General features: G+C 56.6%; 431 protein-coding genes, 9 tRNA genes, 2 other RNA genes, 3 pseudogenes and 1 riboswitch (2 of these 446 running past the window's edge). Of the genes and pseudogenes, 187 read left to right on the top strand and 258 right to left on the bottom strand.

What is annotated here, in order from left to right; translation table 11 throughout:
* From FOY96_RS04655 to FOY96_RS04630, 6 genes are all read right to left on the bottom strand, one after another.
* A protein-coding gene (locus FOY96_RS04655) for an amidohydrolase family protein (RefSeq protein WP_143346572.1) crosses the window boundary here: on the bottom strand, window positions 1–250 show its 5' portion. It extends 1130 nt beyond the left edge of the window; only the first 250 of its 1380 coding nucleotides appear in the window; its start codon is at window positions 248–250; its stop codon lies beyond the left edge, outside the window.
* 1 nt (window position 251) lies between these two features.
* The gene (locus FOY96_RS04650; RefSeq protein WP_047059377.1) at window positions 252–1208 is read right to left on the bottom strand and encodes a carbamate kinase family protein; all 957 of its coding nucleotides are present in this window, start codon (window positions 1206–1208) and stop codon (window positions 252–254) included.
* Window positions 1205–2785, bottom strand: a complete 1581-nt coding sequence (locus FOY96_RS04645) for a xanthine permease (protein WP_094935690.1) — start codon at window positions 2783–2785, stop codon at window positions 1205–1207. Before FOY96_RS04645 ends, FOY96_RS04650 begins: the two co-directional genes overlap by 4 nt.
* A gap of 11 nt (window positions 2786–2796) precedes the next feature.
* On the bottom strand, window positions 2797–4212 hold the full coding sequence (locus FOY96_RS04640; protein ID WP_172620504.1) for a YlbE family protein: 1416 nt from the start codon (window positions 4210–4212) through the stop codon (window positions 2797–2799).
* Window positions 4212–5753, bottom strand: coding sequence for an acyl-CoA synthetase FdrA (fdrA, locus tag FOY96_RS04635; protein ID WP_143346571.1), 1542 nt, complete (start codon window positions 5751–5753; stop codon window positions 4212–4214). Before fdrA ends, FOY96_RS04640 begins: the two co-directional genes overlap by 1 nt.
* 107 nt (window positions 5754–5860) lie before the next feature.
* Entirely contained in the window at window positions 5861–6466 is a 606-nt protein-coding gene (locus FOY96_RS04630) for an ankyrin repeat domain-containing protein (RefSeq protein WP_143346570.1), read from the bottom strand.
* 320 nt (window positions 6467–6786) lie between these two features.
* Here FOY96_RS04630 and FOY96_RS04625 point away from each other — a divergent pair, with 320 nt between their 5' ends.
* Complete coding sequence (locus FOY96_RS04625; protein ID WP_033146353.1) at window positions 6787–7716, top strand: LysR substrate-binding domain-containing protein; 930 nt, start codon at window positions 6787–6789, stop codon at window positions 7714–7716.
* Here FOY96_RS04625 and FOY96_RS04620 read toward each other — a convergent pair.
* Window positions 7713–7871, bottom strand: a complete 159-nt coding sequence (locus FOY96_RS04620; protein ID WP_023308917.1) for a YqaE/Pmp3 family membrane protein — start codon at window positions 7869–7871, stop codon at window positions 7713–7715. The two genes, FOY96_RS04625 and FOY96_RS04620, sit on opposite strands and share 4 nt — an antisense overlap.
* Window positions 7872–8050: 179 nt before the next feature.
* On the opposite strand from FOY96_RS04620, the gene FOY96_RS04615 reads away from it, so the two are divergent.
* The 3 genes from FOY96_RS04615 (at window position 8051) to FOY96_RS04605 (ending at window position 9140) form a co-directional block, all read left to right on the top strand.
* Window positions 8051–8350 (top strand): ArsR/SmtB family transcription factor, encoded by a 300-nt coding sequence (locus FOY96_RS04615; protein WP_029742056.1) that lies wholly within the window; start codon window positions 8051–8053, stop codon window positions 8348–8350.
* Window positions 8351–8359: 9 nt separating this feature from the next.
* Window positions 8360–8881 (top strand): rhodanese family protein, encoded by a 522-nt coding sequence (locus FOY96_RS04610; RefSeq protein WP_143346569.1) that lies wholly within the window; start codon window positions 8360–8362, stop codon window positions 8879–8881.
* 79 nt (window positions 8882–8960) lie between these two features.
* Window positions 8961–9140 (top strand): YodC family protein, encoded by a 180-nt coding sequence (locus FOY96_RS04605; RefSeq protein WP_023308920.1) that lies wholly within the window; start codon window positions 8961–8963, stop codon window positions 9138–9140.
* A gap of 38 nt (window positions 9141–9178) precedes the next feature.
* On the opposite strand, the gene stpA is transcribed toward FOY96_RS04605, so the two are convergent.
* Window positions 9179–9583 carry a DNA-binding protein StpA gene (gene stpA / locus FOY96_RS04600; protein ID WP_033146355.1) on the bottom strand — a complete coding sequence of 135 codons (405 nt, stop codon included), beginning with the start codon at window positions 9581–9583 and terminating at the stop codon, window positions 9179–9181.
* Window positions 9584–10079: 496 nt separating this feature from the next.
* Here stpA and alaE point away from each other — a divergent pair, with 496 nt between their 5' ends.
* Entirely contained in the window at window positions 10080–10529 is a 450-nt protein-coding gene (gene alaE / locus FOY96_RS04595; RefSeq protein ID WP_143346568.1) for an L-alanine exporter AlaE, read from the top strand.
* 32 nt (window positions 10530–10561) lie between these two features.
* Here the strand turns inward: alaE and FOY96_RS04590 are convergent, their stop codons facing one another.
* Window positions 10562–10906 carry a DUF2002 family protein gene (locus FOY96_RS04590; RefSeq protein ID WP_023308923.1) on the bottom strand — a complete coding sequence of 115 codons (345 nt, stop codon included), beginning with the start codon at window positions 10904–10906 and terminating at the stop codon, window positions 10562–10564.
* A gap of 160 nt (window positions 10907–11066) precedes the next feature.
* Between FOY96_RS04590 and FOY96_RS04585 the strand changes: the two genes are divergently transcribed.
* From FOY96_RS04585 to leuA, 13 genes are all read left to right on the top strand, one after another.
* On the top strand, window positions 11067–11393 hold the full coding sequence (locus FOY96_RS04585) for an ElaB/YgaM/YqjD family protein (protein ID WP_143346567.1): 327 nt from the start codon (window positions 11067–11069) through the stop codon (window positions 11391–11393).
* A gap of 242 nt (window positions 11394–11635) precedes the next feature.
* The gene (gene nrdH / locus FOY96_RS04580; RefSeq protein WP_045889183.1) at window positions 11636–11875 is read left to right on the top strand and encodes a glutaredoxin-like protein NrdH; all 240 of its coding nucleotides are present in this window, start codon (window positions 11636–11638) and stop codon (window positions 11873–11875) included.
* On the top strand, window positions 11872–12282 hold the full coding sequence (gene nrdI / locus FOY96_RS04575) for a class Ib ribonucleoside-diphosphate reductase assembly flavoprotein NrdI (RefSeq protein WP_021241965.1): 411 nt from the start codon (window positions 11872–11874) through the stop codon (window positions 12280–12282). The genes nrdH and nrdI overlap by 4 nt, the downstream gene beginning before the upstream one ends.
* A complete protein-coding gene (nrdE, locus tag FOY96_RS04570) occupies window positions 12255–14399 on the top strand; it encodes a class 1b ribonucleoside-diphosphate reductase subunit alpha (RefSeq protein ID WP_143346566.1) in 2145 nt (714 codons plus the stop codon). The genes nrdI and nrdE overlap by 28 nt, the downstream gene beginning before the upstream one ends.
* A 9-nt stretch (window positions 14400–14408) precedes the next feature.
* On the top strand, window positions 14409–15368 hold the full coding sequence (nrdF, locus tag FOY96_RS04565) for a class 1b ribonucleoside-diphosphate reductase subunit beta (RefSeq protein WP_048979798.1): 960 nt from the start codon (window positions 14409–14411) through the stop codon (window positions 15366–15368).
* Between the two features lie 331 nt (window positions 15369–15699).
* On the top strand, window positions 15700–16911 hold the full coding sequence (gene proV / locus FOY96_RS04560; RefSeq protein ID WP_039263415.1) for a glycine betaine/L-proline ABC transporter ATP-binding protein ProV: 1212 nt from the start codon (window positions 15700–15702) through the stop codon (window positions 16909–16911).
* Complete coding sequence (gene proW / locus FOY96_RS04555; RefSeq protein WP_094935687.1) at window positions 16895–17965, top strand: glycine betaine/L-proline ABC transporter permease ProW; 1071 nt, start codon at window positions 16895–16897, stop codon at window positions 17963–17965. Before proV ends, proW begins: the two co-directional genes overlap by 17 nt.
* 9 nt (window positions 17966–17974) lie before the next feature.
* Window positions 17975–18970, top strand: coding sequence for a glycine betaine/L-proline ABC transporter substrate-binding protein ProX (gene proX, locus FOY96_RS04550; protein ID WP_094935686.1), 996 nt, complete (start codon window positions 17975–17977; stop codon window positions 18968–18970).
* A 214-nt stretch (window positions 18971–19184) separates the two neighbouring features.
* A complete protein-coding gene (locus FOY96_RS04545) occupies window positions 19185–20369 on the top strand; it encodes an MFS transporter (RefSeq protein WP_045889178.1) in 1185 nt (394 codons plus the stop codon).
* A gap of 313 nt (window positions 20370–20682) precedes the next feature.
* Complete coding sequence (gene mprA, locus FOY96_RS04540) at window positions 20683–21213, top strand: transcriptional repressor MprA (protein WP_023333174.1); 531 nt, start codon at window positions 20683–20685, stop codon at window positions 21211–21213.
* A 126-nt stretch (window positions 21214–21339) separates the two neighbouring features.
* Window positions 21340–22512 carry a multidrug efflux MFS transporter periplasmic adaptor subunit EmrA gene (emrA, locus tag FOY96_RS04535; protein ID WP_023308934.1) on the top strand — a complete coding sequence of 391 codons (1173 nt, stop codon included), beginning with the start codon at window positions 21340–21342 and terminating at the stop codon, window positions 22510–22512.
* Window positions 22513–22528: 16 nt separating this feature from the next.
* Window positions 22529–24076 (top strand): multidrug efflux MFS transporter permease subunit EmrB, encoded by a 1548-nt coding sequence (gene emrB / locus FOY96_RS04530; RefSeq protein WP_032660391.1) that lies wholly within the window; start codon window positions 22529–22531, stop codon window positions 24074–24076.
* 182 nt (window positions 24077–24258) lie between these two features.
* Complete coding sequence (gene leuA / locus FOY96_RS04525; RefSeq protein ID WP_143346565.1) at window positions 24259–25914, top strand: 2-isopropylmalate synthase; 1656 nt, start codon at window positions 24259–24261, stop codon at window positions 25912–25914.
* Here leuA and FOY96_RS04520 read toward each other — a convergent pair.
* From FOY96_RS04520 to mltB, 19 genes are all read right to left on the bottom strand, one after another.
* A complete protein-coding gene (locus tag FOY96_RS04520; RefSeq protein WP_143346564.1) occupies window positions 25901–26665 on the bottom strand; it encodes an AraC family transcriptional regulator in 765 nt (254 codons plus the stop codon). The genes leuA and FOY96_RS04520 overlap by 14 nt on opposite strands.
* 54 nt (window positions 26666–26719) lie before the next feature.
* Entirely contained in the window at window positions 26720–27235 is a 516-nt protein-coding gene (gene luxS / locus FOY96_RS04515) for an S-ribosylhomocysteine lyase (protein WP_014884972.1), read from the bottom strand.
* A gap of 153 nt (window positions 27236–27388) precedes the next feature.
* Entirely contained in the window at window positions 27389–28933 is a 1545-nt protein-coding gene (gene gshA / locus FOY96_RS04510) for a glutamate--cysteine ligase (protein WP_039263405.1), read from the bottom strand.
* Between the two features lie 83 nt (window positions 28934–29016).
* On the bottom strand, window positions 29017–29445 hold the full coding sequence (locus FOY96_RS04505; RefSeq protein WP_008499541.1) for a YqaA family protein: 429 nt from the start codon (window positions 29443–29445) through the stop codon (window positions 29017–29019).
* Window positions 29442–30008, bottom strand: coding sequence for a fructose-1-phosphate/6-phosphogluconate phosphatase (yqaB, locus tag FOY96_RS04500; RefSeq protein WP_032648006.1), 567 nt, complete (start codon window positions 30006–30008; stop codon window positions 29442–29444). The genes FOY96_RS04505 and yqaB overlap by 4 nt, the downstream gene beginning before the upstream one ends.
* A gap of 257 nt (window positions 30009–30265) precedes the next feature.
* Window positions 30266–30342 (bottom strand) — tRNA-Arg (locus tag FOY96_RS04495).
* A gap of 161 nt (window positions 30343–30503) precedes the next feature.
* A tRNA-Arg gene (locus FOY96_RS04490) sits at window positions 30504–30580 on the bottom strand.
* Between the two features lie 29 nt (window positions 30581–30609).
* Window positions 30610–30686 (bottom strand) — tRNA-Arg (locus tag FOY96_RS04485).
* A 64-nt stretch (window positions 30687–30750) separates the two neighbouring features.
* Window positions 30751–30827, bottom strand: a tRNA-Arg gene (locus FOY96_RS04480).
* A 4-nt stretch (window positions 30828–30831) separates the two neighbouring features.
* Window positions 30832–30924, bottom strand: a tRNA-Ser gene (locus tag FOY96_RS04475).
* Between the two features lie 342 nt (window positions 30925–31266).
* The gene (gene csrA / locus FOY96_RS04470; protein WP_000906486.1) at window positions 31267–31452 is read right to left on the bottom strand and encodes a carbon storage regulator CsrA; all 186 of its coding nucleotides are present in this window, start codon (window positions 31450–31452) and stop codon (window positions 31267–31269) included.
* A gap of 241 nt (window positions 31453–31693) precedes the next feature.
* Window positions 31694–34321 (bottom strand): alanine--tRNA ligase, encoded by a 2628-nt coding sequence (alaS, locus tag FOY96_RS04465; protein WP_045888112.1) that lies wholly within the window; start codon window positions 34319–34321, stop codon window positions 31694–31696.
* 131 nt (window positions 34322–34452) lie between these two features.
* Complete coding sequence (recX, locus tag FOY96_RS04460) at window positions 34453–34953, bottom strand: recombination regulator RecX (RefSeq protein WP_033146366.1); 501 nt, start codon at window positions 34951–34953, stop codon at window positions 34453–34455.
* A 68-nt stretch (window positions 34954–35021) separates the two neighbouring features.
* Window positions 35022–36080 carry a recombinase RecA gene (gene recA / locus FOY96_RS04455; protein ID WP_023308943.1) on the bottom strand — a complete coding sequence of 353 codons (1059 nt, stop codon included), beginning with the start codon at window positions 36078–36080 and terminating at the stop codon, window positions 35022–35024.
* Between the two features lie 89 nt (window positions 36081–36169).
* A complete protein-coding gene (pncC, locus tag FOY96_RS04450) occupies window positions 36170–36667 on the bottom strand; it encodes a nicotinamide-nucleotide amidase (protein WP_023308944.1) in 498 nt (165 codons plus the stop codon).
* 129 nt (window positions 36668–36796) lie between these two features.
* Window positions 36797–37675: a metal ABC transporter substrate-binding protein gene (locus FOY96_RS04445; protein WP_143346563.1), complete on the bottom strand. Its 879-nt coding sequence runs from the start codon at window positions 37673–37675 to the stop codon at window positions 36797–36799.
* A gap of 14 nt (window positions 37676–37689) precedes the next feature.
* Window positions 37690–38550, bottom strand: a complete 861-nt coding sequence (locus tag FOY96_RS04440; RefSeq protein WP_039263400.1) for a metal ABC transporter permease — start codon at window positions 38548–38550, stop codon at window positions 37690–37692.
* Entirely contained in the window at window positions 38547–39200 is a 654-nt protein-coding gene (locus FOY96_RS04435; protein ID WP_069303223.1) for a metal ABC transporter ATP-binding protein, read from the bottom strand. Before FOY96_RS04435 ends, FOY96_RS04440 begins: the two co-directional genes overlap by 4 nt.
* A 269-nt stretch (window positions 39201–39469) precedes the next feature.
* Entirely contained in the window at window positions 39470–40570 is a 1101-nt protein-coding gene (gene mltB, locus FOY96_RS04430; protein ID WP_172620503.1) for a lytic murein transglycosylase B, read from the bottom strand.
* Between the two features lie 252 nt (window positions 40571–40822).
* Between mltB and srlA the strand changes: the two genes are divergently transcribed.
* From srlA to gutQ, 7 genes are all read left to right on the top strand, one after another.
* Entirely contained in the window at window positions 40823–41386 is a 564-nt protein-coding gene (gene srlA / locus FOY96_RS04425; RefSeq protein WP_023333189.1) for a PTS glucitol/sorbitol transporter subunit IIC, read from the top strand.
* The gene (gene srlE / locus FOY96_RS04420; protein WP_023308950.1) at window positions 41383–42342 is read left to right on the top strand and encodes a PTS glucitol/sorbitol transporter subunit IIB; all 960 of its coding nucleotides are present in this window, start codon (window positions 41383–41385) and stop codon (window positions 42340–42342) included. The genes srlA and srlE overlap by 4 nt, the downstream gene beginning before the upstream one ends.
* Before the next feature lie 12 nt (window positions 42343–42354).
* A complete protein-coding gene (srlB, locus tag FOY96_RS04415) occupies window positions 42355–42717 on the top strand; it encodes a PTS glucitol/sorbitol transporter subunit IIA (protein WP_023308951.1) in 363 nt (120 codons plus the stop codon).
* A gap of 14 nt (window positions 42718–42731) precedes the next feature.
* Window positions 42732–43511, top strand: a complete 780-nt coding sequence (srlD, locus tag FOY96_RS04410) for a sorbitol-6-phosphate dehydrogenase (protein WP_023294411.1) — start codon at window positions 42732–42734, stop codon at window positions 43509–43511.
* 67 nt (window positions 43512–43578) lie between these two features.
* Window positions 43579–43938, top strand: coding sequence for a transcriptional regulator GutM (gene gutM, locus FOY96_RS04405; RefSeq protein WP_023308952.1), 360 nt, complete (start codon window positions 43579–43581; stop codon window positions 43936–43938).
* Window positions 43939–44001: 63 nt separating this feature from the next.
* The gene (gene srlR, locus FOY96_RS04400) at window positions 44002–44775 is read left to right on the top strand and encodes a glucitol operon DNA-binding transcriptional repressor SrlR (RefSeq protein ID WP_032640855.1); all 774 of its coding nucleotides are present in this window, start codon (window positions 44002–44004) and stop codon (window positions 44773–44775) included.
* On the top strand, window positions 44768–45733 hold the full coding sequence (gene gutQ, locus FOY96_RS04395; RefSeq protein WP_033146372.1) for an arabinose-5-phosphate isomerase GutQ: 966 nt from the start codon (window positions 44768–44770) through the stop codon (window positions 45731–45733). The genes srlR and gutQ overlap by 8 nt, the downstream gene beginning before the upstream one ends.
* Here gutQ and norR read toward each other — a convergent pair.
* Window positions 45730–47244, bottom strand: coding sequence for a nitric oxide reductase transcriptional regulator NorR (norR, locus tag FOY96_RS04390; protein ID WP_143346561.1), 1515 nt, complete (start codon window positions 47242–47244; stop codon window positions 45730–45732). The genes gutQ and norR overlap by 4 nt on opposite strands.
* Before the next feature lie 186 nt (window positions 47245–47430).
* On the opposite strand from norR, the gene norV reads away from it, so the two are divergent.
* Together norV and norW are read left to right on the top strand one after the other, a co-directional pair.
* Window positions 47431–48876, top strand: coding sequence for an anaerobic nitric oxide reductase flavorubredoxin (norV, locus tag FOY96_RS04385; protein WP_143346560.1), 1446 nt, complete (start codon window positions 47431–47433; stop codon window positions 48874–48876).
* Window positions 48873–50006 (top strand): NADH:flavorubredoxin reductase NorW, encoded by a 1134-nt coding sequence (gene norW, locus FOY96_RS04380; protein ID WP_143346559.1) that lies wholly within the window; start codon window positions 48873–48875, stop codon window positions 50004–50006. Before norV ends, norW begins: the two co-directional genes overlap by 4 nt.
* 450 nt (window positions 50007–50456) lie before the next feature.
* Here the strand turns inward: norW and FOY96_RS04375 are convergent, their stop codons facing one another.
* The 4 genes from FOY96_RS04375 to FOY96_RS04360 form a co-directional block, all read right to left on the bottom strand.
* Window positions 50457–51479, bottom strand: a complete 1023-nt coding sequence (locus FOY96_RS04375) for a HoxN/HupN/NixA family nickel/cobalt transporter (protein ID WP_048975979.1) — start codon at window positions 51477–51479, stop codon at window positions 50457–50459.
* 1 nt (window position 51480) lies between these two features.
* Entirely contained in the window at window positions 51481–53697 is a 2217-nt protein-coding gene (gene hypF / locus FOY96_RS04370) for a carbamoyltransferase HypF (protein ID WP_143346558.1), read from the bottom strand.
* Between the two features lie 5 nt (window positions 53698–53702).
* Entirely contained in the window at window positions 53703–54248 is a 546-nt protein-coding gene (gene hydN / locus FOY96_RS04365; protein ID WP_048979280.1) for an electron transport protein HydN, read from the bottom strand.
* A gap of 134 nt (window positions 54249–54382) precedes the next feature.
* Window positions 54383–55396 carry a LacI family DNA-binding transcriptional regulator gene (locus FOY96_RS04360; RefSeq protein ID WP_045888102.1) on the bottom strand — a complete coding sequence of 338 codons (1014 nt, stop codon included), beginning with the start codon at window positions 55394–55396 and terminating at the stop codon, window positions 54383–54385.
* 214 nt (window positions 55397–55610) lie between these two features.
* Here FOY96_RS04360 and ascF point away from each other — a divergent pair, with 214 nt between their 5' ends.
* Entirely contained in the window at window positions 55611–57062 is a 1452-nt protein-coding gene (gene ascF / locus FOY96_RS04355; protein WP_063408792.1) for a PTS cellobiose/arbutin/salicin transporter subunit IIBC, read from the top strand.
* Window positions 57063–57080: 18 nt separating this feature from the next.
* Window positions 57081–58505: a 6-phospho-beta-glucosidase gene (locus FOY96_RS04350; RefSeq protein WP_032660341.1), complete on the top strand. Its 1425-nt coding sequence runs from the start codon at window positions 57081–57083 to the stop codon at window positions 58503–58505.
* A 104-nt stretch (window positions 58506–58609) separates the two neighbouring features.
* On the opposite strand, the gene hycI is transcribed toward FOY96_RS04350, so the two are convergent.
* From hycI to hycA, 9 genes are all read right to left on the bottom strand, one after another.
* Window positions 58610–59095, bottom strand: a complete 486-nt coding sequence (gene hycI, locus FOY96_RS04345) for a hydrogenase maturation peptidase HycI (protein WP_048975984.1) — start codon at window positions 59093–59095, stop codon at window positions 58610–58612.
* Entirely contained in the window at window positions 59088–59498 is a 411-nt protein-coding gene (locus FOY96_RS04340; RefSeq protein WP_039263385.1) for a formate hydrogenlyase maturation HycH family protein, read from the bottom strand. Before FOY96_RS04340 ends, hycI begins: the two co-directional genes overlap by 8 nt.
* Complete coding sequence (locus tag FOY96_RS04335) at window positions 59495–60262, bottom strand: NADH-quinone oxidoreductase subunit B family protein (RefSeq protein ID WP_033146382.1); 768 nt, start codon at window positions 60260–60262, stop codon at window positions 59495–59497. Before FOY96_RS04335 ends, FOY96_RS04340 begins: the two co-directional genes overlap by 4 nt.
* Entirely contained in the window at window positions 60262–60804 is a 543-nt protein-coding gene (locus FOY96_RS04330) for a formate hydrogenlyase complex iron-sulfur subunit (RefSeq protein ID WP_047059951.1), read from the bottom strand. Before FOY96_RS04330 ends, FOY96_RS04335 begins: the two co-directional genes overlap by 1 nt.
* Window positions 60805–60813: 9 nt before the next feature.
* Complete coding sequence (gene hycE / locus FOY96_RS04325) at window positions 60814–62523, bottom strand: formate hydrogenlyase subunit HycE (RefSeq protein ID WP_047059952.1); 1710 nt, start codon at window positions 62521–62523, stop codon at window positions 60814–60816.
* 15 nt (window positions 62524–62538) lie between these two features.
* Window positions 62539–63462, bottom strand: a complete 924-nt coding sequence (locus FOY96_RS04320; RefSeq protein WP_087823280.1) for a respiratory chain complex I subunit 1 family protein — start codon at window positions 63460–63462, stop codon at window positions 62539–62541.
* 1 nt (window position 63463) lies between these two features.
* The gene (hycC, locus tag FOY96_RS04315) at window positions 63464–65278 is read right to left on the bottom strand and encodes a formate hydrogenlyase subunit 3 (RefSeq protein ID WP_143346557.1); all 1815 of its coding nucleotides are present in this window, start codon (window positions 65276–65278) and stop codon (window positions 63464–63466) included.
* Window positions 65275–65883, bottom strand: coding sequence for a 4Fe-4S dicluster domain-containing protein (locus FOY96_RS04310; RefSeq protein ID WP_023308971.1), 609 nt, complete (start codon window positions 65881–65883; stop codon window positions 65275–65277). The genes hycC and FOY96_RS04310 overlap by 4 nt, the downstream gene beginning before the upstream one ends.
* A gap of 70 nt (window positions 65884–65953) precedes the next feature.
* Entirely contained in the window at window positions 65954–66418 is a 465-nt protein-coding gene (gene hycA / locus FOY96_RS04305; RefSeq protein WP_045404197.1) for a formate hydrogenlyase regulator HycA, read from the bottom strand.
* 211 nt (window positions 66419–66629) lie between these two features.
* Between hycA and hypA the strand changes: the two genes are divergently transcribed.
* The 10 genes from hypA to FOY96_RS04255 all read left to right on the top strand — a co-directional run bounded on the left by hypA (window position 66630) and on the right by FOY96_RS04255 (window position 76564).
* The gene (hypA, locus tag FOY96_RS04300; protein ID WP_039263379.1) at window positions 66630–66980 is read left to right on the top strand and encodes a hydrogenase maturation nickel metallochaperone HypA; all 351 of its coding nucleotides are present in this window, start codon (window positions 66630–66632) and stop codon (window positions 66978–66980) included.
* Window positions 66981–66983: 3 nt separating this feature from the next.
* Window positions 66984–67847, top strand: coding sequence for a hydrogenase nickel incorporation protein HypB (gene hypB / locus FOY96_RS04295; protein WP_143346556.1), 864 nt, complete (start codon window positions 66984–66986; stop codon window positions 67845–67847).
* Entirely contained in the window at window positions 67838–68110 is a 273-nt protein-coding gene (locus FOY96_RS04290) for a HypC/HybG/HupF family hydrogenase formation chaperone (protein ID WP_023308975.1), read from the top strand. The genes hypB and FOY96_RS04290 overlap by 10 nt, the downstream gene beginning before the upstream one ends.
* A 2-nt stretch (window positions 68111–68112) precedes the next feature.
* Window positions 68113–69234 carry a hydrogenase formation protein HypD gene (hypD, locus tag FOY96_RS04285; protein ID WP_143346555.1) on the top strand — a complete coding sequence of 374 codons (1122 nt, stop codon included), beginning with the start codon at window positions 68113–68115 and terminating at the stop codon, window positions 69232–69234.
* Window positions 69231–70241 (top strand): hydrogenase expression/formation protein HypE, encoded by a 1011-nt coding sequence (gene hypE / locus FOY96_RS04280; protein ID WP_143346554.1) that lies wholly within the window; start codon window positions 69231–69233, stop codon window positions 70239–70241. The genes hypD and hypE overlap by 4 nt, the downstream gene beginning before the upstream one ends.
* Before the next feature lie 63 nt (window positions 70242–70304).
* On the top strand, window positions 70305–72377 hold the full coding sequence (gene flhA, locus FOY96_RS04275; protein WP_029739538.1) for a formate hydrogenlyase transcriptional activator FlhA: 2073 nt from the start codon (window positions 70305–70307) through the stop codon (window positions 72375–72377).
* A 153-nt stretch (window positions 72378–72530) separates the two neighbouring features.
* The gene (gene eitA, locus FOY96_RS04270; protein WP_094934803.1) at window positions 72531–73529 is read left to right on the top strand and encodes a siderophore ABC transporter substrate-binding protein EitA; all 999 of its coding nucleotides are present in this window, start codon (window positions 72531–72533) and stop codon (window positions 73527–73529) included.
* Complete coding sequence (locus FOY96_RS04265) at window positions 73529–74566, top strand: FecCD family ABC transporter permease (RefSeq protein WP_048979267.1); 1038 nt, start codon at window positions 73529–73531, stop codon at window positions 74564–74566. The genes eitA and FOY96_RS04265 overlap by 1 nt, the downstream gene beginning before the upstream one ends.
* Entirely contained in the window at window positions 74566–75327 is a 762-nt protein-coding gene (eitC, locus tag FOY96_RS04260; protein WP_143346553.1) for a siderophore ABC transporter ATP-binding protein EitC, read from the top strand. Before FOY96_RS04265 ends, eitC begins: the two co-directional genes overlap by 1 nt.
* A 16-nt stretch (window positions 75328–75343) precedes the next feature.
* Window positions 75344–76564: an MDR family MFS transporter gene (locus tag FOY96_RS04255; RefSeq protein WP_143346552.1), complete on the top strand. Its 1221-nt coding sequence runs from the start codon at window positions 75344–75346 to the stop codon at window positions 76562–76564.
* Window positions 76565–76569: 5 nt separating this feature from the next.
* On the opposite strand, the gene FOY96_RS04250 is transcribed toward FOY96_RS04255, so the two are convergent.
* The gene (locus tag FOY96_RS04250) at window positions 76570–76914 is read right to left on the bottom strand and encodes a nitrous oxide-stimulated promoter family protein (protein ID WP_029739543.1); all 345 of its coding nucleotides are present in this window, start codon (window positions 76912–76914) and stop codon (window positions 76570–76572) included.
* 175 nt (window positions 76915–77089) lie between these two features.
* Here FOY96_RS04250 and FOY96_RS04245 point away from each other — a divergent pair, with 175 nt between their 5' ends.
* Both FOY96_RS04245 and mutS read left to right on the top strand, forming a co-directional pair.
* Window positions 77090–77320 carry a SymE family type I addiction module toxin gene (locus FOY96_RS04245; protein ID WP_023333217.1) on the top strand — a complete coding sequence of 77 codons (231 nt, stop codon included), beginning with the start codon at window positions 77090–77092 and terminating at the stop codon, window positions 77318–77320.
* 113 nt (window positions 77321–77433) lie between these two features.
* Window positions 77434–79995: a DNA mismatch repair protein MutS gene (gene mutS / locus FOY96_RS04240; RefSeq protein WP_039263367.1), complete on the top strand. Its 2562-nt coding sequence runs from the start codon at window positions 77434–77436 to the stop codon at window positions 79993–79995.
* 94 nt (window positions 79996–80089) lie between these two features.
* Here mutS and FOY96_RS04235 read toward each other — a convergent pair whose 3' ends face one another.
* The 3 genes from FOY96_RS04235 to FOY96_RS04225 are packed head-to-tail and all read right to left on the bottom strand — an operon-like array spanning window position 80090 to window position 82341.
* Entirely contained in the window at window positions 80090–80311 is a 222-nt protein-coding gene (locus FOY96_RS04235; RefSeq protein ID WP_003862116.1) for a non-oxidative hydroxyarylic acid decarboxylases subunit D, read from the bottom strand.
* Window positions 80312–80321: 10 nt separating this feature from the next.
* Window positions 80322–81749, bottom strand: coding sequence for a non-oxidative hydroxyarylic acid decarboxylases subunit C (locus FOY96_RS04230; RefSeq protein WP_048976002.1), 1428 nt, complete (start codon window positions 81747–81749; stop codon window positions 80322–80324).
* Window positions 81739–82341 (bottom strand): non-oxidative hydroxyarylic acid decarboxylases subunit B, encoded by a 603-nt coding sequence (locus FOY96_RS04225; RefSeq protein ID WP_008499595.1) that lies wholly within the window; start codon window positions 82339–82341, stop codon window positions 81739–81741. Before FOY96_RS04225 ends, FOY96_RS04230 begins: the two co-directional genes overlap by 11 nt.
* 171 nt (window positions 82342–82512) lie before the next feature.
* On the opposite strand from FOY96_RS04225, the gene FOY96_RS04220 reads away from it, so the two are divergent.
* On the top strand, window positions 82513–82920 hold the full coding sequence (locus FOY96_RS04220; RefSeq protein ID WP_033146401.1) for a MarR family winged helix-turn-helix transcriptional regulator: 408 nt from the start codon (window positions 82513–82515) through the stop codon (window positions 82918–82920).
* On the opposite strand, the gene FOY96_RS04215 is transcribed toward FOY96_RS04220, so the two are convergent.
* On the bottom strand, window positions 82917–83804 hold the full coding sequence (locus FOY96_RS04215; protein ID WP_143347753.1) for a LysR family transcriptional regulator: 888 nt from the start codon (window positions 83802–83804) through the stop codon (window positions 82917–82919). The two genes, FOY96_RS04220 and FOY96_RS04215, sit on opposite strands and share 4 nt — an antisense overlap.
* Window positions 83805–83912: 108 nt before the next feature.
* On the opposite strand from FOY96_RS04215, the gene FOY96_RS04210 reads away from it, so the two are divergent.
* Both FOY96_RS04210 and FOY96_RS04205 read left to right on the top strand, forming a co-directional pair.
* Window positions 83913–85115, top strand: a complete 1203-nt coding sequence (locus FOY96_RS04210) for an MFS transporter (protein ID WP_143346550.1) — start codon at window positions 83913–83915, stop codon at window positions 85113–85115.
* The gene (locus tag FOY96_RS04205; RefSeq protein ID WP_094934811.1) at window positions 85112–85489 is read left to right on the top strand and encodes a DUF4440 domain-containing protein; all 378 of its coding nucleotides are present in this window, start codon (window positions 85112–85114) and stop codon (window positions 85487–85489) included. The genes FOY96_RS04210 and FOY96_RS04205 overlap by 4 nt, the downstream gene beginning before the upstream one ends.
* 52 nt (window positions 85490–85541) lie before the next feature.
* On the opposite strand, the gene rpoS is transcribed toward FOY96_RS04205, so the two are convergent.
* The 13 genes from rpoS to cysG form a co-directional block, all read right to left on the bottom strand.
* The gene (gene rpoS, locus FOY96_RS04200; RefSeq protein ID WP_008499600.1) at window positions 85542–86534 is read right to left on the bottom strand and encodes an RNA polymerase sigma factor RpoS; all 993 of its coding nucleotides are present in this window, start codon (window positions 86532–86534) and stop codon (window positions 85542–85544) included.
* Between the two features lie 59 nt (window positions 86535–86593).
* A complete protein-coding gene (gene nlpD, locus FOY96_RS04195) occupies window positions 86594–87718 on the bottom strand; it encodes a murein hydrolase activator NlpD (RefSeq protein WP_033146405.1) in 1125 nt (374 codons plus the stop codon).
* Between the two features lie 116 nt (window positions 87719–87834).
* Entirely contained in the window at window positions 87835–88461 is a 627-nt protein-coding gene (locus FOY96_RS04190) for a protein-L-isoaspartate(D-aspartate) O-methyltransferase (RefSeq protein WP_023333224.1), read from the bottom strand.
* On the bottom strand, window positions 88455–89216 hold the full coding sequence (gene surE / locus FOY96_RS04185; protein WP_023308990.1) for a 5'/3'-nucleotidase SurE: 762 nt from the start codon (window positions 89214–89216) through the stop codon (window positions 88455–88457). Before surE ends, FOY96_RS04190 begins: the two co-directional genes overlap by 7 nt.
* On the bottom strand, window positions 89197–90246 hold the full coding sequence (gene truD / locus FOY96_RS04180) for a tRNA pseudouridine(13) synthase TruD (protein WP_143346549.1): 1050 nt from the start codon (window positions 90244–90246) through the stop codon (window positions 89197–89199). The genes surE and truD overlap by 20 nt, the downstream gene beginning before the upstream one ends.
* On the bottom strand, window positions 90243–90722 hold the full coding sequence (gene ispF, locus FOY96_RS04175; RefSeq protein WP_143346548.1) for a 2-C-methyl-D-erythritol 2,4-cyclodiphosphate synthase: 480 nt from the start codon (window positions 90720–90722) through the stop codon (window positions 90243–90245). The genes truD and ispF overlap by 4 nt, the downstream gene beginning before the upstream one ends.
* Window positions 90722–91432: a 2-C-methyl-D-erythritol 4-phosphate cytidylyltransferase gene (gene ispD, locus FOY96_RS04170; protein WP_143346547.1), complete on the bottom strand. Its 711-nt coding sequence runs from the start codon at window positions 91430–91432 to the stop codon at window positions 90722–90724. The genes ispF and ispD overlap by 1 nt, the downstream gene beginning before the upstream one ends.
* Before the next feature lie 19 nt (window positions 91433–91451).
* Window positions 91452–91763, bottom strand: coding sequence for a cell division protein FtsB (gene ftsB, locus FOY96_RS04165; RefSeq protein ID WP_008499609.1), 312 nt, complete (start codon window positions 91761–91763; stop codon window positions 91452–91454).
* 166 nt (window positions 91764–91929) lie between these two features.
* Complete coding sequence (locus FOY96_RS04160) at window positions 91930–92256, bottom strand: DUF3561 family protein (protein ID WP_008499610.1); 327 nt, start codon at window positions 92254–92256, stop codon at window positions 91930–91932.
* 58 nt (window positions 92257–92314) lie between these two features.
* A complete protein-coding gene (gene cysC, locus FOY96_RS04155) occupies window positions 92315–92920 on the bottom strand; it encodes an adenylyl-sulfate kinase (protein ID WP_143346546.1) in 606 nt (201 codons plus the stop codon).
* Complete coding sequence (cysN, locus tag FOY96_RS04150) at window positions 92920–94344, bottom strand: sulfate adenylyltransferase subunit CysN (protein ID WP_143346545.1); 1425 nt, start codon at window positions 94342–94344, stop codon at window positions 92920–92922. Before cysN ends, cysC begins: the two co-directional genes overlap by 1 nt.
* Window positions 94345–94353: 9 nt before the next feature.
* The gene (cysD, locus tag FOY96_RS04145) at window positions 94354–95262 is read right to left on the bottom strand and encodes a sulfate adenylyltransferase subunit CysD (RefSeq protein WP_010434549.1); all 909 of its coding nucleotides are present in this window, start codon (window positions 95260–95262) and stop codon (window positions 94354–94356) included.
* A gap of 9 nt (window positions 95263–95271) precedes the next feature.
* Entirely contained in the window at window positions 95272–96630 is a 1359-nt protein-coding gene (gene cysG / locus FOY96_RS04140) for a siroheme synthase CysG (RefSeq protein WP_143346544.1), read from the bottom strand.
* Between the two features lie 237 nt (window positions 96631–96867).
* On the opposite strand from cysG, the gene FOY96_RS04135 reads away from it, so the two are divergent.
* Window positions 96868–97911 (top strand): aminopeptidase, encoded by a 1044-nt coding sequence (locus tag FOY96_RS04135; protein WP_143346543.1) that lies wholly within the window; start codon window positions 96868–96870, stop codon window positions 97909–97911.
* A 71-nt stretch (window positions 97912–97982) separates the two neighbouring features.
* On the opposite strand, the gene cysH is transcribed toward FOY96_RS04135, so the two are convergent.
* From cysH to cysJ, 3 genes are read right to left on the bottom strand one after another with little or no spacing between them, the layout of a single operon-like run.
* Window positions 97983–98717 (bottom strand): phosphoadenosine phosphosulfate reductase, encoded by a 735-nt coding sequence (gene cysH, locus FOY96_RS04130; protein ID WP_069303249.1) that lies wholly within the window; start codon window positions 98715–98717, stop codon window positions 97983–97985.
* A gap of 15 nt (window positions 98718–98732) precedes the next feature.
* Entirely contained in the window at window positions 98733–100445 is a 1713-nt protein-coding gene (gene cysI, locus FOY96_RS04125) for an assimilatory sulfite reductase (NADPH) hemoprotein subunit (protein ID WP_023309000.1), read from the bottom strand.
* Window positions 100445–102250: an NADPH-dependent assimilatory sulfite reductase flavoprotein subunit gene (cysJ, locus tag FOY96_RS04120; RefSeq protein ID WP_143346542.1), complete on the bottom strand. Its 1806-nt coding sequence runs from the start codon at window positions 102248–102250 to the stop codon at window positions 100445–100447. Before cysJ ends, cysI begins: the two co-directional genes overlap by 1 nt.
* Window positions 102251–102556: 306 nt before the next feature.
* On the opposite strand from cysJ, the gene queD reads away from it, so the two are divergent.
* Complete coding sequence (gene queD, locus FOY96_RS04115; protein WP_023309002.1) at window positions 102557–102919, top strand: 6-carboxytetrahydropterin synthase QueD; 363 nt, start codon at window positions 102557–102559, stop codon at window positions 102917–102919.
* A 28-nt stretch (window positions 102920–102947) separates the two neighbouring features.
* Here queD and queE read toward each other — a convergent pair whose 3' ends face one another.
* From queE to FOY96_RS04100, 3 genes are read right to left on the bottom strand one after another with little or no spacing between them, the layout of a single operon-like run.
* Window positions 102948–103619 (bottom strand): 7-carboxy-7-deazaguanine synthase QueE, encoded by a 672-nt coding sequence (queE, locus tag FOY96_RS04110; protein WP_023333236.1) that lies wholly within the window; start codon window positions 103617–103619, stop codon window positions 102948–102950.
* Window positions 103620–103673: 54 nt separating this feature from the next.
* Window positions 103674–104381, bottom strand: a complete 708-nt coding sequence (locus FOY96_RS04105; protein WP_094934817.1) for an N-acetylmannosamine-6-phosphate 2-epimerase — start codon at window positions 104379–104381, stop codon at window positions 103674–103676.
* Window positions 104381–105940 (bottom strand): PTS transporter subunit EIIC, encoded by a 1560-nt coding sequence (locus FOY96_RS04100; protein WP_143346541.1) that lies wholly within the window; start codon window positions 105938–105940, stop codon window positions 104381–104383. Before FOY96_RS04100 ends, FOY96_RS04105 begins: the two co-directional genes overlap by 1 nt.
* Before the next feature lie 165 nt (window positions 105941–106105).
* Between FOY96_RS04100 and FOY96_RS04095 the strand changes: the two genes are divergently transcribed.
* The gene (locus FOY96_RS04095; protein WP_029741550.1) at window positions 106106–106930 is read left to right on the top strand and encodes a MurR/RpiR family transcriptional regulator; all 825 of its coding nucleotides are present in this window, start codon (window positions 106106–106108) and stop codon (window positions 106928–106930) included.
* Window positions 106931–107288: 358 nt separating this feature from the next.
* Complete coding sequence (locus FOY96_RS04090; protein ID WP_143346540.1) at window positions 107289–108398, top strand: SDR family oxidoreductase; 1110 nt, start codon at window positions 107289–107291, stop codon at window positions 108396–108398.
* 53 nt (window positions 108399–108451) lie between these two features.
* Here FOY96_RS04090 and eno read toward each other — a convergent pair whose 3' ends face one another.
* From eno to rlmD, 5 genes are all read right to left on the bottom strand, one after another.
* A complete protein-coding gene (eno, locus tag FOY96_RS04085; RefSeq protein WP_023309012.1) occupies window positions 108452–109750 on the bottom strand; it encodes a phosphopyruvate hydratase in 1299 nt (432 codons plus the stop codon).
* Window positions 109751–109832: 82 nt separating this feature from the next.
* Window positions 109833–111470, bottom strand: a complete 1638-nt coding sequence (pyrG, locus tag FOY96_RS04080; protein ID WP_023309013.1) for a glutamine hydrolyzing CTP synthase — start codon at window positions 111468–111470, stop codon at window positions 109833–109835.
* Between the two features lie 223 nt (window positions 111471–111693).
* Window positions 111694–112485 carry a nucleoside triphosphate pyrophosphohydrolase gene (gene mazG, locus FOY96_RS04075; RefSeq protein ID WP_045888079.1) on the bottom strand — a complete coding sequence of 264 codons (792 nt, stop codon included), beginning with the start codon at window positions 112483–112485 and terminating at the stop codon, window positions 111694–111696.
* Between the two features lie 67 nt (window positions 112486–112552).
* Window positions 112553–114784, bottom strand: a complete 2232-nt coding sequence (gene relA / locus FOY96_RS04070) for a GTP diphosphokinase (protein ID WP_029741552.1) — start codon at window positions 114782–114784, stop codon at window positions 112553–112555.
* Between the two features lie 51 nt (window positions 114785–114835).
* A complete protein-coding gene (gene rlmD / locus FOY96_RS04065; protein ID WP_143346539.1) occupies window positions 114836–116134 on the bottom strand; it encodes a 23S rRNA (uracil(1939)-C(5))-methyltransferase RlmD in 1299 nt (432 codons plus the stop codon).
* A 57-nt stretch (window positions 116135–116191) separates the two neighbouring features.
* Between rlmD and barA the strand changes: the two genes are divergently transcribed.
* Entirely contained in the window at window positions 116192–118951 is a 2760-nt protein-coding gene (gene barA, locus FOY96_RS04060; protein ID WP_143346538.1) for a two-component sensor histidine kinase BarA, read from the top strand.
* A gap of 95 nt (window positions 118952–119046) precedes the next feature.
* Here the strand turns inward: barA and FOY96_RS04055 are convergent, their stop codons facing one another.
* From FOY96_RS04055 to syd, 8 genes are all read right to left on the bottom strand, one after another.
* Window positions 119047–120186, bottom strand: a complete 1140-nt coding sequence (locus FOY96_RS04055) for a glycerate kinase (RefSeq protein ID WP_033146424.1) — start codon at window positions 120184–120186, stop codon at window positions 119047–119049.
* 77 nt (window positions 120187–120263) lie between these two features.
* A complete protein-coding gene (gene gudD / locus FOY96_RS04050; protein WP_143346537.1) occupies window positions 120264–121601 on the bottom strand; it encodes a glucarate dehydratase in 1338 nt (445 codons plus the stop codon).
* 15 nt (window positions 121602–121616) lie between these two features.
* Window positions 121617–122957, bottom strand: a complete 1341-nt coding sequence (locus FOY96_RS04045) for an enolase C-terminal domain-like protein (protein ID WP_143347752.1) — start codon at window positions 122955–122957, stop codon at window positions 121617–121619.
* Window positions 122957–124312, bottom strand: a complete 1356-nt coding sequence (gene gudP / locus FOY96_RS04040) for a galactarate/glucarate/glycerate transporter GudP (RefSeq protein WP_033146426.1) — start codon at window positions 124310–124312, stop codon at window positions 122957–122959. The genes FOY96_RS04045 and gudP overlap by 1 nt, the downstream gene beginning before the upstream one ends.
* A 295-nt stretch (window positions 124313–124607) precedes the next feature.
* Entirely contained in the window at window positions 124608–125057 is a 450-nt protein-coding gene (locus tag FOY96_RS04030; protein ID WP_029741558.1) for a flavodoxin, read from the bottom strand.
* Window positions 125058–125081: 24 nt separating this feature from the next.
* A complete protein-coding gene (truC, locus tag FOY96_RS04025) occupies window positions 125082–125858 on the bottom strand; it encodes a tRNA pseudouridine(65) synthase TruC (RefSeq protein ID WP_033146427.1) in 777 nt (258 codons plus the stop codon).
* The gene (locus tag FOY96_RS04020) at window positions 125855–126184 is read right to left on the bottom strand and encodes a YqcC family protein (protein WP_023309024.1); all 330 of its coding nucleotides are present in this window, start codon (window positions 126182–126184) and stop codon (window positions 125855–125857) included. The genes truC and FOY96_RS04020 overlap by 4 nt, the downstream gene beginning before the upstream one ends.
* A gap of 630 nt (window positions 126185–126814) precedes the next feature.
* A complete protein-coding gene (syd, locus tag FOY96_RS04015; RefSeq protein ID WP_048976038.1) occupies window positions 126815–127360 on the bottom strand; it encodes a SecY-interacting protein in 546 nt (181 codons plus the stop codon).
* 69 nt (window positions 127361–127429) lie between these two features.
* Here syd and queF point away from each other — a divergent pair, with 69 nt between their 5' ends.
* The 5 genes from queF (at window position 127430) to xni (ending at window position 133864) form a co-directional block, all read left to right on the top strand.
* Entirely contained in the window at window positions 127430–128272 is an 843-nt protein-coding gene (gene queF / locus FOY96_RS04010; RefSeq protein ID WP_143346536.1) for an NADPH-dependent 7-cyano-7-deazaguanine reductase QueF, read from the top strand.
* A gap of 116 nt (window positions 128273–128388) precedes the next feature.
* Window positions 128389–129753, top strand: a complete 1365-nt coding sequence (ppnN, locus tag FOY96_RS04005) for a nucleotide 5'-monophosphate nucleosidase PpnN (protein WP_047060004.1) — start codon at window positions 128389–128391, stop codon at window positions 129751–129753.
* 514 nt (window positions 129754–130267) lie between these two features.
* The gene (locus FOY96_RS04000; RefSeq protein ID WP_024909280.1) at window positions 130268–131563 is read left to right on the top strand and encodes an HAAAP family serine/threonine permease; all 1296 of its coding nucleotides are present in this window, start codon (window positions 130268–130270) and stop codon (window positions 131561–131563) included.
* 65 nt (window positions 131564–131628) lie between these two features.
* Window positions 131629–132996, top strand: coding sequence for an L-serine ammonia-lyase (locus tag FOY96_RS03995; protein WP_143346535.1), 1368 nt, complete (start codon window positions 131629–131631; stop codon window positions 132994–132996).
* 112 nt (window positions 132997–133108) lie between these two features.
* Complete coding sequence (xni, locus tag FOY96_RS03990) at window positions 133109–133864, top strand: flap endonuclease Xni (RefSeq protein WP_048979245.1); 756 nt, start codon at window positions 133109–133111, stop codon at window positions 133862–133864.
* Window positions 133865–133918: 54 nt separating this feature from the next.
* On the opposite strand, the gene rlmM is transcribed toward xni, so the two are convergent.
* The 4 genes from rlmM to FOY96_RS03970 form a co-directional block, all read right to left on the bottom strand.
* Window positions 133919–135019 (bottom strand): 23S rRNA (cytidine(2498)-2'-O)-methyltransferase RlmM, encoded by a 1101-nt coding sequence (gene rlmM / locus FOY96_RS03985; protein WP_023309030.1) that lies wholly within the window; start codon window positions 135017–135019, stop codon window positions 133919–133921.
* Window positions 135012–135407, bottom strand: coding sequence for a DUF423 domain-containing protein (locus tag FOY96_RS03980; RefSeq protein ID WP_023309031.1), 396 nt, complete (start codon window positions 135405–135407; stop codon window positions 135012–135014). Before FOY96_RS03980 ends, rlmM begins: the two co-directional genes overlap by 8 nt.
* A gap of 39 nt (window positions 135408–135446) precedes the next feature.
* Window positions 135447–136364 (bottom strand): glycine cleavage system transcriptional regulator GcvA, encoded by a 918-nt coding sequence (gene gcvA, locus FOY96_RS03975; protein WP_023309032.1) that lies wholly within the window; start codon window positions 136362–136364, stop codon window positions 135447–135449.
* A gap of 349 nt (window positions 136365–136713) precedes the next feature.
* Window positions 136714–136941, bottom strand: coding sequence for a YgdI/YgdR family lipoprotein (locus tag FOY96_RS03970; protein ID WP_008499648.1), 228 nt, complete (start codon window positions 136939–136941; stop codon window positions 136714–136716).
* Between the two features lie 192 nt (window positions 136942–137133).
* Between FOY96_RS03970 and csdA the strand changes: the two genes are divergently transcribed.
* Complete coding sequence (gene csdA, locus FOY96_RS03965; protein WP_039263338.1) at window positions 137134–138339, top strand: cysteine desulfurase CsdA; 1206 nt, start codon at window positions 137134–137136, stop codon at window positions 138337–138339.
* Window positions 138339–138785 (top strand): cysteine desulfurase sulfur acceptor subunit CsdE, encoded by a 447-nt coding sequence (gene csdE / locus FOY96_RS03960; RefSeq protein WP_047060010.1) that lies wholly within the window; start codon window positions 138339–138341, stop codon window positions 138783–138785. Before csdA ends, csdE begins: the two co-directional genes overlap by 1 nt.
* Here the strand turns inward: csdE and tcdA are convergent.
* Together tcdA and mltA are read right to left on the bottom strand one after the other, a co-directional pair.
* Window positions 138776–139582, bottom strand: coding sequence for a tRNA cyclic N6-threonylcarbamoyladenosine(37) synthase TcdA (tcdA, locus tag FOY96_RS03955; protein ID WP_143346534.1), 807 nt, complete (start codon window positions 139580–139582; stop codon window positions 138776–138778). The genes csdE and tcdA overlap by 10 nt on opposite strands.
* Before the next feature lie 75 nt (window positions 139583–139657).
* The gene (gene mltA / locus FOY96_RS03950) at window positions 139658–140755 is read right to left on the bottom strand and encodes a murein transglycosylase A (protein WP_143346533.1); all 1098 of its coding nucleotides are present in this window, start codon (window positions 140753–140755) and stop codon (window positions 139658–139660) included.
* Between the two features lie 208 nt (window positions 140756–140963).
* Between mltA and FOY96_RS03945 the strand changes: the two genes are divergently transcribed.
* A tRNA-Met gene (locus tag FOY96_RS03945) sits at window positions 140964–141040 on the top strand.
* Window positions 141041–141128: 88 nt separating this feature from the next.
* Here FOY96_RS03945 and amiC read toward each other — a convergent pair.
* On the bottom strand, window positions 141129–142382 hold the full coding sequence (gene amiC / locus FOY96_RS03940; protein ID WP_029740496.1) for an N-acetylmuramoyl-L-alanine amidase AmiC: 1254 nt from the start codon (window positions 142380–142382) through the stop codon (window positions 141129–141131).
* Window positions 142383–142609: 227 nt separating this feature from the next.
* Here amiC and argA point away from each other — a divergent pair, with 227 nt between their 5' ends.
* Window positions 142610–143941, top strand: coding sequence for an amino-acid N-acetyltransferase (gene argA / locus FOY96_RS03935; protein ID WP_039263334.1), 1332 nt, complete (start codon window positions 142610–142612; stop codon window positions 143939–143941).
* A 54-nt stretch (window positions 143942–143995) separates the two neighbouring features.
* Here the strand turns inward: argA and recD are convergent, their stop codons facing one another.
* The 12 genes from recD to rppH form a co-directional block, all read right to left on the bottom strand.
* Window positions 143996–145816, bottom strand: a complete 1821-nt coding sequence (gene recD / locus FOY96_RS03930) for an exodeoxyribonuclease V subunit alpha (RefSeq protein ID WP_143346532.1) — start codon at window positions 145814–145816, stop codon at window positions 143996–143998.
* Entirely contained in the window at window positions 145813–149355 is a 3543-nt protein-coding gene (recB, locus tag FOY96_RS03925) for an exodeoxyribonuclease V subunit beta (RefSeq protein ID WP_143346531.1), read from the bottom strand. Before recB ends, recD begins: the two co-directional genes overlap by 4 nt.
* Window positions 149352–152219, bottom strand: coding sequence for a pitrilysin (gene ptrA / locus FOY96_RS03920; protein WP_143346530.1), 2868 nt, complete (start codon window positions 152217–152219; stop codon window positions 149352–149354). The genes recB and ptrA overlap by 4 nt, the downstream gene beginning before the upstream one ends.
* Window positions 152220–152359: 140 nt before the next feature.
* Window positions 152360–155734: an exodeoxyribonuclease V subunit gamma gene (gene recC / locus FOY96_RS03915; protein ID WP_143346529.1), complete on the bottom strand. Its 3375-nt coding sequence runs from the start codon at window positions 155732–155734 to the stop codon at window positions 152360–152362.
* Between the two features lie 12 nt (window positions 155735–155746).
* Window positions 155747–156070: a prepilin-type N-terminal cleavage/methylation domain-containing protein gene (locus FOY96_RS03910; protein ID WP_023309042.1), complete on the bottom strand. Its 324-nt coding sequence runs from the start codon at window positions 156068–156070 to the stop codon at window positions 155747–155749.
* Complete coding sequence (locus FOY96_RS03905; protein WP_143346528.1) at window positions 156055–156456, bottom strand: DUF2509 family protein; 402 nt, start codon at window positions 156454–156456, stop codon at window positions 156055–156057. The genes FOY96_RS03910 and FOY96_RS03905 overlap by 16 nt, the downstream gene beginning before the upstream one ends.
* Window positions 156453–157013 (bottom strand): prepilin peptidase-dependent protein, encoded by a 561-nt coding sequence (locus FOY96_RS03900; RefSeq protein ID WP_143346527.1) that lies wholly within the window; start codon window positions 157011–157013, stop codon window positions 156453–156455. Before FOY96_RS03900 ends, FOY96_RS03905 begins: the two co-directional genes overlap by 4 nt.
* Window positions 157004–157468 carry a prepilin peptidase-dependent protein gene (locus FOY96_RS03895; protein WP_033146582.1) on the bottom strand — a complete coding sequence of 155 codons (465 nt, stop codon included), beginning with the start codon at window positions 157466–157468 and terminating at the stop codon, window positions 157004–157006. Before FOY96_RS03895 ends, FOY96_RS03900 begins: the two co-directional genes overlap by 10 nt.
* Window positions 157469–157652: 184 nt before the next feature.
* Window positions 157653–158447, bottom strand: a complete 795-nt coding sequence (thyA, locus tag FOY96_RS03890) for a thymidylate synthase (RefSeq protein WP_014885081.1) — start codon at window positions 158445–158447, stop codon at window positions 157653–157655.
* Window positions 158448–158453: 6 nt separating this feature from the next.
* Complete coding sequence (gene lgt / locus FOY96_RS03885) at window positions 158454–159329, bottom strand: prolipoprotein diacylglyceryl transferase (RefSeq protein WP_023309046.1); 876 nt, start codon at window positions 159327–159329, stop codon at window positions 158454–158456.
* A 193-nt stretch (window positions 159330–159522) separates the two neighbouring features.
* Window positions 159523–161769, bottom strand: a complete 2247-nt coding sequence (gene ptsP, locus FOY96_RS03880; protein ID WP_023309047.1) for a phosphoenolpyruvate--protein phosphotransferase — start codon at window positions 161767–161769, stop codon at window positions 159523–159525.
* 12 nt (window positions 161770–161781) lie between these two features.
* Window positions 161782–162312 carry an RNA pyrophosphohydrolase gene (rppH, locus tag FOY96_RS03875; protein WP_013098553.1) on the bottom strand — a complete coding sequence of 177 codons (531 nt, stop codon included), beginning with the start codon at window positions 162310–162312 and terminating at the stop codon, window positions 161782–161784.
* A gap of 683 nt (window positions 162313–162995) precedes the next feature.
* On the opposite strand from rppH, the gene mutH reads away from it, so the two are divergent.
* The 3 genes from mutH (at window position 162996) to FOY96_RS03860 (ending at window position 165207) form a co-directional block, all read left to right on the top strand.
* On the top strand, window positions 162996–163688 hold the full coding sequence (mutH, locus tag FOY96_RS03870) for a DNA mismatch repair endonuclease MutH (protein ID WP_033146444.1): 693 nt from the start codon (window positions 162996–162998) through the stop codon (window positions 163686–163688).
* A gap of 128 nt (window positions 163689–163816) precedes the next feature.
* Window positions 163817–164035: a YgdI/YgdR family lipoprotein gene (locus tag FOY96_RS03865; protein ID WP_008499668.1), complete on the top strand. Its 219-nt coding sequence runs from the start codon at window positions 163817–163819 to the stop codon at window positions 164033–164035.
* A 131-nt stretch (window positions 164036–164166) separates the two neighbouring features.
* The gene (locus FOY96_RS03860) at window positions 164167–165207 is read left to right on the top strand and encodes an NADP(H)-dependent aldo-keto reductase (protein ID WP_023309049.1); all 1041 of its coding nucleotides are present in this window, start codon (window positions 164167–164169) and stop codon (window positions 165205–165207) included.
* A 93-nt stretch (window positions 165208–165300) separates the two neighbouring features.
* Here the strand turns inward: FOY96_RS03860 and lplT are convergent, their stop codons facing one another.
* Together lplT and aas are read right to left on the bottom strand one after the other, a co-directional pair.
* Window positions 165301–166494: a lysophospholipid transporter LplT gene (gene lplT, locus FOY96_RS03855; protein ID WP_143346526.1), complete on the bottom strand. Its 1194-nt coding sequence runs from the start codon at window positions 166492–166494 to the stop codon at window positions 165301–165303.
* On the bottom strand, window positions 166487–168646 hold the full coding sequence (gene aas / locus FOY96_RS03850) for a bifunctional acyl-ACP--phospholipid O-acyltransferase/long-chain-fatty-acid--ACP ligase (protein WP_143346525.1): 2160 nt from the start codon (window positions 168644–168646) through the stop codon (window positions 166487–166489). Before aas ends, lplT begins: the two co-directional genes overlap by 8 nt.
* 623 nt (window positions 168647–169269) lie before the next feature.
* Here aas and galR point away from each other — a divergent pair.
* A complete protein-coding gene (gene galR, locus FOY96_RS03845; protein WP_023309052.1) occupies window positions 169270–170286 on the top strand; it encodes an HTH-type transcriptional regulator GalR in 1017 nt (338 codons plus the stop codon).
* Here the strand turns inward: galR and FOY96_RS03840 are convergent.
* Entirely contained in the window at window positions 170247–170723 is a 477-nt protein-coding gene (locus FOY96_RS03840) for a GNAT family N-acetyltransferase (RefSeq protein WP_039263473.1), read from the bottom strand. The genes galR and FOY96_RS03840 overlap by 40 nt on opposite strands.
* 229 nt (window positions 170724–170952) lie before the next feature.
* Here FOY96_RS03840 and FOY96_RS03835 point away from each other — a divergent pair, with 229 nt between their 5' ends.
* Entirely contained in the window at window positions 170953–171990 is a 1038-nt protein-coding gene (locus tag FOY96_RS03835; protein WP_033146449.1) for a LacI family DNA-binding transcriptional regulator, read from the top strand.
* On the opposite strand, the gene lysA is transcribed toward FOY96_RS03835, so the two are convergent.
* Window positions 171960–173222 (bottom strand): diaminopimelate decarboxylase, encoded by a 1263-nt coding sequence (gene lysA, locus FOY96_RS03830; protein WP_039263321.1) that lies wholly within the window; start codon window positions 173220–173222, stop codon window positions 171960–171962. The two genes, FOY96_RS03835 and lysA, sit on opposite strands and share 31 nt — an antisense overlap.
* Before the next feature lie 121 nt (window positions 173223–173343).
* On the opposite strand from lysA, the gene FOY96_RS03825 reads away from it, so the two are divergent.
* Complete coding sequence (locus FOY96_RS03825; RefSeq protein ID WP_033146451.1) at window positions 173344–174270, top strand: LysR family transcriptional regulator; 927 nt, start codon at window positions 173344–173346, stop codon at window positions 174268–174270.
* Here FOY96_RS03825 and FOY96_RS03820 read toward each other — a convergent pair.
* The 7 genes from FOY96_RS03820 to FOY96_RS03790 form a co-directional block, all read right to left on the bottom strand.
* On the bottom strand, window positions 174265–174957 hold the full coding sequence (locus FOY96_RS03820; RefSeq protein WP_096150338.1) for an aspartate/glutamate racemase: 693 nt from the start codon (window positions 174955–174957) through the stop codon (window positions 174265–174267). The two genes, FOY96_RS03825 and FOY96_RS03820, sit on opposite strands and share 6 nt — an antisense overlap.
* A gap of 88 nt (window positions 174958–175045) precedes the next feature.
* Complete coding sequence (gene wzz(fepE), locus FOY96_RS03815; RefSeq protein ID WP_045888663.1) at window positions 175046–176170, bottom strand: LPS O-antigen length regulator Wzz(fepE); 1125 nt, start codon at window positions 176168–176170, stop codon at window positions 175046–175048.
* 218 nt (window positions 176171–176388) lie between these two features.
* Entirely contained in the window at window positions 176389–177804 is a 1416-nt protein-coding gene (gene araE / locus FOY96_RS03810; protein WP_032660200.1) for an arabinose-proton symporter AraE, read from the bottom strand.
* A 313-nt stretch (window positions 177805–178117) separates the two neighbouring features.
* Window positions 178118–178879, bottom strand: coding sequence for a 2-dehydro-3-deoxy-D-gluconate 5-dehydrogenase KduD (gene kduD / locus FOY96_RS03805; RefSeq protein WP_064673498.1), 762 nt, complete (start codon window positions 178877–178879; stop codon window positions 178118–178120).
* Between the two features lie 63 nt (window positions 178880–178942).
* A complete protein-coding gene (kduI, locus tag FOY96_RS03800; protein WP_039263316.1) occupies window positions 178943–179779 on the bottom strand; it encodes a 5-dehydro-4-deoxy-D-glucuronate isomerase in 837 nt (278 codons plus the stop codon).
* Between the two features lie 235 nt (window positions 179780–180014).
* The gene (locus FOY96_RS03795) at window positions 180015–181193 is read right to left on the bottom strand and encodes an acetyl-CoA C-acetyltransferase (RefSeq protein WP_038417283.1); all 1179 of its coding nucleotides are present in this window, start codon (window positions 181191–181193) and stop codon (window positions 180015–180017) included.
* 93 nt (window positions 181194–181286) lie between these two features.
* Window positions 181287–182153 (bottom strand): LysR family transcriptional regulator, encoded by an 867-nt coding sequence (locus tag FOY96_RS03790; protein WP_143346524.1) that lies wholly within the window; start codon window positions 182151–182153, stop codon window positions 181287–181289.
* Between the two features lie 105 nt (window positions 182154–182258).
* Between FOY96_RS03790 and FOY96_RS03785 the strand changes: the two genes are divergently transcribed.
* Both FOY96_RS03785 and FOY96_RS03780 read left to right on the top strand, forming a co-directional pair.
* Window positions 182259–182720, top strand: a complete 462-nt coding sequence (locus tag FOY96_RS03785) for a multidrug/biocide efflux PACE transporter (RefSeq protein ID WP_143347751.1) — start codon at window positions 182259–182261, stop codon at window positions 182718–182720.
* A 119-nt stretch (window positions 182721–182839) separates the two neighbouring features.
* Window positions 182840–184069 (top strand): amino acid permease, encoded by a 1230-nt coding sequence (locus FOY96_RS03780; protein WP_143346523.1) that lies wholly within the window; start codon window positions 182840–182842, stop codon window positions 184067–184069.
* 37 nt (window positions 184070–184106) lie between these two features.
* Here FOY96_RS03780 and FOY96_RS03775 read toward each other — a convergent pair whose 3' ends face one another.
* Complete coding sequence (locus FOY96_RS03775) at window positions 184107–184577, bottom strand: Lrp/AsnC family transcriptional regulator (protein WP_023309067.1); 471 nt, start codon at window positions 184575–184577, stop codon at window positions 184107–184109.
* Window positions 184578–184692: 115 nt separating this feature from the next.
* On the opposite strand from FOY96_RS03775, the gene FOY96_RS03770 reads away from it, so the two are divergent.
* Entirely contained in the window at window positions 184693–185304 is a 612-nt protein-coding gene (locus tag FOY96_RS03770) for a LysE family translocator (RefSeq protein WP_143346522.1), read from the top strand.
* Window positions 185305–185331: 27 nt separating this feature from the next.
* Here the strand turns inward: FOY96_RS03770 and FOY96_RS03765 are convergent, their stop codons facing one another.
* Complete coding sequence (locus FOY96_RS03765; protein WP_008499687.1) at window positions 185332–185604, bottom strand: GNAT family N-acetyltransferase; 273 nt, start codon at window positions 185602–185604, stop codon at window positions 185332–185334.
* A 10-nt stretch (window positions 185605–185614) separates the two neighbouring features.
* Window positions 185615–185845: a 4Fe-4S mono-cluster protein YjdI gene (gene yjdI, locus FOY96_RS03760; protein ID WP_008499689.1), complete on the bottom strand. Its 231-nt coding sequence runs from the start codon at window positions 185843–185845 to the stop codon at window positions 185615–185617.
* 176 nt (window positions 185846–186021) lie between these two features.
* Here yjdI and FOY96_RS03755 point away from each other — a divergent pair, with 176 nt between their 5' ends.
* The 5 genes from FOY96_RS03755 (at window position 186022) to FOY96_RS03735 (ending at window position 192511) form a co-directional block, all read left to right on the top strand.
* Window positions 186022–187662, top strand: a complete 1641-nt coding sequence (locus tag FOY96_RS03755; protein ID WP_048979853.1) for an ATP-binding protein — start codon at window positions 186022–186024, stop codon at window positions 187660–187662.
* A complete protein-coding gene (locus FOY96_RS03750) occupies window positions 187646–188341 on the top strand; it encodes a response regulator (RefSeq protein WP_143346521.1) in 696 nt (231 codons plus the stop codon). Before FOY96_RS03755 ends, FOY96_RS03750 begins: the two co-directional genes overlap by 17 nt.
* Window positions 188342–188509: 168 nt before the next feature.
* Window positions 188510–189598, top strand: coding sequence for an ABC transporter substrate-binding protein (locus FOY96_RS03745; RefSeq protein ID WP_023309072.1), 1089 nt, complete (start codon window positions 188510–188512; stop codon window positions 189596–189598).
* Window positions 189599–189678: 80 nt separating this feature from the next.
* The gene (locus FOY96_RS03740) at window positions 189679–191448 is read left to right on the top strand and encodes an ABC transporter permease (protein ID WP_023309073.1); all 1770 of its coding nucleotides are present in this window, start codon (window positions 189679–189681) and stop codon (window positions 191446–191448) included.
* Window positions 191441–192511 carry an ABC transporter ATP-binding protein gene (locus FOY96_RS03735; RefSeq protein WP_143346520.1) on the top strand — a complete coding sequence of 357 codons (1071 nt, stop codon included), beginning with the start codon at window positions 191441–191443 and terminating at the stop codon, window positions 192509–192511. The genes FOY96_RS03740 and FOY96_RS03735 overlap by 8 nt, the downstream gene beginning before the upstream one ends.
* 427 nt (window positions 192512–192938) lie before the next feature.
* Here FOY96_RS03735 and FOY96_RS03730 read toward each other — a convergent pair whose 3' ends face one another.
* Window positions 192939–193187: a hypothetical protein gene (locus tag FOY96_RS03730; protein ID WP_058841043.1), complete on the bottom strand. Its 249-nt coding sequence runs from the start codon at window positions 193185–193187 to the stop codon at window positions 192939–192941.
* A gap of 2 nt (window positions 193188–193189) precedes the next feature.
* Window positions 193190–193813 carry a VENN motif pre-toxin domain-containing protein gene (locus tag FOY96_RS23070; RefSeq protein ID WP_269473772.1) on the bottom strand — a complete coding sequence of 208 codons (624 nt, stop codon included), beginning with the start codon at window positions 193811–193813 and terminating at the stop codon, window positions 193190–193192.
* On the opposite strand from FOY96_RS23070, the gene FOY96_RS22945 reads away from it, so the two are divergent.
* The gene (locus FOY96_RS22945) at window positions 193802–194002 is read left to right on the top strand and encodes a hypothetical protein (protein WP_039263302.1); all 201 of its coding nucleotides are present in this window, start codon (window positions 193802–193804) and stop codon (window positions 194000–194002) included. The genes FOY96_RS23070 and FOY96_RS22945 overlap by 12 nt on opposite strands.
* A 32-nt stretch (window positions 194003–194034) precedes the next feature.
* On the opposite strand, the gene FOY96_RS03715 is transcribed toward FOY96_RS22945, so the two are convergent.
* The 6 genes from FOY96_RS03715 to actS form a co-directional block, all read right to left on the bottom strand.
* Entirely contained in the window at window positions 194035–194304 is a 270-nt protein-coding gene (locus FOY96_RS03715; protein WP_346364533.1) for a contact-dependent growth inhibition system immunity protein, read from the bottom strand.
* 304 nt (window positions 194305–194608) lie between these two features.
* Window positions 194609–194860 (bottom strand): MafI family immunity protein, encoded by a 252-nt coding sequence (locus tag FOY96_RS03710; protein ID WP_039263471.1) that lies wholly within the window; start codon window positions 194858–194860, stop codon window positions 194609–194611.
* A gap of 10 nt (window positions 194861–194870) precedes the next feature.
* On the bottom strand, window positions 194871–207851 hold the full coding sequence (locus FOY96_RS03705) for a hemagglutinin repeat-containing protein (protein WP_143346519.1): 12981 nt from the start codon (window positions 207849–207851) through the stop codon (window positions 194871–194873).
* A 14-nt stretch (window positions 207852–207865) separates the two neighbouring features.
* Entirely contained in the window at window positions 207866–209530 is a 1665-nt protein-coding gene (locus tag FOY96_RS03700; protein WP_143346518.1) for a ShlB/FhaC/HecB family hemolysin secretion/activation protein, read from the bottom strand.
* A 424-nt stretch (window positions 209531–209954) separates the two neighbouring features.
* Window positions 209955–210028, bottom strand: a tRNA-Gly gene (locus FOY96_RS03695).
* Window positions 210029–210108: 80 nt separating this feature from the next.
* Window positions 210109–210852 (bottom strand): amidase activator ActS, encoded by a 744-nt coding sequence (actS, locus tag FOY96_RS03690; protein ID WP_039262983.1) that lies wholly within the window; start codon window positions 210850–210852, stop codon window positions 210109–210111.
* A 163-nt stretch (window positions 210853–211015) separates the two neighbouring features.
* On the opposite strand from actS, the gene idi reads away from it, so the two are divergent.
* A complete protein-coding gene (gene idi / locus FOY96_RS03685; RefSeq protein ID WP_033146588.1) occupies window positions 211016–211558 on the top strand; it encodes an isopentenyl-diphosphate Delta-isomerase in 543 nt (180 codons plus the stop codon).
* A gap of 38 nt (window positions 211559–211596) precedes the next feature.
* On the opposite strand, the gene lysS is transcribed toward idi, so the two are convergent.
* From lysS to xerD, 5 genes are all read right to left on the bottom strand, one after another.
* Window positions 211597–213114, bottom strand: a complete 1518-nt coding sequence (lysS, locus tag FOY96_RS03680) for a lysine--tRNA ligase (protein ID WP_013098608.1) — start codon at window positions 213112–213114, stop codon at window positions 211597–211599.
* A 9-nt stretch (window positions 213115–213123) separates the two neighbouring features.
* Window positions 213124–214222, bottom strand: a protein-coding gene (gene prfB, locus FOY96_RS03675) for a peptide chain release factor 2 (RefSeq protein ID WP_096151315.1) whose coding sequence is annotated in 2 segments (ribosomal slippage) — window positions 213124–214146 and window positions 214148–214222 — 1098 coding nt in all. Because the reading frame shifts where the segments join, the coding sequence is not laid out codon by codon here.
* A gap of 90 nt (window positions 214223–214312) precedes the next feature.
* On the bottom strand, window positions 214313–216046 hold the full coding sequence (gene recJ / locus FOY96_RS03670) for a single-stranded-DNA-specific exonuclease RecJ (RefSeq protein WP_143346517.1): 1734 nt from the start codon (window positions 216044–216046) through the stop codon (window positions 214313–214315).
* 5 nt (window positions 216047–216051) lie between these two features.
* Window positions 216052–216765 carry a bifunctional protein-disulfide isomerase/oxidoreductase DsbC gene (gene dsbC, locus FOY96_RS03665; protein WP_047060452.1) on the bottom strand — a complete coding sequence of 238 codons (714 nt, stop codon included), beginning with the start codon at window positions 216763–216765 and terminating at the stop codon, window positions 216052–216054.
* Window positions 216766–216793: 28 nt separating this feature from the next.
* On the bottom strand, window positions 216794–217690 hold the full coding sequence (gene xerD / locus FOY96_RS03660; protein ID WP_023309098.1) for a site-specific tyrosine recombinase XerD: 897 nt from the start codon (window positions 217688–217690) through the stop codon (window positions 216794–216796).
* 101 nt (window positions 217691–217791) lie between these two features.
* Between xerD and fldB the strand changes: the two genes are divergently transcribed.
* Window positions 217792–218313, top strand: a complete 522-nt coding sequence (gene fldB, locus FOY96_RS03655; protein WP_023309099.1) for a flavodoxin FldB — start codon at window positions 217792–217794, stop codon at window positions 218311–218313.
* A 6-nt stretch (window positions 218314–218319) separates the two neighbouring features.
* Here the strand turns inward: fldB and FOY96_RS03650 are convergent, their stop codons facing one another.
* Together FOY96_RS03650 and sdhE are read right to left on the bottom strand one after the other, a co-directional pair.
* Window positions 218320–218730 (bottom strand): protein YgfX, encoded by a 411-nt coding sequence (locus tag FOY96_RS03650; RefSeq protein WP_021242050.1) that lies wholly within the window; start codon window positions 218728–218730, stop codon window positions 218320–218322.
* A complete protein-coding gene (sdhE, locus tag FOY96_RS03645) occupies window positions 218711–218977 on the bottom strand; it encodes an FAD assembly factor SdhE (RefSeq protein ID WP_010435322.1) in 267 nt (88 codons plus the stop codon). The genes FOY96_RS03650 and sdhE overlap by 20 nt, the downstream gene beginning before the upstream one ends.
* A gap of 294 nt (window positions 218978–219271) precedes the next feature.
* Here sdhE and ygfZ point away from each other — a divergent pair, with 294 nt between their 5' ends.
* A complete protein-coding gene (ygfZ, locus tag FOY96_RS03640) occupies window positions 219272–220252 on the top strand; it encodes a tRNA-modifying protein YgfZ (protein WP_143346516.1) in 981 nt (326 codons plus the stop codon).
* 59 nt (window positions 220253–220311) lie between these two features.
* Here ygfZ and trhA read toward each other — a convergent pair whose 3' ends face one another.
* Together trhA and yqfB are read right to left on the bottom strand one after the other, a co-directional pair.
* Complete coding sequence (gene trhA / locus FOY96_RS03635) at window positions 220312–220971, bottom strand: PAQR family membrane homeostasis protein TrhA (RefSeq protein WP_023309101.1); 660 nt, start codon at window positions 220969–220971, stop codon at window positions 220312–220314.
* A gap of 165 nt (window positions 220972–221136) precedes the next feature.
* On the bottom strand, window positions 221137–221448 hold the full coding sequence (yqfB, locus tag FOY96_RS03630; RefSeq protein WP_033146592.1) for a N(4)-acetylcytidine aminohydrolase: 312 nt from the start codon (window positions 221446–221448) through the stop codon (window positions 221137–221139).
* Window positions 221449–221499: 51 nt separating this feature from the next.
* Between yqfB and FOY96_RS03625 the strand changes: the two genes are divergently transcribed.
* On the top strand, window positions 221500–222231 hold the full coding sequence (locus tag FOY96_RS03625; protein ID WP_032660101.1) for a MurR/RpiR family transcriptional regulator: 732 nt from the start codon (window positions 221500–221502) through the stop codon (window positions 222229–222231).
* 116 nt (window positions 222232–222347) lie between these two features.
* On the top strand, window positions 222348–223781 hold the full coding sequence (bglA, locus tag FOY96_RS03620) for a 6-phospho-beta-glucosidase BglA (RefSeq protein ID WP_033146593.1): 1434 nt from the start codon (window positions 222348–222350) through the stop codon (window positions 223779–223781).
* A 67-nt stretch (window positions 223782–223848) separates the two neighbouring features.
* Here bglA and FOY96_RS03615 read toward each other — a convergent pair whose 3' ends face one another.
* The 8 genes from FOY96_RS03615 to FOY96_RS03580 form a co-directional block, all read right to left on the bottom strand.
* Window positions 223849–224592, bottom strand: coding sequence for an SDR family oxidoreductase (locus FOY96_RS03615; protein ID WP_032660097.1), 744 nt, complete (start codon window positions 224590–224592; stop codon window positions 223849–223851).
* Between the two features lie 70 nt (window positions 224593–224662).
* Complete coding sequence (gene gcvP / locus FOY96_RS03610) at window positions 224663–227536, bottom strand: aminomethyl-transferring glycine dehydrogenase (RefSeq protein ID WP_143346515.1); 2874 nt, start codon at window positions 227534–227536, stop codon at window positions 224663–224665.
* 124 nt (window positions 227537–227660) lie between these two features.
* On the bottom strand, window positions 227661–228050 hold the full coding sequence (gene gcvH / locus FOY96_RS03605) for a glycine cleavage system protein GcvH (protein WP_008499718.1): 390 nt from the start codon (window positions 228048–228050) through the stop codon (window positions 227661–227663).
* Between the two features lie 23 nt (window positions 228051–228073).
* A complete protein-coding gene (gcvT, locus tag FOY96_RS03600; protein WP_045888319.1) occupies window positions 228074–229168 on the bottom strand; it encodes a glycine cleavage system aminomethyltransferase GcvT in 1095 nt (364 codons plus the stop codon).
* A gap of 397 nt (window positions 229169–229565) precedes the next feature.
* Window positions 229566–230768 (bottom strand): FAD-dependent 2-octaprenylphenol hydroxylase, encoded by a 1203-nt coding sequence (gene ubiI, locus FOY96_RS03595; RefSeq protein WP_143346514.1) that lies wholly within the window; start codon window positions 230766–230768, stop codon window positions 229566–229568.
* A gap of 12 nt (window positions 230769–230780) precedes the next feature.
* A complete protein-coding gene (gene ubiH / locus FOY96_RS03590) occupies window positions 230781–231959 on the bottom strand; it encodes a 2-octaprenyl-6-methoxyphenyl hydroxylase (RefSeq protein WP_143346513.1) in 1179 nt (392 codons plus the stop codon).
* Entirely contained in the window at window positions 231956–233269 is a 1314-nt protein-coding gene (gene pepP, locus FOY96_RS03585) for a Xaa-Pro aminopeptidase (RefSeq protein ID WP_143347749.1), read from the bottom strand. The genes ubiH and pepP overlap by 4 nt, the downstream gene beginning before the upstream one ends.
* Window positions 233270–233300: 31 nt before the next feature.
* The gene (locus tag FOY96_RS03580; RefSeq protein ID WP_029739212.1) at window positions 233301–233879 is read right to left on the bottom strand and encodes a YecA/YgfB family protein; all 579 of its coding nucleotides are present in this window, start codon (window positions 233877–233879) and stop codon (window positions 233301–233303) included.
* 167 nt (window positions 233880–234046) lie between these two features.
* On the opposite strand from FOY96_RS03580, the gene zapA reads away from it, so the two are divergent.
* The 3 genes from zapA (at window position 234047) to FOY96_RS03565 (ending at window position 235222) form a co-directional block, all read left to right on the top strand.
* Window positions 234047–234376, top strand: a complete 330-nt coding sequence (gene zapA, locus FOY96_RS03575; protein ID WP_006811891.1) for a cell division protein ZapA — start codon at window positions 234047–234049, stop codon at window positions 234374–234376.
* A 41-nt stretch (window positions 234377–234417) separates the two neighbouring features.
* A non-coding RNA gene (gene ssrS / locus FOY96_RS03570) (6S RNA) lies at window positions 234418–234601 on the top strand.
* Window positions 234602–234625: 24 nt separating this feature from the next.
* The gene (locus FOY96_RS03565; protein ID WP_143346512.1) at window positions 234626–235222 is read left to right on the top strand and encodes a 5-formyltetrahydrofolate cyclo-ligase; all 597 of its coding nucleotides are present in this window, start codon (window positions 234626–234628) and stop codon (window positions 235220–235222) included.
* 107 nt (window positions 235223–235329) lie between these two features.
* On the opposite strand, the gene serA is transcribed toward FOY96_RS03565, so the two are convergent.
* Entirely contained in the window at window positions 235330–236562 is a 1233-nt protein-coding gene (gene serA, locus FOY96_RS03560; RefSeq protein WP_023333318.1) for a phosphoglycerate dehydrogenase, read from the bottom strand.
* Window positions 236563–236827: 265 nt separating this feature from the next.
* On the bottom strand, window positions 236828–237487 hold the full coding sequence (gene rpiA / locus FOY96_RS03555) for a ribose-5-phosphate isomerase RpiA (RefSeq protein ID WP_014885151.1): 660 nt from the start codon (window positions 237485–237487) through the stop codon (window positions 236828–236830).
* 127 nt (window positions 237488–237614) lie between these two features.
* On the opposite strand from rpiA, the gene argP reads away from it, so the two are divergent.
* Window positions 237615–238508 carry a DNA-binding transcriptional regulator ArgP gene (gene argP, locus FOY96_RS03550; protein WP_143346511.1) on the top strand — a complete coding sequence of 298 codons (894 nt, stop codon included), beginning with the start codon at window positions 237615–237617 and terminating at the stop codon, window positions 238506–238508.
* A 48-nt stretch (window positions 238509–238556) separates the two neighbouring features.
* Here the strand turns inward: argP and FOY96_RS03545 are convergent, their stop codons facing one another.
* The 7 genes from FOY96_RS03545 to tkt form a co-directional block, all read right to left on the bottom strand.
* Window positions 238557–239297: an oxidative stress defense protein gene (locus FOY96_RS03545; RefSeq protein ID WP_023309114.1), complete on the bottom strand. Its 741-nt coding sequence runs from the start codon at window positions 239295–239297 to the stop codon at window positions 238557–238559.
* A gap of 91 nt (window positions 239298–239388) precedes the next feature.
* Window positions 239389–240024, bottom strand: a complete 636-nt coding sequence (gene argO / locus FOY96_RS03540; RefSeq protein WP_021242063.1) for an arginine exporter ArgO — start codon at window positions 240022–240024, stop codon at window positions 239389–239391.
* 143 nt (window positions 240025–240167) lie between these two features.
* Window positions 240168–241022 carry a small-conductance mechanosensitive channel MscS gene (gene mscS / locus FOY96_RS03535; RefSeq protein ID WP_033146600.1) on the bottom strand — a complete coding sequence of 285 codons (855 nt, stop codon included), beginning with the start codon at window positions 241020–241022 and terminating at the stop codon, window positions 240168–240170.
* 186 nt (window positions 241023–241208) lie between these two features.
* Complete coding sequence (fbaA, locus tag FOY96_RS03530; protein WP_029739216.1) at window positions 241209–242288, bottom strand: class II fructose-bisphosphate aldolase; 1080 nt, start codon at window positions 242286–242288, stop codon at window positions 241209–241211.
* 92 nt (window positions 242289–242380) lie between these two features.
* On the bottom strand, window positions 242381–243544 hold the full coding sequence (gene pgk / locus FOY96_RS03525) for a phosphoglycerate kinase (protein ID WP_023333323.1): 1164 nt from the start codon (window positions 243542–243544) through the stop codon (window positions 242381–242383).
* A gap of 49 nt (window positions 243545–243593) precedes the next feature.
* Window positions 243594–244613 carry an erythrose-4-phosphate dehydrogenase gene (gene epd / locus FOY96_RS03520; protein WP_032660071.1) on the bottom strand — a complete coding sequence of 340 codons (1020 nt, stop codon included), beginning with the start codon at window positions 244611–244613 and terminating at the stop codon, window positions 243594–243596.
* A 340-nt stretch (window positions 244614–244953) separates the two neighbouring features.
* On the bottom strand, window positions 244954–246945 hold the full coding sequence (tkt, locus tag FOY96_RS03515) for a transketolase (RefSeq protein WP_045355615.1): 1992 nt from the start codon (window positions 246943–246945) through the stop codon (window positions 244954–244956).
* A gap of 272 nt (window positions 246946–247217) precedes the next feature.
* Between tkt and loiP the strand changes: the two genes are divergently transcribed.
* A complete protein-coding gene (gene loiP / locus FOY96_RS03505) occupies window positions 247218–247976 on the top strand; it encodes a metalloprotease LoiP (RefSeq protein WP_021242066.1) in 759 nt (252 codons plus the stop codon).
* Window positions 247977–248186: 210 nt separating this feature from the next.
* A complete protein-coding gene (locus FOY96_RS03500; RefSeq protein ID WP_143346510.1) occupies window positions 248187–249455 on the top strand; it encodes an OprD family outer membrane porin in 1269 nt (422 codons plus the stop codon).
* Window positions 249456–249507: 52 nt separating this feature from the next.
* Here the strand turns inward: FOY96_RS03500 and speB are convergent, their stop codons facing one another.
* From speB to FOY96_RS23340, 4 genes are all read right to left on the bottom strand, one after another.
* Window positions 249508–250428: an agmatinase gene (speB, locus tag FOY96_RS03495; RefSeq protein ID WP_014071686.1), complete on the bottom strand. Its 921-nt coding sequence runs from the start codon at window positions 250426–250428 to the stop codon at window positions 249508–249510.
* A 208-nt stretch (window positions 250429–250636) separates the two neighbouring features.
* Window positions 250637–252613, bottom strand: a complete 1977-nt coding sequence (speA, locus tag FOY96_RS03490; protein WP_023309121.1) for a biosynthetic arginine decarboxylase — start codon at window positions 252611–252613, stop codon at window positions 250637–250639.
* A gap of 8 nt (window positions 252614–252621) precedes the next feature.
* Entirely contained in the window at window positions 252622–252753 is a 132-nt protein-coding gene (yqgB, locus tag FOY96_RS03485; RefSeq protein ID WP_127341063.1) for an acid stress response protein YqgB, read from the bottom strand.
* A gap of 94 nt (window positions 252754–252847) precedes the next feature.
* A complete protein-coding gene (locus FOY96_RS23340) occupies window positions 252848–252991 on the bottom strand; it encodes a hypothetical protein (protein ID WP_419095317.1) in 144 nt (47 codons plus the stop codon).
* Window positions 252992–253416: 425 nt separating this feature from the next.
* Here FOY96_RS23340 and metK point away from each other — a divergent pair, with 425 nt between their 5' ends.
* The 8 genes from metK (at window position 253417) to ruvX (ending at window position 260500) form a co-directional block, all read left to right on the top strand.
* Window positions 253417–254571 carry a methionine adenosyltransferase gene (gene metK, locus FOY96_RS03480; RefSeq protein ID WP_010435443.1) on the top strand — a complete coding sequence of 385 codons (1155 nt, stop codon included), beginning with the start codon at window positions 253417–253419 and terminating at the stop codon, window positions 254569–254571.
* 359 nt (window positions 254572–254930) lie between these two features.
* Entirely contained in the window at window positions 254931–256328 is a 1398-nt protein-coding gene (gene galP / locus FOY96_RS03475) for a galactose/proton symporter (RefSeq protein ID WP_023309123.1), read from the top strand.
* Between the two features lie 58 nt (window positions 256329–256386).
* Window positions 256387–256884, top strand: a complete 498-nt coding sequence (locus FOY96_RS03470) for a SprT family zinc-dependent metalloprotease (protein WP_143346509.1) — start codon at window positions 256387–256389, stop codon at window positions 256882–256884.
* Between the two features lie 94 nt (window positions 256885–256978).
* On the top strand, window positions 256979–257686 hold the full coding sequence (gene endA, locus FOY96_RS03465) for a deoxyribonuclease I (RefSeq protein WP_023333343.1): 708 nt from the start codon (window positions 256979–256981) through the stop codon (window positions 257684–257686).
* 51 nt (window positions 257687–257737) lie between these two features.
* Window positions 257738–258469, top strand: coding sequence for a 16S rRNA (uracil(1498)-N(3))-methyltransferase (gene rsmE, locus FOY96_RS03460; RefSeq protein ID WP_023309126.1), 732 nt, complete (start codon window positions 257738–257740; stop codon window positions 258467–258469).
* 19 nt (window positions 258470–258488) lie between these two features.
* Complete coding sequence (gene gshB / locus FOY96_RS03455) at window positions 258489–259436, top strand: glutathione synthase (protein ID WP_029739222.1); 948 nt, start codon at window positions 258489–258491, stop codon at window positions 259434–259436.
* 87 nt (window positions 259437–259523) lie between these two features.
* Window positions 259524–260084 carry a YqgE/AlgH family protein gene (locus FOY96_RS03450; protein WP_008499752.1) on the top strand — a complete coding sequence of 187 codons (561 nt, stop codon included), beginning with the start codon at window positions 259524–259526 and terminating at the stop codon, window positions 260082–260084.
* Window positions 260084–260500, top strand: a complete 417-nt coding sequence (gene ruvX, locus FOY96_RS03445) for a Holliday junction resolvase RuvX (protein ID WP_029739223.1) — start codon at window positions 260084–260086, stop codon at window positions 260498–260500. The genes FOY96_RS03450 and ruvX overlap by 1 nt, the downstream gene beginning before the upstream one ends.
* 10 nt (window positions 260501–260510) lie before the next feature.
* Here ruvX and FOY96_RS03440 read toward each other — a convergent pair whose 3' ends face one another.
* Window positions 260511–261491, bottom strand: coding sequence for a type IV pilus twitching motility protein PilT (locus FOY96_RS03440; protein ID WP_143346508.1), 981 nt, complete (start codon window positions 261489–261491; stop codon window positions 260511–260513).
* Window positions 261492–261508: 17 nt separating this feature from the next.
* Here FOY96_RS03440 and FOY96_RS03435 point away from each other — a divergent pair, with 17 nt between their 5' ends.
* The 6 genes from FOY96_RS03435 to FOY96_RS03410 all read left to right on the top strand — a co-directional run bounded on the left by FOY96_RS03435 (window position 261509) and on the right by FOY96_RS03410 (window position 265249).
* On the top strand, window positions 261509–262210 hold the full coding sequence (locus FOY96_RS03435; RefSeq protein ID WP_143346507.1) for a YggS family pyridoxal phosphate-dependent enzyme: 702 nt from the start codon (window positions 261509–261511) through the stop codon (window positions 262208–262210).
* Between the two features lie 21 nt (window positions 262211–262231).
* Complete coding sequence (locus FOY96_RS03430; RefSeq protein WP_045888331.1) at window positions 262232–262798, top strand: YggT family protein; 567 nt, start codon at window positions 262232–262234, stop codon at window positions 262796–262798.
* On the top strand, window positions 262795–263091 hold the full coding sequence (gene yggU, locus FOY96_RS03425) for a DUF167 family protein YggU (protein ID WP_023309131.1): 297 nt from the start codon (window positions 262795–262797) through the stop codon (window positions 263089–263091). Before FOY96_RS03430 ends, yggU begins: the two co-directional genes overlap by 4 nt.
* A 3-nt stretch (window positions 263092–263094) precedes the next feature.
* Window positions 263095–263688: an XTP/dITP diphosphatase gene (locus FOY96_RS03420; RefSeq protein WP_045403921.1), complete on the top strand. Its 594-nt coding sequence runs from the start codon at window positions 263095–263097 to the stop codon at window positions 263686–263688.
* Window positions 263681–264817 (top strand): radical SAM family heme chaperone HemW, encoded by a 1137-nt coding sequence (gene hemW, locus FOY96_RS03415; protein ID WP_143346506.1) that lies wholly within the window; start codon window positions 263681–263683, stop codon window positions 264815–264817. Before FOY96_RS03420 ends, hemW begins: the two co-directional genes overlap by 8 nt.
* Window positions 264818–264886: 69 nt before the next feature.
* Window positions 264887–265249 (top strand): endonuclease domain-containing protein, encoded by a 363-nt coding sequence (locus tag FOY96_RS03410; protein WP_071993605.1) that lies wholly within the window; start codon window positions 264887–264889, stop codon window positions 265247–265249.
* Window positions 265250–265310: 61 nt separating this feature from the next.
* Here FOY96_RS03410 and FOY96_RS03405 read toward each other — a convergent pair whose 3' ends face one another.
* Genes FOY96_RS03405 through trmB form a run of 3 tightly spaced genes read right to left on the bottom strand, consistent with a single transcriptional unit; the run spans window position 265311 to window position 267129 of the window.
* Complete coding sequence (locus FOY96_RS03405) at window positions 265311–266027, bottom strand: YggN family protein (RefSeq protein WP_143346505.1); 717 nt, start codon at window positions 266025–266027, stop codon at window positions 265311–265313.
* 56 nt (window positions 266028–266083) lie between these two features.
* Window positions 266084–266410: a YggL family protein gene (locus FOY96_RS03400; RefSeq protein ID WP_014885198.1), complete on the bottom strand. Its 327-nt coding sequence runs from the start codon at window positions 266408–266410 to the stop codon at window positions 266084–266086.
* On the bottom strand, window positions 266410–267129 hold the full coding sequence (gene trmB / locus FOY96_RS03395; protein WP_033146613.1) for a tRNA (guanosine(46)-N7)-methyltransferase TrmB: 720 nt from the start codon (window positions 267127–267129) through the stop codon (window positions 266410–266412). Before trmB ends, FOY96_RS03400 begins: the two co-directional genes overlap by 1 nt.
* A gap of 144 nt (window positions 267130–267273) precedes the next feature.
* Here trmB and mutY point away from each other — a divergent pair, with 144 nt between their 5' ends.
* The 4 genes from mutY to FOY96_RS03375 all read left to right on the top strand — a co-directional run bounded on the left by mutY (window position 267274) and on the right by FOY96_RS03375 (window position 271287).
* Window positions 267274–268326 carry an A/G-specific adenine glycosylase gene (gene mutY, locus FOY96_RS03390; protein WP_172620502.1) on the top strand — a complete coding sequence of 351 codons (1053 nt, stop codon included), beginning with the start codon at window positions 267274–267276 and terminating at the stop codon, window positions 268324–268326.
* A 26-nt stretch (window positions 268327–268352) separates the two neighbouring features.
* Window positions 268353–268625, top strand: coding sequence for an oxidative damage protection protein (locus FOY96_RS03385; protein WP_023309138.1), 273 nt, complete (start codon window positions 268353–268355; stop codon window positions 268623–268625).
* A 56-nt stretch (window positions 268626–268681) separates the two neighbouring features.
* Complete coding sequence (gene mltC / locus FOY96_RS03380) at window positions 268682–269758, top strand: membrane-bound lytic murein transglycosylase MltC (protein WP_033146615.1); 1077 nt, start codon at window positions 268682–268684, stop codon at window positions 269756–269758.
* Window positions 269759–270030: 272 nt separating this feature from the next.
* The gene (locus FOY96_RS03375; protein ID WP_029740744.1) at window positions 270031–271287 is read left to right on the top strand and encodes a nucleoside permease; all 1257 of its coding nucleotides are present in this window, start codon (window positions 270031–270033) and stop codon (window positions 271285–271287) included.
* A gap of 79 nt (window positions 271288–271366) precedes the next feature.
* Here FOY96_RS03375 and citG read toward each other — a convergent pair whose 3' ends face one another.
* The 8 genes from citG to FOY96_RS03335 are packed head-to-tail and all read right to left on the bottom strand — an operon-like array spanning window position 271367 to window position 278675.
* Window positions 271367–272170 (bottom strand): triphosphoribosyl-dephospho-CoA synthase CitG, encoded by an 804-nt coding sequence (gene citG / locus FOY96_RS03370; protein WP_143346503.1) that lies wholly within the window; start codon window positions 272168–272170, stop codon window positions 271367–271369.
* Entirely contained in the window at window positions 272148–272687 is a 540-nt protein-coding gene (gene citX, locus FOY96_RS03365) for a citrate lyase holo-[acyl-carrier protein] synthase (RefSeq protein WP_087823215.1), read from the bottom strand. Before citX ends, citG begins: the two co-directional genes overlap by 23 nt.
* 2 nt (window positions 272688–272689) lie before the next feature.
* The gene (gene citF / locus FOY96_RS03360) at window positions 272690–274207 is read right to left on the bottom strand and encodes a citrate lyase subunit alpha (RefSeq protein WP_126785797.1); all 1518 of its coding nucleotides are present in this window, start codon (window positions 274205–274207) and stop codon (window positions 272690–272692) included.
* A gap of 10 nt (window positions 274208–274217) precedes the next feature.
* Window positions 274218–275093, bottom strand: a complete 876-nt coding sequence (citE, locus tag FOY96_RS03355) for a citrate (pro-3S)-lyase subunit beta (protein ID WP_032640621.1) — start codon at window positions 275091–275093, stop codon at window positions 274218–274220.
* Window positions 275090–275383, bottom strand: coding sequence for a citrate lyase acyl carrier protein (gene citD / locus FOY96_RS03350; RefSeq protein WP_008499773.1), 294 nt, complete (start codon window positions 275381–275383; stop codon window positions 275090–275092). Before citD ends, citE begins: the two co-directional genes overlap by 4 nt.
* Before the next feature lie 16 nt (window positions 275384–275399).
* Window positions 275400–276422: a [citrate (pro-3S)-lyase] ligase gene (gene citC, locus FOY96_RS03345; RefSeq protein ID WP_143346502.1), complete on the bottom strand. Its 1023-nt coding sequence runs from the start codon at window positions 276420–276422 to the stop codon at window positions 275400–275402.
* A 10-nt stretch (window positions 276423–276432) separates the two neighbouring features.
* Window positions 276433–277296, bottom strand: a complete 864-nt coding sequence (locus FOY96_RS03340; protein WP_021242089.1) for a fumarylacetoacetate hydrolase family protein — start codon at window positions 277294–277296, stop codon at window positions 276433–276435.
* 17 nt (window positions 277297–277313) lie between these two features.
* Entirely contained in the window at window positions 277314–278675 is a 1362-nt protein-coding gene (locus tag FOY96_RS03335; RefSeq protein WP_029740738.1) for a 2-hydroxycarboxylate transporter family protein, read from the bottom strand.
* A gap of 345 nt (window positions 278676–279020) precedes the next feature.
* On the opposite strand from FOY96_RS03335, the gene FOY96_RS03330 reads away from it, so the two are divergent.
* Window positions 279021–280646, top strand: coding sequence for an ATP-binding protein (locus FOY96_RS03330; RefSeq protein WP_172620501.1), 1626 nt, complete (start codon window positions 279021–279023; stop codon window positions 280644–280646).
* Entirely contained in the window at window positions 280636–281328 is a 693-nt protein-coding gene (locus FOY96_RS03325) for a response regulator (protein ID WP_023309148.1), read from the top strand. Before FOY96_RS03330 ends, FOY96_RS03325 begins: the two co-directional genes overlap by 11 nt.
* Before the next feature lie 108 nt (window positions 281329–281436).
* Here the strand turns inward: FOY96_RS03325 and FOY96_RS03320 are convergent, their stop codons facing one another.
* A complete protein-coding gene (locus FOY96_RS03320) occupies window positions 281437–283572 on the bottom strand; it encodes an ornithine decarboxylase (protein ID WP_143346501.1) in 2136 nt (711 codons plus the stop codon).
* A 181-nt stretch (window positions 283573–283753) separates the two neighbouring features.
* Between FOY96_RS03320 and FOY96_RS03315 the strand changes: the two genes are divergently transcribed.
* From FOY96_RS03315 to FOY96_RS23335, 5 genes and pseudogenes are all read left to right on the top strand, one after another.
* The gene (locus FOY96_RS03315; protein ID WP_143346500.1) at window positions 283754–284470 is read left to right on the top strand and encodes a DUF554 domain-containing protein; all 717 of its coding nucleotides are present in this window, start codon (window positions 283754–283756) and stop codon (window positions 284468–284470) included.
* Between the two features lie 95 nt (window positions 284471–284565).
* Window positions 284566–284641, top strand: a tRNA-Phe gene (locus FOY96_RS03310).
* Between the two features lie 793 nt (window positions 284642–285434).
* Window positions 285435–287324 carry a DUF262 domain-containing protein gene (locus FOY96_RS03305; protein WP_112778082.1) on the top strand — a complete coding sequence of 630 codons (1890 nt, stop codon included), beginning with the start codon at window positions 285435–285437 and terminating at the stop codon, window positions 287322–287324.
* Window positions 287325–287442: 118 nt separating this feature from the next.
* Window positions 287443–288999, top strand: coding sequence for an RNA-directed DNA polymerase (locus FOY96_RS03300; protein ID WP_143346499.1), 1557 nt, complete (start codon window positions 287443–287445; stop codon window positions 288997–288999).
* Between the two features lie 1111 nt (window positions 289000–290110).
* Window positions 290111–290670, top strand: a pseudogene (locus FOY96_RS23335) (Arm DNA-binding domain-containing protein); the annotation flags it as partial.
* Here FOY96_RS23335 and FOY96_RS03290 read toward each other — a convergent pair.
* Entirely contained in the window at window positions 290590–290874 is a 285-nt protein-coding gene (locus FOY96_RS03290; protein WP_233441313.1) for a DeoR family transcriptional regulator, read from the bottom strand. The pseudogene FOY96_RS23335 and the gene FOY96_RS03290 sit on opposite strands and share 81 nt — an antisense overlap.
* Before the next feature lie 450 nt (window positions 290875–291324).
* Here FOY96_RS03290 and FOY96_RS03285 point away from each other — a divergent pair, with 450 nt between their 5' ends.
* The 4 genes from FOY96_RS03285 to FOY96_RS03270 all read left to right on the top strand — a co-directional run bounded on the left by FOY96_RS03285 (window position 291325) and on the right by FOY96_RS03270 (window position 296791).
* Window positions 291325–294297 (top strand): hypothetical protein, encoded by a 2973-nt coding sequence (locus FOY96_RS03285; RefSeq protein ID WP_126327630.1) that lies wholly within the window; start codon window positions 291325–291327, stop codon window positions 294295–294297.
* Window positions 294281–294730 carry a DNA-binding transcriptional response regulator gene (locus tag FOY96_RS03280; protein ID WP_126327631.1) on the top strand — a complete coding sequence of 150 codons (450 nt, stop codon included), beginning with the start codon at window positions 294281–294283 and terminating at the stop codon, window positions 294728–294730. The genes FOY96_RS03285 and FOY96_RS03280 overlap by 17 nt, the downstream gene beginning before the upstream one ends.
* On the top strand, window positions 294730–295899 hold the full coding sequence (locus FOY96_RS03275) for a phosphorylase family protein (RefSeq protein ID WP_126327632.1): 1170 nt from the start codon (window positions 294730–294732) through the stop codon (window positions 295897–295899). The genes FOY96_RS03280 and FOY96_RS03275 overlap by 1 nt, the downstream gene beginning before the upstream one ends.
* 202 nt (window positions 295900–296101) lie before the next feature.
* Window positions 296102–296791: a hypothetical protein gene (locus tag FOY96_RS03270; protein ID WP_112778362.1), complete on the top strand. Its 690-nt coding sequence runs from the start codon at window positions 296102–296104 to the stop codon at window positions 296789–296791.
* A 247-nt stretch (window positions 296792–297038) separates the two neighbouring features.
* On the opposite strand, the gene FOY96_RS03265 is transcribed toward FOY96_RS03270, so the two are convergent.
* Both FOY96_RS03265 and FOY96_RS03255 read right to left on the bottom strand, forming a co-directional pair.
* Window positions 297039–297461 (bottom strand): hypothetical protein, encoded by a 423-nt coding sequence (locus FOY96_RS03265; RefSeq protein WP_232926345.1) that lies wholly within the window; start codon window positions 297459–297461, stop codon window positions 297039–297041.
* A gap of 613 nt (window positions 297462–298074) precedes the next feature.
* Complete coding sequence (locus FOY96_RS03255) at window positions 298075–298602, bottom strand: helix-turn-helix domain-containing protein (protein ID WP_045403948.1); 528 nt, start codon at window positions 298600–298602, stop codon at window positions 298075–298077.
* Window positions 298603–299274: 672 nt separating this feature from the next.
* Here FOY96_RS03255 and pgaA point away from each other — a divergent pair.
* Genes pgaA through pgaD form a run of 4 tightly spaced genes read left to right on the top strand, consistent with a single transcriptional unit; the run spans window position 299275 to window position 305414 of the window.
* Complete coding sequence (pgaA, locus tag FOY96_RS03250; RefSeq protein ID WP_143346498.1) at window positions 299275–301713, top strand: poly-beta-1,6 N-acetyl-D-glucosamine export porin PgaA; 2439 nt, start codon at window positions 299275–299277, stop codon at window positions 301711–301713.
* A gap of 8 nt (window positions 301714–301721) precedes the next feature.
* Window positions 301722–303659: a poly-beta-1,6-N-acetyl-D-glucosamine N-deacetylase PgaB gene (pgaB, locus tag FOY96_RS03245; protein WP_143346497.1), complete on the top strand. Its 1938-nt coding sequence runs from the start codon at window positions 301722–301724 to the stop codon at window positions 303657–303659.
* Window positions 303652–304980 carry a poly-beta-1,6-N-acetyl-D-glucosamine synthase gene (gene pgaC / locus FOY96_RS03240; protein ID WP_059347680.1) on the top strand — a complete coding sequence of 443 codons (1329 nt, stop codon included), beginning with the start codon at window positions 303652–303654 and terminating at the stop codon, window positions 304978–304980. Before pgaB ends, pgaC begins: the two co-directional genes overlap by 8 nt.
* Window positions 304980–305414, top strand: a complete 435-nt coding sequence (gene pgaD / locus FOY96_RS03235; RefSeq protein WP_033146634.1) for a poly-beta-1,6-N-acetyl-D-glucosamine biosynthesis protein PgaD — start codon at window positions 304980–304982, stop codon at window positions 305412–305414. Before pgaC ends, pgaD begins: the two co-directional genes overlap by 1 nt.
* A 52-nt stretch (window positions 305415–305466) precedes the next feature.
* Here the strand turns inward: pgaD and gss are convergent, their stop codons facing one another.
* From gss to FOY96_RS03205, 6 genes are all read right to left on the bottom strand, one after another.
* Complete coding sequence (gene gss / locus FOY96_RS03230) at window positions 305467–307329, bottom strand: bifunctional glutathionylspermidine amidase/synthase (RefSeq protein WP_143346496.1); 1863 nt, start codon at window positions 307327–307329, stop codon at window positions 305467–305469.
* A gap of 111 nt (window positions 307330–307440) precedes the next feature.
* Window positions 307441–308418: an ABC transporter ATP-binding protein gene (locus FOY96_RS03225; protein ID WP_143346495.1), complete on the bottom strand. Its 978-nt coding sequence runs from the start codon at window positions 308416–308418 to the stop codon at window positions 307441–307443.
* Window positions 308415–309392 (bottom strand): ABC transporter ATP-binding protein, encoded by a 978-nt coding sequence (locus tag FOY96_RS03220; RefSeq protein ID WP_143346494.1) that lies wholly within the window; start codon window positions 309390–309392, stop codon window positions 308415–308417. Before FOY96_RS03220 ends, FOY96_RS03225 begins: the two co-directional genes overlap by 4 nt.
* Window positions 309385–310230 (bottom strand): ABC transporter permease, encoded by an 846-nt coding sequence (locus FOY96_RS03215; RefSeq protein WP_143346493.1) that lies wholly within the window; start codon window positions 310228–310230, stop codon window positions 309385–309387. Before FOY96_RS03215 ends, FOY96_RS03220 begins: the two co-directional genes overlap by 8 nt.
* Window positions 310231–310235: 5 nt before the next feature.
* Window positions 310236–311189 (bottom strand): ABC transporter permease, encoded by a 954-nt coding sequence (locus tag FOY96_RS03210; RefSeq protein ID WP_010435561.1) that lies wholly within the window; start codon window positions 311187–311189, stop codon window positions 310236–310238.
* 45 nt (window positions 311190–311234) lie between these two features.
* Window positions 311235–312824, bottom strand: a complete 1590-nt coding sequence (locus FOY96_RS03205) for an ABC transporter substrate-binding protein (RefSeq protein ID WP_143346492.1) — start codon at window positions 312822–312824, stop codon at window positions 311235–311237.
* 245 nt (window positions 312825–313069) lie between these two features.
* Here FOY96_RS03205 and yghU point away from each other — a divergent pair, with 245 nt between their 5' ends.
* Window positions 313070–313936, top strand: a complete 867-nt coding sequence (gene yghU, locus FOY96_RS03200; RefSeq protein WP_023309162.1) for a glutathione-dependent disulfide-bond oxidoreductase — start codon at window positions 313070–313072, stop codon at window positions 313934–313936.
* A gap of 152 nt (window positions 313937–314088) precedes the next feature.
* Complete coding sequence (locus FOY96_RS03195; RefSeq protein WP_029740720.1) at window positions 314089–314421, top strand: hypothetical protein; 333 nt, start codon at window positions 314089–314091, stop codon at window positions 314419–314421.
* Between the two features lie 109 nt (window positions 314422–314530).
* Here the strand turns inward: FOY96_RS03195 and FOY96_RS03190 are convergent, their stop codons facing one another.
* The 4 genes from FOY96_RS03190 to FOY96_RS03175 form a co-directional block, all read right to left on the bottom strand.
* On the bottom strand, window positions 314531–314785 hold the full coding sequence (locus FOY96_RS03190) for a hypothetical protein (protein ID WP_023309166.1): 255 nt from the start codon (window positions 314783–314785) through the stop codon (window positions 314531–314533).
* A gap of 126 nt (window positions 314786–314911) precedes the next feature.
* Entirely contained in the window at window positions 314912–316459 is a 1548-nt protein-coding gene (locus FOY96_RS03185; protein WP_045888191.1) for a methyl-accepting chemotaxis protein, read from the bottom strand.
* Window positions 316460–316804: 345 nt separating this feature from the next.
* The gene (locus FOY96_RS03180; RefSeq protein WP_023309169.1) at window positions 316805–317293 is read right to left on the bottom strand and encodes a TIGR00645 family protein; all 489 of its coding nucleotides are present in this window, start codon (window positions 317291–317293) and stop codon (window positions 316805–316807) included.
* Window positions 317294–317374: 81 nt separating this feature from the next.
* Entirely contained in the window at window positions 317375–317878 is a 504-nt protein-coding gene (locus tag FOY96_RS03175) for an ESA_00282 family adhesion-associated protein (RefSeq protein WP_023309170.1), read from the bottom strand.
* A gap of 103 nt (window positions 317879–317981) precedes the next feature.
* On the opposite strand from FOY96_RS03175, the gene FOY96_RS03170 reads away from it, so the two are divergent.
* A complete protein-coding gene (locus FOY96_RS03170) occupies window positions 317982–318386 on the top strand; it encodes a hypothetical protein (RefSeq protein ID WP_039262936.1) in 405 nt (134 codons plus the stop codon).
* A gap of 1 nt (window position 318387) precedes the next feature.
* Window positions 318388–318837, top strand: coding sequence for a cytoplasmic protein (locus tag FOY96_RS03165; RefSeq protein ID WP_143346491.1), 450 nt, complete (start codon window positions 318388–318390; stop codon window positions 318835–318837).
* A 42-nt stretch (window positions 318838–318879) separates the two neighbouring features.
* Here FOY96_RS03165 and exbD read toward each other — a convergent pair whose 3' ends face one another.
* Together exbD and exbB are read right to left on the bottom strand one after the other, a co-directional pair.
* The gene (gene exbD, locus FOY96_RS03160) at window positions 318880–319305 is read right to left on the bottom strand and encodes a TonB system transport protein ExbD (protein ID WP_023309173.1); all 426 of its coding nucleotides are present in this window, start codon (window positions 319303–319305) and stop codon (window positions 318880–318882) included.
* Between the two features lie 4 nt (window positions 319306–319309).
* Entirely contained in the window at window positions 319310–320041 is a 732-nt protein-coding gene (gene exbB, locus FOY96_RS03155) for a tol-pal system-associated acyl-CoA thioesterase (protein WP_143346490.1), read from the bottom strand.
* A 251-nt stretch (window positions 320042–320292) separates the two neighbouring features.
* Here exbB and metC point away from each other — a divergent pair, with 251 nt between their 5' ends.
* Both metC and yghB read left to right on the top strand, forming a co-directional pair.
* Window positions 320293–321480 (top strand): cystathionine beta-lyase, encoded by a 1188-nt coding sequence (gene metC, locus FOY96_RS03150; RefSeq protein WP_045403978.1) that lies wholly within the window; start codon window positions 320293–320295, stop codon window positions 321478–321480.
* 143 nt (window positions 321481–321623) lie between these two features.
* Window positions 321624–322283: a DedA family general envelope maintenance protein YghB gene (gene yghB, locus FOY96_RS03145; RefSeq protein ID WP_029740714.1), complete on the top strand. Its 660-nt coding sequence runs from the start codon at window positions 321624–321626 to the stop codon at window positions 322281–322283.
* 33 nt (window positions 322284–322316) lie between these two features.
* On the opposite strand, the gene FOY96_RS03140 is transcribed toward yghB, so the two are convergent.
* Window positions 322317–323216 carry an AraC family transcriptional regulator gene (locus FOY96_RS03140; protein WP_033146645.1) on the bottom strand — a complete coding sequence of 300 codons (900 nt, stop codon included), beginning with the start codon at window positions 323214–323216 and terminating at the stop codon, window positions 322317–322319.
* A 195-nt stretch (window positions 323217–323411) separates the two neighbouring features.
* On the opposite strand from FOY96_RS03140, the gene yqhD reads away from it, so the two are divergent.
* Window positions 323412–324575 (top strand): alcohol dehydrogenase, encoded by a 1164-nt coding sequence (gene yqhD, locus FOY96_RS03135; RefSeq protein ID WP_143346489.1) that lies wholly within the window; start codon window positions 323412–323414, stop codon window positions 324573–324575.
* Between the two features lie 105 nt (window positions 324576–324680).
* The gene (dkgA, locus tag FOY96_RS03130; protein ID WP_143346488.1) at window positions 324681–325508 is read left to right on the top strand and encodes a 2,5-didehydrogluconate reductase DkgA; all 828 of its coding nucleotides are present in this window, start codon (window positions 324681–324683) and stop codon (window positions 325506–325508) included.
* Between the two features lie 83 nt (window positions 325509–325591).
* On the opposite strand, the gene FOY96_RS03125 is transcribed toward dkgA, so the two are convergent.
* Complete coding sequence (locus FOY96_RS03125) at window positions 325592–327763, bottom strand: YgiQ family radical SAM protein (protein WP_143346487.1); 2172 nt, start codon at window positions 327761–327763, stop codon at window positions 325592–325594.
* A gap of 199 nt (window positions 327764–327962) precedes the next feature.
* On the opposite strand from FOY96_RS03125, the gene FOY96_RS03120 reads away from it, so the two are divergent.
* Window positions 327963–329438 (top strand): TrkH family potassium uptake protein, encoded by a 1476-nt coding sequence (locus tag FOY96_RS03120; RefSeq protein WP_045888194.1) that lies wholly within the window; start codon window positions 327963–327965, stop codon window positions 329436–329438.
* Window positions 329439–329468: 30 nt separating this feature from the next.
* Here FOY96_RS03120 and ftsP read toward each other — a convergent pair whose 3' ends face one another.
* From ftsP to FOY96_RS03100, 4 genes are all read right to left on the bottom strand, one after another.
* On the bottom strand, window positions 329469–330881 hold the full coding sequence (gene ftsP / locus FOY96_RS03115) for a cell division protein FtsP (protein ID WP_048979112.1): 1413 nt from the start codon (window positions 330879–330881) through the stop codon (window positions 329469–329471).
* Between the two features lie 58 nt (window positions 330882–330939).
* Window positions 330940–331677 (bottom strand): 1-acylglycerol-3-phosphate O-acyltransferase, encoded by a 738-nt coding sequence (gene plsC / locus FOY96_RS03110; RefSeq protein ID WP_023333413.1) that lies wholly within the window; start codon window positions 331675–331677, stop codon window positions 330940–330942.
* Window positions 331678–331840: 163 nt separating this feature from the next.
* A complete protein-coding gene (gene parC / locus FOY96_RS03105; RefSeq protein WP_029740706.1) occupies window positions 331841–334099 on the bottom strand; it encodes a DNA topoisomerase IV subunit A in 2259 nt (752 codons plus the stop codon).
* A gap of 118 nt (window positions 334100–334217) precedes the next feature.
* Window positions 334218–334619, bottom strand: a complete 402-nt coding sequence (locus tag FOY96_RS03100) for a YgiW/YdeI family stress tolerance OB fold protein (RefSeq protein WP_143346486.1) — start codon at window positions 334617–334619, stop codon at window positions 334218–334220.
* A 139-nt stretch (window positions 334620–334758) separates the two neighbouring features.
* Between FOY96_RS03100 and qseB the strand changes: the two genes are divergently transcribed.
* From qseB to FOY96_RS03080, 4 genes are all read left to right on the top strand, one after another.
* A complete protein-coding gene (gene qseB, locus FOY96_RS03095; RefSeq protein ID WP_094935313.1) occupies window positions 334759–335418 on the top strand; it encodes a quorum sensing response regulator transcription factor QseB in 660 nt (219 codons plus the stop codon).
* A complete protein-coding gene (qseC, locus tag FOY96_RS03090; protein ID WP_094935312.1) occupies window positions 335415–336752 on the top strand; it encodes a quorum sensing histidine kinase QseC in 1338 nt (445 codons plus the stop codon). The genes qseB and qseC overlap by 4 nt, the downstream gene beginning before the upstream one ends.
* Window positions 336753–336857: 105 nt before the next feature.
* Window positions 336858–337439, top strand: coding sequence for an NAD(P)H-dependent oxidoreductase (locus tag FOY96_RS03085; protein WP_039262999.1), 582 nt, complete (start codon window positions 336858–336860; stop codon window positions 337437–337439).
* A gap of 31 nt (window positions 337440–337470) precedes the next feature.
* Window positions 337471–337785 carry a putative quinol monooxygenase gene (locus FOY96_RS03080; protein ID WP_008502984.1) on the top strand — a complete coding sequence of 105 codons (315 nt, stop codon included), beginning with the start codon at window positions 337471–337473 and terminating at the stop codon, window positions 337783–337785.
* Window positions 337786–337868: 83 nt separating this feature from the next.
* On the opposite strand, the gene FOY96_RS03075 is transcribed toward FOY96_RS03080, so the two are convergent.
* The 5 genes from FOY96_RS03075 to FOY96_RS03055 are packed head-to-tail and all read right to left on the bottom strand — an operon-like array spanning window position 337869 to window position 342542.
* Window positions 337869–338756: a MurR/RpiR family transcriptional regulator gene (locus FOY96_RS03075; protein ID WP_033146656.1), complete on the bottom strand. Its 888-nt coding sequence runs from the start codon at window positions 338754–338756 to the stop codon at window positions 337869–337871.
* On the bottom strand, window positions 338753–339703 hold the full coding sequence (locus tag FOY96_RS03070; RefSeq protein WP_143346485.1) for an iron-siderophore ABC transporter substrate-binding protein: 951 nt from the start codon (window positions 339701–339703) through the stop codon (window positions 338753–338755). Before FOY96_RS03070 ends, FOY96_RS03075 begins: the two co-directional genes overlap by 4 nt.
* Before the next feature lie 9 nt (window positions 339704–339712).
* Complete coding sequence (locus tag FOY96_RS03065; RefSeq protein ID WP_143346484.1) at window positions 339713–340753, bottom strand: FecCD family ABC transporter permease; 1041 nt, start codon at window positions 340751–340753, stop codon at window positions 339713–339715.
* Complete coding sequence (locus tag FOY96_RS03060; RefSeq protein ID WP_033146659.1) at window positions 340750–341733, bottom strand: FecCD family ABC transporter permease; 984 nt, start codon at window positions 341731–341733, stop codon at window positions 340750–340752. Before FOY96_RS03060 ends, FOY96_RS03065 begins: the two co-directional genes overlap by 4 nt.
* The gene (locus FOY96_RS03055; protein WP_143346483.1) at window positions 341730–342542 is read right to left on the bottom strand and encodes an ABC transporter ATP-binding protein; all 813 of its coding nucleotides are present in this window, start codon (window positions 342540–342542) and stop codon (window positions 341730–341732) included. The genes FOY96_RS03060 and FOY96_RS03055 overlap by 4 nt, the downstream gene beginning before the upstream one ends.
* A gap of 386 nt (window positions 342543–342928) precedes the next feature.
* Here FOY96_RS03055 and FOY96_RS03050 point away from each other — a divergent pair, with 386 nt between their 5' ends.
* Window positions 342929–345070, top strand: coding sequence for a TonB-dependent siderophore receptor (locus tag FOY96_RS03050; RefSeq protein WP_143346482.1), 2142 nt, complete (start codon window positions 342929–342931; stop codon window positions 345068–345070).
* Window positions 345071–345153: 83 nt separating this feature from the next.
* On the opposite strand, the gene parE is transcribed toward FOY96_RS03050, so the two are convergent.
* Genes parE through nudF form a run of 5 tightly spaced genes read right to left on the bottom strand, consistent with a single transcriptional unit; the run spans window position 345154 to window position 349562 of the window.
* Window positions 345154–347046, bottom strand: coding sequence for a DNA topoisomerase IV subunit B (gene parE, locus FOY96_RS03045; protein WP_029740698.1), 1893 nt, complete (start codon window positions 347044–347046; stop codon window positions 345154–345156).
* A gap of 28 nt (window positions 347047–347074) precedes the next feature.
* Window positions 347075–347656 carry an esterase YqiA gene (gene yqiA, locus FOY96_RS03040; RefSeq protein ID WP_008502976.1) on the bottom strand — a complete coding sequence of 194 codons (582 nt, stop codon included), beginning with the start codon at window positions 347654–347656 and terminating at the stop codon, window positions 347075–347077.
* Window positions 347656–348483: a 3',5'-cyclic-AMP phosphodiesterase gene (cpdA, locus tag FOY96_RS03035; RefSeq protein ID WP_024906493.1), complete on the bottom strand. Its 828-nt coding sequence runs from the start codon at window positions 348481–348483 to the stop codon at window positions 347656–347658. Before cpdA ends, yqiA begins: the two co-directional genes overlap by 1 nt.
* 27 nt (window positions 348484–348510) lie before the next feature.
* A complete protein-coding gene (locus tag FOY96_RS03030) occupies window positions 348511–348933 on the bottom strand; it encodes a DUF1249 family protein (protein ID WP_003862516.1) in 423 nt (140 codons plus the stop codon).
* Window positions 348930–349562, bottom strand: a complete 633-nt coding sequence (gene nudF, locus FOY96_RS03025) for an ADP-ribose diphosphatase (protein ID WP_023333429.1) — start codon at window positions 349560–349562, stop codon at window positions 348930–348932. The genes FOY96_RS03030 and nudF overlap by 4 nt, the downstream gene beginning before the upstream one ends.
* A 204-nt stretch (window positions 349563–349766) precedes the next feature.
* Between nudF and tolC the strand changes: the two genes are divergently transcribed.
* The 3 genes from tolC (at window position 349767) to FOY96_RS03010 (ending at window position 353269) form a co-directional block, all read left to right on the top strand.
* Window positions 349767–351245 (top strand): outer membrane channel protein TolC, encoded by a 1479-nt coding sequence (gene tolC / locus FOY96_RS03020; protein WP_033146662.1) that lies wholly within the window; start codon window positions 349767–349769, stop codon window positions 351243–351245.
* Between the two features lie 192 nt (window positions 351246–351437).
* Entirely contained in the window at window positions 351438–352106 is a 669-nt protein-coding gene (locus FOY96_RS03015) for a DUF1190 family protein (protein WP_029740695.1), read from the top strand.
* A 2-nt stretch (window positions 352107–352108) separates the two neighbouring features.
* Complete coding sequence (locus tag FOY96_RS03010; protein ID WP_069303316.1) at window positions 352109–353269, top strand: glutathionylspermidine synthase family protein; 1161 nt, start codon at window positions 352109–352111, stop codon at window positions 353267–353269.
* Window positions 353270–353361: 92 nt separating this feature from the next.
* On the opposite strand, the gene ygiD is transcribed toward FOY96_RS03010, so the two are convergent.
* Window positions 353362–354135 (bottom strand): 4,5-DOPA-extradiol-dioxygenase, encoded by a 774-nt coding sequence (gene ygiD / locus FOY96_RS03005; RefSeq protein ID WP_143346481.1) that lies wholly within the window; start codon window positions 354133–354135, stop codon window positions 353362–353364.
* 211 nt (window positions 354136–354346) lie between these two features.
* Here ygiD and zupT point away from each other — a divergent pair, with 211 nt between their 5' ends.
* Window positions 354347–355120 carry a zinc transporter ZupT gene (zupT, locus tag FOY96_RS03000; RefSeq protein WP_033146665.1) on the top strand — a complete coding sequence of 258 codons (774 nt, stop codon included), beginning with the start codon at window positions 354347–354349 and terminating at the stop codon, window positions 355118–355120.
* 32 nt (window positions 355121–355152) lie between these two features.
* Here zupT and ribB read toward each other — a convergent pair whose 3' ends face one another.
* Window positions 355153–355806: a 3,4-dihydroxy-2-butanone-4-phosphate synthase gene (ribB, locus tag FOY96_RS02995; protein ID WP_010435670.1), complete on the bottom strand. Its 654-nt coding sequence runs from the start codon at window positions 355804–355806 to the stop codon at window positions 355153–355155.
* 106 nt (window positions 355807–355912) lie between these two features.
* Window positions 355913–356063: riboswitch (FMN riboswitch) on the bottom strand.
* A gap of 119 nt (window positions 356064–356182) precedes the next feature.
* On the opposite strand from ribB, the gene ubiK reads away from it, so the two are divergent.
* Window positions 356183–356479, top strand: coding sequence for a ubiquinone biosynthesis accessory factor UbiK (gene ubiK, locus FOY96_RS02990; RefSeq protein ID WP_028014454.1), 297 nt, complete (start codon window positions 356183–356185; stop codon window positions 356477–356479).
* A gap of 78 nt (window positions 356480–356557) precedes the next feature.
* Here ubiK and hldE read toward each other — a convergent pair whose 3' ends face one another.
* From hldE to FOY96_RS02975, 3 genes are read right to left on the bottom strand one after another with little or no spacing between them, the layout of a single operon-like run.
* Window positions 356558–357988: a bifunctional D-glycero-beta-D-manno-heptose-7-phosphate kinase/D-glycero-beta-D-manno-heptose 1-phosphate adenylyltransferase HldE gene (gene hldE, locus FOY96_RS02985; protein ID WP_048979123.1), complete on the bottom strand. Its 1431-nt coding sequence runs from the start codon at window positions 357986–357988 to the stop codon at window positions 356558–356560.
* Between the two features lie 40 nt (window positions 357989–358028).
* Entirely contained in the window at window positions 358029–360884 is a 2856-nt protein-coding gene (glnE, locus tag FOY96_RS02980) for a bifunctional [glutamate--ammonia ligase]-adenylyl-L-tyrosine phosphorylase/[glutamate--ammonia-ligase] adenylyltransferase (protein WP_143346480.1), read from the bottom strand.
* A 21-nt stretch (window positions 360885–360905) separates the two neighbouring features.
* Complete coding sequence (locus tag FOY96_RS02975; protein WP_045888205.1) at window positions 360906–362207, bottom strand: CYTH domain-containing protein; 1302 nt, start codon at window positions 362205–362207, stop codon at window positions 360906–360908.
* Between the two features lie 229 nt (window positions 362208–362436).
* Here FOY96_RS02975 and FOY96_RS02970 point away from each other — a divergent pair, with 229 nt between their 5' ends.
* Entirely contained in the window at window positions 362437–363057 is a 621-nt protein-coding gene (locus FOY96_RS02970; RefSeq protein ID WP_024906484.1) for a TIGR04211 family SH3 domain-containing protein, read from the top strand.
* A 60-nt stretch (window positions 363058–363117) separates the two neighbouring features.
* Window positions 363118–364359, top strand: a complete 1242-nt coding sequence (locus FOY96_RS02965; protein ID WP_143346479.1) for a multifunctional CCA addition/repair protein — start codon at window positions 363118–363120, stop codon at window positions 364357–364359.
* Between the two features lie 10 nt (window positions 364360–364369).
* Here FOY96_RS02965 and bacA read toward each other — a convergent pair whose 3' ends face one another.
* Window positions 364370–365191, bottom strand: coding sequence for an undecaprenyl-diphosphate phosphatase (gene bacA / locus FOY96_RS02960; protein ID WP_023333446.1), 822 nt, complete (start codon window positions 365189–365191; stop codon window positions 364370–364372).
* A gap of 106 nt (window positions 365192–365297) precedes the next feature.
* Window positions 365298–365666, bottom strand: coding sequence for a bifunctional dihydroneopterin aldolase/7,8-dihydroneopterin epimerase (gene folB / locus FOY96_RS02955; protein ID WP_045888206.1), 369 nt, complete (start codon window positions 365664–365666; stop codon window positions 365298–365300).
* A gap of 107 nt (window positions 365667–365773) precedes the next feature.
* Between folB and plsY the strand changes: the two genes are divergently transcribed.
* Both plsY and FOY96_RS02945 read left to right on the top strand, forming a co-directional pair.
* Window positions 365774–366394, top strand: coding sequence for a glycerol-3-phosphate 1-O-acyltransferase PlsY (gene plsY, locus FOY96_RS02950; protein WP_023309216.1), 621 nt, complete (start codon window positions 365774–365776; stop codon window positions 366392–366394).
* An 84-nt stretch (window positions 366395–366478) separates the two neighbouring features.
* On the top strand, window positions 366479–367945 hold the full coding sequence (locus FOY96_RS02945; protein ID WP_143346478.1) for an MFS transporter: 1467 nt from the start codon (window positions 366479–366481) through the stop codon (window positions 367943–367945).
* 40 nt (window positions 367946–367985) lie between these two features.
* Here the strand turns inward: FOY96_RS02945 and FOY96_RS02940 are convergent, their stop codons facing one another.
* Window positions 367986–368408, bottom strand: a complete 423-nt coding sequence (locus FOY96_RS02940; RefSeq protein WP_045356087.1) for a MarR family winged helix-turn-helix transcriptional regulator — start codon at window positions 368406–368408, stop codon at window positions 367986–367988.
* A gap of 147 nt (window positions 368409–368555) precedes the next feature.
* Here FOY96_RS02940 and FOY96_RS02935 point away from each other — a divergent pair, with 147 nt between their 5' ends.
* The 9 genes from FOY96_RS02935 to ureG all read left to right on the top strand — a co-directional run bounded on the left by FOY96_RS02935 (window position 368556) and on the right by ureG (window position 375199).
* Entirely contained in the window at window positions 368556–369569 is a 1014-nt protein-coding gene (locus FOY96_RS02935; RefSeq protein ID WP_143346477.1) for an alpha/beta hydrolase, read from the top strand.
* A gap of 144 nt (window positions 369570–369713) precedes the next feature.
* Complete coding sequence (locus tag FOY96_RS02930; protein WP_143346476.1) at window positions 369714–370541, top strand: urease accessory protein UreD; 828 nt, start codon at window positions 369714–369716, stop codon at window positions 370539–370541.
* 10 nt (window positions 370542–370551) lie between these two features.
* Window positions 370552–370854: an urease subunit gamma gene (locus FOY96_RS02925; protein WP_006811999.1), complete on the top strand. Its 303-nt coding sequence runs from the start codon at window positions 370552–370554 to the stop codon at window positions 370852–370854.
* Window positions 370855–370864: 10 nt separating this feature from the next.
* A complete protein-coding gene (locus tag FOY96_RS02920; protein WP_143346475.1) occupies window positions 370865–371179 on the top strand; it encodes an urease subunit beta in 315 nt (104 codons plus the stop codon).
* Window positions 371172–372875: an urease subunit alpha gene (gene ureC, locus FOY96_RS02915; RefSeq protein WP_143346474.1), complete on the top strand. Its 1704-nt coding sequence runs from the start codon at window positions 371172–371174 to the stop codon at window positions 372873–372875. The genes FOY96_RS02920 and ureC overlap by 8 nt, the downstream gene beginning before the upstream one ends.
* Window positions 372876–372884: 9 nt before the next feature.
* Entirely contained in the window at window positions 372885–373349 is a 465-nt protein-coding gene (gene ureE / locus FOY96_RS02910; RefSeq protein WP_032640519.1) for an urease accessory protein UreE, read from the top strand.
* Between the two features lie 9 nt (window positions 373350–373358).
* On the top strand, window positions 373359–373898 hold the full coding sequence (locus tag FOY96_RS02905) for a HupE/UreJ family protein (protein WP_143346473.1): 540 nt from the start codon (window positions 373359–373361) through the stop codon (window positions 373896–373898).
* Window positions 373898–374572: an urease accessory protein UreF gene (locus FOY96_RS02900; RefSeq protein WP_143346472.1), complete on the top strand. Its 675-nt coding sequence runs from the start codon at window positions 373898–373900 to the stop codon at window positions 374570–374572. Before FOY96_RS02905 ends, FOY96_RS02900 begins: the two co-directional genes overlap by 1 nt.
* A 9-nt stretch (window positions 374573–374581) precedes the next feature.
* Window positions 374582–375199 (top strand): urease accessory protein UreG, encoded by a 618-nt coding sequence (ureG, locus tag FOY96_RS02895; protein ID WP_014071813.1) that lies wholly within the window; start codon window positions 374582–374584, stop codon window positions 375197–375199.
* 44 nt (window positions 375200–375243) lie between these two features.
* Here ureG and tsaD read toward each other — a convergent pair whose 3' ends face one another.
* On the bottom strand, window positions 375244–376257 hold the full coding sequence (gene tsaD / locus FOY96_RS02890; RefSeq protein ID WP_029741753.1) for a tRNA (adenosine(37)-N6)-threonylcarbamoyltransferase complex transferase subunit TsaD: 1014 nt from the start codon (window positions 376255–376257) through the stop codon (window positions 375244–375246).
* A gap of 236 nt (window positions 376258–376493) precedes the next feature.
* On the opposite strand from tsaD, the gene rpsU reads away from it, so the two are divergent.
* The 3 genes from rpsU to rpoD all read left to right on the top strand — a co-directional run bounded on the left by rpsU (window position 376494) and on the right by rpoD (window position 380571).
* Window positions 376494–376709: a 30S ribosomal protein S21 gene (rpsU, locus tag FOY96_RS02885; protein ID WP_001144069.1), complete on the top strand. Its 216-nt coding sequence runs from the start codon at window positions 376494–376496 to the stop codon at window positions 376707–376709.
* Between the two features lie 115 nt (window positions 376710–376824).
* Window positions 376825–378570, top strand: coding sequence for a DNA primase (gene dnaG / locus FOY96_RS02880; RefSeq protein WP_023333458.1), 1746 nt, complete (start codon window positions 376825–376827; stop codon window positions 378568–378570).
* A gap of 153 nt (window positions 378571–378723) precedes the next feature.
* Window positions 378724–380571 (top strand): RNA polymerase sigma factor RpoD, encoded by a 1848-nt coding sequence (gene rpoD / locus FOY96_RS02875; RefSeq protein WP_023309228.1) that lies wholly within the window; start codon window positions 378724–378726, stop codon window positions 380569–380571.
* A 100-nt stretch (window positions 380572–380671) separates the two neighbouring features.
* On the opposite strand, the gene mug is transcribed toward rpoD, so the two are convergent.
* On the bottom strand, window positions 380672–381178 hold the full coding sequence (gene mug, locus FOY96_RS02870) for a G/U mismatch-specific DNA glycosylase (RefSeq protein WP_023309229.1): 507 nt from the start codon (window positions 381176–381178) through the stop codon (window positions 380672–380674).
* A 125-nt stretch (window positions 381179–381303) separates the two neighbouring features.
* Here mug and FOY96_RS02865 point away from each other — a divergent pair.
* Window positions 381304–381379 (top strand) — tRNA-Ile (locus FOY96_RS02865).
* Between the two features lie 143 nt (window positions 381380–381522).
* Window positions 381523–381894 carry a hypothetical protein gene (locus tag FOY96_RS02860; RefSeq protein ID WP_143346471.1) on the top strand — a complete coding sequence of 124 codons (372 nt, stop codon included), beginning with the start codon at window positions 381523–381525 and terminating at the stop codon, window positions 381892–381894.
* A 558-nt stretch (window positions 381895–382452) separates the two neighbouring features.
* Here FOY96_RS02860 and FOY96_RS02855 read toward each other — a convergent pair.
* The 4 genes and pseudogenes from FOY96_RS02855 to FOY96_RS02840 all read right to left on the bottom strand — a co-directional run bounded on the left by FOY96_RS02855 (window position 382453) and on the right by FOY96_RS02840 (window position 385083).
* Window positions 382453–384127: pseudogene (locus FOY96_RS02855) on the bottom strand (hypothetical protein).
* A gap of 2 nt (window positions 384128–384129) precedes the next feature.
* Window positions 384130–384303, bottom strand: a pseudogene (locus FOY96_RS02850) (baseplate complex protein); the annotation flags it as partial.
* 24 nt (window positions 384304–384327) lie between these two features.
* Complete coding sequence (locus FOY96_RS02845; protein WP_143346469.1) at window positions 384328–384831, bottom strand: phage regulatory CII family protein; 504 nt, start codon at window positions 384829–384831, stop codon at window positions 384328–384330.
* A gap of 30 nt (window positions 384832–384861) precedes the next feature.
* Entirely contained in the window at window positions 384862–385083 is a 222-nt protein-coding gene (locus tag FOY96_RS02840; RefSeq protein WP_143346468.1) for a regulator, read from the bottom strand.
* Between the two features lie 143 nt (window positions 385084–385226).
* Here FOY96_RS02840 and FOY96_RS02835 point away from each other — a divergent pair, with 143 nt between their 5' ends.
* From FOY96_RS02835 to FOY96_RS02820, 4 genes are read left to right on the top strand one after another with little or no spacing between them, the layout of a single operon-like run.
* Window positions 385227–385808: a phage repressor protein CI gene (locus FOY96_RS02835; RefSeq protein WP_143346467.1), complete on the top strand. Its 582-nt coding sequence runs from the start codon at window positions 385227–385229 to the stop codon at window positions 385806–385808.
* Window positions 385809–385824: 16 nt separating this feature from the next.
* The gene (locus tag FOY96_RS02830) at window positions 385825–386391 is read left to right on the top strand and encodes a PH domain-containing protein (protein ID WP_143346466.1); all 567 of its coding nucleotides are present in this window, start codon (window positions 385825–385827) and stop codon (window positions 386389–386391) included.
* A gap of 3 nt (window positions 386392–386394) precedes the next feature.
* The gene (locus FOY96_RS02825) at window positions 386395–387432 is read left to right on the top strand and encodes a phage integrase (RefSeq protein WP_143346465.1); all 1038 of its coding nucleotides are present in this window, start codon (window positions 386395–386397) and stop codon (window positions 387430–387432) included.
* On the top strand, window positions 387429–389228 hold the full coding sequence (locus tag FOY96_RS02820) for a P-loop NTPase family protein (protein WP_143346464.1): 1800 nt from the start codon (window positions 387429–387431) through the stop codon (window positions 389226–389228). Before FOY96_RS02825 ends, FOY96_RS02820 begins: the two co-directional genes overlap by 4 nt.
* Before the next feature lie 218 nt (window positions 389229–389446).
* Here the strand turns inward: FOY96_RS02820 and FOY96_RS02815 are convergent, their stop codons facing one another.
* The 9 genes from FOY96_RS02815 to FOY96_RS02775 form a co-directional block, all read right to left on the bottom strand.
* On the bottom strand, window positions 389447–389647 hold the full coding sequence (locus tag FOY96_RS02815; RefSeq protein WP_143346463.1) for an ogr/Delta-like zinc finger family protein: 201 nt from the start codon (window positions 389645–389647) through the stop codon (window positions 389447–389449).
* 67 nt (window positions 389648–389714) lie between these two features.
* Complete coding sequence (locus FOY96_RS02810; RefSeq protein ID WP_047646373.1) at window positions 389715–390869, bottom strand: phage late control D family protein; 1155 nt, start codon at window positions 390867–390869, stop codon at window positions 389715–389717.
* Entirely contained in the window at window positions 390866–391330 is a 465-nt protein-coding gene (locus tag FOY96_RS02805) for a phage tail protein (RefSeq protein ID WP_029741758.1), read from the bottom strand. Before FOY96_RS02805 ends, FOY96_RS02810 begins: the two co-directional genes overlap by 4 nt.
* A gap of 11 nt (window positions 391331–391341) precedes the next feature.
* Complete coding sequence (locus FOY96_RS02800; protein ID WP_143346462.1) at window positions 391342–393621, bottom strand: phage tail tape measure protein; 2280 nt, start codon at window positions 393619–393621, stop codon at window positions 391342–391344.
* Window positions 393614–393733, bottom strand: a complete 120-nt coding sequence (locus FOY96_RS02795; RefSeq protein WP_023616176.1) for a GpE family phage tail protein — start codon at window positions 393731–393733, stop codon at window positions 393614–393616. The genes FOY96_RS02800 and FOY96_RS02795 overlap by 8 nt, the downstream gene beginning before the upstream one ends.
* A gap of 32 nt (window positions 393734–393765) precedes the next feature.
* Entirely contained in the window at window positions 393766–394074 is a 309-nt protein-coding gene (locus FOY96_RS02790) for a phage tail assembly protein (RefSeq protein WP_143346461.1), read from the bottom strand.
* A gap of 56 nt (window positions 394075–394130) precedes the next feature.
* Window positions 394131–394649, bottom strand: coding sequence for a phage major tail tube protein (locus FOY96_RS02785; protein WP_023309235.1), 519 nt, complete (start codon window positions 394647–394649; stop codon window positions 394131–394133).
* Between the two features lie 11 nt (window positions 394650–394660).
* Entirely contained in the window at window positions 394661–395848 is a 1188-nt protein-coding gene (locus tag FOY96_RS02780; RefSeq protein ID WP_047060339.1) for a phage tail sheath protein, read from the bottom strand.
* Window positions 395849–395906: 58 nt separating this feature from the next.
* On the bottom strand, window positions 395907–396500 hold the full coding sequence (locus FOY96_RS02775) for a recombinase family protein (protein WP_033146684.1): 594 nt from the start codon (window positions 396498–396500) through the stop codon (window positions 395907–395909).
* A 155-nt stretch (window positions 396501–396655) separates the two neighbouring features.
* Here FOY96_RS02775 and FOY96_RS02770 point away from each other — a divergent pair, with 155 nt between their 5' ends.
* Window positions 396656–396913 carry a hypothetical protein gene (locus FOY96_RS02770; protein ID WP_223998064.1) on the top strand — a complete coding sequence of 86 codons (258 nt, stop codon included), beginning with the start codon at window positions 396656–396658 and terminating at the stop codon, window positions 396911–396913.
* On the top strand, window positions 396900–397094 hold the full coding sequence (locus FOY96_RS02765; RefSeq protein ID WP_033146686.1) for a hypothetical protein: 195 nt from the start codon (window positions 396900–396902) through the stop codon (window positions 397092–397094). Before FOY96_RS02770 ends, FOY96_RS02765 begins: the two co-directional genes overlap by 14 nt.
* 86 nt (window positions 397095–397180) lie before the next feature.
* Here the strand turns inward: FOY96_RS02765 and FOY96_RS02760 are convergent, their stop codons facing one another.
* The 17 genes from FOY96_RS02760 to FOY96_RS02680 all read right to left on the bottom strand — a co-directional run bounded on the left by FOY96_RS02760 (window position 397181) and on the right by FOY96_RS02680 (window position 407147).
* A complete protein-coding gene (locus FOY96_RS02760) occupies window positions 397181–397780 on the bottom strand; it encodes a tail fiber assembly protein (RefSeq protein WP_033146685.1) in 600 nt (199 codons plus the stop codon).
* Window positions 397780–398865, bottom strand: coding sequence for a phage tail protein (locus FOY96_RS02755; RefSeq protein ID WP_143346460.1), 1086 nt, complete (start codon window positions 398863–398865; stop codon window positions 397780–397782). Before FOY96_RS02755 ends, FOY96_RS02760 begins: the two co-directional genes overlap by 1 nt.
* On the bottom strand, window positions 398862–399470 hold the full coding sequence (locus tag FOY96_RS02750) for a phage tail protein I (RefSeq protein WP_047060334.1): 609 nt from the start codon (window positions 399468–399470) through the stop codon (window positions 398862–398864). Before FOY96_RS02750 ends, FOY96_RS02755 begins: the two co-directional genes overlap by 4 nt.
* Entirely contained in the window at window positions 399463–400371 is a 909-nt protein-coding gene (locus FOY96_RS02745) for a baseplate assembly protein (protein ID WP_033146687.1), read from the bottom strand. The genes FOY96_RS02750 and FOY96_RS02745 overlap by 8 nt, the downstream gene beginning before the upstream one ends.
* Before the next feature lie 5 nt (window positions 400372–400376).
* Window positions 400377–400727 (bottom strand): GPW/gp25 family protein, encoded by a 351-nt coding sequence (locus FOY96_RS02740; protein WP_033146688.1) that lies wholly within the window; start codon window positions 400725–400727, stop codon window positions 400377–400379.
* The gene (locus FOY96_RS02735; protein WP_094934442.1) at window positions 400724–401365 is read right to left on the bottom strand and encodes a phage baseplate assembly protein V; all 642 of its coding nucleotides are present in this window, start codon (window positions 401363–401365) and stop codon (window positions 400724–400726) included. The genes FOY96_RS02740 and FOY96_RS02735 overlap by 4 nt, the downstream gene beginning before the upstream one ends.
* A gap of 112 nt (window positions 401366–401477) precedes the next feature.
* Window positions 401478–401945, bottom strand: coding sequence for a phage tail protein (locus FOY96_RS02730; RefSeq protein ID WP_143346459.1), 468 nt, complete (start codon window positions 401943–401945; stop codon window positions 401478–401480).
* Window positions 401908–402153, bottom strand: coding sequence for an Rz1-like lysis system protein LysC (gene lysC, locus FOY96_RS23050; RefSeq protein WP_231926973.1), 246 nt, complete (start codon window positions 402151–402153; stop codon window positions 401908–401910). Before lysC ends, FOY96_RS02730 begins: the two co-directional genes overlap by 38 nt.
* The gene (gene lysB / locus FOY96_RS02720; RefSeq protein ID WP_071891638.1) at window positions 402041–402454 is read right to left on the bottom strand and encodes an Rz-like lysis system protein LysB; all 414 of its coding nucleotides are present in this window, start codon (window positions 402452–402454) and stop codon (window positions 402041–402043) included. Before lysB ends, lysC begins: the two co-directional genes overlap by 113 nt.
* An 8-nt stretch (window positions 402455–402462) precedes the next feature.
* Complete coding sequence (locus FOY96_RS02715; RefSeq protein ID WP_047060325.1) at window positions 402463–402972, bottom strand: lysozyme; 510 nt, start codon at window positions 402970–402972, stop codon at window positions 402463–402465.
* Complete coding sequence (locus FOY96_RS02710) at window positions 402956–403177, bottom strand: phage holin family protein (protein ID WP_029741404.1); 222 nt, start codon at window positions 403175–403177, stop codon at window positions 402956–402958. The genes FOY96_RS02715 and FOY96_RS02710 overlap by 17 nt, the downstream gene beginning before the upstream one ends.
* A complete protein-coding gene (locus FOY96_RS02705; protein ID WP_047174529.1) occupies window positions 403168–403371 on the bottom strand; it encodes a tail protein X in 204 nt (67 codons plus the stop codon). Before FOY96_RS02705 ends, FOY96_RS02710 begins: the two co-directional genes overlap by 10 nt.
* A 179-nt stretch (window positions 403372–403550) precedes the next feature.
* Window positions 403551–403991: a DinI-like family protein gene (locus tag FOY96_RS02700; RefSeq protein ID WP_048981242.1), complete on the bottom strand. Its 441-nt coding sequence runs from the start codon at window positions 403989–403991 to the stop codon at window positions 403551–403553.
* Window positions 403992–404100: 109 nt separating this feature from the next.
* The gene (locus FOY96_RS02695) at window positions 404101–406290 is read right to left on the bottom strand and encodes a replication endonuclease (RefSeq protein ID WP_143346458.1); all 2190 of its coding nucleotides are present in this window, start codon (window positions 406288–406290) and stop codon (window positions 404101–404103) included.
* 1 nt (window position 406291) lies between these two features.
* Window positions 406292–406513 (bottom strand): TraR/DksA family transcriptional regulator, encoded by a 222-nt coding sequence (locus FOY96_RS02690; RefSeq protein WP_087823171.1) that lies wholly within the window; start codon window positions 406511–406513, stop codon window positions 406292–406294.
* On the bottom strand, window positions 406513–406740 hold the full coding sequence (locus FOY96_RS02685; RefSeq protein WP_143346457.1) for a DUF2732 family protein: 228 nt from the start codon (window positions 406738–406740) through the stop codon (window positions 406513–406515). The genes FOY96_RS02690 and FOY96_RS02685 overlap by 1 nt, the downstream gene beginning before the upstream one ends.
* 68 nt (window positions 406741–406808) lie before the next feature.
* Window positions 406809–407147: a DUF5347 domain-containing protein gene (locus tag FOY96_RS02680; protein ID WP_033146696.1), complete on the bottom strand. Its 339-nt coding sequence runs from the start codon at window positions 407145–407147 to the stop codon at window positions 406809–406811.
* 227 nt (window positions 407148–407374) lie between these two features.
* On the opposite strand from FOY96_RS02680, the gene FOY96_RS02675 reads away from it, so the two are divergent.
* Both FOY96_RS02675 and FOY96_RS02670 read left to right on the top strand, forming a co-directional pair.
* Window positions 407375–407950 (top strand): phage repressor protein CI, encoded by a 576-nt coding sequence (locus FOY96_RS02675; RefSeq protein WP_047060318.1) that lies wholly within the window; start codon window positions 407375–407377, stop codon window positions 407948–407950.
* Window positions 407951–408232: 282 nt separating this feature from the next.
* Complete coding sequence (locus FOY96_RS02670; protein WP_143346456.1) at window positions 408233–409402, top strand: coiled-coil domain-containing protein; 1170 nt, start codon at window positions 408233–408235, stop codon at window positions 409400–409402.
* Here FOY96_RS02670 and FOY96_RS02665 read toward each other — a convergent pair whose 3' ends face one another.
* Window positions 409403–410167, bottom strand: a complete 765-nt coding sequence (locus tag FOY96_RS02665; protein ID WP_143346455.1) for a siderophore-interacting protein — start codon at window positions 410165–410167, stop codon at window positions 409403–409405.
* A 147-nt stretch (window positions 410168–410314) separates the two neighbouring features.
* Between FOY96_RS02665 and FOY96_RS02660 the strand changes: the two genes are divergently transcribed.
* The gene (locus FOY96_RS02660) at window positions 410315–410809 is read left to right on the top strand and encodes a PadR family transcriptional regulator (RefSeq protein ID WP_143346454.1); all 495 of its coding nucleotides are present in this window, start codon (window positions 410315–410317) and stop codon (window positions 410807–410809) included.
* Here the strand turns inward: FOY96_RS02660 and FOY96_RS02655 are convergent.
* Window positions 410806–412365: a methyl-accepting chemotaxis protein gene (locus FOY96_RS02655; protein ID WP_143346453.1), complete on the bottom strand. Its 1560-nt coding sequence runs from the start codon at window positions 412363–412365 to the stop codon at window positions 410806–410808. The genes FOY96_RS02660 and FOY96_RS02655 overlap by 4 nt on opposite strands.
* A gap of 337 nt (window positions 412366–412702) precedes the next feature.
* Window positions 412703–414223, bottom strand: coding sequence for a methyl-accepting chemotaxis protein (locus FOY96_RS02650; RefSeq protein WP_143346452.1), 1521 nt, complete (start codon window positions 414221–414223; stop codon window positions 412703–412705).
* 435 nt (window positions 414224–414658) lie between these two features.
* On the opposite strand from FOY96_RS02650, the gene ygjG reads away from it, so the two are divergent.
* Window positions 414659–416038, top strand: coding sequence for a putrescine aminotransferase (gene ygjG, locus FOY96_RS02645; RefSeq protein ID WP_172620500.1), 1380 nt, complete (start codon window positions 414659–414661; stop codon window positions 416036–416038).
* A gap of 83 nt (window positions 416039–416121) precedes the next feature.
* On the opposite strand, the gene FOY96_RS02640 is transcribed toward ygjG, so the two are convergent.
* Window positions 416122–416724, bottom strand: a complete 603-nt coding sequence (locus FOY96_RS02640; RefSeq protein WP_143346450.1) for a helix-turn-helix domain-containing protein — start codon at window positions 416722–416724, stop codon at window positions 416122–416124.
* Between the two features lie 42 nt (window positions 416725–416766).
* Here FOY96_RS02640 and FOY96_RS02635 point away from each other — a divergent pair, with 42 nt between their 5' ends.
* Together FOY96_RS02635 and FOY96_RS02630 are read left to right on the top strand one after the other, a co-directional pair.
* Window positions 416767–417453 carry a B3/B4 domain-containing protein gene (locus FOY96_RS02635; protein WP_094934448.1) on the top strand — a complete coding sequence of 229 codons (687 nt, stop codon included), beginning with the start codon at window positions 416767–416769 and terminating at the stop codon, window positions 417451–417453.
* A gap of 12 nt (window positions 417454–417465) precedes the next feature.
* On the top strand, window positions 417466–418314 hold the full coding sequence (locus FOY96_RS02630) for a dihydrodipicolinate synthase family protein (RefSeq protein WP_033146705.1): 849 nt from the start codon (window positions 417466–417468) through the stop codon (window positions 418312–418314).
* Between the two features lie 55 nt (window positions 418315–418369).
* Here the strand turns inward: FOY96_RS02630 and lsrG are convergent, their stop codons facing one another.
* From lsrG to lsrA, 6 genes are read right to left on the bottom strand one after another with little or no spacing between them, the layout of a single operon-like run.
* Window positions 418370–418663, bottom strand: coding sequence for a (4S)-4-hydroxy-5-phosphonooxypentane-2,3-dione isomerase (gene lsrG, locus FOY96_RS02625; RefSeq protein ID WP_008503162.1), 294 nt, complete (start codon window positions 418661–418663; stop codon window positions 418370–418372).
* Window positions 418660–419547 (bottom strand): 3-hydroxy-5-phosphonooxypentane-2,4-dione thiolase, encoded by an 888-nt coding sequence (gene lsrF / locus FOY96_RS02620; RefSeq protein WP_143346449.1) that lies wholly within the window; start codon window positions 419545–419547, stop codon window positions 418660–418662. The genes lsrG and lsrF overlap by 4 nt, the downstream gene beginning before the upstream one ends.
* Window positions 419548–419558: 11 nt before the next feature.
* A complete protein-coding gene (gene lsrB, locus FOY96_RS02615) occupies window positions 419559–420560 on the bottom strand; it encodes an autoinducer 2 ABC transporter substrate-binding protein LsrB (RefSeq protein ID WP_033146708.1) in 1002 nt (333 codons plus the stop codon).
* Between the two features lies 1 nt (window position 420561).
* Window positions 420562–421539, bottom strand: a complete 978-nt coding sequence (gene lsrD / locus FOY96_RS02610) for an autoinducer 2 ABC transporter permease LsrD (RefSeq protein WP_143346448.1) — start codon at window positions 421537–421539, stop codon at window positions 420562–420564.
* The gene (gene lsrC / locus FOY96_RS02605; protein ID WP_143346447.1) at window positions 421540–422571 is read right to left on the bottom strand and encodes an autoinducer 2 ABC transporter permease LsrC; all 1032 of its coding nucleotides are present in this window, start codon (window positions 422569–422571) and stop codon (window positions 421540–421542) included.
* Window positions 422568–424055, bottom strand: coding sequence for an autoinducer 2 ABC transporter ATP-binding protein LsrA (lsrA, locus tag FOY96_RS02600; protein ID WP_143347748.1), 1488 nt, complete (start codon window positions 424053–424055; stop codon window positions 422568–422570). Before lsrA ends, lsrC begins: the two co-directional genes overlap by 4 nt.
* A gap of 215 nt (window positions 424056–424270) precedes the next feature.
* Between lsrA and lsrR the strand changes: the two genes are divergently transcribed.
* The 3 genes from lsrR to FOY96_RS02585 all read left to right on the top strand — a co-directional run bounded on the left by lsrR (window position 424271) and on the right by FOY96_RS02585 (window position 429034).
* Window positions 424271–425242 (top strand): transcriptional regulator LsrR, encoded by a 972-nt coding sequence (lsrR, locus tag FOY96_RS02595; protein WP_039260477.1) that lies wholly within the window; start codon window positions 424271–424273, stop codon window positions 425240–425242.
* Window positions 425243–425274: 32 nt separating this feature from the next.
* Complete coding sequence (gene lsrK / locus FOY96_RS02590; protein ID WP_143346446.1) at window positions 425275–426873, top strand: autoinducer-2 kinase; 1599 nt, start codon at window positions 425275–425277, stop codon at window positions 426871–426873.
* A gap of 139 nt (window positions 426874–427012) precedes the next feature.
* Window positions 427013–429034 carry an NADPH-dependent 2,4-dienoyl-CoA reductase gene (locus FOY96_RS02585; protein WP_064673351.1) on the top strand — a complete coding sequence of 674 codons (2022 nt, stop codon included), beginning with the start codon at window positions 427013–427015 and terminating at the stop codon, window positions 429032–429034.
* A 120-nt stretch (window positions 429035–429154) separates the two neighbouring features.
* Here FOY96_RS02585 and rlmG read toward each other — a convergent pair whose 3' ends face one another.
* A complete protein-coding gene (rlmG, locus tag FOY96_RS02580) occupies window positions 429155–430291 on the bottom strand; it encodes a 23S rRNA (guanine(1835)-N(2))-methyltransferase RlmG (protein ID WP_023333530.1) in 1137 nt (378 codons plus the stop codon).
* An 83-nt stretch (window positions 430292–430374) separates the two neighbouring features.
* Here rlmG and FOY96_RS02575 point away from each other — a divergent pair, with 83 nt between their 5' ends.
* The 4 genes from FOY96_RS02575 (at window position 430375) to sstT (ending at window position 434628) form a co-directional block, all read left to right on the top strand.
* A complete protein-coding gene (locus tag FOY96_RS02575) occupies window positions 430375–430878 on the top strand; it encodes a YgjP-like metallopeptidase domain-containing protein (RefSeq protein WP_023333531.1) in 504 nt (167 codons plus the stop codon).
* Between the two features lie 70 nt (window positions 430879–430948).
* Window positions 430949–431947, top strand: a complete 999-nt coding sequence (locus tag FOY96_RS02570; protein WP_143346445.1) for a Gfo/Idh/MocA family protein — start codon at window positions 430949–430951, stop codon at window positions 431945–431947.
* Window positions 431948–432198: 251 nt separating this feature from the next.
* Window positions 432199–433167 carry a TerC family protein gene (locus FOY96_RS02565; RefSeq protein WP_143346444.1) on the top strand — a complete coding sequence of 323 codons (969 nt, stop codon included), beginning with the start codon at window positions 432199–432201 and terminating at the stop codon, window positions 433165–433167.
* 219 nt (window positions 433168–433386) lie between these two features.
* On the top strand, window positions 433387–434628 hold the full coding sequence (gene sstT, locus FOY96_RS02560; RefSeq protein ID WP_087823155.1) for a serine/threonine transporter SstT: 1242 nt from the start codon (window positions 433387–433389) through the stop codon (window positions 434626–434628).
* Window positions 434629–434720: 92 nt separating this feature from the next.
* On the opposite strand, the gene FOY96_RS02555 is transcribed toward sstT, so the two are convergent.
* Together FOY96_RS02555 and uxaC are read right to left on the bottom strand one after the other, a co-directional pair.
* Entirely contained in the window at window positions 434721–436208 is a 1488-nt protein-coding gene (locus FOY96_RS02555) for a UxaA family hydrolase (protein ID WP_143346443.1), read from the bottom strand.
* A gap of 17 nt (window positions 436209–436225) precedes the next feature.
* On the bottom strand, window positions 436226–437638 hold the full coding sequence (gene uxaC / locus FOY96_RS02550) for a glucuronate isomerase (protein WP_143346442.1): 1413 nt from the start codon (window positions 437636–437638) through the stop codon (window positions 436226–436228).
* A gap of 475 nt (window positions 437639–438113) precedes the next feature.
* Here uxaC and FOY96_RS02545 point away from each other — a divergent pair, with 475 nt between their 5' ends.
* The 11 genes from FOY96_RS02545 to FOY96_RS02495 all read left to right on the top strand — a co-directional run bounded on the left by FOY96_RS02545 (window position 438114) and on the right by FOY96_RS02495 (window position 445414).
* Complete coding sequence (locus FOY96_RS02545) at window positions 438114–439412, top strand: MFS transporter (protein ID WP_023309287.1); 1299 nt, start codon at window positions 438114–438116, stop codon at window positions 439410–439412.
* 115 nt (window positions 439413–439527) lie between these two features.
* Window positions 439528–440304 (top strand): transcriptional regulator ExuR, encoded by a 777-nt coding sequence (exuR, locus tag FOY96_RS02540; RefSeq protein ID WP_023309288.1) that lies wholly within the window; start codon window positions 439528–439530, stop codon window positions 440302–440304.
* Window positions 440305–440648: 344 nt separating this feature from the next.
* A complete protein-coding gene (yqjA, locus tag FOY96_RS02535) occupies window positions 440649–441311 on the top strand; it encodes a DedA family general envelope maintenance protein YqjA (RefSeq protein ID WP_024906405.1) in 663 nt (220 codons plus the stop codon).
* A gap of 2 nt (window positions 441312–441313) precedes the next feature.
* Window positions 441314–441697 carry an EnvZ/OmpR regulon moderator MzrA gene (gene mzrA / locus FOY96_RS02530; protein ID WP_039260467.1) on the top strand — a complete coding sequence of 128 codons (384 nt, stop codon included), beginning with the start codon at window positions 441314–441316 and terminating at the stop codon, window positions 441695–441697.
* A 142-nt stretch (window positions 441698–441839) separates the two neighbouring features.
* A complete protein-coding gene (locus FOY96_RS02525) occupies window positions 441840–442208 on the top strand; it encodes a DUF1090 domain-containing protein (RefSeq protein ID WP_023309291.1) in 369 nt (122 codons plus the stop codon).
* Between the two features lie 31 nt (window positions 442209–442239).
* Entirely contained in the window at window positions 442240–442545 is a 306-nt protein-coding gene (locus FOY96_RS02520; protein WP_008503141.1) for an ElaB/YgaM/YqjD family protein, read from the top strand.
* A 1-nt stretch (window position 442546) separates the two neighbouring features.
* Window positions 442547–442939 carry a phage holin family protein gene (locus tag FOY96_RS02515; protein ID WP_023333540.1) on the top strand — a complete coding sequence of 131 codons (393 nt, stop codon included), beginning with the start codon at window positions 442547–442549 and terminating at the stop codon, window positions 442937–442939.
* A 2-nt stretch (window positions 442940–442941) separates the two neighbouring features.
* A complete protein-coding gene (locus tag FOY96_RS02510; RefSeq protein ID WP_033146723.1) occupies window positions 442942–443238 on the top strand; it encodes a YqjK-like family protein in 297 nt (98 codons plus the stop codon).
* A gap of 253 nt (window positions 443239–443491) precedes the next feature.
* Window positions 443492–443884, top strand: a complete 393-nt coding sequence (locus tag FOY96_RS02505; protein ID WP_023309292.1) for a DoxX family protein — start codon at window positions 443492–443494, stop codon at window positions 443882–443884.
* 71 nt (window positions 443885–443955) lie between these two features.
* Complete coding sequence (locus tag FOY96_RS02500) at window positions 443956–444942, top strand: glutathione S-transferase family protein (RefSeq protein WP_048981210.1); 987 nt, start codon at window positions 443956–443958, stop codon at window positions 444940–444942.
* A 106-nt stretch (window positions 444943–445048) separates the two neighbouring features.
* A complete protein-coding gene (locus FOY96_RS02495; protein ID WP_029739660.1) occupies window positions 445049–445414 on the top strand; it encodes a DUF805 domain-containing protein in 366 nt (121 codons plus the stop codon).
* 46 nt (window positions 445415–445460) lie between these two features.
* On the opposite strand, the gene FOY96_RS02490 is transcribed toward FOY96_RS02495, so the two are convergent.
* Window positions 445461–446363 carry a LysR family transcriptional regulator gene (locus tag FOY96_RS02490; protein WP_029739659.1) on the bottom strand — a complete coding sequence of 301 codons (903 nt, stop codon included), beginning with the start codon at window positions 446361–446363 and terminating at the stop codon, window positions 445461–445463.
* Between the two features lie 104 nt (window positions 446364–446467).
* Between FOY96_RS02490 and FOY96_RS02485 the strand changes: the two genes are divergently transcribed.
* Complete coding sequence (locus FOY96_RS02485) at window positions 446468–447169, top strand: pirin family protein (RefSeq protein WP_023309295.1); 702 nt, start codon at window positions 446468–446470, stop codon at window positions 447167–447169.
* 90 nt (window positions 447170–447259) lie between these two features.
* Here the strand turns inward: FOY96_RS02485 and FOY96_RS02480 are convergent, their stop codons facing one another.
* From FOY96_RS02480 to garL, 9 genes are all read right to left on the bottom strand, one after another.
* Window positions 447260–447670, bottom strand: coding sequence for a Spy/CpxP family protein refolding chaperone (locus FOY96_RS02480; RefSeq protein ID WP_033146727.1), 411 nt, complete (start codon window positions 447668–447670; stop codon window positions 447260–447262).
* 151 nt (window positions 447671–447821) lie between these two features.
* Window positions 447822–450116 carry a formate C-acetyltransferase gene (pflB, locus tag FOY96_RS02475; protein ID WP_143346441.1) on the bottom strand — a complete coding sequence of 765 codons (2295 nt, stop codon included), beginning with the start codon at window positions 450114–450116 and terminating at the stop codon, window positions 447822–447824.
* A 15-nt stretch (window positions 450117–450131) separates the two neighbouring features.
* The gene (gene tdcD / locus FOY96_RS02470; protein WP_094934487.1) at window positions 450132–451340 is read right to left on the bottom strand and encodes a propionate kinase; all 1209 of its coding nucleotides are present in this window, start codon (window positions 451338–451340) and stop codon (window positions 450132–450134) included.
* A gap of 30 nt (window positions 451341–451370) precedes the next feature.
* The gene (gene tdcC, locus FOY96_RS02465) at window positions 451371–452702 is read right to left on the bottom strand and encodes a threonine/serine transporter TdcC (RefSeq protein WP_094934458.1); all 1332 of its coding nucleotides are present in this window, start codon (window positions 452700–452702) and stop codon (window positions 451371–451373) included.
* Between the two features lie 9 nt (window positions 452703–452711).
* Window positions 452712–453701 (bottom strand): bifunctional threonine ammonia-lyase/L-serine ammonia-lyase TdcB, encoded by a 990-nt coding sequence (tdcB, locus tag FOY96_RS02460; protein WP_033147079.1) that lies wholly within the window; start codon window positions 453699–453701, stop codon window positions 452712–452714.
* 100 nt (window positions 453702–453801) lie between these two features.
* Entirely contained in the window at window positions 453802–454722 is a 921-nt protein-coding gene (gene tdcA / locus FOY96_RS02455) for a transcriptional regulator TdcA (RefSeq protein WP_143346440.1), read from the bottom strand.
* 676 nt (window positions 454723–455398) lie between these two features.
* Window positions 455399–455775: RNase P RNA component class A (gene rnpB / locus FOY96_RS02450), an RNA gene on the bottom strand.
* A gap of 59 nt (window positions 455776–455834) precedes the next feature.
* Entirely contained in the window at window positions 455835–456725 is an 891-nt protein-coding gene (gene garR, locus FOY96_RS02445; RefSeq protein WP_094934459.1) for a 2-hydroxy-3-oxopropionate reductase, read from the bottom strand.
* Window positions 456726–456746: 21 nt separating this feature from the next.
* Window positions 456747–457517: a 2-dehydro-3-deoxyglucarate aldolase gene (gene garL / locus FOY96_RS02440; RefSeq protein WP_143347747.1), complete on the bottom strand. Its 771-nt coding sequence runs from the start codon at window positions 457515–457517 to the stop codon at window positions 456747–456749.
* A gap of 373 nt (window positions 457518–457890) precedes the next feature.
* Here garL and garD point away from each other — a divergent pair, with 373 nt between their 5' ends.
* Window positions 457891–459462, top strand: coding sequence for a galactarate dehydratase (garD, locus tag FOY96_RS02435; RefSeq protein ID WP_045888054.1), 1572 nt, complete (start codon window positions 457891–457893; stop codon window positions 459460–459462).
* 153 nt (window positions 459463–459615) lie between these two features.
* Here the strand turns inward: garD and rsmI are convergent, their stop codons facing one another.
* Window positions 459616–460479, bottom strand: coding sequence for a 16S rRNA (cytidine(1402)-2'-O)-methyltransferase (gene rsmI, locus FOY96_RS02430; RefSeq protein WP_023309315.1), 864 nt, complete (start codon window positions 460477–460479; stop codon window positions 459616–459618).
* Window positions 460480–460540: 61 nt separating this feature from the next.
* Here rsmI and FOY96_RS02420 point away from each other — a divergent pair, with 61 nt between their 5' ends.
* On the top strand, window positions 460541–461373 hold the 5' end (the start) of the coding sequence (locus tag FOY96_RS02420; RefSeq protein ID WP_143346439.1) for a penicillin-binding protein activator. Its footprint extends 1330 nt past the window's final position; 833 of the gene's 2163 nt are visible here — the first part of the coding sequence; its start codon is at window positions 460541–460543; its stop codon lies off the right edge, out of view.

Below are 461373 nucleotides of genomic sequence, written 5' to 3'. Positions count from 1 at the left end.
TTTCCAGCGTTTTCAGCTCGGTGCGGGTGCTCGTCGCCACACCGCCGTCGACGTTGAACCCGGCCTCCAGCAGCACGTTGTCCAGATAGTAATGTTTCGCGGTGATGCTCATCGGTTTGCCCGTCTCGCAGGTTGGCTTCGCGGAGTCAGCAGCATACGCGACGGATCCGGTGGCGCCAAACAGCGCGCAGGCGGTGACCATTTTGCCGCTCTGGCTAATAAACTCGCGGCGGCTTTTGTTTTCACTCATCTTATCTTCCTTCATTAACAATATGGGTGCCGGTTTCCCCGCGCAGCGCCGCGGGCAGGCTGTCCGGCGAGGTGATAATCACGCGCCTGCCGCCGTGGTGTAAAAATTCCAGCGAGGCGACGATTTTGGGGAGCATGCTGCCCGCCGGGAAGTGGCCCTCTTCCCTGTAGCGCGTCATCTGCGCCACGCTGACGGTGTCCAGCGCCTGCTGGTTCGGCTTGCCGAAGTTGATGCACACCTTCTCCACGCCGGTGGTGATCGCCAGCACATCGGCGCCGATCTCGCGTGCCAGCAGCGCGGTGGAGAGATCTTTATCAATCACCGCATCGACGCTCTGGTAGTCGCCCTGCTCGCTGCGAATCACGGGGATCCCCCCGCCGCCCGCGCCGATCACCACAAAGCCTTTTTGCGTCAGCGTTTTGATGGCGTCGGCCTCAACGATGCGCAGCGGCTGCGGTGAAGCCACCACGCGACGGTAGCCACGGCCTGAATCCTCGACAAAATGCCAGTCCGGGTGTGCCTGCTGCAGCTCGTCGCGCTGCGCCTCGGTGAAGAACGCACCGATAGGTTTCGTCGGGTGCGTAAAGCCCGGATCGTTTTTATCCACCTCCACCTGCGTGACGACCGTGACCGCTTTTTGCTCCCCGCGCGCGGCCAGGCGGTTGTTGAGCGCCTGCTGGATCAGGTAGCCAATCCCGCCCTGGGTGTCCGCCACGCAGTTTGCCAGCGGGGTTAGCGGCAGCCCTTCCCGCTCGTGGGCGATTTCGGCGCGGCGCAGATCCAGCCCCACCTGGGGGCCGTTGCCGTGGGTGAGCACGATGTCATAGTCGGATGCCAGCATTTCCAGCACCGACTCTGCCACCGCTTTCACCGCCTGCGCCTGGTGTTCAATCGACTGGCTGGCGTTGTCTTTGATAATGCTGTTGCCGCCGATGGCGACGACCATAAGCTCTTTCATTTTGTGTCCTTTAGAAGGTGCGTTCTGGTGCCCTCACCCCGGCCCTCTCCCACAGGGAGAGGGGGAGTAACAGAGAAATCCAGCACATGCTTCACCACAAACATGCCGCCCATCATCAGATACGCGGTGACGAACATCAGCGAACTGCCCTCGGCAAAGCCCACCACCGGGGCATGGATCACGCCAAACAGCGCCAGCAGCGCCCCGACGGCGGCCGCAACGGCTCCGCGCAGCGGCTTGTTGATGATGGCGAAAATGGCGATACAGCCCCACAGCATGCTGGCGAGCGGCGCGCCGTTGCCGAGATGCACCAGGCCTTCGTAGTAAATTCCTTTGCTGTGCAGCACGTCGGTGCCGATCTTCGCCGCGCTGGTGCCCGCCGCCCCCATCACGCTGTTCATCATCGTCAGCGCCCAGTTGGCGATCCACGGGAACAGGCAGATGAAGATCACCGGCACCTCCACTTTGGGCGTTTCCCTTACCACCTGGTTGGCGGTAACAACACCGATAAACACCAGAATCGGCACGATGGCGGTCATCGGAATAATGGCGAGCATAAACGCCCCCAGCCCGAACAGCGGCACGATGAACATAGTCACGCCGGAGGCCAGCGTATAGCCGATGCTCGCGCCCATCGCTTTCCAGCCAGGGTGGCCAACGTAGACCGTCACCGGGAACGGGTTCCCCATCAGGCAGCCGAGCATCGACGCCAGACCGTTCGCCAGCATCACCTTACGCGTCGGGTACGCATCTCCCGCCGCGTGGGCGCTTTCGATGTTCTCCAGGTCAAAGATGTAGTTCGCCAGCCCCAGCGGTACGGCAGAGGCCAGATACGGCAGCGCGTGCGGCAGGCCCTGCATGAAGCTGTCCACGTGCACTTCCGGCGGGTTAAAGCCGAAGGATGACATGGACGCTTTAATCGCTTCCGGGCTTTGCAGGCCGGAGATCCACGCCAGTGCCGTACCGGCAACCAACAGCAGCAGACCGGTCGGGATACGGGCGAAAATCGGCTTTTTACCGAACCAGTTGATGAAGATCAGCAGCAGCACGATGAACGACACGGTCGGCGCTTCGAACGCCTGCAGCATCGGGTTCATCGCCAGCAGCAGCAGGCCCAAACCGGAGAGGCACGACAGCAGCACGGTACGCGGGATCATCTTGCGGATGGTTTCCCCCAGGAACGAACCGCCCGCGAGGATCATCGCCTCCACGAAGCACCACACGAGGCCAATCTGGATCGCGAAGTCCGCATCGCCGGTCTGCTGATACACCGGCATCAGCACCAGGAAAGTCACGGTAAAAATCGACGGCGCGCTCGGGCCGGACGGCAGCGCGGTCACATCCGTACGCCCGGTGGCGCGCGCCATCTGCATGCCGAACCAGGCGTAGCAAATACTCGCGACCAGCACCGCCAGCCCGAAGGCCGGCGCGATGCGTCCATAAACAATCTCCTTCGGGATGCCGACGACAAAAATGAGCAGCCCCATCATGGTCAGCAAATTGGTCAGGTTATTGGTCATCAACCCGAAATACGCCGCCCAGTCACCTCTTTTCCACTCCAGCTTCATGTTTTTCATGGATGCATGCCTTATAAAAAGTAGCGATCGCGGAAGGTCAACAGCGCCTTTTCAAAACAGCTAAACGGCGGGTGAACGATGCCCGCCCCAATCATGCCGATGCCCGCCTCTTTATGAGCAATGGCGGTGTTAATCACCGGCAGAATGCCGCTGCCCGCGACTTTGGTGATGTCGATAGCGGTCGGAATGCCCATAAACGAGAGCAGCGGAATGGTGACGTTCGGGTTTTCGCCGAGGGTGATTTCGCGCATCTGGCGGGAAAAGTCGATGGCTTCCTCCACCGTGCCGCCCACCAGCGCAACGATTGCCGGGGCCGTCGCCATCGCAAAGCCGCCAATGCCGTAGGTTTCGGTGATGGCGCTGTCGCCGATGTCCAGCCCGGAGTCTTCCGGCTTATAGCCCGCGAACATCGGGCCAATTACCTGCTGCGCCGGGCCGGTGAACCACTGCCCCGGCAGGCCGGAAACGCGCAGGCCGAACTCGTATCCGTTACGCGCCATGGTGGTGACGACGGTGCTGTACTCAATGCCGTGAGCGGCGTCCAGCGCGGCCTTACACATCGCCATCCACGTCGGGCCGGAGAAGTAGTCGCTGCTGGCGACGAACTCGAACACCTCGCGCTGCTGCTCCACCGGGTAGCCCGCCTGAATCAGCCCCGGCGTCAGCGCCTGGATCAGCAGCGTGGTGCCCGCGTTGTTGCGGTTGTGGCACTCGTCGCCCATGTGCAGCGCCTGGGCCAGCATCAGGCGCAGGTCGATTTCGCCGACGATCTTCATCGCGTCGCGCAGCATCGGGCCGAGCACGTCGCGCATCCAGTTCAGGCGGTCGATCACGCTCTGGTCGTTGGCGCCCATGCGCAGGATCTTCGCCATCTGCTCGCTGAGGTTGGTGAACGCGCGGTTGCCGTAGGTTTTGTTCTCCACGATGTGCATAAACATCGACGCGGAGGTGACGCCCGCCATCGAGCCCACGCAGTCGTGCTCGTGGCACGGCGAGAAGGTAATTTCTCCGGAGGCAGCGAGCCTTGCCGCATCGTCCAGATCTTTCGCCAGCCCTTCAAACACCAGCGCCCCGGTGACCGCCCCCTTCATCGCCCCGCACATGTTCTCCCAGGCGACAGGCGGACCGGCGTGCAGAATGGTGGTGCGGGTCATGCCCGGCACAACGTTAATGGCCTGGTCATAGCCCACCAGCACCGGATGAGACTGAATAATGCGCTCAAGGGCGATTTGGTTAGCGGCGGCGATTTTCTCCGCCAGCGGTTTTTCCGCCAGCCGATCGAGCGCTTCAACGACCTGCATATTGCCCCGCCCCGGCGGCGTCCAGTCGAGCTGGGTGACGGGAACGTGCTGTTTTTTGAGATCGTCGCTGAACATCGCAATGCCGACGTTAATCACGTTCAGCGGCTGGTTGAATAAGGTCGTCATTATGCTTTCTCCCCTTTGCAGACAAATTCGCGTGCCAGTAATCCGGTGTTGGTGCTGCTGCTGGCCCAGATGACGCCTGCGTCGGTCAGCAGCTGGCACTGCTGCGCCAGCGACTGCGGATCCTGGTCGGTGCCGAGCACGTAGCCGAGAATTTCCAGCGGACGGTTATCGGCCTTCGCGATGGCCTGCGCCTCTTTAATGGCGTCGATCATTACGCCGACCGGATCCTCGTGCGCGCCGAAGCCCAGCACGAAGTCCATCACAATTACCCCGACTTCCGGGTCGCGGGCTTCCTGCAGCAGGCGGCTGATGCGGTTGGTCGGGTCGATCATCGGGTGCGGCTTGCCGTTGGTGAAATCGTCGTCGCCAAAGTCGAGGAAGGTATGGGCTTTACTGACGCTTATGTCGCTCAGGCGCTTAGCCGGATCCGGCTGGATGTTGCTGTAGACGTCGTCGAATTTCGCAAGCGCCGCGAACATCGCCTCGTCGCACAGGGTGCCGCCGCAGAACAGGCCGCGAATGTACTTCTGCTGCCGGGTCAGGCGGGCGCGCACCTCTTCAATCAATGGCCAGTTGAGCGGATGCAGATCGAGGGACTCTTTCTTGATGCCGGTGAGCAGGACCGCCTTCAGGGCCGCCTCTTTGGTGCCGCGCGCAAACTGCAGGCCGTCTTCATCGGCGGGCGGTTCGCTGCGGCCGAGGAAACAAACAACCACGGGCTTGCGGCAGGCGCGCGCGCGGGCCAGCACTTTTTCCGCTACGGCTGGCGCTGGCGGCTTGGAGATCAGCGCGATAACCAGGGTGTCCTCGTCGGCTTCCAGCATGTCGATGGCGTCGAGCATCATCAGGCCGCCAATTTTCTCGCTGAGATCGCGCCCGCCGGTGCCGATCAGCTGCGACACGCCGCCGCCGAATTCGTGAATGCGCACGCTCAGCTCCTGGCTGCCGGTGCCGGATGCGCCTACGATGCCAATCGGTCCGCGGCGCACCGCGTTGGCGAAGCACAATCCCGCGCCGTTGATGATGGCGGTGCCGCAGTCCGGCCCCATCATCAGCAGCCCTTTCTTATGCGCCAGCTGCTTCAGCGCCAGCTCGTCGTCGAGCGACACGTTATCGGAAAACAGCATCACGTTAAGATCGTTTTCCAGCGCCTGGCGCGCTTCGCGGGCGGCGAAGGTGCCGTTGACGGAAATCACCGCGAGGTTGCTCTCCGGCCGATGGGTTTTGGCGCTGGCAATCGTGGCGTAGCGCGCTTCATGGGCGCCGCCGCTCTCTTTACGTGTGAACAGCGCTTCGATGGCCGCCAGCGTTTCATCATTCGCCGCGTCGCCTTTAATTACGATCATCAGGTCGCCGTTTTTGGCTTCCGCTAATTCCGGCGTTAATAGCCCGAGGTTTTTTAATACGCCTTTGTTCATTTCCGTCGCCATCGCGACAAACGCCTGCTCGACGCCCGGTAATTTATTGGCTTTGGTGGAAACGGACATTAATGAGACGGAGTCAAAATAGGTGTTCTTTTTTATGACGATTTTTGTGGGCATTATTTTCTCCTGAACGCGGATAAAAGGGGGCCGCCGTCGTGCAAAATGCACGTCGGTAAAAATGCTTTTTAAATTAACGGCCAGCCGGACGCGGCTGACCGAATGCGTTATGCGCCCGCCGCCAGCAGCAGGTCAGCTATTGCATCGAAGCCTTTTTCCCGCGCCAGCTCGAGCGGAGTTTTACCGTATTTATCGGTCATGTGCGGGTTCGCGCCGTGATCCAGCAGCAGCTTCACGATCTCCTGCTGCTTTGCGCCGCCGTCGTTGAGCACGATCGCTTCCAGCAGCGGCGTCCAGCCAACAAAGTTGGTGTGGTTGACGTTGATATCCGTTTTCTCCAGCAGCTCGCGCACGATCTCCACGTGCCCTTTTTCGCTGGCAGGGGTAATGCCCACGCCGCCAAAGCGCGTCAGGCGATCGAGATCCGGATTTGCAGGAAGGACAAGGCGCAGCAGGGTGATATCGTTGGTCAGGCAGCTAATCAGGAAAGGGTTAAAGCAGGTCTGATCCTGTTTATCAATATCCGCCCCGGCGGCAATTAATAACGCCACGCAGTCATAATGTTTTTTCAGGCTGGCAATAATAATGGCGGTTCTTTTCTGTCGATTGGTGGCGTTAATATCCACGCCTTTCTCCAGACAGGCTTTTAGCGCATCGCTATTGCCCTCTTCTGCCGCCAGCAGAAATTCAGTAACGAGTTCGTTCGCAGACATATTCAGACTCCCGATGTTTTTATTTCTGTTGACCTGAGAATAGCAACAGCCTGGTCATAAAAGAATCCGCTTAAAAATGATTCATCGACAGTCAATTCATTGTTGAGGTAAATTCAATAAACTGGTTAAAACGTGCGTCTGTGCAATCTTTTTCTTATGTTTCTCCGCTTTTTAGCGCTTCTGGCTGCATTATGCTTATGCCTGACGAAGCCTTACTGCGTGCGGCTTTCGACAAAGAGTCAGAACTGTGATCGGCTTCAAATGCGTTGTAACGACGCTGTTAAAATATGTTCAAAACTGATGGCTGAAGAGAGTGAGATATGAATTCCATCTTTACCGAGGAAAACCTGCTGGCCTTTACTACCGCCGCACGCTTCGGCAGCTTCAGCAAAGCCGCCGCCGAACTGGGCGTGACGACATCTGCCATCAGCTACACCATCAAGCGCATGGAGACCGGGCTGGACGTGGTGCTGTTCGTCCGCAGCACGCGCAGCATCGAGCTGACCGAGTCCGGGTTTTACTTTTACCGTAAGGCCACCGACCTGCTGAACGACTTTCACGCCATCAAGCGCGGGATTGATACCATTTCTCAGGGCATTGAGGCGCGGGTGCGCATCTGTATCAACCAGCTTTTGTATACCCCACGCCACACGGCGCGGCTGCTGCAGGTGCTGAAAAAGCAGTTTCCCACCTGTCAGATCACCGTGACCACCGAGGTCTACAACGGCGTCTGGGACTCCATCATCAACAACCAGGCCAACATCGCGATTGGCGCGCCGGACACGCTGCTGGACGGCGGCGGGATTGATTACACCGAGATCGGCGCCATTCGCTGGGTGTTTGCCATCGCGCCGGAACACCCGCTGGCATTCACCCCGGAACCAATAGCGGAAAGCCAGCTGCGCCTGTATCCCAACATCATGGTGGAAGATACCGCGCACACCATTAACAAAAAGGTTGGCTGGCTGCTGCACGGGCAGGAGGCGATTCTGGTCCCGGACTTTAACACCAAATGTCAGTGTCAGATCCTGGGCGAAGGGATTGGCTTTTTGCCGGAATACATGGTCCGCGAGGCGGTAGACGCGGGGCTGCTGGTCACCCGACGGATTAACAACCCGCGTCAGGACTCGCGCATGCTGCTCGCCACGCAGCATGCCGCAACCGGCCAGGTCACGCGGTGGATCAAGCAGCAGTTTGGTCCGGCGGGGGTGCTGACCGATATCTATAGCGATTTACTGTGGCGCGCCTAGCTTTTGCTCTGTACCCAAAACGCGTGAATGAGGCCGGGGAAGTAGCCCAGCAGCGTCAGAAGAATGTTGATAATAAACGCCCAGCCAAATCCTTTACCCAACAGCACGCCCAGCGGCGGTATGAGGATCGTAAAAACAATACGCCAAAATCCCATATAAACACTCCGTTCAATCTAATCCATTGAAAATAATCAAGAGAACGCTGTAAGCATAGCCAGTTTATTCGTCTGTACCAGTTCCGGGCCTCGCGTTTACCCTCTTTTACGCTTTTGACGCTGGTTTAATGCATCGGATTAGTTTAGCATTCACTTAATTAAGAAAACCCTAAACTATTATGACCGAACTAGAACAGCTTCAGGCCAGCGCCGGGCAGGCCGCCACACTTTTAAAAGCGATGAGCAACCCGCGTCGGCTGCTGATCCTCTGCACCCTGTGCGGAGCGCCCGGCACCAGCGCGGGGGAGCTTGCGCGAGCCACGGGGCTAAGTCCTTCCGCCACGTCGCAGCATCTGGCGCGCATGCGTGAGGAAGGGCTTATCGACAGCACCCGCGACGCGCAGCGCATTCTCTATTCCATTAAAAACGATGCGGTACATCAGCTTATCAGCACCCTGAAAACCCTTTATTGTCCGTAAGGAGCCGCCATGTCACTTCCTCTTATTTCACCGCGCCAGGCCAATGCCCGGGTCGCTGAAGGCGCAAAACTGATTGATATTCGTGATGCCGACGAGTACGCCCGCGAGCATATTCCCGCCGCGCGGTCCGTGCCGCTGGATACCTTACCCGGCGCACTTAACGCGCAGGCGGGCGATACGGTGATTTTTCACTGCCAGTCCGGCACCCGGACGTCGGGGAATGCCGACCGCCTTGCTCAGGCCGCCGCGCCCGCAGAGGCATTTGTGGTCGAAGGGGGCATTCAGGGCTGGAAGCTGGCGGGGCTGCCAACCGTTGAAGACAAATCCCAGCCGCTGCCGCTGATGCGTCAGGTGCAAATTGCCGCCGGGCTGTTGATACTCTGCGGCGTGGTGCTGGGCTATAGCGTCTCCAGCGGCTTTTTCCTGCTCAGCGGTTTTGTCGGAGCCGGGCTGCTGTTCGCCGGTGTGACGGGCTTTTGCGGTATGGCGCGACTGCTCAAGGTGATGCCATGGAATCGGCGTACCTCATAAGCAGTAATCGGTGAATTACGCTGTACCCGGCGTCATGCGTGGGCTAAGGTGAAGATCGCTAAAACGATGAGGAGGTAATATGTTTTCTGTCGGTGATTATGTGCAACCGCGTAAAGGCGGCCCGAAACTGAAAGTGCTCGAAGTGAACGGTGACAGCATTGTGGCGGTCCAGGCCAGCAATGAGCAAGGCGAGAAATATACGCTGAAAGCCGCCGACGTGGCGCCTTATACCGAAGAAGGCGATTTCGGCGTCTGCTGAACAGTCAGCCGGGCGGCGTGTTCCGCCCGGCTCATCCGTTAGATCAGAAAATCATCCAGTGATTTACCGTCTGCCAGCGCGCTGGCGATAGGCTTCGGCGTGCGGCCCTGGCCGGTCCACGTTTTCTCTTCGCCGTTCTGGTCAATAAAGCGATATTTTGCTTCACGCGGCTTACGCTTTTTCGCTGGTTTACCCGCCTGCGCCAGTTCAGAACCCAGCAGGTCAGTCGGGGAAATACCATCGGCTTTCATCCGCTCCAGCAGGGCATTAATTTTTTCCTGCTGCTCAGCACGCTGCTGCTCTAATTCCGTCAGCTCGCTGCGTTTCTCTTCAGTAACGACCCTGACCTTTTCCAGCATTTCCTCAAGAACGTCCAGGGATAATTCACGCGCCATAGCGCGCAGGGTTCGGATATTATTAAGATTCTGTAACGTCAAAGACATATTATTTGAAAACCTTTTCTTTGGGGGATAAATAGATAAATCGCCGACAGAATAATTCATTTGAGTTGAAATATCTACCCAAGGGTCCGTACGGACATCAGCGTTAATATATTTAGAACTCACTGTTAATAATAGCGCAAGGCGCTGACAGGACACCGGTGAATCCAATCACCACATTAATATAAATAGCCAACTTTAATCCAAACCGCAGCATACTCCACCGCTATCAGGTGGGGATTCCTGCTTCTCGCCACCCACAAAAACAAGCTGTTGATTTTAATATGAAAAATATCAAACGAGACAGATTATAACGATCGGAACAAAAAACGAACAACTTTAGAGAATTTTGTGGACAAAAGGCGATTAAATAAAAATTAATCACTAGTTGTTAGTTCAAACACAGAGATATACGCTATACACGTCAAACAAACCAACCTAAAGCACTAACCGCTGAAGGAAAATCGTTTCTTTTGTGTTCTTCTCAAGGAGTTCAGACATGTTCTCGCCGCAATCTCGCCTGCGCCACGCGGTGGCGGATACCTTCGCGATGGTTGTTTACTGTTCCGTCGTGAACATGCTGATCGAAATATTCCTCTCCGGAATGTCCTTCGAGCAGTCGCTTTCTTCTCGTCTGGTGGCGATCCCGGTCAATACTATTATTGCATGGCCTTATGGTTTATACCGCGATGCGGTAATGCGCTTCGCGCGTCGTATCAGTCCTGCAGGCTGGGTGAAAAACCTGGCGGACGTTCTGGCGTATGTGACGTTCCAGTCGCCGGTTTACGTAGCCATTCTCCTGACAGTCGGTGCAGACTGGCACCAGATCGCTGCGGCGGTGAGTTCGAATATTGTTATTTCGATGTTGATGGGAGCCGTTTACGGCTATTTCCTCGACTACTGTCGCCGCCTGTTTAAGGTCAGCCAGTACAGCCAGGCAAAAGCGTGATGTGAAGCGACTGGCGCACGCCAGTCGCGGATTTACTGTACGTCGCCAAACAGTCCCTTCAAAAATCGCTCCAGCGCCATACGCGAACTGAAACCGTGCGGAATACCATAATGCTCATGCCGTTCACCGCCTAAATAGAGCGGAAATTGCTGATAATGATCGCAGGTTTTAATATCCGAGGCAGGCTCAGCAAATGACAGACTTCTGTCTTTCAGCGTCGGGTGAATAATGAGAGCGGTACGTCCCATTCTTGCTTCGCGATTAACATAAACATAATTCTCGCCGCGGCGATATCCATACGCTTTTGGCGTCACCTCATCCATGGTGAATCCCTCTTTTTCAAGAACGCGTGCCACCTCGTCAGGTCGTAAATACATATCTTTTCCTCGTTATCTTTTCCTGCCCGGCAACCTTACAGTATTCAGCAATAGCAGGGCTTTCAGAATAGTCCATAAACTGCCGGATAACGCGTGAGGCGCTTCAGATATTAAATTTCTGAACTAAACTGAACGGGAACACAAAATTACGGAGGATCGTATGTTTAACAGACCGAACCGAAACGATATTAACGACGACGCTCAGGATATTCGTAATGATGTCAGCCAATTAGCGGACACGCTGGAAGAGGTGCTGAAGTCCTGGGGAAGTGACGCGAAGGACGAAGCGGATGCCGCAAAGCGTAAGGCTCAGTCTCTGCTCCGTGAAACCCGCGCCCGTATGAACGGACGTTCACGCGCCACGCAGGCTGCCTGCGACATGGCAAGCTGTGCTACGATCTTCGTGCGTGAAAAACCGCTATGTACTCTGGGAACCGTCGCGGCGGTCGGCATCTTCGTCGGTGCCCTGCTCAGCCTGCGTAAATAATCCCGCGTATTCTGCCCCGGTAGCCTCAGGCGCCGGGGCATTTTTATGCCCGTTAGCCTGAAAAACCCGTACAGCCTGCCCTGCCCCGCTGTGCTCATCACAGGGGCGATATCAATCTAAATTTCCCATATCTTGTATGGTTGAAACTTAAGACATCTACATCTAGTATTCCTTTAGCAAGATACACACAACCCGACGCGATGATTCGCGCCGTACCCTCATTTTAAATGGAAATACGAATCATGAGCATTATTATTTACACTCGTAACGATTGTGTTCAGTGCCACGCGACCAAACGGGCAATGGAAAGCCGTGGCGTGGCGTTTGAAATGGTGAATGTTGACCAGGTCCCCGAGGCCGCAGATACCCTGCGCAAGCAGGGTTTTCGTCAGCTTCCGGTGGTGGTCGCCGGGGAAACAAGCTGGTCTGGCTTCCGCCCGGACATGATTAACCGCCTGAGCGCTCAGGCCGCCCGGGCATGAGTGGGCTGGTTTTCTTCTCCAGCAGCTCGGAAAACACGCTCCGCTTTATTGAGCGCGTCGGGCTGCCTGCGGTGCGCATTCCGCTGAACGAGCGGGAGCGGATCCGGGTAGAGGAACCTTACATTCTGGTGGTGCCCAGCTATGGCGGCGGCGGTACGGCAGGAGCCGTGCCTCGCCAGGTGATCCGCTTTCTGAACGATCCTCATAACCGCGGGCTAATCCGCGGAGTGATCGCGGCGGGGAATCGCAATTTCGGCGATGCCTTTGGCCGCGCCGGGGATGTCATTTCTCAAAAATGCGGCGTGCCGTATCTCTATCGTTTTGAGCTGATGGGGACACAGCAGGACGTCGAAAACGTGCGTAAAGGAGTGAACGAATTTTGGCAACGACAACCGCAGAACGGGTGATTCAGGCGACACCGGATTACCACGCATTAAACGCCATGCTTAACCTCTACGATCGGGAGGGGCGCATTCAGTTCGATAAAGATCGTGAGGCGGTGGACGCCTTTTTTGCCACCCACGTGCGGCCCAACAGCGTGACGTTTGCAAGCCAGAATGAACGTCTCGACTATCTGGTTAACGAGGGCTACTACGACGCGCGCATGCTCACCCGCTACGACCGCGCCTTTGTGGTGAAGCTGTTTGAGCGCGCCCACGCCAGCGGCTTTCGTTTCCAGACCTTCCTCGGCGCGTGGAAGTATTACACCAGCTACACCCTGAAAACCTTTGACGGTAAACGCTACTTAGAGAGCTTTGAAGATCGCGTGGCGATGGTGGCGCTGACCCTGGCGCAGGGTGATGAAGCGCTGGCGGAACAGCTCGCCGACGAGATCCTTTCCGGACGCTTCCAGCCCGCCACGCCGACCTTCCTCAACTGCGGCAAAGCCCAGCGCGGCGAGCTGGTCTCCTGCTTCCTGCTGCGTATCGAAGACAATATGGAGTCGATTGGCCGCGCGGTGAACTCGGCGCTGCAGCTTTCCAAACGCGGCGGCGGCGTGGCGTTTCTGCTCTCGAACCTGCGTGAAGCGGGCGCGCCGATCAAGCGCATCGAAAACCAGTCCTCCGGCGTGATCCCGGTGATGAAGATGCTGGAAGATGCCTTCTCCTATGCCAACCAGCTTGGCGCGCGTCAGGGCGCGGGCGCGGTTTACCTGCACGCGCACCACCCGGACATTCTGCGTTTTCTCGATACCAAGCGCGAAAACGCCGACGAAAAAATTCGCATCAAAACCCTGTCGCTCGGCGTGGTGATCCCGGATATCACCTTTAAGCTGGCCAAAGAGAATGCCGAGATGGCGCTCTTCTCGCCGTACGACATCGAGCGTATTTACGGCAAAGCGTTTGGCGACGTGGCCATCAGCGAACTTTATGACGAACTGGTGGCCGACGATCGCATTCGCAAAAAAACCATCAACGCCCGCGATTTCTTCCAGCGGCTGGCGGAGATCCAGTTTGAGTCCGGCTATCCGTACATCATGTTTGAGGATACGGTGAACCGCGCGAACCCGATTGCCGGGCGTATCAACATGAGCAACCTGTGCTCGGAGATTTTGCAGGTCAACAGCGCGTCAGCCTACGACGAGAACCTGGACTACGCGGACATCGGCAAGGATATCTCCTGCAACCTCGGGTCGCTGAATATTGCCCACACCATGGATTCCCCCGACTTTGGCCGCACGGTGGATACCGCCATCCGCGGGCTGACGGCGGTATCGGACATGAGCCACATCCGCAGCGTGCCGTCTGTAGAAGCAGGCAACGCCGCGTCGCACGCCATTGGTCTGGGGCAGATGAACTTGCACGGCTATCTGGCGCGGGAAGGCATCGCCTACGGCAGTCCGGAAGGGCTGGATTTCACCAACCTCTATTTCTACACCATTACCTGGCACGCGCTGCACACCTCGATGATGCTGGCGCGCGAGCGCAACCAGCGGTTCGCGGGCTTTGAGCAGTCCCGCTACGCCAGCGGGGAATATTTCAGCCAGTACCTCGAAGGCGACTGGCAGCCGAAAACCGAAAAAGTACGCGAACTGTTTGCCCGAGCGGGGATTACCCTGCCGACGCGAGAGATGTGGCAGCAGCTGCGAGACGAGGTGATGCGCTACGGCATTTATAACCAGAACCTGCAGGCCGTCCCGCCGACCGGATCGATTTCGTACATCAACCACGCCACGTCGAGCATTCACCCGATCGTATCGAAAATTGAAATTCGAAAGGAAGGCAAAACCGGGCGCGTTTACTACCCTGCCCCGTTTATGACCAATGAGAACCTGGCGCTGTATCAGGACGCGTATGAGATCGGCCCGGAGAAAATCATCGATACCTACGCGGAGGCGACAAAACATGTGGATCAGGGGCTGTCGCTGACGCTGTTCTTCCCGGACACCGCCACCACGCGGGATATCAACAGAGCGCAAATCTACGCCTGGAAGAAAGGCATCAAAACGCTCTACTACATTCGCCTGCGCCAGCTTGCGCTGGAAGGCACCGAAATCGAAGGCTGCGTGTCCTGCGCGCTGTAAGGAGAAAGGATGAAACTGTCACGCGTGAGTGCCGTTAACTGGAACAAAATCCAGGACGATAAAGACCTGGAGGTATGGAACCGCCTGACCAGCAACTTCTGGCTGCCGGAAAAGGTTCCGCTCTCCAACGATATTCCGGCCTGGCAAACGCTCGGCCACGCCGAACAGCAGCTGACGATCCGCGTCTTTACTGGCCTGACGCTGCTGGACACCATTCAGAATACCGTCGGTGCACCGGCTCTGATGAGCGACGCGCTGACGCCGCACGAAGAGGCGGTGATGTCGAACATCAGCTTTATGGAGGCGGTGCATGCCCGCTCCTACAGCTCTATTTTCTCGACCCTGTGCCAGACCAAAGACGTGGACGCGGCCTACGCCTGGAGTGAAGAGAGCGAGTCACTACAGAGAAAGGCGGAGCTGGTTCTGGAATATTACCGCGCCGACGAGCCGCTGAAGAAGAAGATCGCCAGCGTGTTCCTGGAATCTTTTCTCTTCTATTCCGGCTTCTGGCTGCCCATGTACTGGTCGAGCCGGGGCAAGCTCACCAACACCGCCGATTTGATTCGGCTCATCATTCGCGATGAAGCGGTGCACGGGTATTACATTGGCTATAAGTATCAGAAAGGGCTGGAGAAAATCAGCGAGGCGAAGCGCGAGGAGCTTAAAGGCTTTGCGCTCGATTTGCTGATGGATCTGTACGACAACGAGCTGAGCTATACGGAGGAACTCTACGCCGGCACCGGCTGGGAGGACGACGTGAAGGCCTTCCTCTGCTACAACGCCAACAAGGCGCTGATGAACCTGGGCTACGACGCGCTTTTCCCGCCGGAGATGGCGGAGGTGAACCCGGCGATTCTGGCCGCGCTGTCGCCCAATGCCGACGAAAACCACGATTTCTTCTCGGGATCTGGCTCATCGTATGTGATGGGCAAAGCGGTGGAAACCGAGGATGAAGACTGGGATTTTTAATGAACGCTAACGTTCGTTAATTTAATATAATCCCAACAATTCCCTCTCCAATATTTAAAAAACAACTACACTGTAATTTCCACGTCATATTCGCCTGAATGATTCCGGTTCAGGCGAAATTTCCCGATGCAGCAGCAAAAAATTGAGAAAAATTCAAACCGCCCTCAGCCCTTTATTCATGGGAAATTCAGCCGTTTCGCTTACTTCAAAATTCCGCCCTTAGCCCGACTCAGGGTTGCCTCAGATTCTCAGTATGTTAGGGTTATGCCCGTTAACAATTTACCATGGTAATCATATCGGCATAAACAAATAACAGGACACTCTCTATTGCATGGCAATTAAATTAGAAGTGAAAAATCTTTATAAAGTATTTGGCGAGCACCCGCAGCGCGCATTCAAATATATTGAGAAAGGCCTTACGAAAGAGCAAATTCTGGAAAAAACCGGGCTATCGCTTGGCGTTAAAGACGCCAGTCTGGCCATTGAAGAAGGCGAGATTTTTGTCATCATGGGATTATCCGGTTCGGGTAAATCCACTATGGTTCGCCTTCTCAATCGCCTGATTGAACCCACCCGCGGGCAGGTGCTGATTGACGGCGTGGATATCGCCAGAATATCAGACGCAGAGCTTCGCGAGGTGCGCAGAAAGAAGATCGCAATGGTGTTCCAGTCATTCGCGCTGATGCCGCACATGACTGTGCTGGATAATACCGCTTTCGGCATGGAATTAGCCGGCACGCCGGCTCAGGAACGTCAGGAAAAAGCCCTTGATGCGCTGCGTCAGGTCGGGCTGGAAAATTATGCGCATGCGTACCCGGATGAACTTTCCGGCGGTATGCGTCAGCGCGTGGGATTAGCCCGTGCATTAGCCATTAATCCAGACATATTATTAATGGATGAAGCCTTCTCCGCCCTCGATCCGTTAATTCGCACCGAGATGCAGGATGAGCTGGTAAAATTACAGGCTAAACATCAGCGAACGATTGTCTTTATTTCCCACGATCTGGATGAAGCCATGCGTATTGGCGACCGCATTGCCATTATGCAAAACGGTGAAGTGGTGCAGGTCGGCACGCCGGATGAAATTCTCAATAATCCGGCGAACGATTATGTCCGCACCTTCTTCCGCGGCGTGGATATTAGCCAGGTCTTTAGCGCCAAAGATATTGCCCGCCGAACGCCAAACGGCATTATCCGTAAAACGCCAGGCTTCGGCCCGCGCTCGGCGCTGAAGCTGCTGCAGGATGAAGACCGTGAATACGGCTATCTGGTTGAACGCGGCAATAAATTTGTTGGCATTGTCTCCATCGACTCCCTGAAAACGGCTCTCACTGAGAACCAGGGAATCGATACGGCGTTAATTGACGCTCCGCTTGCCGTGGACGCCGAAACGCCGCTCAGCGAGTTGCTTTCTCACGTGGGCCAGGCGCCGTGCGCCGTGCCGGTCGTGGGTGAGGAACAACAGTACGTCGGCATCATCTCAAAAAGGATGCTGCTGCAGGCTTTAGATCGCGAGGGGGCAAACAATGACCGATCAATCTAACCCGTGGGGCGCCACTGAGGCAGCGGACAGCGCTGCACAATCCACCGACGCGTGGGGTTCCACGCCCGCTCCTGCCGATGGCGGCGGCGCGGCAGACTGGCTCAACAGCGCACCCGTGCCTGCGCCAGAACACTTCAACATCATGGATCCGTTCCATAAAACGCTGATCCCGCTGGACAGCTGGGTTACGGAAGGGATCGACTGGGTGGTCACCCACTTCCGTCCGGTCTTCCAGGGGATCCGCGTCCCGGTGGATTACATCCTGAACGGCTTCCAGCAGCTGATGCTGGGCATGCCGGCGCCGGTGGCGATTATCCTGTTCTCCCTGATCGCCTGGCAGTTCGGTAGCGCGGGCATGGGGCTCGCCACGCTGATCTCTCTGATCGCTATCGGCGCGATTGGCGCGTGGTCGCAGGCGATGATCACCCTGGCGCTGGTGCTGACCGCCCTGCTCTTTTGCATTGTCATCGGCCTGCCGATGGGGATCTGGCTGGCGCGCAGCCCGCGAGCGGCGAAGATAATTCGTCCCCTGCTGGATGCGATGCAGACCACCCCGGCGTTCGTCTATCTGGTGCCTATCGTGATGCTGTTCGGCATCGGCAACGTGCCGGGGGTGGTAGTGACCATTATCTTCGCCCTGCCGCCGATTATTCGTCTGACCATTCTGGGGATTAACCAGGTACCTGCGGACCTGATCGAAGCGTCACGCTCGTTCGGCGCCAGTCCGCGCCAGATGCTGTTTAAGGTTCAGCTTCCGCTGGCTATGCCGACCATCATGGCGGGCGTTAACCAGACGCTGATGCTGGCCCTGTCGATGGTAGTCATTGCCTCGATGATCGCCGTTGGCGGACTGGGTCAGATGGTGCTGCGCGGCATTGGCCGTCTCGATATGGGGCTGGCCACCGTCGGCGGCGTCGGCATTGTGATCCTCGCCATTATCCTTGACCGCCTGACCCAGGCCGTCGGTCGTGATTCACGCAGTCGCGGCAACCGTCGCTGGTATACGACCGGTCCTGTCGGGTTACTCACCCGCCCTTTCACGAAATCAAAATAAGGAACAACGATGCGACATAACGTACTTCTTGCCACAGCGTTTGCCACCCTTGTCTCCACCAGCGCGTTTGCGGCTGACCTGCCTGGCAAAGGCATTACCGTACAGCCGGTGCAGAGCACCATTTCGGAAGAGAGCTTCCAGACCCTGATCGTCAGCCGCGCGCTGGAGAAGCTGGGCTACACGGTTAACACGCCGAGCGAAGTAGATTACAACGTGGGCTACACCTCGATTGCCTCCGGTGACGCCACCTTTACCGCCGTCAACTGGCAGCCGCTGCACGACGACATGTATGCCGCCGCCGGCGGTGACAAGAAGTTCTATCGCGAAGGGACCTTCGTGACGGGTGCGGCGCAGGGGTATCTGATTGACAAGAAAACTGCGGACCAGTACCACATCACCAATATTGAACAGCTGAAAGATCCGAAGATCGCCAAACTGTTCGACACCAACGGTGACGGCAAGGCCGACATGATGGGCTGCTCGCCGGGGTGGGGCTGTGAAGCGGTGATTAACCACCAGAACAAAGCGTTCGATCTGGCGAAAACGGTCGACGTGAGCCACGGCAACTATTCAGCGATGATGGCCGACACCATTGCCCGCTTCAAAGAGGGTAAACCGGTGATCTACTACACCTGGACGCCGTACTGGGTGAGCGACGTGCTGAAGCCGGGCAAAGACGTGGTGTGGCTGCAGGTGCCGTTCTCCTCCCTGCCGGGCGAGCAGAAAGATATCGACACCAAGCTGCCGAACGGCATGAACTACGGCTTCCCGGTGAACACCATGCATATCGTGGCTAACAAAGCCTGGGCGGAGAAAAACCCGGCGGCGGCGAAGCTGTTCTCGGTGATGAAGCTGCCGCTGGCGGACATCAATGCCCAGAACGCAATGATGCATGCGGGCAAATCGTCTGAAGCGGATGTGAAAGGCCACGTTGACGGCTGGATCAAAGCCCACCAGCAGCAGTTTGACGGCTGGGTGAAAGAGGCGCTTGAAGCGCAGAAGTAAAAACAAAACCCTACCCCTCACCCTAACCCTCTCCCAGAGGGAGAGGGCACGATGACCTCCCTCTCCCCTTGGGAGAGGGCCGGGGTGAGGGGATCAAACCGCACAATCCCCCTAAACCGCACAATACATCACCCAACAATCCCCCAACTTTCACAATCATTAGCTATTATGGTTTCCGGAAAAATAATCACTCAACTAACGATTCCTGAAACTAATGACAAAAACAACTCAAGGGCTTAGCCCCGCACTCATCCTTTTAATGTCCGTGGCAACGGGTCTGGCGGTCGCCAGCAACTATTACGCGCAGCCTCTTCTCGACACCATCGCCCGCGCGTTCAATCTCTCCGCCAGCTCCGCAGGCTTTATCGTCACCGCTGCACAGCTGGGCTATGCCGCCGGGCTGCTGTTCCTGGTGCCGCTCGGCGATATGTTTGAACGCCGAATGCTGATCGTCTCCATGACCCTGCTGGCCGCCGGTGGGATGCTGATCACCGCCAGCAGCCAGTCGCTGACGATGATGATCGTCGGTACCGCGCTAACGGGGCTGTTCTCCGTGGTGGCGCAAATCCTGGTCCCGCTCGCCGCGACCCTCGCCTCCCCGGAAAAACGCGGCAAGGTGGTGGGCACCATCATGAGCGGCCTGCTGCTGGGGATTTTGCTGGCGCGTACCGTTGCAGGGCTGCTGGCAAGCCTCGGCGGCTGGCGCACCGTATACTGGGTGGCGAGCGTGCTGATGGTCGTCATGGCGCTGGCGCTGTGGCGCGGGCTGCCAAAAGTGAAGCAGGAAAACCACCTGAACTATCCTCAGCTGCTGGCCTCCGTTTTCAGCCTGTTTACGCAGGACAAGCTTCTGCGTACCCGCGCCCTGCTGGGCTGTTTCACCTTCGCTAACTTCAGCATTCTCTGGACGTCAATGGCGTTTCTGCTGGCCGCGCCGCCGTTCAATTATTCCGAAGGGGTGATTGGCCTGTTCGGCCTGGCCGGTGCCGCAGGCGCGCTGGGGGCACGCCCCGCTGGCGGGCTGGCCGACAAGGGCAAATCCCACCTGACCACCTCCGCAGGGCTGGTTTTACTTCTGCTCTCCTGGGCGGCGATCTGGTACGGACACATCTCGGTGCTGGCGCTGATCGTCGGTATCCTGGTGCTCGATCTCACCGTTCAGGGCGTTCACATCACCAATCAGACCGTCATCTATCGCGTGAAGCCAGAGGCGCGTAACCGCCTTACGGCCGGATACATGACCAGCTACTTCATCGGCGGCGCGGCGGGTTCACTCATTTCAGCGTCGGCGTGGCAGCATGCGGGCTGGTCGGGGGTATGCGCGATCGGGGCCATCGTCGCCACTCTCAACCTGCTAGTATGGTGGCGCGGTTATCACCGTCAGGATGCAATTAACTAACATTTACATTGAGTTGGCCTCTTAGGGTGTTAAGAGGCCCTTCACTCTGTTAATGTAAACGTAATCATTTATCCCAGAAATTTTAATGTGGGTGACATATTTACAATCGGCATGAATAGTTCAGACCCCCGTCCTCACATCCTCTCTTCAGCGGGTTCACACCCAACGCTTTCTGTGCTCACCGGGTCACGGACTTACCCGGCGCTTTCTGATGGTGACATAAGTTTGGCGGATATAACCGCACAAATAATTCATTTACATTATTTGTCACTATCGTTACTATATCGGCTGTAATTAATGAGGTTATGCCCAAATGGATAGTTCGTTTACGCCCATTGAACAAATGCTTAAATTCCGCGCCAGTCGCCATGAGGACTTCCCGTATCAGGAAATCCTGCTGACTCGCCTGTGCATGCACATGCAGGGTAAGCTACTGGAAAACCGTAATAAAATGCTGAAAGCTCAAGGGATTAACGAGACGTTGTTTATGGCGTTGATTACGCTGGAGTCTCAGGAAAATCACAGCATTCAGCCTTCCGAACTGAGCTGCGCGCTGGGCTCCTCCCGTACCAATGCGACCCGAATTGCCGATGAACTCGAAAAGCGCGGCTGGATTGAGCGCCGTGAAAGCGACAACGATCGCCGCTGCCTGCATCTGCAACTGACCGATAAAGGTCACCAGTTCCTGCGCGAGGTGCTGCCACCTCAGCACAATTGCCTGCACAAACTCTGGTCTGTCCTCAGCACCGCCGAGCGCGACCAGCTTGAGCACATCACTCGCAAGCTGCTCACCCGTCTGGACCAGATGGATGAAGACGGCGCCGTTCTTGAGGCGCTGCGCTAACGCGACGACACGCTCACCATTCCAGATTCATAAGAAAACCGACAGGCCAGCACGTCACAGTGCTGGCCTTTCTGACAACAGGTCGGCTCAGCCGATGTGAAAATAAGAAGATCGTGGAGAACAACAATGAGCGCAAATGCGGAGAGCACTACCCCGCAGCAACCGGCCAACAAGAAAGGCAAACGTAAGAGCGCCCTTCTTCTGTTGACCTTGCTCTTTATCATTATTGCCGTGGCATATGGGATCTATTGGTTTTTAGTACTGCGTCATGCTGAAGAGACTGACGACGCGTACGTGGCAGGGAACCAGGTACAAATTATGGCGCAGGTGTCGGGCAGCGTGACGAAAGTCTGGGCTGACAATACCGACTTTGTGCAAAAAGGCGATGTGTTGGTGACCCTCGATCCAACCGACGCCCAGCAGGCGTTTGAAAAAGCACAGACCGCGCTGGCCTCCAGCGTCCGTCAGACCCGCCAGCTGATGATCAACAGCAAACAGCTGCAGGCCAACATCGACGTGCAGAAAACGGCGCTGGCGCAGGCGCAGAGCGACCTGAACCGCCGCGTACCGCTCGGCACGGCTAACCTGATTGGCCGTGAAGAGCTGCAGCACGCCCGCGATGCCGTTGCCAGCGCTCAGGCACAGCTGGATGTGGCCATTCAGCAGTACAACGCCAACCAGGCGATGGTGCTGGGCACCAGCCTGGAAAACCAGCCTGCCGTACAGCAGGCGGCGACCGAAGTGCGCAACGCGTGGCTTGCCCTGCAGCGTACCAAAATCGTCAGCCCGATGACCGGCTATGTCTCCCGTCGTTCCGTCCAGCCAGGGGCGCAGATTAGCCCAACCACGCCGCTGATGGCGGTCGTGCCGGCAGACAATCTGTGGGTAGACGCCAACTTTAAAGAGACGCAGCTTGCCCATATGCGTATCGGCCAGAGCGCGACGGTTGTCAGCGACATCTATGGCGATGACGTGAAGTACACCGGTAAAGTGGTCGGCCTGGACATGGGGACCGGCAGCGCCTTCTCCCTGCTGCCTGCGCAAAACGCCACCGGTAACTGGATCAAAGTGGTTCAGCGTCTGCCCGTGCGTATTGAGCTGGATGCCAAACAGCTGGCGGATCACCCGCTGCGTATCGGCCTCTCTACGCTGGTAACGGTCGACACCGCCAACCGCGACGGTCAGATCCTGGCAAGCCAGGTGCGCAGCAGCCCGGCTTATGAAAGTAACGCCCGTGAAATTAGCCTCGATCCGGTCAACAAGCTGATCGATGACATCGTGAAGGCAAACGCCGGTTAATCCGAAGGTGAGCGTTATGCAACAGCAAAAGCCGCAAAAACCGCTGGAAGGCGCGCAGCTGGTCATTATGACCATCGCGCTGTCGCTGGCGACATTCATGCAGGTGCTGGACTCCACCATCGCAAACGTAGCGATCCCGACCATCGCCGGTAACCTTGGCTCGTCGCTGAGCCAGGGGACCTGGGTCATTACCTCGTTTGGGGTGGCAAACGCCATCTCCATTCCGATTACCGGCTGGCTGGCAAAGCGCGTCGGTGAAGTGAAGCTGTTCCTCTGGTCAACGGTATTGTTCGTTCTTGCCTCCTGGGCGTGCGGCATGTCCAGCAGCCTGACGATGCTGATTTTCTTCCGCGTCATTCAGGGGATTGTCGCCGGGCCGCTGATCCCGCTGTCGCAGAGCTTACTGCTGAACAACTACCCGCCAGCCAAACGCTCGATTGCGCTGGCGCTGTGGTCAATGACCGTGATTGTCGCGCCGATTTGCGGGCCTATCTTAGGCGGCTATATCAGCGACAACTATCACTGGGGCTGGATCTTCTTCATCAACGTACCGATTGGCGCCCTCGTGGTAATGCTGACGCTCCAGTCGCTGCGCGGCAGAGAAACCCGTACGGAACAGCGGCGTATCGACGCCATTGGTCTGGCACTGCTGGTTGTCGGCATCGGTAGCCTGCAGGTCATGCTCGACCAGGGCAAAGAGCTGGACTGGTTCAACTCCAGGGAGATCATCATCCTGACGATTGTCGCGGTGGTGTCGCTGAGCTTCCTGATTGTCTGGGAGCTGACGGACGATAACCCGATAGTCGACCTGTCGCTGTTTAAGTCGCGAAACTTCACCATAGGCTGTCTGTGTATCAGCCTCGCCTACATGCTCTACTTCGGCGCGATTGTACTGCTGCCGCAGCTGTTGCAGGAGGTATACGGCTACACCGCAACCTGGGCAGGTTTAGCCTCGGCGCCGGTTGGATTGATTCCGGTTCTGCTGTCGCCGATTATTGGCCGCTTCGCCCACAAGCTCGACATGCGCCGGCTGGTGACGTTCAGCTTTATCATGTACGCCGTGTGCTTCTACTGGCGCGCGTATACGTTCGAACCGGGAATGGACTTTGGCGCGTCCGCGTGGCCGCAGTTTATTCAGGGCTTTGCCGTGGCGTGCTTCTTTATGCCACTGACCACCATCACGCTTTCCGGTTTACCGCCTGAGCGCATGGCGGCCGCATCGAGCCTGTCGAACTTTACGCGAACGCTGGCGGGCTCGATAGGTACGTCGATCACCACCACCCTGTGGACGAACCGTGAATCGATGCACCATGCCCAGCTGACCGAAGCGGTGAACCCGTTCAACCCGAACTCTCAGCAGATGTACAACCAGCTGCAGGGAATGGGTATGACGGAACAGCAGGCGTCCGGCTGGATCGCCCAGCAGATCACCAATCAGGGTCTGATTATCTCCGCCAACGAGATTTTCTGGATATCGGCGGGGATCTTTATCGTCCTGCTGGGACTGGTGTGGTTTGCTAAACCACCGTTTGGCGCCGGTAGCGGCGGCGGTGGCGCGCACTAGTCCTGTGACAGTTGCCCGGTGGCGCTTCGCTTACCGGGCCTACGAACGTAGGCCGGATAAGGCGTAGCCGCCATCCGGCAAAAAACCGCACCGTGTCCAGAACGCGACAGCGATTGACAGTTTCGATAAAGCAGCGCTCCTGAAATCAATTCACGATAGTGAAAAGACAACAGGAGCGCATCATGCTGAACACACCCGCCGACAAGTACCAACCCTATCCAACCCTTTTTCTGCCCGACCGCCGCTGGCCGGAGCAACGCATTACCCGCGCGCCGCGTTGGCTCTCCACCGACCTGCGCGACGGCAACCAGGCCCTTGCCGAGCCGATGGACAGCACCCGCAAGCTGCAGTTCTGGGACCTGCTGCTGGGCTGCGGATTCAAAGAAATTGAGGTGGCTTTCCCATCCGCCTCGCAGACCGACTTCAACTTCGTTCGCCAGCTGATTGAAGAGAACCGCATCCCGGATGACGTCACGATTCAGGTATTAACCCAGGCGCGGGAAGATCTCATCCATCGCACTTTCGAATCCCTGCGCGGTGCGAAACAGGCCACCGTCCATCTGTATAACGCCACCGCCCCGCTGTTCCGCCACCTGGTGTTCGGCATGGAAAAAGCGCAAATCGTTGAGCTGGCGACGCGATCCACGCGGCTAATTCGTCAGCTGTGTGAAGAGAACCCGGACACCCGCTGGCAGTATGAGTATTCCCCGGAGACCTTCTGCTTTACCGAGCCGGAGTTTGCGCTGGAGATTTGTGAAGCCGTGGCGGAGATCTGGCAGCCGTGCGACGAACGGCCCATGGTGATCAACTTACCGGCCACCGTCGAAGTGAGCACGCCGAACGTCTATGCCGACCAGATCGAGTATTTCTGTCGCCACTTCAGCCGCCGCCGGGATGTCTGCATCAGCGTGCATCCGCATAACGACCGCGGTACCGGCGTCGCCAGCGCCGAGCTGGCCGTGATGGCGGGGGCAGACCGCGTGGAGGGCTGTCTGTTTGGTAACGGCGAGCGCACGGGCAACGTCTGCCTGGTGACGCTGGCGATGAACCTCTACATCCAGGGCATCAGCCCGAATCTCGACTTTAGCGATATGAACCGGATCGTGGAAGTGGTGGAAGTCTGCAACCAGCTGCCGGTGCATCCGCGCCACCCGTGGGCCGGACGGCTGGCCTATACCGCTTTCTCCGGCTCGCACCAGGACGCGATCAAAAAAGGTTTTGATGCCCGCAGGCCTGGCGAGCGCTGGGAGATGCCGTATCTGCCGGTCGATCCGCAGGATATCGGCTGCACCTACGAAGCGGTGATCCGCGTGAACAGCCAGTCAGGGAAAAGCGGCAGCGCATGGCTCATCGAACAGAATCATGGTCTGAAATTACCCCGCGCCCTGCAGCAGGATTTCAGCCAGCACGTGCAGCAGGAAACCGATCGCCACGGGAAAGAGATGACGCAAAACGCGCTGTGGCAGCTGTTCCGCACCCGCTACGGCCTGGTAGCCACGCCGCAGTTTGCGCTGCAATCCTACCGCAGCGACAGCCAGCAGGACGGCCAGCTGCGTTTGACGGCAAGCATCGCTACGCAGGGGGGAACGCGTCAGCTGGAAGGTCAGGGTAACGGTCTGCTCTCCGCCGCCGCTCACGGCTTGAGCCGCTGGGTCAACGTCCCGTTCGTGATTAAGGATTATCACGAGCATACGTTAGGCGAACGCAGCGACAGCCGCTCGGTGGCCTACATCCGCTGCCTGTTCCAGGACGGCAGCAGCCGCTGGGGCGTGGGCATCGACAGCGACGTGGCGCGCGCGTCGCTTCAGGCGCTCTTAAACGCCGTCAGTCGTTCTTAAAGTAATCGCTGGGAGAGATGCCCATCACCCGGCGGAACATCGCCGTAAAGGCGCTGTGGCTGCCGTAACCCAGATCCAGCGCCACGCGCAGCACTGGCTGGCCCTGCGCCAGCCGCACTAAGGCTTCCAGCAGGCGCGCCCTTCTCAACCACTCGCCGTAGCTTAATCCCGTCTGCTGCTGAAAATGGCGGTTCAGGGTGCGCTCGCTCATGTTCATCATGCTCGCGGCCTGCGCGCTGCTCCAGCTCTCCCCCGCGTTTTGCCGGATTTGCAAACACAGGTGACGTAACACCTCGCTTTCCGGCTCCGGCAGATGAAACGGCAGCACAGGCATGGTGCGGATTTCATCGAGAATGAGTTCATAGACGCGTTCATCCCGGCTGCCGGGCGAGTACGATTCAGGTAAAGCAAGAGAGACGAGGATCAGCTCGCGCAACAGCGGCGCGATCTGCACGATCTGACAGGTGGCCGGGAGATCGGCCCGCGCCAGCGGATCGATAAACAGCGTTCGCGCCGCCACGTTGCCGGTGATGCGAAGCGAGTGGCGGGTCCCCGCCGGTAGCCAGACGCCGCGACCGGGAGGAACAACCCAACAGCCCGATTCCGTATCGACCCGAACCACGCCGCTCAGGGTGTGCAACAGCTGCGCGCAGTCGTGCTCATGCCACGGCTCGCTGTCACCATGAACGTAATCATGGGCAAACGGAACGAGGGGACGATGGGTAAAGGAGAACGTTGAGGTTGTGGTCATGGGGTTAAACCACCCTCACCCTACCCTCTCCCGGAGGGAGAGGGGAAAGGTGCACTAGATGTGCAGTTCCTGCAGTTTTTCTTTTGGCAGGGCCAGCTCTTCGTTGCTGTTCACGCGAACATCACGCTCGATGATGTGGCGCGCGATGTCCTGCGCTTCTTCCAGAGAGTGCATCTGGTAAGTACCGCACTGGTAAACGTTCAGCTCAGGGATCTGGTTCTGCTCTTTCACCTTCAGCACGTCTTCCATCGCCGCTTTCCACGCATCAGCGACGCGTTTCTCTTCCGGCTGGCCAATCAGGCTCATGTAGAAACCGGTACGGCAGCCCATCGGAGAGATGTCGATGATCTCAACGCCGTTGCCGTTCAGATGGTCACGCATGAAACCGGCGAACAGGTGTTCCAGGGTATGAATGCCTTTCTCTGGCATCACTTCTTTATTTGGCACGCAGAAACGCAGATCGAAGACGGTGATCGTGTCGCCGTGCGGGGTGTGCATGGTCTTCGCCACGCGTACTGCAGGTGCTTCCATACGGGTATGGTCGACAGTAAAGCTATCTAATAACGGCATACGTCACCTCCGATAGTGATTTTTTTTAAAATAAACTGAACTCTTCTACAGAATGCACGTCTGAGTATATGAAAGACGCGCATTTGTTATCATCATCCCTGAATTCAGAGATGTATATTTTGGCCACAGCGATGTGGCCTTTTTCTTTTCTGCTTAAGACTGCTTCGCCAGAAACGCCTCAAACGACTCGGTATCCGCCGCTTCAACCTCTTTCTGACGCACCACGGACGCATCGCGTTCCGCGACAAAATCCGCTTCGCTCAGCACTTCTAACGGCTCCTGCATCAGCATCTCGCGGTACTCCGCTGAGAGTGAACGCCCGGTGCCGCCAATGCCCTGATCGATCATAGAACGCAGAATACGCGCTGAGAACGTCAGTTCCGGATTATCAAAACATTCCATCAGCTGGTCGCAGATCTGTTGATACGCGTCGCCGCCGTCGATGCTGTCCATTGTGCGTGCAACACGCTTCAGGTCGCGGAACAGATCTTTGCCGACTTTGGTCAGCGGGAACTGTGCCGTTTCGCAGCCGATACCCAGCGTCAGGCCCGGCTTACGCCCTTCCAGAATCACGCGATTCCAGTTTGTACGGGTACAGAGCAGTTCGTCTGAACTCATTTCCGGCGCATCCGCCAGCACGCACCAGACCATAAACAGATCCAGGAAGCGAATCTGCTGCTCATCAACGCCAATCGGTGAGAACGGGTTGATATCCAGCGAACGCACTTCAATGTATTCGATCCCGCCGCGCTGCAGCGCATCCGACGGGGTTTCACCGCTGCGTGTCACGCGCTTAGGACGAATAGGCGCATACAGCTCGTTTTCAATCTGCAGCACATTGCTGTTGATTTGCAGGCGCTTGCCGTCTTTTTCGAGGCCGATTTTCTCGTACTCTTCCGACGGGGTTTTGATCGCCCGCTTCAATCCTGCCACATATTCGTGCAATTCGTTAAACGTAATACCGAGATTGCTTTGCGATTTATTGGTATAACCGAGATCGCTCAGGCGCAGAGAGGTGGCATACGGGAGATAGTACATTCCGCACTCGGTCTTCTCGAACGGCAGCGTGGTCGGTTTCCCCTGCAGGAACGAAGAACAGATCGCCGGGGAGGCACCAAACAGATACGGGATCACCCAGCCGAAACGGTAATAGTTGCGGATCAGGCGGAAGTAGCCTTCAGAGATCGCGTCTTTATCCGTTTCACCGCATTTCGCCTGCCAGAACGCCATTGGCAGCGAGAAGTTGTAATGCACGCCCGAGATCGTCTGCATCAACGCGCCGTAGCGGTTTTTCAGCCCTTCGCGATAGAGCGTTTTCAGCCGGCCGATATTTGACGTGCCGTACTGCGCCAGCTCAATCTCCTGGCCCTGCTCGATATAGCACGGCATGCTGAGGGGCCACATACGTTCGTCGCCCATGTTGCGCGCGGTGTAGCGATGGATATCGCGCATGATCGTCAGCATATGATCAATATCACCCTCTACTGGCGTGATGAACTCCAGCAGTGCCTCAGCGAAATCGGTTGTGATCCATTTATGTGTCAGCGCCGAGCCTAACGCCTTCGGGTGACCCGTCGTCGCTAAGCTACCGTCCGCGTTAACGCGCAGCGTTTCACGCTCAAGACCACGCTGAATACCCTTCAATGCCTGAGGGTGGTTTTCCAGCCAGGCCAGCGCCTGAGATACGTCCGGGATCAAATTGACCTCCCGCCTGTCAAAGTAATGTTACTCAGCATAATTGTAATGGTTGACGATTGAAGGTCGCGTATTCATTCCACCAATTAGTGCCACCACGTCATACCCTGTAGTGTTGCCCACGCCACGAGAACATAGCGCAACGCCTTGCCAAGGCACAAAAAAAAGAGCACCGGTCCCCAGGAGATGCGCATCCATCCCGCCAGCAGACACAGTAAATCGCCTATTACAGGCATCCAGCTTAATAACAGCGTGGCAGCGCCATAGCGTTTTAGCCAGCCGACTGCCTTTTCCTGCCAGCGCGATTTTTCGCGCAGCGGAAAGAAACGCCCAAGAATAACGTTAGTCAGCCCTCCAAGGCTATTACCCATTGTTGCTATTAATACAAGCAGCCAGGGCTGACTCACGCCGGACAACAGCATCGCCACCAGCACCACTTCCGAATTTCCCGGTAACAGCGTGGCGCTTAAAAAACTGCTGGCGAATAATGAGGCAAGTGACAGCGCGTCACTCACAGTAAGCGCACATCCACCGCATCCATTCCGGCATCACGCGCGGCCTGAATGCCGAAATCGGCGTCTTCAAACACGACACATTTTGCCGCCGGGACGCCCATTAATTCTGCGCAAAGCAGGAAGGTGTCCGGTGCGGGCTTGTGATGTTTAACATGATCGGCGGCGACCACGGCAGAAAAATAGTGGCGCAGGCCAAGATGGTTGAGCAAAGCTTCTGCAATCGCGCTTTCGCTCCCGGTTCCTACCGACATCGGGCGGCGCCCGTGCCACTCTTTTACCACATCAATCAGCGGCAGAGGGCGTACGGTATCTAAAAGCATGGCTTTTACCGCATCGGTTTTTTCGCGCGCGAGCAGGTGCGGGTCGAGATCGGCCTGATTCAGTTCAATCACGGCCTGCGCAATACGCCAGGTGGGGGATCCGTTGAGGGCAATCATCGCCTGAAGATCGAAACGCATGCCGTAGCGGCCCAGGACGTCAGTCCAGGCTTGACGATGCGTGGGTTCGGTATCCAGGAGAGTGCCGTCCATATCGAAGATCAAACCGTCATACTGTGCGTACATCGTGCTCTCGCTAAACGATTAACAAAGCATTACTTTATCGTAAATGGTGATTTTTGTCGCTGACTGAGAAGCCATAACTACGAGAGTGATTAAGAAATAAACATCGAAGGGAATAACAGAAGAGATGGTGCATCCGGGAGGATTACTCGGCTGCGCCTCGCCCTGCGGGCCGTTGCTGAAGCAACGTTATCCTCCCTGGTGCTTGCGATTAACTCGCAGACCTTGAAACAACAGCGTGGCTATTATCTCGGAGAATATGGTGCATCCGGGAGGATTCGAACCTCCGACCGCTCGGTTCGTAGCCGAGTACTCTATCCAGCTGAGCTACGGATGCATCAGGGAAATGCTTTTAGAAACAGTAAATGGTGCATCCGGGAGGATTACTCGGCTGCGCCTCGCCCTACGGGCCGTTGCTGAAGCAACGTTATCCTCCCTGGTGCTCGCGATTAACTCGCAGACCTTGAAACAACAGCGTGGCTATTATCTCGGAGAATATGGTGCATCCGGGAGGATTCGAACCTCCGACCGCTCGGTTCGTAGCCGAGTACTCTATCCAGCTGAGCTACGGATGCATCAGGGTACTGCTTTCAGAAATAGTAAATGGTGCATCCGGGAGGATTCGAACCTCCGACCGCTCGGTTCGTAGCCGAGTACTCTATCCAGCTGAGCTACGGATGCATCGGGATTTACTACTGTACTGCTCGATATTCATATCACTTCTAAAGCAATATGAAGTAATAGATGGTGCATCCGGGAGGATTCGAACCTCCGACCGCTCGGTTCGTAGCCGAGTACTCTATCCAGCTGAGCTACGGATGCAAAATGGCGGTGAGGCGGGGATTCGAACCCCGGATGCAGCTTTTGACCGCATACTCCCTTAGCAGGGGAGCGCCTTCAGCCTCTCGGCCACCTCACCACACAACGCCTCTTTCGAGTGCTTCGAGTTACTCGTTAAGAGCTTCTCGTCGCTGCGTGGCGCATATATTACTTTCTGGGACTTATAAGTCAAACAATTTTCCAAAAGCTTTTATCGTTTGCACAAATCACACGCAATTCGCATGTAAAAGCCGCAAAGAGGGTGTTTTATAAGCGGATTTTGCAGGCATCTTCACAGAAAACCTTTGCAGAAATAGCGGCGTAAGGGCGAGTTTAGGGTAACGGAGTGGTTAAAAAGAGAGCGTTTGAAATTAAACGGTAACGTTGAGCAGGAAAAATGACAGGAGGGTTGCGTCTCGCCCGACAGCGAGACGCGACAATATCAGTAACTGGACTGCTGGGATTTTTCAGCCTGGATACGCTGGTAGATCTCTTCACGGTGGACAGATACTTCTTTAGGAGCGTTAACACCAATACGTACCTGGTTACCCTTTACCCCTAAAACTGTCACGGTGACCTCATCCCCAATCATGAGGGTCTCACCAACTCGACGAGTCAGAATCAGCATTCTTTGCTCCTTGAAAGATTAAAAGAGTCGGGTCTCTTGTATCCCGGCATTATCCATCATATAACGCCAAAAAGTAAGCGATGACAAACACGTAAAGTGTAAGCAGTCACGGCATCACATTCTGTTAAACGTAAGTTTAGCCGATATACACAAACTCAACCTGACTTTATCGTTATCGATAGCACAGTGAACAAGACGCCATAACGTTACCGCTATGGCGTCTGCTTGTGCTTTGTAGTTATTACAGTTTCGCGCTTACCCAGCTTTCAACGCTGGCCAAAGCTTGCGGAAGTGCCGCTGCATCCGTACCACCGGCTTGCGCCATGTCCGGACGACCGCCACCCTTGCCGCCCACCTGCTGAGCGACCATACCAATCAGTTCCCCTGCTTTTACGCGGTCGGTCACATCCTTAGAGACGCCCGCAATCAGAGAAACCTTACCTTCTGCCACTGTCGCCAGCACGATAACGGTAGAACCAAGCTGGTTCTTGAGATCGTCGACCATAGTACGCAGCATCTTAGGCTCAACGCCCGCCAGATCGCTGACCAGCAGTTTGACGCCCTTAATGTCTACAGCCTTGCTGGAGAGGTTTGCACTCTCCTGCGCCGCAGCCTGCTCTTTCAGCTGCTGCAGCTCTTTTTCCAGCTGACGCGTGCGATCCAGCGCAACGCGCACTTTTTCGCCCAGGTTCTGGCTATCGCCTTTCAGCAGCTGCGCGATGTCGTGCAGCTGATCGCTCTGCGCATGCAGGCTGGCAATCGCACCTTCACCGGTCACCGCTTCAATACGACGCACGCCCGCCGCCGTACCCGACTCGGAAACAATGCGGAACAGGCCGATGTCACCGGTGCGCGATGCGTGCGTACCGCCGCACAGCTCGGTAGAGAAGTCGCCCATGCTCAGCACGCGAACGCGGTCGTCATATTTCTCACCAAACAGCGCCATCGCACCTTTTTTCTTGGCGTCCTCGAGCTCCATGATGTGGGTCTCGATTGGCAGGTTACGACGGATCTGCGCGTTCACCAGATCTTCCACCGCGCGGATCTCAGACGGTTTCATCGCTTCAAAATGCGAGAAGTCGAAACGCAGCACTTTGTCGTTAACCAGAGAACCTTTCTGTGCAACGTGGGTACCGAGTACGTCGCGCAGGGCAGCGTGCATCAGGTGGGTTGCAGAGTGGTTCAGACGAATGCGCGCGCGGCGAGCTTCATCCACGTTAGCCTGTACGCCCTCGCCCACTTTCAGAGAACCGGAAACCAGTTTGCCCTGGTGACCAATCGCCTGACCGTATTTCTGGGTGTCGCTGACGCTAAAGCTAAAGCCGTTGCCTTTCAGTTCGCCCTTATCGCCAACCTGACCGCCGGACTCCGCGTAGAATGGCGTTTTGTCCAGAATGACAACCGCATCCTGGCCCGCGCTGATGCTGTCCACGGCTTTACCGTCAACAAACAGGGCTGTCACTTTGCCGGTCAGTTCCAGCGCGTCATAACCTTTGAATTCAGACGCGCTATCAACGCGAATCATCGCGTTGTAGTCCGCACCGAAACCGCTGGACTCACGCGCACGACGACGCTGCTCTTCCATCGCGGCTTCGAAGCCCGCTTCGTCAACTTTGATGTTGCGCTCGCGGCAAACGTCCGCCGTCAGGTCAACCGGGAAGCCGTAGGTGTCGTACAGGCGGAAAGCGGTTTCGCCATCCAGCGTGTCGCCCTTAAGTTTCGCCAGCTCTTCGTCCAGCAGCGCCAGGCCGCGCTCAAGTGTACGCGCAAACTGCTCTTCTTCGGTTTTCAGAACCTGCTCTACCTGCGCCTGCTGGCGTTTCAGCTCATCACCGGCAGCACCCATCACGCCAATCAGTGGCCCAACGAGTTTATAGAAGAAGGTGTCCTTCGCGCCCAGCATGTTGCCGTGACGGATGGCACGACGAATGATACGACGCAGCACGTAGCCACGGTTTTCATTCGACGGGATAACGCCGTCGGCAATCAGGAACGCACAGGAACGAATGTGGTCCGCGATAACGCGCAACGATTTGTTGTTCAGATCGGTCGCGCCGGTAACGTTCGCAACGGCTTTGATCAGGGTGCTGAACAGATCAATTTCGTAGTTGGAGTTAACATGCTGCAGAACCGCGGCAATACGCTCCAGACCCATACCGGTATCGACGGAAGGCTTCGGCAGCGGCTCCATCGTACCGTCGGCCTGACGGTTGAACTGCATGAACACGATGTTCCAGATCTCAATGTAGCGATCGCCGTCTTCTTCCGGGCTGCCCGGAGGCCCGCCCCAGATGTGGTCGCCGTGATCGTAGAAGATCTCGGTGCACGGACCGCAAGGGCCGGTATCACCCATCTGCCAGAAGTTGTCAGACGCGTATGGCGCGCCTTTGTTATCACCGATGCGAATAATACGCTCGCGCGGGATCCCGACTTCTTTTTCCCAGATTTCGTAGGCTTCGTCATCGGTTTCATAGACGGTAACCCACAGACGCTCTTTCGGCAGGTTGAACCAGTTTTCACCGGTCAGCAGTTCCCACGCATATTGAATAGCATCGTGTTTGAAGTAGTCGCCGAAGCTGAAGTTACCCAGCATTTCGAAGAACGTATGGTGACGCGCGGTGTAACCGACGTTTTCCAGGTCGTTGTGTTTACCGCCCGCACGCACGCAACGCTGTGAGGTTGTGGCGCGGGAATAATTACGCTTGTCGAGACCAAGGAACACATCCTTGAACTGGTTCATCCCGGCGTTGGTAAACAGCAGAGTCGGATCGTTGTTCGGTACCAGGGAGCTGCTGGCAACAACCTGGTGTCCCTTACTATGGAAAAAATCGAGAAACGCCTGACGGATCTCAGCGGTGCTCTTGCTCATAATTATCCTGAAATCAAGCTAACGAAATGTCGTAGCCAGCCTGTATCGGTAAACCGTTGGACAGACCAGCTACTGGAAAAAGTGGGAATAAGATAAGTTTTCTTTAGTGGGAAGTAAAATCCCGCATGCGTTCAATCGGCAAAATTACGCCAGATATCCTGAATATCTTCCATCAGAAAGCCGCGGTAGAGCAAAAAGCGCTGGATTTTAACTTTTTCTGAAAACTCACGCGGCAGCGGTTCGCCGTATTTACGAATCGCCTGTTCTCTGGCCAGCTCGCACCAGTCAGTATCGCATTCGCGCATCGCTTTTTCGATGGACTCCCTGGCCACCCCTTTCTGGTTCAGTTCCTGCCGGATGCGCGCGGGCCCATATCCTTTACGGCCGCGGCTGGCGAGAAACCGTGAGGCAAAACGCTCGTCATCAAGATAACGATGCTCATAGCACCAGGCAATCACGCGGTCATAATCTTCCGCGGTGGCATCAATCTCTTCCGGCCCGTTTTTACTCATCACCGGAGCCGACAGTTTGCGCCGCAGCTCCTGTTCACTGTGGTCACGAACGGCCAGGATGCGCACCGCGCGGTCCAGTAAGCGTGCATACGCGGGTCGACGTGTTGTCGGTTCACTCATAAAAAACCTGCTGATTCAGAAATGCAAAAAGGGCCGCATCAGCAGCCCTTCATTTTTAAACGAAACAATTAAAAGTCTTCGTTAGTTTCTTCAGCATCCGCGGCATCGACCACGAAATCAGGTTTGGAGTCCTGGTTGTTCAGCAGAAGCTCACGCACCTTCTTCTCAATCTCTTTCGCCGCAGCCGGGTTCTCTTTCAGCCAGGAGATCGCGTTCGCTTTACCCTGACCAATCTTGTCACCGTTGTAGCTGTACCAGGCGCCCGCTTTTTCAATCAGCTTCTCTTTCACGCCCAGGTCAACCAGCTCGCCGAGGAAGTTGATCCCTTCGCCGTAGAGGATCTGGAACTCAGCCTGTTTGAACGGCGCAGCAATTTTGTTCTTCACAACCTTCACGCGGGTTTCGCTACCGACTACGTTTTCGCCCTCTTTCACCGCGCCGATACGACGGATATCCAGACGGACAGAGGCGTAGAATTTCAGTGCGTTACCACCGGTAGTGGTTTCCGGGTTACCGAACATCACACCAATTTTCATACGAATCTGGTTGATGAAGATCAGCAGCGTGTTGGACTGCTTCAGGTTACCCGCCAGCTTACGCATCGCCTGGCTCATCATACGTGCCGCGAGGCCCATATGAGAGTCACCGATTTCACCTTCGATTTCGGCTTTTGGCGTCAGTGCGGCAACGGAGTCGACCACGATAACGTCAACGGCACCAGAACGCGCCAGCGCGTCACAAATTTCCAGCGCCTGCTCACCGGTGTCCGGCTGAGAACACAGCAGGTTGTCGATATCCACGCCCAGCTTGCGGGCATAAACAGGGTCCAGCGCGTGCTCGGCATCGATAAACGCACAGGTTTTACCTTCGCGCTGTGCCGCGGCAATCACCTGCAGCGTCAGGGTGGTTTTACCGGAGGACTCTGGCCCGTAGATTTCTACGATACGGCCCATAGGCAGACCGCCAGCGCCCAGCGCGATATCCAGAGAAAGCGAACCGGTGGAGATGGTTTCCACATCCATGGAACGGTCTTCACCCAGGCGCATGATGGAGCCTTTACCGAATTGCTTTTCGATCTGGCCCAGTGCTGCCGCCAACGCTTTCTGTTTGTTTTCGTCGATAGCCATTATTACTCCTGTCATGCCGGGAGAAGCGACTGTGCTTCACCGTGGATTTCTGTTCTGTTGGTGCAATTATACTGTATGGTCATACAGTATCAAGTGTTTTGTAGAAATTGTTGCCAGAGCGTTTTTAACGCATAAACGGTTGCCTGACGACGCACGCTTTCGCGATCGCCGCTGAAGCATTCCCGGCGGGTGATCCCTTCCCCTTTGGAGGTGGCGAACCCAAACCAGACGGTGCCGACAGGCTTCACGTCGCTGCCGCCGTCCGGGCCCGCAATGCCGCTAATGGAAATCGCGTAGTCTGCCCGCGCCTCTTTGAGCGCGCCAATGGCCATCTCGATCACCACCGGTTCGCTGACCGCGCCATGCTGTTCAAGCGTGGATTCACGCACGCCAATCATCTGAGCTTTAGCTTCGTTACTGTAGGTCACAAAACCGCGTTCAAACCAGGCGGAACTGCCGGCAATATCGGTAATCGCTTTCGCCACCCAGCCGCCGGTGCAGGATTCGGCGGTGGTGATTGTCGCGCCACGCTGCTTCAGCGCAAGGCCAACGATCTCGCTAAGCTGCATCAATTCATGGTCAGTCATTCTCGCTCCAGGCATCAGAAAAACGTGCTGCACAAGATAGCACTTTCTCATCAGATGTGGGGATGGACTTCAGGTTTTACGAGGGGGCTTCAGAAAAAAGCCGGTACGGACGCACCGGCGGTGGAAAGGTTATTTCATGCTGTCAGCGAGAGTGTTCACATTGTGGCGAAACGCCTTAACGTAGGTGTCTGCCACCCCACCTTTTGCCGACAGCGCTTCGGGGTAAAGCTCACCCCCGGGCTGTGCGCCCGTCGCCGACGCAATCTGTTTCACCAGACGCGGATCGAGCTGATTCTCCATGAACCAGGTTTTCACGCCGTCGGCTTTAATCTGATTGATAATCTCGGCGACCTGCGCCGCGCTGGCTTCGCTCTCAGACGACAGCCCCTGCGGCGCCATAAACGTCACGCCGTAAGCGCGGCTGAAATAGCCGAACGCGTCATGGCTGGTCAGCACTTTACGCTTCGCCGGCGGGATCTGGCTAAAGCGCGTTTTGGCCCAGTTATCCAGCTGGCTGAGCTGCGCGACATACGTTTTGCCAGAGGCTTCCAGCGCGGCTTTGTCCTCAGGATCGGCTTTCACCAGCCCGTTCAGAATATTTTGCGCATAGAGCGCCCCGTTCGCCGCGCTGTTCCACGCGTGCGGATCGGTCACAGTCTTTCCATCTTCCTCAAGCGTGTGGGTTTTGACCCCAGTTGAGGCGACAACCAGTTGCCCTTTGAACCCGGAGGCTTTCACCAGACGATCAAGCCAGCCTTCCAGCCCCAGGCCGTTCACCACCACCACATCAGCCTTGCTCAGGGCCGCGCTGTCTTTCGGCGACGGTTCGAAGGTATGCGGATCGCCGTCCGGCCCGACCAGCGTCGTCACGTTCACATGGTCGCCGCCCACCTCCTGCGTGATATCCCCCAGTATCGAAAAGCTGGTCACCACATTCAGCGTTTTCGCCATCACGCCGTGCGACATCATCCCCAGCGCGAGCGCCACTATAAATCCTGTACGTTTCATCGTTTCCCCTTGCGTTAAAAATACGCCCGCAGGCTGCCAGCGAGCCTGCTTCGCGTACCCAGTAAAATGGAAATAAAGAACAGCGCGCTGGCGGTGAGCACGATGGACGGCCCGGCCGGCAGACTCATCGCCCAGGAGAGGCTCAGCCCCAGCCATGCGCAGAAGATACCGCTGATACCCGCCATCAGGAGTAAGGCAGGTAACGTGCGCACCCAGCAGCGGGCTGCCACGGCCGGAAGCATCATCAGCCCGACGGCCATCAGCGTGCCGAGCACCTGAAAACCGGCCACCAGGTTAAGCACCAGCAGCGCCAGAAACAGTCCGTGCAGCAGGCCAGGCAGCCAGCGGGCGTTCACCTGCAGCCAGGCGGTATCAAACGCTTCTGTCACCAGCCCGCGATAAAAGAGCGCCAGCGTGATAAGGGTGAACATGCAAACGCCCGTGACGAACAGCGCGGCGTCGTTGTCCACGGCGAGGATGGAACCAAACAGCAGATGCAGCAGATCGACATTCGACCCGCGAAGCGACACCAGCGTGACCCCCAGCGCCAGCGAGCCGAGATAAAACCCGGCAAAGCTGGCATCTTCTTTCAGCGGCGTGCGTCGACTGACCAGACCGGCCAGCAGCGCCACGGTAATTCCCGCGATAAAACCGCCAATACTCATCGCCAGCAGCGACATACCGCTGAGCAAATACCCCACGGCGACACCCGGCAAAATGGCGTGAGAAAGGGCGTCGCCCATCAGGCTCATCCGACGCAGCTGAAGAAACACGCCGAGCGCGGTGGTGCTGACCGAGAGCGCCAGGCAAACCACCAGCGCGCGACGCATAAAGCCGTACTCAATGAACGGCTGAAAAAAGAGATGCCAGATCATGCCACCCTCACCCGCTCGGTTTTCCACTGGGGAACGTCAGCATCCAGCCGCAGCGTCTGCGGGAAATGGCGCGACACGCGCTCGCTGTCGTGCAGTACCGCGAGCAGCGTTTGCCCCTTCATATACATCTCCAGCATCAGATCCATCAGCACGTTGCAGGTGGCTTCATCGACTCCGGTAAAGGGTTCATCCAGCATCACCAGCGGCGCCTGCTGCACCAGGACGCGGGCAAACAGCATGCGCTGAAACTGACCGCCGGAGAGTTCATCGATGGTGGATAACGCCATGGACTCAAGCCCGACGCGCTCAAGCGCGCTGGCAATGCGCAGCCGCGTTTCGCGACGAAACCCGGAAAAAAGCGACATGCCCGGCCAGCAGCCCATGCTTACCACGTCCTGTACGGTCAGCGGAAACTGCGCCTCCAGCGCGTGACGCTGTGCCAGCCAGCCGATTACCGGCCGCTTACCCTGCCAGCGGAAGCCGCCGCTGACGGGAGGAATAAATCCCGCCAGCGTTTTCAGCAGCGTGGATTTCCCGCAGCCGTTAGCGCCGATAATGGCGGTCATGCTGCCGCGCTCAATCGTGCCCGAGAGGGGCCGCGTAACGGGCTGGCGTTCATATCCCGCGACCAGTTCATTCATCACAATCATGGCAATGCCACCGCCCAGCGCACGGCCAGCCCGATAAAGGCAACAAGCACCAGCGCCAGCAAAAGCCGAGCCAGAGCAGACAGAGAAAAAAGGGACGTTGACATTCTGACACCACATTAAATGTTATAACATAACAATAATGAAAGGCGGTGAAGATGTAAATGGCGGGTTTGAAAAGGGAGTGTGGCGAAATGTTTCTGCAGGAAATAGGTGCGCGCGGGTGCCCTCACCCCAGCCCTCTCCCACAGGGAGAGGGGGAATAAGATGACTTACTGACTAAACGGAGACGCTGCCGGCACGCGGGCCTGCGATACCGCCAGCCCCAGCTGCCATACGGCCATCGCATAGTGAGTGCTGTGGTTATAACGGGTGATGGTGTAGAAGTTCGGCATGCCGTACCAGTACTGATAGCCCGTCCCGACATCCAGACGCAACAGACTTACCTGATCGACATTGCCCAACGGCTGGGTCGGTGTTAAGCCCGCCGCCGTCAGCTGCGCAACGCTGTATTTGGTTTTGAAGCCGTTTTCCAGCCCCGGTGCCTGACCGTTCGCCTGCACCGCCACCTGGCCGCCCGGCGTCCAGCCGTGCGCTTTGAAGTAGTTCGCCACGCTGCCGATGGCATCTACCGGATCCCACAGGTTGATATGACCATCCCCGTTAAAGTCGACGGCATATTGCTTATAGGAGGACGGCATAAACTGGCCGTAGCCCATCGCGCCGGCAAACGACCCTTTCAGATCGAGCGGATCGTCCTGCTCGCTGCGCGCCATCAGCAGGAAGGTTTCCAGCTCGGAAGAGAAATACTCCGCGCGGCGCGGATAGTTAAAGGAGAGCGTCGCCAGCGCATCCAGGATGCGGGTTTTCCCCAACACGCGGCCCCAGCGGGTTTCCACGCCGATAATCCCGACGATGATTTCCGGCGGTACGCCGTAGACCTGCCACGCGCGGTTGAGCGCATCTTCATACTGATTCCAGAACACCACGCCGTTTTGCACGTTGTCCGGGGTAATAAACTGTTTGCGGTAGCGCAGCCACGCGCCGTTCGGCCCGCTCGGCACCTGGGCGGTTGGAGCCTGCCTGTCCATCAGGCGCAGCACGTAGTCCAGTCGCCTGGCCTGAGACAAAATTTCGTGCAGCTGCTGTCTGTCAAAGCCGTGCTTGCTCACCATTTTATCGATGAACTGCTCGGCCGCCGGGTTATTCGCGAAGTCGCCGCCCATCTGCATCATATTGTGCTGCGGCTCCAGCAGGAATCCTCCGGAAGGCGCGCCCGCCGTTTGCTGAACAGCTTCGGTCTTAGGTTTGCTACTACAGGCAGACAGCAGAATAAGCGCAGGCAACAGCGCTGCATAACGACGCTTGAACATGAGACATCCATTTAACGGGTTCGATAAGAACCCAGTATGGTAAAGCATCCGCAACACCTCAAGGAAGCGGTACGCGCCTCCCCCACGCAATTCCGCCCTTTTTTCCACCGAAAATCATTGACCCCATCAATAAACTTTCAAAATAATCCATTTTTCTTTCATTGTGAGATCTAACTAACACTTTAAAACCTTTCAAAGTGATTATTATTAGCCCCGCAACACAAAAACAAAAAAGCCTCACAGGAGAGAAGAATGATAGAAACCATCACCCACGGCGCCGAGTGGTTCATCGGGCTGTTTCAGAAAGGCGGAGAAGTGTTCACCGGCATGGTGACCGGGATCCTGCCCCTGCTGATCAGCCTGCTGGTGATCATGAACGCGCTGATTAACTTTATCGGCCAGCAGCGTATTGAACGCTTCGCCCAGCGCTGTGCCGGTAATCCGCTGTCCCGCTACCTGGTACTGCCGTTCATCGGCACCTTCGTGTTCTGCAACCCGATGACCTTAAGCCTCGGCCGCTTCATGCCGGAAAAGTACAAGCCGAGCTACTACGCCGCCGCCTCCTACAGCTGCCATTCCATGAACGGCCTGTTCCCGCACATTAACCCCGGCGAGCTGTTCGTCTATCTCGGGATCGCCAGCGGTCTCACCACCCTTGGCCTGCCGCTCGGCCCGCTGGCGGTGAGCTACCTGCTGGTTGGCCTGGTCACCAACTTCTTCCGCGGCTGGGTGACCGACCTCACCACCGCCATTTTTGAGAAAAAAATGGGCATCCAGCTTGAACAGAAAGTCCATCTTTCAGGAGCCACAGCATGAACCGGATCCGCATTGAGAAAGGCACGGGCGGCTGGGGCGGCCCGCTGGAGTTCGACGCCACCGAAGGCAAAAAGATCGTCTACATCACCGCAGGCACGCGCCCGGCGATCGTCGACAGGCTGCGCGAGCTGACCGGCTGGGAAGCGGTCGACGGCTTCAAGGAGGGCGAGCCGCCGGAAGCGGAAATCGGCGTGGCGGTGATCGACTGCGGCGGCACGCTGCGCTGCGGTATCTATCCGAAGCGCCGCATTCCGACAGTGAATATTCACTCCACCGGAAAATCCGGCCCGCTGGCGCAGTACATCCTTGAGGACATTTATGTCTCAGGCGTGAAGGAGGACAACATCACTCTGGTGAATGGCACTGCCGCGCCGCAAAAAGCGGCCCCGCGCGAGTACGACACCAGCAAGAAAATCACCGAGCAGAGCGACGGCCTGCTGGCGAAGGTCGGGATGGGCATGGGGTCCGCCGTAGCGGTGCTGTTCCAGTCAGGGCGCGACACCATCGACACGGTGCTGAAAACCATCCTGCCGTTTATGGCATTCGTTTCGGCGCTGATCGGCATCATCATGGCGTCCGGCCTGGGCGACTGGATTGCCCACGGCCTCGCCCCGCTCGCCAGCCACCCGCTCGGGCTGGTGACGCTGGCGCTGATCTGCTCCTTCCCGCTGCTGTCGCCGTTCCTCGGCCCGGGCGCGGTGATTGCCCAGGTCATCGGCGTGCTGATTGGCGTGCAGATTGGTCTGGGGAACATTCCCCCGCACCTCGCCCTGCCCGCCCTGTTCGCCATTAACGCCCAGGCGGCGTGCGATTTCATCCCCGTAGGGCTGTCGCTGGCGGAAGCACGCCAGGACACCGTGCGCGTGGGCGTGCCGTCCGTGCTGGTGAGCCGCTTCCTGACGGGCGCGCCGACGGTGCTGATTGCCTGGTTTGTCTCCGGCTTTATTTATCAATAAGAGGTTCCTGCGATGACCGTGATTTACCAGACCACCATTACCCGCATCGGCCAGAGCGCGGCTGACGCGCTGAGCGACCAGATGCTGATCACCTTCCGCGAAGGCGCCCCGGCGGATATCGAAGAGTTTTGCTTTATCCACTGTCACGGCGAGCTGAAGGGCGAGCTGAAGGCCGGGAGCCAGCTGGAGCTGGGCGAGGCGCGCTATGCCGTCACCGCCGTCGGCGACGTCGCCGAGCAAAACCTGCGCGAGCTGGGCCACATCACCCTGCGTTTCGACGGCCAGCCGCAGGCCGAATATCCCGGCACGGTTCACGTGGCGGGCCCGGTTCCGCAGGCTGTCACCCCAGGCTGCACGTTAAAATTTGTTGCGTAATTAAGGAGAAACACATGAGTCAGGTTGCCGTTGTCATTGGTGGAGGACAAACCTTAGGCGAGTTCCTCTGCCGTGGGCTTGCCGCAGAGGGCTACCGCGTGGCGGTAGTGGACATTCAGAGTGAAAAAGCCGCCCGCGTGGCGGACACCATTAACACCGAGTTTGGTGAAGGGATGGCGTACGGGTTTGGCGCCGACGCCACCAGCGAACAGAGCGTGATGGCGCTGGCCCGCGGCGTGGACGAGATTTTTGGGCGTACCGACCTGCTGGTCTACAGCGCGGGGATTGCGAAAGCGGCCTTTATTAGCGATTTCGAACTGGGGGATTTTGACCGTTCGCTACAGGTGAATCTGGTGGGCTATTTCCTCTGCGCCCGCGAGTTTTCCCGTCTGATGATCCGCGACGGCATTCAGGGGCGCATCATTCAGATCAACTCCAAATCGGGGAAAGTGGGCAGCAAGCATAACTCCGGCTACAGCGCGGCGAAGTTTGGCGGCGTGGGGCTGACGCAGTCTCTGGCGCTGGATCTGGCCGAGTACGGCATTACCGTGCACTCGCTGATGCTGGGCAACCTGCTGAAATCGCCGATGTTCCAGTCCCTGCTGCCGCAGTACGCCACCAAGCTCGGCATCAAGGCTGAGGAAGTTGAGCAGTACTACATCGATAAAGTGCCGCTGAAGCGCGGGTGCGATTATCAGGACGTGCTGAACATGCTGCTGTTTTACGCCAGCCCGAAAGCCTCGTACTGCACCGGGCAGTCGATTAACGTCACCGGCGGGCAGGTGATGTTCTGATCGAGCGGCCTGATGCCCTCACCCTAACCCTCTCCCACCGGGAGAGGGAACAAAACAAGGAGCCGATATGGTCACCGCACTCATCACCGTCGCCGCCCTCGCCTGGATTTGCCAGATGGCGTTTGGCGGCTGGCAGATCCACCAGTTTAACCGCGCGTTTGACGCGCTGTGTCAGAAAGGTCGCGTCGGGGTCGGGCGTTCCGGCGGACGCTTCAAACCGCGCGTGGTCGTCGCCGTTGCGCTGGATGAAAACAATCACGTCTGCGATTCCCTCATCATGCGCGGCATGACCGTCTTCGCCCGTCCGGCGAAAATCCAGGCAATCAACGGCATTTCGCTGCAGGAATTACGGCCTGATGTGATCTTTCCCCATGATCCACTCTGTCAGAATGCACTATCATTAGCGCTTAATCTGAAACATGGATAATTTCGTTGTGAAAGCTATAGACTTGCGAAATTATCATTTCGCAACCTAAGGAACGAAGCGCCTATGAAACCTCGTCAGCGGCAGGCGGCTATTCTCGAACATCTGCAAAAGCAGGGAAAATGTTCGGTAGAGGATCTGGCCCACTACTTTGACACCACCGGCACGACAATACGCAAGGACCTGGTATTGCTCGAAAACTCTGGCGCCGTCATTCGAACCTACGGCGGCGTGGTGCTCAATAAGGACGAAGCGGACCCGCCTATCGACCACAAAACGCTGATCAATACCCATCAGAAAGCGCTGATTGCCGAAGCCGCCGTCAAATTTATCCACGATGGCGATTCCATCATTCTGGATGCAGGCAGCACCGTCCTGCAGATGATCCCGCTGCTCAGCCGCTTTAACAACATCACGGTGATGACCAACAGCCTGCACATCGTCAACGCCCTGTCGGAGTTCGACAGCGAGCAGACCATCCTGATGCCCGGCGGCACCTTCCGCAAAAAATCGGCGTCGTTTCACGGTCAGCTGGCGGAGAATGCCTTCGACCACTTCAGCTTTGATAAACTGTTTATGGGCACCGACGGCATCGACCTGAACGCAGGCGTTACAACGTTCAACGAGGTGTTCAGCGTCAGTAAAGCGATGTGCAACGCCGCGCGGGAAGTGATTTTGATGGCCGACTCGTCGAAGTTTGGCCGCAAAAGCCCCAACATTGTCTGTAGCCTTGAAAGCGTTGATAAGCTGATTACCGACGCGGGTATCGACCCGGCGTTCAAGAAAGCGCTGGAAGAGAAAGGAATCGACGTGATCGTAACCGGAGAGAGAGATGAGTGATTTTCTGTTAGAAACGGGCCGCCAGACGCTGATGCTGGAACTGCAGGAAGCCAGCCGCCTGCCCGAACGTCTGGGCGAGGATTTCGTCCGCGCGGCCAACACCATTATCCACTGCGAAGGCAAAGTGATCGTGGCGGGCATCGGTAAATCCGGCCATATCGGCAAAAAGATTGCCGCAACGCTCGCCAGCACCGGTACCCCGGCGTTCTTCGTGCATCCGGCAGAGGCGCTGCACGGCGATCTGGGGATGATTGAAAGCCGCGACGTGATGCTGTTTATCTCCTACTCCGGTTCGGCCAAAGAGCTGGATCTGATTATTCCGCGCCTGCAGGAAAAATCGGTCGCCCTGCTGGCGATGACCGGAAAATCCCGCTCGCCGCTGGCGCTGGCCGCCAAGGCGACGCTGGATATTTCCGTTGAGCGTGAAGCCTGTCCGATGCACCTCGCCCCGACCTCCAGCACCGTTAACACCCTGATGATGGGCGACGCGCTGGCAATGGCGGTAATGCAGGCGCGCGGCTTTAACGAAGAAGATTTCGCCCGTTCGCATCCGGCGGGCGCGCTCGGCGCACGCCTGCTCAACAAGGTTCACCACCTGATGCGCACCGACGATGCCATTCCGCAGGTCAAGCTCGATACCAGCGTCATGGACGCGATGCTGGAGCTCAGCCGCACCGGCCTTGGGCTGGTTGCGGTGTGCGATGACGGCGGGAGCGTTAAGGGCGTGTTCACCGACGGCGACCTGCGCCGCTGGCTGGTGGGCGGCGGCAGGCTGGAAACCAAAGTGTCGGACGCCATGACCAAAGGCGGGCTGACGCTGAACGCCGAGAGCCGCGCCATTGAAGCCAAAGAGGTGCTGATGAAGCGCAAAATTACCGCCGCACCGGTGGTGGATGACGCCGGCAGGCTGTGCGGCGCCATCAACCTGCAGGATTTCTATCAGGCCGGGATTATCTAACCCTTCAGTCCCAGACGCTTCGCCAGCCTGTGCAGGTTGGCGACGTCCATCTCCAGCGCCCGCGCGCACGCCGCCCAGCTGCGGTTATTCTGCTCCAGCGCGCGGGTAATCATCTGACGCTGAAATGTCTCCGTGGCTTCACGCAGATTTTCATTCGCTATCTCGGGTACTGCCTGGGCGACAGCCGGTGCGGTTTCATCCTGCAGCGCAAAATGCCGCGCGTGGAGCACCACTTCATCACCCGAACGCGTCGACCGCGCCAGCACCACCGCGCGGTGGATCGCATGCTCCAGCTCGCGCACGTTGCCCGGCCAGCCGTAGCTCAGCAGATGCGCCCTCGCTCCCGGGCTCAGCACCACGCGGGAAAGCCCCAACCTGAGACGGCACTGCTCGCAGAAAAAGCCCGCCAGCAGCACCACGTCGTCACCGCGCTCGCGCAGCGGCGGCACGGTAAGCGGGAACACGCTCAGGCGATGGAACAGGTCGGCGCGGAACTGCCCTGCCAGCACCGCTTCACGCAGGTCACGGTTCGTTGCCGCCAGCACGCGAACGTCCACTCTGTGGCTGCGGTCATCCCCCACGCGCTGGATGTCGCCGTACTGCAGCACGCGCAGCAGCTTGGCCTGCAGCGACAGGGAGAGCTCGCCGATTTCATCCAGAAACAGCGTGCCGTTATCGGCCATTTCGAACTTGCCGCTGCGGTTGCTGATGGCTCCGGTAAACGCCCCTTTTACGTGACCAAACAGCTCGCTTTCCGCCACGCTTTCCGGCAGCGCGGCGCAGTTGAGGTACACCAGCGGGTTCACCGCGCGCGGCGACGCTTCGTGAATGGACTTCGCCACCAGCTCCTTGCCGGTGCCGGTTTCCCCGAAGATCAGCACGTTCAAATCTGAGGCGGCGACAATCTCAATCTCTTTTTTGAGCTGCGCCATGCCCGGAGAGAGGCCGATCATCTCCGTGTGCGTCACCTGCTCAAACGCCGCCGGGCTGCCGGGAAGAATGTTCTGGCTCTCCAGCTGTTCAATCAGCAGGGCATTGTTCAGCGCCCCGGCGGCCAGGGCGGCAATCAGGCGCAGCTCTTCGTCGCTAAAGGTGTCGAACTGGTCCGGCGACAGGCCGTCGAGGGTCAGTGCGCCAATCAGATTTTGTCCGGCAAACAGCGGCAGGCCGATACAGGCGTGCACCTTCAGGCTCTCCTGTCCGGGAATAAGCCCGTCGTACGGGTCGGGCAAGTCGCTGTCCGCCGGGAAGCGCACCACGTCACCCGCGCGGGCGATGGTTTCCAGACGCGGATGGCCCTCAAGGGTAAAACGCCGTCCAAGCACGTCCTTCGCCAGCCCGTCGATAGCCAGCGGAATAAACTGCCGTCCTTCGTAGCGCAGCAGCGCGGACGCATCGCACTCAAGCACGTGGCGCAGCGTGGAGATCAGCCGTTGAAAGCGGTCCTGATGGCCGATACCGGTCTGCAGCTCAATGGCGATCTTCGCCAGCACGTCTACGGAAAAGCTCATAGTGACCTCGCTGTCATTTTGACAATTCATATTGTCATATTGACACTGATTTTGATAGTCATAATGACTACCCACTACGGATCATAAAAATATTAATTAAGTTAAATCAATAAATTAAAAACTGGCACGCAACTTGATATAGGCAAACCATCTTATTTGAAAATGCTGTATTACGTAGAGGTTGCTATGTCTATTCTGGTTAAAAATAACATTCATTGGGTGGGTCAACGTGACTGGGAAGTGCGCGATTTCCACGGGACGGAATACAAAACGCTGCGCGGCAGCAGCTACAACAGCTATCTCATCCGCGAAGAAAAAAACGTGCTGATCGATACCGTCGATCACAAGTTCAGCCGCGAGTTCGTGCAGAACCTGCGCAGTGAAATCGACCTGGACGCCATCGACTACATCATCATCAACCACGCGGAAGAGGACCACGCCGGCGCGCTGACCGAGCTGATGTCCTACATTCCGAACACGCCGATCTACTGCACCACCAACGCCATCGACTCGATCAACGGCCACCACCACCATCCGGAGTGGAACTTCCGCACCGTAAAAACCGGCGACGCGCTGGATATCGGCAACGGCAAGCAGCTGATCTTCGTAGAAACCCCGATGCTGCACTGGCCGGACAGCATGATGACCTACATGACCGGCGACGCGGTGCTGTTCAGCAACGACGCCTTCGGCCAGCACTACTGCGACGAGCGCCTGTTCAACGACGAAGTGGACCAGACCGAGCTGTTCGAGCAGTGCCAGCGCTACTACGCCAACATCCTGACGCCGTTCAGCCGCCTGGTGACGCCGAAAATCACCGAGATCCTCGGCTTTAACCTGCCGGTGGATATGATTGCCACCTCCCACGGCGTGGTGTGGCGTGAAAATCCCACCCAGATTGTGGAGCTGTACCTGAAATGGGCGGCGGACTATCAGGAAGACCGCATCACTATTTTCTACGACACCATGTCCAACAACACCCGCATGATGGCGGACGCCATTGCCCAGGGCATCAACGAAGTGGACCCCAACGTGGCGGTGAAAATCTTCAACGTGGCGCGCAGCGATAAGAACGAGGTATTGACCAACGTCTTTCGCTCTAAGGGCGTGCTGGTGGGTACCTCCACCATGAACAACGTGATGATGCCGAAAATTGCCGGTCTGGTAGAAGAGATGACCGGCCTGCGTTTTCGCAACAAGCGCGCCAGCGCCTTTGGCTCCCACGGCTGGAGCGGCGGCGCGGTAGACCGTCTCTCCACCCGTTTACAGGATGCGGGCTTTGAAATGTCCCTCAGCCTGAAGGCGAAATGGCGCCCGGATATCGACGCCCTGGAGGTCTGCCGCCAGCACGGCCGCGACATTGCCCGCCAGTGGGCGCTCGCACCGCTTCCGCAAGCTGCCGAACCGACCGCACAGCAGGAAACCTGCGCCTGCGCCGCCGCGGCAGCCGCCGATCCCGGACCGCGCATGCAGTGCAGCGTCTGCCAGTGGATTTACGATCCTGAACTGGGCGAGCCGCTGCAGGACGTTGCTCCGGGCACGCCGTGGAGTGACGTGCCGGAAAACTTCCTCTGCCCGGAATGTTCACTCGGTAAAGACGTCTTTGACGAACTGGGTACGGAGGCAAAATGAACAACGGTATCGTCATCATCGGCTCGGGCTTTGCCGCCCGCCAGCTGGTGAAAAACATCCGCAAGCAGGACGCCAGCGTGCCGCTGACGGTGATCGCCGCCGACAGCATGGACGAGTATAACAAGCCCGATCTGAGCCACGTCATTAGCCAGAATCAGCGCGCCGAGGACCTCACCCGCCAGACGGCGGGTGAGTTCGCGGAACAGTTTAACCTGCGTCTGTTTCCCTACACCTGGGTCACCGACATCGACGCCGCCGCCCACGTGGTAAAAGCAAAAGAGAAAACCTGGCAGTACGACAGGCTGGTGCTGGCCACGGGTGCCTCTGCGTTTGTGCCGCCGATTGAGGGCCGCGAGCTGACGATCACCCTCAACAGCCAGCAGGAGTACCAGGCCAGCGAAACGGCGCTTCGCGACGCGCAGCGGGTAATGATTGTTGGTGGCGGGCTGATAGGCACCGAGCTGGCGATGGATTTCTGCCGGGCGGGTAAATCCGTGACTCTGGTCGACCATGCGGCGAGCATTCTGTCGTCGCTGATGCCGGCAGAAGTAAGCAGTCGCTTACAGCATCGCCTGACCGACATGGGGGTGCATGTGCTGTTGAAATCGCAGCTGCACAGCCTGAGCAAAACCGAAGGCGGCATTCGTGCCACGCTCGACCGCAGCCGCAGCGTTGAGGTGGATGTGGTAATCGCTGCAACGGGCCTGCGCCCGGAAACCGCGCTGGCGCATCTCGCAGGCGCCGAAATACAGCGTGGCGTGAAGGTAAATAGCTACCTGCAAACCACGCAACCTGATATTTACGCGTTAGGTGACTGCGCTGAAATTAACGGTCATGTGCTGCCATTTTTACAGCCAATTCAATTAAGTGCGATGTATCTGGCGAAAAACCTGCTCGGCGGCAGCGCGCCGCTGAAATTACCCGCCATGCTGATTAAAGTCAAAACGCCGGAATTACCGCTGCATCTTGCCGGTGAAACGCAGCGTCAGGATCTGAACTGGCAAATTACCCTCGAACCGCAGGGAATGGTCGCGCGCGGCGCCGATAACGAGGGTCAGATTCGCGCTTTTGTGGTTAGTGAAGACCGGATGAAGGAGGCTTTCGCTCTGCTGAAACTGTTACCTGCTTAACCCTCGTTTTGCCGGGTAGCGCTTCGTTTACCCGGCCAACAGCAAGTCTACGCTGTCTTAATCTTTGGATTTTATTATTCACCGCCCCGATATTCCGGGGCTTTTTTTTACGTATTCTATTCATCAAATAAATGCAAAGTAGATATATCATCGCTATCAATCCCTTATTTATTATTTTCGTAAATACTTTAATCTGAAACAGATTAAAAACATCATCCAGCTTTATTATTGTCAGCCGACTCAGTCTGAAAAGACATCATCAGCAGGAGGCGAATCATGGCGAATTTTTATAAATAACTCAATTATCTTTCTCGTTATTTCACACAAGCGAAGAATGCGGAATATATTTATTCCGCAAAAGTTCTACATTTTCAGCATCTTTTTTATCGGTATGCCGCTATGCGCCAGCCATTGAGGAAGTCGCGGAGGTTGCGCCGTGCAGGAGCCGGTTCAGGAACGTACCACCAGCGCGTCATAGCCGCGCCAGCGGTAGTTGACCATGGAGATCAGCCAGCAGGCGACAAACAGCCCCACCACCACAAACCCGGCGTTGCCCAGATTGTCGTTTACCGTGCCAATCAGATCCCACACGCCGCCGCTGAGGGCAAATTTGTCCATCAGCAGACCCAGCGCTTCCAGCCCGCCGATAAACAGCGCCACCACCACGGAGGTGCCGGTGATGGTCATGTTGTAGTAGAGCTTGCGCTGCGGCTTGTTGAACGCCCAGCCGTAGGCGCCGACCATCAGCAGGTTATCGAGGGTATCCACCAGCGCCATGCCGCTGGCGAAGAGCGCCGGGAAGACCATGATTGACCACACCGACATCCCGCTTGACGCGCTGGCGGCAGAGATCCCCAGCACGCCAATCTCGGTGGCCGTGTCAAAACCGAGGCCAAACAGGAAACCGACCAGATACATCTGCCAGCTTTTATTCACCAGGCGGAAGGTTTTGCCAAACAGCCAGTTCATGACGCCGCCCTGGGCAGGGAGCGTAATATCGCCCTGCACGGGCCTGCCCTGTTTCAGCGCCTGAAAACTGCGCCAGACGCCGCGCAGGATCACCATGTTCACCAGCGCCATCGCCAGCAGGAAGGTGGCGGAAACCGCGGTGCCGATCAGGCTGCCGGTTTCGTGGAACCACTCCATGTTTTTCTGAAACGCCGTCGCGGTCGCGGCGATAGCAATAGAGGCCAGCACCACGATGGTGGAGTGCCCCAGCGAGAACCACGCCCCCACGCCGGAAGGACGTTTGCCCTGCTGCATCATCTTACGCGTCACGGTATCAATCGCCGCGATGTGGTCAGCGTCCACCGCGTGACGCAGCCCGTAGCACCATGCCAGCAGGCTGGCGGCCATCAGCGCCGTGCTGCCGCTAAAAGCGTGCCATGCCCATCCCCAGGCCAGCAGGTTTGCCATTACCAGAGCCAGCAGCAGAAGCGCGGCGCGAGGTTCATTGCGTAAGAGTCGTAACATTTTAAGTCCTTTGTGAACATGACCGGGCAGCGGCAACCACCGCCTGCCCGAAGGAGATCGCTCCGTCACCTGCGGGCAGGCGCGAAGGAAAAAGAAGCGTAAAGTCAGAAAGATAATGACGCAGGCGTGCGCGCAGCAGACGGTTGTGCAGCACGCCGCCGCTGAGACAGATTGTTGACAGCGACAGGCGTCGGGCATGGCGCGCGGCGAGTTCCGCCAGCCCTTTTGCCAGCGCGTCGTGAAACGCCCACGCGCGCCCGCAGGATTCCGCCTGCCAGCTCAGCCACTGCTGCCAGAACTGCGCGAGGTTATCCACGTCCAGCGTCACCGGATGGTCGACGCCCGCGCACTGCGAGGCCAGCGCTTCCAGCCGGCAGGCCGCTTCACCTTCCCAGGATTGGGTTTCAATACCCAGCGCGCAGGCGACCGCATCAAACAGACGACCACAGGACGAGGCCTGCGGCGCGTTGATGCAGCGCCGGATCGCCGTTGCCAGCAGCGGCCAGTTTTCACGCTGAACCGCGCGCGTTTCCGGGTACTGCTGCCAGTCAGGGACAAACGCCAGGCAGTGGGCGAGTAAATTACGCCACGGCTGCCGCGCCGCCAGATCGCCCCCCGGCAGCGCAACGGCAGGCAGCCCGCCCAGACGCTCGCACGCGAGATAGTTCACCCGCAGGCACTCCCCGCCCCACAGCGCGCCGTTCTCGCCCATGCCGATCCCGTCCAGCGTCAGGGCAATCGCGTCTCCGCCGTCGAGCGGCCAGCCGTTCTCCGCCAGGCACGCCGCCGCATGGGCGTGATGGTGCAGTACGGTTTCGACCGGCAGCCCCTGCGCCTGCGCCCACCGTTGTGTGTGATAACCCGGATGGGCGTCACACACCACGCGATCCGGCTGAAAGGCGTAAATTTTCTGCATCAGCGATAGCGCGCCGCGCCACTGCGCTTCGACACCCTCGTCACCGAGATCGCCAAAATGCTGGCTCAGCACCGCCTGGCTGCCACGCACCAGGCAGAAGGTGTTTTTCATCTCCGCGCCGGTGCATAGCATGGCGGGGATATTCTCAAAACCCGCAGGCAGCGCGACGGCATCGGGCACAAAACCGCGCGCGCGGCGAAGCATCGCGCCGTCGCGATCCATCACCGAATCATCCATCCGCTGCAGGATATCGCGGTTGTGCAGCAGGAAGCCGTCCGCGACGTCGCCGAGCTCATCCAGCGCCTGCTGGTTGGTCATGGCAGGCGGTCTGCCGCTGAGGTTGGCGGAAGTCATCACCAGCGGGCGCTGGCAGTCCATCATCAGCAGGTGTTGCAGCGGATTAGCGGGAAGCATGATGCCAATACAATCGAGCCCGGGTGCAATCCCTTCGGGAAATCCGGGAAGCGAGGCTTTTGGGGTCAGCACAATCGGCGCTGCGGAGGAGCGTAACAGCGTCTGGATCGCCTCCGGCACGCCGTCCGCATTCGGGATCATCACCGCCAGCGGCTTCGCGGGACGCTGCTTGCGTGACCGGAGCGTCGCGACCGCCTGCGGATTACGCGCGTCGCAGACGAGATGAAAACCGCCCAGCCCTTTGACCGCGACTATGCCGCCGCTTTTCAGCATCGCCACCGCCGCGCTCAGCGCAGCCTCACGGGAAGCGGTGATGTCGCCCGCACGCCATTCCAGCGCTGGCCCGCAGTCCGGGCAGGCTACCGGCTGGGCGTGAAAACGTCGATCGGCTGGGTTACGGTATTCCGTCTCACACGGCAGGCAGAGGGGAAATGCGGCCATTGACGTGGCCGGACGGTCATAGGGCATCGCGCGGATAATGGTAAACCGCGGCCCGCAGTGCGTGCAGTTGATGAACGGATAGCGATAGCGGCGCTCGGCAGGGTCGCGCATTTCAGCCAGGCACGCCGGACAGGTCGCGGCGTCGGGGACAATCTGCGTGTCCATCGTCCCGCCCGCGCTGTGGCGGATGGTAAAGTCCTTCGGCACCTGCGCCCACGTAAACGGATGCGTTTCAACGTGGTCAATGCGTGCCAGCGGTGGGCAGTCCTGATGCAGCCTCGCGGTAAAGGCCCCCCCATTACCCGCGAGGCGCACCAGCACGCCCTCTCCATCATTGCAGACGTCGCCGGTCAACTGAAGCGCCTGCGCCAGCTGCCAAACGAAGGGACGAAACCCCACGCCCTGCACCTTGCCCCGCACGCGCAGCTGTACGCCGTTACTGCACATACGGTTCAGAACAGCAGCGATGACGACGTGTCGAATGCCGCACGACGGCGCTTTTCGGCGCTCATCTGCTCAAGCTTCTCGCGATCCACGCAGACCAGCGCATGCGTCGGGCAGGCTTCCATGCAGGCCGGACCGGCGTCGCGGTGATAGCAAAGATCGCATTTGTTGGCTTCGGCTTTCTCCGCACGTACGCTCAGACCCATGCCGCTGTTGCGTACCACCGGACGAACAACCACCTCCATCGCGCCGTACGGGCAGGCGACCACGCAGGTTTTGCAGCCAATGCAGCGCTCCTGCATGACGTGCACAAAGCCTTTCTCGCGTTTAATCGCCCCGTTCGGGCAAACGTTCGCGCACGGTGCGTCTTCGCACTGGCGACAGATGGCGGCGGTGGAAATATTCACGCCTTTGATGACGTGGATGCGCGGCAGGAAGGTGTCAGGGGTGAGCGACGCGCAGTCCTGCTCCTCCTGATGGGAAACCACGCACGCCACTTCACAGGTACGGCAACCAATACACTTACTGGCATCGGCCATAATAAAACGGTTCATCTGCTTCTCCAGCATTACAGTTATGCGCGGAGATATTCATAAACCGTGCCAATAATTAACCTGTTGATTTTAGATGAATTTAAAAATCACAATGGTGCTGTCATCGTCACTTATGACGATGACAGCTGTCGACATCAGCGGTGCGGGCCGTCAATAACGGAGTCGCGCAGGACAAGCTCGCCGGAGAAGGTCTGCTGATACTTAAACTCACCGCCGTCGAGCATGAAGATCAGGCGGCTGATGGTCTCTTTGATCATCTCCGTCACCGGAATACGCACGCTGGAGAGCGACGGCACGATGTAGGGCGCGATGGCCACGTCGTCGAAACCGATCACCGACACCGCGTCCGGTGCGGCCACGCCGCTGTCGTGGAGCTGCTTCATGGCGCCAATCGCCATGTCGTCATTACTCGCCACCAGCGCCGTAAACCGTTCACCGCGCGCAAGCAGTTCGGCAACCGCCGCCGCGCCGCTGGCGGGGTTCCACTTCCCCTGCGCAATAAGGCCTTCGCGCAGCGGAATACCGTGCTGCGCCAGCGCGTCCTTGTAGCCGGAGAGACGCTCAACCCCGGTGGGGGAATCCAGCGAGCCGGTGATAAACGCGATCTCCCGGTGCCCTTTCGCAATCAGCTGCGACACCGCCTCCTGGCTGGAGGCTTTATGATCTGACCAGACGCAGTGGCTGCTGTTTTTCCGCAGGCGGCGGTTGAGCACCATAATCGGCTGCTCGCACTTCTCGACGATCTCATCCATCTCTTCCACGCTCAGGAAGCGCGGATAGATAATCACCGCGTCGCAGCGCATATCGAGCAGGTACTGGATCGCCTCGCGCTCTTCATCCGCGCTGTGCTTGCCGTCCGCGAGGATCAGCTGCCGCCCCTTTTCTTCCGTCATGCGCGCGGCGTGAAACAGCAGTTCGCTAAAGTAGACGCCGTGATAGAGGGTGTTCGTCACCACCAGCCCCAGCGTCTGGGTACGTTTGGTTGCCAGGTTTCGCGCCAGCAAATTCGGGCGATAGCCGCTCTCTTCAATGGCCTGAAACACCCGGTCTTTGGTCTCCTGGCTGACGTAGCCATTTCCCGACAGCACCCGGGACACCGTGGCTTTCGAAACGCCTGCCCGCTTCGCCACTTCAAGCATCGTGGTCATAGTGTTATTCCGTCTGAATCTGATGGAGCGCAGTGTACTGCACTGCAAAAAAATTGTCGCAGCGGTGAAATCACGCTTTCGATACCTCATTGCGATCTTCATCACGAAACGAAAAAATGGTCAAAAAGCGATCTTGTTTCATTCACAGAAACTCATGATGATTATGTGGAACCGGTTTCCTACATGTCTCACAACAATAACAGGATCACATCCGATGGCCAAAAATTACGCTGCGCTGGCGAACGACGTTATCAGCGCGCTGGGCGGCAAAGAGAACATCGTCGCCGTCACCCACTGCATGACGCGTCTGCGTTTCGTACTGAAAGACGAAAGCCTGACCGACGCTGCGCGACTGAAAAGCATCAGCGGCGTGCTCGGCGTGGTACGCAACGACAACCAGTGCCAGGTCATTATTGGCAACACGGTTTCACAGGCGTACCGCGAAGTGGTGAGCCTGCTGCCCACGGACCTGCAGCCCGCAGTGCCGGAAGGTCCGCAGAAGATGACCTTACGCCGCGTTGGCGCCGGGATCCTCGACGCGCTGATCGGCACCATGTCTCCGCTGATCCCGGCGATCATCGGCGGCTCGATGGTCAAGCTGCTGGCGATGATCCTCGAGATGACCGGCGTGCTGCCAAAAGGCGCGCCGACGCTCACTATTCTGACCGTCATCGGCGACGGCGCCTTCTTCTTCCTGCCGCTGATGGTGGCGGCCTCGGCGGCGGTGAAATTCAAAACCAACATGTCGCTGGCCATCGCCATTGCCGGCGTGCTGGTGCACCCGAGCTTTATCGAGCTGATGGCGAAAGCCGCGCAGGGCGAGCACGTTGAGTTCGCCTTTATTCCGGTGACGGCGGTGAAATACACCTACACCGTCATCCCGGCGCTGGTGATGACCTGGTGCCTGTCGTATATCGAACGCTGGGTGGATCGCATTACCCCGGCGGTGACGAAAAACTTCCTCAAGCCGATGCTGATCGTGCTGATTGCCGCCCCGCTCGCCATCGTGCTGATTGGCCCGCTGGGGATCTGGATCGGTAGCGCCATCTCCGCGCTGGTCTACACCATTCACGGCTACCTGGGCTGGCTCTCCGTCGCCATCATGGGCGCGCTCTGGCCGCTGCTGGTGATGACCGGGATGCACCGCGTGTTTACGCCGACCATCATTCAGACCATTGCCGAAACGGGCAAGGAAGGGATGGTGATGCCGTCGGAAATCGGCGCCAACCTGTCGCTCGGCGGCTCGTCGCTGGCGGTGGCGTGGAAAACCAAAAACCCGGAGCTGCGCCAGACGGCGCTGGCGGCAGCGGCCTCCGCCATTATGGCGGGGATCTCTGAACCGGCCCTGTACGGCGTGGCGGTGCGTCTGAAACGTCCGCTGATTGCGAGCCTGATCAGCGGATTTATCTGCGGGGCGGTCGCCGGCATGGCCGGTCTTGCCAGCCACTCGATGGCGGCACCGGGGCTGTTCACCAGCGTGCAGTTCTTTGACCCGGCGAACCCGATGACCATCGTCTGGGTGTTCGGCGTGATGGGGCTGGCAGTGGTGCTGTCGTTTGTTCTGACCCTGCTTTTAGGGTTTGAGGATATCCCGGTCGAAGATGAGGCTGAAAAAGCGCGCGCCCTGCAGACCGCACCGGTACAGAACAACGCAGCAAAAGCATAAATTGAAAGCGAGGTAAGAATGTCTGTTTTTCCACAAGGATTTTTATGGGGCGGCGCGCTTGCCGCCAACCAGAGTGAAGGTGCTTACCGTGAAGGCGGCAAAGGACTGACGACGGTCGATATGATCCCCCACGGCGCGAATCGCCTGGCGGTGAAGCTCGGTAAGGAAAAGCGTTTTTCGCTGCGTGACGACGAGTTCTACCCGAGCCACGAAGCGATTGATTTTTACCATCGCTATAAAGAAGACATTGCCCTGATGGCGGAGATGGGCTTTACGGTGTTCCGCACCTCCATTGCCTGGAGCCGCCTCTACCCGAACGGCGACGAACCGCTGCCGAACAAAGAGGGCATTGCCTTCTATCGCGCGGTGTTCGAGGAGTGCAAAAAGTACAACATCGAGCCGCTGGTGACGCTCTGCCACTTCGACGTGCCGATGCACCTGGTGACGGAATACGGCTCCTGGCGCAACCGTAAGATGGTCGATTTCTTTGCCCGCTACGCCCGCACCTGCTTTGAAGAATTTAACGGGCTGGTGAAATACTGGCTGACCTTCAACGAAATCAACATCATGCTGCACAGCCCGTTCTCCGGCGCGGGGCTGGTGTTTGAGGAAGGTGAAAACGAAGACCAGGTGAAATACCAGGCCGCGCACCACGAGCTGGTGGCAAGCGCGCTGGCGACCAAAATCGCCCATGAGGTGAACCCGGAAAACCAGGTGGGCTGCATGCTGGCGGGCGGCAATTTCTACCCCTACTCCTGCAAGCCGGAAGACGTGTGGATGGCGCTGGAGAAAGACCGCGAGAACCTGTTCTTTATCGACGTGCAGGCGCGCGGCAGCTATCCGGCCTACTCCGCCCGCGTGTTCCGCGAAAAAGGCGTGGTGATTGTGAAAGATCCCGGCGACGACGAGCTGTTAAAAAACACCGTCGACTTTGTCTCGTTCAGCTATTACGCCTCGCGCTGCGCGTCGGCGGATATGAACGCGGGCAACACCAGCGCGGCGAACATCGTGAAGTCCCTGCGTAACCCGCATATTCAGGTGAGCGAATGGGGCTGGGGCATCGACCCGCTCGGCCTGCGCATCACCATGAACATGATGTACGACCGCTACCAGAAGCCGCTGTTCCTGGTGGAAAACGGCCTCGGGGCGAAGGACGTTATTGATGAAAACGGCGAGATCAACGACGACTACCGCATCAGCTACCTGCGCGAGCACATCCGCGCGATGGGCGACGCGATTGAGGACGGCGTGCCGCTGATGGGCTACACCACCTGGGGCTGCATCGACCTGGTGGCCGCCTCAACGGGCGAGATGAGCAAGCGCTACGGGTTTGTTTACGTTGACCGGGACGACGCCGGAAACGGCACGCTGGACAGAAAACGCAAGAAATCGTTCTGGTGGTATAAGAAGGTGATCGCGAGTAACGGGGGGGATCTGGAGTAGCCTGTTGCCCTCACCCTAACCCTCTCCCCATAGGGGAGAGGGAACCGTTTGGTGTGGTTTTCCCCCTCTTTACTCCGGGAATAAAGGACTGCTTGGCGCGGTTTTCACCCTCTCCCCTCTGGGGAGAGGGCCGGGGTGAGGGGTTCAAACCCTCCATCCCCAACCCACTCCGCAAGCCGTGAATAGACCCGTTCCACCGCCTCCTTCACCGGCGGCGTCATCGGGTAATAAAACCCAACGATGTCCGGCTGAATCCCCAAAAACAGCACCTCGCCCACGTCGTCTTTAATCTGATCGACCAGGTAGTTCAGCGGCATATTGTGGGTGGTCATCATAAACATCTCGGCGATGTCGTCCGGGTCAATCAGGCGGATCTCACCGGGGTTGAGCCCCATATCGGTGGCATCGACGATTAACAGCCTCTCCGGGCGCAGCTCGCGGATGGCGACCACGTCGTTTTCCGGCGCGCTGCCGCCGTCAATTACCACCCAATTGCCCTGCGGATTCGCGGCGCACATCTCTGCCAGCAGCGGGCCCGCGCCATCGTCGCCCATCATGCTGTTGCCGACACACAGTAAAACGTCAGTCACGTAATCTCCTCACCATCAGGTAGATGGCGCTCTCCTGATGAATATCGTGCAGCATGCTAAGCAGCGTTTTGCTCCACGCCTGCTGCTCGGGGGTTTGCCTGGCGAGCGCCGCGTCAAAGGCGTTGGCGAGCATCGCAATGTGGTTGGCGTCGATGACGATCTCGCCGTACTTCGGCACGCCCTCCATCTTGCGCCGCGCCGTGCTGCCCTCCTCCAGCGTGGCGATCCACGCCAGGTACTCGGGCCACGGGCAGCTCAGCGCCGCCTCCAGGCAGTCAATCACCCCGAGGTGATGCCCAATCGCCAGGCTGTAATAGACCACCTGCTGCGCCGCATCCGGCGTGGCATCGTTCTCATCAATAAACTTACGGCTCAGCTGGCTGAACACCACCGTTTCACTCATCGGATACGCGCCTCATCCACGATGCTGTTCAGGTTTGCCACGATCTCATTGAGACGCGGATCGTTTTCCGCCTCCAGCCAGCGCGCCACCTGATGGTCGCCCTGGCTCAGCAGGCGCAGATAATCATCGGCAATCTGGCGCCCGTAGCGATAGCCCGCCAGCCTGCGCGCCGTGCGGTCAATCTTCACCCGCAGCGGCTGAACCATGTCCGGGTGCAGGATGGCCGCCGGCCGGTTGTCCAGCTCGCCCGGCTCGCGCGCGTGGATTTTCTGCTCCAGCAGGCCAAGCGCCATCGCGAAGCCGTACAGCGTCGCGGCGGGCGTTGGCGGACAGCCCGGAATGTAGACGTCCACCGGCACGATTTTGTCGGTCCCGCCCCAGACGCAGTAGAGGTCGTGGAAGATGCCGCCGCTGTTGCCGCAGGCCCCGTAGGAGATGCAGATTTTCGGGTCCGGCGCGGACTGCCAGGCGCGCAGCGCCGGCGAGCGCATGGCGCGGGTGACGGCCCCGGTAAACAGCAGGATGTCCGCATGACGCGGGGACGGCACCACTTTGATGCCGAAGCGCTCGGCGTCAAACAGCGGCGACAGCGTAGCGAAGATCTCAATCTCGCAGCCGTTGCAGCCGCCGCAGTCCACGCGGTAGACGTAGGCCGAGCGTTTGATTTTTTTCAGCAGCGACGCCTTCATGCTGGCGATGGACTCCTCCACCGTCATCGGCACCGGAATGCCGTTAGCGTCGCGCGGGCCGAGTAAATTTTCCATCAGCTGGCCTCTCTCATATGGCGGGTGATATCAATGCGGTCGGACGGCAGGAGACACTTCTGACGCTTGCACTCCGGGCAGGTTTCAAAGCTTTCGCGGTGATGCTCCGCGCGGGCGTCACCGTTGTGCTGCAGCAGCGCGATGGCGTAGTCGATCTCTTTTTGCACGGCGAACGGGCGCCTGCAGACGCGGCAGCTGCACAGGTCAAAGCGCGACTGCTGGAGGAAGTCCTCCTTCTTCCACACCGCCAGCTCGTACTCCTGCGACAGGCGAATGGCGACCGTCGGGCAGACCTCCTCGCAGCGGCCGCAGAAGATGCAGCGCCCGAGGTTAAACTGCCAGGCCAGCTCGCCGGTTTTGAGATCCGTTTCGACCGTTAAGGCGTTCGACGGACAGGCATTCACGCAGGCCGCGCAGCCGATACACTGCTGCGGGTTGTGCTCCGGCTTGCCGCGAAAATTTTTATCCACCGGCATCGGCTCCAGCGGATAGCGGCTGGTCTGCGTGCCCGTTTTGATTACTTTTTTGATAAAGGTAAACATGGCGAGTCCTTATTTCAGCGGCGAGTTTTTACGCTCGATGCTGTAGCGCTCAAGCTCTTTGTACGGCACCACCTGGCTTTTCTTCTTGCGCACGTCGACCACGGTCATGCGGTCGGTGCAGGAGTAGCACGGGTCGAGGCTGCCGATGATCAGCGGCGCGTCGGATACGGTGTTACCGCGCAGCATATAGCGCAGGGTTGGCCAGTTGGCGTAGGTGGCCGCGCGGCAGCGCCAGCGGTAGAGCTTCTGGTTGTCGCCGGTCATGCTCCAGTGGATGTCGTCCCCGCGCGGCGCTTCGGCAAAGCCGAGGGCAAAACGGTTCGGAATGTAGGTGAAGCCTTCCACCATCAGCGGGCCGCCCGGCAGGTTATCGAGGCCGTAGTCGATCATGTTCAGGGCGGTGAATACCTCGTTGATGCGCACCTTGAGGCGCGAGATGACGTCGCAGCCCTGCTCGCTGTGCACGGTCATCGGCAGCAGGCCGTAGCCGACGAACGGGTGATCGGCACGCGTGTCGCGGGCGTGGCCGCTGGCGCGCACCATCGGGCCGACGTTGCTGAAGTCGCGGGCGATTTCCGGGTCAAGGCGGCCGATGCCGACGGTGCGCTGCTCGATGTTTGGCGTGCTGAGCAGCATGTCCACCAGCTCCTGCACGTCGCGGCGCATCTGCTGCGCCAGCTGGCGGGTCTGGATCATGTCGTCTTTCAGCAGGTCGCGGCGGATCCCGCCGATCAGGTTCAGGCCATAGGTTTTACGCGCCCCGGTGAGGATCTCCGCCATCTTCATTGACGCTTCACGCACGCGGAAGAACTGCATAAACCCGGAGTCAAAGCCGACGAAGTGGCAGGCCAGGCCGAGGTTCAGCAGGTGCGAGTGCAGACGCTCCACCTCCAGCAGAATGGCGCGGATCATCTGCGCGCGCTCCGGCACCACGATCCCCATGCCGTTCTCCACCGAGGTGGTGTAGGCGGTGCTGTGGGCGAAGCCGCAGATGCCGCACACGCGGTCAGAGAGGAACGTTACTTCGTTGTAGCCCATGCGGGTTTCCGCCAGCTTTTCCATGCCGCGGTGGACGTAGAACAGGCGGTAGTCGGCGTCGATGATGTTTTCGCCGTCGACAAACAGGCGGAAGTGGCCCGGTTCGTCGGAGGTGACGTGCAGCGGACCGATCGGCACCACGTTGTTCTTCTTGCTGCCCAGCTCGTTGATAAACTCGTAGGTTTCGCTGTCGGTGGTCGGCGCCGGGCGCTGGCGGTAGTCCATGCTGTCTTTGCGCAGCGGATAGAGTTCGTCCGGCCAGTCGTCCGGCAGCACCAGGCGGCGCTCGTCCGGCAGGCCGACCGGCACCAGGCCGTACATGTCGCGCACTTCGCGCTCGCCCCAGACGGCGGCGGGCACGCGCGGCGTGACGGACGGGTATTCCGGCTTAGCCGGGTCGACTTCCACGCGCACGGTGAGCCAGCACTTTTCGCCCTGCTCCATCGACATCACGTAATACACCGCATAGTTGCCGCACAGCTGGCGCTCGTCGTTGCCGAACAGCACCGACAGCCAGCCGCCCTGCTGGTAGTACAGAAACTCGACCACTTCCGGCAGATAGTTCACCTTGATGGTGACGGTTACCTGGTCTTTGGTTTGCCAGGACTCCTCCAGCACCACGCCGGGGAAAGCCTGATGCAACGCGGCGAGATACTGCTGACCTTTCTTTTCTTCAGACATAAATACTCTCTTTAATCACGCCACCAGCAAGGAGACGAACGCTAAAAATGCAAAACCAAAACCGGCCCAGGTGATGCGCGACGTTTCCACAAAACGCAGGCGCGCCATGCTGTTTTCAAACAGGGCAATCACCAGCACGCCGACCAGCAGCTTGAGGGCGGCAACCACGACGGCCAGCACCAGACCGCCTGCGGAGAAGTGCGTCATCTGCCCCCACGGGAAGAAGACGCCGACAAACATCTGCAGCACCACCAGCTGTTTGAGGCTGATGCCCCACTTCAGCACCGCGAATCCATAGCCGCTGTATTCGGTAAGCGGCCCCTCCTGCAGCTCCTGCTCGGCTTCCGCGAGGTCGAACGGCAGTTTGCCCATCTCAATAAACGTGGCGAACGCGCAGGCGCACAGCGCCAGCACCAGCGGGAGCGAGCGCGCCACCGGCCAGTGGTAAACGGTGTGGGTGATAAAGCTGATGTGGGTGGAACCCGCCACCTGCGCAGCGACCCACAGCCCCAGCAGCAGGATCGGCTCCACCAGCACGCCGAGCATTGCCTCGCGGCTGGCACCGATGCCGGTAAACGGGCTCCCGGTGTCCAGGCCCGCAATCGCAAAGAAGAAGCGGGCGATGGAAAAGAGGTAGATAAGCGTGATCAGATCGCCAAGCACGGGCAGCGGCGACGCCACCGTCACCACCGGCAGCGCGGTGGCGATGGTCAGCATCACGCCCACCATCACAAACGGCGTCAGGCGGAAGACCCAGCCTGCGGCGTCCGGCGCGACGCTCTGACGGGAGAGCAGTTTAAAGAGATCGCGGTACTCCTGGAGCACACCGGGCCCGCGACGGTTGTGCATCCGGGCGCGCGCCACGCGCGTGATGCCCGACAGCAGCGGCGCAGCGGCGAACAGCACCAGCGCCTGAAGAATTGCCAGTAACAGACTCATGTCAGGCTCCTCGTGAAATCACAATGACCACCAGCACCGCCAGCTCGATGACCGCCAGACGGCGGAACAGCGCGGGTGCGGCGGCGCTCTGCCAGCCGGGTACCCAGCCTACCGGGCTCAGCCAGTGGCGCAGCTTCAGCACGGCGGCGAAGTTCTCCTTCACCGGCATGGCGAAACCGTGGGCGGTGATGACCATCGACTGTTCGTGTTCGTAGCCGCAGGCCCACGCCGCACCGCGCGAGCGGGAGGCGAGCCGGTCGCGTTTGAAGAACAGCATCAGGACGAGCGGCAGCAGCGGTGCGCCAATCAGCAGCAGCGCGATCATGGGCTGAGAGACGGTGGTATTCGCCACGGTCAGCGGCAGAGGAATGGCGTTGCCCAGCAGCGGCAGCAGCCACGGCGCGGCGACGCCGCCCGCGATGCAGCACAGCGCCAGCGCGACCACGCTGATGCCCATCAACAAGGGTGCGCAGCAGGCGTTTTCCGCTTCGCGGGTGCGCGCCGCGCCGAGGAAGGTCACGCCGTAGACTTTCGCCATGCACATCACCGCCAGCGCCCCGGTAATCGCCAGACCGACCGCCAGCAGCGGGCCGAGCAGGCGTGCGATAAATGCGTCGCTCTGGCCGAGCGCGAAGAAGGACTGATAGATCACCCACTCCCCGGCAAAGCCGTTCAGCGGCGGCAGCGCGGCCATTGCCATCAGCCCGACCAGCATCGCCAGTGAAATCACCGGCATCTTTTTGCCAATCCCGCCCAGCTTTTCGATATCCCGATGACCGGTGCGGAACCAGACGCTGCCCGCGCCGAGGAACAGGGTGCTTTTAAACAGGCTGTGGTTGACGAGGTGATAAAGACCGCCGATAAACCCGGCGGCAATCAGCGCCGGATGATTGAGCGCCAGCCCGGTCACTCCCGCGCCAATGCCGAGCAGGATAATGCCGATATTTTCCAGCGTATGGTACGCCAGCAGGCGCTGGATATTGTGCTCCATCAGCGCGTACAGGCCGCCGACGAACGCGGTAATCATTCCGGCGACCAGCAGCACGACGCCCCACCACAGCGGCGGTTGTCCGCCGGTCAGCGTAATCGCCAGAATCCCGAACAGACCCACTTTCATCACCACCGCAGAAAACAGCGCGGCGGCGGGCGCGGAGGCATTCGCATGCGCCTGCGGCACCCAGCCGTGCAGCGGGATAATCCCGGCGAGCAGGCCAAAGCCGAGCACGCCCAGCAGCCAGACGTCATTCCCCAGCGGATGCCCGTTGAGCGCAGAGAAATCCAGCGTGCCGAAGCGGTGCCACACCAGCCAGCAGGCCAGCGCCAGCAGCAGCGTCCCGAGGCGTCCCAGCGCAAACCACAGCTTGCCGGAGGCGCTGCAGCCGGTCAGGAACACGCCGCACAGCGCCATGATTTCCGCCATCACCACCAGCGCGCCGAGGTTGCTGGCGATAACGGTGCAGACCGCCGCCGCCATCAGCAGGTTAACCAGCAGGCCGTTAGCCCTGGCGTGCGGATGGCGGTGCCAGTCGATATTGAACAGGCTGATAAACAGCCCGCACAGGCCAAACGTCACCAGCCAGATGGCGTTCAGCGGCGTGATCGCAACCGTGTGGCGAATCAGCGGCATCACGGCCTCTGAGGACTGGCCGCCGAGCAGGACATCGCCGCCTGCCGCCAGCGTCATCAGGCTAGCGACCGCCCCGCCGAGCCCGGCGATCGCGCCGCTCAGGGTTTTATGGAATGAGAAGATCAGCGCCAGAACAGCGGCGGCAGCAAAACAGGCTACCGCGCTGGTAATCATCATCGCCGCGTTCATTTCGCCCCCTCGTTAAGCGCCTGTAGCAGAGAAAGGTCGCCAAAATCACTGTTGATGGTCAGCTCGCGTTTACGCTTGCTGGTACGGGCGATGTCGCGAATGTTAACCAGAATCAACGCCTTAGTCGGGCAGGTGCGCACGCAGGCCGGGCCCTGTTCATCGAAGCTGCACAGGTCGCATTTCACCGCAACGGCACGGATGCCGGGCACCCAGTCCAGCAGCGTACTTACGCGTGCCGGAGCCGGTGGCGCGGGCGGGGCTTTTGGCGAGTTGGCGTTTGCCGGAATATGCAGCGGACGGCTGCCGGAAAATTCAATCGCGCCGAACGGGCAGGCAATGCCGCACAGCTTGCAGCTTACGCACAGGCTTTCGTTCAGCTGGACAGCGCCATCCACGCGGGTGATGGCATTCACAGGGCAGACGCCCGCGCAGGGGGCATCTTCACAGTGGTGGCAGAGCTGCGGGGCAGACTCTTTTTCATTACGCATGACGTGCAGGCGCGGCATGGACTGCAGCCCATGCAGGCGATGCGTTTCCGAGCACGCCGCCTCACAGGTTCGACAGCCAATACAGACCGTCGAGTCAGCAATTACAAAACGGTTCACCGGGTTATCCTCTGGTGATAGTCATTTTTGACGAAAAACTGTCTTGTCGACACTTCTCGACACGCAGGAGTCAGGCCACGTTCGCTGAGGTATTTCCATCCATCAGCTGCTTCAGGTTGACCGGAAGATCGTGTTCAACGGCGGCGTACAGGCCGTTATAGACCGGCGCGATTTTTTCCAGATAGTGCTCCAGCACCTGCTGGCGATCGCGGTTGCTGACGTGGCCGTCCACCATGCCATCGGCCATCAGCTGCGCCTTCGCAATACACTGTTTTTCGCCGTCTTTTGTCTCGAGGTGGTACTCAATGGTGTGGCTGTTGAAGTTATCCGCCAGGGTAACGTTGATGATGAAATGGCCGAACAGGACGAAGCGCATGTCGCCCTGCGCCGCGCAGCTCATCGCGTGGTGAAGACGCGCTTTCGAGAGGGTTATGCCCTGAACCAGAGAGTTGCAGTAGAGGTGCCACTGGTCCTGCAGCTGCTGATGACGCTGCGCGATGTAATCCGCTTTTTCGCTGATTTCCCAAATAGTCATAGAAGGTATCCGGTTAATGGAGATAGCGGCTGTTAAGCAGATTCCATGCCAGTTTTTATCTTGATGATTTTAAATAGATTTAATTACAAAACCGCTGTCAACGCCGCGGTGTCGACGTGTCATTTCGACAGCGTTGACATCGTCACGCCTTAACAAAAATCAAGCTGGCACCGTTATTGCATTCAATGGCGCAATTCATTGAGGAGGCGTCATGCACGAAATCACCCTCTGCCAGCGGGCTCTGGAACTTATCGAACAGCAGGCAGTGCAAAACCACGCGAAGCGCATCACCGGCGTCTGGCTGAAGGTCGGGGCGTTTTCCTGCGTCGAGCCCAGCGCCCTGCATTTCTGTTTTGAGCTGGTTTGTCGCGGCACGCTGGCGGAAGGCTGCGAGCTCCATATTGAAGAGCAGCAGGCGGAGTGCTGGTGCGAGCAGTGCCAGCAGTACGTCACCCTGCTGTCATCAAAGGTTCAGCGCTGTCCGCAGTGTCAGAGCACCGGTCTTCGCATCGTGGCGGACGACGGCATGCAGATCCAACGCCTCGAAATCGAGAAGGAGTAAATTATGTGTAGCACCTGCGGTTGCGCCGAAGGCAACCTGTATATAGAAGGGGATGAACACCGTCCCCATTCCGCGTTTCGCTCCGCGCCCTTTTCGCCTGCCCCGCGGCCAGCTGCGGCTTTAACCGGTATCACCTTCGCCCCGCAGCGCTCCGCTGCGGGCGATCTGCACTACGGCCACGGCGAAGCGGGTACCCACGCGCCGGGCATCAGCCAGCGCCAGATGCTGGAGGTGGAAATCAACGTGCTGGACAAAAATAACCAGATCGCCGCCCGCAACCGCGCGCGCTTTGCCGCCCGCAAACAGCTGGTGCTGAACCTGGTCTCCAGCCCCGGCTCCGGCAAAACCACGCTGTTAACGGAAACGCTCAAACGCCTGAACGGGCACGTCTCCTGCGCGGTGATTGAAGGCGACCAGCAAACCGTTAACGACGCGGCGCGCATTCGTGAAACCGGCACCCCGGCGATTCAGGTCAATACCGGCAAAGGCTGCCACCTGGATGCGCAGATGATTGCCGACGCCGCCCCGCGCCTGCCGCTGGCGGATAACGGCATTCTGTTTATTGAAAACGTCGGCAACCTGGTCTGCCCGGCAAGCTTCGATCTGGGCGAACGCCACAAGGTGGCGGTGCTTTCGGTGACCGAAGGCGAAGACAAGCCGCTGAAGTACCCGCATATGTTTGCCGCCGCCTCCATCATGCTGCTGAACAAAGTCGACCTGCTGCCGTACCTGAACTTCGACGTGGATAAGTGCCTGTCCTGCGCCCGGGAAGTGAATCCCGAGATTGAGATCCTGCTGGTCTCCGCCACGCGCGGCGACGGCATGGACGCCTGGCTGAACTGGCTGGAGAGTGAACGATGTGCATAGGCGTACCGGGACAAATCCATTCCATTGACGGGAACCAGGCCAAAGTGGAGGTCTGCGGCATCCTGCGCGACGTGGACCTGACGCTGGTGGGCAGCAGCGATGAAACGGGCGCATCGCGTCTCGGCCAGTGGGTGCTCGTCCACGTGGGGTTTGCCATGAGCGTGATTAACGAAGCGGAAGCCCGCGACACGCTGGATGCCCTGCAAAACATGTTCGACGTGGAGCCTGACGTGGGCGCGCTGCTGTACGGCGAGGAGCGTTAGCCATGCGTTACGTTGATGAATATCGCGCGCCCGAGCAGGTGCTGCAGCTTATCGGGCACCTGAAAACGCGCGCGGCGCTGCTGGACTACACCAAAGAGAGACCGCTGCGGATCATGGAGGTGTGCGGCGGACACACGCACGCCATCTTCAAATTTGGCCTCGACCAGCTGCTGCCGGAGAATATCGAGTTTATCCACGGCCCCGGCTGCCCGGTGTGCGTGCTGCCGATGGGGCGCATCGACAGCTGTATTGAAATTGCCAGCCAGCCCGACGTCATTTTCTGCACCTTTGGCGACGCGATGCGCGTGCCGGGGAAAAACGGCTCGCTGCTGCAGGCGAAAGCACGCGGGGCCGACATCCGGATCGTCTATTCGCCGATGGATGCCCTGACGCTGGCGGAGGACAACCCCGCGCGCAAGGTGGTGTTTTTTGGCCTGGGGTTTGAAACCACCATGCCCGCCACCGCCATCACGCTGCAGCAGGCGAAAGCGCGCGGCTTCGGGAATTTTTTCTTCTTCTGCCAGCACATTACGCTCATTCCCACGCTGCGCAGCCTGCTGGAAGAGCCGGGAAACGGCATTGACGCCTTTCTGGCACCGGGGCATGTCAGCATGGTAATTGGCACAGACGCCTACGGTTTTATCGCTGAACAGTACAATCGTCCGTTAGTGGTCGCTGGTTTCGAACCACTTGATCTACTGCAAGGTGTCACCATGCTGGTTGAGCAGAAAATAGCGGCCCTGAGTGCAGTGGAAAACCAGTACCGCCGCGTGGTGCCGGATGCGGGAAATGAACGGGCGCAGCAGGCGATAGCCGACGTGTTCAGCGTTGAGGGCGACAGCGAGTGGCGTGGTCTGGGGCTGATTGCCGAATCCGGCGTTCGCCTGACGTCAGCCTATCGCTCGTTCGACGCCGAAGCGCATTTCCGCCCGCAGCCGCAGCAGGTTTGCGACGATCCCCGGGCCCGCTGCGGCGACGTGCTCACCGGTAAATGCAAACCGCATCAATGCCGGTTATTTGGCGATACCTGTAACCCGCAAACGGCGTTTGGCGCGCTGATGGTCTCCTCCGAAGGGGCGTGTGCCGCGTGGTATCAGTATCGCAACCAGGAGAGTGAAGCATGAATACGGTTGAAATGGCGCACGGCAGCGGCGGACAGGCGATGCAGCAGCTGATTAACCGGCTGTTTATGGAAGCCTTCAACAACCCCTGGCTCGCCGAACAGGAAGACCAGGCGCGCATTGACCTTGCAACCCTCACCGCGCAGGGCGACAGGCTGGCGTTCTCCACCGACAGCTACGTGATCGATCCGCTGTTCTTCCCCGGCGGCGATATCGGCAAGCTCGCCGTCTGCGGCACGGCCAACGACGTGGCGGTCAGCGGCGCCATTCCGCGCTACCTCTCCTGCGGATTTATCCTCGAAGAGGGGTTACCGATGGAGACGCTCACGACAGTGGTCAACAGCATGGCGCACACCGCGCGCGAGGCGGGGATAGCTATCGTCACCGGCGATACCAAAGTGGTGCAGCGCGGCGCGGCCGACAAGCTGTTTATCAACACCGCCGGCATGGGGGCGATCCCCGCCGGTATTCACTGGGCGGCACAGCATCTTAGCGTGGGCGACGTGCTGATCGTGACCGGAACGCTGGGCTGCCACGGGGCGACCATCCTTAACTTGCGCGAAGGTCTGGGGCTGGACGGGGAACTGCGCAGCGACTGCGCGGTGCTCACCCCGCTGATCCAGACGCTGCGGGGTATTCCCGGCGTGAAAGCCCTGCGGGACGCGACGCGAGGCGGCGTGAACGCCGTGGTCCACGAATTTGCAGCAAGCTGCGGGTACGGGATTGAACTCACCGAGCGTAGCCTGCCCGTTAAGCCTGCCGTTCGCGGCCTTTGCGAACTGCTGGGCCTTGACCCGCTCAACTTCGCCAACGAAGGCAAACTGGTGATTGGCGTTGAACGCGCGTCAGCGGAAGCCGTTCTTGAACAGCTGCGGGCTCATCCGTCAGGAAAAAAGGCGGCGATGATTGGTGAAGTGGTTGAGCGCAAAGGGGTGCGCCTGGCCGGGCTGTATGGCGTGAAGCGGACGCTGGATCTGCCGCATGCGGAACCCTTACCCCGTATTTGCTAGAACCGCGCCAAAAGCGGTCAGCACTGAATGTCTCTTTTTTGCCAGTTTCTATTGGAAAGCAATATGCCGTATACACCGATGAGCGATCTTGGACAGCAGGGCCTGTTTGACATCACGCGCACACTTTTACAGCAGCCCGATCTCGGTGCGCTGAGCGATGCCCTGACGCGGCTGGTCAGGCAATCGGCGCTGGCGGACAGCGCCGCGATTGTGCTCTGGCATAGCGGAACGCAGCGCGCGAGCTACTACTCGACGCGTGATAATGGCAAAACGTTTGAATACGAAGACGAAACGTATCTGGCGCACGGCCCGGTGCGCCGCATACTCTCCCGGCCTGAAGTGCTGCACTGCAACTTTGCGGAATTCCGTCAGGCGTGGCCGAAGCTGGCGGAAAGCGACCTCTATCAGCCTTTCGGGCATTACTGCATGCTGCCGCTGGCGGCAGAGGGCCAGATTTTTGGCGGCTGCGAGTTTATCCGCACGACCGACCAGCCCTGGAGCGAGGCGGAATACGAGCGCCTGCATACCTTCACCCAGATTGTGGCCGTCGTCGCGGAGCAGATCCAAAGCCGCGTCACCAATAACGTCGATTACGACCTGCTGAGCCGCGAGCGCGACAACTTCCGCATTCTGGTCGCCATCACCAACGCCGTGCTCTCCCGCCTGGACATGGACGAGCTGGTCAGCGAAGTTTCGAAAGAGATCCACCACTATTTCAAAATCGACGCCATCAGCATTGCGCTGCGCGGCCATCGCAAGGGCAAGCTGAACATCTACTCCACGCACTATCTCGATGAAGCCAACCCGGCGCACGAGCAGAGCGAGGTTGACGAAGCGGGCACCCTTTCCGAGCGGGTCTTCAAGAGCAAAGAGATCCTCCTGCTCAACCTGAACGAGCAGGACCCGGTCGCGCCGTACGAGCGGATGCTGTTTAACACCTGGGGCAATAAAATTCAGACCCTGTGCCTGCTGCCGCTGATGTCCGGCAACACCATGCTGGGCGTGCTAAAGCTGGCGCAGTGCGAGGAGGGCGTGTTTACCACCGCTAACCTGAAGCTGCTGCGCCAGATTGCCGAGCGTATTTCCATCGCGCTGGATAACGCCCTCGCCTATCAGGAAATTCATCGCCTGAAAGAGCGGCTGGTGGATGAGAACCTGGCCCTGACCGAACAGCTCAACAACGTGGACAGCGAGTTTGGTGAAATCATCGGGCGCAGCGACGCCATGTACAGCGTGCTTAAGCAGGTTGAGATGGTGGCGCAAAGCGACAGCACGGTGCTGATTCTGGGCGAAACCGGCACGGGCAAAGAGCTGATAGCCCGCGCCATCCACAACCTGAGCAACCGCAACAGCCGACGGATGGTGAAGATGAACTGCGCCGCGATGCCTGCGGGACTGCTGGAAAGCGATCTGTTCGGCCACGAGCGCGGAGCATTCACCGGGGCCAGCAGCCAGCGGCTGGGCCGTTTTGAGCTGGCGGACAAAAGCTCGCTGTTCCTCGACGAAGTGGGCGATATGCCGCTTGAGCTACAGCCGAAACTGCTGCGCGTCCTGCAGGAGCAGGAGTTTGAGCGCCTGGGCAGCAACAAGCTTATTCAGACCGACGTGCGGCTGATTGCCGCCACCAACCGTGACCTGAAAAAAATGGTCGCCGACCGCGAGTTTCGCAGCGATCTTTACTATCGTCTGAACGTCTTCCCGATCTTCCTGCCGCCGCTGCGCGAGCGCCCGGAAGATATCCCCCTGCTGGTCAAAGCCTTTACCGCGAAGATCGCTCGCCGGATGGGGCGAAACATCGACAGTATTCCTGCCGAGACGTTGCGCACCCTTTCATCGATGGAATGGCCCGGCAACGTGCGCGAGCTGGAAAACGTCATCGAACGCGCGGTGCTGCTGACGCGCGGTAACGTGCTGCAACTCTCCCTGCCTGAGGTTACGCTTCCTGACGTAACCGCGCCCGCCGCCGAGACAGCGAAAGAGGGAGAAGATGAATATCAGCTCATTATGCGCGTGCTGAAAGAGACCAACGGCGTGGTCGCCGGGCCAAAAGGTGCCGCCCAGCGACTGGGGTTAAAACGCACCACCCTGCTGTCACGCATGAAGCGTCTCGGGATTGATAAAGAGAGCCTCATTTAAGACCTTATTCCGGCGGTGTTTTTCCGACACCGCCTTTTGTTCCCCTGCGTAATTGTCCCTCATTGACACAAAATCGTTTCCTCTGTATAAAATTCCGCCTTAATAATGAGTTTCATTTGCATCAATAATAATTTTAATGAAGGGTAGCGTTTCATGAAAAAGGTCATCTGCGCGTTAGGCCTGGCGATTGCGTCGGTCGGTTCTGCTCTGGCAACCACCTATCCCCTGACGATTGAAAACTGTGGCTACAAAGAGACGTTCACCAAAGCGCCGGAACGCGTCGTGGCCCTGGGCCAGAACACCGTCGAAATTTTGCTCCTGCTGGGCCTGGAAGATAAGGTGAAGGCCAGCGCCTTCTGGCCGACCAAAGTGCTGCCGCAGCTGGCGGAACAGAACGCAAAAATCAACACCCTGACGGTCGAAATCCCGACCCTTGAATCCGTTCTTGCGCAAAATCCTGACTTTGTCCCCGCGCAGTCCCCGCTGCTACTGGGGCCTGAAAGTAAGGTCGCAAAACGCGAAGACCTGATGACCCTGGGAGTGAACAGCTACGTGTCGCCGGGCATGTGCGCGACCAAAAAAGCCACAGGCGATATGTACGGCAGCCGCCAGAAGCTGTGGGATATGACGTATCTCTATAAAGAGATTGAGGATTTCGCCAAAATCTTTAACGTTGAAGACCGCGGTCAGGCCGTTATTGCCGATTTCAAAAAACGCGAGGCCGACCTGCGTAAGGAATTCGGCAAGAGTAAAAAAGACCTTTCGTTTGTCTTCTGGTTCTCCAGTTCGTCCCCTTCTGCTGACGCCTACGTCGGCGGTAAAAATAGCCCCTCCGGGTTTATCGCCAGCCTGATGGGCGGCCATAACGCCATTACGTCCGAAACCGAATGGCCAACCGTGGGTTGGGAAAGCATTATTGCCGCCAATCCGGATGTCATTGTGGTATCCAGCCTGGACCGCAACCGCTGGGCGCTGGATAACGCGGAAGAAAAAATCAAATTCCTGAAGAGCGATCCGGCGGTCAGCCAGCTGGACGCGGTGAAAAAAGGCCATATCGTGGTGATGGACGGCCAGGCGATGAACCCGACGATCCGCACGATTTACGGGGCTGAGCAGGTCGGCGAACAGCTCAGAAAGCTGGGGCTGAACTGATGACAACCGCCGTTCTTCAGGCCCGGCAGAGCCTGGTTCTGACGACCTCGGGTTTGCTCGCCCTGGTACTGTTATTTCTGACGATCGCGCTGAGCGTCAGCGTCGGCGAGCTGTCCATCCCGCTGGATAAGGTGTTTTACGCCATCAGCAATAAAATGGGGCTCACCGAGGTTCCGCTCACCCGCATCTATGAGAGCGTGATCTGGGACTTTCGCCTGAGCCGCGCGCTGGTGGCGGCCTGCTGCGGCGCGGGGCTGGCCATCTGCGGTGCCGTATTGCAGAGCCTGCTGAAGAACGCCCTGGCGGAACCTTACGTGCTCGGCGTGTCGGCAGGTGCCTCAACCGGGGCGGTGTCGGTCGTCGTATTGGGGATTGGCACCGGTGCGGTGTCGCTCTCTGCGGGCGCGTTTGCCGGGGCGTTCGCCGCCTTTGCGTTTGTCGCGTTTCTGACGAACGGCGCGCGCGGGGGAAATGAACGTACCATTCTGGCTGGCGTTGCCGCCTCACAGCTGTTCAACGCCATTACGGCCTACACCATCAGCACCTCCGCCAGCGCCCAGCAGGCGCGCGACGTGATGTTCTGGCTGCTGGGCAGCTTCAGCGGCGTACGCTGGCCTGAATTCCAGCTGGCGCTGGTGGTGGTGCTGACTGGATTAGCCGTTTGCCTCTACTATTCCCGGGCGCTGGATGCCTTCACGTTCGGTGATGACGCTGCGGCCTCTTTAGGTATTGCCGTCCCGTGGGTACGCCTGACGCTCTTTACCACTACCGCGCTGATTACCGCGACGATTGTCAGCATGGCGGGCTCAATCGGCTTTGTCGGGCTGGTGGTCCCGCACGTGATGCGTTTCCTGTTCGGGCCGCTGCACCGCACGCTGCTGATTGCCAGCGCGCTGGCAGGGGCGATCCTGATGGTGCTGGCTGATATCGCCTCGCGCATGCTGATTGCGCCGCAAAGCCTGCCCGTCGGCGTGGTCACCGCGCTGGTTGGCGTGCCTTTCTTTGCCGTGATTATCTACCGTTCAAGGAATAAGTGATGAGTATCTGCGCTGAAAATATTACCTGGAAGGTCGGCAAAAAGGTCATCGTTAACGACGTCTCGCTGAAGGTTTCCCGGGGCGAAACGGTAGGGCTGCTTGGCCCTAACGGCTGCGGTAAATCGTCTCTTTTACGGATCCTCGCCGGGCTTCGTCGCCCGGATGCTGGCTGTGTGACGCTGGACGGCCAGGACATCTCCCGCATCGCCAAAAAGCAGCTGGCGCGCCGGGTCGCCTTCGTCGAGCAGCACGGCATGACGGACGCCAACATGCGCGTGCGGGACGTGGTGAAACTCGGGCGTATTCCGCACCACTCCGCTTTTTCCAACTGGAGCAACCACGATGACGAAACCGTCACTGCCGCCCTGCAGCGCGTGGATATGCTGGATAAAAGCGACCAGGGCTGGCTGAGCCTCTCCGGCGGAGAGCGCCAGCGGGTGCATATTGCCCGCGCCCTGGCTCAGACCCCAACGGAAATCCTGCTGGACGAGCCGACCAACCACCTCGACATTCATCATCAGATACAGCTGATGCAGTTGATCAGCGAATTACCGGTCACCAGCATTGTCGCTATCCACGATCTCAACCACGCCTCGATGTTCTGCGACTCGCTGATTGTGATGCAGAAAGGGCAAATTGTGGCGACGGGGACACCGCAGGACATCTTATCCGAGTCTTTGCTGTGGGATGTCTTCCGGGTCAAAACCAAAATTGAGATCTCGCCGTTCCATGGCAAAAAGCACATCCACTTTATCGTTTAGGGGCGAGTGAACGACGATGCCCCTTCGCCCTGCCGCCGCGCTCTGGCCGCCCGTCTTACTGGGTAGCCAGTTTGTTTTCAACATTGGCTTTTACGCCGTCGTTCCCTTCCTGGCGATATTCCTGCGCGACGACATGCTGCTCTCCGGCGGACTGATCGGGCTGATCCTGGGCCTGCGTACCTTCTCGCAACAGGGGATGTTTATCGTTGGCGGTGCGCTCTCGGACCGGTTTGGCGCGAAAGTGATTATCCTGAGCGGCTGTATTGTTCGTGTTTCAGGCTATCTGCTGCTGGCCTTCGGGGAATCCCTGTGGCCGATTATTCTGGGCGCGTGTCTGACGGGCGTTGGCGGCGCGTTATTTTCTCCCTCAATTGAGGCACTGCTGGCAAAAGCGGGCACTCAAAGCGAGACAAAAGGCAAACGCAGCCGCGCGGAGTGGTTTGCGCTCTTTGCCGTCTGCGGAGAGCTCGGCGCGGTACTGGGCCCGGTTGCTGGCGCCCTGCTCACCGGCCTCGGCTTTCGTCAGGTGGCGCTGGCGGGAGCTGGCGTCTTTATCATTGCGCTAGTGGTGCTCTTCTTTTGTCTGCCTGCTGCTGGCCACCGTTCACAGACGCTGAAAATACAGCCCTGGTGGACAACGTTCCGCCAGCCGCGCTTTGTCGCCTTTATCATTGCCTACAGCTCGTGGCTGTTAAGCTATAACCAGCTTTATCTGGCGCTGCCGGTGGAAATCCAGCGTTCTGGCGGTAACGAGAAAGATCTCGGCCCGCTTTTTATGCTGGCCTCCGTTCTGATCATCACCTTACAGCTGCCGCTGGCGCGCTTCGCCCGTCGCGTGGGCGCGGTGAGAATTCTGCCGGTGGGATTTTTGCTGCTGTCAGCCGCATTTGCGAGCGTGGCGACGTTCGCCCCGATGACGCCGCCGGAAGGCTGGCTGCGCTTACTGCCTTCTGTCTGTTTTGTGACGCTGTTGACGCTGGGGCAAATGCTGCTGGTGCCCTCGGCTAAAGATCTGATCCCTCGGTTTGCGGAGGAATCCACGCTTGGCGCGCACTACGGCGCACTCGCCACCGCCGGAGGCATAGCGGTACTGGCAGGAAACCTGGTGTTTGGCAGCCTGCTGGACCGCGCGCTGGTGCCCTCAACGCAGGCGATGTATCCCTGGCTGCTGCTGGCCCTCTTCCCGCTCTGCAGCGCGCTGGCCCTGAAGGTGATTTGCCGCCCGCTGAGACGCTGAACCGATCACTTTTTCGGACGGTATTTCTCCGGCAGTTCCGGCACGGGACGACGGTCATCCATCAGATGGCGAACGGTAAGAATAGGATGACGCCATAACATACGCGGGCCTGCCCAGCGCATAACCTGCTTCATCTCTTCACGTCTGGCAGGCTGGTAGCAGTGTACGGGACACTGCTTGCAGGCCGGCTTTTCCTCACCGAAAACGCATTTATCCAGGCGCTTATCGGCATACGCGTTGAGCGCCTGATAGTGCCCTTCCTCCTGAGATGCCTGCGGGCACTGCTTTTCATACAGCGCGATCATTTTCGCGATGGTCTCTTTTTCTCGTGAGATGCGTTTACCGGACATAGCGGAATACCGAATAATAAAGTGCATCAATAATACACCTTTCAACGCTGGATTTCAGCGGTTGCATTTCGTTTCCTGAAGGCTGATTCCAGTTTTAGCCCTGCACCGGCGAACAATCACTGGTATTTTATACAGGCATCAGAAATGACCTTTGTCCATGTTGTCTGGAGACCCTATGCAAGAGCTCACGATCGGCAAACCCTATCGCCATTTGAAAGTGGGATATTTTAGAAAGCGCCATGAAGACCGCAATACAAAGATACCGAAGCGCTACAGCGTACATGCGGCGCTGAGCTTAAAAGGTGACTGGCTTGAAAAGGCGGGGTTTACGACCCATTCCCGAGTCAGGGTGGGCGTGGAGCATGGAAAAATTGTCATCGAATTAATGGCGGAAGATGCCTCGTAAAGCCACGACATTTTTCTGCGCCGGACCTTTTTTTCATGCGACAATAGAAGGAACAAACGGCCATTGAGCCCATCAAAACGGTTTATTTTCAAAGAAATGGACATCATAACTCCATGAGCACAATCGACAATTTCGACGCACATACGCCGATGATGCAGCAGTATCTGAAGCTGAAAGCACAGCATCCGGAAATCCTGCTGTTTTACCGTATGGGCGATTTTTACGAGCTATTTTATGACGATGCTAAGCGTGCATCGCAGCTGCTCGACATCTCGCTGACCAAACGTGGCGCATCGGCAGGCGAGCCCATTCCTATGGCAGGTATCCCGCACCACGCGGTAGAAAACTACCTGGCGAAGCTGGTGAATCAGGGCGAGTCCGTTGCCATCTGCGAACAGATCGGCGATCCGGCGACCTCAAAAGGCCCGGTGGAACGCAAAGTCGTGCGCATCGTCACGCCTGGCACCATCAGTGATGAAGCCCTGTTGCAGGAGCGCCAGGATAACCTGCTGGCAGCGCTGTGGCAGGACGGTAAAGGCTTTGGCTACGCGACGCTGGATATTAGCTCCGGACGTTTTCGCCTGAGTGAACCGGCTGACCGTGAAACGATGGCCGCCGAACTGCAGCGCACCAACCCGGCAGAATTGCTCTATGCCGAAGATTTCGCCGAAATGGCGCTGATTGAAGGTCGTCGCGGGTTGCGTCGTCGTCCGCTGTGGGAATTCGAAATTGATACCGCGCGCCAGCAGCTGAATCTGCAGTTTGGCACCCGCGATCTGATTGGCTTTGGCGTTGAAAACGCACCGCGCGGGCTGTGTGCGGCCGGTTGTCTCCTGCAGTACGTGAAAGATACCCAGCGCACCGCCCTGCCGCATATCCGCTCTATCACCATGGAGCGCCAGCAGGACAGCATCATCATGGATGCCGCCACGCGCCGTAACCTGGAGATCACGCAGAACCTGGCGGGTGGCGTAGAAAATACGCTCGCGTCGGTCCTCGACAGTACGGTAACGCCAATGGGCAGCCGCATGCTGAAACGCTGGCTGCATATGCCGATCCGCGATACCGAGACGCTGGTTTGCCGTCAGCAGACGATTGCCGCGCTGCAGGATCGCTATACCGAGCTGCAGCCGGTTCTGCGCCAGGTGGGCGATCTGGAGCGTATCCTTGCGCGTCTGGCACTGCGAACAGCACGACCACGCGATCTCGCGCGGATGCGTCATGCTTTCCAGCAGCTGCCGGAACTGCGCGCGCAGCTGAGTGACGTTGACAGCGCGCCGGTACAGAAACTCCGCGAAACCATGGGCGAATTTACCGAGCTTCGCGAACTGCTTGAGCGCGCCATTATTGATGCGCCTCCGGTTCTGGTGCGTGATGGCGGCGTGATTGCCCCAGGCTACAACGAGGAGCTGGACGAATGGCGCGCGCTGGCCGACGGTGCGACGGACTACCTCGATAAGCTGGAAATCCGCGAGCGCGAACGTCTTGGGCTCGACACCCTGAAAGTGGGGTATAACGCGGTACACGGTTACTACATTCAGATTAGCCGCGGTCAGAGCCACCTGGCGCCGATTCACTACGTGCGTCGCCAGACGTTGAAAAACGCCGAACGCTACATCATTCCTGAACTGAAAGAGTACGAAGACAAAGTCCTCACCTCGAAAGGCAAGGCGCTGGCCCTGGAAAAACAGCTGTATGAAGAGCTGTTCGACATGCTGATGCCGCACCTGGGCGACCTGCAGCAGAGCGCCAGCGCGCTGGCGGAGCTGGATGTGCTGGTGAATCTGGCAGAACGCGCTGAAACGCTGAACTACACCTGCCCAACCTTTACCGACAAGCCCGGCATTCGCATAACCGAAGGCCGTCACCCGGTGGTAGAACAGGTGCTGAACGAACCGTTCATCGCCAACCCGCTGAGCCTGTCACCGCAGAGAAGAATGTTGATCATTACCGGTCCGAACATGGGCGGTAAGAGTACCTATATGCGTCAGACGGCGCTGATTGCGCTGCTCGCGTATATCGGCAGCTACGTCCCGGCGCAAAACGTGGAGATTGGCCCCATCGACCGCATCTTTACCCGCGTTGGGGCAGCGGACGATCTGGCGAGCGGTCGTTCAACCTTCATGGTCGAGATGACCGAAACGGCAAACATTCTGCATAACGCGACGGAGCACAGCCTGGTGCTGATGGACGAGGTCGGGCGCGGAACGTCAACCTATGACGGTCTGTCGCTGGCATGGGCCTGTGCGGAAAGCCTTGCGAATAAAATCAAGGCCATGACGCTGTTTGCCACCCACTATTTCGAACTGACGCAGCTGCCGGAGAAAATGGAAGGAGTTGCGAACGTTCATCTGGATGCGCTGGAGCACGGCGATACCATTGCCTTCATGCACACGGTGCAGGATGGCGCGGCGAGCAAGAGCTATGGCCTGGCCGTCGCGGCGCTGGCTGGTGTGCCGAAAGAGGTGATCAAGCGCGCGCGTCAGAAACTGCGTGAACTGGAAAGCCTGTCACCGAATGCGGCAGCGACGCAGATTGATGGTACGCAGATGTCGCTGTTGGTGCCTGCGGAAGAGACGTCGCCTGCGGTGGAAGCGCTGGAAAACCTCGACCCGGATTCACTGACGCCGCGTCAGGCGCTGGAGTGGATTTACAGGTTGAAGAGTCTGGTTTAGTTTTCTGCGGTCTGTTTTGTCGGGTGGCGGCTTCGCCTTACCCGACCTACAAAACCGTAGGCCCGGTAAGCGCAGCGCCACCGGGCTTTTTTTTTTACAGCAGCGGCGGGATCGTCGGCACCTGTGGTGCCTCGTCAATATCCTTCTGCGTCATACGGAACGCTTCCGGGTAATGCTCGCGGCTGGTACGGCGCAGCGGTTCGGTATCGCGCCAGGTATACAAACAATGCTGGCACTGGTAAACGGTCCAGACCCCTTTTACCGGCGACGTCGCCATCACTTCAATATGCTCATCGGCACAACGTGGACAAATCATCTTTTCCTCCTTATTGACGTGCTGCCAGCATCGCGGTCAGTTTTTCAGCCCAGGCTTTGGTTTCAGGCAGATCCTGTACCGGCTGGCTGTAGTGGCCCCGGGTGTCCGGCGCGACAGGCGTGGTGGCATCGATAATCAGTTTGTCGGTAATGCCAGCCGGGCTGGAGCCAGGATCGAGTTCAAGGACCGACATGTTCGGCAGTTGCACCAGATCGCCTGCCGGGTTCACTTTCGACGACAGCGCCCACATCACCTGCGGGAGGTTGAACGGATCGACATCCTCATCCACCATAATTACCATCTTCACGTAGCCCAGACCGTGCGGCGTGGTCATGGCGCGTAAACCCACCGCGCGGGCAAAACCGCCGTAGCGTTTTTTGGTGGAGATAATCGCCAGCAGACCATGGGTGTACATCGCGTTCACCGCCTGCACTTCCGGGAATTCCGCTTTCAGCTGCTGGTAGAGCGGCACGCAGGTGGCCGGTCCCATCAGATAGTCAATCTCGGTCCACGGCATGCCGAGGTAAAGGGATTCGAAAATCGGCCTGGTGCGGTAAGAGACTTTGTCGATACGGACCACCGTCATGTTACGGCCACCGGAATAGTGCCCGGTAAACTCGCCGAATGGCCCCTCGATTTCACGCTTGCGGCCTTCAATCACCCCTTCCAGGATCACTTCAGAACCCCACGGCACATCGAAGCCGGTCAGCGGCGCGGTGGCAATCGGGTATGGGCTTTCACGCAGCGCGCCGGCCATTTCATACTCGGACTGATCGTATTTCAGCGGCGTGGCGCCCATCAGGGTGATGATCGGGTCGTTGCCCAGCGTAATCGCAATTGGCAGGTCTTCACCGCGCTCTTCCGCCTTGTGCAGATGCAGGGCGATATCGTGCATCGGAACAGGCTGCAGGCCCAGCTTGCGCTTGCCCTTCACTTCCATGCGGTAGATCCCGACGTTCTGCTTGCCGAAGTTGTCCGGGTCGAGCGGATCGCGCGAGACAACGCAAGCTTTATCGAGATAAAAACCGCCGTCACCGTCGTTCAGGCGAAACAGCGGCAGGATATCGAACAGGTTAATATCTTCACCGTCCACCGTATTCTGCGCCCAGGCCGGGTTGGCGCGGCGCTCCGGCGTGACGGGAAATTTATCCCAGCGGCGGATAAATTCGTCGATCTGTTTTTTTACCGGGGTGTTCGCAGGGAGCCCCATCGAAATGGCGTGGTTCTGCCAGGAGCCGATGGTGTTCATCACCACGCGGGCATCGGTAAAGCCACGAATGTTGTCGAACCACAGCGCGGGCGCGCCGTCGCCAATGCGGCCGGTCGCGTTGGCTGCCGCCGCCAGATCGGGCTCGGCGTTAACCTCTTCCTCAATTTTCAGCAGCTGCCCTTGCTCATCGAGCGCCTGCAGGAAGCTTCTCAAATCATCAAATGCCATCTTTATTCTCCTGTGAAAAATGTTTCGCCTCCCGCAGCCCGTTCCAGCGGCGCGCCTTTTTATGCTCCAGCCCGAACTGATCGAGCACGCGGGTCACGATGTGCTGGGTAATGTCATCTGCGGTTTGCGGGTGGTTGTAATAGGCAGGCATGGGCGGCACCATCGCCACGCCCATGCGGGAAAGTGCAAGCATGTTCTCAAGATGAATGGTGCTGAGCGGCGTTTCACGCGGAACCAGCACCAGCTTGCGCCCCTCTTTCAGCACCACGTCAGCCGCGCGTCCCACCAGCCCTTCGGCGTAGCCCGCGCGGATCCCCGCGAGCGTTTTCATGCTGCAGGGAATGACGATCATGCCGTCGGTGCGAAACGAGCCGGAGGAGATGGTAGCGGCCTGGTCAGCCGGACTGTGGACAACGTCAGCCAGGGCAGCAACGTCCTGCGCGGTGTAGGGCGTTTCCAGCTCAATGGTGGTTTTTGCCCACTTAGACATGACCAGATGCGTCTCCACCTCCGGCATTTCCCGCAGCGCCTGCAGCAGCGCCACGCCCAGCGGTGCACCCGTTGCCCCCGTCATTCCCACTATCAATCTCATTCATCACCTCAATATTTTGTTCGTGTACGAACATTATAAATAAGCTACTCCAGGATCGTTTACCTGACAAGATCGTTCGCATACGATCACACGAATGGCTAAAAGATGCCGCGTTAAAATTGAGAGCAATAGCGGCTATCATAGGGGGAGATTTTTTCCGTCGGAGTGTTCATGGAACTAAGACAAGAGGCGTTCCACCTGTTACGTCAGCTTTTTCAACAGCATACCGCGCAGTGGCAACATGCCTTACCGGAACTGACCAAGCCACAGTATGCGGTGATGCGCTCTATTGCCGAGCATCCGGGTATTGAACAGGTGGCGTTGACCGAAGTGGCGGTCAGCACGAAAGCAACCCTGGCGGAGATGCTCAGCCGCATGGAGGCGCGCGGGCTGGTCAAACGCGAGCACGATCCGGCCGACAAGCGCCGCCGGTTTGTCTTCCTGACCCCAGAAGGTGAAGCCCTGCTTGCAGGCTGTAAACCGCTTGGCAACGAGGTGGATGAGGCGTTTTTAGGACGTCTTAACAAGGCCGAGCGGGAGCAGTTCTCTGCGCTCATCAAAAAGATGATGCACGATTAATTCACGCTGGTGCGCATAAAATCGATAAACGTGCGCACCTTCGCCGTCACGTGCCGGGCATCGGGATAAACCGCATAGATGCCCTGCTGCGCAAAGGTATATCCCGGTAAAACCGGGACCAGTTTTCCCGCATCAAGCGCATCGCGCGCCAGCCATTCCGGCAGTAACGCCACGCCTCCGCCAGCAAGTGCAAAGGCCATAAGAGCCTGCGCGCTGTCGGCAAACAGGCGCGGCGCTTTTTTTATCTCCAGCGTTTCAGGCGCACCGCTGGCATCCTTCACCTGCCAGCGCAGCGGCGAGGCCAGGCGCTCGTGAATAATCCAGTCGGCGTTGGCAAGGTGCGCAAGCGTTTCGATCTGATGGTTAACGAGCCACACGGGCGTCGCGACGGGGAGAATGGAGAAGTGCGAAATCAGCGCGGCGTGGTTGCGCGAATCGGCAAGCGTTCCCAGCCGGATAGCTACGTCAAAGCGCTCCGAGATAAGGTCGGCGTGCAGGGAGGACGAAACGTGCCGCACGCGAAGATCCGGGTGCTGCTGGCTAAACCTGGCCAGCAGCGGCACCACTACCTGTGAGCCATACTCGGGCGTAGTCGTGATCCGCAGTTCGCCAGTAAGCCCCGCATGATTCGCGCGGACATCATCCTGCAGCCGTTCTGCATCCTTCAGTAGCGCCACGCTGCGTTGATGAAAGAGCGCGCCCGCCTCGGTTAACGTCAGGCGGCGGGTGGAGCGCAGCAGCAGCGTAACGCCCAGCTCATCTTCAAGCTGGCGAATATTGAAGCTGACCACGGCTTTTGTCAGCCCCATTGCCTCGGCTGCGGCAGTGAAACTGCCGGTATCGGCCACCGCGACAAACATCTGCGCCCGCTGCAGGTTAATCATCATCACGCCTTTTACTGTCAAAATATTTTTGACAGTATATCGCGCTTTGTCAGGTTTATCCGTTCTTCCCGGATCGATACGATACGCCACCTCACCGGAGGATCCACCATGACGTATCGCAGCAAAGTCGCCGTTGTTTACCTGCTGGGCTTTTTTCTTGATTTGATCAACATGTTCATTGCCAGCGTCGCCTTCCCGGCGATGGCTCACGCCTTTAACACCACGCCTTCAGCCCTTGCCTGGGTCAGTAACGGGTACATTGCCGGCCTGACGCTGGTGATCCCGTTCAGCAGCGTGCTCACGCGCCGCATCGGGCCAAAGCGAGTCATCTTGCTCTCGCTTTTTCTGTTCAGCGCTGCCTCCGCTGCGGCGGGCTTGTCTGCAACGCTTGAAAGTCTGATCGCCTGGCGAGTACTCCAGGGCGTGGGAGGGGGCTTACTGATCCCCGTCGGACAGGCGCTGACCTGGCAACAGTTTAAGCCTCACGAGCGGGCCCGACTCTCCTCGGCGGTGATGCTGGTCGCGTTGCTTGCCCCGGCCTGCTCTCCTGCTATCGGAGGACTGCTGGTGCAGACGCTCAGCTGGCGATGGATATTTTTCGCCACGCTACCGGTCGCTGTCGTGACCTTTGTTTTGGCCTGCCTGTGGCTTAAACACGAAATGCCCGCGATGAAAGCGGCCAGACTGCTAAACCTGTCGTTGCTCGCGGACCCGCTTTTGCGTTTTTCCATGCTCGTTTATATCTGCGTACCCGGCATGTTTATTGGGGTGAACGTCACGGGCATGTTTTATCTTCAGCACGTGGCGAACATGAGCCCAGCCGCAACGGGGATGCTCATGCTGCCGTGGTCCGTGGCATCGTTTATCGCCATCACGGCAACGGGACGCTATTTTAACCGTATCGGCCCCCGACCGCTGATCGTCATCGGCTGCCTGCTGCAGGCGACGGGTATTCTGCTTTTGATTAACGTCAGTTCGGCTACGCTGCTGCCTGCCATTGCGTTTACCTTAATGGGCGCGGGGGGAAGCCTGTGCAGCAGTACGGCTCAGAGCAGCGCTTTTCTGACGACGCGCCGGGAAGAGATGCCGGATGCCAGCGCGCTGTGGAATCTTAATCGGCAGCTGAGCTTTTTTGCCGGTGCCCTGCTGCTGGCGCAGGCGCTGAGCCTGGCGCAGACCTGGCTGACACCGCTCGCCGCATGGCACGGAATGTTTATTTTTGCCGCAGGCATGACCTTGCTGCCTGTACCGTACGTTTTTCGTCTCAACAATACGCAGGTGCTCACCCAGCTGCGACAGGAGAATTCATGACGCCTTTCGAACACGACATTATCGACCTCCACATTGCGCTTGAAGACTGGTTAGGCAAAGGTGAAGGTGATTCCGACGCCCTGCTCGCCCGCTTCAGCCCGGATTTTCTGATGATCCCGCCGGGCGGCGTTCAGATCGACTATATCGGTCTTGCCAGTTTTCTGGAAAACCAGCGCGGAAGCCGTCCAGGACTGAAGATCGTCATTGACGAATTGTCCACGATCCAGCGCTGGGATCGTGGCGCGGTGCTCCACTACCGGGAGACGCAAACCCGGCCGGACCTGCCCGCCAACGTGCGCTGGTCAACCGCGGTGCTCAATCAGGAAGGCGATCGGATAGTGTGGCGTCTGCTGCACGAAACGGCTAAGCCGTAACGCAAAAGAAAAAGGCCCGTCTCACGACGGGCCTTTTTTGACGAAAGGTTGCTTATTCGCGGAACAGCGCTTCGATATTCAGACCTTGCCCCTGCAGGATTTCACGCAGGCGGCGCAGACCTTCAACCTGAATCTGACGAACACGTTCACGGGTCAGGCCAATTTCGCGGCCGACGTCTTCCAGTGTCGCAGCTTCATACCCCAGTAAACCGAAACGACGTGCCAGCACTTCACGCTGTTTGGCGTTCAGCTCGAACAGCCATTTGACGATGCTCTGCTTCATGTCATCGTCCTGCGTGGTGTCTTCCGGACCGTTGTCTTTTTCATCGGCCAGGATGTCCAGCAGCGCTTTTTCGGAGTCGCCACCCAGCGGGGTGTCAACGGAGGTAATGCGCTCGTTGAGACGCAGCATACGGCTTACGTCATCAACCGGTTTATCGAGTTGTTCGGCAATTTCTTCTGCGCTTGGCTCGTGGTCCAGTTTATGGGACAACTCGCGCGCGGTGCGCAGATAAACGTTCAACTCTTTGACGATGTGAATCGGCAGGCGGATCGTACGGGTCTGGTTCATAATAGCCCGTTCGATGGTCTGACGAATCCACCAGGTCGCGTAGGTTGAGAAACGGAACCCGCGTTCCGGGTCAAACTTCTCAACTGCGCGGATGAGACCTAAATTGCCCTCTTCAATCAGATCCAGCAGAGCCAGACCACGATTGCCATAACGGCGGGCAATTTTCACGACCAGTCGCAGGTTACTTTCAATCATGCGACGACGCGAGGCGACATCACCACGCAAAGCACGACGTGCGAAATAGACTTCTTCTTCGGCCGTTAACAGTGGGGAGTAACCAATCTCCCCAAGGTAAAGCTGAGTCGCGTCCAGTACACGCTGTGTGGCGCCCTGCGATAACAGCTCTTCTTCAGCCAAATCGTTATCACTGGGTTCCTCTTCTACTAAGGCTTTTTCGTCAAAAGCCTCTACTCCGTTCTCATCAAATTCCGCGTCTTCATTTAAATCATGAACTTTCAGCGTATTCTGACTCATAAGGTGGCTCCTACCCGTGATCCCTGAACGAGACACCCTGGCTGGCATGCCCCGTCAAATTATCGCTGCGGCAAATACTGCAGCGGGTTTACGGATTTCCCCTTGTAACGAATTTCAAAATGCAAGCGTGTAGAACTGGTTCCGGTGCTACCCATGGTAGCGATTTTTTGCCCCGCCTTAACTTCTTGTTGTTCCCGGACCAGCATTGTGTCGTTATGGGCGTAGGCACTCAGGTAATCATCGTTATGTTTGATGATAATAAGATTACCGTAACCGCGCAGAGCGTTACCGGCATACACAACGCGCCCGTCTGCGGTCGCGATGATCGCCTGTCCTTTACTCCCTGCGATATCGATCCCTTTATTTCCCCCCTCGGAGGAAGAGAAGTTCTCGATAACCTTGCCGTCAGTTGGCCAGCGCCATGCAGATATTGGCGAACTGGAGGTCATACTGCTGGCAGTCGGTTCAGTAGAGCTAACCACAGGTGCCGTTACCGGTGCTGTGACAACAGTCGCAGTCCCTTTATTATTCGGCAACATTTTGTTAGCAGTCTGATCACCTGAATCCTCAGAATACGTAATTACAGGTTGTGAAGCAACCACCGTGGTGGATTTTTGTGCAGGCTTAACGCTGTTATTTTGAGCCGTCACATCGGCCGCTGAAACGGTGTTGCCAGGCGTAAGCGGCGTGCCCGTCGCGTTGCCAACCTGGAGCGTTTGCCCCACTTCCAGACCATATGGGGCCTGGACGTTATTGCGCTGCGCGAGGTCACGGAAATCGTTCCCGGTAATCCACGCAATGTAGAACAGCGTATCCCCGCGTTTCACGGTATAGGTGCTGCCACCGGTATAGCTGCCTTTCGGAATGTTCCCATACTGACGGTTATAGACTATGCGGCCATTCTGGGTCTGAACAGGCTGTTCCACTGGCTGAATCTGCGTCGGCTGCGTCATTGGACGCTGAACCGGCTGGATTGGCGGATTTTGTTGCGCCGTAGAGGTACCCATTTTAGGCGGAGGAGTGATCAACATTCCGCCGGACGTGTTACCCGAGCCGCTGTTTCCGCCGACAGAACTGACGGGCGCAGGCGCGTTATTAGAACTTGTACAGCCTGCCAGCCAGAGCGAAACCAGTGATAATGCCGCAACACGGCTGATGGTGAATTTAGGGCTTCCCGCGCTCATTTATCCCCCAGGAATGTGTTAACTACCAGTGACTTAAAATTTACCGTGATGGCACGAATCTTTCGCGCCACACCATACGCTGAATTTGCCTTAATAACCCTGGATAATTCCGAGTCTCAGGCCAACTCCCCCTTGACCAGAGGCACAAAGCGCACGGCTTCCACGGTGTCGATAATAAACTCGCCGCCGCGCCGACGAACGCGCTTCAAAAGCTGCTGCTCGTCCCCGACGGGCAGAACAAGAATGCCCCCCTCATCCAGCTGCGACAACAGGGCCGCAGGAATTTCAGGCGGGGCCGCCGTCACGATGATCGCGTCAAACGGCGCGCGCGCCTTCCAACCCTGCCATCCATCACCGTGTCGTGTCGAAACATTATGTAAATCAAGTTGTTTCAGGCGACGACGCGCCTGCCACTGTAAACCTTTAATCCGCTCAACGGAGCATACATGATGAACCAGATGCGCCAGGATCGCGGTCTGATACCCCGACCCGGTGCCAATCTCCAGCACGCGGGAGTCAGGCGTCAGCTCCAGCAGCTCCGTCATGCGCGCCACCATGTAAGGCTGCGAAATCGTCTGGCCCTGTCCGATGGGCAGCGCCACGTTTTCCCACGCTTTGTGTTCAAACGCCTCGTCTACAAATTTCTCACGCGGAACCTGAGCAAGCGCTTCAAGCACGTGCTCGTCGCGGATCCCCTGCGCGCGGAGTTGTTCCAGAAGAGTTTGTACACGTTTGTTTACCATTGCGCGTTCACTCCTGCGCGATCCAGCCAGCCCGACACCACATCATGCGCGCTATACGCGGTTAAATCTACGTGCAGCGGGGTAACCGAAACATAGCCTTCATCCACGGCGGCAAAGTCGGTATCCGGACCCGCATCGCACTTATCGCCGGGAGGGCCAATCCAGTAAAGCGTGTTGCCGCGAGGATCCTGCTGCGGGATCACCTGATCGGCAGGATGTCGGCTTCCGCAACGGGTGACGCGAATGCCTTTAATTTCATCGAGAGGAAGATCCGGCACGTTGATGTTGAGGATGCGCCCGGTACGCAACGGCTCGCGGCCGAGCGCCCGCAGGATCGAACAGGTCACCGCGGCGGCGGTGTCGTAGTGCGTGTGGCCGTTCAACGAGACCGCCAGCGCCGGGAACCCCAGATGGCGCCCTTCCATTGCGGCCGCCACGGTACCGGAGTAAATCACGTCATCGCCGAGGTTAGGACCGGCGTTAATGCCGGAAACAACGATATCCGGACGCGGCCGCATCAGCGCGTTCACGCCCAGAAAAACGCAGTCGGTTGGCGTGCCCATCTGCACGGCAATATCGCCATTTTCAAAGGTAAAGGTGCGAAGCGACGACTCCAGCGTCAGGGAGTTAGACGCTCCACTGCGGTTACGATCGGGCGCCACGACCTGCACGTCCGCGAATTCGCGGAGGTGTTTCGCCAGGGTCTGAATGCCTGGCGCGTGGATACCGTCATCGTTACTCAGCAATATTCGCATAATCACCCGAGGTGTTGATAAGTTCCCTGACAACACTGGTGGCAAAGCTACCTGCCGGTAGCCAGAAGCGTAACTCGACGGTCACGTCATCCCACCAGTTCCAGCTTAACTGCTGCGGGTAGAGCAGCATCGCGCGGCGTGCCGCCTCGACTTTTTCCCGCACCAGCAAGGATTGCAATTCTGGCGCATCCGCTACGGCTAACTGCTCGGCAGCCAGCGCGTCGCCCTGCGTTCCCCAGTCGCCCGTACCGGGCAGCGCGGCGGTAATCATCAGCGCTTTTGCGTCCACGCGCGACTGCACATCGGCCATTTCTTCGGCCGTTGCCACAAACCAGCTTCCGCGTCCCGCTAATTGTAGCGCATCGCCAACAACAACTTGATTCGCGTCCGGTTTTTTCAGCCTTTCGCTCACAATCTGATTAAACAACGCGCTGCGGGCCGCCGACAACCAAAAACTGCGTTTATTCCTGTCGCGCACCGGGGCATCGCTTTGCGCCCAGCGCAGCGCACCATGCAGGTTGCTGCCGCCAATGCCAAAGCGCTGCGCGCCAAAGTAGTTCGGCACACCGCGTTCACTGATCGCGTTCAGACGTTTTTCAACATCTTCGCGGTGAGACACTTCACGCAGCACCAGCGTAAAGTCGTTCCCCTTCAACGCCCCCAGACGCAGTTTGCGCTTGTGGCGGGCGAATTCCAGTACCTTACAGCCTTCAAGCTCAAATTTGCTTAAATCAGGCATCGTATTGCCGGGAACGCGCGCGCAGAGCCACTGTTCCGTGACGGCGTGTTTATCTTTCTGTCCGGCAAAGCTCACTTCGCGGGCATGGATTTTGAGGAATTTTGCCAGCGCGTCGGCCACAAAGCGGGTATTGCAGCCATTTTTCAGAATACGCACCAGGATATGTTCGCCTTCGCCATCCGGCTCAAAACCCAGATCCTCCACCACGAGGAAATCTTCCGGGCTGGCTTTCAGCACCCCGTTCCCCTGCGGTTTACCGTGCAGGTATGTCAGGTTGTCGAAGTCTGTCATTTGCTCGCCTTCAGCAGCAGCGCCACGGCTTCACAGGCAATTCCTTCTCCACGCCCGGTAAAGCCCAGCTTCTCGGTCGTCGTCGCTTTAACGTTCACGTCGTCCATATGGCAGCCCAGATCTTCTGCAATAAACACGCGCATCTGCGGAATATGCGGCAGCATTTTCGGGGCCTGGGTAATAATCGTCACGTCGACGTTGCCGAGGGTGTAGCCTTTCGCCTGAATGCGGCGCCACGCTTCGCGCAGCAGTTCGCGGCTGTCCGCGCCTTTAAATGCCGGGTCGGTGTCCGGGAACAGCTTGCCGATATCGCCCAGCGCGGCAGCGCCCAACAGCGCGTCGGTCAGCGCATGCAGTGCCACGTCGCCATCAGAATGCGCCAGCAGTCCTTTTTCATAAGGAATGCGCACGCCGCCAATGATAATTGGGCCTTCTCCGCCAAAGGCGTGTACATCAAAACCGTGTCCAATTCGCATTATGCCTTCTCCTGATGGGTCGAACGGGTAAGATAAAATTCCGCAAGCTTTAAATCTTCCGGACGCGTCACTTTAATATTATCAGCGCGTCCTTCAACAAGCTCAGGGTGGAAACCGCAATACTCCAGCGCGGAGGCTTCGTCCGTGATGGTCGCGCCTTCTTTAAGCGCACGCGTTAAGCAGTCGTGGAGTAATTCGCGGGGGAAAAATTGTGGCGTCAGCGCGTGCCATAAATCGACGCGATCGACGGTGTGGGCGATAGCCTGTTTGCCCGGCTCGGCGCGCTTCATAGTGTCGCGCACCGGTGCGGCCAGAATCCCGCCAACCTTGCTTGTTTCGCTCAGCGCCAGCAGGCGCGCAAGATCGTCCTGATGCAGGCACGGACGCGCCGCGTCATGTACCAGCACCCACGGCGCGTTTCCGGCGGCCTGAATGCCCGCCAGCACGGAATCGGCGCGTTCGGCGCCACCGTCAACGACGGTAATGTGTGGATGATTTGCCAGCGGCAGCTGCGCGAAGCGCGCATCGCCAGGGCTGATAGCGATGATCACACGCGTCACCCGCGGGTGCGCCAGCAGCGCCGCCACGGCGTGCTCGAGGATCGTTTTATCGCCAATAGAGAGGTACTGCTTGGGACATTCTGTCTGCATGCGCCGGCCAAAACCTGCGGCCGGCACCACGGCGCATACGTCCGAAAAAGTTACTGCCATGTCGTAATCCTGGGCCTGATTATCGATTGTTTTGTGCTGAGCCCTGATTGCGTTTAGACGCATCCGGAACCAGACGATAAAAGGTTTCGCCCGGCTTAGTCATACTGAGTTCATTGCGTGCGCGTTCCTCAATCGCCTCTTGCCCGCCATTGAGGTCATCAATTTCAGCAAAGAGTTGATCGTTTCGCGCCTTAAGTTTGGCGTTTGTTGCCTGCTGAGCCGCGACGTCATCGCTCACCCGGCTATAGTCGTGCAGTCCGTTCTTACCGAACCACAGCGAATATTGCAGCCAGATTAGCAAAGCCAGCAACAGCAGCGTTAGTTTACCCATCCTGCCCCCTGAAAAACGGCATCATCATCCCAAGACTTCCCCAGAGCACTACGCCGGGGTAACAGAGATGCCGCAACATCGCGGGCAAATGTACCACATTTTTTCCGCAGAATCGTCCTGCTCAATATCGTTACACAGTTGGTTACGGTTTGAATTATGGCTGAAGTTAGCCCATGAGCCACAAAAATAACAGACCAAACATGAGAACCACCGTCACAATCGTGACCACGGTGCTGTACAGGAGCTTACCGTTGAGCAGCGAGTGCAGCGCAATGCCGACGACAACCGCCACGGGCATCAACGCCAGAAAGAAAGGCCAGGTGTAGAGAAAGAAGAACAGCGTGTTGCCGCCGTAGATGAGAAACGGAATGCCAAGCGCCAGCAGCCATGAGACGAAGCCAATGATGGCCCCAGGAAATGACCAGGTCGTTTCGTCGTCGGTCGCTAGCGGCTCCGACCCGGTGGTGGTGATGTAATGTTCACTGTTGCGCATAGCTAATCCTGTGACCGTGACTGATCGTTCGGGAAGACAGCTCCCGAACGATACCGCCTCAGGATCTGATAATATCGTCCCGTCTGAGCAGGTCTAATAATTGGCTTACTAAATTTGTTACCAATTGTTGACCTTCCAGGTGAATTTCAGGCGATTCAGGCGCTTCGTATACCGCGTCAATTCCGGTGAAGTTGCGCAGTTCTCCGGCACGCGCTTTCTTGTACAGCCCTTTCGGGTCGCGCGCTTCGCAAATCTCCAGCGGCGTATCGACAAACACCTCGATAAAGCGATCCTGGCCCACGCGTTCGCGCACGATCTGGCGCTCGGCGCGGTGCGGAGAGATAAACGCGGTCAGCACCACCAGCCCGGCGTCAGCCATCAGGCTGGCGACTTCGCCCACCCGGCGGATGTTCTCTTTGCGGTCATCGTCGCTAAACCCTAAATCGCTGCACAGGCCGTGACGCACGTTGTCGCCATCCAGCAGGTACGTGCTTACGCCCTGCTGATGCAACGCCTCTTCCAGCGCGCCGGCCACCGTCGATTTACCCGAGCCGGACAGCCCGGTAAACCACAGCACAACCCCACGGTGACCGTGGAGCTGTTCGCGCTGGGCGACGGTGACCGGATGAGGATGCCAGACGACGTTCTCATCATGGGCGGCCATTACTTGCCTCCCAGCAGATCGCTTGCGCCCCAGTGCGGGAAGTGTTTACGCACCAGCGCGTTCAGTTCCAGCTCGAAGGCGCTGAATTCAGACGTCGCGGCAGCCTGTTTAATCGGTTCGCGAACCATACCGGCCCCGACGGTAACGTTGGTCAGCCTGTCGATAAAGATAAGACCTCCCGTGACCGGATTCTGCTGATACGGATCCAGCACCAGCGGTTCGTCGAAGGTCAGATCGACCAGACCAATGCCGTTCAGCGGCAGCTCGGTGACGTCACGCTGGGTCAGGTTGTTGATATCCACCTGGAACTGAATACCGTCCACGCGGGCGCGGGTTTTCTTGCCGGCAATTTTGATGTCATAGCTCTGGCCAGCGGTCAGCGGCTGTTCGGCCATCCAGACCACGTCCACGGAAGCCCCCTGCACTGCCGCCAGCGTTTCCTGCGCGTCGACCAGCAGGTCGCCCCGGCTGATGTCAATTTCGTCTTTCAGCACCAGCGTTACGGCTTCACCGGCACCCGCTTCCTGCAGGTCACCGTCGAAGGTGACAATGCGGGCGATAGTCGATTCCACGCCGGATGGCAGCACCTTGACGCGCTGACCTACCTTCACGGAACCTGACGCGAGGGTACCTGAGAAGCCGCGGAAATCGAGGTTTGGACGGTTCACGTACTGCACCGGGAAGCGCATCGGCTGGGTATCGACCACGCGCTGAATTTCAACGGTTTCCAGCACTTCCAGCAGCGTCGGACCGCTGTACCACGGCATGTTCGCGCTCTGGGAGGCGACGTTATCCCCTTCCAGCGCCGAAAGCGGCACAAAGCGAATATCCAGGTTGCCCGGCAGCTGTTCGGCAAAGGTCAGATAGCTCTGGCGGATCTCCTCGAACTTCTCTTCGCTGAAGTTGACCAGATCCATCTTGTTGACCGCCACCACCAGGTGTTTGATCCCCAGCAGCGTCGAGATAAAGCTGTGACGACGGGTCTGATCCAGCACGCCTTTTCGCGCGTCCATCAGCAGGATCGCCAGGTCGCAGGTGGACGCGCCGGTCGCCATGTTGCGGGTGTACTGCTCGTGCCCCGGGGTGTCGGCGATAATAAATTTGCGCTTCTCGGTAGAGAAGTAGCGGTAGGCCACATCGATGGTGATGCCCTGCTCGCGCTCGGCCTGCAGGCCGTCCACCAGCAGCGCCAGGTCGAGTTTTTCACCCTGGGTGCCGTGACGCTTACTGTCGTTATGCAGGGAAGAGAGCTGATCTTCGTAAATCTGGCGCGTATCGTGCAGCAGGCGGCCAATCAGGGTACTTTTCCCGTCATCCACGCTGCCGCAGGTCAGAAAACGCAGCAGGCTTTTGTGTTGTTGCGCGTGCAGATACGCTTCCACGCCGCCTTCGTTGGCAATTTGTTGAGCAATAGTGGTGTTCATGGCGGCTCCTTAGAAATAACCCTGACGTTTCTTCAGCTCCATGGAGCCTGCCTGGTCGCGGTCAATCACGCGCCCCTGTCGCTCGCTGGTGGTGGACACCAGCATCTCTTCGATGATCTCCGGCAGCGTCTGCGCGCTGGATTCCACCGCCCCGGTCAGCGGCCAGCAGCCGAGAGTACGGAAGCGCACCATCTGTTGTTTGATCACTTCGCCCGGCTGCAGGTCGATGCGATCGTCGTCGATCATCATCAGCATGCCGTCGCGCTCCAGCACCGGGCGCTCGGCGGCCAGATACAGCGGAACGATTTCAATGTTTTCCAGATAGATGTACTGCCAGATATCCAGCTCGGTCCAGTTGGAGAGCGGGAAGACGCGAATGCTTTCGCCTTTGTTGATCTGACCGTTGTAGTTGTGCCACAGCTCCGGACGCTGGTTTTTCGGATCCCAGCGGTGGAAGCGGTCGCGGAAGGAGTAGATACGTTCTTTGGCGCGGGATTTCTCCTCGTCACGGCGCGCGCCGCCGAAGGCCGCGTCAAAACCGTATTTGTTCAGCGCCTGCTTCAGCCCTTCGGTTTTCATGATATCGGTGTGCTTGGCGCTGCCGTGCACGAACGGGTTAATGCCCATCGCCACCCCTTCCGGGTTTTTATGCACCAGCAGCTCGCAGCCGTAGGCTTTCGCGGTACGGTCGCGGAACTCGTACATTTCGCGGAATTTCCAGCCGGTATCCACGTGCAGCAGCGGGAACGGCAGCGTGCCCGGATAAAACGCTTTACGCGCCAGATGCAGCATGACGCTGGAATCTTTACCGATGGAGTACATCATCACCGGGTTAGAAAACTCGGCGGCCACTTCGCGGATAATATGGATACTCTCCGCTTCGAGCTGCCGCAGGTGTGTAAGACGTTTTTGGTCCATAACCGTTCCTTAAGCCAAATTTACGACAGAAGAACCAAAGCCTTCTGTATCGGTTGTGTGTTGGAACCAGGCGAGCGTGCTGTGCAGCTGCACCACTTCACCCACCACGATCAGGGCGGGCATCGGGGCGTCTTTCGCCAGGGTTGCAAGATGTTCCAGCGTGCCCGTCGCAACGTGCTGATCGACGCGCGTGCCGCGAGAAATGACGGCAACGGGCGTCGTCGCCTCGCGACCGTGCTGAATAAGCTGTTCGCTGATGTCCGCCGCCTTCATCGTGCCCATGTATATCGCCAGCGTCTGGCGGCTCTGGGCGAGATGCGACCAGTCGAACGGCGTGCTGTCGGCCTTGTAGTGGCCGGTCACAAAGGTCACGCTCTGGGCGTAATCGCGGTGGGTCAACGGGATACCGGCGTAGGCCGTTACCGCAGAGGCCGCCGTGATGCCGGGCACCACCTGGAACGGTATGCCCGCTTCGGCTGCCGCCTGCAGCTCTTCGCCGCCGCGACCAAAAATGAACGGATCGCCCCCTTTCAGGCGCACCACGGTTTTACCCGCTTTGGCGGCGTCAACCAGCATCTGGTTGGTGTCGTGCTGCGGCACCGAGTGCTCGCCAGCCCGTTTGCCGACGCAGATTTGCTCCGCGTCGCGACGGATCAGCTCGCGCACGCCGTCGGTGACCAGATGGTCGTAGAACACCACGTCCGCGTCCTGCAGCACCTGCAGGCCGCGCAGCGTCAGAAGCCCGGCATCGCCCGGCCCAGCCCCCACCAGAATGATCTCCCCGCCCGTGCTGCCGGGGTTATCCAGTTCGTCCTCGAGAATTTTCTGCGCTGCCGTCTCATTACCGGCATGCATCAGGCTGGCAAAGCGGCCGCGAAACACGCGCTCCCAGAAGCGACGGCGTTCCGTTACGCTGGTCAGGCGCATTTTCAGGTGGTTGCGCCAGTAGCTGGCTTTTTCCGCCATGCGCCCGAGGCTGGTCGGCAGCAGCGCTTCGATTTTTTCACGCAGCACGCGCGCCAGCACCGGTGCGGTACCGCCGGAGGAGATCGCCACCAGCAGCGGAGAACGGTCAACGATCGACGGGAAGATGAACGAACATAACGGCTGGTCGTCCACCACGTTCACCAGGCGGTAACGGGCCTGAGCGGCGTCGGAAATCCGCCGGTTCAGGTCGCGATCTTCGGTCGCCGCAATCACCAGCACGACGCTGTCGATTTGTGATTCGTCAAAATCCGCTTCTGCCACTACCCGCACCTGCGCCCCTGCGCGTTGCAGAAACGCGATTTTGCGATCGGCAATTTCACCCGTGCCAACAACCAGCACCGGCTTCTCTTTTATCGCGGCAAATAAGGGCAGATAGTCCACAAGCAACAACTCACTAACAACGAGGAATAAAGGGACTATAGGGGGCGGCTTAGACCGAATGAAATTACGAATTGGAATGAGTAGTTACTCAATGGAATAACGCCGTGAAAAAGCTAATACCAAAAAGTGCTTAACACGCGAAATTTCGGGCATTTAAGACCAATTCAAATTGTGTATGGACGATCACAGTTTCATACTAGGCGGGTTATTATTTTGCTCAGTTTTTAAGGACTCACTATGTTTTCCGCAACGCGCCACCGTATTGCTGCCCTGGCGCTCGGCGTTTGCTTTATTCTTCCTGCCCAGGCAAAAAACCAAGCTTATGGTGAAATCGCCACTATGCAGGCGCGGCATATTGCCACCGTCTTCCCTGGCCGCATGACCGGCTCGCCTGCAGAGATGCTCTCTGCGGACTATCTTCGCCAGCAGTTTGCCGGGATGGGCTACCAGAGCGATATCCGCGCGTTTCACAGCCGCTACGTTTATACCTCCAGAAATAAAACGAAAAACTGGCATAACGTGACCGGCAGTACGGTTATCGCGGCGCATGAAGGTCGCGCGGCTGAACAGATTATTATCATGGCGCACCTTGATACCTACGCTCCGATGAGCGATGCCGATACGGATAACAACCTCGGCGGGCTGACGCTGCAGGGCATGGACGACAACGCGGCGGGCCTGGGCGTGATGCTCGAACTGGCCGAGCGGATGAAAGATATTCCAACCCAGTATGGTATTCGTTTCGTTGCCACCAGCGGTGAAGAAGAGGGCAAACTCGGCGCTGAGAATCTCCTTAAACGCATGAGCGCTGAGGAGAAGAAAAATACGCTGCTGGTGATCAACCTCGATAACCTGATCGTCGGCGATAAGCTTTATTTCAACAGCGGGCAGAGTACGCCGGGACCCGTGCGGAAACTGACGCGCGACCGGGCGCTGGCGATTGCCCGCAGCCATGGCGTTTTTGCCACGACCAATCCGGGCGGGAATCCTGCTTTCCCACACGGAACAGGCTGCTGCAACGACGGGGAAGTCTTCGATAAGGCGGGCATTCCGGTGCTGTACGTGGAAGCGACAAACTGGGCATTGGGCAAGAAAGATGGCTATCAGCAACGCGCTAAATCGAAAGCCTTCCCGGACGGGACAAGCTGGCACAACGTGATGCTGGATAATCAGCAGCACATTGACAGCGCGCTGCCGCAGCGGATTGAGCACCGCAGTCGTGATGTGGTGAAGATCATGCTGCCGCTGGTGAAGGAGCTGGCGAAAGCGGGGAAAGCCTGAGGTCGTTAAGCATAGCGCGGCCTGATGCCCTCACCCCAACCCTCTCCCACAGGGAGAGGGGGGATAAGGAATCATCCTTCGTGCAGCCCGCACTCGCGCTTCAGCCCAAAGAATCGTGTCTCTTCTTCCGCCATTCCCGGTTCCCATTTGCGCGTGGTGTGGATGTCGCCCACTGACAGATAGCCCTGGTCCCACAGCGGATGGTACTTCAGCCCGTGTTTTTGCAGATACTGATACACCGTCCGGTTATCCCAGTCGATAATCGGCAGCACTTTAAATACCCCGCGCTGGACCGCCAGCACCGGTAAGGTTGCACGGCTGCCGGACTGCTCGCGGCGTAGCCCCGCAAACCACGTCTGCGCATTGAGCTCTTTCAGCGCCCGGTTCATCGGCTCGACTTTGTTGATCTCATTGTATTTCTCAATGCCCTCAACGCCCTGCTCCCACAGCTTACCGTAGCGCGCCTCCTGCCAGGCCGCGCTTTCCGTCGCGCGGTACACTTTGAGGTTCAGCTTGAGCTTGTCCGTCAGCTCGTCAATAAACTGGTAGGTTTCAGGAAACAGGTAGCCGGTATCGGTGAGGATCACCGGAATGTCCGGACGGATCTGATTCACCAGATGCAGGCTGACCGCCGCCTGAATACCAAAGCTCGACGAGAGCACATAGTCTCCCGGCAGGTTTTCCAGCGCCCACGCCACGCGCCCTTCGGCGTCCAGCTTTTCAAGGTGGGCATTGGTTTCTGCCAGCGCCAGAATGCGTTCGACTTTAGGCAGATCGTTAAGGGCGTTTAGATCGAGTACGGACATAATTACCTCTCGTGGTTACTCCCAGAAATCCCTTGCGGGATCGAGCACCGGGCGAATGATGCCCGCACGCACAGTAAAGTCGCCGAAGCCTTCACCCGCTTCGCGCTCTTTCGCCCAGCGCCCGACAAGCTCGTCGATGGAATCAAGGATTTCCGGCTCGGTAATGTTCTCGCGGAACATACGCGGAATGCGCGTGCCGATACGGTTACCGCCCAGGTGCAAGTTGTAACGACCCGGCGCTTTCCCCACCAGACCCAGCTCGGCCAGCATCGCGCGGCCGCAGCCGTTCGGGCAGCCGGTGACGCGCATAACAATATGCTCGTCCGGAATACCGTGTTTTTCCAGAATCGCCTCCACTTTGTCAGTGAATGACGGCAGGAAACGTTCCGCTTCGGCCATCGCCAGCGGACAGGTCGGGAACGACACGCAGGCCATGGAGTTTTCACGCTGCGGCTTAACCGCATCCATTAACCCGTGATCGCGCGCCAGCTTCTCGATCTTCGCCTTCTGGCTTTCCGGCACGCCGGCAATAATGAGATTCTGGTTAGCGGTAATGCGGAATTCGCCTTTATGGATCTTAGCAATTTCCAGCAGACCGGTTTTCAGCGGACGGCCCGGATAGTCCAGAATACGGCCGTTTTCGATAAACAGCGTCAGGTGCCATTTATTATCGATACCTTTCACCCAGCCAATGCGATCGCCGCGACCGGTGAATTCGTAAGGGCGGATCGGCTCAAATTTGATGCCCGCACGACGCTCCACTTCCTCTTTGAACGTCTCAACGCCCACGCGCTCCAGGGTGTATTTGGTTTTCGCGTTTTTACGGTCGGTACGGTTGCCCCAGTCGCGCTGCGTGGTCACTACCGCTTCCGCCACGGCCAGCGTGTGCTCCAGCGGCAGGAAGCCGAACTCGCTCGCGGTGCGGGCGTAGGTTTTCTTATTACCGTGCTCAATGGACAGGCCGCCGCCCACCAGCAGGTTAAAGCCAATCAGCTTGCCGTTTTCGGCAATCGCCACGAAGTTCATGTCGTTGGCGTGCAGATCGATATCGTTCTGCGGTGGGATCACGACCGTGGTTTTAAACTTACGCGGCAGATAGGTCTGGCCAAGGATCGGTTCTTCGTCCGTGGTCGCGACTTTTTCCTGATCGAGCCAAATCTCCGCATAGGCGCGGGTGCGCGGCAGCAGGTGCTCAGAGATCTTCTTCGCCCACTCATAGGCTTCGGCGTGCAGCTCGGACTCATACGGGTTCGACGTGCAGAGCACGTTACGGTTCATGTCGTTGGCGGTCGCCAGCGCGTCCAGCCCGACCGAGTGCAGCATCTGATGCACCGGCTTGACGTTCTTCTTCAGAATGCCGTGGAACTGGAATGTCTGACGGTTGGTCAGGCGGATGCTGCCATAAATCGTGTTTTCACCGGCAAACTTGTCGATGGCCTGCCACTGTTTGGTGGTGATCACCCCGCCCGGCAGACGGCAGCGCAGCAGCATCGCATGACGCGGCTCCAGCTTCTGTTCGGCACGCTCGGCGCGGATGTCGCGATCGTCCTGCTGATACATGCCGTGGAAGCGGATCAGCAGGAAGTTGTCGCCTTTGAAGCCGCCGGTGAGACCGTCATTCAGATCTTCAGCAATGGTGCCGCGCAGATAGTTGCTTTCCAGCTTCATGCGCTCGGCGTCTGTCAGTTTACCTTCGACCACCAGTGGCCCTGGATGTTTTTCGCTCATTAGTAGACATCTCGCTGATAACGGCGCTCAACGCGCAGCTCACTTAAAAATTCATCCGCCGTTTCGGCATCCATACCGCCGAATTCGGCAATCACTTCCAGCAGTGCCTGCTCAACGTCTTTCGCCATGCGATTGGCGTCGCCGCAGACATAAATGTGGGCACCGTCATTGATCCAGCGCCACAGCTCTGCGCCCTGTTCGCGCAGTTTATCTTGTACGTATACTTTTTCTTTCTGGTCGCGGGACCAGGCCAGATCGATGCGGGTCAGTACGCCTTCTTTCACATAGCGCTGCCACTCAACCTGGTAGAGGAAATCCTCGGTAAAGTGCGGGTTGCCGAAGAACAGCCAGTTTTTACCCGGCGCTTCATCTGCCGCGCGCTGCTGCATGAAGGCGCGGAACGGCGCAATGCCGGTGCCTGGGCCAATCATGATGACCGGCGTTTCCGGGTTCGCCGGCAGGCGGAAGTTGTCGTTGTGCTCGATAAAGACGCGCACTTCGCCCTCTTCTTCCACGCGATCCGCCAGGAAGCTTGATGCCCCACCCGCACGGGCGCGGCCTTCGATGTCGTAGCGCACCACGCCGACGGTAATATGCACTTCACTCTCCACTTCGGCCTGCGAAGAGGCGATGGAGTACAGGCGCGGCGTCAGCGGTCGCAGCAGGCCGATCAGCGCATCGGCATCCAGCTGAGCCGGAGAGAAACGCACCATATCGACAATTGGCGTCGTCGCGGCGTAATGCTGCAGCTTCGCTTTGTCGCCCACCAGCGGCAGCAGGGATTCGCTGCGCGTTAAGGTGGCATAATTTTCGACGATATTCGGGGTATTCACCGTCAGTTCGAAATGCCACTGCAGCGCCTCTGCAAGCGGCTGGGTTTTGCCGTCAACGGTGACGGGCTCGTCACCCTTCAGCCACAGCAGCTCAACCAGCTCTTTCACCAGAGCCGGATCGTTCTGATACCAGATACCCAGCGCGTCGCCCGGCTGATAGCGCAGGCCAGAGTCGCCGAGATCGATCTCGATATGGCGCACGTCTTTTTCCGAATCGCGGCCGGTGATTTTCTGGTTCACCGACAGGCTCGCCGTCAGCGGCGCCTCTTTGGTGTACGGGCTGGTGTGGATGTCGTTGACGGCACCCGTCGCGGTGAACGCGGCCTGCCCCGACGTCTCTTTCGGCACGCGCGCTTTCAGCACCTCAACGATGCGCGCACGCCATTCGGCGGCGGCGGTCTGGTATTCAACATCCGCGTCAACGCGGTCCAGCAGGCGCTCCGCGCCCAGCTCCGCCAGCCTGCTGTCGAAGTCTTTACCGGACTGGCAGAAGAATTCATACGAGGTATCGCCAAGGCCAAATACGGCAAACGCCGTGGCATCCAGCTTCGGCGCTTTTTTCGAGAACAGGAACTTATGCAGGGCCACCGCTTCTTCAGCAGGTTCACCTTCACCCTGCGTAGAGGCGACCACCACCAGCAGTTTTTCTGACGCGATTTGCTTAAATTTATAATCCCCGGCGTTGACCAGGTTCACGTTCAGTTTGGCGGCCAGCAGGTCGTCACGCAGCGCTTCGGCCACGCGGCGCGCATTGCCCGTCTGCGAGGCGGAAATCAGGGTAATGGCCGGAATTTCAACGGCCGTTACCGGTGCACCCGCCATAGCGCCAGGCTGCTGATTGAGCATTCCCCAGAAATAACCGGAGACCCAGGCAAGCTGAGTGGGAGAAAAATCAGAGGTGGCAGCCTGAAGGCGCGCCAGTTGCTCCGGGTTCAGGGGAAGCAAATTTGAAGGTGGGGCCTGTGTTGTCATGCGTCGTTATGTTCCAGTAGCCAAGCGGACTTTAAGCGAATAAATCCAAACTGAAGATAAGGTTAACGGCGAGGATAATAACAATTAAAGAAGGGATGGAAATAATAAATAACCAAATGGACTAACCTGTTTTAGTTGTCATACTTAGCGATAAAACCGATTAATTAACCCTCTGAAAATTATCGATAAAAGCATCAAAAAACGCCTGTTAACGAGACGCCAGGCTTCAGAGCCGTTTTAGTTAATGCTAAAAATTGTGCTTTCCGGTACTATGCGGCGGTTTTTTCCGCATTACTGAGAGCGATCATGTCCACCACACTGTTTAAAGATTTCACCTTCGAAGCCGCCCACCACCTTCCGCATGTCCCTGAAGGGCATAAATGCGGCCGTCTGCACGGGCATTCGTTCATGGTGCGTCTTGAGATCACCGGTGAAGTTGATCCGCATACCGGTTGGATCATGGATTTTGCCGAACTGAAGGCGGCGTTTAAGCCGACCTACGATCGTCTGGATCATTACTACCTGAATGATATCCCGGGCCTTGAAAACCCGACCAGCGAAGTGCTGGCGAAATGGATTTGGGATCAGATGAAGCCGCTGGTGCCGCTGCTGAGCGCGGTGATGATCAAAGAGACCTGTACCGCCGGCTGTATCTATCGCGGGGAGTAAAAAAAGCCCGGCTAAACCGGGCTTTTTTTTAGGCAATATTCAGGTACTTGTGCGTCTGCATCGACAGGCGCCAGTTGCGCGCAATACAGGTTTCAATGCACAGGCGCGTCGCGTCGTCTTTCTGGCTGATCGGCTGTAGCGCAATGACGCGCTGCTTTTCATCCGTCAGCGTTGCCAGCAGTTCATCCAGCGCTTCGATATCACGCACGCGCCCAACCGGGTGCTTAATCTCATCCGCGCGTTCCAGCGCCTGAGACAGCACGTCATACCCGCCGCGCATATTCACTTTTGGCGATACCGTCACCCAGGTGGTGTGTGAACAGCGCACTTCATGGGTGCCGCTGGTTTCAATCTGGCAGCTGTAGCCGTTCTTTTCGAGCAGTTCGGTCAGCGGCGTCAGATCGTGGATACAGGGTTCACCGCCGGTGATCACCACGTGGCGCGCCGTCCAGCCCTGACGACCAATAATGGCCAGCAGATCTTCTGAACTGCCCGCGCCCCACTTATCGCTCTCTTTGGTTTTCGCCAGAATGCTAAACAGCGACACTTCCCGATCTGCGAGCTTATCCCACGTATGTTTGGTATCACACCAGGCACAGCCAACCGGGCATCCCTGTAAACGAATGAAAATAGCGGGAACGCCGGTAAAGTAACCCTCGCCTTGCAGGGTCTGGAACATCTCGTTAATCGGGTACTGCATAGTCATCTCAGTAAAGGGGATAAACGATAAGTATCGCAGATCCCCGCCGGATGGTCATGCTCCATCGGTGCTTTGCGCGCCAATCGCCGCCATAAAACGCTCGGTAATTTGCTGTGGACGGGTGATGGCGCCGCCGACGACGACCGTATGCGCGCCCAGCGCCAGGCATCTGGCCGCGCGTTCAGGCGTATCCACGTTGCCTTCGGCAACCACGGGAACCGTCACGGCAGCCAGCGCGGCCTTCAGGAACGCGCAGTCGTTCTCCGGAAGCGAATGGCCCGCCGTTTCCGCCGTATAGCCGTAAAGCGTGGTGCCGACGCAGTCAAAGCCAAGCGCCTGCGCCGTCACTGCTTCGCCCACGGTGGAAATATCGGCCATCAGCAGTACTGAGGGGTAGCGCGAGCGGATGCGCGTGACCAGCGTTTCCAGGGATTCTCCACCGGGGCGCTCCCGCGCCGTCGCATCAAGCGCAATGATTTCCGGAGAGACGGTCATCAGCTCATCCACCTCTTTCATCGTGGCGGTGATAAACACCTCGCTTTCCGGGTAATCCCGTTTGATGATGCCGATAACAGGCAAAGAGACCTGCTGCTTAATGGCCTCGATATCCACCACGCTGTTGGCACGAATGGCAGCGGCTCCGCCCTGTGCCGCCGCCAGCGCCATGCGCGACATAATAAACGGGCTATGCAGCGGTTCATTTTCCAGCGCCTGACAGGAGACGACCAGTTTTCCCTTCAGGTTATCCAGTACAGTTTTCATTACGATAAGATCTCTTCCACTTCGTCTTTGATAATCGTGACGTGCGGGCCATAAATGACCTGAACCCCGTTACCGCGCACGATAACGCCGCGCGCGCCGGTGGCTTTCAGCGCCGCATCATTCACTTTGCTGCCGTCCTTCACCGTGACGCGAAGCCGCGTGGCGCAGCAGTCCACCTCTTCCAGATTCTCTTTTCCGCCTAATCCCGCGATCACCGCAACGGCGCGCTCGCTCTGCGAGAAGGTCACCTCATTGGCCATCGCCTCCTTTTCCCGACCCGGCGTGGCAAAATCAAAGCGGTTAATCAGATAGCGGAAGGTGAAGTAGTAAAGGAAGAACCACGGCACGCCGACCAGCGGAACGAACATCCAGTTGGTTTTGGCCTCTCCCTGCAAAATGCCGAACAGCACGAAGTCAATAAAACCGCCGGAGAAGGTTTGCCCGATGGTGATATGCAGCATGTGCGCGAGCATGAACGCCAACCCGTCAAACAGCGCATGAATGACGTAAAGCACCGGCGCAATGAACAGGAAGGAAAACTCGATAGGCTCGGTAATTCCGGTCAGGAACGAGGTTAATGCCGCAGAGAGCAGCAGCCCGGCAACGCGCTTTTTATTCTCCGGTTTTGCCGTGTGGTACATCGCCAGACACGCGCCGAGCAGGCCAAACATCATCGTAATAAAGCGCCCGGACATGAAGCGGGACGTGCCCTCATAGAAATGCTGCGTGTTCGGGTCGGCCAGCTGGGCGAAGAAGATCCGCTGTGTGCCCTCAACGAGGTGACCGTTGACAATCTCGCTGCCCCCGAGCGCGGTGGTCCAGAACGGCAGATAGAAGATGTGGTGCAAACCAAACGGGCCCAGCATGCGTAAAATGAAGCCGTACAGCAGGGTGCCCAGATAGCCGGTGGCATCCACCAGCCCGCCGAGACCAAAAATCAGCTTCTGGAAATGCGGCCAGACCACCGTCATGAGCGCGCCGACGAGTATCGCCGCCAGCGAGCTGATGATGGGAACAAAGCGCGACCCGCCAAAGAACCCGAGGAACTGCGGAAGCGCAATTTTATTAAACCGATGATGGAGCGTGCAGGTCACCAGACCAATCACCACGCCGCCAAACACGCCGGTTTCCAGCGTCTGGATCCCCAGCGTCATGCCCTGCCCAACTGCGCCCGGGTTCTCGTGCGCCAGTTTGCCGGTGAGGATCAGCAGCGCGTTGATGGTGGCATTCATTACCAGAAACGCGAGTAGCGCCGCCAGCCCAGCCGTGCCCTTATCGCTTTTTGCCAACCCGACGGCTACCCCAACCGCAAACAGCACCGAAAGGTTCGCAAACACGATTGAACCGGCGCTGCTCATGATAGTGAAAATGGCCTGCAGCCAGCCCACATCTAAAAACGGATAAGCCGCCAGCGTATTGGGATTCGATAACGCGCCGCCTATCCCCAGCAGCAGGCCCGCCGCGGGCAGCACGGCGATAGGCAACATAAAGGATTTACCAAAGCGCTGCGCTTTTTCAAACCATCCCCCCGAAGAAGCACCACTGAACATTTGCATCATTTTTTCATCTCCCCGTTAAACGATGAAAATTTTTACCATATAAATATTACCCAGTGAAAATTATCATCAAAAACCAGGAAGCCGATCATACTTTTTCAAAATGACTGGCATCTTTCCCCTCCTTTCCGCCACACTAGTCGCAGCGAAACACATTAAGGACGTGGCATGTCGGACCATGAAAATCTGCTGCTGAAGCTCCGCCAGGAGGCTTCCGGGTACAGCCCAACGCAACAAAAACTCGGTGAGTTTGTCCTCAGCGATCCTGCCCGGGTGCTCTACCTGACGATCACTGAACTGGCGCGCGAGAGCCACACCAGCGAAGCCAGCGTCACGCGCCTTTGCCGGACGCTGGGCTGCAAGGGCTATAACGAATTTAAAATGGCGCTTGCGCTGGATATTCAGCAGGGCCAGCCCGCGCGTCAGGCGGGGGATGAGATTGATAACGTCGTGGATGAGTCGGTGCAGGCTTTGCAGGATACCGCCAGACTCCTCGACCGCACGTTGCTTGAAAAAGCGGCGCTGGCGCTGCATCAGGCGCAATCCGTGCAGATTTATGGCGTCGCGGCCAGCGCGATCCTCGGGGAGTATCTGCATTACAAGCTGCTGCGGCTGGGAAAACCCGCACAGCTGTTTAGCGATATGCACCGCGCGGCCATGAATGCGACAACGCTTTCGAAAGATACGCTGGTTGTGGCCATCTCCAGTTCGGGTTCAACGCGGGATTTACTCCACGTGGTGAAGCTTGCCCGCAAGCGCGGCGTTAAGGTTCTGGCGCTCAGCAATACGCCCCGCAGCCCGCTGGCCTCTCTGAGCGACATGCAGCTGGTTGCCGCCAAACCAGAAGGCCCTCTAAGTGCAGGCGCGCTCAATGCTAAGGTTGGAGTGATGCTGCTGGTCGAGCTGTTGACCACGTCCATGATTGCGCTGGATGGTCATTACGGCGACGTTAGCCAGCAAACAGCCAGCGCCACGCTTCCCCTTTTGCTCTGAAAATCATTCGCAGGCTAAATAAATCGGCCTGCGACTTATGTTGTCTGATTTGAGTTAATGGGTATTTAAAACATTTATTCGATAAATGTTTGGTGTAACAAATTATTATACTTATTACATTTTGAATTACGTTCACCATTCGGCGCAGACCCCATAAAAACAATTAAATTCAATGAGTTAAAATTTAAATTTTAATAGAGTGAATTTTTACCCTTGCGATACTGTCCAATATATCCACCTGATTTCCTTTCCTTAAAATAAGCTTAAGACGCCATTGATTTCGGCGTTTTATTATTTAAATGCCGTTTACTTTTGCACGCCTACAATCCGCCTCATCAATCATAATGAGACGGTATTAATGAAGATGTTATTGATTACAGGCGTGACCGGATTTCTGGGCGGTGCAGTTCTTGAAAAAATCCTGACCAGCGATCAACCCGCAAAACTCCTTTTGCTTGCGCGCGCCAGCGATCCGCAGAGCGGGCTGGAGCGCGTGCTGGAGAACATGCGCAAGTTCAACGTTCCCGAGGACAAACTGGCCTCCTTGAAGGTGGATAATATTCTGATTGGCGACCTCAGCCAGCCGGATGCCTTCCTGAACGATCCCCGTCTGGATCGGGTCACGCACGTGGTTAACTGTGCGGCCGTGGCCTCATTTGGTAATAACCCGCTGATCTGGAAGGTCAACGTTGAAGGTACGCTCGCGCTGGCGCGCCGTATGGAGCAGGTCACGGGCCTGCAGCGTTTCCTCCACGTCGGCACCGCAATGTCATGTACGCCGGAGCAGGATTCACTGGTCGCCGAAAGCGCTGAATTCAGAGAGAATGCTGAACACCTGGTGGAATACACGTTTTCGAAGTCAACCATCGAACAGCTGATGCGCCAGGAGTGCCCTAACCTCCCGCTGCTCATCGCCCGTCCGTCCATCGTTGTCGGCCATACCCGTCACGGCTGCACGCCGTCGAGCAGCATTTTCTGGGTCTTTAGCATGGGCCTGATGCTGCAGAAGTTTATGTGCTCAATGGAAGACCGGATTGACGTTGTTCCGGTGGATTATTGCGCCGACGCGATGTTAATGCTGCTCAACAGCAACGCTCGTCCGGGAGAAGTGGTACACATTTCTGCGGGAGAAGAGAACAGCGTTCGCTTTGCGGATATCGATCAGGCAATGGCGCAGGCGCTGGAGAAAGCCCCCGTCGGGGATAAATATGCGCAGGTCAGCTACGAAACGCTGGTCAGAATGCGCCGCGAGCTAAAACATATTTTTGGGCCGTGCAACGAACGTCTGATGCTGAAAGCCATGCGTTTATACGGTGCGTTTGCCACGCTTAACGTGCGCTTCAGCAACGATAAGCTGCTGAGCATGGGAATGCCGAAGCCGCCCCGGTTTACGGATTACATCGCCCGCTGCGTGCAAACCACCCAGGGGCTGACCATTCCGGAGCAAATGGCGGTCGATTTTAAATAGTCAAAAAAAATGCCAGTCATTCGACTGGCATTTTCATTTTAAGGCTTAAGCAATTATGCCTGGCCTTTGATCTCTTTCAGACCGTTGTATGGTGCTTTTTCGCCCAGCGCTTCTTCGATACGAATCAGCTGGTTGTATTTAGCAACACGGTCAGAACGGCTCATAGAACCGGTTTTGATCTGGCCTGCAGCGGTACCTACAGCCAGGTCGGCAATGGTAGCGTCTTCAGTTTCGCCAGAACGGTGAGAGATAACAGCGGTGTAGCCAGCGTCTTTCGCCATTTTGATCGCAGCCAGAGTTTCGGTCAGAGAACCGATCTGGTTGAATTTGATCAGGATGGAGTTAACGATGCCTTTCTCGATGCCTTCTTTCAGGATCTTGGTGTTGGTTACGAACAGGTCGTCACCAACCAGCTGGATTTTGTCGCCCAGTACTTTAGTCTGGTATGCGAAGCCAGCCCAGTCAGACTCGTCCAGACCGTCTTCGATAGACACGATTGGGTACTGTTTGGTCAGGTCTTCCAGGAAGTGAGTGAACTCTTCGGAGGTGAACGCTTTGTTGCCTTCGCCAGCCAGAACGTATTTACCGTCTTTGTAGAATTCAGATGCTGCACAGTCCATCGCCAGGGTGATGTCTTTGCCCAGCTCGTAGCCAGCAGCTTTAACTGCTTCTGCGATAACGGCCAGCGCTTCTGCGTTAGAACCCAGGTTTGGCGCATAGCCACCTTCGTCACCAACAGCAGTGTTCATACCTTTAGCTTTCAGAACTTTAGCCAGGTTGTGGAACACTTCAGAACCCATACGTACCGCTTCTTTCAGGGATTTCGCGCCAACTGGCTGAATCATGAATTCCTGAATATCAACGTTGTTGTCTGCGTGCTCACCACCGTTGATGATGTTCATCATTGGTACAGGCATGGAGTATTTGCCTGGGGTGCCGTTCAGTTCAGCGATGTGCTCGAACAGTGGCATACCTTTCGCAGCAGCAGCCGCTTTGGCGTTCGCCAGAGAAACTGCCAGGATTGCGTTCGCACCGAAGTTAGATTTGTTTTCAGTACCGTCCAGATCGATCATGATCTTGTCGATGCCAGCCTGGTCTTTGGCGTCTTTGCCAAGGATTGCCTGAGCAATCGGACCGTTTACAGCGCCAACCGCTTTCAGTACGCCTTTGCCCAGGAAGCGGGATTTGTCGCCATCGCGCAGTTCCAGCGCTTCGCGAGAACCAGTAGAAGCACCTGATGGAGCAGCAGCCATACCAACGAAACCACCTTCCAGGTGAACTTCGGCTTCAACGGTCGGGTTACCACGGGAGTCGATGATTTCACGACCGATGACTTTAACGATTTTGGACATTAGATTTTCCTCAGTACAAGTTAAACTAAAACTCCAGACAAACAACGCGTACCAAAGGTACGCGTTGCCGTTCTAACTTTTTTTACTTCGCCTGACGCTTCTGGTAGTCGCTGGCGGCCTTCACGAAGCCTGCAAACAGCGGATGCCCGTCACGTGGCGTTGAAGTAAATTCCGGGTGGAACTGGCAGGCGACAAACCACGGATGGTTTGGCACTTCAATGATCTCGACTAACTGATCATCCCCGGAGCGGCCCGCAACACGCAGGCCCGCGGCTTCAATAGGTTTCAACAACATGTTGTTGACTTCATAGCGGTGACGATGGCGCTCGGTGATGACCGGCTCGCCGTACAGCTTGCGAACCACGCTATCGTCAGACAGCTGGCAGGCCTGTGCGCCAAGACGCATGGTGCCACCCAGATCGCTCTTCTCGGTACGGACTTCGACGTTACCTTCTTCGTCACGCCATTCAGTTATAAGCGCCACAACAGGGTACTTACAGTCTGGCACAAATTCCGTAGAGTTCGCGTTTTCCATTCCCGCTACGTTGCGCGCAAATTCGATCAGCGCAACCTGCATACCCAGACAGATGCCGAGGTATGGAATATTGTTTTCACGCGCATAGCGCGCGGTGGCGATCTTGCCTTCTACACCACGGTAGCCGAAGCCGCCAGGAATGAGGATAGCATCCAGATCTTTCAGGATTTCAACGCCACGCGTTTCAACATCCTGCGAATCAATCAGCTTGATGTTCACGGAAACACGGTTCTTCAGACCACCGTGTTTCAGCGCTTCGATCACTGACTTATAGGCATCCGGCAGTTCAATGTACTTGCCGACCATACCGATAGTCACTTCGCCTGCCGGGTTGGCTTCTTCATAAATAACCTGTTCCCATTCAGACAGGTTCGCTTCCGGACAGTTCAAGCTGAATCGTTTACAAATATAATCGTCCAGGCCCTGAGATTTCAACAGGCCCGGGATTTTATAAATGGAATCGACATCTTTCATTGAAATAACGGCTTTTTCAGGCACGTTACAGAACAATGCAATTTTCGCACGTTCGTTCGCCGGAACCGCACGATCGGAGCGGCAAACCAGGATATCTGGCTGAATACCAATGGAGAGCAGCTCTTTCACAGAGTGCTGAGTCGGCTTGGTTTTCACTTCACCTGCGGCGGCCATGTACGGCACCAGGGTCAGGTGCATGAACAGCGCGTGCTCACGGCCGATATCTACCGCCAGCTGACGAATCGCTTCCAGGAATGGCAGGGATTCGATATCACCCACGGTACCGCCGATTTCAACCAGCACCACGTCGTGGCCTTCGCCACCCGCAACAATGCGTTCTTTGATTGCGTTAGTGATGTGCGGGATAACCTGAACGGTTGCACCCAGATAGTCACCACGGCGCTCTTTACGCAGAACGTCGGAGTAGATGCGGCCAGTCGTGAAGTTATTACGACGGGTCATTTTGGTGCGGATGAAACGCTCGTAGTGGCCAAGATCCAGATCGGTTTCAGCGCCGTCTTCAGTAACGAACACTTCCCCGTGTTGGATTGGGCTCATGGTGCCCGGATCGACGTTGATGTACGGATCCAGTTTCATCATGGTCACATTGAGGCCACGGGCTTCAAGAATGGCTGCGAGGGAGGCTGCGGCAATGCCTTTACCCAGAGAGGATACGACCCCGCCGGTCACAAAAATATAGTTCGTTGTCATGCTGAACCTGAGAAGTTAGGGTGAAACGATGGAATAACCAGGACGGGAAAGTAGTATACCCGAACACGGCGAGCGCCACAAACTTTCATTCTCCGTCTCCATTCCAGGCCATGACAAACATAAGGAGTGAGAAAATAGCCCCTTTTGGGTAAATGTTTTTGACGCAAATCAAGCGCTTGTCATTTAAAAAATCACACAAATTGCGCTTGATCGCAAAATCTCGTTAGAGATCAGATTCCTGGCGCTTTACTTCCTGCCAGACTTCTTCCATTGCCTCGAGGTCAATTCCGCTCATTTCCAGGCCTCGCGAGGCGACAATCCGCTCAACTTCGCGAAAGCGTCGTTCGAATTTTATATTGGCTTTTTGCAGGGCGGTTTCCGCTTTTACACCCAGATGGCGAGAAAGGTTGACGGTCGCAAACAGCAGGTCGCCCATCTCTTCCTCAAGCTTTGCTTCATCCACCACCGCCTGCTGCGCTTCGTGCATGACTTCGTCAATCTCTTCGTGCACTTTATCCAGCACCGGGCCGAGGGAGGTCCAGTCAAAACCGACGGCGGAGCAGCGTTTCTGGATTTTATGCGCGCGCATCAGCGCGGGCAGGCTCAGCGGAATATCATCCAGCGCCGAGTGCTGGGATTTTTCCGCCCGCTCGGCGCTTTTGATCTGCTCCCAGCGGGCCAGCACCTCAGCGCTGTTCTCTGCGGTGGCATCGCCGAAGATATGGGGATGACGGCGCTCAAGCTTGTCGCTGATGGCAGCGCAGATATCGTCAAAGTTAAAGCGCCCCTCTTCCTGCGCCATTTGCGCATAGAACACCACCTGGAACAGCAGATCGCCCAGCTCGCCGCGCAGGTCGTCAAAATCTTCGCGGGAAATGGCGTCCAGCACCTCGTAGGTCTCTTCGAGGGTATAAGGCGCGATGGTGGCGAAAGTCTGCTCTTTGTCCCACGGACAGCCGTTTTCCGGGTCGCGCAGGCGTTTCATGATGCCGAGCAGGCGGTCAATTTGAGTCATAGTGTTTTCCATTAAAAAAACAAGCCGGGTGGCGGCAAAGCCTTACCCGGCCTACAGAAGAGTGTGTTTAACCGCCGTGCAGACGACGCGCGTCAATCACATCCGGCACCTGGTTCAGTTTGCCAAGCACGCGGCCCAGCACCTGCAGGTTGTAGATTTCGATGGTCATATCGATGGTGGCAAGCTGCTCGCGGGTATCGCTGCGGCTGGCGACGCCCAGCACGTTGACCTTCTCGTTGGCGAGAATGGTCGTGATGTCGCGCAGCAGGCCGCTGCGGTCGTTGGCAGTGACGCGCACCACCAGCGAGTAGCCGGCAGAATAGCTCTCACCCCAGACCGCTTCCACGATGCGCTCCGGCGCATGCGACTGCAGCTCGGCAAGCTGGTCGCAGTCGGAACGGTGAATCGAAATCCCGCGTCCCTGAGTGATAAAGCCGACGATATCGTCGCCCGGAATTGGCTGACAGCAGCGGGCAATGTGGTGCATCAGGTTGCCCACGCCCTCGACTACCACGCGGCCGTTGTCTTTGCTGCGCTGCTGCGGCGCGTAGGTTTTCTGCTGCAGCTGCTTCAGCGCCGCCGCGTCCTGCTCTGCCGCGCTTGGCTTATTGAACTGCGCCTGCAGGAAGTTCACCATCTGATTCAGACGAATATCACCGCCGCCAATGGCCGCTAGCAGCTCGTCAAGCTCGTTGAAGTTGTAGCGCGGCAGCAGGAATTTCTCCGCCTCTTTCAGGCTTATCCCGATATGCTCCAGCTCGTCGTCAAGGATCTGGCGGCCGGCAAGGATGTTCTTGTCACGATCCTGTTTACGGAACCAGGCGTGAATTTTCGAGCGCCCGCGGCTGGTGGTGACGTAGCCCAGGTTCGGGTTAAGCCAGTCACGGCTCGGGTTGGGCTGCTTCTGGGTAATGATTTCAATCTGGTCCCCCATCTGCAGTTGATAGGTGAACGGTACGATACGTCCGCCAATTTTCGCCCCGATGCAGCGGTGCCCCACATCGCTGTGGATGTGGTAGGCAAAATCGAGCGGCGTAGAGCCCGCAGGCAGGTCGACAACGTCCCCTTTTGGGGTAAAGACGTACACCCGATCGTCAAAGACCTGGCTGCGCACTTCGTCGAGCATCTCGCCGGAGTCGGCCATCTCTTCCTGCCACGCAATCAGCTTGCGCAGCCAGGCAATGCGGTCTTCGTGGCCAGAACGCGCTCCGCCGGACGTGCCTTCTTTGTATTTCCAGTGCGCGGCCACGCCCAGCTCGGCGTCTTCGTGCATCTGTTTGGTGCGGATCTGAATCTCGACCGTTTTGCCGCCAGGGCCAAGCACAACGGTATGGATAGACTGATAGCCGTTCGGTTTGGGGTTGGCGACATAGTCATCGAACTCATCGGGCAGATGACGGAAGTGAGTGTGTACTATCCCCAGCGCGGCGTAGCAGTCCTGCAGACGCTCCGCCACGATACGCACGGCGCGCACGTCAAACAGCTCGTCAAACGCGAGGTGTTTCTTCTGCATTTTGCGCCAGATGCTGTAGATATGCTTAGGCCGGCCGTAGACTTCGGCGCGCACGTTCTCTTCTTTCATCGCCTGGCGCAGGCCGCCGACAAATTCCTCGATATAGTGCTCGCGGTCGATACGGCGTTCATGAAGGAGTTTGGCAATACGTTTATATTCCGCCGGGTGCAGATAGCGGAAGCAGTAATCTTCCAGCTCCCATTTCAGCTGACCAATGCCTAAGCGGTTCGCCAGCGGCGCGTAGATATTTGTACACTCTTTGGCCGCCAGCACGCGCTCGTCTTCCGGCGCATCCTTCACCTCACGCAGATGGGCAATCCGCTCGGCAAGCTTGATGACCACGCAGCGGAAATCATCCACCATGGCCAGCAGCATCCGGCGAACGTTATCGACCTGCTCAGAGGAGACGGAATCGGTGTGCGCGGCTTTGAGCTGGCGAATGGCCGCCATATCGCGCACGCCGTGGATCAGCTCGACGACGGATTTCCCGACGCTGTCGCGCAGCACGTCTTCGCTGACCACGTCCGCATCCGCGAGGGGGAAGAGAAGCGCGGCCTGCAGCGTTTCAATATCCATGTTCAGCATGGATAAGATTTCCACCATCTCCACGCCGCGCCACAGGAGAAGATCGGCGTCGGGATGCCCCTGCGTGGTGCGCAGACAATAGGCCCAGGTTTCGGTTAAGCGTTCACACGACTGCTGGCTGGAAATTCCCAGACTTGCGATCCATTTTTGTGGGTCAAATTCCCCAGCTTTATTGAGATGTGCACTTCTTACCGCAACCATTGTCCTCTCCTTTAGGGACCTGGGCCTGTCGAAGTCGACAAGCCAAACAAATTAGATGTGCTCGAACAACACCATCGATTCCAGATGACCAGTGTGCGGGAACATGTCCAGCATTGCCAGACGCTGAATCTGGTAACCCGCGCGGATTAATGCCTCACTGTCCCGGGCAAGCGTTGCCGGGTTACAGGAAACATAGACCACACGCTTTGGCGCGAGTTTAATAATATGTGCCATCACACCCGGGGCACCGGCACGCGCCGGGTCGAGCAAAATTTTATCAAAGCCCTGTTTTGCCCACGGCTGTTGGGTGACATCTTCCTCAAGATTTTGATGAAAGAATGTCACATTTTGCAAGCCGTTCTGCAGTGCGTTCTCCTGCCCTTTAGCCACCAGCGCCTCAACGCCTTCCACGCCGACGACGCTGGCCGCTTTTCGCGCCAGCGGCAGCGTGAAGTTGCCCATTCCGCAGAACAGATCGAGCACCCGATCGCTTTTCTGAACATCCAGCCACGTCAGCGCTTTCTCAACCATCTGCTGGTTTACGCCGTCATTCACCTGAATGAAATCCCGCGGGCTGAACGTTAAGCGTAGCCCGTTTGACGCATACCAGGGCGCCTCACCGGTAACCTGCTCAAGTATCTCGCTTTGTGGTGCAAGGAAAAGCGCCAGGTCGTGGGAATGCGAAAAGTGTTCCAGTTTTTCGCGATCTTTTTTCGACAGCGGCGCGGTATGGCGCAGCACCATCAGCGGTCCATTGTTGGCCATGACCAGTTCGACATGCCCGAGGTGGCGAACGCCGTCCAGCCCGGAGAGACAGGTGCGCACATCCGGAAGCAATGCCTCAAGATGGGGCACCAAAATGGGGCACTGCTGCACATCGACGATCTCACTGGAACCGGCCTTGCGAAACCCCATCTCCAGCCGCGCCGTTTTTGGCTGATAGCTGAGGCTCAGGCGCGCGCGTCGCCGATAGCCCCAGGGCGCATCGGCGAGAATTTCGTTAACGTCATGTTTAAGCTGACGCGCCAGCGCGCGGCTTTTGCTTTTTTGCTGTAATTCTGTGCTCGCATGCTGTTGCTGGCAGCCCCCGCAAACGCCAAAATGTGGGCAGCGGGGCTTCACGCGCTCCGGGCTATCGTTGAGGCGACGCTTAACCTGTCCGCGCGCGAACTGGCGTTTATCTTCCGTCAGCGTAATTTCTGCTCGTTCTGTCGGCAGTAAACCTGTTATAAACAGAGTCTTACCGTTGTGACGTGCCACTCCCTGACCAAACGGATCGAGGTCCGTGGCTTCAACAGTAATGATTTGACGCGTCGTCACGCGTCGCTTTGCAGAGTAGAATTGCGCCATCGCCGAGATTTTTCTCACATAAACATAATTATCTTAATTGTCCCATAACGGAACGCCATGACCAACTACAGCCTGCGCGCGCGCATGATGATTTTGATCCTCGCCCCCACCGTTCTCATCGGTTTGCTGCTGAGTATCTTCTTTGTTGTGCACCGCTATAACGATTTGCAGCGACAGCTTGAGGATGCAGGCGCCAGCATTATCGAACCGCTTGCCGTTTCCAGCGAGTACGGCATGAACCTGCAAAACCGCGAATCCATTGGCCAGTTAATCAGCGTGCTCCACCGCCGTCACTCGGACATCGTACGCGCCATTTCCGTTTACGACGAACATAACCGCCTGTTTGTCACCTCGAATTTTCATCTCGATCCGGCGGCCCTGAAGATCCCGGACGGTACGCCGTTCCCGCGCCACCTCACCGTCTTGCGGCGCGGCGATATCATGATCCTGCGCACGCCGATCGTGTCGGAAAGCTATTCGCCCGATGAGTCTGCGCAATCCGATGCCAAATCCAGCAACAATATGCTGGGATACGTGGCGCTGGAGCTGGATCTCAAGTCGGTCCGGCTACAGCAGTACAAAGAAATTTTCATCTCTGGCGTGATGATGCTGTTCTGCATTGGCATTGCGCTGATCTTCGGCTGGCGCCTGATGCGCGACGTGACGGGCCCCATCCGCAACATGGTTAATACGGTTGACCGCATCCGCCGGGGACAGCTCGACAGCCGGGTGGAAGGGTTTATGCTGGGCGAGCTGGACATGCTGAAGAACGGCATCAACTCAATGGCCATGTCGCTGGCGGCGTATCACGAAGAGATGCAGCACAACGTTGACCAGGCCACGTCCGACCTGCGCGAAACGTTGGAGCAGATGGAGATCCAGAACGTTGAGCTGGATCTGGCGAAAAAGCGCGCCCAGGAAGCGGCACGTATTAAGTCGGAATTCCTGGCCAATATGTCGCACGAGCTGCGTACGCCGCTCAATGGCGTGATCGGCTTTACCCGCCTGACGCTGAAAAGCGAGCTTAACCCGACTCAGCGCGATCACCTGCACACCATTGAACGTTCGGCTAACAACCTGCTGGCGATCATCAACGACGTGCTGGACTTCTCCAAGCTGGAAGCGGGCAAGCTGATCCTGGAAAGCATTCCGTTCCCGCTGCGCAGTACGCTCGATGAGGTGGTGACGCTGCTCGCGCACTCGTCGCACGACAAGGGCCTTGAGCTGACGCTCAACATTAAAAACGACGTGCCGGATAACGTCATTGGCGATCCGCTGCGCCTGCAGCAGGTCATTACCAACCTTGTCGGGAATGCGATTAAATTCACCGAAAGCGGTAACATCGACATTCTGGTAGAAAAACGCTCCATCAGCAGCAATAAGGTGCAGATTGAAGTCCAGATCCGCGATACCGGCATCGGTATTCCTGAGCGGGATCAGTCGCGTCTGTTCCAGGCGTTCCGTCAGGCGGACGCCAGTATCTCCCGCCGTCATGGCGGTACCGGCCTGGGGCTGGTGATCACGCAGCGCCTGGTGAACGAGATGGGCGGCGATATCTCTTTCCACAGCCAGCCGAACCGCGGTTCAACCTTCTGGTTCCACATTAATCTGGACCTCAATCCGAACGTTTTGACCGATGGCCCGGTGACGGACTGTCTGAAAGGCAAGCGCCTGGCCTACATCGAACCTAACGCGGCGGCAGCGCAGTGTGCGCTCGATATTTTAAGCACCACGCCGCTGGAGGTGGTCTACAGCCCAACCTTCTCAGCGCTTGCCGTTGAGCATTACGATATTCTGCTGATGGGGATCCCGGTCACCTTCACCGGCGAACTGACCATGCAGCAGGAGCGGCTGGCGAAAGCCGCGTCAATGACCGACTATCTGCTGCTGGCGCTACCCTGCCACGCCCAGATTAATGCGGAGGAGTTGAAAAACGACGGAGCCGCCGCGTGTCTGCTGAAGCCGCTCACCTCGACCCGCCTCCTGCCCGCGCTCACGGAGTATTGCCGTCTTAGCCAGCATGCTCTCCCTCTGATTGACGACGAGCAAAAATTGCCGATGAGCGTGATGGCGGTGGATGATAATCAGGCCAACCTGAAGCTGATTGGCGCATTGCTTGAAGACCAGGTTCAGCACGTTGAGCTGTGTACCAGCGGCGCGCAGGCGGTTGAACAGGCGAAGCAGATGCAGTTCGATTTAATCCTGATGGATATTCAGATGCCGGGCATGGATGGCATTCGGGCCTGCGAGCTGATCCACCAGCTGCCGCACCAGCAGCAAACCCCGGTTATTGCGGTCACCGCGCACGCGATGGCCGGTCAGAAAGAGAAGCTGCTGAGCGCCGGAATGAATGACTATCTGGCGAAGCCCATCGATGAAGAGAAACTTCATAACCTGCTGTTACGCTATAAGCCGGGTCACATTGGCGGGACGTACACGGTTTCCAGCGAGCCGGTTGAAATCAGCGTCAACCAGAACGCAACCTTTGACTGGCAGCTCGCGCTGCGCCAGGCGGCCGGTAAACCCGATTTGGCCCGCGAAATGCTGCAAATGCTGGTCGCGTTTCTGCCGGAAATTCGCAATAAGGTGGAAGAGCAGCTGGTGGGTGAAAACCCGGAAGCACTGCTGGAAGCGATCCACAAGCTGCACGGCAGCTGCGGGTACAGCGGCGTGCCGCGGCTGAAAAACCTTTGCCAGCTGCTGGAGCAGCAGCTGCGCGCCGGCACGCCGGAATCGGAGCTTGAACCGGAGTTTCTGGAGCTGCTGGATGAGATGGATAACGTAACGCGGGAAGCGATGAAGGTGTTAGGGAACTAAGGTAAAAGCCCGGTGGCGCTAAGCTTACCGGGCCTACAATTGCGGGTGCGGCCTGATGCCCTCACCCCGCCCCTCTCCCACAGGGAGAGGGAGAACTACATTCCCTGCCCCACTTTCAGCACCGCCGCGATATTCCTGGCGGCCATCCTGACGTTCTCGCTGGCATTTTCCAGCGCATCCTCCAGCGAGCAGATGGTGTAGATCACGCTAAACACCGCATCAATGCCGTGATCGTGTACCACGCCAACGTCCGCCGTCAGGCTGCCTGCAATGCCGATGACGGGTTTGTTAAAGCGTTTCGCCACTTTCGCCACGCCCACCGGGACTTTGCCGTGGATCGTCTGGCTGTCGATGCGGCCTTCTCCCGTGATCACCAGATCCGCATCGGCCACCTGGTCGGCCAGGTGTAGCGCATCGGTCACTATCTCAATGCCCTGGCGCAGCTCCGCGCCGCAAAAGGCGTACAGCGCGGCCCCCATGCCACCCGCCGCGCCGCCGCCAGCAAGGTTTAGCACGTCGATATCCAGATCCCGGGCAATGACTCTCGCATACTGCGCCAGCGCGTTGTCCAGGGTAACGATCATCTCGGGTGTGGCTCCCTTTTGCGGGCCAAATACGGCTGACGCGCCATCCTTTCCGGTGAGCGGATTCGTCACATCACAGGCGACCTCTATCCGGCACTCCGCCAGACGTCTGTCCAGCCCGCTCAGGTCGATACGCGCAAGTTTTCCCAGCTCGCCCCCGCCCTGCCCAAGGGGCTGCCCGCTGTCGTCCAGCAGCTTTGCCCCCAACGCCTGCACCATCCCTGCTCCGCCGTCATTGGTGGCGCTGCCGCCAATGCCGATGATGATATGCTTAACGCCCGCGTCCAGCGCGTGACGAATAAGTTCGCCCGTGCCCCACGAGGTGGTTTTCAGGGGATTACGCTGCGAAGGAACGACCAGCTCCAGGCCGCTTGCCGCCGCCATTTCAATAAAGGCACTCTGCTCGTCACCGGATAAGCCATAAAACCCTTCCACGCGCTCACCCAGCGGGCCGGTCACCGGAACATGCACAATGCGTCCCTGTGTTGCCGCGATCATCGCCTCAACCGTCCCTTCGCCACCGTCCGCGACCGGCAGCTTGACGTAAACCGCCTCGGGAAAGATCTCGCGAAAACCACGTTCTATCGCTGTCGCAACCTCAAGCGCACTCAAACTTTCCTTATACGAGTCCGGTGCGATAACAATTTTCATAAGCCATCCTTACGCATAGTCGTTACGTTAAGCATACACCACGTAAAAGACCGCTTGTGGGAGCGGTCCCAATGCGTTTATCGTACCATGCACGGGCGTTTATTGTCGAATGTCCAGTCGGGGATCAGATACTGCATCGCCATGGCGTCGTCACGGGCGCCCAGACCGTGTTTTTGATACAGCTCATGGGCTTTCATGACCTGGTCCATATCCAGCTCAACCCCCAGCCCCGGCGTGGAAGGCACCTGCACCATGCCACCTTTGATCTCAAACGGCTGCTTAGTCAGACGCTGATTACCTTCCTGCCAGATCCAGTGCGTGTCGATAGCGGTAATCGTGCCCGGCGCGGCGGCGGCAACGTGCGTGAACATCGCCAGCGACACGTCGAAGTGGTTGTTGGAGTGCGAGCCCCAGGTCAGGCCAAACTCGTGACACATTTGCGCCACGCGCACCGACCCCTGCATCGTCCAGAAGTGCGGGTCCGCCAGCGGAATGTCGACAGACTGCAATGACAGGGTGTGTCCCATCTGACGCCAGTCGGTGGCAATCATATTGGTCGCGGTCGGCAGCCCCGTTGCGCGGCGAAATTCCGCCATGACTTCACGTCCTGAGAAGCCTTGCTCAGCCCCACACGGATCTTCCGCATACGCCAGAACGCCTTTCAGCTGCTTGCCAATTTTGATCGCTTCATTAAGCGACCACGCGCCGTTCGGATCCAGCGTCACGCGCGCCTGCGGGAAACGTTTTGCCAGCGCGGTGACGGCTTCCGCCTCTTCCTCACCGGCAAGCACGCCGCCCTTCAGTTTGAAATCATTAAAGCCATATTTTTCGTACGCGGCTTCCGCCAGGCGCACCACCGCATCCGGGGTCATCGCCTCGTCGTGGCGAAGTCGGTACCAGTCGCATTGTTCATCCGGCTGGCTCTGATAAGGCAATGGCGTCAGCCTGCGGTTGCCGACAAAGAACAGATAGCCCAGCATTTCCACTTCGCTGCGCTGCTGCCCCTCGCCCAACAGCGACGCAACGTTAACGCCCAGATGCTGACCCAGCAGATCCAGCATCGCGGATTCAATCCCGGTCACCACGTGAATGGTGGTGCGCAGATCGAAAGTCTGCAGGCCACGCCCTCCGGCATCGCGATCGGCAAAGGTGTTACGCACGGTGTTGAGGACATTTTTATACTCACCCAGCGTTTTGCCCACCACCAGTGGAATGGCATCTTCCAGCGTCTGGCGGATCTTCTCCCCGCCCGGAATTTCGCCCACGCCCGTATGCCCGGAATTGTCTTTGATAATGACAATATTGCGGGTGAAGAATGGCGCATGCGCGCCGCTCAGGTTCATCAGCATGCTGTCATGGCCCGCAACCGGAACGATCTGCATGGCGGTAACTACAGGGGTAGAAAAAGTACTCATCGTTCAATCCTTTTATCAGTGACGTCCGAAAACAGGGCGCTTACGGTCAAATGTCCAGCCGGGGATCAGGTACTGCATCGGGCCCGCGTCGTTACGCGCGCCGCCCGGTAGCTTTTTATACGCCTCATGGGCTTTATGGATCTGATCCCAGTCAATCTCCACGCCCAGGCCCGGCGCATCCGGTACGGCAATCTTGCCGTTGATGATTTCCAGCGGATTTTTCGTCAGGCGGGCTTCCCCTTCCTGCCAAATCCAGTGGGTATCGATGGCGGTCGGGTTACCCGGCGCCGCAGCGCCAACGTGGGTAAACATCGCCAGCGAAATATCAAAGTGGTTGTTCGAGTGACAGCCCCAGGTCAGCCCCCAGTCATCGCACAGCTGCGCCACGCGCACTGCACCTGAAAGCGTCCAGAAGTGAGGGTCCGCCAGCGGAATGTCGACGGCGTTCAGCATCACCGCATGACCCATTTCACGCCAGTTGGTGGCGATCATATTGGTCGCGACAGGCAGCCCGGTAGCGCGACGAAACTCGGCCATGACTTCACGGCCCGAGAAGCCCTGCTCGGCGCCACAGGGGTCTTCCGCATAGGTCAGGACATCCTCCAGCCCTTTGCACAGGCTAATCGCTTCCTCCAGCAGCCAGGCGCCGTTGGGATCGACGGTGATCCGCGCATCAGCAAAGCGTTTTTTCAGCGCCCGGGCCGTATCAATCTCCTGCTCGCCGGGCAGCACGCCACCCTTCAGCTTGAAATCCTTAAAGCCGTAGCGATCCTGCGCCGCCTCGGCCAGACGCACTACCGCGTCGCTGGAGAACGCTTCCTGGTGGCGCAGGCGATACCAGTCGTGATCGCCCGTGGATCGAGCCAGATAGGGGAGATCGGTCTTATTGCGATCGCCAACGTAGAACAGATAGCCCAGCACGGTGACCGCATCACGCTGTTTGCCGGGTCCCAGCAGCTCGCAAACCGGAACATTGAGCGCCTTACCCAGTAAATCGAGCAGGGCGGCTTCCAGCGCGGCGACCGCGTTGACCCGCAGTTCGAACGTCCAGGCCCCTTTACCGAACGTATCAAAGTCTGCCGACTGATTGCCCTTATGCACCCGCTGAACCACCTTGTTCAGACGGGCGACCTCCTGGCCCACCACCTGCGGAATGGCATCGACCAGCGTCTGGTAAATCACCTCTCCGCCCGGGGCTTCGCCCACGCCGGTATTCCCTGAGCTGTCTTTCAGCACGACGATATTACGGGTAAACCAGGCGTTATGCGCCCCGCCGATATTGAGCAGCATGCTGTCCTGCCCGGCCACCGGAATAACCTTCATCTCCGTAACGATTGGGCTCGATTGCGTTGTCATCATCCACGCTCCGCAACAGGTTTAAGTTCGACGCGTTTGATATCCCCAACCAGCACCAGGTAACTCAGCACCGCCACCAGCGCATGCACACCTACGTAGATTAGCGCACCGTTGAAAGAGCCGGTGGTGCCGACGATGTAGCCGATAGCGATGGGCGTAACAATCCCGGAGATATTGCCGAACATGTTGAACAGGCCGCCGCTCAGGCCGCTGATCTCTTTCGGCGCCGTATCCGCCATCACCGCCCAGCCCAGCGCGCCAATGCCTTTGCCGAAGAAGGCCATCGCCATAAAGCCGATAATCATCCATTCGGCGCTGACGTAGTTACAGAACACCATGGTCATGGAGAGCAGCATGCCGAGCACAATCGGGGTTTTACGCGCGATGTTCAGTGACCCCGTGCGGCGCATCAGCCAGTCGGAAATCACTCCGCCGAGCACGCCGCCGACGAAGCCGCAGATTGCCGGGACCGACGCGACAAATCCCGCTTTCAGAATCGACATGCCGCGTGCCTGCACCAGGTATACCGGGAACCAGGTGATGAAGAAGTAGGTTAAGGCGTTAATACAGTACTGGCCCAGATAGATACCGATCATCATGCGCGAGCCGACGAGCTGCTTGATCTGCGCCCATTTCTGGCTGAACGGAACTTTTGCTTTTGCGGATTTCTGATCCATATTGATCAGCGCGCCGCCTTCCGCGATGTACTCCAGCTCTTTTTTGTTCACGCCAGGATGCTGATTGGGTTCGTGGATCACTTTCAGCCAGACGAAGCTGATGACGATCCCAAGCCCGCCCATGAAGAAGAAGACGTGCGACCAGCCCACCTCATGCGTCAGCCAGCCCATGATTGGCGCGAAGATCACCGTCGCGAAGTACTGTGCGGAGTTGAAAATCGCCACCGCCGTTCCCCTCTCCTGCGCCGGGAACCAGGCAGCGACAATGCGGCTGTTCCCCGGGAAGGAAGGTGCTTCCGCTAAGCCTACCAGGAAGCGCAGCGTGAAGAGCGCCACGATAATGCCGAAGCCGCTGAAGATATCGACGAAACCCTGCAACAGGGTAAACATCGACCAGATAAAGATGGACCAGAAATAGACGCGTTTAGATCCAAAACGGTCCAGCAGCCAGCCGCCAGGAATTTGCCCGATGACGTAGGCCCATGAGAATGCGGAGAAAACGTAACCCATGCCCACCGGATCAAGGCCGATATCTTTTGCCATTTCCGAACCGGCAATCGACAGCGTGGCGCGGTCACCATAGTTAAAGGATGTGACGATAAACAGCATCACCACTATCCAGTAGCGGGCATTAGTGCGCTTTTCAGCGCTGCTCGCTGCGTGGCTTAATGTACTCATTGTTGCACTCCTGAAACATAGCTTTCGCCTGGTTCATTCTGTACAGCACCGGTAGGGTAATCAGAATGAGATTGGTGTTTTGTCGTTTTGGTACGGCCTGACGCCGTTTTATAGTGACCGGAAAAGTATATGAAGGAGTGCCTCATCACCTCACCGTGCAGAAACACAGTATTAAAGGGTGTATGAGAGGTTGTTTATGGCATAAGCCCAGGGGAATGGAAGGTGGTTCACGGATTTGGCGTTTGGAGCGGGGTGTATCGCCGGGTGGCGGCTATGCCTTACCCGGCCTGGATAACTATTTAAGGAGAGTTGCCCAGTGCTCCACCCACGGGTTCGATTCGCTTTCGGGCTCAGGATGCTCCCCGGCATCAATCAGCAGCATCTCGCCGACGCGCTGGGCGCTCTGCTCCTGCAGGAGCGCATCGAACTGCTTGCCGCCGCCGCAGAAGTTGGCGTAAGAGCTGTCGCCCAGAGCAATGATGCCGTAGTGCACGTCCGGCTGATAGCCAAGCTGGTCTTTAATGCCCTGAAACAGCGGCACGATGCTGTCCGGCAGATCGCCCTGCCCGGTGGTGGAGGTCACCACCAGAATGTATTTATCTTTATACTTTTCCCAGTCTGCCAGTTCCGGGTCTTCATAGACCGTAGCTTTATGGCCCTGGCTGGCGAGTATTGCCTCAGCCTCTTCCGCTACCAGCAGCGAGTTGCCGTACATTGTGCCGACAAAAATGCCTACTTCAGCCATGATATTTTCCCATAATGAATGCGTTTACCGTTCATCCTGAACGTTGCCCGATACAAACTCAACCCTTTCATTTTCGGGGAGTTGTCCCAGCCAGCCAAACTGTGACAGCGCCTGCATCCAGACGTCGTCCAGCCCCGCACGGATAGTCAGCGGTTCGCCGGTAAACGGGTGCGTCAGGCTCAGCTCGCTGGCGTGCAGCATCAGACGATGGCAGCCAAAGTGTTCGGCTGCACTGCGGTTCTGGCGCAAATCACCGTGTTTGCTGTCGCCAATAATCGGATGGCGCAGGTGCGCAAGATGGCGTCGCAGCTGGTGCTTACGCCCGGTTTTAGGCAAAAGCTCAACCAGGCTGTAGCGTGTGGTCGGGAATTTGCTGGTTGCAACCGGCATTTCGGTCGTCGCCATGCCGCGATAGTCCGTTACTGCGGGCTGCGAACCTTTGTCATCGCGGGCAAATTTATCGGCGATTTTGTCCAGCTCCTCCACCAGCGGATAATCCAGCGTGGCGGCTTCAGTCAGCCAGCCGCGCACGATCGCGTGGTAGCGCTTTTGCATCTGATGCTGTTCAAACTGCTGTGACAGCAGACGCCCCGCCTCGCTGGAAAGCCCCATCAGCAGCACGCCGGAGGTCGGCCTGTCGAGGCGATGGGCGGTAAAAACATGCTGACCAATCTGGTCGCGAACGGTCTGCATCACCACCACTTTCTCATCGCGATCGAGCCAGCTGCGGTGTACCAGCCAGCCTGACGGTTTATTCACCGCCACCAGCCACTCGTCCTGATAGAGGATCTCAAGCGTCATGCATCTTCACCGGCAAACAGGGCATCCAGTTTTTCCAGTTCGACCAGCATCACGTCGCGCGCCGGGTGCGTCGCCTCGAGCGCCATTTCATAGTAGGGAGAGACCGCAAACGCCTGCGGAAGCGGGTGACCGCCCTCAAGCAGGGCGTGCATGCGCGGAATTAACACCCACTGCAGCCATTCAAACGGGGCCAGCGTATCCAGGCAGAAGGGCTGAGTGCTCGCGAACGCTTCTGGCTGCGGCGCGGTCTCCTGCCACAGCTGATGTTGGCGCAAAAGGGCTTCGATGGCGTGCAACTGAGCACGAACGCTATCGTGTTGCGTCATAGTAACCTCAACTGAAAAAGTGAACGGCGCGCAGCATAGCATTGCGGAAGGCAGAAATAAAAAAAGGGAGCACTGTAAAAACAGTGCTCCCGGTTCGTTTCGCAGCATTCCAGCTACAATTCGTGCTCCCTGCTCATCCGTGACAACTTTTCCTGACGCCCGAAGGCCTGGTCATCCGTAAGCCGATGCATCCTGCACACATCTTCCTGACGTGTTTGTCTCATCCTGAAACGTCCTGGCCTTCCTGACCCACCGACCATCCTGACCGGCTCTCGTTCTCCTTCCTGGAGGTGTCCCTTACGCATCCTGCGTTATCCACTTCGCTTCATCCTGAAGCCTTCCTGAAGCGCCATCCTGACGAGTCCTGTGTAAGAAACGCCATCATCCTGATGTTCGTTTCTCGTGTCGGCGTCCTGTCGACAGAAATAGAATCCGCTATTCCGCTTCGTCTTACAACCCACCCTTTCTGGGTTGTAAGCCGTAAGAAATCCCTAAAAACAATACGATGAACAAGTAATTCGTTGAAAAATAGAGTGATATTAATCTGAATTAAATGAGGTAATACTGAATCTTCAGCGATCTCTCACAAACGTTGTAAGAGATCTCTCACACGGGCTATAGCATCATGGATTACAGAAGTGGCTCAAGTCGGGTAAGGAAATCCGCAAGAGAGGGGGCGAGAGTCTCGCGATTGCGGGTGCCGATAGTCTCTTTAACCACTTCACCTGACAGATTACAGACGGAGATAACGTCCAGTTCGCTGTCCAGCGTGGCAATAAAGAGCGTCGGAGAAAGCTTCAGGCGTTTTTGCGTGACCAGGTGACCAATCAGGTTTTCCTGAACACGCTGCAGATCGTCTTCGCTCCAGGTCTGCAACAGCGTCAGCGTGATATCAGCAAAGCGCGCAGGCATATCCCCTGCGAACTGCGTGGTATAAAACGCATGAACTGCTGGTTGTACCACAATGTCCATTGCCCGCTCAACCGCATTTACATTTTGCTCGCCGTCGAAAGGTTTTGGCTGCCAGATAACGTAATCGTCGACTGAAGAGATAATGCACGGCGAAGGTACGCCATACAAATCAGCACTTTGCGGCCATGTCTGGTCCTTTTCATGCCATGCGTCGCAATAGCGGGTCGTGAAGGCAGTGAGGGCATTTGCAGTTTCGATGTCCACCGATTTCTCTCTTCTTGTCAGACAGGATAAACTCAGGCCATAAGTGTACCTGTAAAGTGGCTATGAAACATGTCTTACGAAAATCATCAGGCGTTAACCGGCTTAACGCTGGGGAAATCGACCGATTACCGCGATACCTACGATGCAAGCCTGCTGCAGGGCGTGCCGCGCAGCCTGAACCGCGATCCTCTGGGCCTGCATGCGGATGCCTTGCCGTTTGTCGGCGGTGACATCTGGACGCTGTACGAACTCTCGTGGCTTAACGCGCGCGGTCTGCCGCAGGTGGCGGTGGGCCACGTTGAGCTGGATTACGCCAGCGTTAATCTCGTGGAATCCAAAAGCTTTAAGCTCTATCTCAACAGTTTTAACCAGACAAAATTCAGCAGCTGGGACGACGTTCAGCACAGCCTGGAACGTGATTTAAGCGCCTGCGCGCAGGGAAAGGTGAGCGTTTCACTGTATCGCCTGCACGAACTGGAAGGGCAGCCGGTCGCCCACTTCAACGGGACCTGCATCGACGATCAGGATATCGAGGTGGAGAATTATGAATTCAGCGCCGATTACCTCGAAAACGCGGCGAGCGGAAAGGTGGTCGAAGAGACGCTGGTCAGCCACCTGCTGAAATCCAACTGCCTGATCACCCACCAGCCGGACTGGGGTTCGGTGCAGATCCAGTACCGAGGCCCGAAAATTGACCGGGAAAAGTTGCTGCGCTACCTGGTGTCGTTCCGCCATCACAACGAATTTCACGAGCAGTGCGTGGAGCGTATCTTTAGCGATATTCAGCGTTTTTGCCAGCCAGAAAAACTGAGCGTTTACGCGCGCTACACCCGCCGTGGCGGTCTGGACATCAACCCGTGGCGCACCAACACCGATTTTGTGCCAGCAACGGGGCGGCTGGTGCGTCAGTAATATAAATATTTTCACAATATGCGCGGTATCTTCCGCGCTTTAGGTTGTGAAACGTCACGCGCCAGGGCTATTGTAATCAACAGGGAAAGACGATAATCGTCCCGTAAGGAGCTCACTTGATTACACATATTAGCCCGCTTGGCTCAATGGATATGTTGTCGCAGCTGGAAGTGGACATGCTTAAGCGCACGGCCAGCAGCGATCTTTATCAACTGTTTCGTAACTGTTCACTTGCCGTACTGAACTCCGGAAGCCTGACAGATAACAGTAAAGAACTGCTGTCCCGCTTCGAAAGCTTTGATATCAACGTGCTGCGCCGCGAGCGTGGCGTGAAGCTTGAAGTCATCAACCCGCCGGAAGAGGCTTTTGTCGACGGCCGTATCATTCGTTCACTTCAGGCTAACCTGTTTGCCGTGCTGCGTGACATCCTGTTTGTTAACGGGCAGATCCACAACGCAGGCCGTTTCCAGCATCTCGACCTGGAAAGCTCAGTCCATATCACCAACCTGGTGTTCTCCATTTTGCGTAACGCCCGTGCCCTGCACGTTGGCGAAGCGCCGAACATGGTCGTCTGCTGGGGCGGCCACTCCATTAACGAAACCGAATACCTTTATGCGCGTCGGGTGGGCACACAGCTTGGCCTGCGCGAGCTGAATATCTGTACCGGCTGCGGTCCGGGTGCGATGGAAGCGCCAATGAAAGGTGCCGCAGTGGGACACGCGCAACAGCGTTACAAAGAGGGACGGTTTATCGGCATGACCGAGCCGTCAATCATAGCCGCTGAGCCGCCTAACCCGCTGGTTAACGAGCTGATTATCATGCCGGATATCGAGAAACGTCTTGAAGCGTTTGTCCGTATCGCCCACGGCATTATCATCTTCCCGGGCGGCGTGGGGACAGCGGAAGAGCTGCTCTATCTGCTGGGTATTCTGATGAATCCGGCCAACAAAGATCAGGTTCTGCCGCTGATCCTGACCGGTCCAAAAGAGAGCGCCGACTACTTCCGCGTGCTGGACGAGTTTATCGTACACACGCTGGGCGAATCCGCGCGTCGTCACTATCGCATCATCATTGACGATGCCGCGGAAGTGGCGCGCCAGATGAAAAAAGCGATGCCGTTGGTAAAAGAAAACCGTCGCGATACCGGCGATGCGTACAGCTTTAACTGGTCAATCCGTATCGCGCCGGATCTGCAGATCCCGTTCGAGCCAACGCACGAAAATATGGCGAACCTGAAACTCTATCCGGACCAGCCGGTGGAAGTCCTGGCTGCCGATCTGCGTCGTGCCTTCTCCGGGATTGTGGCGGGCAACGTCAAAGAGATGGGCATCCGCGCTATTGAACAGTACGGTCCGTACAAGATCCACGGCGACCCGGAGATGATGCGTCGCATGGACGACATGCTGCAGGGCTTTGTCGCTCAGCACCGCATGAAGCTGCCGGGCTCAGCCTATATTCCTTGCTACGAAATCTGCACATAACGCTCAACAGCATCTCATCAAAGCCGGGTCGCCCTGTTGCGCGTCCCGGCTTTTTTTATTACGAGGTAATTCATACGCATCACTTATGTCTTTTACAAACTATGCGCAAACGCAAACGATTACCTTGTTTTTTCAACCGTAAATTATCAGCCTTAATCCAAATTACCTGCAAGAAAATACTAAAAACCCATTTCTTTACAGCTAAAGACACCTATATCACGGGCCAGTCTTTCAGCTCACATGTCGTTGGTGGTAGCCTTCGCGCCCGTAAATTCTCTTTGACGTTTTTTTAACAGATAAATGGTCTAAAGATGCCCACATCATAAGTGGATTATTGCATTTGGGATCAGGATCACTGATAGATTCATAACTAGAATGTATCTTTCCGCCCGCCAATAGTTACGGGCGAAAATTATTAAAAAACCGTCACTGAACGAATTTCATATTACCGTCAGGCACTTTTTCATCGGATTTGACTAAAAACCTGACAATTTGCTTCCTCCAGGAGATACAGATGGAAACCACTCAAACCAGCACCGTTGCTTCGATTGAATCCCGAAGTGGTTGGCGCAAAACGGATACCATGTGGATGCTTGGCCTTTACGGCACAGCAATCGGCGCTGGTGTACTGTTCCTTCCTATCAACGCAGGCGTCGGCGGTCTGATCCCGCTGATCATCATGGCTATCATTGCTTTCCCGATGACCTTCTTCGCACACCGCGGTCTGACCCGCTTCGTGCTGTCCGGTAAAAACCCGGGCGAGGACATCACTGAAGTTGTTGAAGAGCATTTCGGCGTTGGCGCAGGTAAACTGATTACCCTGCTCTACTTCTTCGCGATTTACCCTATCCTGCTGGTCTACAGCGTGGCGATCACCAACACCGTTGAAAGCTTCATGATGCACCAGCTGCACATGACGCCGCCGCCGCGTGCGATTCTGTCGCTGATCCTGATCGTGGGCATGATGACCATCGTTCGCTTCGGTGAGCAGATGATTGTGAAAGCAATGAGCGTACTGGTCTTCCCGTTCGTTATTGCTCTGATGGTACTGGCTTGCTACCTGATCCCACAGTGGAACGGTGCAGCGCTGGAAACCCTGTCCCTGAGCAGTGCATCGGCAACCGGTAACGGCCTGCTGATGACCCTCTGGCTGGCAATTCCGGTAATGGTGTTCTCCTTCAACCACTCCCCAATCATCTCTTCTTTCGCTGTGGCGAAACGTGAAGAGTACGGTAATGGCGCAGAGAAGAAGTGCTCCAGCATCCTGGCACGCGCTCACATTATGATGGTACTGACCGTAATGTTCTTCGTCTTCAGCTGCGTACTGAGCCTCTCCCCGGCGGATCTGGCGGCAGCGAAAGAGCAGAACATCTCTATTCTGTCTTATCTGGCGAACCACTTTAACGCACCGGTCATTGCGTGGATGGCACCAATCATCGCGATTATCGCCATCACCAAATCCTTCCTGGGCCACTACCTCGGCGCGCGTGAAGGCTTCAACGGTATGGTGATTAAATCTCTGCGCGGTAAAGGCAAGAGCATTGAAATCAACAAGCTGAACAAAATCACTGCGCTGTTCATGCTGCTCACCACCTGGGCGGTAGCGACCCTGAACCCAAGCATCCTGGGCATGATTGAAACCCTGGGCGGCCCGGTCATCGCGATGATTCTGTTCCTGATGCCGATGTACGCGATTCAGAAAGTCCCTGCTATGCGCAAGTACAGCGGTCATGTGAGCAACGTGTTTGTGGTTATCATGGGTCTTATCGCAATCTCTGCGATCTTCTACTCCCTGTACACCATGTTCTGATTATCACCCGCGCCGTCTTCGGACGGCGCACTCCTCCCTCTCTGACTGAAAGCAATGGACGCATCATGATTAGCGTATTCGATATCTTCAAAATCGGTATTGGTCCTTCCAGCTCTCACACCGTCGGACCAATGAAAGCCGGTAAGCAGTTCACGGATGACTTGATTGCACGCGGCATCTTGCATGACATTACCCGCGTGGTTGTCGATGTATACGGCTCGCTTTCCCTGACCGGGAAAGGCCACCATACCGATATCGCCATTATCATGGGCCTGGCGGGAAACCTGCCGGATACCGTTGATATTGATGCGATCCCTGGCTTCATCCAGGATGTGAACACCCACGGTCGCCTGCTGCTGGCGAACGGTGAGCATGAGGTTGAATTCCCGGTTGACCACTGCATGAATTTCCATGCGGACAACCTGTCGCTGCACGAAAACGGCATGCGCATTACCGCGCTGGCCGGCGACAAAGCGGTATACAGCCAGACGTATTACTCTATCGGCGGCGGCTTTATCGCCGACGAAGACCACTTTGGTCAAACCAATACCTCTTCTGTCGAAGTGCCGTATCCGTACAAAACGGCGGCGGATCTTCAGCGTCACTGTCAGGAGACGGGCCTTTCCCTCTCCGGCCTGATGATGAAAAACGAGCTGGCACTTCACAGTAAAGAAGAGCTCGGACAGCACTTCACTAACGTCTGGGAAGTGATGCGCGGCGGTATTGAGCGCGGGATCACCACCGAGGGCGTTCTGCCGGGCAAGCTTCGCGTGCCGCGTCGCGCTGCTGCGCTGCGCCGTATGCTGGTGAGCACCGACAAAACGACAACGGACCCGATGGCCGTTGTAGACTGGATCAACATGTTCGCCCTGGCGGTAAACGAAGAGAACGCTGCCGGGGGCCGCGTGGTCACCGCGCCGACTAACGGCGCCTGCGGTATCGTTCCGGCGGTGCTGGCGTACTACGACAAGTTTATCCGTGAAGTGAACGCGAACTCGCTGGCGCGCTACCTGCTGGTCGCCAGTGCGATTGGTTCGCTGTATAAGATGAACGCGTCTATTTCCGGTGCGGAAGTGGGCTGTCAGGGTGAGGTCGGCGTGGCGTGCTCCATGGCGGCGGCGGGTCTGGCCGAACTGCTGGGTGCAAGCCCGACACAGGTGTGCATTGCTGCGGAAATCGGCATGGAACATAACCTTGGGCTGACCTGTGACCCGGTTGCCGGACAGGTACAGGTACCGTGCATCGAACGTAACGCGATTGCCTCCGTGAAGGCGGTGAACGCGGCACGTATGGCGCTGCGCCGCACCAGCGAGCCGCGCGTCTGTCTCGATAAGGTTATCGAAACCATGTACGAAACCGGTAAAGATATGAACGCCAAATACCGCGAAACCTCTCGTGGCGGCCTGGCGATGAAGATCGTGACCTGCGATTAAGCCCCTCAGGAAGCCTCGTTTTGCGAGGCTTCTTCCTGTTTTCCCCACCATTCATAGTTTCACGCTGCTGACAGTGTTACCCTTCACGCATGAGATAGAAGGGAGATTATCTGTGGCCGTTCATTTACTTATCGTCGATGCTCTTAACCTGATCCGCCGTATCCATGCGGTACAGGGGACGCCTTGTAAAGACACCTGCCTGCACGCGCTGGAGCAGCTTATCCGCCACAGTGAGCCCACCCACGCGGTCGCGGTATTTGATGACGAAGCCCGCAACACGGGCTGGCGTCACCAGCGTCTGCCCGACTACAAAGCCGGACGCGCCCCGATGCCGGACGATCTTCACGCTGAATTGCCCATGCTGCGCGCTGCATTTGAACAGCGTGGCGTTCCATGCTGGGGTGCACAGGGAAATGAAGCCGACGATCTCGCGGCCACTCTGGCCGTAAAGGTGGCAAGCGCCGGGCATCAGGCCACTATCGTTTCAACTGACAAAGGCTACTGCCAGCTGCTCTCGCCGACTATCCGCATTCGCGACTATTTTCAAAAACGCTGGCTGGACGCGCCGTTTATTGCCAGCGAGTTCGGCGTCTCGCCTGAGCAACTGCCGGATTACTGGGGGCTGGCAGGCATCAGCAGCTCTAAGGTTCCGGGTGTCGCCGGTATTGGGCCGAAGAGCGCCGCGCAGCTGCTGAAGGATTTTCAGAGTCTGGAAGGGATTTACGCCCGTCTGGATGAGGTGCCAGAAAAGTGGCGCAAGAAGCTGGAGGCGCATAAAGAGATGGCGTTTATCTGCCGGGAAATCGCAACGCTACAGACGGATTTACAGCTGGACGGGAATTTACAGCAGTTGAGATTAGAGCGTTAACGCTTTTCTGTAGGCCCGGTAAGCGTAGCGCCACCGGGCAAAACAAAGCACGTACTATCGCTCGTCGCGACGTCCGCCAACCGCAGCCCACCAGCGACGAATATGCACCGTCACCTCTTCACGGTCGTGATACAGCTGACGCGCCTGGATCTCCACGTTAATACCGTGCTCGTCCATCTGCTCCTGAATGTAGGCCAGGTTCTGCGATACTTCCTCATAGCGCTTTTTCATCGGCAGCTTGAGGTTGAAAATGGTCTCACGACACCAGCCGTTCACCAGCCAGGAGGCCATCAGCGCGGCGACTTTTGCCGGCTTCTCAACCATATCGCACACCATCCACGAGATGTTGTTACGGTTCGGGCGATAGCGGAAACCGTCTTCCCGCAGCCAGGTAACCTGCCCGGTGTCCATCAGGCTTTGCGCCATTGGACCGTTATCAACGGACGATACCCACATATTGCGTTTCACCAGTTGATAGGTCCAGCCGCCCGGGCACGCGCCAAGGTCGACGGCGTACATGCCGTTTGCCAGACGTTCATCCCACTCATCCGCCGGGATAAAGACGTGGAACGCCTCTTCCAGCTTGAGCGTGGAACGGCTTGGCGCATCGGACGGGAAGCGCAAACGCGGAATGCCCATAAAGAAGGGAGAGTTGTTGGTGGTGTACGAATAGCCTGTATAGCAGCAGCCTGGTGCGATAAAGAAGATATGCACCACCGGACGCTTCGGCGTTTCGTAGTTCGTCAGCACGCCTGCATCACGCAGCGCCGCACGCAGCGGCACGGTGAACTTACGGCAGAACTTCATCAGCTCTTTACTTTCGTTGGTATCCGCCACTTCAACGCGCAGATCGCCGCCCTTCTCCACCACGCCCTGCAGCATGCCGACAATTGGCGTGATGCGGTCTTCCGGCGGAAGATCCTTCAGCAGCTCACCCGCGACAAACATCTGGCGAGCAAAGATCAGCGAGCTGAACGGCAGCTCGCGCGCCAGCTTGTCTGCGTCTTCAGGCTGATAGCACTCGAATACCACATAGCCCGCGTTTTCTTTTACGCGGGCAAAGCCGAAGACTTCGCGCTTCGCCGCTTTATCGGTAATTTCCGCGGCGCACTCTTTCTCAAACCCCGGGCGACAATATAAAACAACCTTATTCATGAACAACGCCCTTGCGTTTCAGACGGATAGCTCCGATAAACATTAATACCCAACCCGCCAGGAAGCTGAAGCCGCCGACAGGTGTAACGAACGCCCACAGGCGCAAATGTGAGAGCGCAAGGCAGTACAGGCTACCGCTGAACAACACGGTACCCAGCGCCATAAACACGCTGCTCCAGTAAAACCAGATACTGATACGACGCTGCATCGCCACCGCCAGCCCAAAAATAGCCAGCGTGTGGAACGCCTGATATTCAAGGCCGGTCTGGATCCAGCCCATCTCTACTGCGCCTAAAGACTTGCTTAATACATGTGCGCCAAAGGCGCCCAGTGCAACAAAAATAAAGCCACTCACCGCGGCAAAAATCAGCATGAATCGGCTGGTCATGTTTAAGTCCTGAGTTGATGCGTGCCCGGCACACAAACGTTATTGCTCATACCTGAAGCGGAATTTTTCTTGCTCGGTTGCCGCTTTCGCCAGTATCCACTGCCGGAAGGCGGCTATTTTACCCAGTTCTGCCTGACTGTCATGACAAACCAGATAAAACGCATTCTTGCTGACCAGTACATCATTAAAAGGGCAAACCAGGCGGCCTGCCTCAATTTCGGACTGCGCCATGACGTTGTTCGCCAACGCCACGCCCTGCCCGTGAATGGCAGCCTGTAACACCATCGCACTGTGGCTAAAAATGGGTCCCTGCTGCACGTTAATATGTGTAAGACCTAATTGACGGGTATAAGTTTGCCAGTCGCGGCGAGAGGCATCATGCAAAAGCGTATGCTGAGCCAGATCGGCGGGTGACTTCAGCGCCTTCTCACCTGTTAACAGCAGAGGAGAACAGACCGGCAGGAGATATTCTGCGTATAATTTTTCTACGCGCAAGCCCGGCCAGTTACCGCGACCATAAAAAATGGCGACATCCACGTCATCGGCCAGCTTGTCCTCCTGACGATCTACCGCCTGGATTCGAACGTCGATCCCCGGATAAGCTGAGTTAAAGCTTGAGAGTCTGGGCACCAGCCAATGAATGGCAAAACTGGGCAATAAACTGACGGTCAGAGCACCTTTTGCACTGCGAGCCTGCAGCTTACGCGTGGCTTCCGTGAGCTGGGAAAAAATCTCTTTAATATCCTGAAAATAGCTCTGCCCCTCTTCGGTCAACAGCAACGAACGGTTGCGTCGACGAAACAGCTTAAGGCCCAGAAAATCCTCCAGAGACTTGATTTGGTGACTTACTGCGGCCTGTGTCACAAAAAGCTCATCTGCTGCGCGGGTAAAGCTCAGATGACGTGCTGCTGCATCAAAAACTCGTAATGCATTAAGAGGTGGCAATCGCTTTGACATGGTTATCTGGCTTAGATGTTAACGGAATTTAACAAACAGGAAACAACGTTTAACCTATTAGTTTTTTTTATCTGAGCCATTATAATTTGTCCGTTGAGGAACTACCAGCAAATACCTATAGTGGCGGCACTTCCTGAGCCGGAACGAAGAGCTTTTTTCGGAATGCGTGTTCTGAAGGGCTTTTGGCTTACGGTTGTGATGTTGTGTTGTTGTGTTTGCAATTGGTCTGCGATTCAGACCACGGTAGCAACGCTACCAATTTTTCACTTCCTGTACATTTACCCTGTCTGTCCATAGTGATTAATGTAGCACCGCCAATTTGCGGTGCTTTTTTTTCGCCTGCGATCTGTTAATGCTCGATCTCTTTCATCTCTTTCACGTCCGTGCGGTTGATCTGCTGCTTGTTCCCGTTAGCATCTTTGTACGAAATCATCCCGGTATCATTATCGGTAGTCGGTTTCCCTTCCGAAACGATAGAACGACCATCGTTGGTGTGCATCACGTAGTTGTTACCGGAACAGGCGCTCAGGGCAAAAGTAAACGCACAGGCAGAAATGATTGCAGCTGTCTTATTCATGATTATTCTCCTTTAGCAATTAATGCTATTCAAACCTCGATTTATAACAGGCTAAAACATCCGCCTAACACTATTTAGCATAACCTGCTTTTTTGAGGCCGTAATGATAAGCAGACAATTCTGATAGATATCAACCTCCTTGCCCTGCCGCTGAAATTGCGCGACGATCGCTATATTGAAATGAGGAATCCCATGAACGCTTTCAGTCCTGCGCAGTTCCGCGCACAGTTTCCGGCCCTGGCCGATGCCGGTATTTACCTGGATAGCGCCGCCACCGCCCTTAAGCCACAGGCGGTGATTGAGGCCACGCAGCAGTTCTACAGCCTGAGTGCCGGGAACGTGCATCGCAGCCAGTTTGCCGAAGCGCAGCGATTAACCGCGCGCTACGAAGCCGCACGCGATCAGGTCGCTCGCCTGATCAATGCCGAAAGCGGGAAAAACATCGTCTGGACGCGCGGCACGACCGAAGCCATCAATATGGTGGCCCAGTGCTACGCGCGCCCGCTGCTTCAGCCGGGCGATGAGATCGTCGTCAGCGAGGCGGAACATCACGCCAACCTGGTGCCATGGCTGATGGTGGCAGAGCAAACGGGCGCACGCGTGGTGAAGCTTCCACTGGGTGCAGACCTTCTGCCCGATGTGGCCCGTCTCCCCGAGCTGATTACATCCCGCAGCCGCATTCTGGCGCTCGGACAGATGTCGAACGTCACGGGAGGTTGCCCGGACCTGGCTCAGGCTATTCGCATAGCCCATGCCAGCGGGATGGTGGTGATGGTCGACGGCGCTCAGGGCGTGGTGCACTTCCCCGCTGATGTGCAGGCGCTTGATATCGATTTCTATGCCTTCTCAGGACATAAGCTCTACGGGCCAACCGGTATTGGGGCGTTGTACGGCAAGCCTGAACTGCTGGCAAAAATGACGCCGTGGCTCGGTGGCGGCAAAATGATCACCGAAGTGTCGTTCGATGGCTTCAAAACTCAGGATGTTCCCTATCGTCTGGAAGCGGGTACGCCGAACGTGGCGGGTGTGATTGGCTTAAGCGCGGCGCTGGAGTGGCTGGCAGAAACAGACATCGTTCAGGCTGAAAGCTGGAGCCGGGGGCTGGCGACGCTGGCAGAGGAAGAGCTCAAAAAGCGCCCGGGTTTCCGCTCGTTCCGCGTTCAGGACTCAAGCCTGCTGGCCTTTGATTTTGCGGGCGTTCACCATAGCGACATGGTGACGCTGCTGGCCGGGTACGGCATTGCCCTGCGTGCCGGACAGCACTGCGCCCAGCCGCTGCTGGCGGCGCTTGGCGTTAACGGTACGCTGCGCGCCTCGTTTGCGCCGTACAATACCCAAAGCGATGTCGACGCGCTGGTTGCCGCCGTTGACCGCGCCCTTGAAATACTGGTGGATTAATGACTAGCGCTGCTTTAGCCGGACATCCGTTTGGCACGGTCATCACAGAAGAGACCTTAAGACAGACCTTCGCCCCGCTCCAGCAGTGGGAAGATAAATATCGACAGCTAATCCTGCTGGGTAAACAGCTCCCGGCCCTTTCAGACGATCTTAAAGCGCAGGCGAAAGAGATCGCAGGCTGTGAAAACCGCGTCTGGCTGGGGGTTAGCGTCTCCGGCGAGAAGCTGCACTTCTTCGGCGACAGCGAAGGCCGCATCGTCCGGGGCCTGCTGGCCGTATTGCTGACCGCTGTGGAAGGGAAAAGCGCGGCGGAATTGCTGGCACATTCGCCGCTGGCGTTATTTGATGAGCTGGGGCTGCGCGCGCAGCTCAGCGCCTCGCGCGGTCAGGGGTTGATCGCGCTCAGCGACGCGGTACTGGATGCCGCACGTCAGGCTCAGGCCTGACGTTCCGCCTTCGCCATCATTTTCTTGAGGGCGTGAGACACAGCCACAAAGCCGAAGGAGGCGGTCACCATGGTGGCCGCACCAAAACCTGAGGCGCAATCCATTCTCTTTGGCCCTTCCGCCGTGCTTTTCATCGCGCAGACTGAGCCATCCGCCTGCGGGTAGACCAGCGCTTCGGTCGAGAACACGCAGTCGACGCCGAGCTTACCTTTGCTGTTCTTCATCACGTTAAAATCGCTCTTCAGGCGCTCGCGCAGCTTGGCCGCCAGCGGATCCTGAATGGTTTTCGCCAGGTCGGCCACCTGGATCTGCGTCGGATCGATTTGCCCACCCGCACCGCCCGTCGTGACCAGCGGCACCTTGTAGCGACGGCAGTATACGATCAGCGCCGCTTTTGGCCGCACGCTGTCGATGGCGTCAATCACATAGCTATAGCCTTTGCTCATGTACTCCGCGACGTTATCTGCCGTCACAAAGTCGTCGATCACCGTGACCCGACATTCCGGGTTTATCAGGCGAATACGTTCCGCCATGACCTCAGACTTCGCCAGGCCGACGTTATCGCGCAGGGCGTGGATTTGACGGTTGGTGTTGGTGACGCAAACGTCATCCATGTCAATCAGCGTGATTGCGCCAATACCGGTTCTCGCCAGCGCTTCTGCCGCCCACGACCCCACACCACCAATGCCCACGACGCAGACGTGCGCATCCGCAAACAGCTGCAGGGCTTTTTCACCATATAAACGTGCCGTCCCGCCAAAACGCTGGCGCCAGGCGTCGCTGATTACCACAGACATAAAACCTCAAATGTAAAAAGGGTGAGGTTTTCCTCACCCTGAACAGTAATCCGTATTGTGCTCAGAATACCACAATCAGCCGCTGAATACGTTTCCAGCACCCGGCGCCGCCTTCAGTACCCACACGCGTCCGTAGTGGTTATACCAGCCCGCGCGATGGCCTGCGTCAGGGCCAATACCCTGATAGATGTCGAAGTGCTGGCCTTTAATTGCCCCGCCAACGTCCAGCGCCACCATCAGACGCAGCTCATACTGACCGTTGAACTTGCCGTTATTGTCCAGCAGAGGAACCTCAGCCAGCAGCGTGGTGCCTGCAGGAATAATCGAACGATCCGATGCTACCGACGCGCGGCCAATCAGGGGAACTGCACTCGCCCCTTTCACCGGCGCGAAGTTTTGCGGTTTGAAGAAGACGAACGACGGGTTCTGCTCCAGCAGCTCGCGCACCTCGGCTTCGCTGTGTTTCTCGCCCCACTCGCGGATCGCCTGCATCGACATATTTTCTTTCTTCACTTCGCCGCGGTCGATCAGCACCTTACCGATACTGCGATAGGCGTGACCGTTTTTACCGGAATAGCTGAAGAAGTTGAGCGGCGACCCGTCGCCAAAATCAATGTAGCCGCTGCCCTGAACGTCCATGATGAAGTTATCCATCAGGGAGTTGCTGTAGGCCAGAACGTAGTTTTCGCTCAGCGCACCGGCGTAGATCTCAGCGCGAGACGGCAGACGACCGCGTTTTGGCGGCATACGGTAGATAGGATACTGGAACTCGCCCTGACGCGAGTGTCGTGCCTGGATAACCGGAGTGTAGTAACCGGTAAACTGGACGTTGCCGTAGTTATCGGCCCCTTCCATCTGCCAGGCGTCGATACCAAACTGGCGCATGTTGCGCGTATCGCCGCCTGCTTTAAGCCAGTCCTGGACCGCGTTATACACGCTACTCTGGGCGCCATACAGACGCGGCGACGCGTTGCGGATCTGGTAGACCTGCTCGGAGAAATCACCGGCATTAATCGGTGCGCCGACGGCATCAGGCTGATTAACTAAAGAGAAAGGCTGGGATAACTTCCCGTCTTTATACTGTTGACCGCGATCGGTCGGTTTGGAAGAACAGGCCGCAAGAATCGCTACCATTGCGCCCGCCATCAGATACTTCGCCCAACGTCCTTTCATTATATCTCGTCTTTAAGTTGCCCATTTCCGCGTGATGAAGATAACAAACCGCCAGGGCTAATGAAATGCGATCGCATGCCCTTTGGCAAATTTTGCGCAAAAAATAGTCCGAACAGAGCCATGTCGTTCAATTTGCATACAAAATCATGATTTATGTGAAAAAGGGGTTGCATCACAAACCTATCCGAGTATAGTGCGCATCCACGGACGCGGGGTGGAGCAGCCTGGTAGCTCGTCGGGCTCATAACCCGAAGGTCGTCGGTTCAAATCCGGCCCCCGCAACCAACACTTCTGAAAACAATAAACACCCTCAAGGGTGTTTTTTTGTATCTGTCGTTTGTGAATTTGCCGGGCGTTTACCCGGCTGAAAGCATTATCCGCGTCGCGCCAGCGTCGCCCCGTCAGAGAAATACGCCCGTATCCCCGCCAGAATCGACTCCGCAACCTCCTGCTGGAATTTTGCCGTCTTGAGCTTACGCTCCTCTTCGACGTTACTGATAAACGCGGTTTCGACCAGGATGGACGGGATATCCGGTGCCTTGAGTACCGCAAACCCGGCCTGTTCAACGCTGTTTTTATGCAGCTTATTGATGTTGCCCAGCTTGCCCAGCACCGCTTTACCAAACTTCAGGCTGTCGTTAATGGTCAGCGACTGCACCATATCGAACATAGTATGGTCGACGTAGCGGTCGCCGCTTTTGCTCACGCCACCAATCAGGTCAGAGGCGTTCTGGCTGTCAGCCAGGAATCTTGCTGCGGTACTGGTCGCGCCTTTGGTTGAGAGCGCGAACACCGACGAGCCGCTTGGCTGGCGGCTGGTAAAGGCATCCGCATGGATCGACACGAACAAATCGGCGCGCTGCTTCTGCGCTTTCGCCACCCGGACCTTCAGCGGAATAAAGATATCTTCATTGCGCGTCATATAGGCGCGCATATTGCCTTCTTTATCAATCAATGCCTTCAGGCGGCGGGCAATTTGCAGCACCACGTCTTTTTCACGCGTGCGGTATTTCCCCACGGCGCCGGAGTCTTCGCCGCCGTGGCCGGGATCGAGCATAATCACAATCGGACGATCCCGGCCTGCTTTTCCGGGCTGCGGGCCACTTTGCGCAGGCGGCACCTGACGCTGCAAGTCGCCCTTGTTGTAATCCTCCAGCAGCGCAAGCAGCGGATCCTGAATGTCCGTCGCATTGGCCGGGTAGAGATCCATCACCAGACGCTCTTTAAAGGTCGCGACGGGCGCCAGGGCGAACAGCTGCGGCTTAACGTTCTGTTTAAGCTCAAACACCATGCGCACGGTTTGCGGATCAAACTGCCCGACGCGAGCCGATTTAATAAACGGATCGTCGCCGCGGATCTGCGCCGCCATCCCTTTCAGCACGGAGTTGAGGTTAACGCCTTCGAGATCCACCACCACGCGTTCCGGGTTGCTGAGGGCAAATTGCTTATATTTCAGCACGCGATTGGATTCAACCGTCACGCGCGTATAGGTCGACGACGGCCAGACGCGCACCGCCACCACCTGACTCGTGGCGGCAAGACCGACCTGACTGACGCTAAGCAACCACATTGCCCCGGCCCCTTTTAACAAACGGCGGCGGCTTATTGCTGAATTGGATCCCGACATGCTTCTCCCGAGCAAGAACACTGACTGATATACAAAATGTCCAAATTGACCGAAAACTTTAACGAATGACGCATAAACTGTCATCTATAAAAGGGTAAACAATCATACGCTAACGCACGGATTACTTACCAATTTCTGTGGGTCGCGGAAAATTTGCACTTGCACACGCGGCCACGATCGAATAAAAATACAGAAATTACGAATAAACATTCATTAAGGGTTGTGCCATGGTGAAGGAACGTAGAACCGAACTGGTCCAGGGATTCCGCCATTCTGTTCCCTATATCAACGCCCATCGGGGAAAAACGTTTGTCATCATGCTTGGCGGCGAAGCCATTGAGCATGAAAATTTTTCCAGCATCGTCAATGATATTGGCCTGCTGCACAGCCTCGGGATCCGCCTGGTCGTGGTGTATGGCGCGCGTCCGCAGATCGACGCCAACCTGGCCGCTCACCACCACGAGCCGATTTACCATAAACATACCCGCGTCACCGATGCCAAAACCCTGGAGCTGGTGAAACAGGCGGCGGGTCTGCTGCAGCTGGATATTACCGCGCGTCTCTCTATGAGCCTCAACAATACGCCGCTGCAGGGCGCGCATATCAACGTCGTGAGCGGTAACTTTATCATTGCCCAGCCGCTCGGCGTGGACGATGGCGTGGATTACTGCCACAGCGGCCGTATCCGTCGTATTGATGAAGAAGCTATTCACCGCCAGCTGGACAGCGGTGCCATCGTGCTGATGGGCCCGGTCGCCGTTTCCGTGACCGGCGAAAGCTTTAACCTGACGTCCGAAGAGATCGCCACGCAGCTGGCGATCAAGCTGAAGGCGGAAAAAATGATTGGGTTCTGCTCCTCCCAGGGCGTCGTGGACGGTGAAGGAACAATCGTACCGGAACTCTTCCCGAATGAAGCCCAGGCCCGCGTGGAAGCGCTGGAAGCCGAAGGCGATTACCACTCCGGCACCGTCCGCTTCCTGCGTGGCGCCGTGAAGGCCTGCCGCAGCGGCGTGCGCCGCAGCCACCTGATCAGCTATCAGGAAGACGGGGCTCTGCTGCAGGAGCTGTTCTCCCGCGACGGTATTGGTACGCAGATTGTGATGGAGAGTGCGGAGCAGATCCGCCGCGCCACCATCAATGACATCGGCGGCATTCTGGAGCTGATCCGCCCGCTGGAACAGCAGGGCATTCTGGTACGTCGCTCACGCGAACAGCTGGAGATGGAGATCGATAAATTCACCATTATTCAGCGCGATAACCTGACCATTGCCTGCGCCGCACTCTATCCGTTCCCGGAAGAGAAGATCGGTGAAATGGCCTGCGTGGCGGTGCATCCTGATTACCGTAGCTCTTCACGCGGCGAAATGCTGCTTGAACGCGTGGCGGCACAGGCGCGCCAGATGGGGCTGAGCAAGCTGTTCGTCCTGACGACGCGCAGCATTCACTGGTTCCAGGAGCGCGGATTCACGCCGGTGGATATCGATTCTCTGCCGGAAACGAAGAAAGAGATGTACAACTATCAGCGTCGTTCAAAGGTGCTGATGGCTGACCTTGGATAATACAACGCTTGCCGGGTCGCGCTGCGCGTACCCGGCCTGCATGTCTGGCGTTGTTCAGAGTGACTCAAATATCGCGCCCAGTCCGCTTCGGCGTTCCGTTCGGGTGGCGATCGCCTGCACCAGCACCCGTTCATCGGCATACAGCGACAGACGCTGACGCGCGCGCGTAATGGCGGTATAGATCAGCTCGCGGGTAACGACGGGTGAAAGCTGCGTGGGCAGGATCAGCGCCGCATGGTTAAACTCGGAGCCCTGGGATTTATGCACCGTCATCGCCCAGGCGGTTTCATGCTCGGGCAAACGGCTGGGCTGGAAGGACTTCACGCTCCCGTCCGGCATCTGGAACCAGACGCGCAGGCCCTGACCGCAGTCGAGCGCAATCCCGATATCCCCGTTAAACAACCCCAGCGCGCTGTCGTTGCGGGAGATCATCACCGGTCGCCCTTCATACCAGCGCGAGTGCGGGGTACGGTTAATTTTGCGTTTTTGCGCCAGCAGCTGTTCCAGCCTGTCGTTCAGACCCCGGACGCCAAAGGGGCCTTCCCTCAGCGCACAGAGCAGCTGGTATTCGCCAAACGCGGCAATGACCTGCTCCGGCGTACTTTGCTGTTGTACGCCCGTCAGAAAGTGCTGATACCCCTGCAGGGCGTCGTCCAGCATCGCCTGATACTCTTCCCCACTTTGCAGCGATTTTTTCTCAATATCCGTAAAGGTACCGTCAAATACCGCTGTGGTGGTGCGCCGGTCGCCCCGGTTCACCGCCGCCGCAAGCTGGCCGATGCCAGAGTCGCTGCCGAAACGGTAGCTTTTTTGCAGCAGACACAGGCTGTCGCGCAGCGCCCCTGCAAGCGAATGGTTTTCAGACGTGAGCGAACATCCGGTGAGACGGGCCAGCTCCTGCGCGCGTTCCGCGGTATATCCCAGGCTGGCATAGGTGCAGATATCCCCCAATACGGCTCCCGCCTCTACGGAGGCAAGCTGATCGCGATCGCCGAGGAAAATGACGCGCGCGTGCGGCGGTAGCGCATCGATCAAACGCGACATCATCGTCAGGTCAATCATCGACGCTTCATCCACGACCAGCACGTCAAGGTGCAGTGGGTTACCGGCATGATAGCGCAGACGCTGGCTACCCGGCTGTGCGCCAAGCAAACGGTGCAGCGTGCTCGCTTCATTGGGGAAAAGCGCAAGCTGATCCCCGGTTAGCGGCAGTTTTTGCAGCGCGCCGCCTAACGACTCCGTCAGACGTGCCGCCGCTTTACCGGTGGGGGCGGCCAGGCGAATACGGCACTTTTTCTCACCCGATAGCTGAATCAGCGCGGCAAGCAGTTTTGCCACAGTGGTCGTTTTCCCGGTGCCCGGGCCGCCAGAAATCACCGAGATTCGTCGGGTTAAGGCCACGGCTGCCGCCACTTTCTGCCAGTTTGTCTCGTCGTCAGAGGTAAACAGCGTATCCAGCGTTTGCCGGAGCTGCGCTTCATCGCAGGGAAGCGGGGCGTTGGTCTCGCTGAAGAAGCGCGCTACCGTCAGTTCGTTACGCCACAGCCGGTTAAGATACAAACGCTCGCCGACAAGGATCATCGGCGTCCCGGTATCGGCTCCGCTTACGGCAGGCGAGCCGAGTAATATCTCCTGCCAGTCCACTTCGTCACCCAGCTGCGCGAAACACGCCTGTAAAGCCGGAGGCATTTTCTCATCCACAGCCAGACGCGACAGCGGCAGACATACGTGGCCTTCCCCCGCGTCTTTACTCAGAATGGCCGCGGCCAGCATGACGGCAGGCTCCTCGCCTGCCACCATCATGGCGAACTGCACATCCAGGTGACGCAGTAACCGTTGTTCAACCGCGTCCAGCAGTAGCGCCTGCATCGTCATGCTACCTCCTCCATGCTTGCAGCAAACAGGTTATCCATTTTTTCAATCAGTTCCGCAGCCGGACGCGTGCAAAAGACGCCGGAACGCGGGTCGTTAGCATCCACTCCGCGCAGGAACAGGTAAATGACGCCGCCAAAATGATCTTCGTAGCGGTAATCGGCCATGCGATGGCGCAGGTAACGGTGCAGCGCAAGGGTGTAAAGCTGGTACTGCAGATCGTAGCGATGCATTTGCATTGCCGATGCCATCGCGTCCTGGGTGTAGGCTTCGCTGCTTTCACCCAGCCAGTTCGATTTGTAATCCAGCAGGTAGTAGCGCCCTTCGTGGCGGAAAACCAGGTCGATAAAGCCTTTGAGCATCCCCTGCACCTGGCGGAAGTTCAGCGGCGGGCACCCGGCGGATAACGGATCGTACTCGCGGATCAGCGCATCAAGCGCCTCGGCCCTGAGCGGGCTGGCGATGGGGAGATAAAACTCCATCTCCACCTGCTTATCTTTGGCAGTCAACTGGTTCAGCGAGATCCCCTGCGTCGTGAGCGGCGCGTGCAGTACCGCGCGGATCCAGTCGGTGAGAACCGGCTGCCACTGCGCGTCGTAGCCGCCACTCTGTAACATTTTCAGCACCCACTCTTCGGAAACCGGCTGGGTAAAATCCAGCTCTTCAAACAGGCTGTGCAAAAACGTGCCCGGCGAGGCGCCGCGCGGGAACTGGTGCGGCGTGAGCAACGGCTCAGCGGGTACGCTACCGGCTCCTGCGGCATCCACGTCCAGTTTTGGCATCAGATCCTGCGCAATACTCTGCCCGTGCTGCTGCAAACCGGAGTAGCTGGTGACGCGCCAGTCGTCGGCAATGGTACGCACAACCTGGCGGGCATGGAGCTCTGACTCACGCAGCTCCGGCATCTGCCAGCGGCTGTTGTCGGGCTGCGACGGAATATGCAGGGCAACATGCTCCGTGCAAAGCGATTCGATGCACTGGCGCAGGCCCGCCGCGTCTTTGGGTTCGCCGTGCTGAATAAGCCGCCCCAGCGCGCTCAGATGAAAATCACTCTCCCCGCTCTTTTCGCCACGGCGACGGAACAGAGGCGCAACGCCCAGGCTGCAGTGCCAGACCGAACGGGTCAGCGCCACGTAAAGCAGGCGCAGGTCTTCCGCCAGACGCTCGGCTTCGGCCAGCTCAACGCTGGACTCCGCGTTGCTGAGATCGAGCACCGCCTCAAAAGACTCGCGATCGTGGTAAAAGGCCTGATCCTGCACGCGATAATTGGCGATAAACGGCAGCCAGACCAGCGGATATTCCAGGCCTTTCGACTTGTGAATGGTGACGATCTGCACCAGATGTTTATCACTCTCTAGTCGCATCTGCTGGCTGGACGAATTACTGTTCGGATCGGCAATCTGCTGCGCCAGCCAGCGTACCAGGGCGTGTTCGCTCTCCAGCTGCGTACCGGCTTCCTGCAGCAGTTCGCTGATATGTAAAATATCGGTCAAACGGCGCTCGCCGCCTGCTGTCGCCAGCATATTCTCCGCAATGTGGCGCTGCGCCATGAGCTCACGTACCATCGCCATGACTCCACGCTTCTGCCATTTTTCGCGGTAGCGAACAAACTCTTCTACCACGGCATCCCACGCGGCTTCGTCATTGTTCAGCGAATCAATATCCCGCGCGTTCAGCCCGAGCATCGCGCTCGCTAATGCGCTACGCAGCGTGCTTTCCCGCTCCGGAGCCAGCACGGCCTGCAGCAGCCATAGCATCTCCTGCGCTTCCAGCGTTTCAAAGACGCTGTCGCGGTTTGAGAGATAGACGGAGGGGATATTCAGTAACGTCAGGGCATCGCGGATGAGTGCGGCTTCCTGACGGCTCCGAACCAGCACCGTGATATCGGATGCCTTTACCGGGGTTGGTTTATCCCCCTTCCACAACAGCGCTTTACCGTGCGCGCCCGCACTGAGCCAGTCGCGGATTTGCGCGGCACAGTGCTGGGCCATCGCATTTTGATAGTCGGCAACGCCGTAGCCTTCCCCATCCAGCAGCCAGAAGTTCATGGCAGGCTGCGTCTCGCCGTTGAACTCGAAGCGCAACGAGGCATTTTTCTCGGCAAATTTTACCGGCTGAAACGGGATCTCCCGGAACATAAATGCCGTATCCATGCGGCTGAAGAGCGCGTTGACGCTTTCCACCATGCCGGGAGAGGAGCGCCAGTTGGTGTCGAGCGTATAGTGCGCGTCAACCTCGCTGCGGGCTTTCATGTAGGTGAAAATATCCGCACCGCGGAAGGCGTAGATGGCCTGTTTCGGATCGCCGATTAACAACAGCGCGGTACCGGGCTGCTGGCGCCAGATACGGCGGAAAATGCGGTATTGCTGAGGGTCGGTATCCTGAAATTCGTCAATCATCGCCACCGGGAACCGGGTGCGGATCGCGGCGGCAAGCGCTTCGCCATTTTCACTGCACAGCGCAGCATCGAGGCGGCTCAGCATATCGTCAAACCCCAGTTCACCCCGGCGGCGTTTCTCACGCGCGACGGCGTCGCGAATTTCCGTCATGGCGCGGGTAATCATCAGATCGTTGAGCGTTAAGGGCTCAGCCAGCAGGGTTTCAATCGCCACAAACAGAGGATGCTCAGGCACAATGCCGTCGGCTTTGGTCCGCTCAGCCAGGAAACGTTGGGAGAATTTCTCCAGCGCATCCGGGAGCTGGTAGCCTCGCGTCTCTTCCTGCGCCCAGGCGCTGATCTTGTCGATCCATTTCCCCTGATTGCCGCGGTTAAACTTGCGTCGATCAATCCCGGAATTTTCGATGATTGCGTCAATCTCGCCAACGGACTCAATCCATTTTTGCTTGATATCGGCAATTCTCGCGATGATTTTTTCATGGCGTGAGGCCAGGGTTTCATCTGCAGGCGGCGGGGATTTGATGACCGGTGCTTCCCCCTGCAGATAACGATCGATAGCGCGCAGCAGCGCCTCCGGGCCCTTCCACAGCGCATGTACCGCTTCGGCGATATCGCGCTGTAACGGGTAGCAGTGGCGACGCCAGAAATCCGCGCAGGCCTGATAGCGAAGCACGGATTCATCTTCAATGAGCTGCTGTTCAAACAGCATCCCGGATTCAAACGCATTCAGGCTCAGCATACGCTGGCAAAAACCGTGAATGGTGAAGACGGACGCTTCATCCATCTGCCGTTCAGCGAGCAATAGCCACTGGGCTGCCTGTTGCTTATCGGCAATTTCTTCCAGAAGGCTCGCGTAGAGAGGGTTATCCGTGCTCTGACGCAGACAGGCGATGCGCAGCTCGTGGATATTGCTGCGAATACGGCCCCGCAGCTCAGCGGTGGCAGCCTCGGTGAAGGTCACCACCAGCAGTTCCTCCACGCTCAAAGGACGTGGAAAAGCGGCGTTGCCGCCAAGCCCCAGCAGCAGACGCAGGTACAGAGCGGCAATGGTGAAGGTTTTTCCCGTTCCCGCTGAGGCTTCAATCAATCGTTCACCCTGCAGAGGTAAACGTAAGGGATCAAGGGACTCAGCGGTATCGGTCATTCTTTCTTACTCCAGGGCATAGATTGCTGCAGCGCGCTGACGCTCTTCCAGACTTTCCAGCCTTTCGGGTTCACGTATTCCGTTTTCCCGTTCTGGCTACCGGAAACCTGAGACAGGATAGTGATTCCCTGCGGCTTAATGACCGCCTGATGGAAGAAGTCTGCAACCTTCTGCGGCGTCAGCTGTTTTATCTCGGCCACTACTTTATCACGCGAATCAAATTTCAGATTACCGCGATCGAAATCTTTGCTCAGCTGCGAAGCTTCTTCACCCAGCGTCTGCGGCGGCTGCATCACCTGTGCGATGACGGCCTGCTGGATCTGCGCAAACTCTTCCGGCTTCATGGCGCGCAGTTTCGCTTCCACCTGCGGGAAGAAGGCCTGGTAACGCTTCCAGAGATACGCCGGCTGTTTATCGCTGCTTTGCAGCAGGAAACCCAGCCCCCACTGTCGGCCTACGTTCATGGAGAAGGCAAACACCGCGTAGCCAAGCTGCTCCTCTGTGCGTAACTGGTTGTAGAACCACGGCTGAATAATTTGCCCCAGAACGGCACTCTGCGCCGAGCTGGCGAATTCATCGTAGCCCGTTGGCACAAATACCGCGGCCAGCGCGGAATCCGTGCTGTTACCCGCCTTTTCAAAAATCACATTCTGTTTTTTCTCAACCAGCACGTCCTGGTTGCGGCACCACTCGTCGCCTTTCGAACCGAGCTGAGTGCGTACATTCTCTGCCAGGGTTTTGGCCTGATCCTCACTCATGTTGCCGACGATCAGGAACTCCGGACGCGTGTTGGTTTTCAGCGCGTCACGGTAAGCCAGCACGTCTTTTAAGGTGATCGAAGGCAACAGCGCGCGGCGGTCCTCTCGCTGGAAATAAGGAACTTGCGACAGCATTTGCGCCGGCATAAGCGCCATATCGTAAGCTTTGCCCTTCTCCGCAGAATCCATCATCTGCGCATACCACGATTTAGCCTGTTCAAGCTGCTCTTCCGTCGGCGTATAGCTGAAATAGCCCTCCAGCAGTGCCTGGAACAGCTGAGGCAAACGCTGGGTATAGCCGTTTGCATTGAGCATCAAACCGTTGTTGGCGTTGGTGGAGAAGCTGATCCCGCCCACGGCCGCCTGGTTGCTGAGCTGATCGAGCGCAATCCCGGCGAGATAGTCATTGAGCGCGAACATCACCTGATTTTTAGCGCTGTTCATCGCTTTCGGGTTACGCAGCACCACGCTGACATCGGCCTTTGGCTCGCTTGCGAAATAGCGGCTAGGGGTATACACCACGCGCAGCGTCGGCTCATCAACGATGAGCGCCGGGTGCGGGTAATCTTGAGTCGTTTTGGTCAGCGAGAAGTCATCCGGAATATAGGGGTTCAGCTCCGGCAGCTTCAACACAATCTCCCCGGCCTTCTTCTGCCAGTCGGCAAAGGTCTGCGCGCTGATTTTGTCCACCTGATAAGGAGCATCGACAAAATACGCCGTCTTGTTATGCGGTTCGTTCGGGCTGATGTACCAGATGCGGGCATTCTCCGGCGTCATCATCGCCAGGCGGGCTTTTACCGCATCGGCATCATAGCGGTCGGCAATATTGACCGCATCGAGGGTGTGCTCTACCGGCACGCGGATCATGGTATCCGCCAGCCACTCAACGTAATCCATATCGCGGGTAATGGACGGGTAACGGAAATCGAGATCCAGCACGTGCGCGAGCTCATCAAAGTAGCGCTTATCGACGCCTTTCTCACGCAGTAATGTAAGGTAGCTGAAGATCGCCGCCACCACTTCGTCACGGTTTGCCAGGCCTTTGTCGGTCAGGGTGGCGGAGATCGCCAGCACGCCGCTATTGCCGTTCACAACCGGATCGGAGTCGGCGCGAATACCTTCCACCAGCCCCTGTTTTTGCAGCCAGTCAGAAAGCGTACCCGGACTACGGTTACCTATCAGGTAGGTCACCAGTTCATCGGTTTTACTGCGAAACTGTGCGGTGTTGTTATCGATGCGGAATTCCACGCGCAGCACTTTGCGCGGCAGCGCAGGCACGTAGTGGATCACAATGCCCTTTTGCGCGTCCGTGACCACCGGTACATCTATCTGCGGCAGGTCGATATTTTTATTCGGCACCCGGCCAAACGTTTTAGCCGCCATGCCTGCCAGTTCTGGCAACGGTTTATTGCTGTAGATGACCGCTTTCATCAGGTTGGCGGAGTAGTATTTATCGCGAAACGCGTGCAGGGCATCAAGCACCGGGCTGTTCGGTTTGTCGCTTAACGTCTCAAGGTTACCGCCGGAGAAGCGCGAACCCGGGTGCGCAGGGTTGATGGTTTCGGCGCTGACCTGGGCCATGCGCATACCGTCTCGCGTGCGGGCAAGGGTCAACTCAGCATTGACGGCATTGCGTTCACGGTCGGCATATTTTTTATCCAGCAGGGGGGCGGCGATGGAATCAGCAAGGCGATCGACCGCGCCTTCCAGCGCATCATTTTCGACTTCAAGATAAAAGGCCGTGCGGTACGGTGCCGTACTGGCATTGTGGCTGCCGCCATGCATTTTCAAAAATTCGGACAGGCTATCCGGCTGCGGGTATTTTTTTGACCCCATCAGCGTCATATGTTCCAGATAATGTGCAAGCCCAGGATGCGCGTCAGGATCTTCCAGCGATCCAACCGGCACCACTAATGCCGAGAGGGACTTCACCGCCTGCGGATCGGAAACCAGCAGCACAGTCATGCCGTTATCAAGACGAATAGCCTGATATTGACGGGTATCTTTTTCGCTTTTACGAATAGTTTCCTGAACGGGTTGCCAACCGGAGTCTGCCTGAGTGACAGGTACCCAGAGGGCGAAAAACAAAACAAACGCTTTAAACAAGGTGCTACCTCTTTATCACGGCTACATCATTAATACATTGCGTGCTGGACACGCCAACATCTCTTTATTGGGTACATCAGTCCGTGATAAGAAGTGCATCATAATTGAACACCCCACACTGCGCAATTTTTATACAGCGCTCAGGACTGATTAAATTTAAACAACGGCAGCAGGTAGCGCTGCGCCTCTTCCGTGATGGCCTCAAAGTACTCTGGCTCAAGCGTTCGCCATAAGCGCTGATACCAGACATCTTCACCTTCGCCCCGCACCATCATGTTTCCTTCGTAGGCCTGCATAAATTTACTGCGCGCTTTCTGCAGTGACGCCTCATCCGTTAACATCGCATCATTCTGTGCGTCATAACAGGCTTTTATCCAGGCCCCGCCACTTTCCGGCAACAGCAGGAGCGGTTTGTTCATTCCCTGACGGTAGCCCTCAATGTACAAAGACAGATACCGTAACGCCTGCTCAGACTCCATCGGCGGGAAGCGCCATTCGCCCTCTTTGCGCACGAAAATCCGACTTTCACCTTTATGACCATCCGCACTGTAGACAAGATGTTCCAGCCAGAGTTGCAAACCCTGTGAAACGCTCAGCATAGAAGGCCGCCAGCGCAGCAGCCCGTCCGGCTGAACCTGGGTTAACCAGCCCGTAAGCTGTACGCCATTGCAGTTGAGATCGATTTCAATACTTTTCCCTGGCTGTCGGCACGCTCTTACGCGCTCTGCCAGGGCGGTCATCTCCTGACACTGCGCCTCCCAGACAATTTCCCCGAATGCCCCATAGGGCAGCTGTCCTGCAGCACGGTAGCGGCGGTAAAGTTTGTCCGCATCTTCCTCTTCAACCAGCGCATTCAACAGCTGCAGGTTTAACTGGTAGCGCTCCAGCCCTTCCAGCGTAAAGGGCTCTGCATCAGGAATTTCACTCTCTTCAGAACGGAAGTTGACCTGCAATCGCTGCTGGAAGAAGGCGCGCACCGGATGTGCCCAAAACCGCTGAAGCTGTTCGAAGGTCAGGGTATCGACAGGGCGCGGGTCAAGCTCCTGAATGAAATCGGTATGTGCACTCCCCTCCTTTTTCGCCGCCGGTAGCCACTCCTGGGCATAGCTCTGGCGCTCGCTGGGCGTGTAGTTCACCGGGTCAAACGGCATGCGGCTGTGGAAACAGGTGATATGGGCTTTCACCCTCTTCTCGCTTTCATCGCAGTTGCGATCTTCATCCCCCGGCAGATAGTGACTCTGGCCTATATAGTCCACCAGCTCCTGCACCAGTACGGAGGGAAAACGCTCGCTGTTGTCCTGAATGGAACGGCCGATATAGCTGATATAGAGCTTACTCTGGGCGGAAATGAGCGCCTCAAGGAAGAGGTAGCGGTCATCATCGCGGCGGCTACGGTCACCCCGCTTGGGATCTGCGCTCATCAAATCGAACCCCAGCGGCGCCAGCGCGCGCGGATAAACGCCGTCGTTCATGCCAAGCAGACAGACCACTTTAAACGGGATAGAACGCATTGGCATCAGGGTGCAGATATTGATGGGGCCTGCCAGGAAACGCTGGCTGATTCGCTCCTGGTCAAGCCGCTGCGTTAGCTCATCCCTCAACAGCGACAGTGGGATTGCATCCTGATAATGGGAATTCACGCCTTCATCGACGATCGCCTGCCACTGCGTTTCAATCAGTGCCATTGCCGCTTCGGTGTCACTGTCTGGCAGGAAGAAATCATTAAGCAATGCCCTGCAAACCGGGAGCCACGCTTCAAGCGGACGCGGCTGCATCAGCTCGTGTCGCCAGCGGTTAAGCTGCATCAGGAGTGATGCTAAATGCCCCACCAGTTCAGCAATTAACCCGCTGGACTCATCGTAAGGCAGCACCTCATTCCACTCGCCCTGGCTGCTCTCCATGGCGTAGCCCAGCAGCATACGCGTCAGGCCAAAACGCCACGTGTGCTGCCCGGTTGGAGGAAGTTCGAACTCCTGAACGTTATCGTCATCGATCCCCCAGCGTACGCCAGATTCATTCACCCACTGGCGAAGGTAGCGCAGCCCCTCTTCATTGATGTTGAAGCGTGCAGCCAGCACGGGAACATCCAGTAACGCCAGGACATCTTCGGAGATAAAGCGGCTATCCGGCAGTGAAAGCAGAGTGATAAAGGCCTGCAGTGCCGGATGCGACTGACGGGCACGACGGTCAGAGATAGCGTAAGGCAGATATCGCTCGCCCGTCGCACTGCCAAAAACGGCCTGAATGAAGGGACTGTAGCTGTCGATATCCGCCACCATCACCACGATATCGCGCGGGGTGAGTTCGGGATCGTCCTGCAGCATCGCCAGCAACTGGTCGTGAAGCACTTCGACCTCACGCTGAGGGCTATGGCAAACATGGATCGTGATGCTGCGATCGTCAGCATCCAGCTTACGCTTGCTCTCGCTGCGTTCGAATTCTTTCGCCGTCACGCCCATCACGGCACGGTTTTCCAGATCGAGGATATCCAGCTGAATATGATGCAGCAGGCTATCCGGGGTAATATCGACAAAGGCATCCACATCGCCTTCGCCTGATGAGGTGATGTCTGAAAGCATGTGAATATAGTCACGCCCCAGCTTCCCCCACGAGGCAAGCAGTGGATTGGGCAGGTTCTGGATACCGTCTTCATCAAAAAGCTGCCCGGCAGTCGAGCCGTCTTTAAACAGCGGGACGGAACGTTCTTCAAAAAGGCGCTTTCGTTGGCGAGTCACCAGCCGCGCAAGCCAACGTTCGTCGAGGATATCCCCCCAATACTGTCGGCAAGGGTTGGTGAACAAAATATGAATATCAATATGTTTACCCAGCGCGTTCAACGCCTTCAGATAAACAGGCGGTAATGCGGATATCCCGCAGATAAAAACGCGTGACGGCAGTCGGGCCGGGCGCTCCGACGCATTATCGAGTATGGAGATAAACCGATCGTACAGGTTGGCACGGTGCCACTTAGGCTGCCCAAGTTTCTCCGTATGCTCTACCAGCGCTTTCCACAGCGGTGCCTGCCATATTTGCGCCTCCGGTAGCCCTTCAACCAACTCGCCCGCTTCCCAACGAATTAACCAGTCAGAACGGTAAACAAGGTATTGGTCGTAGAGATCGGCGGTGCGCGACGCCAGCTGGAACAGCTTGCGCTTATCGGTATCATCATTGAGGTAGTGGCGCAGCATGGCGAATTCATCGTGCTGCAGCATTTCCGGCAGCAGCGCCATGAGCTTCCAGCTCATGCCTTGCTTGTTGAAGGCGCTCTGCTCCGGAATGTCCGGCAACACGCGCACAAACATCTCCCAGATAAAGCTCGCGGGCAGCGGGAAATCAATATTTGCGGCTATGCCAAATTTACGGGAAAGCGACATTTGCAGCCACTGTGCCATACCGGTGCTCTGCACCAGCACCATTTCAGGCTCAAAAGGATCGTCAAGCCGCTCGCGCTCAACGATAAATTCCATCAGCGCTTCCAGCACATCCAGACGATTTGAGTGGTAGACCCTTAACATAGACGCTCCCGACTACTGGCTAACCGGGCAATGCAGGCGCGTTATCTCACCGCGCCGCCCCAGAGGAGAAATAAGTGTGACCGTGATGCTGACACATCCTGCGTGCGTTGTCTGCCCCCGACTGGCCTGCCAGCCAGCCGGGAGAACATTTGTTGAGAGCTGAGACTGATTCCAGGCATGATGCCAGAGCTGTCGATACTGGTTAAACAGGGTAAACCGAGCCGCCAGCGCCCGATGATAACCGGACAAAGCCGTCACGACGATCACCAGCAGCATCATCGCCAGCAGTACCTCAACCATGCTAAACCCTTTTTCTCTGTTCACGGCAGCTGGCATAACGCGCTCTCCTTAAGGGGACAAAAATCACTCCAGCCGTGAGGCGAAAAGCGAACGTTCCCGTCGACAATCTCTCCTGAGCGCCAGAGCAGCAGGTCGCTGTCTCCGGCAATCAGCAGCACACGCGCCCCACTCAGCTGGCGCAAACACGCTCGCCACGCAGGAGTCTTCTTGCACTGAACCTGTGGCTCTGACGACCAGCTCTGAACCCGTCCCCACTCAAGCGCGGACTGCACCGCCGCCTGCTGCTGAAGCGAACGGCTCTCACCTCCGACGAGCGCGCTAAAGGTTGTGAGCTGCTGATTGAGACCGGTGAGGATCAGGGTACCGAGCACCAGTAAAAGCAGAACCATCGCCAGCGAAGACATGCCGCGTTGACGATTCACAGGTTGTACCCCGTGACCGTATACAACGCCTGCCAGGGCTCCCCCTTCTCGCCTTTATGAATCGCCGCCAGATCGATATTCACCTCTGGCGCAAAACCGGCATGTTCCACTGTCCTCACCACAAAATGCGCGATAGTAAGCCTGTCCGGGTCCGTGAGCTTTTCCCATCCTTTTCCTTCACATGAGGTCGCTCCACGCTGGGTTTCAAGCGCACCAGACTCCAGTCGAAAACCGGTGCTGTCATTTTCTGATGCGCTGTTATCCCAGCTGCCGTTACTGTTGGCATCCCACCGCACAATGACGCAACTTCCTTGCCTGGCTGTCACCAGCGCCTGTCCCTGACAGTTTCCCGCGCAGTACCCCGCACGCTGGAGCTGTTTGCCCAGGGCGAACAGGTGGTGCCAGACCTCTTCCTCCAGTTGTCTCTGGCCAGATTGCGCTAAGACCGCCCGCTGCAAGCCGGGTAAAAAACGCGATGCGCTTATCAGCAGGAGGCTGCTAATCGCCGTGGCAATCAGAACTTCAGTCAGTGAGAAACCTCGCTGCTTCATCGACATGAACCTCCCGCAGAGACCTTACACATCCTGATGCGTCCTCCATTTGAGACAATAATCAGCCATTCTCCTGCACGGCTTTGAACGCGTATCCGCCCTGCCCATGCCGTATCCTTTAATCCATAGAACGCCAGCGACGGCGTTACCTCGCCGATCGCGACCTCAGGCCAGAGTGGTATCAGCACAAAGGGATTGCCCTTCTCACAGCCTTGCGCGGCAGAGCTCAGCAGACAATCCATGCCTCCCACCCGCTGATGGGTAATTTGATGGTCGCGGTTGTAGCGGTTGGCATGATTGCGCAGAAACAGCAGGTAATCTCGTACCTGACTGGCGGTTTGCCACAGCCGCTGCTGCCGCTGCCAGCTGTCCCAGCCGTAAAGACCTGAGGCGCTGAGGATAACGACAAGCGAAATCGCGACCAGCGTTTCGATAAGCGTAAAACCGTTCTCTTTTTTCATATCGGGAGTGTGGCGAAGCGCGGTGAACATGACGAGCGACGGATCCTCGTTTTACGAGGCGTTATCCGGAGAATCAGGAGTGTTGCAGCGCGTTGCACGCTTTCTGGATAGCGCTTCGGGAAACGGGATAAAGGCGAAAAAAAACCGGCGCTAAAGAGCACCGGTTGTGTCACGCTTTATCGCATCAGATAGCGACGGGCGCTTTGATGCCCGGATGCGGGTCATAGCCCTCAATCTCGAAATCATCAAAGCGATAGTCGAAGATTGATGCCGGTTTGCGTTTGATAATCAGCTTCGGCAGCGCACGCGGTTCACGGGTCAGCTGGAGATGCGTCTGTTCCATATGGTTGCTGTAAAGATGGGTGTCCCCACCGGTCCAGACAAAATCACCCACTTCCAGGTCGCACTGCTGCGCCATCATGTGGACCAACAGCGCATAGCTGGCAATGTTAAACGGCAGGCCGAGGAACACGTCACAGGAGCGCTGGTAGAGCTGGCAGGAGAGCTTGCCGTCAGCGACATAGAACTGGAAGAACGCGTGGCAAGGTGCCAGCGCCATTTTATCCAGCTCGCCGACGTTCCAGGCGGAAACGATGATTCGGCGCGAGTCCGGATCGTTTTTCAGCTGGTTCATCACGGTGGTGATCTGGTCAATATGGCGGCCATCAGGCGTTGGCCAGGCGCGCCACTGCTTGCCGTAAACCGGGCCCAGGTTGCCATTTTCATCTGCCCATTCGTCCCAGATTGAGACGTTATTTTCGTGCAGATACGCAACGTTGGTATCGCCTTGCAGGAACCAGAGCAGTTCATGAATGATCGAGCGCAGATGGCAGCGCTTTGTCGTCACCAGTGGGAAGCCTTCTTGCAGGTTGAAGCGCATCTGGTGGCCAAAAATGGAGAGCGTACCGGTGCCGGTGCGGTCGTTTTTCGGCGTGCCCTCGTCGAGCACTTTTTTCATCAATTCAAGATACTGTTTCATGGTTCCTCAGGAAATTTGTTGCTGTGGACGACGACGATACGCCCAAATCATCATAATGGCACCCGCGACAATCATCGGAATGGAGAGGATCTGCCCCATGCTGATGTACTGTACCCATTCGCCGGTAAACTGTGCGTCTGGCTGACGGAAGAACTCGACGATAATACGGAATGCGCCGTAGCCAATCAGGAACAGGCCGGAGACAGCACCCATCGGGCGCGGTTTGCGGATAAATAGGTTGAGGATGATAAACAGCACCACGCCTTCCAGCGCCAGCTCATAAAGCTGAGACATATGGCGCGGCAGAACGCCGTAGGTATCGAAAATGGACTGCCACTCCGGGTGTGATGGCAGCAACGCGATATCTTCTGCGCGAGAGCCCGGGAAGAGCATCGTGTACGGCACGCTCGGGTCGACGCGGCCCCACAGCTCACCGTTGATAAAGTTACCCAGACGGCCAGCGCCCAGCCCAAACGGGATCAGCGGTGCGATAAAATCTGAAACCTGGAAGAAGTTGCGTTTGGTGCGTTTGGCAAAAATCACCATCACCAGGATCACCCCAATCAGGCCGCCGTGGAAGGACATGCCGCCGTCCCACACGCGGAACAGATAGAGCGGATCGTTCAGGAATACCGGGAAGTTATAGAACAGCACATACCCAATACGGCCACCGAGGAACACGCCGAGGAAGCCCGCATAGAGCAGGTTTTCAACTTCGTTTTTCGTCCAGCCGCTGCCCGGACGACTGGCGCGACGGCCAGCGAGCCACATGGCAAAAATGAAGCCCACCAGGTACATCAGACCGTACCAGTGAAGCGAAACAGGTCCTACTGAGAAAATGACCGGATCAAATTCCGGAAAATGCAGATAACCACTGTTCATCTGTCACCACAAGATGTTGTTATTCCGCTGAAAGTGGACAGCGGTAGAAATGCGATTCTGCCGTAAGCAGAGGCTCCAAAGTTGCGAATCATAGCACAAGGCGGGCGCGGAGGATGCGCCAGAGATGTAAAAGATGTGTATAGGGTTTTATGCGCGCTGGAGCCCTCCCCCACAGGGAGAGGGCGAAAGATGATTAGCGGCCGCCGCGGATCAGGCCGCCCATACCGCGTCGTTCCATAAACGCCGCGACCTGATGACGAACCTCAGCGGCCAGCTGCGCGTCAAGGCTGCGTTCAGCCAGCTCGCGGGCATCATTGATGTCGATATGTCGCAGCAGGTACTTCACGCGAGCAACAGCGCGACCGTTCATCGACAGATGGCGGTATCCCAGACCAATCAGGATCGCAACGCACATTGAATCCCCGGCCATTTCACCGCACAGGCGTAAATCAATGCCGTACTGTTCCGCTTCACGGGCAATCATCGCTAACGCGCGAATGATCGCAGGATGCAGGCTGTCGTAGATACTGGCGACGCGGGTGTTGTTACGGTCGACGGCCAGAATATATTGCGTCAGGTCGTTCGTGCCGACAGAGATAAAATCAACACGGTTTGCCAGCTGCGGCAGCATAAAGACCATAGACGGCACTTCAAGCATCACCCCGATCCGCGGTTTCGGGATCGCATAGCCGATCATCTCTTCCACTTCACGGCCTGCACGTTCGATCAGTCGCCGGGACTCGTCGATCTCATCAATGCTGGTGACCATCGGGAGTAAGATGCTGAGATTGCCCGTCGCCGCGTTGGCGCGCAGCATCGCACGCACCTGGATCAGGAAGATCTCCGGCTGATCGAGCGTAATGCGGATCCCACGCCAGCCCAGGCACGGGTTTTCTTCGCTGATCGGCATATAGGGCAGCTGTTTATCCGCGCCGACATCCAGGGTTCGCAGGGTGACAGGTTTGTCGTTAAACATCTGCAGCATCCCCTGATACTGCGCCACCTGCTCCTCTTCGGAGGGGAAACCGCTCTGCAGCATGAACGGGATTTCAGTACGGTACAGGCCAATACCGTCGATGCGGCTGCCAAGCTTTTCTTCATGCTCAGGGCTTAAACCGGCGTTGAGCATGACTTTGATCCGCTCACCGCTCTTAAGCTGTGCGGGCAGGTTAACGTCATCTTCCGCCAGCTTGCTTAATTCATTCTCTTCGCTGATAAGACGCTGGTATTCCTGGAGCAGAACCGGCTCAGGATCGACCAGCAGCTCACCGCGATAGCCGTCCACTACCAGCGTACGGCGGTGCAGTACCGACGGCTGGATATCCGCGCCCATAACGGTTGGAATACCCAGCGCGCGCACCATAATGGCGGCATGCGAGTTGGCTGCGCCATCGCGCACCACCACACCGGCCAGCCTGTCCTGAGGCAGTTCAGCCAGCGTCGTTGCCGAGAGCTCATCGGCGACCAGAACAAACCGTTTTGGCCAGGCATTCGGCCCCTGAATGGTGTCATCGAGATGGAACAGCAGACGCTGTCCCAGGGCGCGGAGATCGCCAGCCCGTTCTTTCAGGTAACCGTCGGTCAGTGCCGCAAATTGGTCGGCAAATTTTTCGATGACCTTCTTAACCGCCCACTCTGCGACCGAGCCTTTATCCACTTCCGCAAACAGCTCACGACGCAGACGCGCGTCGGAGAGCAGGTGCGAATAGAGGTCGAAGATGGCCGCCGTCTCTTTCTGTGCGCCTGCGGCAAAGCGCTTGCTGTAACGACGAAATTCATTCGCCGCCTCTTCCAGCGCGGCGGTAAGACGCTCTCGCTCAAGCGCTTCATCAAGCGTTGAGGCTTCGTAAACCTGCTCCATCAGCGGCAGCGTGGCGTCCATCCAGCCTTCCGCAATCGCTACGCCTGGTGATGCCGGAAGGGCACGAATGCGCGTATGGCGATACTGACCAAAGAGCGCGGCAAGCTGGGACTGGGAGAGGATCGCCGCCATCTGAGTGGCCAGCGTGACGAGGAAAGACTCTTCGCTTTCATCGTACTGACGTAGCTCGCGCTGCTGGACAACCAGCACGCCGAGCAGCTGGCGACGCTGGATAATCGGCACGCCAAGAAAAGCGCGGAAGCGCTCTTCTTTTACGGAAGGGATGTATTTAAAGCTGGGGTGTTTTTGCGCGTCAGCAAGGTTGATGGGTTCAGCCAGCCGCCCAACCAGGCCCACGATACCTTCATCAAATGCGAGCGTGACGGTGCGTCCACGTGGTTTTTTTAAACCACGGGTCGCCATCAGGTAATAGCAGCGCCGATCGTGGTCGGCCAGATACACCGAACAGACCTCGGTCTCCATCGCAAGACAGATGTCAGTGACCAGAATATTCAGCGCCTCGTTCAGACGCGGAGCACTGGCCACCTTCTCGACTATTTCTCGCAAGCGGGTGAGCATGATTTGCGTAGCTTAACCTCTTTTACGTCGCCAGGCAGGTGCGCTCTGCGGCTTAGGCGGGATCTCCTGAAGCTGCATTACCACACTTGCAAACTCTTTCATCACCCTACGGTAAACATCGCGTTTAAATGACACGACCTGACGAACAGGATACCAATAGCTCACCCAGCGCCAGCCATCGAACTCCGGCGTACTGCTGGTTTGCATATTGATGTCTGAATCGTTGCCCACCAACTGCAACAGAAACCACTTCTGTTTCTGGCCGATACAAACCGGCTTTGTGTCCCAACGCACCAAACGTTTCGGTAACTTGTAACGCAACCAGTTGCGGGTCGAAGCCAGGATGCGAACATCTTTTCGGCTTAAACCGACCTCTTCAAAAAGCTCCCGGTACATCGCTTGTTCTGGGGACTCTCCCGGATTGATCCCGCCTTGAGGGAACTGCCAGGAGTGCTGACCATATCGCCGGGCCCACATTACCTGGCCCTGACGATTACAAATTACTATTCCTACGTTCGGGCGGTAGCCATCGTCATCAATCACCGGACTACCCCAAACTAAACCTTATATATGAATGATTGTTTCACACTACAGGGAGGCGGTAAACCACTCTCTTACAGGGCTGCAACCTAATAACATTTGAATAACTCACAAATAAGTGCTGAGTTATAAACAGATGAGCGGTGGTGAAGGGAATTTTATTCACCTTTTCTGTGGATATAGTTGTGAAGAAGTGTCTGATTACCGATGAACAACCTCAAACGATGCAGTCTCCCCTTTTTCACCTTAATTAGATAATGCAATTATTTTCAAATAGTTAAATGTATTTCCATGAGCACAAAACAGAATATCGTGACGATCGTCACATCAGGGATCGTCGTGCTGATGAAAGATCGAACAGCGTCGGTTTTATCCACAGATTGTGCCAATAAGTTAGTCACAATTTGTTTGAAAATTCGATTTTCATCGCACGTCAAGGCTGTAAATTGAAACAGTAGTCAGGGTTATGCCCAGTTATCCCATTTTTCTGTGGATAACATGGTGTAAGATCCTGTTCATTGTCAGTGACAAGATTTGAACAACCGGTTTTCTGAGTCTGGCAAAACGATTTCAAACCAATAAAAAAACATATAAATCATAGACATGGAATATTGGTACAGAAATAGTTAAACTCTATCCACAGGGGACAATTTCTTAGTTTATTTTTTAATCAAAAGGTTACCTTCATGCATCCGCTTACACCCTTGCTCTCACCGCCATCCAGCGAAGGTCAGTTGCTACAGCAGGCACGGCGTCTTGCAGGCTTTTCGCTTGGCGAGCTGGCGGCAATGGCAGGGCTTCAGATCCCGAAGGATCTGAAACGGGATAAAGGCTGGATCGGCATGCTGCTTGAGCTGTGGCTGGGTGCCAGCGCAGGAAGCAAACCCGAGCAGGATTTTGCAGCGCTTGGCGTGGAGTTAAAAACCATCCCTATAGACAGCCAGGGCAAGCCCCTTGAGACCACCTTCGTCTGCGTTGCGCCATTAACCGGCAACACCGGCGTAACGTGGGAAACCAGCCACGTTCGCCACAAGCTGAAGCGCGTGTTGTGGGTACCGGTCGAAGGTGAACGTCAGATCCCCCTGGCTGACCGTCGCGTTGGCGCGCCGCTGCTCTGGAGCCCGAACGACGATGAGGAGCAACAGCTGCGTCTGGACTGGGAGGAGCTGATGGACATGATTGTGCTTGGGCAGGTAGAGCGCATCACCGCCCGACACGGAGAAGTTTTACAATTGCGCCCGAAAGCGGCCAACAGCAAAGCGCTTACCGAGGCAATCGGCGCGAAAGGTGAGCCGATACTGACGTTACCGCGCGGTTTTTATCTCAAAAAGAATTTCACCGGCGCACTCCTTGCCCGTCATTTCCTGTTAAAAACATAGTTTTTTACTTATTTTGCGAGCTCTCAAACATAATCGACTGCTTTTTAAGATTTTACCGCTTCCTCAAGTCGCCATATCGGGTTAATACTAGATTATGATTTGATACGCGCCAGATGAGGACGATAACGATGAAAAAATGGGCAGTGTTAGTTTCAGCAGTCGGTTTAGCGTTTGCCGTATCGGGCTGTAGCAGCGATTACGTCATGGCGACAAAAGATGGTCGAATGATCCTGACCGACGGTAAACCCGAAGTCGACGATGATACCGGTCTGGTCAGCTACCGTGACCAGGAAGGCAATAAAATGCAGATCAATCGCGACGAAGTATCGCAAATTATCGAGCGATAAACAGATAAAGGTCAGTCGCTTGCTGGCCTTTTTGATTTTTTTCTTCCCCTTTTGCTTCCCCTCTGCCATGTTTATATTCCTTTGTCGGGCACGCCCTGACGCGGTCTATAAGTCTACTGAGGAAGCCGGCTATGCATTATCACCGTATCCCCCACAGCGCTCTGGAAATAAGCCAACTGGGGTTGGGCACGATGACATTTGGTGAACAAAACAGCGAAGCCGATGCCCATGCACAACTCGATTACGCCGTTAGTCAGGGGATTAACCTGATTGATGTTGCAGAGATGTACCCTGTTCCGCCACGTCCGGAAACGCAGGGACTTACCGAAACCTACGTCGGTAACTGGCTGGCAAAACGCGGCAACCGTGAAAAGCTGGTGATTGCCTCAAAAGTCAGTGGCCCCGCGCGCAACAACGATACCGGGATCCGCCCGAATCAGATCCTCGATCGCAAAAATATCCGCGCCGCACTGGACGCCAGCCTGAAGCGCCTGCAAACCGACTATCTCGACCTGTATCAGGTGCACTGGCCGCAGCGTCCAACCAACTGCTTTGGTAAGCTCGGCTACAGCTGGAATGAGAGCGCCCCCGCCGTAACGCTGCTGGAAACGCTGGAAGCGCTGACCGAGTGCCAGCGCGCGGGAAAAATCCGCTACATTGGCGTCTCTAACGAAACGGCCTTTGGCGTAATGCGCTATCTGCACCTGGCAGATAAACACGATCTGCCGCGTATCGTCACCATCCAGAACCCGTACAGCCTGCTTAACCGTAGCTATGAGGTTGGTTTGGCCGAAGTGACGCAATATGAAGAAGTGGAACTGCTCGCCTATTCCTGTCTCGGCTTTGGCACGCTGACGGGGAAATACCTGAACGGCGCGAAACCGGCCGGGGCGAGAAATACCCTCTTTAGCCGCTTTACCCGCTACAGCGGCGAGCAGACGCAGAAAGCCGTTGCAGCCTATGTGGATATCGCAAAGCGTCACGGTCTTGACCCTGCACAGATGGCGCTGGCCTTCGTGCGTCGTCAGCCGTTTGTTGCCAGCACCCTGCTGGGCGCAACCACGATGGAACAGCTGAAAACCAATATTGAGAGTTTCCATCTGAACCTGAGTGAAGAGGTGTTAGCGGAGATTGAAGCAGTGCATCAGGTTTATACGTATCCTGCGCCGTAATAAAAGCAAAACGGCAACGCACGTTGCCGTTTTTAGGGTTTGCTCCCTCTCCCTGTGGGAGAGGGCCGGGGTGAGGGCATCAGGCCGCACTTATCAGCGCCGACGTAGCCAGACCCACAATCCCGCAATCGCCAGCGCAAACAGCCCACCAAACCCGACGCCAATCCCCACCACCGGCACACCCACTTTTACCGCCAGCGAGTAGAGCCCCAGCATTAACAGCATCGCCAGGTTTTCACCCAGGTTTTGTACCGCGATGGCATTCCCCGCCCCGACGGTCTGTTTGCCACGTTCCTGCAGTAACGCGTTCAGCGGCACCACGAAGAAACCGCCCAGAAAACCAATAAGGATGAGGAGGACATACGCAGGCAATAATGCATGTTGCAGCGAGAAAATCAGCACCACAACGCCAATCAGGATCCCTGCGGGCATGCAGCGTGCAACCGTCTCGAGCGTCACCAGCTTCGCCGCCGCACCGGCCCCCACCACAATGCCGATGGCCACCATCGCATTCAGATAGGTCGGCGTCGCGTTGTCGGTAATCCCCAGAGCTACCGGCACCCACAGCACCAGCAGGAAGCGCAGCGTGACGCCCGCGCCCCAGAACATGCTGGTTCCCATCAGGGAAAAACGCGTTTCTCCGTTACGCCACAGCACGCGACAGGCGGTAAAGAAACTGCCGGTCATTGGTTTAAAGCGCCAGGATTGCCCCGGGCGAGCCACCGGCAGTTTGGGAATAAACAGGTTCGCCACAACCGCCCCGCCATACACCACCGCGCAGATGCCCAGTGCCGCCAGGACATGCCAGTCGGCCAGTACGCCGCCCGCGACGGATCCGAGCAGGATTGCGGCAATGGTTGACGACTCCATCAGGCCGTTGGCTTTCACCAGCTTATCGCCCGTGGTCAGCTCTCCGAGAATGCCATACTTCGCCGGAGAGTAGGCGGCAGCGCCGATGCCCACCAGCGTGTAGCCAATAAACGGGTTGAAGCCAAAGCAAATGCTGGCGGCACCCAGCAGCTTGAGGCCGTTGGCAAACATCATCACCCGGCCTTTCGGGAAACTGTCCGCCACCTGCCCGACGAACGGAGCAAAGATAATGTAAGCGCCCACAAACACCATCTGCAGGATCGGCTGGCTCCAGTCGGGGTAAAACTCGGCCTTCAGCAGCGCCAGCGTGGCAAACAGCAGCGCGTTATCACCGAACGCAGAGAGAAACTGTGCGGCGATAACGGCCATCATGCCTTTCGATCTGAGCGATGTGTTAGTGTGTACTGACTCACGCATTTTGCTGTTCCGCCTCTTCAACCATGCCTTTCAGGGTCACGAAATCGGGCTTCCCGCTACCCAGCACCGGGAGCTGCTTCAGGTAGCGAATATCGCGCGGCACTGCCAGTTCAGGAATACCGTGTTCACGCGCATAGCTCAGTAACCTGTCGCGCTTAAGCTCAGCGTCGGTTGTAAACAGCACCAGCGCCTCGCCTTTGCTGGCATCGCTCTTCACTACCGTCGCATGCATCTTATCCGCGGACACGGCCGTCGCCAGTTGCTCAACCATTTCCAGCGAGACCATTTCACCGGCGATTTTGGCGAAGCGCTTCGCGCGTCCCTGAATCTGTACAAAGCCTTGTTCATCAAAACGGACAATATCACCGGTGTCGTACCAGCCGGTTTCAACCTCGCCGTTGACGTTTTCAGCCGTCGGCACCTCAAGCACGCCTGGGTTTTCCACGCGCAGATAACCGTTCATCACGTTTGGCCCTTTCAGCTGCAGACGGCCACCGTCTTCAATGCCCGGCACGGCCAGCAGACGCGCGTCCATCCCCGGCAGAATTCGGCCCACCGTACCCGGCTTCGCCGCCATCGGTACGTTAATCGAGACCACAGGAGCACACTCGGTAACGCCATAGCCTTCGAGAATGCGCAGGCCAAACTTGTCCTGCCAGATCTGACGCGTGCTCTCCTGCAGTTTTTCCGCACCGGCCACCACATACCGCACGCGATAGAAATCGTACGGATTAGCAAAACGCGCATAGTTGCCGAGGAACGTTGATGTGCCGAACAGGACGGTGCAGTTACGGTCATACACCAGCTCCGGCACAATCCGGTAATGCAGCGGGCTTGGATAAAGGAACACTTCTGCGCCGGTCAGCAGCGGCGTAAACAGCCCCACCGTCAGGCCAAAGGAGTGGAACAGCGGCAGCGCCGACATAAAACGGTCATTCGCGGTAAAGTCGGCAATGCTTTTGATCTGCTCAACGTTCGCCAGAATGCTCTTGTGGCTGTGGACGACGCCTTTCGGGTTGCCCTCCGAACCCGACGTGAAGAGGATAATCGCGTCATCTTCCGGCTGCTGTTTGACCTGCGCCAGACGCGGCATCAGCAGGTGAGCAAAAATCCACAGCTTGTCGCCGGTGGTGACGTCCGCTTTCAAATCTTCCAGGAAGACCCAGCGCACCTGGGTGAGCTGCTCGGGAAGATGCCAGAGCTTGCCTTTGTCCAGGAACTGACGGGAAGTAAAGACGGTATTAATCTGGGCAGCGGTGATGGCGCTGGTCAGTCCTTTCAACCCCGCCGTGTAGTTCATCATTGCCGGGATGCGCCCCCGGGAAACCGCACCAAAAATCACCGCCGCGCTGATGCCCGCGTTAGGCAGCATCAGGCCAATCTTTTCGCCCTTTTTGCTGTACTTCTCAAGAATGCGGCCCACAAACAGGGTCTTGGTCAGCAGCTTGCGATAAGTATCCGGGGTAAAGTTGATATCTTCGATGCAGTTTTTCTTCGCGCCATAGCGGTGCTGCGCGGAAAGCAGAGACTCGTACAGCGTTTCGCGCGGGCGCACGGCCATGCGCGCTTCCATCATAATCTGATGCAGCATTTCCCCGGCGATTTTACGGCGATCGCGAGCACGCGGCGCTTCCGGCATCGGTAACGACGTGGGCGGCAGAATATGCAGCGTGATTTTTGGGAACAGACGCTGCTTCACCAGCCCCTTCAGGCGGCTGAAATGGGTCAACTCTGCGCCTTCAATGCGCAGCGGCACCACGGTCGCTTTTGATTTCGCGGCAACAAACCCCGCCCCGTCGTAGATTTTCATCAGCGAACCGGTCACTGAAATACGCCCTTCCGGGAAAATAACCACCGGACGCCCCTGCTCAACCAGACGCACCAGATGCTTAATCATCATCGGCTTTGTCGGGTCGAGCGGCACAAAATCAATCAGCGGCGTGAGCCAGCGCATGTACCACTGCTGGCTGATAGAGGTATAGACCGCAAACACCGGGCGCACGGGTAAAAATAGCGCCAGCAGAATGCCGTCTATAAAGGAAACATGATTTGGTGTGATAAGAACGCGTTCACCGCGAAGCGCCTGGGCATCGCCAGTGACGCGGATGCGAAAAAGAATACGGAACAGTGTACGGAAGAACCCAAATAGCATCTCAACTCCCTTTGCCGGCCAGTGTGGAGGGTTGATAGTAAATGGTGGCAGATTACACGAGAAGTGATACGGGAGCGACAGCAAAAGTGGAGGCGAAAAAAAACCTGCGCATCCGCGCAGGTTGGTGCAAGAGATGAGTACGAAACCGTACTAAGAATTCTCACCAATCAATACCTCTGGGATCTTGATTGTGGCCGTTCGTCCTGCGCTTCGCCAGCAGGAAAACGCAAGGGAATGAGCCGAAGTGCAACCAGGTGTGAATATTCTCTGTTGCTGTTACAGATTGAACTATCAGGCAAAAAAAACCTGCGTAAAAACGCAGGTTGGTGTAAAGCGTGTTAATCAACCGGAGTTGATTCCACCTATCAATACCTCTGGGACTTTGACTGTATCAACCTCTTTGACCACCTCGCCATTGGCCAATCGCAACAGCCTGACGCAAAGTGTAACCAAAGGTTCAGATTGACATTCTTCAGACACGACTGCGCGTGTAACGATTACACTACCAGGGTTGTCCTGCGTCACGTTTGTGGAGCGCGGAAATCCGCTCCCCTTGAATGCGCACCGCTTTTCCGCAACACTATTTGGTGTGTAAACGCTTACCCCCAATAAGAAGGTAATGAATGGCGACAATAAAGGATGTGGCCCGTCTGGCAGGTGTGTCTGTGGCAACCGTCTCTCGCGTGATTAACGACTCCCCAAAAGCCAGTGACGCATCGCGCCAGGCGGTACAAACCGCCATGGAATCCCTGAATTATCATCCCAATGCTAATGCCCGCGCGCTCGCCCAGCAGTCCACCGAAACCATTGGGCTGGTAGTGGGTGATGTTTCCGACCCCTTTTTCGGCGCCATGGTGAAAGCGGTTGAACAGGTCTCTTATCAGACAGGCAATTTTTTGCTGATCGGCAACGGCTATCATAATGAGCAAAAAGAACGCCAGGCCATCGAGCAGCTGATCCGCCACCGCTGCGCGGCGCTGGTGGTTCACGCCAAAATGATCCCGGATGCCGAACTGATTCACCTGATGAAGCAGATGCCTGGAATGGTGATCATTAACCGCATTATTCCCGGGTTTGAAAAACGCTGTGTGGCCCTCGACGACCGCTACGGTGCCTGGCTTGCGACCCGTCATCTGATTCAACAGGGCCATACCCGGATTGGCTATCTCTGTTCCAATCACCCGATTTCTGATGCGGAAGACCGCCTGCAGGGCTACTACGACGCTCTGCGCGAAAACGGCCTGCCGTGTAATGACCGTCTGGTGGCCTACGGTGAACCGGATGAGAGCGGCGGTGAACAGGCCATGACCGAGCTGCTCGGTCGCGGACGAAATTTCACGGCGGTTGCCAGCTATAACGACTCGATGGCCGCAGGGGCAATGGGGGTGCTGAATGACAACGGGATTGAGGTACCGGCAGAAATTTCGCTGATTGGCTTCGATGACGTGCTGGTCTCTCGTTACGTGCGCCCGCGTCTGACCACCGTACGCTACCCGATAATCACCATGGCAACGCAGGCCGCCGAGCTGGCGCTAGCGCTGGCTGAACAGCGCCAGCCGCCGGATATTACGCATCTGTTTAGCCCGACGCTGGTTCGCCGTCACTCCGTTGCGTCACCTGCGGAAGCGCAGAGCGAATAGCGATAGAGGTGAACCCGCGTGTTGGGGTATTCCAGCCCATCACCGATATACTGCCAGCCGTAACGTTCGTAGAAATCGCGGCAGGCAGACCAGAGGTGCAGTTCTTCATATCCCGCCTGCGCGGCCCGGGTAATAACGTGCTGCTGTAGCTTTCCTGCCAGCCCCTTGCCTCGCGCCGCGTCGTCAACGTAGAGCGCCGCCAGCCACGGAAAGAGATCCTGACGGGTGATCAAATCGCAGCGCCAGAGCCCTACCGTACCAACAAGCTGTTCGTCTTCTACGGCGATAAAGGTCAGCGGTAATGCTCCCGGCGTCTGGCTGTGCTCAATAATGCTGTGGAAAAATTCCCGAGAAAGCCCTTCGCCAAAGGCCTGCCAGAGCCAGTCGGTGACCTGCTCCGCATAGTGCGGTGCCTGGTAAAGCGGGAGGATGGCTATGTTTTTCACGTTTCACCTGCGTTTTCTCATGTATTTGCTGGCCTGTCGCCCCAGCTCGGTTCGGCGATTATTTTACCAGAGTCAGACTATTTAGTTTTACTTCACGCAGGCCAGACGAATCGTGACCAAAAAGCGTGATCGTGGCAGAAGTTTTGCGCTTCCCGCATCGCTTATACGCCGTGAGGTCTGTGTTAAACTGCAAATCATTACGTGGAAGCAGGAATGTAGAATGGCAACAATGCTGGATGTCTCACTGCGTGCGGGCGTGTCGAAGGCTACCGTCTCGCGCGTGCTGAACGGCACAGGTCAGGTTAAAGAGAGTACGCGTCAGCAGGTCTTTGCTGCGATGGAAGAGCTGGGATATCGCCCGAACTTCCTCGCGCGTTCGCTGGCTAACCAGACCAGCAACAGCATTGGCCTGGTCGTCTCGACCTTCGACGGCTTTTACTTTGGTCGTCTTCTCCAGCAGGCGTCGCGGCAGACGGAAACTCACGGGAAACAGCTGATCGTCACCGACGGTCACGACGCGCCGGAACAGGAAGAACAGGCGGTGCAGATGCTGGCCGATCGCCAGTGCGATGCCATCGTGCTTTACACGCGCTACATGAGCGAAAAAGCGATCGTCAAACTGATGAACACCGTAAAAACGCCGCTGGTGGTCATTAACCGTGAAGTAAGCCAGGCGCCGGATCGCTGCGTGTTTTTCGAACAGCAGGATGCCGCATTTAAGGCCGTGGATTACCTGATCGCCCAGGGCCATCGGGAGATCGCCTGTATCACCGTTCCGATCCACACCCCCACGGGTAAAGCGCGGCTGATGGGCTACCGTAAGGCGCTGGAAAAGCACGGCATTCGTCTGGACGAGCGTCGGATAAAGTACGGCGATGCGGGAATGACGCGGGGATACGAGCTGTGCAAAGAGTTGATTGCCGACGGTGTGCCGTTTAGCGCCCTGTTTGCCTGTAACGACGATATGGCCCTGGGGGCGTCCAAAGCGTTACACCAGGCGGGGCTTAAAATTCCGCAGGATATTTCACTGTTCGGCTTTGACGATGCCCCAAGCGCGAAATGGCTGGAGCCCGCGCTCTCATCGGTTTATCTGCCCATCGACAATATGATTGTCACGGCCATCGATCAGGCGATCCGGCTGGCAAAAAACCAGCCGGTCGATGCTATCCCGCCGTTTACCGGCACGCTGGTGTTACGCGATTCGGTCACAACGGGGCCGTACTTTCATCAGATGAGTTCTAAAGCCAGCAGTTCCTGAATGGTCTGGCGACGACGGATCAGCCGTGCCTTGCCGTTATCAAACAGCACTTCCGGCAGCAGCGGGCGGCTGTTGTAGTTAGATGACATCGACGCCCCGTAGGCACCGGTATCATGCAGCACAAGATAATCACCCGGTTTGACCTCTGGCAGCGCGCGAGTCTCCACTTTGCCGCCTTCCTGCTGGGTAAACACGTCACCCGATTCGCACAGCGGGCCCGCAACGACCGTCTCAACGCGCGGCGCCTGCGTTAAATCACGGCCGTCGGCAGCCAGGGCGGTAATGTGGTGATAGCTGCCGTACATGGACGGACGCATCAGATCGTTAAAGCCTGCATCAATCAAGACGAAGTGGCGAGACCCCATCTCTTTGACGCTGCGCACCTGCGAAACCAGCACGCCGGCTTCCGCCACCAGGAAACGACCCGGCTCAATTTCCAGCTTCACCGCGTGACCAAGATGCGCGGCGATTTGGTCGCGCGCGGCGCTCCACAGACCGTAATAGTGATCGGTATCGATCGCCTCTTCGCCTTCGCGATAGGGAATGGAGAGGCCGCCACCGGCTGAGATCGCCTCCAGATCCTGACCGAAGTCGACAACCTGGTGCACCATCGCACCGCACACCTGCTCCAGGTGGCCGTAATCGACGCCAGAGCCAATGTGCATATGAATCCCCACCAGCTTCAGGCCATAGCGCTGTAATACCTCCAGCGCGGCAGGCATATCGGCATACCAGATCCCGTGCTTGCTGTTTTCACCGCCGGTATTGGTTTTTTGGCTGTGACCATGACCAAAGCCTGGATTCACGCGCAGCCAGACGCGATGGCCGGGAGAAACCTGGCCCAGCTGCTCCAGCATATCTACAGAACCGGCATTCACCGGGATCTGCAGTTCGTGGACGCGCGCAAGCGTCGCATCGTCGATCACATCGGCGGTGAAGACGATCGCGTCGCCGTCGGCTTTCGGATCGAATCCGGCCGCCAGCGCGCGCTCGATTTCGCCAAGCGAGACGGAGTCGACCTTCACGCCCTGCTCACGCATCAGGCGCAGAATATGAATATTGGAGCACGCCTTCTGGGCAAAACGCACCACGTCAAACTGATGCAGGGCGGCGATCTTCTCGCGAACGATCTGCGCGTCGTAGACCCACACCGGGCAGCCAAACTCGGCAGGCAGGCGCAGCAGGTTGTCGGCGTTCAAATCGGTCTCAGTCTGGTTCAGCGGGCGTGGCATGGTCTTCTCCGGGTAAATGCGTTTTGAAGATTACGCCACAGCGCGAAGAGAATAAAAAATATCGTTTTATCGCGAGTCTATGCAAAAATGATATGGACAGTTATCTGCTTTCAGGTGCCCTATGCCCGCCGTCAATTTACGCCACATCGAGATTTTTCACGCCGTGATGACCACCGGCAATCTCACCGAAGCCGCACAGATGCTGCATACCTCACAGCCGACGGTGAGCCGCGAGCTGGCGCGCTTCGAGAAAGTGCTGGGGCTGAAGCTGTTCGAGCGTACCCGGGGCAGGCTTCACCCGACGGTGCAGGGGTTGCGCCTGTTCGAGGAAGTCCAGCGCTCCTGGTACGGACTGGACAGAATAGTGAGTGCAGCGGAAAGCCTGCGCGAGTTTCGCCAGGGCGAGCTGTCGATCGTCTGTCTGCCCGTCTTTTCGCAATCCTTTTTGCCGATGCTGCTGCAGCCCTTTCTGGCCCGATACCCGGAGGTCAGCCTCACTATCGTGCCTCAGGAATCCCCTCTGCTTGAAGAGTGGCTTTCGGCCCAGCGTCATGATTTAGGCTTAACCGAAACCCTCTCCACGCCAGCGGGAACGGCACGCACGGAGCTGATCTCGTTAGATGAAGTGTGCGTTCTGCCCGCCGGACATCGGCTTGCCGGTAAGGCGGTGCTCACACCGGAGGATTTCCACGGGGAAAACTACATTAGCCTTTCGCAGACAGACAGTTACAGACAGCTGCTGGATACGCTGTTTGCCGAGCATCAGGTCAAACGGCGAATGGTGGTGGAAACGCACAGCGCGGCTTCGATTTGCGCGATGGTGCGTGCGGGCGTCGGCGTCGCGGTGGTGAATCCGCTCACGGCGCTGGATTATGCCGGAAGCGGGATCGTCATCCGCCGCTTTAGCGTGTCCGTCCCGTTCACCGTGAGCCTGATCCGCCCGCTGCACCGTCCGGCTTCCGCGCTGGTGGACGCTTTCACCGAACACTTAATGGAGCACGCGCGTCAGGTGGCGCTTCGTTTACCTGACCTGCAAAACCCCTTATGACAGCATAAACGCCACGGCATCTGCCGCGTGAATGGCGGTGGTATCAAATACCGGGACGGGGCTTCGATCGGCCGGCACCAGCAGGCCGATCTCGGTGCAGCCGAAGATCACCCCTTCTGCCCCCTGCTGCGCCAGCTTTTCAATCACGCTGACGTAATACGCCCGGGAAGATTCGCTGAAGGTGCCAAGGCAGAGCTCGTCAAAGATAATCTGATTGATGCGCGCCCGATCGTCTTCATCCGGGATAAGGCTCTCGATCCCAAATTCACTGTGCAAACGCCCGCGATAAAAATCCTGTTCCATGGTGTAGCGTGTGCCCAAAAGCGCTACGCGGCGCATACCGGATGCGGCAATCGCACGACCGGTCGCGTCCGCGATATGCAGAAACGGCAGCGAGCAGCGGTCCTCAATATGCGACGCCACTTTGTGCATGGTATTGGTACAAAGCACGATACCCTCGGCGCCGGCACGCTCCAGTCCCAGCGCCGCCTGGGCCAGGATCTCTCCGGCTTTATCCCACTCCCCGCTCGACTGGCAGGCTTCAATTTCATGGAAATCAACGCTGTGCAGCAGCAGGCTTGCGGAGTGCAGACCACCCAGACGCTGCTTTACCCCTTCATTAATCAGGCGGTAATAAGGGATTGTCGATTCCCAGCTCATTCCACCTAACAGGCCGATCGTTTTCATCATCCCTCCTTTTCTTTGTTTCTTTTTTAACACAACCGAAGTACATAAAAAAAGGCGCTGTATTCAGCGCCTTTTTAAACTGCAGAGCTTATTTCGCTACCGGCTCTGGCGGCGAAGTACGGGTGAGCATCGCCTCGCGAAGTAAAACGCTACCGCAGGCAAACATCCCCCCCAGAAGCGCCGCCAGAACAACAATCAGAGCCTTGCCCGGGCCATCCTTTTTCACCGGCATGGAGGGAGAAAGCTGGTACCTGAATGGCTCAAGTTTAACATCGGCGAAGGAGAGCTTTTTCAGCTGTGCGAGGTAGTATTCCCTGTTCTGGAAATCCGCATTCAGCTCGGTCACGTCCTTCAAATTTTTTTCAATCTGCAGCTTTTGCGCGATACCGTCAGCACCGAGCGCAACGGAGTAATCCGGGTCATCTTTTACGGCCTGCCCGTTGCTGTAAACCGGCCTCTTGATGCCTGCGGCATTTGCCACTTCCAGCGAATAATTCAGTCGCTGCAGGTTGGTATTGTGAATATTGGTCAGACGAACTCGATCCAGTTCCAGCTGCTGCTCAACGACGTTCGTTTTTAGGGCGATCAGGTTGCGGATATTCTGCACCGTCTCTTTTTCTACAATAGCCGCGATATAATCAATGTACCCCGCCAGGACGGCTTGCGCATCGTCAGCTGTCGGCGCAGTAAAGCTCAATGTCCAGGAAACATAAGGCGTTTTATCCGCCTCTTTTCCCTGAGCGTTATTCACCGCTTTCATTCGATCTGAAATGTTGACTATCGCGCGATGCAGCTCAAGCGGATCCACCGTGGTGCCTTGCAGCTTCGATGTTACGTAAGGAGAGGTTGTCATATACTCTTCGAGCAATGACTGAGACTGGAACTTTTTAATAAACAGGTCAAAAATTTGCGGACGGGTGATCTTCACGTCCACATCAAGCACCTGTAACGCCACCATCATCTGGCGCAGTGGGTTCCACTGCAGCTGTTCTGCCGGGGTGATCACCGCTTTACTGGTCCATTTCTGCGGCAGTAAAAATGAAACGGCCAGCCCCACCAGCGCGAAAGTAAAGATAATGGCGGCGATACGTTTTTTCGCCGCCAGAAGGACCTCAAACAATCCCAGAAGATCTATCTCTTTTGCGCTTACAGCCGGGGCGGCAAAACGGGGAAAGTCGAGGTCCGTGCTTTTTCTTAAATCCATTTCTGACATAGTGATTCTTCTTTTTCCGGCTGCAACGCGTCTTTGCTCAATTGATAGCGGTGGCCCGACAATTCAACAATCTAAGAAAAATCCTAATGCCAGTTCCCTCTCTGTGTCTACTCCCTACCAGAGTTAGTAGTGATCTTAGTCACATTATTATTGTGGCTAAGCCACCTTTTTCTTTTCCAGTTACGGCATAGAGTGAAGCCTTCTAACATGCAAAACAATCACACGCCGATGTTCCGCAGTTTCTCTCCTGCCATCAGCTTGCGCTCGATATGTTCCAGCGTCACGCCTTTGGTTTCCGGGATCAGCCAGAACGTAACGCCAATAAACGCTACGTTCAGCACCGTGTAGAGCCAGAACGTTCCCGCTGCGCCAATCGCGTCCAGCAGCGTCAGGAACGTCGCACCGATGATCATGTTCGACACCCAGTTGGTGGTAGTGGAACAGGTGATGCCAAAGTCACGGCATTTGAGCGGCTGAATTTCGGAGCACAGGATCCACACCACCGGCGCGGCGCTCATCGCGTAACCTGCGATACACATCATGGTCATACCGACAGAAAGCCAGGAAAGCCCGCTTGAGGCCGTGCCGTTATCAAACTGCATCAGGCAGTAGCCCAGAATCAGCGTGCCGAGCGCCATCACGCTGAAGCCAATTTTCAGCGCCGGCTTACGCCCGGCTTTGTCCACGGTGAATACCGCAATAAAGGTGGCGAACATGAAGGTCAGCCCGACCACCAGAGTCGCAATCATCTGCTGTTCCGTAGTGGTAAACCCGGCCATTTTGAAAATGCGCGGCGCGTAATACATGATGATGTTCATGCCGGTGAACTGCTGCATTGCCTGCAGCAACATGCCGAGGAAGACCGCGCGGCGCACGTTGCGGTTGATCTTAAACAGCGCCCAGCCGCCCTGCTTTAGCTTCAGGCTTTCGCGGATTTCGTTCAGCTCTTCGCGCGCTTTTTCCGAGGTATCGCGCAGCATGCGCAGAACCTCTTCCGCCTCCACGTGACGCCCTTTTTGCGCCAGCCAGCGCGGGCTGTTTGGCAGGAAAATCACCAGGACGATCAGCACCAGCGCCGGTAAGGCCAGCACGCCCAACATCGCGCGCCAGTTGCCGCTGTAGCTGAAGTAGGTGTCAGACAGGAACGCCAGCACAATACCCAGCGTGACCATCAGTTGATACATGCTGATCATCTTGCCGCGCACGTTTTCGCTCGCCATTTCGGAGAGATAAAGCGGCGCGGTGTAGGAGGCAATCCCCACCGCCACGCCCAGCAGCACGCGGGAGAGCAGGAGGATTTCAACATTAGCGGCAAACGCCGAGCCAATGGAGCCGGCAACGAACAGAATAGCCCCGACCATCAGGCTGTATTTGCGCCCCAGGCGGAACGACAGCCAGCCGTTGAACAGCGCGCCGATGGCCGCGCCGAGCATCATGCTGCTCACCACCCACTCCTGCAGGCGACTGCTGAGGGTAAAGTGATCGGTAATAAACGGTAATGCGCCGGCAATGACGCCGATATCCAGTCCAAATAACAGGCCCGCCACGGCGGCGGCAATGGAGACAAACTGGTTCATGCGGCGAGTATCACGCAGCGCAGCGGGCATTAGGGTAGAGTCATTTATCGATGTCATATTTTTCCTGCCTCAACAGCAAAATTCGTTAACTGAAATTACGAGAAAGCGAGGAAAAGTGTCAGGCAGGAAATCGCGAAGTTATGGATTATTCCGCTACGGCATACGGTTCTGTGATGGACATTACAATTTCAACTGGTGGCGAATAATCACGTATTTTTACTAATCAGTTAATATTTAAGCAATAAAAGTGTGATTGCCGTCATTTGCGATTTTTTAGTATGGATTTTTCATCTTTATCGATATGGACTAAGCCAATTATTGCGCAAAAAAAACCTCCGCCCACAGGCAGAGGTTCTTAATACAGGTGGAATTAACGCGCCAGCCAGCCGCCGTCTACAGCCACGGTGTAACCGTTGATGTAATCCGATGCGGAGGAGGCCAGGAAGACAATCGGCCCCATCAGATCGCTCGGCAGACCCCAGCGTCCCGCAGGGATACGCTCCAGGATCGCCGCGCTGCGCTCTTCGTCAGCACGCAGCTGCTGCGTGTTGTTGGTCGCCATGTAGCCCGGCGCAATCGCATTCACGTTGATGTTATGTTTCGCCCATTCGTTTGCCAGCAGGCGGGTCACGCCCATTACGGCGCTTTTGGACGCGGTGTAAGACGGCACGCGGATGCCGCCCTGGAACGAGAGCATAGAGGCAATGTTAATGATCTTGCCGCCTTTCCCCTGGGCAATAAAATGCTTCGCCGCCGCCTGGGACATGAAAAATACGCTCTTGATGTTCAAATCCATCACGTCATCCCAGTCGCGCTCGCTGAAGCCGATCGCGTCTTCGCGGCGGATCAGCCCGGCGTTGTTCACCAGAATGTCGATATGACCGAATTCAGCCACCGCGCGGTCCAGCAGTTCAGGAATGGCATCGATTTTACGCAGGTCAGCGGTCAGGCTCAGGAAACGGCGGCCCAGGGCCGTCACGCGTTCGATGGTCTCAGTCGGTTCAACGATATTAATTCCGACGATATCGCAGCCCGCTTCCGCCAGGCCTAACGCCATTCCCTGACCCAGCCCGGTGTCACACCCGGAAACCACAGCCACTTTCCCCTGCAGAGAGAATGCATCCAGAATCATGTTTATTCCTTACTCTTTCAGAGCCTGTCACTCACAGGCAGGTTTATGCTTCACCGCCCGCGACTAGCGCAGATCGCTGACCGCAACGTGGTCCATATCATCAAAGACCTGGTTTTCACCCACCATTCCCCAGATAAAGGTGTAGGCTTTCGTCCCTACGCCGGAGTGAATGGACCAGCTCGGTGAAATCACCGCCTGCTCGTTGTGCATCACGATATGGCGCGTTTCCTGCGGCTGTCCCATCATGTGGAACACGCAGGCGTCCTCATCCATGTTGAAGTAGAAGTAGACTTCCATGCGGCGCTCGTGGGTATGGCACGGCATGGTGTTCCACAGGTTGCCCGGTGCCAGCTCGGTCAATCCCATGCTGAGCTGGCAGGTCTCCAGCACGTCCGGCACGAAGTATTTATTGATGGTGCGGCGGTTGCTGGTGAGGTTATCGCCCAGCGTCACGGGAGCGACGTCTGCGGTGGTCACTTTTTTGGTTGGGTAGGTGGAGTGAGCCGGCGCGCAGTTGTAGTAAAACTTCGCGGGCCTGCTGCCGTCGATGCTGGCAAAGACCACGTCTTTCGCCCCTTTACCCACGTACAGCGCCTCGCGATGGCCAATCTCATAGCATTTTCCGTCTACGGTGATGGTCCCCGGCCCGCCGATGTTAATCACCCCCAGCTCGCGACGCTCGAGGAAGTAGCTCACGCCCAGCTGTTTACCGACCTCACCGCCCACGGAGACGCTTTTCGTGACCGGCAGAATCCCGCCCACAATGATGCGGTCGATATGGCTGTAAACCATGGTGTACCTGTCGGCCTCGAATACCTGCTCGACTAAAAATGCATTGCGCAGCCCCTGAGTATCCAGCGTTTTGGCGTGCGCACTGTGGATGCTTTCTCTGACGTCCACGGTAACCTCCAGATGTGGTCATGCCCGAAGGCGGAAATAAACGAAACAGTGTTCCGTTTTTCATAATGAGCACATACTATCGGCATAAAGCGGGCTTTTCAATTATATTTAAAACAACGTTTCATTTTTATTTTTGTTTATAGCGAAAATGATGTTCGGATCACAATTAAGCCGCCGGGAGAAAAAGGACGCGAAAAAAAACCTCCCGGAGGAGGTCATTTTTAATGAAAAGAGGTTAGCGTTCGATAGCCAGCGCCACCCCTTGCCCGCCGCCTATACAGAGTGTGGCAATCCCTTTGCGGGCATTGCGCTTTTTCATTTCGTGGACCAGCGAAACCAGGATCCGGCAGCCGGACGCACCGATAGGATGGCCCAGCGCGATCGCGCCACCGTTAACGTTGACCCGCAGAGGATCCCACTCCAGCATTTTTCCGACGGAGATCGCCTGCGCGGCATAGGCTTCGTTCACTTCGATCAGATCCACATCTGAAAGCTGCCACCCCGCGCGCTCCAGACAGCGGCGGGTCGCGTAGACCGGAGCGATCCCCATTAACGCAGGATCAACCCCTACGCTGGCGAACGCCTTAATGCGGGCCAGGACGGGAAGATCGAGTTCAAGGGCTTTGCTTTCGCTCATCATCATAACGGCGGCAGCGCCGTCGTTAATGGAAGAGGCATTTCCCGCCGTCACCGAGCCCTGCATTTCAAACGCGGGATTCAGCCTCGCCAGGCCTTCTGCGCTGGCGTCAGTGCGCGGCTGTTCATCGGTATCCACGAGGATACGCTCGCCGCTCTGACGCTGCGTGCTGACCGGAACAATCTCGTCGCGAAAGCGACCGGAATCAATCGCCGCACGCGCTTTTTGCTGCGAGCTTAGCGCATAGGCATCCTGCACCTCACGGCTGATGCCGTACTCGCGCGCCAGGTTTTCCGCCGTCACGCCCATATGATAGTCATTGAACGCATCCCAAAGCCCGTCATGCACCAGGCTGTCGAGCAGCTGACTGTTGCCAAGCTGTGCGCCGGTCCGGCTGTCGGTCAACACGTGCGGCGCGCGGCTCATATTCTCCTGCCCGCCCGCGATGATCACGTCCGCTTCACCACACTGAATGGCTTGCGTCGCGAGATGCAGCGCTTTTAATCCTGAACCACAGACGTCGTTGATGGTGATGGCCGAAACGGTATTGGGCAGCCCGCCCTTCAGCGCCGCCTGACGCGCAGGGTTTTGCCCGGCACCGGCCGTGAGGACCTGTCCCAGGATCACCTCATCAACTTCATGTGCTGCGATCCCGCTGCGTTCCACCAGCGCTTTTACCACCACGCTGCCCAGGTCAACCGCCGAGTGACGCGCGAGCGCTCCCTGAAAACAGCCGATAGCTGTACGCAACGCACCCACTATTACGACATCTTTCATCACGACCTCTGTGTTAAATGACATGACGATAGTAGAGGATTGTTACTGGCAATTATCTTAATTGTTTAAAAATAGTGAGTTTAATCACAAGGATCAGCGCGCATCCTGCAGATACTGCCGCAGCCAGCTGCCGGCAACGCCGGGAGGGGATCGTTTATTCCACAGCAGATCGATGCCGATCGCCCGCGGCCAGCCGGGAACATTGAGCTGTACCAGGGATTTCGCGGCGGCAAATTCATCCACCAGCGCGCACGGCAGCACGCACCAGCCAAATCCCTGTACCGCCATACTCAAGAGTAACAGGTAATTCGGGGCTGACCAGACGGGCCCGCGCGCGATCTCAGCCTCGCGCTCAAGATAGGTGCTGAGCCGCAGCTCCCGCCAGCCGTGCAGCTCGTCATGCTGAACGTCATGTTGTCCGGCCAGCGGATGCGTGGTCGCGACGTAGATCGCCATACGAGTCTGCATCGGCAACCGGGTGACGCCAATATCCGTAGGGTAACTGTCGCGCGCTTCCGTCAGGCCAATCTGCGCTCGCTCCTTTTGCAGCAGATCGATCACGTCCTCTTCCTCGCCAATCAGACATTCGAATTCCGTATGGGGAAAACGCGCGTCAAACTGTTTCATCATATCTTCCAGCACGTCCGGGTTGAGGGTATCGGAAAGGACAAACGTCAGACGCGCCTCCGTTTGCGCCGTTAGCGACACCGCCAGCTCGTCCAGCCGCGTGCTGGCGGCCAGGATAGCCTGCACGTAGCCCAGCACCTGTTCTCCCTGGACCGTTAACACCGGCTGGCGCGCCGAGCGGTCAAACAGCTCGAAACCGAGATCGGCTTCAAGATTGGCAATCGACGTGCTGATCGTCGACTGACTTTTACGCAGCCTTCGCGCGGCAGCGGAAAAAGAGCCCGCCGCAACGGTCTCGACAAACGCCTTAAGGGCTTCGGGTGAATAGCGCATAACCTATCTACTTTAGCGATGGATACCATCTTTAATATATCAGCTTTAGCGATAAAAATAGGCTGCATCAACGCCCATACCGGCGAATTAATGAGGTCTATGACTATGCAACATCAGGATGCACTCCAACGTAAACTGCCGGAGCGGATCTTTCATGCTGTCTGTTTCGAAGGGATTGCGACGGCGATCCTCGCCCCTACGGCGGCGTGGCTGATGCAGCGTTCCGTGGTGGAGATGGGTGGGTTGACCATTATTCTGGCCACCACTGCCATGCTGTGGAACATTATCTATAACTTCGGCTTCGACCGTTTCTGGCCCGTTCAGCGCGTCAAACGTACCGCAAAAGTGCGTGCGCTGCATGCGCTGGGGTTCGAATGCGGGTTTATTGTGATTGGCGTATCGATTGTCGCCGCCGTGCTGGGCGTTACCCTGCTTCAGGCATTCACGCTGGAAATAGGTTTCTTCCTGTTCTTCCTGCCGTACACCATGTTATATAACTGGGCATACGATAGCCTGCGCGAGAAATTTCTTAAGCGTCGCCAGCAACGGCGCGCCCTGGCAGGCTAAACCGCCTCTGGCCGGACGCCCGTTCCGGCCAAACTCCGTCGAAGCAACTGCGCTCTTCAGGCATAACTATGGTAAATTGCACGCCATTCCGATGGTTTGATAGTTGATACGTTGCTCTAATGTCGAAAATTTGGTCAAAAGATGAGACTCTCTGGAGTTTCGCTCTCTATGGCACGGCCGTGGGCGCAGGAACGCTGTTCTTGCCCATTCAGCTGGGCTCCGCAGGCGCTATCGTCCTGTTTATTACCGCCCTCGTGGCCTATCCCTTAACCTACTGGCCGCACCGGGCGCTGGCGCAATTTATCCTGTCGTCGAAAACAAAAGGCAACGAAGGGATCACCGGCGCCGTCTCGCACTATTACGGCAGGAAGATAGGCAACCTGATCACCACGCTCTATTTCATCGCCTTCTTTGTGGTGGTACAGATTTATGCGGTGGCCATCACCAACTCGCTCACGGAGCAGCTGGCGAAACACCTGACGGTGGATACCGCCGTTCGCGTGCTGGTCAGCCTGGGGGTGGTGCTGGTTCTGAATCTGATCTTCCTGATGGGGCGCCATATCACGATAAAAGTGATGGGCTTCCTGGTGTTTCCGCTGATTGCCTATTTCCTGTTTGTCTCGCTCTATCTGACCGGAAGCTGGCAACCCTCGCTGCTGACCAGCCAGATGGCGTTCGATCGTCATACGCTGCATCAGGTATGGATTTCGATTCCGGTGATGGTGTTTGCTTTCAGCCATACCCCGATTATCTCAACGTTTGCCGTTGACCGTCGCGAGAAGTTCGCCGACGGCGCCATGGATAAATGTAAGAAAATCATGAAGGTGGCGTACCTGATCATCTGCCTGAGCGTGCTGTTTTTTGTCTTCAGCTGCCTGCTCTCAATTCCGCCGTCGTACATTGTGGCCGCCAAAGAGCAAGGGGTAACGATCCTGTCCGCGCTGTCGATGATGCCTTCTTCTCCGGCGTGGCTGGGCATTTCCGGGATTATCGTGGCGATTATTGCGATGTCGAAATCGTTCCTCGGCACCTATTTTGGGGTGATTGAAGGGGCGACGGAGATCGTGAAGTCGTCGCTCAATCAGGTGGGCGTGAAAAAGAGCCGCGCCTTTAACCGCGCGATTTCCATTATGGGGGTGTCGTTAATCACCTTTGCCGTCTGCTGCATTAACCCGAACGCCATTTCGATGATTTACGCCATCAGCGGCCCGCTTATCGCCATGATCCTGTTTATCATGCCGACGCTGTCGACGTATCTGATCCCGTCACTGAAACAGTACCGCTCCATTGGCAACCTGCTGACGCTGATCGTCGGCGTTCTGTGCGTGTCGGTGATGTTTGTCAGCTAAACGCCCTGCATGCCCGGCGTTCTGCCGGGCATGCCTCTCAGTCTCGCCCTGCTGATTCCAGCGGAAAAGGTCTGTCCTGCACGACCGTTTTCATCACAAGCGTAGAGCGAAGGTGCTGCACGCCGGGCATGGCGGAGAGCTTCTCGTCGTAGAGTTTCTGGAAAGCGGACAGGTCGCGGGTCACGACGTGCATCAGATAATCGGGATCGCCAAACAGACGCTGTGCCAGCACGATCTGCGGAATTTCCTCCACCGCCGCTTCAAACGCGCTAACCGCCTTTCTGTCACCCTCCTTCAGCGTCGCAAACACTATAGCCAGGAAGTTGAATCCCATTTTGGCGGGGTCGAGGCTGGCACGATATCCCGTTATCGCCCCGCTTTGCTCCAGCGCCCGCACGCGACGATGGCACGGCGAGAGGCTCAGATTCACTCTTTCCGCCAGCTCGGTCAGGGATAAACGGCCATCAGACTGTAGCTCAGCAAGAATTTTTCGATCGATGCTATCCATGTGGAAGATTTTCTCATTTTCACGGTGTTATGAGCATAACATTGAAAGCCTATTTCGCAGGGTTAGCGATATTCTTTTTCTCAACGTTTGACGCACTGCGGGAGTTTTCAGGACGATGGAAATGAGTATTGTGGCCGGCTTTTGGGTGGTTTCTTTTCTGCTCATCATGACGCCGGGCGCCGACTGGGCCTACGCCATTAGCGCCGGGATTAACGGGCGACGCGTGGTACCGGCGGTGATGGGGTTAATGTCCGGGCATTTGATAGCTACGCTGATTGTGGTGGCTGGCGTGGGCGTAGTGATTGCTCAGCATCCGCTGGCGTTAACCGGGCTGACCGTCGCGGGGGCCGTGTATCTCCTCTGGCTTGGCATCGGACTGTTGCGTCACCCGGCCGCACCGGAAAAGGCCACCCACCATGCGGGAAACTGGAGACAGTGGGCGATGAAAGGACTCTGCATTAGCGGCCTTAACCCGAAAGTGTTTTTACTTTTCCTGGCGCTGCTTCCGCAGTTTACCGACCCGACCGGAAGCTGGTCGATAGCGATGCAGATGTCCGCGCTTGGCGTGATGCACCTTATCACCTGTACGCTGGTCTATCTGCTGGTGGGGTATGGTTCGAAAGCGGTCCTGGCGACCCGGCCACAGGCGGCGCGTAGGGTGAGCATGGCGTCAGGAGGGATAATGGTGCTGATCGCGATGATATTGCTGTTTGAGCAGGTAAGATAAAATAACACCGGCCATCGCCGGTGTTAATTACGCCCGAATATCGTCATATTCCCGCGTTTTATCAAACTCATGCTTCGCGAACGGGCACAGCGGGATAATTTTACGGTTCTCACCGCGCATCTTCTCCACCACTTTCGCCACCAGCTGTTTACCGACGCCCTGCCCTTTCAGGCTCTCATCCACGTCGGTGTGCTCGATAATGCTCAGGTGCTCGCCGGTCGGTACAAAGACGATCTCCGCGACCTGGTTGCCGTTCGCATCATTGACGTAAAACTTGTTATGGCCTTCCAGAATATCCATGGTTCCTCGCTTATTTTTGGCGATACTTCAGCGCACCGCTCGGGCAGGTATCAATCACGCGTACAACCGTTTCAACGTCCACTTCATCGGGAATGATCCACGGCTTACGTTTCAGATTAAACAGCTTTGCGCTCCCACGCACGCAGTTACCTGAGTGTTTGCAGATCCCGGTATTGAAGTAAACGTCAATTTTCTCGCCGGTATAGGCCCGGTAACCCGCATCCAGTAGTTCTTTATCCATGACATTGCCTCTGTAATTATTATCGTGCTGAATGAAGCATAGCCTTACGGGATCCTGATGGCTATAACGCCGAAAACGAAAAGCCAGGTCACAACTCTTTTCTCGCCAGATTGCGTCCGCTATTGGCCCATGTCAGGCTCGGCAAATGTCACTTTTACATAACTTCCGCAGGTTGAATGAAACGCAGACTCTCTTTTCAGGTAAAGCTGTTTTTAGCGCTGGTGTGCTTCTCCTGCCTGCTGTTAGTTCTGCTGGGAACAATCCTGTTCCATTTTATTGACCGACAGCTCCATCACGATCTCGGCCAGCGCGCCCGGGTTCAGGCCAGCCAGATCGCGCTGATGCCGGGTCTGGCGGCAATGGTAGCGGCCAGAGATATTCCGGGCATAGCCCGGTTAATTCAGCCGCTGCGCGCCGAAAGCGATGCCAGCTACATTGTGATTGGCGATACCGAGGAGCAGCACCTTTATCATTCGGAATCCCCGGAGCGTATTAATTTACCGATGATCGGCGGGGATAATGCCGAGGTGTTAAAGGGCAAAACCATTATTTCCGTGCGTCAGGGCGGAATTGGCGTGTCGCTACGCAGCAAAGCGCCTATCTTCAACGCGCAGCATCAGGTGATTGGTATTGTCTCGGTCGGCTATCTGACGTCGTATATTGCCAATATTAACGCCCGCATTCTCTGGCAGTCCGGGCTATACGGCGCTGCGCTTCTGCTGCTGCTGTTTATTTTCTCCTGGCTGTTTACCCGCAATTTAAAAAAACAGATGTTCCGGCTGGAGCCGAAAGATATCGCTCAGCTGGTTTTGCAGCAGCGCGCGCTATTAGAAGCCATGTACGAAGGGGTATTTGCCGTTAATGGCGAGAAGCAGCTGATTTTAATTAACCGCGCGGCACGCGAAATGCTGGATATTCGGCAAAGTGAGAATGAACTTATCGGGAAACCGCTGGAAGACATTCTGCAGACGGCGCCGGGGTTTTTATCCCAGCGCTACGCCTCGGTGAGCGCTGGCAGCCACGACCAGATTGCGGTGCTGAACCAGCGCGAGGTGATCGTCAACCGGGTAGCCATTGAGGTCGAACCGGGCGTTGAAAGCGGTTGGGTATACAGCTTTCGCGACAAAAATGACATCAACACGCTCAGCAGCCAGCTCAGTCAGATCAAACGCTATGCGGATAACCTGCGCATTATGCGCCACGAACAGCTGAACTGGACCGCCACGCTGGTCGGGCTACTGCAGATGAAACATTATGACGAGGCGATCCGTTACATTCAGGTGCAGTCAGAAGGCGCGCAGCGCGTGCTGGACTTTGTCTCAGCCCATTTTGTCTCCCCGGCGCTGTGCGGGCTGCTGCTCGGAAAATACGTCAGCGCGCGCGAAAAAGGCATCGAGCTGCTGTTTGACCCCGCCTGCCAGCTCACCCGGATGCCTGCCGCGCTGAGTGAAACGGAGCTGATGTCCATTATTGGTAATCTGCTGGATAACGCCGTGGAGGCGACACTCAACGCCCCGGTCCACGCGCCGGTAGAACTCTATATTTCTGACCGTAACCAGGAGCTGCTGATCGAGGTGGCTGACCGGGGCTGCGGGGTGGACGATGCGTTGAAGCCGCACATTTTCCGCCAGGGATTCAGCAGCAAGCCGGACAGCGAAAACGACATTGTGGGTACCGAGCACGGTATTGGCCTGTTTCTGGTGGCAGGATATATCGACAAGGCCGGCGGCAGCATTGAGATTGCCGACAACACGCCGCAGGGCACTATTTTTTCTGTGTTTATTCCGAATGGGCGACAGCATGACCCGACCACTTGACGTTGTGATAGTTGAAGATGAGCCGCACCTGGCGGAGCTGCATCGCGAGTATATCGAGCAGAATTTCCATCTGCGCGTGGTGGGCATCGCCGCGTCGATTGAGCAGGCATGCAGCCTGATTCGTCAGCACCAGCCGCGACTTATCCTGCTGGACAACTATCTCCCGGACGGTAAAGGCGTGGAGTTAATTGATAATCCGCTACTGAAAAGCTACGAATGCTCGGTGATTTTCATCACCGCCGCCAGCGATATGCAGACCTGCAGCCACGCCATGCGTAGCGGCGCGTTTGACTACCTGATTAAGCCCGTCTTTTTCCAGCGCCTGCACGCCTCGCTGGAGCGGTTTATGCGTTTCATCCACACCGTGCAGCAGGTGAAGGTGGTCGACCAGCATGCGCTGGATCGCCTGTTTAATCTTCCCGCCGCGGAAGCCTCCATTACGCCGTCGACGAAGGGCATTGAACCCCAGACGCTGGAACGGATTAAAAACCTGTTCGCCGAGCATCCCGACAACGCGATGTCGGTTGAAGAGGTGGTGGAAAACGTGGGGATCAGCAAAACCACGGGGCGTCGCTACCTTGAATACTGCGTGGAGAGCGGGTTAATCAGCGTCGAAATGCTGTATGGCAATATTGGTCATCCGCGAAGGTTATACCGCAAAGCGCCCGATAAACCGTAATCCAGAACCGTTCACAGGCTAACGTTCGCGGATTTTATGGTGTTAATTGCTGAAACGACGGCGACAATCACACTTCGGAATCATTGCCCGCTTCACCCTCTTGTCGGTGGAGCCCGATACGCTATGTTGACAATTAGTTCCTCAAATGTAACTAAAAGGTTAACTATAATGTCGAACACGTTCCGAATTTCTCTGCTTACCGCTACTGTACTGTTCTCTGCTTCTGCACTCTCTGCCCTGCCGCAGGGCTATCCTGCTGAATATCAAAAAGTTGTTGATGCCGCAACGAAAGAGGGCAAGGTTGTTATTTACTCCACCACCGACATCAAGGCCGCCGGACCGCTGATCCAGGGCTTCGAAAAAACCTACCCGGGCATTAAAGTCGAATACAACGACATGAACAGCACCGAGCTGTACAACCGCTTCATCAGCGAACAGGCCTCCGGTGGCGTGAGCGGCGACGTGGTCTGGAGCTCCTCTATGGACACCGGCCTGAAGCTCGCCACCGACTACGCCATGGAGTATAAATCACCGGAGCAAAGCCAGCTGCCGAAATGGGCGGTCTGGAAGGATAAGGCTTATGGCACTACCTATGAGCCGGTGGTCTTTATCTACAACAAGCGCCTGATCCCGGCTGGCGACGTGCCGGATTCTCACGCCGCGCTGGCGAAGCTGATTGCCAGCCAGACGGACAAATTCAAGGGCAAAGTCACCACCTACGACATCGAAAAATCGGGTCTGGGCTTTATGCTCTCGGTTCAGGATCACAACGCCGATCCTAATTACTTCAAAACCCTGGCCGACGTCGCCAAAGGTGGCTTATCGGTGCAGTCGTCTACCGGCACCATGATGGAGCGGGTCTCCTCCGGTGAAAACCTGATCGGCTTCAACATCCTCGGGTCCTACGCGGAAGCGCGCGCGAAGAACGATCCTTCGCTCGGCATTTCCTATCCAAAAGATTACACCCTGGTGCTGTCGCGCGTGTCGTTCATCAGCCAGCAATCGCAAAACAGCAACGCCGCGAAGCTGTGGCTGGACTATGTGCTGTCTGAACAAGGGCAAAACATTCTGGCCAATCAGGCGGATATTCCCTCCATTCGTAACGATATCGAAGGGAAAAACGATATCGACGGCCTGACCAAAATCCTCGGCAACGCGCTGAAGCCAATTCCGGTTGATGAAACGCTGCTGGAATACCTGCAGCCGAAAAAACGCCTGGAGTACATCAAAGAGTGGCGTACCGCCGCCGGTAAATAAGCGTCTGAGCGCGGCGCAGGTCGCCGCGCTCCCTTATCGACTGAGTTCGTTTTTCTGGGCCGCAACACCAGGGATACCCCATGAATACATTACGCAGAAAGTGGCAAAGCCTGCCGCGAGGCATCGTCGTGCTGATAACCGCCCTGGTTATCTATACGCCGCTGTCGTTTATCGTGATACAGAGCTTCCTGTCCGCCCCGTTCTTTTCGCCGTCAAAAGAGTGGAGCTTTGAATCATTTGAGTTTATTTTCACCGACCCTGATTTTTATAAGGCCCTGAAAAGCGGCTTTATTCTTGCTTTCGGGCTGGTCTTTATCTCCATTCCGCTGGGCGGCGTGCTGGCGTTTCTGATGGTGCGTACCGACCTGCCCGGCCGCCGGCTGATTGAGCCGCTGATCCTGGTCCCGATCTTCGTTTCACCGATGGTGCTGGGTTTTGGCTACGTGGTGGCCGCCGGTCCGGTGGGCTTTCTCTCCCAGTGGGCTCAGGCGCTGATTGGCTTTGTGCCGTGGAATATCTACGACATGTCGAGCATTGTGGTCATCGCCGGCCTGACGCACGTCCCGCACGCCTATCTGTATATCTCGTCTGCGCTGCGCAGCGTGGGCTCCGATGTGGAAGAAGCCGCACGCACCGCGGGCGCGTCGCCCTGGCAGGTGATGACCTCCGTCAGCCTGCCGATGGTGCGCCCGTCCATTCTGTACGCCACCGTGCTGCTGTTCTTCCTCGGGCTGGAAGTGTTCGGCCTGATGCTGGTCCTCGGCGACCCGGAAGGCAACATGGTGCTGGCGACCTATCTCTATAAGCTGACGAACAAGATGGGCACCCCATCCTATAACCTGATGGCGGCGGTTGCCGTGGTGCTGATCTGCATCACCATCCCGCTGGTGATGCTCCAGCGTCGCCTGATGCGCACCGCCAACCGCTTCGTCACCATGAAGGGGAAAGCCTCGCAGGCACGCGCGCTGCCGCTGGGTAAATGGCGCTGGGTGGCTGGCGGAGTGATTGCCTTCTGGCTCACCGTCACCATCGGCGTTCCGCTGCTCGGCGTGGTATTGCGCGCGTTTATCTCCAACTGGGGCGTGGGCGTTTCGCTGTGGGACGAGCTTTCTCTGAACACCTTCCGCACCATCTGGGCGCAGCCCAACCTGCTGCGCGCCATCGTCAACTCCATGGCGATTGGCGTGATTGGCGGCGCGCTGGCCGTGGTGTGCTACCTGTTTGTCGGCATTGCCATGCACCGCAAGCCGGACAACACCACGCGTTTTCTGGACTACAGCGTGCTAGTGCCGCGCGCCGTGCCTGGCCTGCTGGCGGGTCTGGCGTTCCTGTGGGTGTTCCTGTTCCTGCCGATGTGGCTGGATAACTCGCTGAAATCCGGCTGGCTTTCCGGGTTCGCCTGGACCGACTGGATGCGTGAAAACGTCATCGTCTGGCTGCGTTCGCTGCGCAGCACCATTTTCAGCGTCTGGCTGGCCTATACCGTGGTGTGGATGGCTTACGGGCTGAGGCTGATCTCTTCCACGCTGCTGCAGGTGGGGCCGGAGCTTGAGGAAGCGGCGCGCAGCACCGGGGCGACGCGCGGGCAGATCACCCGCCACGTCACCATCCCGCTCTCCCGCTACGGTCTTATCGGTTCGTGGCTGCTGATGTTCCTGATCTTTGAGCGCGAATATTCAACGGGTGTGTACCTGCTTTCACCCGGCACGGAGACCATCGGCTCGATGCTGGTTTCCCTCTGGGCCGCGGGTGCCATCGATATCGTGGCGGCGCTCTCTTTCATTAACATCCTGCTGGTCGTGGTAGGTCTGGGCATTGCCCTTCGTTTCGGAGTGAAAATACATGATTGAATTAGCGGTTGACGATCTGCACTTAACCTACGGCGACAATCCTGTTTTAAAAGGTGTCTCCATGAACCTGAAGCGCGGCGAAGTGGTCTCTCTATTAGGCCCCTCCGGCAGCGGTAAAACCACCCTGCTGCGCGCCGTCGCGGGTCTGGAAAAACCGACCCAGGGGTCGATTGTCATTGGCAATAATAAAGTTTACGACGGCACGCCGCGCAGCGAGGTCCCGGCGGAAGAGCGTAACCTTGGGCTGGTGTTCCAGTCCTATGCCCTGTGGCCGCACAAGACCGTGTTTGAGAACGTGGCCTATCCGCTCAAGCTGCGCAAAGTCCCGGCCAAAGAGATCCAGCAGCGCGTGCAGGACGTGATGGACCAGCTTGGTCTGGGCCATCTTGGCAAACGTCACCCGCACCAGCTCTCCGGCGGGCAGCAGCAGCGCGTGGCGATTGGCCGGGCGCTGGTGTACAACCCGCCGGTAATTTTGCTGGACGAGCCGCTTTCCAACCTCGACGCCAAGCTGCGCGAAGAGGCCCGCGTGTTCCTGCGCGAGCTGATTATCAAGCTCGGCTTATCGGCTCTGATGGTGACGCACGACCAGAATGAAGCAATGTCCATTTCCGACCGCATCCTGCTGCTTAACAACGGCAAAATTGAGCAACAGGGCACGCCGCAGGAGATGTACGGCTCGCCGAAAACGCTGTTTACCGCCGAGTTTATGGGCAGCAACAACCGCCTGCACGGCAAAGTCACCGAAGTGCGCGACGGCAAAGCGCGTATCGAAGGAAAAGGTTGGGTGCTGTGGGGCCAGGCCGGTGAAGGGGTGCAGAGCGGTGAAGAAGCGACGGCTGTGATCCGCGTCGAGCGCGTGGCGGTGGTCGAGGGACCAGGGGAAAATCAGCTTGAGCTGCCGCTGCTCACCAGCATGTATCTCGGCGACCGCTGGGAGTACCTGTTCCGCACGGTGGGAGATGATTTTGTGATCCGCGCGTATGGGCATGAGGTTCGGGATCCGCAGCACTGCCATCTTTCGTTGCCTGAGAAGCATGTTTGGGTGTTCCCGAAAGGGTGAATGGGAGAGAAAAGGCTGCGGGATGCAGCCTTTTTTGCTTTGACAATCCTGCGTAGAGCCAATGCTGCCAGCGCATCCATACCTTCCACTGCGAGCTAATTCCCGTCCAGAGCCTGATTTGCCATCTCCCCCAATAGCTGACCAGGCTTCAGTTTTCATCAGGTTTTTTATGGTATTTGCAACACCCTGATGCTTACCTTCCAGGGCGTTTAGAGCTTTATTGCAGTAACTGTCACCTATCGCCAGGCTGTCAGAGCCAATGCCCCATCAGCAGCATAGTCTGCGGAGCCTATTGAAAAATCTCCGGTATCAGAAAGGGTATCGATGATAGCGTTAGTCGTTGCAGGTAATGGACCTTCATCCACCTTGTCTCTTTTTCCTGACCGATAAAAGTAAGATCCCGGATTGGCGGCCGGGAGCTCTAATATCATGATTCCAATAATCGCAACCAATCATTAAAATCATCAATACCATACAAGTAATCTCGATCTGAGGAAGGAAGATCGACAGCACCTAAGCTTTGAATCACTTTCCAGGCAACTTGATCGGTGATTCTAATATCATCCGCATCAATAATTGAAAAAGCCCATTGAGCAACGTAGGTTCTGTCTACCACACCCACTTTCAACTTATTAATTACGCTAGAAATTTCGTAACGCGTTGGAAGTTCGTTCATATTTATCTCCTTCCTTGATAATTCCCATCAGCATCATAAATATGGTGGTTCTTATCATTAGTAACGGGTTTCGGAGCCACACTACGAATATTGCCAGCATGATCAAGTGTTTCAAACCAAGTTCGGGTTTGACCTGTTTTTGGATCCCACTCTCTTACCAGTAGAGCTCCAGCCATTTCTCCAGTTGTTCTGGAAGGCGTCATATCACCATAAAAGCGATAATTTCCATTCTCCAGTTCCTTAACCCCAGCTTGCCCATATTTCTCAGCCTGTCGATAGTATTCTTTTAGCTTCGCTCCTTCCAGGGAACTAACTGCACGCCCCCCATCTTTTGCTATTCCACCGCCACCTTTCAGCAACTCTCCGTCTGCATCCTCAATTCCAATTTTCAGCATTGGATTAATATCGAAGATATTTGGTTTGTCCTTACTCAGCGAGTTATTCTCAACCTCCACCTTCGCCGTTTCTGACGCCATCGCCGCCATGGAGACACTGCCATCCGTCACCGCAGCACCTGCCAGCCCACCCGCGATACTCACGAGGCTACTGACCAGCCGTTTCTCCTCTGCTGTCAGGTCACTGGATTTTTTATCTCCATACAGCGCGCTAACCAGATGGTCCGTCATCGCCGAGGCCGTAATGGCTCCAATGGCACCAGCCTTCAGGCCATCCGCAGTGCTCCCGCCACTCAGCTGCGTCAGCGCCGCCGCCACAATACCGTGCAGCGCGGCACGGGCTGTCAGGTCTTTCTGCTCCTTGACAAGGGTCGCCAGCTTCGCGCCCAGCGCCGCATTGCGGGTAAACTTAACGGCTGATTAAGCGATCCAGGCACAGTGGCCGGGATTCGTTATATGATTATTTGATTTATTCTTAATATATCTTTTCTTAACTTATTGTTAACGCTTGAATGTGCTAGCTGGTTTATGAGCTTCCTTATTTGGATAAGAGTACTTTTCTGATCTTTTAGATCTTCTCCTTTTATCGTTGATAAGGCAGCAATTAGTTCGCCATCGTAATATTCACCCGCCAACGGATTTTCAGTCAGAACTTCCAACACTTTCGGTATCAACTGATCAATACATAATTTTTGTCGAATAGCGCGACAAAGATCTTCCACTTTTAATCGCCTTGATGGGTGGTAAACAATTCTCGGCTCTAGAACTGGGATCACTAGAAGAATTTACCTAAAGTAGAATCGCCTGTCTAATCGGAAATTAACGTCTAAATTCTTACAGGAAACGTAGATCCTGCTCAGTAAATTATCCATACTTTTGCATTTGACTTCTTAGCGCGTCTGTATCGCTGCATAAAGTTAGTTACATCCGCTTTCTTGCGGCACGAAATCTTTCCTTTGCGCATTTCTAACTCTTTTTAAAAATGCTCCTGACGTTGGTGTTGGGAGCATTTGTACGTTTTAGCGGTTATTTTTCTGGATTTATATATGTATACCTACTATCAATTTCCAGACCAAGATCAGTAGCTATTTTAAGCACTTGCGTGTACTCATCTTTACTGATCACAACATCATGATCAGCAATATGATCACATAGCGTTTCGAATGCTAATACATTCTCTGAAAACCCAAGATAACCAAGGGCAAAGTCAACTAACGAAGGTTCCAGACGATCTTTTAATCCTTCACCAAATTCTCTAATTTCGTCATTAATATCCATTTCACCCACACTATTTTTTAATAGGCTTTAAAGTTGCAGGAGTCGGATTACTATCCGGGAACGCTGTTACAATTTTCCCACTAGCGGGCTCGTATACCACACGAACTCTGACACCATCTCGTTCTTCCCAAGCAACCCACCTTGCCGGCCTTCCTGCGTTTGTATACGCCCCACCAGTTCCGGTCTGAGCAAACCATTGAGTATCGGGGGAGGTAGCAATGTCTCCCACAGTATGGACAACCTTATCTGCTGACCAACTTTGAGGAAAGACTGTTTTTCCTGGATTTCCAGGATATAGATGTCCCCCTTGCGTAGGGCTATCCCCATATAAAATATGTTGTTTCGCTTCTGGTGAAAGGATATCAACGTATTTCTGGTTTGAAGGTGATAGTCCAAGATCTGAACTTTTCGCAATAGACAAAAAGGCTTTAGCAGCTACGTACTGCACCAGCTTGGCTTCACTCGTAGGTACACCACTCGCCAGGATTTCTGCTGCCCGTTGTGGCGTCATTTCTCCGTCAGCCGTCAATGCACTGACCGGGACCCCAAAAAACTCTGCCCATGCTGTCAGCAATCCTTTAACGGCATCCTGCCCTTCAGGTATTTGACCCTGCGAGTTTTTAACCAGCGCCGCCGTAAGTTCATCCGGCGAAGCGCCATTCTGGATCATACTGGCCGCAAGTGACTGTTGAGATAAGCCAATATCATTCAGTCCCTTAGGCAGACTCAGAGAGTTATTCTCAACCTCCACCTTCGCCGTTTCCGACGCCATCGCCGCCATGGAGACGCTACCATCCGTCACCGCAGCGCCTGCCAGCCCACCCGCGATACTCACGAGGCTACTGACCAGCCGTTTCTCCTCTGCCGTCAGGTCACTGGATTTTTTATCTCCATACAGCGCACTGACCAGATGGTCGGTCATCGCCGAGGCCGTGATGGCCCCTATAGCACCGGCCTTCAGGCCATCCGTACTGCTCCCGCCACTCAGCTGCGTCAGCGCCGCCGCCACAATACCGTGCAGCGCGGCACGGGCTGTCGGGTCTTTCTGCTCCTTGACCAGGGTCGCCAGCAGAGGGGCCGCCCCCGCTGCCGCGCCTGCCTTCAGGTTACCGCCAAGCGCACCTGCCAGTAATCCTGCCGCTGCGCTGCCCTTCGTCCAGAAGGCACTCCCCGGGCCGTACTCGGTATTCTGATATCCGGGCTGCGTCTTCAGGAACGCTTCCTGCTCCTGCGGCGTATCGCCCTGCAGTTTTCCTTCAGATGCTAGCTTCGCGCCCAGCGCCGCATTGGATTCCCGCGCTTTCTGCTCCGCATACTTGCCGTAAGCATCCAGCGCAGAGGTGGCCAGCGCCGCGCCTTCGCTCTGGACCGCCAGGTTATCCCTGACCTTCTGCACATCACCGTTCACGTCCACGCCGTGGTGGGCGTCAGCCGTATCACGGCTCAGGTCAGCAATATCCTGTTTCTGTCCCGCCGGGTTGCGAATGACAATGCTACCGCCACTCACCGCTGATGAGGTCGTGCCGGTGTGGCTCTCTTCTGCCTGGCCCGTACCGATGGCCGGTGCCAGGTTGCGGTTTTCACCGTTTCCGCTGCCGCCCGCGCTGCCGGAAAGCGCCACCGTATAGCCGTTGCCGCTGGTCTGGCTCTCGTTGTGGAGATTACTGAAACCCAGCGTACCCGTGTCGAGGCTATTTTTATCTGCAGACGCCGTGGATACAATCACCGCGCCGTCAAGCTGGGTATGATTTCCGGTGGTGACAGCAAAGCCGCCCTTGCCTGCGAATATCCCGCTCTGTTCAGCGACGCTCTTACCATTCTGGGTGATATTCTCACCCGATGCACTGACGCTACCGGAAGACGCACCATAACACAGCGGCGGTATGCACAGGCTGAGGGACGCGCCTGACGAAGACTGCTTGCTGTCATAACTGGCCGTATCCTGCACGCTGCTGATGGTGAGATCGCGCCCGGTGTTGACCACCACACGGTTACCTTCCAGCTCCGCACCTTTCAGGGTGGTGTCGCGTCCGCTGTTCACCGTAAGCTGTTCATCAGCATGGACAACGCTGTTCGTATTGCGCTGCGACTGGCTGTTTTCCTTGCCCTTATGCTGTGACGCTCCCAGTTCCACCGAGATGCCGTTTTGCGCACCAATCAGGCTCACACCGACACCGACGCTGAACTGGCTGCCGCTGTTTTTACTCTCAGAGTGGGTTGTGTTCTGGGAGGCAGACAGCAGAATATCCCGCCCCGCATCCAGCGCCACGTGTTTACCCGCGATCTGTACCCCCATACCGGCAATGTCATTTCCGGCACGAACAGAGACATTCTCGCCGGCATTAATGGTGGTGCCCTGCGTGTCGGTACTGTGGTAACGACTGTCCTGAGATGACGTCCCCGCCGTTAAAGACACTTTAGCCTTGATGAGCGACGAGTCCGACATAGCGCCCTGCGCCGCGGTTGCCGCCGACTGGCCTGTTCTGATGGCGGTCAGCCGTGGATCATCGCCGTTTTCTGCGCTGCGGGCAGCCGTCTCAGCGGCTTTAGCAGCCTCAACAGCCCAGCCCCCAGCAGATGCCGTCACACCATACTGGGCGCTGCTGCTGTGGTTTTCACCGTCACGGGTATCCCGGCTCACCCCCATGAGGACATTTTCGCCACTGAGTGAGACCGATTTACCAGCACGGATATCCGTACCTGACAGGGAGAGATCGTTACCGGCCTGCGCGACAACGCTACCGTTTTTGCTGCTTAGCTGGCTGCGCAATCCGTTTTCGAGGCTGCTATCTTCCCGACTGCTGTTTTTTTCATGGCGGTAGCCTGCCGTGGCGCTGTAACCATCGCCTCCCAGAGTCCCCAGCAATTTGCTGCTGCCGCTGCTCTCACTGCGCGATGTATCGCGTCCGGCAGAAACGGAGATACCTCCATTTGTGGCTGACAGCAGAAGATCGTCCGTGGCGGTCATCAGGCTGCCGCTGATATTCACGCTGCCGTCACGACTGTTAACGTAAATATCTGAGCCCTGAATGACCGACGCGTTTTGTGTGGTCCGGGTGCCGCTACTGTTGCTCTCCGCCTTGCTCATCCCACCCGGCAGGAGTTGATTGCCGTGGGAACCCCCACCCGAGATGGCGCGAACAGCACTTCCGGCGCTCAGGTCGCTCGAAAGATTCCAGCCGCTATTTTTAGTGCTGCTGCCGTATTTCTCGCTGTCTGTGGAGGTGGTGATATCAACGTCGCGTTTCGCATCGAGGATCACCGTTTCACCGGCCTTAGCCTGGCTCCCGGCAATCAGGATATTGCCGCTGTTGCTGCCTCCCTGTTTACCGGTGGCAGTCATCTGGATATTGCCTGCGGCGGCAAGATGGCTGCCGCTGTTAAACTCGCCCTCGTAGTGCGACTCAGAGGAAGACCGGGTGCTTCCTGCGGAAATGGCCATCATCTGGCCTGGTCCGTCAAGCGCGAGCGCACCGCCTTCCGCCCCCAGCCCCTTCACTTTATCGACGGTGCTGTTGCCACTGTTGCCCTTACCGCGCACGATATCGCGCACGTTACGCACAGTGTCTTCAAATGGCGCTTTCACACTGACGGTGACGCCAGACGATTTGGACTCCTGCTTCATGGACTCAGTGGTCGTATCCCGTCCAGGAAGGATGGCGATGCTGTCGCCAGTGATATCGATATGGCCGGTTTTGCGGGAGGAATCATCCTTCGCTCTTCCGGCAACCACATCTGCCGCGCTCAACTGGACGTCATTTCCGGCGCTGATGATGACATTACCGCCAGCAGTGCCCACCGTGCTGCGGGCATCGCTCTGCGTTGTATTTGCCCCCTGTCGGGTGCTTTTTGAAGACTGCGACCCGATGGTGATACCCAATCCCGACCCGCTGGAGAAAACGCCGGATTTCTTCGTCTTCTTCATGTCGTAGTACGTGTCGGTGTTGGTTGCTGCCTCCACGGTCAGATCATTTCCAGCCTTCAGGGCCACATCGCGCTCAGCGGCAACTGATGAGCCCTGCACCGTCAGGTTGTTACCAGCCCGGAGAGCAACGTTGTCGCCGGAAAGCTGCGTACCTTTCTCACGCGTATGCGTCTCTTCGTGGATGGTGTGAGTGGTTTTCTTGCTGAGGAACCCACCGGACGTCTTTTTCTCCTCCCGGTACGTATAGTCACTTTCCGTCGCAGTGGAAAGGGTGATATCCCGCCCGGCGGCCACGGCTGTATTGCCTGCGGCATAGACATCTGCAGCCTGTGCCGTTACATCCCGTCCGGCGATAACAGTCACATTCCCGCCCGCAGTGATGTCGGTTCCCGACTGGCGAACCGACTCGTTAATCACTTTTTTACGGCCTGATTTATAACTGTCGCCCTGCGTGGTCTCTTCCGCAGCCAGATTCACGTCGCGACCCGCCTGCAGCCCGACGCTTTTCTCCGCCGCCAGCGCGGCGGCCCGGGCGTTGATATCCTGCCCGGCCTTCAGGACCAGGTTATCGCCTGCGGAAATCGTGGTGCGGTCGAGCCCGGTGCTGTGGGATTCGCTTTTTCCTTTCCGGCTGCTTTCGCTTGTTTGCTCCGCGTTCAGGTTCAGGTCGTTGCCCGCACTCAGCCCCGCGCTGCCGCCCGCCTTCAGGTCGCTGGCGGTCACGTCAAGGTTGTGCCCGGCATTCACCAGCAGGTTGCCGCCCGCACTGACGTTACTTCCCTGATACGTGACGGAGGAACGGCTGGTTTTCTCCCGGCTGGAGCTGAATGCGTCGTTGATCTGATTAGCGTTGACGGCAATATCGCCCCACGCGTTCAGCAGCATATCGCCGCCGGAGGCCAGGTTCGCCCCGGTGACGGTGATGTTTTTACCCGCCTCAAGCGACAGGCCATCCTGCGCGGTAATGGACGCCGTGTTGCCCAGCAGGGTGTCCTTCAGGCCGATGTTGCCGTACTTCCCGCCGGCGTTGATATCAATCTGCTCAACCTGCGTCAGGTTGTTGATGCTGCCGTCCAGGCTCTCCAGCGCGACCGTTTTGCCGCTGATGGTGGAGCTGATGTTATTGATATCACCGATGGCGCTCAGGTTCAGGTCGCCGCCCGCTTTCATCAGGCCGTTGCTGAGGTTGCTGATGCTGTTCTGGCTGTCGAGCGTCAGGCTGTTTTTCGCCAGCAGCGTGCTGCCGCCGTTGGTGATGCTGCCGCCCTTCAGGGTGACGTTGTTGCCCGCGATCACGCTGCCGTTGTTGACGGTGACGTCCTTCGGCGACAGGTAGAGTTTCGGCACCATCACCGTTTCGCCGTTGACGGTGGCTTTCTCCCACCACAGAAGGCTGTGGTCGAGCGCGGCAATCTGATCGGCGGTCAGCGAGACGCCAAACTGCAGGCCCAGCGACTGCTGCGCCGCCGCGGCGTTGTCCATCAGATAGCGCATCTGATCCAGATCGGAGCCGATGCCGTTCAGGTAGCGGTTACCGGTCTGGTTGAGCACCACGTTGGAGACATAGCGGGTATCGAACGCCGCATCGCCGAGGAAGCGGTAATCGTAGTCCGGGTTCAGGTTGAGGCGGCCGAGCATATAGGACGAGCCGAGGAACTGCTTCTCGTCGGTAAACGCCAGCCGCGTCTCCTGCGGCGCCGTGGACGACGGTTTGATCCCGAGCATCGCGTTCAGATCGGCAAACAGGGCGGGATCAAGCTGTCCGAGACCATTCAGTTTCGGGTTGATGCCGATCAGGTACGGGCTTTTCGGGTTGTCGGAGAAGACAAAATAGCCGTTGTTGCCCGACGGCAGCGGGTAAGCGCTGGTGTCGACGCGCTGGCCCTGATAATGCCCGACGGCGCCACCCTGAGCGGTTCTGAGATCGGCGGTGGTGACCCCGGCGTTTGCCAGTGCGCCCAGCTGGCCGAGGTTCGCGTTGCCTTTCTGCCTGGTGCCAATGTTGCTGAGAGGCGTGCCGGACGCGCCGCCGTTTTCCAGCGAGCCGCCGCCGTTAAGCTGCTGCAGCGCCCCCTGGAGCCGATCGTTCCACTGCGGCGAGTTAACCGCCACGGTGCCGGTCGTGTTCAGCCCCTGTTTTTGCACGCCGCTGCCGACACTCTGGTTGCTGAGGGTGTTCAGCGACGGCGCAGGTATCGAATGACTTATTCCACCGCCATTCGAGGTCGTCGCCGTATTGCTGATATTACTGGTAAAATTCGCCGTGACCTGACCGCCAGCCTGAATCACCGCGCGGAGGGCTTGTTCGGTGGTATGGGTTTCGTACTGAGGCGCGCCATCCAGCGTATAAGTCACACGACGGTTGTTATCGTTGCCGGAGGCAGGGCTTCCTTTCAGGCTGGATACCTTGCCTGTTTTCCCACTATAACGATAGACCTTATATTCATCCTCTGAATAACCAAACCAGGACTGGTTATTCAGGCTGTTGCCGGAAAGGTTCATCCCATTCCCGGCCAGTAAATAACCGGCACGGTTATTCAGCGTAGCGGCATTGATAGTCAGATCGTGGTTAGCGGCGATGCGCGCAACGCCACCTGTTGCGGTCACATCGACCACGGTCGATCCGACCAGATAACGTTGTACTGCTCCACTTGGCATCGGCGCGACAATTGAGAAGATATTACCGCCACCCGCACCACTGTAAATTGTATAAATATACCCCCACTCATCAGGGGGTAGGTCTGTGACTTTTACACGAATGGAGGTCGCGCCGCTTGCCGCAGGGCTGCCCGTCGCGGCCTGATAGCTTCGTGTTTCACTGATCCCCTCGCGCTCATTCAACAGGCTTCCTGTCCTGATGGTAATATCCCCATTCTGCGTCTCAATATTCCCCGACGTGTTCACCACCTGGCTGTTCGCATTCCCCGCCGCATCCCGCTGCATCCACAGGTTATTTCCCGCCATGATGTCGCCGCGCCGGTTAGTGATGCTGTCGGCAAACAGCGCCAGGTTATTCGCCGCGTACAGCAGCGCGGTGTTGACGATGGTGCCCGGTGCGCTCAGGGTCAGCGAGCCGCGCGTGCCGGTGAAGCCGTCGACGGTAATGTTGCTCCGGCTGGCGACGGTGATGTCGCCCCCGCCCTGCACCGCGCCCGCGGCGTTCAGCGCCACGCTGCTGCCGGAGAGCGTGCTGGTGCCGCCGCCGGTGGTGATTTGTCCGTTGTTGCTGAGCTGCCCGCCCGCGCTGAGGTTAACCGCCTGCCCCTGCAGCACGCTGCGGTTATCGATGTCGCCGCCGCTGCTGATGGTCAGGGTCCGGCCTGCCGCCACGGCGGTCCGGCTGGTAAACGCGTTCGTCAGCTGCAGCGTTAAGTCCCCCAGAGAGACCAGCTGGCCGGTCAGGTCCAGCCCCCGGCTCTGCAGCCACAGGTTGCCGCCGCTCAGCAGCCTGCCGCCCGCGCTCTGGGTCACCTGGTCCGCGTCGATGTTCAGCTGCGCGTTGCCGAGCAGCGTGCCGCTGTTGTTCAGCTGGCCGTAGTTAACCGTCAGCTGTCCCGCCTGGGTGGTGCCCTGGCTGGCAAAGGTGGTGCCGGTCAGCGTGGCCCGGTCGGCCACCCACGTGCCGCCGTTAGTGGCGTTTGCCGCATTGAGTATCAGGTCGGTGGCCTGCAGCCAGCCGGTACCGGTGAACTGCGGCGTGCCGAGCGTCAGGCGCGCGCCGGAAAGCAGCCTGCCGTCGTTACGCGCCTGCGAGGAGGCGGTCACTCGCGTCTCGCCGCCGCCCTGAATCAGGCCGTAGTTAAACAGCGCGGGCGTGGTCAGCGTCAGGCCATCTCGGCTGACGATTTCGCCCCCGCTGCTGTTGGTCAGCGTGCCGCTGAGGGCCAGCGTCGCGCCGTTATCGCCCTGCAGACGTCCGCCGTTGGTGAGCGCCCCGGTGGTGATGCCGAGCGTGCTCCCCTGCATTTTGCCGTCGCTGGTGACGGAGGCCGCCGTGACGTTCAGCGCCCCGCCGGAGAGCAGGGTGCCGGTCGACTGCTGGCTGACCGCGCCGGTCTGGCTGAGGGTCAGGCCATTCACCCCGCTGATGGCGCCGCTGTTGCTGAGCGTGCCGCCGGTCAGCGTCAGGTTTTTCGCCGCCCACTGCCCCTGGTTCGCCAGCGTCGCGGCCTGCAGCGTGGCGCTGCCCAGCGCGGTAATCTTACTGCCCGTGGTTCCGGTGAGCGTGTCGGCCAGCGTCATCTGCAGCCCGTCGGCGCTCTGCACCGTGCCGCTGTTGCTGAGCGACTGCGCGTTAAGCAGGATGTTCTGCGCCTGCCAGCTGCCGGCGTTGGTCACCGCCCCGGAGGCAATGGTCAGCGCGCCCTGAGTGAGAAGCCTGCCGCCAGCGCCGTTAATCAGCGCCTGCTGCGGCGCGGCCATCGCCATGCGCGCCATCAGCCGCTGCTGCCCCTGAACGGTCAGGCTCTGCAGGCCGGTCAGGGTGCCCTGGTTGTTAATGCTGTCCTGGCGCAGCGCGAGGGTGTTCCCCTGCACGGTGCCGCTGTTTTTAAGGGTGCTGCCGCCGAGCGTCACGTCTCCTTCGCTGAGGAGCTGCCCGCGGTTATCCAGCGTCTGCGCGGTGATATCCGCCCGCCCCTGGCTCATCAGCGAGCCGGACGAGGTCAGCGTGCCGCCGGTCGCGGCCGTCAGCGCCCCCTGGCTGAGCAGGGACCCGCCGTGCGTCCAGTCGCCGGTGGCGCGGATGTCCGCGCCGTTCCCCTGCAGCGTGCCCTGCGTGGTCAGCTGGCCTGCGTCCAGCGTCAGCATGCCGCCGGAGAGGGTGCGCGAGGCCGCGCCCGTGGTCAGCGCGGTGCCGGTGAGCGCCAGGCCGTTCGTTCCCTGCATCAGGCCGTCGTTGTTCATCTCGCGGGCGGTCAGGGAGAGCGTGCCGCCGGTGATGCGCCCCGGGTTCGCCAGGGTGTCCGCGGTGAAGGTGGTTGCGCCGCCGCTCTGCAGCAGCCCGGTATTGGTTAACGCCCCGCCGAGCGTGCCGCTGAGCCCCGCCAGCCCGTTCACCGTGCCGCTGCTGGTCAGGGTGGTGCCGGTCATGTCCAGCGTCGCGCCCTGCAGCGTACCGGCGTTCGTCAGCTGCCCGCCCGTCAGCGTGAAGCCGCCGCCGGAGAGCCATTTGCCGTTCAGCGCGTTGATAAAGCGGTCAGCGGCGGCGTTAACCGCGCTGCTGCCCTGCATCAGGCCGCTGTTGCGCAGCTCCGTCGCGCCTGCGGTCAGCGTTCTGCCCGCCACCGTGCCGCTGCTGGTCAGCGTCGTCGCGTGAAGCGCGGCATCGCCGGTGGCCACGATGTTCCCGGTATTGCTCAGGGCGTTGCCCAGCCCCAAATCCAGGTCCTGCGCCTGAATATCGCCCCGGTTGGTCAGGTCGCTGCCCCGGAGGGTGAACCCGCCGTTCACCAGCAGCAGACCGGCGTTATCGAGCGTGTCCAGGGACAGATTCAGGCCGCTTCCGCTCACCAGCTGCCCGGTGGCGCCGTTGCTCAGCGCGCGGGTGGTCAGCGCCAGCGTGTCGTTGCCCTGCAGCATGCCGGTGTTGGTCAGCTGCGCGGCGTTCACCGTCAGCGCTTTCCCCGCCAGCCGGCCGTCGTTAAACAGCTGCGCCGCCGTCAGCGTGAACAGGTTCTGGCTGAGCAGGGCGCCGGTGTTGTCCAGCCTGCCGGTTGCAGCAAGCGTCAGGGCGTCCAGCGCCTGAACGCTGCCCTGGTTATTCAGGCCTGCGGCGTCCAGCGTGGCGCTGCGCCCCTGCAGGCTGCCCGCGTTGCTCAGCGTGTGTCCGCTCAGGGTGAGGGTCTCACCGCCCGTCACCTGCCCCTGAGTCTGGTTCGCGAAGGTGTTGCCGGACCAGGCCAGCGTGCTGCTGCCCTGAAGCAGGCCGCTGTTCTGCAGGTCGCCCCGCAGGGTCAGCGCTTTCGCCAGCAGCTGGCCCCGGTTATCGGTATTGCCGGCCTGAACGTCCAGCGCCTGCTGGCTGAGCACCTTACCGCTGTTGGTCAGCGCGCCGGTCACCGCCGCCGTCACGCCCGCTTCCCCCAGCGCGTTACCGGTGTTCATCCACTCGCCGGTGGCCAGGTTCAGGGTGTTGCCCTGCATGAGCCCGGCGTTGTTCAGGGTGGTGTGGTGCAGGCCGAGCGCGCCACCGGAGAGCAGCATGCCCGCCTGCAGGTTGCTGAGCTGTGCCCCCGTCGCCGTCAGCGAGCGGGTTCCCTGCAGCGTGCCGCCGTTGGTCACCGACGCGCTGTTGAACTGCGCGTCGGCACCGGCCATCAGCCCGCTGTTGGTCAGGCTGGCGGCGGTCAGCGTCAGGCCGTCCCGGGCAATCACCCGGCCGCCCGCCTCGTTGCTGACCTGACGGGTCAGGTTCAGCAGCAGCGCGGTGGCGCTGAGCTCGCCGCTGCTGGTAAGGGTGTCGCCGCTGAGCGTCAGCGTTCCGCCGCTGCGCAGCGCGCCGCGGTTAGTGAGGTCTGCCACGCCGAGCGTCAGGGCCGCGTCCCCCTCGACGGTGCCCTGGTTCTCCAGGCTGTCCGCCGTGATGTGCAGGTCGCCGGCGGCAATACTGCCCGCGTTAACCAGAGTAGTGCCGTTCAGGGTGAGCCGGTCGTCCGCCAGCAGGCGTCCGCTGCTGGTCAGGCTGAGGTAGTCGCTGCTCAGGCTGACGCCGTTGATTTCACCCTGGTTGGTCAGCGTGTCGCCTTTAATGCGCAGCGTGCCGTCGGTGGTGATAAGCCCGCCGTTGGCCAGCACCGGAACGTTCAGCGTTAAATCCTGCGCGCTGTAGACCGACCCGCCCGCGAGGTTCGCGAGTGACCCGGTCTTCAGGCCGAGCAGGGTGGTGCCCTGCAGCAGCCCGCCGTTCTCCACCGAGGCAGCGTCCAGCGAGAGGGTACCGGCAACCAGCGAGCCGCTGCTGGTGATGCGCCCGGGGGCCGTCAGGGTCATGCGGTCCGCTTTTGCGGCGCCGGACTGGAGGATGTTCTGTCCGCTGAGAGTAATGGCGCCGGCGGTGAGCTCCCCGCCGCTGGTCAGGTCGCCGGACGCGTTAAAGCTCAGCGCGTCACCGGTGGATTTCCCGGCGTGCGCAATCGTGCCCGCCGTCACCGACAGGGCGCCTTTCGCCGCCTGGGTGCCGTTCAGCGCGGCGCTCTGCGCCTGCAGGGTGAGCCCCTGCCCGCTCTGCAGGTGCGCGTCCGGGCCGGTGGTCAGGTCGCCGGCGCTGACGGTGACCGCCCCCGCCGCGTCCGTCTGCCCGTTCAGGCTGGCGCTGCGGGTCGCGGTAATCTGTATATTGCCCTGGCTGGTCGTGCGGGACGCCTGACCGCTGGTCAGGGTGCCGGCCTGCGCCGTCAGCGCCGTCGCGCCGGACAGGGTGCCGTTCTGCTCAAGCACGCCTGCGGTCACGTTCATCGCACCGTCAGCCAGCAGGCTGCCGTCGTTACGCAGGGTCTGCTGCGCCGTGACGTTCGCATTGCCCTTCGCGCTCAGCGTGCCCCGCTGCGCCAGGGTTCCGGCGCTTAACGCCAGGTTGCCGGCGCTCTGCAGGGTGCCGTTGTTGGTCACCGTCTGCCCCTTCAGGGTGACGTCGCTGCCCTGCGCCGTGCCGCCGTTCGTCAGCTCTCCGGCGTTCACGTCCAGACGGCCTTTCGCCGCCAGCAGGCCGCTGCTGGACACCCTGTCGCCGGAGAGCGCAATGTCGCGCCCCGCATTCACCTGCCCCTGGTTACTGACGGTGCTGCCCGTCAGGCGGATATCGGCCGCGGCATCGGCCCGGCTCTGGCCGTCCAGCACCAGCTGCCCGCCGCTCAGCGCCAGGCTCTCCCCTGCCGAGACCGCACTGCCCGTGGATGACAGCGTGCCGCCGCTGCTGAGCGTCGCCGCGCCGCGGGAGATAAGAGAGGTATTGTTGAGCGTCATCGCCTGCCCGCTGCTGACCGCCAGCGCGCCCGCGCTGTTTGTCCCGCCGCCCGTCATCTGCACTTTCCCCGCCGCGGAAAGGCGCATGTCGCCCTGGCTGGCGAGCGTGCTGTTACTGAGCTCCACATCCTGCGAGCTGGCCACGTTCAGTGCGCCCCCTGCCTGATGGCTGCCGCTGAGGGCCACCCCCGCGCCCTTCGCGCTAATCGAGCCGCTGGCGAGGCTGTTCCTGACCGTCAGTTTCCCGCCCGCATCCAGCTGAATGTCGCCCTGGCGCGCGGTGAGGTTGCCGAGGTTCACCCCGACGCCCGCCTCGCTGGAGACCAGGCGGATACGGTTCGCATACATCCCGCCGAGCGCGCCGGTATCCACCGCCACCACGGGCGCGGCGCCCTCGCCGGCAATTGGCCTGACGCTGCCGTCGGCACCCACGCGGTTCGCCCCTGCCGTTACCGTCAGGTCGTTCGCATGTATCGCGGCGTTCACCTCCGTTGCGCGCGCAATCAGCGACAGCGCGTCGCTCTTGCTGGCGTCCAGCCCCTGGCCTTCAACCGTGATGGCCCCTTTCGTCACCTCCAGCGCCAGCAGGTTACCGCTGGCGTCGAACTGCGGTTTCCCCGTGGTCAGGGTGACGTTCGGGGTGTTGATAAATCCGCACCCGTTACAGGTAATGCCGTACGGGTTGGCCACCATGACGTTTGCCGCCTTACCGGCGACTTCCGTGTAGCCCTGCAGCTGCGAGCGGCTGGCGCCCGTGACTTCGTTGATGATGCCTTTCGCTTCCCGCCCGGCCTGCAGGTTGGGGTTGTTCTGGATAAGCCCGCCCAGCTGGGTCCGGGTTAAACGGTCCGTGCCGTTGTTGAGGATAAGCCCCTCGCTGCCGACGTTATACTCGCCGAACTGGTTATGCGAGATACCCGCCCCGTTCGGGGTGGCGATGTTGACGACCGGCACCCCGTTCCCCGCCCGGTCGACCGTGGTCTGCCCGGCCGGCGTGAGCGCCGCCGCGACGGCGGGTGCCACCGGCTGCCAGACCATCAGGCCGCAGACAATCCAGCTGATCAGACGCTGCGAGAAACGAACGGGTGGGTGACGGGTATCCATAGTCGTAGAGTCTCTTAAAGCATGAAGGCAATGCGCCAGTTAACGCTCACATGATCCGGGCCGAGCCAGTCGGGGTAGCGCAGGGGCGTGCCGACCGAAATCTGGCTGCTGTACCCGCGTCCTGCGCTGCTCAGCCCCACCGAACCGCCCCACAGCGTGCCGGAGGCAAAGCGGTCCTGACGGTCTTTTTCCAGCCAGCCGCCGTCAACGGCGACCGTTGCGCTTACCGCGCCAATCACCGGGAGGGTGAAGAGGGAATACCCCAGCTCGTTACGCCAGTAGCCGCCGTTATCCCCGGACAGGTACTGTTCTTTAAAACCGCGCACGGAGCTTTCGCCGCCGAGCGTCAGGCGCTCGGCGCCGTACAGCCGGTCGGGCGACCACTGGCCGTAGGCGCTGGTCAGCCACCACGCGTTACGGGCAACAGGACGCTGGAAGCTGGCGTTCAGGCTCCATTTACGGAATTCCGCCCGCGGCATATCCCCGGATTTATTTTCGTCGGTTTCGGCATTGAACCACGGCATGCCGTGGCTCCAGGTCGGGTTGAAGGTCGCCACGCCGCCCAGCATTTTTTGCGTGTGGGTAATTCCCAGGACCAGGCTCGAGAGGTTGCGCGTGCTGCTCTTAAGCGGCGCGTCGTTCAGCCAGTTGCGGCTGGAGCGCTGAACCACGCCCGCCGCAATGCCGGTTTTGACATCCCCGTTGCGAAAAACCACCCAGGACGCGTTAAGGCGGTGGGTTTTCGTATCGCCCGTGGAGAGCCAGTTGAAGCCCTGGTTACTGATGGTGGTCCGGTAGTTGCTCCAGGCGTAGCTGTAGTCCAGCAGGCCGTAGCCAGACGGCACGCTGACGCCCGCCTGGAAATTCTGCGCATCGTACGCGCTGGCAAAATCGCTGCTGCGCCCGCCGCTGACAAACCATTTATCCGCCAGCCCCAGCATATTATTGGCGGTGAGCACGCCGCTCAGCTGGTTTTCACCGGTGCTCTTCTGCCCGCTATTATCCAGGCTCACGGATGCACTTAACGGAAATTCCGGCTTGCCCGTGAGATTAACGATGGAATATCCGGCCTGCGTTCCCGGCAGAATTTCAATCTGCACCGGCTCGGCGCGCAAACGGTTAATTTGCTCCATCCCCTGTTCGATGTCGCGTAAATTAAGGATGCCGCCTGTCCGTCCCGGAAACGCCATTTTCAGCATGCGCGGCGTTTCACCTTCCAGACGGATCGCTTCCAGCCGTCCTTCCAGCACCACAATATTCAGCTGGCCGCCGGAGAGATCCTGCTCGGTAAGAAAGGCGCGGCTGGTGATATATCCCCGGCTGATATACCAGTCAGAAATACGGGCGAGAAGCTCCGTTATTTTCGCCATATCCAGACACCGGCCCTGCCACGGCGCAACCAGGGCCTGCTGCGTTTTCGGGGAAATGAGGGTCGTGCCGGAAAGGGTAATGGTATCAATGGTGAAGCAGGGCCCGGCGCCGGCTGCAGGCAGAGTTCTGGCAGGCGCGGGGCGAGGAATACTCCGCTCCAGCTCTTCACGCTGTTGCTGGTTCTTTAATAACAGTTCCTCCTGCTGCTGACGCACGGTGTCCCGGTCAGCAGGAGTAAGGGGGGCTGCATGGCTTAGAGAGTAAAAAAATAACGAGCAAAAAAAGACGGCTTTGCTGTAATAGCGCATATAAAAGGATAATATTTTTTTTGGTTTTCTTAATTATGCCAGCTCCGACGCAATAGAGAATAGTCTCAAAAAGAGGGCTACTATAATTGGTAGTAATATTTGCGTTAAGTCTAAAAAAATAAAAATCCGTGATAAAGAAGAGTGTAGTTTCTGAAAGCTTTATTATTCGATCATGTTTCCTTCTTTCACAAAATATTAACTAACCTTCCCAATAATGAGATGTAAACGTCAGCGAGTAGTGCTGATTAAATTACCCGTTACACTCATCGTGCTGCAAACTCTGATGGAGTCTGATATTTCAGTGCTGAATATGGGGCTCGCGCGATAACTTCGTTGAAGTTAGCAATCAATAGCATGACGATATCTGTATGGGAAAGCGTGGACAGGGTAAAAACAGGCAAAGGAAGATAACATCAGGAAAAGCTGGAGCGGGCGAAGGGAATCGAACCCTCGTATAGAGCTTGGGAAGCTCTCGTTCTACCATTGAACTACGCCCGCTTTGAGGTGCGTATGGCATTATAGACCTTACGCACCTTCATACAAGCCTCTTAACAACTAACCGGCGATAAAATAATCACTTAGCACTTCGGTTTGCTGCCGGGCGCAGGCAGATAACGCTGCGGGTCGATGGCAGTCGCCTTATAGCGAATCTGGAAATGCAGCTTCACCGCGTCCGTACCGGTGCTGCCCATGGTGGCAATCTTCTGCCCGGCTTTGACGTTCTGCCCGTTGTTGACCAGCATCGTGTCGTTGTGCGCATAGGCCGTGATGTAGTCTTCGCCATGCTTAATCATGATCAGGTTACCGTAGCCGCGCAGCTGGTTACCCACGTACACCACCTTCCCTGCCCCGGAGGCATAAACCGGCGTACCGCGCGCAGCGGCGATATCAATACCCTTGTTGCCACCTTCAGAAAGTGAGTAAGGGGCGACCACTTTACCGCTGGCAGGCCAAATCCAGCAGCGCTGTCCAACCGGCGGCCATGATGATTGCGGCACCTGATAGGACGGCGTCACTTTGGCGGTTTTGCCTTTCGAAGAGGATTTTTTGCCCGAGGACGAGCCGCCGCTAACCTTCAGCTGCTGCCCCACCTCGATGGTGTAGGGCGGCGAGAGGTTATTCAGCCGCGCCAGATCCTTCACGCTGGTTCCCGTTGCGCGCGAAATCCGGTATAGCGTATCCCCGCGCTTAACGGTATAGACCGAACCGGAATAGCTGCCCATATCCGAAGATTTGCTCCCTGAACAGCCCGCCAGCAATAGCGTCAGCGTCAGGCAAAAAATGGCGGTGATGGGATTTCTCGTCAGGCTTCCTGCAAACAAAACAGATCCTCGGTCAGCGTGAATGGCGCACTATGATAACAGCCAAAACGAATATGGGTCATGCCCTTTTCCGCTCTACGCGCCAAACCGTTCGTATAAGAATGCCGTATAATGATCCGGCTGATGGTGCTGAACCACTCGGCATTTTGGCACTGGAGCATCAATGAGTATTCAAGAACACGTTATTTTGGTAAACGACCAGGGAATGGTGATTGGCACTCAGGAAAAATATGCCGCGCACACCTTACATACCCCGCTGCATCTGGCTTTCTCCTCCTGGCTTTTTAACGCAAACGGCGAATGTCTGATCACCCGGCGCGCCTTAACCAAAAAAGCCTGGCCCGGCGTCTGGACCAACTCCGTCTGCGGCCACCCGCAGTCCGGCGAAGAGACGATACAGGCGATAATCCGCCGCTGCCGCTTTGAAGTGGGCGCTGAGCTGACCGACATCACCGCCGTCGCCCCTGAATTTCGCTATCGGGAAACCGACCCGTCGGGGATTGTGGAAAACGAAATTTGCCCGGTATTCGCGGCCCGCATCACCAATGACGTGACGATAAACGAAGATGAAGTGATGGACTATCAGTGGGTGGAGCTGGACGCGTTATTCCGCGCGCTGGACGCGACGCCCTGGGCCTTTAGCCCGTGGATGGTCATGGAAGCGACAACCGCCCGCGAAAAACTCAAAGCCTTCGCGGCGCAATAAAAAAGCCCCTTTCGGGGCTTTTTTTACATCTTAACGCCTTATTTCACCGGGCGCATCGCCGGGAACAGGATCACGTCGCGGATGGTGTGGCTGTTGGTGAACAGCATGACCATACGGTCGATACCAATCCCCAGGCCCGCCGTTGGCGGCAGACCGTGCTCCAGCGCGGTCACGTAGTCTTCGTCGAAGAACATCGCTTCGTCGTCGCCTGCCGCTTTCGCGTCAACCTGATCCTGGAAGCGCTGAGCCTGGTCTTCCGCATCGTTCAGCTCGCTAAAGCCGTTGCCGATTTCACGGCCGCCGATGAAGAATTCGAAGCGATCGGTGATTTCCGGGTTCTCGTCATTACGACGCGCCAGCGGAGAGACTTCAGCCGGGTATTCGGTGATGAAGGTCGGCTGAATCAGGTGCGCTTCGGCCACTTCTTCGAAGATCTCGGTCACGATACGGCCCAGACCCCAGCTCTTCTCAACCTTGATACCGATGCTTTCCGCGATCGCTTTCGCAGAATCGAAGTTATCCAGGTCCGCCATGTTGGTTTCCGGACGGTATTTCTTGATCGCTTCGCGCATGGTCAGTTTTTCGAACGGCTTGCCGAAGTCGAAGACTTCTTCACCGTAAGGAACCTGCGTGGTGCCCAGAATGTCCTGCGCCAGGGTGCGGAACAGGGATTCGGTCAGCTCGATCAGATCTTTGTAATCCGCATACGCCATATAGAGTTCCATCATGGTGAACTCTGGGTTATGACGAACGGAGATACCTTCGTTACGGAAGTTACGGTTGATTTCGAACACACGGTCGAAACCACCGACCACCAGACGCTTCAGGTACAGTTCCGGCGCGATACGCAGGTACATGTCCAGGTCCAGGGCGTTGTGATGGGTGATGAACGGACGCGCAGACGCGCCGCCAGGGATCACCTGCATCATTGGGGTTTCCACTTCCATAAAGTCGCGGTTGACCATGAACTGGCGGATACCGGCCATGATCTGAGAGCGAATTTTGAAGGTCTTACGGGATTCATCGTTAGAGATGAGATCCAGGTAGCGCTGACGATAGCGCGCTTCCTGATCCTGCAGGCCGTGGAATTTGTCCGGCAGCGGGCGCAGGGCTTTGGTCAGCAGACGCAGCTCGGTGCAGTGGATAGACAGTTCACCGGTTTTGGTTTTGAACAGTTTACCTTTCGCGCCCAGGATATCGCCCAGGTCCCACTTCTTGAACTGCTCGTTGTAGATGCCTTCCGGCAGGTCGTCACGGGAAACGTACAGCTGAATACGGCCACCAACGTCCTGCAAGGTCACGAAGGAGGCTTTACCCATGATACGACGGGTCATCATGCGGCCTGCAACGGCCACTTCGATGTTCAGCGCTTCCAGCTCTTCGTTCTCTTTAGCGTCGAAGTCAGCGTGCAGTTGGTCTGAGGTATGGTCACGACGAAAATCGTTCGGGAACGGCACGCCCTGCTCGCGCAGCGCTGCCAGCTTCTCGCGGCGGGTTTTCAGTTCGTTGTTAAGATCGACTACCGCGTCAGCGCCCTGTGCTTGTTGTTCAGACATGTTGGTTCCTCATAACCCTGCTTTCAAACTTGCTTCGATAAATTGGTCCAGGCTGCCGTCCAGCACCGCCTGCGTGTTGCGGGTTTCAACCCCGGTACGCAGGTCTTTGATGCGGGAGTCATCAAGGACGTAAGAACGGATCTGGCTGCCCCAACCGATGTCGGACTTGTTGTCTTCCATCGCCTGTTTCTCAGCATTTTTCTTCTGCATCTCCAGCTCATAAAGCTTCGCTTTCATCTGCTTCATGGCCTGGTCTTTGTTCTTATGCTGGGAACGGTCGTTCTGGCACTGTGTTACCAACCCGGTAGGAATGTGGGTAATACGAACCGCTGATTCCGTACGGTTAACGTGCTGACCACCCGCGCCGGATGCGCGATAAACGTCGATACGCAGGTCCGCCGGGTTAATTTCGATATCAATATCTTCGTCAACTTCCGGATAAACAAACGCGGAGCTGAAGGAGGTATGACGACGGCCACCGGAGTCGAACGGGCTCTTACGCACCAGGCGGTGAACGCCGGTTTCGGTACGCAGCCAGCCGTAGGCGTAATCGCCAATGATCTTGATGGTGACGGATTTCAGACCCGCAACTTCACCTTCAGACTCTTCGATAATTTCGGTTTTGAAGCCGCGCGCTTCCGCCCAACGCAGGTACATACGCGTCAGCATGCTGGCCCAGTCCTGCGCTTCGGTGCCGCCAGAACCCGCCTGAATATCGAGATAGCAGTCAGCGCTGTCGTATTCGCCGGAGAACATACGGCGGAACTCAAGCTGCGCCAGCTTCTCTTCCAGCACGTCGAGTTCTGCCACGGCTTCGTTAAAGGTTTCTTCGTCGTCGGCTTCGACGGCCAGCTCCAGCAAACCGGAAACATCTTCCAGCCCCTGGGCCATTTGATCCAGCGTATCTACGATAGCTTCGAGAGAGGAACGCTCTTTACCCAGCGCCTGTGCGCGTTCAGGTTCGTTCCAGACGTCCGGCTGTTCCAGCTCGGCGTTTACTTCTTCAAGACGCTCTTTCTTGGCATCGTAGTCAAAGATACCCCCTAAGAACGTCAGAGCGCTCCGTGAGGTCCTGAATACGGTTTTTTACCGGATTAATTTCAAACATGGTCTGTTTTCTTTTATGGACTTGTCAAAATGCGGTGATAAGAGCGGGATTGTACCGAATCCACGCCCTTTTTTATAGAGATTACTGCCGCTAAATTGGCCAGATATTGTCGATGATAATCTGCAGGGTGCGGTTACCGCGAAACTCGTTGATGTCCAGTTTGTACGCCAGCTCGACCTCGCGCACGCCGTTGTCCGGCCATACCGCCGTGTCAACGTTGAAGGCAATGCCGTCCAGCAGCGGTCCACCGCCCATGGGCTCGACCATCACTTTCAGATGACGTTCGCCGACGATGCGCTGCTGCAGCAGACGGAAACGACCGTCAAACAGAGGTTCCGGGAACATCTGCCCCCATGGGCCAGCATCGCGGAGCATTTGCGCCACGTCCATCGTCATCTCAAGAGGTGAAAGCTCGCCATCGGACACCACTTCACCCTGCAACAGAGCCGGATCGATCCACTCGGTGACCAGTTCGTCAAACAGACGCTGAAACTCGTCGAATTTCGCCTCTTCCAGCGACAGGCCAGCCGCCATCGCATGGCCGCCGAACTTGATCATCAAACCCGGATACAGCGTATCGAGACGCTCCAGCGCATCGCGCATGTGCAGCCCCTGGATTGAGCGGCCCGAGCCTTTCAGCGTGCCGTCACCCGCGGGGGCGAACGCGATCACCGGCCGGTGGAAACGTTCTTTAATACGCGACGCCAGAATGCCCACCACGCCCTGATGCCACTCGGGATGGTACATCGCCAGGCCGCCCGGCAGCGTATCGCCGCTGCGTTCAAGCTTTTCGCACAGGGTCAGCGCTTCGGCCTGCATCCCCTGCTCAATCTCTTTGCGTGTCTGGTTCAGCGCGTCCAGCTCGTTGGCCAGCACGCGCGCTTCACCGATGTTGTCGCACAGCAGCAGCGCCACGCCGACGGACATATCGTCCAGCCTTCCGGCTGCGTTAAGACGCGGCCCGAGAGCAAAGCCCAGGTCGCTGGCCGCCAGCTTGAGCGGATCGCGGTTGGCGATCTCCAGCAACGCCTTGATCCCCGGACGGCACTTGCCCGCCCGAATGCGACTTAGGCCCTGCCAGGTCAAAATGCGGTTATTGGTATCGAGCGGTACCACGTCCGCGACGGTGCCCAGCGCCACCAGATCGAGATATTCGGCCAGGTTCGGTACGGCAATACCGCGAGAGTCGAACCAGCCCTTATCGCGCAGCAGGGTCCGTAACGCCAGCATCAGATAAAACGCTACGCCCACGCCTGCGAGGGATTTCGACGGGAAATCGCAGTCGCGCAGGTTGGGGTTAATAATCGCTTCCGCATCGGGCAGCGTTTCGCCCGGCAGGTGGTGATCGGTGACCAGCACCGGGATCCCCAACGCGTGAGCATGATCGACGCCCGCATGGGAGGAGATCCCGTTATCGACGGTCATGATCATCTGTGCACCACGGGCGTGGGCCTGATCGACCACTTCCGGGCTGAGGCCATAGCCGTCTTCAAAACGGTTCGGTACCAGATACGTGACGTTATCGCAGCCCAGCGCGCGCAGGCTGAGCACGCTCAGCGCGGTGCTGGTTGCGCCGTCGGCGTCGAAATCGCCCACCACCACAATCCGCGTTCCCTCTCGAAGCGCGTTGTAGAGCATTTCGGTGGCTTTTTCGATACCGCTCAGCTGCTGCCAGGGCAGCATCCCTTTCACGCTGCGTTCAAGATCCTCAGCGCGACGCACGCCGCGGCTGGCGTAGAGACGCTTAAGCAGCGCCGGGAGATCGTCCGGTAAATCAACGGGTTCAACCGCCTCGCGGCGGCGCAATTTTATCGGGGCTTTCACGCGGATTATTTACCACCAAACTGTTTCTGGTGCGCGTCGAGGAACTCTTTCATCTCTTTTGGTCCCTGATAGCCCGGAACAACATAGCCGTTGCTCAGGACAATCGCTGGCGTACCGCTCACGCCAAACTGCACGCCGAGCGCGTAGTGGTTAGCGATATCAATGTCGCAAGAGGCCGGCTTAACGTCTTTGCCGTTCATCGCGTCGTCAAACGCTTTGTTGCGGTCTTTCGCACACCAGATAGCCTTCATGTCCTGCTCTGGCTGGCTCTGCACGCCCGCGCGCGGGAAGGCCAGGTAACGCACGGTAATGCCCAGCGCGTTATAGTCTTTCATCTCTTCATGCAGCTTGTGGCAGTAGCCGCAGGTGATGTCGGTGAAGACGGTAATAACGTGTTTTTCCTGCGCCGCTTTATAGACGATCATCTCTTTTTCGAGCGCGTTCAGGTTTTTCATCAGCAGCTGGTTGGTGACGTTCACCGGCTGCGCGCCGCTCACGTCGTACATTGGCCCCTGAATAATGTGTTTGCCGTCTTCGGTGACGTACAGCACGCCGCTGTTGGTGAGTACCGTTTTCATGCCGGCAACCGGTGCAGGCTGAATATCGCTACCGGTGACGCCAAGCTTAGCCAGCGACTGTTTGATGGCGGCGTCGTCCGCATGGGCGAAACCGGTAAATGAGGCTGCCAGCAGGGTGAACAGCGCGAAAGACTTTTTCATATGTGATCCTGTTACAATTCGTCGGCACTCACGCACGAGGGTGGTGCTGTTGGTGTAGCTGCCGCAGGCGTTCCGTCGCGACATGGGTATAAATTTGCGTCGTGGAAAGATCGCTGTGGCCCAGCAGCATCTGCACCACGCGTAAATCAGCGCCGTGGTTTAACAGATGCGTCGCGAAGGCGTGACGCAATACGTGCGGCGAAAGCTTTTCACTGTCGATACCCGCCAGTGTGGCGTAATGCTTGATGCGATGCCAGAACGTTTGCCGCGTCATCTGCTGGGCGCGCTGGCTCGGAAACAGGACGTCGATAGACGTACCATTGAGCAGCCACGGACGACCATGCTCCAGGTACGTTTCCAGCCAGTAAACCGCCTCTTCACCCAGCGGAACCAGCCTTTCCTTGTTTCCTTTACCAATGACGCGCACCACGCCCTGACGCAGGCTGATGTCGCTCATCGTCAGGCCAACCAGTTCCGAAACGCGCAAGCCGGTAGCATACAATAGCTCAAGCATGGCTTTATCGCGTAACTCCAGCGGCAGGTCAACAGCCGGTGACTGTAATAATCTCTCAACTTGTGCTTCGCTGAGATCTTTTGGCAGCCGCTGCGGAAGCTTAGGGGAAGCCAGCAGCGCGCTGGGATCGTCTTCGCGAATCTTCTCACGGTAGAGATGCTGGAACAGCCGACGCATGGCGCTAAGCAAACGCGCGGAACTGGTGGCTTTGTAGCCCCCTGCGATACGTTCCCCAAGCAGCGCCTGCAGGTCGTCACGCTGCGCGCTCGCAAGGGATAACCCCCGGTGCGCAAGCCACTCCACCAGCATGGTGAGATCGCGACGGTAGGCGCTGAGGGTATTCTCGGCAAGATTTTTCTCCAGCCACAGCGCGTCGAGAAACTGTTCGATCAGTGCGAGATCCTTTTCCACATCAGCCCCTTTGATTTTGCAGTCAGGCCATTATGCCTGATTGCGACCGGTTTCTGGTACACTACGCGCAAAGTCAAAGCAAGTATTGAGATAGTTACGCGATGAATATTGGTCTGTTCTATGGTTCCAGCACCTGCTACACCGAAATGGCGGCAGAGAAAATTCGCGACATCATTGGCCCGGAACTGGTGACGTTGCATAACCTGAAAGATGACGCGGTCGCGCTGATGGAACAGTACGATGTACTGATTCTTGGCATCCCAACCTGGGATTTTGGTGAGATACAGGAAGACTGGGAAGCCATCTGGGATCAACTCGATTCAGTCAATCTCGACGGCAAAATCATTGCCATGTACGGCATGGGAGATCAGCTGGGCTACGGGGAATGGTTCCTGGACGCGCTCGGCATGCTGCATGACAAGCTGGCGCCGAAAGGAGTGTCGTTTATCGGCTACTGGCCAACCGAAGGTTACGAGTTCACCAGTAAAAAACCGATTATTGCCGACGGCGAGCTGTTTGTTGGACTCGCGCTGGATGAAACCAACCAGTACGATCTCAGCGATGAGCGCCTGCAAAGCTGGTGCGAGCAGATTCTGGGCGAAATGGCTGAAAAGTTTAGCTAACGCGCATTACCCCTGCGTCGTCTGTTGCAACAGCATCCGGCGCAGGTCTCGCCACTCGGCAGCATCCATACTGTCAGCCGCCAGCCACAGATGCTGGCAACGCCCGCCGTCCACCTTGCGTAACCGTAACATCATGCCGCAGTTGAGCATCCAGGGCATACCGAGAATATCCCACTCTTTACCCTGCCAGCGCAGGCGGGAATCCATCAGTAATTTAATCTCTCCCTGACGGGCATTAATGCGACGCTGGCTGCGTACGCTGTCAAAAACGACAAACGACAGTAACAGCAGCCACAGCGGCGTATAGCTCAGCGGCCACGGCATCAGCAAAACAAAGGCCGCAACCAGGCCGTGGAGCAATAAAGACATCCACTGCGAGCGCCACGAGACGCGAAGATCAGATTGCCACAGGACCACGTTCCCGATTCCGTGTTTGAATTAATTGCACCATCCGTTGCAACTCGGTGTCGGCGGGTTTGCCGTGGTTCATCAGCCAGTTGAATAAATCCGGATCGTCAGACTCCAGCAGGCGAACAAACAGACGCTTATCATCATCGCTTAAGCTGTCATACTCATATTCGAAGAAAGGCATGATGGAAATATCAAGTTCACGCATGCCGCGACGGCACGCCCAGTGAATACGGGCCTTGTTGTTAATATCCATGTTCAGTTTCCTGCATTACGTTTGGCACAGTCGGTACCCCGTTCAGTGTTCTTTATTTCTCTACGGGGACACCAGCTAGTGTAACGTGTTTTTGACCGTTTCATTACTGGAATATTGCGATCGCCGAGCAGGCTTCCAGAATAATCCCTACAAAGACAGCGGATTACATTATTTTGCGTAGCGCTACGCATAACCGGTTTAGGGCACAAATGGTCTGCTGAAAGCGCTTGCATTGCCTGCAGGCTCTTTTACCATTAGGCATTATCAAAGCGTTAAGCAATTCAGGATATCATTATGGCATTTACACCATTTTCTCCTCGCCAGCCCGCCGCCTCTGCGCGTCTGCCGCTGACGCTTATTTCTCTTGATGACTGGGCGCTGGCAACGCTCACCGGTGCCGACGCCGAAAAATATCTGCAGGGCCAGGTGACCGCCGACGTCAGCCAGATGACCGAACACCAGCACCTGCTGGCAGCGCATTGCGATCCAAAAGGCAAAATGTGGAGCAACCTGCGACTCTTCCGCCGTCAGGACGGCTTTGCCTTTATTGAGCGCCGCAGCCTGCAAGAGGCCCAGCTCAAAGAGCTGAAGAAGTACGCGGTCTTCTCCAAAGTCACTATCGCCCCGGACGACGAACATGTCCTGCTGGGAGTGGCCGGTTTTCAGGCGCTTGCGGCGCTGAAAAATCTCTTCAGCGAACTGCCGGATGCAGAAAAGCAGGTGGTCAGCGAAGGCGCGACCTCCATCCTGTGGTTTGAACACCCGGCGGAGCGTTTCCTGTTAGTCACGGATGCGACAACAGCCGAACGCGTGACCGAAGCGCTGCGCGGCGAAGCGCAGCTCAATAATAGTCAGCAGTGGCTGGCGCTGAACATCGAAGCGGGTCTGCCGGTGATTGACGCCGCAAACAGCGCGCAGTTCATTCCTCAGGCAACGAACCTGCAGGCGCTGGGGGGCATCAGCTTTAAAAAGGGCTGTTACACCGGCCAGGAGATGGTGGCGCGTGCAAAATTCCGCGGAGCTAACAAACGAGCGCTCTGGACGCTGGCGGGCCATGCCAGCCGTGTACCTGAAGCGGGTGAAGACTTAGAGCTGAAGATGGGTGATAACTGGCGCCGCACCGGCACCGTGTTAGCCGCCGTACAGCTCGATGATGGACGTCTTTTGGTACAGGCCGTCATGAACAACGACATGGAAGCCGATAGCGTGTTTCGCGTGCGTGACGATGCGAACACGCTGAGCATCGAGCCGTTGCCATATTCGTTAGAAGAGTAATCGTATCCAGGTGCCCTCCCTCTCCCTGTGGGAGAGGGCGGCCCGCACGGTGGAAAAAACTACACCTGCCCCACGTACAAATAGATCGCCAAAAAGTGGCATACGCTGCCGCCCAGCACAAAGCCGTGCCAGATGGCATGGTTGTATGGGATGCGCTTGCAGACGTAGAAAATCACGCCGAGCGAGTACACCACGCCGCCTAAGGCCAGAAGCGTTACGCCCCCTACCGACAATTTGACTGCCAGTTGATACACCACAATCAGCGACAGCCAGCCCATTGTCAGATAGGTGACCAGTGACAGCACCTTAAACCGGTGCGCGATGGTCAGCTTAAACAGGATCCCCAGCAGTGCCAGGCTCCAGATAACAATCATCAGGCCACGCGACAGCGGTGAGTTGAGCCCCACCAGCAGAAACGGTGTGTAAGTGCCTGCAATCAGAAGATAGATAGCGCAGTGGTCAAATTTCTTGAGCCACATCTTGGCCCGCTGATGCGGGATCGCGTGATACAGCGTCGACGCCAGGAACAGCAGGATCATACTCCCGCCATACAGGCTGTAGCTGGTAATGGCCATCGCGCTGGCATTGGCGTCCACCGCCTGCACCAGCAATAACACTAAACCGACAATCCCAAACACCAGGCCAATGCCGTGGCTGATGCTGTTGGCTACTTCCTCAGCCAGCGAATATCCCTGTGCGATTAATGGTCTGCTCACCATACAAAACTCCGGGAAAACAAAAGATGATTATTCATCGCATAACTATGCTAACTGAGAATGATTCCAGTGAACACCCGTTAGCTAAAATAAAGTTAAACATAACGTTTCTAAATTATAATCAGACAGTTACACTTTAATTTCAGCGAACGCGCGTTTCGATTTAAATTATAAACATTTAAAATCAATTACATAAAACTGGTTCTGCCTGGGGTAAATCTCTGCGATCACGCTTTTCAATGCATCCAGGGTCATGTTCTCCTGTTCAGCATGTTTTTGCGTCAATGTGTCGAACGTAACGGTTGACGTTCCTGTTACTTCGATGGTGCAAAAATAACCATCATCCTCATAACGCCCCACCCGCAGGATATCGCCGGTTTTGAAATGGGATTCACTTTTATCCCGGATAGTGATGGTTTTACGCCCGGCCAGGATGTCGTCCTGAAAGCGCTGAAAAAAAGTGATGTCGTTTGGCTGCATGTTATTATTCCCTGAAGAAAAGTCTGATGAGTGAGTGTAGCCATTGTGAGCATGTTCTCCCATTCCGCCATTGCCAGTCTCAATAACCTGGAGATGATGGTCTACAACTATGTCATAAAAAATCGTGACAAAGTGATGTACATGACCATCCGCGAGCTGGCGGATGCGGCAGACGTCTCAACCACGACCATCCTGCGCTTTTGCCGCAAGCTTAACTGCGAAGGGTATTCTGAATTTCGGGTGCGCTTTAAGCTTTATCTTGAACAGAACGAGCCCCAGCAGGCGAATTTCGGTGCCAGCGAAATTATCAGCTTTTTTAAAAGCGTGAATAATGAAGAGTTCGATGCGTTATTAGATAAGGCGGTTGATATTATTTTATCGTCAGAGCGAATTATATTTGTCGGTGCCGGAACATCGGGTTCGCTGGCAAAATATGGCGCACGCTTCTTTTCTAATATCGGGAAATTCAGTAACCATATTGATGATCCTTATTTCCCGGTCACCAATGATATGGCGAAAAATGCGCTGGCGATTGTGCTTTCCGTCTCGGGCGAGACCGAGGAGATCCTTCGCTTTGCCAGCCAGTTCAGCCTGCATCACTGCAAGGTGCTCTCGATAACCAGCCATGAGCACTCGCGTCTCGCAAAACTGGCGGACTTTAATCTCTCCTGGCATGTTCCTCAGACGCGTATTGCAGGCGTCTACGACATCACCACGCAAATTCCCGTCATTTATATTCTGGAGTCTCTCGGACGTAAACTGGCGAAGAAACTCACAGAATAAAACACCCTGTTTTTTTGATGTGACAAATCACATTTACTGTGAATTGTTATATCGTGACATTCAATTTCGCTTTGCTAGACTCGATGCCAATAAGCCATTTATTGAGAAGAGCAGCGATGAAAAAATTAACCTTACCAAAAGATTTTTTATGGGGCGGCGCGGTTGCCGCTCACCAGGTTGAAGGCGGCTGGAACAAAGGCGGAAAAGGGCCAAGCATTTGTGACGTATTGACCGGCGGTGCGCACGGCGTCCCGCGCGAAATCACCCAGGAAGTAGTGCCGGGTAAATACTACCCAAACCACGAGGCCATCGACTTCCACGGCCACTATAAAGAAGACATCAAGCTGTTTGCCGAGATGGGTTTCAAGTGCTTCCGCACCTCTATCGCCTGGACGCGCATCTTCCCGAAAGGTGACGAAACGCAGCCAAACGAAGAGGGGCTGAAGTTCTACGACGACATGTTCGACGAGCTGCTGAAATACAACATCGAACCGGTGATCACCCTCTCCCACTTCGAAATGCCGCTGCACCTGGTGCAGGAGTACGGTAGCTGGACCAACCGTAAAGTGGTCGATTTCTTCGTGCGCTTCGCGGAAGTAGTTTTTGAGCGCTACAAAAACAAGGTCAAATACTGGATGACCTTCAACGAAATCAATAACCAGCGTAACTGGCGCGCGCCGCTGTTCGGTTACTGCTGCTCGGGCGTGGTCTATACCGAACATGACAATCCGGAAGAAACCATGTACCAGGTCCTGCACCACCAGTTTGTGGCCAGCGCCCTGGCTGTGAAAGCCGCGCGCCGCATCAACCCTGAGATGAAAGTCGGCTGCATGCTGGCGATGGTGGCGCTCTATCCGTTCTCCTGCAAACCGGAAGACGTGATGTTCGCCCAGGAATCCATGCGCGAGCGCTATGTCTTTACCGACGTCCAGCTGCGTGGTTACTACCCGTCCTACGTGCTGAACGAGTGGGAGCGCCGCGGCTTCTCCATCAAAATGGAGGCAGGCGACGAGCAGATCCTGCGTGAAGGTACCTGCGACTACTTAGGTTTCAGCTACTACATGACCAACGCGGTGAAAGCGGAAGGCGGTACCGGCGATGCGATTTCCGGCTTCGAAGGCAGCGTGCCGAATCCGCACGTGAAAGCGTCCGACTGGGGCTGGCAGATCGATCCGGTAGGCCTGCGCTATTCCCTGTGCGAACTGTACGAACGTTATCAGAAACCGCTGTTTATCGTGGAAAACGGGTTCGGCGCCTACGATAAGGTGGAAGAAGACGGCAGCATCAACGACGACTATCGCATCGACTACCTGCGTGCCCACGTGGAAGAGATGATCAAAGCCGTGACGCACGACGGCGTGGATCTGATGGGCTATACGCCATGGGGCTGCATCGACTGCGTGTCGTTCACCACCGGCCAGTACAGCAAGCGCTACGGCTTTATCTACGTGAACAAGCACGACGACGGCACGGGCGACATGTCGCGTTCCCGCAAGAAGAGCTTTAACTGGTATAAGGAAGTGATTGCCAGCAACGGCGAGAAACTTTAACGCCGTAACGCCGGGCGGCGCTACGCTTGATCCCCTCTCCCTTTGGGAGAGGGTTAGGGTGAGGGGTTTACTTCCCGCCCGCCAACTCAATAAAACTGCCCGTTACGTACGACGCCTTCTCGCTCAGCAGCCAGACAATCGCCTGCGCCACCTCTTCCGGCTGGCCGCCGCGCTGCATCGGCAGCAACGATTTCACGCGATCCACTCGCCCCGGCTCTCCGCCGGACGCATGAATATCGGTATAAATCAGCCCCGGACGTACGCAGTTGACGCGAATGCCCTGCGCCGCCACTTCCAGCGATAGCCCGGTTGTCAGCGAATCGACCGCCCCCTTCGACGCGGCATAATCCACATATTCACCCGGCGCCCCAAGGCGCGACGCGGCGGAAGAGACGTTCACTATCGCCCCGCCCTTGCCGCCATGCCTGAAGGACATGCGTTTTACCGCTTCCCGGCAGCAGAGAAAGTAGCCCGTGACGTTGGTCGCCAGGACGCGGTTAATGCGCTCAGCGGAGAGGTTCTCGATAGTGGATTGCTCAAACAGAATGCCCGCATTATTGACCAGCGCACGAAGCGGCTCGCCTTCACGATCGAGGCTGTCAAACATCGCCAGCACCTGGGCTTCATCACTGATATCCGCGCGGACGGCAAACGCTTTACCGCCCGCTTCAACGATCTGGTTGATCACGTCCGTCGCGGCTTTAATGTTGTGGTGATAGTTCACCGCCACGGTGTAGCCTTCGCGCGCCAGCTGCAGCGCGGTGGCTTTCCCAATGCCCCGGCTGGCGCCGGTGACCAGTGCAATTGCCATTCGCTTCTCCCAATAAAAAAGCCGGGTGGCGGCTTCGCCTTACCCGGCCTACGTTACTACACCAATAATATTACTGGTATTCGCTCATCGGCACGCAGGAGCAGAACAGGTTACGGTCACCGTAGACGTCATCAAGACGCTTCACGGTCGGCCAGTACTTGTTTGCCACGCCTGCCGGGAAGACGGCCAGCTCGCGGGAATAACCGTGGTTCCACTCGGAAACCATCTCATGCTGGGTGTGCGGAGCGTTAACCAGCGGGTTATCTTCCAGCGTCCACTCGCCGTCCTGCACGCGGTCGATCTCCATGCGGATCGCCAGCATCGCGTCGATAAAGCGGTCCAGCTCGGCCTTGCTTTCAGATTCCGTTGGCTCAACCATCAGCGTACCCGCAACCGGGAACGACATGGTTGGCGCGTGGAAGCCGTAGTCGATCAGACGCTTGGCGATATCCAGCTCGCTGATGCCCGTCGCTTCTTTCAGGGGACGAATATCGAGGATGCACTCGTGCGCCACGCGACCGTCGCGGCCGGTATAGAGCACCGGGAAGGCAGACTTCAGGCGAGTCGCAATGTAGTTGGCGTTCAGGATCGCCACCTGGCTCGCCTGCTTCAGCCCTTCCGCGCCCATCATGCGGATGTACATCCAGCTGATTGGCAGGATAGAGGCGCTACCGAACGGTGCCGCGGAGACCGCGCCCTGACGGGTCAGCATGCCTTCAATCTGCACTACGCTGTGGCCCGGTACAAACGGTGCCAGGTGCGCTTTCACGCCGATTGGGCCCATGCCCGGGCCGCCACCGCCGTGCGGGATGCAGAAGGTTTTGTGCAGGTTCAGGTGCGACACGTCCGCGCCGATAAAGCCCGGAGAGGTAATGCCCACCTGAGCGTTCATGTTCGCGCCGTCGAGGTAAACCTGACCGCCGTACTGGTGCACCACTTCGCACACTTCACGGATGGTCTCTTCGTACACGCCGTGGGTAGACGGGTAGGTCACCATGATGCAGGAGAGCTTGTCGCCCGCCTGCTCGGCTTTCGCACGCAGGTCGACCAGATCGATGTTGCCGTTCTTATCGCACGCCACCACCACCACTTCCATGCCCGCCATCTGCGCAGAAGCCGGGTTGGTACCGTGGGCGGAGCTTGGGATCAGGCAGATATCGCGGTGACCTTCGTTGCGGCTTTCGTGATAGTGGCGGATCGCCAGCAGACCCGCGTATTCGCCCTGCGCGCCGGAGTTCGGCTGCATGCAGAGCGCGTCATAACCGGTCAGTTTCACCAGCCAGTCGGAAAGCTGGTTGATCATCATATGATAACCTTCCGCCTGCTCTGGCGGACAGAACGGGTGCAGCTCGGAGAATTCAGGCCAGGTGATCGGGATCATCTCCGCCGCGGCGTTCAGCTTCATGGTGCAGGATCCCAGCGGGATCATCGCCTGGTTCAGCGCCAGATCCTTGCGCTCCAGAGAGTGCATATAGCGCATCATCTCGGTTTCGCTGTGGTAGCGGTTAAACACCGGATGCGTCAGGATCGCATCGTTACGCAGCATGCTTTCCTGAATGGAGCGGCTGTCGAGCGCGACCTCTTTGTCGAGCGCATCAATGTCCAGACCGTGCGCGTCACCCAGCAACACGCTGAACAGGTTCAGGATATCGTCGCGGGTGGTGCTTTCATCCAGCGTAATGCCGACGGCGTTGTGGATGTCGCTGCGCAGGTTGATCTCTGCCGCATTCGCGCGCGCCAGCACGGCCGCTTTGTCCGCCACTTCCACACACAGGGTGTCGAAGTAGTGAGCGTGGCGCAGCTTAAGGCCTTTCTGCTGCAGACCGCAGGCCAGAATATCGGCCAGACGGTGAATGCGGCTGGCAATGCGCTTCAGGCCAGCCGGGCCGTGGAACACGGCGTACAGGCTGGCGATGTTTGCCAGCAGCACCTGCGAGGTACAGATGTTGGAGTTCGCTTTCTCGCGGCGGATGTGCTGCTCGCGAGTTTGCATCGCCATGCGCAGCGCGGTGTTACCGGCAGCGTCTTTTGAGACGCCGATAATACGGCCTGGCATAGAGCGTTTGAATTCATCTTTCGCGCCGAAGAACGCCGCGTGCGGGCCGCCGTAGCCCATCGGCACGCCGAAGCGTTGCGCTGAACCGAATACGATATCCGCGCCCTGTTTACCCGGCGCCGTCAGCAGCACCAGCGCCATAAAATCGGCGGCAACGCTGACAACCACTTTGCGGGTTTTCAGCTCGGCAATCAGCGCGCCGTAGTCGTGAACTTCGCCGGTGGTGCCCACCTGCTGCAGCAGCACGCCGAAGACGTCCTGGTGATCCAGCACTTTGTCAGCGTCGTCTACGATCACGTCAAAGCCGAAGGTTTCCGCGCGGGTGCGCACCACGTCCAGCGTCTGGGGATGCACGTCCGCCGCGACGAAGAAGCGGTTGGCATTTTTCAGCTTGCTCACGCGTTTTGCCATCGCCATTGCTTCGGCGGCGGCGGTCGCTTCATCCAGCAGCGAGGCGGAGGCAATATCCATACCGGTCAGATCCAGCGTCACCTGCTGGAAGTTCAGCAGCGCTTCCAGACGGCCCTGAGAGACTTCCGGCTGGTACGGGGTGTAAGCGGTGTACCAGCCCGGGTTTTCCAGCATGTTGCGCAGGATAACCGGCGGTAACTGCACGTTGGTGTAGCCCATGCCAATGTAAGACTTATAGCGCTTGTTCAGGCCTGCGATAGCCTTCAGCTCCGCCAGCGCGGCGAATTCCGTGGTGGCTTCCCCCACCTGAGGCGGCGTGGCAAGCTGGATGTCTTTTGGCACAATCTGGCCGATCAGTGCGTTTAATGAATCCGCGCCAACTGTCTTCAGCATCTCCTGCTGTTGCTGAGCATCCGGCCCAATGTGACGTTCAATGAAGGCGCCACGGTTTTCAAGCTGGCTTAAAGTCTGTGTCATGAGCGATGGTTCCTGAAACGTGCAGTGAATTTAAGTTCCCTCTCCCTCTGGGAGAGGGTTAGGGTGAGGGGAAGATGGGCACCCTCGCCCCTGCCCTCTCCCGAAAGGAGAGAGGGATAATGGCTTACTCGTCTTCTAACAGTGCTTCGTACGCGGTCGCATCCAGCAGCGCGGCAACCTGAGATTCGTCGCTGGCTTTGATCTTGAAGATCCAGCCGCCTTCATAAGGCTCGCTGTTCACCAGCTCTGGCGAATCGCTCAGCGCGTCGTTGACGGCAACGATTTCACCGCTTACAGGAGCGTAGATATCAGAAGCCGCTTTTACGGACTCCGCCACGGCGCAGTCGTCGCCCGCGCTAACGGTCGTGCCCACGTCAGGCAGGTCAACAAACACCATGTCGCCCAGCAGCTCTTGCGCGTGCTCGGTGATCCCTACGGTGTAAGTGCCGTCCGCCTCTTTGCGCAGCCACTCGTGTTCTTTGCTGTATTTCAGTTCTGCTGGCACATTGCTCATTGAAGTTCTCCTGATAAAAATGATTAGGCGACCGGCTTACCGGCGCGAACAAAAATCGGTTTGGTCACGTTGACCGGCATTTCGCGGTTGCGGATTTGCACCACCGCCGTTTCGCCAATGCCCGCCGGCACGCGTGCCAGTGCAATACTGTAGCCCAGCGTCGGGGAGAAGGTACCGCTGGTGATCACGCCTTCGCGAGGATTGCCGTCAGCATCGGTAAAGCGCACCGGCAGTTCACCGCGCAGCACGCCCTTCTCGGTCATCACCAGACCCACCAGCTGTTCAGTGCCCTTCTCGCGCTGCATCTCCAGCGCTTCACGGCCAATAAAGTCACGGTCAACCGGTTCCCATGCGATGGTCCAGCCCATGTTGGCGGCCAGCGGAGAGACGCCTTCATCCATCTCCTGACCGTAGAGGTTCATCCCCGCTTCGAGACGCAGCGTATCGCGCGCGCCCAGCCCCGCCGGCTTCACGCCCGCTTCCACCAGCGCGCGCCAGAAATCAGCGGCCTTCTCGTTCGGCATCGCAATTTCGTAGCCCGCTTCACCGGTGTAGCCGGTGGTGGCGATAAACAGATCGCCCGCCTGCACGCCGAAGAACGGCTTCATGCCTTCGGTTGCTTTGCGCTGCTCGTCGTTAAACAGAGATGCGGCTTTCGCCTGCGCGTTCGGCCCCTGCACGGCGATCAGCGACAGATCGTCACGGACGGTGATGTCGATGGCATAAGGTTCGGCGTGTTGGGTGATCCAGGAGAGGTCTTTTTCGCGGGTGGCGGAGTTGACAACGAGGCGGAAGAAATCTTCAGTGAAGTAATAGACGATAAGGTCATCAATCACGCCGCCCGAGGCGTTCAGCATGCCGGTATAGAGCGCTTTACCCGGCGTCTTCAGTTTGGCGACATCGTTTGCCAGCAGATAACGCAAAAACTCCCGGGTGCGGCTACCGCGCAGATCGACAATCGTCATGTGGGACACGTCGAACATACCGGCATCGGTGCGCACCGCGTGGTGCTCATCAATCTGCGAGCCGTAGTGCAGCGGCATCATCCAGCCATGGAAGTCCACCATGCGGGCGCCGCATAACACGTGTTGTTCGTACAAAGGAGTCTGTTGAGCCATCTTGTCCTCGTTGAAAAATTCACCGTGAAACCCGGTATCGGCCCCGTCACCTGGCGCCGACGCAAACGTTCTCTTTTACCCGAACTTACCACCGAAACCGGCGGTTAACCATAAGGTAAAACGGGTCATCACATTAGCTTATGACCAAAAAACGCTAAAAAGCCTACAGAGTTATTCACTGGAAAAATGCGATTAACCCCGCACAAAATTAACAATGATCTAACAGGATTTAGCACATGGTGATATTTCATGCGGAAAAACGGGCCGAATTTCCGTAACATAAAATCCCGTAGATTAGATTTTCTAATGCGAAAAATGACGTGAAATTAGAATATTTCAAACGAGGGAATTTCCCCGGCGCAGAGGCCGGGAAAATAAAGTGTGACGGGGATCGAGATTAGCGTAACCAGTCGGGAAGATCGTTAAGACCCATCGCCTGGCGAAGAAGTTGAGGTTTGACGCCAGGAAGCGTATCGGCCAGTTTAAGACCAATATCGCGCAGCAGTTTTTTCGCCGGATTTGCGCCGGCAAACAGCTCGCGGAAGCCCTGCATGCCCGCCAGCATCATCGCCGCACTGTGCTTGCGGCTGCGCTCGTAGCGACGCAGGTAAAGATGCTGACCGATATCTTTGCCTTCGCGATGCAGGCGACGCAGTTCCTCAACCAGCTCCGCCGCGTCCATAAAGCCAAGGTTGACGCCCTGCCCGGCCAGCGGATGAATGGTATGCGCCGCATCCCCCACCAGCGCCAGACGATGCGCCGCAAACTGACGCGCGTAGCGGCCGGTTAACGGGAACACCTGCCGCTCGCTTTCAAGGGTGCACAAGCCAAGGCGGTTATCAAACGCCATGCACAGCGCCTGGTTAAAGGCATCCGGCGTCGCCTCCTGCATCAGCTGGGCTTTTTCAGGCACCAGGGACCAGACAATCGAGCATAGGTGCGGATCGGCAAGCGGCAGGAACGCCAGAATGCCGTCGTTGTGGAAAATCTGCCGCGCCACGCCGCCGTGCGGCTCCTCGGTACGGATCGTCGCCACCAGAGCATGATGGCGGTAATCCCAGAAGGTCAGCGGGATATCGGCTTTATTCCGCAGCCAGGAGTTCGCACCGTCAGCACCGACCACCAGACGCGCGGTCAGCATGTCGCCGCTCTGTAAGGTGATAAACGCCTCGTTTTCACCCCACGCCACCTGCTGGATCTGCGCAGGCGCAATCAGCGTCACGTCGCTGCACTGCTGCGCTTTCTGCCACAGCGCGTGGTGGATCGCCGCGTTTTCGACGATATGACCCAGATGGCTGTAGCCCATGCTTTCATCATCAAAAGCAATATGACCAAAGCTGTCTTTATCCCACACTTCCATGCCGTGATAGCAGCTGGCGCGCTGCGCCACAATATCTGCCCAGACGCCAAGGTGCGTCAGCAATTTCTCGCTGGCGGCATTGATCGCCGAGACGCGGAGTTCCGGCGGGGCATCTGGCGCAACGGGCTGAGGCTGCTTTTGCTCCAGCACCGCCACGCGCAGGCCGCTGCCCTGTAAACCACAGGCCAGAGCCAGTCCGACCATACCGCCGCCAACAATGGCGACATCAACATTTTGCACGGTGATAACTCCTTAACGCGCGACCCAACCAAGAGTCCGCTGCGCCAGCACGTCACGTGCCGGAATGAATAATTCCATCGCCATTAGCCCGAGGTTGCGACCCGCAACCAGCGGTGCCCAGCGATTGGCAAAAAGATGGACTAAGCTGTCGGTGACGCCAATCGTCGCCTCTTTATCCACCTGGCGGCGCTTCTGGTAATGGCTGAGCACCGGGTATGCGCCACAGTCTTTTTGTTCGCCCCACGCCTGAGAAAGGGTTTCCGCCAGACTCATAACATCCCGCAGGCCAAGGTTGAACCCCTGCCCCGCGATGGGGTGCAGCGTCTGAGCGGCATTACCGACAAGCGCCAGACGATGGGAGATGGACTGAGAGGCAGTAGTCAGCGAAAGCGGGTAAACCGCCCGCTGTCCAGCATGGGTAATACGCCCCAGCCGCCAGCCAAAGGCTTTCTGCAGCTCGGTACAAAAACGTTCGTCTGACCAGGCTTTAACCTCTTCGGCCTTATCCTGCGGGTGACACCAGACAAGCGAACAGCGCCCGTCCGACATCGGCAGCATCGCCAGCGGGCCATGCTGCGTAAAGCGTTCAAACGCCCTGCCGTGGTGTTCAGCTGCGGTAGAGACGTTCGCAATGACCGCAACCTGCCCGTAAGGCTGCTGACGCCACTCCACGCCGCACTGGGCGCCGAGAGATGAGCGCGAGCCGTCCGCGGCGACCAGAAGCTGGCCTTCAAGCACGGTACCGTTTTCCAGCGTCACGCTGACCGACGCCTCACTGCGGCTCACGCTGGCCACGCGCGCCGGACAATGCAGCGTGACGCCCGGCGCATCCTGGAGCAGACGAAACAGACGCAATCCGACGTCGTGCAGCTCGACAACCTGACCCAGCGCGTCAATGCGGTAATCCTGCGCGTCCAGCGTGACAAAGCCAGCATGGCCGCGATCGCTTACGTGAACGGTTTTAATTGCCGTCGCGCAATCGGCGATGGCCTGCCAGATGCCAATACGGGACAGCTGCTGGCAGGTACCCTGCGCCAGGGCAATAGCGCGCGAATCAAAACCGGGATGATTTTTTGCCTGCGGCGCGACGGCTTCCACCAGGTGCACCGGAAGCTGCCCCTTCGTCAAATGCGAAATGGCCAGCGCCAGCGTGGCCCCGGTCATGCCGCCGCCAACGATAATCACGCTCATGCGCGTGCCGCTGCCATCAGCGCCTCGATATCGTCAGCGTTTTTCACGACGCTCGCGGTCAGGTTTTCGTTACCGGTTTCGGTGATCACGATGTCGTCTTCGATGCGAATGCCAATCCCGCGGTACTCTTCAGGCACGTCGGCATCCGGTGCGATATACAGGCCTGGCTCCACGGTTAACACCATGCCCGGCTCCAGCACGCGCGAACGGTCGGTGCCGTACGCGCCAACGTCATGCACATCCAGCCCCAGCCAGTGGCTCAGGCCGTGCATGAAATATGGTCGATGCGCATTATCAGCGATCAGGGTGTCGACCTCCCCTTTCAGGATCCCGAGCCTGACCAGACCGGTAATCATGATGCGCACCACTTCGCCGGTCACTTCCTGCATGGAGGTTCCGGGACGATACAGCCTGAGCGCCGTCTCAAGCGACTCGAGAACGATGTCGTAAATGGCGCGCTGTGCCGGTGAGAATTTACCGTTCACCGGAAAAGTACGGGTGATGTCTCCCGCGTAGCCCTGATATTCGCAACCGGCGTCAATCAGCACCAGATCGCCGTCGCGCAGCGCGCTTTCGTTTTCGGTGTAGTGCAGAATGCAGCCGTTTTCTCCGCCGCCAACAATGGTGTTGTAGGAGGGATAACGCGCGCCGTGGCGATTAAATTCGTGATGTATTTCGCCTTCCAGCTGGTATTCGAACATCCCGGGGCGGCACTTTTCCATGGCGCGGGTGTGCGCCAACGCGCTGATTTCGCCCGCACGGCGCATCAAATTCAGCTCTTCTTCAGACTTGAACAGGCGCATTTCATGCACCACCGGACGCCAGTCCGTCAGCGTGGCCGGCGCGGACAGGTTCTGCCGCGAGCCTTTGCGCAGCTTATCCAGCGCGGTGAAAACAATCTCATCGGCGTAGGCATATTCACCCTGCGCGTGATAGAGCACGTCGAGGCCGTTAAGCAGCTGATAGAGCTGCTGGTTGATTTCGCTAAACGCCAGCGCGCGGTCAACGCCCAGCTTCGCCGGTGCGGCCTCCTGGCCCAGGCGGCGACCAAACCAGATTTCGGCCGTCAGATCGCGCACGCGGTTGAAAATCACGCTGTGGTTGTGGGTGTCATTGCTCTTAATCAGCACCAGCACCGCTTCCGGCTCGTTAAAGCCGGTGAAGTACCAGAAATCGCTGCTCTGGCGATAGGGGTATTCGCTGTCGGCGCTGCGCGTGACTTCGGGCGCAGCAAAAATCAGCGCGGCGCTGCCCGGCTGCATTGTTGCCAGCAGCGCCTGACGGCGGCGGGAATACTCTTGACTCGAGATAACCATGACACCCTCCTGTGCGTTATTTTTCTTAATGTAAGGTTGGCTTGCGGACTTCCGGCGCGGTCGGCTGTGAGCGCGTGAAGTTGTCGTGGCACAGCAGTGCCGCCACGCGCACGTACTCGATAATCTCTTCAAGAGACATTTCCAGCTCTTCCTGGTCTTCGTCTTCATCGTAGCCGAGCTGGGCAATGTTACGCAGGTCGTCAATCGCTTCACCCGCTTCGCCGGTCACTTTATCCAGTTTAGGCTGCGTCACGCCCAGCCCCAGCAGATAGTGGTTTACCCAGCCGGCCAGCGCATCGGCGCGATCGAACACGCTGACGTCGTCGCCTTCAGGCAGATAAAGCTGAAAAAGGAAGCCATCGTCTTCCAGCGAATCGCTGGTTGCGGCGTGCATTTTACGCAGCGCTTCCGCCAGCTCGTGACCAAACGCCAGCCCTTCATTCGTGAGGTCGTGGATCAGCGGCTGCCATGAGCTGTCGCTGTTTCCGCCGCACAGCATGCCACTGATCAGACCGTGCATTTCGGCAGGGGTTAAACCAACTCCCTGCTGGTTCAGTAACTGGTTTAAATCCTTGTAACCAGGCATTTCGTTCTGTATAGACATGAGCATTCGTCATCAAAGGGGGGAAGTTTCATGATATGCTACCACTTTGGACCCTGGTGATACCAGAAAAGGGCTTGTATCTTCACATCAGGGTAGCTATAGTGTCGCCCCTTCGCAGCCCCGGGGCAGTAAGCGAAGGCAGCGCAGTCAATCAGCAGGAAGGTGGCATGTCTGCACAACCCGTCGATCTCCAGATTTTTGGCCGTTCACTGCGAGTGAATTGTCCGCCTGAACAAAGGGATGCTTTGAATCAGGCAGCGGACGATTTGAATCAGCGGTTGCAAGATCTAAAAGAACGCACTAGAGTCACAAATACTGAGCAGCTGGTTTTCATCGCCGCGTTGAACATCAGCTATGAACTGACTCAGGAAAAAGCGAAGACCCGCGACTACGCGGCAAGCATGGAGCAGCGCATTAAAATGCTCCAGCAGACCATAGAACAGGCATTGCTTGATCAAGGTCGCAATCCCGAAAGACCGGGACCAAAGTTTGAATAACACTTCTCAGTTGACTATGGTAGAGTAACTGTGAAGACAAAATTTCTCTGAGATGTTCGCAAGCGGGCCAGTCCCCTGAGCCGATATTTCATACCACAAGAATGTGGCGCTCCATGGTTGGTGAGCATGCTCGGTCCGTCCGAGAAGCCTTAAAACTATGACGACACATTCACCTTGAACCAAGGGTTCAAGGGTTACAGCCTGCGGCGGCATCTCGGAGATTCCCTCTCTTTTCTTCTACCGACTACCATGACCCAATTCCCTGAAGTTTCTGCTTCACGCCAGGACATCCGTCAGTTAATTCGTCAGCGCCGCCGTGCGTTAACCGCCGATCAGCAAGCGCATTTTGCCCAGCAGGCCGCCGCCCGTATGATGGCGTATCCCCCTGTCGTGATGGCGCACACCGTTGCGCTATTTCTGTCATTTGATGGAGAGCTGGATACCCAGCCGCTGATAGAGCAGCTCTGGCGTGCCGGGAAGAAGGTCTATCTGCCGGTGCTGCACCCGTTCAGCGAAGGTAATTTGCTGTTTCTTCACTACCATCCGCACAGCGAACTGGTGGTAAATCGCCTGAAAATCACCGAACCGAAACTCGACGTGCGCGACGTGCTTCCGCTGTCACAGCTGGATGTATTGATTGCGCCGCTGGTGGCGTTTGATGAACAGGGCCAGCGTTTAGGGATGGGCGGCGGTTTTTACGACCGGACGCTGCAAAACTGGCAGCAGTACGGGTTGCAGCCGGTGGGTTATGCGCATGATTGTCAGGGCGTGGAGGCGTTGCCGGTGGAGAAGTGGGATGTGCCGTTGCCGGCGGTAGTGACGCCATCGAAGTTGTGGGAGTGGTGAAACAGGCGTGCGGCCTGATGCCCTCACCCCAGCCCTTTCCCACAGGGAGAGGGTGAAAACATAAAAAACGGTAACTATCGTTACCGTTTTGCATTTATCTCGCACCATCAGTACAGCAGACGCGCGCGAATCGTCCCTTGAATCGCCTTCATGCTCTGCAGCGCTTTCTCAGCAACATCGTCATCCGCTTCGATATCAATGACCACGTAGCCCATCTGCGAGTTCGTTTGCAGATACTGCGCGGCAATGTTGACGCCCTGCTCGGCAAAGATCTGGTTGATCGCGGTCAGCACGCCCGGACGGTTTTCGTGGATGTGCAGCAGGCGACGACCACCGTGCAGCGGCAGAGACACTTCCGGGAAGTTCACGGCAGAGAGCGTAGAACCGTTGTCGGAATATTTGCTCAGCTTACCCGCCACTTCCAGACCGATATTCTCCTGCGCTTCCTGGGTAGAGCCGCCGATGTGCGGCGTCAGGATCACGTTGTCGAACTCGCACAGCGGAGAGGTAAACGGATCGCTGTTGGTCGCAGGCTCCGTCGGGAAGACGTCGATGGCCGCGCCCGCCAGATGCTTACGCTTCAGCGCATCCGCCAGGGCCGGGATATCGACAACCGTGCCGCGCGCGGCGTTGATCAGCAGTGAGCCCGGCTTCATCAGCGCCAGCTCTTCCGCGCCCATCATGTTTTTGGTGGACGCATTTTCCGGCACGTGCAGGCTCACCACGTCGCTCATGTTCAGCAGGTCAGAAAGGTGTTGAACCTGGGTAGCGTTACCCAGCGGCAGCTTGCTTTCGATATCGTAGAAAAACACGTGCATACCCAGGGATTCCGCCAGAATACCGAGCTGCGTACCGATGTGGCCGTAACCGATAATCCCCAGTTTTTTACCACGCGCTTCGAAAGAACCGGACGCCAGCTTGTTCCACACGCCGCGGTGCGCCTTGGCGTTCGCTTCAGGAATGCCGCGCAGCAGCAGAAGCAGTTCGCCAATCACCAGCTCCGCCACGGAACGGGTGTTGGAGAACGGGGCGTTGAAGACGGGAATACCGCGTTTGGCGGCGGCATTCAGGTCAACCTGGTTGGTACCGATGCAGAAGCAGCCGATAGCCACCAGCTTTTCCGCCGCGGCAATAACCTCTTCAGTCAGGTGAGTACGGGATCGCAGGCCAATGAAGTGGGCATCACGGATGGACGCTTTCAGCTCTTCGGTATCGAGCGCGCCTTTGTGAAATTCGATGTTGGTGTAACCTGCCGCACGAAGGCTATCGATTGCTTTTTGATGCACGCCCTCGACCAGCAGGAATTTAATCTTGTCTTTCTCCAGTGATACCTTTGCCATTTACCCGACCCTGTTTTGTCTGAACTGATGTTGTGCTGGATATGAATCCGCTGTAGCCAACATATCAAAAAAAACTATTGCAGCAATATGAACGTTTGCGTCGGCACTCTGAAGAAAAGTCATACAGAGCAAAATGTCAGAGGAAAATGCTATGGAAATTTACAAACGCGGCAGGATCGGCAAATGAGGCGTAAAAACGTGACACAAGTCACCGAATTTAGCTTTTCAAAAATTTTTTAGCGGGGGGAGGACTCCCCCCGTCAGATCATTTTACGATGGTTTTCACGCCGTCAGCGGTGCCGATCAGCGCCACATCCGCGCCACGGTTGGCGAATAGCCCTACGGTCACTACGCCTGGGATAGCGTTGATGGCGTTTTCCAGCGCAATCGCGTCAAGAATTTCCAGACCGTGAACGTCGAGGATCACGTTACCGTTATCGGTGACTACGCCCTGACGGTATTCCGGACGACCGCCCAGCTTCACCAGCTGACGGGCAACCGCGCTACGCGCCATTGGGATCACTTCGACCGGCAGTGGGAAATTACCCAGAATGTCGACCTGCTTGGAGGCATCCGCGATGCAGATGAACTTGTCCGCAACGGAGGCGATGATCTTCTCGCGCGTCAGCGCCGCGCCGCCGCCTTTGATCATCTGCATGTGGCCGTTGATTTCATCCGCACCATCAACGTAAATCCCCAGACGATCCACTTCGTTGAGATCGAAAACGGTGATGCCGAGGCTTTTCAGCTTTTCCGTGGAAGCATCAGAGCTGGAAACCGCGCCCTCGATTTGCCCCTTCATCGTGCCCAGCGCATCGATAAAGTGTGCCGCGGTTGATCCCGTACCGACACCAACAATGGTACCCGGCTGCACGTACTGGAGAGCGGCCCATCCTACTGCTTTTTTCAGTTCATCCTGCGTCATGATCGTTTTGCCTGTGGTGTGAAAACTCAGGGCGCATTATAGAACACGTCGAATGGAATTCGTCTGCCACGAAGGGAAAATTGTGTCATAGTGCAGAATAAGCAAAATTAAGGAGCCAGCCAGAGCAATGAAACGTCCGGACTACAGAACACTACAGGCACTTGATGCAGTTATTCGTGAACGCGGTTTTGAGCGCGCGGCGCAAAAGCTTTGCATCACCCAGTCCGCCGTATCACAGCGTATCAAACAGCTTGAAAACATGTTCGGCCAGCCGCTGCTGGTGCGTACCGTGCCGCCACGTCCAACCGAGCAAGGGCAAAAGCTTCTCGCCCTGCTGCGCCAGGTTGAACTGCTGGAAGACGAGTGGCTGGGTGACGAACAAACGGGCTCTACGCCGCTGCTGCTCTCTCTGGCGGTTAACGCCGACAGCCTGGCAACCTGGCTGCTGCCGGCCCTTGCGCCGGTATTAGCGGATTCCCCTATCCGTCTGAATTTACAGGTTGAAGATGAAACCCGTACCCAGGAGCGCCTGCGTCGCGGTGAAGTGGTTGGGGCAGTCAGTATTCAGCCTCAGGCGCTGCCAAGCTGTCTTGTCGATCAGCTGGGCGCGCTGGACTACCTGTTTGTGGGTTCAAAAGCCTTTGCCGAGCGCTACTTCCCGAACGGCGTCACCCGCGCCGCGCTGCTGAAAGCCCCTGCCGTGGCGTTCGACCATCTGGACGATATGCATCAGGCGTTCCTGCAGCAAAACTTCGATCTGCCGCCGGGCAGCGTGCCGTGCCATATCGTCAACTCGTCTGAAGCCTTTGTGCAGCTTGCGCGTCAGGGCACCACCTGCTGCATGATCCCGCATCTGCAGATTGAGAAAGAGTTGAAAAGCGGTGAGCTGATTGACCTCACGCCGGGGCTATATCAGCGCCGGATGCTCTTCTGGCACCGGTTTGCGCCAGAAAGCCGCATGATGCGCAACGTCACCGACGCGCTGCTGGCCTACGGGCACAAGGTGTTGAGACAGGATTAATCGATTGAATTCCCTCTCCCTGCGGGAGAGGGTTAGGGTGAGGGCAAATTACTGCGCCTTAGCCGCCTCAGTTTGCTGAGTTTGAGTTGGCTCCAGCTGGAACACCACATCCACCTGATCGTCAAACTGGATGGTTGGCTGCTCGTAAGTTTCCTGAGCGGATACAGGCGCCGCATCGGCCTTCATCATCCGTACCATCGGGCTTGGCTGGTAGTTAGAGACGTGGTAACGCACGCTGTAAACCGGGCCGAGCTTGCTCTTAAAGCCAGAAGCCAGCTGTTCCGCCTGGTGAATAGCGTCATCAATCGCCGCTTTACGCGCTTCGTCTTTGTATTTCTCCGGTTGCGCAACGCCCAGCGACACGGAACGAATTTCGTTCAGACCCGCCTTCAGCGCGCCATCCAGCAGCGAGTTAAGCTTATCCAGCTGACGCACGGTCACTTCGACGGTACGCACGGCACGGTAGCCTTTCAGGATGCTTTTACCATTCTGGTAGTCGTAATCGGGTTGAGTACGCAGGTTCGCGGAGTTGATATCTTTTTTACCGACACCGTTCTGCTCGAGGAAAGAGAGGTATTGCGCAACACGATCGTCAGCCTGCTTCTTGGCAGATGCCGCATCTTTCGCAGACACATTGACTTCAATTGCCAGCGTTGCGACATCGGGTACCGCGTCCACGCTTGCGGTGCCTGAAGTGACGATGTGCGGGCCATCCGGCAGTTCACTTGCCTGCACCGACACCGCACCAAAACTTACTAATGCCGCCAGGGCCATCACCTTAAACTTCACTGTTATTCCTCCATGTTGCGAAGAGTGCCCATTAACAGGGCGCATGCCAGCAAGCTTAGCGGGTCTTGTTCAGTTGTCCATAAGACAAGGATTAGTTGAACAATTCCTGTACGTGATGAATCCCCTCTTTTGCCAGCTGAAAAGCAATAAACCACATCACCAGCCCCACCAGCGTATTAATGATGCGCTGGGCTTTGGCCGTACGCAGACGAGGAGCCAGCCATGCAGCCAGAATGGCGAGGCCAAAGAACCAGAGGAAAGAGGCGCTAACCGTACCCAGCGCAAACCAGCGTTTCGGCTCAACGTCCAGCTGCCCGCCCAGGCTGCCCAGCACCACGAAGGTGTCCAGATAAACATGCGGATTAAGCCAGGTGACCGCCAGCATGGTGACGATAATCTTCCAGCGGCCCTGCTTCATGACTTCCGCGCTCGCCAGTTCGAGGTTGCTGCTCATCGCCGTTTTCAGGGCACCAAAACCGTACCAGAGCAGAAACGCCACGCCGCCCCAGGTGACCAGCGCCAGCAGCCAGGGAGACTGCATGAGCAATGCGCTGCCGCCAAAAATCCCGGCACAGATCAGCAGTAAATCGCTTACCGCGCACAGCAGGGCAATCATCAGATGATACTGGCGGCGAATGCCCTGGTTCATCACAAACGCATTTTGCGGGCCAAGGGGAAGGATCATGGCCGCACCTAAGGCAAGCCCTTGAAAGTAATAAGATAACATGACTAAATTCTCACAGTGTTGTTCTGGAAGGAGACTATACTGCGCGAATTACATTAGAGGAAATTGATAATATTAATTGGGGATTAGCAGCACTTATAAAAATAAAGCCCGGTGGCGCTAGCGCCTACCGGGCCTGCGAGAAGTTATTCGGCTTCTTTGACTTTTTTGACGTTTACGTCCATCTGAGGGTACGGGAAGCTGATGCCGTTGGCATCAAAGTCGCGCTTAATGCGTTCCAGCACGTCCCAGTACACGTTTTGCAGATCGCTGCTTTTGCTCCAGATACGCACCACGAAGTTAATGGAGGAAGCGCCCAGCTCGTTCAGGCGAACCGTCTGCTCTTTGTCTTTCAGAATGCGATCGTCTGAAGCAATGATGTTGCTAATCAGCGACTTCACCTGATCGATGTCGGAGTCGTACGCCACGCTGATAATCAGTTCGTTACGACGCACCGGTTCACGGGAGAAGTTAATGATGTTGCCCGCGATGATTTTCCCGTTCGGCACGACCACGATGCGGCCATCGACGGTACGCATGGTCGTTGAGAAAATCTGCACCTGTAGCACGGTTCCGGCAATGCCGCCAAGGTCAACGTATTCGCCGGAGCGGAACGGACGGAAGGTGACCAGCAGAACGCCAGCCGCCAGGTTTGACAGCGAGCCCTGCAGCGCCAGACCAATGGCCAGACCGGCGGCACCGAGAACGGCAATGACGGAAGCGGTCTGCACGCCCACACGGCCCAGCGCCGCAATCAGCGTAAAGGCGATAATGCCGTAGCGCACCAAAGCGGAGAGGAAGTCAGCCACCGTGGCGTCAATGTTACGGGCCAGCATTACGCGGTTAACCGTGTTCGATACAATGCGCGCCACGATCATCCCGACGATGATAATGGCAATTGCCGCGACGATGTTCACGGCATAGCTCAGCAGCAGCGCCTGGTTGCGCACCAGCCAGTTACCGGCGTTATTGATGCTGTCTACAACATCGAGTTGTTCCATTTATTCTTCCTTTTGTTAAACCAAAACACAAAATCCATCCCCCATGGAGACAGGCAGGTCCGTAAAGGGTAAACAAAAAGCGCAAGTATTGCCAAACAGATCACAAAAACCGGCCTGGCAGGGTATTGAAAAAGCATAAAAAAAGGCCCGCATTTGCGGGCCTTCTGATGCTGTTAGCAGCTCAAATTACAGAACGTCTACCGCGTTCAGTTCTTTGAATGCCTGCTCCAGACGAGTAATCATTGAAGTCTGGGCAGCGCGCAGCCATACGCGTGGATCGTAGTATTTCTTGTTCGGCTGGTCTTCGCCTTTCGGGTTGCCCAGCTGACCCTGCAGGTAAGCTTCGTTGGTTTTGTAGTACTGCAGGATACCGTCCCATGTTGCCCACTGGGTGTCGGTATCGATGTTCATTTTCACTACGCCGTAGCTTACGGAGTCTTTGATTTCCTGAGCAGAAGAACCGGAACCGCCGTGGAAGACGAAGTTCAGGCTGTTGTGCGGCAGGTTGTGTTTCTTGGAAACATATTCCTGAGAATCACGCAGGATGGTCGGGGTCAGAACCACGTTACCTGGTTTGTAAACGCCGTGTACGTTACCGAAGGACGCTGCGATGGTGAAGCGTGGGCTGATTTTGCTCAGCTCGGTGTAAGCGTAATCAACGTCTTCTGGCTGGGTGTACAGTGCAGAAGCGTCCATGTGGCTGTTGTCCACGCCGTCTTCTTCACCACCGGTGCAACCCAGTTCGATTTCCAGAGTCATGCCCATTTTGGCCATGCGCGCCAGATATTTGGAGCAGATTTCGATGTTTTCGTGCAGTGACTCTTCAGACAGGTCGATCATGTGAGAAGAGAACAGTGGCTTACCGGTAGCCGCGAAGTGTTTTTCACCCGCGTCCAGCAGACCGTCGATCCACGGCAGCAGTTTCTTCGCGCAGTGGTCAGTGTGCAGGATAACTGGAACACCGTAGTGCTCAGCCATCTGGTGTACGTGGTGCGCACCAGAGATAGCGCCCAGGATTGCAGCACCCTGAGGAATGTCAGTTTTCACGCCTTTACCTGCGATGAACGCAGCGCCGCCGTTAGAGAACTGAACGATAACTGGCGCTTTAACTTTAGCAGCAGTTTCCAGTACGGCGTTGATGGAGTCGGTACCCACGCAGTTAACTGCTGGCAGAGCGAAGTTGTTTTCTTTAGCTACCTGGAACACTTTCTGTACGTCATCACCAGTGATAACGCCAGGTTTTACGAAATCAAAAATTTTAGACATGTTGCTTAGTCCTGTATCTTCGGCCGTTAGAAAAGGTGCGAGCTCTTAAAAGCGCGCTGAAAATTGGGCAGGTTTCCCTGCCCTTGAATGGCTTACTTCTTAGCGCGCTCTTCGAGCATTGCTACTGCTGGCAGTACTTTGCCTTCCACGAATTCGAGGAATGCGCCGCCACCAGTGGAGATGTAGGAGATCTTGTCAGCGATACCGAACAGGTCGATTGCCGCCAGGGTGTCACCACCGCCTGCGATAGAGAACGCTTCGCTGTCTGCGATAGCGTTAGCAACGATTTCAGTACCTTTGCGGAAGTTCGGGAATTCGAACACGCCAACAGGACCGTTCCACAGGATAGTTTTTGCGTTTTTGAGGATTTCAGCCAGTTTCTGTGCAGAAACGTCGCCCAGGTCCAGAATCTGCTCTTCGTCTTTGATGTCGTTTACAGATTTCAGGGTCGCGGTTGCGGTTTCGGAGAACTCGGTCGCAACGCGAACGTCAGTTGGAACCGGGATATCGCAGGTGCTCAGCAGGCGTTTGGCTTCGTCAACCAGGTCTGCTTCGTACAGGGATTTGCCCACGTTGTGGCCCTGAGCGGCAACGAAGGTGTTCGCGATACCACCGCCAACGATCAGCTGGTCAGCGATTTTAGACAGGGAATCCAGAACGGTCAGTTTGGTAGAAACTTTAGAACCACCAACGATAGCCACCATTGGACGAGCAGGTTCTTTCAGTGCTTTACCCAGCGCTTCCAGTTCGTCAGCCAGCAGAGGACCGGCGCACGCTACGTCTGCGAATTTACCGATACCGTGGGTTGACGCCTGAGCACGGTGAGCCGTACCGAATGCATCCATCACGAACACGTCGCACAGTGCAGCGTATTTTTTGGACAGAGTTTCGTCGTCTTTCTTTTCGCCTTTGTTAAAGCGAACGTTTTCCAGAACAACCAGTTCACCGGCTGCAACTTCAACGCCGTCCAGGTAATCTTTCACCAGGCGAACCGGATTGGACAGTTTGTCTTTCAGGTAATTAACCACTGGCAGCAGAGAGAACTCTTCGTTGTACTCGCCTTCAGTTGGACGACCCAGGTGGGAGGTGACCATCACTTTCGCGCCCTGCTTCAGAGCCAGTTCGATGGTTGGCAGAGATGCACGGATACGCGCGTCGCTGGTCACTTTGCCATCTTTAACCGGTACGTTCAGATCGGCACGGATGAAAACGCGTTTACCAGCCAGATCCAGATCGGTCATCTTAATTACAGACATGGTGAATCCTCTCGTTGATTCTTAAAGTTTTGCAGACGCACAATGCGTCTTACCTGAAACCTTGAGCGGCCATTGCTAACGTGGTGTCGAGCATTCGGTTAGCAAAGCCCCATTCGTTATCACACCAGACCAGCGTCTTGATAAGGTGTGCGCCACTGACTCTCGTTTGCGTGCCATCGACGATGGCGCTGTGCGGGTCGTGGTTAAAATCTACTGAGACCAACGGTAATTCCGTATAGTCAACTATACCATGAAATGCCCCCTGTGCCGCTTTTTGCAGCAACAGGTTGACTTCACAGGCTTTTACCGGTTTTTTCACCGTCACGCTAAGGTCGATTGCGGTGACGTTAATCGTCGGAACACGCACGGCAATCGCTTCAAATCGGTCATTAAACTGCGGAAAAATTCGGGTGATCCCTGCAGCCAGTTTCGTGTCCACCGGAATGATTGACTGGCTCGCTGCGCGAGTGCGTCGTAAATCCGGATGGTAGGCGTCGATAACCTGCTGATCGTGCATGGCGGAGTGAATCGTGGTCACGGTGCCGGATTCAATGCCATACGCATCGTCTAACAGTTTGATGACCGGAATAATGCAGTTAGTGGTACAGGAGGCGTTGGAAACAATGCGGTGTTCGGCCTGCAGCTCATGCTGGTTGACGCCAAACACGACGGTCGCGTCGAGGTCGTTACTGCCGGGATGAGAAAACAGGACTTTTTTCGCGCCTGCTGCCAGATGCGCTTCGCCATGTTCGCGGTTGCCGTACACGCCGGTACAGTCAAGCACCACATCCACACCCAGTTCACGCCAGGGTAGCCCGGAGATGCTGTTCTCATGCAGCACACGAATAGCGTCGTCACCCACAAAAAGTCGATCTCTTTCCTGGCGTACGTCCCAGGCAAAGCGTCCGTGGCTGGTGTCATATTTCAACAAATGCGCCATGCCCGTAGCATCCGCCAGTTCATTGATTGCCACCACGGTTATTTCCGCCCGACGTCCTGATTCATATAAAGCACGAACCACGTTACGTCCGATGCGACCGAAGCCATTAATCGCTACGCGTACGGTCATAGATCTCCTGCAAAGCAATCCCTGAGTTTGAGGTGGCTGAAAGAGTAATCCAGCTACGCCCGAAGGGGAATCCTTGCTGTCACAAACTGCGATTGATTGGTCAATTGTCGAACATTTAATCGACTGAAACGCTTCAGCAAGAATAAGCGAATCGGGGAATAAAAGGAATGTCTGTCCAGATGAATAAGCGAGCTATATGACTTGCGTCACATTTTAGGTGGAATAATGGCGGCAAGGTAAAAGCAAAACGGTAACCGAGAGGTTACCGTTTTTTAGTGTATGCACCCTCTCCCGTGGGAGAGGGCTCGGGTGAGGGCATCAGCCCGCACCGTACAAACGATTACAGCAGTTCTTTCGCTTTCGCGACAACGTTCTCAACGGTGAAGCCGAACTCTTCGAACAGCTGTTCTGCAGGAGCAGATTCACCGAAGGTGGTCATACCGACGATAGCGCCGTTCAGGCCCACGTATTTGAACCAGTAGTCTGCGATGCCCGCTTCCACTGCCACGCGAGCAGAAACCGCTTTAGGCAGCACGGATTCACGGTAAGCGGCATCCTGCTTGTCGAACGCGTCGGTAGACGGCATGGAAACCACGCGCGCTTTCACGCCTTCGGCAGTCAGTTTTTCCCACGCTGCAACCGCCAGTTCAACTTCAGAACCGGTGGCGATGAAGATCAGCTCTGGCTGGCCCGCGCAATCTTTCAGCACGTAACCACCGCGAGCGATGTTCGCCAGCTGCTCAGGCGTACGCTCCTGCTGTGCCAGGTTCTGACGGGAGAGGATCAGCGCGGTTGGACCGTCCTGACGCTCAACGCCGTATTTCCACGCCACCGCGGATTCCACCTGGTCACATGGACGCCATGTGCTCATGTTCGGCGTCACGCGCAGGGAAGCCACCTGCTCTACCGGCTGGTGAGTTGGACCATCTTCGCCCAGACCGATGGAGTCGTGGGTGTAGACCATCACCTGACGCTGTTTCATCAGCGCGGCCATACGCACGGCGTTACGTGCATATTCAACGAACATCAGGAAGGTAGAGGTGTACGGCAGGAAACCGCCGTGCAGGGAAATACCGTTGGCAATCGCGGTCATACCGAATTCACGTACACCGTAATGGATGTAGTTACCGGCAGTATCTTCGTTGATTGGCTTAGAACCAGACCACAGGGTCAGGTTAGATGGCGCCAGGTCAGCGGAGCCGCCCAGGAATTCTGGAAGCCATGGGCCGAACGCTTCAATCGCATTCTGAGACGCTTTACGGCTCGCGATTTTAGACGGGTTCGCCTGCAGCTTAGCGATGAATTCGTTCGCTTTCGCGTCGAAGTCTGACGGCATATCACCTTTCATACGACGGGTGAATTCAGCCGCTTCCTGCGGGAACGCTTTCGCATAGGCAGCGAATTTCTCGTTCCAGGCCGCTTCTTTCGCCTGGCCTACTTCTTTTGCATCCCACTGAGCGTAGATCTCAGACGGGATTTCGAATGCAGGGTGTTTCCAGCCCAGCGCTTCGCGGGTCAGTGCGATTTCCGCGTCGCCCAGCGGTGCGCCGTGGGAGTCGTGAGTACCCGCTTTGTTCGGGGAGCCGAAGCCGATGATGGTTTTGCACATCAGCAGGGACGGTTTGTCCGTCACAGCGCGCGCTTCTTCCACTGCACGTTTAATCGAGTCAGCATCGTGACCATCAACGCCACGCACTACGTGCCAGCCGTAGGCTTCGAAACGTGCTGCGGTGTCGTCGGTGAACCAGCCTTCAACGTGACCGTCGATGGAGATACCGTTGTCGTCATAGAACGCAACCAGTTTGCCCAGCTTCAGGGTACCTGCCAGGGAGCACACTTCGTGAGAAATGCCTTCCATCATGCAGCCGTCGCCCATGAACGCGTAGGTGAAGTGGTCTACGATGTCGTGACCAGGACGGTTGAACTGCGCCGCCAGCGTCTTCTCGGCAATCGCCATACCCACAGCGTTAGCAATACCCTGCCCCAGCGGGCCAGTGGTGGTTTCTACGCCAGCGGTGTAACCCACTTCCGGGTGACCTGGAGTTTTAGAGTGCAGCTGACGGAAGTTTTTCAGCTCTTCAATTGGCAGATCGTAGCCGGTGAGGTGCAGCAGGCTATAGATCAGCATAGAGCCGTGGCCGTTGGACAGCACGAAGCGGTCGCGGTCAGCCCATGACGGGTTCTGCGGGTTGTGGTTCAGGAAATCACGCCACAGGACTTCGGCGATATCAGCCATACCCATAGGAGCCCCTGGGTGGCCGGATTTGGCTTTCTGTACTGCGTCCATGCTCAGCGCACGAATAGCATTAGCAAGCTCTTTACGTGAGGACATTTTAACTCCAGATCGGACTGTTAAAGGCCATGCCCTTGACGACAGCGCGTTTTGGGCTACGCCGGAAAAAAGTGCCAACAATGTAACCCAAGCCGCAAGTCATGTACATGGAGCATTCTTTTGCTTGTTAAGAAATCTCTGGATCATGCTCGCATGTTGCGCAATCTGCTCGCCCGGCCCTGTAGATATTCCTTATACTTAGCCCGACACCGGCTTCGCTGACGGTGCCCTTTTCGGATTTTATTCAGTTTAACGAGTACGGAAGCAACCTCATGAAAATGCGTGCAATAGTGCTGGCCCTGGGTACAACGCTCCTGCTGAGCGGCTGTCAGAATATGGATTCTAACGGTCTGATGACGTCAGGCGCAGAGGCCTTTCAGGCCTATTCCCTGAGCGATGCGCAGGTGAAAGCGCTGAGCGACCAGGCCTGTAAAGATATGGACGGAAAAGCCACGCTTGCGCCGGCTAACAGTACCTACACGCAGCGTCTGAATAAGATTGCTTCCGCGCTGGGCGACAACATCAACGGCCAGCCGGTGAACTACAAGGTGTACATGGCGAAAGACGTGAACGCCTTCGCGATGGCGAACGGCTGTATCCGTGTCTACAGCGGGCTGATGGACATGATGACCGACAACGAAGTGGAAGCGGTCATCGGCCATGAAATGGGCCACGTTGCCCTGGGCCACGTGAAGAAAGGGATGCAGGTTGCCCTGGGCACCAATGCCATCCGCGCAGCAGCGGCCTCTGCGGGCGGTATCGTTGGTAGCCTGTCGCAGTCACAGCTTGGGGACGTGGGTGAAAAGCTGGTTAACTCTCAGTTCTCACAGCGTCAGGAGTCCGAGGCGGATGACTACTCCTACGATCTGTTGCGCAAACGCGGCATTAATCCATCAGGCTTAGCCACCAGCTTCGAAAAACTGGCCAAGCTGGAAGCCGGACGCCAAAGCTCCATGTTTGACGATCACCCGGCCTCAGAAGAACGCGCACAGCATATTCGCGATCGTATGGCCGCAGACGGAATTAAATAATTTTGGAAGGAGGCAGATTTGCCTCCTTTTTATTTCGCATGAATTGTTAACTTAACAGCACGTATCGACAACCCCCCTGAAAGCCCCGCCAAATCTGCCTTATCACCTTGAAATGTCTGGTCACATAATTATTGCAAAGGTCACTTTTTCCGGTAATTATCACCCCCGCAGTTATTCAAATTACTATATCCAGACAGAGACGTTCCCTCCGTGAAAAAAGAATTATCATTAGTTGCTTTAAGCTTATTTTCCGCATTACCCGCCGCTGCAAGCCAGCAATCCGACAGCCAGGGTTTTATTGACGACAGCCATCTGGATCTGTTTTTACGCAATGCGTATATCAGCCGCGACTACCATCAGGGCCAGCAGGATAAAGCCGAATGGGGTCAGGGGATCATCGCCACGTTTGCATCCGGCTATACCGAAGGGCTGGTGGGCTTTGGCGTGGACGGAATCGCGCAGTATGGCGTGCGCCTGGACGGCGGCCGCGGCAAGAGCGGCGCGGGCGGCATCGACTTCTTTAAGCAGGAAGACGACGACCGGGCAAAATCCGATCTGGCAAAGTTTGGCGCAACCGCCAAAATGCGCATCTCGAATACCGTACTGAGCTACGGAAATCAGCGCCCTGAGCTGCCCATCGTGAATGCCGACAGCTCCCGCCTGCTGTTTGAAAGCTACACCGGCACCATGCTGACCTCGAAAGAGATCGACGGTCTGGAAATCAACGCCGGTTACTTCACCGACGAGCAGCGTAAAAGCGATGACCGCCACGACAGCGGACTGAAGAGCCTCTCCTTCGGCGGTGCGAGCTATCAGTTTAACGACCAGTTCAGCGGCGCGCTGTACGCCTCTCATAATGAAGAGGTGATGAACAAGCAGTACCTGGGCATGAACTTCAAACAGCCGTTCAGCACCGGGCAGCAGCTGGTGCTCGACTTCAACGGCTATAACTCCCGTCTGGATCAGGGTTACGCGGACAGCCTCGACACGGGCCGCAGCAACACCATCTGGAGCCTGGCGGCGAGCTACATCTGGGATATTCACACGTTCAAAGTGGCGTACCAGCAGAGCAGCGGCAGCACCGGCTACAACTACGGCGGCTATCGCGACAAGGGCGGCGTGGGTGACGGCGGAAACACCATCTGGCTGGCGAACTCCTACTGGTCTGATTTTAACGGCGAAGATGAACGTTCCTGGCAGGCATCCTACGCTCTGGACTTTGCCGGCCTTGGCTTACCGGGCCTGAGCTGGACTACCGCCTACGTGCGCGGCGATAACATCAAAACCTCTGAAACCAGCAACGGTAAAGAGCACGAGTGGTTTAACCAGATCCAGTACCAGGTGCAGGATGGTCCGGCGAAGGATCTGAAGCTGAAACTGCGCTACTCCGTCCTACGCGTCTCGAGCAACGCCAGCGAGTACAACGTGGGCGGGGACGAGATCCGCGCTTACGTGGAATACCCGTTTAACGTGTTCTAAAGGCAATAAAAAACCTCTCAATAGAGAGGTTTTTTTTCACGCAAGGTGAGGCTTATTCGCCTTTTTTGGCTGCCTGAATATAGAGCATTTCCAGCGCCAGAGTCGCTGCGGCCAGCGCGGTGATCTCGGACTGGTCATACGCAGGCGCCACTTCCACCACGTCCATCCCGACAATGTTCAGATCCTTCAGGCCGCGCACCAGCTTGATGGCACGATCTGAGGTCAAACCGCCGATGACCGGCGTACCGGTGCCCGGTGCAAATGCCGGATCCAGACAGTCGATGTCGAAGGTCAGATACACGGGCATATCACCCACGATCTGCTTCACCTGAGCGATGATGTCGTCCACGCCGCGATCGTTAACCTGGCCTGCATCCAGCACGGTGAAACCGTTGTCTTTGTCGAACTCGGTGCGAATGCCGATCTGCACGGAGTGGTTCGGGTCGATCAGACCTTCGTTCGGCGCGGTGAAGAACATGGTGCCGTGGTCAAACTCGCAGCCGTTCGCGTAAGTGTCGGTATGTGCATCGAAGTGCACCAGCGCCATTTTACCGAAGTGCTTCGCATGGGCGCGCAGCAGCGGCAGGGTTACGAAATGGTCACCGCCGAACGAGAGCATGCGCTTACCGGCAGCCAGCAGCTTCTCGGCGTGCGCCTGCAGCTTCTCGCTCATCTCACGCGCGTCGCCGAAGGCGTACACCAGGTCACCGCAGTCCACCACGTTCAGGCGCTCGCGCATGTCGAAGTTCCACGGAAAGCGGTTATGCTCCCAGGCCAGGTTAGTGGAAACCTGACGGATCGCTGCCGGGCCGTGACGACCACCCGCGCGGCCAGATGTTGCCATATCGAACGGCACGCCGGTGATCACCCAGTCAGCGTCGCTGTCGTACGGCTGGAAGTTCATCGGAAGGCGTAAAAAACCAAACGCGTTAGATACCAGAGAGTTATCGTACTGATGACCTAAAGTGCTCATGTCCTGACCTCTTTTAAAGTCGATACATTAAAAACAGATGAAAAAAAATCCCCTCCGCGTCGTTAAACCCGACGAGGAAGGGATTGATTCGTAAATCGCTCATTGGGGCGAATTATCGCCGGTAATGCATACGGGTTCAAGTGAGTATAGGGCATTGTGCGGTCTGATGCCCTCACCCCGCCCTCTCCCTGTGGGAGAGGGCGTTTTCCTACTCGTCTTCCAGGTAGGTGTACCCGTACAGGCCCGCTTCAAACTCTTCCAGGAACTGCTGCTGGAGCGCATCGTCCAGACCGGTGTTTTTCACCTGGTCGCGGAACTGAGTGAGCAGTTTTTTCGGATCCAGCTGAACGTATTCCAGCATGTCCGCCACGGTGTCTCCTTCATCGGACAGCTCAATTTCCACGTTGCCGTCAGGGAACACGAACACGTCCACCGCTTCGGTATCACCGAACAGGTTGTGCATGTTGCCGAGGATCTCCTGATACGCGCCGACCATAAAGAAGCCCAGCATCGGCGGGTTCTCCGGGTCGTATTCCGGCATTGGCATCGTCGTTGCGATACCGTCGCCGTCGACGTAGTGGTCGATGGCACCGTCGGAATCACAGGTGATATCCAGCAGCACCGCACGACGTTCCGGCGCGTGGTTCAGCCCTTCCAGCGGCAGAACCGGGAACAGCTGGTCGATACCCCAGGCATCCGGCATCGACTGGAACAGCGAGAAGTTGACGTAAATCTTATCCGCCATACGCTCCTGCAGCTCGTCGATAATCGGACGGTGCGCGCGGTTGCTCGGGTCGAGCTGTTTCTGCACTTCATGGCACATGTTCAGGTAGAGCTGCTCCGCCCACGCGCGCTCCTGCAGGCTGAAGGTGCCTGAAGAATAACCCACGTGAATATCATGCAGATCCATCTGGCTGTCGTGCAGCCATTCGCGCAGGGAACGACGCGTGCCCGGCTCGTGCATTTCCTGCCAGGTTTCCCACATGCTTTGCAGGGAACGCGGAGCATCGTCTGCCGGAGGCGTCGCTTCGCTGATTTCGCTACGCTCAACGCCGATGATGTTAGAGACCAGCACCGTATGGTGCGCGGTCACCGCGCGACCGGATTCGGTGATCACCGTCGGGTGCGGCAGGCCGTTCTCTTCACAGGCATCACCGATCGCCCAGATGATGTTGTTCGCGTATTCGTTCAGGCCGTAGTTCACGGAACAGTCAGACTGCGAGCGGGTCCCTTCGTAGTCCACGCCGAGGCCGCCGCCCACGTCGAAGCACTGAATATTCACGCCGAGCTTGTGCAGCTCAACGTAGAAACGCGCGGATTCACGCACGCCGGTGGCGATGTCGCGAATGTTGGCCATCTGCGAGCCGAGGTGGAAGTGCAGCAGCTGAATGCTGTCCAGACGACCGCGCTCGCGCAGGATTTCCACCAGCTGCAGCACCTGGTTTGCCGCCAGGCCGAACTTGGATTTCTCGCCGCCGGAGGACTGCCATTTACCGGAACCTTGTGACGCCAGACGCGCACGCACGCCAAGGCGTGGCACCACGTTCAGACGTTCGGCCTCTTCCAGCACGATGGCGATTTCGGTCATCTTTTCGATAACCAGATAGACCTTGTGGCCCATCTTTTCGCCGATCAGCGCCAGACGAATGTATTCACGGTCTTTATAGCCGTTACAGACGATCACTGAACGGGTCATGCCCGCATGGGCCAGAACCGCCATCAGCTCCGCTTTGGAGCCAGCTTCCAGGCCCAGCGGCTCGCCGGAGTGGATCAGGGATTCAATCACGCGGCGGTGCTGGTTCACCTTGATCGGGTAAACCAGGAAATAGTCGCCTTTATAGCCGTAGGACTCACGCGCGCGCTTGAACGCGGCGTTAATAGAACGCAGGCGATGTTGCAGGATCTGCGGGAAGCAGAACAGTGCAGGCAAACGCTGGCCCTGAGCCTCACGGGCTTTCACCAGTTTCGCGAGATCCACGCGCGCTTCAGGGACGTCCGGATCCGGGCAGACGCTGATGTGGCCCAGTTCGTTGACGTCGTAGTAGTTATTGCCCCACCAGGCAATATTGTAAGTGCGCAGCATCTTGCTGGCTTCCTCGGAGCTCATCGCAACCTCCTGCATAGAACGTAGTACACCCTGTTCGCCCGCTGACGAAGGCGAAAAAGAAGACATGTCGTCAGACATAGCGAACCTCAACTCTTTGTAATAAGTGTAAAACAGTTGACTACTATCGCAGCGTTATACGGCGATAACAACCCATAAACGGCTCCGTTTCCCAGCAGAGTATGCTGAAAACCAGACCGTGCGACCGGTTTCTTGTTCATATCATTGTAAAACACGTATCCGAACTCTGTATGACAAGGTTCGGCGAAACCACGAGAAAACTCTTGTATTAACAAGAGCGCCCTTGTTCAGTTTTCACAAAGCGTGACCGGCCCTGGAATCCTGAGAAGCGCCGAGATGGGTATAACATCGGCAGGTTTGCAGACTAGAAATGCGGGTTGCGGGAATCAAATACGCGCCAGAACGGCTGCGCTGAATGTGCGGAAAACGATGGTTCATTATCTCGTATCACCTCCACGGCCGCCTCTGCTGAAACGGACCACAAGCCAAAGCTAAAAGTTCACTGCTTAACCCGGCTGGAAGTGGCGACACGATGAGTTCATCGAGCGCTTATTTTATATGAGCCGCGCGCCGCGTTTTATACCGAGAACAGGGGTAAAAAGCAAAAGATAAATGTGCGTGTTGCCGGGGCCGTCAGGAATTATTGCCAGCCGTAATTTCAACTGAGTGAGAGGTTAGTCAAAAAAAACTGGAAATCGGGCGAAGAAGTGACCTAAAATAGCCGTCCAGATGTTAATCCATCTATACTGATTAACACTCATACTGCCAGTGTCAAAAACCTGCAGGCCTTGGTAGAATTATCTCCTTTGGCTATTCCGCACAGCAGCTTGAGCTAACCAAATTCCTCTTAGGTGAAATAAAACATGGCAAAACACCTGTTTACGTCCGAGTCCGTATCAGAAGGACATCCTGATAAAATTGCTGACCAAATCTCCGATGCAGTGCTGGATGCGATCCTGGCGCAGGATCCTAAAGCGCGCGTCGCGTGCGAAACCTATGTCAAAACCGGCATGGTTCTGGTTGGCGGTGAGATCACCACCAGCGCATGGGTTGATATCGAAGAGATCACCCGTAACACGGTGCGTGAGATCGGCTATGTGCATTCTGATATGGGCTTTGATGCCAACTCCTGCGCGGTTCTGAGCGCGATTGGCAAACAGTCTCCAGACATCAACCAGGGCGTTGACCGTGCCGATCCGCTGGAACAGGGCGCGGGCGACCAGGGCCTGATGTTCGGCTATGCAACCAACGAAACCGACGTGCTGATGCCAGCACCGGTCACCTACGCACACCGTCTGGTGCAGCGTCAGGCTGAAGTGCGTAAAAACGGCACCCTGCCGTGGCTGCGCCCGGATGCGAAAAGCCAGGTCACCTTCCAGTATGACGACGGCAAAATCGTTGGGATTGACGCGGTAGTGCTTTCTACCCAGCATTCCGAAGATATCGATCAGAAATCCCTGCAGGAAGCAGTGATGGAAGAGATCATCAAGCCGGTTCTGCCGACCGAATGGCTGAGCTCTGCGACCAAATTCTTCATCAACCCAACCGGACGCTTCGTTATCGGCGGCCCAATGGGCGACTGCGGCCTGACCGGTCGTAAAATCATCGTTGATACCTACGGCGGCATGGCGCGTCACGGTGGCGGTGCGTTCTCTGGTAAAGATCCGTCTAAAGTTGACCGTTCTGCGGCGTACGCGGCACGTTATGTGGCGAAAAACATCGTTGCAGCCGGCCTGGCTGACCGCTGTGAGATCCAGGTTTCCTACGCGATCGGCGTAGCTGAGCCAACCTCCATCATGGTTGAAACCTTCGGTACCGAGAAAGTACCTTCAGAACAGCTGACGCTGCTGGTGCGCGAGTTCTTCGACCTGCGTCCATACGGCCTGATTCAGATGCTGGATCTGCTGCACCCAATCTACAAAGAAACCGCGGCATACGGTCACTTTGGTCGTGAACATTTCCCATGGGAAAAAACCGACAAAGCCGCCCTGCTGCGTGAAGCTGCCGGTCTGAAGTAATCGACTGACATCTGCGTGATAAAAGGCCAGCCTTCGGGCTGGCCTTTTTTTGTTGGTGGCGCCGCAAAGGTGCACATATGGTACCGATTACACCGCACCGGACGCGTCTCGCTTTCAGAATATTCTCTTTGCATGATCGCCTTTCTTCTGCTGTTACATCGCCTTTCAGTTAAGTCTGAAATGTGTTCTTTCGCGATGCATATCACCTCGTTTACCTCTATATTTTCAAAGCTTTAATTATTTTTACGGTTGCACGCTAGTGTAACCGATTACACCTATGTGATTAATCTCACATATTTTTACGGGTCACTCACCTACCCTTTACATCAATAAAACTGATAACCCAACTGGAGGGCATAATGCCTGACAATAAAAAACAGGGGCGTACGTCCAACAAGGCGATGACATTCTTCGTCTGTTTCCTCGCCGCCCTGGCAGGATTACTTTTTGGCCTGGATATCGGCGTGATTGCCGGTGCATTACCTTTCATCACTGACGAGTTCCAGATCAGCGCTCACACCCAGGAGTGGGTGGTCAGCTCCATGATGTTCGGTGCCGCCGTCGGTGCCGTCGGCAGCGGCTGGCTCTCCTTCAAGCTCGGGCGTAAAAAGAGCCTGATGATCGGCGCGATCCTGTTCGTTGCCGGTTCACTCTTCTCTGCCGCTGCGCCTAACGTTGAGGTTCTGCTGGTTTCCCGCGTGCTGCTCGGCCTGGCCGTGGGCGTGGCGTCCTATACCGCCCCGCTTTACCTGTCTGAAATCGCGCCGGAGAAAATCCGCGGCAGTATGATTTCGATGTATCAGCTCATGATCACCATCGGTATTTTGGGCGCGTATCTTTCCGATACCGCGTTTAGCTACAGCGGCGCATGGCGCTGGATGCTCGGCGTGATCATCATCCCGGCCATTCTGCTGCTGATTGGCGTCTTTTTCCTGCCGGACAGCCCGCGCTGGTTCGCCGCGAAACGCCGATTCCACGATGCCGAACGCGTACTGATGCGCCTGCGCGATACCAGCGCGGAAGCGAAAAACGAGCTGGAAGAGATCCGCGAAAGTCTGAAGGTCAAGCAGTCCGGCTGGGCGCTGTTTAAAGAGAACAGCAACTTCCGCCGCGCGGTGTTCCTCGGCGTGCTGCTTCAGGTGATGCAGCAGTTCACCGGGATGAACGTCATCATGTATTACGCGCCAAAAATCTTTGAGCTGGCGGGCTATACCAACACCACCGAGCAGATGTGGGGGACCGTCATCGTGGGTCTGACCAACGTGCTGGCGACCTTTATCGCCATTGGCCTGGTGGACCGCTGGGGACGTAAGCCAACCCTGACGCTGGGCTTCCTGGTGATGGCGGCCGGTATGGGTGTCCTCGGTACCATGATGCATGTGGGCATTCACTCACCAACCGCCCAGTACTTTGCGGTCGGCATGCTGCTGATGTTTATCGTCGGGTTTGCGATGAGCGCCGGCCCGCTGATTTGGGTGCTGTGCTCTGAGATCCAGCCGCTGAAAGGGCGTGATTTTGGTATCACCTGCTCTACCGCAACCAACTGGATTGCCAACATGATCGTCGGCGCAACGTTCCTGACCATGCTCAATACCCTGGGCAACGCGAACACCTTCTGGGTCTACGCTGGTCTGAACATCTTCTTTATTGTGCTGACTATCTGGCTGGTTCCAGAAACCAAACACGTTTCTCTGGAACATATTGAACGTAACCTGATGAAAGGTCGTCCTCTGCGCGAAATCGGCGCCCACGACTAATCCTCATGCGGGAGGCGCCTCTTGCGCCTCCCCGCTTCGCGCTTTATGCTCTGCCCCTATGAAAGCACCCCGTCTCCCCATTGCCGTTCAGCAAGCCGTTATGCGCTGCATGCGGGAAAAACTCGCCCAGGCGAACCTGAAGCTCGGCCGTAATTACCCTGAACCTAAGATCGTATATCAGCAGCGCGGCACCGCGGCCGGCACCGCCTGGCTCGAGCCTTATGAGATCCGCCTTAACCCGGTGCTGATGATGGAAAACCAGCAGGCGTTTATCGAGGAAGTGGTACCGCACGAGCTGGCGCATCTGCTGGTGTGGAAACACTTCGGACGCGTCGCGCCCCACGGCAAGGAGTGGAAGTGGATGATGGAAGCGGTGCTCGGCGTTCCGGCACGCCGTACCCATCAGTTCGAGCTGGAATCGGTGCGCCGCAATACCTTCCCCTACCGCTGCCAGTGTCAGCAGCACCAGCTTACCGTCCGCCGCCATAATCGCGTGGTGCGCGGCGAGGCGACCTACCGCTGCGTCAAATGCGGCGAGCCGCTGGTTGCGGAATAATCATCTGAACTTTCAGGAACTTTCCTGATCTGACTGATTGCATACGGGAACAACATTCGTTACGTTGCGGGCTCGTTTTGACACGGAGTGTAAGATGTCCCGTAATTTTTCTCTCGCGGTCGCCTTTCTGACGACGGCGCTCTCAGGCCATGCTCTGGCCGACGGTATCAACAGTTTTTCCCAGGCTAAGGCAGCAGGCGTAAAGGTAAACGCCGATGTGCCGGGCGATTTCTACTGCGGCTGTAAAATTAACTGGCAGGGTAAAAAAGGGGTCGTTGACCTTGAGTCCTGCGGCTATAAGGTGCGTAAAAACGAAAACCGCGCCAGCCGCATTGAATGGGAACATGTCGTTCCGGCCTGGCAGTTTGGCCACCAGCGCCAGTGCTGGCAGGATGGTGGACGTAAAAACTGCGCCAAAGATCCGGTTTATCGCCAGATGGAAAGCGATATGCATAACCTGCAGCCTGCCGTAGGTGAAGTGAACGGCGACCGGGGTAATTTTATGTACAGCCAGTGGAACGGTGGCGAAGGCCAGTACGGCCAGTGCGGTATGAAGGTTGATTTTAAAGAGAAAGTCGCCGAGCCCCCTGCCCGCGCGCGCGGCAGTATCGCCCGCACCTACTTCTATATGCGTGACCGTTACGACCTCAACCTCTCCCGCCAGCAGACGCAGCTGTTCAACGCCTGGGACAAGCAGTATCCGGTGACAGAGTGGGAATGCCAGCGCGACGAACGTATCGCCAGAGTCCAGGGGAATCACAACCCTTACGTCCAGCGGGCTTGCCAGGCGCAAAAGAGCTAACCTACACTACGGCAATTCGCTTATATCGCATGACACATGGAATTTCTGACTATGCGCATTCCCCGCATTTACCATCCTGAACTGATTACCGCAGGCCGCGAAATCGCCCTGTCTGATGACGCCGCCAACCACGTTGGCCGCGTGCTGCGCATGGGCGCAGGTCAGGCAATACAGCTGTTCGACGGCTCGAACCAGGTTTTCGACGCGGAAATCACGCGGTCTGATAAAAAAAGCGTACACGTTAACGTCCTGCGTGGCGAAGTGGATGACCGGGAATCACCGCTGCACATCCATCTGGGCCAGGTGATGTCGCGCGGCGAGAAAATGGAGTTCACCATTCAGAAATCCATTGAACTGGGTGTAAGCCTCATTACGCCACTTTTTTCTGAACGCTGTGGCGTTAAACTGGATGCGGAACGTCTGAACAAAAAGATCCAGCAGTGGCAGAAAATTGCCATTGCGGCTTGCGAACAGAGTGGCCGCAACCGTATTCCGGAGATCCGCCCGGCGATGGATCTGGAGGACTGGTGTGCAGAAGAGGAGAGCGGGCTGAAGCTCAATCTTCATCCGCGCGCCAGCGCCAGCATCAATACGCTGCCTCTGCCCGTTGAGCGCGTACGCCTGCTGATTGGCCCCGAAGGCGGCCTGTCGGCGGATGAAATTGCGATGACGGCACGTTACCAGTTTACTGATATTCTGTTGGGACCTCGCGTTCTGCGCACTGAGACAACGGCACTCACGGCCATTACCGCGCTACAGGTACGGTTTGGCGATCTGGGTTGAAGCATTAACGGAGAAGAACATGATCAAGCTCGGCATCGTGATGGACCCCATCGCAAACATTAACATCAAGAAAGATTCCAGCTTCGCCATGCTGCTGGAAGCGCAGCGTCGCGGCTATGAACTCCACTATATGGAGATGAACGATCTTTACCTGATCAACGGTGAAGCCCGCGCGCGCACCCGCATCGTTAACGTCGAGCAGAACTACGACAAATGGTACGAGTTCGGCACCGAGCAGGATATTGCCCTGGCCGATCTCAACGTCATCCTGATGCGTAAAGATCCGCCGTTCGACACCGAATACATCTACAGCACCTACATCCTTGAGCGTGCAGAAGAGAAAGGCACGCTGATCGTCAACAAGCCGCAGAGCCTGCGCGACTGCAACGAGAAGCTCTACACCGCCTGGTTCTCTGACCTGACGCCGGAAACCCTGGTGACCCGCAGCAAAGCCCAGTTGAAAGAATTCTGGCAGAAGCACGGCGATATCATCATGAAGCCGCTGGACGGCATGGGCGGCGCGTCGATTTTCCGCGTGAAAGAGAGCGACCCGAATATTGGCGTGATTGCCGAAACGCTGACCGAACTGGGCACGCGCTACTGCATGGCACAGAACTATATTCCGGCGATCAAAGACGGCGATAAGCGCGTTCTGGTGGTAGATGGCGAACCGGTTCCTTACTGCCTGGCACGTATCCCGCAGGGTGGCGAAACTCGTGGGAACCTGGCAGCCGGTGGCCGCGGTGAGCCGCGCCCGCTGACCGAAAGCGACTGGGAAATTGCCCGCCGCGTTGGCCCGACGCTGAAAGCCAAAGGCCTGATCTTCGTTGGCCTGGATATCATCGGCGATCGTCTGACCGAAGTGAACGTCACCAGCCCGACCTGCATTCGTGAAATTGAAGCGGAATTCCCGATTTCGATCACCGGAATGCTGATGGACGCTATCGAAAAACGTTTACAGAAATAACCTAACAATACTATTAGTGACAGCGCCTGTGTTTGTCCCCATACTGGGCGCTGTCGCTTTTTAAACCAGGAAACAGTACCTCTGACAATGAATTTACAGCATCACTTTCTTATTGCCATGCCTGCTCTCCAGGACCCGATTTTTCGCCGTGCCGTGGTTTATATTTGTGAATACAATGAAGACGGCGCGATGGGTATTATCATCAATAAACCACTGGAAAATCTTCAGGTTGAAGGAATTCTGGACAAGCTGAAAATACCGGCTGAAGCGCGACTGCCGGAAATCCGGCTTGATAAACCGGTGATGCTGGGTGGACCTCTTGCAGAAGATCGCGGCTTTATCCTGCATACGCCGCCGGTATTCTCTTCCAGTATTCGAATTTCGGATAACACCGTTATCACGACCTCGCGCGACGTGCTTGAAACGCTGGGCACCGCTGAGCAGCCTTCTGAAGTGCTGGTGGCGCTGGGCTATTCGTCGTGGGAGAAAGGCCAGCTTGAGCAAGAGATCCTCGATAACGCCTGGCTTACCGCGCCTGCGGACATGAATATCCTGTTTAAAACCCCGATCGCCGATCGCTGGCGTGACGCGGCAAAGCTGATTGGCATTGATATCCTGACCATGCCTGGCGTAGCGGGGCACGCCTGATGAGCGGAACGCTTCTGGCCTTCGATTTTGGTACTAAAAGCATTGGCGTCGCCGTGGGTCAGCGCATCACCGGTACCGCGCGTCCGCTTACGGCCCTGAAGGCCAACGACGGCACGCCAGACTGGAATCTTATCGAGCGTCTGCTCAAAGAGTGGCAGCCGGATGACGTGATTGTTGGGCTCCCGCTGAACATGGACGGCACAGAACAGCCGCTTACCGCCCGGGCGCGTAAGTTCGCCAATAAAATCCATGGCCGCTTTGGCGTCTCCGTGAAGCTTCACGACGAGCGTCTTAGCACCGTCGAAGCGCGCGCGGGCCTGTTTGAGCACGGCGGCTTCCGGGCTCTCAACAAAGGCAGCGTGGACTCCGCTTCAGCAGTAATCATCCTCGAAAGCTATTTCGACCAGGGCTTTTAAACACAGGGGCTTACAGCCGCCCCTGCGCCCGTCTCTCCGCCAGGCCCTGGTCAAAGTTCTGCATTCCTGCCTGCTGACCGGTCTGGATGATGCCGGGCAGTTGCCACGTTTTCCCTTCACGAATCAGATTCGCCGCCGCCGCTGTGTTCACCAGCAGTTCATACAACGCGACGCGCCCGCCCTGCAGATCGGGAAGCAGCCTCTGCGCCAGCACCGCCCGCAGGCTGCCGGCCAGCTGGCTACGCACCGGATCTTTCTCCTGCGCCGGGAACGTATCGACCAGCCGTTCAATCGCCTGCGATGCCCCGCGCGTATGCAGCGTCGCCAGCACCAGATGTCCGGTTTCCGCCGCCGTCAGCGCCAGGCGGATCGTTTCGCTGTCGCGCAGCTCCCCCAGCAGAATAACGTCCGGATCCTGGCGTAAGGCGCTGCGCAGCGCTTCAGCAAATGACGGGCTGTGCTGGCCTATCTCCCGCTGCTGGATCAGGCAACGCTCGCTCTGGTAGATAAACTCCACCGGATCTTCAAGCGTGAGGATATGGCCGTCAGCATGGTGGTTGAGAAAATCGACCATCGCCGCCAGCGTAGTGGATTTGCCGCTGCCGGTCGCCCCCGTGACCAGAATCAGCCCGGCGTCATTGGATAACAGTTCCGGGATTACCCGCGGCGCGCCCAGCGAAGCGAGCTGCGGGCAGCTACGCGGCAACAGCCGCAGCGTCACAGAAACACCTCTCATCTGCTTAAAGGCACTGCCGCGCAGGCGCTGGCCTCCCGTTACCGTCGCGGCAAAATCCACCTGCCCCTTTGCCCACCATATCCCCTGCTGCTCATCGTTAAGCCACGCTTTTAATAACGCCCCAACGTCGGGAGGCTGAAAGGGAGCGGGTTCAAGCCGGCCTAATCTGCGCCAGCGCGGTGGCGAATCACTGCACAGGTGTAGATCGGAGACGTTATGCTTTACACTAAGGGCCACAATTTCTTCCACATCCATAGACTACTCCTCGGAAAATGAACGACATTGCGCATAACCTGGCACAGGTCCGGGACAAAATCTCAGCCGCCGCAGCGCGTTGCGGCCGTGCTTCAGAAGAAATTACGCTGCTTGCAGTCAGCAAAACCAAGCCTGCGAGCGCCATCGCAGAAGCTATTGATGCAGGCCAGCGGGCGTTTGGTGAAAACTACGTGCAGGAAGGCGTGGATAAAATTCGCTACTTCCAGGAACAGGGGAAGACGGATCTGCAGTGGCACTTTATTGGCCCCCTGCAGTCGAACAAAAGCCGTCTGGTGGCAGAGCACTTCGACTGGTGCCACACCATCGACCGCCTGCGTATCGCTACCCGTCTGAATGACCAGCGTCCGGCAGAAATGCCGGCACTCAACGTGCTTATTCAGGTCAACATCAGCGACGAAAACAGCAAGTCCGGCATTGCGCTGAGCGAGCTGGAGGCGCTGGCCGCCGAGGTGGCCGAACTGCCGCGCTTGACCCTGCGCGGGCTGATGGCCATTCCTGCGCCTGAGTCAAGTTATGAAAGGCAGTTTGCCGTGGCACAGCAAATGGCTGTAGCATTTGAGGCGCTTAAAGCGCGCTATAACACGGTAGACACGCTTTCACTGGGCATGTCGGATGATATGGAAGCCGCCATCGCGGCAGGCAGCACTATGGTGCGCATCGGCACGGCAATTTTCGGTGCGCGCGACTACTCAAAATAATAAGGAAACCTGAGGAACGCCATGAAGACGTTGACTTTCCTGCTCTCAACAGTGCTTGAGCTGTATACGATGGCGCTTTTGCTGCGCGTCTGGATGCAGTGGGCCCGCTGTGATTTTTACAATCCGTTCTCGCAGTTTGTCGTGAAAATCACACAACCTGTTGTCGGACCGCTGCGCCGCATTATCCCGGCAATGGGTCCCATCGACAGTTCGTCTCTGCTGGTGGCGTTTATTCTGAGCGTTATCAAAGCGATCGTGCTGTTTATGGTCATCACCTTCCAGCCGATTATCTGGATTGCTGCGGTCCTGATTTTAATCAAAACCATCGGCCTGCTGATTTTCTGGGTGCTGCTGGTCATGGCCATCATGAGCTGGGTAAGCCAGGGGCGTAGCCCGGTAGAATATGCGCTGATCCAACTGGCCGAGCCGCTGCTGCGCCCGATTCGCAACCTGCTGCCTTCGATGGGCGGTATTGATTTCTCGCCGATGATCCTGGTTCTGCTGCTGTACGTGGCTAATATGGGGATCGCTGAGCTGTTACAGTCCACGGGCGATATGCTGCTGCCGGGGCTGTGGATGGCGCTATGAGTGCCGTAAGCACCTGCGCTGACGGGCTGGTTTTGCGGCTGTATATTCAGCCGAAAGCCAGCCGTGACGGTATTGTCGGTCTGCATGGCGACGAGTTAAAAGTCGCCATCACCGCCCCACCGGTTGACGGCCAGGCGAACGCGCATCTGACCAAATATCTGGCAAAACAGTTTCGCGTCGCCAAAAGCCAGGTCATCATTGAAAAAGGTGAACTTGGGCGACATAAACAGGTAAAAATCCTTAATCCGCAATCTATCCCGACGGAAGTCGCGGCTCTGAAAGAACAGGACTAAACCATGCAGAAAGTTGTTCTCGCGACCGGCAACGCCGGTAAAGTGCGCGAGCTGGCCTCGCTATTAAATGATTTTGGGCTGGACGTGGTCGCCCAGACCGATCTTGGCGTGGAGTCCGCCGAAGAGACGGGGCTGACGTTTATCGAAAACGCGATCCTGAAAGCGCGCCACGCCGCGCAGATTACCGGCCTGCCCGCGATTGCCGACGACTCCGGCCTGGCCGTGGATTTTCTCGGCGGTGCGCCGGGGATTTACTCTGCGCGCTATTCCGGCGTTGACGCCACCGACCAGCAGAATCTGGAAAAGCTGCTTGTCGCCCTGAAAGACGTACCGGACGAACAGCGCACCGCGCAGTTCCACTGCGTGCTGGTCTATATGCGCCACGCGGAAGACCCGACGCCGATTGTCTGCCACGGCAGCTGGCCGGGCGTGATTACCCATGAAGCAGCTGGCAACGGCGGCTTTGGCTACGACCCGATTTTCTTTGTCCCGACCGAGGGCAAAACCGCTGCGGAACTGACCCGCGAAGAGAAAAGCGCGATTTCCCACCGTGGACGCGCGCTGAAACTGTTACTGGAAGCACTGCGTAATGGCTAATTTGCCGCCTCTGAGTCTGTATATTCACATCCCGTGGTGCGTGCAGAAATGTCCGTACTGCGATTTCAACTCGCACGCGCTGAAGGGCGAAGTGCCGCACGATGACTACGTTGCGCATCTGCTGGCCGACCTGGACGCCGATGTCGCTTACGCACAGGGACGTGAAGTTAAGACCATTTTCATTGGTGGCGGTACGCCGAGCCTGCTGTCCGGCCCGGCAATGCAGACGCTGCTGGACGGCGTGCGTGCGCGCCTGAACCTGGCGGCAGATGCTGAAATTACGATGGAAGCCAACCCCGGCACCGTTGAGGCCGACCGTTTTGTCGACTATCAGCGCGCGGGCGTGAACCGCATCTCCATCGGCGTGCAGAGCTTTAGCGAGCCGAAGCTGAAACGTCTGGGGCGCATTCACGGCCCGGAAGAGGCAAAGCGCGCGGCACACCTGGCAACGGGGCTTAACCTTCGCAGCTTTAACCTGGATTTGATGCACGGCCTGCCGGATCAGTCGCTGGAAGAGGCGCTGAACGACCTGCGCCAGGCGATCGAACTGAACCCGCCGCACCTGTCGTGGTATCAGCTCACCATCGAGCCAAACACGCTGTTCGGTTCCCGCCCGCCGGTGCTACCGGACGACGACGCGCTGTGGGATATCTTCGAGCAGGGTCACAGGCTGCTAACCGCTGCGGGCTATCAGCAGTATGAAACGTCCGCGTATGCGAAGCCGGGCTATCAGTGCCAGCACAACCTGAACTACTGGCGCTTTGGCGACTACCTGGGAATTGGCTGCGGCGCGCACGGCAAGGTGACCTTCCCGGACGGGCGCATTCTGCGCACCGCTAAAACCCGCCACCCGCGCGGGTATATGGAAGGGCGTTACCTGGAGCGTCAGCACGACGTCGAGGCGGCGGATAAACCGTTTGAGTTCTTTATGAACCGCTTCCGTCTGCTGGAAGCCGCGCCGCGCGCGGAATTTGCGCGTTACACCGGGCTGCCGGAATCGGTGATTCGCCCGCAGATTGACGAGGCGCTGGCGCAGGGGTATCTCACGGAATGTGAGGAATACTGGCAGATCACCGAGCACGGCAAGCTGTTCTTAAATTCCCTTCTTGAGCTGTTCCTCGCCGAATAATCCTGAAGGCTGATTCAGGATTTTGCATCCCGCTCTGCCGGCTGAGGGAAAGGCTGGCAGAGTGTGGGGATGAAAATTACTCGTTCTTATGCAAAACAGCTCAGACGTGAGCTGACAAAAGAAGAAAGACGGCTTTGGTATCTACTGCGCAGCCGCCGTTTCGAAAATTATAAATTTCGTCGACAACATCCTGTAGATCACTACATTCTGGATTTCGCCTGCTGCGCGGCTCATCTGGCTGTTGAGCTGGATGGTGGGCAACATGATGAAAAGCAGGAATACGATCGTCAAAGAACGTGCTGGCTTAACGAGAAAGGCTGGCATGTCATTCGATTCTGGAACAACGAACTCTGGAATAACGAAGAGGCGGTGTTAGAAAAGATCCTTGAAACACTGCAAATGCTGCAACCCTCACCCCGGCCCTCTCCCTGAAAGGGAGAGGGAGCAAACCATCCCCTCGCCCCTTTGGGGAGAGGGTTAGGGTGAGGGGAAATTACTTAAGCGTCCCCACCAGCGCCTTCCGGCTATCTTCCAGCAACACCACGCGTTTACACACGTCTTTGCCGAACTGCTGGAAATCATCTTCCTGGTTCTTCCACTCGTTCTGAATGGAGGTCTGCAAGCCGCCCAGGCTGCCCAGCACGCCCTGCAGCGGATTACCGCCGCCTTTCAGCACGGCTTTCGCCCCCATTTCGTTGATGCTGTCCTGCAGGATGCCGCCCATCGCCTGGTTCACCAGCTGCTGCCCGTCAGCACGGACCTGATCGATCGCCTTGTAGTGGAACGTCAGGCCGTCGGAGCGCGTCTCGATAATGCGGTTCATCTGCTCTTTAAGCTGCTTATCGAGCTTCGTCAGACGGGTGCGCATATTGCTGCTCTCACCCACTTCTTTGGTGATGATCTTATCCAGCGCGACGCGGCTTTTCTCAACGCGGGTCAGTGCGCCTTCATTAATCCATGGCAGCGCGGTACGCAAATCGGCCTGATAGTCTTTCGCCTGCTCACGCTGTGCGGCAGTCAGGTTGTACTGCTTGCCGTTAAAGGTGACGTTCCCCTGCGGCGTAATCACCAGATTGCCGTTCTCGCCTTTGACCTGCACGGTTTGCGGGCTTAACACCACGTCATCACGCGGGGTGACGCTACATTGATAATCCGCATGGGCGGTGAATCCGGTTGCCATCAAAGCAACAGCCAGCAACGTTTTGCGCATCTTAAACACTCCCTCAGACAAAATGGGCCAGCTAATGCTGGCCCCTTACTGCTTTATTAGTCCCACCAAACGTCGAAAAGTTCGCTGACGCGGACATCTTCGAGCTTGTGGTCTTCAAGCCATTTACGTACCAGGGCCTGATGTTCTTCAGTGCATTTACCCACTTCCTGGGTGCAGATCAGACCTTCCCAGGCCAGGTAGCCGCTACCGTCGAAGGCCAGCTTGTTTGGCTCAATCACGTCATTGATGAACGCATCCACGTCCTGATCGATCTGTTCTACACTGGTGCCTTCCGGGAAACGCCACGCAACGGAGAAGCCCACTTCCTGGAATTCTTCGATGTGCATCTTTTTACGCAGACGACGGCTACGATTCTTTGCCATTATTTCACCCTCTCGAACATTAAGTCCCATACACCGTGACCAAGACGATGGCCACGCTGTTCAAATTTCGTTACCGGACGCGATTCCGGACGCGGTACATAGTCGTTACTCTCAGACTGGTTTTTATACCCGTCCAGCGACGACATCACTTCCAGCATATGTTCCGCATACGGTTCCCAGTCGGTCGCCATATGGAAGACACCGCCCAGCTTCAGCTTACTTTTCACCAGCTCGGCAAACGGCGCCTGAACGATACGGCGTTTATTATGACGTGCTTTGTGCCACGGGTCAGGGAAAAAGAGCTGAACCATGGTTAAAGAATTGTCAGGAATCATTTTATGCAGCACTTCCACCGCGTCGTGACACATCACGCGCAGGTTCTCAACGCCCTCTTCATGGGCCGTTGCCAGGCATGCACCCACGCCCGGGGAGTGGACTTCGATACCGAGGAAGTTCTGCTCCGGTCGCGCTTTCGCCATGGCCACCAGCGAGGTGCCCATACCAAACCCGATCTCCAGCGTGACGGGTGCTTCGCGGCCGAACAGTTCGGTAAAGTCCAGAGGCTGCTCGCTGAACTCAACGCCCATCACCGGCCAGTAGTTGTCCAGCGCATGTTGCTGCCCTTTTGTCAGGCGGCCCTGACGGCGGACAAAGCTGCGAATACGGCGCAGCGGGCGACCGTTTTCATCAAATTCCGGTGAAATGACGTCGTTTTTCATAAAAGAGTTGTCTGCTTGTGAGAATGTACGGGAAACGGGCATTATCCAAAGTTAAGGCTTCTATGCAAGCATGGGAAAGATCCGGTTTACAGCAGATTGACGCTGTGCTGCAATCTGCGTCCCTGATTATGCGAATCGATGACCATGCAAGCCTCTCAATTTTCAGCCCAGGTGCTGGACTGGTACGACAAATACGGGCGTAAAACCCTGCCCTGGCAAATTGAAAAAACACCTTACAAAGTATGGCTCTCCGAGGTGATGTTGCAACAAACGCAGGTCGCCACGGTGATCCCTTACTTCGAGCGTTTTATGGCGCGCTTCCCGACGGTGACCGATCTGGCCAACGCGCCGCTGGACGAGGTCCTGCACCTGTGGACCGGTCTTGGCTATTACGCCCGGGCGCGTAACCTTCACAAGGCCGCACAGCAGGTCGCGACGCGCCACAACGGGAAATTCCCGGAAACCTTCAACGAGGTGGCGGACTTGCCCGGTGTAGGACGTTCAACCGCAGGCGCCATTCTCTCCCTGTCTTTAGGGAAGCATTTCCCGATCCTCGACGGCAACGTGAAGCGCGTGCTGGCACGCTGCTACGCCGTCGACGGCTGGCCGGGGAAGAAGGACGTCGAAAAACGCCTTTGGGAAATAAGTGAAGCGGTCACCCCGGCCAACGGCGTCGAGCGTTTCAACCAGGCGATGATGGATCTCGGCGCGCTGGTCTGCACGCGCTCAAAACCAAAATGCGAACTCTGCCCGGTGAATAATCTCTGCGTGGCGTATGCCAACCATTCATGGGCGCAATATCCGGGTAAGAAACCCAAACAGACGCTGCCGGAGCGCACCGGCTATATGCTGCTGATGCAGCACGGCGACGAGGTCTTCCTCGCCCAGCGTCCACCGAGCGGTCTGTGGGGTGGTCTATACTGCTTCCCACAGTTTGAAGATGAAGATTTGCTGCGTGAATGGCTTAAACAGCGCGGGATTGCTGCCGATAACCTGACGCAGCTGACCGCGTTTCGCCATACGTTCAGCCATTTCCACCTGGATATTGTACCCATGTGGCTTCCCGTGTCGTCATTTGCCTCGTGCATGGATGAAGGCACCGCTCTCTGGTATAACTTAGCGCAACCGCCATCAGTCGGACTGGCGGCTCCCGTGGAGCGCCTGTTACAGCAATTACGTGCCGGTGCAATGGTTTAGCATCGACAAGAAAAAGAGGAATGAGTATGGCCAGAACGATTTTTTGTACTTTCCTGCAGCGTGACGCTGAAGGCCAGGATTTCCAGCTTTATCCGGGCGACCTGGGTAAACGCATCTACAATGAAATCTCCAAAGAAGCCTGGGGACAGTGGCAGAAAAAGCAGACCATGCTGATCAACGAGAAAAAACTCAGCATGATGAACCCGGAACACCGCAAGCTGCTGGAGCAGGAGATGGTGAGCTTCCTGTTTGAAGGTAAAGACGTGCACATCGAAGGCTATACGCCACCGGAAAAATAACAGCGTGCGGGGGAAACCCCGCCGTTAAAGCAAACACAACACGCACTCCCGGAATGATGAAAAAACTTTTAGCGCTAGCCCTTGTTGCGCCGTTGCTTGTCTCGTGTTCGTCAAAAAAAGGCGAAGATTACAACGAAGCCTGGATCAAGGACACCAACGGTTTTGACATTTTGATGGGGCAGTTTGCCCACAACATCGAGAACATATGGGGATTTAACGAAGTTCTTATTGCCGGACCTAAGGACTACGTTAAGTACACCGACGCCTATCAGACCCGTAGCCACATCAACTTTGATGAGGGTACGATCACGATTGAGACCATCGCAGGCACCGACCCTGCGGCACGACTGCGTCAGGCGATCGTCAAAACCCTGCTGATGGGTGACGATCCGGGTTCTATCGATCTCTACTCCGATGCCGACGATATCACTATCTCGAAAGAGCCGTTCCTGTACGGCCAGGTCGTCGATCAGACCGGTCAGCCGATCCGCTGGGAAGGTCGCGCCACGAAATTTGCCGACTACCTGCTGCAGACGCGCCTGAAAAGCCGCTCTAACGGCCTGAAGATTATCTACAGCGTCACCATCAACCTCGTCCCGAACCACCTCGACAAGCGTGCGCATAAGTACATTGGGATGGTGCGTCAGGCCTCGCGCAAGTACGGCGTGGATGAGTCGCTGATCCTGGCGATTATGCAGACCGAATCCTCGTTCAACCCGTACGCGGTAAGCCGTTCCGACGCCCTGGGGCTGATGCAGGTTGTGCAGCACAGCGCCGGTAAAGACGTCTTCCGCGCGCAGGGGAAATCCGGCACGCCGAGCCGCAGCTATCTGTTCGATCCGCAGAGCAACATTGATACCGGCACGGCCTACCTGGCGATGCTGAACAATGTGTACCTGGGCGGAATTGATAACCCAACGTCGCGCCGCTATGCGGTGATCACCGCCTATAACGGCGGCGCGGGCAGCGTGCTGCGCGTCTTCTCGAATGACAAAGTGCAGGCCGCGAACATCATCAACAGCATGGCGCCGGGGGATGTCTACTCTACCCTCACCACCCGCCACCCGTCTGCGGAATCCCGTCGCTATCTGTATAAGGTGAATACGGCGCAGAAGAACTACCGTCGCCGGTGATCGGCACACCTTCTCCCCTCTGGGAGAAGGTGTTCTGTTTCCCCTCTCCCTGTGGGAGAGGGTCAGGGTGAGGGCATCAGGCCGCACCTATCCAACCCCACCCATACGAAAATGTTATTTGCATCACAATCCAAACTGCAAATTAATGTGGATTGCATTTTTTTGCGGGAGGTAACAAAACATATCGTTGCCAACTGATAGAATTGCATCAAATAACAACCCTGAATGTTCCCAAAACAACATATCTCCCGCTCACTTGTGAGGAAAGTAACATGAACCTTAAGCTGCAGCTTAAAATATTGTCGTTTCTGCAGTTCTGCCTGTGGGGTAGCTGGCTGACCACACTCGGCTCCTATATGTTTGTGACGCTCAAGTTCGACGGTGCGTCAATCGGTGCCGTATACAGCTCGCTCGGTATTGCGGCTGTCTTCATGCCAACGCTGCTGGGCATCGTGGCGGATAAATGGTTGAGTGCGAAATGGCTGTACATGCTTTGCCATCTGGTGGGCGCGGGGACGCTGTTTATGGCAGCCCAGGTGACCACGCCGGGGGCGATGTTCATGGTGATCCTGCTTAACTCGCTGGCCTATATGCCAACGCTTGGCCTGATCAACACCATCTCCTACTACCGCCTGAAATCCGCGGATTTGGATATCGTGACCGATTTCCCGCCAATCCGTATCTGGGGCACCATCGGCTTTATCATGGCGATGTGGGGCGTGAGCTTCGCAGGCTTCGAACTGAGCCATATGCAGCTCTATATCGGTGCGGCGCTCTCCGTGGTGCTGGCGATCTTCACCCTGACGCTGCCAACCATTCCGGTCTCTAACCAGCAGAAAAACCAGAGCTGGAGCACCATGCTCGGCCTGGACGCGTTCGCGCTGTTTAAAAACAAACGCATGGCGATCTTCTTTATCTTCTCCATGCTGCTGGGCGCGGAGCTGCAGATCACCAACATGTTCGGCAACACCTTCCTGCACAGCTTCGATAACAACCCGCTGTTCTCCGGCAGCTTTATCGTTGAACATGCGTCGGTGATGATGTCCATCTCTCAGATCTCTGAGACGCTGTTCATCCTGACCATCCCGTTCTTCCTGAGCCGCTACGGCATCAAAAACGTCATGCTGATCAGTATCGCGGCATGGATGTTACGCTTCGGCCTGTTCGCCTACGGTGACCCGAGCGCGTTTGGTACCGTGCTGCTGGTGCTGTCGATGATTGTTTACGGCTGCGCCTTCGACTTCTTCAACATCTCTGGTTCGGTGTTTGTGGAAAAAGAGGTGAAGCCTGAAATCCGCGCCAGCGCGCAGGGTATGTTCCTGATGATGACCAACGGCTTCGGCTGTATTCTGGGCGGCGTGGTAAGCGGTAAAGTCGTTGAGATGTACACCACCAACGGCATCACCAACTGGCAGCCTGTGTGGCTGATCTTCGCGGCGTACTCGCTGGTGCTGTTCTTCGCGTTCATCGCGCTGTTCAAGTACAAGCACGTGCGCGAGCCGCACGGTGCGCAGCCGATCGCGCATTGATTGTTGTGCCCGGTGGCGCTGCGCTTACCGGGCCTACAAAACCAGACCGTAGGCCGGGTAAGGCGAAGCCGCCACCCGGCTATTTTATTGCAGAGAGCACCCACCCCACTGACAGTAAATCCGCGCTGCCGCCCGGGCTCAGGTTCCGTTCAATCAATGCCTTATCCATCTTAAGCAGCGCCTCGCGATCCCAGCCGTTGGCCAGTAATTCCCGCGCGTAGCCCTGAACGTAGCGCAGCCCTTCAATGCCGCCGCGCGAGACGAGATTACTGTCCTGATTGACCGCCATCAGGCGCAACAGCATGCCGTGAAGCGGCTGTCCGCTCCACTGCGCCAGCACCCTACGCGCCGTCGCAAAGCCGCTTTCCGCCTCTCCGCGCGCGCCGGTTAAGCCGTACAGCTGAAACTGCCGCTCGCCCGCCGTCGCCTGTCCGCTGCGCGCGGCCAGTTCCCGCGACACCAGCCCGCTGCAGATGTTACTCACCTCACAACAGAGGCTGTCTGCGGAGATATTTTTCACACGTCCGGCAGCGAAGCACAGTAAACCCAGGGCAAAAATCCCGCCCTTGTGGGTGTTCACTCCGTTCGTCGCGGCGTACATCGCCTGCTCGCAGGCCATCCCCATCGGGCGGATAATGCGAAGCTGTGCGTCAGCGGGTTTATCTGCATGCGCGTTACCGAGTTCGGCAAAGCGCGAAAACCACGGGGTAATCGCCGCAATGCTGCGGACGAACAGCGCGTGGTCCATATCGCGATGGGAACCGTTATTGAGCTTGTCCACCAGCCCCGGCTTGGGCGTCAGCTCCAGCTCCTGCCATAGCGCCGCCTCCGCAAGCGCGGGCACGTCAACCGGGCGCGGTTTAGTCGCGAGCAAACCAGTCATCGATCGTCTTCTCCACGCGGGAAACCACCTGCTCAAGGGGGTGATTGCGCGAACGGGAACAGGCATGAGCGGGTTCGTCGCAGATCAGGCAGCGTCTGAGATTCGCCCCCAGCGACTGACGCCCGACGTGGCCGTGCTGAGGGCAGATCACGTCCAGATCCCACAGCCTGCCGAGCGGGTGCGTCTGCTCCAGCTCCGCACAGTGCGCTTTGATTTCCACCGCGGGATGGGCCACGCACCACAGGGCTTCTGGCCCGGTCGGGAGCCACAGCACCTGACGGTCCAGCACCTGCCAGCGGTTTTCCCACAGCAGCTGGTCGCACATTTGCAGCGCCACGCCCATGGTATTGCGATAGCGCAGGCTGTCTTTGATTTCCCCTGGCGTGACCAGCGTGAGGGAAATCACCGGTTGTTGATAGTGCTCAAGCATGTCAGCCTGGCGCGCTGCGCGGCGCTCTTTCGCCGCCAGCAGTTCGTCCAGGCTGACACCCGCCCGCACGGGTGTCGCTATTGTCATAACTACTCCTTTACCTGTCGCACGGTGTCGATCACGCTGCCGTCGCGGTAGCGGATCACCCCGACGATTTTGTCGGTAAATTCAATCGGTTTCGGTACGCCCGTCAGGGAAATCGCCCGCTCGTAAAGCGCGCTGATATCCACAACTTTGAGCCCGGCTTCCAGCAGGCGCTCGCGGATCTCCGGGCGCGCCGGGTTGACCGCAATGCCGTGGTCGGTGACCAGCACGTCGATGCTCTCACCCGGCGTGAGGCGCGTGGTGACGCGCTTCACTACCGTCGGAATACGGCTACGCAGCAGCGGCGCGACGACGATGGTCAGGTTTGCCGCGGCGGCCACGTCGCAGTGTCCGCCGGACGCGCCGCGCATCACGCCGTCGGAGCCGGTGATAACGTTGACGTTAAAATCGACGTCGATCTCGAGAGCGCTGAGGATCACCACGTCGAGCTGGTCGCAGCTTGCAGCCTTGCTGCCGGGGTTGGCGTAAACGTTGGTGGAGATCTCCACGTGGTTCGGGTTGCGCGCCAGCGAGGCCGCCGCCTGGCCGTCAAAGCACTGGGTATCGAGCAGCTTTTCGATGAGTCCCTTCTCGTGTAAATCCACCAGGCTGCCGGTGATGCCGCCGAGCGCAAAGCGCGCCTTCACGCCGCTGCGCTCCATCTTCTCTTCCATAAAGCGCGTGCAGGCGGTCGCCGCCGCGCCGGAGCCCGTCTGCATCGAGAAGCCCGGTTTGAAGTAGCCGGAGTGTTCAATCACGTCCGCCGCATAGCGGGCGATCATCAGCTCGCGCGGGTTGCTGGTGACGCGCGCCGCGCCGACGCTGATTTTCGCCGGGTCGCCCACGCTTTCAACCTGCACGATGTAATCCACCTGGTCCTGCACCAGGCTGGCGGGCATATTGGGGAACGGCACCAGTTCTTCGGTCAGCAGCACTACCTTACGGGCAAAGTGCGCGTCCACCATCGCGTAGCCCAGGGACCCGCAGCACGATTTACCGTGCGTGCCGTTGGCGTTGCCAAACTCATCGCTGCACGGCACGCCGAGAAACGCTACGTCGATATTCAGCTCGCCGTCCTGAAGCAGCTTCACGCGCCCGCCGTGGGAATGAATTTGCACCGGCTCGTCCATCAGCCCGTGGGAGATGGCATCCGCCAGCCTGCCGCGCATGCCCGAGGTGTAAATCCGGGTGATGACGCCGCTTTCAATATGCTCGATCAGTGCGTCGTTACAGGTCATCAGCGAGCTGGAGGCCAGCGTCAGGTTTTTGAAGCCCATTCGCGCCAGCAGCGCCACGACGGTGTTGATCACCCGGTCGCCTTCGCGAAACGCGTGGTGGAAGGAGATGGTCATCCCGTCCTGCAGGCCGCAACGCTTAACCGCCTCTTCAACAGAGGCGCAGAGCTTGCGGCTGTGCTTCGCGTCGCTGTCCGCCAGCCACGGCGTGGCGCTGTGGGCGGTATCAAAGGGTTTTAAGTCCCGCAGATGGGGGAAGTTCACGTGAAGAAGTTCTGTCTGATTCATTATTTTATCCTTACCGACGCACGCCGGAGGCCGCCGCGCGCTCCAGCACCACCTGCGCGTGGTTAATAATCGGTGCATCCACCATTTTGCCGTTGAGCGACACCACGCCCAGGCCGTTACGCTCACCCTCTTCTGCCGCCTCAATCACCCTTTTGGCGTGATCCACCTCTTCCTGAGTCGGGGCGTAGGCGTTGTGCAGCAGATCAATCTGGCGCGGGTTAATCAGCGATTTGCCGTTAAAGCCCATCTTGCGGATCAGATCGACCTCGCGCAGGAACCCTGCCTCGTCGTTAACGTCTGACCACACCACGTCGAAGGCGTCGATGCCCGCCGCGCGGGCGGCGTGCAGCACGGCACAGCGGGCGTAGAACAGCTCGGTGCCGTCGCCGCGCTCGGTCTGCATGTCCATCACGTAGTCAAAGGCGGCCAGCGCAATCCCGATGAGGCGCACAGAGCTGCGGGCAATCGCCACGGCGTTGATGACCCCAATGGCCGATTCAATCGCCGCCATCACGCGGGTGGAGCCAACCTCGCGGCCGCACTCGCGTTCGATACGCTCGAGGTGGCCTTCCAGCTCGTATATATCGTCCGGCGTGTCGGTTTTCGGCAGGCGGATCACGTCCACGCCGGCCCGCACCGCGGCTTCCAGATCCAGCAGGCCAAACGGCGTGCTGAGCGGGTTAATACGCACTACGGTTTCGATATCCTGATACATCGGGTGCTGCAGGGCGTGGAACACCAGCATGCGCGCGGTATCCTTCTCGCGCAGGGCGACGGCGTCCTCAAGGTCAAACATGATGGAGTCGGGACGGTAGATAAAGGCGGTGGAAAGCATGGCGGCGTTAGCGCCCGGCAGGAACAGCATGCTGCGGCGGAGTTTGCTCATTTCAGCGCCCCCCAGTTGATGGCCTGTTCATCGGCGGCACGCATCAGCGCGCTTTGCAGGCGGGCGCGGATCACACAGTCCAGCGCCCCTTTGTCTTCAATAATGATTAATCCCTGGTGCACGTTCATGGCGCGCAACGTGTCGTTGACCACCTGGCGAATCTGCTCGCCAAACTGCTTAATCACTTCACTGTGGATGACTATCTCCAGCTCGCCGTGAGCGGGAGCGATTTTCACCATCAGGTCGCTGGACTCCTGCGTTCCGGCCAGCGCCTCCCTTACAATTTTCATGATAAATTCCTGGTAGTTAAGCGACTTCCGCACTCGCACGGTAATGCGTTTCGAGATGCGCGAAGGTGGAGTCCGGGACAATCTCCCGGATCCGGGAAAACTGCTGTGTCTTCAGTAAGCGGCGCACTTCGGACGCTGAAATAGCGTTGCCGGTGGCCTTGATGCGCGGCATTTCCACCACCTCGATATGCGAGGCCAGCAGGTCGTGCAGCGTCTGGTTGTACTGGCGGGTGATATCGCAGAACGGCTCCGAGCCGATGAAGCGGTGCGTAATGCCGAGCGCCGGGGCGATGAAGTCCCGGAAGATCAGCACGTCGATCTCGCTCCACGCCTGCTGCACTTTACCGGTCTCCTTCAGGAAGTAGGCAGGGAAGGTGGCGCGGGAGATGATGTACTGCGAGCCTTCATGCACCAACACGTTCGGCAGATGCGCCACGCCCGCGCGCACCATCTCGAGGCGCGCGCTGAACGGGAAGAACGAGGCGTCTTCACGCACCACGAACAGGTGCAGGGCATCGCACCGCTGCGCCGCCTGCTCCACCAGATGGCGGTGGCCGAGGGTGAACGGATTGGCGTTCATCACTATCGCGCCAACGTTCTCCCCGCACTTGCGCTTCGCGCGCAGGGAACGGCAGTAGCGTTCGATCCCCTGCGGGGTGTTCTCCATCAGCACCGCGTTGTTTCCGCTCTGGGCAATCGGCCAGAAGCCGCTGCGGGCAAAGCGCTCCCGGTTGCACGGACGGGTGCAGAGGAAGAGGTGAAAATGGCCGCACTCCAGCGCCGCATTTTCCACCTCTGCCAGCAGCCGCGCGCTGAGGTTCTCGCCGCGAAGCTGCTCGTTGACCGCCACGCATTTGATGACGTTGGCAGCAAGCCCTGCGCAACCCACCAGCTGCGAGCCGGACCAGGCTTCGACAAACAGCGTGATGTCGTTGTCCAGGCCAAGGCCGCTGTCTGCCAGCAGGTAGCGGATCTGGCTTAAGCGTTCCGGGTGTTTCGCCACGACGGTGTGGCGAAAATCGATGGGTTGACTGTTCATGCCGTCTTTCTTAATGTGCTGCCGCAAGCCCGACGGCTGGCGCTTCCACGATCACGTTGCTCAGATGACCGATATGCTCGATCTCCACCTCAATGCGATCCCCTTCCTTCATAAACAGCGGCGGATTGCGCTTTTTACCCACCCCGCCCGGAGATCCGGTGATGATCACGTCGCCCGGACTGAGGCGGGTGAAGGTGCTGATGTACTCGATCAGCTCTGCAACCTTGTGGATCATGCTGCTGGTGTTGTCTTCCTGCACCATGCGGCCGTTCAGCCAGGTGCGGATTGCCAGCTGATGCGGATCCGGGATCTCATCCGCCGTCGCCATCCACGGCCCAAACGCGCCGGTTTTGCGCCAGTTTTTACCGGCCGTAAACCAGGTGTGCTGCCAGTCGCGGGCGGAGCCGTCCATGTAGCAGCTGTAGCCCGCCACGTGGCGCAGGGCGTCATCGCGGCTGATGTTCTCCCCGCCTTTACCGATGATCACCGCCAGCTCGCCTTCGTAGTCGAATTCGCTGGAGTGGCGCGGCTTCAGCACCGGCTCGTTGTGGCCGGTCTGTGAATCCGGGAAGCGGACAAACAGCGTCGGCGCCGGGTTATGCTGGTCAAACTCCTTGCGCTTGTCGGCGTAGTTCATGCCCACGCAGAGGATCTTTTCCGGCTGCTCAATCACCGGTAAGAAGGTGATGGCGCTCATCGGCACGTCCACGGCATCGTTCAGGTAACGGGTGGCCTGCGCCAGCCCGTTGCCCTGCAGCAGCGCCTTGAGGTCGCTGTAGCGGTCGCCGAGACGGCGGCCTAAATCAATCACGCCGTCGGCCTGGACGATGCCGTAGCTGCGTTTTCCCTGGTATAAAAAGCTTGCGAGTTTCATTGTTCTTTCCTGAAAACTTAAACGAGGAAGTTGCCCAGAATCAGCAGTGAGACAGAGACGTTAATCGCCCCGCCGATACGGGTAGCAATCTGGGCGAACGGCATCAGGCTCATACGGTTGCCTGCGGTCAGGATCGCCACGTCGCCGGTACCGCCCTGGCCGCTCTGGCAGCAGGAGACGATGGCGACATCAATCGGATGCATACCAATCTTTTTGCCGACGAAGAAGCCGGTCGCCACCAGTGCGGAAACGGTGCTGACAATCACCAGCAGGTTGCTGACGGTGAACGCCGCCACCAGTTCATGCCACGGAGTGATCGCCACGCCGACGGCGAAGAGGATTGGGTAGGTCACGGAGGTCTGGAAGAATTTGTACACCACCTGAGAGCCTTCCAGCAGGCGCGGAGAGGCGCCGTTGCAGAGCTTCACCAGGACCGCCATAAACAGCATGCCGACCGGTGCAGGCAGGCCAATCAGCTTGTGGCCGAGCATGCCCAGCATGTAGAGCAGCACCGCCAGCAGCGCGCCGGAGGCGATGGTGGTGACGTCCGCTTTGCCGGAAAACGCAGGCTGAGAGACGGTGGCATCGGCATTCGCGCGGTTAGGCATCAGCTGGCCTTCACCGGTCAGGTGCGGGAAGCGTTTACCGAGCTGGTTCAGGCAGCCGGAGATGATGATTGCCGTCAGACCGCCGAGCATTACCATCGGCAGCACGCGGCCGAGCGCTACGCCCTGGTCCATGTGCAGCAGGGTGGCATAGCCGATGGAAAGCGGGATTGCCCCTTCCCCGACGCCGCCCGCCATAATCGGCAGAATGATAAAGAAGAAGATCTGGAACGGCTCAAGACCCAGCGCCAGGCCCACGCCCATCCCCACCAGCATGCCGACGATTTCACCGCACAGCATCGGGAAGAAGATGCGCAGGAAGCCCTGAATCAGCACCGTGCGGTTCATGCTCATGATGCTGCCGACGATAATGCAGCAGATGTAGAGATAGAGAATGTTGGTGGATTTGTAGAACTTGGTGGTGGACTCGACCACCACGTCCGGCAGCAGGCCATAATAGACCAGCGCGGAAGGGATAAAGGTGGCGCAAATCGCCGCCGCGCCGAGCTTGCCGACAATCGGCAGGCGTTTGCCAAACTCGCCGCAGGCAAAGCCGAAGAAGGCCAGCGTTGCCACCATGACCACGATATCGCTCGGCAGTTTTCCGCCCAGGCAATCAATCGCAATCAGCGCGCCCGCCAGAACGAACAGCGGCAGAGGAATAATCCCAACTTTCCAGGTATCCATAATATGCCACCAGCGCTCTTTGAGCGAAGGCCGCTGAATTTCAATCGGGTCGTGGGTAACAGAGAAAGAATCGTCAGTTGTGCTCATAATAAGCCCCTTGGTTATTTTGTGCGTTCAGCTTAGAGTCACAAAGGCTTACTTTATGTGAGGAATGGCATATTAAAAGCGAAGTTTTAATGGCAGCTATGGTTTTAATGGTTTCTTTTATTTAATGTGATTTACACCTTATTTATTGCCGTGGTTTTTATGGTTTCTTTTCCGAATTGAACAAACAAATAACATTTTTTCGGGAAGCCCGAAGCACGTTAGCCTTCAGCATAACGCTTTTACAGCGCCCGCTGTGCAAGGGATCACAAGTTTTCGGCAAAGCGGGCGTCAGCGCAAAAAAAGATGATATATTGGCGATCTTTGCTGCTACCTCGCGTGATAGTTATGAAAGTCTCTTTCCAGATTAAGCTGTTTATTTCGCTGGTTGCCTTTTTCTCGGTGCTTTTCGCGCTGCTGGGCGGATATTATTATACCGACGTCGGGAAGCAGCTTTATCAGGAAATGAGTACGCGTGCCAAAATACAGGCTGAAGAGATTGCGCTTATTCCGACATTGCGTAATGAAGTTGAACAAAAGAATATCAGCGCCATCCATGATTTTATGCAGAAGATTTCTGCGCACAGTGACGCCAGCTTTATTGTGATTGGTGATAATAAGGGGCAGCATCTTTTTCACTCCGTCTTTGCCGACAGAGTGGGCACAACCCTGGTTGGCGGAGACAATGAAGCCGTATTGCAGGGTAAAAGCACCACCACCATTCGCAAAGGCGGGCTGGGCATTTCGCTGCGCAGTAAAGCCCCCATCTTCAACGCCGCCGGACAGGTGGTCGGCATTGTTTCGGTAGGCTATCTGACCAGCTACCTTGATACCATTACCGTCAGCAAAGTGGTCAATATCCTGATTGCCGCCGTGCTGCTGCTGATCGCTCTCTTTATCTTCTCCTGGTTCTTTACCCGCAGCATCAAGAAGCAGATCTTCTCCCTTGAGCCGCGCGAGATCGGCCTGCTGGTGCGCCAGCAGAAGGCGATGATGGAGTCTATTTATGAAGGCGTGATTGCCATTGACGATCGGCGGCGGATTGAAGTCATCAACCAGGCGGCGCGCAAGCTGCTGGGCCTGAGCCAGCCGGCCCGCGAGCTGCGCGGACAGCTGATAAGCCAGGTGATCGATCCGGTCCCGTTCTTCGACACGCAGACGATGCTGGCGAAAGATACCCATGACGAGATTTGTCGTTTTAACGATCTCACGGTGATTGCCAGCCGGGTGCACATTATGCTTGAGGGGTCGCTGCAGGGCTGGGTGATCACCTTCCGCGATCGCAACGAGATCGACTCGCTGAGCGCCCAGCTCAGCCAGGTAAAACGCTATGTCGATAACCTGCGCATTATGCGCCACGAGCAGTTAAACAGGATGACCACCCTCTCCGGCCTGCTGCATATGGGCCGCTATGAGGAAGCCATTGGCTACATTCAGGCGCAGTCGGAACATGCCCAGGAGCTGCTGGACTTTATCTCTTCGCGCTTCAGTTCCCCGACCCTGTGCGGCCTGCTGCTGGGGAAAGCCGCCCGCGCGCGGGAGAAAGGCGTCGAGCTGTGTTTCGACCCGGGCTGTCGGCTGGACAGACCGTTCCTGCCCCTTGGTGAGCAAGAGCTGATTTCGATTATTGGCAACCTGCTGGATAACGCCATTGAAGCGACACAGCGGTCGCCGCTTCCCCACGCGCCGGTAGAAGTGCTGATAAAACTCAGCGAACAGGAGCTGATTATTGAAGTCGCCGACCAGGGCGTTGGCATTACACCGGAGATGCGTGACCGGATCTTTGAACGCGGCATCACCACCAAAACGCGCGGCGATCATGGGATTGGCCTGTATCTGATCGAAAGCTACGTCACACAGGCTGGCGGCGCGATAGAAGTTGCCGATAATACGCCACGCGGCGCCATTTTCTCCTTGTTTATCCCGGCCACGGGAATCGCCCGGCAACTGGAAGACACCGACTATGCAACATGAACTTATCGACGTACTGATTGTTGAAGACGAGAACGAACTGGCGCAACTGCACGCGGAGCTGATAGGCAAACACCCGCGTCTGAGGCTGGTAGGCATTGCCTCGTCGCTGGCTGCGGCCCAGGCAGAGCTTGAAAGCAAACAGCCGCAGCTCATGCTGCTGGATAACTATCTGCCGGACGGCAAAGGCATCTCGCTTATCAATAACCCCATGCTGGCCCGCGCCAACTGCTCGGTGATTTTTATTACCGCCGCCAGCGATATGGACACCTGCAGCCAGGCGATTCGCAACGGCGCGTTCGACTACATCCTCAAACCCGTCTCCTGGAAGCGGCTCAGCCAGTCGCTGGAGCGGTTCGTGCAGTTTGCCGAACAGCAGCGCGTGTGGAAGATTGTCGACCAGCAGAACGTGGATTCGCTGTATCAGCTCCAGGCGAAAAACTACCGCCTGGACAACGGCAGTAAAGGCATTGAGGAAAATACGCTGGCGCGGGTGCAGACGCTGTTCAACGATAAGGCAACGCACTGCTTTACCGTAGATGAGGTGGTGAGCGAAACCGGATTAAGCAAAACCACCACCCGGCGCTATCTGGAGCACTGCGTGGAGGCGGGCTTTCTGACGGTGGAGATGCTGTACGGCAAGATTGGGCATCCGAGGAGGATGTACAAGCGTAGCGCGGTTTGATGAAACCCTCCCCCTCACCCCGGCCCTCTCCCCAAAGGGGCGAGGGTGAAAAGACGGCCCCGTACAATCCCCTCTCCCCTTTGGGGAGAGGGTTAGGGTGAGGGGGGGCTACCTTAATACATACCCATACAGCCGCTTAATCCCGTCGGCATCCTTCTCGCTGTAAACCCCCTGCAGCTCCGGCGAGAAGCCCGGCAGCAGGTTGACGCCCTCCTCCAGCGCGAGGAAGTAACGCTGTACCGCCCCGCCCCAGACCTCACCCGGCACCACGCACAGCACGCCCGGCGGATAGGGCAGCGCCCCTTCGGCAGCAATGCGCCCTGCGGCATCACGTATGCGAACCAGCTCCACGTCACCGCGAATATAGGCCCGGTTCGCATCCTGCGGGTTCATCACTACCTCCGGCAGGCTCTCCTTGCGGAACATCGCCTTCTGCAGATCCTTCACGTCAAAGCTGACGTAGAGATCGTGCATCTCCTGGCACAGTTGGCGAAGGGTGTAATCCCGGTAGCGCACCGGGTATTTCTGGAAGATCGTCGGCAGCACGTCCGCCAGCGGCGTGTCGTCTTCAATATGCTGTTCGAACTGGCCCAGCATCGCCACCAGCTGCGCCAGCTTCTCGCTGCTTTCGGCAGGCGTCAGCAGGAACAGGATCGAATTGAGGTCGCATTTCTCCGGCACGATGCCGTTTTCGCGCAGGTAGTGCGCCAGAATCGTCGCCGGGATCCCGAAATCGGTGTACTCCCCGGTTTCAGCATCGATACCCGGCGTGGTCAGCAGGAGCTTGCACGGGTCGACAAAGTACTGCTCGCGGGCATAGCCCTCAAAGCCGTGCCATTTGGCCCCCGGCTCAAAGCTGAAGAAGCGCAGCTCGCTGGCGATGGCGTGCGTCGGATGATCCTGCCACGGCCGCCCCGCCACCACCGGTGGGATAAACGGTTTGATCATATGGCAATTCGCAATGATCGCCTTGCGCGCTTCAATCCCCAGCTCGACGCACTCCGCCCACAGCCTGCGTCCGCTTTCACCTTCGTGGATCTTGGCATTCACATCCAGCGCTGCGAACAGCGGATAAAACGGGCTGGTGGAGGCATGCAGCATAAACGCGTTGTTCAGCCGCTTGTGCGAGCAGAAACGCGCCTGACCGCGAATGTGGTTATCCTTTTTATGGATCTGCGACGTTTGCGAGAACCCGGCCTGCTGTTTATGCACCGACTGGGTCACGAAAATTCCCGGATCGTTCTCGTTCAATTCCAGCAAGAGCGGGGACGTTTCCGCCATCATCGGAATAAACTGCTCGTAACCCACCCATGCGGAGTCAAAGAGGATGTAGTCGCAGAGATGACCGATCTTGTCGATCACCTGGCGGGCGTTGTAGATCGTCCCGTCGTAGGTGCCAAGCTGAATGATCGCCAGGCGGAACGGGCGCGCCTCGTCGGCCTTCTCCGGCGCCGCTTCACGGATAAGATCCCGCAGATAGGCGTCGTCAAAGCAGTGGTCGTCAATTCCGCCAATAAAGCCAAACGGGTTACGCGCGGCCTCAAGATAAACCGGCGTGGCTCCCGCCTGGATCAGCGCCCCGTGGTGGTTAGACTTATGGTTATTGCGATCGAACAGCACCAGGTCGCCGCGGGTCAGCAGCGCGTTGGTCACCACCTTATTGGCCGCTGAGGTGCCGTTCAGCACGAAGTAGGTTTTGTCCGCGTTGAACACTTTCGCCGCGAACTTTTGCGCGTGCTTGGCGGACCCTTCGTGGATCAGCAGATCGCCCAGCTTCACGTCGGCGTTGCACATGTCGGCGCGAAACACGTTTTCACCGAAGAAATCATAGAACTGTCGCCCTGCCGGGTGTTTTTTGAAAAATGCCCCGTGCTGGTGGCCCGGACAGGCGAAAGTGCTGTTGCCCATCTCCACATACTGGCTCAGGGTATCAAAAAAGGGCGGCAGCAGGTTCTCTTCGTAGCGGCTGGCAGCGCTCTCCAGTTCCAGAAACTCCTGAGCTTTACCCGAGATGACCGCGGTGGCGCCGTCGGGTACGTCCGTTGGCTCCTGCGAGAAAATAAACACCGGTAAATGAAAGCCCGTGCGTTTCAGCAGAGCAAGAATGCCGCTGCGACTTTCAGCTGTTGTGATGACGACGGCCGCCACATCGGTAAAATCAGTGCTGTCCAGCGTCACCTTTTCGCGGTGCGTAGACACAGTGGAGAGCAGCTCGCGGCTGACGGCAATTTTCATGGTTTTCATAGGCGCAGTTACCCTCACCGGGCGGTGAGACAGGGAGGAGAAAATTCGCGCAATAATGTCACCTTTTATTTTGAGGTGCAAGAAGGAATCAGTATGCACGAAATCAACCAAAGCTAAGGCCCGCGCAGCCCTGCCGTGCCATAATAATGCAATATCAATGATTAAATAACAGGAGTTAACTTTGGTTATCGGGCCATTTATTAACGCAGGCGCCGTATTGCTGGGCGGCGTACTCGGCGCCGTTCTGAGCCAGCGGTTGCCGGAGCGTATTCGCACCTCCATGCCCTCGATATTCGGCCTGGCATCGTTAGGGATCGGTATTCTTTTAGTGATCAAATGCGCCAACCTGCCGGTGATGGTGCTGGCCACCCTGCTCGGCGCGCTGATTGGCGAGTTCTGCTATCTGGAAAAAGGCATTAACAGCGCGGTGAGTAAAGCCAAAAACCTGACTGCCCGACCGGGCGGCAAGGCGAAACACGGCACGCACGAGTCGTTTATTCAAAACTATGTCGCCATCATCATTCTGTTTTGCGCCAGCGGCACCGGGATTTTCGGTTCAATGCAGGAAGGGATGACCGGCGACCCAAGCATATTAATTGCGAAAGCGTTCCTTGATTTCTTCACCGCCACCATTTTCGCCACTACCCTTGGCGTCGCCGTGGCGGCGATTTGCGTCCCGATGCTGCTTATTCAGCTCGCGCTTGCCACCTGCGCCACGTTGATTCTCCCGCTCACCACGCCGGCGATGATGGCAGACTTTACCGCCGTCGGCGGCCTGCTGCTGTTGGCGACCGGGCTGCGCATCTGTGGGATTAAGATGTTTGCCGTGGTGAACATGCTGCCCGCACTGCTGCTCGCCATGCCGCTCTCCGCGCTCTGGACGCACTTTTTCGCTTAAGGATGCGGCGAAATGGTGAGAGATTGCGCAGTCTGTAACGAAAACAACATTTTTCGTTGACGCCACGGGGCAGATCGGGTTTAATGCGCCCCGTTGCCCGGATAGCTCAGTCGGTAGAGCAGGGGATTGAAAATCCCCGTGTCCTTGGTTCGATTCCGAGTCCGGGCACCACTATTTAAAGAACCCGCCCACAAGGCGGGTTTTTGCTTTTCAGGGTTCCGGTAGATTTCTGGGTGTTCTAGTCACAGATGCCCGCTGCTTTACCCCTTGTGTCCCACTCGAGCATTTCCCTTAAGCGACTCCCTGCCCTTCCGGTCACAGTGTCGTTGTCTGTTCCGCTTCAAACGGTCAATAAATACTATTTCCAACTTGTATGCCTATCTGGTGGATTCATCACAGCGAGACAGAATCCGGTCTTTGTCCGGTCAGGAGAAGGTAAGCAGCATCACTTCACTTTTGATGTGTGCAAAACTCTACTGCGCCGGTAGGCTTGCTCAACCACTCACAACCCTGCGAAGGATTCCCGACCTTGTTCACGGTTCTCAATACAATCGGTTACCAGCCCTCCTTCAATCAACTTACTCCCGTCTCCAGGAAGTGATGCTGTTCATAAACCCGTTAAACTCGCAGCCATAAGAAGGCATTTTACACCACTATTTAGATAGACAATTTTACCAGGCCACTGGACTGCCCCCCCGAAAGAACCAGTATCTTTTTGTATCCTTGATATACCTCAACAGGAACCACACGACCTGTGCAGTACTGGCAGTACTATTCGTTTGTATTATCCAAATGAAGTTAATAAAATCAGTTGATTATAGGTAGCTTGTAAATCGAATATGTGTGATTTAATACATTGAACCAGTGAAAGCACAAACTATGACCGAAGGATGGCGGTTAGCTGAAACCGTTTCTGACGCTCCTGAATCTCTCACTGTTGTTTCATGCCGCATAAAGGTAACCCATGAAATCCGAGACGCTAACTGTCCAGCAAATATTCCAGGATCGCCGTCAATATTGCGTTCCCTTCTACCAGCGAGCCTATGTATGGACCCAACGAAATCAGTGGTCTGCTTTGCTGGAGGATATCACCGAAAAAGCTCAGATCCGCCTCTCGGGTACAAAACCGACTCCCCATTTTCTTGGCGCGGTAGTGCTGGAGCCACAACTCAAGAACGGCTTGATGGGCGTGGACACTCTGCACATTATCGATGGTCAGCAACGACTGACTACGCTCCAATATATTCTGGCATCCATCCGACTGGCGTTGCGTGCAACTGGCCTTTCCGAGTTAGAGATGCTAGTGCTGCCTTGCTTGCAAAACACAAACGAAGCAACAATGCGAAATAAAGAGGTCGAACGCTTCAAGCTGTGGCCAACATTTCGCGATCAAGCTCACTTTATTCAAAGTCTTAACGTTGATAATGTCGATGACCTCCGTAAGGTTTTCTCTGATAGCTTTACATTGCATGGCACACTGCGTAAGCATTTCAGCCATCCTCCGTCACTGGAGGCGCTGTGGTTCTTTAGTGGCAACTTTATCAAGTGGATTCGCTCGGAGGGTCACTCCTTACAACAAAATGCAGAGGCATTGATTGAAGCTGTCATGGCAGACCTGAAACTGGTCAGTATATCTCTTGCGGCAGAAGACGACGCTCAAATCATTTTCGAAACGTTAAATGGCCGGGGCGCTGAACTTCATGCGACGGACCTCATTCGCAACTATATTTTTATGCGCGCTGAACATGATGGCATCAATGCCGCTACGTTGTATGAAAATAAGTGGAAACCCTTTGAAGACTCGTATTGGACTGAAAAACAACGCCGTGGTCGTATAAACAAACCTCGCCTAGAGTGGCTAATTCACGCAACACTGCAAGCAGAAAAGCAACGTGAAGTAGACCTTTCTCGCCTTTACAATGAATATCGGGACTATGTAACTAAGGGCTCGCCTTCACACCGAGCCAATCAGCAGGTTGAACTCCTCAATAGATATGCTCTTCAATACAAAGAACTGATCGGTGGTTTGGGCACAACTCCTATCGCGTGCCTTGGTCGACGCATCTCAGCCTATGACGTGACCACGATTTATCCTCTTGCATTGCTCATTTCAGTTGCTGACATCTCTGATGCTGAAAAGACAACCATCTACAACGATCTTGTCTCGTATGTGGTACGAAGAGCGGTGTGTGGCCTGACGCCTAAGAACTATAACAACGTCTTTATGAATGTCGTGCGTCACTTAGCTAAAACCGGCATTTCCAGTATTGAGTTACGCAGCACCCTTAATAGCTTGAATGGTGAGGCCTCCCGTTGGCCGACTGACTCGGAATTCCTCAATGCTTGCACCTCTGCACGACTTTACCCTGGCAGGCTTGATACGCAGAAGATGCGCTCAATGCTAACCGAGCTTGAGGGGGAACTTCGTCGCTCGGTGAAAACTGAGGAGCCAGTTGTTCCAAACCTTTCCAGTCTCGATATTGATCACCTCATGCCTCAAAACTGGTACTCCCATTGGCCTCTCGAAAATGGGCATACCGTGACAAATTCAGACGCTACGTCAGTGAGTCAGATAGTTCTGGCCGGCGCTGAGCTTACACATAAGCAGCAACTTGTCTGGAAACGGCAACAAGCTATCGCAACGCTGGGAAATCTAACCTTGCTCAACCTCAGCGTGAATCGTTCGGCCCAACACTCTGCGTTCCTTAAGAAACGGGATGGTCTTATTACCCATACCAGCCTGCGCTTGAACGTGCCACTGATCGCTATGGATAAATGGGATGAGGAGCTAATTCTCGCTCGAAGCGAGTTGCTGGGGAATGCTGCACTGAGAATATGGGCGAAAGGCGATTAATAAACTGATTCTGGCGGCATTATATAAGGTACAACATTATTAGCATTTTGATGTATCGACAACATAGCTAGTCCACTGCGATTAGAACCATAATGACATTGAATTGAGAAATACAAATATGACTCTATTAGAGAACTTATTAACAAAAGGATATTTTCCTAAAGAGGCTCTATCTCCTTTCTCTACGGAAAAATATGCACGTGCAATTGCTAATGGATACGATAATCTACCTCCATTATTTAGAACCGGAAAATTCATAAGTAAGTGTGCCATTCATAATATCTCCAGAAAAGGAACACTACGGAGAAAGCTCGGGATACCAAATCCCGTCAACTTCTTTAGATTAAGTGAAACAATAACTGAAAACTGGCACGACATACTCGAATGCGCAAGTAAATCAACAATATCGTTGACAACTCCAGACACTGCCAGTAATGGCAACAGAGCATTTAATCCAAGGTTTTCACTAAATGAACTGCCAGACATCCATGCAAAACTTAGAAGTAAGCATAAATACATACTTAAAACAGATATAAGCAGATTTTATCATTCGATCTATACTCATAGCATTGCATGGACTTACCATACAAAAGACATTGCAAAAAAAAACAGAAGTAATGGTTTATTTGGGAATTTATTAGATAAGCACTTACAAGATTCACAAGATGGACAAACAATAGGAATCCCTATTGGTCCAGACACATCACTCATCATTGCAGAGTCTCTGTTAGCAAATATTGATCTTAAGCTTAGTGAAAAAGGAATTAGCAGTGGCTTACGCTATATAGATGATTATTTCTTAGGATTTAATACAATTGGGGAAGCAGAATCTGCATTAACAACAATGCAAGAACTTTTAAACGAATATGAGTTAGCATTGAACCCCTTGAAAACGGAAATCATACAACTACCGGTTGAATTCGAGCCATTAGCAATTTCAGAACTAAGAGCATTCTCCTTTCGAGATACAATTGGAGGTCAGAAATCAGATTTAATCCATTACTTCAACATAGCATTCAAAGCAGCAAAAGATTTACCAACGGAATCAATATTAAAATATGCAGTATCAAGAACATTTGAAGTAAATGTTACCACTGAAAACTATCCAGTCTTTGAAAACTTTATATTGCAATGCGTTACAGCTGATAGCAGCACATTGAAATACACCGTCAATCAGCTTATAAAATATAAAAGAATAGGTTATATTCAGAACATTGAAAATATATCTCATATTTTGAGGCAATTATCAATAACTGAAAGCTCACTTGGCCATGGAAACGAAGTTGCTTATTGCTTATGGCTTTATTTGGTACTAGGTATATCTGTACCAGAAGTCGTTGTTAAAAATGTAGTCCCAATGAGAGTTCCATTTGTTGCAATTTTATTATGCGATTGCTGGCAAAAAGGGCTCATGAACTTCATACCTGACTTCTCTATTTATGAAGAAATGATGGTTATGGAAGAGCTGTCAGGCGATATGTGGATGTTTGTCTATGAGATGCTTGCAAAAGAATGGTTTCAACCAACATCGAACCAAAACCCGATTAGTCAAAATGAGTGTTATAGGTTCCTGTTGAATTCAGGTGTTTTTTTCTATAATGAACATCTCTCATCAACTATTATGGCCGAAAATCCAATTGATACAGATGGCTCGGTTGAGGGATTCAGTGGTTGAAATTAGAAAGCACCTGTGAATAATTAGCCCTCCTCTTAATTTAATATTAGGGGAGGTGTGTTTCGATATGCCTATGTGAGCCTGGTTGAATAAATCAGTTTTGGGTGAACATCCCTGGATGTCGGTTGCTGCTGTCAGGTAATACGCACGCTTTCGATCATTATAGACCTATCCGATTCTCACTCATACAATTTTTCTAGAATAGCGTTCTTCAAAATGCATCTGCATACCCTATACGACATCAATCAGAGCTTTTAACGTCATTTCACCGAAACACCCCCATTATTTTCCCGCCCCAATCCTCCTTGTATCCCTTGTGTGACAACGACTTCCTTGAAATCTCCCGTTTCCCCGTTCGTTTTCAATGGGTGACGTTGAGCATTTACCGCCGAACACATCCCTTATCTTTACCCCATCATCTGAATGCTTTCATAAAATGAGAATAAATCCATCCTGAATAAGTGCCATAAGCTGATTATTAATAACAGACCACGCTGAGATAGTATTCTTTTCATATTGCATCCTGACTAAACTTGATAGTTTATAAAATGTAATTAGTATTATTGAAACAGGTAGATGTGGGAATTTATTATTGATTAAACGAGTTCAAAGAATTTTAATTGCCCATGAGGAATCACAGTCTATAGCTAAATCACCTTCGCACCAGCCACCATCAATACTCTTTGATTAAATGAAACCACATGCAGATTCATTTATATATTATTCATATAGGTTGTTTATTATCTGATAGTTTACCCTCTTCACTGCAAGACCAATAGTAAACAGCACATCATTGCCTTTCATTCAGTTCCACCCCAGCAATTTTTTCACGGGGAAACGGGGAATTACCTGCAAAACGTTATGCAGCAATGCTTTTTCCCCCCCGTTTTCTGGGATTTCACCGGGTAAGTTGCGGGGAAGACCAGAGGCAGACCGGAGAACGTCGATTTCTCTTTCACCTTCCCCCATGACCTGAAATGCCAGTTCATAGTCATGCTGTCTTTTCTGCCAAGGTTCGCATAACGCACTGAGGCACGGGACTCTTCCCACCCTGCCTCACTTTCTGAACCTTACTAACGTATTTATCACCCCTGCATAAGGAGACTTCTGCATGTCCACACCACGCTGTTTTAAGTTCACTTACCGCCTCATTGATGGTCTGCCTCCTAATGAATCCGATGCCCCTTCCCGTGAAGCCGAGTATAGCGACACCGAAATCAGCGGGTTCAAAGGTCTGGTAGGTAAAGGGGAAGGCAAAAAAATTTTCTCTTACGCTATCTCTGGCAAGGTCGCAAACGCGCCATCAGTATTGGTCACTGGCCGGAGATTGATGTCACGACCGCCCGAAAGATTGCCACTGAGATGAAACGGCAGATAGCCACCGGCACTAACCCGCGTTATGAGCGGGACAAATGCCGGGCCATACCTACCCTTCAGAAAGCCTTCAGGCGTATTATCCGGCGGGCAGGCATTTACGATAAAGAGGTCTGCATTCACACCTGCCGCCACTCAGTTGCAGCGCTAATCGTTTCACGGGGAGGCACCTTATATGACGTTCAGGCCCAACTCGGACACCGCAATATTCAGTCGTCACAGCGTTATGCCCATCTGCACCCGCAGCGGCTGAAAGCGACCGGCCAGTTGATTGAGCAACATATTGGCGACACGCTGTCCAAGTATCCCTTTAGGCAGGCGATATTGTTTACCCTGTCGGAGCAAGTTCAGGTAAGCAAGGCGCTCGGTCAGATCACGCCGTATTGTTTTTTCGCAGACGTTAATGTCGTCAGCAAGGCCCCTGACGGTCAGTGACTCCCCATTATTGAGGCGTGTCAGTATCAGGCCAAGTCGGTATCCAAGTTTGTCGTGTCGGTCCATTCCGGCATCCCGGTTGCTGAAGCAAGGAATGGGATTATCAGAAGGAGAAGGGACAGGTTAAGTCTATGCATATTGATGAATGCATGCATAGTTTATTCCATTAAAATCAATAATATGCAACAATAATTTCAGTTGCTATTCTTATTGATCATAACCTGTCAACATCCATGCCTACTAAATTGTCGACCACGAATGTAAACCCAACTCGACTTTGTGAGAGGCATAAAATTGTTCCCTCAATTCCCTTGATTTTAATGAAGAAATCATTAGCATCAAACAAAAGCATTTATCCAGCATGCAGAACAAACGTTCTGAGGGCGGTAGCGTGTTTAGCGCTTATAGTACTTGGTTATCAAATAATTAATTTTGAACTTTAACGATTCTAGCCTCATCGCTTATACATTTGTGAAATCAAATATTAATTCCTTCTCACCAATTAAGGACAATGAGATGTCAAACGAATTTGATTTAAATCCTATAAGATTCTTTACTTCACAAAAGACGTCTCCAAACAGTATACAAATTCATAATATAAAAACAAAAAAAGCCAAGAATTTACTGAGAGGAATTGATTCAGATAGTTATAAAAGTACAAAAACCGCACTTGAAAAAATAAAATTAAATTGCACACGCACAGATTATAAAAACTCACTTTTATATGTACGTACACATACTTTCTTTGAAAAAACTGATGTTGGGCAACTATTTAATGATTTTTGTCCAAAAGGCATAAAGCAACCACATGAATACACGCTCTCCGAAATTATTAAAGAAATAGGCAATTATACAAATGAACTTTGCCTTTTAACAGAATGTGCATATAGTATATCGAGTCATCTAAGTAAAAATGAATTTCTCAAAGCATTAGAGGCATGCGATGACCTCGTTAAAAACAAAGGTGTTTCTATATATTTATTAAGGGTAATATCATACATAACCAACAGATATCAGTTATTCTCCTTAGAAGACAAAGAGTTACTCAACAAAATTGACAAATTGAAGCAGTCCATAAAAATTTCGAACAATAACTTTCTCTCTGAAGCAGTCTCACAATTAAGCAACTTACGTACATCACATTTAGCTATTTGCAAACGTATAAATGAGTTGTCAACTGATTTTGAAAAAGGCCTGATTGCAAAATCATTCATCAACCCAATACCAAACAATTATGATGTTTTCTTAAAAACATTAAATGCCTATTACTCATTTTCATTATTTGATGCTTTCCTATATTATCAAAATATATCAAAATTTAAATTACCTTTCATCCCCCCCCATCTAATAAATTCGGATTTAACACTAATCCATCAAGAATTTTGCTCAATAGAATTCGATCCTAATCTTATCTACGATGAAGTTGATGAAGACACAAGCCACTATTATCTAAGAGAGTGCTTTCTTTTCATAGAACAAGAAAAGGCGTTAAATTACCTACTAATACATGGAAGCTACTACACTCCCTATGTTTCAAACAAAAGAATAAATCAATTTTCAAGGCCATTAATAAACCGATATTTTGAGAATTTAAAAAATCTAAACCAATTACGCTGTGAGAAAATGGTCGATGTTGAAATAAACTGGCATAAATACAATAATAATACATGTAGCATGTTAGAGAACTCATCGGCATTAATATACCTTCTAACTAAAAAAGAAGGATATCTCGACCTGCATGAACAGTATTTATTTGTAAAACTTATGTCCTACACACGTGATATCGGAGAAATATGCCCCCCCGATTTTTTAGAAAGAATTGCTGATGATGCTAAGGATTATCTTTTAAAGATTGTAGCTCAATGCTTAATAACTATAAATAGGAAAAGTCAATATACAGAACATCAGTTAAGAGCTACGATTCAAGATTTTTGTATTAGTGAATTCAATAGTAACCTTTTAGAATTGTTAAAATATCTTCACCAAGTTTCACCTGCAGTTACTGAACATATAATAACCATCTCAAACGAAACATTCCTTAGTACATTATTCCATTTAACTGACAAACCAATTGATGCACTCAATTTGCGTGCAGACATGCTATTTTGGTATGGTGAAATTACAAAAGATGAACGATTTAAAGATAGAGCTAAGACGCTGAGGATAGATATACAGATTAATAAAGAAAAAGGGACTATCGATGACTCAAGAATTTATGTTGACCCATTGAATTTTCAGCAATGGTTCGAAGATAACATGGTCAGTAAGTTAACCATGATTTTAGATAATCTTATGATTAGTAATGACTCATCATTCAAACTTGATTGGACCAGCAAAGGCAGTTCAGTCAGTAACGGAGAAGAACTAATTGAATCCTTGTTGGCATGTTATAAAGAATTCTGTGAAAACAAGGTATTCGGCATAGCATCATATCTTGGGCGTAGAATAAGGCATGGAACATTTAAAGGAACAGCTATTACAGAGATTCAAAAGCTTCCTAACGAGCAAGAATATCATAGTATATTCGAGGACAAGGACTTCAAACGGAGGCTTGATGAATGGCTTCTCCAATACGAATATATGATTGAAGATTTAGTAAAAAATCACCTTCAGATAAAAAGCAAGAGAAAACCAGCAGGCTTGATCACCACTGAAATAGACACTCCTGCTAAAACAGTAATTGCAAATCAACTTGTTTTTGATATTTTATCTCTTTATCCTAAACGAACTGGCGTGATCAGACTACCTAATCTAATTATTGATTATTGTTGGCGTTTAGTTGAGCAAGATCTTGCTAAGACTAAAAGACTATTAAGTCAAAAAAAATCTTCACATGGTGTTTTTTCTTATACACCTAAAAATCAAAGCCCTTATTTAAAAAGAACATTTTCCAAATTCACACAAGAAGTGAACTCATTAACCGGTCAAAAATTCGGACTAATGGCTTCTTGGTTCAACAAACCTAGCTATGCTTCCCCAAGTGCCGATATCTATTTACTATTCAATGCTGTAATTTCAGAAGTTAAAGAGAGGATGATTGGTTTTGAACCTACTATAGATATAGGTGAAAAAACATTTACTATTGATGGCGGCACTTATTACATCTTATATGATGCACTTTATGTACTAATTCATAACGCTGCTAAGCATGGAAAACTGGATGGCACCATTCACTTTAATGTTTTTCCTTCTTCGGCACATAATACAATAAGACTATCTCTTTCGACAGAGTTAGGATGTCTTCAGGATATCTTGAAAGCTGAATCACAAATAAGACTATTTATAGAATCAGCAGATAAGGATTCTAATTTCATAGATGACGCTCACATCATTGAAGGAAATAGTGGAATGAAAAAACTTAAAAGGCTTGAGAAGGAAGGAAGCATAAGTAATTTCAATTTCCACTCTAATGAAAGAGAGCTTTTGCTATGTTTCGAATTTGACTTTCATCTTGACCATAGAGGTATATACGATGATATTGATAGTTGAAGATGATGCACACAAATCATCGCAAATAAGCGATATATGTGCTGCGTTAGAATATGATACTGATGGACGTACCATTGTTGATAATGTAAAAGATGTTGTCCGGTATCTAGTGCATAATACTCCTCTAAAAATTGTACTAGATATGTCATTACCTAGCCATAAGGCGCTGCCTGGGCAGGGAACTCCAGTGCCAATGCCGACAGGTGGCATTGAAGTTTTATTTGAATTGAAGATGAAAAAAATAATGCACATTCCCATTCTAATTTTAACTCAATATCCAGAAATTGAAATTGAAGGTGAGCCTTATCCTATTGATGAATCTGCGGAAACTTTAAAAGAGATGTACGGCTTCAAAAATATACAAGCCTGTTATTACGAAAGCAAAAAGAATGCAAAATGGATTAATGTAACAACTGAATTCCTGAGGAATTGATGAATATACTTATTATTGAAGACAATCACCTAAAGTTACAATCCATAAAGGAAACTATCACAGAAGAACTGAGCGAACGTTCAATTACCCCTTCTATATCAATAGCATCAGACTTAGCTCAGGCAAAGAGATACATTTGCACTACACTTTATGATCTAGTTATATTTGATATGTTTCTTCCAGAAAACAGTTCTTCGACTAACGAACGAGATTGCTCATCAGAGTTAATTCAAGAGTTTTCAATCAGCAAGAACTACCAAACTGAAGCAATCGCATTAACTCAATTTGTCATAAGTGAAATTGAAGACATTCAATTATTTAATCTATCAGGTATAACTGTCGTTCATTATGCAGAAGACCTTAATTGGAAACTAGCACTAAAACAAAAAATAAACAGAGCATCTCAAAAGGTTCGCTGTGACTTTCTAATATTTTGTGCATTAAGTAGTGAACGCAGTGCATACCAAGAAACGAATTGCACGTTAGGAAATAAAAAAAATATTTATGGGATGAACTGCCAGGAAGTAGAAATTGATGGTTCAAGGGGGTTCATCATTACTCCCCGAGGAATGGGGCTTGTGAATATGGCCATCATTTCCTCCAAAGCCATTGAACTTTTTCAGCCAAAGATAGTTGCAATGAGCGGTATATGTGCAGGTGTCCAAGGAGAATCGAACTTTCTTGATATCATAGTTGGGAAAACTTGTTGGGAGTATCAAACCGGAAAATGGAAAGATGGAAACTTTGAGCAAGAGCCTTATTATGCAGAATTATCCCGAAGTCTTCAAGTAGACCTTGAACAATCTAGCGAGGATCTAGAAACAATAAATCACCTCAGAAACAACCTATACAACTCAGCATTAAAAAGCATGAAAATAAGAATCGCGCCACTCTCTTCTGGTTCGGCAGTTATAGCCGATAGTGAAATGATGAAAAAAATTGGTATGCAGCACAGAAAAATGGCAGGATTGGAAATGGAGATGTATTCACTTTATGAATCTGCGGCTCAATCGTTGAGCAGCCCTTTGGTTTTTGGTGCTAAGGCAGTTGTTGACTTGGGTGGCATTGATAAGAATGACGATTATCAGGAAGAAGGGTGTATTATTTCTGCAAGATACATTACCTTAATGCTTAAGGAGCAACTTAAAAAACTGAAAAATCATAGCTAAATTTTGAGCAAAGAAAACATCAACACCTTGCATATATTTCAATAACTCTAACACCTCAAATATATTTCAACTCTCTTTTATAGGATATTTAATTAATTTTAAAACAAGAAAAATATATGCAATGCTGATAATGAGTAATTTCAACTTCTTAGAAAGCAATATTGATATAATTTTTAATCAGATATCGGCTTAAAGGTGTAACATGTCAGATCTAGCTCCCCCGAGTGATAAAAAACTTGAAGTAACAATGGCTCTAATTAAAGGAGCGTTAGGTTCGATACCGTTTGTAGGTTCAGTGGCAACTGAACTTACAGGATTAATTGACCCTTTCGAAGCCCGTAAAGATAAATGGGCAAGAACTATAGCCAAAGTTGTAGAGGAGATAAGAGAGAGTCAAAAAATACTTCCGGAAACGTTAGCAGCTAATGAGAGCTTTATCTCATTCCTTTATCAGTCAACACACATTGCTATCTTAAATCATCAGCAGGAAAAAACTGAAGCTCTACGAAATGCTCTGATCTCGACAGTGTCGTTACGTTTACCTTCAGAAGAAATTATTTTTCAGTACCTCCGATATATAGACGAGTTGACTGTTTCACATATTAATATCCTATCATTTATAAATGAGCATGCTGAAACATATGCTAAGCATCATAGTCTTGAGGAGGTACTAATAACTACCGAGCAACATTTTTCCACAACATTTGAGCGAAGCCATTTCAGAGCAATTATGTATGATCTAGCAAATCGTTCGTTAGTTCAATTTACTGACTTGGATGATTTTGATGAGTTTGCATCGGGGGTTGCATCAATAATTACTGAGCAATCCAGCAAAAAGCCTATGAATATTACTCAGTTAGGTAAGGGATTCCTAGATTTTATTCGCCGTTGATCAACTCAAAAATCTGGTATCCTTTCCCTTCGGGTATTTTAGAAACTACCATGACACGAGTTTTGAAAATCCCCGTGTCCTTGGTTCGATTCCGAGTCCGGGCACCACTATTTAGAAAACCCAGCCTATGGCTGGGTTTTTGCTATATGGCTACGGCCGATTTCTGGGCGTTGATAAGCGTGGCTCTAATGCAGGCACGCTTACGCTAATAGCCCGGTAAGTTAATACAGGCGGTGGCTCTTTTTTATCACTTAATTTTGCCGGATAAATTGCTGACCTGATTTGAAAGGTTGTCATTGCTCCGCTTCATGTCATCAAGGCTTCTTTGCAATCGCTCGATCTTACTCTCCTGCTCAGAATTCTTTCTCTCAAGCTGTAAAACCTTCTGAGTTAGTTCATCGACTTTGCGGTTGTCGGACTTCATCTTCCTCAGGCCATCCTGCATCTCCTGTAGATCCGACTCCCTGAAATCAGAAGGCTCGATTTCATCTGCATCAGAAATTACCGGGATATATCCTCCATTAGCGCTGCTGGGTTTGATACTAACCTGAACTTTATTTAGCCCCGCAGAGTGCGCGTAACCTATTGAAGAAAAATAAAAAAAAGAAACAACACACAGACCAGACAGAAATTTATTCATTTCTAACGTCCTTTTAAATTTTTCAATCACTTCCAGGAGTCTCCTTCTGGTATCACCCGCTCAGGATAAAACACATGGCTTAGCCTCTGGCAGTTCATAAACGGGGTTAAAGAGCAGAAGATACCATTCGTTTTTCATTATAATACGCGTTTCCTCTCCCCCAAAATCCAACCGCCACCCGCTCATTTTCTGCCACCTTACATCCGCCGGTAGATAGCGGTTTGTACTGCCGATCGCGGAATTTTTTTCTGAGCCGAAACTGAAACCAAAACAGCTCCGGTTCAAAATAATGGTCCATCACAAAGTTGCTCTACTCAATTCCGTACCGGATGAAAAGGTCAAGCAGCATGTCCTCAAGATCTTCAGGTATGAGATTGAAATGCTCCTGGAAGGTCCATTCTTTCTTTGCCGGAGATTTACGGTCACTGTAATTCTCAGTGAGGTAATCTAACAATTCTTGCTCATCATGTAGCATCAGAAAAATTTCCAACCAGTCTCTTCAACCGTGTCCATTACAACGCCCTTTCTCTCGTTTTGAGCCAGAGTAAATCCATAGCTAAAACAAGGATGTCGTCACCGTCCAGTTTTCTTAAAACTCAGAATACCACCCGCAAGTCAGTTCTATGCTTTTGGTTCCCCCCCCCTAGGGATCGTTCCCACCTGCGTCCAGCAGTTTGTTTTTAAAGATAAACAAACACGCCTCGTTGAAGTTCTCCGCCCCCAGGCGTTCCGAGAGCGCCGTTCGTTTGCGATAGAGGCTTTTGACCGACGTATTCAGCTCATCGGCAATTGCTTCCATCGGCATCCCTGCCCGCAGCAACCGCAGCATGATCGCTTCGTGCGTGCTAAGCCGTAAGTTAAGCAGCCACTTCGTGGTCAGGCGCCTGCCCTTCATATTGAGCACCAGGTTAAATAACGACGCCATATCCGGCGCGGTCAGCGACGTGTTCATAAATAACTTCATACTGAGCAGATTCTCCTCGCGGTGTCGCATATCGAGCATAACGCAGCAGATTGTTTTTTTCGTTCTGGCCGGATGGCGTATCAGGTAATCATATAAACGGAGCGGAGAACGACTATCAATCAATACAGAATATTCATCTGCACCGTTATCAAATATGTTTCTGTCAATCGAGTCGAGCAGGATAATATCCGGGAAAAATATCCTCATCCCCCTGACAAGGTAGCGATCCTGAGTCACTAAAACAATTGAAGTTGCCACTAACCATCCCTTTTAGATTAAAGCAAGCACGATCCCTCGCAAAGAAGGCCGCCTTCGTTTTATAGCGCTGTTATATTAACGATAAATGTATTCTGGCTTTGGACATCCCTCAATACAGACATTGATGAGTAAGACTTCCTGTAGACTATCATTCAATGGCTGCCATTAATTATAAATAAAAAACAATCGCAGAAAAGTCACTTCCCTAAACATTAAGAGTTTTTGTCATGAAACTTCCCAAACATGCACCAGAAAGTACTTTAATTGAGGCAGGTAAACCACATTAAAAATATATACAAAGCTGTCACAATATAAATAAAACACCAATACATCAATCAGTTACAAATAAACAATCATTTCAATAAAACCGCCAAAAACCACTCGATACAGAATTATCTCAAAACATCACAGCCCCATTTCAACATATTTATCCGGCAACATATCAGGTGTACATTAGCTTTCACCCAGTCCACTGAGATAAGGATCCATAATTACCTTTAGGTAAGTACCCCGTAACATCACTGCATTCAGATTTAATGTTCTCATTTATGGCCTTTAACGCTGAGTTTAAAGGCGGCCGTGTTATGCAATGGATTCATGATAAACAAATGGCAAATAGATATGGAAAGATCGCTTCGCTTCAATACGTTATTCTTTTATCGCGCCCCAACATTATTGTTTCTGTTATTCCTCTTTCCTGTTCTGGCTCAGGCTACTGAATCCGTATATGAGCAACAGATTCAACAGGCGCGTAACGGTAATTACTCGCCGTTTCTCGATTATCTTCAGCGTTATCAGCAGCAGCATGCCCTGACGCCAGAACACGTTGCGGACTGGTTACAGGTTGCGTCCTGGGCAGGTCATGATGACGAGGTTATTCAGGTCTGGCAGCGTTACGGTATTTATATGCCGCTGCCCGCCCGCGGCGTTGCTGCCGTCGCGCAATCCTGGCGGAATAAAAAAGCCTGGCAGCCAGCCCTGGCGCGCTGGAAAGAGGCGCGTAGCCTTGCGCCGGATAACGACGAGTATCGTATCGGCTACATAAAAACTCTCGCCGATGCCCGCATGGACACGCTTGCCCTGCAGGAAGCCCAACGGCTGGTAGCGGAAAATCCTTCTCAGGCACATCTTGAGACGCTCTCGTATGTCTGGTTACGCCAGGGAAAAAGCTGGGATCGGCTTCTGGCAGACACGCGCGCGCTGAATATCGCGCCTGAGAATAAAGCGCTCCTCAGCGAGCTAATCGACGCGCTAACGGATAGCCGGGTGAACACCCCCGCGCTGCAGCTTTCACAAAGCGTCACGCTGTCCCCCGCGGAGCGTCGCCGTCTTGAGCGTAATGCCGCCGCCGAACGGGTTCGCCTTGCCGATGTGCCCGGCAGAACAGAAAAGGAGCGCCTGCAGCTTGCGCAATCCACGCTGAATCGTTACGACGATCTGCTTTCCCGCTGGCAAAAAGATCCGCAGGCGGCGGAAGACGTCGTTCTGGCGCGTATAGACAGGCTTGGCGCGCTATACGCCCATGCTGATTACCCACGGGTGATTAGCGAATATCAGGATCTTACGGCAGACCAGCATCCGGTGCCGGGCTGGGCAATCGGCTGGGTCATCTCCGCATATCTTCAGGAGAAAAACGCGGCCGCCGCCTTCGCGCTTCTGCAACGCTATCCGCAATACGCTTCCGACCCGCAGGACGAGGAGCACGCGCTTTTCTACGCCTGGCTGGATACGGGAGATTATCAATCCGCCCGCCGATATGCTGAGCGCCAGACCCGCAGCGTCCCGTGGACCCGCTACGATTTCGGCTCCCCTACCCCTCAGCCGAACGATCGGTGGCTTACCGGGCAGTCGCTCCGCTTTAACTATTTGCTGGCGACGAATGCCCTGCCGGAAGCCGAAAAGCTGGCGCACCGTCTGGCGACAACGGCGCCGGGCAATCAGGGATTACAGATTGACTACGCCACCCTGCTTCAGGCGCGGGGCCTGCCGCACGCGGCCGAGCAAACGCTGAAAAAGGCGGAGGCGCTGGAGCCGTCCAATACAGAGCTAGAGCAACAGCAGGCTTACGTCGCGATGGATCTACAGGAGTGGCGACAGATGGATTTACTGGCCGACGACGTGCTTGCCCGCGCGCCTGCCGACCGCAGCGCCAGGCGTCTCGACAGGCTCAGAACGGTCCACCATATGTCAGAGCTGCGCCTCAACGCGAGCAAGGGCTTGCACTCCGATAGCCCCGTCAGCGGGACGCACGACCTGAGCTGGGACGCCACGCTCTATGGCCCACCCGTAGCGGACAGCTGGCGGCTGTTTGCGGGTACCCGCTACGCGCAAAGTAATTTCGATGAAGGCAAAGGCACCAGCCGTCACCTTTTGGGCGGCGTCGAGTGGCGACCACGCGACCTCCAGCTCGAAGCCGAGCTTTCCAGCAACCGCTATCACGGCGAAAACAAGCCGGGCGCTCGCCTCGCAACAACGTACTTTGTGAACGATAGCTGGCAGGTCAGCGGCAGCCTGGAACGCCTGTCGCGCACTACGCCCCTTCGGGCGTTACGCAACGGTATTAGCGCCAACCGGGGTGAAGGCGGGGTGCGCTGGTATCAAAACGAGCGGCGTGAGTACCAGTTCAGCGCCGCCCTCAGCCGCTTCTCCGATCATAACCGCCGCCAGGAATACACCCTCACGGGCAAGGAGCGTCTCTGGCAGACCCCGTCCCTGACGCTGGATCTCGAGCCGGGGATCGCCGCCAGTAAAAACAGCCTGCGCGACACGCTCTACTACAACCCGGCGCGGGATCTGTCCGTGACGGCGGCCCTGGCCGTTGACCATGAAATGGTCCGCCATTACGACACCCTCTGGAGCCAGCAGTTCGTGGCGGGAGGCGGCAGCTACTGGCAGAAAAATCAATCCGCTGGCGCCATCGCCCTGCTGGGTTACGGACAGCGCGTTCAGTGGAACAACGTTATTGATACCGGCGTGATGCTGAACTGGGACAAACGCCCTTACGACGGCAAACGCGAGAGCAACCTCTCCGTCACGTTTGACGCGACTTTACGCTTTTAAGGATGAATATGCTGAACACACGTTTTTCCGTGGGCCTGATACTCCTCGGCTGGCTCTGCCTCAGCGCGAGCGTCTGCGCGCAGGCGATCTCGTTCATTACGCCCAAAGAGAGGCCGCAGCTGGAGGCGAGTAAACCCTGGCCGAAGAACCAGTTTCTGGTCCTGGCCTACCACGACGTCGAAGACGATGCCGCCGATCAGCGCTATCTCTCCGTTCGCACCAGCGCGTTAAACGAGCAGATAAGCTGGCTGCTGCACAACGGCTACCACGCCATCAGCGTGCAGGACATTCTTGACGCGCATGACGGGAAAAAAACGCTGCCGCCAAAAGCCGTTCTGCTCAGCTTTGACGACGGCTACAGCAGCTTTTACACCCGCGTCTGGCCGCTGCTTCAGGCCTGGAACGTCCCCGCGCTGTGGGCGCCGGTGGGCAGTTGGGTCGATACGCCAGCCCATCAAAAGGTGAATTTTGGCGGCCTGATGACGCCCCGGGATCGCTTCGCGACGTGGGACATGGTGCGCGAGCTCAGCCAGTCTCCGCTGATTGAAATCGGATCGCATACCTGGGCCTCGCATTACGGCATTCCGGCCAACCCGCAGGGCAGCCGCGAGCCGGCCATCGCCAACCGCTTGTATGACAAAGCGACGGGTCGCTATGAAACCGACCAGCAGTTCAACCAGCGGATCGGCGATGACGTTCGCAAAGTGACTGAAAAAATCACGCAGGTGACGGGCAAGGCGCCGCGCGCCTGGGTCTGGCCCTACGGCGCCGCCAGCGGTACGTCGCTCGCTATCGCCAGACAGCAGGGTTACCGGCTGGCCTTCACCCTTGAGGACGGGCTGGGGAACGTGCAGGATCTGGGCAACATCCCCCGCCTGCTGATCGCCGGGAATCCCTCGCTCAAGGCGTTTGCCAGCACGGTCAGCCAGGTTCAGGAGCGCGATCCCGTGCGCGTCATGCACGTCGATCTCGACTACGTTTACGATCCCGAACCGGCCCAGCAGACCCAAAATATCAACAGGCTGATCCAGCGGGTTTACGACATGAAGATCAGCCATGTTTTCCTGCAGGCGTTTGCCGATCCGCAGGGCGACGGCAGGATCAAGGCGCTTTATTTCCCCAACCGTCGACTGCCGGTTCGGGCCGATCTCTTTAATTTTGTCGCCTGGCAGCTGCAAACCCGCGCCGGGGTAAAAGTCTTCGCGTGGATGCCGGTGCTCTCGTTCGATCTCGATCCTTCCCTGCCGCGCGTGCAGCGCCGGGATCGTCAAACCGGCCAGCTGCATGAAGCCACCGAGCCCTATATCCGGCTCTCCCCGTGGGACCCGCAGGTGCGCCAGCAGGTGACGGACATCTATGAAGACCTGGCTCGCTATGCCAGCTTCAACGGGATTTTGTTCCATGACGATGCGGCGCTGACGGACGTGGACGATGCCGGTCAGAACACCACGCGTCATAAAAGCCAGACGCTCATCGGGTTTACCCACGCCCTGAGCCTGGCGGTGAAGCATATTCGCGGCCCGCAGATAAAAACCGCGCGCAATATGTTCGCCCTACCCATTCTGCAGCCCGAAAGCGAGGCGTGGTTCGCGCAGAATCTTGATGATTTTCTGGCGGAGTACGACTGGACGGTGCCGATGGCCATGCCGCTGATGGAGTCCGTTCCGGCAGACGAGAGCGATGCCTGGCTGACGCGTCTGGTTAACGCGGTCGCCGCACGCCCCGGCGCGCTTGATAAAACCATTTTCGAGCTGCAGGCCAGGGACTGGGACCAGAAACCGCAGCGCGCCGTGTCCGACAGCCAGCTTGCGCAGTGGATGCGCGTGCTCCAGCTGAACGGCGTCAAAAACTACGGTTACTACCCCGACGACTTCCTCAACAATCAACCTGATATCTCACGCATCAGGCCTGAATTTTCTTCGTACTGGTACCCTGACAATGACTGATCGCATTATCGCCTTCTCTATTTTATGTCTGGTATTCGGGTTGCCGTTAGGCGTGGCCGCCCTCTTTACCGGCGAACTGATTCTGGATTTCGTGTTCTTCTGGCCGCTTTTCATGTCGGTACTCTGGATAACAGGCGGCCTCTATTTCTGGTTTCAGCTTGAACGCCACTGGTCGTGGGATAAAGACACGCCCGCCCCGACGCTCGCCGGTGAGCCGCTCATCTCCATTCTTATCCCCTGCTTCAACGAGGGAAGGAATGCCCGGGAGACCATCAGCGCCGCACTGGATCAGCGGTATGAAAATATAGAAGTTATCGCCATCAACGACGGGTCTTCTGACAACACCGCGCAGGTGCTGCAGGAATTGGCGCAGGAACAGCCGCGCCTGCGGGTGATTAACCTCGCGGAAAACCAGGGGAAAGCGCTGGCGCTCAAGGCCGGGGCAGCGGCGGCGCGGGGCGATCTGCTGGTCTGCATTGACGGCGACGCCCTGCTCGACCGCGATACCGCCGCTTATCTGGTGGCCCCGCTGATTCAGTACCCCCACGTCGGCGCGGTTACCGGCAATCCGCGCATTCGCACGCGCTCCACGCTGATTGGCCGCATTCAAGTGGGCGAGTTCTCATCCATTATTGGGCTCATCAAGCGGACGCAGCGGATCTATGGCCGGGTCTTTACCGTCTCCGGCGTCATCGCCGCGTTTCGCCGACAGGCGCTGGCGGACGTCGGGTACTGGAGTCCGGACATGATCACCGAAGACATCGACATCAGCTGGAAGCTTCAGCTGCGCCACTGGGATATCTTTTTTGAGCCGCGGGCGCTGTGCTGGATCCTGATGCCGGAGACGCTGAGAGGCCTGTGGAAACAGCGCCTGCGCTGGGCCCAGGGGGGCGCGGAGGTGTTTCTGGTTAACCTTCGCAGGATCGTGCGCTGGGAGCATCACCGCATGTGGCCGCTGTTTCTGGAGTACGCGCTGTCAACGCTGTGGGCCTTCGCGTACGCGATGACGGTGCTGCTGTTCCTCCTCAGCCAGGTTGCGCCTGTTCCCGCCAGGCTGACGGTGGAGAGCCTTTTTCCACCGGAGTTTACCGGCCTGCTGCTGGGCGTGATGTGCCTGCTGCAGTTCCTGGTCAGCTTGTACATCGAGCGGCGCTATGAACGAAAAGTGGCCAGCTCGCTTTTCTGGGTGATCTGGTTCCCGATGGTGTACTGGATGATTGGCCTGTTCACCACCCTCGTCGCATTTCCAAAAGTCATGCTTAAACGCCAGCGCGCCCGCGCGCGCTGGATCAGTCCGGACCGGGGAAAAGGGAGCATTTAATGAACGAAAATACCTTAATTTTGACCGAGCATCGGCTCTTGCCGCGTCTTTTTGATGCCGCGCTAACGCTGGTGGCGTGGGGAGGATTTCTGTTTTTCCTGTATGCCCGTCTGTGGATGCAGCTAACCGATGAGAGCGACCACCGCTGGAGCGTGATTATCGCGTCCTTTAATACGGTGTTGATCTACCTGCTGTTTGCCGCGCTCAACGGCTGGCTGCTGATTTTGTGGTATCAGTACAACCGCCGTCGCGCCAACGTGAGGCGGCGCCAGCCGGGCTATTTTCACCAGGAGGAGCTGGCCCGCAGCTTTAACGTCTCACCGCAGATCATCTCCGAGATGAGCCAGTACAACCTGCTGACGGTGTACCACGATCAGATTGGCCGCATCATCGATCTGAAGATCAACGAGCAGCAGGAAGAGGAAGAACAGTAACAAAAAGCCCCCGCAGGAGACCCTGCGGGGGCTTATTTATCGCAGGTGTGAACTACTTATCTTTAACCACAATCAGCGGCTCGATATCGCTCTCTTTCTTCACCACCAGCGAGTCATCGCCGCGCAGACAGGTTCCGCCGTAGTTCCCGCCCACGGTGAAGGTGCAGACCTGTATGTACTTGCCGTCGACCTTCGGCAGGCACCACAGCTGCTGGTAGATATTCTTGCGGTCGACAAACTTGCCGCTGGATTTATCCAGCAGTTCGTCCTGAGCGCTGATGAGATCGATATTGCTGCCGCAGCGGCCGGCAATCGGCTTGACGGCATAGCCGGTCTGCTTCAGCAGGTCGTTAACCTCAAAATCGGTGTCGAGCAGGTAACGGTGGTTCGGGAACAGCTGCCACAGTACCGGGAGAATCGCCTTGTTGCCGGGAATAACGGTCCACAGAGGTTCGAAGACCAGCACCTCCGGGCGCAGCAGGACGTCAATCAGGCGCACCTCGCCCTCGGGATGTCCGGTGCGGATCGGCACGGCGGCGTATTCGGTTTCGCTTACCTCGCGGATCTGCTCTATCGCCGTTTCCCACGCCCAGGTTTTCCACACGCAGTTGACGTGGCGACCTTCGTCGTCAATCAGCTGTCCGGCGGCATCCCAGCTGAGCGCCTCCAGCCCGTGCAGAATTTTGGTCTCGAACCCGGCCTGCATCAGCGAACGCTGAATAAAGAGCGCGTGATAGTCCTCTTCGACATCGTTGTCCTGCATGATGTGGACGAACGGCCGCGCGTGGCTGTGCTTCCACGCCCCGGTCAGCTCTTCCAGCAGCCCTTCCGCCGGGTTATGCCCGTTGCCGCGATAGCCGTTTTTCACCCACTCTTCGAGAATCAGCCCGCCCTCGGTATGGCAGGACGCGGAGTCGGCGTTGTACTCGTAGACCTTAATGCCTCGCTCATCCATGCAGAAATCCATACGACCGGTGATCATATGGTGGCGACGCCACTGCCAGGAGAGGCGCAGGCGCGGCCAGAGGATTTTCGGGATGTCGAAAAGCGCCAGCAGGCTGTCGTCTTTCAGCACCTTGTCCGTCGCGTGCAGGTACATCAGGTGCAGTTCGTTAGTGGCCTTGATCAGCTCCTGCTCGGCGCTTTCGGTAATGGTGAAGTACTGGCAGGGATCTTTGTTGATCACATGGCCGTTAGCGCGGATATACGCCTGCTGCAGCGCGTCATTTTCGTTAAGCCATTTTCCGTCGAACTGACGCTTGTTTTTCAGCCGCGCGCCGCTGATTTTCAGCAGTTCGCCGTCGATTTCCGGCTGGGGAATGCTGTGTTCCGCGTCGTCGGTCTGGATCATCCAGCCGAGAATCTCCGTGTCGTTGAAGGTGTCATGGATCGTGTAACACCCGTTCTCCACGCTCAGACGCAGCTCGCGCGTCCACTGCTGCCCGAGCGGCAGCGGGGAGTGAATCACGTTCTGCTCCGCAATACGCACCTTATCGTCGAGAAGCTGGGTGATCACCGCCACGTGGCCGGTCTCGTGAAACTCGCCGCCCTTTTGCCAGATCAGCAGCGCCCCGGCGCGCGGCGCGCGTTTTGAACCGTTGGCAAAAGCCTGAAGGGGCAGAATGTTATCGTTCACCACCTGGCGCAAAAAGCGCAGGGAGAAGATTTCCCACGCCATGCCGACGTCGGTAAACACGAAGCCATAGTTGAGAAACAGGAAACGGCGGGCAAACTCAACGCATTGCCACTTGTGGCCCATGTATTCGTTGCCGATATAGCTGCGAAAATCCGCGTCTTCCGGGTATTTTCGCGGGTCCAGACTGCCGTAATTTGAAGAGTAAATCGCCACGCCACCGGGCGCATAGCCTAACAATGTCCCGAATGGCGCATCACTGCTTAACTTTCCTTTACGCATGTATCCAACCTAAAACAGGCAGGCGGCAATTTTTTTAAGGGTTGTCGTCGTCTGCACGTTGTAATTAACCTGACAGAGGGACATTTATCATACACCTGCGCGGCGCATTAACTACATGTTAAACAGCCAGCATGCCGCGAAATGCCCTGGCGCGATCTCCTGCATGGCAGGCTCCTGCGTCTGGCACACCGGCATGGCGTGCGGGCAGCGGCTGCAGAACTTACAGCCCGGCAGCGCGGACGTGGGGCCGGGAATGTCGCCGCGCAGGGTGGCGTCTTCGAGGTTACGGATGCGCGGATCGGGCTGGGGAACCGCCGCCAGCAGCGCGCGGGTGTAAGGGTGCGCCGGACGTTGATACAGTTCATTCGCCGGGGCCACCTCCACCAGTTTACCGAGATACATCACCCCAATGCGGCTGGAGATATGGCGAACCATGGAGAGATCGTGGGCGATGAACAGATAGGTTAGCCCCAGCTCCTGCTGCAGATCCTGTAAAATATTCACCACCTGCGCCTGCACCGAGACGTCCAGCGCCGAGAGCGGCTCATCGCACAGCACAAATTCAGGATGCACGGACAACGCGCGGGCAATACTGATGCGCTGGCGCTGCCCGCCGCTGAACTCATGCGGGAACCGTTCAAGGTGCTCGTGCTTCAGCCCCACTTTGTAGAGCAGCATTTCAGTGCGTTCCCGCTGTTCTTCGCGGCTGTAGCCGTGGATCTGCATCGGCTCGGCCACCAGCTGTCGCACCGTCATTCCAGGGTTGAGCGAGGAGTAAGGATCCTGAAAAATCGCCTGCATCCGTTTACGCAGCGGCTTAAGCTCTTTTTCACGGGCGTGGGCAATCGCCTGCCCGGCGAAGTGGATCTCGCCCGAGGTGATATCGAAAAGGCGCAGGATGGCGCGCCCGAGGGTGGATTTTCCGCAGCCGGACTCCCCCACCAGGCCAAACGTTTCGCCGGGCTGGATATCAAAGCTCACGCCGTCAACCGCCTTCACGGCCACGCCTTTACGCAGCAAACCGCCGTTGAGCGGATAGTGTTTGCGCAGATCGCGCACGCTCACTAATGGCGCCAGTTGTTCACTCATGCCTGAATCTCCTTGTCGGCCCATAGCCAGCAGGCGGCGCGATGGCCCTCTCCGGCGGTGTAAAATGCAGGCTGTCGTTCACACTGGGGCATGCGCTTCGGGCAGCGTTCCGCGAACGGACAGCCCGGCGGCGGATTAAGCAGGCCGGGCGGAGAACCTTCAATCGGCGATAAACGTTGATTGACCTCATCCGGACGCGGCAGCGAGGCCAGCAGCCCCTGGGTGTAAGGATGCGCAGGGCGATAAAAAATGTCCTCCACGCTCCCCTCCTCCATTACCAGCCCGCCGTACATCACCACCACGCGGCTGCAGACCTGCGCCACGACGCCGAGATCGTGAGTGATCAGCAAAATCGCGGTCCGGGTCTGCTGTTGCAGACTTTTCAGCAGGCGCAGGATCTGCGCCTGAATGGTCACGTCCAGCGCGGTGGTCGGCTCATCAGCAATAAGAAGCTTCGGGTTGCAGGAGAGCGCAATGGCGATCATCACCCGCTGGCGCATCCCGCCGCTGAACTCGTGGGGATACTGGTCGTATCGCCGTTCCGCCCCGGCAATGCCTACCTGTTCCAGCATGGCGATGGCCGCCGCTTTGGCCGCTTTTTTGCTGAGCCCTTTATTGCGCATCAGGATCTCAGCCATCTGCTTGCCGATGGTCAGCACCGGATTCAGGGCGGTCATCGGATCCTGAAAAATCATCGCGATCTCGTTGCCGCGAATGGCGCGCATCTGCGCGGGCGTTTTCTGCGCCAGATCCTCATTCTGGAAGCGGATGCTGCCGCCGGTTATCCGTCCGTTGCTCCCCAGAAGCTGGATAATCGACTTGCAGGTGACGCTTTTCCCGCAGCCCGACTCGCCGACGATGCCGACAAGTTCGCCCGGCTGAACCTGAAAGCTCACGCCGCGCACCGCGTGAACCTCGCCCTCGCGGGTGCGGAACGTGGTTTGCAGGTTCTCAAGCGCTAATAGGTTATTCATCGCGATTCGCTCCCGGCTCAAAGGCGGTACGGAATACATCGCCCAGCACGTTAAAGCTGAACACCGTCAGCAGGATCAGAATGCCGGGGAACATCGCCAGCCACGACGCTTCGCCAATATAAGACTGCGCGTTGTTAAGCATGCTTCCCCATGACGCCGCGGGCGCCTGCACGCCCAGCCCTAAGAAGCTGAGGGTTGACTCCATCAGAATGGCCGAGGCGATATTGAGCGTGGCCGCCACGATAATGGTCGGCAGCACGCCGGGAATAATGTGGCGCACGATGATGCGCAGCGGATGCTCTCCCGACGCGCGGGCATAAAGCACGTACTCGCGCTCTTTCACCGACAGGGTTTCAGCACGCACCAGACGCGACATGTTCATCCACGTCAGCAGGCTGATAATCAGAATGATGTTATCCACGCCCGGCTTGAGGTAAGCATTCACTACCAGCAGCAGGAAGAAGGCCGGAATGGCCATCAGGATATCCACGGCGCGCATCATCAGGTTATCCAGCCAGCCGCCAAAATAGCCGCTCACCGTTCCCACCACCGTGCCGATAAGCGTGGAAAAGAGCATGGCGAGAAAACCGACCATCAGGGAGATCTGGCCGCCATACAGCGCGCGGGTAAAGTAGTCGCGGCCGTATTCGTCGGTGCCAAACCAGTGCGCGGCATCCGGCGGCAACGTGCGCGCGCCGAGCGCCATCCGATCTGGATCGTACGGGCTTAACCCCGCACAGAGCGCGGCGGCGACGAAAATAAAAAGCACAAACAGAGAGAACTGCGCCGGACGGTTGCGGCGCAGCTGGTGACGAACCTGCTGCCAGCGTCTGCTCATCCGGGTTACCTCAGCGTACGAATGCGGGGATCGGCGAAGCGATAAAGCACGTCGGCGATCAGGTTTCCGACGATCAGCATCATCGACGAGAGCATGATGATCGCCATAATCAGCGGGTAATCCAGCGAGGCGATCGACTGGATCCCGAGCAGCCCCATCCCCGGCCAGGAGAAGACGCTTTCCGTCACATAGGCCCCCACAATCAGCTCTCCGAACGACAGGCCGAACAGGGTGATCACCGGCAGCAGCACGTTTTTCAGAACGTGCCGAAACAGAATACTGGAACGCGTCGCGCCGTAGGCAAGCTGGGTTTGCACGTAGTCGGCCGAGAGCTGCGAGATGGTGTTGGAGCGGATGTAGCGCACGTAGCTGGAGAGGTTGTAGAACGTGAGGGCAATACACGGCAGCACGCCGTGACGCAGCAGATCCAGCCCGTTATCCTCCATGCCGATGGTGCGCATCCCCATGCTGGGGAACCAGTTAAGCTGCACGGCAAAAACGGTGATAAGCAGGATGCCGAACCAGAAAATCGGAACAGAAATGCCGATATAGGCGAATAAATTGAGCAGATGATCCAGCCAGCGGTGCTTAAATGCCCCGGCCAGCAGGCCCAGCGGGATCGCCAGCACAATAGCCATCAGCAGCGACGCGCCCATCAGCCCCAGCGTGGCCGGAATGCGTTCGCCGATCATCTCCAGCACCGGGCGGTGATAAATCAGCGAATAGCCGAGATCGCCCTGCAGGACGTTTTTCAGCCACAGGACGTACTGCGTGACCAGCGGCTTATCCAGCCCCAGGCTCTGGCGAATACGTTCGATATCCTCCGGGGCCATACGCGGCGTAATGTACGCCGCCACCGGATCGCCGGGCGCGAGCTTGACCAGCAGAAACGCCACCAGTGAAATAAAGAACAGCATCGGCAGCAGCTGCAGCAGCCGACGCGTGAGGAGTGTGTTCACGACGTGCCCTTTCAAAAGCCCCGACCTGACGGCCGGGGCAATCACTTATTTCTGATAGATTTTTGACAGATCCTGGAACAGATAGACCGGTTTCGGCTCCGCTTCCTCGGTGCCGCCAAAACGCTTGTCCACCGCGACGGTCGCATTGGTATAGGCGATCGGGTAGTAGGTCATGTCGTTCGCCACGGTCTGCTGAATTTGCTTATAGATATCGGCCCGTTTCGCGGCGTCGGTTTCCACTGCGCCTTTATCCCACAGGGCATCAAACTGCGGATTTTTGTAGTGCGCGTAGTTATAGGCTTCGTTGCTCATGAACAGCGATTTGTAACCGTCCGGCTCGGAGCCCATGATGTAGCCGCCCAGGTTCAGCTCCCACGCGGTATTGTTCATATCGAGGCTGCGCTGAGACATGGCGTTGGAGTCCAGCGGCATCAGCTCCACGTTCACCCCAATGCCCTTCAGCGCCTGCTGAATGTAGAGCGCCATGCTCTCCTGGGTTTTGTTGGTGTTCACATACGCCAGGCGCAGCTTGAGGTTGTCCGGCGCGCCGGACGTCTTCAGCAGCTCTTTGGCTTTTTGTAGATCGAACTTGTACTGTTCGACGTCATCCGTCTTGTAAAGCGTATCTGGCGTCAGGAACGAGGTCGCCGGTTTAGCGTAGTCCAGCGAGGTAAACGCGGTCTGGGTGAGCTCGTCTTTGTTGATGGCATACGCGATGGCCTGGCGCAGCGCTTTGCTCTTCATCACCGGCACGTTCTGGTTGAACGTCATATAGGCCAGACGGCCTTCCGGATAGACCACGAAGTCAAACTTACCGGTATTTTTCAGGCGGTTCACGTCCTGCGGGTCAACCATCTTGAGATTGATTTCCCCGTTTTGCAGCGCAAGGTTGGCGGCGTTGCTGTCTTTGGCGAAACGGTAGGTGACCGAATCAAGCTTCGCTTTGCCGTTCCAGTAATCGTCAAAACGGGTCAGGGCGTAATACTGCCCGGCGCGGTACTCTTTAAATTTGAACGGCCCGGAGCCGACCGGCGCATCGTTTTTGCTGCTCTTTTCCAGGTCGCCTTCACCGGCGAACACGTGCTGCGGAATCGGGTAGATTTGTACCAGGGTGCCGGTAAAGGCCGCGCTGACCTGCGGTAGGGTGAACTTAACGGTGCGCTCATCCACCTTGCTCACCTGTACCGGCTTGTCGCCGTAGGTGAACATGCTGCGGAAGAAGCTGTGCTGTTTGGCATCCAGCAGCTTATTGAACGTAAAGACCACGTCGTCCGCCGTCAGCGGCTGGCCGTCCTGCCATTTGAGGTTGGGTTTTAACGTCAGGGTATAGCTCAGGTTGTCGGCGGAAGGCGTCAGGCTTTCCGCCAGGCCCCACTCAATGTTGCCGTTATTAAAACTGTACAGCGGGGCATAGAGCGCCTGCATGATCGTTAACGTCGTACGGTCACTGGCATAGAGCGGATTAACGGCTAACGGGTCGCCGGAGGTAATTCCAATAATTAGCGAACCGCCCTCTTTTGGCGCGTCGTTTTTTGCCGCAGCCGCACTGTTTGTCTCTTTATTTTTCGCATCATCACAGCCCGCCAGGCCTAACGCGAGCGAAACGACCACTGCCGATAACAGAAGCTTGCGCATCTCACTAACTCCTTGCCTTATAAAGTGTTTATTACTGCATCTTTTATTTATGTTGAAGCATCATATTCAGCTTTATCGGTTTACGCATTAATTATGAAAATGCGATTTTCGATTAAGCTTATGCCGGATTTGATATATATAAGCGCCGGAAGGAATAGCGGCAGATCGATTACGCTCAGTTCGTTAAACGCTTCACAAATCTCCTGCTACACTGCCTCAACACATCACTCAAAAGGCAGGCCAACATGTCAGACAACACGTATCAGCCACCAAAAGTGTGGGAATGGAAAAAGAACGGCGGCGGCGCGTTCGCCAACATCAACCGCCCGATTTCCGGCGCGACCCATGAGAAAGATCTGCCCGTGGGCTCCCACCCGCTGCAGCTTTACTCTCTCGGAACACCGAACGGTCAGAAAGTGACGATCATGCTCGAAGAGCTGCTGGCGCTGGGCGTGACGGGCGCGGAGTACGACGCATGGTTGATCCGCATCGGCGAGGGCGATCAGTTCTCCAGCGGGTTTGTTGAGGTGAACCCGAACTCGAAAATACCGGCGCTGCGTGACCACTCCACGAACCCGCCAACGCGCGTCTTTGAATCCGGCAATATCCTGCTCTATCTGGCAGAGAAATTCGGTCACTTCCTGCCGAAAGATCCGGCTGGACGCACCGAGACCCTGAACTGGCTGTTCTGGCTGCAGGGCGCAGCGCCGTTCCTCGGCGGCGGCTTTGGCCACTTCTACAACTACGCGCCGGTAAAAATTGAATACGCGATTGACCGCTTCACCATGGAAGCCAAGCGCCTGTTCGACGTGCTGGATAAACAGCTGGCGCGCGGTCGCTACGTGGCGGGGGAAGAGTACACCATCGCGGATATCGCCATCTGGCCGTGGTTCGGCTGCGTGGCGCTTGGCAGCGTCTATAACGCCGCCGAGTTCCTCGATGCAGAGAAGTACACAAACGTGCAGCGCTGGGCGAAAGACGTGGCGAATCGCCATGCCGTTAAGCGCGGCCGTATCGTTAACCGCACCAGCGGCGAGCTGAACGAGCAGCTCCACGAACGCCACGCGGCGAGCGACTTCGATACCAATACGGAAGATAAGCGTCAGGCGTAATGTTCCGCCGGGCGGGTCCCCGCCCGGCAACTGAGATCCCAGCCCAGGGCATGATTAGCTTAAAGGTTGAGCCGGTATTGCTGGCACTATCTGGACGTTTTTCTCGCGTGAGAAACGACGTCTCAACCGACAGCAGTCACAAAGGATCTGTTATGAAACTTATTAAAACAACGCTGGTTATCAGCGCCCTCATTTTTTCCACCTCGGGAATGGCTATCGACAAAACCGCCGCTGGCGCGGTAGCAGGCGCGGCCATTGGTGCGGCCACGGGCAAAGATCTGAAATCGACCGTTGGCGGCGCCGTTGTAGGCGCAGGCACGGGTGCCATGTTCAAAAACGGCGGCAAAGGTAAAGCCGCGCGTAAGGGCGGCGCGGTAGGTGCTGCCGTGGGCGCAGGTGCCGCAGCGGTTACCGGCAAGAGCGTGCTGAAAGGTGCAGCCGTTGGTGCGGGCACGGGCGCGCTGATCGGTGAAGCGACGCACTGATAAATACAGCCGGGCAGCGCTCTGCGTTTGCCCGGCATGAATCACATCCCCGATGATGCTTTTCGTTTATTGTTCGTTTCTCATCCCTGGATAGTTTCCGTTAACCGCATTAATACTTAATGTCCCGCGCTTTTTGTCTTCCGGACTGTTTCATCTGACGCTTGTCCTGACGGCAGTCGTGATTACTCTGGTTATTGTTCGCCACGCAGGTCTGCTTCACCTGCCGCGACGCGTCGCGGGTTTCCTGCCTGACATCACGCGCCACGCGCCGCTCCTGCGCCTGCTGGGTCGCACTGGCAGAAACCGAGAACAGCATCAGAAGAATGCAAGAAAGGACAGGAATGACAGATAACGATCTGTTCATAGCAACACCTCGGAGAAGAGAGCCCAGAACGTCAGGGGGTTAGCAATAGAATAGCAGTTTCAGAAGGGGCTCAATGGGGAAGGCGTTAATAATACAAGGCCGCACAAGGCGGCCTTGTACGTTGCGTTATGCCGTCAGGCGGAACTTCTGCACCGAGCGCTGAAGCTCTTCGGTCTGGCGCTCCAGCGCCGCCGCTGCCGCAGAAACCTCTTCAACCAGCGAGGCGTTTTGCTGGGTCACGCCATCCATCTGGGTAATGGCAATCCCGACCTGCGAAATACCCTTGCTTTGCTCCTCAGAGGCGGAAGCGATTTGCTTCATGATGGTCGTCACTTCCGTCACGTCGCGCAAAATCGCATCCATGGTGGTGCCGGTGTCGCTCACCAGCTGCGCCCCCTGCTCTACGCGGGAAACGGAATCGGTAATCAGCCCCTCAATCTCTTTAGCCGCGTTGGCGCTGCGGCTTGCCAGGTTACGAACTTCACCTGCCACTACCGCGAAACCACGCCCCTGTTCGCCGGCACGCGCCGCTTCAACCGCCGCATTGAGTGCCAGAATATTGGTCTGGAAGGCAATGCTGTTGATCACGTTGGTGATTTCAGCAATTTTCTTCGAGCTTTCCGAAATACCGCTCATGGTGGTCACCACCTCTTCCACCAGCGAGCCGCCGCGGCTGGCGGTAGTTGAGGCCACATCAGCCAGCTGGCTGGCCTGACGCGCGCTTTCCGCGTTCAGTTTCACCGTGGCGGTCAGCTGTTCCATGCTGGCTGCCGTCTCTTCCAGCGCAGCCGCCTGCTCTTCGGTACGGGAAGAGAGGTCGTTGTTACCGCTGGAGATTTCCGTCGCACCGCGCCAGATATTTTCACTGCCGGAGCGAATCGTACTGACCGCTTCGCGCAGGCTGTCCTGCATCGCGCTCAGCAGCGGCACCAGCTGCCCCACGCAGTTGCGGCCGAACGGCTCAATGGGCTGGCTGAGATCGCCCTGGGCAATCTGGCGGAACTGCTGGCGAATGCGAGCCAGCGGTTTGACCAGCATCGCCACCAGGTAACGGTCGGTGAAGAGCAGGATCAGCAGGCCGATAATCGTGGCGACGATAATCACCGTGCGGGTCATGCTTGTCAGGCCGTCCACCACCACGCGGGTGCTGTCGAGCGACTTCGCGGCGGCATTGTTGAACGCCTCAGCGGCCGCACCGAACGCGCGGCTCAGCGGTGGCGTGACGTTGTTGGCCTGCTGGCGATACCCCTCCAGAGCCCCCTGCTTCGCCTGCTGCATTTGCGGCGTGACGCCCTGTTCGAGCAGCGCCTGCCAGGAGCCGATCACCCGGGAAGAGACCTGCTCGTCCATCGGGCCTGGGGAGATCGCTTTCATCTCGGCCAGTTTCTTGCCCATGTTATCCAGCGCCTGTTGGGCAGAGGACAGATCCGGCGTGCCGCCTGCGGCTTTGACTTCCATCGCACGGCTCAGACGGGTCACAAAGCGGAAATATTGATCGTTACCCTGGCTGAGTACCGTCATCTGTTTAACCAGCTGGCGATCGACTTCATTGCCATCCGATACGCGAGAAAGGGACCAGGTGCTGTACAACCCAACGCCCGCCCACATTAAACAAAAGATCCCGAGAATCGTCAGCATGACGAAACGGATCGTGAAATTACGGAGCATATTCATAAGTCTTCCTTGCCGTGAGGGTGAGTTCGCCCAGAGGCGAGTACTACTCTCGTTATCGGCAGGAAAGAGGGAAATTATAACGTTTTGTGATTATTTTTAATTAGCGTGGCTTCACTGGTCACACAGCTGGCGTTAATCATTAGGCCCGCGCTTAGTGATGCAATTTGTGATGTGATAAGTGCAGAGTGGGAAAGCGCTTTGAATCTGTGGCAGGCGTCGTCGGATAAATAGTGCTGTCTGATGCCCTCACCCCGGCCCTCTCCCACAGGGAGAGGGAGAAAGGCCGCACCGAGCGGTCCCCTCGCCCCTTTGGGGAGAGGGTTAGGGTGAGGGGTAAGGTGTACTTTATTTCTTACTGATCTTATCCAGATACCCCATCACAAACGCAGACAGCACAAACGTCAGGTGGATGATGACGTACCACATCAGTTTGTTATCCGGCACGTTCTTCGCGTCCATAAAAACGCGCAACAGGTGGATAGAGGAGATCGCCACAATCGACGCGGCCACTTTATTCTTCAGCGACGAAGCATCCATTTTGCCCAGCCAGCTGAGCTTCTCTTTACGCTCGTCGATATCGAGCTGGGAGACAAAATTCTCGTAGCCGGAGAACATCACCATCACCAGCAGCCCGCCCACCAGGGTCATGTCCACCAGCGACAGCAGAACCAGAATCAAATCCGCTTCGGCAATAGAAAAAATGTTCGGCAGAACATGCCAGATTTCCTGAAAGAACTTAATCGTCAGTGCGATAAGTGCCAGCGAGAGGCCAAAATAGACGGGAGCCAGTATCCAGCGGGAGGCGTACATGGCATTTTCAAAAAAGCGTTCCATAGAGTCCTGTTTGCAAAAGAAACCAGCGCCCAGTATATCTCAACGGCGCTGACTGTTTGCAATAACTCAACGGTACGTCACTCAGACGTTGTCTGGGTTAACCTCGGGACGTGCGTACTCCGGCCAGACAAGCGCCACCAGTTCAGGATAGGCTTCCAGGCTGAACTCGCGAAAACACTGACGCAAATTTAATACGTCCAGATCGGAATAAGAGACCTTCTCGCCGTTAAGACAGCGCTTTTTAATATTGTCATAATATTTATAGACTGCTGAATTCAGATCGCTACAGCGACGCTGTGCCTCAAACAGTCCAGGCGTGTCATTAATTTCCGACATTTTCATGCGCTTAATTGTCGCATGTAAAAAGTCGATATATTCGTGGTTCACCCGCCAGTACCAGACAGGCGTAACGGAGTTCATCAATACAGAGAAATGGTCTTCCCCTTCCTCTTTTGTCATCAGTTCAGGTTGCGGGGGTTCACTGGTGTCTTTCGACACTTTCGTTTTATTGAACTCCTGCATCAATAAAAGCACACCAGCGGTCAGTAATAGTAATGTGATGACCGTAAAAAAGATGCTGTTCATGGGTAGGCTCCATTTTTTTTGATTTTAAATTTGCCTCATGATATTGTCAACGAATCTCACGCCTTTACCAACCCCACCCTGTTGAAAATAAAGGAAATTAAAAATGCTGCCCGACTATCTCGTCCCGGCTAAGTACCACATTACGCCTGTGGAACAGCAACCGACGGAAGCAGAAAAAGAGGCCAGTTTCACTCAGGGGAAAAGAAAGCTCTCTGATTTCGAGCCCGATATATTAATTGGTGTTTCCCGAACTGGCAAATCCCGAAATATGTTGCTGGAAGAGCACGATCGCCATATAAAAGACCGCTTATTTCGCGCCATAAAAATTGAAGCCTTTGTCCACCTGCTGAATGACCTGCAGGCCGAGGGTGAAATAGATGCCCAGAAACTAAGTCAAATAATGACCGAGAAAACCGAAGAAATTAATGAAGCGGGCAATGAAATTTGGCTTAATTTAATTACGCGCGAAAAAAACAACCCAATCTTTTATAGCCTGGGGGAAGATTAACGTGAAAGAAGTTAAAAACAACGACGTTTATTTGACTTTAGAAGATAAAAAAAGTGATGAATTTATCTTAAAGCAAAATCTCGACGCGCTGAGAAACACAAAAAATGACGAGATGACGCGTATTACGCAAGACCTGGTATCGATCCCGGCGACGCTGGTTCGTCTGAAATGGCAGAATCGCCGTGAAATTTATCCGCTTCAGGTCAAAGAAGAGATTTACGGTGCCGTGATGAACGCCATCATAGAGCAGCGTCCCGAGCTGAAAGAGAAGCTTCTGGGACGTCTTGAGGCCAATTATCAATATCTCCTTGCCAGAGAAATCGCCACCCTGCGTCTGACGCGCAAGCTGTCCGACGGTGAGTATCGCACCTCAAACGTCACCTGCGTTGCGCTTGATGAGGACGCGCTGGCAACCCCCTCTACCGCACCGATGGATAGCAAAAACGCATAAACCGACAGGCATAAAAAAAGCCGGCTTTCGCCAGCTTCTTTATCACTTCGAGGCCGCTTTCTCTTCGCCGACCAGCCCAATCTTCAGGTAACCCGCCTGATGCAGCGTGTCCATTACCTTCATCATGGTTTCATAATCAACGGTTTTATCCGCACGGAAGAAGACCGTGGTGTCTTTCTTACCGCCCGTAAGCTGCTCCAGCGCCGGGATGACCGAGTCGGCCGTCACCGGGTCATTCCCGAGGAACATGGATTTATCCGCCTTCACCGACAGGTAGATAGGCTTCTCCGGGCGCGGCTGGGGCTGGCTGGAAGAGGCGGGCAGATTCACCTTCACATCCACCGTCGCCAGCGGGGCGGCCACCATGAAGATAATCAGCAGAACCAGCATGACGTCGATAAACGGCGTCACGTTGATTTCATGCATTTCGCCGTTATCGTCCAGATTTTCGTTTAGACGCATCGCCATACTCTTAACCTGCGCGCAGTTTAGACGCCGCGTGCACCGGCTTAACCGAGCTGGCGTTCAGGTCGAGATCGCGGCTTTGCAGCAGCAGAACCTGCGCGGCAACGTCACCCAGCGTGGCTTTGTAGCTGCCAATCATACGCGCGAAGATGTTGTAGATGACCACCGCCGGGATAGCGGCAACCAGACCGATTGCCGTCGCCAGCAGCGCTTCTGCGATACCCGGCGCAACGACCGCCAGGTTGGTGGTTTGGGTCTGCGCGATACCGATAAAGCTGTTCATGATGCCCCAGACCGTACCGAAAAGACCGATGAACGGTGAGATCGCGCCGATGGTCGCCAGATAACCATTGCCGCGTCCCATGTCTCGGCCAACGGCCGCAACGCGACGCTCCAGGCGGAAACCGGTACGTTCTTTGATCCCTTCGTTATCTTCACTGCCAGCGGAGAGTTCCAGCTCGTTCTGCGCTTCGTTCACTAACAGGGTGGTCAGGCTTTTCGCGTGGAAGGATGAGGTCATATCTGAAGCCTGATCCAGAGAGCGGGCTTCAGCCAGCTGTAGCTGTTCCCGCTTAAGGCGACGCTTCTGCGAAAGCAGCTCGGCGCTTTTGCTGAAGAAGATAGCCCAGGTGACAACGGACGCCAGAATCAGGCCGATCATCACAATCTTAACCACGATGTCAGCATGCTGATACATGCCCCAAACGGAGAGATCCGTCTGCATCAAATTATTACCCACTCTGTATCTCCAGGACGCAAATCACAAAATCTGAGCGTAATAATATCAAAACGTCGTCGAATTGATAGTAGTTCTCATTAGTATTTGCATGGTGCCGTAATTTTCGTTCACTTTCCTTGCGCTTACGCAGTAAAAATTTCTTATGCAAATTTTTGCTAATATTTTCTGCTTATTCGATAAGCCCCGGGGTGCAGTTTTTTCCAATCGTGGTAGTCTGGACGTCCAGACGTATAAAAACAGGGTTAGCGAACATGACAAAGAAGCATCTTGATACCACGCTGGTACAGGCAGGACGCAGCAAAAAATATACGCAGGGATCGGTCAACAGCGTGATTCAACGAGCCTCCTCGCTGGTGTTTGATACCGTTGAGGAGAAAAAAATTGCCACGCGCAACCGCGCGAAAGGCGGGCTGTTTTATGGCCGTCGCGGCACGCTAACCCATTTCTCTCTTCAGGAAGCGATGTGCGAGCTGGAAGGCGGCGCAGGCTGCGCGCTGTTCCCGTGCGGGGCAGCGGCGGTCGCCAACACCATTCTGGCGTTTGTGGAACAGGGCGACCATATCCTGATGACCAACACCGCCTACGAGCCCAGCCAGGACTTCTGCACCAAAATCCTCAGCAAGCTCGGCGTAACGACCGGCTGGTTCGACCCGCTGATTGGCGAAGGCATTGCCGAACTTATTCAGCCAAACACGCGCATTGTGTTCCTGGAATCTCCGGGATCGCTCACCATGGAAGTTCACGACGTGCCTGCTATCGTGAAAGCCGTGCGCAGCAAAGCCCCAGAGGCGATCGTGATGATCGACAACACCTGGGCGGCGGGCGTGCTGTTTAAAGCCCTGGAATTCGACATTGATATCTCGATTCAGGCGGCGACGAAATACCTGATAGGCCACTCTGACGGCATGATTGGCACCGCGGTTTCCAACGCGCGCTGCTGGGATCAGCTGCGTGAAAATGCCTACCTGATGGGCCAGATGGTGGATGCAGATACGGCCTACATGACCAGCCGCGGACTCCGCACGCTGGGCGTTCGCCTTCGTCAGCACCATGAAAGCAGCCTGAAGGTGGCCGAATGGCTGGCGCAGCATCCGCAGGTTGAGCGCGTGAATCATCCCGCGCTACCGGGCAGTAAAGGCCACGAATTCTGGCAGCGTGATTTTACGGGCAGCAGCGGTTTGTTCTCGTTCGTACTGAAAAAGCGGCTGAATAACGACGAGCTGGCGAGCTATCTGGATAATTTTACCCTCTTCAGCATGGCCTACTCCTGGGGCGGTTTTGAATCCCTGATCCTGCCTAATCAGCCGGAACAGGTTGCGGCTCTGCGTCCCGGCGGTGAAGTGGACTTCAGCGGTACCCTGATTCGACTGCATATCGGTTTAGAAAATGTTGACGATCTGATTGCCGATTTAGCAGCAGGGTTCGAGCGTATCGTGTAGAGTGCTGGCTGAAAATGTACTCTCTGGACGCTTTTGTGGACACGGCAATGAGAAAAGTCTGCATGAGTTGCGCCCGGGATCAAACCCGACGGGCGAATAAGGGAGTACAATAGCGCTATATCTGCTGTTCCACAGGAAAGTCCATGGCTGTTATTCAAGATATTATCGCGGCGCTTTGGCATCACGACTTTGCCGCGCTGGCGGATCCTCACATCGTTGGTATCGTTTACCTCGTGATGTTCGCAACTCTTTTTCTGGAAAATGGATTACTGCCAGCCTCGTTTTTACCCGGTGACAGCCTGCTTTTACTTGCCGGGGCGTTAATCGGGAAAGGCGTCATGGACTTCACGCCAACAATGGTTATTCTCACCTCCGCAGCCAGCCTGGGCTGCTGGCTGAGCTATCTGCAGGGCCGCTGGCTTGGGAATACCCGCGTCGTAAAAGGCTGGCTGGCGCAGTTACCGCATAAATATCATCAGCGTGCGACCTGCATGTTCGACAGGCATGGCCTGCTGGCCCTGCTGGCGGGGCGTTTCCTCGCGTTTGTTCGCACGCTTCTGCCAACGATGGCGGGCATTTCCGGTCTGTCAAACCGCCGCTTCCAGTTCTTCAACTGGCTGAGCGCTCTGCTGTGGGTGGGTGTGGTCACCACGCTCGGCTATGCGCTGAATATGATCCCCTTTGTGAAACACCATGAAGATCAGGTGATGACCTTCCTGATGGTGCTGCCGATGTTCCTGCTGGTGGCAGGCCTGGTGGGAACCATCGCGGTGGTGATTAAGAAGAAGTACTGCAGCGCGTGATCCCCTCTCCCCATAGGGGAGAGAGGAAAAAGCTTAAGCTCCCTGCATGGTTCGGATGCGTGATGCATCTTCTCCCGGCGTAACGCCAAAATAGCGCTTAAACTCCCGACTGAACTGCGACGCGCTTTCGTAACCCACCCGCATTGCCGCCGCGCTGGCCTTCATGCCGTCGTGGATCATCAGCATCCGCGCCTTATGCAGCCGGTAGGTTTTAAGGTACTGCAGCGGCGAGGTGCTGGTTACCGACTTGAAGTTATGGTGAAACGCCGAGACGCTCATGTTCGCTTCCGCCGCCAGCTGGTCGACGCTGAGGTTTTCCGTGTACTGGCTTTCGATACGCTTGAGCACGCGGCTTATCAGGCTGAAGTGGGTCTGTCGGCTCACCAGAGCCAGTAACGCCCCGCCGCCCGGGCCCAGCAGCACGTGGTAGAGAATTTCGCGGACGATCTGCTTGCCCAGAATACGCGCGTCCAGCGGCCTTTCCATCACGTCCAGCAGACGCTCAATGGCGCAGAGGATCTCTTCCGACAGCGTCGCCGAGTTAATCCCGCTCGACGCCATAGACGGCTGGAAGAATTCGTCTTCGCCAATATCCATCAGCAGCTCCTGCAGCTGAAGAATATCGACGTTGACGCGAATACCGGCCAGCGGAACGGCCTCTGTCGCGAAGGTTTCACATTCGAAGGGTAAAGGTACCGTCAGGAGCAGATATTCATTGGTGTCGTAGCGGAACACGCGCTCGTTGATATAGCCAATTTTATGGCCCGAGAAGAGAAAAACGATGCCCGGCTGGTACATGACCGGCGTGCGCGTCCCGGGCTGCGTGCCGTAGAGCAGGCGAATGTCAGGAAGCAGATCGCTGACACCATTTTCTTTATCTATCAGTCTTTTAATCTGCGCAGTGAGCTGATGGCAGATCGCTTCACGGTTCATAGTACGTTACTCCGGGTACGGTTTCCGACGTTGACAGTGTGCGTCGTTTTCCGCGCTTTCTCCAGCGCTCTGTAGAAATGGGCAAGACATCGGCAGGAATGTGCATTGAGAGGATAGCCCCGGACGGCCACAATGTGCAGCATCAGGTCGCCCTCTGCGCCACCACGGTTTTTCACCCACTAAAGGGAACGAGCAATGAACAACTTTAATCTTCACACCCCAACCCGCATTCTGTTTGGTAAAGACGCTATCGCCGAACTGCGCGCCCAGATCCCCACTGACGCCCGCGTGCTGATCACCTACGGTGGCGGCAGCGTGAAAAAAACCGGCGTGCTGGATCAGGTTTACAGCGCCCTGGACGGTCTGAACGTGCGTGAGTTCGGCGGCATCGAGCCCAACCCGTCTTACGAAACGCTGATGAACGCGGTGAAAATCGCCCGCGAAGAGAAGATCACCTTCCTGCTGGCCGTCGGCGGCGGCTCCGTGCTGGACGGCACCAAATTCATCGCGGCGGCAGCGCACTACGCTGACGGCATCGATCCGTGGCACATTCTGGAAACCCGCGGCAGCGACATTAAAAGCGCCATCCCGATGGGCTCCGTGCTGACCCTGCCGGCCACCGGTTCTGAATCCAACAAGGGCGCGGTGATCTCCCGTAAAACGACCGGCGACAAACAGGCCTTTATGAACGAACACGTTCAGCCTGTATTCGCGATCCTGGATCCGGTTTACACCTACACCCTGCCTGCGCGTCAGGTGGCGAACGGCGTGGTCGATGCCTTTGTTCATACCGTTGAGCAGTACGTCACGTATCCGGTAGATGCCAAAATTCAGGATCGATTCGCGGAAGGCATTCTGCTGACGCTCGTCGAAGAAGGTCCGAAAGCGCTGAAAGAGCCGGAAAACTACGACGTTCGTGCCAACGTCATGTGGGCGGCAACGCAGGCGCTGAACGGCCTGATCGGGGCTGGCGTGCCGCAGGACTGGGCAACCCATATGCTGGGCCACGAGCTGACGGCGATGCACGGTCTGGACCACGCTCAGACGCTGGCCGTTGTGCTGCCTGCGCTGTGGAACGAAAAACGGGATACCAAGCGCGCCAAGCTGCTGCAGTACGCAGAACGCGTGTGGAACATCACCGAGGGTTCTGACGATGCGCGTATTGATGCCGCCATCGAAGCGACCCGAAGCTTCTTTGAAGGTCTGGGCGTGCCAACGCGTCTGTCCGGCTACGGCCTGGACGGCAGCTCCATCCCTGCCCTGCTGGCGAAACTCGAAGAACACGGCATGACCCACCTGGGCGAGCACGGCGATATTACGCTCGACGTGAGCCGTCGCATCTACGAAGCGGCACGCTAAGCGTTTTTGCCCTCCCGACTTTCGTTTTTTGACATTTCGTCCAGACTTAATGCACAACCCATCGCCGGAGGAACCCTCCGGCGATGCGCACCTGAAGGAGGAAAAATGGCAAACCAAACCGTAATCAAGCTGCAGGACGGCAACGTGATGCCCCAGCTGGGGCTAGGTGTATGGAAAGCCGGTAACGACGAGGTCGTCTCCGCCATTCATAAAGCCCTGGAAGTCGGCTATCGGTCCATTGATACCGCCGCCGCATACAAAAACGAGGACGGCGTGGGTAAGGCACTTGCCAGCGCCGGCGTCCCCCGCGATGAGTTATTCATCACCACGAAACTGTGGAACGACGATCAAAAACGCCCCCGCGAAGCGCTGGAGGAGAGCCTGGAGAAACTCCAGCTCGATTTCGTCGATCTCTGGCTGATGCACTGGCCGGTTCCGGCTATCGATCACTACGTTAATGCCTGGAAAGGGATGATTGAACTGCAGAAAGAGGGGCTGGTGAAAAGCATCGGCGTCTGTAATTTCCAGGTTCATCACCTGCAGCGGCTGATTGACGAGACGGGAGTTGCGCCAGTGATTAACCAGATCGAGCTGCACCCGCTGATGCAGCAGCGCCAGCTACACGCCTGGAACGCTACGCATAAAATCCAGACCGAGTCCTGGAGCCCGCTGGCGCAGGGCGGCGAAGGGGTGTTTGATCAAAAGATCATCCGTGAGCTGGCGGATAAATACGGTAAAACCCCGGCGCAAATCGTCATTCGCTGGCATCTGGACAACGGCCTGGTGGTCATCCCGAAATCGGTCACGCCATCGCGCATCGCCGAGAACTTCGACGTCTGGGATTTCCGTCTGGACAAAGACGAGCTGGGTGAGATTGCGAAGCTGGATAAGGGTAAACGTTTAGGCCCGGACCCGGACCAGTTTGGCGGGTAGTCGCGTAAAAAAGCCGGGTGGCGGCTTCGCCTTACCCGGCCTACGTGTCGACATAAAAACCCCGGCTCGCCGGGGTTTTTTATTTACGCTTTGCGCTTCACGGGCTTCTTCACACTCGAATTACCGTTCGAACGCTGATGCACAATCGGCGTGTGCTTGGTCAGCGCCGGGCGCGTATTGCGGTTCTGGCGACGCGCTTCGCGCATCTCATCCAGCGTCGGGGCCGGCACCAGGCAGTCGCGGCGCGAGCCGATCAGGTGTTTTTTACCCATCTCTTCCAGCGCCTGACGGAGCAGCGGCCAGTTTTTCGGATCGTGGTAGCGCAGCAGCGCTTTATGCAGACGGCGCTGTTTATCCCCTTTCGGCACCACCACCTCTTCACTCTTATAACCAATCTTACTCAGCGGGTTCTTGCCGGTGTAATACATGGTCGTCGAGTTAGCGAGCGGTGACGGATAGAAGTTCTGCACCTGATCCAGGCGGAAGCGACGCTGCTTCAGCCACAGCGCCAGGTTCACCATGTCCTCATCGCGCGTGCCCGGGTGGGCGGAGATGAAGTATGGGATCAGATACTGCTCTTTACCCGCCTGCTTCGAATAGGTATCGAACAGCTCTTTAAAGCGATCGTAGCTGCCCATGCCCGGCTTCATCATTTTCGACAGCGGGCCTTCCTCGGTGTGCTCCGGCGCAATCTTCAGATAGCCGCCGACGTGGTGCGTCGCCAGCTCTTTGATGTAGCGCGGATCTTCCACGGCGATGTCGTAACGTACCCCGGACGCGATCAGGATCTTTTTGATGCCCTTCAGGTCTCGCGCGCGGCGGTAGAGGTTGATCGTCGGCTCATGGTTGGTGTCCATATGCTCGCAAATGCTCGGATAGACGCAGGAGAGGCGACGGCAGGTTTGCTCCGCGCGCGGCGACTTGCAGCGCAGCATGTACATGTTCGCGGTTGGGCCGCCAAGGTCGGAAATCACGCCGGTAAAGCCCGGCACCGAGTCGCGAATCGCTTCGATCTCATTGATGATCGAATCTTCAGAGCGGCTCTGGATAATGCGCCCTTCGTGCTCGGTAATGGAGCAGAACGAACAGCCGCCGAAGCAGCCGCGCATGATGTTGATCGAGAAGCGGATCATCTCATACGCCGGGATACGGGCGTTGCCGTACGCCGGGTGCGGCACGCGCTTGTACGGCAGCGCAAAGACGCTGTCCATCTCTTCGGTGGAGAGCGGGATCGCCGGCGGGTTGATCCAGATAAAGCGCTCGCCGTGCTTCTGCATCAGCGCGCGGGCGCAGCCCGGGTTGGTTTCATGGTGCAGAATACGGGACGCGTGCGCGTAGAGCACCTTGTCGGCTTTCACCTTCTCGTAGGACGGCAGCAGCACGTAGGTCTTTTCCCACGGTTTCGGACGCGGCGGCTGCACAACGATAGCCTTCGCTTCCGCTTTTTTCGGCTCAACCGGCTTGTTATCGGCACACGGCAGATCTTCGCCGTACGGATGCGGGATCGGGTCGATTTTGCCCGGCATATCAATGATGCGGGAATCCACCCCGCTCCAGCCCGGCAACGCCTCTTTCACCATAATGGCGGTATTGCGCACGTCGCGGATGCTGCTCACCGGCTCACCCTGCGAAAGACGGTGCGCCACTTCCACCAGCGGACGCTCGCCGTTACCGTAAATCAGCATATCGGCTTTGGAATCCACCAGCACCGAGCGGCGAACGGTATCTGACCAGTAGTCGTAGTGTGCGGTGCGGCGCAGGCTCGCCTCGATGCCGCCCAGGATCACCGGGACGTCTTTCCAGGCTTCTTTACAGCGCTGGGTATAGACCAGGGTGGCGCGGTCGGGGCGTTTACCCGCCACGTTATCCGGCGTGTAGGCGTCGTCATGGCGCAGCTTGCGGTCGGCGGTATAGCGGTTGATCATCGAGTCCATGTTGCCTGCGGTGACGCCGAAGAACAGGTTCGGTTTACCCAGACGCATAAAGTCGTCTTTGCTGTTCCAGTCAGGCTGGGAGATGATCCCCACGCGGAAGCCCTGCGCCTCAAGCATACGGCCACAGATGGCCATGCCGAAGCTCGGATGGTCAACGTAGGCATCGCCCGTGACCAGAATGATGTCGCAGCTGTCCCAGCCCAGTTGGTCCATCTCTTCCCTGGACATCGGCAGGAATGGCGCCGGTCCAAAGCAGGCCGCCCAGTACTGGGGCCAGGAGAAGAGGTCACGATCCGGCTGGATCAGGGAAATTGCGCTCATAATGCTTCCGAAGAAAAAATAGACAAAAGGAGCGGGATTATACGCTGTTCATCCGCCAGATTTGAAGAAAAGGATGCAGGAAGCAGGCAGATATTCGTGGAAGTCGTTAAAATACGGCGCCCTGATAATTTTGAATCATAATATTCACTATATTTTCCGGTGAGTTGCCCCGGAACGTGTTATTGCGCGGAGCTCTGTCGTGAAGCCCAACGATTCGTTACATGTATCCCAGCTGCGGGTTGTCCTTCACCTCTGCGGTTTTCTGGTTCTGCTGTACAGCCTTTCCATGCTGCCGCCGATGGTGATCGCCCTGCTGAATAAAGAGCGTACCTACTTTGCCTTCCTGACCACCTTTTTAACCTTTTTTACTCTCGGAGGGCTAACCTGGCGGGCAACACGTCACGCCGGCATACAGCTTCGCACCCGCGACGGGTTTGTGATTATCGTGCTGTTCTGGCTGCTGTTTTCATTCATTAGCGCCATGCCGCTCTGGATGGATGACGGGCTACAGCTCTCCTTTGCCGACGCGCTCTTTGAAGGGGTTTCCGGGATCACCACCACCGGGGCAACGGTGATCGGGGACGTCAGCGCCCTGCCTAAGTCATACCTTTATTACCGCGCTCAGCTGAATTTCATTGGCGGGTTAGGCGTCATCGTGCTGGCCGTCGCGGTCCTGCCGCTGCTGGGCATCGGCGGCATGAAGCTCTATCAGTCAGAGATGCCGGGGCCGTTCAAAGAGGAGCGTTTGACTCCCCGCCTTGCCGATACCGCGCGCACGCTGTGGGTAACCTACTTCGCGCTGGGCGTAGCCTGCACCCTGGCCTACTGGCTGGCGGGAATGTCATTTTTTGACGCCCTCTGTCACGGGCTGTCGACCGTGTCGTTGGGCGGGTTCTCCACCCGCAGCGAGAGCATTGGGTTTTATGACAGCCACGCGATTGAGCTGGTCGCCGGGGCGTTTTCACTGCTCTCCGCGTTCAACTTCACCCTCTGGTACGTCGCTATTGTCAGACGCACCCTGAAACCGATTCGCCGCAGCCCGGAGGTTAAATTCTTTCTGAGCGCCGCCGCGGTGATTATTGTCATCACCGCCTGGCAGGTCTGGCATGCCGGGATGTACAACGCCACGGATAGCCTGGTGCACGCCTTCTTCCTTGCCAGTTCGATGATGACCGATAACGGCCTTTCGACAGCCGACTATGCCCAATGGCCCGCACACACTATCTTCCTGCTGTTGAGCGCCAGCTTTTTTGGCGGCTGCGTAGGCTCGACCTGCGGCGGGATCAAAGCCCTGCGTTTTCTCATTATGTTCAAGCAGAGTATTCAGGAGATGAACCAGCTGGCGCATCCGAGAGCGCTGCTGAGCATTAAGGTGGGCAAAAGCGTGGTGAATGAACGCGTCCTGCGCTCGGTATGGAGCTTCTTTTTTCTCTACGTGATGATCACGGGCTTTTTTGTCTGGTCGCTCAACCTGATGGGCTACGACCTGTTTACCGCATTCGCAACGGTTGCCGCCTGCATCAACAACATGGGGCTGGGGTTTGGCGAGACGGCGTCGACGTTTGGCACGTTAACCGAGGGGGCAAAAATGCTGATGTGCGCGGCGATGATCCTGGGGCGTCTGGAAATTTACCCGGTGCTGATTCTGTTCTCGCGCTTTTTCTGGCGGGCATAAAACATTCCCGGCGAACCGGGAATGTTGGGGTTAAGGTGCGGGGTTGATCAGCATCTGCCCCACGGAGCCCCTGTCCATCATCTCCAGCGTCTGGCTGTGGAACAGGAACGGGAAGTGCGGCCACGAAGGCTGACCGTAATAGACAAGCAGTTCAACCTGGCCGTCAACCCAGACGGTATCTTTCCAGCCGCGATCTTCCGGGAACGGCATCGCACCGTTGACGTTGCGGATCAGGAATGCCACCCCTTCAATATGGAACGACTGAGGCATATCCGAGCGGACCGTCCAGCGCTCCCAGGTGCCCTGCTGCGCGGTAATGTCGATGCGGTTGACGTCCCACAGCGAGCCGTTGATGCCCGGGTCGTCGCCCAGGCTGATATCACGGCTACGCACCGGCGAGCCGCTCATGATCTCCTGCGGCAGCAGACGCATTGGCAGGCTATCGGTCACCAGCGGCAGCAGACCGGTCGGGCGCAGGGTCAGCACTAGGGTAGAGACAAGAATGCTCGACGGTTCAAAGAACCCGCGAATGCGGTCCACAATGCTGGCCGCTTCACCGCAGGTGACAGACACTTCATCCCCATTGGTCATATCAATGAGAACTTCGCGACGTTCGCCCGGCGAGAGCGCCAGCTGTTTGACGGAAACCGGCGCCGGTAAAAAGCCCTGGTCGCCGGAGATCACGTGCAGCGGACGGCCATCGCTCATTTGCAGCTGATAGCGGCGCGAGTTAGACGCGTTGAGCAGACGCAGGCGCACCCAGCCGCGCGAAACTTCCACATACGGGCTTTGCGCGCCGTTGACCAGCAGCGTATCGCCGACAAAGCCACCGCTGCCCGGCTCGCTGTATTCTGGCGTACCGAAATTATCCAGACGCTTGTCCTGGATGATAATCGGGAAATCATCCACGCCGTAGTGGTTCGGGATCGGCAGGGATTTGCTGACCTCATCTTCCACCAGCCACATTCCGGCCAGGCCGTTATAAACCTGCTGCGCCGTGCGGTTAGGCGTGTTGGCGTGATACCACAGGGTGGCCGCGCTCTGGCGAATCGGCAGAACGGGCGCCCAGTCGGCGCTGGGTGACATCATTCGCGCCGCGCCGCCAATCAACGGGCCAGGCACCTGTAAGCCGCTGATGGTCATGGCGACATTTTCAGGGGTACGGTTACTGTAGATGAGCTTTACGTCATCGCCATTCCACACGCGTATGGTCGGCCCAAGGTAACGTCCGTTAATGCCCCAGACCGGCGCGCGCGTCCCCTGGGTAAAGGACCAGTGGCTACGCTGCAGCGTCAGGAAAAGCGGCTGACCGCGACGGGATTCAATTAATGGCGGAATGGGCAGCGGCTGTTGCTGCCCGGCGGCGCTGGCTGTCAGCGGCATCGCACCCGCACAAAGGGCGATCCCGGAAGCCTGAATAAACTGACGCCGACTGAGTGACATATAAGCTCCATCTGAAACGACTAACAACGCGGGAATTCGTTTTCCCTTCAACGCCGGATTAAATCTTACCGGCGGCTTCTCTCTCTGCGACTTCTTTGTCGAGCTGCGCAATGTGCTGAGCCATCAGCTCACGGCAGTGCGCTGCCAGCTCGCGCACCTGGTCTTTACCGTATTTGCTGGTATCGACGGGTGGCAGCATTTCGACAATCACCAGCCCGTTATTCAGGCGGTTAAGATTAATCTTATTCGAAGTATTGGAAACGCACACAGGAATAATTGGAACACCTGCCGCAATTGCGGCATGAAACGCCCCGGTTTTAAACGGCAGCAGGCCGCGGCCGCGGCTTCGCGTTCCTTCCGGGAACATCCAGATTGAGATTCTGCGCTTTTTAAAATGATTGACCACTTCCGCAATGGTGCTGTGCGCTTTCGCACGGTTATTACGGTCGATCAGCAGGTTACCGGTCAGCCAGTACAGCTGGCCAAAAAACGGGATCCACAGCAGGCTTTTTTTCCCCACCGTCACGGTCGGTGGCAAAACGATATTTGCGGCGGTCACCATATCGTAATTGTTCTGATGGTTGGCGATATAGATGGCGTTACCGAAATTCTCCGCCCCTTCAGGCAGACGTTTTTCAACCTTCAGACCAAACAGCGGCGCAAGGCGACCGAACATATGGCCGAAGGTGGCAACATGCTTAGGATTACGCGGACTGAACAGGCAATAGATGCAGCCGAAAATACAGACCAGAATGCAGTAGATAACGGTAAGAATAAGACGAACAATATATAGCATAGCGACCTCTGAAGCCCCAACAGCTGACAATTATACTTCACCTGTGGCCAGGTAAGGACTTTATTACGAGCGCGTATTGTTAATCGCAACGCACGAATTAACAACGATTTTACGGGAAATTTTATTGAAACTCCCCCTCCGGGCAGAGGGGGATATCACGACATTACTCTTCGCTGTCACCCGCGGTGCTGCGTGCAGGAGAGTCAATCTCCACGCGGTCGATGCGCTGCAGGCCGCGCATCAGCGAGCCGCGGCGACCGCGCTCACCCACCACTTTCTGCAGCTCTTCCGGACGAAGCTTGATCTTACGCTTGCCGACGTGAATGGTCAGCGTGCTCTGCGGCGGCAGGAGGAAGAGGTGCGCCAGGCCATCTTCGCCTTTCGCGGCTTCCGCCGACGGGATGTTGATGATCTTGTTGCCCTTGCCTTTCGACAGCTCCGGCAGATCGCTGACCGGGAACATCAGCATACGTCCGGCGGTAGTGATCGCCAGCAGCATGTCGCTTTCATTCTCAATCACCAGCGGCGCCATTACGTGGGCGTTGTCCGGCAGGCTAATCAGCGCCTTACCGGCACGGTTACGGGAGACCAGGTCGTTAAAGGTACAGATAAAGCCGTAGCCCGCATCGGACGCCAGCAGCAGCTTCTGGTCATCGGCTTCCATCAGCATATGGTCAACCGTCGCCCCCGGCGGCAGCGTCAGCTTGCCGGTGAGCGGCTCGCCCTGCCCGCGCGCGGAAGGCAGCGTAATCGGGTCGATGGCGTAGCTGCGGCCGGTGGAGTCGATAAACGCCACCGGCTGGTTGCTCTTGCCTTTCACCGCCGCTTTGAAGCTGTCGCCCGCTTTGTAGCTCAGCCCCGGCGCGTCGATATCGTGGCCTTTGGCGCTACGCACCCAGCCGCTCTGCGACAGAACAATGGTCACCGGCTCGGACGGCTGCATGTCGTGCTCGTTCATGGCCTTCGCTTCTTCGCGCTCGTGCAGCGGAGAACGACGGTCGTCGCCGAAGGCGTCTGCATCGGCCTGCAGCTCTTTCTTCAGCAGGGTGTTCATCTTGCGCTCGGACGCGAGGATCGCCTGCAGCTGATCGCGCTCTTTTTCCAGCTCGTTCTGCTCGCCGCGGATCTTCATCTCTTCCAGTTTGGCGAGATGGCGCAGCTTCAGTTCGAGGATCGCTTCGGCCTGGGTTTCGCTGATGCCAAAGCGCGACATCAGCGCCGGCTTCGGCTCGTCCTCGGTACGGATGATCTCAATCACTTCGTCGATATTGAGGAACGCCACCAGCAAACCTTCGAGGATATGCAGGCGCTTAAGCACTTTCTCCAGACGATGGTTCAGACGACGGCGGACCGTATCGCGGCGGAACGTCAGCCATTCGGTGAGGATCTCCAGCAGGTTTTTCACCGCCGGGCGTCCGTCGAGGCCAATCATGTTCAGGTTGATGCGGTAGCTTTTTTCCAGATCGGTGGTGGCGAACAGGTGGTTCATCACCTGTTCCATGTCCACGCGGTTGGAGCGCGGCACGATCACCAGACGGGTCGGGTTTTCGTGATCCGATTCATCGCGCAGGTCGTCCACCATCGGCAGCTTTTTATTGCGCATCTGGGAGGCGATCTGCTCCAGCACTTTGGCACCGGAAACCTGATGCGGCAGCGCGGTGATCACCACGGCGCCGTCCTCTTTATTCCACACCGCGCGCATACGCACGGAGCCGCGACCGTTCTGGTAGATTTTGCGGATTTCCGCGCGCGAGGTGATGATCTCGGCTTCGGTCGGGAAATCTGGCCCCTGCACGATATCCAGCAGCTCGTCGAGCGTCGCTTTCGGCTGCTCAATCAGGGTAATGGCGGCTTTCGCCACTTCACGCAGGTTATGCGGCGGAATGTCCGTCGCCATACCGACCGCGATACCGGTGGTGCCGTTCAGCAGAATGTTCGGCAGACGCGCAGGCAGCATCTTCGGCTCCTGCATCGTACCGTCGAAGTTTGGCACCCAGTCAACGGTTCCCTGACCCAGCTCGCCCAGCAGCACTTCGGCATATTTAGAGAGACGGGATTCGGTATAACGCATCGCCGCGAAGGATTTCGGATCGTCCGGCGCACCCCAGTTCCCCTGCCCGTCCACCAGCGGATAGCGGTAAGAGAACGGCTGCGCCATCAGCACCATCGCTTCATAACAGGCGCTGTCGCCGTGCGGATGGTATTTACCCAGTACGTCACCGACGGTACGGGCGGATTTCTTGAACTTGGCGGTGGCGTTCAGCCCCAGTTCGGACATCGCATAGACGATGCGGCGCTGAACGGGCTTCAGGCCATCCCCGATAAACGGCAACGCCCTGTCCATGATGACGTACATGGAGTAGTTCAGATAGGCGTTTTCCGTGAATTCATGTAGCGCGAGGCGCTCTGCCATATCGCTCATTACGTGTGATTCCTCAACTCAGAAACCGAAGGGTTTCAGGCAATATTGCCGCAGATACTACCTCATCTGATGAATTGAGTCACAAAGAAAAAGGGCCGCATAAGCGGCCCATTTCGGGTTATTTGTTCAGCTTAATAACCTGCTTCACGTCGATTTCAAACTCGTTCCAGTCTTTATCGACTTTACCCTGCAGTTCAACTTTATCCTGCGGAGTGACGGTCACGCCGTTCCAGCGCTTGTGGTCAATCTCAACTACGACCGTGCCGGACTCATCGCGGAAGGTGTAGCGGTCATCGGACAGGCGCTCGGTGATGTTCCCGCGCAGATTCACCCAGGCATCGTCCTTCAGGTCTTTCACGTTTGCCGCGGTGGTGAGGTTGGCGTTGTTATCGACAAAACCGCCCTGCTGAGTTTGCGTCTGGGTCTGTGTGGCCGATGGGCCAGTAAAACCGCCCTGAGCAGCAAAGACCGGCGCGGTGGTCATCATCATGATGGCAGCAATTGCAGCGAATTTTTTCATCTTCATCTCTCCCTTTAATGTCGTTTCGCAGTCCATTTAACAGGGTAATCCTTAACAACTTCTTAAGGGAAAAATTTATTTATTATTGCTGTACAGCAGGCGCTTACAGAGGGTTTACTGACGACATCAAGGAGGGAACATGCGCATTTTACTGGTAGAAGACGACAGGTTAATCGGCGACGGTATCAAGGCGGGGTTGAGCAAAATGGGCTTTAGCGTGGACTGGTTTACCGACGGTAAAACCGGCCAGGCCGCGCTGTCCTCTGCACCCTACGATGCCGTGGTGCTGGATCTGACTCTGCCGGAAATTGACGGTCTGGACATCCTGCGCGCGTGGCGCGAGAGCGGGCGCAGCGAGCCGGTACTAATTCTGACGGCGCGGGATGCGCTTAACCAGCGCGTCGAAGGGCTACGTCTTGGCGCGGATGATTATCTCTGTAAGCCGTTCGCGCTGATCGAAGTGGGTGCCCGCCTCGAAGCGCTGGTCCGCCGCAGCCACGGCCAGGCGCGTAGCGAGCTGCGTCACGGGAAGGTCACGCTCGATCCGAGCCGTCTCATCGCCACGCTGGACGGTGAGCCGCTGACGCTCAAGCCGAAAGAGTTCGCGCTGCTGGAGCTGTTAATGCGTAACACCGGTCGGGTGCTGCCGCGAAAGCTGATCGAGGAAAAACTCTATACCTGGGACGACGACGTCTCCAGCAACGCCATCGAGGTTCACGTCCATCATTTGCGCCGCAAGCTTGGGAGCGAGTTTATCCGCACCGTGCACGGCATCGGCTATACCCTGGGTGACGCATGAAACTGAGCCTGAAGCTGCGCCTGACGCTTCTCTTTTTACTTCTGTCTCTGACGGCCTGGTTTGCCGCCAGCCTGGTTGCCTGGCAGCAGACGACCCACAAGCTCGACAAGCTGTTCGATACACAGCAGATGCTGTTTGCTAAACGGCTGCTGACGATGGATCTGGACGAGATCCGCGCCCCCGAACGCATGCGCGAGATCCCGAAAAAAGTGAAGCACGGTCGTCTGGACGACGACGCGCTGGCTTTCGCCATTTACGCCGTCGACGGCAAAATGCTCCTCAACGACGGTGAAAACGGACGCGATATTCCGTACCACTATCGCCGCGACGGGTTCGATAACGGGCAGCTGCAGGGCGACAACGACGAGTGGCGTTTTTTATGGCTAACCTCACCCGACGGGAAGTACCGCGTAGTGGTCGGCCAGGAATGGGAGTACCGCCAGGAGATGGCGCTGGACGTGGTCAGCTCGCAGCTGACCCCCTGGCTGGTGGCGCTGCCCGTGATGTTGCTGCTGCTGATCGTCCTCCTGAGTCGGGAGCTGAAGCCGCTGAAAAAGCTGGCGCAGACCCTGCGCTCCCGCTCGCCGGATGCCACCGATAAACTGCCGACCGAGGGCCTTCCTACGGAAGTACGCCCCCTGCTCGACTCGCTGAATCATCTCTTCGCGCGCACCCAGGAGATGATGACCCGCGAGCGCCGCTTTACGTCCGATGCCGCCCACGAGCTGCGCAGCCCGCTGGCGGCCCTGAAGGTGCAAACTGACGTGGCCCAGCTCTCTCATGACGATCCGCAGGCGCGGGAAAAGGCGCTGACGCAGCTGCATGCGGGCATCGACCGCGCTTCCCGGCTGGTGGATCAGCTCCTCACGCTGTCGCGTCTGGACTCGCTGGATAACCTTGACGATGTCGAACCGATTCCCCTGGCCGACTTGCTGCAGTCGGCCGTGCTGGATATCTGGTATCCGGCGCAGCAGGCGGGCATTGATATTCGCCTGAACATCCATGCACCAGAGGTGACACGCACGGGCCAGCAGCTGCTCCTGAGCCTGCTGGTGCGCAACCTGCTGGATAACGCGATTCGCTACAGCCCGCGCGGCAGCGTGGTGGACGTAACGCTGGACGCGCGTGGCTTTACCGTGCGCGACAACGGCCCAGGCATTTCACCGGACGCGCTGGCGCGCATCGGCGAGCGCTTTTATCGCCCGCCGGGTCAGGATGCCACGGGCAGCGGGCTGGGGTTATCCATTGTAAAACGCATCGCCGCCCTGCACGGGATGCGCGTTTCGCTGGGCAATGCCCCTGAAGGCGGTTTTGAAGTGAAGGTCAGCTGGTAAGGGATTATTGCGTTTAACGCAAAAGACTTTGCACATTTTGCTCATTTTACCGCACCGTCCTCGCGCGTAGAATACTGGCCATACTCTCATCATCGAGGACAAATAATGAGCAACATCCTGATTATCAACGGTGCAAAAGAATTTGCGCACTCTAAAGGCCAGCTGAATGACACCCTGACCGAGGTCGCGGACGGTTTCCTGCGCGACGCCGGGCATGATGTTAAGGTCGTGCGTGCAGACAGCAGTTATGACGTGAAGGCCGAAGTGCAGAACTTCCTGTGGGCTGACGTGGTGATCTGGCAGATGCCAGGCTGGTGGATGGGCGCGCCGTGGACCGTGAAAAAATACATGGACGACGTGTTCACCGAAGGTCACGGCTCGCTGTATGCCAGCGATGGCCGCACCCGCTCTGACGCCTCCAAAAAATACGGCTCGGGCGGCCTGATTCAGGGCAAAAAATATATGCTCTCGCTGACCTGGAACGCCCCGCTGGAAGCCTTCACCGATAAAGAACAGTTCTTCGAAGGCGTGGGCGTCGACGGCGCGTACCTGCCGTTCCACAAGGCTAACCAGTTCCTGGGCATGGATCCGCTGCCGACCTTTATCGTCAACGACGTGATTAAAATGCCTGACGTCCCGAGCTATATCGCAGAATATCGCAAGCATCTCGCGGAAATTTTTGCTTAACTGGTAGCCTGGAATTAAAGGAGTAGTAAACATGCTTACCGTAATCGCAGAAATCCGTACTCGTCCAGGTCAACATCACCGCCAGGCGGTGCTGGATCAGTTCGCGAAAATTATCCCGACCGTACTGAAAGAAGAAGGCTGCCACGGCTACGCGCCGATGGTGGATGCCGCCACTGACGCCAGCTTCCAGGCGACCGCGCCAGACTCGATCATCATGGTTGAGCAGTGGGAAACCGTCGCGCATCTTGAAGCGCACCTGCAGACCGCGCACATGAAAGCGTGGAGCGACGCGGTTAAGGGTGACGTGCTGGAAACCCACATCCGCATTCTGGAGCAAGGGGTTTAAGTTTCCCCTCCCCCGCCCTCTCCCGAAAGGAGAGGGAGAACAGATCCAGGCCCGGTGAGCGTCAGCGCTACCGGGCTTTGTTTTTAGGTGCTTTTCTTCCCCGGCTTTAACCCACGGTGTAGCTCGTTGATGCGCTTCATCGACTTGATGGTGCGCTGCGGCTCGGTGGAGGCGACGGATAAGATGATCATCTCCAGACACAGCAGCACCGTGCCGTGGAGCGGGATTTTGCCTTTTTCGCCGCCGCGCGGAACGTGGATCACCACGCTGGCCTCCTTGCTGAAACGCGAATCGAGGGCGTTGGTCAGCAATATAGTTGGAATGCCCAGACGTTTTGCTTCACGCAGCGTGGTTTGCCCCTCCCGGTGCGCGGATTTCTGCGCCATCATCACCAGCACGTCGCCGCGCTGAAGCGCAATCAGCTGCTCGGCAAGCCCTATCCCGGTACGGTTAAGCGGCGTGGCGGGTAACCCCATGCGACTGAACAGCCTGGCGGTGTACTCGGCCAGAATGCCGGAGGCGCCAATGCCAAATATGGCAACCTGCCTCGCCTGCGCCAGCAGAGAGACCGCCTGGGCCATCGCGTAGCGGTTGTGGGGCTCGGATAACACCTCGCAGGTATGCTGATGCCCCTCCAGCACGAAATCAATGCTCGCGTTGACGTCGCTGGCGAGCGTATTCACCGTGGTGGACATCTTTTCGCTGGAGGTGACCACCGGACCAAACCACTGCTCCAGCGTCTGCTTGAGATCGCGCAGCCCGGCGAAACCCAGCGCCTGAATGGCGCGGACCACCGTGGCATCCGAGGTTTTCAACAGCGTCGCGATCTCCATTGCGGTCTGTTCCATCACCGCTTCGCGGTTGTCATGGATATAGCGTGCAACCTGCAGCAGACGCGGCGTCAGCTGATGCGCACGCGCGCGAAAGCGGTCGCCATAGACATCCACGCGCCCTTTCTCTTTGCGGATCACCGTGACGCCTCCGGCAGCGGACGCCCGGCAATCTGCGACTGCACCTGCGCGGCCATCAGCCCTAACGAGGCGTACGAATTCGAGATGGCCTCTTCACGCGAGATCAGCACGTAATGCCCGGTTCGGCAGGCATTCAGGAACTGACACCAGCCCGGCATGACCGCATCCATCGCCGCCAGCTCGTCCTGCGGTTTACCGCCCGTATCCCCGCGCCAGGTGGCGAAGACGAAATCGGCATCCAGCTCCGGCAGGCGCTCGGCGCTGACGTCGATGCGCCCTCCGTCCGGGATGGACTCAATCAGCGGCGGGAAGGTGAACCCGGCGTCGCGCAGCACGCGGCCCAGCGAGTGGTAGCTGTGCATGGCGTTAATCTTTCCCTGATTCGCCTGAATCACGGACACGGTCACCTTGCGGGTATCAATTGTCGCCTTCAGCGCCTTAATCTGCTCCTGATAGCGCCGCTCCAAAACCTTGAGCCGCGCCTGCGTTCCCGTCAGCTGAGCCAGCTTGCGGTAGATCTCCGGCGCGCCGCCGTCGAGATGATCGATGCTCACCGTCGGGGCAATTTTCGCCAGCTGTTCCACCGGGGTGTTGCGGGTCGGCTCGGTAACGATCAGGTCAGGCTTTGCGGCGGCGATGGCTTCAATGTCGATATCGGCCGTGCCGATAAACTTAATGTCGGAATTATCAAAGTCGACGCCGGTCAACATGCCGCTGGAGCGCAGAAAGTGGCTGCCGTCCGGCCGCGTGCGGCCATGGCTTGCCACCGGCGGCACGCCAAGCTCAATCAGCGGAATGGTGATATCCAGATCGTGTAAAGAGACAATCCGTTTCGGATGAACCGGCACCACCACTTTTCGGTTCAGATCGTCAGTAAACGTCTGCGTCGGCTCCGCCGCACCCACCGCGACCCCCACCAGCAACAGCATCGAAAACACTACGCGCATTTTAGTCCCCTAAAATCTGTCCCGACGCTGCCAGAGCAGCAGCAGGAAAAACGGTCCGCCAATCAATGAAATCACAATTCCCGCCGGCAGCTGCAGCGGGAGGAACGCCAGACGTCCGACGTTATCCGCCAGCAGCACCAGCAGCGCGCCCAGCACGGCGCTTCCCGTCAGGAGCGCGGTTTGCCCACCGCGCAGCAGCAGGCGCGCCATATGCGGGGCAATCAGCCCCACGAAACCTATACTGCCCACGCACGAGACGCAGGCCGCCGTCAGCACCACCGGGGCGAGAACCCGCAGCAGCGCCAGCCGGGTTATGCGCACGCCAAGGCCCGCGGCGGCCTGATTGCCAAGCAACGCCACGTCCGCAGCCCGTGCGGTAAACAGCAGCAGCGCAAACGCGGGGGCAGCCCAGAGCGCGGCTAACCCCACCAGCGTCCAGTTTGCCGCATGCAGGCTTCCCGCCAGCCACAGCATCGCCGTCTGCACGTCCCGCACGTCGGCGGTGGTGATAAAGACGCCCATTGCGGCGGCAAACGCCCACGACACGCCGATGCCGATCAGGATGAACCGCGGGCGCGAGATATCGCGCGCCAGGCCGATAACCAGCAGCGCGGTAAGCAGCCCGCCGGCCATGCCGACCAGCGGACGCCAGGCCAGGCCCAGCGCCGGGAACTGAAAAATCAGCAGCAGTACCGCCGCGCTACAGCCCTCCTTCACGCCAATAAGCCCGGGATCGGCCAGACCATTGCGGGTGATGGACTGCATTGCCGCCCCCGCCATGCCGAGCATCGCGCCGCACAGCACCGCCATCAGCAGGCGCGGCAGGCGGATATCCATCACGATGTAGCGCGTCTCCGCCGTCAGGCTCTCAGGAGAAAACAGCGCGCGCCCGATGGCGGAGGTGGGAACAGGCAGAGATCCGTGCGTCAGGCCAAAGCCCAGCAGGCTTAACGCCACCAGCGCTAAAAGCGTCAGGCACGCCAGCGCCCTCGGGCGAACCAGCGCCGATAAACGGCCAATACGGATCGCGCGGAATCCGGCCCGGTTCATTTGAACATCCTCGATGCCATAAAGATGAATACGGGTGCGCCGACCAGGGCCGTCATGATGCCGGTTGCCAGCTCCCAGGGCGTAAACAGCGTGCGGGCGGCGATATCCGCCAGCAGCAGAACCAGCGCGCCGCACAGGGCAGACAGCGGCACCATCACGCGTAAATCGACCGATACCAGACGGCGAATGAGCTGCGGCACGACCAGGCCGATAAAGCCAATCGGCCCGGCAATTGAGACGGCCGCGCCGCAGAGCAGCGCGATGGCCAGCAGGGCAAGCAGGCGGGTTTTCAGCAGCGACACGCCAAGCCCCTGCGCCATCCGGTCTCCCAGCGCCAGCATGTTGAGCGAGGGCGACAGCCCGATGGCGAGAACAAAACCGGCTGCTGCAGCCCACAGGGCGCTCCGGAGCGTCTGCACGTTGATCCCGGCCAGGTCCCCTGCCAGCCAGGTGCGCATGGCGAGCAGCGTCTGTTCATCGAGGATTAACACCGCGGCGGTAATCGACGAGGCAAACGCCGACATCGCCACGCCGCACAGCGTGACCTTCATCGGCGTAAGCCCGGTGCGACCGGACGAGGAGAACATCAGCACCAGCAAAAACAGCGCGGCGGCACCGGCGGCGGCAACGAGCGGGCGCCCAAACGGCAGCGACAGCCCAAGCGCGCTGGTAATCACGACCGCCAGCGCGGCCCCGGCGTTGAGCCCCAGAATATGCGGCTCGCCGAGCGGGTTGCGGATCACGGACTGCAGCAGCACGCCCGCCACGCCGAGCGCGGCGCCCGTCACCATCGCGGCGCTGAGGCGCAGCAGTCTTAATTTGATAATGACGTTATGGTCGAAATTGCGCGGATCGAAATGGAAAAATGCCTCCACCACCGTCTGCGGGGCGATGAAGCGTGCGCCGATGCCCAGATGCATAATCGCACCCAGCGCCAGCAGCAGTGCGAAGATCGGAAAGGCCAGAGAGGAGCGCATCATGGCTGAACGGTACTCTGGCGAAACGGCATAAAGAACGGCTTGCCGGTCAACGGGTTTATGGACATATGCACGTCGACATCAAACACCGCTTTGATCAGCTCCGGCGTGCAGACATCGCCCTCATGCAATACGCCTTCAACTTTCCCCTGGCGTAAAAAGACCAGCGAATCGCCGTAGTTTACGGCGAAGTTGAGATCGTGCAGCACCACCACGACGGTACGTCCGTGCCGGCGGGTCAGGGTGTGCAGCAGTTCCAGGATCTCCACCTGATAGCGGAGATCGAGAAACGTCGTGGGCTCGTCAAGCAGGATATACGGCGTTTGCTGCGCCAGCACCATGGCGATCCAGCAGCGCTGACGCTGGCCGCCGGATAAGCTTTCCACCGGCATATGGGCAAACTCTGCCGTGCCGGTCAGGCGCAGGGCCTCTTCCACCGCCAGCTCGTCCTCGTCGCTCCACTGGCGCATAAAGTTTTGCCAGGGAAAACGCCCGCGCGAGACCAGTTCAAAGACGGTCAGCCCTTCCGGGAGCAGCGGAGACTGCGGCAGGATACCCAGCTGGCGGGCGACGGCTTTGGTCGGCTGCTCGTGGATCGCCTTGCCGTCGAGAACTGCCGCGCCGCCAAGCGGCTGAAGCAAACGCGCAATGGTGCTCAGCAGCGTGGATTTTCCGCAGCCGTTCGCCCCTACCAGCACGGTCATTTTCTGCTGTGGGATCGCAAGGGAGATATCATCAACGATGATTTTTTTCTGATAGCCCGCAGAGAGGTTCTCCAGAACCAGTCCCGGTTTTTTTGTGTTGTGAGCCACGTGAATGCCAACGTAATAAAAAAGCGCAACAAATATAAATAAAAATCATTCTCTTTTGAGAGTTTGACGCTGCGCCATGTAGTAGTCAAGAGAAGAAACACCCTGATAAAACCAGGGGTAATCCTGAGGGAAAATGAACGCGAAACGGCTTGCAATAACAATTATTTCAATAGATTAATGATTATCCCGCTGCGCTTATACGCCCGGTTAAACGTTGTAGTCGTTTTTTTCTTTTTTCCATTTACTACTACATTCGCGCATGATTGAATGATTCTCAATTACATGTCCGATGCCCACCGTGGCTAACGGACAGACCGTAAAGGGCAATGACTCACACATTTTTCCGCGAAACGTCATTCGCGGGATATTTCGGGATAACAGATGTAATGGCTACGTTCACACCTTCACTCTCTGGGGTAAAAGGGCGCGCGCTCTTTTCACTGCTGTTTATGGCGCCGCTGGTGCAGGCAGCAGATAACACCGCGACTAAAGACGGCGAAACGCTTACCGTCACCGCCGATCCAAATACGACGGCGGAGGCCACGAATGGCTATCAGCCGTTGAATACCTCCACCGCGACGTTAACCAACATGCCGATGCTGGACATCCCGCAGGTGGTCAATACCGTCAGCGACAAAGTGCTGGCGGATCAGCATGCCACCACGCTGGATGAAGCGCTCTATAACGTCAGCAACGTGGTGCAGACCAACACCCTGGGCGGCACGCAGGATGCCTTCGTGCGCCGCGGATTTGGCGCGAACCGCGACGGCTCGATCATGACCAACGGCCTGCGCACCGTGCTGCCGCGCAGCTTTAATGCCGCAACCGAGCGCGTGGAGGTGCTGAAAGGCCCGGCCTCGACGCTCTACGGCATTCTCGATCCGGGCGGCCTGATTAACGTCGTCACCAAACGCCCAGAGAAGACCTTCGGCGGTTCCCTTTCCGCTACCTCGTCCAGCTTTGGCGGCGGCACCGGACAGGTTGATGTTACCGGCCCGATTGACGGCACGCGCCTGGCGTATCGCCTGACGGGCGAATATCAGAACGAGGATTACTGGCGTAATTTCGGCAACGAACGCAGCACCTTTATTGCCCCGTCGCTGACCTGGTTCGGCGACGACGCCACCGTGACCGTGCTCTATTCGCATCGCGACTATAAAACGCCGTTCGATCGCGGAACGATCTTCGATCTCAACACCAAAAAGGCCGTCAACGTCGATCGTAAAACCCGCTTCGACGAACCGTTTAACGTGACCGACGGCCAGTCCGATCTCGCTCAGCTCAACGCGGAGTATCGCCTCAACAGCCAGTGGACCGCGAAGTTCGACTACAGCTACAGCCAGGATAAATACAGCGATAACCAGGCCCGCGTGATGGCCTACGATTCAAAAACCGGCAACCTGACCCGCCGCGTGGATGCGACCCAGGGCTCGACCCAGCGTATGCACACGACGCGCGCGGATCTGCAGGGGAACGTGGACATCGCGGGCTTTTACAATGAGATCCTGACCGGCGTGTCGTATGAGAATTACGATCTGCTGCGTACGGATATGATCCGCTGTAAGAACGTTAAGGACTTCAATATTTACCACCCGAGCTACGGCAGCCTCGGCAAGTGCACCACCGTCTCGGCATCCGACAGCGATCAAACCATTAAGCAGGAAAGCTACTCCGCCTACGCGCAGGACGCGCTGTACCTGACCGATAAGTGGATCGCCGTCGCCGGAATGCGCTATCAGTATTACACCCAGTACGCGGGGAAAGGCCGTCCGTTTAACGTGAACACCGACAGCCGCGACGACCAGTGGACGCCGAAGCTGGGTCTTGTTTATAAGCTCACCCCGGCGGTCTCGCTGTTTGCCAACTATTCCCAGACGTTTATGCCGCAGTCGTCCATTGCGAGCTACATTGGTGACCTGCCGCCGGAAACGTCAAACGCGTATGAAATAGGCGCTAAATTCGACCTGTTCGACGGCATTACCGCCAACATCGCGCTGTTTGATATCCACAAGCGCAACGTGCTGTACACAGAAAGCGTGGGTGATGAAACCGTCGCCAAAACAGCGGGCCGCGTGCGCTCGCAGGGCGTGGAGGTGGATCTCGCCGGGTCGCTGACCGAGAACACCAACATTATCGCCAGCTACGGCTATACCGACGCGAAGGTTCTGGAAGATCCGGACTATGCGGGCAAACCGCTGCCGAACGTGCCGCGCCATACCGGCTCCCTGTTCCTGACCTACGATATTCACAATGCGTTTGCCGGGAATACCCTGACGCTGGGCGGCGGCGGGCACGGCGTAAGCCGTCGCTCAGCAACCAACGGTGCGGATTATTATCTGCCGGGCTATTTCGTGGCGGACGCGTTTGCGGCGTACAAGATGAAGCTACAGTATCCGGTGACGCTGCAGGTGAACGTGAAAAATCTGTTTGATAAGACCTACTACACGTCGTCGATTGCGACCAACAACCTGGGCAACCAGATTGGCGATCCGCGCGAAGTGCAGTTTACGGTGAAGATGGAGTTTTGATGTAAAAAAGCCCGGTGGCGCTAACGCTTACCGGGCCTACGATCCATTCCCTCTCCCGGCGGGAGAGGGTTAGGGTGAGGGCATCAGGCCTCAATATCCGCCATATCGCCTTTCTCCTGCAGCCAGTTACGTCGGTCTTCCGAACGTTTCTTGGCAAGGAGCATATCCATCATGGCGTTGGTTTGCTGCTCGTCTTCATCGCTGATCGTCAGCTGCACCAGACGGCGCGTGTTCGGATCCAGCGTCGTTTCGCGAAGCTGCATCGGGTTCATCTCGCCCAGCCCTTTAAAGCGCTGCACGTTCGGTTTGCCCTTCTTGCGCTTCAGCTGTTCCAGGACGCCCGCTTTCTCTTCTTCCGTCAGCGCGTAGTAAACCTCTTTGCCGAGGTCGATACGGTAGAGCGGCGGCAGCGCCACGTGGACGTGACCATTTTTCACCAGCGTTTTGAAGTGCTTCACGAACAGCGCGCACAGCAGCGTGGCGATGTGCAGACCATCGGAGTCCGCATCCGCGAGGATACAGATCTTGCCGTAGCGCAGCTGGCTCAGATCGTCGCTGTCCGGATCGATGCCGATCGCCACCGAAATATCGTGCACTTCCTGCGAGGCCAGCACTTCATCAGAAGAGACCTCCCAGGTGTTCAGGATCTTACCCTTGAGCGGCATGATCGCCTGATATTCACGATCGCGCGCCTGCTTGGCCGATCCGCCCGCCGAGTCCCCTTCCACGAGGAACAGCTCGGTACGGTTGAGATCCTGCGCGGTACAGTCCGCCAGCTTGCCCGGCAGCGCAGGGCCGCTGGTCAGCTTTTTACGCACCACTTTCTTTGCGGCGCGCAGACGACGCTGGGCGCTGGAAATGGCCATTTCGGCCAGCATCTCTGCTGCCTGCACGTTCTGGTTCAGCCACAGGGTAAACGCATCTTTCACCACGCCGGAAACGAACGCCGCGCACTGACGTGACGACAGGCGCTCTTTGGTCTGACCGGCAAACTGCGGATCCTGCATCTTCACGGAGAGCACGTAGGCGCAGCGATCCCAGATATCTTCCGCCGACAGCTTCACGCCGCGCGGCAGAATATTGCGGTATTCGCAGAACTCACGCATCGCGTCCAGCAGCCCCTGACGCAGGCCGTTGACGTGGGTACCGCCGAGCATGGTTGGGATCAGGTTGACGTAGCTTTCGGTCAGCAGCTCGCCGCCTTCCGGCAGCCACAGCAGCGCCCAGTCCACGGCTTCGGTATCGCCGCTAAAGTTACCGACAAACGGTTTTTCCGGCAGCGTCGGCAGGCCGTTTACCGCTTCGCACAGGTAATCGTTCAGACCGTCGGCGTAGCACCAGGTTTGTGCGGTATTGTTAACGTGATCGGTAAAGGTGATTTCCACGCCCGGACACAGCACCGCTTTGGCTTTCAGCAGGTGCGTCAGGCGAGAAACGGAAAAACGCGGGCTGTCGAAGAAGCTTTCGTCAGGCCAGAAGTGGACGCTGGTACCGGTGTTGCGTTTGCCGCACGTGCCGACAACCTGCAGATCCTGCACCTTATCGCCGTTTTCAAACGCGATGTTGTACACCTGACCGTCGCGACGGACGTTCACTTCCACGCGTTTGGACAGGGCGTTCACCACGGAAATGCCCACGCCGTGCAGACCACCGGAGAACTGGTAGTTCTTGTTGGAGAACTTACCGCCCGCGTGCAGACGACAGAGGATCAGCTCAACGGCAGGCACGCCCTCTTCCGGATGGATATCCACCGGCATGCCGCGCCCGTCGTCGATGACTTCCAGCGACTGATCGGCGTGCAGAATGACGTCAACGCGTTTGGCATGGCCCGCCAGCGCTTCGTCCACACTGTTATCAATAACTTCCTGGCCCAGATGGTTTGGGCGCGTCGTATCGGTGTACATCCCCGGGCGGCGGCGAACCGGCTCAAGCCCGGTGAGGACCTCAATGGCATCAGCGTTATAGGTTTGCGTCATGATTTAAACTAGCAATTCGCATTGATTGTCAGTGGCTGTGCAGTCCAAGAAAATCGACAATCTGGGTGAAATGATTCTCAAAGCCCGTGAAAGCATGGTTTCCGCCCTCTTCTATAGTCTGGCGGCAGGAGGCGTAATACGCCACTGCCTGGCGGTAATCCAGCACTTCATCACCCGTCTGTTGCAGCAGCCAGATGAGATCCGGTGCCTCAAGCGGGTCGACCTGCATAACTTTGAGATCGTAAATATGGCGTGACTCTAGCACATATTGCTGCCCGGTGTAGGGGTTCTCGTTTTCGCCAAGAAAGTCCCTCAGCAGCTCAAATGGCCGTACCGCCGGATTAACCACAACGGCGGGCAGCATGAAGCATTGTGAGAGCCAGGTGGCGTAGTACCCGCCCAGGGATGAACCGACCACACCGAAGGTTTCGCCGCCGTGCGCAAGCACAATAGATTCCAGCATCTCCGCGGCCTCTGCCGGGTAAGGCGGCAGCTGCGGGATAATCATCTCAACGTCGGGGTGATGCTCGCTCAGCCACTGGCGAAACTGTGTCGCTTTTGCAGAGCGCGGCGAGCTGTTGAATCCGTGCAGATAAAGGAGCGTAGACATCAATAGCCTTCTGAAGCGGTATCCGGGCGGAATTTTGCACCGGTCAAACGGCAGACTTCCGTGGTCAGCGTGCCGTCGGCATGCAGTTCCAGCCAGCGCCAGCCTGGCGCGATGGTATCCAGCGTAAAGTTGGCGCAGTGCGGCTTAAACTGAACGCAGGTCGACGGCGTCGCCAGCATGCGGCGTCCGTTCCAGTCGAGATCCTGTTCCTGATGAATATGTCCACACAGCAGATTTTTCACCCGTGGGAATTTCGCCAGCACGCGATCCAGCGCTGCGGAGTTGCGCAGGCTGTGCTGATCGAGCCAGCTGCAGCCCGCCGGCAGAGGATGATGATGAAGCAACAGCAGCGTGTGACGTTCAGGTTCAGCAGCCAGTTTGGTCTCAAGCCAGTCGAGCTGAAACTCGCTTAACTCACCGTGCGGGACGCCAAATACCTGGCTATCGAGCAGCAGGATCTGCCACTGTTCACCCGCAAAAACACATTTCGCCGGAGAAATCCCCGCATCCTGAAGAGAGCTGTACATGGCGGGCTGGAAGTCATGGTTTCCTGGCAGCCAGACGCAAGGCACGCTAAAGCTCGCGATGCCTTCAGCAAAATGCTGGTAGGCCGCGGAGGACTGATCCTGCGCCAGATCGCCCGTTGCGACAATCAGATCGCATGCACGGTTTTCAGCGTGAATGGCGCTAAGTACCGCCTGATAACTCTCCCAGGTGTTGACCCCCAGTAGCGTTTCATGCTTTTCGGCAAAAAGGTGGGTATCGGTGATTTGTAATATCCTGACTGGCGCCCCACCAGCAACAGTCAGGTTCAACAGGCTTTCCAAATGGTGTCCTTAGGTAGGTTTATGACGCTAACAAACCGGAATCGCCATTGCTCCATGTGCTAAACAATATCTTAGCCAGTCGGCTAAAAACTGGTTAATTTGATGCTTTTCGTCGCGTTGATGCAACTTTTTATTCGGGTAATCATACCGCGCCTTGAAGCGAAAGATCTGCTGGCTTGAACACACTTCAGCGACCATCGCGTCGTGATAGAGGCGCACCGTCATCGACGGCAGGCTCCAGTAGCTAATGCTGGGTGCCGTTTGCTCAATCTCCACCAGCGTAGTGTAGCGCGTTGATTCTGTTATCGTTAACCGATACTGCGCGTTGCTCACCTGATAGCTTACCGTTTCGCCGGGTGCGTCGTTTCGCGGCAGCAGGCGGCGCAACTGTGCGAAATTGGTTTCGCACAGGCGCATCATTTCTGGGAAGTCAGGCGTATAGCGCTTCATTTTTTCCACTCGTTTCGTAATGTCTGATAATGCAGCTGAAGCCATTGCAGGGCGATGACAGACGCTGCGTTGTCGATTTTCCCCTCTTCTACCCACTGATAAGCCTGTTCCCGGCTCACCACATGAACCCGAATATCTTCGTTTTCATCTGCCAGACCGTGGATCCCTTCCGCCGTCGTGGCGTCCACTTCGCCCACCATTATGGACAAGCGCTCGCTGGTACCGCCCGGGCTTGCCAGATAGCTCAGCACCGGTTTTGTACGGCCCACCACCAGTCCGGCCTCTTCCAGCGCCTCGCGACGGGCGACGTCTTCAACAGACTCACCTTCTTCGATCATCCCGGCCACCATCTCCAGCAGCCACGGGCTCTCACTGACGTCATAAGCGGCGATGCGGATCTGCTCCACCAGCACAACTTCGTCACGCACTGGGTCAAAGGGTAGCAAGACTGCCGCATGCCCGCGCTCAAAAATTTCGCGTCTGATTTCGCCGCTCATTTCCCCGTTAAACAGGCGATGCCTGAAACGGTAAAGATCCATTGAAAAAAAACCGCTATAAAGCGTTTCTCGTGCAATAATTTCTACATCGTTTTTGGCGAATGTCACGGGCAACTTTTCTGGTTTTTGCATGAGTCGAGTCCTGGTAGCAATGGTGATGAAATTGTGAATTTCAAGGCTGTTTGGCTGCCGTTTGTAAGGCTATATGGTAGATTGGTGCAAATTACCGCCAGATGGCACGTTACGCCAACCTTTTGGTATGGAAGATTCTGTTAGAATCGGCAATTATTTTTTAATTAGATCAGCGCTAATACTGCTTCACAACAAGGAATGCAAATGAAGAAATTGCTCCCCATCCTTATCGGCCTGAGCCTGACGGGCTTCAGTGCAATGAGCCAGGCGGAAAACCTGTTACAGGTCTACCAGCAGGCACGTCTGGGCAACCCTGATTTACGTAAATCAGCGGCCGATCGTGATGCTGCGTTTGAAAAGATTAACGAAGCGCGTAGCCCCTTGCTGCCACAGTTAGGTTTAGGTGCAGATTATACCTACAGCAACGGTTTCCGCGACGCTAACGGCGTAAACTCCAATGCTACCAGCGCCTCACTGCAATTGACACAGACGCTGTTTGATATGTCCAAATGGCGCGCCCTGACCCTGCAGGAAAAGAGTGCGGGTATTCAGGATGTGACCTATCAGACCGACCAGCAGACGCTGATCCTGAACACTGCCACGGCGTACTTCAACGTGCTGAGCGCGATTGACGCACTCTCCTACACCGAAGCGCAGAAACAGGCGATTTACCGCCAGTTAGATCAAACCACCCAGCGTTTCAACGTGGGCCTGGTCGCGATCACCGACGTGCAGAACGCCCGTTCACAGTACGACACCGTGCTGGCTAACGAAGTGACCGCGCGTAACAACCTCGACAACGCGCTGGAATCCCTGCGTCAGGTCACCGGGAATTACTATCCTGAGCTGGCGTCGCTGAACGTGGACAGCTTTAAAACGGATAAACCGCAGGCCGTTAACGCCCTGCTGAAAGAGGCGGAAAACCGCAACCTGAGTTTGCTGCAGGCGCGTCTGAGCCAGGACCTGGCCCGCGAGCAAATTCGTCAGGCGCAGGACGGTCATCTGCCAACCCTGAGCCTGAGCGCGTCTACCGGTGTCTCTGATACGTCCTATAGCGGCTCTAAAACCAATACGTCCCAGTATGACGACAGCAATATGGGTCAGAATAAAGTGGGTCTGAGCTTCTCCCTGCCGCTGTATCAGGGCGGTCAGGTCAACTCTCAGGTGAAACAGGCGCAGTACAACTTTGTTGGCGCGAGCGAGCAGCTGGAAAGCGCCCACCGCAACGTGGTGCAGACCGTGCGTTCCTCCTTTAACAACGTGAATGCCTCGATCAGCAGCATCAACGCCTATAAACAGGCCGTTGTGTCTGCACAGAGCTCTCTGGACGCGATGGAAGCGGGCTACTCGGTCGGTACACGTACTATCGTTGACGTGCTCGACGCGACCACCACGCTGTACAACGCGAAACAGCAGCTCTCAAGCGCGCGTTACCAGTACCTGATTAACCAGCTGAACATCAAACAGGCTCTGGGTACGCTGAACGAGCAGGATCTGCAGATGCTGAACAGCGCACTGGGCAAACCGGTCTCCACCTCTCCGGACAGCGTTGCGCCGGAGAACCCGGAGCAGGTTGCCGCGGTTGATAACTTCAACGCTAACAGCAGCACCCCTGCGGCACAGCCGGCCGCTGCGCGTACCACTACATCCGCCAGCAAAGGCAATAATCCGTTCCGTAACTAAGAGTGTTATCAGGCCCACTGCGGCCTGATGCCCTCCACCCCGCCCCTCTCCCACAGGGAGAGGGGCGCATCTGAATCACATCCGAACGTAAGCCAACGTAAAGATCCCCCTGATTCCGCCCCTCTTCGCTTCATTTTCAACCACTCATCCTCTATCCTGAGCGTTATTACCACTGGGTCCTGGAAGACAAACATGAAACGGACAAAATCCATAAATCACGCTTCGTTCCGCAAGAGCTGGAACGCGCGTCACCTCACCCCTGTTGCGCTGGCGGTCACGGCTGTCTTTATGCTGGCAGGCTGTGAGAAAAATGACGAAACGGTTTCGCTGTATCAAAACGCAGACGACTGCTCCGCCGCAACCGGCAAAGCCGCCGAATGTAAAACGGCTTACACCAGCGCTCTGAAAGAAGCGGAACGTACTGCGCCGAAATATGCCTCACGCGAAGACTGCGTGGCGGAGTTTGGTGAAGGTCAGTGCCAGCAGGCACCGGCTCAGGCAGGCACCGCACCTGAAAATCAGGCGCAGGCTCAGTCCAGCGGCAGCTTCTGGATGCCGCTGATGGCAGGCTACATGATGGGTCGTCTGATGGGCGGCGGTGCGGGCTACCAGCAGCAGCCGCTGTTTAGCTCGAAAAACCCGGCCAGCCCGGCTTACGGTCAATATACCGATGCCAGCGGCAAAGGCTACGGCGCAGCGACCCCTGGCCGCACCGTGAACGTTCCGAAAACGGCGATGGCGCCGAAGCCTGCGACCACCAGCACCATCACCCGCGGCGGGTTTGGTGAATCTGTGGCGAAGCAGACCAGCATGCAGCGTAGTGCGACAGGCACCTCCTCTACTCGCTCAATGGGCGGCTGATCATGGAACGAGTCAGTATCACCGAGCGCCCGGACTGGCGCGAAAAAGCCACCGAGTACGGTTTTAACTTCCACACCATGTACGGCGAGCCGTACTGGTGTGAAGACGCCTATTACAAGCTCACGCTGGCTCAGGTGGAAAAACTGGAAGAGGTGACGGCCGAGCTGCACCAGATGTGCCTGAAGGTCGTGGAAAAGGTCATCGACAGCGACGAGCTGATGGCAAAGTTCCGCATTCCGAAGCACACCTGGGGCTTTGTGCGCCAGTCGTGGAGAACGAATCAACCTTCGCTTTACTCTCGCCTGGATCTGGCGTGGGACGGCAAAGGTGAACCGAAGCTGCTGGAAAACAACGCCGATACGCCAACCTCTCTGTATGAAGCGGCGTTCTTCCAGTGGATCTGGCTGGAAGACCAGGCCAATGCCGGAAACCTGCCGGAAGGCAGCGACCAGTTTAACAGCCTGCAGGAAAAGCTGATTGAGCGTTTTGCCGAGCTGCGCGAACAGCATGGCTTTAACCTGCTCCATCTCGCCTGCTGCCGCGACACGGAAGAAGACCGTGGCACGGTTCAGTATCTGCAGGACTGCGCCGCCGAAGCGGAAGTGGCGACCGAGTTCCTCTATATCGAAGATATCGGCCTGGGTGAAAAAGGTCAGTTTACGGATATGCAGGACCAGGTGATAAGCAACCTGTTCAAGCTCTACCCGTGGGAATACATGCTGCGCGAGATGTTCTCCACCAAGCTGGAAGATGCTGGCGTACGCTGGCTGGAGCCGGCCTGGAAGAGCATCATCTCTAACAAAGCCCTGCTGCCGATGCTCTGGGAGATGTTCCCGAACCACCCGAACCTGCTGCCAGCCTATTTTGCGGAAGATGATTACCCGCAAATGGAAAAATACGTTGTTAAGCCGATCTTCTCCCGCGAAGGCGCAAACGTCTCGATTATCGAAAACGGCAAGACGCTGGAAGCGGTTGAAGGGCCATACGGCGAAGAAGGGATGATCGTCCAGGAGTTCTATCAGCTGCCGAAATTTGGCGACAGCTATACGCTGATTGGCAGCTGGCTTATCAACGATCAACCGGCCGGGATTGGCATTCGCGAAGATCGCGCGCTGATCACGCAGGATCTGTCACGCTTTTATCCGCACATCTTTGTCGAATAGGCCGCGGCCTGATGCCCTCACCCCGCCCCTCTCCCACAGGGAGAGGGTGCAAACACTAAAAACGGCAACCTGAGGTTGCCGTTTTGCTTTTATTACCCAATCTGCACCGACAGCATACTCAGACTACCCATCTCAATACCGTCGACCGGGATCGTCACCGGCTCCTGACCATCCCACGCGCCAAGAACGTACAGCAGCGGCAGGAAGTGTTCCGGCGTCGGGTTAGAGAGCGAACCGCCATCATGATCCAGATAGTTCACCAGGGGATGCTCCTCAGCCGGGCCTTGCCAGGTCAGGTTCGCTTTAACGTAGTCGTTAAAAGAGGTTGCCCACGGGTACGGCGTGTTCTCACCGTGCCAGCGTGCGGTACGTAGGTTATGCACCACGTTGCCGCTCGCAACCAGCATGATACCTTCATCACGCAGGGTTGCCAGCTTGCGCCCCACCTCCAGATGCCAGGCCGCCGGTTTAGTGCTGTCGATACTCAACTGCACCATCGGGATATCCGCGTCAGGATACATTTTAATCAGCACGCCCCAGGAGCCATGGTCAAAGCCCCAGGCTTCTTTATCCAGCGTCACAGGGACAGGTGCCAGCAACTCTACCAGCTTTTGCGCCAGCTCAGGCGAGCCGGGGGCCGGATAATGCGTGTCGTACAGCGCCTGCGGGAAGCCGCCAAAATCATGAATGGTTTTTGGCGCTTCCATGGCGGTAACGCCCGTCCCACGGGTAAACCAGTGTGCAGACACCACCACCATCGCTTTCGGACGCGGCAACGTCTCGCCAAGATGACGCCAGGCGCGGGTATAGACGTTGTCTTCCAGAACGTTCATAGGGCTACCGTGGCCTAAAAACAGGGCTGGCATACGGGAAGAAGTCTTGGTGATATCCTTACAGAAGGTGTCAATTTAATGGTGCTACATTACGCGCAATCCGGCAAAGATGAACGCAGATAAGCGTGAAGATCATCATCAGGAAATTTGAATGTAAGGAATGTGTAAAGCCGGGTTTTCACCCTCGCTTTGCCAGAAATGAATCATTTATATTAATGAGAATGATTATCATAAGGAGCAATGCATGTCAGTCCCCCTGATCCTGACCATACTGGCGGGCGCCGCGACCTTCATCGGTGCGCTCCTCGGCGTGCTCGGCCAAAAGCCCTCTAACCGCGTACTGGCCTTTTCACTGGGCTTTGCTGCCGGGATCATGCTGCTCATCTCCCTGATGGAGATGCTGCCTGCCGCGTTGGGCACAGAAGGCATGTCTCCGCTGCTGGGCTACGGCATGTTTGTCTTTGGCCTGCTGGGATACTTTGCCCTCGATCGGATGCTACCGCACGCGCATCCTCAGGATTTAATGCAGAAAAACGTGACGCCCATGCCGCGCAATATCAAGCGTACCGCCGTGCTGTTAACGCTTGGCATCAGCCTGCACAACTTCCCGGAAGGGGTCGCTACCTACGTGACGGCCAGCAGCAATCTTGAGATGGGCTTTGGCATCGCGCTGGCGGTCGCCTTACACAATATTCCTGAAGGACTGGCCGTCGCCGGCCCCGTGTATGCCGCAACGGGATCGAAACGCACCGCGGTGTTCTGGGCGGGGATTTCCGGGATGGCCGAAATCCTTGGCGGCGTACTGGCCTGGCTGATCCTCGGTAGTCTGGTCTCTCCGGTAGTGATGGCGGCGATTATGGCCGCGGTAGCCGGGATCATGGTTGCGCTTTCGGTGGATGAACTGATGCCGCTGGCGAAGGAGATCGATCCTAACAACAACCCCAGCTATGGCGTGCTGTGCGGAATGTCGGTAATGGGATTAAGTCTGGTTCTCCTGCAGACCGCAGGAATCGGGTAAAAAAACGCCGGGATATCCCGGCGTTTTTATTTTCAGCTGGCTTTGCGCTCGTGCGCCTGGCGATACTCAACCAGATCTTCAATCGTGACCACCGGCATGTTGTGCAGGCGGGCAAAGGTAATGCATTCCGGCGCGCGCGCCATGGTGCCGTCATCGTTGGTCAGTTCGCACAGCACGCCAGCAGGTTTGAAGCCAGCCAGCGTCACCAGGTCGATCGTCGCTTCGGTGTGACCACCGCGGGTCAACACGCCGCCCGCCTGCGCACGCAGTGGGAAGACGTGGCCTGGACGGTGCAGATCGGATGGCTTCGCACCATCAGCAATCGCTGCACGTACGGTGGTCAGACGGTCAGCCGCAGACACACCTGTGGTCACGCCATGCGCCGCTTCAATGGTCACGGTAAAACCGGTACCAAAGGCGCTGGTGTTGTTTTCGACCATCATCGGCAGCTCGAGCTGCTTACGACGATCTTCGGTAATACACAGGCATACGATGCCGCTGCCGTGACGGATGGTCAGCGCCATCTGTTCAACGGTCATGTTTTCGGCGGCGAAAATCATGTCGCCTTCGTTTTCACGGTTTTCATCGTCAAGCACCATCACACCGCGGCCTTCGCGCAGTGCATCCAGTGCATGTTCAACACGTTGAGTTGAAGTGCCAAAAGAGGAAAGTAGCGTCTGATTCATGGTAAAAAAACCTCATTAACATTATGGTTACCAGAATCAGGGCAGTCTTAGGAGCGCCGTATAAGCGGCAAAAAGATAACGTGAGCGGGCCCATGCCCGACTTGATCGTTACTCTCTCCCATCCGGACTCTAACCGTCGGCCCCGGAATTACACCGGATCTGCTGACCTTTGAGTATTCACCCAAAGCGCTCGCGGGCTTTCAGCGTCACGCTGATTTACCGCCGGTGGGGAATTTCGCCCCGCCCTGAGAATAAGCGAGATAACTATAACGCTATTGATTATCCTGGGCAATGCATAAGCATCAAACAATTTTGTTTACCCCGGGCATGACGCGCTACAATGGACACTAACACTTTTCCATCAAGGGAAACGCCAATGATTGACCCGAAAAAAATTGAGCAGATCGCGCGTCAGGTTCATGAATCTATGCCAAAAGGCATTCGTGAATTTGGTGATGACGTAGAAAAGAAAATCCGCCAGACGCTCCAGGCGCAGTTGGTTCGCCTTGATTTAGTCAGCCGCGAAGAGTTTGACGTGCAGACCCAGGTTCTGCTGCGCACCCGCGAGAAGCTGGCGCTGCTGGAACAGCGTCTGAGCGAGCTGGAAAACCGCAATGCGCCGGAAGAAGTGAAGCCGGCACCGGCCATTCCACCGGTGGATGACCAGGAGTAAGTGCGGCCTGATGCCCTCACCCCAGCCCTCTCCCACAGGGAGAGGGAGAAAAAAACGGGCCAGCTGGCCCGTTTTTTTTTACTGACTGTCTTTCTGGATCTTCTTGATGATGTTGGTGGTTGAGCACCCGTCCTCAAAGTTGAGCACCATCACCTCGCCGCCGTTCGCCCAGACCTCTTCGCTACCCGCGATTTGCTCCGGCTTGTAATCCCCACCTTTTACCAGCAGGTCCGGCAGAATGCCGGCAATCAGGCGCTGCGGGGTATCTTCTTCAAACGACACCACCCAGTCCACCGCTTCCAGCGCGCCGAGCACAATCATGCGCTGCTCGAGCGGGTTCACCGGACGCGTTTCGCCCTTCAGGCGTTTCGTCGATGCATCGCTGTTAACCGCCACAATCAGGCGATCGCCCAGCTTGCGCGCGTTCGCCAGATACGAAACGTGGCCCGCGTGCAGAATGTCGAACACGCCGTTGGTCATCACCACTTTTTCACCACGCTTGCGCGCGGCGGCAACGGCCACCTTCAGCTCGTCTTCGGTCATGACGCCAAAACCGGTATCCGCACGACCGCGCACCGCGTTTTCCAGCTCGATTGGCGAAACGGTTGAGGTACCGAGTTTACCGACGACCACGCCCGCCGCGGCGTTAGCGAAGTAGCACGCCTCTTCCAGCGAGTTTCCTGCTGCCAGCGTCGCCGCCAGCACGCCGATCACCGTATCACCGGCACCGGTCACGTCGTACACTTCCTGCGCCTGGGTTGGCATATGCAGCGGCGCTTTGCCCGGCTGCAGCAGCGTCATCCCCTGCTCGGAGCGGGTCACCAGCAGCGCGGACAGCTCGAAGTCAGCAATGATCTTCATGCCGCGCTCAACCAGTTCGTCCTCGGTTTTGCACTTACCCGCCACCGCTTCAAACTCGGAGAGGTTTGGCGTCAGCAGCGTCGCGCCGCGATAGCGCTCAAAATCGGTCCCTTTCGGGTCGATCAGCACCGGCACGTTGGCTTTACGCGCCAGCTGAATCATCGTTTGCACGCTCGCCAGCGCGCCTTTGGCGTAGTCGGACAGCACCAGCGCGCCGATATTGCCCAGCGCCTGGTTGATACGCTCGTGCAGCGGCTCAGGATCAACGCCTTCGAACCCTTCTTCAAAGTCGAGGCGGATCAGCTGCTGGTTGCGCGACAGCACGCGCAGTTTCGTAATCGTTGGGTGGGTCGGAACAGAAACGAAGTCGCACTTCACGTTCACGTCCGCCAGCGACTTGCTCAGCGCGCGCGCCGCATCGTCGATGCCGGTAAGGCCCACCAGACGCGACTGCGCGCCCAGAGAGGCAATGTTCATCGCCACGTTTGCCGCGCCGCCGGGACGCTCTTCAATGGTGTCGACCTTAACCACCGGTACCGGTGCTTCCGGAGAGATGCGGCTGGTAGGCCCATACCAGTAGCGATCCAGCATCACATCCCCAACAACCATTACCCCAGCACGTTCAAACTCTGGCAGTGTTACTTTCATTCCTGACTCCAGAAAGATTCACAATTTGCGCGCGATAATATCACACTTGATTTGTTACGCACGGTTCCACCAGCCACTTCTGCCAGCTGGCCGTTACCTGAGCACGTTCATGAGCAAAACAGTCCAGCGCCACGTGCCCCGGCTGCTCCTGCAGCGCCAGGTGGTGAAGCTCATCGCGCAGCGTCGTATAGGCGCGGGTTAAGGCCTGCGCCTCCTGCTCGTCCATGATGTCGTTTTGCGCCAGCAGCTCCAGAATGCGCACGTTATCGGACCAGCGCGTCAGCTTCGGCTTGTCGTGGGCGTGCAGCAGCACCAGATACTGGGTAATGAACTCAATATCGGTAATCCCGCCCTCGTCGGCTTTAATATCAAAGCGATCGCGGTGTTTATTGCCGAGATGCGCGCGCATTTTCTCGCGCATTTCGCGAACTTCCGTTTGCAGCGTGCTGCCATCACGCACGGTGGTCATAACCTCCTTACGGATGACGTCAAACTGCGTTTTGAGCTGCGGATCGCCATACACCACGCGAGCGCGCACCAGCGCCTGATGCTCCCACGTCCAGGCTTCATTCTTCTGGTAATCGGCGAAGGACTCCGTCGAGGTCACCAGCATGCCCGCCGCGCCGGACGGACGCAGGCGCGCATCCACTTCATACAAAATGCCCGACGAGGTGCGGGTGCTGAAAAGATGCATAATGCGCTGCGCCAGGCGAAGGTAGAACTGGCGCCCGTCAATTTCACGCTCGCCGTCGGTCATTACGTCAACCGGACAGTCGTGCAGGAAGATTAAATCCAGATCGGAGCTATAGCCCAGCTCCCAGCCGCCAAGCTTGCCGTACCCCACGACCGCAAAGCCGCGTCCTTCACGTTCGGCCAGATGTTTCGGCTGGCCGTAGCGCGCCACCATCTGCACCCACGCCTGATGGACCACCGCGTCGATGATCGCCTCAGCAAGCCAGGTTAAGTGATCGCTCACTTTCATCACCGGCAGCGTTCCGGCGATGTCAGCCGCCGCCACGCGCAGCATCTGCGCCTGCTTAAACTGGCGCAGCGCCTCCAGCTGTTGCTCTTCGTCTTCTTCCGGCACGCGCAGCAGATACTGACGCAGCTCGTCCCGGTAGGCATCCGTCGCCGTGGGCTGATACAGCGTGTTCGGATCGAGCAGCTCATCCAGCAGCAGCGGGTAACGCGCCAGCTTGTTGGCCACCATCGGCGACGCGGCGCAGAGCGTAATCAGGTGCTTCAGTGCCCCCGGAAACTCGCTCAGGAGTTCCAGATACGTGGTACGCGTGATGATCCCGCTCAGCAGCGGCATCATGCGCGACAGCGGCACCGGCGCGTCCGCCCGCGAGCAGACCTCGCTCAGCAGGTGCGGCATCAGGTGATCCAGCACCTGACGACCTCGCGGGCCGATGGCGCGTTTGTTCAGCTCAAGACGGAAATCCGCGATCAGCGCCACCACGCGATGGCGGGCGTCGTCGGTTAAGTGCGTCAGCACCGGCGTGGTGTCATCTTCCTGGAGCGCGTCCTGCCACAGCTCGCGCCAGTGCTCGGAAAGGGCATCGTCCGGTGATTCACTTTCGTCATCACCGATCAGCTCGTTAAAGATGCGGCGCACGCCTGCCATATGGGCATCCAGCCGTTCGGTTAACGCCGCCCAGTCGTCCACACGCATGCCCCAGGCCAGGCGCGCCCGGTTAAGGTCATCGCCCGGCAGGGTCTGGGTCTGTTCGTCGTTGATGCTTTGCAGCAGGTTTTCCAGACGACGCAGGAACAGATAGGCCTCGCGCAGGGTTTGCGCGTCGCCGTCCGGCAGCAGGTGCAGCTGCTCGATGGCGCTCAGCGTCGGCAAAAGCGAGCGGGACTGCAGGGACGGCTCACGACCACCGCGAATAAGCTGGAAGACCTGAACGATAAATTCGATTTCACGGATGCCGCCCGCGCCGAGCTTGATGTTGTCCTTCAGACCACGACGGCGCACCTCACGGGCGATCATCCCTTTCATATTACGCAGGGACTGGATCACGCTGAAGTCGATATAGCGACGGAATACGAACGGGCGCAGCATGGCGCGCAGCTCGTTGGCGTAAGCGTCGTCGCTGTCGCCCATAATCCGCGCTTTAACCATCGCATAGCGCTCCCAGTCGCGCCCCTGCTCCTGGTAGTAATCCTCCAGCGCGGCAAAGCTCAGCACCAGCGGTCCGCTGTCGCCAAACGGGCGCAGGCGCATGTCCACGCGGTAAACAAAACCGTCCTGCGTCGGCTGATCCAGCGCCTTAATCAGACGCTGACCGAGGCGGGTAAAGAACTGGGCGTTGTCCAGCTCGCGACGGCCGCCGCGCGTGGAGCCGTTCTCGGGCCAGGCAAAAATCAGGTCGATGTCGGAGGAGAAGTTCAGCTCGCAGCCGCCCAGCTTGCCCATCCCCAGAATCAACAGCGGCTGAGGAACCCCTTCCTCGCTGCACGGCGTGCCCCACTCTTTACAGCAGGCGGCGTAGAGCCAGTCGCGCGCGGCGACAATCAGCGTTTGCGCCAGCTCGCTTAGCTGCTGCAGCGTGCTCTCTTCGCTCACCCGCTCCAGCGCCTGAGCCCAGGCAATGCGCACCATCACCCGACGGCGGAACTGGCGCAGGACGCGCATCAGCGTGGCTTCATCCGCAACGTCTTCGAGTGCGGTTTGCAGCCAGCCGGCGTAATGCCGCCACTCGTCCGCCTGCGGCGGCGCGTTCTCAAGCTCTGCCAGCCAGTCCGGGTTGGCGGTGATGCTTTCCTGCACAAAATCACTGAAGGCGAGCACGCTCTTCGCCTGCTCGCTTAACGATGACGCCGGTAATGACTCAGGCAGACGTTCGCAAACGGTCTGCCACTGCTGCTGTAACGGTGAAGAAAGCGGCATTATAGGGGTTCCTTGCCAGAGTTAACGTTTTCCGCTGTGCAGCCAGAACGGCTCCTGCGAAATGGCCTCGTTACGGAAATGCTCAATCTCAATATGCTGGCGGGTTTCAATGGCATGCTTCAGCCCCTGCCAGTTTTCCAGCCAGGCCTGGGTTTTAACGCCGTCATAAGCGCCGGAAAGCAGCAGCATGCTGTCGATGTTGCGCGACAGACGGGGAAGCTGATCGCCATACTGGTCCCCGAGCGGATACGCAAAGGTGCTCTTCAGCTCGGCGGCATGACGGGAAAGATGAATATCCGCGAAACGCTTAAAGTTTTCCGCGATTTTGGCCTCCGCTTTCGCATCCAGGAAGGCGCGCCAGCCGCGCGTCACCAGAAACTCGGTCAGCGCCAGTTTTGCCGAAGCGGCTTGCGGGCTGTAGATCGCCGTTTGCGCCGATACGTCGGAGAGCATCAGCGTTTCGGTTTGCGTCAGCAGGTCACGTAAGTGAGCGCTCGCTTTGCGAGGAACAATACCGCCGAACAGCGTCAGGGTATGGCGCACCAGGGCAATCGCCGCCAGCACGTGGGATTTCGCGTTTTTCACATTTCGCACCCACAGCTCTTCATGGTATTGCCACTGAGAAAGCGCCAGCTCCAGCGCGGCTTCCAGGCCCTGTTCAACGCTGGCTTTCGGCGCAACGTGCAGGATGGTCGTCTCTTTCAGCACGCGCGGCGCATTTCCGGCGGCCAGATGGTAACCCCGCGCGGCTTTACTCAGGCTTCCCTGACGCAGTCCGGACTGGTTCACCAGCCTGCGCGCCAGCTTCAGCACGTCATTCGCGTCCCCTTCCAGCAGCTCAAGCTCGAGTTCGCAAATCGGTTCCTGGCACTCACCCGCCTTCACGTCGCCCAGATCGAGGGCGATTTCGATGCGGCTTTTGCCTTCCGTCACCAGCCATTTTTCGCGCCAGAAATCAGTGCTGAACAGCGGCTGCACCTGTTCCGCCAGCGTGGAAGGCAGTTCGCCATCCGGCCAGACTTCCGTCGGGAAACGTTCCAGCTCAAGTTCTGGCTTGCTGATGTCGATATTGTATTCCGGGCGCTGATGTAAACCGCCGACCACGCGGCCGGCAATTTTCATCGTCATCTCGTAGCGCCCGCTCGCGCCGCGGATGCGCAGCCCCATATCGTGGCGGCGCAGCCAGTTGTCTGGCGTTTCGTAATAGATATTAAGCAGTTGTACCGGTTCATGGTGTTCGCCGGAAAGCGTATGCAGATGCTGGCGGAGTGCGTCAACGCTGTCTTTTTCGACGATAAACTTTAATTCGATTTCTTGTGCCATAGCCTTGTACTTTTGCGGGCGTCACAGACGCGTCAATGAGGGCGAACTTCCTCGCCATTTGTTTGTCAGTACATAGTATTTTGCGCCAAATTGCCATGCAATGAGCAATTTGTCGGGCGTAAATGTATAGAGTCGTGACACAGATGATTCTGATTGCTGACGAATGCTTTGCGTAGAGACACTGTTGCCACTACTATCGTTCCACTATTTATGAAAATAACGACTAATGATGCTTAAATTACGCCTGATTGGACTTACTTTACTCGCTTTTAGCGCCGCAACCGCAGTGCACGCTGAAGAGAAGCGTTACGTTTCTGACGAACTGAACACCTGGGTACGCAGTGGCCCTGGAGATAATTATCGCCTCGTGGGCACGGTGAATGCCGGCGAGGAAGTCACCCTGTTACAGACCAACGCGGACACCAATTACGGTCAGGTTCGCGACAGTACCGGCCGTACGTCCTGGATCCCGCTGAAAGAGCTGAGCACCGTGCCAAGCCTGCGCACGCGCGTTCCCGATCTGGAAAACCAGGTGAAGACCCTGACCGACAAGCTGAACAACATCGACGGCACCTGGAACCAGCGCACCGCTGAAATGCAGCAGAAAGTGGCGCAAAGCGACGGGGTGATTAACGGTCTGAAAGAAGAGAACCAGAAACTGAAAAACGAGCTGATTGTCGCGCAGAAGAAAGTGAATGCCGCTAATCTGCAGCTCGACGACAAACAGCGCACCATCATCATGCAGTGGTTTATGTATGGCGGCGGCGTGCTGGGCGTGGGTCTGGTGCTGGGTCTGGTCCTGCCGCATCTGATCCCAAGCCGCAAGCGTAAAGATCGCTGGATGAACTAATTCGTCTTCTCTGCCAGACTTACGTATCATTCTGGAAAAGAGAAAACGGGAGAGTTGGGCGTGAAGAGTTATCTGGTCGGTGGTGCGGTACGTGATGCGTTGTTAGGTCTGCCGGTCAAAGATAAAGACTGGGTGGTGGTTGGCGCTACCCCTGAAGAGATGCTCGACGCGGGCTACCAGCAGGTAGGCCGCGATTTTCCCGTTTTCCTTCACCCGAAAAGCCGTGAAGAGTATGCCCTGGCGCGTACCGAGCGGAAATCGGGCTCGGGCTATACGGGCTTCACCTGCTATGCCGCGCCGGACGTGACGCTGGAGCAAGATCTCCTGCGCCGCGATCTCACCATCAACGCGCTGGCGCAGGACGAGGACGGGCAGATCGTTGACGCCTATGGCGGTCAGGACGATCTGCGCAACCGCCTTTTACGCCACGTCTCCCCGGCGTTTTCTGAAGATCCGCTCCGCGTGCTGCGCGTGGCGCGCTTTGCCGCGCGTTACGCCCATCTCAGCTTCCGGATTGCCGATGAAACAATGGCGCTGATGACCGCCATGACCGAGGCGGGCGAGCTTGAACACCTGACGCCTGAGCGCGTCTGGAAAGAGACGGAAAATGCCCTCACCACGCGCAACCCGCAGGTCTTTTTCCAGGTCCTGCGCGACTGCGGCGCGCTGAAGGTGCTGTTCCCGGAAATAGACGCGCTGTTTGGCGTGCCCGCCCCGGCAAAATGGCACCCGGAAATTGATACCGGCGTACACACGCTGATGACCCTGAGCATGGCGGCCATGCTCAGCCCTGACGTGGACATGCGCTTTTCCACCCTGTGCCACGATCTCGGCAAAGGCTTAACGCCAAAAGAATTCTGGCCTCGCCACCACGGGCACGGCCCGGCGGGGGTGAAGCTGGTCGAGGGGCTGTGCCAGCGTCTGCGCGTGCCGAACGAGATCCGCGATCTGGCGAAACTGGTGGCCGAGTTCCACGATCTGATCCACACCTTCCCTATTCTGAAACCGGCCACCATCGTTAAGCTTTTCGATAACATCGACGCCTGGCGTAAACCCCAGCGCGTCGAGCAAATCGCGCTCACCAGCGAAGCTGACGTGCGCGGTCGTACCGGGTTTGAAGCGTGCGATTACCCGCAGGGACGCTTACTGCGCAAAGCCTGGGACGTAGCGAAAGCGGTGCCCACGAAGGACGTTGTCGAAGCGGGATTCAAAGGGCCGGAAATTCGCGAAGAGCTCACGAAACGGCGAATTCAGGCGGTGTCGGACTGGAAGGAAAAGCATTGCCCTCAGCCGAAAGACTGAGGGCCATCGGTCAGAAGAAGACCACGTACACCGCAGCCGCCACGATAAAGCGATAGATCGCGAACGGAATAAACGAGATACGCTTAATCAGCTGCAGGAAGGTTTTAATGGCAATCAGCGCCACGATAAACGCGGTGATGAAGCCGACGGCGAACATCGGAATGTCGCCAGCCGTCAGGAAGTGATAGCTCTTATAGACGTCGAGTACGGTGGCGCCCATCATCATCGGCACCGCCAGCAGGAACGAGAACTCTGAGGCGGCGTAACGGCTTACGCCCATCAGCATCCCGCCGGAGATGGTTGCGCCTGAACGCGAGAAGCCCGGCCACAGCGCCAGACACTGGAAGCAGCCAATGATAAACGCCTGACGATACGTCATATCGTCCAGACCTTCCGCGCGCGGCGTTTTTGGCTTCAGCACTTCCGCGGCGATCAGCAGGAAGCCCCCCACCACCAGCGCGTACATTACGTTAATCGGGTTAAACAGCGATTTGATGGCGTCGTGGAACACCAGGCCCAGCACCACCGCAGGGATCATCCCGAGCAGAATATGGATCAGTGACAGACGACCTTTACCGGCCCCCTCGTGCTGAGGCGGACGGCCAAAATGGATGCCGATCAGGCCAAACAGGCGACGCCAGAACATCACGACCACCGCCAGAATAGACCCCAGCTGGATCACCACTTCAAACGTTTTTGCGGTATCGCCTTCAAAGCCCAGCAGATGGCCAACGATAATCATATGGCCCGTACTGGAGACCGGCAAAAACTCCGTCAATCCTTCGACCACACCCAGTATTGCCGCCACCAGCAGCGAGTGCATATCGCTCATCTATAAACCCCTAAAAAAGATATAAAAAAACGGTCGCCCCAACGGCTACCGTGAAAGATACAGCTTTAAGACCGGTATAACCTAAAATGGTTTAGCAATTATGACGTTAATTCTTGCCTTTCAGATTTGTGCCACGTTCAATAATGACGCCAACGTTGGCGGCGCGCGCCACCGCTCCCGGCTTGCTCAGCTTGATGCGCACCCACGGTGAGTTGAATTTTTTCAGCAGCAATTCTGCGACTTCTTCCGCCACCCGTTCGACCAGCGCAAAACGTTGACCTTCAACGTGGGCGATGACCGCTTCACTGATATCGGCATAGCTCAGACAGTCGTTCACGTCATCGCTTTTTGCCGATTTGCGGTTATCCCATCCCATTTCGATATCGAACACCAGCTTCTGCTCGATGGTCTGTTCCCAGTCGTAAACACCAATCGTGGTGATTACCGAAAGTTGCTCTATAAATACAATATCCATCACGACCTGCCTGCTTTTTGGCTAAACCGGATACCACTTCCGGCGAATTATGCGTATTATCCACAGATGCTGAGAATACAGATACATTTTCAAAACGGAACAGCGTTATGAGTGCAATCGCGCCTGGAATGATCCTCCTCGCCTATCTTTGCGGCTCAATCTCCAGCGCCATTCTGGTCTGCCGCATTGCCGGGTTACCTGACCCGCGTGAAAATGGTTCCGGGAATCCGGGGGCGACCAACGTACTACGAATTGGCGGCAAGGGAGCGGCCGTAGCGGTTTTGATTTTTGATGTTCTGAAAGGGATGCTGCCCGTCTGGGGCGCCTATGCGCTGGGCGTTACGCCGTTCTGGCTGGGGCTCATTGCTATTGCTGCCTGCGTTGGCCACATCTGGCCCGTATTCTTCGGTTTTAAAGGCGGCAAAGGCGTTGCGACGGCCTTCGGTGCGATTGCACCTATCGGCTGGGATCTCACCGGCGTCATGGCCGGGACCTGGCTTCTGACCATTCTTCTTAGCGGCTACTCGTCGCTGGGCGCCATCGTCAGCGCGCTGATCGCCCCGTTCTACGTCTGGTGGTTCAAACCCCAGTTCACCTTCCCGGTGTCGATGCTCTCCTGTCTTATCCTGCTGCGTCATCACGACAATATCCAGCGCCTGTGGCGTCGTCAGGAGACCAAAATCTGGACGAAGCTCAAGAGAAAGAAAAAAGACGCTCCGAAGGGTTAGTTATGCCTTATAGCCAAATGTGATTTTGGTCACCTTCTGCCTGTGGTAACTGTTAGAGACACAACACAACCACACAAAAGAAAAATGGCAGAAATCACAGAACCAACTCCCCTTTCAACGGCAGGAAGCACCCCGGATGGCGACATCCAGTGGGTGCGCAGCGCGTCGGACGTATCACGCCTCGTTAATGACGGCTCTCAGGGCCGGACAAACGCCCGTATCGTGGTCAGTATCGCGCTGGGCGGTATTTTCCTCGATGCCTACGATCTGGGCGCGCTGGCGTTCGGCATTAAAGACATCACCCGCGAATTTAACCTGACGCCCGCCGGGACCGGTATGGTGGCCTCGGCGATTACCTTTGGTGCCATTGTCGGGGCGCTGCTCGGCGGTTACCTCACGGATAAAATCGGGCGCTACCGCGTTTTTATGGCTGATATGGTGTTCTTCGTGGTGGCAGCGATCGCCTGTGCGCTGGCCCCGAACGAATATGTGCTCGCGGGCGCCCGCTTTGTGATGGGGCTGGGGGTCGGGATCGACCTTCCCGTGGCGATGGCGTTTTTAAGCGAGTTCGCCAGGCTGAAAGGGCCCGGAAATAAGGCCTCCAGCGTCGCGATGTGGTGCCCCACCTGGTATGCCGCCATCAGCATTTCCTACCTGCTGGTGCTTTTCTTCTACGCCGTGCTGCCGGAAAGCCACAGCGACTGGCTGTGGCGTTTGATTCTCGGCTTTGGCGCAGTGCCCGCGCTGGTGATTATCGCCATCCGCAGCCGCTATATGAGCGAATCTCCGGTCTGGGCGGCGAATCAGGGCAACCTGAAAGAGGCGGCGTCGATTTTACGCCAGTCGTATAACATCAATGCCCACGTGCCGCAGGACGCGCTCGGCCAGCCCGCACCTGTCGTGAATAAAGCGAAATGGTCAAATTATCTGAACCTGTTCCGCGGCATCTACTTGCGCCGCACGACGCTCGCTACGCTGCTTTCCGTCGTCTCGTCGTTTGCCTATAACGCCGTGGCGTTTGGTCTGCCGGTGATCATCTCCAGCTTCTTTGTCCAGTCGATGCTCACCACCATACTCATTTCTCTGGTGCTTAACCTGCTGTTTGCCTTCGTCGGCGGACTGCTGGCGGTACGCTACGTGCCGCGCTTCGGCGCCTGGCGGATGTCGCTTGCGGGTTATGCCTGCCAGCTTGTGGCGCTGCTGGGCCTGGCGCTCATTGGCCGCCCCGAAGGCGCCTCTGAAGGGGTGCTCGCCGTGGCGATGCTGGCACTATTCCTGTTCGGTCAGGGCTTCGGCCCGGGCGCGCATACCATGACGTTCGCCTCCCTGAGCTACCCGACCTCGCTGCGCGGCGTGGGCGTGGGCCTCAACCAGACGCTGATGCGCAGCAGCTCGACGCTGTCGCTGTTTCTGTTCCCGCTGCTGGTGGCGTCGCTGGATACCGCCGTCTTCTGGGTGATTGCGCTGGCGCCGTTTATCGGCCTGGCGTCGCTGCTGGCAATCCGCTGGGAGCCGTCCGGGTATGATGTGGATGCGGAGGACTACCGGTAACGACACATCACTTCGGTGGGTTCACCCCACCGAAGGGTTCTTATAAATCGTCAAGCAGCGTCCGGGAGAGTTTTTTTAGCGTCTCAAGCTCATCGTCATTCATCCGCATGCTGCAGCGAATCTGGTCCGGCAATGCCATCACCCGTTTCTTCAGGTCTTTGGCCTTGTCGGTCAGTACAACATTTTTCATCCTTTCATCACCCACAACCGCGATACGGTTGAGAAATCCTTTTGCCTCAAGCTTTTGTACAAGCGGGGTCAATGTGCCCGAATCAAAAAATGTCTTATCGCTGAGATCGCGAAGTGGGATGTTATCTTTCTCATAAAGCGCCATCAAAACAACGAATTGCGGATAGGTTAGATCCATCTCTTGCAGTAAGGGGCGATACTGGCGAACGAACGCGTTGGTGACCGAGTACAGCGAGAAGCAAAGTAAATCATCTAGCGTTTTGTTTTCTTTCATTTTTCTATCAACTCCGAATCGGTTTCCTGAAAAAATTATAAATAATGTTTGACTAAAAGTATCTTGCGCGCAAGTATTATATCAACAACTAAGTAGCGCACTACATAGTTATCTCATCCGATCAAATTCGCTTAAAGAGGCACTACCATGAAAACACTAACCGCCATCCTGGTTTCTTCAGTCTTCGCGTCAGCTGCGGCATCCGCTCAAACCACCAATACCCCAACCCCGACCGCAGGCGTACAGGCATTTCTTAATGTTTTGAATTCCGGCAAGGGTAAGCCAATGGAACAGATGACCCCGCAGGAGGCCCGCCAGGTACTGATTGGCGCACAGCAAGGCGCAAAACTGCCGCCCGCTCAGGTCTCTGAAAAAACGATCCAGGTAAATGGCCAGGCGATAAAACTGAAAATAGTGAAACCTGAAAACGCCAGCGGCACGCTCCCCGCCTTTATGTTCTTTCACGGCGGCGGCTGGGTGCTGGGTGACTTCCCTACCCACGAACGCTTAATCCGCGACCTCGTTCGCGCTTCGGGTGCCGCTGCGGTTTACGTCGATTACACTCCGTCACCTGAGGCCCATTTCCCGGTAGCAATTAATCAGGCCTATGAAGCGACAAAATGGGTCGCCGGGCACGGTCAGGAAATTGGCGTGGACGGTAGCCGTCTGGGTCTGGTGGGTAACAGCGTGGGCGGCAACATGGTGGCTTCGGTGGCGCTGCAGGCCAAACAGTTCAATGGGCCAAAGATTCGCTACAACGTCATGCTCTGGCCGGTTACCGATGCGAACTTTGATACTGCCTCGTATAACCAGTTCGAAAATGGCTATTTCCTGTCGAAAAACATGATGAAATGGTTCTGGGATAACTACACCACCAGCGCTGCCGATCGCAACAATATCCTTGCCTCTCCGCTTCGCGCCAGCACCGCGCAGCTGAAAGGCTTCCCCGAGACGCTGATCCAGACAGCGGAACTGGACGTTCTTCGGGATGAAGGTGAAGCATTCGGGCGTAAACTGGATGCGGCTGGCGTCCTGGTGACCGTCACGCGCTATAACGGCATGATCCACGACTACGGCCTGCTTAACCCGCTGAGCCAGGAGCCAACGGTGAAAGTTGCCCTTGAGCAGGCAGGTGCAGCGTTGCATGAACACCTGAAGTAGGATCGTCATTCATCTACAGAGCACGGCCCAGGCCGTGCTTTTGTATTTCTCCTGTCTGACCATCCATAAGCGACTCGTATGACAGCCTTCATTTCCGCCAGGGCATACTGAAACGTATCCCGATGGTGTGGAAATGGATGCAGCATGTTAGCAGCTCAGGTCACTGATAATACGTATAAAGGCTGGCAGGCGTCGCTTGCCCTGCAGTTTTGTCACACCCCTGAGAAAACCCTCCTGCACTCCGCCCACCACGTCGGGCCGCTCACCGTTCAACGTCCGTTTTACCCCGAAGGGGAAACCTGCCACCTTTACCTGCTGCACCCGCCCGGCGGGATTGTGGGCGGCGATATGCTGGACATTTCCGTTCGGCTGGACGCCAAAAGCCACGCGCTCATCACCATGCCCGGGGCGAGCAAGTTCTATCGCAGCAGCGGCCCGCAGGCGCGTCTGAACCAGCATTTTTACCTCGATGAAAATTCCACCCTGGAGTGGCTGCCGCAGGACACCATTATCTTCCCCGGCGCGAATGCCGCGCTGCGCTCCGCCTTCCACCTGAAGGCCTCCAGCACGCTGCTGGCTTGGGAGCTGTACTGCCTGGGCCGCCCGGTGATCGGTGAGACATTCAGCCACGGCACGCTGGAGAGCCGCCTGGAGGTGTGGGTAGATGACGAGCCGCGCCTGATTGAGCGTCAGCATCTTAGCGACGGCGATCTCACGCCCGTCGCCGGACGTCCGTGGCTCGGCACGCTGCTGTTCTATCCGGCCAAAGAAGAACATCTCGACGCGGTGCGCGAACGGCTCGCCCCGCTGGAAAATTATGCAGGTGCAACGCTCGTTGACGATCTGCTGTCGGTGCGTTTTCTCTCCGACGACAACCTGATTTGCCAGCGGGTGATGCGCGACATCTGGCAGTCGCTTCGCCCGCTTCTCACCACCAAAATCGCCTGTTCGCCGCGTATCTGGCAGACATAAGAGAAACGTTATGGAACTGACTCCCAGAGAAAAAGACAAGCTGTTGCTGTTCACCGCCGCGCTGGTTGCCGAACGCCGCCTTGCGCGCGGGGTAAAGCTCAATTACCCGGAATCGGTCGCGCTGATCAGCGCCTTCATTATGGAGGGCGCGCGCGATGGCGAAACCGTCGCCTCGCTGATGGAGGCGGGCCGCCACGTCCTGAGGCGCGACCAGGTAATGGAGGGCGTCCCGGAGATGATCCCGGATATTCAGGTCGAAGCCACCTTCCCGGACGGATCGAAGCTCGTCACCGTCCACAACCCGATCGTCTAAGGAGCGCGTGATGATCCCAGGTGAATACCAGATCCAGCCCGGAACGATTGCCCTCAACGTCGGGCGTGAAACCCAACGCGTGGTTGTCGAAAATCACGGCGACAGGCCGATTCAGGTCGGATCGCACTACCACTTTTACGAGGTCAACCCGGCGCTGAAGTTCGATCGGGAAGCCTCCAAAGGCTACCGACTGAACATCCCGGCGGGCACCGCCGTACGCTTCGAGCCCGGCCAGAAGCGGGAAGTGACGCTGGTTCAGGTCACGGGGGCGCAGCGCATTTTCGGCTTTCGCGGCGAGGTGATGGGCGAGGTGAAACATGGCTGAGATTTCGCGCCGGGCGTATGCCGATATGTTCGGCCCCACCACCGGAGATAAAGTGCGGCTTGCCGACAGCGAGCTGTGGATCGAAGTGGAAGACGATCTCACGGTCTATGGCGAAGAGGTCAAGTTCGGCGGCGGAAAGGTGATCCGCGACGGCATGGGCCAGGGGCAGATGACCGCTGAGGGCTGCGTGGATCTGGTTCTCACCAACGCGCTGATCGTCGATCACTGGGGGATCGTAAAAGCCGATATCGGCGTCAAGGACGGACGGATCTTCGCCGTCGGCAAAGCCGGGAACCCGGACATTCAGCCCGGCGTGACGATCCCGATTGGCGCGGCAACGGAAGTCATTGCCGCCGAGGGGAAGATCGTTACCGCCGGCGGGATCGACACCCACATCCACTGGATCTGCCCGCAGCAGGCGGAAGAGGCGCTGGTTTCCGGCGTCACCACCATGATCGGCGGCGGCACCGGACCGGCGGCGGGCACCAACGCCACCACCTGCACGCCGGGGCCATGGTATATCGCCCGCATGCTGCAGGCTGCCGATACGCTGCCGGTGAATATTGGCCTGCTCGGCAAGGGTAACGGCTCCAGCCCGGACGCCCTGCGCGAGCAGATTGCCGCGGGCGCCATCGGGCTGAAGATCCACGAAGACTGGGGCGCGACGCCCGCGGCAATTAACTGCTCGCTGGAGGTGGCTGACGAGATGGATATTCAGGTGGCGCTGCACAGCGACACGCTGAACGAGTCCGGGTTTGTCGAAGACACGCTGGCAGCCATCGCCGGACGCACAATCCACACTTTCCACACCGAAGGCGCGGGCGGCGGCCACGCGCCGGATATCATCACCGCCTGCGCGCATCCGAATATTCTGCCCTCTTCCACCAACCCGACCTTGCCCTACACGGTGAACACCATCGACGAGCATCTCGACATGCTGATGGTTTGCCATCACCTCGATCCGGATATCGCCGAGGACGTAGCGTTTGCCGAATCCCGCATTCGTCGTGAAACCATCGCCGCTGAAGACGTGCTGCACGACATCGGCGCGTTCTCGCTCACCTCGTCAGATTCGCAGGCCATGGGCCGCGTCGGGGAAGTGATTATCCGCACCTGGCAGGTGGCGCACCGCATGAAGGTCCAGCGCGGCGCCCTGCCGGAAGAGACCGGCGATAACGACAACTTCCGCGTGAAGCGCTATGTCGCCAAATACACCATTAACCCGGCGCTCACCCACGGCATCGCCCATGAAGTCGGTTCGATTGAGGCGGGCAAGCTGGCGGATCTCGTGGTCTGGTCTCCGGCGTTCTTCGGCGTCAAACCCGCCACCATCGTCAAGGGCGGGATGATCGCCTGCGCGCCGATGGGCGATATCAACGCCTCGATCCCCACGCCGCAGCCGGTGCATTACCGCCCGATGTTTGGCGCGCTGGGCGCCGCGCGCCACGCTACCCGACTGACGTTTATCTCGCAGGCCGCCAGTGCGAACGGCATTCCGCAGCAGCTCAACCTGCAGAGCGCCACCGCGGTGGTGAAAGGCTGCCGGACGGTGAAAAAGGCGGACATGATCCACAACGGCCTGCAGCCGAATATCACCGTGGACTCGCAAACCTACGAGGTGCGCGTCGACGATGAACTGATAACCAGCGAACCGGCTGACGTTCTGCCGATGGCGCAACGCTATTTCCTGTTTTGAGGAGTGATGATGATCTATTTAACCCAACGCCTGGACCATGCGCACCCGATTACCGCCAGCGTCACGCTGCCGATTGACGTGCGGGTGAAAAGCCGCGCCCGCGTAGCGCTGAACGACGGACGCGAAGCCGGGCTGATGCTGCCGCGCGGCCTGCTGCTGCGCGGGGGCGACCTGCTGACGACCGACGATGGCAGCGAGGTCATCGAAGTGATCGCCGCGCCGGAGTCCGTATCCGTGGTGCGCTGCGCCGATCCGTTCCTGCTCGCCCGCGCCTGCTATCACCTGGGCAACCGCCACGTGCCGCTGCAGATCATGCCCGGCGAGCTGCGCTATCACCACGACCACGTTCTCGACGACATGCTGCGCCAGTTCGGGCTGGAAGTGGCCTACGCCAGCCTGCCGTTTGAACCGGAAGCGGGTGCTTACGCCAGCGATGCCCACAGCCACAGCCATTCTCACGCTCATTCACATTAAGGATCCATCATGCGCAAGTATTTACCGCTGTTACTGCTGGCTTTTTCCGTTCCCGCGCTCGCGCATCCCGGCCACGGCACCGACAGCTTCCAGGCAGGATTTCTTCATCCGCTGACCGGGCTCGATCACCTGCTGATGCTGGCGGGCGCAGGCGTGCTCTCGGCGCTGAGCGGTCGCAAACTCCTGCTGCCGTTTGCCACCCTCGGGATGATGCTTGTCGGCGCCATTGCGGGCAGCCTGCTCGGCGGCTTCAGCGGTATGGAGATGCTGATTATCGCCTCGCTGGCGGTATCCGGCGTGATGATGTTTAAAACTGAAAACCGCCTGCTGCTGGCGGTGCCTGCCCTGGCGATGTTCCACGGCTGGGCGCACGGCGTGGAGATGTCCGGCCACAGCTTCTGGCTCCTCACCAGCGGCTTTATGCTCGCCAGCGCCACGGTGCTGTGCGCCAGCTTTGCCGCAGGGCTGCTGCTGCGCCGTCACGACGGCCTGCGTAAAACCTTCGGCGGCGGGCTGATCGTCTCTGCCCTGCTGGCGCTGATGAGCTGATGGAGCACGCCCGCCAGAGGCTGCGCCTGATGCAGCTCTCCAGCAGCAGCCTGCCGGTCGGGTCGTTTACCTGGTCGCAGGGGCTGGAGTGGGCCGTTGAGACAGGCTGGGTCACCAACGCCGACGCGTTCAAACGCTGGCAAATCCACCAGATGGAGCAGAGCTTTTTCTGCGTCGATCTGCCGCTGTTTATCCGTCTTTATCAGGCCTGTGAGCAACGCTCTCTTACAAAAGCAAAACGCTGGACGACATACCTTCTCGCCTGCCGGGAAACGCGCGAGCTGCGCGAAGAGGAGCGCAACCGTGGAGCGGCGTTTACGCGGCTGATTAAGAACTGGGAACCTGACTGTCCGCCCGAATGGCTGCCGCTGTTTATGCAAAGCCAGCTCTGCGGCATGGCCTGGCTCGGCGTGCGCTGGGGCATTAGCGCGCGCGAGCTGGCGCTGAGCCTCGGCTACAGCTGGATGGAGAGCGCGGTGATGGCGGGCGTCAAGCTGGTGCCGTTTGGGCAACAGGCCGCGCAGCAGCTGATTATCGAACTGGGCGACCATTACGCCGCCGGGCTTGAACAGGCATTTTTGCGCAGCGACGACGCGCTGGGGGCAGCAACGCCGCTGTCCGCCATCGCCTCCGCGCGCCACGAAACCCAATATTCACGACTATTCCGTTCCTGAGGAGTCAACATGGCTGATTACAAACATCCCCTGCGCGTAGGCGTGGGCGGCCCGGTAGGATCGGGCAAAACCGCGCTGCTGGAAGCGCTCTGCAAGGCGATGCGCGACACGTATCACCTGGCGGTGGTCACGAACGATATCTACACCAAAGAGGATCAGCGCATCCTCACCGAGGCAGGCGCGCTGGAGCCGGAGCGCATCGTCGGCGTGGAAACGGGCGGCTGCCCGCATACCGCCATTCGTGAAGATGCGTCGATGAACCTGGCGGCAGTGGAGGCGTTAAGCGAGAAGTTCGGCAATCTGGATCTGATCTTCGTGGAAAGCGGCGGAGACAACCTGAGCGCGACGTTCAGCCCGGAGCTGGCGGATCTGACCATCTACGTGATCGACGTGGCCGAAGGGGAAAAAATCCCGCGCAAGGGCGGGCCGGGGATCACCAAATCCGATTTTCTGGTGATCAATAAAACCGACCTCGCGCCGTACGTCGGTGCGTCGCTGGAGGTGATGGAGCGCGACACCAACCGCATGCGCGGCGAGCGCCCGTGGACCTTTACCAACCTGAAAGCGGGCGACGGTCTGGCGACGATTATTGCGTTTCTGGAAGAGAAAGGGATGTTGCGGGTGTAGGGCCATAATACCCTCTCCCTGTGGGAGAGGGTTAGGGTGAGGGATTACGCCTCCGGCAGTTCCGCCAGCGGCCAGCGCGGACGCACGGACACGCTCAGGTCGGACGTTGCGCCCGCGTTCAGGCGCACCATTCCGGCGTAAGCGATCATCGCGCCGTTGTCGGTGCAGAATTCCGGACGGGCATAGAACACTTCCCCGCGACGCTTTTGCATCATCTCGGCGAGCTTCGCGCGCAGCGTGCGGTTAGCGCTCACGCCACCCGCCATCACCAGACGCTTAAAGCCGGTCTGATCCAGCGCGCGCTTGCACTTGATCATCAGCGTGTCCACCACCGCATCTTCGAACGCGCGGGCGATATCGGCGCGGGTCTGCTCGCTGTCATCGTTATTGCGAATCGTATTCGCCGCGAAGGTTTTCAGCCCGGAGAAGCTGAAATCCAGCCCCGGACGGTCGGTCATCGGACGCGGGAAGACAAAGCGCCCTTCCGTTCCCTGCGACGCCATTTTCGACAGCATCGGGCCGCCCGGATAATCCAGACCCAGCAGCTTGGCGGTTTTATCGAACGCTTCACCGGCGGCGTCGTCGATCGACTCGCCCAGCAGCTCGTACTTGCCAATCCCCGTTACGCTAATCAGCTGCGTATGACCGCCGGAGACCAGCAGCGCCACAAACGGGAACTCAGGCGGATTCTCTTCCAGCATCGGCGCCAGAAGATGCCCTTCCATATGGTGAACCGGGATCGCCGGCACATCCCACGCAAACGCCAGCGAACGGCCAACCGTCGCGCCGACCAGCAGCGCGCCGACCAGGCCCGGGCCTGCGGTATAGGCCACAGCGTCGATATCGTTTGAACTCAACCCGGCCTCTTTCAGCGCCGCCTGAATCAGGGGAACCGTTTTACGCACGTGGTCACGAGAGGCCAGTTCAGGTACGACGCCGCCGTAGTCAGCGTGCAATTTCACCTGACTATACAGCTGGTTGGCCAGAAGCCCTTTTTCGTCGTCGTAAATGGCGATGCCGGTTTCATCGCAGGATGTTTCAATACCCAGTACACGCATGACTTGTTTTACCTCGTTTCAATACCGCGCAGTGTAGAGCCTGGGCGGGTTGATGTAAAACTTTGTTCGCCCCAGGAAGAAGGCTCGTGTATACTCCTCACCCTTATTAAAGTCCCTTTCAAAATCGCATCGGTGCTTTACAAAGCAGCAGCATTTGCAGTAAAATTCCGCACCATTTTGAAATAAGCTGGCGTTGATGCCAGCGGCAAACCGAATTTATTAAAGGTGAGAGTTACATGCCGGTAATTAAAGTACGTGAAAACGAGCCGTTCGACGTAGCACTGCGTCGCTTCAAACGTTCATGCGAGAAAGCAGGTGTTCTGGCTGAAGTTCGTCGTCGTGAGTTTTATGAAAAACCAACGACCGAACGTAAGCGCGCTAAAGCTTCCGCTGTGAAACGTCACGCGAAGAAACTGGCTCGCGAAAACGCACGCCGTACTCGTCTGTACTAATTGGTTGAGGGCCTCAGCCCTCAATTGACAGACAGAGTAATAGTCGTAAGGCCGTGCTTCCGGAAGGAATGCGCGGCTTGTTTTCGTTTATGAGTCACTAAAAATAACGGGGCATATGGCCGGAAGAATCCCACGCGTTTTCATCAATGACCTGCTTGCCAGAACCGACATCGTCGATCTCATCGACGCGCGGGTAAAGCTAAAAAAGCAGGGCAAGAACTACCATGCGTGCTGTCCGTTCCATAACGAAAAAACCCCCTCCTTCACCGTAAACGGTGAAAAGCAGTTCTACCATTGCTTCGGCTGTGGCGCACACGGTAATGCCGTCGATTTTTTGATGAACTACGACAAGCTCGAGTTCGTTGAAACCGTCGAAGAGCTGGCGGCGATGCATAACCTTGAAGTGCCGTATGAAGCAGGCAGTGGGCCAAGTCAGATCGAGCGCCATCAACGGCAAACGCTGTATCAACTGATGGATGGCCTGAATTCGTTTTACCAACAGTCTCTTAAGCACTCTGCGGCTGAGCCTGCGCGTCAGTATCTGAACAAGCGCGGACTGAGCGACGATGTCATTGCGCGTTTCGCTATTGGTTACGCCCCGCCCGGCTGGGACAACGTGTTAAAGCGTTTTGGCGGCAATAGCGAAGATCGTAAGTCTCTCATCGATGCAGGCATGCTGGTCACCAACGACCAGGGACGAAGCTACGACCGCTTCCGCGAACGGGTGATGTTCCCGATCCGCGACAAGCGTGGCCGGGTAATTGGTTTTGGTGGTCGCGTGCTGGGTGATGCCCTGCCGAAATACCTCAACTCCCCGGAAACCGATATTTTCCATAAGGGCCGCCAGCTGTACGGCCTTTATGAGGCGCAGCAGAATAATGCGGAACCTCCGCGTCTTCTGGTCGTCGAAGGCTATATGGACGTCGTGGCCCTGGCGCAGTACGACATCAACTACGCGGTTGCGTCGTTAGGGACGTCCACCACCGCCGATCATATTCAACTGCTGTTCAGGGTGACCAATAACGTCATCTGCTGTTACGACGGTGACCGCGCAGGACGCGACGCCGCCTGGCGCGCGCTGGAAACCGCGCTACCCTATATGACCGACGGGCGTCAGCTACGCTTTATGTTTCTGCCCGACGGTGAAGACCCGGATACGCTGGTGCGTAAAGAGGGCAAAGCGGCGTTTGAAGCGCGGATGGAGCAGGCTCAGCCGCTCTCCACGTTTTTGTTTAACAGCCTGATGCCGCAGGTCGATTTGAGTACCCCTGACGGGCGCGCGCAGCTCAGTACGCTGGCGCTGCCGTTAATCAGCCAGGTGCCCGGCGAAACGCTTCGCATCTATCTGCGTCAGGAGTTAGGCAACAAGCTCGGCATTCTGGATGACAGCCAGCTTGAACGTTTAATGCCAAAACAGGCTGAAAACGGTGCGGTTCGCCCCGCGCCTCAGCTAAAACGCACAACCATGCGTATACTGATAGGGTTGCTGGTCCAAAACCCCGAGCTTGCGCCGCAGGTGCCGTCGCTGGCGGGTTTAAACCACGAAAAATTGCCCGGACTTGGCTTATTTTCAGAACTGGTCAATACGTGTTTGTCTCAGCCAGGTCTGACCACCGGACAACTTTTAGAGCATTATCGCGGCACAAAAGAGGCCGCTACCCTTGAAAAATTGTCGATGTGGGACGATATAGCAGATAAGGACATTGCAGAAAAAACGTTCACCGACTCACTCAACCATATGTTTGATTCGATGCTTGAGCTGCGCCAGGAAGAGTTGATTGCTCGCGAGCGCACACACGGTTTAAGCAGCGAAGAACGCCGGGAGCTCTGGATGATTAACCAGGAACTGGCGAAGAAATAAAAAATTTAACGGCTTAAGTGCCGAATATCGATCGGGAAGCCCCCGGCAGCCGCACTGAGAGGCAGCGGCAAAAATATAAGTACGCCCTCGCTTTAAAGGTTGGCAGCCCCATCGCCGACACCAATCAAACGAATTAAGTGTGGATACCGTCTTATGGAGCAAAACCCGCAGTCACAGCTGAAACTTCTTGTCCAACGTGGTAAGGAGCAAGGCTATCTGACCTATGCCGAGGTCAATGACCATCTGCCGGAAGATATCGTCGATTCAGATCAAATCGAAGATATCATCCAAATGATCAATGACATGGGCATTCAGGTGATGGAAGAAGCACCGGATGCCGATGATCTGTTGCTGGCTGAAACCTCCAACAACACTGACGAAGATGCGGAAGAAGCTGCTGCACAGGTACTGTCCAGCGTGGAATCTGAAATCGGGCGTACCACTGACCCGGTCCGCATGTACATGCGCGAAATGGGTACCGTTGAACTGTTGACCCGCGAAGGCGAAATTGACATCGCAAAACGCATCGAAGACGGGATCAACCAGGTTCAGTGCTCTGTTGCCGAGTACCCGGAAGCGATCACCTATCTGCTGGAGCAGTACGATCGCGTTGAAGCGGAAGAAGCGCGCCTGTCTGACCTGATCACCGGTTTTGTCGACCCGAACGCTGAAGAAGATATGGCGCCTACCGCCACTCACGTCGGTTCTGAACTGTCTCAGGAAGAGATGGATGATGACGAAGACGAAGATGAGGAAGAGAGCGACGACGACACCGCGGACGATGACAACAGCATCGACCCGGAGCTGGCGCGTGAGAAGTTTGCCGAGCTGCGTACCCAGTACGAAGTGACGCGTGACACCATCAAAGCGAAAGGCCGCAGCCATGCCGCCGCTCAGGAAGAGATCCTGAAGCTGTCTGAAGTCTTCAAACAGTTCCGCCTGGTGCCAAAACAGTTCGACTACCTGGTGAACAGCATGCGCGTGATGATGGATCGCGTACGTACCCAGGAACGCATCATCATGAAGCTGTGCGTTGAGCAGTGCAAAATGCCGAAGAAGAACTTCATTACCCTCTTCACCGGCAACGAAACCAGCGAAACCTGGTTCAACGCGGCTATCGCGATGAACAAGCCGTGGTCCGAAAAACTGCACGACGTGAAGGACGACGTACATCGCGGCCTGCAGAAACTGCATCAGATTGAAGAAGAGACCGGCCTGACCATCGAGCAGGTTAAAGACATCAACCGTCGTATGTCCATCGGTGAAGCGAAAGCCCGCCGTGCGAAGAAAGAGATGGTTGAAGCGAACTTGCGTCTGGTTATCTCTATCGCCAAGAAATACACCAACCGTGGTCTGCAGTTCCTGGATCTGATTCAGGAAGGCAACATCGGTCTGATGAAAGCGGTAGATAAGTTTGAATACCGTCGTGGTTACAAGTTCTCCACCTACGCAACCTGGTGGATCCGTCAGGCTATCACCCGCTCTATCGCGGATCAGGCGCGCACCATCCGTATCCCGGTGCATATGATTGAGACCATCAACAAGCTCAACCGTATCTCCCGCCAGATGCTGCAGGAGATGGGCCGCGAACCGACGCCGGAAGAGCTGGCCGAGCGCATGCTGATGCCGGAAGACAAGATCCGTAAAGTGCTGAAGATCGCCAAAGAGCCAATCTCCATGGAAACACCAATCGGTGATGATGAAGATTCGCATCTGGGTGATTTCATTGAGGATACCACCCTCGAGCTGCCGCTGGACTCTGCGACCACCGAGAGCCTGCGCGCTGCGACGCACGACGTTCTGGCTGGCCTGACCGCCCGTGAAGCAAAAGTCCTGCGTATGCGTTTCGGTATTGATATGAACACCGACCACACGCTGGAAGAAGTGGGTAAACAGTTCGACGTTACCCGCGAACGTATCCGTCAGATCGAAGCGAAGGCGCTGCGTAAGCTGCGTCATCCAAGCCGCTCTGAAGTACTGCGTAGCTTCCTGGACGACTAATCGGTCCTGACAGTGAAAAAGCTCCCAATCGGGAGCTTTTTTTTGTTCATTCCTCTCCCTGTGGGAGAGGGCTAGGGTGAGGGCATCAGGCCTCAGAGGATTACAGCCCCCGCACCATCAGCGCCTCATCCAGCTCGCGGTACGCCTCCACCAGCTTATCCAGCGTCGCCCTGTTGAGCCCGCTCGGGTTCGGCAGCACCCACACCTGCGTAACGCCAATCGTGATGCTCTGCTTGCCCCACTGCGTTCCACGCTGGCTAAACGCTTGCTCGTAGGCCTGCTTGCCGAGGATCGCCAGCGCGGCCGGCTGATAATCCTCTATCTTCTTGATCAGCTCCCGCCCGCCGCTGCGCAGCTCATGCAGGTTGACCTCGCTTGCCTGCACCGTAGGCCGCTCGACCAGCATGGTGATCCCGCAGCGCGTATCCAGCAGATGCTGCTCCTCTTCGGGCTTGAGTAGCCTGTCGGTAAACCCGGCCTGGTAGATCACCTTCCAGAAGCGATTACCCGGATGGGCAAAGTGAAAACCGGTGTGCGCCGAGGACTTACCCGGGTTGATTCCGCAGAACACCACCCGCAGGCCAGGGGCCAGAATATCGTTGATCATCTTTACTCCCGATCGATACATCGTCAGGGAAGTATAAAGGATTGATTATGCGTTGTTTATAAAAACAGCAGGCAGGTGTGAATGGCTGGATTGCTGCGGGGAGTTACTTTATAATTCACCGCCACGGCCCCTTAGCTCAGTGGTTAGAGCAGGCGACTCATAATCGCTTGGTCGCTGGTTCAAGTCCAGCAGGGGCCACCAAATTTTCCCTTAAAACTCATATAGTTAAACCACCAACCCTAAGGTGGTTTTTTACTATCTTGATCACAGTGTCGCAAAAATATCGCAATGATTTTTGCTTAACCTTATTTCTGATAACTACAGCGCTTGAAAGGAAGAGACTCATGGCAGATTTTTCCCTTACCTGGGAGGTCGTAACTGGCTTCTTCGCCTCTGTAGGGGTTATCTACACTTTTGCATTGAAAAACACTCGTTATTATTTAGATATTATTTCAGGCAAAGCGTTTAAAGTGCTGCTGAACGCTTCATTACTCGTGTATTTCATCCAATTGTTCATAAATATTTATAGCGACAAGTTGAGCGAGAAACTGAATGATTACCCCGCCGCAAAAGTGATGGTTATCGAGCAGTGGCAATCGTTTTTCACGGTGGTGTTATACATAGGTTTAGCACTAACGTTTTACTGGATTGCTTATATCTTATTAGAAGCTCTTATCAGGTCATTCGAAGCTCACAAGAAACAAAACGGTGAATAATTTTTCAGTTACCTACTACATCAAAAAAGCCTCCCCATACCGCACCAGTGCTGGTTTTGCTAAATGAATCAGGCTGCGAGACATGGTCAAGTCTGAGCGTATGACAGTTACGAAAAATCAAAAATTTTCTTTTTTATCTAATAGTTAGATTTTTAATCAGATCCTTTCATGATCCTTGTAACTGAAAAAAACTAAAATTCTTTTCAATCTTTTCAGTTCTGGTTTTCCGCAAAGCCGCCAACACTGGCGCGGTCTGGCGGTCTAATTTGAAGAAAAATAAAACTGAAAAAATTTTATGATCCAAAAACCGCAGGCGGGTGCGGTGTAGTGCGATTTTTGTCTGCGAAAGATTTTTTTGCCATGCTGTGACGACCCAGCGCCCTGATGAGGATACGATCTACTTTAAGGGTGGCGCTGACTGACTGAAAGGCTGGAGCACGCCAGAGCGCTACTGGTTGCGCGTGGTAAAGTCTGTTTGTGAGGATAAAGAAGAGACACCCCGCCAGGGGATGAGGGGCATAAAAAAACCCGCTTTCGCGGGTTATGTTCCGGACAGGTTTACTTGCCAATCACCGGGGAGTATTTGCCGTTCAGCGCGTCCGCTTTTGTTCCGGTGTTCCGGATGGCTCCCGCGTTGGTTGGTGCTCCCGTATTGCTGTGAGTGTGGCTTGCCGTTTGCTCTGCCAGCTCTTTAACACATCCAGCGTGTCCAGCATCAGCCGTGCCACGTTGATGGTGCCAGAGCCAATCCACACCACCGGGGCGATAATCTGCTGTTGAACAGCCGCAACGCTTTTACGTATCTGCCCAATTTTCTCGATCAGGTCTTTTCCCGTTGTGACTGACTGGCTCCCGGCTATGTCCGTTTCATCATTGCCGCCGATACTCGCAACGCGGTTATTGACTGCCTGGCTGTAATCGCCTGTACATACCTGCTGAATGGCTCCGGCCATCAGCGTGGACGTGCCCAGCACCGTGACTTTGTCCGTGGCCTTAATGGTAGTTTCCCGGCTGACCAGCTCCCGCTGCTCCGTATCGGCCTTAACCATCCGCGCCATAGATGTTTCACTGATCGTCTGGTCTGTCTGCCTCACCCAGTCTCCCGCCTGGGTAACGCGCTGCGACACTTCCGCACGCTGCTGTTGCAGCTGCTCGCCAGGCTGGATATCCGGTAAGCTGGTTCCCTCCGGCACGGTCTGCCGCACAAAGGGCTTATCCGGCCTTCCGCCAGTAAAAGCAATTTCAATCAGCGTCCCTTCAGGGGGAAACTGGAACATCCCGGAAACGTTACCCGCCATAGGAACCGGCAGAGGCACAGCTGAGTAAACAGGCGTGTCTTTATCCGGATTGCCGTCCGCGTCTAACAGCTGCACATCAACCGCATAACGAGGACGGAACGGATCGGAGAAATTGCCGCTTTTCACCGCTTCAACGGGATTCATGACGCGGGCGAATTTTGGTAAGTGCATCCCGGAAGCCAGCTCCGGATAATGGCTTTCAATCTGGCGCTGCACGGGCGTTTTCTGAAGAGCCTGACCGTAGCACGGTTGCGGGGCGTCCATGTCACAGCCATCGTGTCATTTTGCAGGTGGACTTTTGTCACCCTCTCCCCGTTCAGATCCACGCAGGGGCGCAGACTTTGCACCAGGGGAGGCGTCATGGAGTTCCCCCCGGCAGCCCCTTGGTTAAATTCATGGGGGATCTCAACCAGGCGATCAGCAAAGAGGGCTTTTCCCGCGCCGCCTACATATACCCCGCCGTCCGGCAGTTGGTACCAGACGTAATCCGTAACGCCAAAAGCTTTACCCAGATTATCCAGCAACTGATAACCCGTACCGCTATGGGTGAAATGTGGGATCGGACGGTCTGAATACTCTGCATCCGGGACACTGAATGTCAGCCCGCTATGCTCCGTCAACCAGCTGGCTACATCGCGCAGCGTAGGATGCTGGAATGAGCATGGCCACAGACGTTCAAACACGCCGACCAGCTCACGAACAAACAACCGCTGGAAACCATTTTCAGCAGGTTGCGATCGCTCCACATACCCGGTAAACCAGCGCAAAACCAGATCGGTATAACCCACATCGAGACGCACCAGTTTGCCCGTATAGTCCTGCGTTGTCCCGGCAGTAATAACCCCCCGGCCGCAGCTGTTCAGCTCCAGCACCAGGCTGGCATCAGCCAGGTGAATTTCATCCGTTGAAAGGTACAGGCGTTTAATCGGCTTCATTTTTATCCCAGTGCATCATTTACGGGTTTGAGCACCCTGCGCTCAAACCACGTCAGTTTTTCTTCATCCTCACCAGCTACCTGGCCTCCGTTCTTGCCGCTGCCACTTCCTGGCGTTTGTTTCACGGCTTTGTTTTTGCCGCTTGCCCTGGCCTCACGTTTTTCCTGCACGCTGATAACAAAAACTTTCATGGATATCCCTCACATCATGCCGCTGGCGCTGGTAGTAACGATATCGACGGCAGCAGCGAGAACCGGCGCAGAGTGGAGATGGCTTTCAACGGTGTAAGCCAGGACGGAAAGGGAACGGATAGCATCACGGGCACGATCGAGAATTTGTGTGCGGCGTGCTGCTGTCATACGCTCAGTCGATACAGCTTCCCCAGCGATTGCCCCCAAATTGGCGGTGGCACTCAAAGCGCAAAACTGCATATTGGCTTCAGTGGCATTATTGACAGGAACGGACGGAAGGTAGTTAATCTGCCCCAGCATTCCGTCCAATAAACGCGCATCTTCGGTGTAATCGGTGATAGCCAAAAGCTCATCGCAGGTCAGGCGGTGCGGTTGAACCGGATTCAACTTATTGCGGAGGATCTGCGGACGCATCCCAACGGCAGCGGCTACATCTTCCAGATTGTGCGACAGCGCAAACGCTCGGCAAGCTGCATCAAAGTGAGCATGTTTAGAAGTCTGATAATCAAACATTGTTAGCTCCTCCCTAATCCGTACGATGAATTACGCGTTAAGCGAAACATCACATTCGCTTAACGCCATTACGGTTAAGGCGGCCATGTTCAATTCAACCAGCCCTTTTTTCTGTGCATCTTTAGGCTTGATAGGGAGTTTTCCGTAGGAAATCAAATTCTCAGCAGTACTTCGCGACATGCCAATACAGCGGCAATATTCATCAAGTGGAAAGTATGGAGCGGGGATCACGATTGTAATGTTGGGACGCATAATGCAAACTCCTCTTGTTGTGGATACGTCAATATCCACTGTTATTAACCTGCATTCGAAAAAAGCTACAACAAGGAGAATCCAGATCGTATTAAGCGACAAATAAATCGATTCATCGCATTTTACGAAAAACTGACTAAATTATGGGCAAATTCTCTTACGGACAAATCAGCCACAGCAGTGAAGTACTCGACAGAGTGATTAATGCTTATGGCTTTACGTCTAAGCTGATGCTTGCCGATCACTTTGGAATGGCATCGAGTAGCCTGGCTGGACGCTACAAACGAGGCGGCTTTCCCGCTGACATGGTAGTTAGGTGTGTAGCTGAAACTGGCGCATCGTTAGAATGGCTTGCTACAGGTCAAGGCAGGAAATTTGACGACGAAGAACTCGACATTATAAAAATGCCTCGTCGAAAAATCGTTGATGGCCTTCTTTACGATGCTGGCATGTACATGTTGGATAAGGTCTCATTCCTCCCGGGAGTCCCTTTACCTAAGTCCCCAAACTGCGTCCTAGAAGGTAATAGCCAATTTATCGTGGATACCTTATTTACTGAGGTTTATGACGATCAGTGGTTGGTTGAAATTGAAGATAAAATAAGCATTCGCACACTTACCCGCATTCCAATTAAGAAAGTCAGAGTAAGTGGCGTCGGCATGGCCTTTGATTGTGCAATAGAAGATATAAAAATTCTTGGTAGGGTTGTATTAACAATAAGATAAGCATAAGGATTTGAAGATGATTGACTACAAAAAAGCATCAAAAGACCAACTCAAAGCGGAGATGAAACGCTTAGCTGGCGTTGTATCTGACACGCCCTTTGGTACAAAAAAAGAATTCTTTCACCTCCCTGAAATTTTGAACTCGGGCGAACGTCCGGTGGCCATTGCCAGTGGCATGATGGACGGCAACACCTGGCTCATCACACTGACAAATAAACGCGTAATTTTCCTTGATAAAGGCATGATTTTTGGTGTTAAGCAGGTTGACATCAACCTCAACAACATTGTGAGCGTAGGCGGCAAGACGGGGCTTATGTTTGGTGAAATTATGATTTCTACTAGCGGCCAAAACTACACAATCAAAAATGTCATGAAAGGCTCAGTTATACCCTTCACAAATTTAGTGAACGAAACAAAAAACTCTCTGAACTCCCCTGCTTCGCAACAACAAGAACCGACCAAAGACACTGAATCATTCGATGATCAAATGGCGAAAATTGAACGTCTTGCAAAAATGAAAGAAGAAGGGACTCTTACAGAAGAAGAATTCCAGCAGCAGAAAAAACTCATTTTGAATGGTTAATTTATGTCTGTAAGAAAGTTAGCTAACGGCCAATGGGTTGCTGATTTTTACACTGTAGACAGAACTGATGGTAAAGACGGCAAGCGGGTTCGTAGGAAGTTTGCAACTAAAGGCGAAGCGCTGGCGTTTGAAAATTACACACTGCAAAAATTTGAGGACACGCCCTGGTTAGGCCAGGGCAAAGACAAACGCCGTCTTTCGGATCTAGTCCATCTCTGTTTTGAGCGCCACGGAATAACTTTGCGTGACGGCGAGAAACGTAAAAGCACCATGCTCTGGGCAGATCAGTGCATGGGGTCGCCCCTGGCTACGGAATTCTCAGCCCAGCTTTTCACCGCGTACCGGGCAAAAAGGCTCGATGGCCATTTTGCCCGTACTAAGCGTGTTACTCAGGTTTCGCCTCGCACCATGAACTTAGAGCACGCGTATTTCCTCTCTGTATTCAATGAATTGAAACGGCTTGGTGAATGGGAAGCGCCAAACCCGTTAGAAAACATTCGACAGTTCAGAACCGAAGAAAGTGAGATGGCCTTTCTTACTGGAGAGCAGATTGACAGGCTCTTAGAAGAAAGCCGCCACAGCTCTGCTAAAGATTTGGAGATGATTGTCAGAATTTGCCTGTCTACTGGCGCTCGCTGGGGAGAGGCTGAGAAACTAAAGCGCAGCCAAATCGGTGCTGGGAAGGTCACATTTATAAAAACGAAAGGTAAGCGCAACCGCACAATACCATTAGACCCAGCAATCATAGCTGAACTGCCAAAAAAGAATGGAGCGCTTTTTAGTCCGTGTTATTACGCTTTTAGATCTGCTCTGGAAAGAGCTGGAATTGCATTACCGGCCGGGCAGTTGACGCACATTCTCAGACATACATTTGCATCCCATTTTATGATGAACGGCGGCAACATATTAGTCCTTCAAAAAACCCTCGGACACACCGATATCAAAATGACAATGCGTTACGCTCGTTTCGCGCCAAACCACTTAGAAGAAGCATTGAGATTAAATCCTTTAAATAACATTCACAAAAGAGAAATCCAATGAACAAAAACAACCTAGAACTCTATTTAGATTATTATCTAGGACTGGACGCGCCGGGTTTTGCTGTTCTAGTTACTGGTGAATGGGGTTCAGGAAAGACGTTCCAAGTAATGAAAGCAATACCTCATGAATTACAATGTCATGTAAGTTTATTCGGAATCAGCGACTCCCAAGAAGTTTATAACACAGTATTTGCTAAAATGTTTCCCGGCAAAAACCTTGCCAAGAAGTTAATAGACATAACAAAGGATCTATCTGCCGAACTGAATGGAGTTACCTTCGGCGCAGGTTCCTTAGCCGGAAATATACTTAGTCCACTAATCAAACTAACTGTCGATCGGAATAAAGTAATAATCTTTGATGACCTTGAGCGTTGCCCAATGTCGAACAAAGAAATATTTGGCGTTATAAATCAGTATATTGAACATCATCAATGCAAGGTAATCATACTAGCTCATGACAAAGAAACTCATGATGATTTCATCAAAACCAAAGAAAAAATAATAGGTCACACAATACAAATCGAACCTCAAATTGATGATGCAGCTGGTGTTTTCTTTAGTGAAAAATTCAAACTGAATAATTTCAACGCCATAAAGCCAGTAATAATTGGTGCATTTTTAAAAACCAATTGCAAGTCACTGAGGATATTAAAATATTTAATCAATGATTGTCATAGACTTCTTGAGTGTCTTGAGCCTATTCATTTAAAAAATACTATAGCAATGAAAGCGCTCTTCAATTTCTTTTGCATAGTTAATATTGAACATAAAATGGGGAATATAAGCACTGTTGATATAGAAGAAATCCCACAGGACTATATTCAATACGCGATTATCTTACAACAACAAGATGCCCACCAACCTGAATTAGATGAACCAACAAAAAAAAGAATAGCATTTTATCGCAAGTATAATGACATGGATTTAAGAAGCGATATTTTAGACCACGAGTTAACGGCCAAAATAATTAAAACTGGTGACTACCCAAAAGAAGAAATAATAAAGTCTCTAGGTGTATCAAAATTTTTTATTCGTAAATTTGACAACCCACCGTGGCTAACAATAATTAACTTTGATAATCAAGAGAGCACAAATGTAAGGACAGCCATTGTTGAAATGTTTGATAAATTTGAAGAAAACACAATGACTGACATAGGGGAAATAATGCATAGCTTCTGCTTATCTTATATGCTCTCTGAAAAAAAAGAAATCGAATATAGTTTTGAAGATTTATTTAATTCTCAAGAAAATTACATTAACACTCTTTTAGAAAAAGATTTACTACTTCCTGAACCATTAAATCCCGGGCCATTCATTGATGATATATACGAGCGTTCATATACACATACGTATTGGATAAGCGACTCATACAGAGATTACATTAACAGAATCGTTGAACATATAAGAAAATGCAGAAAAATAGCTCAAATCAAAAGGTATCCAATTTATGTTAATGAAATCCTTGAAGCATTAGATACTAATATAGAATATTTTAAGAAGTTACTGATTGGTACTCCCAATGAAGCTGGATTATATTCTAATATAGATATTATGAATTATATTGACCCCGACAATTTCATTGATCACTGGCTTAAACTTCCTGTTGAACTATGGAGTAAGGTTGGTTCGATCTTAAATGTTCGTTACAGAGGGGCTGCACATAACAATCTTGCTAATGAAAAGCAATGGGTGCAAACGGTCTGTGATAATCTCCTAATTAAAGCGGGATTACATAGAGGATTAGATCAATACAGAATCGAAAGGCTTGTACTACACCCTGCGTTAAAGTCTTTCTAGTGTCGCAAAAGTGTCGCACGAACTTAAGATTATTGGCCAACTTTGGTGGATATTGATTTTTTATATCATTGATTTCTAATCAAACAATTGATTTTACATGTTGTCACATGGTTCTCATAATCGCTTGGTCGCTGGTTCAAGTCCAGCAGGGGTCACCAAATTTTAGATTTAGAATCATATAATTAAGCCACTCAACTGAGTGGCTTTTTTATTGATTTTTAAATAGCTGGGAGCGAAGCTGTTCGGGCTTTGCCAGCGTCGCCCGGGGTCGCGATCAGGCGCTCCACGGACTCCATCGTCACGAACGTACAGCTGCAGTCCACATTGGTGCACTGGTGATAGCGCTCTTTGGTATTTTCACTTAGATAGCGACTGGTACGCGCATGCGCAGAGTGCTTGCACTTAGGACAATGAAACATGTACCCCTCCACTTGATTCACATTTTGTGAATCAATAATACCCAAAATAAAACCAATAGCAACTACATTACTCACTATCAACAGTAAATTTTTCGTCGCTGACGTTCAGCTCAAGCTTAAGCTGCGTGGTAAATCCGCTATCGTTGAGGGTATGCACCACCTCGCTGATGATCCACGCCTGCTCGTCAATGACGCGTTTAAAACCGTTTACCAGCACCGGCGTTTCGGGGAACAGATCGGCGCGTCCCAGGGCAAGCTGGATGGAAAACTCTACGGTTCCCCGCTGAAGCGCGCGCCACTTAGCCTCTGCGGCCCTGAGCGCCTGCTCTTCAGAGGCATAAACCGTGGTGAGCTCAAATACGTTCTCCGCCGATCCCACCAGCCTCTCTTGCGGTTTCTGCTCCTTGCCTGCTGCTCCCGCTACCGGTGCGGCGGCATCCGGGTGCTGCAGTGCTTCTGTCTGCTGCCCTCCGGACTGACGATTAATACTCAATTGAGTATTTTGTTGTTTGGGGTCACGCGTTTGCAGCCATTTGGCCGTTACGCCGGAATAATTTTCACGGTCAGTTATGGAAAAAAGGTGCTTATCGCCATCCCCACGTTCAATCATCATTAAGGAAAGCGGAGTGCCGCTGGCCGTCACGGCCTGGCCCGCTTTCATAAAGATAATCTTCCCGGCTTTGATTGAAACAAATGCACCATTACGTTCAGCAAGGCGGGAGAGGAAGGCCGCGTCTGTCTCCTGAGACTGGTCAATATGAGAGATGGCGATGGATGCAAGCCCCGACGCGACGCTGGCGGTCAACTGGTTACGCTGAGCGATGGTATCGACTATCGCGCCAATCGTCGTGTCATGCCACGACTGTTCGCGCCGCACGTTTAGCTTTCCACGAAAATCTGCGCTGAATCCCTGGATGGTCAGCGTGTCCGGCGCGCCCCGGAAATGAATCGCATCAATCGTAAAGTCCCCTTTCTCCTCGAGCGGGGTTCCCTCCCATCCCAGCCATAAGGACAGCCTTGCCCCCCGGGCAGGCAAGTCCAGCAGCCCGTCGGAATCATCCAGCAGAATATCCAGCTGATCGGCTTCCAGCCCCCGTTTGTCGGTCATGGTCAGGCTGATAAGACGATGGCTGAAATTTTGCGTGATATCACGATCGTCAAGCTTAAGCATAAAATCAGGGGCGATTTTTCCACCCGCCCGGATATTCATTTCGGTGATCATCCCACCAGCCCTCCAATGCTATTCCGTGCGCTTTCCACCAGCTCTGAGGCCTGCGTTCGCAGGTCGCCAAACGTCGTCATCAGCGATTCGTCCACGCGTTTTAGCGACAGGGTAAACTCAATTTTTCGGGCGGTACCGTCACTGTAAAAATCCGAATGCGTATGCGTGACTTTATCAATGATAAACATGCCGTGAATGATGCCGGTACCGTCTATCAACGGCCATGCCCGCCCCTCATTTGCCATCAGCTCAACCGCCTTGAGGGAAAGCCGCCCTCCCGTGAGTTCCGGGTAAAGTAAGCCGGAGAGGCTAAAGGATGTCTCACCTTCGCCAAGGTACTGCCAGGCTTTGGGTTTCCCGATGCGAGCGCTGGATGCCCAGCGGTAGTCTTTTGTGAATATCATTGACTGATACGGTAAGGTTCGTCGTTCAAAGACAAACAGACCCAGCACCATTAACATTTTTTCTCTCCTCAACCATACATAAAGCTGGATTGCTGCCGTCTCGCTTTATCCTGTTCAATGCTATCTATCGTCTCCCGGATTTGACGCGTCAGATCCGTTCCGGAGGCCGTGCTCCCCTGCAGCGTGATGTTATATTCGCTTTTACTCTGATCGACGTAAGAGCGTCCTCCAGTAGCGATGGTCGGCTGATACCCCAGGCTGCCGCCAGAAATCCCCGCGCCCGGAATATAAGCGCTGCCCGCCGGTGAGGATGCCGCTTCTGCTTTTGCCGCAGCGGCGTCGAGATCGCCCGACTCGTTTTTGATAAGACCGAGCTTCTCCAGCAGCCAGCTGGCCTTGCCGCTCAGGCTATTAAAGAGATCAAGCGGTGCCATTAACGCATCGCCCAGCGCCTGACCAAAAATCACGCCAGCGTTTTTACAGCCATCCAGCGTTTCCTGCGTTGCCTTGATCGGCGTAATCAAGTCGGTGAACCATTGCCAGATACCACCCAGCTTCTCCGAGATAGCGTCAAATACTGCCATCACCGGTGAGAACAGCGCCCCCAGCGGTGCGAAAGCCGTCGAAAGCCCTTCCATCACCCCGCCAAAGAAGGCGCTGATGGGCTCCCAGTATTTAAAAATCAGTAAAGCACCGGCAGCAATCGCCGCGCCAAGGGCAATCACCGGCCAGCTAAGCGCGCCCAGCACCGTCATGATGGCGCCTCCCACCACGCTGAATACCGTTCCCAACATCCCGGCCGCGGTAATAACCATATTGACGCCCGTCAGAACCGGGCCGATAACCGTGCCTACGCCACCCAGTACGCCAGCAAACGCCTGCGCGCCGACAACAATGCTGGCGAGGGTCTGCGTCAGCTCAGGGTTGGCATTCACCCAAAGGGAGGCCGTGCCAAGCCAGCCGGTTGCGGTTGTTATCAGGTTGCGCAGAGCGCCATCCGCTTGATCAAATACATCAATCTTCAACCCGTTCCACGCGGCCTGGAATCGGTTGATATCGCCGTCAAGATTATCGGTCTGCACGGAAGCCGCGAGCGCGGTACTGCCCTTTGCCCCCTGCAACTGCTGGCGTTTTTCATCAAGCGATCCATCACCCGCAGCGGAAGCCACCGCCCCCGCAGCTTTTATGGCATCCGGAGTCTGAACGTGGCGCAACATCGCGCTGAGCGCATCCCCGGCGGCGGCACCTTTCATTCCTTTTTCCGCCAGAACGCCAAGCAGCGCGGTGGTCTCTTCAAGCCCCATACCGAATGCACCCGCAGCGGGCGCAGCGGAGGTGACGGCCGCCGCCATCTCAGCGAGGCTGGTATTCGAAGAGGTAGAACCGCGCGTAAGCACATCTGCAATGCGTCCCGCATCCGTATCGGCCAGGCTATACGCGGCCTGCGTGCTGGCGATCATATCGGCCGCTTTAGCCGCGTCGACACTCCCCGCGAGGCTGAGGTTGACCGTTGGCGCGGTGGCCGCAAGCAGCCCATCGGCGTCATAGCCTGAACGAGCCAGTTCGGTTTGTGCCCGGAGGACCGTATCTGCAGGTACTCCAGTCCCGGCACTGACCTCCCGCGCCTGCTGGCGAATCGCCTCAAGCCGGGAATCCCCCTTCGCCAGACCAAGGTTTGCCTGAATGGCCGACATCTGCTTTTCAAAGCTGATGCCAGGCGCCATAAACCGGGACGTCTGGTCAAAGCCCGCTTTTGCGATGCCCACGCCCGTATTCGCAAGCTGACGCACCCGCGCGGTAACGCGTTTGCCTGACTCGTAGCGATTCTGAACGACACTCAGCCGCTCCTGCTGCTGATTGACGCGGGCCAGCGCCTCCCGCTGTCGGTTAAGCTGCTGCGTTTTTTCGCTGATGTGACTTTTTAAACGACGTTCATCCGACGAGAGCGTGCGCGTGTTCACTCCCGCCTGAGCGAGTTCAGCGCGCTGACGCTGTACCGAGTAGCGTAAGCTGTTGTACTCATGCTTAAGGTCGACTGCCGATTTTCGGGCTGCAGTCAGCGCATCAGCCTGCGCCTGGGTGGGGTTTTGCGTGTTTTTAAACTGTACCGCCAGCGCCGCTGCCTGCTGTTTCGCCTGAGCAAGCGACTGCTCCGTCGTGGCGAGCCGGGCATTTGCTTTTCTGAAGCCGTTAATGCGCCCCGCCTGCTCATCGAGCGCCCCCAGCGCCGTCTGCGCATCGCGGATATCGCTCGCGAGAGTGAGGCTGGCGTTCTGGAGAGCGTTAAGCGGTCGGGTTGCCCGGTCGACTGCCTTAAGCAGCTCCTGAAGACTGACATTATTACTCATGGTGGTTTCCGCTTCGCTGTAGCGCTTTTTCGCGCCATAAGAGGAGTTCGGTCACGCTAAGGGAGTACAGTTCTGACGGCGGCCAGTGAAAGATCACCGCGATATCCGCCATCAGATCGTCGACCGACACATTTTCGGGAAATTTCAGCGAGCCGAAGCCGGTGACAAAAAACCGATCACCTTACCTGCAAAAGAGAGCAGATCGCAGGCATCCAGGCGCGCAACCTCATGCTCGGTCAGCGCCGGCGAGGTCATTCGCGGCAGCACCTTAATCAGCGCATCCACGTCAGATTGCGCCAGCGACGCCAGCGATACGCCGCGCAGGGTCCCCGCATTGGGTTTTACGACGGTCACCTTTTCGATTTTTTGCTCGCCGCGCTGAACGGGGCTATCAAGCGTGACGATATGTGGGTTTTCACTTTCGTTCATGGCGGTCTCGTTGATATTTTCCATTTCGTTACTCTTCTGAAAGTTAACTCACCGGCCGGTAATCCCGGCCGGTTAAAGGGTTACAGGCCGATGGCCTTACGGTGTTCTGCCAGGCGATCGACGCCATCAACTTTGAGCACCATGTTGATGATGTCGATTTCGATGATCTCTTTGCCATCAATCGTCAGCTGGTAGTAAGCGCACTCGGTGGACATCTTGGTGGTGCCGCTCTCGCCCTGCTTGTTTTCACCGCCATCAAACTCTTTATGACGGCCGCGCATGACGATTTCGACGGCGGAGATTTCGCCGGTATCATCGCGCTGATAAGAGCCGGTAAAGCGCAGCGGCACGCTGTCCGCGCCCGGAGAGGCATACTGCGCCCACAGCGCGGCGTCCGGCAGGCCGCCAACGGTCCACTCCAGCGCCAGGGCATCATCGTCCAGGCCGAGGTCGACAGAAACCGAGCCCGGCATACCGCCGCCGCGATACTTCTCCAGCTTGCGGGTCAGCTTCGGTAAGGTGACAGACTCAACAACGCCCATATAGCTCAGGCCATCATTGAACATATTCAGGTACTTAAGTTTGCGTGGTAACGCCATGCTTCAGCTCCTTAGCTGTTAACCGAATCTGACAGGTCTGCCAGATAGGTATCGGTGATGCGCTGGCGCAGAGTCAGATTTTCCAGCGGCGGGACGGGGGTGTAGTCGTAATCGATATACAGTTTCCCCGCTTTCAGGGTGGTTGCATCGTTCGACTCAGGGTCATACCAGCAGGAGCCGTCGACGATATAGCCGTTGGTTTTCAGCTCGCGGAACTTGGCGTTAATACCGGAAACGATGTCGCGAATAAGCGTTGGCGTGATGGGTTTATCCATCGCCCACGCGTGCGCTTCCGCCATGGTATCGGCCAGCACCTGCGCGGTACGGGTGTAGTTTTCAAAGACGAATAACGGGTCGTCTGAGCAGGTACGGTTACCCCAGAATTTAAAGCCGTCGTTGCGAATCAGCGTGGTGACGCCAGCCTGGTTAAGCAGGTTCGCGTCGGTAGCCTGTTCCTGCAGATCCCAGGAGACAGAGGCGCTTACGCCAGTAACGCCGTTGACGCCAACGTTTGACAGGGTTTTATGCCAGCCCATGGTCTGGTCGATTTTGGCGCGCAGGCCAAGCGCGCGGGCGGTCGCCCAGGCCGTCGTCGTTGCGTTCGTGGTGGTATCCCATGCCAGAAAATCAGGATGGATAACCATCAGCTCGCGCTGGCTGAAGTTTTTGCGATAATTAATCGCTTCAGAAATGGTTTTACATCCCCATGCGCTGACATAGCCGAACGCGCGCAGGCTCTGGCACATAGCGGCCAGTGCGGTCGCCACTTCCTGAGAATCCAGCCCCGGCACGCCGAGAATACGCGGCTTGACGCCGGTTACCGTTTTCGCCGTGAGAAGCGCCTTCAGACCGGTATATTTACCGTTTTCATCGGTAGTACCGATGATATTGGAAACGGTCTGCTTGCGCGCCTCTTCCGGGGTTTCAGCGGTGCCTTCGGCCACGCGAACAACCACGACAACCGGTTTGCACTGGTCGGCGATCGCCTGCAGAGAAGCGGACAGCGTCCCCGCCTTGCCGGCTTTCGCAATCGCGTTTTGCACGTTGGTAATGAGCACGGGCTCGTTTAAAGGAAATGTCTTGTCGTCAGCATCGCTGGCCGTACAGACCATGCCGATGATTGCCGTCGAGACGGTGGAAATGGTGCGGGTGCCATCGTTGATTTCGATAACTTCCACGCCGTGGTGAAAATCACTCATCCGTTTAACTCCTTGGTTAGTTGGTGAGTGATATTGTCGCGGCTGGGCTTGCTATGAGCTAACCATCCCTGTCCAGCGGCCGCTGGCACAACGATTGTCCGACTATCGTGGCGGGGAATTTTTTATAAAGCGTGGAAATACCTACATCAAAAATTAACGCAACGCGCTGTCGGGATTCCCCGGAAGCAATCAGCCTGCCAGCCTGAGCCCATTCCTCCTGCGTCAATTTAGGGCGTCTGCCACCAATTCGTCCCTGTTCTCGCGCTGCGGCCAGCCCGGCGCACGTCCTCTCGACAATGAGTTCACGCTCCATTTCAGCAAGCGCCCCCATGATATGGAAGAAGAAACGACCCATTGGCGTTGAGGTATCAATGCTATCAGTCAAACTGCGGAAGTTAATGCTTCGCTGGCGTAGTTCCTCGGTCATTGAAACGAGGTGGCGCATACTGCGCCCGAGCCGATCAAGTTTCCATACAACGAGAGTATCGCCCGCATTAAGTTGTCTGAGAGCTCGATTGAGTCCCGGTCTATTTGTCGATTTACCGCTGATTTTATCTTCAAAAATGAGCTCACATCCTGAACGCTGCAGCGCGTCACGCTGTAAGGCGGTGTTTTGTTCATTTGTTGACACGCGTACGTAGCCAATAAGCATGGTATTTCTCTCCGTCAAAACCGGAAATCATGCCATTTAATGGATAAACACGCATTTTCGAAAACCTTGGTTTAGGAGGAGCTAAATACGTAACCAGTCGAGGAAGTAACGCAAATGGAGCTTGGGTAATATGGTCGGATGGAGCCATTGAGGTTATGGGGTATGGTGTAATCCTTGATAACGGCCTGGCAACGGTTAATTACCCAATTGCGCTGCCAGGTATAAGCCGCTATATCAGCATTGCCGAACGTCTTTCTGCTGATCCCGGTACTACGCCCAACTATGCTCATTCATCAATGATCATTGATGCTTTAACAACAAATGTCGGTTTCAAAGCTCGTTGCACAATGGCCGCAACGGGTGCCCCATCAAATAATGGTTTTTCGTGGAGAGTTTACTATGCGCCTATTTAATCCGATCACGATGACAGAGGTCATTCATGGTTTCCACGATACTGGAGGTGCTATTCAACTTCCTGAGGATAACTGGTTTTTCACGATGCGGGAAATACCAGAGGGAATGCGACTTGACGTCAATGAAAAAGGTGAGCCATCTCTTATGGAAATTAAATCTGATATCTCTGGCAACGAATAAATGAATACGCTGTCTGGCTAAATGCAGAAAATATCAGGTGCTACTGATGATTATTGATCCATCAAAAGCACCCGATATTGAATGACCTATACCTCGGGTTTCGGTGGAAGGTTAAGGTTCGGAGCGGTATCGGTATCAACCTTAGTTAACTTATAACGATACCGCTGCCATTCAGTCAGACGAGGGATATCTGCATCATCAATGTAGCCTCCAGCCTGAGCATCTACCAATGGTGCGATAATTGCAGACGCTTCCGCTAGCAATGCAGTTTTCTGCTGTTCGGCCTTTGCCACATCCGCAGAGTGTTTCGCTTTTGCGTCGGTTATCCACTCGCTGCCATTCCACTTATCATATGGCGTTCCAGGGGCTTGTGTCGTCGTATCTTTCGGATAATCACCCGGTAGGGAAATCGTGACTTTCTCCCCTGACTTTGTGCTATATACAGTTTTACCGCGATGATCTGCGATGTACTCCCATCCGTTTAAGTCAAAGGTGCGGCAAATTGTAAAACCTTCTTTAATTTCACCAGGCGCATCAATGCATGACAAGGCTGGAATACCTACACCTTCCGCTAAATACTCAACCGAGGAGGAAATATATTCGCGCGTCTCACCATCGTAGTTAAACACAGTGATATCACCGGTCACTGTAGCAATAAGCTCATTGTTTAATTTTGCCTTCGCCATTATGCGGCCCTCACGATGTAGTTAAATGCGATGTTGCGCGGACGAGTTTCTGCTGCAGAACGCGCGACAAGGGATGAATCAAAGACAAGATCGACCCCCTGATAATCGGAATTCTGTCCGTTAGTATTTGGGTAAATAGAGCTTCCGCGTTTAAAAACCCCGCTAACATTAGACGTGCTGCTATTCACGAAGCCAGTTGCAGCACCATTACTTGCTGAACCAGTCATTTTTTGAAGGGCATCGAGCTGCAGAGAAAGCAGCGTTCGACCAGCATCAATGCCACGTACATCATCCCAGCCACGGATAAACTCCCCACGTAAGTCTGGAAGTTTCAGGGTTGGATAAGCCAGAGCCAATTTCGGATATTGGGAAGCCGCGAACGCCGCTCCGTTGCATTTAAGCCACCCCGTCGGTGGAGTTGCTGATGTCCATGGAACGGGTACACCCACCGGCAAAGCAGAGCCTTCTCCTAAACCAAGGTTTTTGAGAACCTCAGCGCTTAACCCCGCATCGGCAATTTCTTTTAACGCATTGGCGATTAAAGGGTACTGTTTATGCGGATTATCAGCAGCAATATGCTTTTTCATCTGATCATCAGCGTAGCCCTTTACCTCAATAACTTTATCGTCAACGTACTGACGCGTTGCCAGCACAACTGACGGATCAATTTTCAGGGAAATTGACGATGTGCTCGACACAATAAGAATCATGCGGATGGTCTGCGTGCGGCCACTGCCTTCCTGCAGCTGAGGCTTATATGTCTCCGGGCAGTTTGCCACGGCGATCAGAATGCCGTCGTCGTCATAGAGACCGATCTCTCGGATCCAGAAACCGCCCTCATTCTCGGGAATAATCTGTTCAGCGATGATCTGGCTGGTATTATTTGGGTCAACAGCGAGCAGGTTCAGCGGCGCTATGCGTTTTTGGTTGACGAGCTTCGTCTGCGCCGGATCGGGGGTTGGCAACGTTCCGTTGGCGTCGCCTACCGCCATCTGCGTCAGGTTGAGTTGCGTACCAAGTGCCGTCGCGTTAGCTAGCCGCGCCGCGCCCTGATTCGTCAGTATGGCAAAATATTTTGCGGTCATGCGTTCACTCTCAGGTTATCAATCAAATGGATGGCCGAGGCCGGGTAATAATCACCACCGACAATAAGTTCCTCAGTGGTATAGGGGTAAACAGCCAGCGCATCGCCGTGATAGCATCCTGCGCCAACATAAAACTCTCCCGTTGAGCTCAGGCTGATAGCCAGCCCGGTCATGTGTCTACTTGCCGGTTTGGCATCCTCAATGAGCCGTTCAAGCTCCTGATACATTTCGTCCGTGATGCCGTTATCAAGCACACCGACAACCAGACGGAATGTGCCAGGCTCCTCACCGAGCTGCCACCACTCGCGCACCTCAATCAAAAAGCCAAGCGGTTCCACCACACGACGCAATGCGCTGATGGTTCCTTTGTGCTGATGGACGAAAAACGAGGACATAATGACGCTGCGCTTCGTGCTCTCCGGCCACGCCTCATCCCAACGGTCTACCGACAGCGCCCATGCCAGGTAGGGAAGTAAATTCACCGGGCACGCGCTGGGGTTCCATAAGGTGCGTAGCGGTACCGGTACACGCTCAATTTTCGAGAGCGCAGCGGCAGCGGCGACTTCCAGCGGTGAGGACCCAACGGGTAATAGCCTTTCACTCATCCGAACCCCCGATCGCTATCTGATACGAGGTACAGTTCGAGGCCTGCGACTTACTCAGTACAATGTCAGAGTGGGGAGATTCCAGTTCCACGCGCTGCACGCCTTCAACGTGAAGTGCTGCATAGATGGCCGACAGACGAATATCGCGTCCAAGGCGATGCTGTGCGCTGATATAATTCTGCAGCTTCTGCTCTGCAGCTTGCCTGATGGGTTCAGCTTCTGGTCCGGGATAAACGTAGAGCGTTGCGTTTATCTTGTAAGGCACAATTTCTGCTGACTGGACAGTTACACGATCGCCGACCGGGCGGACGGTTTCAGCGTTAAGCGCTTTTTCAACAACCGCCAGTAGTTCAGGACGAGCGGTACCATCACCCTCACGGGATAACACCGAAATCGTCACGTATGCGGGCTGAGGGCTTTCAACCGAAACGTCAGCGACCCGTCCGTCGGCGCTTCGACCATGATATTCATAGGCTCCAACCGGCCCCGCGACGCTCAATCCTTCAAATGCCTGCTGCGCACGCAGTCGCAGGTCAGCATCAGACTCCATGACGGCAGCCGTTGGCGGAATGGTAGTGTCATCGCCCGGGGTGATGGTCAGGCGTTCGGTATTATTGTTTCCCGCAATAACGTCCAGATCGTGACCGGAAGAATAAGCCAGCGTCACGGCCAGCGCAGCCTCATTAACCCGCTGGCGCCAGATAACTTCCCGGTAGGCGTTCTCCTGCAGGAGCTTCACAATCGGCTCGGACTCCAGCGTCAGCGTCCGTGCAATCGCCTCTCGCTCCTCTTCCGGATAGAGGGAGACAAAGGTGGCCTTTCGTTCTGCCAACAGCGTTTCATAATCCACCTCCTCCACGACATCAGGCGCGGCGAGCTGGCTCAGATCAACAATAGCCATAGCGTTTAACTCAGTGAAATGGTGATAGAAAAGGATTGTCCGGAGGTCGGGCGCGTGCCGGTGATATCGACATACAACGTCCCGTCGTTCTCCGAACGCTCGAATGTGATGGCCGTCAGGCTTATTCGCGGCTCCCATTTCTGGATGGCGGAATAACAGGCGGCCATGATTTGCAGTCGCAGCGCCGGGCTCTGCGGCCTGTCGATCATCGCCGCCAGCAGCGAGCCGTAATCCCGCCGCATGACCCGCGAGCCAATCGGCGTAACCAGAATGTCGCGCACGCTTTGCCGGATGTGTTCCGCCTCTGAAAGGCTAAGCCCGGTCTGCCTGTTCATCCCCCTGTAACGCACCGTCATTGTGTCCCCTTAGTCCAGCTTCCACCGCTTTGCACACTGCCGTGCGCGTGGTTATCCACCTGCACCCCGTTGGAGGTGAATTTACCGCCGGAATGCTCAATATTTCCGGCCATCACGCCACCCTTCTGCACTTCAAGAGAGGCGGTAATTAACTTGTTAGTGCACACCACTTCAGGCGTATCCAGCGTGATGCGGGACGTTGACGTCACCCTCACCTCCGGCACGGTGGCGGTCAGCGATTCTGAGGCGGTAATGACGGCCGTTTTAATGCCTGTAACCGTCAGCGCCCCGTGACCGGGTTCGTACTCGATGACCGCCCCGTCAGGAAACGAGACGTGGAACGCATCAGGCGACCCGGACGGCGCCGGATGGTCGTCAGAGAAAATGCCGGGCAGCACAAAGGCGGTATCAAGCTCGCCGCCGATGGCCAGCAGCAGCACCTGTTCCCCCTCAGAAGGGGCCCACCAGACGCGCGAACGTCCCGCACGACAGGTGAGCCAGTTCAGCCAGGTGGTTTTCATCCCGCCGGTCTGGACACGACAAAGTCCTCTGCTGAGGTCAACATCGGTCACAACACCGATACGAATAAGATTGCGGATCGCGCGAGCGATGCCGTTCATGGAAGTTAATGTATTCATGAGAAGAGAATGCCGTTCAGGAGGAACGGCAGCAACGAGACGGGGTTTTCTGCGGGATGATACAACAAGCGGTCCAGACGGCAGGCGGATGGCGGCCTTCAGCGCGGGGAAATTAGTCCTCCCACTGGCTGACCAGCTCGCCGTTAACGTACAGCGCCTTCGGACGCGTGACGGGCTCCGGCAGCGGCGGCTCGGGGGAATACGTCGCGTGCAGAGCGCCCTGCTCCTGGGAAACAAGAATACGCTCGGTTAATTGCACGCTGATGGTGATATTCATCGTATCGTCATCGTTTAAGACGATCGCGAAGGTGTAACCGTTTTTACGGCCTTCATCGAGGGTAAAAATATCCGGCTGGTTTTCCCGAAGCCAGGCCAGCACTTGGACGAAAAATCCCTCGCTGTCGCCGGTGAAGCCGCTAACCTTCACGTTCAGCGCATACCGCTTTTCAAAGGAGAGCGAGGAGGCCTGGCGGGCGTCAATATTGCCGCCTCCGACCGACATCTGCAGGCGCTCCGGGTTGGCATTGAGTTGGGGGATCGCGTCAATTAATGCCTGACGCAGGCTCTTGAGTTTGTGCATCGAGTTTATCCTGACAGTCTTTAATGGTTTCAACCTGCAGCGCGCAGGCGATAAGGGCGTATTCCAGCCTGCGAATATCCGCGCTGAGATCGCCGTTAGTGGCGGGTTCGCTCCCCGGCATCGGGCAGCGGCTCACCTTCGGGCAGGCGTTGTAAACAATGGGCTGCAGAGGCGCAGGCGGTGCGGGTGTGCAGCCTGCGGACAGCATCAGGCAGCTGAGCGGTATACCAGCGGCGTAACGCTTCATTTTCATTGAGTAATCTCCCGATAGTCGCTTCCCGTCTTGCCCTCTCCTCGCCCGCGGTGACAAGCTCCTCACGGAGCCTGACCTGGGCATTTTCATTTGCTCTGGCCATCCGCTGCGACAGGGACAGCTGCTGATTAAGCGTGGCGAGGGCGGTTTTTTGCTCGCTGGCGACCCGGTTGGCCGCGGCTAAGGAACGGGACAGGTTCAGGTTGTCATGACGAAGCCACAGCGCGATGGCCAGCAGCCCGGCCAGCGCCAGCATGAGCGTTCTCACGACAGCCCCTTCATGCACCAGGCCTTCTCGCGGACGCGACGGTTTTCCAGCCCGGCATTTTTGACGCCGTTGACGTACACCCAGCGGGTAAGCTGCCCGCATGCCTGCACCCACTGTTTACGTTTGATAAAGGACACCAACGTCGAACGGCAGGCGGCGCCTGCGCCGACATTAAAGGTAAAACTCACCAGCGCGTCATAGACCCGGGGCGGCATCTCTACTGGCGCACACGCCGCCAGACGCCGCTCAACATTGAGCACATCAGCGACCAGATTTACCGCAGCCTCACGCTCGGTAATGTCCCGCGTCGGCACAACGTTTGCCGTGTGGCCAATGCCGGACGTCCATACGCCGGCGCTACACCGGTAGGGCGAGAGGCGACATCCTTCGAGATCGGCAATCAACGCCAATCCTTCCGGGGACGTTTTCAGTAATCGAAAGTCAGGCATCAGCACCGCCAGGGCCAGCACGCCGGCGACGCTGCAACGCTTAATGATTGAGTTCACGAATGCTCTTCTTATCGAGGCCAAGAGACTGGAGATAGCGCCAGGTTTTTCGCTTAAACCAGTAATTCGTTAATGCGGTAAAAATGGCGCAAAGACTCCCGACGTACAGCGCGACTTTTTCAGGAGACATCGCCCCGAACCAGGCCAGCGCCACGGCCAGCCAGTAGGCGATAAACGTGGTGATTTTCTCCAGGCTCAGTCCCATAGGTTTACGGATTCTTTTGTGGGGGCGCTATTCACCTCCGGCATCTCTACCGGCGTGCCGTGAGGCAAGATAACGCCTGACTCCGCGAGGCCAGGATTGGCCTTCAGAACGGCTTCAACGACGCCAGCCGTGCGCCCATAAAAGCGGGCGCAAACGGCATCAAGCGTGTCCCCCTGCATTGCATAGATTTTCATCAGACGCTCCCAACATCCGGTTTCCAGGTACTGTAGAGTTTCCCGGGCCAGCAGGCTTTTCGCTATCGCTGACGGATGGACAATCGCGGGCACAACAGATCGTCCGCGAGCGGCGAAGCGTGGTTCAACGGAAGCGCAAAACAGGAATGAGGGTGTTGGTACGGGTGATGACGCCGGGGCTAGCGCCAGCTCTCGTCTTCCCAGACTTCCCGGAGGATAGCGTCCAGCGCCTCGCGATCGGCTTCTTTTTCAAGCCCCTGGAGCTCGACACCCGTCACCGATCCTATTTTCACGTTCACCCGCGATGACGGAAACAGGGAGCGTATTCTGCGGGTCAGTTCGCACTGAAAGGCCTCAGCGACGGCAGGGTCAATCTGCTGATCTTTATCGAGAGTAATGTTCACCCGAACGTTGCCCTCTTTTTTGATTCGTTCCGGAACAGGCGATGCTGAGAATACAACGGTAAATGCGTTGTTCTTGATTAAATTTCCCCGCGCAATCTCAGCAATCAAATTCAGGGCAATCTCACGATCTCTTTCCTGACACGTTCCTTCTGTCGTCAGTCGCGCAATCAGCTCAACTCGTTCAATCATGACCTGCTCGTTCAACTCTCTGTCCACACAACCTCCACCACGAGATACTGTATAAACATACAGTAGCACGTATTCATAAAAAGAGTGAAGCGAAAAATCAGAACCCTTCACGGTATGTACATGATATGGATGGAGATTAGCGGGTTCTCTGAGCGAAGAGATCCGTTAAATACCCAATACGTTCAAGGATTTTCCGCGCCTTTTGCTGGTAAGAACACGGTGCCGGAAATAGCGATCCGTCGGCTGCCCCCCTGCACCATTTATCGTTAAAGCGGCTGATGCCTCCCGCCATCAGATGCAGGGCTTCTGCCCGGCTGATGGCTATCCCGGTGGCGAGCCGTATCTCATCGATCACCTTCTCCGGCACGCCGTTCTGCGGGTCGCTCGCGAAGACGACGGGCGCTGTCGCGCCAGGGCGGATGAATTTGATGCGTTCGGTTAACGCCCGCCTCGCACGTCGGCTGAGGGGTTGAGAAAGATCGGTCTGCGTACAGTTATTGACAGAACTCCGAGAGGATACGGGCGCGTCCTTAAGATCCGCGGCCCGCTTCGGCACAATTTTCCACTGCGTGAGTCGGGTTAAAACTGGGCTGCCCGCGCCAACGGCAGAATCGTACACGCCGCGGATGCGGACCGTTTCCTCGCCGTACTGGTTAAACCCGGCGCGCGGCTCATACAGCGTGCGCACCTGTAAATCATCGCGACGCACAAACGGCCCGCCCTGCGCCGTGACGTAACCCGCCCAGTCCCCGGCATCGGCAGCATCATGGACGGCTGCAAACTCAACGCTCAGACCGCGCGCGGCATCGGTATCCACCAGACGCCGCAGCTCGCGGTAGACCGTTACCGGCGCGCCGCCGATGAACTGAAACTGGCGAATGTGCCAGCGCCCTGCCCAGGCCGACACGGCGGACGCCGTCTCCTTCAGCAGACCACCGCTTTCGTTATCGGTCTCGCCATCGAGCGCATAGCCGTCGATATTCTTTGAGATGTATTTGGCGATATAGCCGGTAGCGCTGCCTTTCTGCGGATCGATCGCGTCCGCGTGAAAGCGCGCCTGTCTGGCGCTTTCGCTCTGCAGCTCGGCAGCATCCTCCTGCCGGGCGTAATCACCGATAATCCGGCGAACGCATTCGACGTCTTCCGGCAGCATAAACATCAGCATGTGCCAGTGGGGTGTACCGTCGTGATGGGGTTCCGCAACGCGGATACCAAAGATACGGCGCCCGTCCCGGTGCAGTTTTGCCCGGATACGCGCCCACAGTCGGGTAAAGTAGAGTTGCGTATCCGCCGGGCTGGCCTCGTTCCACTTCGCGTTGGGGAAGCCTGATTTCAGCGTCGCGTGATACTGCGCGGGCGCGGTTAAGGTATAGAACTCGCCCACGTAGCCCAGCGCCTCACAGATATTTTCAAACCCGCGGATACGGGTCATCAGTTCACAGCGACGTATCGCCGGGTTGGCCACCGAGCTGTCGTATTTTTCAATCAGGCTGATGCGGTTGCCCTCTTCATCTTCCAGCTCCATGCCCTTGAGAAATTCGCGGGTGCGGCGCTTCTGCTCGCGCCACTCGGTCACGCAGCGTTTGCTCGCATACGCCGCTTTTCGCTTGCTGACGTTGCCGAGGGCAATCTGCAGATGCTCGCGCCAGGCAGCCGCGACCCGACGCAGACGCCCGCGCCACCACGCCTCGGAAAACATGCGGATCACCGCCGCGGCAACGTCATCTTTGTTGAAAAACGTCTTCGACACCCGCTCCCAGTGCGGAGGCGACACGTTGAACTGTCGGGCGATCAGTCCGGCGCGCTGATACCAGACGTACAGCGTCTGGTATTCACCCATCTCAGCATCGTTAATATTCGCCAGCTCGCCGCGAATAAAGCTGGCGATATCTGCGGCCAGCAGGTCGATGTCCGCGCGGGACATATCCGGAAGGCGGTTATAGCGGGCCACCAGTTCGACCATCCGCGAGGCGAGGTATTGCAGAAGCTGAGTGTCGAAATGGCCGTCAAACACGGCCCTCGAGACCTCGTCGTGCAGGCCTGTGCAGGCATAGCGTTCAGAGACCCGCCTCAGACGGGGTAACATCCTTTTGCAGAAGCGGATCAAAAAGGCGTTAGCCTGCGGGCAGCCCCTATGCTGTTCGAGGGCGTCAACCGTGCGCCAGACCTCGAAGCGTACGCAGTCAGGCTGCTGTGAGAGGGAAATTCTTGCCTGCTGCAGCGCCGCGAAAAGGCGATCGCGGCGCTGCTGTTGGGCATGGGTGAGATAAGGGCTGGCAATGGCCGACCGTGGGGCATTCCACGGATAAGCAAATGACGTAGCCAACTTATCCTCCCCGGACGTGTTTATTTTTTATCTCTGCGATCTCCTGGCAGGTTACGCACAGGGCTACGCCGGGCACCGCTATTCGGCGCGCCTCCGGTATCGGCGCCTCGCAGTCCTCGCAGAGGAAACGCGAAGGCGATGCGGGTCGTCTGCGGGCGCGATTAATGTACCGCTCTCTGTCCTCCTGCTCGCGCGCCTGCGCAAGATCGATAAAATCGGCCATCAGTGCAGCTCCTGGGATTCACGCTCGTAGCGGGCCGCCTCGTGGCACAGCAGTTCGGCAACGTCTTCTCCGCTCATGCCGGTTTTGTAGATATGGCTCGCCAGGGCCTCCAGGCGCAGGGAGACCGCGAGGGCTCGCGCGCATCGTTCCTCTGCTTTTGCCTCTGCCAGCAGGCGCTTCAGTTCTTCACTTCCGGTCGGATAAGGGCGGTTTTCACTGTTTCGCATCACGCGTTCTCCTTAAATTCAGGCAAAAGGATGCCCGGCGGGTTTACGCCATTAGTTTTTGGGTTGGGTTATATCGGCATGGTCAGCCGTTCAGGAAATAAACTCACGACAGCACGAAAATGATTCATGGCGTTAATCAGCGCCCTTTTCTCCTCTGTGGTTAGCTCACTGAGCTCGCACTCATGACGGGCGACGGGCAATCTCGCCAGGAAAAAGAGGGCGGCCAGCGCCCTGCTGTTCTCCTCAAAACAGGGATCGCGCTTATCGCGCAGCTCAGCCATAAACCGCGCCAGCTCTTTTCCGCTATCGCTCCCGTATCGGGCGCGCAGTTCAGCGATGTGGTTAAGCCCGCTAAGGCGAGCTCCCACGCTAAGTGGAACCCTTGCACGGGCAGCTTCTATCGCCATATCTCCCCTCGCGTAAACTCACGCACGCTAGTGCGCTGAAAACGGGCACAGCACGGTTTTTTCCGCCGTTTGATGATTGCGATTTCAGATGCCATGCTGCATGATTCCCATTTTGATAATGTCTGCAATCATTAGCCTCTGTTTGCCAACGCCTGCCGCTGATTGCCCGAATTTGTAATGATACTAATACTCAAGTGAGCATTAGTAAACACCCAAAGGAATATATTTTGATTTTAGATTCTCAAGTGAATAATGAAGAGTTACTCGATAGAATCTGTCAGGTATATGGTTTCACGCAGAAAATCCAGCTGGCCCGGCACTTTAATATCGCCGCCAGCTCGCTTCAGAACCGCTACGCGCGCGGTACCGTCTCTTACGACTTTGCGGTTCAGTGCGCGCTGGACACCGGCGCCAGCCTTCGCTGGCTGATGACCGGACAAGGTGCGCAGTTTGAAGGTCACCCCGCGCCGGGCGATCCGGTTTCGGTTTCCACATTCACACTGAGTGATGGAAAGCTGGAAGAAAATACCACTTTGAGTATTGACTCTGGTTTCTTTAGCAAACCGCTGGCTCGCGGCATCGCCGTTCGGGCGGAGGGAAAGCTGCACTTTATTGAAAAAGAGGCATCGTTAACCGACGGCCTGTGGCTGGTTGAGATTGAAGGCACCGCCAGCATCCGCGACCTCACGCTGCTGCCGGGTAAAAAACTCCACGTGGCGGGCGGCAAGGTTCCGTTTGAATGCGGTATCGACGAGATAAAAACGGTGGGTCGCGTAGTGGGGATTTACAGCGAGGTTAATTGAGGGTGGGTCGGATGCATTCGCCACCAAAGGTGGGGCGCTCGCTTTCGGGTAGGACACGGAAAAACCCGAGGCAGGGGAAAAAGAGGATCGACGCACATTAACAAGGCTGGTGAAGGTGTGGCATGTCGCTCTATCGGGTTTACCCCATAATGAGAGCACCACACATCAACTCATTAAAGAAATCCCCCATCGCGCCGATCATCATCCGTGTGTATTATTTCCTGTAGCTTTTACAACAACTAACCTTAACTCAAATACTTAAGCGCCAAAGCGAAAGGCATCATGAGCACACCGATCAAACGGCTAGAAATCATTAAAAATGCCATTGAACTGGAAGATGACGACATCATCCAGAGTCAGCTGACACGCCTGAAAAATGAAGCGCTTGACGATGAGCTGCAGGCAATCGTCGTGGCGCTTGAGGAGAAGAACTACACCGCTGCGATGGCGGCAATTACCGCCTGGCTGCAGGGCCAGCGCGCCGTAACCCAGTGGCGCGATCCGCAGGTGGCCGCCAGCAAGCTGGAGCTAAAGGCACTGGAAGAGCGTCTGCGCGATCTGATTGACCGCCGCAACGCCCGGGTGCAGCAGCTTGATGAGTTCAACGATCTCTATTTCTCTCGCCTCGGACCGCTGATGCAGCAGATCCTCGCCCTGCGTAAAACGCTGGCCGAGCTCAATCTGCGCCGTCAGCAGGCGGAAGCGCGTCGTCGCGAGGAAGATTACCGTCGCTGCCAGCGCTATATGGCGCAGGCGGTAGAGGTGCTGGCGACGCTCACCCAGCGCTGGCGCGATCTCCCGGCCGACTCCGTGCAGGCCGCTGAGGCGCGTAAGCATCTGGAACAGCAAAGCAATCTGATTGCCAACCTGCTGGCCGAAGCGCTGGAGCTGGAGAGCGGCTTAACGCGCGAAGAGGAGCCTGCGCGTCAGGCGCGCGACGACGCTAACGAAGAGTACGAGAAGTATCGCGAGCAGCATCACGATGCCGAAGTGCGGCTGCGCAAAGGGAAAGATCTCTCGGAAGAGGATCGGAACGAGCTCAAGCGCCTCTGGCGGCAGGCGAGCAAGCTCTGCCATCCGGATCTGGTGGCGGACGACCTGAAAGAGGAAGCTAACGCGATGATGGTCCAGCTCAACCAGGCGAAGCAGCGTGGCGACGTTAAAACCATTCGCTCACTGGTGGCCCGGCTGCAGCAGGGCTTTGAGCCATTGATGGCAAGCGACAGGCTGAACGATCTGGAACGTATCCGCAAAAAAATGGCGCAGGTTCGCGAGCAAATCGACATTTTAGTGAACGAGCTGGCGGAGCTGGAGAAAGAGGAGTCCTGGCTTCTGGTCTCGTCGCTGAACAATATGGAAGCGTACTTCGCTCAGCAGGAGAAAGCGCTGCACGAGGTCCGCGCCTCGCTCGAACATCAGGTGAGCGAAGCGCAGCTGGATTCCGCCGCCTGATTATTTGGCGTGCCAGTATGCGCTGGCACGCACCAGTTGCTGGTCAATCGCGTCGGTTTCAAACTGACGGCTCAGCGTCTTCACTACCTTCCCTTCCCCGGTCAGCCAGATGAAGTAATCTTCCTCTGGAACGGTCAGCGCCGCCAGATGGTCCGCTACCGCCTGCTCGCTGTGGCCCACCACCCAGGTGATGTTGAATTCACTCAGGTGCGCCAGATACGCCTTATAAGAATCGTCTCCGACCGTCACAACCGCATGAATTTCCGGGCGAACCGGCAGTTTAGCAATGCTCTCCAGGCGTCGGCGCAGCGCGGGCATGCCGGACTCGTCGCACACGTACAGCTGCCAGGCGTAATCCTCCGGCACCACCAGCGAACCACGCGGACCGCCGATGGTCAGCCTGTCTCCCGCTTTCGCCTCGACCGCCCAGCGGCTGGCAATGCCGCCGTCGTGAATGAAGAAATCGAGTACCAGCTCATGGTTTGCCTCGTCGTACAGCGGCGTGTAGTCGCGCGTCTGAGGACGTACGCCGTCACCCCAGTCGATGCCTTCATCGGTGACCACCGGCGGTACAAATACCGCCCCAGGAGCCGGGAAAAAGACTTTTGTATGGTCGTCGAAACCGCGGGAACTAAAGCCCTCCAGCTGCTCGCCGCCTAAAACAATGCGCTGGAAACCCGCGCTGGCGCGCTCAACGCGGAGCACCGTCAGCTCGCGAAAGCGCAGGTCATTACGAACACGCTGTGGGTAACGGGTAGATGCCATTTTTAGCCCCTTCTCTGGTGAATACGATATATCTAAATCAATTTTCAAATGATAATGATTACTAATAAGTAAAAATGCAAGATCTATTAGATTGCATCTGAATATATCTTAGATATAGTTTAGATATATCAAATTGAGAGAGCTACTATGCGACACGAACACGACAGCGGCGGGCGCCGACCGCGCTTTTTCGGCCACGGCGATCTGCGGCTGGTGATTCTGGATATCCTGACCCGCAGCGCGAGCCACGGCTACGAGCTGATCAAAGAGATCGAGAATCTGACCCAGGGGAATTACACCCCGAGCCCAGGGGTGATCTACCCGACCCTGGATTATCTTCAGGATCAGACCTTTATCACCATTACGGAAGAAGATAACGGTCGTAAGACGATTACGATTACCGCTGAAGGACAACGCTGGCTGGACGAAAACCGGGAACAGCTGGAACAGATCCAGGTGCGTATCAAAGCGCGTTCCGTCGGTTTTCAGCTGCGCAAAAACCCGCAGATGAAGCGGGCGCTGGATAACTTCAAAGCGGTGTTAGACCTGAAGGTGAATCAGGGAGAGCTCAGCGACGCGCAGCTCAAGCAGATTATCGGCGTTATTGACCGCGCGGCGCTCGAGATCTCCCAGCTGGACTAAGCCGGAGCGTGCTCGCTCACGCGGAAGACGCGTACCAGCTCCTTCAGGTGCATCGCCTGTTCGTTAAGCGATGCCGCCGCCGCGACGGACTCCTCCACCAGCGCGGAGTTCTGCTGGGTGGTGGCATCAATCAGGCCAATCGCGCTGTTAATCTGCGAGATACCTTCCGTCTGCTCGTGGCTGGCCTGGCGGATTTCGCGCAGGATCACGTCCATCTCTTCCACGTTGCCGACCATCCCGTTGATCAGCGCACTCGCTTTTTCAACCAGGTTCATCCCGTCCTGGGTCTGGCTGGTAGAGCTCTCAATCAGCTCGCGGATTTCGCTGGCAGACGACGCGCTCTTCTGGGCAAGCTGGCGAACTTCACCCGCCACCACCGCAAAGCCGCGACCGTGCTCGCCGGCGCGCGCCGCTTCCACCGCCGCGTTCAACGCCAGAATATTGGTCTGGAAAGCAATAGCGTCGATCAGGTCGATAATGTCGGACATCCGGTTCGACGTCTCGTTAATCAGGCGCATTTTGCTGGTCACCTGCTTCATCATCTCGCCGTTGTTTTTAACCACCGTGGCGGCATCCGCCGAGAGGTTGGTCGCTTCCCCGGTATGCGAGGCGGTATTTTTCACCGTTGCGGTGATCTGCTCCATCGAGGCGGCGGTCTGTTCAACGGAGCTTGCCTGCTCTTCGGTACGCGCGGCCAGATCCTGGTTCCCGGCGACAATCTGCGCGGCTGCGCTGGAGATATTCTCCGAGCCGGTTTGCACCTGCTGCACGATGTCCAGCAGTCGCGTTTTCATCTCCATCAGCGCATGCAGCAGCAGGCCCGTTTCGTCTTTACCGTGTGGCGTGATGCTGCCCGTAAGATCGCCCTCAGAAATGGCTTTTGCAAAATGCACCGCCTCGCCGAGCGGACGAGTGATAGCGCGCACGATAAACCAGCCAATCAGGCTGCCTGCCGCAACGCTAAAGAGCGTGAGCAGGATCAGCAGCAGGCGGTTATACCTGAAATCCCCTTCCACCTGCGCGCCGGCACTCTGCATCTCGCTGTTTTGAATGGTAATCAGCTCCTTCACCTTCGCTTTATAAGCCTGCTGCACGGCGAGGGTGGTGGTCATCATCTCCTGAATAGCGCCCGCACGATTGTTGTTCTGCACCGCCTGCAAAATGCGGTAGCGCGAGTCCAGATACTGCTGGCGCACGCTGCGGATTTCCGCCAGCACCTGCTGAGACTTCTGATCCTGCAGCGCGTTGTTCAGCTCGCCCAGGATCACCGTGATGTGCTCGCTGATCTCTTTCAGGCGCTGCTGAGATTGCCCCGTGTAAGTGCCCTGCTCGTCCAGCAGCATCAGCTGTTGAGTGCTAATAAATTCCTGGAAATTATCGATTAACTGGTTCGCTTTTACCGTGGTCGGATAATCACTGGTAATAATCGATTGCATCCCGTTATTAGCCCGGTTCAGGCTCAGCAGAGACAGGCTCGCGCTGATGGCCATCAGGACAATAAAGAACCCGAACGCCAGAAATAATTTCGTGCCGATCTTTACGTCATGTAAGAACATATTTTCTCCATCGATGTGATTATTTCTCAGACGATCGCTGTTATCGGTAACGATTTCGCTAACTTTATGAGTTTGATCGTTTTTTTATTTCATAACCCCCGCAATACATAGGTGTAGGCTATTAATATGGCCTCATCGATCGTTACCAGACCGTCAAACGGGGTATTTTCGAAATAGCATTCTGAAGAACTGACTTAGGCAGGAATAAATAACTGAGGCAATTTCTTTAGTTATTTAATATTAAATTAACAATAAACCACATTAATAGTCACAATCAAAAAAATAAAACGCCGCTTATTCCTTACGGAATAAACGGCTTTTTTGGAACATTACTGACTCAGTGGAGCACAGTCACCGCATCCTTGAGGCGTCCGGCGCGGTGCTTCACCATTGCAGAAATGTGGGCGCTCTCCTCGACCAGGTCGGCGTTTTTCTGCGTGATGCTGTCGAGTTCGGCCACCGCGCGGGTCAACTCTGACAGTCCGGTGGCCTGCTCGGAGGTCGCGTGGCTGATCTGGGCAATAAGCTGCGTCACGTTTTTCACCTGCACCACGATATCATCCATCGTGCGGCCTGCGGCGTGAACCTGCTCAGAGCCGGACTGCACCTTGCTGGCGCTGGCATCAATGAGTTTACGAATATCATTGGCGGCACTGGCGCTGCGGCTGGCGAGATGGCGAACTTCGCCCGCGACCACGGCAAAACCTTTTCCCTGCTCTCCTGCCCTTGCCGCTTCAACCGCCGCGTTCAGCGCCAGAATATTAGTCTGGAAAGCGATATCGTTAATCAGGGAGGTAATCGAGCCAATTCGCTGCGTGCTGTCGGCAATGTCATCCATGGTTTTGACCACGGTCTGCATCGCGTTGCCCCCTTTCGTCGCCGCGCTGCTCGCGGCCACGGAGAGCTTATCCACCTCGGCGGCAGTTTCAGAGTTACTCTGAACGGAAGCGGCCATCTGGTTCATTGTTGCGACGGTCTGCTGCACGTTCGCCACGGTCTGACGCGTACGATCGTTCAGATCTTCATTTCCCTGCGCCAGCCTGTCGCTGCCGTCACGGACGCTCACTACCTGGCTCGACACGTCATTGATTAACCAGCGGCACATCAGGCCCAGCTGCCCGACCGCGCGCAGCGTCAGCCCGAGCTCGTCGCTGCGGTTCAGATGCTGCACGCTGTTGCGCTCACCGGTTGCGACCTTCAGGGCCTGTTGCGCCACATTCTCTACCGGGCGGACAATCTGTTGCTCAAACAGCAGCGTTCCCAGCAGCATCACCACCGCGGCAGCAACGAGCGGCATCCACCCGGCGGAAGTCGCGATCAGCGTGGCGGCGAGAACGGCAAAAAGCGCCGCCATCACGCAGCGCACGCGCCAGCGCAGCGGCATTGCCGGCAGTTTACCCAGCCAGCCTTTTCCAACCACCAGCCCCTTGTGCACGCGTTTCTTACAGCTCCCGTCGTTCAGCGCCCGGTAGAGCGGCTCCACGATCGCAATCTCTTCGGCTGTGGCTTTGGTGCGAATGGACATATAGCCCGTCACCTGCCCGCGGCGCACCATCGGCACCGCATTCGCACGCACCCAGTAGTGGTCGCCGTTTTTGCGCCGGTTTTTGACAATTCCGCTCCACGGCTCGCCCTGCTGCAGCGTGTACCACATATCGGCAAACGCGGCTTTTGGCATATCGGGGTGGCGCACCATATTGTGCGGCTGGCCCGTCAGCTCATCGAGCTGGTAGCCGCTCACCTGCACAAAGGTGTCGTTGGCGTGTGTGATGTAGCTGTGGACGTCTGTGGTAGACATTAAGGTGGTGTCATCGTCCAGAGGATATTCATTCTGGGTGACATAGGTTGGAGAGGACATCGTGGGCATCCCTTGCAGGTTATTTGAATGTTAATTTTGTGGGTCAATGTTTTTTCGGCGGTAAACAATTTATCTTTAGTTGTTAAACTTGATGAAGATCGCAGATTTCACTTAAACCATACTTTTTGTACGATTTTATAATTCATTGATTTCAAATACTTTCGCAAAGAAATTACCTATAAAGCATGACCAGTTAATGCCCACTTAAGTTGCAGCCAATGCACTTCTTTAGTGCAGATGTGCTTTTCCGGCCTCATTTACCCTTTTTGTCCTGTACCGCTAAATCCCGTTTCGGTTGCTCCGGCATGATTAAATATTGTGCAACATTATTTTAACCTGGCGTTTATCCCGATTTTCGTTAAGTCATCTGAAGTGGCGTAATCCCTGCAATACTTAAACCAGTATCATGTGATACGCGATCCCCGGGAGCACATTTTGAACAGGTTACCTTCCAGCGCCTCGGCTCTTGCCTGTACCGCGCACGCACTGAATCTCATTGAGAAGCGAACGCTCGATCATGAGGAGATGAAACAACTTAACCGAGAGGTCATCGATTACTTTAAAGAGCACGTCAATCCAGGTTTTCTGGAGTATCGCAAATCTGTTACCGCCGGCGGGGATTACGGAGCCGTAGAGTGGCAAGCGGGGAGTCTTAACACGCTTGTCGACACCCAGGGACAGGAGTTTATCGATTGCCTGGGTGGTTTTGGTATCTTCAACGTGGGGCACCGTAATCCAGTTGTGGTTTCCGCCGTACAGAATCAACTTGCGAAACAACCTCTCCATAGCCAGGAACTGCTCGACCCGCTTCGCGCCATGCTCGCGAAAACGCTGGCGGCCTTAACGCCCGGCAAACTGAAGTACAGTTTCTTTAGCAACAGCGGCACGGAATCGGTCGAAGCGGCGATTAAACTCGCCAAAGCGTACCAGTCGCCGCGCGGGAAATTCACCTTTATCGCCACCAGCGGCGCGTTCCACGGTAAATCCCTGGGCGCATTGTCTGCTACCGCCAAATCCACCTTCCGCAAACCGTTTATGCCGCTGCTGCCGGGCTTCCGCCACGTGCCGTTCGGCGACATTAACGCCATGCGCACCGTGCTGAGCGAATGCCGTAAAACCGGCGATGACGTGGCGGCGGTGATCCTGGAGCCGATTCAGGGTGAAGGCGGCGTGATCCTCCCTCCGCAGGGCTATCTGCCCGCCGTGCGTCAGCTGTGCGATGAGTTTGGCGCGCTGCTGATCCTCGACGAAGTCCAGACCGGGATGGGGCGCACCGGCAAGATGTTTGCCTGCGAGCACGAAAACGTTCAGCCGGACATCCTGTGCCTGGCTAAGGCGCTCGGCGGCGGCGTGATGCCGATTGGTGCGACGGTTGCGACTGAAGAGGTCTTCTCGGTGCTGTTCGACAACCCGTTCCTGCATACCACCACCTTTGGCGGTAACCCGCTGGCCTGCGCGGCCGCGCTGGCAACCATCAATGTGCTGCTGGAGCAAAACCTGCCCGCGCAGGCGGAGCAGAAAGGCGACATGCTGCTGGACGGCTTCCGTCAGCTAGGCCGGGAGTATCCGGACCTGGTGCAGGACGCGCGTGGGAAAGGGATGCTGATGGCGATTGAATTTGTCGACAACGAAACCGGCTATAGCTTCGCGAGCGAGATGTTCCGCCAGCGGGTGCTGGTCGCCGGAACGCTCAACAACTCGAAAACCATCCGCATTGAACCGCCGCTGACGCTGACGATTGAGCAGTGCGATCAGGTGCTGAAAGCGGCGCGTAAAGCGCTGGCAGCGCTGCGAATAAGTGTGGAAGAGGCGTAATCAACGCCGGGTGGCGCTACGCTTACCCGGCCTACAAAATACTGCATGCAGGCCCGGTAAGCGTAGCGCCACCGGGCTGCTTTTTATCGGTGAAATTCCGCCACCGTCATGGTGAAGCGAAGCACGGTATCGCCTTCGTTCGCATATCCGTGCGCCGCTTCCGTTTTCGCCACCGCCGATGCGCCAGCGTTAACCTGGGTCACCGTCTCATCCACCGTCAACGTTAAAACGCCTTCGTTCACGTGCAGCAGCTCAAAGGTTCCCGCCGGGTGCCCCGGAGAGGTAAAGCGCTCTCCCGGCTGCATCTCCCACTGCCATAGCTCAATCATATCCGGGCCTGCGGTTCCCGCCAGCAGTCTGGCGCGTCCACCCTGTGCGCCCTGCCACAGCACCGGAATCGCGGCCTCTTTGATAACGTGCACCAGCGGCTCGCTGGATACGTTGACGATATCCGCTACGGAGATGCCGAGCGCGGCGGCCAGCTTGCACAAGATGGCGATACTGGGGTTGGCTGCGCCCTTTTCGATCTCCACCAGCATGCCTTTGCTAACGCTTGCCCGGCGGGACAACTCGTCCAGAGACAGCTTTTTCTCTTTGCGCCAGTTGCGTATGCGGTTTGCCACGGCCAGGCTTACCAGGGCAACATCGGCACCCTGCGAAGTCATTATATTGACTTTATCAGTCATTGGTCACTACCATGGTATAAAACAGTCAATACAGGATTATTTATGTCTCTCGTTACGCCGTCAATAGATTCGCATCTTGCCGGGATTGCCCCGGGCTTTCGGGCGCTGAGCATTCTGGTTGAAGCTGCGCCGATAACCCACCCCGAGGTTGCGCCCGCCGCGTTGGCGCAGTCCTGCCAGCAGATGTTGAATGATGATGTGCCATGGGCTGATGCACACCTTTCAGACTGGGATGAGGTGTTTAAAGCCTTCGGCGCGAAACCGAAACGCACGCCCTGCTCGGCATCTGCCCTGCGCAAGCGGGTACTGAAAGACGGTTCGCTGCCGTCGCTGGATCCGGTCGTAGATATCTATAACGCGGTGAGTATTCGCTATGCCATTCCGGTGGGCGGGGAAAACCTCGCGGCGTATTCGGGTGCGCCGCGTCTGACGCTGGCCGACGGCAGCGAGCCGTTTGATACCTTCAAAGAGGGACAACCAGTGATGGAACATCCGGAACCGGGCGAGGTTATCTGGCGCGACGATCTCGGCGTCACCTGCCGCCGCTGGAACTGGCGACAGGGGGTACGTACCCGTCTGGACAGGCAGGCACAATCCATGTGGTTTATTCTTGAAAGCCTGCCGTCGATGCCCCTTGCGGCACTGGAAGAGGCAGGAGAAGAACTGGTCAACAACCTGCAGCGGCTGATGCCGGGAGCCACGGCTCGGGTTCAGCTGCTGACGCTGTAGGAGGACAACACGATGTTTCACGGGTTAAGCGCGTTTCCGTTAACCCCCCTGAAAGAGGGGACGTTTGACGAGCACTCCTTCATCAATCTTCTGCGCCCCGTGGTCGACGCTGGTATGGATTCACTGGGCATTTTGGGCTCAACGGGAAGTTACGCCTATCTGACCGTTGAAGAGCGCGGTCGGATCGCACGCTGCGCGGTGGCGCATGCTGATGACATTCCGGTCATCGTCAGCATCGGCGCATTGCGGCTGGACGATATTCTGCGTCTAGCTGACGACGCGCAATCGGCAGGTGTCTCCGGCGTGCTGCTGGCACCCGTGTCGTACCAGCGATTAACGGAAGACGAAGTATTTAATCTGTATGAAACGGTGACCCGCCAGCTCTCAGTACCGCTGTGCATTTACGATAATCCCGCCACAACCGGTTTTTCGTTTAGCGATGAACTGTTATTTGCCGCCGCGGCCCTGCCGAATATAGGGTCCATTAAGCTTGGCCGCGTGCCGGAGGACCTGTTGCAGGTACGCGCTCGTCTTCCTGATACCGTCACGCTGGGCATCGCCGGTGACTGGCGAGCGGCCTCCGCCCTGCAGGCCGGGTTTGACGTCTGGTACTCGGTGGTCGGCGGGTTGTTTCCGCAAACAGCGCTGGCGATTGCCCGTTCGAAAGAGTCGGCACAATCCGAGCGGCTGGAGCCGCTTTGGGCGCTGTTCCGCCATTATGGTAGTTTGCGGGTGGTAGCGGCAGCGGCAGAAATGCTGGGGAAAGTGGAAACACCCGCGCTACCCTTCCCCCTTCAGGCTCTTCAGGGTGAGCCGCGCGAAGCGCTTGCTACGATACTTGCGGATCTGGCGCTGGCTTGAACAACGCCGGGTGGCGCTAGCGCTGACCCGGCCTACAAAACCTTTATAACGCCTGTTACTCCGGCAACAGCCCCACAAAACTGCGTTTCTTGCGCGGCTCCGACATCAGCTCTTCGAGCTTATCCACGCACGCCAGATAGTGCGGGGTTTGCTTGTGCGCCAGCACCGCCTCTTCGTCTTTATAGGCTTCGTAGATGAAGAACCGGGTTTTCACCCTCGGATCCTGCAATACGTCAAAACGCAGGTTTCCCGGCTCCTGGATTGCCCCCTCGTGGTTGGCGCGAAACACCTCCAGAAACTCGTCCACCCGCTCGGGCTTAATGTTGATCTCCACCAGCGTCACGTTCATTTTGCTTCTCCCTGTTTCTCATCCTGCCAGAACTGGAACGCATCGCGGGCGTTCCAGTTCTCGTGAACCACTTTTTTCACCGCCTTCAGCATGGCGAGCGGCGCGCTGGACTGGAAGATGTTGCGTCCCATGTCCACACCGGACGCGCCCTGGTCGATCGCCCGCCAGCACATCTCCAGCGCCTCGTGCTCCGGCAGCTTTTTGCCCCCGGCGATAACGATCGGCACCGGACAGCTGGCGGTCACTTTTTCAAAGCCCTCGTCCACGTAGTAGGTTTTGACGAACTGCGCCCCCATTTCGGCGGCGATGCGGCTGGCCAGCGAGAAATAGCGCGCGTCGCGCGCCATCTCCTTGCCGACGCCCGTCACCGCCAGCGTCGGCATACCGTAGCGCGCGCCCGCATCGACAAGCTTGATGATGTTGTTGATCGACTGGTGCTCAAACTCGCTGCCGATGTAAACCTGCGCCGCCACCGCGCAGACGTTCAGGCGCAGCGCGTCCTCCATCGCCACCGCCACGCACTCGTTCGACAGTTCGCCCAGAATCGAGTTACCGCCCGAGGCGCGCAGCACCACCGGTTTGTTCGTGGCGGCTGGCACCTGGCTCCTGAGGATGCCGCGGGTGCACATCAGCACGTCGGTTTCGCCAAACAGCGGCGCGATGGAGAGATCGATACGCTCAAGGCCGGTGGTCGGCCCCTGAAAGTAGCCGTGGTCAAAGGCCAGCATCACCGTGCGGTTGCTCTGCGGGTTGAAGATGCGCGCAAGCCTGGACTGCATGCCCCAGTCCAGCGAGCCGCAGCCCTTCAGACTGTACGGCACATTCTGCTGCGGCGTGCCGATGCCAAAATCCTTGCCGTCTTTGATGTCGTCTAAATCAGCCATTTGCTCCCCCGTCAGAAATCGTATTTGCTGATGTTCTCTTTGGTGAACACCACGCGCTCCGGCAGCAGCACGATGCCGTTGCCCTTCGCCTCATACTGGTAGCCCTGCACGCTGTTCGGCTCGACCTTCAGCGCGCCGATATTTTTTACGTCCACGCTGTCGCCGACGTTAAGATCGCCTTTTTTCAGCAGGCGATCGGCGACGTTGACCGCAATTTTGCCCTGTTGTACGACATCCCACAGGCCGAAGGCTTTCACCGTGCCGCGCTCAACGTACGGGCGCATCACGTTCGGCGTGCTGAAGCCGACAATCGCCACCCCTTCCCGCTTCAGGTTTTCCGCCGCCTGCGCCGCCGCTGGAAGCGCGTTGGCGTCCGGGGCGATAATCGCATCCAGATCCGGATACGCTTTTAAGATCCCTTCGGCGGTTTGCAGGGATTTGGTGGCGTCGTTATAGCCAAACTGGGTCGTCACGACCTGCCACTGAGGGTGATCTTTCTCGATTTTGGCCTTCGCCTCTTTCACCCACTGGTTCTGGTCGGTGACGGTCGGGCTTGAGTAGAAGAACGCCACTTTAGCGTTCGGTTTGGTGACCTGTTTGCCCGCCATCTCCACCAGCAGGCCGCCCAGCTGCTCCGGCGTCCCCTGGTTGATGTAGATGCTGCGGCACTCCGGTTTGGTGTCGGAATCCCAGGTCAGGACCTTGACGCCGCGCTGCATCGCGCGCTTGAGCGCCGGGCAGAGGCCGTCCGGCGACACGGCGGAGACGATAATGGCGTTATAGCCCTGGTTAACGAAGTTATTGATGAGCTGCACCTGCCCGGAGACGCTCGGCTCGGTTGGGCCGTCGTAGGTCACGTCCACGCCGAGATCTTTCCCCGCCTCTTTCGCGCCGTTGCCGCCGCTGGTGAAGAACCCCACGCCCACCAGCTTCGGGATAAAGGCGATGCGGTCCGCCGCCTGCGCCGAGGCGAAGCTGAGGGCCATTGCCAGGACTATCAGTTTTGTTTTCATCTTACGCTCCGGATAGTTTTCTAAAGAGAGAAAGCACCCACTCGCGGTGCAGACTCAGCGAACGTCCCATCACCACCACAACCAGCAGCGCCCCTGACAGCGCGCTCGACACCTGGTTAGGGATGCCGACCATCTGTAAACCCTGCTGCAGATACCCCACCAGCAGCGCCGCCAGCGCCGTACCGACAACCGAACCTGACCCGCCGTAGATATTGGCCCCGCCGAGCACGGCGGCGGTGAGCGCAGGCATCAGCAAATCGCGCCCCAGATCCGAACGCGCGGAGCCGAAATAGGAGACCATCACCAGCGCGGCAATCGCCGAGGCCACGCCCACCAGGCCGTACAGCGCGTAGGGCATGCCGTTCACCGACAGCGCCGCATAGCGCGCCGCGCGCGGGTTTTGCCCAATCAAAAACAGATGACGACCAAAGCGCCCGCGGTGGGTAATCAGCCAGAAGAAAACCGTAATCACCGCGAACAGCACCAGCGGGATCGGCAGGCCCAGCACCGTGAGGTTAGCGAACGCCGTGAAGCCGTCCGGGAAACCGCCGATGCCCTCGTAGCCCGTCGCGCCCGCCATGCCGGAGAGCAGCAGCGCGCCGCCGCCGTAGAGGTAAAGCGTGCCGAGGGTGATGACTAAAGGACTAATGCCGGTGTAGTGGATCAGCGCCGCATTCAGCAGCCCGCACAGCAGGCCGAGCAGCAGCGTCAATGGAATAGCGACCGCCATCGGCCACCCCGCCTGCATCATCACGCCCAGCGCGATGGCGCACAGGCCGATGGTTGAACCGAGGGAGATGTCGATCCCGCCGCTGATGATGACCAGCGTGAGCGGCAGCGCCACGATACCGATGCAGATGAAGTCGCTGGTGCTGAAAAGCAGCATGTTGACGTCGAGCATGCGCGGGTTGATGGCGCCAAAGAGAAGGATCTCCAGCACCAGTAAAATCAGCAGCGCGCTTTCCCAGTTAAGCCTCATTTACGCCACCTCTTTTTTGCGTTTGGGAAACGGGGTGACGTGCTTTCCCCCTTTGTTACCCGGCTGGAAGCGGCCGTACTTCAGCGCCCGCTGATGGCGCGCCAGCGCCTGGCGCAGACGCCCGTCGAGCACCAGCACGCCCAGCAGCACCAGCCCGGCGATAAAGTCGTTCCACCACGCCGGGAGCCTGAACAGCACCAGCACGGTGTCGATTTGGGTCAGGAAGAAGGCGCCGAGCAGCGCGCCAATCAGCGTGCCCGTGCCGCCCAGCAGCGAAATACCGCCGAGCACACAGGCGGCGATGGCCTTCATCTCCAGCCCGCTGCCGGTCTGGTTGGGCACAAAGCCAATCTGCGCGGCAAAGACGATCCCGGCGCAGGCCGCCAGCATGCCGTTGAGGGTAAAGGCGATCATGCGGGTGCGGTTCACCGCCACGCCCAGCTGGCGCGCGGCGGCGAGGTTATCCCCCACCGCGTAGAAATCACGCCCGAACGCGGTGCGCGAGAGCGTCCACGCGCCCGTGACCGCGATAATCAACACCAGCATGCCGAGCGGCGAAATGCCGATGGCGGCAGGCTCAGAGAGGGATTTCAGCCCGGGTGGCAGTCCTTCAATCCACTTTCCGCCGGTCCAGAGCAGCATCGCGCCACGGTACAGCCCCAGCGTGCCGAGGGTGGCGACAATCGCCGGGATGCGCAGCCCCACCACCAGAAACCCGTTGAACGCCCCGGCCAGCGCGCCAACAGACAGCGCGAAGAGAATGGAAATGGGCAGGCTGTAGCCGCTGTTCAGCGCCACGCCGACGGCAATGGCGGACAGCCCGACGGTTGAGCCAACGGACACGTCGATATTGCGGGTCAGCATCACCAGCGCGGCACCGATGGCCAGCAGGATCAGGATCTGCGAGCTGGCGAAAATCATCCCCAGCGTCTGTAAACTCAGGTAGGACGGATTCAGCGCCACCAGCACGGCGAACAGCGCCAGAATGGCGAGGAACGCGCTCAGCTCGCGGTTTTTCAGTAAGGTCTTCATGACTGCCCTCCGAACGCCAGCGCCATCATCCTGTCGAGGCTGACGGCGTGGCGCGGCAGCTCGCCGCTGAGCACGCCCTGATGCATCACCAGCACGCGGTCCGCAAGGCCCGGGAACTCGTCAAGATCGCTTGAGATCATCAGCACCGCCACGTTCTGCGCCGCCACGCTTTTTATCAGCTGGTAGATGTCGGCGCGCGCCGAGACGTCCACCCCGCGCGTCGGTTCATCGACGATCAGCAATAAGGGGTTGGCCTCCAGACAGCGCGCCAGCAGCACCTTCTGCTGGTTGCCGCCGGAGAGCGTGCGCACGGTTTGATCCGCATGGTTGAGCTTGATCCCCAGCGCCCGGTGATAGCGCTCCACCACCGCCGACTCCCGCTTGCGCTGCTGCCAAATCGACGGCTCGTTCAGCGCCACCGTGTTCCAGCGGATCGGCGCGTCGAGGAACAGGCCGGATACCTGCCTGTCTTCCGGCAGGTAGACCAGCCCTTTTTCCAGGCGTGAACTTACCGGCTCGGCGGTAATGTCCTGATTCTCCAGCCAGACGCGTCCGCCGCGTACCGGCCGCAGGCCGTAGAGCGTTTCCGCAAACTCGGTGCGCCCGGATCCCACCAGCCCGGCCAGGCCGACGATCTCTCCGGCGTAGATCTCAAGGCTGAGATCGATAAAGCCTTCCCCGGTGAGATCCTCCACCCGCAGCACCGGGAAATCCTGCGGCTGGGTGCGGCGGTTGCCCGGCAGCGCCAGCCACAGCTTTTGCGTATCGCTGAGGGATTTCTCCCGGCTTACCGGCGTCATGGCGGCGATCAGGGCGCTGTCGTCAAACTGCGCGGTTTCACCGCTCAGCACCACCGCGCCGTCGCGCATCACCGAGACGTGGCTTGCCAGCTGGCGAATCTCCGGCAGCTTGTGCGAGATAAAGACAATCCCGACGCCGAGCGCCTGCAGGGCGCGGATCTGGCGGAACAGCCGCTCGGTTTCGCCGGGCGTGAGGGAGGCCGTGGGTTCGTCGAGGATCAGGATCCTCGCGTTGCGCATCAGACCGCGCAGGATCTCCACCATCTGCTGGTCCGCCACTTCCAGGGGGCTGGCGGCGGCGTCGAGGTTAAGCTGGCACTGGAGCTGCTGGAGCTTCTCCGCCAGCCGCTTTTCCAGATCGCGTTCGCGCGGCAGGCGAAACAGGATGTTTTCCCGCACCGTCAGGTTGGGGAACAGCAGCGGCTCCTGCGGCACCAGATAAATGCCTAACCCGTGCGCCTGAGCGGGCGTGAGCCGCGCATATGACTGCCCCTCGACAGAAAGTTCACCGCCGTCCGGCGTTTCGACCCCGGCGATTATCTTCATCAGCGTCGATTTTCCCGCGCCGTTTCCGCCCATCAGGGCGTGCACCTGGCCCGCAAGCAGCGTGAAATCTATGCCTTTTAGAACCGGCACGCCTGAGAACTGCTTGCTGATATTCCGCGCGTCGAGAAGTGGTGTCATCATCGCTCCGCTATTGAACAAATGATTTTTAGATTTAATAATGTTCAAAAGCGTAGACGGTGAACTATATTTACAACCGTGCAGGGATCACAGTTTTATCGATTGAGATACAGATAAACCAGAAACGATCTAAAAGATCCGTTTTGTCGCGTGGCTCACACTTTCCCTTCGCGCCATCACGAACATATGATCTAAATTTTTATAAGAGTTCAACTATGAGCGATAAACGCACTGCGGAAGAAGGACGGTTTGCCGGGCTGGCACTGGCGGAAGAGGAACTGGTGGCGCGCGTGGCCTGGTGTTACTACCACGACGGATTAACCCAGAACGACATCGGCGAGCGGCTCGGGCTACCGCGCCTGAAGATTTCTCGCCTGCTGGAGAAGGGCCGTCAGTCCGGGGTGATCCGCGTGCAGATCAACTCCCGCTACGAGGGCTGCCTGGCGCTGGAAACCGAGCTACAGCAGCGCTTTGGCCTGAAGCTGGTGCGCGTGATGCCCGCGTTAAATACGCCGCCGATGAACGTGCGGCTCGGCATAGGCGCGGCGCAGTCCCTGATGGGCGTACTGGAGCCAGGCCAGCTTCTGGCTGTGGGGTTTGGTGAAACCACCATGAGCTGCCTGCAGCACCTGAGCGGCTTTATCAGCTCGCAGCAGATCCGCCTGGTGACGCTCTCCGGCGGCGTCGGGCCCTATATGACCGGTATCGGCCAGCTGGACGCGGCCTGCAGCGTCAGCATGATCCCCGCCCCGCTTCGCGTGTCATCCGCAGAGGTGGCCGGGATCTTAAAACGCGAAACCAGCGTGCGGGACGTGATCCTCGCCGCGACCGCCGCCGACGTCGCTGTGGTCGGCATTGGTTCAGTGAACCAGCGCCGTGACGCCACGATACTGCGATCCGGCTATATCAGCGAAGGTGAACAGCTGATGTACGCCCGCAAAGGCGCGGTCGGCGACATTCTCGGTTATTTCCTCAATGCCGAAGGGGAATGCGTCGAGGAGCTGGAGATCCACAAAGAACTGCTGGGCGTCACGCTCGATGAACTGGCGCAGCTGCCCACCATCGTTGGCGTGGCCGGAGGAGAAGAGAAAGCCGATGCGATTTATGCCGCACTGAAGGGTCGCCGTATCAATGGCCTGGTGACGGAGGAGACGACAGCCCGCGCGGTGCTGGCTCTGGCCGACTAAGAGCCGCCCTGCGCTAACAACGAGGCAAGCTCATGAGTTACCTTTTAGCGTTAGATGCAGGGACAGGCAGCGTTCGCGCCGTGATTTTCGATTTACAGGGCAACCAGATTGCCGTCGGCCAGGCCGAGTGGAAGCACCTGAGCGTGGAGAACGTGCCGGGATCGATGGAGTTCGATCTGGAGACCAACTGGCAGCTGGCCTGCCGGTGCATTCATCAGGCGCTGGAACGTGCGTGCCTGAGCGCGGCGGATATTCAGTCCGTCGCCTGCTGCTCGATGCGCGAGGGGATCGTGCTGTATGACCGCGACGGCGAGGCCATCTGGGCCTGCGCCAACGTCGACGCCCGCGCCAGCCGCGAGGTGGCCGAACTCAAAGAGATCCACGACGACCGTTTTGAATCCGAAGTGTATGAGGTTTCCGGCCAGACGCTGGCGCTGAGCGCCATGCCGCGCCTGCTGTGGCTGGCGCACCATCGTCCTGACATCTACCGTAAAGCCGCCACCATCACCATGATCAGCGACTGGCTGGCGGCGAAGCTCTCCGGCGAGCTGGCGGTCGACCCGTCTAACGCGGGCACCACCGGCATGCTGGATCTGTTTTCCCGCGACTGGCGTCCGGCGCTGCTCGACATGGCCGGGCTGCGCGCAGATATTCTCTCCCCGGTAAAAGAGACCGGCACCGTGCTGGGCGCGATTACCAAAGAGGCCGCCCAGCAGAGCGGCCTGCGCGAAGGCACCCCGGTGGTGATGGGCGGCGGCGACGTGCAGCTGGGCTGCCTGGGGCTGGGCGTGGTTCGCGCCGGACAGACGGCGGTGCTGGGCGGTACCTTCTGGCAGCAGGTTGTCAATCTGCCGCAGGTGCGTACCGACCCCGAGATGAACATCCGCGTGAACCCGCACGTTATCCCCGGCATGGCGCAGGCGGAGTCGATCAGCTTCTTTACCGGGCTGACCATGCGCTGGTTCCGCGACGCCTTCTGCGCCGAGGAAAAGCTGATTGCCGAGCGGATGGGGATGGACACCTATTCCCTGCTGGAAGAGATGGCGAGCCGCGTGCCGGCGGGCTCCCACGGGGTGATGCCGATCTTCTCCGACGCGATGCATTTCAAGCAGTGGTACCACGCCGCACCGTCGTTTATTAACCTTTCCATCGACCCGGAAAAGTGCAACAAAGCGACGCTGTTCCGCGCCCTGGAGGAGAACGCGGCGATTGTCTCGGCCTGCAACCTGGCGCAGATTTCGCGCTTCTCCGGCGTGACGTTTGAAAGCCTGGTGTTTGCGGGCGGCGGGGCCAAAGGCGCCCTGTGGAGCCAGATTTTAAGCGACGTCACCGGGCTGCCGGTGCGCGTGCCGGAAGTGAAAGAGGCGACGGCGCTCGGCTGCGTTATTGCCGCAGGCGCGGGCGCGGGGCTGTTTGCGGATATGGCCTCGACGGGCGAGCGGCTGGTGAAGTGGAGCCGCGAGTTCACGCCAAACCCGCAGCACCGCGAGCTGTACGACGGCATGATGCAGAAATGGCAGGCGGTGTACGCCGACCAGCTTGGGCTGGTGGACAGCGGGCTGACGACGTCGATGTGGCAGGCCCCGGGGTTAGTAAAAACCCACACCCCTCACCCTGCCCCTCTCCCCTGAGGGGAGAGGGGCAGGGTGAGGGGCGAAGTTCTTTGAGATCTATCACAATCATTCGATCCCGCTTTTACCTTTCCGCTCCCGCTGGCTAAATTAGTAACTCATCCGACCACATAACAATAATTTTACACTGGAAGAGACTATGAGCCGCTACCCGTCGTTATTCGCCCCCCTCGATCTGGGGTTCACCACACTCAAAAACCGCGTGTTGATGGGCTCGATGCACACCGGGCTGGAGGAGCATCCGGACGGGGCCGAGCGTCTGGCAGCCTTCTATGCCGAGCGCGCCCGCCACGGGGTGGCGCTGATTGTCACCGGCGGCGTGGCCCCGGCGCCTTCCGGCGTGGGCATGGAGGGCGGCGCGGTTCTGAACGATGCGTCACAGCTGCCGCACCACCGCATTGTGACCGACGCGGTACACCGCGAGGGCGGTAAAATCGCCCTGCAAATCCTGCACACCGGGCGCTACAGCTATCAGCCGAACCTGGTCGCGCCGTCGGCCATTCAGGCGCCAATCAACCGCTTTAAACCTCATGCCCTCAGCCACGATGAGATCCTGGCGCTGATCGACGACTTTGCCCGCTGCGCGGCGCTGGCGCGCGAGGCGGGCTATGACGGCGTGGAGGTGATGGGCTCTGAAGGCTATCTGATTAACGAGTTCCTCGCGGCCCGCACCAACCAGCGCGACGACGAATGGGGCGGCGACTATGCCCGCCGGATGCGCTTTGCCGTGGAGGTAGTGCGAGCGGTGCGCGAACGTGCGGGCGCAGACTTTATTATCGTCTTCCGCCTGTCGATGCTCGACCTGGTGGAAGGCGGCGGCACGTTCGACGAAACCGTGCAGCTGGCGCAGGCGATTGAAGCCGCCGGTGCCACCATTATCAACACCGGCATCGGCTGGCACGAGGCGCGCATCCCGACCATCGCCACGCCGGTGCCGCGCGCGGCGTTCAGCTGGGTAACACGGAAGCTGAAAGGCAAAGTCTCTGTTCCACTGGTCACCACCAACCGCATTAACGATCCGCAGGTAGCGGACGATGTGATTTCACGCGGCGACGCCGACATGGTGTCGATGGCGCGCCCGTTCCTGGCCGATGCCGAACTGCTCTCCAAAGCGCAAAGCGGCCGTGCGGACGAGATCAACACCTGCATCGGCTGTAACCAGGCCTGTCTGGATCAGATCTTCGTCGGCAAGGTCACCTCTTGCCTGGTTAACCCGCGCGCCTGTCATGAAACCAAAATGCCGGTCGTTCCGGCGGTCAGTAAAAAGCGCCTGGCCGTGGTGGGCGCTGGCCCCGCGGGCCTGGCGTTTGCGGTGAATGCCGCCTCGCGCGGGCACAGCGTGACGCTGTTTGATGCGCTGGCGGAGATTGGCGGGCAGTTTAATATCGCCAAACAGATCCCCGGCAAAGAGGAGTTTTATGAAACGCTGCGCTACTACCGCCGGATGATCGACCTGACGGGCGTCGAGCTGCGGCTTAATCAGTTTGTCAGCGCGGCGGATCTGATCGGTTTCGACGAGGTGATCCTGGCGAGCGGGATCGTACCGCGCACGCCTGCGATCGAGGGCATCGATCATCCTAAAGTGTTGAGCTATCTGGATGTATTGCGTGACAAAACGCCGGTCGGCGAGAAGGTGGCGATTATCGGCTGCGGCGGGATCGGCTTTGATACCGCCATGTACTTAAGCCAGCCGGGCGAGGCTACCAGCCAGAACATTGCCGAGTTTTGCGTGGAATGGGGTATCGACACCAGCCTGAACCAGTCCGGCGGGCTACGCCCGGAAGGGCCGCAGCTGCCGAAAAGCCCGCGCCAGATCGTGATGCTGCAGCGCAAGGCCAGCAAGCCGGGCGAAGGGCTGGGCAAAACCACGGGCTGGATCCACCGCGCCACCCTGCTCTCGCGCGGGGTGAAGATGATCCCGGCGGTGAGCTACCAGAAGATCGACGACGAGGGTCTGCACGTCACGATCGGCGGCGAGCCGCAGTTGTTACGTGTGGATCATGTGATTTTATGCGCCGGGCAGGAGCCGAAGCGCGATCTGGCGGATCCGCTGCGCGAAGCCGGTAAAACGGTGCATTTGATCGGCGGGTGCGACGTGGCGATGGAGCTGGATGCGCGGCGGGCAATTGCGCAGGGGACGAAGTTGGCTCTGGCGATCTAGGGTATTGCCGGGCGGCCAGGGTAAAAGCAAAACGGCAACCCAGTTGCCGTTTTTAGCGTTTGCTCCCTCTCCCTGTGGGAGAGGGCCGGGGTGAGGGCATCAGGCCGCACATCCCCAATCTTAACGACGACGTCCCAGCTTCACCGCTTTCAGCACCACGAACTTGTTATTGGTCGCAATGGTGACGCAGTTGCCGAAAATCTTCTTCAGCTTGTGGAAGTAATCCAGGTGGCGGTTCGCCACGATGTACAGCTCGCCGTTGATTTTCAGGCAACGGCGCGCGTGGTGGAACATCTCCCACGCGACGTTATCCGTCAGCGCGTGCTTCTGGTGGAACGGCGGGTTGCAGAACACGGCGTTGAAGCGGAACGGCTCTACGCCGGACAGCGCGTTGTTGATCATAAACTCGCAGCGGTCCAGCGCTTCAGGCATGTTGGTTTCCACGTTCAGACGGCTGGAGGCCACCGCCATTGGCGACTCGTCGCTGAACACCACGCTGGCGTCCGGGTTCTTCGCCAGCAGCGTCAGGCCAATCACGCCGTTACCACAGCCCAGATCGACAATCTCACCTTCCAGATTTTCCGGCAGATGTTCCATAAAGAAACGCGCCCCGATATCCAGCCCGGTGCGGGAGAAGACGTTCGCATGGTTGTGGATGGTCCAGTCGGTGCCTTCCAGCTTCCAGCTCAGCGTCTCCGGCGCGTCGGCCAGCTCCGGCGCGCTGAAGGTGCAGTTGATCAGGCGCGCTTTTTTCCAGGCCAGCGTCGTGGTGGTCGGGCCGAGGACTTTCTCGAACAGCTCGAGCGTCGAGGTGTGAATATCGCGCGCTTTAGCGCCCGCGATAATGCGCGTTTCCGGCGTCACGACCTTACGCAGCGCGCGCAGCTGTTGCTCCAGCAGCGCCATGGTTTTTGGCACTTTGATCAGCACCACGCCCGGCGCCTGCGGGTAGTCCGCGGTGCTGTCGAGGAACTTCACGCTGGACTCTTCGATGTCGTTATGGCGCAGGTTTTCACGCGTCGCCAGCTCGCTCAGGTAGGAATCGCCGATGCTGTATGGCGTGTGCTCCGCCAGGGCGCAGCCCAGCGCGCCAAAGGCGTCATTCAGGATCAAAACCGGGCCGCGGATTTCAGTCTCATCCAACTGCTGCAGCAGATATTCATCCGCCGCTTCCCACGCCATGAGCGGGTTAACGTCGTCCGTTTCCGGGAAACGTTTAAGGTTGAGTGAACGGAAACCGTTGTCTAAGTGGCTCATCGGCCCTCCTGAATGGTAAAATTTGGCGTATCCCTGAAAAGGGTGCGTGAGTATACCCGTTTTCGCATTAATTTGGGCTTTTGATGAACCAACTTACTTATCTCCAGGGCTATCCGGAGCATTTACTGACTCAGGTTCGCAGCCTGATTGCCGAGCAGAAGCTCGGCGCGGTGCTGGAAAAACGCTATCCCGGCACGCACGATTTCGCGACCGATAAGGCCCTCTGGCAGTATACGCAGGATCTGAAAAGCCGGTATCTGAAGAGCGCGCCGCCGATCAACAAGGTGATGTACGACAACAAGATCCACGTGCTGAAAAACGCGCTTGGCCTGCACACCGCCATTTCCCGCGTACAGGGCGGCAAGCTGAAAGCGAAGGCCGAAATCCGCGTCGCGACGGTTTTCCGTAACGCGCCGGAAGCCTTTCTGCGGATGATCGTGGTCCACGAGCTGGCGCACCTGAAGGAGAAAGAGCACGACAAAGCGTTCTATTCCCTGTGCTGCCACATGGAGCCGCAGTACCACCAGCTGGAGTTTGATACCCGCCTGTGGCTTACGCATTTATCGTTAAATGGTAATGCGGAATAGCGCACGCGAATTGTCATGATGACGTGCTACAGTGGCTAAAGGTTCCCCGCTACGGAGTACGTAAACGTTTATGATACGTTTCGCAGTCATTGGTACGAACTGGATCACGCGCCAGTTCGTCGACGCCGCCCACGAAACCGGCAAACTTAAGCTTACCGCAGTCTATTCCCGCAGCCTTGAGCAGGCGCAGAGTTTTGCCAACGATTACCTCGTTGAGCATCTCTTCACTTCGCTTGATGACATGGCGCAAAGCGACGCCATTGACGCGGTGTATATCGCCAGCCCGAACTCCCTGCACTTCCCGCAAACGAAGCTGTTCCTCAGCCACAAAAAGCATGTGATTTGCGAGAAGCCGCTGGCGTCAAATATTGAGGAAGTGGAAGCGGCCATTGCGCTTGCCCGCGAAAACCAGGTGGTGCTGTTCGAAGCGTTCAAAACCGCCAGCCTGCCGAATTTCCTGCTGCTGCAGCAGTCCCTGCCGAAAATTGGCAAGGTGAGTAAAGCCTTTATTAACTACTGCCAGTACTCGTCGCGCTATCAGCGCTATCTGGACGGCGAGAACCCGAACACCTTTAACCCGGCGTTTTCGAACGGCTCGATTATGGATATCGGTTTCTATTGCCTGGCCTCTGCCGTGGCCCTGTGGGGCGAACCGCACGGCGTCAGCGCCACCGCCAGCCTGCTAGAGAGCGGCGTGGATGCGCACGGTGTAGCGGTGCTGGATTACGGTGATTTCAGCGTCACGCTGCAGCACTCCAAGGTGAGCGATTCCGTGCTGCCGAGCGAAATTCAGGGCGAAGCGGGCTCGCTGGTTATCGAGAAGATCTCCGAGTGCCAGAAAGTGAGCTTTGTGCCGCGCGGCGGCAAAGCGCAGGAGCTGACGCAGCCTCAGCATATTAACACTATGCTCTATGAGGCAGAGGTCTTCGCCCGTCTGGTGGAAGACAACGAAGTGAATCACCCCGGCCTCGCGGTGAGCCGCACCACGGCGAAGCTGCAAACGGAGATCCGTCGCCAGACCGGCGTAGTATTCCCAGCAGACGGCGTGAGCGCGGAAGCGATCGCGTAAAGCTGTGTAATGAAACGGCGCAGACCATTGACGAAACCGATGGTCTGACATATTTTGTTACCTGCAAAGGGGAGTAACTTCTTCGCCGGTGGATCGTCATTACGATGCGTTAAACACGCATCCGGTCGCCGGGCAACCTTCGTGGTTGTAAGTGAGACCTTGCCGGAAGGCGAGGTCTATGCATAAAAAGCTAACGGCTATCGTCTTCTGACCATAGCCGTTTTTGTTTTTTTATGTGTAAGGAAAATAGTATGCATTCTGTCGGCACTCCAATGTTGTGGGGCGGATTCGCGGTTGTCGTGCTCATCATGCTGGCGATCGACCTCTTTTTGCAGGGCCGTCGCGGCGCGCACGGCATGAGCATCAAACAGGCTGCGGCCTGGTCTCTGGTGTGGGTCACCCTCTCCCTGCTGTTCTGTGCCGCCTTCTGGTGGTACCTGGCCTCGACCGAAGGCCGCGCGGTGGCCGACCCTCAGGCGCTCGCCTTCCTCACCGGTTATCTGATTGAAAAAGCCCTGGCGGTTGATAACGTCTTCGTCTGGCTGATGCTGTTCAGCTACTTTGCCGTGCCTGCTGCCCTGCAGCGACGCGTGCTGGTCTACGGCGTGCTGGGCGCGATTATCCTGCGTACCATCATGATCTTCGCCGGCAGCTGGCTGATTACCCAGTTCGAATGGCTGCTGTACGTCTTCGGCGCGTTCCTGCTGTTCACCGGGGTCAAAATGGCGCTGGCGAAAGAAGACGGCTCCGCGATTGGCGATCGCCCGCTGGTGAAGTGGATCCGTGGGCATCTGCGCATGACCGACAAGATCGAGAGCGAGCACTTCTTCGTGCGCAAGAACGGCCTGCTGTTCGCCACTCCGCTGCTGCTGGTACTGATTCTGGTTGAGCTGAGCGACGTGATTTTCGCGGTGGACAGCATTCCGGCGATCTTCGCGGTGACCACCGACCCGTTCATCGTCCTGACGTCTAACCTGTTCGCCATTCTCGGCCTGCGTGCGATGTACTTCCTGCTGGCGGGCGCGGCGGAGCGATTCTCGATGCTCAAGTACGGTCTGTCGGTGATCCTGGTGTTTATCGGCATCAAGATGCTGATCGTCGATTTCTACCATATCCCGATCGCCATTTCGCTCAGCGTGGTGTTTGGCATTCTGATCGTGACGCTGATTATCAATACCTGGGTTAACCGCCAGCACGATAAGAAGCAGCAGGTGGAGTAATCCCCCTCACCCCGGCCCTCTCCCACAGGGAGAGGGTGAACACACTTTTGTAACGCAGCAGTTAAAAAATATGATGCAACACGTAAAATCCAGCATTTTACGCTTCCTTCCTTTCGCGCATTCCCTATACTCGACCAGGCAAACATTTACTTACATCCGGACATAAATGTGACTAAGAGCACATCCGGGATGGAACGCAATTTCACTCAGGAAATACGTATGAGCACACAATCAAGCGGACTGTTCGCGCGCCTGGCGCAGGGCAGCCTCGTTAAACAAATTCTGGTCGGGCTGGTGCTGGGTATTCTGCTGGCGATGGTGTCAAAACCTGCGGCGGAGGCCACGGGGCTGCTCGGGACCCTTTTCGTTGGCGCGCTGAAGGCCGTGGCACCGGTACTGGTTCTGATGCTGGTCATGGCGTCAATTGCCAACCACCAGCACGGACAAAAAACCAACATTCGCCCCATTCTGTTCCTGTATCTGCTGGGAACCTTCTCGGCTGCCTTAACGGCCGTGGTGTTTAGCTTCCTGTTCCCGTCCACGCTGCACCTGACCAGCGCGGCCGGTGACATCACGCCGCCATCCGGCATTGTCGAAGTGCTGCGCGGACTGCTGATGAGCATGGTTTCTAACCCCATCACCGCGCTGATGAGCGGAAACTACATTGGCATCCTGGTCTGGGCGATTGGTCTGGGCTTCGCGCTACGTCACGGTAACGACACCACGAAAAACCTGGTCAACGATCTGTCCAACGCCGTGACCTTTATGGTGAAGCTGGTGATTCGCTTTGCGCCAATCGGTATTTTCGGGCTGGTCTCCTCTACGCTTGCAACCACCGGCTTCGACGCGCTGTGGGGCTACGCGCAGCTGCTGGTTGTGCTGGTCGGCTGTATGCTGCTGGTGGCGCTGGTGATCAACCCGCTGCTGGTGTTCTGGCAGATCCGCCGCAACCCGTATCCGCTGGTGCTGACCTGCCTGCGCGAGAGCGGCGTGTATGCCTTCTTCACCCGCAGCTCTGCGGCGAACATTCCGGTTAACATGGCGCTGGCGGAGAAGCTGAACCTGGACCGTGATACCTATTCCGTGTCGATCCCACTGGGCGCAACCGTGAACATGGCGGGCGCGGCAATCACCATTACCGTGCTGACCCTGGCGGCGGTGCATACGCTGGGCATTCCGGTGGATCTGCCAACCGCATTGTTGCTGAGCGTGGTGGCGTCACTGTGTGCCTGTGGCGCATCCGGCGTTGCGGGCGGTTCGCTGCTGCTGATCCCGCTGGCGTGTAATATGTTCGGCATCCCGAACGAGATTGCGATGCAGGTTGTGGCCGTCGGCTTTATCATCGGCGTGCTGCAGGACTCCTGCGAAACCGCGCTGAACTCCTCTACCGACGTGCTGTTTACCGCAGCGGCCTGTCAGGCGGAAGACGCGCGTTTAGCGAAGAACGCCCTGCGAGGCTAACAGCAAAACGGCAACCCTGAGGTTGCCGTTTTTAGTGTTTGTCCCCTCTTCCCGTGGGAGAGGGTCAGGGTGAGGGCATCAGGCCGCACCGATTAAAGCGTCACACCACTCTTAAAGATCGCCAGCTCGCGGAAGTCGTTCTTCTCGTTACAGGTCTGCCTGCCGTTAGCAAATTCCACGATAGTATCCACGAACTCCGTCAGCAGCTGCGGCATCGCTTTGCCGTGAATCAGCTGGCCCGCATCAAAGTCGATCCAGTGCTTTTTCTTTGCCGCCAGCTCGCTGTTGGTAGCGATTTTCACCGTCGGCACAAAACCACCGTACGGCGTGCCGCGACCGGTACTGAACAGCACCATATGACAGCCGGCACCCGCCAGCGCGCTGGTGGCGACCGCATCGTTGCCCGGTGCGCTCAGCAGGTTCAGACCGTGGGTTTTCAGGCGCTCGCCGTAGCGCAGCACGTCAACCACCTGGCTCGCGCCCGCTTTCTGGGTGCAGCCGAGGGATTTCTCTTCCAGCGTGGTGATCCCGCCCGCTTTGTTGCCCGGCGACGGGTTCTCGTAAATCGGCTGATTGTGGGCGATGAAATACTGTTTGAAGTCGTTCACCATGGTGACGGTCTTCTCAAAGGTCTCTTCGTCACGGCAGTGGCTCATCAGAATACGCTCCGCGCCGAACATTTCCGGCACTTCGGTCAACACCGTCGTGCCGCCGTTGGCAATCACGTAATCCGAGAAGCGGCCCAGCATCGGGTTAGCGGTAATGCCGGAAAGGCCATCTGACCCGCCGCACTCCAGCCCAAACTTGAGCTCGCTCAGCTTGCCCGGCTCGCGCCTGTCGTGGCGCATCACCTCATAAAGCTGGTGAAGCTGTTCAACGCCCGCTTCCACTTCGTCGTCCTGATGCTGGCACACCATAAAATGCACGCGCTCAGGATCGAACTCGCCCAGCGTGTCGCGGAAGGCGTCCACCTGATTGTTCTCGCAGCCCAGGCCAATCACCAGCACCGCGCCCGCGTTCGGATGACGCACCATGTTTTGCAGCATGGTGCGGGTGTTAATGTGGTCGTCACCGAGCTGGGAACAGCCGTAGGTGTGGCTGAACAGATGCACGCCGTCAGTCCCTTCGGCGTTGTTGGTCTCTTTCAGGAAGCGCGTCTGGATCTGGCGCGCAATTCCATTGACGCAGCCGACGGTCGGGAGGATCCACAGCTCGTTGCGGATCCCCACGTCGCCGCTGGCGCGACGGTAGATCTGCACCTCACGATCCGCCGCCTGACGCTCTTCCACAGGTAAATCAGGTTGATAGCTGTACTCGTCCAGATCGCTCAGATTGGTGCGGGTATTGTGTGAGTGAATGTATTCACCCGGCGCAATATCCGCCAGCGCATGGCCGATGGGCAAACCGTACTTCACCACGTTCTCCCCTTTCGCAATGGGGATCAGGGCAAACTTGTGTCCACGGACGATCGCCTGACGCAGGGTGACGCTCTGGTTATCAACGGTCACCACGTCGCCTTCAGCGAGATCCGTCAGCGCGACGGCCACGTTATCCAGCGAATGGATTTTGATGTATTGCATATCAACCTCAAACGGCCTTAGTTCAGTTCAATGGCGAAGTAGTCACGCGCATTGTTAAAGCAGATGTTTCTCACCATTTCGCCCAGCAGCTGGATATCCGCTGGCGCTTCGCCTGCGTGCACCCAGCGGCCAATCATCTGGCACAGAATGCGGCGGAAATATTCATGACGGGTATAGGACAGGAAGCTGCGGCTGTCGGTCAGCATGCCGACAAAGCGGCTCAGCAGACCCAGCTGCGCGAGCTGCGTCATCTGACGCTCCATGCCATCTTTCTGATCGTTAAACCACCAGCCGGAACCGAACTGCATCTTGCCCGGCATCCCTTCGCCCTGGAAGTTGCCGACCATGGTACCCAGCACTTCGTTATCGCGCGGGTTCAGGCAGTACAGGATGGTTTTAGGCAGCAGGTTTTGTTCGTTCTGTTTGCTCAGCAGTTTTGACAGCTCTTCCGCCAGCGGACGGTCGTTGATGGAGTCGAAGCCCACGTCAGCGCCGAGCAGTTTGAACTGGCGCTGGTTGTTATTGCGCAGCGCGCCGATGTGGTACTGCTGTACCCAGCCGCGACGCGCGTATTCCGCACCGAGGAATACCAGCACCGCCGTTTTAAACTGCGCCACTTCGTGCTCGCTTAAGCCTTCGCCAGAGAGACGACGCGCCAGAATGCTGTCCAGCTCGGCTTCGTTTGATTCCGCAAACAGCACCACGTCCAGCGCGTGGTCAGACACTTTACAGCCGTGCGCCGCGAAGTGATCCAGACGTTTGGTCAGCGCGGTTTGCAGGTCAGCGAAACGACGGATATCGGTATCCGACACTTCCGCCAGCTTCGCCATGTAGTCGGTGAAGGTGGCCTGCTCAATGTTGAAGGCTTTGTCCGGGCGCCAGCTTGGCAGCACTTTGATATCAAAAGAGGTGTCTTTCGCGACAACGGCATGATGCTCCAGGGAGTCAATCGGATCGTCGGTGGTGCCCACCATCTTCACGTTCATCTGCTTCATGATGCCGCGCGCGGTGAAGTTATCCTGCGCCAGCAGCGCGTTGCACCGATCCCAGATTTCATCCGCGGTCGTTGGGGAGAGCAGCTTGCCGGTGATGCCAAACGGACGGCGGAGTTCAAGATGGGTCCAGTGGTAGAGCGGGTTGCCGATGGTGTGCGGAACGGTTGCCGCCCAGGCGTCAAACTTCTCGCGGTCGGTCGCATCGCCGGTACACAGGCGCTCAGCCACGCCGTTGGTGCGCATGGCACGCCATTTATAGTGGTCACCCTTCAGCCAGATGTCATACAGGTTTTTGAAGCGATAATTTTCGGCAACCTGCTGCGGCGGTAAATGGCAGTGGTAGTCGAAAATCGGCTGGTCTTTTGCGTAGTCGTGGTACAGGCGGCGAGCAAATTCGGTATCTAACAGAAAATCTTCGGTCATAAACGGCGTCATTATCGTCTTCCTCATTACGGGAGCGCAGAAAGCGTATGTTCATATGCTGCAAAGTTATCACACCAATTTCCACCAACCGAAGCTTTTTTCGTGAGTGAGATCAATAAACGCCAACAAATAAATTACCCTCAATGAAGCAAACCCTTCTGCAGGCCGCGCCAATACTGGCTTTGCGGGCGACGATTAATGTCCCCACAAAGAATCATACATTTGTGATGTCACTCACCTTTTAAAGTTGTATGACAAGTTATCTTTTCGCCGTCGCAAACACTCAGCCGACGGAATGCATTACCGGTGTGAGAGACATCGGGTTTAACGGTACGGATACCGACTTATGCACGCTTACTTATGGCAAGGTTCGGGCCGTTCCGGGACATGCTCCTGGTTACGCCCCTCCCGTTACACAACTGCTCCCGGAAACGGTTGAGAGGTTGCCGTGCTCTGGCGCGGAAATAACATAACGATGAGGTTTTAGATGCGTAAAATTAAAGGGTTACGTTGGTATATGATCGCACTGGTGACGTTAGGCACCGTGCTGGGCTACCTGACGCGTAACACCGTGGCAGCAGCAGCGCCAACGTTGATGGAAGAGCTGCATATCTCCACGCAGCAATACTCCTACATCATTGCCGCCTATTCCGCGGCGTATACCATCATGCAGCCTGTTGCGGGCTACGTGCTGGATATTCTCGGTACCAAAATCGGTTATGCCTTCTTCGCCATCGCCTGGGCGGTGTTCTGCGGTGCAACCGCGCTGGCGGGAAGCTGGGGCGGACTGGCGCTGGCGCGCGGTGCGGTCGGTGCGGCTGAAGCCGCGATGATCCCGGCGGGCCTGAAGGCCAGCTCCGAGTGGTTCCCGGCGAAAGAGCGTTCCATTGCGGTCGGCTACTTCAACGTGGGCTCGTCCATTGGGGCGATGATAGCGCCGCCGCTGGTGGTGTGGGCCATCGTGATGCACAGCTGGCAGATGGCGTTCATCATCTCAGGCGTGCTGAGCTTTGCCTGGGCGATGGCGTGGCTGGTTTTCTATAAACACCCGCGCGATCAGAAAAAACTCTCCGAAGAAGAACGTGAATACATCATTGGCGGTCAGGAAGCGCAGCATCAGACCAACAACGGCAAAAAAATGACCGTCTGGCAGATCCTGGGCACCCGTCAGTTCTGGGGTATCGCCCTGCCGCGCTTCCTGGCTGAACCGGCCTGGGGTACCTTTAACGCGTGGATCCCCCTGTTCATGTTTAAAGTCTACGGCTTTAACCTGAAAGAGATCGCGATGTTCGCCTGGATGCCAATGCTGTTCGCTGACCTGGGTTGTATCGTGGGCGGCTACCTGCCACCGCTGTTTCAGCGCTGGTTTGGCGTGAACCTGATCGTTTCCCGTAAGATGGTGGTGACCATGGGCGCACTGCTGATGATAGGCCCGGGCATGATCGGCCTGTTCACCAGCCCGTACGTCGCCATTGCCCTGCTGTGCATCGGTGGCTTTGCGCACCAGTCCCTGTCCGGCGCGCTGATTACGCTCTCGTCTGACGTCTTTGGTCGTAACGAAGTGGCAACCGCCAACGGCCTGACAGGCATGGCCGCCTGGACCGCGAGCACCATGTTTGCACTGGTGGTCGGCGCGCTGGCGGATACCATCGGCTTCAGCCCGCTGTTCGCGGTGCTGGCGATCTTCGACCTGATGGGTGCGGTGGTTATCTGGACGGTGCTGAAAAGCAAATCCGCAGAAGAGCTGGCGAAAGAGTCTCTCGGGAAACCGGCGACGCAGAGTTAGCGAAAATACGTTTCGCCGAAGCCGCCTCCGGGCGGCTTTTTTAATGGCAAAATCTGGAGAGTGGCACGCAAAAGTGGTATAACAAATCATCTGCCGTACCCTGCCTGGAGCGCATATGGAAATCACCGAACCACGTCGTTTGTATCAACAACTTGCTGCGGAGCTGAAAGATCGCATCGAGCAAGGGGTCTATCTTGTCGGTGATAAACTTCCCGCCGAGCGCTTTATCGCGGATGAAAAAAGCGTCAGCCGCACGGTGGTGCGTGAAGCGATTATCATGCTGGAAGTGGAAGGCTACGTTGAGGTACGCAAAGGCTCCGGCATTCACGTGATTTCTAATCTGCCGAAACACTCTCCCGTCGCGGACGAAAGTCTGGAATTCGCCAGCTATGGCCCGTTTGAGCTGCTCCAGGCTCGCCAGCTGATCGAAAGCAATATCGCTGAGTTTGCGGCGACGCAGGTGACCAAGCAGGACATCATGAAGCTGATGGAGATCCAGGAGAATGCCCGTAAGGAGAAATGTTTCCGCGATTCAGAGTGGGATCTGCAGTTCCACGTTCAGGTCGCCCTGGCAACCCAAAATACGGCCCTGGCGGCAATCGTTGAAAAAATGTGGACTCAGCGCGTTCACAACCCGTACTGGAAAAAACTGCACGACCATATCGATTCCCGTACCGTCGACAACTGGTGCGACGATCACGACCAAATCCTTAAAGCGCTGATTCGTAAAGATCCGCATGCCGCCAAGCTGGCGATGTGGCAGCACCTGGAAAACACCAAGCAGATGCTGTTCAACGAAACCAGCGATGACTTCGAATTTAACGCTGACCGCTATCTTTTTGCCGATAATCCGGTTGTTCATCTCGATACGGCTTCCAGTGCCGCAAAATAGATGACCTTTCTGCTGGCAGGCGCTACGTTGCGCCTTCCGGCTTACAGGAGTAAGCAAAACATATATAGTGTCAGCCTTTGTAAATCCCCTCGCTCACTTCCTGGGCTTACGCCAAAATCAACTCACCCCTGCAAATTCTGTGACGCAGAACGTTGGGCTTTGTTACAATTGGATTCAATTCCTTATTTTGTAAGTTAGTGCTTGCTAACCAGCCAATTAACAGGGAACAGTGTTGGCCACACCGCAATGTGTCCGCGAGCGACCATAATGAAATCACAACAATGTCGCCGTGCTGTTTGTCCCGGATAACAGGCGTGACGTTAACCGATTTCCAGGAACACTGAATGGAACTTTTGACCCAACTACTGCATGCCCTCTGGGCGCAGGATTTTGAAACGCTGGCCAACCCTTCCATGATTGGCATGCTCTATTTCGTCCTGTTTATGATCCTGTTCCTTGAGAACGGTTTGCTGCCTGCTGCCTTCCTGCCCGGTGACAGTTTGCTGGTGCTTGTCGGCGTGCTGTGTGCCAAAGGGGCGATGGCGTTTCCACACACCATTTTATTACTGACCGTTGCGGCCAGCCTCGGCTGCTGGGTGAGCTATATCCAGGGACGATGGCTGGGCAATACCCGTATCGTCCAGAACTGGCTCTCTCATCTTCCCGCGCATTATCACCAGCGGGCGCACCACCTTTTCCACAAGCACGGGCTTTCCGCGCTGCTGATTGGCCGCTTTATCGCCTTTGTTCGCACCCTGCTGCCGACCATTGCCGGTCTGTCGGGGTTGAGCAGCACGCGCTTCCAGTTCTTTAACTGGATGAGCGGCCTGCTATGGGTGCTTATTCTGACGACGCTCGGCTATGCGCTGGGTAAAACACCGGTCTTTATGAAATATGAAGATCAGCTGATGTCCTGCCTGATGCTGCTGCCAGTGGTTCTGCTGGTCTTCGGCCTGATTGGCTCACTGGTTGTCCTGTGGAAGAAGAAATACGGAGCCAGAGGCTAACGATGGCTATCTCACCGCTCGCCCTGCGCCGTTTTGCCGTTGCCGTGATTACGCTGATCGTCCTCAGCGCCATGCTGCTGGCATGGAGCGCGCTTTCGCATCAGGAATCGACGCTGGCTATTCGCCCGGTAAACCAGGGCGCCAGCGTGCCTGACGGTTTTTCTGTCTGGCATCATCTGGACGCGAACGGGATCCGCTTTAAGAGCATTACCCCGCAGGACGATGTTTTACTGATCAAGTTTGATTCCCGTGCGCAAAGTGCCGCCGCGAAAGTGGTTCTCGACCGTACGCTGCCGCACGGGTATATCATTGCCCAGCAGGAAGATGACAGCCAGCCTGCAGCCTGGCTGTCATTGATTCGCGATACGTCGCATCGGTTTGGATAACTTCCAGGATTCCGAATCTTTTCACTCACTTTGGTGAATCCCCCGTTTACTTACTATGCTTAAGTACGCGGAGCACCCCTCGATGTACTCCGCATAACTTTGGATAGCGGCTAACGCCGCAACACAATGGAAGGTTTCGATAATGAAATTCCGCATGACTCTGGCTCTGGCCCTTTTTTCTTTAAGCACAGCATCCTTCGCAAACTCTCTCTGTCAGGAGAAAGAACAGGATATTCAGCGTGAGATCGGTTATGCCGAAAAGCATAACAATCAGCACCGTGTTGATGGTCTTAAAAAAGCGCTGAGCGAAGTGAAAGCGAACTGTTCAGACAGCAAGCTTCGTGCCGATCACAAGAAGAAAATCGCTGAACAGAAGGACGAGATAGCCGAGCGCCGTCGCGACCTGCAGGAAGCGAAAGAGAAAGGAGATGCGGAAAAAATTGCTAAGCGCGAGAAGAAGTTGAAAGAAGCGCAGGACGACCTGAAAGCGCTGGAAGCTCGCGATTATTGAGTTAACGGAAATCTCAACAGGAGAGAGAATCATGTCAAAAGATACGACGTCTGAACATCTGCGCGCTGAACTGAAATCCCTGGCCGATACCCTTGAAGAGGTGCTGAACTCCTCTGCTGACAAGTCAAAAGAAGAGGTCAGCAAGCTGCGCAGCAAGGCGGAGCAGGCGCTGAAAGAGAGCCGCTATCGCCTGGGTGAAACCGGTGATGCGCTGGCGAAACAGACCCGCGAAGCGGCTGCCCGCGCGGACGAATATGTGCGTGATAATCCATGGACGGGTGTTGGGATTGGTGCCGCAGTGGGTGTGGTACTGGGTGTCCTTCTGACGCGTCGTTGATATGGAAGATCCTCGTCACGCACAAGGGCCTGCTAACAACGTCCTCGGCATCGGCCAGCGTATTTTAACGACGCTGGTCGGGATTGCCGAAACGCGCGTCCGGCTGGCAGTGGTGGAGCTGGAAGAGGAGAAAGCGAACCTCTTCCAGATGCTGCTAATGCTCGGGCTGACCATGCTCTTTGCCGCGTTTGGTCTGATGAGCCTGATGGTGTTAATCATCTGGGCCATCGATCCGCAGTATCGTCTTAACGCGATGATTGCCACCACCGTCGTTCTGCTGGTCGCTGCGTTGATAGGCGGTATCTGGACGCTGCGTAAAGCGCGCAAATCCACTTTCCTGCGCCATACGCGTCAGGAGCTGGCGAACGATCGCGCTCTGCTGGAGGATGACTAGCCGTGAGCGATAAAGCCGAACGTCAAAAGCGAAAAGCGTACCTGTTAAGCCAGATCCAGCAGCAACGGCTGGATCTGTCTGCCAGTCGTCGCGACTGGATCGACGCGACGCGACGGTTTGACCGGGGCTGGAATACCGTCCTGAGCCTGCGTTCGTGGGCGCTGGTCGGCAGCAGCGTGATGGCGATCTGGACGGTTCGTCATCCGAACATGCTGATCCGCTGGGCTCGTCGTGGATTCGGCGCCTGGAGCGCCTGGCGTCTGGTGAAAGCAACGTTACGGCAGCAGCAGCTGCGGTGATAAAAGCAAAACGGTAACTCAGGTTACCGTTTTTTGTTTTTGCGCCCTCTCCCCGTGGGAAAGGGTTGGGGTGATGGCACCAGCGCACACGTTCCCTTACTCAATATCTTTGAAGAAGATTGACAGTTTTCCTTGCTAACAATTACCACCCGCCCCGTTTATTATCCTCTCCATCGACAGCAACGCCGCGGTATCTACCCGGAATTGCAGACAAATAATGTTCAGCCGCTCATGTGGTTTCCTGGAGAGTAAAATGAAAAAATTAGAAGATGTTGGTGTACTGGTCGCGCGTATTCTGATGCCAATTCTGTTCATCGTGGCAGGTTGGGGAAAAATCACCGGTTATGCGGGTACCCAGCAGTATATGGAAGCCATGGGCGTTCCGGGGTTCCTGCTGCCGCTGACCATTCTTCTTGAGTTCGGCGGCGGCCTCGCGGTACTGTTCGGCTTCCTGACCCGTACCACCGCGCTGTTTACCGCAGGCTTCACCGTGCTGACGGCGTTCATCTTCCACAGCAACTTTGCGGAAGGCGTGAACTCTCTGATGTTCATGAAAAACCTGACCATCGCGGGTGGCTTCCTGCTGCTGGCCGTCACTGGCCCGGGCGCATACAGCATCGACCGCGTTCTGAATAAGAAGTGGTAAGCACGCTATACTGAATGAACACAAAGCGAGGAGACATCTCCTCGCTTTTGCTATCTGACGGAGGAGAAAAAATGGGACAACTCGTAGACGGCGTATGGCAGGATGTCTGGTATGACACCAAATCCACCGGAGGTCGCTTCAAGCGCTCAGTTTCGGCCTTCCGTAACTGGCTGACCGCCGACGGCGCGCCAGGCCCGAGCGGCGAAGGCGGCTTCGCGGCTGAGAAAGACCGTTATCATCTTTATGTTTCGCTTGCCTGCCCGTGGGCACACCGCACGCTGATTGTGCGCAAGCTTAAAGGTCTCGAATCCTTAATTCCGGTTTCGGTCGTGAACCCGCTGATGCTGGAAAACGGCTGGACGTTTGACAGTGATTTCCCCGCGGCGACCGGCGACGATCTCTACCACCACGATTTCCTTTACCAGCTCTATCTTCGCGCCGATCCTCACTACACCGGGCGCGTTACCGTGCCGGTGCTGTGGGACAAGAAAAACCAGACGATTGTCAGCAATGAGTCTGCGGAAATCATCCGCATGTTCAATACCGCGTTTGACGCGCACGGCGCCCGCGCCGGGGATTACTACCCGGTTGAACTGCGCGATAAGATTGATGAGCTGAACGGCTGGATTTACGACAACGTCAACAACGGCGTCTACAAGGCCGGTTTCGCCACCAGCCAGGAAGCGTATGACGAAGCGGTCGGAAAGGTGTTTGAATCGCTTGAGCGTCTCGAGCAGATCCTGGGCCAGCATCGCTACCTGACGGGCGATCGCCTGACGGAAGCGGACATCCGCCTGTGGACCACGCTGGTTCGCTTCGATCCGGTCTATGTCACCCACTTTAAGTGCGACAAGCACCGCATCAGCGATTACCTGAACCTGCATGGTTTCCTGCGTGACATCTACCAGATGCCGGGTATTGCCGACACGGTCGACTTCGACCATATCCGCACCCACTATTTCCGCAGCCACAAAACCATCAACCCGACGGGCATTATCTCCATTGGGCCGTGGCAGGATCTGGATGAACCTCACGGGCGCGACGTCCGATTTGGATAAATACGAAGGGCATCACCAGATGCCCTTTTTTAATTCACAATCTCCATCTATCCTTACCTCGATCGCTTAGAAAACAAGTGATTGACTGATTAATGAGGCAAGGAAAATGGACTGGTATTTAAAAGTACTGCGTAACTACATTGGATTTGGTGGCCGTGCCCGCCGCAAAGAGTACTGGATGTTCGTTCTGGTGAACTTCATTCTCATTATGGTGCTGGGTATTGTGGATAAAATTCTTGGCTGGGAGCGGGCTGGCGGTGAAGGCGTGCTGACCACCATTTATGGCCTGTTAGTCCTGCTGCCATCGTGGGCGGTGCTGTTCCGTCGACTGCACGACACCGATCGTTCAGCGTGGTGGTTATTGCTGCTGTTGATCCCGATTATTGGCTGGATCGTGATTTTGATCTTCAACTGCCAGAGCGGGACGCCGGGCGAAAACCGCTTTGGTCCGGATCCTAAGATCGGCGCATAAAAAAAGCCCGGTGGCGCTTCGCTTACCGGGCCTACCAATTACGATTTTATTTATTGTATTGCGTGAAAAGCTTCGGAATTTCGCGTAAACACCATGATTTGGCTTCGCCCATGCTGTCACGGCGCCACGCCATAATAATATCCACCTCGTGGCTATATTCCGGGCTGACTACGCGCAGCCGCCCTTCTGCAATGTCTTTTTCGACAAACGGGTACGGCATGGTCGCCACGCCCAGACCGGCCAATAGCGCCTGCCGTTTGTCTTCCAGCGAGGTCACCGTCAGACGAGGCTGTTTATCCAGCAGCTGCACCGTCAGCACCGGACGCTCGCGCGCGGTATCCGCTACCGCCACGCCGCGATACTTCACGCGCGTCACTTCAGAGAGCGGCTCCGGCTCCTGGTGAATCGGGTGATTAGGTGCGGCAACATAGACGTTCATCACGCTGTAGAGCTTGCGCGAGTTGATTTCCGATGAGGAACGGAAGTGCATGTCCGGCGCAATCACAATATCCGCCCTGCCCGTTTCCAGACGTTCCCACGCGCCTGCCAGCACCTCGGTGATGATTGACAGCTGCGTATTGGCCTTCGCCGCCAGGCGGTCCACCAGCGGGAACAGCGCTTCTGTCGGCACCAGCGCTTCGGTAACTAACGTCAGATGGGTTTCCCAGCCGCGCGCCAGCGCTTCGGCGTCCGTCGTGAGCTTGTCCGCCGCTTCCAGCAGCACGCGGCCGCGCTCCAGCAGCATTCGCCCCACGTTGGTGAATTTTGTTCGATGACCGGAGCGGTCAAACAGCACCACGTCCAGCTCTTCCTCCAGCTTCTGCATGGTGTAGCTTAGCGCAGACGGAACGCGCCCCAGCTCATCTGCCGCCGCCGCAAAACTGCCGCGCCGGTCAATCGCGTCCATGACGCGAAGCGCCTCAAGCGTCAATGCTCTCTCTTTAGCCATCTCGTTCTCATTCAGGAAATTTGAACATACCGGGCAGAATATCTGGCTAACAATGCAGCGTCCATACCTTTACCATTGTTTTAGTGTAAAGAGAGGTCAAGTTTATGATTACGACAAGAACAGCTAAACAGTGCGGACAAGCCGATTTCGGTTGGCTGCAGGCCCGCTACACCTTTTCCTTTGGACACTACTTTGACCCTAAACTCCTCGGTTACGCTTCACTGCGCGTGTTGAATCAGGAAGTGCTCGCCCCGGGCGCCTCCTTCCAGCCGCGTACGTACCCGAAAGTCGATATCCTGAACCTGATCCTGGAAGGCGAGGCAGAATACCGCGATAGCGAGGGCAATCATGTCCAGGCAAAGGCTGGCGAAGCGTTGTTAATTTCCACGCAGCCGGGCATCAGCTACAGCGAACATAACCTCAGCAAAGACAAAACGCTGACCCGTATGCAGCTGTGGCTGGACGCCTGCCCCGAGCGGGAAAATCCGCTGGTACAGAAGTTAGATTTAACGGGCGATAAGCAGCAGCTGATTGCATCGCCGGACGGCAGTAAAGGTAGCCTGCAGCTGCGCCAGCAGGTGTGGCTGCACCATATCGAACTGAAGAAAGGTGAACAGGCGAGCTTCCAGCTTCATGGTCCGCGCGCCTATTTGCAGTCTATTCACGGTACGGTACATGCGGTGACGCACACGGAAGAGAAAGAAGCGCTCACCTGCGGCGACGGGGCGTTTATTCGTGATGAAGCGAATATCACCCTGGTGGCGGATACGCCACTGCGCGCGCTGCTGATTGATTTGCCGGTTTAGAGAATGCTCTCACCCTAACCCTCTCCCAATGGGAGAGGGAACCGATCGATCCACGCCAGAATCATCCGGCGCCGTTCGCGACGTACGAAATCACTCTGCCAGCGCGTTAGCCATATCGGTTCTAATCTGCTTACGCTGTTCCGGCGTCAACACCTGGCTGACGTCGAAGTAATATTTCACGCGGTAATAGCGGGTCTGCTCTTCAATTTTGCTAAAGGCAGCAAGCTGGCTTTTCACCGTGCTTTCGTCCCATTTACCCGCCTGGAACATGTCGATCAGCGCGCCGTCCTTCACCCCCGTCATCGGGATCTTGCTGACATTTTGTTCCAGCTGCTTATGCAGATCTTCAATCTTTTTAACCTGCTCATTGCTGAGCTTCAGGTGCTGTACCAGCGGATCCTGCGAGGGAGACGGGGCAGCCTCAACGTTCGCGGCCTGCGCCGTAAAACTGCACGCTGCCAGCGAGGCGGCGACCAGCGCAATACGGGTCATTTTCATCATCTTACTGTCCTTACATGCTGTGATAGGGAAAAGCAGGCGTATTGTTTTTCAAGAGCGGATGAATATGTGTGAGTAATTATATAAACAATTTTGTATGTTTAGCGGGCAAAAAAATGCCCCCAGGGTGAGGGGGCATGAGACCTGAATGTCGTCAGATAGATTGCGTAAACGTCCTCGAAATCACATCCTGCTGCTGCTCGCGCGTCAGTGCGTTAAAACGCACCGCATAGCCTGAAACGCGGATCGTCAGGTTCGGGTAATTCTCGGGATGCGCAATGGCATCGAGGAGCATTTCCCGGTTCATGACGTTGACGTTCAGATGCTGCCCGCCCTCAATGGACGCTTCGTGATGGAAGTACCCCTCCAGCAGCCCCACCAGGTTGGTTTTGCGCACCAGCTCGTCCTTGCCCAGCGCCTGCGGCACGATGGAGAAGGTGTAGGAGATACCGTCTTTCGCATAGGTGAACGGCAGCTTGGCCACCGACGTTAGCGAGGCCACGGCCCCTTTTCTGTCGCGGCCGTGCATCGGGTTCGCGCCAGGCGCAAACGGCGTGCCGCCGCGGCGTCCGTCCGGCGTGTTCCCGGTCTTCTGGCCGTAAACCACGTTGGAGGTGATGGTCAGGATCGACTGGGTTGGCACCGCGTTGCGGTAGGTTGGCAGCGCCTGAATTTTCTTCATAAAGCGCTCCACCAGATCGCAGGCGATGCTGTCCACGCGGTCGTCGTTATTGCCGTACTGCGGGTAGTCCCCTTCAATCACGAAATCGACCGCCAGACCGGTGTGGTCGCGCACCGGCTTCACCGTGGCGTATTTAATGGCCGACAGGGAGTCCGCCGCCACCGACAGCCCGGCAATGCCGCAGGCCATGGTGCGATAGACGTCCCGGTCGTGGAGCGCCATCAGCGAGGCTTCGTAGCTGTACTTATCATGCATGTAGTGAATGAGGTTCAGGGCGCTGATGTACTGCACCGCCAGCCAGTCCATAAAGTGATCGAGGCTCGCCATCACGGTATCGTAATCCAGCACGTCGTCCAGCAGCGGCTCGGTTTTCGGGCCGACCTGGATCTTCAGCTTCTCGTCCACCCCGCCGTTGATCGCGTACAGCAGCGTTTTGGCGAGGTTGGCGCGCGCGCCAAAGAACTGCATCTGCTTGCCGATCACCATCGGGCTGACGCAGCAGGCAATGGCGTAGTCGTCGCTGTTGAAGTCCGCACGCATCAGATCGTCGTTCTCATACTGCAGCGAAGAGGTGACGATCGACACCTGCGCGGCGTATTTCTTGAACGCGATCGGCAGTTGTTCAGACCAGAGGATCGTCAGGTTCGGCTCCGGCGCAGGCCCCATGGTGTGCAGGGTATGCAGATAGCGGAAGCTGTTTTTGGTCACCAGCGTGCGCCCGTCCAGCCCCATGCCGCCGATCACTTCCGTCGCCCAGATTGGATCGCCGGAGAAGAGCGTGTCGAACTCCGGCGTGCGCAGGAAGCGCACCATGCGGATCTTCATGATGAAGTGGTCGATCAGTTCCTGCGCCTGGACTTCATTCAGCCTTCCTGCCTGCATGTCGCGTTCAATGTAGATATCGAGGAACGAGGCCGTGCGCCCTAGCGACATCGCCCCACCGTTCTGGGATTTCACCGCTGCAAGATAGGCAAAATAGACCCACTGCACCGCTTCCTGGGCGTTCATCGCCGGACGTGAAATATCAAAGCCATAGTTCGCCGCCATCTGCTGGATCTGCAGCAGCGCGCGCCTGTGCTCCGCCAGCTCTTCACGCAGGCGGATCGTCGCCTCCAGATCTTCACCGCGCTCCAGCCTGCCCTGCAGATCGGCAAACTGCAGTTCGCGCTCGCGCACCAGATAAGCGATCCCGTATAGCGCCACGCGGCGATAGTCACCGATGATGCGTCCGCGCCCGTAGCCGTCCGGCAAACCGGTCAGCACGCCGGATTTACGGCAGCGCATCATCTCCGGCGAATAGACGTCAAACACGCCCTGGTTGTGGGTTTTGCGCAGGTCGGTAAACAGGTATTCGAACTGCGGATCCATCTCCCGACCATAGGCTTCGAACGAGCTGCGGATCATGTTGATCCCGCCATACGGGTGCAGCGCGCGCTTGAGCGGCTTATCGGTTTGCAGGCCGACGATCGTCTCCAGATCCTGGTCGATATAGCCCGGCCCGTGGGCCGTAATGGTGGTGGCGATGTTGGTATCAAAATCCACCGGGGCGTGGGTGGCGTTCTCCTGGCGAATGCCGACCATTACCTTCTGCCACAGCGCCGTCGTTGCTGGCGTCGCCTGCGCGAGGAAAGCTTCATCGCCTTCATAAGGGGTGTAGTTATGCTGAATAAAATCGCGGACGTTGACGGCGTTTTTCCATTCTTCACCGCGAAACCCGGCCCATGCGTCGCTGTAGGGCGCGACGCCCGTATCGATTGTTACTTTCATGTGATTCTCGCTTTATCAGGCGTAAGCCGCGGCCGGGGTAACCTTTCCAAGACGGAGGGCGTCCAGCGCGATCATTTTTTCTTCGTTGGTAGGGATAACCGCGCAGGCCACGCGGGACGATTCGGTGGAGATCACGCGCTCACCCGCGCTCCCCGGCAGGGCATTTTTGGCGTCGTCGAGGATGATGCCGAAGACTTTCAGATGTTCCGCCACCAGCGTGCGGACAAGCTTCGAGTTTTCGCCAATTCCGCCGGTAAAGACCACCCCATCCAGGCGGTGCAGCGACGCCGCGTGGCCGGCAATATGTCGCGCAATGCGGTGCACGAAGGTATGGATAGCCAGCTGCGCCCGCTCGTTGCCTTCGTGCCAGGCTTTCTCCAGCGCACGTAAATCGGAGGAGATGCCGGAGATCCCCAGCAGCCCGGACTCTTTATTGACCACGCGCTCCAGATCCTCGAACGACTGGCCGGTCTGCTGGGCAATCCACGCCATCGCGCCGAAGTCCACATCGCCGCAACGCGTACCCATCACCAGCCCTTCCAGCGGCGTCATCCCCATCGAGGTGTCGACGCTTTCGCCGTTGCGCACCGCGCAGATAGACGCCCCGTTGCCGAGATGGGCAATCACCAGGCCGCTGTCGTCGGCGGACAGCCCGAGAAGCGTATGCGCCTGTGCGGCCACGTAGCGGTGAGAGGTGCCGTGGAAGCCGTAGCGGCGCACGCCCAGCTCTTCAAAATAGCGGTACGGCAATCCGTACAGATATGCCTGCGGCGGCAGCGTCTGGTGGAAGCTGGTATCAAATACCGCGACCTGCTGCACGCCCGGGAACAGGCGCTCTGCCGCTTCCACGCCGCTCAGGTTGGCGTAGTTATGCAGCGGCGCCAGCGGGGAGACCTGGCGAATCTGCGCGATCGCCTCTTCCGTGATCAGGGTCGACTCGCTGAAGAGGTTTCCCCCGTGCGCAATGCGGTGGCCAATTAAGGCCACGCTGCTCATCAGGTTACGCTTCTCCAGCTCCAGGGCGATGGCAGCCAGCGCCCCTTCGTAGTCCTGGTGAGCCAGTCTGGCTGGCTCACCCCCGTTCACGGAAATAAAGGCCTTCTCGGTGTTGATCCCGTCTGCAATGCCCGTCATCAGGGCATCGCAGCTGCTGGCGTCGAGCACCGAAAACTTAACAGAGGACGATCCGCAGTTAATAACCAGTACAACCGGAAACTCAATCATCATGTGACTCCGCTCTTCCTGAGCAATGGGTTAGAACAGTTTGTAAACGATATTCAGAATGGTCAGCAGGCCGACCGCGGTAACGAAGATGTTCTCGGTACGCCCTTTGTACTTCGCCAGCGCCGGTGCTTTGCGGATGGCATACATCGGCAGCAGGCACAGCAGAGAGGCAATGATTGGCGCCCCCATGGCTTCAATAAGGTCCAGAATGTTCGGGTTGGCGTAGGCCACAACCCAGGTGGAGCCCATGATGAACACCATGCTGATGGTGTTCAGCTTGCCAACGGAGACTTTCTTCTTATCGCCCTTGTAGCCAAACTTGAGGATCAGGCCGTTCAGCCCTTCCAGCGTGCCCAGGTAATGACCGAAGAAGGATTTGAAGATAGCCACCAGCGCGATGATGGAGGCACCGTATTCCAGTACCGTTGCGAACGTCGATTTGGTTCCTGACATTGACGCAAAGTGGTTCGCCAGGTAGGAGAGCACCGGAATGTTCTGCGCCTTGGCGTCCGCCATGTTCTGCGGAGAGAGCGTAAACAGGCAGCTAAAGGCGAAGAACATCACCACGGCCACCATCAGCATGCTGGCGCGACCGATGATTTTGGAAGATTTCTGCTCGGTGAATTCTTTACCGAACTCCGGTTCGTACTCTTCGCGCTTGGAGACCACAAACGAGGAGACGATAGGCGAGAAGTTGAAGGAGAAGACCATGATGGAGATACCCAGCCACACCGTAACCAGAATGCCGTCATGACCGGTGAAGGCGATATCGCTCAGGTTGACCTGGTCAATCACCGCCGAGTTCCAGTAAGGGATCAGCGACAGGGAAATCAGCACCAGGCTGGCGATAAACGGGAACACCAGGAAGCTCATGACTTTCACCATCAGGTCTTTACCAAACCAGATAACAAAGGCCATCAGCAGCAGCAGGAACAGCGCCACCACGCCGCGGTTCAGCGCAGGCAGCTGGAGCTGGTTTTCCCAGAAGGTCATAAAGGTGTTGGTAATGGTGACGCCGTAAATCCACAGCAGCGGGCAAATGGCGAAGAAGTAGAGGAAAGTGATCACCACCCCACCGGTTTTACCAAAGTGCTCTTCCACCGTTTCGGTGATGTTGCCGGAAACGTTGCTCCCGGAGAGGCACAAACGCGCCAGCGCGCGGTGGCAGTAAAACGCAATCGGGAACGCGAGAACCAGCATCAGCAGGATAGGGATCAATCCACCAAAGCCTGCGCGAATGGGGAAGAACAGCACGCCTGCGCCAATGGCGGTACCAAACAGGCCGAGCGTCCATGTGGTATCAGACTTGCGCCAGGAGGACGTTTTTGTCTGGCCAACGATAATGCTTTCTGTGTTGCTCATAGGTCACCTTTATGCGTCAACGAAGCCGGTAATTTGGGAAACACGGGAGAGATCGATATTGCCGCCGGAAATAATGCAGACGGTTTTTCGACCCTGAATATAGTGGTCAAGCTTGCCGCTTAATAACGCGGCACAGGCCAGCGCGCCGGCACCTTCCGTCACCACTTTATTTCGCTGAATAAGCGCGATCATGCTGTCGCGAATGTTGTCTTCGCTGACCAGCACAATGTCATCAACCAGCTCGCGAACAATTTCGAACGGTAAATTACCGGGGCGAGAAACGTCACAGCCGTCGGCCAGCGTGCCACTAACGCGATGGCTGATTATTTCCCCAGCCTGATACGATGCCGCCATGCCGTGAACATTTTCTGACTGCACGCCGATGATATTAATGGTGGGGTTAATGGATTTAATTGCCGTCGCAATCCCGGCAATTAAACCGCCGCCGCCGATAGGCACAATAACGTTATCCACATCGTATAAATCTTCGAGAATTTCCAGACCGATGGTGCCCTGCCCGGCGATCACTTTGGCGTCATCGTACGGCGGAATAAAAATGCGCCCTTCCATCTCGACGATTTCGCTGACTTTGGCAATGGTGTCGTTGAAGTTCTCGCCGTGCAGCACCACTTCGGCGGAGTAGTCGCGCGTCGCGGCCACCTTAGACTTCGGCGCGCCCATCGGCATCACCACTTTGCCGTCGATGCCAAGCATCGCGCAGGAGAGGGACACACCCTGCGCGTGGTTTCCCGCGGAGCAGGCGACAACGCCTTTGCGTTTTTCAGCGTCGGTCAGCGAGCTTAACTTGTTAAACGCGCCGCGGATCTTAAACGAGCCGGTACGCTGCATGTTCTCAAACTTCAGGAATATTTCGCCCTTGCAGCGTTCGCTAAGATAATTCGAGCGCGGCATACCTGTTTTATATATTTTTCCTGCCAGTCGTTTTCTGGCGTCCTGAATATCTTCAATCGTTACCGGGAGATCGTAGGTAATATGCATAATATCCTCGTTATAATAATTCATTCTTTTCGGGCAAAGTCAGGGTATCAGAGCGTTACAGAGATAAGCTCTGGGTGTTTTTAAAATGATTACTTATTATTCATCGTCGTCTTTCGATATTCATCGACGAATACTGTTTTGCCAGCTCAACTAATACTGACGCCGATTTTTTAATCCTGTAATTTTTTGACCACACGGCGGCATAACGCGCCACGGGTAATTCATCTTCTACGGGCAGCACAATAAACTGGTCAGAACCGAACGGCGCAATCATGTCGCGGGGAATGACCGTCAGATAATCGGCATTCAGGACAAGGTTATAAATGGTGACGACAGAATCGGTCTGGACGATGTTTTCGATGCTGATGTGGTTGTCTTGCAGGGTGGTCAGAAGTTCTTTGTAGTAGCCCATATCGGTTTGCGGCATCACCCACTGCTCGTGCGTGAGCGATGCCAGTGTCGTCGGGCCGGTGCACGTTCGCGTTTTGCTGGCGACCAGCACAAACTCGGACTCAAACAGCGGTTCGACGTGCAGATCCTGCAGCAGCATTTCATCACTCAGCGTGCCGATAGCGAAATCCAGACGACCGTCGCGAATAGCCGGAAGGAAAGAGGAGAGCTGGGCTTCATACATCGAGACGCGTGCTTTCGGGAACACTTCCTTGAATTTTTTGATCATCTCGGACAGGAAGGTAAAGCCGATCAGCGACGGGTAGCCAAAGGAGACGTCCATAACGGTACTGAAGCTCAGGCTGTTAATCTCACTCACCATGTTTTTCATTTCGCGGGTGATCGACTCAGAGTACGAGAGCAGAACCTGGCCCGCGGCAGTGAGTTTTACGCCGGTGTTTTTACGCACCATCACTTCCACGCCGAAGTAGGACTCAATATCGCTGATGATTTTGCTGACGGCGGGTTGCGTCAGGCCAAGCTGTCTTGCTGCAGAACCTATGGAGCCACTTTTAATGACTTCCTGAAATACCACGAGTTGCTGTGTTTTCGGTAGAATAATAGTGTTCATAATATTCTGCGCTTATTTCCCTATGACGGAGCGGATTCTACCTAATAGTGTTTAAGGGGGTATGTGCTGTCACTCACAATTTGCTTTTTCGCACGCTTCACAGGAACAACGAAAACCAAAAAATGCATTTATTATCAATAAGATAAATAAATACAACCACACCATTACGCTGATATCGATCAATAAAAGCAGTAGTAATAAATTTATTTTATGGCGATAACCTTGATAAATTTTTCAGCGTTAAAAAAATCAATAAAGACGATCTTTCAGGCAATTAAAGACCAATAAATAACCGCTATTTGCTTGAAACATTCTTTCAATTTATTAAATTTTTCCGATGCGAATTTTCAGGTTTGCGGAAAAGAGTGGAATGCGTCACATATTCACGGGAGAAATGTATTTGATTTCAATATATGCATATCAAACGAGAAAAGATTCTCGATCATATAGGTAACAAACATAACAAATTATCAATACTGAAAATCACCTGTTTTTTAGCGTGAAATTTTGTGATGGCGATCGTCTACAGATGCAGGAGCGATACGGAAGGGGTAAAAACAGTGAAATGTGCTTAATGTCGCAAATATGAGAATTGATGTCGTTTGTCCGGCGCTGCGCTTACCCATCCAGCATCACCCGGAAAGCAAAAACCCCGCCGAAGCGGGGTTTTTTAAGAAGTTGAAGCTGACCGATAAGCCGGGTTCTGTCGTGGACAGTCATTCATCTAGGCCAGCAATCGCTCACTGGCTCAAGCAGCCTACCCGGGTTCAGTACGGGCCGTACCATGTGAACCCCTATTTGGCCTTGCTCCGGGTGGAGTTTACCGTGCCACGGACTGTTACCAGCCGCGCGGTGCGCTCTTACCGCACCCTTTCACCCTTACCTGATCCCGCTTGCGCGGGCCATCGGCGGTTTGCTCTCTGTTGCACTGGTCGTGGGTTTCCCCCCCAGGCGTTACCTGGCACCCTGCCCTATGGAGCCCGGACTTTCCTCCCCTCCGCCCGTCTCCCCCGAAAGGGACGACGACGAAGCGGCGACTGTCTGGTCAGCTTCGGCGCGCAGTATAGAGGGTTTGCGCGCCGCTGTCACCCTCAGGTGTGGGCAAGGCGTGATTAACGCGCCACTTCCACCTTCGCCAGTTTTTCGTAGTAGCACGCAATCGCGCTGTGATCGGCCGTGCCCAGGCCATCGGCACGCAGCGCCTGCATCATCTCCATGACCGCCGCGGTCAGCGGCAGCTGCGCGCCTACGCCGTGTGACGTATCCAGCGCGTTCGCCAGATCTTTAATGTGCAGGTCGATGCGGAAACCGGGTTTGAAATTACGATCCATGATCATCGGCGCTTTGGCATCCAGCACGGTACTGCCCGCTAGACCGCCGCGAATGGCCTGGTAGACCAGATCCGGGTTGACGCCCGCTTTGGTTGCCAGAGTCAGCGCTTCGGACATGGCGGCAATGTTCAGCGCCACAATCACCTGGTTTGCCAGCTTGGTCACGTTACCCGCCCCGATGTCCCCGGTATGCACCACGGAGCCCGCCATGGCTTTCATCAGGTCGTAGTATCTATCGAAAACGGCTTTATCTCCGCCGACCATCACCGACAGCGTGCCGTCGATCGCTTTCGGCTCACCGCCGCTGACCGGCGCATCCAGCATATCGACGCCCTTCGCTTTTAACGCCTCGCTGATTTCACGGCTTGCAAGCGGCGCAATAGAACTCATATCAATCAGCACCAGGCCCAGCTTCGCACCGTCGATAATGCCGTTCTCACCCAGCGCAACCTCTTTAACATGCGGGGAGTTGGGCAGCATGGTGATGATGACATCGCACTGCTCGGCAATGGCCTTCGCGGTGGTGGCCGTTTCAGCGCCCGCCGCTATCACCTCTGCCACGGCCTGCGGATTGTGATCGGATACCACCAGTGAGTAACCCGCTTTGATGAGGTTCTTACTCATTGGTTTACCCATGATCCCCAGGCCAATAAAACCCACTTTCAGCGTCATAATCTGTTTCCTCAATGATGGTTATTTTTTAAAAGCGTCGGCTAATTTCTGCGTGGCCGAGCGGAATACGCCGAGGTCGCTGCCGACGGCAACAAACGTGGCTCCCCACTCCAGATAGCGACGGGCGTCAGCCTCAACCGGCGCCAGAATGCCGCACGGTTTGCCGTGAGCTTTAGCGCGGGCAAAGATGTGCTGGATCGCGCGCTGCACTTCAGGGTGGCTGGCGTTACCCAGATGGCCAAAAGCGGCCGCCAGATCGCTTGGGCCGACGAAGATACCGTCCACGCCGTTTGTGGCTGCAATCGCGTCAACGTTATCAACGCCCTGCTGGCTCTCGATCTGAACCAGAATAGTGATGTTGTTATTGGACTGCGCGAAGTAGTCCGGCACGGTGCCAAACATATTGGCGCGATGCGAAACGGAAACGCCGCGGATCCCTTCAGGCGGATAGCGCGTTGAGGCTACGGCCAGGGCCGCTTGTTCTTCCGTCTCCACAAACGGGATCAGGAAGTTGTAGAAACCGATATCCAGCAGGCGCTTGATAATTACCGGCTCGTTAGTTGGCACGCGCACTACCGGGGCGCTGAGGCTGCCTTTCAGCGCCATCAGCTGCGGAATAAAGGTGCTGATATCGTTCGGCGCATGTTCGCCGTCCAGCACCAGCCAGTCGAACCCGGCCAGGCCCAGCACTTCGGTGCTGATTGGGTTTGCCAGCGCGGACCAGCAGCCAATCTGAATCTGGTGTGCCGCGAGGGCCGCTTTAAATTTATTCGGGAAGATATCGTTACTCATCATATTTACCTTTTTAATTCGCAGCCTATATCAGCATCATTTTATTTATTCAGACACCGCACCAGCATTATATTTATTATTCCGACGTATTTTGGCGTTATAAAATCGTCATTCAGTATAAGACGCAATCCACGACCGCACATTGTTTTAATGCTCAAGTATTGCGTTACACTTCGATAAATTTTTTTGCATATGCACAAGGCGCTGGGCGCTAATGCACAGAATCAGGCATTACTGGTTCTGGAGCGATCGCGATCACATTTTCATATCCCCTATGCTGACATGCTTTATTTCTGAAAGCCGCGTATTTATTTCTACCATTAGAAAATTGGCTGAATTTATTATCAGACACTTTGCTGGAGAATACTGAACAATGGCCGACATTGAAATTCGACAGGCATCGCCGACGGCGTTTTATATAAAAGTCCACGACACCGATAATGTGGCGATAATTGTCAACGACAATGGCTTAAAAGCAGGCACCCGCTTCCCGGACGGGCTGGAACTGATTGAGCATATTCCGCAGGGACATAAGGTCGCCCTGGTGGATATCCCTGCTAACAGCGAAATCGTACGTTACGGTGAAGTCATCGGCTATGCCGTTCGCTCTATACCGCAGGGGAGCTGGGTTGAGGAGTCGCTGGTGGCGCTGCCGGAAGCGCCGCCGCTGAACACGCTTCCGCTGGCGACCCGCGTGCCGGAACCGCTTCCTCCGCTGGAGGGCTATACCTTCGAAGGCTACCGCAACGCGGACGGCAGCGTCGGCACCAAGAATCTGCTCGGCATTACCACCAGCGTGCACTGCGTGGCGGGCGTAGTGGATTACGTGGTGAAAATCATCGAACGCGATCTGCTGCCGAAATACCCGAACGTCGACGGCGTGGTGGGCCTGAACCACCTCTACGGCTGCGGCGTGGCGATTAACGCACCCGCTGCGGTAGTGCCGATCCGCACCATTCACAATATTGCCCTCAACCCGAACTTTGGCGGCGAGGTGATGGTAATTGGTCTGGGGTGTGAAAAATTGCAGCCAGAGCGCCTGCTGCAGGGCACCGAAGATGTCAAAGCCATTCCGGCAGACGAGGCCAGCATCGTGCGTCTGCAGGACGAACGCCACGTGGGTTTCCGCTCAATGGTCGACGATATCCTGCAGGTGGCTGAACGCCATCTGGACAAGCTCAACAAGCGCCAGCGCGAAACCTGCCCCGCGTCTGATTTGGTGGTGGGCACCCAGTGCGGCGGCAGCGATGCCTTCTCCGGCGTGACGGCCAACCCGGCGGTGGGCTATGCGTCCGATCTGCTTGTTCGCTGCGGCGCCACGGTGATGTTTTCCGAGGTAACCGAAGTGCGTGACGCCATCCATCTGCTCACGCCGCGCGCCGTTAATGAAGAGGTCGGCAAGCGCCTGCTCGAGGAAATGGCCTGGTACGATAGCTATCTCGATATGGGCAAAACCGACCGCAGCGCCAACCCGTCTCCGGGGAACAAAAAAGGCGGCCTCGCGAACGTGGTGGAAAAAGCCCTTGGTTCGATTGCCAAATCCGGACAGAGTGCGATTGTGGAAGTGCTTTCTCCGGGCCAGCGCCCGACGAAGCGCGGCCTGATTTACGCGGCAACGCCGGCCAGCGATTTCGTCTGCGGCACGCAGCAGGTGGCGTCCGGCATTACGGTACAGGTCTTTACCACCGGGCGCGGCACGCCGTACGGCCTGATGGCGGTGCCGGTGATCAAGATGGCGACCCGTACCGAGCTGGCAAACCGCTGGTATGACTTAATGGACATCAACGCGGGCACCATCGCCACCGGAGAAGAGAGCATTGAGGACGTGGGCTGGAAACTGTTCCACTTCATTCTGGATGTCGCCAGCGGGCGGAAGAAAACCTTCTCGGATCAATGGGGATTACATAATCAGCTGGCGGTGTTTAACCCGGCACCGGTGACGTGATTTTTCGCACCACATCTATCCCGCATTTAGGTAACCCGCCGGACACGCTGCAAATCTTCCAGGTTGAGGCGATACCTGTTAACTGAAAGACGCATAACGATCTGCAGGCCGGGTTAGGCGCAGCCGCCACCCGGTAAAACAGGCGGCAGGGGCTTACTCCCCCTGCTGCTCCAGCGCATGCTTATACAGCGCATTTTTCTTCACGCCGTGAATTTCCGCCGCCAGCGCAGCGGCCTTCTTCAGCGGCAGTTCCGCCTGCAGCAGCGCCAGCGTGCGCAGCGCGTCGGCTGGCAGCGCGTCTTCCTGCGCCTTATGCCCTTCGACGATCAGCACCATTTCACCCTTGCGGCGGTTTTCGTCTTCCTTCACCCACGCCAGCAGTTCACCCACTGGCGCACCGTGAATGGTTTCCCAGGTTTTGGTCAGCTCGCGCGCCAGCACCACGTAGCGGGCTTCTCCCCACACGGTCACCATATCTTCCAGGCTCTCCAGCAGGCGGTGCGTGGATTCGTAGAAAATCAGGGTGCGCGGTTCCGCTTCCAGATCTTTTAACACGTCGCGACGGCCTTTGGATTTGGCAGGCAGGAAGCCTTCATAGCAGAAACGGTCAGACGGCAGACCTGCGGCGCTCAGCGCAGCAATGGCAGCGCACGGCCCCGGCAGCGGCACAACGCGAATACCGGCTTCACGACAGGTACGCACCAGGTGATAGCCGGGATCGTTGATCAGCGGCGTACCGGCGTCGGAGACCAGGGCAATGTTCTGCCCCTCTTTCAGCTTCGCCACCAGCGTTTCGGCTTTTTGTTGCTCATTGTGATCGTGCAGAGCAAACAGACGAGCGTTAATCGCGAAATGTTGCAGCAGCAGGCCGGTGTGGCGGGTATCTTCAGCAGCAATTAAATCAACAGCTTGCAGTACGGTGAGCGCACGTTGGGTAATATCAGACAAATTCCCGATAGGAGTAGGTACAATATAAAGCTGGCCTTGAGAATTATCTGCCGTTTCGTGTTGTTTCATTGTTTCGTCCGTATTGCCGATTTAATATTGAGCATTGCATAAAAAAATCACTGGATACAGTATGGTACCGTTAACGTTTCTTCGAAAAAAAGCCACGCGCAGCGTGCCGCTTCTGCTGGCAGCCCTGATCTTTGCAGGCTGTGGCACCCAGGCACCTGACCAGAGCACCGCCCATCTTCAGGGGTCTGCTCAGGCTGATTCTGGCTTTTATCTGCAACAAATGTCGCAGAGTTCAAATGATACCAAGACCAACTGGCAATTACTCGCCATTCGTGCACTGCTGAAAGAGGGTAAAACCCAGCAGGCAGCCGAACTGTTTAACCAGTTGCCAAAAGATCTTAACGACGCCCAGCGTCGTGAGCAGAGCCTGCTCTCTGCCGAGCTGAAGGTCGCGCTGAAAGATTACGCCGCCGCGAAGAAGATCCTCGGTGACATTGACGTGAGCGCGCTGGATAAAAATCAGCAGGCTCGCTTCTGGCAGGCGGGCATTACCGCTGAGCAGGGGCGCCCTTCCCTCACGCTGCTCCGCGCCCTCGTCGCGCAAGAGCCGCTGCTCGGCGGTGCCGATAAGCAAAAAAATATTGATGCCACCTGGCAAGCGCTTGCCTCGATGACTCAGGAACAGGCGCAGGCTCTGGTCATCAACGCCGATGAAAACGTCCTTCAGGGCTGGCTGGATCTGCAGCAGATGTGGTTTAACAACCGCAGCGATCCAAAGATGCTGAAGGCCGGTATTACGGACTGGCAGACGCGCTACCCGCAAAACCCGGGGGCGAAAATGCTGCCAACCCAGCTGGTAAACGTGCAGAACTTTAAGCCAGCGTCCACCAGCAAAATCGCCCTGCTTCTGCCGCTCAACGGCCAGGCGGCGGTGTTTGGCCGTACCATTCAGCA

The sequence above is a fragment of the Enterobacter asburiae genome, from assembly GCF_007035645.1.
Lineage (GTDB): Bacteria > Pseudomonadota > Gammaproteobacteria > Enterobacterales > Enterobacteriaceae > Enterobacter > Enterobacter asburiae_B.
The sequence above is the reverse complement of the archived record's forward strand: the minus strand, read 5'-3'. Positions and strand labels throughout refer to the sequence as shown.

Coding starts and splice junctions, on each gene's coding strand:
- FOY96_RS04650 (WP_047059377.1), bottom strand. CDS start 1,208: ATGAAAGAGCTTATGGTCGTCGCCATCGGCGGCAACAGCATTATCAAA.
- FOY96_RS04645 (WP_094935690.1), bottom strand. CDS start 2,785: ATGAAAAACATGAAGCTGGAGTGGAAAAGAGGTGACTGGGCGGCGTAT.
- FOY96_RS04640 (WP_172620504.1), bottom strand. CDS start 4,212: ATGACGACCTTATTCAACCAGCCGCTGAACGTGATTAACGTCGGCATT.
- fdrA (WP_143346571.1), bottom strand. CDS start 5,753: ATGCCCACAAAAATCGTCATAAAAAAGAACACCTATTTTGACTCCGTC.
- FOY96_RS04630 (WP_143346570.1), bottom strand. CDS start 6,466: ATGTCTGCGAACGAACTCGTTACTGAATTTCTGCTGGCGGCAGAAGAG.
- FOY96_RS04625 (WP_033146353.1), top strand. CDS start 6,787: ATGAATTCCATCTTTACCGAGGAAAACCTGCTGGCCTTTACTACCGCC.
- FOY96_RS04620 (WP_023308917.1), bottom strand. CDS start 7,871: ATGGGATTTTGGCGTATTGTTTTTACGATCCTCATACCGCCGCTGGGC.
- FOY96_RS04615 (WP_029742056.1), top strand. CDS start 8,051: ATGACCGAACTAGAACAGCTTCAGGCCAGCGCCGGGCAGGCCGCCACA.
- FOY96_RS04610 (WP_143346569.1), top strand. CDS start 8,360: ATGTCACTTCCTCTTATTTCACCGCGCCAGGCCAATGCCCGGGTCGCT.
- FOY96_RS04605 (WP_023308920.1), top strand. CDS start 8,961: ATGTTTTCTGTCGGTGATTATGTGCAACCGCGTAAAGGCGGCCCGAAA.
- stpA (WP_033146355.1), bottom strand. CDS start 9,583: ATGTCTTTGACGTTACAGAATCTTAATAATATCCGAACCCTGCGCGCT.
- alaE (WP_143346568.1), top strand. CDS start 10,080: ATGTTCTCGCCGCAATCTCGCCTGCGCCACGCGGTGGCGGATACCTTC.
- FOY96_RS04590 (WP_023308923.1), bottom strand. CDS start 10,906: ATGTATTTACGACCTGACGAGGTGGCACGCGTTCTTGAAAAAGAGGGA.
- FOY96_RS04585 (WP_143346567.1), top strand. CDS start 11,067: ATGTTTAACAGACCGAACCGAAACGATATTAACGACGACGCTCAGGAT.
- nrdH (WP_045889183.1), top strand. CDS start 11,636: ATGAGCATTATTATTTACACTCGTAACGATTGTGTTCAGTGCCACGCG.
- nrdI (WP_021241965.1), top strand. CDS start 11,872: ATGAGTGGGCTGGTTTTCTTCTCCAGCAGCTCGGAAAACACGCTCCGC.
- nrdF (WP_048979798.1), top strand. CDS start 14,409: ATGAAACTGTCACGCGTGAGTGCCGTTAACTGGAACAAAATCCAGGAC.
- proV (WP_039263415.1), top strand. CDS start 15,700: ATGGCAATTAAATTAGAAGTGAAAAATCTTTATAAAGTATTTGGCGAG.
- proW (WP_094935687.1), top strand. CDS start 16,895: ATGACCGATCAATCTAACCCGTGGGGCGCCACTGAGGCAGCGGACAGC.
- proX (WP_094935686.1), top strand. CDS start 17,975: ATGCGACATAACGTACTTCTTGCCACAGCGTTTGCCACCCTTGTCTCC.
- FOY96_RS04545 (WP_045889178.1), top strand. CDS start 19,185: ATGACAAAAACAACTCAAGGGCTTAGCCCCGCACTCATCCTTTTAATG.
- mprA (WP_023333174.1), top strand. CDS start 20,683: ATGGATAGTTCGTTTACGCCCATTGAACAAATGCTTAAATTCCGCGCC.
- emrA (WP_023308934.1), top strand. CDS start 21,340: ATGAGCGCAAATGCGGAGAGCACTACCCCGCAGCAACCGGCCAACAAG.
- emrB (WP_032660391.1), top strand. CDS start 22,529: ATGCAACAGCAAAAGCCGCAAAAACCGCTGGAAGGCGCGCAGCTGGTC.
- leuA (WP_143346565.1), top strand. CDS start 24,259: ATGCTGAACACACCCGCCGACAAGTACCAACCCTATCCAACCCTTTTT.
- FOY96_RS04520 (WP_143346564.1), bottom strand. CDS start 26,665: ATGACCACAACCTCAACGTTCTCCTTTACCCATCGTCCCCTCGTTCCG.
- luxS (WP_014884972.1), bottom strand. CDS start 27,235: ATGCCGTTATTAGATAGCTTTACTGTCGACCATACCCGTATGGAAGCA.
- yqaB (WP_032648006.1), bottom strand. CDS start 30,008: ATGTACGCACAGTATGACGGTTTGATCTTCGATATGGACGGCACTCTC.
- csrA (WP_000906486.1), bottom strand. CDS start 31,452: ATGCTGATTCTGACTCGTCGAGTTGGTGAGACCCTCATGATTGGGGAT.
- alaS (WP_045888112.1), bottom strand. CDS start 34,321: ATGAGCAAGAGCACCGCTGAGATCCGTCAGGCGTTTCTCGATTTTTTC.
- recX (WP_033146366.1), bottom strand. CDS start 34,953: ATGAGTGAACCGACAACACGTCGACCCGCGTATGCACGCTTACTGGAC.
- recA (WP_023308943.1), bottom strand. CDS start 36,080: ATGGCTATCGACGAAAACAAACAGAAAGCGTTGGCGGCAGCACTGGGC.
- pncC (WP_023308944.1), bottom strand. CDS start 36,667: ATGACTGACCATGAATTGATGCAGCTTAGCGAGATCGTTGGCCTTGCG.
- FOY96_RS04445 (WP_143346563.1), bottom strand. CDS start 37,675: ATGAAACGTACAGGATTTATAGTGGCGCTCGCGCTGGGGATGATGTCG.
- FOY96_RS04440 (WP_039263400.1), bottom strand. CDS start 38,550: ATGATCTGGCATCTCTTTTTTCAGCCGTTCATTGAGTACGGCTTTATG.
- FOY96_RS04435 (WP_069303223.1), bottom strand. CDS start 39,200: ATGATTGTGATGAATGAACTGGTCGCGGGATATGAACGCCAGCCCGTT.
- mltB (WP_172620503.1), bottom strand. CDS start 40,570: ATGTTCAAGCGTCGTTATGCAGCGCTGTTGCCTGCGCTTATTCTGCTG.
- srlA (WP_023333189.1), top strand. CDS start 40,823: ATGATAGAAACCATCACCCACGGCGCCGAGTGGTTCATCGGGCTGTTT.
- srlE (WP_023308950.1), top strand. CDS start 41,383: ATGAACCGGATCCGCATTGAGAAAGGCACGGGCGGCTGGGGCGGCCCG.
- srlB (WP_023308951.1), top strand. CDS start 42,355: ATGACCGTGATTTACCAGACCACCATTACCCGCATCGGCCAGAGCGCG.
- srlD (WP_023294411.1), top strand. CDS start 42,732: ATGAGTCAGGTTGCCGTTGTCATTGGTGGAGGACAAACCTTAGGCGAG.
- gutM (WP_023308952.1), top strand. CDS start 43,579: ATGGTCACCGCACTCATCACCGTCGCCGCCCTCGCCTGGATTTGCCAG.
- srlR (WP_032640855.1), top strand. CDS start 44,002: ATGAAACCTCGTCAGCGGCAGGCGGCTATTCTCGAACATCTGCAAAAG.
- gutQ (WP_033146372.1), top strand. CDS start 44,768: ATGAGTGATTTTCTGTTAGAAACGGGCCGCCAGACGCTGATGCTGGAA.
- norR (WP_143346561.1), bottom strand. CDS start 47,244: ATGAGCTTTTCCGTAGACGTGCTGGCGAAGATCGCCATTGAGCTGCAG.
- norV (WP_143346560.1), top strand. CDS start 47,431: ATGTCTATTCTGGTTAAAAATAACATTCATTGGGTGGGTCAACGTGAC.
- norW (WP_143346559.1), top strand. CDS start 48,873: ATGAACAACGGTATCGTCATCATCGGCTCGGGCTTTGCCGCCCGCCAG.
- FOY96_RS04375 (WP_048975979.1), bottom strand. CDS start 51,479: ATGTTACGACTCTTACGCAATGAACCTCGCGCCGCGCTTCTGCTGCTG.
- hypF (WP_143346558.1), bottom strand. CDS start 53,697: ATGTGCAGTAACGGCGTACAGCTGCGCGTGCGGGGCAAGGTGCAGGGC.
- hydN (WP_048979280.1), bottom strand. CDS start 54,248: ATGAACCGTTTTATTATGGCCGATGCCAGTAAGTGTATTGGTTGCCGT.
- FOY96_RS04360 (WP_045888102.1), bottom strand. CDS start 55,396: ATGACCACGATGCTTGAAGTGGCGAAGCGGGCAGGCGTTTCGAAAGCC.
- ascF (WP_063408792.1), top strand. CDS start 55,611: ATGGCCAAAAATTACGCTGCGCTGGCGAACGACGTTATCAGCGCGCTG.
- FOY96_RS04350 (WP_032660341.1), top strand. CDS start 57,081: ATGTCTGTTTTTCCACAAGGATTTTTATGGGGCGGCGCGCTTGCCGCC.
- FOY96_RS04340 (WP_039263385.1), bottom strand. CDS start 59,498: ATGAGTGAAACGGTGGTGTTCAGCCAGCTGAGCCGTAAGTTTATTGAT.
- FOY96_RS04335 (WP_033146382.1), bottom strand. CDS start 60,262: ATGGAAAATTTACTCGGCCCGCGCGACGCTAACGGCATTCCGGTGCCG.
- FOY96_RS04330 (WP_047059951.1), bottom strand. CDS start 60,804: ATGTTTACCTTTATCAAAAAAGTAATCAAAACGGGCACGCAGACCAGC.
- hycE (WP_047059952.1), bottom strand. CDS start 62,523: ATGTCTGAAGAAAAGAAAGGTCAGCAGTATCTCGCCGCGTTGCATCAG.
- FOY96_RS04320 (WP_087823280.1), bottom strand. CDS start 63,462: ATGAGTCTGTTACTGGCAATTCTTCAGGCGCTGGTGCTGTTCGCCGCT.
- hycC (WP_143346557.1), bottom strand. CDS start 65,278: ATGAACGCGGCGATGATGATTACCAGCGCGGTAGCCTGTTTTGCTGCC.
- hycA (WP_045404197.1), bottom strand. CDS start 66,418: ATGACTATTTGGGAAATCAGCGAAAAAGCGGATTACATCGCGCAGCGT.
- hypA (WP_039263379.1), top strand. CDS start 66,630: ATGCACGAAATCACCCTCTGCCAGCGGGCTCTGGAACTTATCGAACAG.
- hypB (WP_143346556.1), top strand. CDS start 66,984: ATGTGTAGCACCTGCGGTTGCGCCGAAGGCAACCTGTATATAGAAGGG.
- FOY96_RS04290 (WP_023308975.1), top strand. CDS start 67,838: ATGTGCATAGGCGTACCGGGACAAATCCATTCCATTGACGGGAACCAG.
- hypD (WP_143346555.1), top strand. CDS start 68,113: ATGCGTTACGTTGATGAATATCGCGCGCCCGAGCAGGTGCTGCAGCTT.
- hypE (WP_143346554.1), top strand. CDS start 69,231: ATGAATACGGTTGAAATGGCGCACGGCAGCGGCGGACAGGCGATGCAG.
- flhA (WP_029739538.1), top strand. CDS start 70,305: ATGCCGTATACACCGATGAGCGATCTTGGACAGCAGGGCCTGTTTGAC.
- eitA (WP_094934803.1), top strand. CDS start 72,531: ATGAAAAAGGTCATCTGCGCGTTAGGCCTGGCGATTGCGTCGGTCGGT.
- FOY96_RS04265 (WP_048979267.1), top strand. CDS start 73,529: ATGACAACCGCCGTTCTTCAGGCCCGGCAGAGCCTGGTTCTGACGACC.
- eitC (WP_143346553.1), top strand. CDS start 74,566: ATGAGTATCTGCGCTGAAAATATTACCTGGAAGGTCGGCAAAAAGGTC.
- FOY96_RS04255 (WP_143346552.1), top strand. CDS start 75,344: ATGCCCCTTCGCCCTGCCGCCGCGCTCTGGCCGCCCGTCTTACTGGGT.
- FOY96_RS04250 (WP_029739543.1), bottom strand. CDS start 76,914: ATGTCCGGTAAACGCATCTCACGAGAAAAAGAGACCATCGCGAAAATG.
- FOY96_RS04245 (WP_023333217.1), top strand. CDS start 77,090: ATGCAAGAGCTCACGATCGGCAAACCCTATCGCCATTTGAAAGTGGGA.
- mutS (WP_039263367.1), top strand. CDS start 77,434: ATGAGCACAATCGACAATTTCGACGCACATACGCCGATGATGCAGCAG.
- FOY96_RS04235 (WP_003862116.1), bottom strand. CDS start 80,311: ATGATTTGTCCACGTTGTGCCGATGAGCATATTGAAGTGATGGCGACG.
- FOY96_RS04230 (WP_048976002.1), bottom strand. CDS start 81,749: ATGGCATTTGATGATTTGAGAAGCTTCCTGCAGGCGCTCGATGAGCAA.
- FOY96_RS04225 (WP_008499595.1), bottom strand. CDS start 82,341: ATGAGATTGATAGTGGGAATGACGGGGGCAACGGGTGCACCGCTGGGC.
- FOY96_RS04220 (WP_033146401.1), top strand. CDS start 82,513: ATGGAACTAAGACAAGAGGCGTTCCACCTGTTACGTCAGCTTTTTCAA.
- FOY96_RS04215 (WP_143347753.1), bottom strand. CDS start 83,804: ATGATTAACCTGCAGCGGGCGCAGATGTTTGTCGCGGTGGCCGATACC.
- FOY96_RS04210 (WP_143346550.1), top strand. CDS start 83,913: ATGACGTATCGCAGCAAAGTCGCCGTTGTTTACCTGCTGGGCTTTTTT.
- FOY96_RS04205 (WP_094934811.1), top strand. CDS start 85,112: ATGACGCCTTTCGAACACGACATTATCGACCTCCACATTGCGCTTGAA.
- rpoS (WP_008499600.1), bottom strand. CDS start 86,534: ATGAGTCAGAATACGCTGAAAGTTCATGATTTAAATGAAGACGCGGAA.
- nlpD (WP_033146405.1), bottom strand. CDS start 87,718: ATGAGCGCGGGAAGCCCTAAATTCACCATCAGCCGTGTTGCGGCATTA.
- FOY96_RS04190 (WP_023333224.1), bottom strand. CDS start 88,461: ATGGTAAACAAACGTGTACAAACTCTTCTGGAACAACTCCGCGCGCAG.
- surE (WP_023308990.1), bottom strand. CDS start 89,216: ATGCGAATATTGCTGAGTAACGATGACGGTATCCACGCGCCAGGCATT.
- truD (WP_143346549.1), bottom strand. CDS start 90,246: ATGACAGACTTCGACAACCTGACATACCTGCACGGTAAACCGCAGGGG.
- ispF (WP_143346548.1), bottom strand. CDS start 90,722: ATGCGAATTGGACACGGTTTTGATGTACACGCCTTTGGCGGAGAAGGC.
- ispD (WP_143346547.1), bottom strand. CDS start 91,432: ATGGCAGTAACTTTTTCGGACGTATGCGCCGTGGTGCCGGCCGCAGGT.
- ftsB (WP_008499609.1), bottom strand. CDS start 91,763: ATGGGTAAACTAACGCTGCTGTTGCTGGCTTTGCTAATCTGGCTGCAA.
- FOY96_RS04160 (WP_008499610.1), bottom strand. CDS start 92,256: ATGCGCAACAGTGAACATTACATCACCACCACCGGGTCGGAGCCGCTA.
- cysC (WP_143346546.1), bottom strand. CDS start 92,920: ATGGCCGCCCATGATGAGAACGTCGTCTGGCATCCTCATCCGGTCACC.
- cysN (WP_143346545.1), bottom strand. CDS start 94,344: ATGAACACCACTATTGCTCAACAAATTGCCAACGAAGGCGGCGTGGAA.
- cysD (WP_010434549.1), bottom strand. CDS start 95,262: ATGGACCAAAAACGTCTTACACACCTGCGGCAGCTCGAAGCGGAGAGT.
- FOY96_RS04135 (WP_143346543.1), top strand. CDS start 96,868: ATGTTTTCCGCAACGCGCCACCGTATTGCTGCCCTGGCGCTCGGCGTT.
- cysH (WP_069303249.1), bottom strand. CDS start 98,717: ATGTCCGTACTCGATCTAAACGCCCTTAACGATCTGCCTAAAGTCGAA.
- cysI (WP_023309000.1), bottom strand. CDS start 100,445: ATGAGCGAAAAACATCCAGGGCCACTGGTGGTCGAAGGTAAACTGACA.
- cysJ (WP_143346542.1), bottom strand. CDS start 102,250: ATGACAACACAGGCCCCACCTTCAAATTTGCTTCCCCTGAACCCGGAG.
- queD (WP_023309002.1), top strand. CDS start 102,557: ATGTCCACCACACTGTTTAAAGATTTCACCTTCGAAGCCGCCCACCAC.
- queE (WP_023333236.1), bottom strand. CDS start 103,619: ATGCAGTACCCGATTAACGAGATGTTCCAGACCCTGCAAGGCGAGGGT.
- FOY96_RS04105 (WP_094934817.1), bottom strand. CDS start 104,381: ATGAAAACTGTACTGGATAACCTGAAGGGAAAACTGGTCGTCTCCTGT.
- FOY96_RS04100 (WP_143346541.1), bottom strand. CDS start 105,940: ATGATGCAAATGTTCAGTGGTGCTTCTTCGGGGGGATGGTTTGAAAAA.
- FOY96_RS04095 (WP_029741550.1), top strand. CDS start 106,106: ATGTCGGACCATGAAAATCTGCTGCTGAAGCTCCGCCAGGAGGCTTCC.
- FOY96_RS04090 (WP_143346540.1), top strand. CDS start 107,289: ATGAAGATGTTATTGATTACAGGCGTGACCGGATTTCTGGGCGGTGCA.
- eno (WP_023309012.1), bottom strand. CDS start 109,750: ATGTCCAAAATCGTTAAAGTCATCGGTCGTGAAATCATCGACTCCCGT.
- pyrG (WP_023309013.1), bottom strand. CDS start 111,470: ATGACAACGAACTATATTTTTGTGACCGGCGGGGTCGTATCCTCTCTG.
- mazG (WP_045888079.1), bottom strand. CDS start 112,485: ATGACTCAAATTGACCGCCTGCTCGGCATCATGAAACGCCTGCGCGAC.
- relA (WP_029741552.1), bottom strand. CDS start 114,784: ATGGTTGCGGTAAGAAGTGCACATCTCAATAAAGCTGGGGAATTTGAC.
- rlmD (WP_143346539.1), bottom strand. CDS start 116,134: ATGGCGCAATTCTACTCTGCAAAGCGACGCGTGACGACGCGTCAAATC.
- barA (WP_143346538.1), top strand. CDS start 116,192: ATGACCAACTACAGCCTGCGCGCGCGCATGATGATTTTGATCCTCGCC.
- FOY96_RS04055 (WP_033146424.1), bottom strand. CDS start 120,186: ATGAAAATTGTTATCGCACCGGACTCGTATAAGGAAAGTTTGAGTGCG.
- gudD (WP_143346537.1), bottom strand. CDS start 121,601: ATGAGTACTTTTTCTACCCCTGTAGTTACCGCCATGCAGATCGTTCCG.
- FOY96_RS04045 (WP_143347752.1), bottom strand. CDS start 122,957: ATGACAACGCAATCGAGCCCAATCGTTACGGAGATGAAGGTTATTCCG.
- gudP (WP_033146426.1), bottom strand. CDS start 124,312: ATGAGTACATTAAGCCACGCAGCGAGCAGCGCTGAAAAGCGCACTAAT.
- FOY96_RS04030 (WP_029741558.1), bottom strand. CDS start 125,057: ATGGCTGAAGTAGGCATTTTTGTCGGCACAATGTACGGCAACTCGCTG.
- truC (WP_033146427.1), bottom strand. CDS start 125,858: ATGACGCTTGAGATCCTCTATCAGGACGAGTGGCTGGTGGCGGTGAAT.
- FOY96_RS04020 (WP_023309024.1), bottom strand. CDS start 126,184: ATGACGCAACACGATAGCGTTCGTGCTCAGTTGCACGCCATCGAAGCC.
- queF (WP_143346536.1), top strand. CDS start 127,430: ATGTCTTACGAAAATCATCAGGCGTTAACCGGCTTAACGCTGGGGAAA.
- FOY96_RS04000 (WP_024909280.1), top strand. CDS start 130,268: ATGGAAACCACTCAAACCAGCACCGTTGCTTCGATTGAATCCCGAAGT.
- FOY96_RS03995 (WP_143346535.1), top strand. CDS start 131,629: ATGATTAGCGTATTCGATATCTTCAAAATCGGTATTGGTCCTTCCAGC.
- rlmM (WP_023309030.1), bottom strand. CDS start 135,019: ATGAATAAGGTTGTTTTATATTGTCGCCCGGGGTTTGAGAAAGAGTGC.
- FOY96_RS03980 (WP_023309031.1), bottom strand. CDS start 135,407: ATGACCAGCCGATTCATGCTGATTTTTGCCGCGGTGAGTGGCTTTATT.
- gcvA (WP_023309032.1), bottom strand. CDS start 136,364: ATGTCAAAGCGATTGCCACCTCTTAATGCATTACGAGTTTTTGATGCA.
- FOY96_RS03970 (WP_008499648.1), bottom strand. CDS start 136,941: ATGAATAAGACAGCTGCAATCATTTCTGCCTGTGCGTTTACTTTTGCC.
- csdA (WP_039263338.1), top strand. CDS start 137,134: ATGAACGCTTTCAGTCCTGCGCAGTTCCGCGCACAGTTTCCGGCCCTG.
- csdE (WP_047060010.1), top strand. CDS start 138,339: ATGACTAGCGCTGCTTTAGCCGGACATCCGTTTGGCACGGTCATCACA.
- tcdA (WP_143346534.1), bottom strand. CDS start 139,582: ATGTCTGTGGTAATCAGCGACGCCTGGCGCCAGCGTTTTGGCGGGACG.
- mltA (WP_143346533.1), bottom strand. CDS start 140,755: ATGAAAGGACGTTGGGCGAAGTATCTGATGGCGGGCGCAATGGTAGCG.
- amiC (WP_029740496.1), bottom strand. CDS start 142,382: ATGTCGGGATCCAATTCAGCAATAAGCCGCCGCCGTTTGTTAAAAGGG.
- argA (WP_039263334.1), top strand. CDS start 142,610: ATGGTGAAGGAACGTAGAACCGAACTGGTCCAGGGATTCCGCCATTCT.
- recD (WP_143346532.1), bottom strand. CDS start 145,816: ATGACGATGCAGGCGCTACTGCTGGACGCGGTTGAACAACGGTTACTG.
- recB (WP_143346531.1), bottom strand. CDS start 149,355: ATGACCGATACCGCTGAGTCCCTTGATCCCTTACGTTTACCTCTGCAG.
- recC (WP_143346529.1), bottom strand. CDS start 155,734: ATGTTAAGGGTCTACCACTCAAATCGTCTGGATGTGCTGGAAGCGCTG.
- FOY96_RS03910 (WP_023309042.1), bottom strand. CDS start 156,070: ATGCCAGCTGCCGTGAACAGAGAAAAAGGGTTTAGCATGGTTGAGGTA.
- FOY96_RS03900 (WP_143346527.1), bottom strand. CDS start 157,013: ATGTCGATGAAGCAGCGAGGTTTCTCACTGACTGAAGTTCTGATTGCC.
- FOY96_RS03895 (WP_033146582.1), bottom strand. CDS start 157,468: ATGAAAAAAGAGAACGGTTTTACGCTTATCGAAACGCTGGTCGCGATT.
- thyA (WP_014885081.1), bottom strand. CDS start 158,447: ATGAAACAGTATCTTGAATTGATGAAAAAAGTGCTCGACGAGGGCACG.
- lgt (WP_023309046.1), bottom strand. CDS start 159,329: ATGAACAGTGGTTATCTGCATTTTCCGGAATTTGATCCGGTCATTTTC.
- ptsP (WP_023309047.1), bottom strand. CDS start 161,769: ATGCTCACCCGCTTGCGAGAAATAGTCGAGAAGGTGGCCAGTGCTCCG.
- mutH (WP_033146444.1), top strand. CDS start 162,996: ATGCATCCGCTTACACCCTTGCTCTCACCGCCATCCAGCGAAGGTCAG.
- FOY96_RS03865 (WP_008499668.1), top strand. CDS start 163,817: ATGAAAAAATGGGCAGTGTTAGTTTCAGCAGTCGGTTTAGCGTTTGCC.
- FOY96_RS03860 (WP_023309049.1), top strand. CDS start 164,167: ATGCATTATCACCGTATCCCCCACAGCGCTCTGGAAATAAGCCAACTG.
- lplT (WP_143346526.1), bottom strand. CDS start 166,494: ATGCGTGAGTCAGTACACACTAACACATCGCTCAGATCGAAAGGCATG.
- aas (WP_143346525.1), bottom strand. CDS start 168,646: ATGCTATTTGGGTTCTTCCGTACACTGTTCCGTATTCTTTTTCGCATC.
- galR (WP_023309052.1), top strand. CDS start 169,270: ATGGCGACAATAAAGGATGTGGCCCGTCTGGCAGGTGTGTCTGTGGCA.
- FOY96_RS03835 (WP_033146449.1), top strand. CDS start 170,953: ATGGCAACAATGCTGGATGTCTCACTGCGTGCGGGCGTGTCGAAGGCT.
- lysA (WP_039263321.1), bottom strand. CDS start 173,222: ATGCCACGCCCGCTGAACCAGACTGAGACCGATTTGAACGCCGACAAC.
- FOY96_RS03825 (WP_033146451.1), top strand. CDS start 173,344: ATGCCCGCCGTCAATTTACGCCACATCGAGATTTTTCACGCCGTGATG.
- FOY96_RS03820 (WP_096150338.1), bottom strand. CDS start 174,957: ATGAAAACGATCGGCCTGTTAGGTGGAATGAGCTGGGAATCGACAATC.
- araE (WP_032660200.1), bottom strand. CDS start 177,804: ATGACATCGATAAATGACTCTACCCTAATGCCCGCTGCGCTGCGTGAT.
- kduD (WP_064673498.1), bottom strand. CDS start 178,879: ATGATTCTGGATGCATTCTCTCTGCAGGGGAAAGTGGCTGTGGTTTCC.
- FOY96_RS03795 (WP_038417283.1), bottom strand. CDS start 181,193: ATGAAAGATGTCGTAATAGTGGGTGCGTTGCGTACAGCTATCGGCTGT.
- FOY96_RS03790 (WP_143346524.1), bottom strand. CDS start 182,153: ATGCGCTATTCACCCGAAGCCCTTAAGGCGTTTGTCGAGACCGTTGCG.
- FOY96_RS03785 (WP_143347751.1), top strand. CDS start 182,259: ATGCAACATCAGGATGCACTCCAACGTAAACTGCCGGAGCGGATCTTT.
- FOY96_RS03780 (WP_143346523.1), top strand. CDS start 182,840: ATGTCGAAAATTTGGTCAAAAGATGAGACTCTCTGGAGTTTCGCTCTC.
- FOY96_RS03775 (WP_023309067.1), bottom strand. CDS start 184,577: ATGGATAGCATCGATCGAAAAATTCTTGCTGAGCTACAGTCTGATGGC.
- FOY96_RS03770 (WP_143346522.1), top strand. CDS start 184,693: ATGGAAATGAGTATTGTGGCCGGCTTTTGGGTGGTTTCTTTTCTGCTC.
- FOY96_RS03765 (WP_008499687.1), bottom strand. CDS start 185,604: ATGGATATTCTGGAAGGCCATAACAAGTTTTACGTCAATGATGCGAAC.
- yjdI (WP_008499689.1), bottom strand. CDS start 185,845: ATGGATAAAGAACTACTGGATGCGGGTTACCGGGCCTATACCGGCGAG.
- FOY96_RS03755 (WP_048979853.1), top strand. CDS start 186,022: ATGAAACGCAGACTCTCTTTTCAGGTAAAGCTGTTTTTAGCGCTGGTG.
- FOY96_RS03750 (WP_143346521.1), top strand. CDS start 187,646: ATGACCCGACCACTTGACGTTGTGATAGTTGAAGATGAGCCGCACCTG.
- FOY96_RS03745 (WP_023309072.1), top strand. CDS start 188,510: ATGTCGAACACGTTCCGAATTTCTCTGCTTACCGCTACTGTACTGTTC.
- FOY96_RS03740 (WP_023309073.1), top strand. CDS start 189,679: ATGAATACATTACGCAGAAAGTGGCAAAGCCTGCCGCGAGGCATCGTC.
- FOY96_RS03735 (WP_143346520.1), top strand. CDS start 191,441: ATGATTGAATTAGCGGTTGACGATCTGCACTTAACCTACGGCGACAAT.
- FOY96_RS03730 (WP_058841043.1), bottom strand. CDS start 193,187: ATGAACGAACTTCCAACGCGTTACGAAATTTCTAGCGTAATTAATAAG.
- FOY96_RS22945 (WP_039263302.1), top strand. CDS start 193,802: ATGGTCCGTCATCGCCGAGGCCGTAATGGCTCCAATGGCACCAGCCTT.
- FOY96_RS23070 (WP_269473772.1), bottom strand. CDS start 193,813: ATGACGGACCATCTGGTTAGCGCGCTGTATGGAGATAAAAAATCCAGT.
- FOY96_RS03710 (WP_039263471.1), bottom strand. CDS start 194,860: ATGGATATTAATGACGAAATTAGAGAATTTGGTGAAGGATTAAAAGAT.
- FOY96_RS03705 (WP_143346519.1), bottom strand. CDS start 207,851: ATGGATACCCGTCACCCACCCGTTCGTTTCTCGCAGCGTCTGATCAGC.
- FOY96_RS03700 (WP_143346518.1), bottom strand. CDS start 209,530: ATGCGCTATTACAGCAAAGCCGTCTTTTTTTGCTCGTTATTTTTTTAC.
- idi (WP_033146588.1), top strand. CDS start 211,016: ATGAGTATTCAAGAACACGTTATTTTGGTAAACGACCAGGGAATGGTG.
- lysS (WP_013098608.1), bottom strand. CDS start 213,114: ATGTCTGAACAACAAGCACAGGGCGCTGACGCGGTAGTCGATCTTAAC.
- dsbC (WP_047060452.1), bottom strand. CDS start 216,765: ATGAAAAAGTCTTTCGCGCTGTTCACCCTGCTGGCAGCCTCATTTACC.
- fldB (WP_023309099.1), top strand. CDS start 217,792: ATGAATATTGGTCTGTTCTATGGTTCCAGCACCTGCTACACCGAAATG.
- sdhE (WP_010435322.1), bottom strand. CDS start 218,977: ATGGATATTAACAACAAGGCCCGTATTCACTGGGCGTGCCGTCGCGGC.
- ygfZ (WP_143346516.1), top strand. CDS start 219,272: ATGGCATTTACACCATTTTCTCCTCGCCAGCCCGCCGCCTCTGCGCGT.
- trhA (WP_023309101.1), bottom strand. CDS start 220,971: ATGGTGAGCAGACCATTAATCGCACAGGGATATTCGCTGGCTGAGGAA.
- yqfB (WP_033146592.1), bottom strand. CDS start 221,448: ATGCAGCCAAACGACATCACTTTTTTTCAGCGCTTTCAGGACGACATC.
- FOY96_RS03625 (WP_032660101.1), top strand. CDS start 221,500: ATGTTCTCCCATTCCGCCATTGCCAGTCTCAATAACCTGGAGATGATG.
- bglA (WP_033146593.1), top strand. CDS start 222,348: ATGAAAAAATTAACCTTACCAAAAGATTTTTTATGGGGCGGCGCGGTT.
- FOY96_RS03615 (WP_032660097.1), bottom strand. CDS start 224,592: ATGGCAATTGCACTGGTCACCGGCGCCAGCCGGGGCATTGGGAAAGCC.
- gcvP (WP_143346515.1), bottom strand. CDS start 227,536: ATGACACAGACTTTAAGCCAGCTTGAAAACCGTGGCGCCTTCATTGAA.
- gcvH (WP_008499718.1), bottom strand. CDS start 228,050: ATGAGCAATGTGCCAGCAGAACTGAAATACAGCAAAGAACACGAGTGG.
- gcvT (WP_045888319.1), bottom strand. CDS start 229,168: ATGGCTCAACAGACTCCTTTGTACGAACAACACGTGTTATGCGGCGCC.
- ubiH (WP_143346513.1), bottom strand. CDS start 231,959: ATGAGCGTGATTATCGTTGGCGGCGGCATGACCGGGGCCACGCTGGCG.
- FOY96_RS03580 (WP_029739212.1), bottom strand. CDS start 233,879: ATGTCTATACAGAACGAAATGCCTGGTTACAAGGATTTAAACCAGTTA.
- zapA (WP_006811891.1), top strand. CDS start 234,047: ATGTCTGCACAACCCGTCGATCTCCAGATTTTTGGCCGTTCACTGCGA.
- FOY96_RS03565 (WP_143346512.1), top strand. CDS start 234,626: ATGACCCAATTCCCTGAAGTTTCTGCTTCACGCCAGGACATCCGTCAG.
- serA (WP_023333318.1), bottom strand. CDS start 236,562: ATGGCAAAGGTATCACTGGAGAAAGACAAGATTAAATTCCTGCTGGTC.
- rpiA (WP_014885151.1), bottom strand. CDS start 237,487: ATGACGCAGGATGAACTGAAAAAAGCAGTAGGATGGGCCGCTCTCCAG.
- argP (WP_143346511.1), top strand. CDS start 237,615: ATGAAACGTCCGGACTACAGAACACTACAGGCACTTGATGCAGTTATT.
- argO (WP_021242063.1), bottom strand. CDS start 240,024: ATGTTATCTTATTACTTTCAAGGGCTTGCCTTAGGTGCGGCCATGATC.
- mscS (WP_033146600.1), bottom strand. CDS start 241,022: ATGGAACAACTCGATGTTGTAGACAGCATCAATAACGCCGGTAACTGG.
- fbaA (WP_029739216.1), bottom strand. CDS start 242,288: ATGTCTAAAATTTTTGATTTCGTAAAACCTGGCGTTATCACTGGTGAT.
- pgk (WP_023333323.1), bottom strand. CDS start 243,544: ATGTCTGTAATTAAGATGACCGATCTGGATCTGGCTGGTAAACGCGTT.
- epd (WP_032660071.1), bottom strand. CDS start 244,613: ATGACCGTACGCGTAGCGATTAATGGCTTCGGTCGCATCGGACGTAAC.
- tkt (WP_045355615.1), bottom strand. CDS start 246,945: ATGTCCTCACGTAAAGAGCTTGCTAATGCTATTCGTGCGCTGAGCATG.
- loiP (WP_021242066.1), top strand. CDS start 247,218: ATGAAAATGCGTGCAATAGTGCTGGCCCTGGGTACAACGCTCCTGCTG.
- speB (WP_014071686.1), bottom strand. CDS start 250,428: ATGAGCACTTTAGGTCATCAGTACGATAACTCTCTGGTATCTAACGCG.
- speA (WP_023309121.1), bottom strand. CDS start 252,613: ATGTCTGACGACATGTCTTCTTTTTCGCCTTCGTCAGCGGGCGAACAG.
- yqgB (WP_127341063.1), bottom strand. CDS start 252,753: ATGAACAAGAAACCGGTCGCACGGTCTGGTTTTCAGCATACTCTGCTG.
- FOY96_RS23340 (WP_419095317.1), bottom strand. CDS start 252,991: ATGAACCATCGTTTTCCGCACATTCAGCGCAGCCGTTCTGGCGCGTAT.
- metK (WP_010435443.1), top strand. CDS start 253,417: ATGGCAAAACACCTGTTTACGTCCGAGTCCGTATCAGAAGGACATCCT.
- galP (WP_023309123.1), top strand. CDS start 254,931: ATGCCTGACAATAAAAAACAGGGGCGTACGTCCAACAAGGCGATGACA.
- FOY96_RS03470 (WP_143346509.1), top strand. CDS start 256,387: ATGAAAGCACCCCGTCTCCCCATTGCCGTTCAGCAAGCCGTTATGCGC.
- endA (WP_023333343.1), top strand. CDS start 256,979: ATGTCCCGTAATTTTTCTCTCGCGGTCGCCTTTCTGACGACGGCGCTC.
- rsmE (WP_023309126.1), top strand. CDS start 257,738: ATGCGCATTCCCCGCATTTACCATCCTGAACTGATTACCGCAGGCCGC.
- gshB (WP_029739222.1), top strand. CDS start 258,489: ATGATCAAGCTCGGCATCGTGATGGACCCCATCGCAAACATTAACATC.
- FOY96_RS03450 (WP_008499752.1), top strand. CDS start 259,524: ATGAATTTACAGCATCACTTTCTTATTGCCATGCCTGCTCTCCAGGAC.
- ruvX (WP_029739223.1), top strand. CDS start 260,084: ATGAGCGGAACGCTTCTGGCCTTCGATTTTGGTACTAAAAGCATTGGC.
- FOY96_RS03440 (WP_143346508.1), bottom strand. CDS start 261,491: ATGGATGTGGAAGAAATTGTGGCCCTTAGTGTAAAGCATAACGTCTCC.
- FOY96_RS03435 (WP_143346507.1), top strand. CDS start 261,509: ATGAACGACATTGCGCATAACCTGGCACAGGTCCGGGACAAAATCTCA.
- FOY96_RS03430 (WP_045888331.1), top strand. CDS start 262,232: ATGAAGACGTTGACTTTCCTGCTCTCAACAGTGCTTGAGCTGTATACG.
- yggU (WP_023309131.1), top strand. CDS start 262,795: ATGAGTGCCGTAAGCACCTGCGCTGACGGGCTGGTTTTGCGGCTGTAT.
- FOY96_RS03420 (WP_045403921.1), top strand. CDS start 263,095: ATGCAGAAAGTTGTTCTCGCGACCGGCAACGCCGGTAAAGTGCGCGAG.
- hemW (WP_143346506.1), top strand. CDS start 263,681: ATGGCTAATTTGCCGCCTCTGAGTCTGTATATTCACATCCCGTGGTGC.
- FOY96_RS03410 (WP_071993605.1), top strand. CDS start 264,887: ATGAAAATTACTCGTTCTTATGCAAAACAGCTCAGACGTGAGCTGACA.
- FOY96_RS03405 (WP_143346505.1), bottom strand. CDS start 266,027: ATGCGCAAAACGTTGCTGGCTGTTGCTTTGATGGCAACCGGATTCACC.
- FOY96_RS03400 (WP_014885198.1), bottom strand. CDS start 266,410: ATGGCAAAGAATCGTAGCCGTCGTCTGCGTAAAAAGATGCACATCGAA.
- trmB (WP_033146613.1), bottom strand. CDS start 267,129: ATGAAAAACGACGTCATTTCACCGGAATTTGATGAAAACGGTCGCCCG.
- mutY (WP_172620502.1), top strand. CDS start 267,274: ATGCAAGCCTCTCAATTTTCAGCCCAGGTGCTGGACTGGTACGACAAA.
- FOY96_RS03385 (WP_023309138.1), top strand. CDS start 268,353: ATGGCCAGAACGATTTTTTGTACTTTCCTGCAGCGTGACGCTGAAGGC.
- mltC (WP_033146615.1), top strand. CDS start 268,682: ATGAAAAAACTTTTAGCGCTAGCCCTTGTTGCGCCGTTGCTTGTCTCG.
- FOY96_RS03375 (WP_029740744.1), top strand. CDS start 270,031: ATGAACCTTAAGCTGCAGCTTAAAATATTGTCGTTTCTGCAGTTCTGC.
- citG (WP_143346503.1), bottom strand. CDS start 272,170: ATGACTGGTTTGCTCGCGACTAAACCGCGCCCGGTTGACGTGCCCGCG.
- citX (WP_087823215.1), bottom strand. CDS start 272,687: ATGACAATAGCGACACCCGTGCGGGCGGGTGTCAGCCTGGACGAACTG.
- citF (WP_126785797.1), bottom strand. CDS start 274,207: ATGAATCAGACAGAACTTCTTCACGTGAACTTCCCCCATCTGCGGGAC.
- citE (WP_032640621.1), bottom strand. CDS start 275,093: ATGAGCAAACTCCGCCGCAGCATGCTGTTCCTGCCGGGCGCTAACGCC.
- citD (WP_008499773.1), bottom strand. CDS start 275,383: ATGAAAATTGTAAGGGAGGCGCTGGCCGGAACGCAGGAGTCCAGCGAC.
- citC (WP_143346502.1), bottom strand. CDS start 276,422: ATGAACAGTCAACCCATCGATTTTCGCCACACCGTCGTGGCGAAACAC.
- FOY96_RS03340 (WP_021242089.1), bottom strand. CDS start 277,296: ATGAAACTCGCAAGCTTTTTATACCAGGGAAAACGCAGCTACGGCATC.
- FOY96_RS03335 (WP_029740738.1), bottom strand. CDS start 278,675: ATGAGCACAACTGACGATTCTTTCTCTGTTACCCACGACCCGATTGAA.
- FOY96_RS03330 (WP_172620501.1), top strand. CDS start 279,021: ATGAAAGTCTCTTTCCAGATTAAGCTGTTTATTTCGCTGGTTGCCTTT.
- FOY96_RS03325 (WP_023309148.1), top strand. CDS start 280,636: ATGCAACATGAACTTATCGACGTACTGATTGTTGAAGACGAGAACGAA.
- FOY96_RS03320 (WP_143346501.1), bottom strand. CDS start 283,572: ATGAAAACCATGAAAATTGCCGTCAGCCGCGAGCTGCTCTCCACTGTG.
- FOY96_RS03305 (WP_112778082.1), top strand. CDS start 285,435: ATGAAATCCGAGACGCTAACTGTCCAGCAAATATTCCAGGATCGCCGT.
- FOY96_RS03300 (WP_143346499.1), top strand. CDS start 287,443: ATGACTCTATTAGAGAACTTATTAACAAAAGGATATTTTCCTAAAGAG.
- FOY96_RS03290 (WP_233441313.1), bottom strand. CDS start 290,874: ATGGACCGACACGACAAACTTGGATACCGACTTGGCCTGATACTGACA.
- FOY96_RS03285 (WP_126327630.1), top strand. CDS start 291,325: ATGTCAAACGAATTTGATTTAAATCCTATAAGATTCTTTACTTCACAA.
- FOY96_RS03280 (WP_126327631.1), top strand. CDS start 294,281: ATGATATTGATAGTTGAAGATGATGCACACAAATCATCGCAAATAAGC.
- FOY96_RS03275 (WP_126327632.1), top strand. CDS start 294,730: ATGAATATACTTATTATTGAAGACAATCACCTAAAGTTACAATCCATA.
- FOY96_RS03270 (WP_112778362.1), top strand. CDS start 296,102: ATGTCAGATCTAGCTCCCCCGAGTGATAAAAAACTTGAAGTAACAATG.
- FOY96_RS03255 (WP_045403948.1), bottom strand. CDS start 298,602: ATGAGGATATTTTTCCCGGATATTATCCTGCTCGACTCGATTGACAGA.
- pgaA (WP_143346498.1), top strand. CDS start 299,275: ATGGAAAGATCGCTTCGCTTCAATACGTTATTCTTTTATCGCGCCCCA.
- pgaB (WP_143346497.1), top strand. CDS start 301,722: ATGCTGAACACACGTTTTTCCGTGGGCCTGATACTCCTCGGCTGGCTC.
- pgaC (WP_059347680.1), top strand. CDS start 303,652: ATGACTGATCGCATTATCGCCTTCTCTATTTTATGTCTGGTATTCGGG.
- pgaD (WP_033146634.1), top strand. CDS start 304,980: ATGAACGAAAATACCTTAATTTTGACCGAGCATCGGCTCTTGCCGCGT.
- gss (WP_143346496.1), bottom strand. CDS start 307,329: ATGCGTAAAGGAAAGTTAAGCAGTGATGCGCCATTCGGGACATTGTTA.
- FOY96_RS03225 (WP_143346495.1), bottom strand. CDS start 308,418: ATGAGTGAACAACTGGCGCCATTAGTGAGCGTGCGCGATCTGCGCAAA.
- FOY96_RS03220 (WP_143346494.1), bottom strand. CDS start 309,392: ATGAATAACCTATTAGCGCTTGAGAACCTGCAAACCACGTTCCGCACC.
- FOY96_RS03215 (WP_143346493.1), bottom strand. CDS start 310,230: ATGAGCAGACGCTGGCAGCAGGTTCGTCACCAGCTGCGCCGCAACCGT.
- FOY96_RS03205 (WP_143346492.1), bottom strand. CDS start 312,824: ATGCGCAAGCTTCTGTTATCGGCAGTGGTCGTTTCGCTCGCGTTAGGC.
- yghU (WP_023309162.1), top strand. CDS start 313,070: ATGTCAGACAACACGTATCAGCCACCAAAAGTGTGGGAATGGAAAAAG.
- FOY96_RS03195 (WP_029740720.1), top strand. CDS start 314,089: ATGAAACTTATTAAAACAACGCTGGTTATCAGCGCCCTCATTTTTTCC.
- FOY96_RS03190 (WP_023309166.1), bottom strand. CDS start 314,785: ATGAACAGATCGTTATCTGTCATTCCTGTCCTTTCTTGCATTCTTCTG.
- FOY96_RS03185 (WP_045888191.1), bottom strand. CDS start 316,459: ATGAATATGCTCCGTAATTTCACGATCCGTTTCGTCATGCTGACGATT.
- FOY96_RS03180 (WP_023309169.1), bottom strand. CDS start 317,293: ATGGAACGCTTTTTTGAAAATGCCATGTACGCCTCCCGCTGGATACTG.
- FOY96_RS03175 (WP_023309170.1), bottom strand. CDS start 317,878: ATGAACAGCATCTTTTTTACGGTCATCACATTACTATTACTGACCGCT.
- FOY96_RS03170 (WP_039262936.1), top strand. CDS start 317,982: ATGCTGCCCGACTATCTCGTCCCGGCTAAGTACCACATTACGCCTGTG.
- exbD (WP_023309173.1), bottom strand. CDS start 319,305: ATGGCGATGCGTCTAAACGAAAATCTGGACGATAACGGCGAAATGCAT.
- metC (WP_045403978.1), top strand. CDS start 320,293: ATGACAAAGAAGCATCTTGATACCACGCTGGTACAGGCAGGACGCAGC.
- yghB (WP_029740714.1), top strand. CDS start 321,624: ATGGCTGTTATTCAAGATATTATCGCGGCGCTTTGGCATCACGACTTT.
- FOY96_RS03140 (WP_033146645.1), bottom strand. CDS start 323,216: ATGAACCGTGAAGCGATCTGCCATCAGCTCACTGCGCAGATTAAAAGA.
- yqhD (WP_143346489.1), top strand. CDS start 323,412: ATGAACAACTTTAATCTTCACACCCCAACCCGCATTCTGTTTGGTAAA.
- dkgA (WP_143346488.1), top strand. CDS start 324,681: ATGGCAAACCAAACCGTAATCAAGCTGCAGGACGGCAACGTGATGCCC.
- FOY96_RS03125 (WP_143346487.1), bottom strand. CDS start 327,763: ATGAGCGCAATTTCCCTGATCCAGCCGGATCGTGACCTCTTCTCCTGG.
- ftsP (WP_048979112.1), bottom strand. CDS start 330,881: ATGTCACTCAGTCGGCGTCAGTTTATTCAGGCTTCCGGGATCGCCCTT.
- plsC (WP_023333413.1), bottom strand. CDS start 331,677: ATGCTATATATTGTTCGTCTTATTCTTACCGTTATCTACTGCATTCTG.
- parC (WP_029740706.1), bottom strand. CDS start 334,099: ATGAGCGATATGGCAGAGCGCCTCGCGCTACATGAATTCACGGAAAAC.
- FOY96_RS03100 (WP_143346486.1), bottom strand. CDS start 334,619: ATGAAAAAATTCGCTGCAATTGCTGCCATCATGATGATGACCACCGCG.
- qseB (WP_094935313.1), top strand. CDS start 334,759: ATGCGCATTTTACTGGTAGAAGACGACAGGTTAATCGGCGACGGTATC.
- qseC (WP_094935312.1), top strand. CDS start 335,415: ATGAAACTGAGCCTGAAGCTGCGCCTGACGCTTCTCTTTTTACTTCTG.
- FOY96_RS03085 (WP_039262999.1), top strand. CDS start 336,858: ATGAGCAACATCCTGATTATCAACGGTGCAAAAGAATTTGCGCACTCT.
- FOY96_RS03080 (WP_008502984.1), top strand. CDS start 337,471: ATGCTTACCGTAATCGCAGAAATCCGTACTCGTCCAGGTCAACATCAC.
- FOY96_RS03070 (WP_143346485.1), bottom strand. CDS start 339,703: ATGCGCGTAGTGTTTTCGATGCTGTTGCTGGTGGGGGTCGCGGTGGGT.
- FOY96_RS03065 (WP_143346484.1), bottom strand. CDS start 340,753: ATGAACCGGGCCGGATTCCGCGCGATCCGTATTGGCCGTTTATCGGCG.
- FOY96_RS03060 (WP_033146659.1), bottom strand. CDS start 341,733: ATGATGCGCTCCTCTCTGGCCTTTCCGATCTTCGCACTGCTGCTGGCG.
- FOY96_RS03050 (WP_143346482.1), top strand. CDS start 342,929: ATGGCTACGTTCACACCTTCACTCTCTGGGGTAAAAGGGCGCGCGCTC.
- parE (WP_029740698.1), bottom strand. CDS start 347,046: ATGACGCAAACCTATAACGCTGATGCCATTGAGGTCCTCACCGGGCTT.
- yqiA (WP_008502976.1), bottom strand. CDS start 347,656: ATGTCTACGCTCCTTTATCTGCACGGATTCAACAGCTCGCCGCGCTCT.
- FOY96_RS03030 (WP_003862516.1), bottom strand. CDS start 348,933: ATGAAGCGCTATACGCCTGACTTCCCAGAAATGATGCGCCTGTGCGAA.
- nudF (WP_023333429.1), bottom strand. CDS start 349,562: ATGCAAAAACCAGAAAAGTTGCCCGTGACATTCGCCAAAAACGATGTA.
- tolC (WP_033146662.1), top strand. CDS start 349,767: ATGAAGAAATTGCTCCCCATCCTTATCGGCCTGAGCCTGACGGGCTTC.
- FOY96_RS03015 (WP_029740695.1), top strand. CDS start 351,438: ATGAAACGGACAAAATCCATAAATCACGCTTCGTTCCGCAAGAGCTGG.
- FOY96_RS03010 (WP_069303316.1), top strand. CDS start 352,109: ATGGAACGAGTCAGTATCACCGAGCGCCCGGACTGGCGCGAAAAAGCC.
- ygiD (WP_143346481.1), bottom strand. CDS start 354,135: ATGCCAGCCCTGTTTTTAGGCCACGGTAGCCCTATGAACGTTCTGGAA.
- zupT (WP_033146665.1), top strand. CDS start 354,347: ATGTCAGTCCCCCTGATCCTGACCATACTGGCGGGCGCCGCGACCTTC.
- ribB (WP_010435670.1), bottom strand. CDS start 355,806: ATGAATCAGACGCTACTTTCCTCTTTTGGCACTTCAACTCAACGTGTT.
- ubiK (WP_028014454.1), top strand. CDS start 356,183: ATGATTGACCCGAAAAAAATTGAGCAGATCGCGCGTCAGGTTCATGAA.
- hldE (WP_048979123.1), bottom strand. CDS start 357,988: ATGAAAGTAACACTGCCAGAGTTTGAACGTGCTGGGGTAATGGTTGTT.
- glnE (WP_143346480.1), bottom strand. CDS start 360,884: ATGCCGCTTTCTTCACCGTTACAGCAGCAGTGGCAGACCGTTTGCGAA.
- FOY96_RS02975 (WP_045888205.1), bottom strand. CDS start 362,207: ATGGCACAAGAAATCGAATTAAAGTTTATCGTCGAAAAAGACAGCGTT.
- FOY96_RS02970 (WP_024906484.1), top strand. CDS start 362,437: ATGCTTAAATTACGCCTGATTGGACTTACTTTACTCGCTTTTAGCGCC.
- bacA (WP_023333446.1), bottom strand. CDS start 365,191: ATGAGCGATATGCACTCGCTGCTGGTGGCGGCAATACTGGGTGTGGTC.
- folB (WP_045888206.1), bottom strand. CDS start 365,666: ATGGATATTGTATTTATAGAGCAACTTTCGGTAATCACCACGATTGGT.
- plsY (WP_023309216.1), top strand. CDS start 365,774: ATGAGTGCAATCGCGCCTGGAATGATCCTCCTCGCCTATCTTTGCGGC.
- FOY96_RS02945 (WP_143346478.1), top strand. CDS start 366,479: ATGGCAGAAATCACAGAACCAACTCCCCTTTCAACGGCAGGAAGCACC.
- FOY96_RS02940 (WP_045356087.1), bottom strand. CDS start 368,408: ATGAAAGAAAACAAAACGCTAGATGATTTACTTTGCTTCTCGCTGTAC.
- FOY96_RS02935 (WP_143346477.1), top strand. CDS start 368,556: ATGAAAACACTAACCGCCATCCTGGTTTCTTCAGTCTTCGCGTCAGCT.
- FOY96_RS02930 (WP_143346476.1), top strand. CDS start 369,714: ATGTTAGCAGCTCAGGTCACTGATAATACGTATAAAGGCTGGCAGGCG.
- FOY96_RS02925 (WP_006811999.1), top strand. CDS start 370,552: ATGGAACTGACTCCCAGAGAAAAAGACAAGCTGTTGCTGTTCACCGCC.
- FOY96_RS02920 (WP_143346475.1), top strand. CDS start 370,865: ATGATCCCAGGTGAATACCAGATCCAGCCCGGAACGATTGCCCTCAAC.
- ureC (WP_143346474.1), top strand. CDS start 371,172: ATGGCTGAGATTTCGCGCCGGGCGTATGCCGATATGTTCGGCCCCACC.
- ureE (WP_032640519.1), top strand. CDS start 372,885: ATGATCTATTTAACCCAACGCCTGGACCATGCGCACCCGATTACCGCC.
- FOY96_RS02905 (WP_143346473.1), top strand. CDS start 373,359: ATGCGCAAGTATTTACCGCTGTTACTGCTGGCTTTTTCCGTTCCCGCG.
- FOY96_RS02900 (WP_143346472.1), top strand. CDS start 373,898: ATGGAGCACGCCCGCCAGAGGCTGCGCCTGATGCAGCTCTCCAGCAGC.
- ureG (WP_014071813.1), top strand. CDS start 374,582: ATGGCTGATTACAAACATCCCCTGCGCGTAGGCGTGGGCGGCCCGGTA.
- tsaD (WP_029741753.1), bottom strand. CDS start 376,257: ATGCGTGTACTGGGTATTGAAACATCCTGCGATGAAACCGGCATCGCC.
- rpsU (WP_001144069.1), top strand. CDS start 376,494: ATGCCGGTAATTAAAGTACGTGAAAACGAGCCGTTCGACGTAGCACTG.
- dnaG (WP_023333458.1), top strand. CDS start 376,825: ATGGCCGGAAGAATCCCACGCGTTTTCATCAATGACCTGCTTGCCAGA.
- rpoD (WP_023309228.1), top strand. CDS start 378,724: ATGGAGCAAAACCCGCAGTCACAGCTGAAACTTCTTGTCCAACGTGGT.
- mug (WP_023309229.1), bottom strand. CDS start 381,178: ATGATCAACGATATTCTGGCCCCTGGCCTGCGGGTGGTGTTCTGCGGA.
- FOY96_RS02860 (WP_143346471.1), top strand. CDS start 381,523: ATGGCAGATTTTTCCCTTACCTGGGAGGTCGTAACTGGCTTCTTCGCC.
- FOY96_RS02845 (WP_143346469.1), bottom strand. CDS start 384,831: ATGTTTGATTATCAGACTTCTAAACATGCTCACTTTGATGCAGCTTGC.
- FOY96_RS02840 (WP_143346468.1), bottom strand. CDS start 385,083: ATGCGTCCCAACATTACAATCGTGATCCCCGCTCCATACTTTCCACTT.
- FOY96_RS02835 (WP_143346467.1), top strand. CDS start 385,227: ATGGGCAAATTCTCTTACGGACAAATCAGCCACAGCAGTGAAGTACTC.
- FOY96_RS02830 (WP_143346466.1), top strand. CDS start 385,825: ATGATTGACTACAAAAAAGCATCAAAAGACCAACTCAAAGCGGAGATG.
- FOY96_RS02825 (WP_143346465.1), top strand. CDS start 386,395: ATGTCTGTAAGAAAGTTAGCTAACGGCCAATGGGTTGCTGATTTTTAC.
- FOY96_RS02820 (WP_143346464.1), top strand. CDS start 387,429: ATGAACAAAAACAACCTAGAACTCTATTTAGATTATTATCTAGGACTG.
- FOY96_RS02815 (WP_143346463.1), bottom strand. CDS start 389,647: ATGTTTCATTGTCCTAAGTGCAAGCACTCTGCGCATGCGCGTACCAGT.
- FOY96_RS02810 (WP_047646373.1), bottom strand. CDS start 390,869: ATGATCACCGAAATGAATATCCGGGCGGGTGGAAAAATCGCCCCTGAT.
- FOY96_RS02805 (WP_029741758.1), bottom strand. CDS start 391,330: ATGTTAATGGTGCTGGGTCTGTTTGTCTTTGAACGACGAACCTTACCG.
- FOY96_RS02800 (WP_143346462.1), bottom strand. CDS start 393,621: ATGAGTAATAATGTCAGTCTTCAGGAGCTGCTTAAGGCAGTCGACCGG.
- FOY96_RS02795 (WP_023616176.1), bottom strand. CDS start 393,733: ATGGCGGATATCGCGGTGATCTTTCACTGGCCGCCGTCAGAACTGTAC.
- FOY96_RS02790 (WP_143346461.1), bottom strand. CDS start 394,074: ATGGAAAATATCAACGAGACCGCCATGAACGAAAGTGAAAACCCACAT.
- FOY96_RS02785 (WP_023309235.1), bottom strand. CDS start 394,649: ATGGCGTTACCACGCAAACTTAAGTACCTGAATATGTTCAATGATGGC.
- FOY96_RS02780 (WP_047060339.1), bottom strand. CDS start 395,848: ATGAGTGATTTTCACCACGGCGTGGAAGTTATCGAAATCAACGATGGC.
- FOY96_RS02775 (WP_033146684.1), bottom strand. CDS start 396,500: ATGCTTATTGGCTACGTACGCGTGTCAACAAATGAACAAAACACCGCC.
- FOY96_RS02770 (WP_223998064.1), top strand. CDS start 396,656: ATGGGGTATGGTGTAATCCTTGATAACGGCCTGGCAACGGTTAATTAC.
- FOY96_RS02765 (WP_033146686.1), top strand. CDS start 396,900: ATGCGCCTATTTAATCCGATCACGATGACAGAGGTCATTCATGGTTTC.
- FOY96_RS02760 (WP_033146685.1), bottom strand. CDS start 397,780: ATGGCGAAGGCAAAATTAAACAATGAGCTTATTGCTACAGTGACCGGT.
- FOY96_RS02755 (WP_143346460.1), bottom strand. CDS start 398,865: ATGACCGCAAAATATTTTGCCATACTGACGAATCAGGGCGCGGCGCGG.
- FOY96_RS02750 (WP_047060334.1), bottom strand. CDS start 399,470: ATGAGTGAAAGGCTATTACCCGTTGGGTCCTCACCGCTGGAAGTCGCC.
- FOY96_RS02745 (WP_033146687.1), bottom strand. CDS start 400,371: ATGGCTATTGTTGATCTGAGCCAGCTCGCCGCGCCTGATGTCGTGGAG.
- FOY96_RS02740 (WP_033146688.1), bottom strand. CDS start 400,727: ATGACGGTGCGTTACAGGGGGATGAACAGGCAGACCGGGCTTAGCCTT.
- FOY96_RS02735 (WP_094934442.1), bottom strand. CDS start 401,365: ATGAATACATTAACTTCCATGAACGGCATCGCTCGCGCGATCCGCAAT.
- FOY96_RS02730 (WP_143346459.1), bottom strand. CDS start 401,945: ATGCACAAACTCAAGAGCCTGCGTCAGGCATTAATTGACGCGATCCCC.
- lysC (WP_231926973.1), bottom strand. CDS start 402,153: ATGCTGTCCGCAGGCTGCACACCCGCACCGCCTGCGCCTCTGCAGCCC.
- lysB (WP_071891638.1), bottom strand. CDS start 402,454: ATGCTGGCGCTGGCCGGGCTGCTGGCCATCGCGCTGTGGCTTCGTCAT.
- FOY96_RS02710 (WP_029741404.1), bottom strand. CDS start 403,177: ATGGGACTGAGCCTGGAGAAAATCACCACGTTTATCGCCTACTGGCTG.
- FOY96_RS02705 (WP_047174529.1), bottom strand. CDS start 403,371: ATGAAAATCTATGCAATGCAGGGGGACACGCTTGATGCCGTTTGCGCC.
- FOY96_RS02690 (WP_087823171.1), bottom strand. CDS start 406,513: ATGGCCGATTTTATCGATCTTGCGCAGGCGCGCGAGCAGGAGGACAGA.
- FOY96_RS02685 (WP_143346457.1), bottom strand. CDS start 406,740: ATGCGAAACAGTGAAAACCGCCCTTATCCGACCGGAAGTGAAGAACTG.
- FOY96_RS02680 (WP_033146696.1), bottom strand. CDS start 407,147: ATGGCGATAGAAGCTGCCCGTGCAAGGGTTCCACTTAGCGTGGGAGCT.
- FOY96_RS02670 (WP_143346456.1), top strand. CDS start 408,233: ATGAGCACACCGATCAAACGGCTAGAAATCATTAAAAATGCCATTGAA.
- FOY96_RS02665 (WP_143346455.1), bottom strand. CDS start 410,167: ATGGCATCTACCCGTTACCCACAGCGTGTTCGTAATGACCTGCGCTTT.
- FOY96_RS02660 (WP_143346454.1), top strand. CDS start 410,315: ATGCGACACGAACACGACAGCGGCGGGCGCCGACCGCGCTTTTTCGGC.
- FOY96_RS02655 (WP_143346453.1), bottom strand. CDS start 412,365: ATGTTCTTACATGACGTAAAGATCGGCACGAAATTATTTCTGGCGTTC.
- FOY96_RS02650 (WP_143346452.1), bottom strand. CDS start 414,223: ATGTCCTCTCCAACCTATGTCACCCAGAATGAATATCCTCTGGACGAT.
- FOY96_RS02640 (WP_143346450.1), bottom strand. CDS start 416,724: ATGACTGATAAAGTCAATATAATGACTTCGCAGGGTGCCGATGTTGCC.
- FOY96_RS02635 (WP_094934448.1), top strand. CDS start 416,767: ATGTCTCTCGTTACGCCGTCAATAGATTCGCATCTTGCCGGGATTGCC.
- FOY96_RS02630 (WP_033146705.1), top strand. CDS start 417,466: ATGTTTCACGGGTTAAGCGCGTTTCCGTTAACCCCCCTGAAAGAGGGG.
- lsrG (WP_008503162.1), bottom strand. CDS start 418,663: ATGAACGTGACGCTGGTGGAGATCAACATTAAGCCCGAGCGGGTGGAC.
- lsrF (WP_143346449.1), bottom strand. CDS start 419,547: ATGGCTGATTTAGACGACATCAAAGACGGCAAGGATTTTGGCATCGGC.
- lsrB (WP_033146708.1), bottom strand. CDS start 420,560: ATGAAAACAAAACTGATAGTCCTGGCAATGGCCCTCAGCTTCGCCTCG.
- lsrD (WP_143346448.1), bottom strand. CDS start 421,539: ATGAGGCTTAACTGGGAAAGCGCGCTGCTGATTTTACTGGTGCTGGAG.
- lsrC (WP_143346447.1), bottom strand. CDS start 422,571: ATGAAGACCTTACTGAAAAACCGCGAGCTGAGCGCGTTCCTCGCCATT.
- lsrA (WP_143347748.1), bottom strand. CDS start 424,055: ATGACACCACTTCTCGACGCGCGGAATATCAGCAAGCAGTTCTCAGGC.
- lsrR (WP_039260477.1), top strand. CDS start 424,271: ATGAGCGATAAACGCACTGCGGAAGAAGGACGGTTTGCCGGGCTGGCA.
- lsrK (WP_143346446.1), top strand. CDS start 425,275: ATGAGTTACCTTTTAGCGTTAGATGCAGGGACAGGCAGCGTTCGCGCC.
- FOY96_RS02585 (WP_064673351.1), top strand. CDS start 427,013: ATGAGCCGCTACCCGTCGTTATTCGCCCCCCTCGATCTGGGGTTCACC.
- rlmG (WP_023333530.1), bottom strand. CDS start 430,291: ATGAGCCACTTAGACAACGGTTTCCGTTCACTCAACCTTAAACGTTTC.
- FOY96_RS02575 (WP_023333531.1), top strand. CDS start 430,375: ATGAACCAACTTACTTATCTCCAGGGCTATCCGGAGCATTTACTGACT.
- FOY96_RS02570 (WP_143346445.1), top strand. CDS start 430,949: ATGATACGTTTCGCAGTCATTGGTACGAACTGGATCACGCGCCAGTTC.
- FOY96_RS02565 (WP_143346444.1), top strand. CDS start 432,199: ATGCATTCTGTCGGCACTCCAATGTTGTGGGGCGGATTCGCGGTTGTC.
- sstT (WP_087823155.1), top strand. CDS start 433,387: ATGAGCACACAATCAAGCGGACTGTTCGCGCGCCTGGCGCAGGGCAGC.
- FOY96_RS02555 (WP_143346443.1), bottom strand. CDS start 436,208: ATGCAATACATCAAAATCCATTCGCTGGATAACGTGGCCGTCGCGCTG.
- uxaC (WP_143346442.1), bottom strand. CDS start 437,638: ATGACGCCGTTTATGACCGAAGATTTTCTGTTAGATACCGAATTTGCT.
- FOY96_RS02545 (WP_023309287.1), top strand. CDS start 438,114: ATGCGTAAAATTAAAGGGTTACGTTGGTATATGATCGCACTGGTGACG.
- exuR (WP_023309288.1), top strand. CDS start 439,528: ATGGAAATCACCGAACCACGTCGTTTGTATCAACAACTTGCTGCGGAG.
- yqjA (WP_024906405.1), top strand. CDS start 440,649: ATGGAACTTTTGACCCAACTACTGCATGCCCTCTGGGCGCAGGATTTT.
- mzrA (WP_039260467.1), top strand. CDS start 441,314: ATGGCTATCTCACCGCTCGCCCTGCGCCGTTTTGCCGTTGCCGTGATT.
- FOY96_RS02525 (WP_023309291.1), top strand. CDS start 441,840: ATGAAATTCCGCATGACTCTGGCTCTGGCCCTTTTTTCTTTAAGCACA.
- FOY96_RS02520 (WP_008503141.1), top strand. CDS start 442,240: ATGTCAAAAGATACGACGTCTGAACATCTGCGCGCTGAACTGAAATCC.
- FOY96_RS02515 (WP_023333540.1), top strand. CDS start 442,547: ATGGAAGATCCTCGTCACGCACAAGGGCCTGCTAACAACGTCCTCGGC.
- FOY96_RS02505 (WP_023309292.1), top strand. CDS start 443,492: ATGAAAAAATTAGAAGATGTTGGTGTACTGGTCGCGCGTATTCTGATG.
- FOY96_RS02500 (WP_048981210.1), top strand. CDS start 443,956: ATGGGACAACTCGTAGACGGCGTATGGCAGGATGTCTGGTATGACACC.
- FOY96_RS02495 (WP_029739660.1), top strand. CDS start 445,049: ATGGACTGGTATTTAAAAGTACTGCGTAACTACATTGGATTTGGTGGC.
- FOY96_RS02490 (WP_029739659.1), bottom strand. CDS start 446,363: ATGGCTAAAGAGAGAGCATTGACGCTTGAGGCGCTTCGCGTCATGGAC.
- FOY96_RS02485 (WP_023309295.1), top strand. CDS start 446,468: ATGATTACGACAAGAACAGCTAAACAGTGCGGACAAGCCGATTTCGGT.
- FOY96_RS02480 (WP_033146727.1), bottom strand. CDS start 447,670: ATGATGAAAATGACCCGTATTGCGCTGGTCGCCGCCTCGCTGGCAGCG.
- pflB (WP_143346441.1), bottom strand. CDS start 450,116: ATGAAAGTAACAATCGATACGGGCGTCGCGCCCTACAGCGACGCATGG.
- tdcD (WP_094934487.1), bottom strand. CDS start 451,340: ATGATTGAGTTTCCGGTTGTACTGGTTATTAACTGCGGATCGTCCTCT.
- tdcC (WP_094934458.1), bottom strand. CDS start 452,702: ATGAGCAACACAGAAAGCATTATCGTTGGCCAGACAAAAACGTCCTCC.
- tdcB (WP_033147079.1), bottom strand. CDS start 453,701: ATGCATATTACCTACGATCTCCCGGTAACGATTGAAGATATTCAGGAC.
- tdcA (WP_143346440.1), bottom strand. CDS start 454,722: ATGAACACTATTATTCTACCGAAAACACAGCAACTCGTGGTATTTCAG.
- garR (WP_094934459.1), bottom strand. CDS start 456,725: ATGACGCTGAAAGTGGGTTTTATTGGCCTGGGGATCATGGGTAAACCA.
- garL (WP_143347747.1), bottom strand. CDS start 457,517: ATGAGTAACGATATCTTCCCGAATAAATTTAAAGCGGCCCTCGCGGCA.
- garD (WP_045888054.1), top strand. CDS start 457,891: ATGGCCGACATTGAAATTCGACAGGCATCGCCGACGGCGTTTTATATA.
- rsmI (WP_023309315.1), bottom strand. CDS start 460,479: ATGAAACAACACGAAACGGCAGATAATTCTCAAGGCCAGCTTTATATT.